The following is a 457092-nucleotide window of genomic DNA, read 5'->3' as shown; positions in this document are numbered from 1 at the left end:
GTCAGCGCTTCCTGCACCATGCGGAGCGCGCACTGGGCCTTCTGGGGCGGCAGCGACAGTTCATCAGGAAGCGAAAGCGTGTTCCACTTCAGCTCCAGCTTCGCCGCCTTGAGTCTCGGCGCGAGCCGGTAGCGAAGATTCGCGAGAGCAGTGCCGAAATCCTCTGTGCTCACTCCGCTCGCATCGATCGCGATACGCATCTGATCAAGGCAGGACTGCAGGGCACTTTCAATATCCTCTTTCGGGAGATTGCCATTCTTGACCGCGGAGAGCGTCGAAATCAACTCAGCGCCCAGCCCGTCATGCATATCCTGAATGTAGCGCTGACGCTCTTTCTGCACCGCTTCGGCGACAGCTGCTGAAATGACTTTGCTCTCTGACTCCGCATCTTTCCTCGCTGCGCTCTCAATCTGAGAGAGACGGGCCTTCGCTTCCTTTTCACGGTGCTCTTCAGCCACCGCAATACCCCAGGCCGCCGCGCTGAAGGCTGCCGCGCACTCACCGAACACGAGCGCGAAGGGGCGGCCTGTCAGAAGAAGCGTGACAAATCCGGCAAGATAAGAGGCAAAGGCAAAAACGGGGAAAAAGAGACCGATACCGGGCTTCAACCTGGCTGCCGCTGCGGCCGCGCCGCCAAGAACGAGCAGCAGAAGTCCGGGGATTCCGCCAAGCGTCTGCAGCTGCGCGGCAGGCGGACTCAGAAGAACCGCGATTACAACGCTGACGCCCAAAAGCACCGCCGCCGCGGTGCGGCGGCCAGTTGTCTCAGTCAGACGGGGAATGGACGCAAAAATCCCCACCAGGGCAGCTCCGAAAACGAGATGCCTTAGATTGATGAGGATTAGGATCCAGATTGGATAAGAACCCACGCGTCGCGTCCTGCGGCCAGATCAAGAGGGGGTCAGTTATGGAGCAGTCCCATCTGGCTCGCTTCATACACGGCTTCACCGCGGGAATGGACCTGAAGCTTGCGATAGATCTTCTTGATATGAGCGGTCACCGTGTGCGGAGAGATCGTCAGAATCTCGCCGATTTCATTGAAGCTCATACCCTTCGCGAGAAGATGCAGAATTTCCGTTTCGCGGGCAGAAAGCGGGCTCGGTTCGGCATCAGGAACGATGCCATTGCCGGTCGGATGATTCTGCAGCGCGCGGAGCACGCTTCTCGCGACTGACGGGCTGACAGGAGATCCGCCGCCTCGCAGCAGCCGAATCTGGCCGGTGATATCTTCGCTATCGGCTTCCTTGAGGATGTAGCCGGTAGCGCCTGCCTCGATCGAGCTCACCACGTGCTGTTCATCGCCATAAACCGTAATGACCATGATGTCGGAGGAGGGATGGAGGCGATTCGCTAGGCGAATCAGATCGATGCCGCTGCCGTCAGGCAAGCCGAGATCGATCACCATGACCTCAAAATCCAGAGTCTCGATCAGCTGCTGAGCTTCATGCTTAGTAGAAGCAAAGCCGACGACCTTCATCATAGGGTCTTGATTAATGGTGGTTTCAAAACGGCGCCGAACTTCAGCGTCATCTTCAACAAGCAGAACCGTGATTGTCTTTTCAGGCATTTGTGAGTGATCTTCTGTTCGAAGGAATTCTCGTGACAATTCGGGCTCTAGCAAAAACCGGAGGACCGACTCTCGCTAACCCTTTCTTTCAACTGATTTCGGGTTGCCGCACCAACAGCAGGACCAGCATTAAATTCCCAGTCTGTAAACCGAAACTTCTGTTTATTATAAATCAGGGGGAGGTGATTCCCCTGCATAGAAATTACTTATTTACTCCTCGGTGCAGGGATCTTCGTCAAAAACAGCCCCGTAATACGCTTAATTCGCCCTAAAACCGGATTCTGGCGTATAGCCATGATTAAAGTCTTATGATGTTCAACCGGGATTTTGCAGAGTTTTCTGCAGAGGTTAAAGATGCCAGCCAGTGCTACCAAGATTCTTATTATTGACGACGACGCCGATCTCGTTTCCCTTCTCACCGATAACCTTCAGCTGGAAGGTTTTTCTCCCTCCCCTGCCTATAACGGTGAGGATGGGCTGCTGAAGCTGTCGCAGGAAAATTTTGATCTCGTCATTCTCGATGTCATGATGCCCGGCATGAAAGGAACCGAAGTGCTTGCCAAGATCCGCGAGCACTCTCATATTCCGGTCATTATGCTGACAGCCAGAGGCGATCCCGCGGACAGGATCATCGGGCTTGAACTCGGCGCAGATGACTATGTGCCGAAACCCTTTACGCCGCGTGAGCTGGTCGCGAGAATCCGCGCTATTCTGCGCCGCACCGCGAGCCAGGAGTCCCCTGTCACGCCGCTCGTTGTCGGTCCTCTCACCGTCAACCCGGCACAGCGCCGCGTGTGGGTCACCGCGACGAAAAAGAATATCGAGCTGACATCGACCGAGTTCTCGCTTTTTGAAATGCTCGGGCGGAATCTCGGTCAGCGCGTTTCCAAGGCGGATATCTATACGCAGGTTCTCGGCCGGGACATGGGCCGCTACGACCGGGCGATTGACGTCCATGTGAGCGCGCTCCGCCATAAGCTGAATGACGCTGTCGGTCCCGCGATCTCCATCGCGAGCATCCGGGGATTCGGTTACCAGATGTCGGTGCTGGACGACTCCGCCAGCTGATCTCTATGCAGAAAAAAACGCGGCTTTCTCTCTTCAAGGCGAACACCTTCTTCTGGCAGACCCTTGCGGGTCTGATCGTCGCTATGACGCTGTCCGGATTTTTGGTATTCGCCGTCGCCTGGGGTTTTCTGAATCCGGACCATACTCTGCTCCTTAATCATCCGGGCGAAGACCGGGTGATATTCGCGGAGGAAGTCGTGTCTCTCGGCGGGAAACCGGCTCTCACAAGCTGGCTTCAGAATCAGAACCCCGGTCCGGACCATGCCCGTGTGTACGCGGTCGACAGCACAGACCACGATCTTGGTGGACACAAAATCCCGAACGGCGCGCTGGAGCGCGCGCGTGCCCTGGTACGTCAGGGGGGCAACACGCTCGGCATCCGGTCTTTCAATATCGAGGGTGAGGAAATACTGGTCTTCACCGCAAGAAAACCGGTGAATTTCTTCAAGGATTCCACCCGGGTGCTGCTCTTCGCGCCCCACGGCGCTCCGCTTTGGCTCACCTGCATCATTTCGCTCCTGGTTGCGAGCGCTGTGGCCGCGGGACTGGCCTGGCGGCTCACACGGCCGCTCAGACAGATTGAGGGGGCCATGGTCCAGGCCGCTTCGGGCGACCTGAATGTCCGGATTTCAGAGAGTGTCAAAGGGAGCAGCTCTGAATTTATAGAGCTCGCCAAAAAGTTCGATATGATGGCCGCCACCATCCAGCAGCTGATCGACCGGCAGCAGAACCTCTTCCACAGTGTGAGCCACGAACTGCGTTCGCCCCTCGCCCGGATCAACTGTGCGGTTGAGCTTGCCCGGCGCTCCCCCGATATCACGCCGAAAATGCTTGACCGGATTGAGAGTGATGTGCAGAAGCTCGACTCACTGGTCGGCGATCTGCTCACCTATACACGGCTGAACGCCGAAGTCTCTATTCCCTTCTCGGAAATTGATGTCAGCGAGATTGTGGAAGACATCGCCGATAACGCGTCGCTTGAGGGGGATGCGCGGAAGATTCAGGTGATCTGCGACCTTCCGAAGGATGATCTCATCATGACCGGCAACGCCGATCTGCTTGCGCACGCCATTGAGAATGTCGTCCGCAACGCTCTTCGGTTCTCGCCTGACGGCGGAAAAGTGACGATTCAGGGCGGGATGGTGTCCGACAGCTCGCTTCAGATTTCCGTTCAGGATGAAGGCCCCGGCATCCCGCAGGAAGAAATGGCCAAAATCTTTGATCCTTTCTTCAGAGGCGCTAACCAGGCGACCGGATCCGGCTATGGGCTAGGGCTGCCGATCACCATGCAGGCGGCCCAGCACCACGGCGGAACGGTCCATGCGGAAAATATCCTTCCGCATGGCCTGAAGATCACAATCACACTCCCCCTGAAACCCGCGGGGAAAAGCGAAAAAGCTTAAGCGTTGAGCGCCCGGAGCACTTCCTCGTGAAGTGCTCCGCCTGCCGTGCAGACAGCGGACTTCTCTTTCAGGGGGTTGCCGCCTGAAGTGCTTGTGATGACACCGCCCGCTCCCTCAACCACGGGGATCAGCGCAGCCACATCCCAGTACGAGAGATCCGGATCAATCATGATGTCCGCACCGCCGGATGCCACGGCGAAATACCCAAAGCAGTCGCCCCAGGTCCGGTAGAGCTTCGCGCGGTCGATCAGCGTCTGCATGCGGCTGTCCCCCACCTGCTCGGATGTCGTCCAGTGAGAGGTCACGAGGAGCGTCGCATCCTCTACCCGATTGCATTCGCGGACCTTCATGGGATTTTCAGAAGTGATGCCAAGCGCATTGCGATGAAGAACCGCGCCGCCCTGCCACCCAACAGCCCGGATACCGGCAGCCGGAAAGGCAATAGAGGAGAGAATCGGGCCAAAACCGTTTCCCTCATCGCGCTCAAGCGCTATCAGGTTTCCGAAATGAAAGCTGTTTGAAATAAAGGCCCGGGTCCCGTCGATCGGATCCAGAATCCAGCGATAACGGGGGAAAGGACCGAAAGCCTCCTTGATTCCCAGCTCCTCGCCATAAATGCCATGCTGCGGATAATTTTCCTCAATCATCCGGCGCATAGCAGATTCCGCCCCACGGTCCGCGAGGGTGACGGGCGTATGGTTGCTTTTCTCATCCACCCGGATTCCGGCCAGAAAATTCGGCAGAATCACCTTCAGCGCGGCATCCGCCAGACGCTTCAGGAAAGGTAAAAACTCGTCCCGTTCTTCCGGAGTGGACGGTTTGGTAAACCGGGGATAATTCATGACTGCCTCTTATTGCTCCTGCGTGACCAAAATATTGTACGTGTACTGCAAGCAGTCCTGCGGCAATTGCGTCATAATGACGCAACAGCCCGTCTTGAAAGACAGGCTCTTTCTGTTTCTGTAGGATTTTTAGGAATTATGCCGGTCTATGGATATAAGTGTTCCTCCTGCGGCTTTGAAGAGGACATCATTCAGAAAATGTCAGACAAGCCTCTGACCAAATGCCCGAAGTGCGGGAAAGACACGTTTGTGAAACAGCTGTCTGCCCCCGGTTTCGAGCTGAAGGGCAAGGGCTGGGCTGCGACGGACTTCAATGCCGGTCATACCGGGGTTGCGGCCGCCCACACCAAGAACAAGTGAGCAGCAGAGGCGGGATGCGTTCCGCCCCTGAGGCCTTAGCAAATGCGTCTCGATCGTCCCTGAATAACAGGCCCGGATCCTGACGCTTTTGTTTTCATTACAGACATGTTCAAAAAGTTCATCTCCGCGGGGCTCCTCTTCTGGATCCCTCTGATCTTCACCGTCTGGATTCTCGACAGCGTCATTGAATTCAGCGACAGGCTTCTCGTCTTTCTTCCGACGCAGCAGCTGCCCGCCTTTCTGGCAAAAATTCCAGGTCTCGGGCTGATTTTCGCTGTCATCATCATCTTCCTCACCGGCGTCATCGTCGCCAACGTTCTCGGCAAAAAGATTGTTTCCTGGTGGGAAGCGCTGCTCGACCGCATCCCGATCGTGCACCCGATCTACAGCGGCATCAAAAAAATCGCAAGCACCTTTCTCAGCCAGCAGTCGCAGAGCTTTCAGAAGGTCGTCATGGTGGAGTATCCCCGCAAAGGGGCCTGGACACTTGCCTTTGTGGTGAACAAAGCGCCTGACACGATCCGCTCTGCCGCGAAAACCGAGGAAAACCTCCTCACGGTGTTCGTTCCGACTGCGCCGAACCCGACCTCAGGCTACGTGATCTTCGTCCCCGAATCCGAAACCCGCGAAACGAGCTTCGGAATTGAAGAGGCATTCACGTTCCATGTTTCCATGGGGGTTGTCGTGCCGGGAAGCGAAAAACATGAGTCTGATGACGCCGTCAAGGCCTGATTTTCGCCTTTCTTACTCTGGACAGGCGTTCAAGCGCTAAACTTGTCAAAGAATTCTTTTCTGAGTTGCTGCCTGCGCTCCGGGCTCCCTGCGGAACCCTGCGCACAGCGCAGCACAGTTTTGTTCAGCTGTTTTGCAAACAGCTATTGTTAGTGACCCGGAGCTTCTATGCGTACCGTTTATTCGGGTTTGGTTGATGAAAAATTCATCGGGCAGACCGTCACCCTTTATGGCTGGGTTCATCGCCGTCGTGACCACGGTGGTGTGATTTTTATTGACCTTCGCGACCGCGAAGGCCTCGTTCAGGTCGTCTGCGACCCTGACCGTCCTGAAGTGTTCAATACTGCCGACAAGGTCCGTAATGAATACTGCCTCAAGGTGGTTGGCCTCGTTCGCTCCCGTCCTGAAGGCACCAAGAATGACGACCTGATCTCCGGTGCCGTTGAGGTTCTCTGCCAGGATCTGGAAGTGCTGAACCCGTCTCTGACGCCTCCGTTCAGCCTGGATGACGACAACATCTCTGAAACGGCCCGCCTGACCTACCGCGTGCTCGACCTGCGCCGTCCGGTGATGCAGCGTAATCTGCGCCTCCGCTACAAGACCGCTATGGCCTTCCGCCGCTTCCTCGACGAGCATGGCTTCATCGATATTGAAACCCCGGCTCTGACCCGCAGCACCCCTGAAGGCGCCCGCGACTACCTCGTGCCGTCCCGCGTTGAAGAAGGCTGCTTCTACGCTCTGCCGCAGTCTCCCCAGCTCTTCAAGCAGATGCTGATGGTCGCCGGTTTCGACCGTTACTATCAGATCGTCAAGTGCTTCCGCGACGAAGACCTCCGTGCTGACCGTCAGCCTGAATTCACTCAGGTCGATATTGAAACCTCCTTCCTCACGCAGGAAGAAATCCGCGACATGTTCGAAAAGATGGTCCGCGGTGTGTTTAAGGAAGTGCTCGGCGTTGAACTCGCGAATCCGTACCCGGTTATGCGCTGGGATGACGCGATGGCGAAGTACGGCTCCGACAAGCCTGACCTCCGTATCTCCCTTGAGTTCAAGGAAATCACGGACCTCTGCAAGGACACGAGCTTCAAGGTGTTCGCCAATGCCGCAGCCATGCCTAACGGCAAGGTTGTCGCCATGAACGTGCCGAAGGGCTGCCAGCTGCCCCGTTCCGAGATTGACTCCTACACCGAGTTCGTCAAGATCTACGGCGCCAAGGGTCTTGCCTACATCAAGGTGAACGAAAAGGCGAAGGGCCGCGAAGGTCTCCAGAGCCCGATCGTGAAGAACCTCTCCGACGAGTTCCTGAATGCCGTGATTGAACGCACCGGCGCGAATGATGGCGACGTCATTTTCTTCGGCGCGGACAAGAAGAAGATCGTCTGGGATTCTCTCGGCGCTCTCCGTCTGAAGATCGGCCGCAGCGAGTTCGGCAAGAAGGCCGGCCTCTTCACCGAAGGCTGGAAGGCTCTCTGGGTTATCGACTTCCCGATGTTCGAGTGGTCTGATGAAGAAAACCGCTGGATGGCCTGCCATCACCCGTTCACCTGCCCGAAGCCCGAAGACGTGGACAAGCTCCAGTCGGATCCGGAACACTGCTACGCCCAGGCTTACGACATGGTGCTGAATGGCTGGGAAATCGGCGGCGGCTCCATCCGTATCCACAAGGAAGACGTGCAGGAGAAGGTCTTCAGCGCTCTGAAGATCACGCCTGAAGAGGCTGAACAGAAGTTCGGCTTCCTGCTGAACGCCCTGAAGTTCGGCGCGCCGCCCCATGGCGGTATCGCCTTCGGTCTTGATCGTATCGTCGCCATGATGACCGGCGCCAATTCGATCCGCGACGTGATCGCGTTCCCGAAGACGCAGCGCGCCCAGTGCCTGCTCACGCACGCTCCGGCTCCGGTGACGGAGAAGCAGCTGCGCGAACTGCACATCCGCCTGCGCAACGAGCATCATCACGACGAGCAGTAATTGATCCATCCCCCTTTTTCAGGGGGACCGGTTCTGAAGCCCTGCCGGGATTATTTCCCCGCAGGGCTTTCTTTTTTTCTCAGTAAATCGGGAACCGGGTATTCTTCCTCGGATCCTCGGAAATCGTCCACTCGGTTACCACGTTGTCGCGCCCATACTGAACCCAGAGCACCACATCCGAACGGGACGCATCCTGGAACCGGTACATGTAGGCGGACTGGTTGAGCAGCTTGAAGTCAAAAATCTTCGTGCAGTGCCCGAAGAGTCGATAGACATCGGCGATCGTTGTCTTGCCCGGCTTGATCAGGCGGTAGAAGTTCTCTTCAACGAGCGCCTGCTCACGCTTCACAAAGCGCCCGTTCTTATCAAAGAACATCCACCAGACTTCCTGCCCTTCAGGCTGCAGGGAATAGGTGTAACGGGTCGTGCCGTCAGGCATGGCTGTGATGGAATCCGGTTTCCCGAGCTTCTCCACCACCTGGGATTCTGTGCTTCCCAGATCAATCATCTGCGGATGCGCGCAGCCGCATAGAGCAAAGGCCGGCACAGCACCGGCCGCCACCAGCTTAAGAAGAGTCCGCCTGCTCAGCATCATCACTTCTCCTTCTCCGGGCGGGCATCCGGATAGCTGCTTTCGACCTCTGAAATCATCTCTTTCAGAATGGTCCGGATATCGTCCGCCCGGCATCCAATAAGGACCGCGTCATCGAGCGCCGCGGAAACCGATTCCCGCAGCTCGCGGTAGTTTTCATCTAGCACTTTAACCTTTTCCGTGCAGGATACGTTTTTCCCCGACACATCCTTCCAGAGCGGCATTCCGTCAGGCCTTTTCTCAAACTCCTGAGCCATCACGCTTTCCTCCCCGGCTGGCCGTATGTTCTGAAGCGCTCCAGCACCCGCGCCATCTCATCCTCGGGGAGCAGCCGGACGTCCCCGAGCTGCAGAAGATCGAGATACATCGAGGCGAGATTCTCTGTCTCCACGGCAAGCGCAAAGGCCCCCGGCAGACCAGAACCCGTCGCCAGCACCCCATGGTGAGCCATCAGGCAGACCCGGCAGTGTCTCAGGGCACCTGTCACGCTTTCCGCAAGCGCCTCAGTGCCGAACGTTGCATACGGCGCGCAGGGAATCTCCGCCGCCCCTGACATGGCCACCATATAGTGAAACGGCGGAATGCCTGACTCAAGGCAGGAAACCGCAGTAGCTTTCGGCGAATGCGTGTGAACAATCGCCCGGACTTCAGGTTTTGACTCATAGACCGCCGCGTGAAGCCGCCACTCGGAGGAAGGCAGCAGCGGCCCCTCATCCCGCCACTCGCCGGTCGGGAGACGCGTCACCCTCGAAATATCCTCCGGCGTGAGATCGTCGTACGGAACGCCGGATGGCGTGATCAGGAATGCCAGTGCGCCGCCTTCTGCCCGGCACCGGGCTGACACATTCCCGGATTTGTTCACGTTCAGGCGCTGGGTATTCATGGACCGTGCCGTCTCAATAATGCGGCTCCGAAGCACCTCAGTGTCTACAGGAAACTCCGTCTGAATCATCGCTTTCTCCTGCATTCTTCACTCCGGACGCGTCCCGGCAGGGGCCGGCATAAAGGGGCGGTCTCCCGCACCAGGGGCGAAAATCCCCTTCTCTGTCACAATTCCCGTGATAAGCCGCGCGGGAGTGATATCGAAAGCGATATTTCTTACCGCAGTCTCCCGCCCCGCGACCTGCACGCGGATCACGTCCCCATCAGGACCGATACCTGATATATCGGTGACTTCGCTCCGGGAACGCTCCTCTACCGGAATGCTCTTCACACCCTCCGCCATCGAAAAGTCTACGGTGGAAACAGGTGCCGCCACATAAAACGGCACTCCGCAATCCTTTGCCGCGAGCGCCTTCAGGTACGTACCGACCTTGTTTGCCACATCACCGTTAGACGCAATCCGGTCCGCTCCGACAATGACGAGATCAACCTCGCCCTGCTGCATCAGATACCCGCCCGCGTTATCCGCGATCAGTGTGCAGGGTATGCCTGCTTCGCGGAGCTCCCACTCGGTGAGCAGCCCCTGCATGCGGGGCCGGGTTTCATCAACCCAGACCTCCATCGGAATCCCTTTCTCCTGCGCCACATAAAGACCGGAGAGCGCAGTTCCATAATCGATTGTCGCGAGCCACCCGGCATTGCAGTGCGTCAGAATCCGGACCGGACGTCCATTCTTTCGATAAACCTCTTCAATAATGGCGGCAAAGTACCCGCCGATTGCCCGGTTGGATTCAATGTCCGACTCGCATATCTCCTCAGCCGCCTTCTGTGCGCGCGCTGCCCTCGCAGCCCCTGAAAGCCCCTCTGACGCTGCGGCTACCCGACGGACGGCCCACTGGAGGTTCACTGCCGTTGGTCTTGCCTCCGCGATCCGTTTCAGCCCCTCCTGAAGCTCTTCCTCAGTCTCCGCCTCGCGGCAGAGGAATGCCGCGGCCCAGGCTCCTGCCGCCCCGATCAGCGGGGCTCCGCGGACCTGCATGGATTTAATGGCGCGGATCAGCGCATCTGATGTTCCCTCACGGCAGATTTCCAGCCGGAAAGGCAGCTTCGTCTGATCAGGAAAGCACACGGTCTTTCCGCCGTCATCAGACCAGATACCCCGGATCCATTGATTGTTCACCTTCATTCGCCATTTCCTCCCTTGTTCCGGAGAAGCCTCTCCCATCAAGGCATTATCGGTACACTGTCTTATCGCATCCGGGAAACCGCATCCCGACGCATTCACACCTGCAGGCAGCTTATTTTCCGCCTGTTCTCCGTGTCCGGAATGCTTTTGCTTCCCTCATATAAAGCAAGATAACAGGAAACTCGCTGTTTATTTCCTTTAATGCTTTTATGATTCATATTGGATGAGTCTGTGCCCGGAGCCCTGCTCCGCAATCCCGCGGACTCAGTCTTTCCCTGTCCACCATCATCAGCAGAACAAAGATGAGCACTCTCGTTATTGAAACCTCGGACGGCATCCGTTCCATCGCCATCAACAAGCCCGCCAAGCGCAACAGCCTCTCAGCCGACACGCTGCAGGAACTGTCGACGGCTCTTGAAGATGCCGACAAGGACCCGGATGTCCGGGTCATTCTGATTCATGGCCTCCCGACCATCTTCTCGGCCGGATCTGATCTCGAGGAAATTGTTGCCGGCAATAAGATCAGCGCCGGCGTTGATAACGCAAGACACCTCATCTCGGTGGCCGACAATGTGAGAAAGCCTCTGATCGCGGCCGTGAACGGTCCGGCAGTCGGCCTTGCTGTCACGCTTCTCATGGCGTGCGACCTCGTCTACTGCGGAAAGCACGCGCTCTTCTCACTCCCCTTCACCGCTCTCGGCGAGACTCCTCTTTTCGGCATCACGCAGAGACTCATCGCCGAATGCGGCTATCACCACGCCGCTGAAAAGCTGCTCCTCTCAGAACCGATCACGGCAGAACAGGCTGTGGCACTTCATATCGCGAACGGTGTCTTTGAGGATGAAGATGTGCTCCGGGAAGCAACCGCCCGTGCCGTCCGTCTGACCCGCATGCCGCCTGAGGCCCTGATCCGCACAAAGAGCCTTCTGAGAGGCATCCTCCATAGCGACACCCGCGAGCAGTCCAAAAAAGAAGCTGAGGCGTTCAATGAGCAGCTCCAGGAGCCTGAAATCGTAGAAGCTCACCGGGCGTTTCTTGAAGGGCGCCGCCCCGATTTCTCGAAGAGCCTCGTGAAGAACGAAGGCAGCGCCTCCTGAGCAGGGAAGCCGCTTTCAAACAGTTTTCAACAAATTGGATTCAGTTTTGACAAGCGGCAAAGGTATCATTAACAAGATAAAAAGCGAGAACAAAGGCCTGTAACGACATGAACCAACACACTACCCAAGCCGAGGGGATTCTCTCTCTGGCAAAGGAAGTTCTGAAAATTGAATCCGCCGCGGTATCGGCTCTTTCTGACCGCATCGGAGATGACTTCGTCCGGGCCGTGCAGGCGCTCCTCGCCTGCCGCGGCCGCGTCGTCGTCACGGGTATCGGAAAAAGCGGCCATATTGCCCGCAAGATTGCGGCCACAATGGCTTCCACCGGGACCCCCGCTTTCTTTGTTCATGCCGCCGAAGCATCGCATGGTGACCTTGGCATGATCACCCGTGAGGATGTCGTAATCGGCATCTCTTACTCGGGGAGCACGTCCGAAGTACTCGCCATCATTCCCGCAATCAAGCGGGAAGGCGCTTTCCTCATCACGCTTACCGGCAATCCCGACAGCCCGATGGCCCGCGAAGCTGACATCAATCTGAACGTTCATGTCGCGCGCGAAGCCTGCCCGCTGAATCTCGCGCCGACCGCGTCAACCACGGCCACGCTTGCCATGGGGGACGCTCTCGCGATCGCCTGTCTCGACGCCAAAGGATTCACCAAAGAAGACTTTGCCCGGTCACATCCGGGCGGAGCGCTCGGCCGCAGGCTGCTGCTCCGGGTGCAGGACATCATGCGCCGCGGCGACGATGTACCGCGCGTTTCGCCCGACACGCAGATTCTTGCCGCCGTGCAGGAGATAAGCCGCAAGGGCATCGGCATGACCACCGTGACAGATAAGGACGGAAAGCTGCTCGGCATCTTCACGGAGGGTGACCTCCGGAGACTGATCGAGCGTGTCGGTGACATCCGTCCCATTGTGATCCGGGACGTCATGACGCCGCATCCGAAAGCCATATACCCTGAAGCGCTTGCCGCTGAAGCCGCATCGCTCCTTGAGCGCGCGCAGTGCAATCAGCTCCCTGTCGTCGATCACGATGGGCATCTGATCGGAGCGCTTCATTTCCATGACCTCATGACTGCCAAGGTAATCTGAGATGTCAGTAGAAGACAAAACCAAAAAAATCAAGCTGGTCGTCCTCGATGTGGACGGCGTCCTCACCGACGGCCAGATCGTTACCGGTTCCCAGGGAGAGCTCTGCAAGCACTTTGATGTCAAGGACGGTCTCGGCATCAAGATGCTGCTCGCCGCGGGGATCGATGTTGTCGTGATCACCGGCCGGCGGTCCGCCATCGTCGGCGCGCGGCTTCGTGAGCTCGGTGTCCGAGATGTGTTCCAGGGCCAGTCCTACAAGAAAGGTGCGTTCCTGGATCTCATTCAGGCTCGCCATCTGGACGCTTCGGAGTGCGCCTGCATGGGCGACGACATTCCGGATCTGCCGGTGCTGCAGCTGGTGGGACTCTCCTGTGCCCCGGCGGACGCCGTTGACACAGTTCTGAAGTCAGTCGACTTCGTTTCCTCCCGCGCGGGAGGCCGGGGAGCCGTTCGGGAAATGGCGGAAAAGATTCTGATGTCCCAGGGGGTCTGGGATGATCTGATCGACCGCTTTTACTTCCATCCCGACGCGCCCCGTTTCAGGTAATTGACATGCGGGAAAGAGTTTCAGCCATTGTTGCAATCATCCTCCTCGCCTTTCTGATCGGTGCGAGCTACTTCTACGCCGTGCAGTCAGGCCTTAAGGACCTGAAATACCTGCCGAGTGAAAACTCGCCGGACTATACAGCGACCAAGCTTTCGCTGACCGACTTTGACGGCGCGGGGAACCCTGTGCGCCGTGTCATCGCCGACAAGGTGATCCATTATTCGGACGACCGGACAGACGCCGATCATCCGCGCTATATCACCCTGACGCCGAACAAGCCTCAGGTCGACGCTTCTTCTGACCGCGGCTGGACACACGATGCCGGGAAAACGATCGAGTTTGAAGGGAACGTTAAAATTCTGAGAGACCCGGCAGGCAGCACTCCGGCCCTCAGCTTCGAAACCCAGAAGATGACAGCCTTCCCGGATACGGAACGCTTCACTTCAGACTCCCCGGTTGTCTTCCATCGTGGAAGCGACAGCACGACAGCGAGCGGCATGGACTACAGCTACGCCAACGGCACTATTTCACTTACGGGCCGCGTCAACACGCACATCGCCTCACGCAAATAATTGAGCGCAAACCATGAAAACAAAGCTTATTACAGCCCTTCTTCTGATTACAGCCGCTGCTACCGCAGGCGCGCTTCAGTCAGACAACTCGAAGCCGATTGAGATCGCCGCCGATCATTTCTCCGGCGACCAGGTCTCGCAGACAGCTGTTTACACGGGCCGCGTTGAGGTGCATCAGGGTACGCTTGAAATGCACGGCGACCGTCTCGACCTGCAGATCACGCCGAAGGGCTATCGGGTCGGCGTTCTGACAGGCAAGCTCGCCACCTTCAAGCAGCAGCGCGACAACCCGAATCCGAAGATCAGCGAGTGGATGCATGCTGAAGCCGACAAGCTGATCTACAACGAAGAAAAAGACACTATCACGCTCATCAACAATGCCCGCCTGACCCGTACGGAAAACGGCGTGCTGAAGGATGAAGCGACCGGTCAGACCATCGTGTATGATATCCGAAACGCCCGCTCTGTCGCCGAAGGCGGCACCGCAGGCGGTGAACGCCGCCGCGTGACGACAGTGATCGCGCCCCGCAAGCAGGACAACTCCTCCAGCTCCTCGGATACGACGAAGCTGCGTTCCTCCACCACGCTGGCACCGGCAAACAGGACGAAGTAAATGGCCGAATACGATAAGAACCTCGCCGTTGCCGGCACACATACTCTCGAAACCAAAGGGCTCAGAAAGCGCTACGGCCGCCGCGTCGTGGTGAAGGATGTGTCGCTGCGGGTGAAGAGCGGCGAAGTCGTGGGCCTGCTGGGCCCGAACGGTGCCGGCAAGACCACCACCTTCTACATGGTGGTTGGCCTCATCGTGGCTGACGGCGGCTCGATTTACCTCGACGGCAAGGACATTACGCACCTGCCGATTTATCGCCGCGCGCACATGGGCCTCACCTATCTGCCTCAGGAGGCGAGTGTCTTCCGGTCACTCACGGTGGAAGACAACATCCGCGCCATTCTTGAGCTGCAGAAGAATGAGGCCGGCAAGCCGCTCAGCAAGACCGAAATCAATGAGCGGCTCGAGTCCCTCCTGGATGAACTCTCCATTCAGAACATCCGCACGAATGTAGCCATGTCACTTTCAGGCGGCGAGCGGCGCCGCACGGAAATTGCCCGATCACTTGCGGCAAGTCCTAAATTCATTCTGCTTGACGAACCTTTCGCCGGCGTCGACCCGATTGCTGTGAGCGAAATCCGAAACATCATCCGGATTCTGAAGGAACGGAACATCGGTGTTCTGATCACGGACCACAACGTCCGGGAGACCTTCAAGACCTGCGACCATGCCTATATCATCAGCGACGGCAATGTGCTCGCCGCCGGTGTTCCGGAAGAGCTGAGCAACAACGAGACGGTCCGCAAGATCTATCTCGGCGAAGAGTTCGACTATCCCACGACAGGGAAAAAGCAGTAACAGCTGATTCTCCCGGATCCGGAACATGCCGAACGATCTGAAACTCCAGCAAGGCCAGCGCATGGTGCTGACACCTCAGCTGCAACAGGCAATTGAGGTGCTGGGGCTGTCGTCCGCCGAGCTTCTGGACGAGATCCATCGGGTTTCGGATGACAATCCCTTTCTCGAAGTGACCGAGCCTCAGGCTCAGGAAGAGCACGCCAGCCCGGTTCAGGAACCCGTGCGGAAGCCTGACGCGAGAGAGATTCAGAGCAGTGATGACGCGGGCGGCAATCCCGAGGGCGACTTCAGCGCAGCGCATGACAGCTTCGGCGAACTGAATTTTTCCCAGGCCTCCTGGGGACACGGCGACGCAAACAGCGACACCTCCCCGCTTGACTGGGTGGAAACATCCGAGACACTGCAGGAACACCTGGAAGCACAGATTCCCTTCCTCAGAGCAGCCCCTGAGGTAAAGGAAAAAGTGTCCTACCTGGTCGGTGAACTGGACGAAAACGGACTCTTCGAGGCGCCGCTTGAGGAAATAGCGGAGACCTTTGCCCGTCAGACCGGAACTGAACCGGCTGATCCTGGTACCTGGCAGCTCGCGCTTCAGGAACTTCAGTCCCTGGATCCCGCGGGGATTGGCGTTTATTCGGTTGCGGAGTCTCTCGCGCTGCAGCTGAAGCTCCTCGGCGAATCGGTTCCTGAACTTCCTCCCCGGCTGATCAGCCTTGCGGAGAACGCCCTTTCCGGCAGCCTTGGCGCGTTGGCTCACAAGGACTACGCCAAGCTGAAAAGAACGCTTGCCTGCACGGATGATGAGCTGAAGGCGGTCTATCGGATCATTCAGTCTCTGAACCCTCACCCGGCCTCTGACTTCAAGAACGATGCGGTGCAGTACGCCATTCCGGATATTCTCGTTACCCGGAAAAACGGGATATGGACCGCGTCATTAAATCCGGCTTCAACTCCAGCCCTCAGCATCAGCCCGCAGCTCTCTGAACTGACCGGTTCTGCGGCCAAGAAAAGCACGGCGGAAACGCCCTGGCGCGAAAAAGCAGCCCAGGCGAAAGTTTTTATCCGCAGTGTGGAGCAGCGTTACACCACGATGCTCCGGGTCGCGCAGTCGATCGTCAATCGTCAGCAGGAATTTTTCAGCAGCGGGGAAAAGGCACTGACCCCGATGGTGCTGAAGGACATTGCGGCGGACACCGGGCTTCATGAATCCACCATCTCCCGCGCCACAAACGGCAAATACCTTCAGTCTCCCGCGGGGATCTTCGAACTGAAATACTTCTTTAGCTCGCACGTCGCGGCTGAAAGCGGCGACACCGTTTCCTCCAAGGCAATCCGGTCACTGATCCGGGCCCTCATCGCCGAGGAACCGCCAGCCAAACCTCTCTCCGACGCCAAGCTTTCCGATCTCCTGAAGGAAAAAGGCTACCAGGTCGCACGGCGTACTGTCGCCAAGTACCGTGAACAGGAAAAAATCCTCCCCGCGTCTCTGAGGAAAAAAATTTAACGATAGAATTAAATGACATAGGAAGGCACCGACCCCCGAGGTGCCTGTTAGGAGTCTTTTGTCATGCAGGTTATCGCCGTTACAGGTCTATCAGGATCAGGAAAGTCCGTTGCCATCCGGCAGCTCGAGGACAGCGGCTACTACTGCATCGATAATCTGCCGGTCGACTTTATCGTTCCGGTGATTCAGTCTCTCAGGGACCGCGGTCAGGAGAAGGTCGCTGTTTCTGTCGACATCCGCTCCAAGGCCGCTCCCCAGACGGCTCTGCGCCAGTGTCAGGCCCTTAAGGATCTTGGAATCGATGTCCGGATCCTCGCACTGACCGCGTCCACGCCGGCGCTTGTTCAGCGATTCTCCGAAACCCGACGCCGCCATCCGCTGACGCCCCTTAACCGCGAACCCGGTGATCAGACGGGACTGCAGGAAGCGATTGCTCAGGAACGCTCCCTGATGAGCCTCGAGGACGGTTTCGTGCTCGATACGTCAGATCTCACGCCTTCCATGCTGAAAGCCTGGATCCGGCAGTTTATCAATGCTCCTGCCTCGGAAATGACAATTTCCTTTGAATCCTTCGCGTTCAAAAAAGGAATCCCCGTCGCAGCGGACTTCGTTTTCGATGTCCGGAACCTCCCGAACCCCTACTACGATACGGCGCTTCGCCCGCTCACCGGGCAGGATAAGCCGGTGATCGACTATCTGAAGAGCCAGCCTGAGGTCCTCGAAATGGTGTCCGATATCGAGACGTTCCTCCGCAAATGGATCCCCGGATTCAGAGCCCAGGGCCGGCACTATCTCACGATCTGCATCGGATGCACCGGCGGGCAGCACCGTTCGGTTTTCGTGGCGGAAGAACTCTACCGGCGCTTCTCAAGCATTGCCGGTGTCGTCGTCCGTCACCGGGCGCTCAAGCTCCCGCGGATCTAAGATCCCCGCGAATCTCGTCTGGATAAATTTGAGGACGGGGGAAGGCAGCGCCTCTGCGTCCGCGTCCCGGATACTGACCCACTTTCCGCCGGTAAAATGCCGCAGAGTGTCCGGCACCGCATCTCCTTCCCAGAAATGCATTTCAAGCCGGTAGTGGGTAAATTCATGAGGCAGCCGTCCCGCGTATCTGAGCGGCAGCCGTACCGCGGCCCCCTCCGGGAGAAGAGCGGCCGGATCGGGAGCCTCTTCTTCGTGAGGCGCTTCCGGGAAACAGTAAAGCCCCTGCCACACCCCCTTCATTTCCCGGCGGACAACCCAAAGCCGGCTTTCCGATCGGATGACAAGGAAGGAAGAAGAGCGGACCGGTTTTTCCGCCCGCTTTTTCACGCCGGGGAACGCGGAAGGGTCACCTGAGGCAAATCCTTTGCAGCCATCCCGCAGCGGGCAGCTGCCGCAGTCCGGCCGGGACCTCCGGCAGACCATGGATCCAAGATCCATCAGCGCCTGGGTGTAAATGCCGCACTCCTTCTGCGGCACCGTTTCCTCCGCGATTTCCCAGAGCCTCTTCTGATAAAGCGTTTCGCTTTCACCCCGCTTCACACCGAAGTACCGGGCAAAGACCCGCTTCGCATTGCCGTCAAGAATGGCCTCCGGCAAATCCCAGCAGCTGGAAAGAATGGCGGCCGCGGTCGATCGCCCGATGCCAGGCAGCGCCTCAAGCGCCTCCCGGTTTTTCGGAAATTCGCCCCCGGACGCCATAACGGCCTTTGCGCAGGCAAGCAGGTTCCGCCCCCGGGCATAATAGCCGAGCCCCGCCCAATGCCTGAGCACGTCATCCTCAGAGGCCGCCGCCAGAGTCCTGACATCCGGAAAGGCCTCGATAAATCTCAGATAGTAGGGGATCACGGTCGTGACCTGGGTCTGCTGCAGCATGATCTCCGATATCCATCTCCGGTACGGATCCCGGGTCTTCTGCCAGGGAAGGTCATGCCGGCCATGCTGCTTCTGCCACTTGATCAGTTGTTCTGCCAGATGCATTTCTGTTCCATTTCCGAAGGCGGTGTTTCCCGACAATCGCGGTCGCCTGCTACGGATTTCGCTAAATTCATTAGACTTCTCTGATAACAGCCACTTTACTTTGTTTGGGTCTATGAAAACAGCTTTCTCCCACGTTCTGCCCTGCATGCTGGCAGGAATCATGCTTTCCTCAGCGCCGGATTTCAGTTCGGCGCAGGAAATTCCGGCCGACAGCAAAGAGGCCGCCGCGGAGAAGGCTGACTCCTACTCCTACCCCGCCCTGACCAGCGATGTCCTTTTCAGTCTCATTGCGTCTGAAATTGCCGTGCAGCGTCATCAGTCAGGATCCGCCTTCCTCACGCTGATGGAAGAGGCGAAAAAGACGGGGAACCCAGGCATTGCCCGCAGGGCTTTCGCGATCGCCAATCTTTCAGCGGCCCCGAAAGAGGCGAGTGAAGCGCTGGCGCTCTGGTCAAAACTTACCGCCGGCACGCCTGAAGCTGAGGTGCCTGCCGCGTACGAGGCGCTGAGAAGCGGGAACTTTGATGCAGCCGAACCCGCCTTTGCCAAGTACCTGAAGACCCAGAGCCGCCCGTCTGTTGTTTTCCAGCAGATCTTCGCGTCACTGAACGGCCAGAGGATTGATAAGGCCCTGCCGCTTCTCACGTCTCTCGCTAAACCTTATGAAGCCAGCGAACCCGCTGTTGATCTCGCGATCTGCAGTGTCGCGGTTCAGGGGGCCCGGCGCGATATCGCTGAACGGTTTGCCCGCTCCGCCATCAAGGCAGCCCCGCAGAACCCGGCGGTCATCCGCCAGGCCGCGATCGCCCTGATGCCGCTGGAGCCTCAGGCCTCGGCCGATATGCTGAAACAGTTTCTGAAGGACTCACCGGAAGACTCCGCAACGCGCCTTATCTACGCGCAGAGCCTTCTCGCCGGGAAGCAAAAGGCGGAGTTCACGGCCCAGGCGAAACTTCTCACCACGAAGAAGCTCACCGGCACCCAATGGATTCAGCTTGGTGAAATGGCTGAGCAGAATGGCGAACCCAAAATCGCTGAAACCGCATACAGCACTTTCCTGAAGACTGAGCAGAAAGCCCCGGCTGATGAACGGAATCTCGCCTATATCCGGCTCGGTTTCCTCTCTGAAAATCAGCTGCGTCCCGAAGATGCACTCAGCTGGTACGAACAGGTAACGGACGGCAAGTACTACGTCGCGGCCCGTCTCCGCTCTGCCGATATCTATCAGAAAACCGGCCGCCCTGACCGGGCTATTGCTGTGCTTGAGCAGGCGAAGCCCAAAGCGGATGAGGGAAAGATCGCGATCACGACAGCGCTCAGTCAGCTGCTGAACGCCGCGAACCAGCCCTGGCAGGCCTATGACGCCATGCAGCAGACCGCAAAAACGGTCGGCAATGCGCCGGACTTTCTTTACAGCACCGCCATGCAGGCTGACAAAGTGAATGACCTGCAGGGCGTCGAATTCTATCTACGGAAGTACATCGCGCTCCGCCCCAATTCCTCCACCGGCTACAACGCGCTCGGCTACATCTTCGCCGAGCGGAATGTGCAGCTGCGGGAAGCACTCCGTCTTGTGGAAAAGGCCAATACGCTGAAACCAAGGGACCCCTATATCCTCGATTCTCTCGGCTGGGTCTACTACCGGCTGAAGAATTATGAGAAGGCGAAGCAATTCCTGGAGTCCTCGCTCAGTCTGCGCTATGACGCGGAAACCGTTGAACACCTGCTCACCGTACTCACGCAGGCCGGGGACCGCGCGGCGGCTCAGGCTGAGCTCGATAAGTGGGCGGCACAGCATCCGGATGACCAGTCTCTTCCCACCTTCCGTAAGAAGTTCGGTCTGAAATGAAACGCCGCACACTGCTCCTCGGTCTCGCTGCCTCCGCGCTCACTGCGGCCTGCTCTTCCCTGGGACCTCAGACAGGGAGTTTCGCGGAAAAGATTGAGGGACGCTTCAGTACGGTAACGGAGTTCCGGGGACGGAAGGAGAGCCAGACGGGCTCCTTCACGCTCAGGCGGTCAGGCTCCGCCACGGTGCTGGAGCTCGGGCATCCGCTCACTGGCATTCTTGCCCGGATCACGGTTTCACCGCAGCTCACCACGCTCGAGACCAGTGACGGAAAGAAACTCTCTGACCGGACGCCTGAGCGGCTCATGATGAATGAGCTCGGGTTCTCATTCCCTGTGACCGAAATGATGGGGTGGCTCAGTTCACCGCCTCCCGGAGATGAACTGTCGGCTCCGCCCTGGAGGATTGAGTTCCTCACGAAGACGGCTGACGGTCTCCCGAAGCTTGTCCGTGTCACCCGAGCGGAGAGCGCTGCTGCGCCTTCTGTCCGCCTCACCGTCACTATCGATAAGCGAGACGCCAATGCATCCTGATCTTCCGAAAGCCTTTCTCGATCTGCCGGCCCCGGCGAAAATCAATCTCTTTCTCCATATCGTCGGCATCCGGGAGGATGGTTATCACCTGCTCGAATCCGTCTTTCTGCTGATCTCGCTCGCGGACTCCGTAAGCCTCACAGAGCGGGCCGAAGGCGGTCTGGTCCGCACGGGAGACATGGCGGATAACCCCTCCGATCTCTGTCTGCGGGCCGCAAGGCTCCTGCAGGAAAAGACCGGGTGCCGGAAAGGCGCGGAAATCAGCGTCACGAAGCGTATTCCATCCGGCGCCGGCCTCGGCGGCGGATCTTCCGACGCGGCCACCACGCTGATCGGCCTCAACCGGCTCTGGAATCTCGGTGTCTCCCGTGAGGATCTCGCCACCTGGGGCACTGAGCTTGGGGCCGATGTTCCGTTTTTTATTCAGGGTGAAAATGCCTTCGTGGAAGGAATCGGAGAACGGATCACGCCAATCCCCGTTCCGGCGCACGATTTCCTGATCGTGTACCCCGGCGCATTCTCTGCCACAGATCGCGCGTTTCGGGATTTTGACTTGACAACACCGCCGCTATCACCGAAAATTAGCGGTCTTTCCTGCCTTTATCAGGACAAGGCTTTTCACTTTGGCTTTGGCCACAATGACTTACAGCCTGTCGTCACACAGTCCACACCCGCCGTCAGACAAGCCATACAAGCGCTTTCTCCCTTTGGGTCGGTCCGTATGACGGGATCAGGTTCAGCGGTTTTTCTTCCGCTCCAGAGCGGATCAGATGCCGAACGGGTATTGGAAAACCTTCCTGAAGAGTGGTCAGGCTACGCAGTAAAAAGCTTAGAACGTCATCCGCTGTCGGATTGGTTCCGCAGCGGGACGGGTTCTTGACAAGGACGGGGGAGTCGCCAAGGTGGTTAAGGCATCGGATTTTGATTCCGATATTCGCAGGTTCGAGTCCTGCCTCCCCTGCCAGAAACAAAGGGCATTTTGCCTGTTTTTCCCTTCCATGTACTGTCAGCATGGAACGATTAATACAACTGCGGGACGAAAGCCCTGCGAGGATTAAGAGCTAAATCATGGTTTCGAACAGCCTTATGGTTTTCTCGGGCAATGCAAATCCGAAGCTTGCCCTTTCTGTCACGCAGCACCTGAATATTCCATTGGGCCGTGCAACAGTCAACCGCTTCTCCGATGGTGAGGTTGCTGTTGAGATTAACGAGAACGTTCGTGGTCAGGATGTTTTCGTGCTGCAGAGCACCTGTGCTCCGACGAACGACAATCTGATGGAGCTGATGATCATGGTGGACGCTCTGCGCCGTGCTTCGGCCCGCAGAATTACCGCCGCAATTCCGTACTACGGCTATGCCCGTCAGGATCGCCGTCCGCGTTCCGCCCGCGTGGCCATCAGCGCGAAGGTTGTTGCGAACATGCTGCAGTCTGTCGGTGTTGACCGCGTCCTCACGATGGACCTTCACGCTGATCAGATTCAGGGCTTCTTTGACATTCCGGTGGATAACATCTATTCCACCCCGGTGCTTCTGAACGACATCCTCGCTCACCAGTATCCGAACCTGATGGTCGTTTCTCCTGACGTGGGCGGCGTGGTCCGCGCCCGTGCGATGGCGAAGGCTCTTGACGTTGATCTCGCGATCATCGATAAGCGCCGTCCCCGCGCCAACGTCGCTGAAATCATGAACATCATCGGCGAAGTGAAGGGCCGTACCTGCGTGATTACCGACGACATCGTCGATACCGCCGGCACCCTCTGCAATGCCGCGAGCGCGCTGAAGGAACGCGGTGCTGTCCGTGTTCTCGCCTACGCTGCTCACCCGGTGCTTTCCGGAAATGCCGTCGACCGTATCACGAATTCCCCGCTCGACGAGCTCGTCATCACGGACACGATTCCGCTTCGTCCCGAAGCTGAAGCCTGCCCGAAGATCCGCCAGCTCTCCTGCGCGGCTCTGATCGGCGAAACGATTTCCCGCATCGCCAACGAATCCTCCGTAAGCTCTCTGTTTGCGGAATAGCAAGAAACCCGCTGCTGGTCGCGGCGGCGGGTCCATTTTTTATTTTGGAGTTTTTCCATGAATTTCACTGCAACCACACGTAAAGCGCAAGGTACGGGTGCGAGCCGCCGTCTGCGCCGCGAGAACAAGCTTCCGGGCATTGTCTACGGCAACGACCAGGCTGCCACGCCGATCGTTCTCGATCACAACCCGATTTTCTATGCTCTTCGCAAGGAAGCGTTCCACTCCTCCGTCCTGACCCTGAATCTGGACGGCGTTGATCAGCTCGTCGTGCTGCGTTCCTTCCAGCTGCATCCCTACAAGCAGCAGGTTCTGCACATCGACTTCCAGCGTGTGGATCCGAACAAGCCGATGAACATGCGCGTGCCGCTGCACTTCGCTGGCGCCGAGAACAGCCCGGCTGTCAAGATCAGCAAGGGCCTTATCAGCCACCTGGTGTCCTTCCTCGAAGTTCACTGCCTGCCGAAGGATCTGCCTGAGTTCATCGATGTTGACCTGTCCAACATGACCGCTCAGACGATTCTGCGTGCTTCCGATCTGAACCTCCCGGCTGGCGTTACCGTCGTCGAGAAGCCCGGTGAAGACACCCCGATCGCCACCGTCATCACCGACTTCAAGGAAGAAGAGGCTGATGCCGCCGCTGACGCTGCCGCCGCCGCTGCTGCTTCTGCAGCTGCCGCCCCGGCTGAAGGCGCTGCCGCTCCGGCTGCTGCCGCTGAAGGCGAGAAGAAGGCCGAGTAATCTTTCCCGGCTTTTCTCTGAAAAGGCTCTTTCCTTTGAAAGAGCCTTTTTTTTTCAGGGCCGGAGAAGAAGACCGCTCTGGACTCTCCCCGCCCTGAAACGCGTACCGTAAGACGCTTAAGGAATTACTGAATCATGCCCGCTCAGATGAAAGGAATCTCACTCATTGTCGGTCTCGGCAATATCGGATCGGAATACGATGGCACGCGCCACAACGCGGGCTTTATGTTCGCCGATGAACTCGCCAGCCGTTCTCACGCTTACTTTTCGGAAGAAAAGAAGTTCAGCGCCTATGTGACCCGCGTCGAACTGGATCATCACGATGTCTGGCTGATGAAGCCGACGACCTACATGAACCGGTCCGGCACCGCCGTACAGGCTCTCGCCCAGTACTACCACATTGAGCCCGAGGAAATCCTTGTCGTCCATGATGAGCTCGATCTCCTGCCCGGATGCATGAAGCTGAAGCAGGGCGGCGGCAATGCCGGTCACAACGGACTGAAGGACATCACGCAGAAACTCGCCACGCCGAATTTCTGGCGCCTCCGTATCGGTACGGGTCATCCCCGCACGCTTGGCCTCCGAATCCAGGTTGTGGATTTCGTGCTCGGCAAACCGACTCCCGAACAGATGCAGAGCATTTCCAGCTGCATCACCGCCGGCATCGACTGCATGGCGGATCTCGCGGACGGCAACTTTCAGGCTGCGCAGAGGAAGATCGCTCCCTTCGGGAAGCATCCCGACGAAGCGGCCAAATAAGCCATGGCGTCGCCTATCTTCGTCAGTGCCTGCCTGCTAGGCCTCCCTGTACGCTGGGACGGAAAAGCCGTCTCAGGGGACTACGCGAGCATTCTCACCAAGTTCGTGTCCCGGGGCGGCCGAATCGTGTCGCTCTGCCCCGAATGCTCTGGTGGTCTTCCCACGCCGCGCCCGCCCTGTGAAATCCAGGCAGGAGACGGCTCGGACGTTCTTTCCGGAAAGGCCCGCGTGATCAGCATCAAAGGGACCGATCAGACGCTCGCCTATCTTCAGGGCGCCCGTGAGGCTCTGGCACTCTGCCTGCAGAATCAGGTCAAGGTGGCGGTGCTGAAATCTTTCAGCCCTGCCTGCGGAAACGGTAAAATTTACGATGGCTTTTTCCGCGGCACCAAAAAAGACGGCATCGGCGTTACAGCCTCCCTTCTCAGCCAGTCAGGCATACGTGTCTTCGATGAAGAGCACACCCTGGAGGCTGTCGCGCTCGCGCTCAAGGAATCTTCCGGCGAGTCCTGCGGCTGCGGCAGAGAGTAGACATTTTCAATCGCGTGAGGAGACACTCCTCCGCTTATATCTTTAGGAATTCAAGAAATGGGTCTTAAATGTGGCATCGTTGGCCTTCCCAACGTTGGCAAGTCAACGCTTTTCAATGCTCTGACGAAAGCGGGCATCGCCGCTGAGAATTACCCCTTCTGCACAATTGATCCCAATGTGGGCATCGTCGAGGTTCCGGATCCGCGTCTGCAGGCGCTCGCCGAAATCGACCACCCCAAGAAAATCGTTCCGGCTGCTGTCGAATTCGTCGACATCGCCGGTCTGGTTGCCGGCGCGAGCAAGGGCGAAGGCCTGGGCAATCAGTTCCTCGCCAACATCCGTGAGTGCGACGCCATTGCCCACATCGTCCGCTGCTTTGAGGACGACAACATTGTTCACGTGTCCGGCAAAGTGGATCCGGCGTCCGACATTGAAGTCATCAATACGGAACTGGCTCTCTCTGACCTCACCGTCGTTGAGAAGCAGATCCAGAAGTGGGGCAAGCAGGCCAAGCAGGGTGCTGACAAAGAAGCCGCTAAGCTGGTTGCTGTGCTGGAAAAGCTTCAGCCCGTCCTGAATGAAGGCAAGCCCGCCCGCACGGTGCCGCTGACTGACGAAGAGAAGCTGCTGATCAAGAATTACGGTCTCCTTACTCTGAAGCCCGTGATGTTTGTTGCCAATGTGAGCGAAGACGGCTTTGAGAACAACTCGTATCTCGATGCCGTGCGTCAGATCGCCAAGGAACAGGGCGCGACAGTTGTCGCGGTTTCTGCCCAGACCGAAGTTGAACTGCTCGAAATGCCGGAAGAAGACCGCGCCATGTTCCTCTCCGATATGGGAATGGAAGAGCCGGGCCTCAACCGCGTGATCCGCGCGGCTTACGACCTGCTCGGTCTGCAGACCTTCTTCACGAGCGGTGAAAAGGAAACACGCGCCTGGACGATTCATAAGGGCGATACCGCCCCGAAAGCGGCCGGCGTTATTCACACCGACTTTGAGCGCGGCTTCATCCGTGCGCAGACGATCGCCTTCGATGACTACATCAAGTATCACGGCGAAAAGGGTGCTCAGGAAGCCGGCAAGGAACGCGCCGAAGGCAAGGATTATGTCGTCCATGACGGCGACATCATGAACTTCCTTTTCAACGTCTGATTCTGCTGTCTTTAGTCTGATTCCTCTTCCGGGGCCGGGCATCCGGCCCCGGGATATCTGTCGGCCGCAATCGCTCAGTGGCGGCTTGTTAGAATACAATCAGACTGTTTTTTGTGATCCGCGGCAGGGGAATGTTCCTTTGCCCCCAATCCGACTGCCCCTCTGACACTATGGCTTTGACCAGCACCAAACAGCGAAAGGAACTAGGAGAGCGTCTGCAGTCCGAGCGTGAACGGCTCGGCTACACGCAGGAGCAGATTGCGTCGCTTCTTGGCGTCCCGCTGGATCAGTATCAGCGCTACGAAACCGGAGAATCAGATCCCGGACTCTTTCGCATGACGCGTCTTGCCGCAATCGGGTTTGATGCGAACTTCGTCATTACTACCGAACGCCACAATCCGGTGCGTGAGGAAAACGAGCTGCTGTCCCGTTTCCGTTCCCTTTCCATGCACGGAAAATCGTCGCTTTTCATGACGCTTGATGCCCTGGAGAGGCTCGCTCCGAATCTGCGCCGCACGATCCGGAAAACGCTTCGCTCGAAGAAATAACCAATTTTTGTGTCTGACCGGCGCACTAACCGTCTAAACTAGGAGCTGTGTACTCCGATTTCAGACCTTGCGCCGCGCCATGAAAAAAGATTCTGCTCTCATCAGGTTAGTCAGACTTTCCAAGTGGCTCATTCTGTTTGCTGCTCTGGCTTCGTTCGCCTCCATTTCCGCGCTGTATATCGTGGTGAGCCCCAAGTGGGTGGAGGAAAAACTGGAGGACTTCTCCTCCAAGAAGCTTGATCTCCATATCAAGCTCGATGGCCAGATCACCATCAAGCACCTGCCGAAAATTGAGGTCACTCTGCCCAAGGGCACCCTGACTGACACTACAGATAACAGCTATCTCGGCAGCTTCTCGTCCGGCACCATCCGCATTTCACCCTGGGGACTTCTCATCGGTCAGCTCCATATTTCCAGCATCACGCTGGACGGGCTGAATTCCGCCATCGCCTCACCGGATCAGAACGAGCTCCAGCATCTATCCCGGTCACCGCTGATTCAGGACACGGACAGCTGGATCGCGCCTGTTGTTGTGAAGAAACTGATCCTCACCAATGCCCAGGTTGCCGTGAACGGTCTCCGGCCTGAACCGGTTCAGGTGCAGATAGCGTCTCTGGAAACCGGCGAAGTGGCCCCCCGGATGACAGCTCCTGTCACCTTCAATGCTTCCTTCACGTCCCCGGCTGACAAAATCACCGCGAATGTTGAGGGAAACGGCAATGTCGACCTCGATCTGCGGAGCAAGATTCTCGGTCTGCCGCAATTCAGGATTCACGCCTCTGGAACTGCGCAGAGCTCTCCGTTTGACGCCACTGTGCAGACTGAAAACTTCCAGTATGTGCAGGGGGTCTGGTCCGGGAAGCAGCTCGCCGCTTCTGTTTCCACTACAGGGAAAAAACAGAATACCTACCAGCTCTCGGTCGAAGATCTGTCCACGCAGAATCACATTGTGCGAGGCCGGATTTCCAAGCTGAGCGCGGTGCAGTCGCTTGAGAGCGGCACGCAGTCGCTTTCTGTCTCCTCGCCCTTCTCGGTCGACATGGATAAGAAGAGCTATTCGCTCGATCAGATGCAGCTCGGATATGTGCTCGCCGCGGACACTGCCCCTGCCATTCAGGCGAGCCTCACCGGCACTGCCCGAGGCAACTGGGCCGATCAGACACTGCAGCTCGATACGAAGGGAAAGCTGAACGATGCTCCGCTCTCTATTTCCCTCCAGGGAAGCTCACTTGAGTCTCCGAAAATCGATACTCAGATTGTCGCGAAGAAGATTGATCTGACGCCGAAGGAAGAAACGGCCCCTGCCACGCTTTCCTGGGAGAGCATCCCGTCTGAAATCGCTGTGCCGCTTATCCGAATCGCGGGTACGGCGACTGTTCACGCCACTGTCAGCATTGAAGAACTTTCCCGCGGCGCCCTTCGGGCCTCCGCGGTCTCCTCTCATATTGCCCTCAGCCGGGACAGTCTCACCATTTCAGACTTCTCAGCAGACCTTCGGGGCGGGCACGTGACCGGCAATCTTTCCTTTGATCCCTCCGGAAGCTGGGTGATCAGGGCAAAAGCCGCACAGATAGCCGCTGGCGACCGCAGCGCCCCTGACAGCCTGAGCGGCACTCTCAACCTCCTGCTGACGGCATCCGGTCCCGGTGACCCCGATCAGATCATGACGAAGAGCCTCAAAGGCGACGCGGATATCGAGCTGACAAACGGAAATATGCCCGGACTCGGCCGGAAGGCTCTGCCTTTCACGAGTCTCTCCTGCCCGGTCGTGATTCATGATGGGATCGCGTCAACCGGGAGCCTGAAAGCGGCCGGCCATGACTTCACGGCAAAGGGCCGGGCAGAGATTGATCTGCAGACGCTTTCAGTGGCGGGAGAAGCGGTGGTGTGGTCCGCTCTGCAGCAGAAGTCCTCCCCTGCGACACTGGACGGCTCCGTTTCCCGTCCGGTCTGGAGTCTGATCGATCCGATGGAATTCCTGCCGGCCGAACCTCAGCCGGCACCGAAGGCTGCCGCCCCCGCAGCACCCGCCGCGCTGAAAGCCGCAGCTCCCGCGGCATCTGAATCCGTGTTTGAGCGCTGGTTCAGAGAACTGAAGGAATGGGTGCTGTCCAAATTCTGAAATCCCGCTGACTTACGGCTTGAAGCCCGGAATTTTCTGTTTCAGGGCTTCAGCCACCCGGGGGGATACGAATGCCCCGACGTCACCGCCAAGCGATGCGATCTCCTTCACGTAGGATGACGCGACAAACTGAAGCGAAGGCTCTGTCTGAAGGAATACGGTATCCACCCCCGGCATCAGCATGGAGTTGACCCCCGCCATCTGATACTCATAGGCAAAGTCTGACACCCCCCGGATTCCGCGCACGAGGACATCGAACCCATCACGCTTCACAAGATCGCTCAGCAACCCCTCAAAAATCACGACGGAAACATTCGGAAGATCGCTCACCTCTTCCCGCACCAGCCGGGCACGCTCTTCAGCCGTAAAAACGGTGCGTTTTCCGGTTGATTCCGCCACGGCAACGGTCAGAGACTCGAAGAGCTTCGCCGCACGGCGAATGATATGAAGGTGACCCAGAGTGACCGGATCAAAAGTGCCTGCGTACACTGCCTTTGCCACGCTCAGTCCTCCTTGGCGAGATCCGCGAGAGGCGATGCCTTACGCGCGAGAAGCTGGTAACGGACAGCACCCGAGCTGCCGGATCTCAGCACCGCAAAATCCTCCGGAACCGGCATCTCATGCTCAGACGGGCTTTCCAGATAGATGAGACCGTCATCCGTCAGCACACGGGCAGCTGCCGAAAGTGCGCTCTGATGAAGCCCAGCGGCAAACGGAGGATCAATAAACACCACATCAAAGGAGCGTTCCGGGTAGCTGCGGGTGAGCGTGAGGCTGTCGCCCCGGCGGACCACCGCGTCGTCTCCGGCTTTCAGCTTCGCGCAGACATCCGAGAGATTCCGGGCATTCTGGGGATCCCGCTCAATCAGTACTGAGGTGCCGCCGCGGCTGGCAAATTCAAGCCCCAGCGCGCCGCTCCCGGCAAACATATCGAGAGCCCGTTTCCCGGAATACCCTCCAAGCAGGAAGGTGAGCCAGTCAAAAACCGTCTCCCGGATTCTGTTCCCGGTCGGCCGAAGACCATCCAGATCGATCACGGGGAGCGGTGTTCTCTTCCATTTGCCTGCAAAAATCCTCACTGCACCCGTTTTCTTCCCACGAGTTGGTAAACTTGACGGGTCAAATATTCTTTTCTTTTTCATTACAGTATTATGGTTTTTTTCTTTGGCAAGAAGAAGGACGAGAAAAACGCTGATTCCGAACAGGAAGAGGCCAAGTCTCAGTCCGGCGGCTCCTGGTTTTCGAAACACTTCTCCGCGTCAAAACCCGCTGAGCCTGCTGCGCCTGCCGAAACCCCGGCTCCAGCTCCGACACCGGCTCCGGCGCCTGCCCCTGCACCGGCCGCGCAACCCAAGCCGGCTCCGGTCAAGGAAACGTGGTTCTCCAAGCTTCGCCGGGGTCTGACAAAGACCCGCGTCAATCTTTATGGCCTGTTCTCAGGCGGCGTAATCGACGAGGACTTTCTCGAAAACCTGCAGGACGCGCTGATCGCGGCCGATACCGGTCTCCCCGCTTCTGAAAAAATTATCGAGGAACTCCGCGAGTCTATCAAACTGAAGGGGCTGAAGACCCAGGAGGAAGTCCGCGGCGAACTGATCGATATCATCACCCGGATGCTGAAGCCGTCCGAGCAGGATCTCGATATCGAACGCGCTCATCCTCTTGTCATCATGATGGCAGGCATCAACGGTGCCGGTAAAACCACCTCCATCGGAAAGATTGCCAAGTGGCTTGCGGCCCGGAACAAATCCGTACTGCTCGCCGCCGGCGACACCTTCCGTGCTGCTGCGCGTGAGCAGCTTGAGGAGTGGGGCAAGAGAAATCAGGTGCATGTAGTGTCGCAGCAGGGCGCTGATCCCGCGGCAGTCATTTTTGACGCCGTGAGCTCTGCCAAGGCCCGCGGCATTGATGTCGTGCTCGCCGATACCGCAGGCCGTCTGCCGACGCAGGCGAACCTCATGGAAGAGCTCACCCGCATCAAGCGCTCTCAGGAAAAAGCCCTGCCTGGCGCCCCTCACGAAATCATTCTCGTGATTGACGGCACAAACGGTCAGAATGCCCTCGCTCAGGTCCGTCAGTTTGATCAGGCGGTCGGTCTGACCGGTCTTATCGTGACAAAACTTGACGGCACCGCGAAGGGCGGCGTGCTTCTTGCTCTCGCGCAGGAACGCGGCAGCTCGCCCCTTCCGATCTACTTCATCGGGGTCGGCGAAAAGATCGACGATCTTCAGCCCTTCAAGGCTGAGGAATTCGCCCGCGCTCTGGTTGGTGAGGAAGAAGCGGAATCCCATTCCTGACGGCGTATTTCCATGACAGAAAAATATGCGGTAATTGATCTTGGCTCCAACAGCTTCCGGCTGGAAATCGGACATTTCGATGGCCGGAAGCTCGTGTCAGATCACTATGTGAAGGAAACCGTGCGCCTTGCCGCTGGTTTCGACAGCCGCGGCTGCCTCACGGAGGATACGGAGACCCGGGCGCTCGCTTCTCTCGCCCGGTTCGGAAGGCTGATCCGCGGCATCCCGCTGAGCAGGATCCGCGCCGTGGGAACCCAGGCACTCAGAATCGCGAAGAATTCGTCAGACTTTCTCACGCGGGCTGAACCTGTGCTCGGCTGTCCGATTCACATCATTCCCGGGACAGAGGAGGCGCGCCTCACTTACCTCGGCTGCATCAAGAGCCTCAATCCCCCGACGACCGATCCGATTCTCGTGATCGATATCGGCGGTGCCTCCACAGAGCTTTCTGTCGGCGACGGCTCCAGACTCTGCGAGGCAACTTCCTTCCCGATTGGCTGTGTCAATACGACGATCGCCTCGTTCTCAAGCCGTGAACTGAACGAGCAGACAATCGCAAAAGCCATCGACCGGGCCGCCCAGGTCTTTGAGGCAGAGGCAGCCCGCTTCACATCTCACCCTTGGAAGAGCGCCTACGGATCCGCCGGAACGATCAGTTCGCTTCACAGCGTCGCTGCCGCCTGCGGCTGGAGCAGCGGCCCGATTACCCCGGACATCATCCGCCTCGCCTCTCAGGCTCTTGCCAAAGCAGGGTATATTGATCAACTGAATCTGCCGGGGCTGAAGCCGGACAGACGGGACATTATTGCCGGAGGCTTTGCCGTTCTGGCAGCCCTCTTCAGGGTATTCCGCATCCAGGAGCTCAACCTCGCCACGGGATCCCTCAGAACCGGAGTTTTCTACGATTTGTCCGGGCTCTGAAACACAGGAAAGGTATGGATAATTCTTCTTCAGGCATGATCGAGCTGAGCCAGGTCACGACTTCCCGCGGTCAGTTTCCGGTTCTCTCGCGCTTTACGCTGACGATCTCCCAGGGCCAGTTCATCAATCTCTATGGCCCGACCGGCTGCGGCAAGACAACAGTGCTGCGGCTGATCTGCGGTCTCGCGGATCCGGCCTCCGGAACCGTGCGGGTTGCCGGACAGGACCTCAGCACACTGTCCTCAGGGGCCTGGAAGCGGCTGCGCCGCAGTTTCGGTCTCTTCACACGGACAGCACTCCCTTCTGAAGACGAAGCCCTGCTCCAGGCCATCACCACCCCGGCCATTCTCTGCGGTCATTCCATCCGGGACGCCATGATGCTGGCAGCCGACGCGCTGACGGTCTGCGGTCTTTTCCCGCTTGCCGATAACCGGATCCGGGATCTCTCGGAAGGGGAGCGGCAGCTCGCGCTTCTTGCCCAGTCGCTCGTGAATAAGCCTGCTGTCATTCTGGCTGATGAACCAACCGCCTATCTGGATGAGGAGCACGCGGACGCCGCTCTTCGGATTCTGGCCCAGTACGCCTCTGAAGGCGGCACCGTGCTCGCTGTGAGCCACAACCCGCTTTCCGACACCTTCGTCACGGCAATCGACATGGAGAAACTGCATCATGTCTAATGCATTTGCCGCTCGCCAGTGGGCAACCATGAAGCTCTTCGAGGGCGTGTCCCGTCATAAGGGCAAGGTGCTCATTTCGCTCGTCATCACGACGCTCGCCATGAGCCTGCTGCTCGTGGCTTTCACCCTCTCCCTTACGGCTTACAACTCCGTGAAGGGCGTCTCTGTCGCCCAGGAGATGACCATCTTTACCAATCAGGGGGTCAGCTCAGAACGGGCTGCGAACCTGAAGGAAACTATTGAAAAGCAGCCCGGCATCACCCGCGTACGTCTCGTTTCACCGGATGAGGCGCTGGGGCTGATCGGAGACACGGACAACACGGATCTCTCATTCAGCACCAACCCGCTGCCGAATATTCTGCTCGCAACCGTCAGCACGGATATTCCCGAGAAGCAGGTGGACGAGACCGCGAAGTTCATTGAAAAGCAGCCTGGAGTTGATTCGGTTGCCTACGACAGCACCTGGAACAGCAACATTCAGGCCCTGAAGAATGCCTTCGCCAAATTCGGCCTTCTCACCGGCGGCCTTCTCTGCGGACTCATTCTGATGGTGCTGCTCGGCAGCGCGAGCCTTGCCGCAACCACGCCTCTGAAGGAAGCCCTCAGGCTGAACAGCATGGGTGCCCCGACATCCTTCATCGTCCGCCCGGATGCTTGGCGGGCTGGATTTGTCTTCCTGCTCGCGTCTCTCGCCTCCATTGTTATTGCGGATCTCGCGATCTCCAGCATCGCCCCTGCGCTCTCCACGGCTCTCGGGCTGTACCATCTGCCCGTTACGTTCCAGCCTCTGCCGCTCTCCTGGCAGGTTGCTTTCATTGTGGTGTCATTCCTCCTGGGAAACATTCTCGGAGGATTAACCAGCTACCTCGGCTACCGGGGCAAAATCTGATGAGGGATCCTTCATTCACATCATCTCCCCATCAAAGCGTTAGGACGGAAAAATGACGTCAAATTCGCTTAGGAAGCCCATTCAGACCGCACTGGTTCCTTACCGCAAAAGGACCCAGCTCCCGGCGCTTACGCCGGGAGATCTGGGGAACCTCGACGCCTATATCAAGGCGGCGAACAGCGCCCCGGTTCTCACCGCAGAGGAAGAACGGAATCTGGCAATCCGTATGCGTGATTACAACGATGTGGATGCGGCCCAGGCGCTCATCATTTCTCATCTGCGGCTGGTCATTTCTGTCGCGCGCGGCTATCTGGGCTACGGTCTTTCCCATGGCGATCTGATCCAGGAAGGCAACATCGGGCTCATGAAAGCCGTCAGGCATTACGACCCGGACAAGGGCGTGAGACTGATGACTTTTGCCGTGCACTGGATCCGGGCAGAAATCCAGGAGTACATCGTGAGGAACAGCCATATGGTGAAACTCGCGACGACCCATGCCCAGAGAAAGCTTTTCTTCAATCTGAGGCAGATGAAGAAAACCGATCAGGCGCTTACCAATGCTCAGGCAGAGGACATCGCGGAAAAGCTGAACGTCAAGCCTAAAGAGGTTCTCGAAATGGAAAAGCGCCTTTCGGGACCGGATGCTTCGCTGGATACTCCGCTCGACGAAGAGGGGGACTCCTCTGTCACGGCGGTCGACATGCTGTCCGATAAGAGCGATGAACCGGTTGAAATTCTGGAAAAGGCAGATGAACTGCAGCTTGAGCAGGTCGGTCTCAAAAAGGCGATCGAGCAGCTCGACCCCAGAAGCCGCCGCATCATTGAAGCCCGCTGGTTCCATGAGAATGACGAGGGGGAAGTGAAGGCAGTCAGCCTCGCCACGCTCGCGAAGGAATTCGGTATTTCGATCGAACGGGTGCGTCAGCTGGAAAAACAGGCCATCGCCAAACTGAAAAAAATTCTCACAGAATCCTCAGGCAAATAGATTTCCCCATGTTTCACATTGTTCTGGTTTCACCCGAAATCCCGCCAAACACCGGGAACGTTATCCGGCTGTCAGCCAATACCGGCTGCACGCTTCATCTGATCAAGCCTCTGGGTTTCTCGCTCGACGACAGCCATCTGCGCCGCGCCGGTCTCGACTATCGGGAATACGCCACGCTGAAGACTTACGAGAACTGGGATGACTTCATCGAAAAAGAGCATCCGGATCCCCGGAACCTCTATATGTTTTCCTCCCACGCCACGCGGTCACTGCCGGAGGTGACGTTCGCCGCCGGATCCTGGCTCGTGTTCGGGCGTGAAAGCGCCGGACTGCCTCTCGAATTGCAGGAGAATCACTGCCTCAAAGAGAACCGGATCCGCATCCCCATGATGCCGAATAACCGGTCGCTCAATCTCTCCAATTCTGTCGCCGTCGCGGTGTTTGAAGCCTGGCGGCAGCACGGCTACGCCGGATCCGTCTGATCCGTCCCGAAGCACCCCGCAAAAAAGAACCGGGCGCTGTGCTGTGAAACAGCGCAGGCCCGGTTCTCCTCTCTCCTCTATCTGCAGCGGAAAGCCTTATCAGCCTTCACGCTCCAGTCTCTCCTTAGCCTTACCCGCAAGCCCTGCCATCCAGGGAAATGCAGCTTCATGCTGGCGGCGGAACGCCTGGATCTTATCCAGATCCTTCAGCGTTGATCCCACCATATCCAATCCTTCCAGCAGCATCTCGCGGTGCCGGTCTGACAGTTCAAACGGCCACTCGCGGCTGCCGTCTGAAATCGTGCGGCTGGCCACATCAATCGTGAGACTGACAGGCTTCCCTCCGCTCACCGCTTCGAGAATGGCTTCTCCATCCTCGCGGGACACCTTGGCAGCGAGCAGCCCGTTATTGAAGCAGTTGGAATAGAAAATCTCGCCGAAACTCGGCGCGATCACTGCCCGGATGCCAATCTGCATCAGCCCCCAGACAGCGTGCTCGCGGGACGACCCGCAGCCGAAATTCGGGGAAGAAACAATAATACCTGCCTTCTCGTACCCGGGCTTATTGAAAACGCAGTCCGGGCGGCGCGTTCCATCCGGGTAGCAGCGCAGATTGAAGAACGTGCCCTTCGCGAGACCTGACTTATCCACGCCGCGCAGGAACTGCTTCGGCATGATCTGATCCGTATCGAGGTTATCAATCGGGAGCGGTACGGCAACGGCATTCAGCTTTACGAGTTTTTCCATTTTTCAGATCTCCGGAAGTTTGCGCCAATCGGTCAGATGCCCGGTCACAGCAGCGGCAGCCGCCATCTGCGGACTCACGAGATGAGTCCGGGCACCCCGACCCTGCCGGCCTTCAAAATTGCGGTTCGTGGTCGAAGCGCACCGCACCCCCGGCTCCAGAACAAAGTTATTCATTGCGAGGCAGAGCGAGCAGCCGCTCTTACGCCACTCAAAACCCGCATCCTTGAAGATACGATCGAGTCCCTCGGCCTCAGCTTCCCGCCTCACCTGCATGGAGCCCGGAACAACCTGCGCCCGGACTCCCGGTGCCACATGGCGTCCTCGAATCACAGCGGCCGCGGCTCTCAGATCGGGCAGCCTCGCGTTCGTGCAGGAACCGATGAAGACATGCTGCACGGGGATCCCTTCCATCGGAGTCCCGGCTTTGAGTCCCTGATACCCCTGAGCCCTGACAGCGGCCGTGTGGGAATCCGGATCCGCGAAGGAATCTGCTTCCGGAACCGATTCCGAAATACCGACCGCCTGATCGGGGCTGGTTCCCCAGGTCACCATCGGTTCGAGAGCCGAGGCATCAAGCGTATGAACGATGTCGAAATGCGCGTCGTCATCACTCTTCAGGGAGCGCCAGTATTCCTGAGCCGCCTTCAGCTCTTCCCCCTTCAGATCCGGGCAGTGAGCGGTCACCCACTCCACGGTCTTCTCGTCAGGCGCAATGATCGCGCCGCGGGCACCAGCCTCAACCGTCAGATTGCAGAGCGTCATCCGGCCTTCGACCGGAAGCTCATTCACCACGCTGCCCTGATACTCAACCACACAGCCCAGAGCGCCGCGGGCGGAGATCTTCCTCAGCACCGCAAGCGCCAGATCTTTCGCGGTTACCCCTTCCGGGAGATGTCCGTCAATCCGGATCAGCATCGTCTTCGCCATGCGGTAGACGAGCGTCTGGGTCGCGAGAATATGCTCGATTTCGGAGGTCCCGATCCCGAACGCCAGAGCCCCGAGGGAGCCATGCGTCGTGGTGTGGCTGTCACCGCAGATCACGACCATGCCAGGGCGCACCAGCCCCTGCTCATCCATCAGCACATGCTCGATACCCTGATGAGGGTCGTTCGGGCCATAGAAGGCCTTGATGCCGAACTGGCGGCAGTTCTCGCCAAGCTTCGCCGCCTGACGGGCACTCGCGGAGTCCTCAATAACGCGGGGGGTGACATCCTCTGTCGGAATGACATGGTCAACCACGCAGAGATGGGAGTCAGGAGACAGTACGCCGATACCGCGCTCAACCAGTCCTGCAAAAGCCTGAGGACTCGTGTACTCATTCGCGAAGTGGATGTCGACGTACAGCAGAATCGTGCTGTCATCGATTCGCTTCACCGTGTGGGTGTCGACGATTTTCTGATACAGCGTCTCAGGTTTTCCCGCCATGTTTTTCTCCGAAAGGATTAGACAACATGGGTATTTTATGCCCATTAAGCTAGTATTCCGTACCTATCTAGAGGTATAAAAATAAGAAAAAAGCCTCCCTCCCGCTTTTACGGGATCGGAGGCTTTCTGAGGCGGATAACCCGCCCTGCTTCGTCAGGGAAAACGGATTACTGACGATCCAGGTGATGCTCAACCGCGAACACGGCAGCCTGAACACGGCTGCTCAGGTTCAGCTTGCGGAGAATGCTCTGGACATGAACCTTGACCGTCGATTCGGCCAGATCCAGGGCACGGGCGATTTCCTTATTGGAAACACCCTTCGCAAGCCAGGCGAGCGTCTCGCGCTCACGCGGCGTCAGCGAGTTGACGTCCGTCACCGGGGTGGCGGGGCTCGCGTGGTCGCGGCGGATCTTCATCACGAGCTTCGAAGTCATTTCAGGAGACAGGACGGAGTCGCCTTCAACCGCGTGACGGATACCGGAAAGGAGGAAGTCCGTGTTGATCTTCTTCAGCAGATAGCCGCGGGCACCGAGGCGCATGCATTCGACGAGGTCATCGCCGTCTTCGCTCACCGTCAGCATCAGAACCGCCATATGGGGCTGGGCTTCCAGGATCTGAGCGAGGGCCTCGTGACCGTTCATCACCGGCATATCCAGGTCAAGCAGCACCACATCAGGCTGAAGCTGCTCGGCGAGCTTGACACCGTCAAGGCCGTTATCGGTTTCGCCAACGACCTGGAAGTCGGACTGACGCTGCAGAAGCGCCTTCAGACCGCTGCGGAAAAGCGTGTGGTCATCGACAAGAAGGATTCGGATTTTCTTGCCGCTGTTTTCAGATTCCGTCGTATTTGCTGAATCTTTCTCATTGATACTCATGATGCATCTCGCTTTGAGTCGTGAAACTCTTTGACGCCTGCGGGCTGTCACTCAGGGGTTCGCCGGTGCGCCCGCAGTGATTTTTTTATTACGCCTGACCGGAACCGCTGGCGGCCGGCTGGACGGAGGATTCCGCCTGCTGCTGCATCTGGGCAAGGCGCTGCTGATAGAGAGCTTCGAAGTTCACCTCAGGCAGATGCACAGGAGGCATGCTGGTACGGGTAATCAGATCCGCCACATTGGCGCGGAGGTACGGATAGACGATCGACGGGCAGTACACGTTCAGCAGGTGACGCGTGTCCTCTTCACCGATACCGGAGATCTGGAAAATGCCAGCCTGCTTGCCTTCGACAAGGAAAAGCACCTGTTCCTTGGACTTCACGGTCACGGTGCCGCGGACGACAACTTCGTAGTAATCCGGAACGGAAAGCTGCTGCGGGGCAACCTCAAACTGAATATCCACAACAGGCTGCTCTTCAAGAGCCTCCGTGAAGACTTCCGGCGCATGCGGCATCTCAAGCGATGCGTCCTTAAAGTAACAGCGCTGCAGCTGGACCACGGGGCCGTTCTGTTCAGCGGATTCCTGATTTCCGATTTCTTCTGCCATCTGGCTAATTCCTTGGTTAGGGAAACTCAAACTACTCTAATAGTAGTAATTTTAGGGCAATCTGCATACATCACCCTAGTTTTTTTCAATTATTTCACGACCGGAAGGCCGGCTTCACGCCATCCCTTCATGCCGCCTTTCAGCACCGTCACGCTGGCAAAGCCCATGCCTTTCAGCAGGGAGGCAACCATTTTGGCGTCTCCGGCGGCACTAATCAGAAGGACCGGCTTCGTTTTATCGAATTCGTTCAGATGATGATGAATCACCGTGGCCGGGAAATTCCGCGAGCGGGCAATGTGACCTGCCTTATAGTCATCGCTCGAGCGGATATCGATAACCTGGGCGTCCTTATGATTGATCAGTTCGGTAGCGATCGTGCTGTCGACTTCCTTCCCGCGCTTTTTGCGGGTCAGCATCGGCCAGAGCAGCATGGCTCCCGAAATTAATACAATTGCGACTAAAGCCGCATTGCGGTAAAGAAAATCCAACACGGTTCTATTCCTTGTATCCCGTACTAGGGTTCAGACTAAGGTATTCGATTATAGAATGTAGGAATCTCCTTCAGGTTCCCTAACTAGAGAAAACTTTATGCATAAACTCGTTCTCATGCGCCACGGCCAGAGCCAGTGGAATCTCGAAAACCGTTTTACCGGCTGGGTCGATGTCGACCTCACCGAGCAGGGGCGCCAGGAGGCTCAGAAGGCAGGTGAACTGCTGCGTACGCAGGGTTACCAGTTCGATCTGGCCTACACCAGCGTACTTAAGCGCGCGATTCACACCCTTTGGATTACGCTGGACGCCATCGACCAGGATTGGCTGCCGGTGCGCAAGTCCTGGCGCCTGAATGAGCGCCATTACGGCGCACTTCAGGGACTCAACAAGTCGGAAACTGCTGAAAAATATGGTGAAAAGCAGGTTCTGATCTGGCGCCGCTCCTACGATATCCGTCCGGGTGCGCTGGAGAAGGACAGCCCGATGTGGCCGGGCAAGGATCCCCGCTACGCGGATATTCCTGAGGCTGAGATTCCCGCCTGTGAGTGTCTGAAGGACACCGTCGCCCGTGTGATCCCCTTCTGGGAAGAATCGATCAAGCCTGAGGTTGCCTCCGGCAAGCGCGTGCTGATCGCGGCTCACGGCAACAGCCTCCGCGCCCTGATCAAGCACCTCGATGGCATCAGCGATGAAGATATCGCCGGTCTCAATATTCCTACAGCTCAGCCGCTCGTCTATGAGTTCGATGACGACATGAAGCCGATCCGCCACTACTACCTCGGCAATCAGGAAGAGATCGCGAAGGCAATCGCCGCCGTGGCTGCCCAGGGCAAGGCGAAGAACTAATCCCCCCGATCAGGATCAGCCGCTCAGACTGAGGGCTGATCCGCCTCTGCCTCTTCATGAAAAAAACTGCCTTACTTATTGCGTCCATCTTTGCCACCAGTGTTCTCCTGCAGCCGGCGGTCACTTATGCCGCGCAGCAGAAGAAAACCGCGTCCGTGAGTAAGAAAAGCACCGCGAAGACCAAGAAGCGGACCCCTGCTCCCCGCCGGTCTGTAAAGAAGTCCCGATCAAAGGCAGCAGCCCAGAATACGGACGACAATACCGCGCAGAAGAAGGGGCTCGAGAGTCAGCAGAAAGCGCTTCAGCAGCAGATCGGCAAGCTTCAGCGGAATATTTCCCTCAAGCAGGCGAAGCAGCAGAAGGAAGCTTCTGCCGCCAAGTCCGCCCAAAGCGCCCTGACGCTCTCCAATAAGAAGCTGCAGCAGCTGACTGCTGAGCAGAAGCAGAAACAGAGTCAGATCGCGAGCATCAAAAAGGAATCCGGACGTGTGACGAACCGTCTGGAGAATACCCGCCGCGACATCGCGACCAATGCCCGCATCCAATACCTTTACTCAAAGAAGAAGCCCTGGGAGGTTCTGGTTTCCGGCTCAACTCCAGCCGAAATCCATCGCGGCAACGCGATTCTCGACTATCTTGCCGAGCGTCACCAGAAGAGAGCGAATAACCTCGAAGTGACCAAGGTTCAGCTGAAGAATCAGGAACAGAAAACCACGGCGCAGGCAAAAAATATTGCCGCGAATGCCGCGACTGAGCAGCAGAGCAATCAGAAACTCGCCGCGGATCAGAAGCTGCACCAGGACAACACGAAGAAACTTGAGCAGCAGATCGCAAGCCAGAAGCAGCAGGTTGCGGAGCTGAAGAAAGACCAGCAGCGTCTCTCTGCCCTGATTCAGCAGATCAACGCTGCCATTGCCGCTCAGGAACGTGCCCGTCAGAAGAAACTTGAGGCGGAACGGCTCGCGAGAAAGAAAGCGGCCGAAGAGCGTGCCCGCCAGCTCGCGCTCGCGAAGAAGAAAGCCGCGCAGCAGGGCAAGCCCGCGCCCAAGGCGCCTGAACGGGTCGAAGAGCCTCCGGAACCCGCCCCCGCGCCTTCTCTCTCCGGAAACTTCGCGAAGCTCCGGGGCCGTATGCCCATGCCGGTATCCGGCACAGTTGAAGGCCGCTATGGCCAGAACCGGAATGGCATCGGCAAGTGGCAGGGACTCTTTATCCGCGCTCAGGAAGGTTCGGCAGTCAAAGCCATTGCCGCGGGCCGCGTGGTGTACTCCGGCAATCTCCGCGGCTTTGGAAATCTGATTATCCTTGATCATGGCAGCGGATATCTCTCGGTTTATGCGTATAACAGCGCCCTCCTGAAGGGCAACGGCAGTTCTGTATCCGCCGGTGAAACCATCGCGCGCTCCGGCTCCGGGGCGATCGGCGATACCCCCGGTCTATACTTTGAGATCCGCTACAAGGGTCACACCATTAACCCCTCCTCATGGGTGAGATAGCCCTCTGGTGGGAACATTCATTTTTCTGAAATTCCGCCTGTTTATGGACAAAAATACGTTAAAGCTGATTACGGTCGGCACAGCTGTCGGATTCGCACTCACCATGGGAATGAATGCGTGGGCCGACAAGACTGATACGGCTACTCAGAACCAGCTCCCGCTGAAGGAAATCCGGCAGTTTACCGACGTGTTCGGCGCCATCAAATCCTTCTACGTCGATCCGGTCGGCGATAAGAAGCTCCTTGAACAGGCACTGACCGGCATGGTGTCCGGCCTGGATCCCCACTCCGCCTATCTGGATGCCGAAGGCTTCAAGGACCTGCAGGAAGGGACTGAAGGCGAGTTCGGCGGCCTCGGCATCGAGGTGACAAAGGACGGCAAGAGCGGCGTCCAGGTGGTGTCCCCGATCGACGATACGCCGGCCGCCAAGGCTGGCGTCCGCGCGGGCGACATCATCATCAAGATCGACAATACCTTCACCTACGACCTGACACTCAGCAAGTGCGTGAAGATGATGCGCGGCAAGCCGAAGACCCCGGTCACTCTGCAGATCATGCGTAAGGGCGTAAAGAAGCCGATCACGATCAAGCTCGTCCGCAGCATCATCAAGGTGCAGTCCGTAAAGGCGAAGGAGCTCCCGGACGGCATCGGCTACATCCGTATCTCCCAGTTCCAGGAACACACGGAAGAGGATCTCGCGAAGGCCCTGAATAAGTTCCAGAAGGATCATCACCTGAAGGGGCTTGTGCTCGATCTCCGCAATAACCCCGGCGGGCTGCTTGACGCCGCGGTCGGTGTCTGCGGACTCTTCCTGCCGGCCAACACGCTCGTCGTTTCGACCAAGGGCCGCACCGAGGATTCGAACCGCGAATTCTTCACCGGGCAGCCGCTTCCGAACCTGCCGGTGACGGAAAAGGGGCCGGAGGAAGCGAAGACCGTGCCGATCGTGGTGCTGATCAATCCGTCCTCAGCCTCTGCCTCTGAAATTGTGGCAGGCGCTCTTCAGGATCATAAGCGGGCCACGCTGATGGGACGCCGTTCCTTCGGAAAGGGCAGCGTGCAGACGGTCATCCCGCTTACGCCGCTTACCGAGAAGTCTCCCACCGGCATCAAGCTCACGACGGCCCGCTACTACACGCCGTCCGGACGCTCCATCCAGGCTACCGGCATCAAGCCGGATGTCGCGGTTGATGATACGGCTGAAGGCAACTATCCCTCCTTCATCATCCGCGAGGCAGACCTCGACAACCATCTGACGGTCTCCGGCAACTCCACGGACACTGATGAAGCGAAGGAAGAGGCGGAGTCCGAAACCGCTTCCGACAAGGATGTCTACAAGTTCGGTGACGACAACGACTTCCCGCTCCAGCAGGCGCAGCACTTCCTGAAGGGAGAACCCGTCAAGAAGGGAGGCGAACATGCCGCCAAAGCATCCGCCAAAAGCAGTCAGCCGGATGCCAAAAAGACCACCGAACGGAGTAATGAAACTTCCTCGAAGAACGCTGGGAAATCCGTAAAATAATCAGGTTATTTTCCCCCGCCAAACTTGAGGTTCATAGCTCATGATGGAAGCCAAAGAGAAAGAGCGCTATCTGCGCCAGATGAACGTTGCTGAGCTCGGTGAAAAGGGTCAGCAAAAGTTGAAGGACACGACGTTTCTCGTGATCGGTGCGGGTGGTCTCGGTTCCCCGGCTGCGCTGCTGCTCGCAGCGGCCGGGGCCGGCAAGATCATCCTCGCCGACTTCGATACCGTGGAAGTCAACAATCTGTCCCGCCAGTTCCTCCACACAGATGCCCGTGTTGGAATGAATAAGGCCGAGAGCGGCGCGATCGCGCTGAAGGAAATCAACCCCTACCTGACGGTTGAGCCTTACACCGAGTCGATCAACGATGAAACGCTCGAGCCGCTCGCGGCCCGTGCGGACATTGTGGTCGAGTGCTGCGACAACTCGAAGACCCGCCATGCGATCAACCGCGTGTGCCATAAGCTGCGTAAGCCGCTTGTCACTTCCGGCGCCATCCGCGGCGCGGGCCAGGTGAGTGTCTTTGATTTCCGCGAGTCTGATACGCCCTGCTATGACTGCGCCTTCCCCGAAGACGAGGAAAAAGATCTGAAGGCCTCCACACTTGGAGTCCTCACCTCGCTTACCGGCATCATGGGGGCTCTGGAGGCCTCTGAAGCGATCAAGCTCGCTACCGGAATGGGCAAGCCGCTCAAGAACCAGGTGATGCTGGTCGACGTGCTGAATAATGACTTCCAGATTTTCAATCTGAAGCCGAATCCCGAGTGCCCCGTCTGCCACGGCGGGAAGTGATTCCGGAAGGAGTCCGCTCCTTACAGCAGAAAACCCTCGGCCGATCTTCCGATCGGCGCGAGGGTTTTTCTTTGGGTTTCTGAAGCGGACCCGATGCTTACCGCACCTGCCAGAGCGTTCTCGCCTGGATGAAGTCCGATGTCTTCTGTTCGCCCGACGTTGGATCCGCAGCGCTGATCGCGGATGCGGCAAGCGTCCTTATCCAGACCGGAAGCCCCGCTTCACTCGCTATCTGGGCGAGAAGCGCGTCCGCAACACCTGCGGTCGCCGGCGGTTCGAAGAATTTCAGCGCATAGCTCTTATCAATGCCGGCAAGCTTTGCCGCCTGTTCAGCCGCGTCATCAAACGTTCCCAGCTGATCGACAAGGCCGCGCTCCTTCGCCTGGCGCCCGGTCCACACCCGGCCCTGAGCCACATTATTTACCGCTTCGACTGTCATGTTCCTTGCCTGCGACACGCGGTAAAGGAACTTCGCATAGGTGTCACTTACCTGAAGTTCAGCCGCGGCCTTCGCGTTGGATGTGAAAGGCACAAGAGGCGAAGAGCTGATACCGGTCGTCCCGGTGGATTCGGAATTCACGCCGACGCCAAGCTTCGCGAGACTCTTGTCAAAGGTCGGCATCATGCCGTAGACCCCGATGGATCCCGTGATGGAAAGCGGATTCGACACCACCCGCTGAGCGGCGGTCGACACCCAGTATCCGCCGGAGGCCGCCATGTCACCGAAATAGGCCACAAGAGGCTTTCCGGACTTACGAAGAGAAATCAGAGCCTCACGGATCTTTTCAGACGCAAGTGCGCTGCCGCCCGGAGAGTTGATGCGAAGCACAACCGCCTTGACGCTGGGATCCATCTCCGCGTCCCGAATCATCGCGATCAGCGCATTCGCGCTCGCGTTTCCGTTGCCGACCGATTCCTCTGTGATTTCACCCTCAAGCGTCACGACACCCACTGCGCCGTCACCGCTCGAGTGCGGAAGAGGAGCCACTCCGAGATACTCTCCGAGAGACGTGAATTCACCCGCGCAGGCACCCGAGAAACAGTCATGCCCGGCGAGGCGGCTTCTGAGGTCATTCCAGTTTGCAATGCCGTTCACAAGCCCCGTCTCCTTTGCCATCCGGGCGGCGTCACCGCCGGCCCGCCGAAGGTTATCGAGGTAATTGTCCATCCAGGTTTTAAGGTAGCCCTGCGAGAGGCCGCGCCCGGTTTCCATGGCCGATGAGAGCTGAGCCCATTCGTCATTCAGCCAGAACCGCTGCGCGGTGAGCGCGTCTTCGCTCGGGGCGCTGTTCGTGAACATCTCAGGAGCGCTCTTATAGGCTCCGGCCTTGGCAACATTCACCGTGACACCGAGCTTATTGAGAACACTGCCAAGATAGAAGCTCGTCGCCTCCAGCCCCCGGACCTTCACTTCACCCATCGGATGCAGATAGATCTCGTTCGCGTGCGACGCGATACCCCACTGAGCCTGCGTATAGCTGTCAGACCAGGCGTAGACCTTGTGCCCCGAGGCTTCGTAATCCTTGATCGCCCTGCCGATTTCATAAATTGACGCCGGGCCCGCTCCCGTCATGTGGTCAAGCCGGAGAAGAACGGCTTTGATCCGGCGGTCCGATCTGGCAGCCCGAAGCGCGTCCGTCACATCAGAAACGGTCGTTTCCTCCACACGGGTTCCGGTCATTTTCGCGACCCAGTTCCTGCCGCCGACAAGCGCCGAGGGCTGCATCACGACCTTGCCATTGATATCAATCTCCAAAATGCTGCTGGACGGGATAGACGGCGTTCGGAAGCCGTACCAGATAAGCCCGATCACGAGAAGCATCACGAAGGCAAACAAGACATTTGCCGTAACCCGACGGGTCGTATCCAGTGCGAGATAGAGTCTTCGGAGAATACGAAAAAGCATTTTGGATTTCCAAGAAAGTTCTGGAAGAAGGCGGTTAGCGCCCGGGTCTTCCGGCTGAATCAGAAATATCAGCAGGCGGCCGCTGTTTCTCACAAGTCTAAAGCCTCATGCGGAAAACGATTCCCCAAAACCCGGATTTTCTTTGCGGAAACAAAAAAAAGAGGACCGCCCTCCTGTGTGCAAAGGGGATCCTCTTTTTGAACAGACTGCGCGCGGAACCGCGATCAGTCGTTATACATCTTCTGCTTCAGTTCACGGCGCTGCTGGGCTTCAAGCGACAGCGTGGCGGTAGGACGCGCGAGAAGGCGCGCGACACCGATCGGTTCACCCGTCTCAGCGCACCAGCCGTACTCTCCTTCGTCGATGCGCTTGATGGCTGCCTGAACTTTCTTCAGAAGCTTGCGCTCGCGATCACGGGTACGAAGCTCCAGAGCGTGCTCCTCTTCAATCGTGGCCCGGTCGAGCGGATCGGGAGCAAGCTGCGTCTGGCGAAGCGTCTCCGTCGTCTGACCCGCATTGTGGCGCAGCTGGGCCTCCATTGCTTCAAGACGGGCACGGAAGAAAGCCAGCTGATCTTCGTTCATGTACTCGTCCTCAGACATGCTGAGAAGCTCTTTTTCGGTGATGATTTTTTTCTTGGTCGCCATTTTGTGTCTAACTCACTGTTTAAAAAAACAGACTTTTGCAGAGGAGGAGAACCCTGTTCCTTCAGCCTGAGAAGGAATGGGGAAACCGTATTAAACCACGATTTAAAAAAAGCGGCAGGAAAAATCCGCCGCTTATCCAATTTTTAGTATTTTTTCCTAGCAGAGGCAGGCATCGAGACCCTTGATCAGGGCTTCCTTCGGCAGATTTCTGCCAATAAAGACGATACGGGACTTGGGGCTGCCCTCCCAGGGACCGAAAGCCTGAGTACCGGCCGTCATGTGAACACCCTGCAGCACGATTTCGCGGTCCGCACCCTGAAGGTAAAGGATGCCCTTGTAGCGAAGCAGATCCTGGCCGTAAACGCTCAGCAGCGACATGAAGTAATGCTCAAAGCGCTGCGGATCAAACGGGCGGTCGGATTCGTAGAGGAAAGAGCTGATTTCGTCGCTGTGATGATGCTTATGCGCGCCCGTGAGGAAATCCGGGGCCACATTCAGCACATCGCTGATATTGAAGCCCTGGATATCAATCACCACGTCAACCGGGCAGTCGCCCATATTCACGCGGCGCATATCAGCATGCGGATTCATGGCGCGGAGACGCTCTTCAAGCGCCTTCGCCTTTTCCTCATCGACGAGGTCCGTCTTGCTGACAAGGATGCGGTCAGCGAAACCGACCTGCGCCTGGGCTTCAGGCTGCTGATCTAGCGTCGCGTCGCCATTCATCGCGTCAACCACCGTCACCACGCCATCCAGACGGAAGAAAGCTGCCACGACATCGTCCATGAAGAACGTCTGGGCAACCGGACCCGGATCCGCAAGACCCGTCGTCTCAATCACAACCCAGTCGAACTTGGATTCGCCCTTTTCGCGCTGAATCCGGAGCTTGGTCAGAATCCGGGAGAGGTCGCCGCGAATCGTGCAGCAGATGCACCCATTATTCATGGACACAATCTGCTCGGCTTCGCTGTGAACCAGAAGGTCATCATCGATACCGGCCTCACCGTACTCATTCTCAATCACGGCGATGCGGTGATGATGATCTTCTTTCAGAATCCGGTTTAAAAGCGTCGTCTTTCCCGCGCCGAGGAAACCCGTCACGATAGTTACGGGGATCAGCGTGTCAGCTATTGATTCTGCCATCCTTTCTCTTCCTTACTTAATAAGTTCTCACGGCCTTACGAGCAGGTGGAGTCCCTTCAGGTACTCCCCTTCCGGATAGGTCACGAGCAGCGGATGATCCGCGCCGGCTCCGAGCCGGCCAACAATCCAGGCGTTCACACCGGCGTCAAACACCGCGCCGGCAACGATCTTCTGGAAAAGATCCGCATCCACTGCGCCCGAACAGGAAAATGTCAGCAGATGACCGCCTGTCCGAAGAAGCTTGAGACCGTTCAGACTGATGTCCTTATAGGCTCTCGCAGCCCGTTCGACATGATAACGAGTCGATGCAAACTTGGGAGGATCGAGAATAATGAGGTCAAACTTCTCGCCGCGGTCTCTCGCTTTCCTAAGATATTCAAAGACATCGGCTTCAACCCACTCGCATTTGTCCTGCGGGAAGCCATTCCGCTCAGTGTTCTCGCGGGCCAGCGCGAGCGCCTCACCCGACGAGTCCACGGAAACCACGCTGTCAGCCCCGCCCGCCATCAGGGCAAGCGAGAATCCGCCCGTGTAGCAGAAGCAGTTGAGCGCCCGCATGCCGCGGCCGTTTTTCTCACGGAACTCACGGGCAAGGCGCTGAACCGTATAGCGGCTGTCACGCTGATCAATATAGAAACCGGTCTTATGCCCGATGCGGACATCGACCCCGTAGCGGACACCGTCCTCCACGATCTCAATTTCCTTCGGAGGCTCCTCACCGCTGATCAGGCCGGAACGCTTCGGAAGACCTTCACGCTCACGAACTGAGGCGTCCGAACGCTCGAATACCCCCTTCGCTCCGGTGACCTTCATCAGCAGGCGGGCAATCAGCTCGCGGTTCTGCTCCATGCCGGCGGAGAGAATCTCGCACACCAGATAGTCACCGTACTGATCAACGATCAGACCGGGAAGCCTGTCAGCCTCACCGAACACAAGACGCAGAGCGGTCGACCGGGAGCGAAGATCCTCACGGGCCGCCACGGCCTCGCGGAGCCGGGCCTCGAACCACGCCTCATTGATCACGTCATCCTTATCGAATGACCAGCATCGGGCTCGGATCGCCGACTTCGGTGACCACGAGGCCCACGCGAGGAACCGGCTGTCGTGACCCACGATCCGGACGAGATCCCCCATGCCCGGCTTTCCATTCACCCGGGCAATGGCCTTCTCATAGACCCAGGGGTGGCGCTTGAGGAGAGACTTTTCTCTGCCCTTCACCAGAACGACTTCAATAGGCTGCTGTTGCATGGAGGTTTCCTATACTCACTGACTGTTAGATAGCGGGGACGTCAATTTCGCCCGTGAAAACGGTTGCCGCAGGGCCGATCAGGAAGACGGAGCCGGTCGGCGTGCCATCCCACTCAATACGCAGGCGGCCGCCGTGCATCTGAAGCTCGACCTCGGAGTCGAAGAGTCCGCGGCGCATACCGGCAACGGCAGCCGCGCAGGCGCCCGTACCGCAGGCAAGGGTCTCGCCCGCGCCGCGTTCCCAGACTCGGAGCTTGCCTTCCGTGCGGCTGACAGCCTGCAGGAAGCCCACATTCACGCGTTCCGGGAAAGCCGGATGATTTTCAATCGCGGGGCCCACAGTGCTCACCGGAGCCTGTTCAACGTCTCCCACCACCATGACGGCGTGGGGGTTGCCCATGGAGACCACGGACACCCAGTTGTTGTAGCCCGCAGCCTTCACTTCCCAGAGCGTGTCAGAAGCCCGCGAGAGGTGAGAGAGGCCCGTCGTATTCAGCGGAATCTCTTCCGGACGGAATCTCGGCGCACCCATATCGACCTTCACGCGGCCGTCATCCTGCAGTTCCGGCTGAATGATGCCCTTCATCGTTTCAACACGGATCTTCTTCTTCGTGGTCAGACCGCGGTCATAGACGTAGCGCGCGAAGCAGCGGGCACCGTTGCCGCACATCTCCACTTCGCCGCCGTCCTGATTGAAGATCCGATAACGGAAATCCGTATCCGGGGTCCGCGCCTTTTCAACGATCAGGATCTGATCAGCGCCGATACCGAGATGACGGTCGGCGATGAATCGGAGCTGGTTCGTCGTCATGGTGAACGGAGCTTCCGTGCTGTCGATCACGATGAAGTCGTTGCCGGCTCCATGCATCTTGGTAAATTGCAGCTTCATTTTTCCTGCTCCTGTCAGATAGGTCTCAAATCAATAGATGGAAGGTTCGCCTTCAGGCCGTGTTTTGAATCGCCGGTGCGTCCACAGATACTGGTCCGGGAACTTGAGGATCCACTGTTCCAGCTCGTGATTGATACGGGCTGTATCGGCCTCGTAGTCTCCTGTCGGGAAACCTTCAAGCCTGTAAATATGCACACAGTAACCCTCTTTCGTCATCTCCGTGATGCACATGGCGACGTGAGCTTTCGTCAGCCGGGCAAGGCGCGACACCATCGGCAGAGTGGCGGCGGGTACACCGAAAAACGGCACGAAGATCGAATTCTGCCTGCCGTGGTCCATATCCGGCAAATAGTAGAAGGGAAGACCGTCACGCATAGCGCGGATGACGGGGCGAAGATCAAAGTGCCCGGTCTTCGCGATCAGAATCGGATTGCAGAAGCGCAGTCTCCCGTCAAGCTCCGCCTTGTCCCAGGCTTTGTTTGACTGCGTCTGATAAAGCGATACGCCGCGCACATACGTGTTGAAGGTAATGCCGGCCGCATCCAGCCCAAGGAAGTGAGGCGACACAACGATCAGCGGACGGTTATCCGTGTCCGTCACAAGATCAAGCCCCTCAAACTTCACCATCGCCTGGAGCTCTTCCTTCGTCCCCTTCCAGAGCACCGCGTGATCCAGAGCCGCGCGGCCCATATTGCGGTAATTCTGCTTCGCGATCCGCACCCGCTTTTCCTCAGTCCAGTCGGGGAAGCAGAGCCGCAGATTCGTCAGCGCCACATGGCGGCGTTTCGGAATTGCCCACCAGAGAATCCAGGCAATCACCGCGCCGAACCGCTCGCGGGTCCGGATCGATGTGCCGTAGAAGCAACCCAGGACCCAGATCCAGAACCGGGCCATCACTTCATTCACTTTCTTCATTCCTTCGCCTGCTCCTCCGGCGGATTCACGCCCGCCGGACACTTGTAGCGGTTATAGGCCCAGAGATACTGCTCCGGAAGCAGGCGGATCACGCGTTCGAGATGCTGATTCATCGTCACCGCGTCATCCTTCATATTCCCGGTCAGCGGCTCATTCCAGAGCCTTGCGTCAATTTCCCAGCCCCGGCTGCTGATCCGGCATCCCCAGGCGACAATCTTCACGGCATCAAACTGATGGGCGAGCCGCAGCGGCAGCGTCATCGTGTAGGCCGGGCGTCCGAAGAAGTTCACCCACACTCCCTCACCCTTTGACGGCACCTGATCCGGCAGCACACCGACCACCTGTCCGCCGCGGAAGGATGACACGAGCATCCGCACCCCCTTCAGCGTCGCGGGAGCCGGCCGGATACCAGGGGTCTCGCGGCCATGCAGCACCACGTTCTGCAGAATGGATTTCTTCGGAATCCGGTAGAGAATTGCCATATAGCGGTCCGTTCCCGCGAGGAACCGCTCGGCGAGCCACACGGGCGCCACTTCAAAGCTGCCGATATGAGGGGTGATAAAAAGAATGGGGCGGCCTGAGGCGAGCGCGTCTCCGATGATCCGCTCCGCCTCCGCCGTGGCTGACACGTGCTTCATGAGAGCCTTGCGGGGCTTGCCCCAGATCCACGCGGTTTCCGCCGCCTGCTTTCCAAGCTCACGGCTGACAGCAGGGGAATAGGCATCGGAATCGTAACCAGCCTGCGCGAGATTCTCCGCCATTTTCCTTCTGTATTTAGCCGAGCAGCGCCAGACCAATGCGCCAAGCGCCCCGCCAACCGGGTGCACTATCCAAAGCGGGATCATGGATAGAAGCCGAAATAACAGCCGCATATAAATAACCATTCCGGCGCCCGACAGGCGGCCGATTGCTCCTCAGTAACAGCAAGACTTGAAAGTGTCTTATCTTAAGCCTGCCCGAAAGTCAAAACAGGTATATTATTTCAGGTCTTCGCCGAGTTAACAGGACAACTTGCGGGGCGAAGACTGGGACAACGTCCCATATTTATTCAATTTCCGCTAAAGCGTCGGTCGCATGCCCTCTGATTTGATTTTGCGAAGGCGCTGTATTCCAAATTTGGGAGCATTCGATGGGCAGCAATTATCTTTTTACGTCTGAATCTGTGAGTGAAGGCCATCCGGACAAGGTGGCGGACCAGATCTCGGACGCCGTTCTCGATGCCATTCTCGAGCAGGATCCCTACGGTCGCGTCGCTGCAGAAACCCTCTGCGCCACGGGACTCGTCGTGCTCGCTGGCGAAATCACCACCTCCGCTCAGGTCGATTACATCGGCGTTACCCGCGACACCCTCCGTCAGATTGGCTATGACAATACCGAATACGGCATTGATCACCGCGGCTGTTCCGTTCTCGTTGGCTACGACAAGCAGTCGGCCGACATCAAGCAGGGTGTTGACAAGGCTTCTGACGACCCGCTCGAAACCGGTGCCGGCGACCAGGGTCTGATGTTCGGCTACGCGTGCGACGAAACCGACACGCTGATGCCCGCCCCGATCTACTACGCACACCGCCTGATGCAGCAGCAGTCCATTCTCCGCAAGAACGGCACGCTGCCCTTCCTCCGTCCGGACGCGAAGAGCCAGCTCACCGTGCGCTATGTGGATGGACGTCCGCAGTCTGTGGACACCGTTGTGCTTTCCACGCAGCATTCCCCTGAAATGAGCGACGGCGACAAGATGAAGCCCGAGTTCACGGAAGCCGTGATCGAAAGCATCATCAAGCCGGTGCTTCCGGCTGAATGGATCACTCCGGAAACCAAGTTCCTGATCAACCCGACCGGCCGCTTCGTGGTCGGCGGTCCTCAGGGCGACACGGGTCTCACCGGCCGCAAGATCATCGTCGACACCTACGGCGGCTCCTGCCCGCACGGCGGCGGCGCGTTCTCCGGCAAGGACCCGACGAAGGTTGACCGTTCCGCCGCGTACGCCTGCCGCTATGTGGCGAAGAACATCGTCGCTGCCGGCCTTGCCCGCCGCTGCCAGGTTCAGGTGGCCTACGCTATCGGCGTTGCCCGTCCGATGAACATCACGGTTCACACCTTCGGCACCGGCACGATTCCGGATGAAGAGATCTCCCGCATCGTCGGTGAATCCTTCGATCTGCGCCCGAACGGCATCATCCGCATGCTCGATCTCCGCCGCCCGATCTACCGCAAGACGGCCTGCTACGGTCACTTCGGCCGTGAAGAGCCGGAATTCACGTGGGAAAAGACCGACAAGGTTGAGATCCTGAAGTCCAAGGCCGGTCTGTAACCGGAGCGGCTCCTTGCCGCTAAACTTAAAGCCTTAAACCAGATAAGGCCGGCACTCGTTGGCCGGCCTTGTTTTTTTACTGTTATCGGTTTGTACGGAAAATCATTTGAGATGAAAAAACGCGTTCTCACAGGCATCAACACTACCGGTACCCTGCATCTGGGCAACTACGTCGGGGCCCTTCGCCCCTCCATTCAGCAGAGCCGGTCTGACGAGGTGGAAAGCTTCTACTTTCTGGCTGACCTCCACGCTCTCATCAAGTGTCAGGATCCCGTGCGCCTCCAGCGCTCGAGACTCCAGATTGCCACCACGTGGCTTGCCGCAGGCCTCGATCCCGAACACGTTACTTTCTATCGCCAGAGTGATATTCAGGAGATTCCGCTCCTCAACTGGCTGCTGGACTGCTCCTGCTCCAAGGGCCTGATGAACCGCGCTCACGCCTACAAGGCTGTGCTCGAAGCGAGCGTCGAGAGCGGTGAGGATCCGGATGCCCGCGTGTCGATGGGCCTCTTCTGCTACCCGATCCTGATGGCGGCGGACATTCTGATGTTCAACGCGGATCTCGTGCCGGTCGGCAAGGATCAGGCGCAGCACCTGGAAATGGCGCGCGACATCGCCACCCGGTTCAATAATCTCTACGCGCCGAAGGATCATCCCTTCTTCCGCATGCCCTACGCGCTGATTGATGAGAAGCAGGAGCTTCTCCCCGGCACCGACGGCCGCAAGATGAGCAAGAGCTACGACAACGTGATCCCGCTCTTTGAAGGCGGCTCCTCCGCGCTCTCCGACATGATCAGCCGCATCGTGACGGACGACAAGAAGCCGGGCGAAGCGAAGGATCCGGATTCCACTTCGCTTACGCAGCTCTTCAAGGCATTCTCGACTGACGAAGAGTACGCCCAGTTCCGCGCCGAACTCACAGACGGTCTCGGCTGGGGTGAGGCGAAGAAGAAGCTCTTCAATCAGATTGAGGCCGAGATCGGACCGATGCGTCCGAAGTACGAGGAGTACATCAACGAGCCGCAGAAGCTTGAGGAGATTCTCCTTGCCGGCGCTGAAAAAGCCCGGAAGATTTCCGCTCCGTTCCTCGAAGAACTCCGCAACGCGGTCGGTCTCCGTCCGTTCACGGCCTTCAAGGGGTCCGCGCATAACGCTCCGGTGAAGGAAACGAAGAAAAAGTCCGCTGCCGCTTCCTTCAAGCAGTACCGGAACCCGGACGGAACGTTCGGCTTCAAGTTCACGGACGCCGCGGGCACTGTGCTTCTCGAAAGCACCGGCTGGGCGAGCGGCGCTGAGGCCGGCCGGGCAATCGGTCAGCTGAAGAAAAACGGCATTGCGGCTCTTGCGGCTCTGCCCCTTGTAGAGCGCGCCGCCGGCATCACCGATCAGCAGCTTGCTGACGCTTTCGCATCTCTCGCTTAACGCATCACATACCGCCCGGAAGGAATCCGATTCCTTCCGGGATTTCGTATTCCCTTTACCTGACAGGCATTCTGATATGAAAACCTACAGCCACGACTTTGAAGTCGCCGACATGGGGCTCCTCGAGTGGGGCCGCAATGAGATCCGCATCGCGGAAACCGAAATGCCCGGCCTGATGGCCATCCGTGATGAGTACAAAGACGAGGCCCCTCTGAAGGGCGCCCGTATCTCCGGCTCTCTCCACATGACCATTCAGACCGCGGTGCTGATCGAGACGCTGCTCGCGCTCGGCGCCGAAGTCCGCTGGGCTTCCTGCAATATTTTCTCAACGCAGGATCACGCGGCCGCCGCGATCGCTGACGACGGCGTTTCTGTCTTCGCGAAGAAGGGTGAGACGCTTGATGAGTACTGGGAATACACCCACCGCATTTTCGAGTGGCCGGACGGCGGCTTCTCCAACATGATTCTGGATGACGGCGGCGACGCGACGCTGCTGCTTCATCTTGGCTGCCGCGCGGAAAAGGATATTTCGGTTCTCGATAAGCCGACGAGCGACGAGGAAACGGCTCTCTTCGCAGCGATCCGCCGCCACCTGGCCGCTGACCCCGCCTGGTACTCGACCCGCGCGAAACATATCCGCGGCGTTTCCGAGGAAACGACGACCGGCGTCCACCGCCTCTATCACCTCGCGAAGGAGGGCAAGCTGCTCTTCCCGGCGATGAATGTGAATGACTCCGTCACGAAGAGCAAGTTCGATAACACCTACGGCTGCCGCGAATCGCTGGTCGACGGCATCAAGCGCGCCACGGACGTCATGATTGCCGGCAAGATCGCTGTGGTCGTCGGCTATGGTGACGTGGGCAAGGGCTGCGCTCAGGCGCTCCGTGCGCTTGCCGCTCAGGTCTGGGTGGTGGAAGTTGACCCGATCTGCGCCCTGCAGGCCGCCATGGAAGGCTATCGGGTAGTGACGATGGACTGGGCTGCCGATAAGGCTGACATCTTTGTCACCGCCACGGGCAACTACCACGTGATCACGCATGACCAGATGGTCCGGATGAAGAACGAAGCGATCGTCTGCAATATCGGTCACTTCGACGCCGAAATCGATGTTGCCTCGATGCGCCAGTATCAGTGGAACAACATCAAGCCCCAGGTGGATGAAATCCTGCTGCCCTCCGGCAACCGGATCATTCTGCTCGCGGAAGGCCGTCTCGTGAATCTCGGGTGCGCCACCGGTCACCCGAGCTATGTGATGTCCAGCTCATTCGCGAACCAGACGCTCGCCCAGATCGAGCTCTATACCCGCACGGAGCACTATCCGGTCGGCGTTTACACGCTGCCGAAGATCCTGGACGAGAAGGTGGCGCGTCTGCAGCTGAAGCGCTTCAACGCCCAGCTCTCCACGCTGACCCAGGAACAGGCTGACTACATCGGGGTTCCGGTGACCGGCCCGTTCAAGGGTGAAAACTACCGTTACTGATTCTCAGAGCTTCGCGGCCGGACGGACATCCCGTTCGGTTGCGATCCACTGAAGCAGAATGTCGTGAGGCTCCGCTTCGAGCCTCCCCGTCGCGTTGCAGGCCTCATAGGACACCGCGACCGTGACAGGCGCGGGCTTTATCGTCGGCAGCGTCCGGTCGAACCAGCCCGCACCGTAACCCAGCCGGCAGCCGATATCAGAGAATCCGATACAGGGAGCCAGCAGCACCTGCGGCACAACCGGAATCTTCTCCTTCGGAACCATGATGTGGAAACCGCTTTCCACCATCTCGACTCCCGGAGTCCACTGGTAGTACCCCATCTTTCCCTTCATCACAACCGGAAGAGCAAGCATGCGGCCGGGCTTCTCTGACTGCCAGGCGCCCAGCGCCTCCATCAGATCCGGCTCACTCTGAATCGGGTAGTAGAGACCCACTGAGGAAAACTGCGGATTCGCTTCAAGCCATCCCACAATGTTCCGTGCCAGTTCTTTCGCCGCCTCCGGGCGAGTGGCCGCAATTTCCTGACGCACTGCGAGCAGCTCTTTTCTCAGCAGTTTCTTATCCATTGGTACGCTCCTCCTCTAAAGATTCCGGCGCCTATCGGGGTTAGCCGCCGTCTTCGTCCGGCGCCGATGGTTAAACTTATTCTATGGTTAAAAAATCCGTCTCTCCCGCCTCGTCCTTTTTACGGTTACCCATGAAAGCTCAGATCCGCCGCTCATTACTGCTGCTGGCCCTCGCGCTTCCCGCCTTTGGAGCCAGTGCCCAGTCACTGCTGCCGCAGCAGCGGCCTCTGGGTCCTGCGCCTTCAATCGCTGTGCCTGCGGAGGACTTTCTTTTTCAGAATTTCCCGCTGTCCGCGCAGGACCAGGCGTTTCTCTCCTTCCGGCGCGCTCGTCAGTCAAACACCGGCACCGCCGAGTCACAGCAGGCGCTTTTTGCCCAGCTCGCCGGATACCCGCTCGTTGACTACGCCGTGTCCTGGAATCTGTATGACGCCATAAAGTCCGATCCTTCGGATCCCATTCTGCAGGCCCAGGTTCTCGATTTTCTGAAGAGCCATCAGGGGGAATACATCGCTGAGCGGCTGGGAACAGATGTCGCGAGAATCGCCGCTCCGAAAGGAGATTCAGCGTTCTTTGAAGCGCTTTATGCGCCGCTGCAGTGGAATAAGACGGAGCCTGATCTCGCCGCATGGCACGAGTCCTTCCAGCTTCTCGCCGGGAAGGGGAACACGGAGTACGGCGTAAGCCTCCTTCGGGAAGCCAGGAATCCGCACGCCCCGGCCTTCATGTCGCTCGCCGAGTCCATTCTCGGACGCGACCCGGGAAAAATCTGGGAGATCTCGTCCTACCTGATCGAGCATCGGTTCAATTCGGACGCCCAGCGCCTGCTGCAGGCCTATATGCCGAATGCGCCGCTTTCGCTTCCCGAGGTCTTTTCGTCCCCGGAGAAATGGGTCACCACGCCTGACGCGCAGGCGAACCCCCGTCTGATCACGGCGGCCTGTCTCGCTGTGGGCTACAGCCGTCCAGAGGACGCCGCGGCCATGATCGCGTCGCTCGGCAGCCAGATTCCGAAGGAAGACCGGAATCTGCTCTGGAACTTCCTCGGCTACCGCTCAGCGATCATCAATACGATTTCCGACTCAAGCCAATACTTCACGAATGCCGGCGAAGGCCTGATGGACAGCCGCGTCTCGCAGCCTGACGAAGTCGCCGGGTGGCGCGTGAAGGCAGCGCTCGCTGCCGGCAACTGGAAGGAAGTTGAGCGGGCCATCGGCTCGATGACCCCGGAAAAGCTGGGAGCTGACGAATCCGCCTACTGGCTCGGCCGCGCCAAAATCGCTCAGGGCGACAGGAGCGAGGGCGAGAAAGTTCTCTCATCCATCACCGGTCACCACACGTTCTACGGCAAACTCGCCTGTGATGCGCTTAACGTTCCCTATCCGGGTGACGGCGCGCGCCCCTCGGTCGCGGAGTCTGACGTCCGGCAGTGGATGCAGAATCCGAGCATTATCCGGGCCGTGCTGCTCCGCCGTCTCGGTCTCTACTCCATGGCGAGCCGCGAATGGAACTGGGCGCTTCGCGACGCGAAGAAGCCGCAGCTCATCGCGGCCGCTGAATATGCCCGCCGGATCGGACTCGCTGACCGCATGATCAGCACCGCGGGGAAACTCCCCGACAGCCTTTTCCAGAGCGACCTCTCCTTCCCGATTCCGTCTCAGAAGAGCGTCGCCGCGATTGCCCAGGAAACCAATGTGCCCGAGGCCTGGATTTACGGCATTACGCGTCAGGAGTCCCGCTTCATGGTAACGGTGTCGTCGGGAGCCGGTGCCCGCGGACTCATGCAGCTGCTGCCCGCCACTGCCCGGTGGACCGCCAAGCGCTACGGTGTCGGCGATGGGAATCCTGATCTCTCGGATCCGCTCACCAACATGAAGCTCGGCGCTTACTACCTCAAGTACCTCAACGACCGGTTTGACGGGCAGAAGACTCTCGCCACAGCGGGCTACAACGCCGGCCCCGGCCGCTCCATCACCTGGCGCCGGAATCTGTCCGCAAGCCAGGACGGCGCGATTTTCGCTGAGCTCATTCCGTTCAGCGAAACCCGGACCTACGTGAAGAATGTGCTGAACAACACGGCGGAATACGCCCGGATTCTCGGCAAACCCGTGCGGCTCACGGAGCTTCTCGGCACGATTACTCCGCCCTCCCCCGACAACTGATACTGAATAAACGCAGCATGGCAATCCAAACGTACCTGGTCGGCGGCTATGTCCGTGACCTGCTTCTTTCCCGTCACGGGATCCCAGCCACGCCCTCCGACAAGGACTACGTCGTGGTCGGCGCGACCCCCGAATACATGGTGTCGAAGGGGTTCATTCCGGTCGGCGCCGATTTCCCGGTTTTCCTTCACCCGAAAACGCATGAGGAGTACGCGCTCGCCCGCACAGAGCGGAAGACCGCTCCCGGCTACCACGGGTTTACGTTCAGCGCTTCGCCTGATGTCACGCTCGAAGAGGATCTGATGCGCCGCGACCTCACGATCAACGCGATCGCAATGTCTGAGGACGGCACACTCTTTGACCCCTGGGGCGGAGAGGAGGATATCCGGAGGAGAGTCTTCCGCCATGTAAGCCCGGCTTTCCGCGAGGATCCGGTAAGAATCCTGAGAATCGCCCGGTTTTCCGCCCGACTTCCTGAATTTTCAGTGGATCCTGGCACCTGGCAGCTCATCACCGACATGGTGAAGGCGGGGGAGGCTGACGCCCTCGTGCCTGAGCGCGTGATGAAGGAGCTGTCCCGGGGACTGATGGAAAAGGCCCCGTCCCGCATGATGAAAATCCTGCTTGAGTGCGGCGCCTGGACAAGGATCGCGCCCGACGTCCCCTGCAGCGAAGCCCTGCTCCGGAAACTCGACGAGGCTTCCGGCATCAATGCCCCGGCCGCGGTCCGCCTCGCGCTCCTCTTTTCGGAAGCCGGAGACCGCGGAAGCGAGGCCGCGAAGTCGCTCCGGGCCGGATCTGACGCGATCGGGCTCGTGGAGCTTGGTGAGCGGTGCGGCGCGATGCTGCGGGAAAAGGTAGAAGCTGAGTCTGCTGTCCGTCTATTCGAAAAAGCGGATGCCTTCCGCCGTTATCCCCGGTTCAGGGAGTTCCTTCAGGTGCAGCAGATCGCTTCCGGAGTTCGGCCGGAACCCTGGCTGAGAGCCGCTGACGCCGCGCGCGCCGTGGCGACCCGCGATATTGCGGCCGCGGCCTCTTCTCCCTCTGAAATTCCCGCCGCCATCCGGGCTGCCCGCGTGAAAGCGGTCAGAGATACTCTCGCCCAGACTCACACCGATAAAGACAACGCATCATGACGCTTGAAGAACTGCAGCTCTCCTGCCGCCGCATCTATATCGAGGACCTCCGGCTTCTCGCTCGGCTCGGCATTTATCCGCACGAAATTGCCGCCGCTCAGGAAATCCTGATTTCCGCAAGCGTCTGGGTGGACAAAAAACCGCTCGGAGAAGATATTGAGAACACCGTGAGCTACGCAACGCTCGCGGAGATCGCCCGGCGGATTGTCCGCAGCCACCACTTCCTCGTTGAAACCGTGGTGGAGGAGATGATCCGTGAAATCCGGGTTCTGCCCGGAGTCCGGGCGGGACGGGTTGACTGCCGGAAGACGCATGCCGTGACAGGCGCTGACGCCTCCGGTGTTGAGGAGTTTTTCCTAAATGAGCAATGAATCAGTTATTGGAACCACCATTCCGATCACGCCGGCCGAGGCTCTGAACAAGTCCCCGGCTCCCGCCGCGGAGGAAACCGCGGAGCAGCCTGCCGGAGAAAAAGAAAAGGTAAAGAAGTCCGTTGCCGCGAAGAAGCTCGAAAAGCGGATCATGCGTCTCACGGGGCAGGCGATCGCTGACTTCAACATGATCGAGGAGGGCGATCGGATCGGTGTCGCGGTATCGGGCGGCAAGGACAGCTATGTGCTCCTTGAGACCCTTCTCAAACTCCAGAAGCGGGCCCCCGTTCATTTCGAAGTCATGGCCGTGAACATCGATATGGAGCTGCCGGATTTCCCGCACGACCTTCTTCCGAATTATTTCAAGAGCATAGGCGTTCCGTTCCACGTGGAACGTCAGAACGCCTACGCGACGATCAAGCGCATCATTCCGTCCGGACAGCACATCTGCTCACTCTGCTCGCGCCTTCGCCGCGGCATTCTCTACACCACGGCGGATAAGCTGGGGCTCACGAAAATCGCGCTCGGTCACCAGATGGATGACATCGTGAGCACGCTGATGCTCAACATGTTCTACGGCGGTCAGATGAAAGGCATGCCGCCCGTTCTCCGGAGTGATGACGGGCAGCACGTAATCATCCGGCCGCTGGCCTACGTGCATGAGTCCGACACCCGCAAGTGGGCTCAGATCCAGGGCTACCCCATTGTTCCGAAGAATCTCTGCGGCTTTGCCGAGAACCGCTGCCGCCACGAGATGAAGGAACTCCTTGCGCAGTGGGAGAAGATTGACAAGAACCGGATGTACAACATCTTCAAGAGCATGACCCACGTGGTGCCTTCCCATCTGCTCGACCGGTCGCTCTGGGATTTCCACGAGTTTCACGCCCTCACGCAGCCCCCGAAGCCCCTGAAACCGCGGCGTCAGAGCAAAAACTGATTCCCGTTTAGAATAGGAAGACGGTCCTGCCCGGATCCCGCCAGGGATTCCGGGCGAGTCTATTTCTTTTCTTTTTTACAGAGCTTATTGACTGCTATGCGTGCACGTTCTATGAAGGTGATCGACCTCGCGGTCCGTCACGTCGAATGTATTTCCGCCACTACCTCAGTGACTGACTGCGCCCTTGCGATGCGTACCCGTCATGTGGGAAGCCTGGTCGTAGTGGACGGCGGCAATAAGCCGATCGGCATGATTACGGATCGCGATCTTACGATCGAAGTTCTTGCCACCGGCCGTGATATCGCTGCCACGAAGGTCGGAGACGTGATGACGAGCCCGGCGGTCGTCGCTCAGGGTGAAGAGAACATCGTGGACGCGCTTGCCCGCATGCGTGAGTTCGGCATCCGCCGTCTCCCGGTGGTGGACGAGAACGGTCTGCTTGTCGGTGTCGTCACGAATTCCAACATGCTGGAGGAACTCTCCACCATGCTGGACAGCCTTGTGCGCAACATCAAGTCCTCGAAGACCCGCGAGGCGGCGCTTCGCCCCTGAGTCAGAGCAGGATTCCGCCGCTCAGAAAAAAAGGGAGATCTCATCCGAGACCTCCCTTTTCGCTTTTATTCAGCCTTGCCCTGGCTTCTGAGAACGCTCTGATAGACCGTATCGCGCGGCAGTCCGGTCACCCGAGACACAAGCGCCGCGGTTTTGGATGCTGGCAGCTCTTTCGCGATTTCTCTCACCCAGGCGAGAACCTCTTCGCCCATTTCGGACTCCTTCTTTTCCGCCTCGTCGATCAGGATCGCGTATTCGCCCCGGGGCTCATGCGCGTCCGCCCAGGCCGCGAGGTCACCTGCCGCGAGCGGCGTAAAGGATTCAAAGCGCTTCGTGATTTCGCGCGCCACAACCACGCGACGCCCCGGCTCAAGGGCCGAGCCAAGATCACGGAGGAGCGCCTGAATGCGGTGAGGCGCCTCATAGAGCACGAACGCGTCGCCGCGGGACGCGTAGCGGGAGAGTGTTTCACGGCGGGCCTTGGCCTGCGGAGGCACAAAGCCGACAAAGGTAAACGTTTTCGCGGTGAGGCCCGAAGCGGAGAGCGCTGTGATCACGGCACTCGCCCCCGGCACCGGAATCACCCGGAATCCGGCATCCAGCACAATCTTCACGACCAGAGCGCCGGGGTCCGATACCGCCGGCGTTCCGGCGTCCGTCACGAGCGCCACTCGTTCCCCGTTCTTCAGCCGCTCGATGATCGTCTGAGCGCCGGTCACTTCGTTAAATTCGCGCACTGAGATTTCGTGCGTCGTGATGCCGTAGCGGGACAGAATCTTCTGCGTCTGACGGGTATCCTCTGCAGCCACACAGTCGGCGATCGCGAGAGTCCAGAGTGCGCGGATCGTGATATCGGCCGCGTTTCCGATCGGCAGACCCACGATGTAGAGAGCCCCCGCAGGGAACTCCTGCTCGCCGATCCCCGACTCCCGGGCCCATGCCATCTGCTTCCACTGCTCCAAGGCTTCCTGCATCGCGATTCCTTCTGTGTCCGTCCGTTAGTGAATGAAGCCTAACACTTTAACCTGAGGTGAACGAAAATTGCACGGGCATTTGCACCTACAATTGAAAACCTGTTTTTCCTCCGGACACCTCTCTCTATTCCTATGGCCAATACGCTTATTACGTTAAAAAACGCGAGCCTCGCTTTCGGTGACTACCCGCTTCTCGACAACACGGATTTTTCGGTTCAGGAGGGTGAGCGTATCGGTCTCATCGGTCGCAACGGCACAGGCAAGAGCTCCATGCTTCAGGTGCTCGCCCGAAAGTCCGCGCTGGATGACGGAGAGATTCAGGTGAAGGACGGTCTGCGGGTTGTGCTTCTGGAACAGGAACCGGTCTTCCCGCCGGCTCCCACGATCCGTGAGAGCCTGATCGCGCAGTCCGGCTTTGATCCGTCGGATGACAAACTCTACTGGAAACAGATCGCGAAACTCGACGCCTACCTGCAGCGGCTGAATGTCCGCGCGGACGCGGATCCCGGAACCGCTTCCGGCGGCGAGCGGAAGAAAGCCGCCATCGCGCTCGTACTCGCTCAGGAACCGGACCTGCTGCTGCTCGATGAGCCGACGAACCACCTCGACATCACCACGATCGCGCTCCTCGAGGATCTGATCCGGGAAACGTTCAAGAACACCCGGGCGCTCGTGGTGATCACGCATGACCGAGAGTTCCTCGATGCGGTTTCCACCCGGATCGTGGAACTCGACCGCGGCATTCTCCGCTCCTACCCGGGCAACTTCGCGGACTACGAGCACCACAAGAATTACGAACTCGCGATCGAGGAAACCGCGCGCCGCAAGTTCGATAAATTCTGGGCCCAGGAAGAGGTCTGGATCCGTAAGGGCATTGAGGCCCGCCGTACCAGAAACGAGGGCCGAGTGCGCCGTCTGGAACGGCTGCGCCGGGAACGCGAGGCGAGGCGCGACCGCATGGGTCAGGTGAACATGTCGATTGACGCGGGGGAAAAGAGCGGAAAGCTGGTCGCCGAACTGAAGAACGTCTCGAAGTCCTTCGGTGATAAGACCGTGATCCGGAATCTGAACTTCACGCTGATGCGGGGTGACCGCCTCGGCCTGATCGGACCGAACGGCGCGGGGAAGAGCACACTCATCAAGGTGCTACTCGGAGAACTCCAGCCTGATGAGGGCACAGTCCGCCTCGGCACGAATCTCCATATTGCGTATTTCGATCAGCTCCGCGCCCAGCTTGACCTCAAGAAGACCGTGGCGGATACCATCGCTCCGGGCAGCGAGTGGGTGGAAATCGGCGGTGTAAAGAAGCATATCAAGAGCTATCTGAATGATTTCCTCTTTTCGCCCCAGCGGGCCGACTCTCCGGTCGAGGCGCTTTCAGGCGGCGAGCGGAACCGGCTGCTGCTTGCCCGGCTCTTCGCGCTGCCCGCCAACCTCCTTGTGCTTGACGAGCCGACGAACGATCTCGATATCGATTCTCTCGAACTCCTCGAACAGGTTCTGGAGGACTATTCCGGCACGCTGATCCTCGTGTCGCATGACCGACGGTTCCTCGATAACACTGTGACACAGGTGCTGGCAGCGGAAGGGAACGGTGAGTGGCATGAGTATGTCGGCGGCTATTCCGACTGGGTAAAGTACCGCCGTCCGCAGGCCGCGCCAGCCGCGGCACCGAAGGCTGAAAAGCCTGCTCAGCCGAAGCCCGCCCGCGCGAAGAGTGTGAAGCTCTCCTATAAGGAAGAGCGTGAACTCGAGTCGCTGCCGAAGGAAATCGACGCGCTTGAGACCGAGCAGCAGGAGCTGCTTGAGAAAATGGCAGGTCCCTCCTACCACGAGCTTCCCGGAGCTGAAATCAAAGCCGACCGCGACCGGCTTGAAGCGATCCCGCAGATTCTCGAAGAACGCTACGAACGGTGGCAGGAACTCGAGAGTAAGCGTGAAATCGCCGAAAATAAGCATTAATGAGAGCTGTTCTGTGGTCTAAACTAATTGTGACCGCAGAATGCGGGTTCAGAACTCAATATCAGAACGCTACAGAGTAAAAGGCAAAAGAAAGTGAGCGAAACCACTGCTGATCGCATCGCCCTGCTGCGCAAGGCAAAAACCCTTCCTGATCTGATTGCCAACCGGGCGAAGACCGCCCCGGATGATGAAGCGCTCCGCCAGTACGACCGTTCCAAAGGCGAATGGGTCAGCACAACGTTCGGCGAGCTGCAGGAAAGAATCCTTGAGTGGCACAAAGCCTATGCCGCGCTGAAGCTGGAACGCGGCTCCCGCGTGGGCATTCTGCTGCCGAACGGGATCGACGCTGTCTGCGCGGACCAGGGCGCTCTCGCGAACGCGCTGGTGCCGGTTCCGATGCACGCGATCGATACCGCAGGCGCCTCAGCTTTCATCCTGATTGACTCTCAGGCAAGCGTCCTTGTGACAAACAAGCTGTCCCGCTGGCAGGCGATCGCCGACACCGGCATCATCCTTCCGGATCTGCGGCACGTCATTCTTACCGAGGAAACCTCGGTTCCCGCACCGGAAGGCGAAATTGAGCTTCACACGCTTTCTGACTGGCTGAAGATGGGGGAGCCCCTCACGGAGGCTGACCTCACGGAAAAGCCCGAACCGGATGATCTCGGCGCCATCGTCTATACATCCGGCACCACGGGAAAGCCGAAGGGCGTGATGCTCACGCACCGGAACTTCCTCACGAACGTCTGCGACACTCCGGACTGCCTCACGCCGATCGGAGGCGATATTTTCCTATCGTTCCTGCCGCTCTCCCACACGTTCGAACGGACGCTCGGCTACTACCTCGCGCTCGGCATGGGCTGCACCGTGGTTTACAACCGCTCGATCATGCTCCTCGCGGAAGACTTCAAGACCGTGCGTCCGACGGTCATCATTTCGGTTCCCCGGATTTATGAGCGCGTCTACGCAAAGCTGAATGACGCGCTGGAAAAGAAGGGCGGCGCCGCGAAGAAGATCTTCTCCTGGGCGGTCGAAGCCGGATGGCGCCGTTTCTGCAAGAGAAACAAACTTCCGGTCGACAAGTCGAACCGCTCTTTCGGCAACATGATCGCCGGTCCCCTCTTTGAAAAGAAGGTTTCCCAGACGCTGATGGATCAGTTCGGCGGCAGGCTGCGCGCGGCCATTTCAGGCGGCGCCGCGATCAACCCGAAAGTCGCGAAGGTATTCTGCGGGCTTGGAATGCCGGTGATCCAGGGTTACGGCATGACTGAGACGTCGCCTGTCATCGCCGGCAACCGCCTCGATGACAACCAGCCTCAGACTGTCGGCCTCCCGTTCACGCACGTTGAAGTACGGCTCGGCGAGGATAACGAGATCCAGGTCCGCGGCCCAAGCGTCATGAAGGGCTACTGGAAACGCCCCAAAGCAACGGCCGAAGCCTTTACCGAAGACGGCTGGCTGCATACGGGTGACGTCGGATCGCTTTCCGAGGACGGCCATCTCTCGATCCGGGGCCGTATCAAGGAAATCATCGTCACATCGACCGGCGAAAAAGTGCCGCCCGCGGATATTGAATCCGCTCTCGAAACGGATCCGCTTTTCGCCCAGACCTTTGTGCTCGGCGAGAATAAGCCCTATATCTCCTTCATCACGGTGCTGAATCCCACGGAGTGGAAGAAGCTCGCTGCCTCTCTTTCACTTGACCCTGAGTCTCCTGAGAGTCTCAGCGCGCCCGCTGCCCGCCAGGCCGTGATCAAGCGCGCGAAGGAAGCCACGAAAGACTTCCCCCGCTACGCTCTGCCCCGCGCCGTAACACTCGTCACCGAGCCCTGGACGATTGAAAACGGACTTCTCACGCCGACGCTCAAGCTGAAGCGCGGTCCGCTCCGCAACAAATTCGCTGACGAGATCCAGCAGATGTACAAAGCCTAGTTCCCGGCCCCGCACTCCGCTAGAATCCATAATCCTTAAAAAGGCCTTCCTCTCCCCCCAGAGAAGGAGGGCTGCTTCACTGACTGACTTACAGAAATCCATGGCAATCGATACAACGCTTAATCCTTCCGCACAGCAGGCTCAGCACCTGATGCCTAACTGGCAGGTTCACATGACCGACAAGATCATGCAGTACTACATCGACCGCGGTCTTACAGTGGATCCGGTGATTCTCAAATCACCGCCGCCTCCGCAGGAAGGGCATCAGTACCTGCTCTACATGCATGTGCCGTTCTGCCATACGCTGTGCACCTACTGCACCTTCCACCGCTTCCTCTTCAAGGAATACAAGGCGCGCGAATACTTCAAGAATCTGCGCGCCGAGATGCAGATGGCGAAGGACCTCGGCTACGACTTCCAGTCAGTCTACGTGGGCGGCGGCACGACCACGATTCTGCAGGACGAACTGATCCAGACGCTCGAACTCGCCCGGAAGCTCTTCCCGCATATCCGCGAAATCTCCTGCGAAACCGATCCGAAGGAAATCGCCTCTCCCCTGTTCAAGAACCTGCAGGGACTGGTGGACCGCATGTCGATCGGCGTGCAGAGCTTTGATGACAGCATTCTGAAGCTCACCGACCGTACGAAGTTCGGCACCGGCGCTGAGGTCTATGACCGCATCGCGGCCTGCCAGGACCTCTTCCCGACCTGCAACGTCGATATGATGTTCGGTTTCCGCGGCCAGTCGCTCGACATGATCGCGCGCGACATGGAACTCATCCGCCAGCTCAATCCGAAGCAGGTCACCACGTACCCGCTGATGGTGACGAGCGAGACCCGCAAGAGCGTGAAGGGCATGATCGCCGCCGAGGGTCAGGAGCTATCCGAGCAGTACAACACGATTCTCGGCACGCTCGGCCAGCACTACCGTCAGCTCACCTCGTGGACCTTCGGCCGCACGGGTGACAATGAAGGCATCGATGAATACGTGATCGACCATGACGAATATCTCGGCATCGGCTCTGGCGCTTTCTCCTTCCTCGGCGACTCGCTCTACGTGAACACGTTCAGTCTCGCCCGCTATGGCCAGCGCATTCAGTCCGGCCAGATGGGTACGGAGCGCCGCCGTGAGTTCACGAAGCACCAGATTCTGCAGTACCGACTGATGCTCTCCATCTTCGCCGGCCGTCTCAGCCGCAAGTACTTCCGCGAGGTCCAGGGAGTCAACCTCGACACTGCCCTCCTGAAGGAAATGCTCGGCCTCCGTCTTGCCGGTGCCATCCGCCAGGATCCGACCGATCCCGATAAGCTCACCGTGACCACCGTCGGCAAGTTCCTCGGTCTCGTCATGATGAAGGCCTTCTACTCCGGCATGGATAACGTCCGCGCCCAGCTGCGCGCTCCGCTGAAGGCCTGCGATATGTAAGGCTTCCGAGGATTCATCCCTCAGAACGAATAAAGCCGCTGCAGAGAAATGCAGCGGCTTTATTCTTTGCCGGATCAGACGGGAAACGGTCAGTTGAACTTCTGACCCATTTCGCGGGTCGTGAGGAACTGAACATTCTCCCAGTGCTTCTGGGTCGTCTGAAGGTTATAGACCGAGGTTGCCAGGTAGACCAGATTGCCATCCGCGTCAGTCGCGAGACGGCTTGCCTGCTCTGCCTCAAACTCCTCACGGGTCTTGCCCTTGTCATCCGGGAACACGAGCCAGCGGGCCGTCGATACTTCGGTCGACTCGTAGATCGCGTCCACCCGATACTCGGTCGCAAGACGCTGAGCCACGATTTCGAACTGCAGAATACCCACGGCACCGAGGTAAATATGCCCCAGATCGTCCGTGAACACCTGAATCGCGCCTTCTTCGCCAAGCTCCTGCAGACCCTGACGGAGCTGCTTCTCCTTGAACGGATTCTTGCAGCGCACAGAGCGGAAGAGTTCCGGAGCGAAGAACGGGATACCGACAAAGCCGAGCTTCTCACCCTCGGTGAGCGTGTCACCGATGTGAAGCTGCCCGTGGTTATAGATACCGATGATGTCGCCCGCCACAGCCTCTTCCATGCGCTTTCTTTCCTGCGCCATGAAGGTCAGGGCGTTCGGGATCTTCATCTCCTTCCCCTCGCGGACGTGGAACACCTTCATGCCCGGCTCATAGCGGCCGGAGCACACGCGAAGGAACGCGATACGGTCGCGGTGGTGCGGATCCATGTTCGCCTGGATCTTGAAGACGAAACCGGTGAACGGCGATTCGGTCGGCTGCACGATGCGGACGCCGGCATCACGCGGCTGAGGCTGCGGAGCCCAGTCAACGAGTGCCTCAAGCACATCCTCAACACCGAAGTTGTTGATACCGGAACCAAAGAACACGGGGCTCTGCTCGCCGGCGAGGAACTTCTCGAGCGAGAAGGGTTCGCCCGCGCCCTGCACGAGTTCAATCGCCTCGCGCACCGAGTCCATTTCCATCGGGAACAGCTGATCGAGTTCGGGATTATCCAGCCCCTTGATCGTTTCCGTATCGTGGCTCAGACGCTCTTCACCCGGGCGGAACCGCACGAGCTCATTGTTCTTCAGCGAGAAAACACCGCGGAAGGTTTTGCCCATGCCGATCGGCCAGGTGATCGGGACGCAGTGCAGCTGCAGCACGTCTTCGATTTCTCCGAGCACATCGAGCGGGTCGCGCACTTCGCGGTCCATCTTGTTGATGAAGGTGATGATCGGGGTATTGCGGAGGCGGCAGATCTCAAGCAGCTTGATCGTCTGGGCTTCCACGCCCTTCGCGGCGTCAATCACCATCACGGCGGCATCCACTGCCGTCAGCACTCGATAGGTATCTTCCGAGAAGTCCTGATGGCCCGGGGTGTCGAGCAGGTTGATGATGCGGTCCTTATAGGAGAACTGCATCACCGAACTCGTGACCGAAATACCACGCTGCTTCTCCACCTCCATCCAGTCAGAAGTCGCGTGCCGGGCGGCCTTGCGGCCCTTAACAGCTCCGGCGAGCTGGATTGCGCCGCCGAAAAGCAGCAGTTTTTCCGTCAGCGTGGTTTTACCCGCGTCCGGATGTGAAATGATTGCAAAGGTGCGCCGGCGTGCAACGTCGTTCACCAATGCGGGATTGGGAGAAGTCATTTTGTTTGGATTCTTTCCTCCGCTTGAGAGGAAGCTGTTGAACGTTCAATTGATTCGAAGTGCGTAATTTTATCAAGCCTTACTGTGATTTGCTGATATGAACCGTCCGTCAAGATGATTAAAATGCCTCAGACTCTTTTTTCGCCACTTATTAAAGGCCCCCTTCCATGAGTTATTTTCCAAAATGGCAGGTAAAAACATCCGGCGTCATCGCGCCTGATGAAACCCTGCCGGCGAACCAGACGATCGCGCTCGGCATTCAGCACGTTGTCGCCATGTTCGGTTCCACCATCCTCGCCCCGATTCTGATGGGCTTTGACCCCAACGTTGCCGTACTGATGAGCGGCATCGGCACCCTCATCTTCTTCCTGATGGTGGGCGGCCGTGTGCCGAGCTACCTCGGTTCTTCTTTCGCCTTCATCGGCGTCGTGATCGCGGCCACGGGCTATGCGGCCGGTTCCGGCCTCAACCCCAATATCGAGGTCGCGCTCGGCGGCATCATGGCCTGCGGCATCGTGTACTTCCTTGTGGGTGTCATCGTTACGCTGACCGGTGTCGCCTGGATTGAAAAGCTGATGCCTCCGGTTGTGACCGGCGCAGTGGTCGCGGTGATCGGTCTTAACCTCGCCCCGACCGCCTGCAAGAGCGTCGGCACCTCTTCCTTCAACGCCTGGATCACGATTCTTTCCGTGCTTTGTGTGGGCGGTGTCGCGGTCTACACCCGCGGCTTCATCCAGAAGCTTCTGATTCTCGTCGGCCTTCTCATTGCCTACGTGATCTACGCGATTCTTACAAACGGCCTCGGTCTCGGCCAGCCGATCGATTTCTCTCTGATCAGCAACGCCGCCTGGTTCGGTCTGCCGCACTTCCATCACCCCGAATTCCGGGCTGACGCGATTCTGCTCATCGTGCCGGTCGTGATCATTCTGATCGCGGAAAACCTCGGCCACGTGAAGGCTGTGACCGCCATGACGGGCCGCAACCTTGACCCCTACATGGGCCGCGCTTTCATGGGCGACGGTCTCGCGACGATCGTTTCCTCCTCCATGGGCGGCACGGGCGTCACGACGTACGGTGAGAATATCGGCGTGATGGCCGCTACCCGCGTCTACTCCACGCTGCTCTTCCCGGTGGCTGCCGCGCTCGCGATCCTGCTCGGCTTCTCGCCTAAGTTCGGCGCTCTGATTCAGACGATTCCGCAGCCGATTCTTGCCGGTATGTCGATTGTTGTGTTCGGTCTCATCGCCGTGTCCGGCGCCCGCATCTGGGTTGAGAACCACGTCGACTTCAGCCAGAACCGCAATCTGATCGTCGCCGCTGTGACGCTGATTCTCGGCGCCGGCGACTTCTCGCTCTCGATCGGCGGTTTCACGATCGGCGGCATCGGCACCGCGACTTTCGGCGCCATTCTGCTGAATGCCCTGATGACCCCCGGTGAACGAATGGGTCAGAAAAAGAACTCTTAATCTGAAAGAGTCTGCCCGGCATTCCTGATGCAGCAAGGCCGATGAAGAGAAAAATCTTCATCGGCCTTTTTTCGTAGCTTGAACCCGGTTCGGATTACTTCCGGCGCGGATTTCCGGAGGCGTTCTGGAAGGCTGCCGCCATCGCGCCTGAGAAGCCGCCGCCCGTTCTTTCAGACTTCATCCGGGGCGCACTCTGTCGGCCAACGCGGGGTTCGCTTCTAGGCGCCCCTTCACGACGCATGGAAAGCGCGATGCGCTTCCGCTTTTCATCCACATCGAGCACCCGGACTTTGACGATCTGCCCCACCCGGACTTCAGCGGAGGGATCTTTCACATAGTGGTCTGCCAGCTCGGAAATATGAACGAGGCCATCCTGATGCACGCCGATATCCACGAAGGCACCAAACGCCGTGACGTTGCTCACCACACCCTCGAGCTTCATGCCAGGTTTCAGATCCGAGATCTCCGTCACCCCCTCAAGGAAGTGCGCCATCACGAATTCCGGACGCGGATCGCGGCCCGGTTTCTCGAGTTCCGAGAGGATGTCCTTCACGGTCGGGAGTCCGAACTGATCCGTAACAAAGTCAGCCGGCCGGAGACGCTTCAGCACCGATTCATTCCCGATCAGCTTTTCAATCGGAAGACCGGTTTTTTCCGCAATCGCGTTGGCGACTGAATAGGCCTCCGGATGAACCGCGGAGGCATCCAGCGGATTCTCGCCATTCTGAATCCGAAGGAAGCCCGCAGCCTGCTCAAACGTCTTCTGACCAAGGCGCGGAACGCTGAGCAGCTGGGCTCTGGAGGCGAACGCCCCATGCGCCTCTCGCCACCGGACCACCGCTTCCGCGAGACTTGATGTCAGCCCCGCCACGCGGCGAAGCAGCATGGGGCTTGCGGTATTCAGATTCACACCGACCGAATTCACGCAGTCCTCCACCACAGCATCCAGCTTCCGGGCGAGATCCCCCTGATCCACATCATGCTGATACTGACCGACGCCGATCGCCTTGGGGTCGATCTTCACGAGTTCGGCAAGCGGATCCTGGAGCCGCCGGGCGATCGACACCGCGCCGCGGTAGCTCACATCCATATCCGGGAATTCCTTCGCCGCGAGTTCGCTCGCGGAGTAGACGCTGGCACCCGCCTCGCTCACAACAGCCTTCGTAAGCCCGAGTTCCGGATGGCGATGAATCAGGTCATCCACGAGTTTCACTGTTTCGCGGGACGCCGTCCCGTTTCCGATACTGACCAGTGACGGATGGAACCGGCGGGCGAGCGTCGCGAGCGACTCAATCGATCCGTCCCAGTCGTTTCTCGGCGGGTGCGGATAGATGACCGCAGTCGCCTGAACAGAGCCTGTTTCAGAAATCACGGCTACCTTGACGCCCGTACGGATTCCCGGATCAAGACCGATCACGCCCTTGTGGCCCGCAGGGGCCGCAAGCAGCAGATCCTTCAGATTGGAGCCGAACACCGTGATGGCGCTCCGCTCAGCATCCTCACGGAGCTTCTGGAAGATCTCGGTTTCAAGCGACGTCAGGCATTTGACGCGCCAGGTCCAGCGGCAGACCCGGGCGTACCAGCTGCTCGCCGGAGCGCCGGAAAGCCGCAGACCTTCATGCTCCGCCACCATTTCAATGCAGGGGTGCGGTGTCTGGGCTTCGAGTTCCTCGGGAAGCGCCACTTTGACGGACAGCACTTCGTCCGTGCGGGCCCGGAAAATGGCGAGCACCCGATGTGACGGGATTCCGATCAGCGGTTCACTGAAGTGGAAGTAGTCCTGGTACTTGCTTCCGGCCTCTTCCTGCCCCTCGATCACCTCAGACTGCAGAACACCCGTCTTCCAGAGGAAGTCGCGGAGTTTCCCGATCAGCTCAGCGTCTGTCGCGAAACGCTCCGCCGCGATATCGCGGGCACCGTCAAGCGCCGAGGCCGGATCCGGATAGGCTTCGGAAAGGAACGCCTTGGCAGTCTCCTCGGGATCAAGCGACGGATTGCCGAGCAGCTGATCCGCGAGCGGCTCAAGCCCCGCTTCACGGGCCTTTTCAGCCCGGGTACGGCGTTTCGGCTTATAGGGGAGGTAGAGATCCTCGAGCCGCTGCTTGCTGTCAGCCGATTCAATCTCGGCTCTGAGCGCATCCGTCAGCTTTCCCTGCTTTTCAATGGACTCCAGAATGGAGGCGCGGCGGTCTTCAAGATCCTTCAGATAGATCAGCTTTTCCTCGAGCGCGCGAAGCTGCGTGTCATCGAGCCCTCCGGTCACTTCCTTCCGGTAACGGGCAATAAAGGGCACTGTCGCCCCTTCTTCAAGGAGATTCACGGCGGCCGCCGCCTGTGCCGGAGTGCAGTGAATGTCGGCGGCAATCGCCCGGGAAATTTTATCCAGTAAAAGATTCATAGCCGTGTCCGGAGCGGCAGCCGGAACTGCCGCCCCCAAAAGAAATCAATAGGGATGGAAGAAGAAACGCGCCGGTTTCTCTGCCGGCGCGCTGCCTCAGTGCTGAGCTGCCCGCTGACGGATCAGGTCAACGAGCGCCTGATCCTTATTCCGGTAGGCCTCGTTGCGAAGCTTATCGAAGACAGGATTTTCGGAAGGCTGAGGATTTTCCTGCTCGTAACTGAAGGTGAGGAGTACCTTATCCGCGGCTTCCTCAAGACGGATGATCTGCCAGCTGCGGGGCCAGGTGGGGCCTGCTGCGACGTGAATTTCCGCCCGGCTGTCCGGGATCAGGGCAACCTGATCCTCGATCACCAGATCGCCAAAGCGCTTTGTGCGCTTCAGCCACCGTCCGCCGTCACTTGTTTCGGTGTCCTGCACGCTCGACTCGTCGCAGCCCGCGAGCACAAGCTTCGGATTCCGGAGAAGCCACTCGAGCTCCCTCCAGACGCTTTCCCGATTCAGACCTTCCAGCTGCAGCACATGCTCAAAAATGATCACTTCTTTTCTCTCTCAGAGACCAGAGCCGGAATTTTCCCGCCCGGTCTTCATGCGTTTTTCCAGCCACTGGCTGTAAGCGGACATCATAAGGGAAGACGCAAAGTAGATGGCGCCCACAAAGAGATAGCCGACTCCGAAGAACTCTCTCCACTCTGGATCTCCGAGCGCAAGCCTCAGGCTTCCGAGAAGATCATACATAGAGACAACCGTGACAAGCGACGTATCCATAAAGGTGGAAAGAAGGCTGTTCACAAAAGCCGGAATGATCGCGACGAGCGCCTGCGGCAGCAACACGTGCACGTAGCACTGAAAGCGGCTGAGGCCGAGTGACTCCGCGGCCGACATCTGAGCGGCAGGAACTGCCTGAAGGCCGCCGCGGACGGTTTCCGCCATATAGGCCGCCTGGAACAGCACGATCGCGGTCGCCACGCGCCAGAACGTGGAAGTCTCAAATCCCATCGGCAGAAGGATCGGGAAAATGAAGGCCGCCACGAAAAGCACCGTGATCAGCGGCACGCCGCGGACGAGTTCGATATAAGCCGTGGAAAGTGTCCTTACAAGCGGCAGCTTCGAGCGGCGCCCGATCGCGAGCAGAATGCCGAGCGGGCTGGAAAGCGTCATGCCGATCAGTGTGAGAATCACGGTGAGAGGAAGTCCGCCCCAGGAGTCCGGGTCGACCGGAGAAAGCCCGAAAACGCCGCCGTACATCAGCGAGAAGAACACGGCAAAGGCGGCCACCCAGGCCGCACCCAGCACCCGGACTCCGCGCCTCGACCAGAATTTCGGCACCGCCGTGAGCACCAGCATCAGCACGATCACCGCTGTGCCGACCGCAGGCCTCCACTGCTCCTCGTACGGGAATCGGCCGAAAATAATCATCCGCCACTTTTCAGCGACGAATCCCCAGCAGGCACCGTCAGACGCGTGGCACGCTTCGTAATCAGGCTGAAAAACCGCGTTGATGACACCCCAGTCGATAAAGCGCCAGACGCCCCAGAGCAGGGCAATCAGAGCGGCAAACGTAAACGCTGCCGAGGCGGCTCCTGCCGGTGTCCGGAGGGCCTCAGGGTTCAGGGAAAAACGTTTCATTTCTCCTCCTCCCCCCGGGAGAACCGGGCATTGATGAGATTCATGATCACGGACGTGACGAGATTCAGCACGAGATACACGAGCATGATGAGGCAGATCATCTCGAGCGCCTGCCCCGTCGTGTTGATCGAGGTATTCCCGATGCAGACAACATCCGGATAGCCGACCACGACGGCGAGCGACGAATTCTTCGTGAGATTCATGAACTGGCTCGCGAGCGGCGGAACCGAAAGCTTCATCGCCTGAGGAAAGACCACATAGCTCGCTGTCTGCACGGGAGAGAGCCCCAGCGCCTCGCCCGCAAGCCACTGTCCCTCGCCGACCGAGAGAATACCGGCCCGGATCACCTCAGCGATCGGAGCCGAGGAGAAAAGCGTGAGCCCCAGCCAGAGGGCGAGGAATTCGGGCGACAGCGCGCCTCCCCCTTCCACCACAAAGCCTTCGAGATGGGGATGCGCCCAGCCAAAAACCGCTCCTGACAGCAGCCACACGGCAATCGCTGTCACGCAGAAAACGCCGAACGCGATCCCCCAGGCGACGAGGAAGGTGGATTTCCGAAGCGTCACCCGGCGTGCGGCCTCTCCGGCAATCAGCCCCACGGCAGCCGCCGCAAGCAGCGCCATCCCGTTATGCAGCGGCACCGGGAACTGCAGCCCCGCCTTATCCAGCATGACAGGCGCGCTCGAATTCATCACGGTCTCCATATCCGGGAGCATTTCCGTGATGGTGAGATAAATCGCGAGGAGCCCGATGATGAGCGGAATATTCCGGTAGAACTCGACATGGGCCCAGCCCAGCGCGTGAAGCACGGGCTGACGCGAAAGCTTCATGAACGCGATGACAATGCCGAGCAGCAGTGAGGAAAAAATCGCGAGGACCGAAACCTTCAGCGTATTGAGAATACCGATCCCAAATGCCCGCAGAAGCGTGTCTGAGGACTGAAAAGGAATCATCGATTCGCCGATCTCAAAACCGGCGGCATTCATCAGAAAGGCGAAGCCATGCTGAATGTTCCGTGACGCGAGATTCTCCGCGACATTCCGGGAGAGAATCCACAGAAATCCAAAGAACAGCACGGCAACGAGAAGCTGAATCATCAGCTCCCGGAATCGCCTGCTGCGCTCACGCGCGAGCCAGGCGGCATCACCCTGAGGCTGAGCCTTTTTCGGTCTGAAAAACATAGACACCCCAAAAAATTCAGACGCGAAGCCGGCCGCGGCGCTGGCTTACCCCGAGCGGCGGCCGGCAGGAGTCCTTGCTTAAAAAAGATGCATCAGCGGATCGGAGGCGAGATCAGGATGCCGCCCTTCGTCCAGAGCCGGTTGAGACCGCGGCTGAGGCCAAGAGGAGTCTTCGGCCCGAGATTCGCTTCAAAGGATTCGCCGTAGTTGCCGACCTGCTTGATGATCCGGTAAGACCACTGTTTATCCAGACCAATCATGCGCCCGAGATCCTCTTCAAGCCCAAGAAGGCGGCGGACATTCGGATTCTTGCTGGAGCGGAGAGAATCCGCGTTTTTCTGCGTGATACCCAGTTCCTCGGCTTCCACCATCGTGTAGAAGGACCAGCGGACGATCTGGAACCAGTCGTCGTCACCGCGGCGGATTGCCATGCCGAGAGGTTCCTTCGAGATGGTTTCAGGAAGAATCACATAGTCGTTCGGGTTCTTCGCGCGGAGTCTTGCTCCAGCGAGGTCCGAGCGGTCCGTGGTGTAGGCCTGGCAGCGGCCGGAAATGAACGCGCCCTGGGTTGCCTCCGTGGTGCTGAAGACAACGGGCTTGTACTTGATGTTATTGGCGCGGGCAAAGTCAGCGAGGTTCTTTTCGCTTGAAGTGCCGGTCTGAACGCAGATCGTGGCGCTATTCAGCTGCTTCGCGGAATGGATCTTGTACTTCTTCGGCACCATGAAGCCCTGGCCGTCGAGATAGTCCATCGCGACGAAAACGGAGCCCTGTGAGGCATCGCGGGACATTGACCAGGTTGTATTGCGGGCGAGGATATCAATCTGCCCGGACTGCAGGGCGGTGAAGCGCTGCTCAGAGGAGAGCGGCACGAATTTCACCTTATTCGCGTCCTTCAGGACGGCCGCGGCAACCGCGCGGCAGATATCGACATCGAGCCCCTTCCAGTGCCCGCGGCTGTCAGCTCCCGAGAATCCGGGCGCGGCGGTATTCACACCGCAGACCACCATGCCGCGGCTCTTCACGGCATTCAGCGTCCGGCCTGCCTGAGCGGGAATGGCCCAGGTTGCTGCAACCGCGGCGAGGGCCGCCGCGGCGATCAACTTCTGTTTCCTGTTCATGCTTCTCCCCTTTGCTTTTCTGGCTAAAGCCTGTCAAACGGGCAGCCGGAGCCACCCGGTCATTTTTGTTACAGCCTTGAACAACTCTACCAGAAGAGAAAGGGGTTATTGCACGGAAAACTGCTGAGCTCCCCTGCCGTTGGTCAAAAAAACGCTCAGGATTCAGAGGTTTTCTTCACCGTACGGGTGCGGCGCTTCACGGGAGCGGCTTTTTCTTCCGCTGCCACGGCCGTCTTTCTCACGGCCCTCGTGCGGCTCTTCGCTCCGGCAGCCTTCGGCTCACGCTCCTCGAACTCAAAGCCGACCTTGCCGCCCTTCTGCAGTGCGAGGTAAGCGGAGAATTTCCGGTGCGTCTTATTCGAAACGAACCCCGTCAGGAGATCCGTCTTTCCGGTCTCAAGCAGCTTCTTGATCTGCTCAGGCGCCACCGTCTGCTGAAGGATCACCTTCCCGGTACGGAACGTGCACTTCTTTTCCGTATTCTGGGTGTTCTCACAGGCGTAGGCCATCGGGAGCTCAAACACGCGGCCGCCGCATACCGGGCACTTGCCGATCGGGGTCAGTGTTGAGAAATCCACCGGAGCGGCATTTTCGTCACTCTGGGTCGGATTATCAAACACAAATTCCAGCTTGTAATCAGGGGCTGCCGTCAACTTCAGAACGGCCGAGAACGGCCGGCCCATTTTGCTTACGAACCCCTGCAGGGGACCGATCTGCTTCTTCTCGAGCAGCTCCTCCACTTCCTCGGGCTCAAAGGTGCGGCCGCCCGGGTGCTTGGTGATACTGAAGTCGCAGGACGGATTTGTGCAGGCGTAGCGGCGGAAGTTTTCCACCACTTCACCGCCGCACTTCGGGCAGCGGTGCTTCAGATGAATCGGATTGCTGAGCGGCACGGATTCACCTTCGTACTGCTTCGCCGCGGCCACGATCTTTTCCGTCATATCGCGGATACCGGCCATGAATTCCTCGCGGGAAAGCGACCCCTTCTCGATCTGAGCGAGACGGCTCTCCCATTCGCCGGTCAGTTCCGGTTCCGACAGTTCCTCAATCTTGAGTCCCTTAAGGAGCGCAAGCAGCTCAATGCCCTTCGCGGTCGGACGCAGCTCGCGTCCTTCGCGGATCAGGTACTTCTGCAGAATCAGGCCTTCAATAATGGCCGCGCGGGTAGCCGGCGTGCCGATGCCTTTGTCCTGCATGGCGGAGCGAAGCGCGTCATCCTCGACCATCTTGCCCGCGCCTTCCATGGCGGAGAGCAGCGTGGCTTCCGTGTAACGCGCCGGAGGCTGCGTCACCTTGTCGAGGATATCGATGTCGCCGGTCTTCACCGTTTCATTCGGAGTGACGGGCGGAAGCGTATTGGCCGTATCGCCCTGACCGCCGTAAACCTCGCGCCAGCCGGCCTTCGCGAGCACTTTGCCGCGGGTCCGGAACTGATCTTCGCCCACCGTCGTCACGCGGGTCGTTTCATCCACTTCGGCGGACGGATAGAACACCGCCATAAAGCGCTTCGCGATCAGGTCATAGACCTTCGCCTCGACGTCCGAAAGCTTGCTCGGGAGGTGATCCGGCAGCGGCACCAGCGCGAAGTGGTCACTGATCTTCTCGGTATTGAAAATACGGGGGTTCGGCTTCACCCAGCTGTTCTCAAGCGGCTTACGCGCGATGCTGCTGAACTGCGGCAGCTGGCTGAGCAGGTCAAGCGTCTTTTTGGCGTCATCGACGTAATCGGTCGGAAGACATTTCGCGTCGGTTCTCGGGTAGGAGAGAACCTTATGCTTTTCGTAGAGGGACTGGGCGATGGCAAGCGTGGTCTTCGCGGTAAAACCGAAGCGGTTATTCGCTTCACGCTGCAGCGTGGTGAGGTCAAAAAGGGGCGGCGCGGCGTGCTTCACGCGCTTCGACACTTCGGTCACCGTGCCCTCTTTCCCTTCGCAGCGGGCCTTGACGGCCTCAGCCTCAGCCTTATCCCAGATGCGGTCTGACTTCTTCTCGCCGGTCTCATCCTTCTTTGCCTGGGGATCAAACCAGACACCGGTGTAGCTGCCGGACCGGGCGCCGAATGTCGCCTCGACCTGCCAGTAATTCTTCGGCTTGAAAGCCCGGATCTCAGCCTCGCGGTTCACCACGACGGCGAGCGTCGGCGTCTGCACGCGGCCGACCGTCGTAAGGAAGAAACCGCCGTTCTTATTATTGAACGCGGTGAGCGCGCGGGTTCCGTTGATGCCGACCAGCCAGTCAGCCTCAGATCGGCTCTTGGCCGCCTGGGCGAGCGGCTGCATTTCCTCATCGCTTCTCAGATGCGCGAACGCTTCCCGGATCGACCCCGGGGTCATCGACTGAAGCCACAGTCTCTGAATCGGCTGCTTCGCGTGGGTTGCCTGCACGATGTAGCGGAAGATCAGCTCACCTTCGCGTCCCGCATCGCATGCATTGATAAGACCCGTTATGTCCTTACGCTTGATCAGCTTAGCGAGGAGCTTCAGGCGGGAAGCCGTCTTCGTGATCGGCTTCAGCTCGAACTCCGGCGGAATGAGGGGCAGATGGGCAAACGTCCATTTGCCGCGCTTCACATCGTATTTCTCAGGAACAGCAAGCTCCAGCAGATGTCCAACGGCACTCGCCACAACGTACTGATCACCCTCGAAATAATCTCCGGCTTCGGTCTTGATCCGCTCCATGCCGCCGATCACTTTCTGCAGGTCGGTCGCGACGGAGGGTTTTTCAGCGATGATTAGTTTTTTGCCCATAAAGCGCTCAGTAATAAAAGGTCCTTGCTTTTTTCAGCATAACAGTTACAGACACAGCTAGGAACGGAGATCATCCGAGAGCCTCGGGATCCGCTCCGACAGTCCCCGGATCTCGCCAGCGATGTCCTGTACGCTTTCAACTAGCCTCGCCCCGCTGCGGATCAGCCGGTTGGGGCCCTTGGAAAGCGGCAGGTGAATGTTACCGGGAACCGCGAGAGTGTCCCTCCCGTAGGATCCCGCAGTCTTCGCGACCGGAATCGCCTTGGAGTGAGCCGAGGCTTCCATCAGCAGCACAGCGTCTGCCATCCCGGCGAGATACCGGTACCGGAGTTCGAGCCGCTCCGGGGTCAGGGATTCGCCGATCGGTGTCGCGCTGAGCAGGAGTCCCTGCTTCGCCGTCTTCATCATGATGGGCTTAAGGGACGCCGGGTACACCCGGTTCAGAGGCGAGGCGCAGAGCACCACGGCGGCGCCTGCCGGATCCGCGAGCGCTCCCCGGAGACTTGCGGCCTCAACCCCCTCCATCATGGAGGAGAGAAGCGTGAGTCCCACTTTTTCCAGCGCCGCTCCGAATTCATAAGCGTCCCGCTCTCCCTCGGCGGACGGGTGACGCGTCCCCAGAATGGCAAGCAGCCGTCTTCTGAGCAGCTTCCGGTCCCCGAGTCCGTAAAGCACGAGAGGCGAGCATCCGGTTTCAAAGAGCCCGCGGGGAAAATCCTCATCCGCGATGGAGATTACGAAGGAACCGGAGGTCCGCCGAAGCCAGTCCTCCGTCTTCTCGATCACCTCAGCCTGCTCATCCTCGGGACCTGACGCGATACGGCGGGCGAGTTCATCGGTCACCGCATGCCGAAGCTCACTCAGGCTTGAATCGAGAACCGCTCCGGGGGACCCGAAGTCCCCCAGCAGCCGTACGGCATCCTCAAGCCCCATGTCGGGTACCGTGGAAAAGGTGATCCAGGCGTGAATCTCTTCCTCTGTCATGACGCTCCCAGGCGATGTATCCCACGGGATTTCTCTCAGCCGCGCGGCGGCTTATGATGAAATACCGTTACGTTACAATTGCCACTTATCTTAAAGGTGCGATGCCGTGTGGCACACACCATCCAGCATTATTTATCAGGAGGCCTGTCTTGGCCAAACTCCCCATTGTTATTTATCCGAACCCTGTTCTGGCCGTGAAGTGCGATCCCGTCACGGTGTTTGATGACAAACTCGCGCAGCTTGCGGCCGACATGGCGGAAACGATGTACGCCGCCCCGGGGGTTGGGCTTGCCGCACCGCAGGTGGGACATCCCATCCGCCTGATCACGATTGACGTTTCCGAAGAGAAGGACCAGCTGCTGACGCTCGTCAATCCGGTTATCACGTCAAAGTCTGAAGAAGAAGTTGAGTATGAAGAAGGATGCCTGTCACTGCCCGGCATCTGGGACAAAGTGGTCCGCCCGTCAGAGGTGACCGTGCGCGCCCAGGATCTGAAGGGCAACTTCTTCGAGCGTCACTGTGAAGGGCTTCTCGCGGTCTGTGTGCAGCATGAAATCGATCATCTGGACGGCATCGTCTTTATTGATCATCTGAGCCGTCTGAAGAAAGAGCGCGACCAGAAGAAGCTGCATAAGCTGAAGCTCGCCGCGAAGAAGAAGGCTGAAGAGGACGCCGCGCGGTCCTGATCAGTGTTTCACGGACGAGGCCCGGGAAAAATTCTCGAGCATCAGATGTCCGTATTTCGCGCCAAGCGCGGGGGGCAGATCGTGCCCGAGCCGCGGAATCATCTCAAGGCGGGCCCCGGAAATGAGGTCCGCCGTTTCTTTGCCCGCGCGGGGCGGAAGGAGCTTATCGGAGAGACCGTGAAGGACAAGCGTCGGCACGCGGATTCCCGAGACCTGAGTGCGCCTGTCGCCGCTCTGTAGCAGCGCGAGAAGCTGCCGTCTGAATCCATCCGGGTCCCCAGGGTTCCGGGCCATAAGCCGAACAAGCCGCCGCTTCTCGGCATCAGTTCTCTCGTAACTCACGGATCCCATCGCCCGGATGAAGCGATCCAGCCGCTTCACGCCTTCCGACTCACTCGCCAGCCGCGACTGCGGTCTGATCGTGGCCCAGATCGCGGAAAACTTGCCGAGCCCTGTCCGGGGATTGCCGGTCGCGGAGGACATCGATGTAAGGCTCAGCACCGATTCCGGATACCGGACCGCAAGCACCTGGGCAATCATGCCGCCCATGGATATACCGGCCGCGTGGAAGGTCCGGATACCAAGCCCTGAAGCGAGTCCCACCACGTCAGACGCCATCTCTTCCAGCCCGTAGACACCTGAAACCGGCCGGCGCGTGAGCGTCCTTCCGATGGAACCGAACACCCGTCCCATGGAGACACGGCCCGAACAGCGGGATGACCGCCCGCAGTCGCGGTTATCCATCACCACGACGCCCGCACCTCCTTTCACCAGAGTCTCAATCAGCGTATCGGGCCACATCCAGTGCTGCATCCCTAGCCCGGGGATCAGAAAAACCGTCCCCCCGTCCGAGAGTTTCCCGTACGCTTCATAGTAGAGAGTGACGCCATTGGTCGTTATTGCCGGCATTTTCTACAATAGAACCTAAGTTAACCATTCCATGAGCAGGTAAGCATCCTGGTCTGACATGAAAATTATTTTTGCTGGAACACCTGAATTTGCCGCAACAGCCCTTAAGGGACTGATTGAATCTGAACACGACGTCTGTCTGGTTCTCACACAGCCGGACCGTGCGTCGGGGCGCGGCATGAAGCTCACGCCGAGCGCCGTCAAAGCCCTTGCTTTAGCTCATGATATTCCTGTTGCCACTCCCGTTACGCTCAGCCTGAAAAAAGGCGGCGAAGAGGCACAGAAGGCACAGGATCTGATTGCGGCCCAGAAGGCTGACCTGCTGGTCGTCGCGGCCTACGGGCTTATCCTTCCGCAGTCGGTTCTCGATATGCCGGCGGGCATCGGTCCGGATCACGCCATCAAGGCGGTCAACCTGCACGCGAGCCTTCTCCCCCGCTGGAGAGGCGCGGCTCCGGTGACCCGCGCTATTGAGGCGGGCGATCCTCAGACCGGCGTCACGCTGATGAAAATGGAGGCCGGGCTCGATACGGGACCGATGATTGACACGGTCTACACTGACATCGAGGACACCGACACCACCACGACGCTCACCGAGCGGCTCGCTTCTCTCGGCACCGAACTGCTGCTGAAAGACCTGAAGACGCCCGACGCGCTCACCTTCACGCCTCAGCCGGAGGATGGCGCCAATTACGCCGAAAAAGTGATGAAGTCCGAGGCCCACATTGACTGGGAATCTAGTTCTGGACTCATCTGCCGCCGCATCCGGGCGTTCAATCCCTTCCCGACGTCCACCTCAGTCATTCACGACACGACGATCAAATTCTGGGAGGCCGAATCCGTGAAGCTTGAGACGGATGACGCCGCTCCGGGGTCCATCGTGTCGATTGACGACGGCATCGTTGTTGCCGCCGGCATCGGCGCGATCCGCGCCACGATGCTGCAGAAGCCGGGCAAGGGCCGCATGAACTGGCGACAGTTCCTGCAGAGTTTTCCTTTGAAAGTGGGGGAGACGTTTAAATGAGTTCTGCAAACTTAGCAACAGTTTTCCTGCATTCGCTCGATATCCAGCAGGCGATGATGGAGGGGCACAGCCTTGACCACGCGCTTGAGCGGGATCTGAAGAATGTGGAAGATCCCGTGCTGCGGGCTGCCATTCAGGCGGTCTCCTACGATACGGTCCGTCATCTGGCGGCCTCCTGGAAGGTAATCGAACACTTCGCGAACCGTCCTCCCGCGCAGCCCGTCACGGCGCTGCTCGAAACCGCGATTGCCCGCATGATCGAGCATCCGGATAAGGACTTCGTCACGGTGGATCAGGCGGTCAAAGCCGCCCGCGAGAATCCCTCGACCCGCCCGAGCGCAGGCTTCATCAACGCGATTCTCCGCCGCTTCGGCCGTGAGCGCGACTCCCTGATGGAGTGGCTCGGTGAGCAGGAATCCGTCCGGTTCAATATTCCGGACTGGTGGTACAGCCGCTACAAGAAGTCGATGGGGAAAGCCGCGAAGGATGTGCTTGAGCTGCAGCAGTCAAAGGCTCCCCTGACGCTCTGCGTGAATGCCCGAAAGACGAACGCGGACGCCTATATCGCCGAACTGAAGAAGGCCGGAATCGAAGCCTATCGCTCCGGCATGTACGCCGTCACGCTGAAGGAAGCGCTCCCGGTCCGCGAGATCCCGGGTTTCGCCGAAGGCGTGGTCTCGGTGCAGGATGCCGGCAGCCAGCTGGCGGTTCAGACGCTCGACCCGAAGGACGGGGAGATTGTGCTCGACGCCTGCGCGGCGCCTGGCGGCAAGTCGACCCACATGCTGGAACTCGCTGATATCGAACTCACGGCAGTGGAAATCAGCCCGTCCCGCACTGAAGCGATCCACGAGAACCTGAAGCGCCTCGGACTTGAAGCGACGGTCCGGAACGCCGACGCCGCGGATATCCACTCCTGGTGGGACCGCCGGAAGTTTGACGCGATTCTGCTCGACGCCCCCTGCACGGCGAGCGGTGTCGCGCGGCGTCACCCCGACATCCCCTGGCAGCATGTCGAGCACGATGTCTCCCGGATGTCGCGCACGCAGAAGCAGCTGCTCGAAACGCTCTGGCCCCTGGTGAAGAAGGATGGACGCCTGCTCTACTGCGTCTGCTCTGTCTTCCCGGAAGAAGGCAAGCTGCAGATCGAAAGCTTCCTGCGCCGCCACCCCGAGGCCTACTGCCCCGTGCCGCCCCGCCTCCTCATGCCGCACGAGGATCTGTCGGGCGATTGGACCGAAGAACCGCTGGTGCACGACGGTTATTTCATCGCGCTGATCAAGTACCGCAACAACTAAGCAGGCCCCAATGGCAAACATCGCATCGGTTCTGCAGAGATTCCTTTTCATCCTCGCGGCCGCGCTAACCGCAGCCGCGTGGCCGACCGCGTCCCGCGCGGTTGAAGCAGGTATTTTCTACACTTCAGGAAATCTCACGAAGGAGGCCCCGGGAGAAACTCCCGGGCTCTACCTCAATGCCAACTTTGCCCTGCATTTGCCGACTCAGGCCGAAGAGTCCCTGAAGCGCGGCGTGGCGCTCTACTTCGTCACCGAATTCGAGCTCACGAAAAAGCGCTGGTACTGGACGGATAAGGAAGTGGCCTCCGCCTCCACGACGAAGCGGCTCACCTACAGCCTTCTCACCCGCAAGTATCACCTGGGAGGAAACGGTCTCTCGCTCTCCTTCTCTTCGCTTCAGGATGCTCTGAGTACACTCGCCGCCATCCGGCACTGGAATGTCGCTGGGCCGAGAACGATTTCCGGAAGCTTCCAGGACTATTCAGCCCGTCTCAGGTTCCGGCTTGACCGGGGCCGGCTGCCGCGTCCGCTCCAGCTCGGCGCCGCCGACTGGGATCTCACCTCTGACTGGGTAAGCATTCCGATTTCGCCGTCAGTGGTGTCGCCATGAAGACGGATACTTCCAGAGTTTCCAAGGCCTACCGCCAGATCTTCTTTGCCGTCCCGCTCACTGTCATAGCGCTGGTGGCGCTGCTCGTGATCGCGAGTACCAATTCGAGTCTTCTGGACCGGTACTTCCTCGTGCTCATGGTGCTGAACCTCGTGGCGGCCTCTGTGCTCGTCATCCTGACCGCGTGGCTTTGCATCCGGCTCTTCCTGCAGTGGCGCCGTCATCAGTTCGGCTCTCAGATGACGCTCCGGCTGACGATCCAGATCACGCTGATCGCGGTTCTCCCCTGTCTGCTGCTCTATGCGGTGTCCTCGCGCTTCATCGGCCGCTCCATCGACTCCTGGTTCAATGTCCGGGTGGAACACGCGCTCGACTCGGGCGTCAATCTGTCACGCACGGCACTCGCGAATCTCAGAAAGCAGACCGCGGAACGCGTCAGGATCCTTGGCTACGCGCTTGCTGACCAGCCGCAGTTCGAGTGGAAAATCGATCTCCCCCGGCTCCGCGAACGCTACGGCCTCACGAACGTCATGATTGCGAACGGCAAGGGGGAAATTCTGACGACCGCGTTTACCGGTCCGACGCTGAAAATCCAGATGCCGGCTGCGGAATATCTGTCGGTCGCCCGGCTTCGCGGCTCTTACTCATCGCTGCTTGAAGAGCAGTCCGAGGACGCTTCCGTTTCTGACCCGACAATCCATATCCTCGCGATTGCGCCTATCGCGATCCAGGACTCCGCACTGGGCCTCAGCTGGGAACCCGAGGATCCCGATGCGCCGAAACGCCACACTCAGAAACCGGGGCTCACGCAGCTGAAGCCGAACTCCTACTACCTGGTCGCGCAGGAGCCGCTCCCCGCGGAACTTGAGAAAAATATCTCCTCTGTCACGAATGGCTACCGTGACTATCAGGAACTCGTGCTGAGCCGCGACAGCCTTCGCTCGCTCTTCAAGGCATCACTCACTGTCAGCATGCTGATGGCGGTCCTCGGGGCCTTCATTGCCGCAATCGCCTACGCCCAGATGATGGTGGATCCGCTGCGGCAGCTCGCCCGCGGCACAAGACGCGTTGCCGGAGGCAATCTGAGTCCGATTCATGAATTTTCAGGCAGCGATGAGATCAACATGCTCACGCAGTCCTTTAATGACATGATCGGACAGCTCGCTGAGGCTCAGAAGAAAGTTCAGACGAGAACCGAACAGCTGGAGCAGACGAGCCAGTATCTGGAAAGCGTTCTCTCGAACCTTTCCTCAGGCGTTGTCGTGATTGACCGCGACATGAATATCGTCACCGCGAATGAGGGTGCCGCCCGTATTCTGGGATCTGACATCGCGGCAAAAGATGCCTCGCTCAAGACCGTGGCGCCGCAGATCTGCTCAGTGATCGCGAACCTCCTCACCGAGCCCTCGCACCCGTCTGAGGAGACCAAGGATTTTCACCGTGAAATTGAACTCGCGCGGATCGGATCCCAGACCCCCATTACGCTTTTTGTCCGGGCCTCTCACCTGCATCTCTCGCAGCCCGTGCCGCTTGACGGACTGGTGCTCGTGATCGACGATATGACTCAGGTGATCTCGGGCCAGCGCGCCATGGCCTGGGGCGAAGTTGCGCGGCGCCTCGCTCATGAAATCAAGAACCCGCTCACGCCGATTCAGCTTGCGGCCGAGCGGCTCGAAATGAAGCTCTCCGGTAAACTGAATGAGGCTGATTCCAAGCTGCTGTCGAAGAGCATTTCGACCATCGTGACGCAGGTATCCGCCATGAAGCAGATGGTGGACGACTTCCGCAACTACGCGAAGCTGCCGCCCGCCGTGCTGCTGCCGACAGACCTTAATGCGCTGCTGGATGATGTCGGTGATCTCTACCGTCAGGCCGGGAAACCGGTCACTGTCCGGGTCGATCCATCGATTCCCCGGATCTACGCGGATGAGGCCCAGCTGCGGCAGGTTCTGCACAATCTGGTCAGCAATTCGCTTGATGCCATGTCCGGCCGGACAGATGGCAAAGTGGTGATCTCGACTGAAGCTATGAAGGACGGCGGCAGGATAACCGGCGTTCTTCTGCGGGTGGCCGACAACGGGACCGGGTTCTCGCCCACCATTCTTCACAAGTCCTTCGAGCCGTACATCACAACGAAGGCGACCGGTACAGGTCTCGGACTGCCGATGGTGAAGAAAATCGTGGATGAACACAAGGCGGATATCAAAATCGCCAATCGAACCGATCAGGAAGGCCGTGTCTGCGGTGCACTGGTCACTATCGCATTCAGGGTCAGTCAGGACAGCTGACGCACGGCTTTAAGGAGCAACAGATGGCAAAACTTCTGGTAGTGGACGACGAGGTCGGCATTCGGGAACTGCTCTCGGAGATCCTGGAGGATGAGGGGCACGATGTGCTTACCGCGGAGGATGCCGGTCAGGCAAGAAAGCTGATTGAAGAGAATCCGCTTGACCTGATTCTGCTCGACATCTGGATGCCGGATACGGATGGCGTCACGCTGCTGCGCGAACTTTCCTCCCAGCATCTGATCCACTGCCCGGTCATCATGATGTCCGGACACGCAACGATTGATACAGCCGTGGAAGCGACGAAGTTCGGCGCTTTCGATTTCCTCGAGAAACCGATTTCCATGCAGCGCCTGCTGTCCTCGGTATCGAACGCTCTCGCGCAGGAGACGCCGGCTGACACGGAATCCCGGCAGCAGGATGCTGAGACGCAGTCTGAGCCGTCAGAGGCCAAGGCCGTGATCTACGGCCACAACGGAAACGAGCTCGCCACGATTCCCTTTACGCTGGAGCTCCGGGACGCGCGTGACTCCTTTGAAAAGCTCTATCTGCAAAGCGTACTGGAGGAAGAGAGTTACTCCATGTCGAAGGTGGCTGCCCGGACGGGGCTCGAGAGGACACACCTCTACCGCAAGCTGAAGCAGCTGGAGATCACTCTCCCCGCGAAGGAAAAGACGGCCTAAGGCACGCCCCACATCACCATTTCATTTTCCTCTACCGCGGCTTTCAGAAGCTGAAGCAGAGGATAGGCACGCGCCCCAAGCGGGATATGGGAGCGCTGCACACGGTCCTCCTCCTCGAGTTTCTCCTCTTCATCAAAAAGCGACGCGGGATGCACAGCCTGCGTGCGGAAGGATTCCGCTACACGCTTCGCGCGGGCTTTCCGATCCTCCTCACGCTTCTTGTCGTCAGCCTTCTCGCGGCTGATGGCGCTCTCCAGAATGGCAATCCACTCCTTCGCTTCCTCAGGAGAGATGGCACCGCTTGCCGTGCAGGGACGGCCCAGCACCTTGAAGACCTGCTTCTGGGTGTCTGGCATGAAAAAGAAATCTCCACCCGCCTTGGAATGAAACCGAACTAATGCCATACACTAACCTCTAATTCAAAATACAAGACATCCAAAACTGCCGGAGCGCATCGATCTTATGAAAAAAAATACCGTACCTGCCCTGAGCGATGATGAGTTCGTCGAGCTGGAGGACCTGCTCGCAGGCCTGCCTGAGGACTGCGGGGCCATGTCATCCGATGAAGCGGACGGCTACCTCACAGGACTGCTTCTGAGCCCGGAAGAGATCTTACCCGAGCGCTGGATGCCCTGGATCGTCAGCGCGGCAGGAAAGGAGCCTCAGAATGTCGACGAGGACACTCTCTACCGGCTCGAATCGCTTCTCTTTACCCGCTATAAGGAGATTGACCATCGCCTCTCCACCCGGAATCCGATCGACCCGATCATCCTGATCGACGACGATGAGCCGGATGCGGGCGACAGCCTGGCGCCTTTCGCGGTCGGGTTCCTTCGCTCGATGGAACTCTTTCCGGCTCTCGGCGCTGTCCAGAACAAGGCGGTCGGCGGCGCGGTGCTCGGCGTCCTGCGCCACCTTCCCGCGGAACTTCAGGGTGACCTCGCGGAAACCATTCAGGGGCTCGACACCGACTCTCCGCTCAGCACGCCGGAAGAGTCTCTCGACGACCTCGTGGCGTGCGTCGCGGAAATCGCGGAAGTCACCCGCGGCTTCACGATCAAGGAGTAGGCGGCTTCCCGCTCTCCTCAGCGGAGAGCATGCCGGAGCGCTTCGCGAGCACCACGAGAACCGCGACCGGGATGCTGAGCGCCGCCGTGAACATGAAGAACCGGTTGTAGCCCATTCCCTCCACCATCAGGCCGGAGAAGCCCGCAATCGCCTTCGGAAGCAGCAGCATGACCGAGGAGAGAAGCGCGTACTGCGTGGCGGAAAATTCCTTGCTGGTGAGTCCGGAAAGGAACGCCACAAATGCGGCGCTCGCAAGCCCTCCCGCCAGATTGTCTGCGCTCACGGTCACGGTCAGAAAGGCGACACTGTGACCGATCAGGGCGAGCGCTGAAAAGAGGAGATTCGTCGCAGCGGACAGCACCACGCCAAGGAAAAGCGCGGTCATCACCCCCATCCGCAGGACAACAATGCCCCCGATAAAGGTGCCGGCCAGCGTCATGATGACACCGAACACTTTGATCACCACGGCGACTTCAGCCTTCGTGAACCCCATATCCGCGTAGAACGGGTTCGCCATGATTCCCATCACGACATCTGATACCCGGTAGGTCGCGACGAGCGCGAGCAACACAAAAGTCCAGACGCCGAAACGGCGATAGAAGTCATAAAGCGGAGCGAGGAAAAGCTCCTTCAGGAGTTCGGCCGGCGTCCGTCTCCGGCCCTTCGCGGCCGGGATTTCTCTCGGGGTCTGCGCGGGGCTTTCAGGCGACAGGAGCACTGTCACCATGCCGACGAGAACAGAGGCTGCCATCGCGAAATACGCCATCTCCCAGGCTCTCGCGCTGTAACCCACGGCATCGACCCCGGCCACCGCAGCGGCCACCCCGAGCGCTCCCGCGCCTGCCCAGATCATGGCGATGCGGTAGCCGAACTGATAGGACGCCGCGAGCACACCCTGGCTCCGCGCGTCGGCGCTTTCAATTCGATAGGCATCGAGCGCGATATCCTGCGTGGCGGAAGCAAAGGCTGTGAAGAGCGCTCCGGCGATGATCCCCGTGAGATTCCTCACCGGGTCAATCACAGCCATCAGGCAGAGGCCGATCAGGAGGCAGATCTGCGCGACGATGAGCCACGCCCGGCGCCGTCCGAGATGCTTCGTGAGAAACGGTATGGGACAGCGATCGACAAACGGCGCCCAGGCCCATTTCATCGCGTAGACGAGGCCGATCCAGGACATAAAGCCAATGGTGGCGAGTCCGACACCCGCCTCGCGCAGTCTGAAGGAGAGCGTTCCGAGCACGAGAAGCAGAGGCAGCCCCGAACTGAATCCGAGGAAAAACATCCGGATGCTGGGCCCTGTCAGATAGACCCGCAGATCCTCCACGAGCTTCGCGAAACGCCCGCCCGTCATGCCTTCTTCCCCGTGATTTCAGCGCGGCTGCTGATCCATTTCCACTCGCCCGGCTTCAGATCCACAGGAAGCGTGAGCGCCCCGAACTGGATACGGGTGAGTGTCTCAACGCGGTTTCCGGCCGCAGCCACCATCCGCTTCACCTGGTGATACTTGCCCTGCTCCAACGTGAGCTCAATCTCGTGCTCACCCGTGATCCGGCAGTCAGAGGCGGCGACCGGCGTCCTCTCATCCTTCAGGAGCACGCCGCCAAGCAGCTGCTTCACGAGAGACTCTTCCGCCGGATGCTTCAGCACCGCGCGGTAGATCTTCGCCACGTGGTGCTTCGGATGGATCAGATAGTGCTGAAACGCGCCGTCGTCCGTCAGAATAAGGAGCCCGGTGGTGTCTTCATCCAGCCTTCCGACCGGCTGAATGTTCCGGTTGCGGAGCGGTGCGGGGAGCAGCGTGAGAACGCTCGGATGGAAGGACGGCTTCATCGAGCACTCGTAGCCCTCAGGCTTATTCATCGCGATAATCGCCTTCTCAAAAAAAGGCCAGGTCTCACCCTTCACCACGAAGCTCTTCCCTTCAGGCTCCACCGTCTCATACGGATCCTCAACCACGGCGCCGTTCCAGGAAACGTCGCCTGAAAGAATCAGATCGCGGCAGTCACGTCGTGTGCCGAAACCTTGGGAAAAAAGCATCTGTTCAAAATTCATGGATATGTTTCCGTACGCTCGAGCGGTTGAAAAAACTGTTGGTTATATCGTAAAGCTTTTCAGGCCAGACTCCCCCTGAATCTCACCGAAAGGCCCGGCCCCGGCGCTCTTAATTTGGCACCGCGGCGGTTTGTTAAGATAGGCGGGAAATTTTTTCTACCCGCGGAGAAGACCCTCCGCGATTCGATCGGCAACTCCAAGATGACGACTCTCGAACACGACTTTATTGAATTTGCACTGAAGGCCCGCGTGCTTCGCTTTGGCGAATTTAAGACCAAGGCCGGCCGCCTTTCGCCCTACTTCTTCAACGCCGGACTCTTCAATACCGGCTCCCTCCTCGACCGCCTGGGCGCCTTCTACGCGAAAAAGATTCTTGAGAAGCGTGAATCCGGTGAGCTTCAGTTCGACATGCTTTTCGGACCGGCCTACAAGGGCATTCCTCTCGTTGCCTCTATCGCGATCAATCTTTCCCGTCTCGGTCTCGATCTCCCCTGGGCCTTCAACCGCAAGGAAAAGAAGGATCACGGCGAAGGCGGCACCATTATTGGTTCCCCGCTCATGGGCCGCGTGCTGATCGTGGATGACGTCATTTCGGCCGGCACCTCGATCCGCGAGTCGATCGCGATCATCCGCGACAACGGCGCGATCCCCGCCGGTGTCGCTATCGCGCTTGACCGCATGGAGAAGGGCGGCAACGCTGAGGAAGTCACTGAGACCTCCGCGGTTCAGGATGTGGAAAAGACCTTCTCGATTCCTGTCGTGTCGATCGCGAACCTCACGAACCTGCTCGAATTCCTGAAGAGCGGCTCTGACGCGGCGCAGGAGTTCACCTCCCACACGGAAGCGGTCACCGCGTACCGCAACCGCTACGGCGCCTGATTAGTTTTTCATCAGACCAAAAAAAACGGGGCAATGCCCCGTTTTTTTTCGGCTTCAGAAACCTGACGCTCAGCCGAGCTTCTTATGCAGGAGCTCGTTCACGAGAGCCGGAGAGGCCTTTCCGCGGGCGGCCTTCATGACCTGCCCCACGAGAGCGTTGAACGCCTTTTCCTTGCCGGAGCGGTACTGCTCCACCATGGCGGCATTCTTCGCGAGGACTTCGTCCACCATCGCTTCAATCGCGCCCGTATCGGAAATCTGCTTGAGACCCAGCTTGCCGATCAGAGCGTCGACATCGGGCTGCTCACCTTCCCAGATCGCGGTGAAGACTTTCTTCGCGCCCTTCAGGTTGATCGTACCGTCAGCCACACGGCCCATGATCGCGGCGAGCGTGTCAGGGGACACCGGAGCGTTTTCGATCGTAAGACCTTCCGTCTGATTAAGAGCGGCGCTCACTTCACCCATCACCCAGTTCGCGGCAGCCTTCTTATCCTTCACCTGATGCGCGAGGGAGTCGTAGTACTGCGCGACGCCGCGGCTCGACGTGAGAATGCCGGCATCGTATTCCGAAAGACCGTCTTCCTTCTGGAGACGCTCGAACATCTGCTGCGGCAGCTCGGGGAGATTCGCCTTGAGGCCGGAGATTTCTTCCGGGGACAGCACGCACGGCAGAAGATCCGGATCCGGGAAGTACCGGTAATCCATGGAGTCTTCCTTCGAACGCATCGGACGGGTTTCGTTCTTATCCGGGTCGTAGAGACGGGTCTGCTGAACCACGGTGCCGCCGTCCTCGATCAGCTCAATCTGACGCTCAACTTCGTAGTCGATAGCCGCCTGCAGGAACCGGAAGCTGTTCAGGTTCTTGATTTCGCAGCGGGTGCCGAGCTTCTCCTCACCCTTCGGGCGCACGGAGACGTTCGCGTCGCAGCGGAAGTTGCCGTTCTGCATGTTGCCTTCCGTGATGCCGAGCCACACGACGAGCGCGTGGAGCGCGCGGGCGTATGCCACCGCTTCATCAGAAGACCGCATCACCGGTTCCGTCACGATTTCGATCAGCGGCGTGCCGGCGCGGTTCAGGTCAACGCCGGTCTGCCCCGGACGGATGCCGTGATTGCTCTTGCCTGCGTCCTCTTCGAGGTGAGCGCGCGTCAGATCCACCACCTTCACGTAGGGATCCTTCTTCTTCGGCGTGACGAGGCACGAGATCTTGCCGCCGAGCACGATCGGCAGTTCGAACTGGCTGATCTGATAGCCCTTCGGCAGATCCGGGTAGAAATAATTCTTGCGGTCGAAAACCGAACGCTCAGCCACCTTCGCGCCGATCGCGAGACCGAACTGAGCCGCGCGGATCACCGCTTCGCGGTTCAGGACTGGAAGGGCGCCAGGCAGCGCCATATCGATCGCGCAGGCGTGCGAATTCGGTTCACCGCCGAAGCCGTTGTCAGCCGCGGAGAAAATCTTCGTATGGGTCGAGAGCTGAACGTGAGTCTCAAGACCAATGACCACTTCCCATTGCATGTTTGCTTACTCTCCATCCACTGTTAGTAACCCGCCGGAACCCGGAGGTGCCAGTCGGTTTCGCGCTGCCAGGCGTCCGCGAGCTGCAGCAGGCGGGCTTCCTGGAAGGGAGCCGCAGTGAGCTGCACGCCGATCGGACGGCCGTTCGATGCGAAGCCGCAGGGAACGCTCATGCAGGGGAGACCCGCGAGAGAAGCCGGAACCGTGTAAAGGTCGCCGAGGTAGGCGGACACCGGGTCGCTCTTCTCGCCGAAGTTATAGGCGACGCCCGGGGCCACCGGGGAGATGATCGCGTCAACCGACGCGAAAGCCGTACGGAATTCGTCAGCAATCAGGCGGCGGACCTTCTGGGCCTTCAGGTAATAAGCGTCGTAGTAGCCATGCGACAGCACATAGGTGCCGATCATGATGCGGCGCTTCGGCTCAGCGCCGAGACCTTCGTTGCGGCTGCGGCGGATGAGTTCATCCATCGTCTTGCAGTCCTTCGCGCGGTAGCCGTAGCGGATACCGTCGTAGCGCGAGAGGTTGGAGCTCGCTTCAGCGCAGGCCACCACGTAGTAAACCGGCACGCCGAGACGCGCGGTCGGAAGATCCATATCCACAATCACGGCGCCGTGGTCGCGGTAAAACGCGATCACCTTATCGATGCTCGCGCGGACTTCTTCATTCAGACGGTCAGAGAACCAGGAGCGCGGCACACCGATGCGGAGACCGGCAAGATCCTTGCCGAGACCGCGGGTGAAGTCTTCCGCCGGAAGATCGACGCTCGTCGAATCCTTCGGATCGAACCCGACCATCTTGGAGAGGACAGAAGCGATATCAGAGGCGGCCGGAGCCATGAGGCCCGCGGTATCCAGGCTCGACGCGAAAGCGATCATGCCGAGACGCGAGGGACGGCCGTAAGTCGGCTTCAGACCCGTAACGCCCGTGAAGGCAGCCGGCTCACGGATTGAGCCGCCGGTATCGGTAGCCGTCGCGATCGGGGCGAGACGGGCCGCCACAGCGCTCGCGGAGCCGCCGGACGAGCCGCCCGGCACCGCCTGAGGATCCCAGGGGTTGAAGCACTTGCCGTAGGTGGAGTTCTCGTTCGCCGAACCCATCGCGAATTCGTCGCAGTTCAGCTTGCCAAGGCACACCATGCCTTCAGACTTCAGCTTGGAAACCACGGTGGCGTCGAACGGGCTGCGATAGCCTTCGAGCATGCGGCTGGCCGCGGTGGAATTCCATTCCTGGGTCACAAAAATATCTTTATGCGCGATCGGCACGCCGGTCAGCGGGCCCGCTTCGCCCTTCGCAATGCGGGCATCGGCGGCTTCTGCCTGACGGAGCGTCTCCTCGGGACGGACGTCGAGGAAGGCGTTCAGATCCTTATGGGCTTCAATGCGGTCAAGATACTGCTGCGCAACCTCAACGGCAGAAATCTCTTTGTTCTGAAGCTTTGCCGCCAGTTCGGCGACAGAGCAGTGCGTAACATCCATCATCTTGATCTCACGACTCCACGTACTGAGGAACAAGGAACATGCTGTCGCATGTTTCGGGGGCATTCACAAACGCTTTTTCACGAATATCCGTTTCCGTGACCACGTCTTCGCGGAGCCGCTCAGCGCCGTCATGGGGATGCAGCATGGGCTCAACGCCATCCGTGTTCACGGCGCGGATTTCCTCAATCATTTTGAAAATGTCATTGAGTTCGCCCTGCATCTGCAGTATCTGGGATTCAGACAGATCGATATGCGCCAGATTGGCCACATGCAGGACATCATCCTTCGAAAGGGACATGATGAAATATTCTCGTTTTATACAGAAACACTCGGCCCGCTGTAACCGGGGGACGGTTACTGAAATGAACAATTTTTAGGAAAAAAATGTGTCGCGAACGGGCACCAGGCCACTGCTTAGTCTATCATTGATCAGTTGACGGTAGTCCCCTTCATCCGCTAAATAGAATCCCTCTCAAATCCCGTCACTGATCAAACAGTGCAGCGGATACAATAGGCTACCTTTTTTTGGCTCTCTAATGAGATTTCCAGTATGTTCGGCATGAGCCTTTTCCGCAATTATTTCTCCAATGACCTCGCCATCGACCTTGGCACCGCCAATACGCTCATTTATATGAGAGGCAAGGGCATTGTTCTCAATGAGCCTTCCGTTGTCGCAATCCGGCAGGAGGGCGGGCCCAACGGCAAAACCACAATTCACGCCGTCGGCCACTCGGCCAAGCAGATGCTCGGCCGTGTTCCGGGCAACATTCAGGCCATCCGTCCGATGAAGGACGGTGTTATCGCCAACTTCACCGTCACCGAGCAGATGCTGAAGCAGTTCATCCGCATGGTGAAGCCTAACAAGCTGTTCGCTCCCAATCCGCGCATCATTATCTGTGTTCCCTGCGGCTCCACGCAGGTTGAACGCCGCGCGATCAAGGAGAGCGCTGAGGCCGCGGGCGCTTCTGAAGTCTTCCTGATTGAGGAACCGATGGCTGCCGCTATCGGCGCCGGTCTTCCGGTGTCGGAGGCGGCCGGTTCTCTCGTGATTGACATCGGCGGCGGCACGACCGAGGTCGGCGTGATCTCGCTCGGCGGCATGGTGTACTCGGGCAGTGTCCGTGTGGGCGGAGACAAGTTTGACCAGGCGATCGTTTCCTACGTCCGCCGCAATTTCGGCATGCTGATCGGTGAACCGACGGCTGAGCTGATCAAGATGGAAATCGGTTCCGCCTTCCCGAGCTCCGAAGCGAAGGAGATCGAGGTGAAGGGCCGCAATCTTTCCGAAGGCGTTCCGCGCACCTTCACGATCCACAGCAACGAGGTCCTTGAAGCGCTGACCGAGCCGCTGAACCAGATCGTGGGCGCCGTGAAGACCGCTCTCGAAAAGACGCCCCCGGAACTCGGCGCCGATATCGCTGAACGCGGCATGATGCTCACGGGCGGCGGCGCGCTGCTGCGCGATCTCGATCAGCTGCTCCAGGAGCAGACGGGTCTTCCGGTCCATATCGCCGAAGAACCCCTCAACTGCGTCGTCAAGGGCTGCGGCATCGCTCTTGAAAACATCGACCGGCTCCACACCGCCTTTACGTACGGCTAGCAGTCTTCCCCGTGAAGCCGGAATCTCCGGCTTCACACATCTGGGGATCCATTCCCCTTATCAGTTACATTTCCCATGGATAACGGCACGCCGGCCCTCTTCAGACAGGGCCTTCCCGCGGGAATGCGGCTGGCCATCTTTGCCAGCCTTTCCGTCGTTCTCATGCTGGTCGACGGAAAGATGCAGACCCTGGAAGCATTCAGAGAGAGCATCGCATCCTATGTGATCCGTCCCGCGGAAGCGGTGACGGAGGGGACTGTTGACGCCCTCGCGTCCGGCGGAAAATTCTTCACGACGGTCAGTTCCCTCACTGAGGAGAACGAGCAGCTGAAGAAGAAGAACGCCCAGCTCAGCTTTGACCTTCTCGAATTCAACCGCCTGAAGGCCGAAAACGCCCAGCTTCAGTCGATGGCCGGTGTCCGCAGCTCGGTTCATATCAGTTCTCTGGTCGGCGTGATTCAGGGGGAAACCGCTGACGCCTTCACGCATCACCTCGATATCAATCTGGGAAGCAGCGATAAGATCGAACCCGGCATGCCGGTGTTTGATGAAAACGGTGTTCTCGGACAGATCTCCCGGGTGAGGGCGGATCAGTCTGAAATCACTCTGCTCTCGGACCCCGCGCTTCAGTTCCCGGTGCTGCTGCCCCGCTCCGGTATCCGCTGCGCGACAGCCGCTACCGGCAACGATCAGATCGTCGAGCTGCAGTACGTGCCGGCCGCGGCTGATATCCAGAAGGGCGACGCCGTGCAGACTTCCGGTCTCGACCGGGTCTTCCCGCCGCATATGCCGGTCGGCACGGTGGTCAGTGTTGAAAAAGTGCCGGGCGACGCGTTCGCGCACGTCACGGTCAAGCTGAGCGCCGTACCTTCTGTCGGACGGTACGTGATGGTCGGTCTCGTGAAGGATCCTTACGCGGGTGACACGCCGAAACCCGACGCTCCGCAAAGCAGCGCGCCGAAGGAGGACGAACCGTGAGTCTCTGGAATACGCTCTTCCCGTCTCCCTCTCCGTCCACCATTGCCACGCAGCCCCGGGAGTACATCCTGCAGCCTGCGAATCCGCTCTGGGTCGGCGCCACCATTCTGGTGAGCATCCTGCTCGACTTCGTGCTGCACCGCGCGGCCTGGGTGCCTGATTTTGTCGCGATCACACTCTTCTTCTGGACACTGCGCCAGCCGAACTGGGTGGGCATGCTGATCGCGTTCCTCTGCGGCATCCTGATCGACGTCCAGCAGGGATCGCTTCTCGGACAGCACGCGCTCGCCTACGTAATTCTTTCCTATATGGCAGTCCGGTCGCGCAAGCGCCTGTCCTGGTTCAGCCCGCTCGCGCAGGCGGTCCACATTCTGCCTCTCTTCCTCGCCACGCAGGCGATCGTCTTCATCATCCGAAGCATGGCCGTGAGGGCCTGGCCGGGCTGGAGCTGGTTCCTCGGGAGCCTGCTCGCGGCACTCCTCTGGCCGCTCTGGACATGGATTCTTCTGATTCCCCAGAGGAAATCGAAGAATGACGATACGAGTCCGCTCTAAGCGGCGCGGCGGCACACTATGAAAATGAAGAAGCTTTTCAGGGAACGGAGGCGTCGCCGCTCTTCCGGCACATCTGAATTCGGCATGGCTGAATTCAGACGGCGGGGGATTTTTGCCGTCTTCTTTTTCGGTCTCTGCTTCCTGATCCTCGTCGGGCGCTTTGTCTGGCTGCAGGTGATCTGTCACGATCAGTACACCACACAGGCGGAAAGCAACCGCACCGTGAGTATCCCGGTACAGGCTTCCCGCGGCCTCATCATGGACCGGAACGGCATCATTCTGGCCCGGAATTACTGGTCGTACTCGCTTGAAATCACACCGACCGAAACCGAGGAAAAACTGAACACGCTGATCGAGCGTCTCTCCAAGGTGATCCCGATCTCGCAGACCGATATCCGGCGCTTCAAGCGGCTGCTTTCCGAGTCGAAGCGCTTCGACCCCGTGCCGATCCGTCTTGACCTCACTGAGGACGAGATGGCGCGGTTCCTCGTGCAGAAGTGGCGCTTCCCGGGTGTTGAGCTCGCCTCCCGTGAGTTCCGCCAGTACCCGTTCGGTCAGATCGGAGCCCATCTCCTCGGCTATATGGGCCGTATTTCGGAGAGTGACGCGAAGCGGATTGAGAAGGACGGTCAGGAAGAGCTCTACCGCGGCGCCTATAACATCGGCAAGGTCGGCATTGAACGCACCTACGAGGACGCGCTCCGCGGACAGCCTGGCTTCTCAGTGCTCGAAGTGACGGCCGGCGGCCGTCCGGTCCGCTACCTGGAATCGACCCCGTCGGTGCCGGGCAAAAACCTCACGCTGTCGATTGACCTCAACCTGCAGAAGGTTGTGGAAAAAGCGTTCGGCGCTGAGGCCGGCGCCATGATCGCGATTGATCCCTCGACCGGCGAAATTCTCGCCTTCGTGAGCAAGCCGACCTACGACCCGAACCTCTTCCTGAACGGCATCGATTACGACACCTGGAATCAGCTGAACACCTCGCCCCGGAAGCCGCTCCTTAACCGCGCGATGCGCGGCATCTACCCGATCGGCTCGACCTACAAGCCCTTCATGGCGCTTGCCGGTCTCCAGTACGGTGTCATCACGCCCTCCACGACGATCAATGACCAGGGTGTCTATGAACTCGGCGGCCATAAGTTCCGCGACGCCGCGAAGGTTCATAAGGGCATTCTCGATCTGAGGCGCTCCATTACGGTTTCAAGCGACATCTATTACTACAAGCTCGCGCATGACCTCGGAGCCGAACGGATCCATGACTTTATGGAGCCGTGGGGCTTCGGGCAGCTCACCGGCATCGATCTGCTCGGCGAACAGCAGGGCATCCTGCCGAACGCCGCCTGGAAGGAGAAGCAGTACAAGAAGCCGTGGCTTGTCGGCGACACCATTTCGCTTGGCATCGGTCAGGGTTACAACGCCTTCACGCTCCTGCAGCTCGCGCACGCCGTGGCAACGCTTGCTGACCGAGGTGTCGCGCTCCAGCCGCACCTCGTGAGATCGATCTACGACCCGAAGACCCACAAGTCGACGGAAATGGAGTCGACCTACCGGAAAGAAATGCCGGTGTCGAAGAAAAACATTGAATTCATCATCGACGCCATGACGACCGTGACCCAGAACGGCACCGCTGCAGGCGCCTTCCGCGGCGCTCCCTACATCGCGGCGGGCAAAACCGGCACGGCTCAGGTGGTGGGTATCGCGCAGGGCGCGCGCTATAACGCCGCCGCCATCGCGAAGCAGCACCGCGACCATGGCCTCTTTATTTCCTTTGCGCCGGCCGCCAAGCCCCGCATCGCGCTTGCTGTTCTCGTGGAGAACGGCGGCTTCGGTGCCACTGCGGCCGCGCCTATCGCGCGCGCCGCGCTCGACTACTGGCTCCTCGGGAAGAACAGCCTTGGCCTTCCCCCGCCCCAGTACCTGCGCGATCAGTCACCGAAACCCGCCGCGGAGGCAAAACCATGACCGGAGATTTCCAGACCGTCCGCAGACTGTGGATATCGTTCCTTGAGCGGCTTTCAAGGATGAATTTCGGACTCGCGATCGTCGTCGCCATTCTGACGCTCACGGGCTTCATGACGCTGTTCTCCGCGGGCTACAGCTACCCGTGGCGAGTCGCGGACCAGGCCCGGAACATCCTGATCGCTTTCTTCGTGCTGATTCTTTTCGCGAACGTACACCCGCGGTACCTGATGAAGCTCGCGGTGCCGCTTTACGCGTTCGGTGTCTTCCTGCTTCTCGCGACGCTGGTGATCGGCACCACGATCAAAGGCGCGACCCGCTGGCTCAATATCGGCATCACCCAGATCCAGCCTTCGGAACTGATGAAGGTCGCGCTCCCGATGATGCTTGCCTGGTACTTCCACAGCCGCCAGGATCAGACCTCTCCCAAGGACTTCGCGATCGCGTTCCTGATCATCGGAATCCCGGTGGCGCTGATCATGAAGCAGCCTGACCTCGGCACTGCCATTCTGGTCGCCGCGGCCGGCCTCTCGGTGGTCTTCTTCGCGGGGCTCCCATGGAAGTGGATTCTCATCATGGTCGGCTCCGGGCTCGCCTCGCTGCCTCTCATCTGGAACTTCCTCCTCCACGACTATCAGCGCCAGCGCGTGCTGACTCTGATTGATCCGACGTCTGACCCGCTCGGCAAAGGTTTCCACACCCTTCAGGCGCTGATCGCGATCGGCTCAGGCGGCGTTTTCGGCAAGGGCTGGATGGAAGGCACACAGGCTCACCTCGACTTCATTCCGGAGCGTACGAGTGACTTCCTCTTCGCGGTTTTCTCTGAGGAGTTCGGTCTGATCGGGAATCTCTTCCTTCTCGTGATGTACTTCACCCTCATCGTGCTTTCGATGAAGATCGCCATCAACGCGTCGAATACTTTCTCGAAGCTTCTCGCCGGCGCCATCACCGTCATCTTCTTCACGTACACTTTTGTGAACATGGGCATGGTGAGCGGCATTCTGCCGGTGGTCGGTGTGCCGCTGCCCTTCATGAGCTACGGCGGCACGGCGCTTATCACTCTCGCCACCTGCACCGGAATGCTGATGGCCATATCGGCAAACAAAAAATATAAGGACGACTAGTCATGTCTTTCGGAAGAATTTTTATTGCGACCGCGCTTGTGGCTTTGCTTGCAGCCTGCTCTACCACCCACGCCCCGCAGTCTTCTTCCGGAAGCAGCCCGTCATCCCGCGGCCCTGAGATTCTTCCGCCGTCCGCTCCCGGCACGGCCCCCGCCATCACCGAGCAGGGTTCTGTGCCCCGGGTCGAGAAACCGGCCCGCGGCGCCAACCGGCCTTACACCGTGCTCGGCCGTCACTATGTCCCGATCACCGGTGACAAACCGATGCGTGAGCGCGGCATCGCCTCCTGGTACGGCAAGCAGTTCCACGGCAAGAAGACATCGAATGGCGAAGTCTTCGACATGTATTCTGTCTCCGCAGCCCATAAGACCATGGAGCTTCCGAGCTACGCCCGCGTCACCAATCTGGAAAACGGCCGCTCGATGATCATCCGCATCAATGACCGGGGCCCGTTCTACGGGGACCGAATTATTGACCTCTCCTACGAGGCGGCAAAGCGCCTGGGGTATGCTGTCAAAGGAACGGCCCGGGTCGAAGTGGAGCGGATCACGATGGCGGAAATCGCGGCCGGCACCTGGAACCGCACGGATATTGCTTCGAGCACTATCCCGGTGACGCAGGAAACCGCTGGCACCGAACGCGATCAGCGGATCACCCGCGACCGCCCGAGCATGCTCTGGTCGGTGCAGGTCGGGGCTTTCTCGAGTCCTGACAATGCCCGCGCCTGGTCCGCCCATACCGAAGCGATGCTGTCCGCCGCAAGCGGCGGACGGACTGCCACTACCCGCATCGTTCAGTCTTCTGATTCGCTCTACCGGGTTCTCGTCGGCGCCAACCTGACGCACGAGCGCGCCACGGCTGAGGCTCACCGCATCGCCGGCATCATCGGCGGTCCGGCCTTTGCGACCCAGCGCTAATCCTGTCATTCAAGGAGCAGATGGCAACTATGGATATGAATAAACTCCGGGAGGCTGCCTCCCGGATCTGGAACGCAGAAACACTGCCTGCGCTCAAAACCTTTGTTTCCCGTGAATCCCTCTCCACGGATTTTGATCCGGAGTGGGAGAAGCACGGCATCCTCAATGAAGTCTGCCGCGAGGCGGCTGCCTGGGGCACCCGGATGCTGCCTCGCGGCACTTACGATGTGCAGCAGGAACCCGGCCGTACGCCGGCTCTCATCTTCTCGGTTCCCGGCACCGGACTTTATGCCGGCCGCGAAGAGGATACGGTTTTCTTCTACGGTCACCTGGATAAGCAGCCGCCCGCGACCGGCTGGAGCGAAGGGCTCGGCCCCTTTACGCCTGTCGTCCGCGACGGGAAGCTCTACGGCCGCGGCTGCTCGGACGACGGCTATTCGGTTTACGCGGCGCTCACCGCGATCCGCGCCCTGGAGGATGCCGGCATTCCGCACCCCAGAGCGGTCGGCCTGATTGAGACCCGTGAGGAATCCGGCTCGAACGACCTCGAGCACTATCTGAAGAAGAACGCCGCACGCTTCGGCAGCCCCCGTCTTGTCTGCGTGCTCGACTCCGGTGCCGGAAACTATGAACAGCTCTGGCTCACATCCTCGCTTCGCGGCGCCTGCGCGATCGATCTCAACGTCCGGGTGCTCCGCCAGGGCATGCATTCCGGCACGGCGAGCGGCGTGGTGCCGAGTTCGTTCGACGTTCTGAGGATTCTCCTTGACCGCATTCAGGATCCCCGTACGGGCGCCATTCTGGATCCGGCCTTCAATGTTGAAATCCCCTCGAACCGGATGGACGATATGAAGAAAACGGCTGAAGTGCTAGGCGACGGCTTCATCAGCGAATTCCCGTGGGCTGAAGGCCCGAATGGTTCCGTGCAGTCCCGGTGCCGCGGCACAGAGGAAGCCCTGATCGCCCGCTGCTGGAAACCCACGCTTTCTGTCACCGGCGCGGCCGGTCTCCCGCCGCTCAGCATGGCGGGCAACTCACTGCGCTCGGATACGACCCTTCGTCTCTCCTTCCGTCTGCCGCCAACCGCGAAGACGGAAAACATTCTCCCCGCGCTTCAGAAGAAGCTGCTCACGGATCCTCCGTTCAACGCGGTAGTTTCTATCGCGGGCGGTGACGCGCTCCCGGGCTGGAATGCGCCATCCGAGGCGGACTGGTTCCGCAGTGCCTGTGACGAGAGCTCAAAGGCGCTCTGGGGAAAGCCCGCCATGCGGATCGGCGAAGGCGGCTCCATTCCGATTCTGAATCTCTTTGAGGCGCAGTTCCCGAGAGCCCAGTTCGCCGTAACCGGCGTGCTTGGACCGGGCTCCAACGCTCATAACGCTGACGAAAGTCTTGACCTCGCCTATACCGAGAAATTCATTGCCGCGGTCGGATACCTCGCCGCATCTATTCCGGAGGAAGCATGAGACGCGACACGGTAACCCAGGTCATCGTGGACTACGGCGACTTTGAGGAAAATTTCGCCACTCCCTATGAGGCTCAGCAGTTCATCACGGCTTATGAGGACGAGTACGGTCTGCCCCGCGCGGCCTGGCTTGAAGACATGAGCGGACATAAAAAGTGGGACTACAAAGTCTTTGAGGATGATTCCGGGAACATTGTGCTCGTGGATGATTAATCCTCTGTCCGGAAGCAATGCCTAAAAAAAGAGCAGTTCAGTCATGAACTGCTCTTTTCTTTTCAGTGAAACCGGATCTCAGAGGAACAGCTTATAGACCGGGTTCTGGGACTCATCGACATACGGGTAGCCCAGCTTCTCAAGGAACTTATGGAAGCGTTCATCATCCTCTGGCGGCACCTGAATACCCACCAGAACACGGCCGTAGTCAGAGCCGTTATTGCGGTAGTGGAAGAGTGAGATGTTCCAGTCCGGATTCATCGTCGTGAGGAACCGCAGCAGAGCGCCCGGGTATTCCGGGAACTCAAACCGGAAGAGCCGCTCATTCACGGCGAGCGGGCTCTTGCCGCCCACCATGTGACGGATATGCAGTTTCGTCAGCTCATCATGCGTGAGGTTCAGGCTCTTAAGCCCGGCCTTCGTGAAGAGGGAGAGCAGGTTATCCGCGTCACCCGGGCTCTTCGTCTGAATGCCGACGAAAATCTGCGCCACGTGCTTATCGGAAATGCGGTAATTGAACTCCGTCACCGCGCGGTCACCGATCAGGTGGCAGAACTTGCGGTACGAACCCCGCTCTTCCGGAATCGTCACCGCGTACATCGCCTCTTTCTCTTCACCCATGGCGGCGCGTTCCGTCACGAAGCGCAGACGCTCGAAATTCATATTCGCGCCGCTGTTGATCGCGACAAGCGTCTTTCCGGTGATGTTGTTGTGGCGGGCCCAGGCCTTGGCGCCGGCGACACCGAGCGCGCCCGCGGGTTCAACGATCGAGCGGGTGTCATCAAAAATGTCCTTGATGGCCGCGCACACTTCGTCCGAATCGACGAGAACGATGTCATCCACATACTCGCTGCAGACGCGGAAGGTCTCATCGCCCACCGCCTTCACCGCGGTACCATCCGAGAAGAGACCGACCTGTGAAAGATCCACCGGATGTCCCGCGTCGATCGACTTCTTCATCGCGCAGGAGTCCTTCGTCTGCACACCGATCACCTGGATGCCGGGGTAAAGCGACTTGATGTAGGTCGCGATGCCGGAAATCAGTCCGCCGCCGCCGATCGCGCAGAAGACCGCGTCGATCTGGTCACCGTCAGAAGGCTGGTACTGATGGAGGATTTCCATCGCGATGGTGCCCTGCCCCGCGATCACATCTGGGTCATTGAAGGGGTGAACAAAAACAAGGTTCCGCTCGCGCTGCAGGCGCGCCGCGCAGTCCGCTGACTCTGTGAATGAGCGCCCTTCCTGCACGACCTCAACATACTTGCCGCCGAAGCGCTTCACGGCTTCCACTTTGACGGAAGGAGCCGTGATCGGCATGCAGATCACGGCGCGGCACTTCAGGCGGCTTGCCGCGAGGGCCACACCCTGAGCGTGGTTGCCGGCTGACGCCGTGATCACGCCGCGGGCCTTTTCCTCAGCCGTCAGATGCACCATGCGGTTATAGGCCCCCCGCAGCTTGAAGGAAAAAACCGGCTGCAGATCCTCGCGCTTCAGAAGCACCTTGTTATCGAGTTTTTCAGACAGGTGCACGGCGTAGTCGAGAGGCGTTTCCTGCGCGACGTCGTAGACGCGGGCTTTCAGGATTCGACGAAGATATTCTTGAGCGAGCATAAATTTTTCCAGTTTGCGGAGATGTGGAGGAAAGTGTACCGCAAATTTAATCAAAGTTGGAATGTATATACTTTTATACGTTTTACGACTTCCGGCTAACCCACCCGTGTTGCAAAAACTGCTATGTTTAAATTGCAGTGCGATAAAAAGCGTTCAAAAACAGCACACGAAAGACAGGAACTGATCTTCCTGCCAGAGAAAAACAACTGCAGATCCCGGGCATATCTTCCGACGGTCCCCGATACCGGCGGTCCGGGACTATTTATCTCGCGAGACCCTAATAATGCCAGCAGAAAATTCGAGCATTCAGCTACAGCGTCAAAGAGAAATCCCCTATAACTACACGTCCTTCTCTGACAAGGAAGTCGTGGGAAAGCTTCTGGGCTCCGATGCCTGGAAAAAGCTCTGTGAACTGAGACCGCAGATCCGCACCGGAAGAAGCTCCCGGATGCTCTACGAAGTGCTCGGTGATATCTGGGTGGTGATCCGCAACCCGTATCTTGAAGAGGATCTGCTGCAGGATCCGCATCGCCGCCAGCTTCTGATCGAAGCCATGCGTCACCGTCTCTCCGAAGTGAATAAGCGCCGCGATCTCACGGATAACGCGCTGAACGAATCTGTGGGAGAGCTGATTGAACTGGCGTCAGCCGCTGTGGCGAGGTTTGAAAAGCATTTTGTTGATCTCAAGCTCAAGCGTGAGGAGATCGCGAAGACGCTCTCCAAGTACACCCGCCGCCGCAATATCCGATTCGACGCGTATGCCCGCTCGGCTCACGTCACTGACGCAACGGACTGGCGAGTCGCCTACCCGATCGTGGTGCTTTATCCGGATGAAGAGAAAGAGATTCCGGGGCTCGTCCGGGCCTGCGACAGCCTGGGTCTCACGCTGATCGGCCGAGGCGGCGGCACCGGCTACACGGGCGGCGCCGTGCCGCTCTCTGAGATGACCGCCGTCATGAACATGGAAAAGTTCACGACGATGTCTCAGGTTGAAATGAAGACCCTGCCGGGCGTTGCTGAACCGGTGCCGACAATCTTCACGGGCGCCGGTGTCGTCACGAAGCGTATCGCCGAGCGCGCCGATGAGAATCACTGGGTCTTCGCGGTTGACCCCGCTTCCGCCCACAGCTCCTGCGTAGGCGGCAACATCGCGGAAAACTCCGGCGGCAAGAAGGCCGTGCTCTGGGGCACCGCGATTGATAACCTCGCCTGGTGGCGCATGGTGAACGCGGACGGCAACTGGCTTGAAGTCACCCGCGTGAATCACAATCTCGGCAAGATCCACCGCCAGGAGCACGTGGTGTTTGAGGTCGTCGTGAAGGACGGCCGCGAGGATCCCGATAAGGCGAAGGTGCTGAGCCGTGAAACGCTGAATCTCTCGGGTCCCCTGTTCCGCAAGCCCGGTCTCGGCAAGGATGTTTCGAATAAGTACCTGCAGGGACTGCCTGGCGTGCAGAAGGAAGGCTGCGACGGCATTATCACGTCCGCCCGCTGGATCCTGCACCGTCTGCCGAAATTCGGCCGCACGGTGTGTCTCGAGTTCTATGGCTCCGCGAGTGTCGCAGGCGAAGCCATTCTCGCGATCACCACGCTTCTGGATCCCCATCCGGAAGGCGTCATGCTCGCAGGCCTCGAGCATCTCGACGAGCGTTATCTGAAGGCGGTTGAGTACCCGGTGAAGAGCCTCACGGGCCGCAACCCGAAGATGGTGATCGTGGGCGACATCGTGTCGGATAACGAAGAGGCGCTCGACCGGCTGACCCAGCAGGTCGCTGATATCTGCCGCAGCCGCGAGGGCGAAGCCTTTATCGCGAAGACACCGGAAAAGAGAAAGCAGTTCTGGAATGAACGCGCAAGAACCGCCGCCATCAGCCGCCACACGAACGCCTTCAAGCTGAATGAAGACGTCGTGATCCCGATGAAGCGGCTCGGCGAATACACGAACGCGTGCGAATTCTTCAATATCCAGCACTCGATCCGCAATAAGCTCGACATGGTGACTGAGGTTCAGAAGTACCTCAACGCGCCGAACACGTTCCGCGAAGCGGCTGAACGCATGGAAATGCCGCTTGAGGAAGTCCGGTCGGACTACCTCGGCAACATCAATAAGATTCTCGACAACGCGAAGACCGGCTGGACCTGGCTGCTCGATAACTTCGAAACCACGGCTGACACCGTGCGCGAGGAAGCGGCCTCGATCGGCATCAATCTGCCCGAATCGGAGACCGGTCACGAACAGATCCGTGACTTCCTGCTGGATCACTCGCTCGTTGTGTCCTGGAGCCGCGAAGTCAAGGATGCCCTGCAGAAACTCCTGATCCGTGAAGACTTCTCCGATATCCGCAAGGCGGTTGATGACATCCACAATCGGATCCTGAGGAAACGCCTCTTCATCGCGCTTCATATGCATGCGGGCGACGGCAACGTGCACACCAATATTCCGGTGCATTCCGATGATCCTGACATGATGGCCGAAGCCTATAAGGGCGTCGATATGGTGATGCGTGTCGCGAAGAGCCTCGGCGGCTCGATTTCGGGCGAACACGGTATCGGCATGACAAAGATCGCCTTCATGTCGGATGAAGAGCTGAAACCCTTCCACGAGTACCTCGACAAGGTGGACCCGCACGGCCTCTTCAACCGCGGCAAGCTGCGCCACAGCGCGGGACTCGATATCGCCTTCACGCCTAGCTTCCATCTGCTGCGCGCCGAGTCGCTCCTCATGCAGAAGAACGATCTGCAGGATATTGCGGACTCCATCAAGAACTGCCTGCGCTGCGGCAAGTGCAAGCACGCCTGTACGACGCATCAGCCGAACGCCAACCTGCTCTATTCGCCGAGAAACAAGATCATTGCCACATCGCTTCTGATCGAGGCCTACCTCTACGAAGAGCAGACCCGCCGCGGTCTCTCGAAGCGTCATATGGATGAGCTCGCGGACCTTGGCGATCACTGCACGGTCTGCATGCGGTGCCTGCCGCCCTGCCCGGTGAAGATCAATTTCGGTGACGTGACGATCAAGATCCGGAACTTCCTCTCGGCCCAGGGCTACCATCGCGGCAACTTCGCGAAAAAGGCCGGCATGGAGTTCCTCAGGCTGCAGAACCCAACCTCCATCAAGCTCGCCCGCACGGTGCTCGTGGATCTCGGTTTTGTGGCGGAACGCCTCGCCTCTGACGCGGCACGCGCTGCCACGGCGCATTCCATGAAGAATCCGACGCCGACCACGGGTTTCCCGACCAAGAAGCGCGAGCTCTTCATGCTCGTGAACCGGAAGCTGCCGAAGCCCCGTGCCCATAACACGCTTCGTCATATGCTGGACATCACCGACTCCACCACGGTCCCGGTGATCCGCAATCCGAAGACGACGAGTGAGGACGCGGAAGCGGTCTTCTACTTCCCGGGCTGCGGCAATGACCGCCTGTTCCCGGAAATCGGTCTTGCCTGCCTCAGCCTGCTCTGGAACGCCGGTGTCCAGACCGTGCTTCCGCCGCAGTTCATGTGCTGCGGCTATCCGATGCGCGGAAACGGCATGCCGATTGAAAACAGCCGCATCGTGACGGATAACAAGGTGATCTTCCACCGTATGGCGAACACCCTGAACTATCTCGATGTGAAGACCATTCTGATTTCCTGCGGCACCTGCATGAAGCAGCTGAAGGACTATCACCTGGAGGAGATCTTCCCGGGAAGCCGTCTCGTTGATATCCACGAGTACCTCGCAGAGAAAGGCTTCCATGTCGGAGGCGCCCACGGAACCCGGTACCTGTACCACGCTCCGTGCCACAACCCGATGCCCGTGAACTCCATGGGAATCATCTCCAACCTGCTGAAACCTGAGGATGACAGCTCGATCCTGCTCACGGACCGCTGCTGCGGCGAATCCGGCACGTTCGCTGTCGGACGCCCGGATATCGCGAATCAGGTCCGGTTCGGGAAGGAAAAGAGTATCCGCGACGCCCGTGATCAGGTCTGCGGCGAGAAGGGCGGAGACTTCCAGGGGGATGTCAAGGTGCTCACGACCTGCCCGGGCTGCTTCCAGGGCCTCTCCCGCTACGAGACCCAGGCAAAGACCCAGACCGAATTCCTCGCGGTTGAACTGGCCCGCCAGGCCTACGGTGACGACTGGTCTCAGAAGTTCCTGAACGCTGTTCAGGAAGGCGGTATCGACCGCGTGCTGCTCTGATACCTCCTCTGCTTCCTAAGGAAAAACGGCGGCTTCGGATAACGAAGCCGCCGTTCTTTTTCCGATGATCCGCTCTGAAACGCTTTATCAGAGTCCGGGATTCGCGGTCTGCTGCTGAGGCGCTGCCGAAAGATTTCCGGACGGATGCACATCACTCATTCTTTCCGGAACCACTTCCTTCACCTCGGTGCCGAGACTCGCGGGGATAGAGCTGATCACATGCACCTGATACACGCCGAGAATGACGCTTACAGCTACCAGAATAAAAAACAAAACCTTCATATCGTCCTCTTAGCCTTGTTCCTGAGGGAAACGAACTGTTCCGGCGGCATAGCACCGGATGACATCCCCCACCTGAAGCATCAGCGCTCCAGACTCCGAGATGCCGCGGTAAATACCCGCCTGAAGCTCCCCGGCATTGTTATCGAGAATAATCTCCCGATCCATCAGGTAATCGTATTCTGTCCATTGCTGCCAGTCCGGCATTCTTCCGGTCCGGAAGTACGCCTGAAGCCTCGAGAGAATGGTGCCGGACATTCCGGCGAGAAGCCGGGTTCTCAGTTCCCTGCAGAACCTGTCAGCCGTATCTGTGCTGACTGAATCCGCCGCGTACCGGCCAGAGGCCACATCCTCTCCTCCCCGCAGATTCAGACCGATGCCGATCACGAGGTAATTATCTCCTGAAGGAGTCTTCGCGAGTTCACAGAGCACGCCCCCAAGCTTCCCTGACTGCGTCCAGATGTCATTCGGCCACTTGATAAAGACCGGCACACCTTCGCACCTCAGCGCCTCGGCGGACGAGAAACCCACCAGCAGCGGAATCGGCGCCGGCGTAACGGCAGGAAGCGGAAGTCCGATAGAAAAAAGAAGACTTTCCCGGGCGTTTTCCCAGCTTCTCCCATGCGTGCCCCGGCCTCCGGTCTGGTGATGAGCCACCCGGATCTCAGTCTTATCCGAAGCCTCGCCGCGCCGCGCCCGCACTAGGAGATCGGTATTCGTGGAGCCTGTCTCCTCCGGGCACGTAAGAAAAACGTCATGCCCCGCATCACGCAGGGATGAGCAAACCCGCGCCGGATCAATAAAGAAAGGGGCTTCACTCGGCGTGAAACTCGCCTTTTTCTCTTGGACCACTACAATGACCCCCATTGACAACAATTTCTTAAGTTTTCAGCTTAATACAGAGAGCAAGCCCTATGGCATCCAGTGACAGTGAAAAACTGCTGAAGTTCCCCAGTCTCTTTCCGATCAAGGTGGTCGGTGTGGCGCGGGAAGGCTTTACAAGCGAAATCCACGCCTGTGTTCTCGATCTGGTTCCGGACTTTGATCCTGAGTCGCTCGAAAACCGTCTTTCTTCCAAAGGCAACTATCAGTCCGTCACGGTCAGGGTCATTGCGCAGTCCCAGGAGCATCTCGATCAGATTTACCTCGCGCTGAACAAGATCGACGGCGTGAAATTCATCCTCTGACAGCCGCAGCCAATGACGATCAAAGTCCGCCGGCTTGGTATACAGCCTTATGAAACCGTCTGGAATGCCATGCGCCGGTTTACGAAAGACCGCGGCAGCCAGACTGCGGATGAAATCTGGATTCTGCAGCATGAACCCGTTCTGACGCTTGGCACACAGGCTGACGCGTCAAACATCTTTCCCGGTAACACGCTTCCCGTCGTACAGTCAGACCGGGGCGGAGAAGTGACGTACCACGCCCCCGGGCAGATAGTCGCCTACCCCCTTCTCGATCTGAGAAGACGTCATCTTCTGATCCGGCCTCTGGTGCGCAGGATTGAGCAGGCCATGATGGATACACTCATCGGGTTCGGGATCCCGGCGCGCCTTCATGACAACGCCCCGGGGGTTTATGTCCCGAGCGAAGGCGGTGCCGGTGAATTCCAGGGGATTGCCAAAATCGGCGCTCTGGGGCTCAAAGTGAGCCGTGGTTGCTCGTACCACGGCTGTTCGCTTAATGTTTCCATGGATCTCAGCCCCTTTTCCCGGATCAACCCCTGCGGATACCCCGGCCTCAGAACCACCGACATGGCTCATGCCGGATTCAGAGGCAGCTACGCAGAGGCCGAGGAAAGCCTCATTCAACATCTGATAAAAAATATAGAAAATGACTGAAAAGACCATTCGTCCCGGTTCCATTCAGGCCTGGTTCGCGGCTATCCGCCCGAAGACATGGGGTGTCGCGCTGGCGCCGATTTTCATCGGTATTTCAATGGCACTCTCGGAAACCGGCCACGGCCGGCTGCTGCTCAGCCTTCTGACCATTGCGGTCGCGGTTGCCATTCAGGCGCTGACCAATATGGAAAATGACGTCGGTTACACAAAGCGGAAGGCTGAGAAAGGCAACCGAAAGGGACTCCCCCGGGCGACAAGCGAGGGGTGGCTCACCATCCAGCAGGTTGACCGGGCAATTCTCCTCACCGCTATCGTGGTGGTGGCGATCAGCCTCGCGCTGGTAGTCATCGGTGGCTGGGTGATCTTCGTGCTGGGGGCGCTGTCTGTCGCCGCCGCTTACCTTTACATGGGCGGCCCGAAGCCGATTGCGTATACGCCCTGGGGTGAACTGACGGTTTTCATCTTTTTCGGACTGATTGCCGTAAACGGCACTTACTACCTGCAGACCGGCACGATTTCCTTTATTTCAGTGGCGGCGAGCTGTGCCTGCGGCTCCATTGCGTCGAGCGTTCTCGTCGTCAACAACTGGCGCGACGCCGTGCATGATGAATCTGTCGGCAGACGGACTCTCGCGGTCGTCCTTGGGCAGCAGCGATTCCCCCGGCTTTACCTCGATCTGCTCCTCCTCCCCTTCATCATCGTGCTCCTCATCGTGACGGTGTACCCTGAGCACTTCCTTTACCTCATCAGCCTCTTCGCCATCCGCAAGGTGAAGGGCCTGTATGAGGACTTCCGGACGCTGAAAGGGCTGGAACTCAACCAGACGCTTTTTAACACCGTGAAGCTTGAAATGCAGTTCGCCATTCTGCTCACCATCGGCGCACTGCTCGACGCGCTCTGGCACTGGGTTCTGTAGCGGCAGGAAACGGGCCTTACGAGGATTGATCATGGAGAAGAACGGAAGCAAAACGGAAGAGACGGGACACCGGCATCTTCCTTCGTGGCTCCGGATCCGGGTGAAATCAGGATCCAGCGACTACCGGAAAATGAAAGAACGGCTTCCGCTTCCCACGGTCTGCGAAGAAGCCCGATGCCCGAATATCAGCGAGTGCTTCGCGTCCGGAACCGCCACTTTTCTTCTGATGGGCAGTGTCTGCACGCGGAACTGCACCTACTGCAATATCGGTCACGGGCGGCCTCTGCCCCTGAATCCCGCAGAGCCCGCGCTCCTCGCCGATACCATCCGGAAGCTGGGACTCAGCTACGCGGTGCTGACCAGCGTGACGCGTGACGATGTTCCGGACGGCGGGGCAAGGCATTTCGCCGCATGCATCCGCAGCATCCGGGAGGTCAATCCTCACTGCCGGGTAGAAATTCTGGTTCCGGATTTCAAGAAAAATATGGAGGACGCGGTGACGGTGCTTGCCGAGACCGCGCCGGATGTCTTCAACCACAATATTGAGACCGTTTCCAGCCTCTTCAGAACGGTGCGCCCCGGCGGACGCTATGAAGGATCGCTCGAGCTTCTGAAGCGCTATCACGAGGCCATGCCGGAGATTCCGCTGAAGAGCGGCATTATGGTGGGACTGGGAGAAACTGAGGATGAGCTTTTTCAGACCTTCCGGGATCTCAGAAATGCCGGGGTCACGCTTCTCTCTGTAGGGCAGTACCTGTCACCGGGACCGGGACACGCCCCGGTACGCCGCTTTGTGACACCGGAGGAGTTTGACCGGTACCGCAGGGAAGCTCTGAATATGGGATTTATCGGATGCGCCGCCGGTCCTTTCGTCCGCTCAAGCTACAGAGCGTCAGAACTGAGAAAACTGGCCGGCGGGCTTTGATCCGGATTAATTGGTGCTTGTTGAATCGGTATTCGGAGCTTTCTGGAAGGAATCCATACGGGCCTTGATCTCAGCGGCCGACTGGTACTCAAACACCTTCACGACTTCCTTCACACCATCGGTCTTCGCCGCGATTTCACCGGCAATCTGACCTTCAGTCGGAGTGACGAGGCCCATCAGATAGACAATGCCTCGATCGCAGATGATCTTCATCTGGCTGTAGGGGGCGCCCTGGGCGGTGAGCAGACGGCTTCTGACACTGGTCGCGATGCCGGAATCCTTCATCCGGCGGCCGACAGACACCGGTTCCTGAACCGCCAGCTGGTTCACAACACTGCTGACATCCAGGCTCTTGCTTGCCACTTCACCGGCGGTTTTCTTTTCCAGCTCGGTTTTCACTTCCCCGGTGAGCAACACTTTGCCGTTGTAGCTTGTCACCGTAATGTGCTGATCCTCAGGGACGATCTTCTGCGAGATTTCCCAGGAAACGCGGTTCTCAATCATGCCATCATTGACCTGGGCCCCGGTAGAGCGGCGGTCAACCGCCACGGATACGCCTCCCGCCATAGCGCCGCCCGCCAGAATCGGCGCGCAGCCGGTGGAGGCAAGAGCCGCGATGCAGCCCAGCAGCGGAATAGTGAACTTAGCAATTTTCATGTGAGTCTCCGTTTCAGTATTAGAAACTGCCCTCTGAAGAGCATTCCCGGATCAGATGAATCGCTGCAGCCAGTAAAAGTACTCGCACAGCTTGGTTCTCCGCATCAGGGCATTTCTATGAATCTTCTTCAGGCTTCCTTCGTTCTGCCAGTCTTCCACTACTTTATCAATCAGAGAGGTCTCGCAGCCGATCACCTGCCCGATCAGTTTACGCGGCGGGAATGACGGAAGCGCCAGCCAGTCTTTCTTTTCATCCCGGAGCTCTTCATCAATCGGAAGACCGCTGCGGGAGCAGTAGGCGTAAATAAAGGAACCCAGCCTCTGATGAGGATCTCCCTCACGGGTCACCATGAGACCGATACGGTCAGCGAGTGTCGTGGCCGCGTTGTATCCCGCGAGCTCCTTATGCCAGGAAGGCTCATGATCCGCGAGTTTCAGAAGAATTTCCTTGGGAATCGTCAGCACTTCGCAGTTATTGACGGCCCACTGGCGCCTCATCACGGAATCTTTGGAGTACAGCGTCTCAACGCAACCGATCAGACTGCCCTGAAGTGCGAGCAGAACGAAGAATGGGGTGTCTTCAAACCCCGGCATAAGAACTGCCCTGGCGGCAGTCCCGGACTGAACATACATCAGCCTTTCAAACATGGAGCCGGTCTCATAGAGCACGTCACCCTTGCTCTTATCAACACGGTGTCCGAGGTTGCGGACGATCGTATTCAGAGCAGGGGAGACTTTGGGGGCAAACCAAGGAACCGGCCTACTATCCATGTTCGCAGAGTCCTAAGCTGATATGAAAAATATTTTATTTTGAATCAGAAGAAAGGTCTGATAATATTAGCCACCCATTATATTCCATGCTTTTCCACAGACTATCAACACGCGAACGGCACCCAATCGTCTGATTTTTCAGTGTTTTGTTCTTTTATCACCCTCTGTGGAAAAATAAGCCGGAAATTCATCAAGTTATCCACAGTTTCTGAATGAACAATTCTGACTTTTCTGTTGAAAACTTCAATTATCTTTCAGAAGAGCCGGTTTTATTCTTTTCTGTCCACAGGGATGTCCCCGGCATCCATCAAAACTATCCACAAAGTTTTTAACAGCATAACTCTTTGAATAAAAATAAAAAAGAAGCATATTCAACGAGTTTTTCTACTGTTATTGTTGTTATTATTCTTTTAAAAGATAATAAAAACAATATAACTACAATTTTCTTTCTGTTGAAAAAAGATAAAAAAGAACGGTTATCAGAAATCGATAACCGTCCGGATTTTTATCTGGCTACTTAGAATTTATCCCAAAAGGAATAAGAACACTGGGAATCGTGTTTTCCTGCAGGTGTTTCAGCTGATCGTCGAAGAAGATATGCGGTTTTAAAACATTCAGAATCGGTTTCTTCGGCATGCCGTCGAGAAGGAAAAGTTCTGCCGCATACATTCCAAAACTTTTCAAAGTTGTGATCAGACGCTGCTCGCTCGGAGCTCCGCGTGAGGTGACGACGGCAATGCGGATTGCCGGCTCATAGTAGGGATCGTCTTTTCCTCTTTCAGCATCGAGTTTCTGAAGCTGGGAAAGTTTGGAGAAGAGTGACTGAAGAGGTCCTGCCTGGAGAGGCTGCATCTTCTTATCAATTTCTTCCTGCTGAAACGCTTTCATGCCCTCAGACTGAAATTTCTTTTCCGCTTCATCCCCGGCAACCACACCATCGAAGTCAAAGGCGATACGGAGCCCTGTGTCCCCTTCCTCGTCCTGGAATGAGGTAGGGAGCACCAGGCCCGCAGGAAGCCCGATAGAGGTCGCCTGACGCACGCTGTCAATATTGGCCGACAGGAACAGGCTGGCATTGAAGGCTTTCATGAAGGGAAAGGTGGATTGCCCCGAGGTAAAGGCCCCGGCCTCAATCGGCAGGCTGTAATGACGGCAGGAATTGAAAAACCGCTGTCCCGTTTCCGGACTGTTCCGTGACAGCACAACCACACGGACCGGAGCCTGATCCTTAAAGACCTCATTCAGTTTGAGAAGGCGGCTGATGAATGGGAAGGCAACGCCAGGCTTCAGAGGCACATCCTGATGCTCCACCTGGTAGGTCCGGTAGGCTGCGAACCCCTCCCGTTCAAACAGACGATGTTCTTCTTCCAGATCGAACAGCGCCCGGGAGGAAACGGCAATCACCAGTTTTTCGTTTTGAGCGTTTAGAGATGTGGTCATGGCATCTTCCTTGTTCTGTCTTCAGTCCGGAGCATTCCAGACTTTTCCTGCTGCTGAAAAAAAACGGGGAGGCAAAAACTGATGTTTGCTTCCCCGTTTGTCAGAAGTGGGTTTCCCTGTCGATTAAATATCGAGGTTGGATACCCTGTGAGCGTTTTCTTCGATGTACTGACGGCGCCGCGGGACGTCATCACCCATCAGGCGGTCAAACACTTCATCGGCTCGGGCAGCGTCCTGAATGGACACCTTCAGCATGCGGCGGACCTTGCGATCCATCGTGGTGTGCCCAAGTTCATCCGCGTTCATTTCACCCAGACCCTTGAAGCGCTGAAGCGTGATGCCTTCATAGGCGAGGGAGGTGAGCCAGTCATACATCTCACCGATGCTCTGCACAGCCTTTTCCCGAACCTTGCCGTTGATCGTTTTCACAATCTTTGTGTTGGGGTTGAAAAGCGACTTCTGTGATTTGCCGTTTTCCACCAGCTCCGCATATTCCTTCGTCTGAAGGAATTTGCGGTCAAGCTGGGTATAGTGCGGAGTCCCATAGACCTTCCGCGCGATCTTAAGGTGCCAGGAAGCGTCTTCCGCATCCTGGGTGGCCTCGATGGTCACGTTGGGGTCATGGAGCGCGTCTGAGAGCTTCTGAGCGCTTTCACGGGCTTCTGCTTCCGTATCAAGGTGAACTTCCGTGCCGTTGGAGATGGCACGCAGCACTTCCGAGTCAATGAAGCGGGAATTCACGCTGATCGCGTCGTTCGCAGCCTGGTAGGCGAGCAGAAGGTTATCGAGGCGGGTGCCGCGGATGCCATTCTCGGGAGCGCTCACAACGCCGTCCGTGAAGAGCACAGCGTCTTCCGTCGCGATATCGCGCAGGAAGTGCGCGAGTTCCTTATCGTCCTTCAGATAGCGTTCATCCGACTTCCGGGACTTTCTCTGAACCTTGTAGAGCGGCGGCTGGGCGATATAGACGTGACCCTGTTCAATCAGCTGCGGCATCTGACGGAAGAAGAACGTGAGAAGCAGCGTGCAGATATGGGCACCGTCAACGTCAGCATCGGTCATGATGATGACACGGCCGTAGCGGAGGTTTTCAATATTGAAATCCCGGTCAATGCCGGTTCCCAGAGCCATCACGAGGTTCTTGATCTGCTCGGAATCGAGGAGCTTGTCGGCAGAGGCCTTTTCCACGTTCAGGATCTTGCCTCGGAGCGGCAGGATGGCCTGGAACTTGGAGTTGCGGCCCACCTTGGCGGAACCGCCTGCGGAGTCACCCTCCACCAGGAACAGCTCGCACTCAGAGGAGGGCGTGCCCTTGGCGCAGTCTGCAAGCTTGCCCGGGAGACCGCCGCCGTTCAGCGCGCTCTTACGCACCACATTACGGGCTTTGCGGGCTGCCTCTCGAGCTTTTGCCGCAGCGACAATCTTTTCGCAGAGCTTCTGAGCGATATCCGGATTTTCTTCCAGATAAGCCGTGAGTTCGGAGTTGATAACCTCTTCAACAGCCGGACGGACTTCACTCGACACGAGCTTATCCTTGGTCTGGGAGCTGAACTTCGGCTGAGGCACCTTCACTGAGAGAACACAGGTGAGGCCTTCACGCATATCCAGAGGGTCAAGCTCAACCTTCGCCTTCTTATCCATTCCGGCGGCTGAAATATAGTTTTTCAGCACGCGGGTCATCGCGTTGCGGAGACCCGTCACGTGAGTGCCGCCGTCCCGCTGATGGATGTTATTTGTATAAGCGTCCAGAACTTCGTTGTAGCCGTTATGCCACTGCATGGCGACTTCAACAGAGACCGGAACATCCTGGCTGTATACCGTCTTGATAGCGTGGAACGGCTCCGGGTTCACCGGGGTGCGGTCAGCCTGCTCATTCAGATACTTCACGAATCCGCGGACACCGTTTTCGCTCTTCAGATCAGCTTCCCGGCCCGTGCGCTCATCGATCAGGATGATGTGAGCGCCCGAGTTCAGGAACGACAGTTCGCGGAGTCGGTTGAGCAGCGTGTCGTAGTTGAAATGCAGCACATTTTTGAAGATCTCGCTGTCCGGAAGGAACTCGACCAGCGTGCCGGACTTATGATCGGGGGACGGGCCGATATCCTCCATCGGGGAAATCGTCACTTCCTCCCCTGAAGGGAGCTTCACCGTTTCGATCTTGCGGTTGACGACCTTGCCCTTCTCAAAATTCAGGCGATAAGCCCGGCCGTCACGGTAGACAGTGAGGCGCAGCCACGTGGACAGGGCGTTCACGCAGGACACACCGACGCCATGCAGGCCGCCGGAGATCTTGTAGCTGTTCTCATTGAATTTGCCGCCGGCATGCAGTTCCGTCAGAGCGATCTCAGCCGCGCTGCGCTTCGGCTTATGCTTGTCGTCGAATTTAACTTCGTTCGGAATGCCGCGGCCGTCATCCAGCACCGAGATGGACTCATCATTGTGGATGGTGATCACGACATCCTTCGCGAACCCGGCGAGGACTTCATCAATAGAGTTGTCTACAACTTCGTAGACAAGCTGATGCAGCCCTGAACCGTCGTCAGTGTCCCCAATGTACATACCGGGGCGCTTTCTAACCGCTTCAAGCCCTTCCAGAATCTGGATCGAACTGGCGTTATAGCCGCTATCTTCAGTTGGGGTCTGTTTTAATTCTTCAGTCATAACTTCTTCAAATAAGGTCCAGGGCAAATACCCAAAAAATCAAGTTTTTCTTGAATGCGATCAGAGACGCATCGGCATCAAGACATACTTGAAGTCGTCACTCTCGGGCATCGTGATCAGAGCAGAACCCTGAGGACCGGACAGAGCGATCTTTACCTTGTCGTTCTTCAGATTGCTGAGAACATCGGAAAGGAAGTCGATGTTGAAGCCGATATCGATCGGATCACCCTGATAATCAACAGCAATATTGTCGTTGCCTTCTTCCTGATCAGAGTTGGAGCTCTGAATGGAAAGCAGACCGGGGCTGAGCAGCCAGCGCACCCCCTTGAACTTGTCGGAAGCGAGAACAGCCGTACGCTGCAGAGCCTGCAGCAGAGCTTCACGGCTGATCAGGAACACCTTGTCGTTATTCGTCGGAATAACGCGTTCGTAATCCGGGTACGTTCCTTCGAGCAGCTTAGTCGTCACTTCAACGCCATTGAAGGTAAAGCGGGCCTGATTGGCAGCGAAATCAATCTTGACCGGAATTTCCTTGTCGTCATCCTCTTCAGGGAGAAGGCGCTTCAGTTCGAGGACCGCCTTGCGGGGAATCGTGACGCTCACGTCTTCCGACACAACGCTGTTCTTGTCCGGAGTGATTTCACAGAAGGCAAGACGGCGGCCGTCAGTCGCCACCGCGCGCACCTTTCCGTCCTTGATAACAAGACGGACGGCGTTCAGGTAGAAGCGGATATCCTGGTTCGCCATGGCGTAGTGAACCATGGAGAGGATGTACTTCAGCTGCTTGGCGGGAATCGTGGCGCTGCTGGTGAAGTCAGCATCAGGGAAGCTCGGATATTTGTCAGCAGGAATGGTCTGAAGCGAGAAGCGGCTGTTCTCTGTGCTCACTTCCATCTTCTGAGAGACCTGATTGCCGCCTTCGGCACTGATCGCCTTGCGGGCCGCGCCAAGGGAAATGGTTACTTCCGTGGGCGGGAGGCTCTTGATCAGATCCTGAATCTTCCGGGAAGAAACGGTGAATGCGACCGGATCTCCTTCCTGTTCAAGCTCCGCATGGGTCTTGATCTGAATCTCAAGATTGCTGCCGGTGAAGCTGACTTTGCTTCCGTCAGACTGGATCAGAACGTTGCTGAGAATCGGAACGGTCTGATGAGTTTCAATAATGCCGCTCACGGTCGTGAGAGGCGTCAGCAGAGATTCTCTAGATCCTTTCAGTACTTGCATTCTTGATTTCCCAATTCTGAGTGTGTTGTGTGATTTTTATAATCAGAAATTCTGAAGGTTCTGCTCGAGCACATGCAGCTCGTGATTCAGTTCTTCATTGATTCTGCGGTCGCTTTCTATCTTCTTGCAGGCATGAAGCACGGTCGTGTGATCCTTGCCGCCGAACAGTTCGCCGATTTCCGGATAGCTCTTCTGTGTGAGCTTCTTCGACAGATACATGGCGATCTGGCGGGGGTAGGCAATCACTCTCGGACGGCGCTTCGAGTGCATGTCCGCAACACGGATCTTGTAATAGTCCGCGACCTTCTTCTGGATATCCTGAACCGTGATTTCGTTCTGGCTGTGAATCAGGTCATGAAGCGCGGTCCGGGCCTGATCAATCGAGATATCGATGCCGTTGAAGCGGGCATGAGCGATCACCTGCTGCAGCGCGCCTTCCAGCTCACGCACGTTGCTCTTCAGGTGGTTCGCGATGAAGAAGGCGACATCCTCAGGCAGATTGGTTCCGCTCTGTTCAGCCTTCTTCATCAGAATAGCTTCTCGGGTTTCGAGCTCAGGAGGATCGATCGGCACCGACATGCCGCCCGCGAAACGGCTCTTCAGCCGTTCATCCACATCCTTCAGCTGCTTCGCGTAGGTATCGCTTGTGAGCACGATCTGTTTGCCGTGGGGTACCAGCGCCTCGAAGGTGGAGAAGAAGGCTGACTGCGTGCCTTCCTTCGACCCGAGCATCTGCACGTCATCGAGCAGGAGCAGGTCCAGAGACTTGAAGCGCTGATAGAAGCTCTGGTCCTTTCGCGCGATTCCCTTAAGGAATTCAGCAATATAGGTTGTGGCGCTGAGGCAGAGGATCTTCGCCTTGGGATTGCGCTTCAGTACGGCGAGACCAATGGCATGCATCAGATGCGTTTTGCCGAGGCCGACGCCGCCGTAGATATAAAGCGGGTTGAAGGCTTTGGTACCGGGGTTATTAGCGACATAGGTGGCCGCGCCGAGCGCCACTTTGTTGCTCATACCCTGAACGAAATTCTCAAAGGAGAGCGAGCTGAGAAGTCCACAGGATTCCGCCAGCTGATTGAAGGAGGTTGAATCCTGTTCCACGACGCTGCTGCTGGGGGCAGGGGCTTCGACTTTCGGCTCTCTCACAATCCATTTGACAGTGACCGGGCTGTCGTTATTGGCCCGGGTAGCGTGGAACGTGATGATGTCGGAGTAGGTCGACCTCGTCACGTCCCGCTTCTGGGCGCTGGCCGCTGAGAGAACCAGTTCCCCGGACTGGGGGTCCCAGGACTCCATCTGCAGCGGGGCAATCCAGGTATCGAACTTGTCGCTGCTGATTCGTGCATCCAGTCGGAGCAGATCGCAGCAGTTTTGCCAAAAATCTTTCATTTACGGTTATTTAGCGCGTACCCCATATATAGGGTACTGCTGGAGTGAAAACTTTTTCTTTCGCTTATATTCCCGTGGGTAATTTTGGGGGAAAAACGAAAGTACGGGAAAGTTATTCTACCAGTTATCCACAGGTAATGTGTCCGTCAGAAGCCTAAGAAATTCTGAAAAATCAGTTCTTTTTTATTCCGGCACAATAAGTTCAGTACAAGAAATCAACAAGACCACTAGAGCTTGTGGGTTTTATGAATGTGATCGCAAAAACGGATTTTCTACGGATAAACTCTTGTTTTTTCAGCTTGACAGTCAGAGCTAATTTGATGTGTAATATCAGGATTTCACGAGTGTCTCCCTGAAAAATTGCCGGGAGACCTTCATTCCGTTCATCCTGCCCTCAGTTATCAGGCAGTTTTACATTTTTGAATTGAAGAGTACTGCCTCAAGGGCACTATTCGTTTCAGCTTAGAAATTTTAAGGATTCATCATGGCTACCAAGCGTACTTATCAGCCCTCCAAGATCAAGCGTGCCCGCACTCACGGGTTCCTGGTGCGCAGCCGCACGAGAGGCGGCCGCAAGGTGTTGGCTGCCCGCCGTGCTAAGGGCCGTCATACCCTCGCACTTTAATCGTGGCATCACGGCAGGGCTAAGCCGTGGAAGAATCGTTGCCAATAAGAAGTTCACTACCCCGTAGAGGCAGATTGATAAAGTCTGCCTCTTATGGGGTTGTTTTGTCTTCTCGCGGACCAAAAACGGTACGTTTGTCGTCGCGCTGGCTGACTCTGACCGCATTGCTCAAACCTGAATCCGAAACGGGTGAAAGGCTGAGATTCGGTTTCACTGTCGGCAAAACCAATGCCCACAGAGGCGTGGACCGGGTGCTTGTCAAAAGAATCCTTCGGGAATCGGCAAGACTCTCCAAGCCTGCATTGGCGCAATCGAATGTCTGTGCGGATGTCGTGCTTCGCCTGAAGTGCCGTCTGCCCAAGCTGGGAGAAGATGTCGTCCTCGGAAGTTTCAAGCAGGAACTGCGCCAGGATTGCGATGAGCTTCTGCTCAGATTTGGCGGGATCGTAAAAAAAGCCGTTCAGGACGCCTAATGAAGTTTCTGCTGATTAAACTGATACGCCTTTATCAGTTGTGCCTTTCTCCTTGGCTAGGCAGACAGTGTCGGTTCACTCCGTCATGCTCTCACTACGGTATTCAGGCCATATTGAGATTCGGCGCACTCCGTGGCAGTTATCTGACGGTTATCCGCATTTTCAAATGCAATCCCCTGGGTCCCTGGGGATATGATCCCGTACCCGAGAAATTCCACTGGAATTTCTGGAAAAAACGGTAAACGGCCTTTATCAACCAACATTTTTTTGTTAGCGAGCGACCTGTTATGGGAAGTGATTTCAAAAGAACTTTACTTTGGGTTGTCTTTCTGTCATCCCTATTCATGCTGTGGGATAGCTGGCAGGTTTACAACGGCCGTCCGTCTTTCTTCGGTCCTGCGCAGGAGCAGAGCGCTGCGGCTTCGTCCGCTGCGGCTTCCGCCGGATCGATTCCTGCCTCGGCTCAGGCTTCCGCGAATGCTGTCAATGCGTCCGCGGACAGTGCCGAGAGCGTGAAGCCGGTCAATGTTCAGACGGATCTGATGAAGCTCACGTTTGACGAACAGGGCGCTAGCGTTGTTCGTGCTGAGCTTCTGAAGATGAAGGAGCTTCCCAAGTGGAATGAAGTCGGTCTCGTTGGCCTCATTCTCGGCAACAAGGAAGCTGAGCACAACAACGTTGTGCTGTTTGATCACTCCAAGGATCGCCTCTATGAAGCCCAGAGCGGTGTGATCGGCGTTGCTGACGCTCCCACACACAAGACGGTTTTCAAGCTGCAGGACGGTCCGCTCGTGATGAATCCGGGCGACAAGACGCTCAGCGTGCGCTTTGAGGCTGAAAGCGGCGGCGTTAAGGTTCTGAAGACCTATACCTTCACGGCTGACCACTACGGCATGCAGGTCACCCAGGAAGTGGTGAACGGTACGGATAAGACCATCAATCCGTCCATCTACTACCAGCTGGTGCGCGACAGCAAGCCGGCCCCGGGTTCCAATTCCTTCTCCAGCAGCTATCTGGGTGCCGCCCTTTATACGGCCCAGGATAAGTTCCAGAAGATTACCTTCTCGAACATCGCGGATAACAAGAAGGACTATCCGTCCAAGGCGAATAACGGCTGGGTGGCCATTATTCAGCAGCACTTCGTGTCCGCCTGGGTTCCGAAGGAAGGTCTTGAGCGTCAGTTCTATACCCGTCAGATTGCAAGCGATGAATACGCCATCGGCTCCATTGTTCCGATGGGAGACATCGCTCCGGGGGCTTCCAAGACTGAACAGTCCACGCTGTATGTCGGTCCTCAGGCTCAGAAGCGTCTGGCTCAGATTGCTCCGGGGCTTGATCTGGTCGTTGACTATGGCTGGCTCACGTTCCTCGCCAAGCCGATCTACTGGCTCCTTTCCTGGCTGCATGGTCTGACCGGAAACTGGGGCTGGGCTATTGTGCTCCTGACGGTGATCGTCAAGGCGATCCTTTATCCGGTGTCGGCTGCTGGCTATAAGTCGATGGCCCGTATGAAGGACCTTGGGCCGCGCATGAAGGAAATGCAGGCTCAGTATGGCAACGATAAGCAGGCCCTTAACCAGGCCATGATGAAGATGTACCGCGAGGAAAAGATCAACCCGATGGGCGGATGCCTGCCGATTGTTCTTCAGATTCCGGTGTTCCTTGCTCTGTACTGGGTACTCCTCGCTTCTGTGGAGCTTCGCGGTTCCGGCTGGATTCTGTGGATTAAGGATCTGGCGGCTCCGGATCCCTGGTTCATTCTGCCGCTCATCATGATGGCGACGATGTTCATCCAGGTGAAGCTCAATCCGAAGCCTGCTGATCCGACGCAGGCCAAGATGATGCTGATCATGCCGCTCGTCTTCAGCGTGATGTTCTTCATCTTCGCTTCCGGTCTGGTGCTGTACTGGCTGACGAATAACATTCTGTCCATCGCCCAGCAGTGGTGGGTGAACAAGCAGATTGATGAAGAAAGAGCAAAACGCAAGGCTGCGAAAGAAGCCAAAAAGAAATCTTCTTAAATGATTGATTAAAAGCGTTTCGCAGCAGGTAAAAGGGGGCATTATCTAATGTCCCCTTTATTTTTTTCGGATCGGACTCTCAGAACTATGAGCTCTCAGGAAGAAGGAATCATTGCTGTATCAACAGCGGTTGGCCGAAGCGGCATCGGTATAGTCAGGCTTTCCGGCAGTGAGAAACTGGCTCGCTTCATGCTGGAACGGATGACGGATATCCGGAATCCGTCGCCGCGCTATGCCCATTTTTCAGCCATCCGTGATCAGGCAGGGGAGGTCATTGACCGCGGGGTTGTGATCTGGTTCAAGGCTCCTCACTCCTACACGGGGGAAGATGTCGTTGAATTTCAGACGCACGGGAATCCGGTTATTCAGAATCTTCTGATTCGAAGCGCTCTGCTGATCGGAGCCGAGGCCGGTCTCCGTCTGGCGGAACCGGGGGAATTCACCCGCAGGGCATTTGAAAACGGGCGCATCGATCTCGCGCAGGCGGAATCCGTGATGGATCTGATCAATGCGAGTTCAGAGAGCGCTGTGAGAGCTGCGGAGAAATCACTGGTCGGTGAGTTCTCGGAAAAGTGCCGGGATATCGAGGGGAAACTGATTGATCTCCGGACGCATGTGGAAGCGATTCTGGATTTTCCGGAAGAGGATATCGACTTTATCAAAGAAGGCAGAATCCGCGAGAGAGTCGACGATCTGAATCAGAGGGTCGGTACGCTTCTGGAGCAGGCGAGCCAGGGCAATATGCTGCGGGAAGGCGTGGTGATCGCACTGGTGGGAAGCCCGAATGTCGGGAAATCCAGTCTTTTGAACAGTCTTTCCGAAAGGGAAGTCGCTATTGTTACGGATATTCCGGGAACAACCCGCGATATTGTAGAAAATACAATTATAATCAATGGTTTACAAGTAAACCTTGTCGACACGGCGGGTCTTCGGGAAACGGCTGATGTGATCGAACAGGCGGGAATCAGAAAAGCCATGGGAGAGCTTTCACGGGCAGATCTGATTCTTCATCTGGAGGCTCCGGAAACACTCGATAGCCAGGCCGAGCTTGATAAAATCAAACACCATGTTCAGCCAGGGACCAAAGTCATTACGGTGACGAATAAAATAGATCTTCTCCGTGATGTTCCCGGCAATACGGATTCTCATGTCTATATCTCAGCGAAAACAGGAGAAGGCATTGAGAAGCTGAAAACGATGATTTTTGACGCAGTGGGTTTCCGGAATTCTGTCCAGGGTGTTTTTATTGCCCGGCGTCGTCATATTGAGTCTCTTCAGAAAACAAAAGAGTCTCTGGAAAAAGTCAGAGAGTATCTTTCCCAGGATCAGTTTTTCCTCGACATGGTGGCTGAGGAGCTGCGTCTTGCGGGTGTTTCCATGGGGCAGATTCTTGGTGAATTTACTTCCGATCAGCTACTCGGAAAAATTTTCAGCACTTTCTGCATCGGGAAATAGTTCACCGTACAGATGCAATGTTTCACGTGAAACAAAAGACAGGGTCTCAGTTTTTGATCTCTGAAATGTTTCACGTGGAACAAAACGATTTAACACTGAATTATTCATTCGATATGTTCCACGTGGAACATATTCGTTTTTCAATTTTAGAGGGAGGGGAGACCGGTCCTGTTTCACGTGAAACAGTGCCGCAGGTCTTCTCATAGAAAATGGATTTTCCAAAGGTCTACGACGTCATCGTGGTTGGCGGCGGGCATGCCGGTATAGAAGCCGCCCTTGCTTCGGCTCGCATGGGATGTCAGACGCTGCTTCTTACGCACAACATTGAAACTCTCGGAGAGATGTCCTGCAATCCCTCTATCGGCGGTATCGGAAAGGGACATCTGGTCCGTGAAATTGACGCCATGGGCGGAGCGATGGGAAGTGCTGCTGATATGGGGGGCATTCAGATGCGCACGCTGAATGACTCCAAGGGGCCTGCGGTCCGATCAACACGCGCCCAGATTGATCGCAATCTTTATAAGATCGCGATGCGCGGCAAACTGGAAAATCAGAAAAATCTGGATATTTTCCAGGAGGCCGCGGATGATCTGATCCTGGAGGCAGATACCGTCAAAGGTGTGGTATCTAAAACGGGTGTCAGATTCTTCAGCACTTCGGTTGTTCTCTCCGCGGGGACTTTCCTCCACGGTCTTATCCATATCGGTCTGCAGCACTATCAGGCAGGACGCATGGGCGATCCTGCGTCCATCAGTCTCGCTGAGAAACTGATTGAAATCGGCATGCCGATGGGGCGTCTGAAGACCGGTACGCCTCCCCGTATCGATGGAAAGACGATCAATTTCGCGGAGTGCGAGCGTCAGGACGGAATGGGGGACAAGGTTCCTTATTTCTCCTGGGATCAGTCCGTGGCTCATCCCGAACAGGTTCCCTGCTGGATCACCAGAACCAATCCCCGCGTTCATGAGATTATTCTGGCAAACCTGGATCGCTCTCCGATGTACTCGGGCGCTATTGTCGGTGTTGGCCCCCGTTACTGCCCTTCTATTGAAACGAAGATTGTTCGATTCAAAGGAAAAGACAGCCATCAGATATTCCTTGAGCCTGAAGGGCTGAATACCAACGTTTACTATCCCAACGGCGTTTCCACCAGTCTTCCGTTCGATGTCCAGATTGAAATGGTCCATGCCATGAAGGGACTGGAGAACGCTTACCTGATGCGGCCGGGCTATGCGATCGAGTATGACTATTACGATCCCCGTGACCTGAAGCGGTCTTTCGAAACGAAGAAGATCAGCAACCTCTTCTTTGCCGGTCAGATCAATGGAACAACCGGTTACGAAGAGGCCGCGGCTCAGGGCCTTTACGCCGGCATCAATGCAGCGCTTCGCGCCAAGGGGCTCGAAAGCTGGGTGCCGAGGCGCGATGAAGCCTATATCGGCGTCATGCTGGACGATCTGACGACCAAGGGGGTGTCTGAGCCCTATCGTATGTTCACGTCCCGCGCTGAATATCGTCTGAGTCTCCGTGAGGATAATGCGGATGTCCGTCTGACCCCGACCGCTCACGATCTTGGGCTGATTTCCGACGCTCAGTGGAAGTTCTTCTGCGAGAAACAGGAACACATTGCAAAGGAAAGTGAACGCCTGAAGTCGACCTGGATACACCCGACTGATCTGAAAGAAGGGGAGGCTATCCGTGTCTTCGGTGTGCCGATTGAGCACGAATACTCTCTGAAGAATCTGCTTTCCCGTCCGAGTGTCACCTACCAGAAACTCATGACACTGGAGCTTGCTGATGGTACCCATGTGGGTGATGCGTCTCCCGCGATCACTCCGGACGAAGCTGAGCAGATTGAGGTTGGCGTGAAATACGCAGGCTACATTTCCCGGCAGCAGGGGGAAATCGAGAAGAATCTCCGCAACGAAACGACCAGGATTCCGTCTGACTTAGATTATGATTCGGTACACGGCCTCTCTTTTGAGGTGCGGGAGAAGCTGAAGGAATACCGGCCGGAAACTATCGGTCAGGCAAGCCGAATTTCAGGAGTCACTCCTGCGGCCATTTCTCTGCTCATTATTTTTCTTTCTAAGAGCAAGCGTGAAAGGGAAGGTGCCAATGCTGAATGAGAGCGCAAAAAACAGTCTGATTCAGGGAGCGAAAGATCTTGGAGTGTCCTTGAACGAGCATCAATTTAATCAGCTTGATGCTTACTTGGAGCTTTTGCTTAAATGGAACAAGGTTTTTAATTTAACCTCCATCCGAGATCCTGAAGAGGGGGTGAAAAAGCATCTTCTCGATTGCCTGGGCATCATTCCGGTATTGGAGAAGATGCAGCGGCAGGGACTGCCAATGCGGTCACTGATGGATGTGGGATCCGGCGGCGGTCTTCCGGCCGTAGTGATCGCGGTCTGCTTCCCGGAACTCAAAGTGCTTTCTGTCGATGCTGTCGCCAAGAAGACGACCTTCATTACTCAGGCAGCGCTTGAACTCGGACTGAAGAATCTGCGGGCAAAACATTCGCGGGTAGAGAATATCAAGGAAAAATTTGATGTTGTCACCTGCCGGGCATTTTCATCGCTGAAGGATTTTGTTAGCCTTACAGAATCCAATATTGGTGAACCTGGAATGTGGCTCGCCATGAAGGGGCGCAGACCTGATGCCGAACTGCAGGAACTGCCGTCTTTTGCAGAGGTCACGGAAGTGATTGACCTTCATATTCCCGGTCTTGGTGAAGAGCGTTCGGTTGTGCTGATGCGCCATATTTAATATAGAGCGTCATCAGAGATCCTCACCGGTCAATCGATTCAGATGAGCGGCTGAAAAATGGAAGACGTCGTCAAGTCTTTTCTGTTTGTGTTTGCGACTTTTCTCCCGATCATTGATCCGTTCGGGGGAGCCATGTTCTTTCTGTCGCTTACGCCAGGCGCAAGCGATGAAATCCGGGCGAAGATTACAGAACGGATGGCGATCTACAGCCTCATTGTCCTGTTGGTGTCGCTTTTTGCCGGCCGTGTGATTCTGTCGTTTTTTGGAATCTCTGTCCCGGTTCTGCAGGTAGGCGGCGGCCTTGTGCTTCTGTCCTCCGGATGGGAGGCGCTGCATGCGCCGACCCTTGCAGAAGCTAAGAATAATGCGAGTCAGGTGAGAAAAAGTGATGAAGCTTTGCTCTCCATGGCTTTTTATCCGCTTACCCTGCCGCTCGTGACAGGACCTGGAACCATTGCCTCTGCGGCGGCTATCGGTTCGAGTCTTTCCGGAAGCATCGGCAGTATCGTCGGAAGTGTGCTTGCTTCCGTAGCGATGACAGTGCTTACGTGGTTCTGCTTCCGCTACAGTGACAAAATTCCTAAGGCTCTTGGGGCCGCCGGCGCTGACGCGCTGTCCCGTCTCTTCGCCTTTATTTTGATGTGTCTCGGCGTGGGAGTTCTCTGGCAGGGAATTTCCGGGCTGATTATGTCCTTGCCCAAATAGTTTATAGAGGAAAGAATGGCAAAGGTTTTTTGTGTTGTGAATCAGAAGGGCGGAGTTGGCAAAACAACTACCTGCACAAATCTCGCGGCAGCTCTGTCGCTTAAGGGGAAGCGTGTTCTTCTGATTGATCTGGATCCTCAGGGCAATGCGACAACGGGCAGCGGCGTGGATAAGAGGAGCCTCGAGCAGTCCGTTTATCAGCTCATTCTCGGCGAGGCATCTTTTGATGATGTCGTGGTTCGGTCCAAGGAAAAAGGTTTGTATGACGTGCTTCCCGCGAACCGGGATCTGGCAGGCGCTGAGGTTGAGCTGGTCGACATGGATGAAAGAGACTATCGCCTCCGCCATGCGCTGGAGCCTCAGCTGAAAAATTATGATGTGGTCCTCATTGACTGCTCCCCCTCGATTTCACTTTTAACCATCAACGCGCTTTGCTGCGCCCATGGCGTGATTATTCCGATGCAGTGTGAGTACTACGCGATGGAAGGGCTGACTGATCTGGTTGATACGGTGAAGATGGTGTACCAGGGCAAGAATCCGGATCTCACAGCGATCGGACTCCTGCGGGTCATGTTCGATGCTCGAATTTCTCTTCAGCAGGAAGTGAGTGAGCAGCTGAAGGAGCATTTCGGCAATCGGGTGTTCAACACCATTATTCCGAGAAATGTCCGAATGGCCGAAGCGCCGAGTTACGGCAAGCCGGGTGTTCTGTATGATCCTTCATCCAAGGGGGCCAAGGCTTACAAAGCTTTTGCTACAGAAATTCTGTCCAAACTCAAGTAAGCCGGTAAAAAAGGAGGGTGTATCGTGGCGATAAAGAAAAAAGGACTGGGGCGCGGACTGGGGGCTCTCGGACTGGAAAGCCCGAAGGAAATTTTTGAGTCTCAGTCTTCCCAGAAGGATCATGGCGAAGAGGCGGGTGCCCGCCTGACGGAACTGAGTGTTGAGCAGCTCCGGCCAGGTAAGTATCAGCCGAGAACGCATATGGATCCGGAGTCTATTGCTTCTCTGTCGGCCTCGATCAAGTCCCAGGGACTGATGTCCCCTCTCATTGTGCGTTCTGTGGGGGAAGGGCAGTGGGAGATCATTGCCGGCGAGCGACGCTTCCGGGCGGCAAAGCTTGCCGGCCTGACCAAGGTGCCGGTGATCATCCGCGAGGTGCCTGATAAAAAAGCGCTCTCCCTCTCTCTGATTGAGAATATCCAGCGCGAAGGTCTTAATCCCATCGAAGAAGCCAACGGTATGAGCCGTCTGATGCGTGAGTTTGATATGACTCAGGATCAGGTGGCGGAGGTTCTCGGCAAGAGCCGTCCTGCGGTGGCGAATACGCTTCGTCTTCTGAAGCTCACGCCTGAGGTTCAGAATCTCCTCATGTCTGAGAAAATTGACATGGGACATGCCCGTGCTCTTCTCTCGCTGAAAGAAGCTGATCAGATCGCGCTTGCCAACGAAGTGGTCGCAAAGGGATGGTCTGTACGCGAAACCGAGCGTCAGGTTGCCGCTCTCCTTTCGGATGACAAAAAGAAGCCTGCGAAGACGGTTCACAAGAAGGGCCGTGATGTCATTCGTATCGAAGAATCGCTCTCCGACACACTGGGGGCGGAGGTGAAGCTTGCGTCTGAAACCCGGGAGAAAGGCCGAATTGTCATCCGTTACAGCAGTCTTGATCAGCTGGATGGGTTGCTCGAAAAACTGGGTTATACCTCATAATTGGTATAAAAAGTCACCAATTGTATCTATATCAAAAGGCTCTTTAATACTTAAAAATGCTAGTTGTTGAAACAATTGCGCACACTTACAATATGCTGGTTTTATGAAGAGCTTATGGCGTGGGCACCGCCCTGATTTTTTGGTTCAGGAACTGGTGATATATGGGGTGTCTAGCGGAATAACAAGCATTGTCTGCCTGTTAATCGGGGGACTCAATGCTTTTTTGTCGTCTCTAATCGCTTCCGCGATTTATATTTTGCCTTCCTCAGCCTTATTACTGATTAGCAAAAGGCTAATGCGGACCAGTCCTCTCGTCGGAGCTCAAATATTTCAGATTGGGTTGTTTGCAAGAACGTTCCTCACTACCATCCTGATGGTCGTTGTGGCGCTTGTTTACAAAGAACTCAACTGGCCGGCTTTTCTGTTGTCCCTGTTTATAGTGGTTAGCGCTCCTATGGCAGGTCAGCTTTTACTAAAGAGATAAGGATCGACATCTATGTCAGCTGATGGCGCTCTCAATGCGACCGGGTACATACGGCATCACCTTGCCAACCTCGCGTCGGCGCACCAGAGTTCGATTGTTGATTTTTCAGTCATCAATTACGACACTCTGTTTTTCTCCATCGCAATCATGGGACTAACCCTGTGGCTGCTTTACAAGGCGGCTCACAAGGCTACTGCCGGCGTCCCCGGCAAGTTCCAGTGTGCCATCGAAATGCTGGTGGAATTTGTGAATGATCAGGCCAAGACTCTGGTTCATGGCGATCGTTCCTATATTGCTCCTCTCGCGCTGACCGTCTTCATCTGGGTCACGCTGATGAACTGCATCGACCTTCTCCCTGTCGATCTGATCCCGATGATCGCTGGCTGGCTTGGTTTTGAACATATGCGTCCGCTGGCTACCGCGGACCTGAACGGCACGCTCGGCATCTCTGTCGGCGTTCTGGTTCTGATGATTTACTACGGCTTCAAGGCGCACGGTGTCGGCGGCTTCTTCAAGGGGCTGGTGACCGCTCCGTTCGGTGCGAATCCTCTGCTCTGGCCGTTCAATCTCGCTCTGAACATTATCGAATATCTCGCCAAGTGCGTTTCCCTGGGCATGCGACTGTTCGGAAACATGTATGCTGGCGAGTTGCTCTTCTTCCTGATTGCGCTTCTTGGTGGTTATGCCTTCAGCTTCGGTCTGCTGGGCGGCACCCTGAGCGTGTTTGGGCAGATTGTGGCCGGGCTTGGCTGGTGGCTCTTCCACGTTTTGATTGTGCTGTTGCAGGCATTCATCATGATGATGCTGACGCTGGTTTATCTGGGTCAGGCGCATGATAGCCACTAACAGATCTATTTTTTCTTTATCTTTCTTACTCTAAACAACCTTCGTTTTTGAAGATCTCAAGGAGTTTTTTTAAATGACTAACGTTGCTATCGTTGCCCTGGCTTGCGGCATTATCATCGGTCTGGGTGCTATGGGTGCCTCCATCGGTATCGCCATCATGGGCTCCAAGTACCTCGAAGCCTCTGCCCGTCAGCCTGAGCTGATCGATACCCTTCAGACCAAGATGTTCATTCTCGCCGGTCTGATCGATGCTGCTTACCTGATTGGCGTCGGTATTGCCATGATGTTCGCTTTCGCCAATCCCTTCGTCGGCTAATAAAAGTAGTTACCAAATTACGTTTTAGCTGACTTGTTGAATAGGTGTGGCATATCGCCTCATCATTCAACTCTACGGGACTCAATAATGAACATTAACGCCTCACTTTTCGTTCAATTGGTCGTGTTCCTTCTTGGTGCTTGGATCACCATGAAGTACATCTGGCCGCCGCTGATTAGGGCAATTGAAAATCGGCAAAAGAAGATCGCTGAGGGACTGAGGGCTGCAGATCTGGGACAGAGTGCCCTGGTCGAAGCCTCGCAGAAGCAGCAGGCTATCGAAACTGAAGCCCGAGCTCAGGCTATGACGATTGTGGCTGATGGCGAGAAACGTGGTCAGTCTATCGTTGAGCAGGCTAAGCAGCAGGCTGAAGTTGAAGCCAATCGCATTGTTCAGACCGCGAAGGACGAAGCGGCTCAGGAAATGCAGCGTGCTAAAGAAGCTCTCAGGGATCAGGTTGCTCAGCTGGCTATCGCCGGTGCCGAGCAGATTTTGAAGCGTGAAGTTAACGCAGATATCCATAAGGATATGCTTGATCAACTGAAGGCGAAGCTTTAGTCATGGCAGAGATTTCGACAATAGCGCGGCCTTATGCAAAGGGGCTGTTCCAGGCGCTTGAAGATCGTCACGCATCTATCGAGGAATGCAAGGCTGTTCTGAAGACTCTGGAGAATATCTCCACCGTCATCAAGACTCCTGAGTTTTCTCAGCTGTTTGGAGATCCTCGCCTGCTTCCCAGTCAGATGATTGATCTGATTAAGAGCGCTCTTGCAGGAGAGGAAATTCAGAAAGAAGTTTCTAATCTCCTTACCGTCGTTCTCGATAATGGTCGAATTGAAGCTTGGTCCGAGATCGTTAATGACTTCCGCACGCTCATTAACGACGCGGAGGGTATTGCCGAAGTTCATATCGAAACCGCTTTCGGTATGACCGACGATGAGGTGCAAAGCCTCCTTAAGGCTCTTGCCCATCGCTTCCCCAACAAGAAGCTTGTGTCTGATGTGACCGTCAACCCTGAGTTGATCGGTGGCGTCCGCATCCGTGTTGGAGACCAGGTCTTAGATGGTTCGATCAGTGCTCGTCTCGAAGCGATGAAGACGGCCCTTACCGCATAAATTCCGGAGCTGAATAATGCAACTCAATCCTAGTGAAATCAGTGATTTGCTGAAGAAGCGGATCGAAGACCTTGGGGTCTCGGCCGATCTTCGTACGCAAGGCACCGTGATTTCCGTTACCGACGGCATTGTCCGTATTCATGGTCTTTCCGACGTGATGCAGGGCGAAATGCTGGAGTTCCCGGGCAATACCTATGGCCTGGCAATGAACCTGGAGCGTGACTCCGTCGGCGCGGTTATTCTCGGTGAATACACCCATATTTCTGAAGGCGATACCGTCCGTACGACGGGTCGTATTCTTCAGGTTCCCGTCGGCCCTGAGCTGATTGGCCGTGTGGTCAACGCCCTGGGTCAGCCGATTGACGGCAAGGGCCCGATCGATGCGAAGGCCTACGACGTGGTCGAAAAGATCGCCCCTGGCGTTATTGAACGTCAGTCGGTTGATCAGCCGGTTCAGACCGGTCTTAAGTCCATCGACGCCATGGTGCCGATCGGCCGCGGTCAGCGTGAGCTGATCATTGGCGACCGTCAGACCGGCAAGACGGCTGTCGCTCTCGACACGATCATCAACCAGAAGGGCAAGAACCTGATCTGCGTTTATGTCGCTATTGGCCAGAAGGCTTCCACGGTCGCGAACGTCGTCCGTCAGCTGACTGAGCACGGTGCCATGGACTACACGATCGTCGTTGCCGCTACGGCTTCCGATACGGCTGCTCTGCAGTACATCGCTCCGTACGCTGGCGCCACGATGGGCGAGTACTTCCGCGATCGCGGCCAGGACTCCCTGATCGTTTATGACGATCTGACCAAGCAGGCCTGGGCCTATCGTCAGATATCCCTGCTGCTTCGCCGTCCGCCGGGACGTGAAGCCTACCCGGGCGATGTGTTCTATCTGCATTCCCGTCTGCTCGAGCGCGCTGCTCGTGTGAACGCCGAATACGTTGAACGCTTCACCAAGGGCGAAGTGAAGGGCAAGACCGGTTCCATGACCGCTCTCCCGATCATCGAAACGCAGGCCGGCGACGTTACCGCCTTCGTTCCGACGAACGTGATTTCTATTACCGACGGCCAGATCTTCCTTGAGACCGACCTGTTCAACGCCGGTATTCGCCCCGCTATCAACCCGGGTATTTCCGTTTCCCGAGTCGGCGGTGCTGCTCAGACTAAGGTCATCAAGAAGCTCGGCGGCGGTGTCCGTCTGGCCCTCGCTCAGTATCGTGAACTCGCAGCTTTCGCTCAGTTCGCCTCTGACCTTGATGAAACCACCCGTAAAGAACTCGAACGCGGTCGCGTTGTGACTGAACTGATGAAGCAGCCGCAGTATCGCCCGCTTCAGGTTTGGGAAGAAGCACTGGTTCTGTTCTCCGTGAACATCGGCTTCTATGACAACGTTGCTGTCAAGGATGCCCTCCGTGTTGAGCGTGCTATGCGCGACTTCATGCAGGAACATCACGCCGATCTCGTTGGCCGTATCGAAGACAAGAAGGTCCTCGATAAGGACGACGCTGCCGCTCTCGAAGCTGCAGTGAATGAGTTCAAGAAGAACGGTGCTTTTTAAAGCGTAGTAAGCGACCCTAGAGGACCCAATGCCCAGCACAAAAGAAATACGCATGAAGATCAAGAGCGTAAACAATACGCGCAAGATCACGAACGCGATGCAGATGGTGGCGGCCTCGAAGATGCGCAAGGCGCAGGACCGGATGTTTGCGGCTCGTCCGTATGGCTCAAGAATTCGTACGATTATTTCGCACCTTGCAGCCTCCAATACGGACTACCATCATCCGTTCCTCGCTTCGCACAATGACGCCAAAAAAATCGGTCTTATCCTGATCACGACGGATAAGGGCCTGGCGGGTGCTTTGAATACCAATATTCTCCGTGATGTACTGGCTACCATTAAAAAGTGGGATGCCGAGGGGAATGAGCTTTTCGCTTCTGCTATTGGTAATAAAGGCCTCGGTTTTCTGCAGCGGTTGGGTACGCCGGTGCAGAGTCAGGCGGTTGCGCTGGGCGATCAGCCCAACCTCGACCGTCTGATTGGTGCCATTCGAGTCCAGATTGATGCGTTCGCAAAGGGTGAGGTGTCTGCTGTTTACCTCGCCTACTCCCGTTTCATCAATGCGATGAAGCAGGAACCCGTTATCGAGCAGCTTCTTCCGCTTCCGAAGAAAGCAGTTGATGCTTCTGAAGACGAAACTGCCGACAAGCAGTACTCCTGGGACTACGAGTATGAGCCTAGCGCTCCTGCAGTCCTTGATCTGCTGCTGAATCGTTACGTTGAAGCTCTTATTTACCAGGCTGTTGCAGAGAACATGGCTTCTGAGCAGAGTGCCCGTATGGTGGCTATGAAGGCCGCTACGGACAACGCGAAGAAACTCTCCAACGAACTGCAGCTTGTCTTCAATAAGACACGTCAGGCCGCCATCACGAAGGAAATTACTGAAATCGTGGGTGGTGCGGCTGCTGTGTCTTAACGCTAGGATTTGAAACTGAGGATTATCCAATAATGAATATCGGACAAATCGTTCAGGTCATCGGCGCTGTGGTGGACGTGCAGTTCCCGCGCGATCAGATGCCGAAGGTCTACGAGGCTCTCGTTCTTGAACCGGACGAGAACAATAAGCTCGCCGAGCAGGGTTTGACTTTTGAAGTTGAACAGCAGCTTGGTGACGGAATCGTTCGCTGCATCGCCATGGGTTCTTCCGATGGTCTGCAGCGTGGCATGAAGGTGCACGCCACTGGCGCGGAAATCTCCGTTCCGGTTGGTGAAGGCACCCTCGGCCGCATCATGAACGTTCTTGGCAAGCCGATCGATGAGATGGGCGAGATCAAGACCGATCACAAGATGCCGATTCACCGCGAAGCCCCGAAGTTCGACGAACTGAGCCCGTCTGTTGAGCTCCTGGAAACCGGCATTAAGGTTATTGACCTTATCTGCCCGTTTGCCAAGGGCGGCAAGGTCGGTCTGTTCGGCGGTGCCGGTGTGGGCAAGACCGTGAACATGATGGAGTTCATCAACAACATCGCTAAGGCTTACGGCGGCTACTCCGTGTTTGCAGGCGTGGGCGAACGTACCCGTGAGGGCAACGACTTCTACCACGAAATGCAGGGCGCGAAGGTGCTCGATAAGGTGGCCATGGTGTTCGGTCAGATGAACGAACCCCCGGGAAACCGTCTCCGTGTGGCTCTTACCGGTCTGACGATGGCTGAGTCCTTCCGTGACGAAGGCAAAGACATTCTGCTGTTCATCGATAACATTTATCGTTATACGCTGGCCGGTACTGAAGTGTCCGCTCTGCTCGGCCGTATGCCGTCCGCCGTGGGCTACCAGCCGACTCTGGCTGAAGAAATGGGCAAGCTTCAGGAACGTATTGCTTCCACGAAGACTGGCTCCATTACTTCCGTCCAGGCCGTGTACGTGCCTGCTGACGACTTGACTGACCCGTCTCCGGCTACGACCTTCCAGCACTTGGACGCCACGATCGTGCTGTCCCGTGATATTGCCTCTCTCGGTATTTATCCGGCCGTCGATCCGCTGGACTCCACGTCCCGTCAGGTTGACCCCAACATCATCGGCGAAGAGCACTATCAGACGACCCGTCGCGTTCAGGAAACCCTGCAGCGCTACAAGGAACTCCGCGACATTATCGCCATTCTGGGTATGGACGAACTGGCTCCCGATGACAAGCTCACGGTTGCCCGCGCCCGTAAGATCCAGCGCTTTATGTCCCAGCCGTTCCACGTGGCCGAAGTGTTTACCGGCAACCCCGGCAAGTACGTGCCCCTGAAGGAAACGATTCGCGGCTTCAAGATGATTGTCGATGGCGAGTGTGATGAACTGCCCGAACAGGCGTTCTACATGGTCGGTACGATCGACGAAGCCTTCGAGAAGGCCAAGACTCTGAAGTAATCAAACTCGGGCTGGATCCGATGGATCCAGCCTGAACCAACAGCGGGGCTACTTAATGAAAACTTTGAAAGTAGATGTCGTCAATGCGGAAAAGACGGTTTTTTCCGGTGACGCAAAATTCGTTGCTCTGCCCGGTGTTGAAGGCGAATTGGGTGTTCTTCCCGGTCATGTGCCTTTTATTACTCAGATCAAGCCTGGCTTTGTCAGAGTAACTCTTCCGGAATCGGATGAAGTAAGGCGCATTTTCGTGGCTGGCGGCATTCTTGAAGTGCAGCCGAACTCCGTGACCGTTCTGGCCGACACTGCTGTCCGCAGTGAAGATCTGGATGAAGCGAAGGCCAAGAAAGCTCTCGAAGATGCCAAGGCAAAGCGTCAGAATGCAACTGGTTCTCTGGAAATTGCTCGACTCGAGGCCGAAATGCTGGCCCTTACGGCCGAGCTGGCAGAGATCAAGAAGTTGTCTGGCAAGCGCTGATCAGTGCTGATCAACAGCGAGCGAACGGGGCGAAAGCCCCGTTTTTTTTTACCGGATCCGGTTTGGCCCTTCTGGTAAAGTATCTTCACATTTGACCATTCGGTTATAGAAATTTCAGGTGATCTCCCCATGACAGAACTTATTAATGACAATCTTCTCAAGGCGTTGCAGAAGGAACCCGTGCCCTATACGCCGATCTGGCTGATGCGTCAGGCAGGACGGTTCCTTCCGGAGTACCGGGCAACGCGCGAGAAGGCGGGGAGCTTCCTGAATCTGGCCCATTCTCCCGAATACGCCACGGAAGTGACGCTGCAGCCGGTGGATCGCTTTGATCTGGATGCCGCGATTCTCTTCTCCGACATCCTGACAGTGCCCGATGCGATGGGGCTTGGACTGAAATTTGTTCCGGGTGAGGGGCCGGTTTTCGAATCTCCGGTTCAGAGTGAGGAAGCGGTTGTGAAGCTTCACGTCCCCGATGTCGGAACGGATCTGAAGTATGTGACAGACGCGGTGTCGAGCATCCGCAGCGCGCTGCAGGGACGGGTGCCGCTTTTCGGTTTCTCCGGCAGCCCCTTCACGCTTGCCTGCTACATGATTGAAGGACGCGGCAGCCGCAATTTCTTCACCGTGAAGTCGATGATGTATCGCCGTCCGGATCTGTTCCAGAAGGTTATTTCAGTGAATGAGAAGGCGGTGACTGAGTATCTGAATGCCCAGATCGAAGCCGGCGCGCAGGCGATCCAGATTTTTGATACCTGGGGCGGCTGCCTCGCGGACGGGCTCTATCAGCAGTATTCACTCGCGAGTATCCGCAACGTGATCGCGAATCTGACGCGCGAACACGAAGGCCGCCGCGTGCCGGTCGTGGTCTTCACGAAGGGCGGCTCAGTGTGGCTGAAGGATATCGCCTCCTGCGGCGCTGACGCCGTGGGACTCGACTGGACGATGAACCTTGCCCGTGCCCGCGAAGAGGTGAAGGACCGGGTCGCCCTTCAGGGCAATCTTGATCCGGCCGTGCTTCTCTCTGATGAGAAGACGGTGCGCGAAGAGGCTCGTCTCGTGCTCGATGCCTATGGTCCTGTCGGCCAGGGCGGTCATGTCTTCAATCTGGGCCACGGTGTTGATCTCAATACACCGGTGGAACTCGTCCATGCACTCGTTGACGAAGTGCATCACTACAGCCGTCAGTATCACATCTGAAAACGATGACCGTTTCGGAGCAGTTCGCAAGAGTCATTGTTGATGTGCCGGGTCTGCCGGAGCTGGACTATAAGGTCCCGGCGGAACAGCTTCTTGCGGTCGGCGATATCGTCATGGTTCCTGTCGGACGGCAGCAGAAGGCGGGAATTGTGACGGGGCTCCGGCCCTGGACCGATATCGAGAACAAAAGACTGCGGTCAGTGTCCGCAGTTCGATTCGGGATTCCGCCTCTCTCCTCCGAATGGCTGTCGCTCACACGCTTTGCCTCGCACTATTACTGCAGGACGTGGGGTGAGGTCGCTATACCGGCGCTGCCCACCTTCTTCAGAAAGAAGCCCGGCGTCCGTTATCAGTCGTCTCTTGAAAAAATCCGGACACTGCCGGCTCCGGAAAAAAATCCTGCCCCGGCTCCGGCACTGGATCTGAATCCTGAACAGAAAGACGCGATAGCAGCGATTCTGACGGCAAAGGGCTTCCAGACCTGGCTCCTGTTCGGGGTGACGGGGTCCGGGAAGACTGAGATCTACCTTCAGGTCATGCGCCGGGTGCTCGAGCAGTCACCTCAGAATCAGGTGCTTCTGCTGGTTCCGGAAATCAATCTGACGCCGCAGCTCGAAGAGCGTGTCCGGAGCCATTTCGCGGATGAATCTGTCGTCGTGCTGAATTCCGATCTTCCGGACGCTCAGCGGGCGAGATCCTGGCTGGCAGTCCATGAAGGCCGGGCGAGGATTCTGGTCGGCACCCGGATGGCCGCGCTCGCGAGTTTCAGGCAGCTTGCGCTCATCGTGGTGGATGAGGAGCATGACCTTTCCTACAAAGGCGGGGACGGCGCGCGGTATTCTGCGAGGGATCTTTCGGTGAAGCGCGCCCAGAGTCTCGGTATCCCGGTCATTCTGGGGTCTGCCACGCCGTCACTTGAAAGCTGGTCCCGCGCGAGAAGCGGAAGCTACCGGCTTCTCACGCTGTCCCATAAGGCGGTTTCCAAAGCGGAGCCGCCGCGGCTTCGTCTTGTCGATACAAGGACGCTGAAAAAAGGAGAGGTGCTTTCCGAAGAGGTGAAGGAAGCGATCGGGGCAACGCTGCAGAAGCATGAGCAGGTGCTTGTCTATATCAACCGCCGGGGATTCTCTCCGGTGCTGATGTGCCCGTCCTGCGGCTGGAAGTCGGCGTGCCCCCACTGCTCCGCTTTTATGGTCTTTCATAAAGACACGCGAAGCCTGGTCTGCCACCATTGCGGCTATACGCAGCGGGTTCCGGCGCGCTGCCCGGGGTGCGGCGCAGCCGATATCCTCCCGGTCGGTATCGGTACCCAGAGGATTGAAGAGGAAATCGGAAAACTCTGGCCAGACGCCCGGCGTCTGAGAATTGACCGCGATAATTTCAAGACCAAGCGCAGCACCGATAAAGCCTTTCAGGATGTGCATGAGGGGAAGGTCGATATCCTGATCGGAACTCAGATGATCGCGAAGGGGCACGACTTCAAAAAGGTAAGCCTCGTCGTCATTCTGAATATTGACAGTCAGTTGATTTCGACTGATGTCAGAGCCCGGGAGAGAGCATTCGCGACAATGATGCAGGTGTCAGGCCGCGCGGGCCGTGCCGGCCTGAAGAGCGAAGTGCTGGTCGAAACCGCCTTTCCGGATGATGAGATCTTCACTTTCCTCGCGCACCAGGATTATCAGGGCTTTGCGGACCAGATGCTGAAGATCAGAAAGAGGGACGGGGCGCCGCCTTTTGTGTATCAGGCGCTTCTTACCTCTGAGCAGAAGGAGCTGCCCCAGGCGCTTGAGCTTCTCCGTCACGCGGTGGAGACCGGGCTTGAAATTCAGTCGAAACTGCCGGACGGGGGCGGCGTCGCGATTTATGATCCCGTGCCGATGACGATCGTTAAAGTGGCTAACCGAAACCGGGCCCAGCTTCTGATCGAAGGAAGGACCCATCGGGAGCTGCTGCAGTTCCTCAGAGCATGGGTTCAGGTGATCGGTCCCTGCTCGGGAGGCGCCCTCACGCTTGAGGTTGATCCGCAGCGGTATTAAAAAAGAAATTCGCAAAATTCTCCAAATATCCCTATAATTAACTTCTCTGTGCCTCCGTAGTGAAACGGATTTCACGCAGCCCTCCGAAGGCTGAATTGAAGGTTCGACTCCTTCCGGAGGCACCAGGTCACCTGAAGTCGTCTCTTCAATTTTCCCCTTGTTTTTCAATGTCTTCCATCAGGGATACGGCTGTATCCGGAATCTTCATACCTGAAGGATCTGCTCCTGCCGGAGCTTGGCTGAAAGGGATCCATGAATTTCGTTAGACTCTACGAGCGTAATTCCGCATCAATGAGAATAAATTTCTGCAGGCCGCATGACTGAAAAAATGCCAGATCAAAAAAATACGGGAAAGAACCAGACAGACTTTGGCTTCGCCGAAGTAAAAGAAACCGACAAGGAAGAGAAGGTCCGCGAAGTCTTTGATTCCGTCGCGCCGAAGTACGATCTGATGAATGACGTGCTGTCATTTGGCATGCATCGGCTCTGGAAGCATCACACGATTGCCAAAGCGGGTGTTCAGAAGGGATGGAAAGTGCTTGATATCGCCTCCGGCACCGGGGACCTGGCGCTGAAGTTTGCTCAGAATGCCGGTCCGGAAGGGGAAGTGTGGGCGACTGATATCAATCACGAGATGCTCAGGCTCGGCGCACAGCGTTTCCGCCAGGAGGGTGTCAACTGCCGCGTGGCGCTCTGCGACTGCGAGCAGCTCCCTTTCCCGGACAACACTTTTGATGTTGTAACAGTCTCTTTCGGTCTTCGCAATATGACACACAAAGACCGGGCGTTACGGGAAATGTGCCGGGTGACCAAACCCGGCGGACGCGCGATGGTGCTTGAATTCTCGCACTGCGACCGCTGGCTTGCACCTTTTTACGATTTTTACTCTTTTAAATTTATGCCTTGGCTAGGATCTAAGATAGCTGGCGATCACGACAGCTATGAGTACCTGGTCGAGTCTATCCGGCGCTTTCCGGCCCAAGCCGAAGTGGCTGAGCTCATGAAGACGGCAGGATTCTCCACGGTCACGTGGGAAAACCTGACGTTCGGCATCTGCGCTCTCCATATCGGCAGGAAAGCCTGACGTTGCAACTCACTGGTTTGGGCTCATTTTTTCTTAATTAGGAAAGGATATGAAGAAGTTTTTCCCCCTTGTGGCAGCAGGAATCATGGCGCTGGCTCTGGTCACCAATGCAGATGCGGCGCGGCGTTTCGGCGGCGGCGCGAGCTTCGGCCGTCCGGCCCCGGCGCAGATGGCCCCGGCGGGTACCGCTCAGCTTCCTCGTAGCACTCCGCAGCCTCAGGCTGCTCCTCAGCAGCAGAGACCTGCTCCTGCCGCTGCTCCGACCCCTGCGGCTCAGCCGAAGCCGGCCAGCCCGATCCGTAACATGCTGATGGGCGCCGCCGCGGCGCTCGGCATCGCGGCTCTGGCTCACTACCTGGGGCTTGGATCCGGTTTTGCCAGCATTCTGATGCTGATCCTGATCGCTGTTGTGGCGTTTGCCGTGCTGCGCTTCATTTTTGCCCGCCGTCAGACTCCGGTTCAGCGTTCCGCTGATTCGACCGGTACGCTTTCCGGCATGAATTATCAGCGCGAGGAGCCGCCGGCGGCTGCCCCCGCGCCTGCCGCTGAACCGGCGCCCGCTGCCGCTCCGGCCGCTTTCCAGAGCAATGCCCGCCCGGGTTCTGTCCTGGATGAGTTCTCCCAGAAGGCTGCCCAGAACACGATTCCGGCCGGGTTTGATGAAACCGCTTTCGTCGCTGAATGCAAGAAGAACTTCACCCGGCTTCAGGATGCCTGGAGCACCGGCAACGTGCTGCAGCTGAGCGAGTTCTGCACGGATGAAGTCTTCACGGTTCTCACGCATCAGCTCCGCGACCGTAAGGGCGAAGAGCTGAAGATCGCGGTTGAGACGCTCGACGCCAAGCTTCTCGGCGTGATCACGGAAGGCAGCGAGTATGTGGCCGCGGTTCACTTTACCGGCCGACTCAAGGTCTCCGGCGGCAATACGGATGAGATTGAAAACGTGAACGAAGTCTGGTCGCTTACCCGCCCGGTTGAGAACGGAAATCAGGGCTGGCTCCTCGCTGGAATCCAGCAGGTCGAAGCCTGATTTTCAGTACGTTTTTTCACAAGAAGAGGGTGTGTAATTTTTTGTGGGCGGCTCGTTCAAGGTTAATCGATGTAGGGGGTGATTCGGTCACCAAATAGCACAACCAATTCTCTCATAGCGGCACTCCAGTATGGAGAAGGCCGCACCCATCTTTTCTCTACTTTCCGGATTGCCAGAAAGAGAAGTTTCAAAGCAGCCGTTTCAGTAGGGAAAGCAGCTCGGGTCTTAATTACTTTTCTTAGATCCCGATTAAGGCTCTCTATGGCATTGGTTGTATAAATAAGTCTGCGGATATTTGGGGAAAAATCAAAGAAGGGGATCACCTTATCCCAGGAATCGATCCACTGTTTGGCGATGTAAGGGTATCTGAGCCCCAGTTCCGACTGTGCAAAAGCGTCCAGTTCCTTCCGCGCATCAGCCGCGTTTACGGCCCGGTAAATGGGCTTCAGCGCGCCGGCTACGGCCTTGTAATCCTTATATCCGACGAATTTCAGACTGTTCCTGATCAGGTGAACAATGCAGGTCTGCAGCAGAGTGTTGGGAAAGGCAGCTTCAAGCGCCTCCTTCATTCCCTTGAGTCCGTCTGTGACAGCAATCAGAATATCAGACACCCCCCTGTTTTTGAGTTCAGTGAAGACCTTAAGCCAATATTTTGCGCTTTCGTTATCAGCGACCCACATCCCCAAAACTTCCTTGCGGCCCTGGGCGTTTACGCCCAAGGCAAGATGGACCGCTTTCGGGGTAACAATGCCATTATCACCTCGGATTTTGACTCGAATAGCGTCAAAGAAAACAGTTGTATAAAACGGATCCAGAGGACGGTTCTGCCATTTTTCAACCTCAGGAAGGATGGCGTCCGTAACATCGCTGATAAATTCGGCACTGGTCTCCATACCGTATTCATCATAGAGAAAGCCTTGAATTTCCCGGGTTGAGAGCCCTCTGGCGTACAAGGCCAGAACCTTGTCCTCAAACCCCGCCAGCTGGCGTTTATGCTTAGGAACGACCCTCGGCTCAAACTCTCCCTTGCGGTCTCTGGGTACGTCAATACGGATATTTCCAAGGCTGGACGATTTGAGGGTTTTCGAACTATGCCCGTTACGCTCATTTTCGGTGACACGTTTACCGCCTCTTTCGTAACCGAGATGATTGGTCATTTCACCGTCAAGCATTTGAGTCAGCAGCCGACCGAGCATATGGGCCATAAGATTTTCCGCATCCTCTGCGGTATTAATCTCAAGCCCGGATTTCTTGGCGTTTTCTAAAATCTGTCCTGCAACACTATCCAAGGGGTCTGTCTTTCGTTTCATTTGAGGCTCCTCCAAGAGCAATTATCTCAGAGTCACCCACAAAATTTTCCTCACCCTCCACAAGAAACCCGGCAGAAAAATCTGCCGGGTTTTTTCTTTTGAAAAAGAGTAAAAATATGCTGAGGAAACACAGTGTTCTGCACGTTTTTTGATCGCTGCCATCCCCTATTTTTTTCACTCATTTCCTAAAGTTTGATCTCGATGAAACTTTGGGACATTTTTCGGGGTATTTGGGGCCTCAGCGGGTTCACATTTTTCGTGTGATTCTTAAAATCCACGCACGCTTTTATTAGGAATATTTTTTCCGGCAACTCTTCGTTTTTCACGGGGGATATGGGGCAATGTCTCTGATTGGTTTTGTAATGCTCTATATGGCCGTTTCCATCGGAATCGGTCTCTATGCCGCAACTCGCGTTAAAACGACGCAGGACTACGCTCTTGCTGGTCGTTCACTGCCGCTAGCCATGGTAATTACTGCTACGTTCGCTACGTGGTTCGGCTCTGAAACGGTGCTGGGTCTTCCCGGTCGTTTTATTGAGGGCGGAATTGCCGGAGTGATCGAGGAGCCGTTCGGCTCCGGTATGGCACTTATTCTTGTCGGCGCGTTCTTTGCCGGCAAGCTCTACAAGATGAACCTTCTCACGATCGGCAGCTTCTACCGCCATCGCTATGGGAAGGGCGTTGAACTCGCGTGCTCGATTTTCATCATCCTCTCTTACCTCGGATGGGTGGCGGCTCAGGTCTCCGCTCTCGGCCTCGTGCTGAACCTGGTAACGGAAGGTGCGATTTCGGTGACGCTCGGCATGGTGATCGGTACGCTGGTCGTGCTGCTTTACACGATGTACGGCGGCATGTGGTCCGTTGCGCTGACTGACTTCTTCCAGATGATTCTGATTGTCGTCGGCCTCGTTGTGATCGCTTTCGTGGCGGGTGACATGGCGGGCGGCGCGGATAAGGTGATTACCTACGCGAATAACCGTCATCTTTTCCACGCGCTTCCTGAAATGTCGGTTCACGGCTGGCTCTTCTGGATTTCCGCTGCCATGACGATGATGATCGGTTCCATTCCGCAGCAGGACGTGTTCCAGCGCGTGATGTCCGCGAAGTCCGGGAAGATCGCTGTTGCCGGCCCGATTATCGGCGGCGTGTTCTACATCTTCTTCGCGATGGTGCCGATGTTCATTGTGGTGGCTTCGATCCTTGTGATGCCGGATGTGTCCGGCCGCATGCTCGCTGAAGATCCGCAGCAGCTTCTGCCGACGATGATCCGCGATTACATGCCGATGTGGCTCCGTGTCCTCTTCTTCGGCGCTGTGCTCTCGGCTGTGATGTCGACCGCTTCCGCGACGATCCTCGCTCCGTCGACCACCTTTGTGGAAAACGTGCTGAAGAACTTCACGCACATCAGCGAGAAGAACGAAATCCGCACGATGCGCGCCACGGTTCTGGTGTTCACGCTGCTCGTCCTCGTGTATGCCCTCTCGGTTGAAGGCACGGCGATTTATGACATGGTGGCCATGGCTTACCAGTTCCCGGTGGTCGGCGCTTTCTGGCCGCTCGTGATGGGCCTCTACTGGAAGAAGGCGACCCGCCTCGGCGCGATTTCGTCGATCCTCCTTGGCGGCGCGACCTGGATCATCCTCACGGTGACCCCGCTTGGCGAAGTCTTCCCGAGCGTGCTTGGCGGCTTCATCGTGGCTGGCATCGGCATGATCGGCGGTTCCCTGATCCCGGTGAAGTCCAACCGCCGCTATGTTGCCCTCTGGGCCCGCGAAAGCAAGCGCGTGGAGTATCGCGCTGTGACGGCCCGCTGAGACTGAGGGCCGGCCTCCGGCCCTGCTGCTTTGGCATTGAAAGGCGTCTTTCCATGGAGAAAGGCGCCTTTCTTATTTAGAATGTTTCCGATTGAGTATTCCGTTTTGGCTAGGGCGAATCGCTGAGACAGCTGAAACCGGAGTCAAGAGGTCCGCAGGACTGCGGGGTTGTTGAACCAGAAGAATGAAATCGGGAGCGGCTTCCGGCCGGTCTCCTGGGAAGAAAACAAATGAATATCGTGATTTTGGCGGCAGGCAAGGGTACGCGCATGCATTCGGATCTGCCGAAGGTGCTTCAGCCTGTTGCCGGAGAGCCGATGGTGTCCCGCGTTATCCGCACTGCCTCCGCGCTGAGCCCCGCCCGCACTGTCGTCGTGATCGGCCATGGGAGTGAACGCGTCAAAGCGGCTCTCGCAGAGATTTCCGAGATCCGGTTCGCAGAGCAGAAAGCGCTTCTGGGTACCGGTGACGCATTGCGCTGTGCGCTTTCAGAGCTTGATCCCGCGGAAAAGCAGACTCTCGTGCTTGTGGGCGATGTGCCGCTGATCCGCGCTGAGTCGCTTTCGAAGTTCTGCGAAGCCACTGGAAACGGTGTCGGCATTCTGACTGTTGAGCTCGCTGATCCCACGGGGTACGGCCGCATTGTGAAGCAGAACGGCCAGGTAACCCGAATCGTCGAGCAGAAGGACGCGTCGCCCGAAGAGCTGTCGATCCACGAAATAAACACCGGTATCATGGCTCTTCCGACCGAGCGGCTCAGCGACTGGTGCGGCCGCATGACGAACAATAACGCGCAGCACGAGTTCTACCTGACCGATTTCATCGAGTTCGCCGTGAAGGATGGCGTCCCGGTGACGTCCTTCCCGGTGAGTGACGAGGCTGAGGTGATGGGGGTGAACAGCAAGAGGCAGCTAGCCTGTGCAGAGCGTGCCCTGCAGAAGCGTCTCGCGGAGGAGCTGCTTGACGCCGGTGTCACGCTGCCGGATCCTGCCCGGATTGATATCCGCGGCACCCTCAGGTGTGGACGCGATGTCTTTATTGATGTCGGCTGTGTTTTCGAGGGGGATGTGGTGCTCGGTGACCGGGTTCATGTGGGTCCCTACTGCGTCATCCGCAATACCCGGGTAGAGGCTGACACGGTGATCCAGGCGTTCACACATTCTGACGGCGCTGTGGTCGGTGAGGAAGCGAAGGTCGGCCCCTTCACCCGGCTGCGTCCGGGGGCAGAGCTTGGCCGCGAAACCCATATTGGCAACTTCTGCGAAATCAAGAAATCCACGATCGGCACGGCGAGCAAGGTGAATCACCTCTCTTACATCGGCGACACGACGATGGGATCCGGTGTCAATATCGGTGCCGGCACGATTACCTGCAATTACGACGGTGTGAATAAGTTCCGGACGGTGATCGGTGATGACGCCTTCATCGGGTCCGATACGCAGCTCGTCGCTCCGGTCGAAGTGGGGAAGGGGGCGACACTCGGCGCCGGCACAACCCTGACCCGAAATGCTCCGGAAGGTAAACTAACTCTTTCCCGGGCCCGCCAGGTCACGATCGACGGCTGGCATCGTCCCGTAAAGAAATAAGGAACAAAGATATGTGCGGTATTGTTGCGGCTTCCAGCCGCCGGAATATCACTCCGATCCTGCTTGAAGGCCTGCGGCGGCTTGAGTACCGCGGCTATGACTCCTGCGGCATCGCGGTGATTGAGTCCGACGGCGCGTTTCACCGGGCCCGTACGGTTCAGCGCGTTGCGAGCCTGATCCGTCAGGCTGATGAGGAAAAGCTTTCAGGCGGTGTCGGTATTGCCCACACCCGGTGGGCAACGCATGGAGCGCCTGAGGTCCGGAACGCCCATCCGATGATTTCGCACGACACGATCGCGCTCGTCCATAACGGCATTATTGAAAACTATGCCGAACTGAAGGCGGAGCTCGTGTCTGAGGGATATGAGTTCACGAGTCAGACGGATACCGAGGTGATTGCGCATCTCGTCTACCGTTACTTTGAAGGCAATCTGCTCGATGCCGTGGCGAAGGCTGTGTCGCGTCTCCGCGGCAGTTTCGGTCTGGCTGTCTGCTGCACGAAGCAGCCTGACGTGGTGGTAGGTGCCCGCCGCGGCTCTCCGCTCGTCATGGGGCTCGGGGATAAGGAGAACTTCCTCGCCTCTGACGTGCTTGCGCTCGCGGGCGTGACGGAACGGTTTATTTTCCTTGAGGAAGGCGATATTGCTGAAATTACGCCTGACTCTGCCCGGATTTTCCGCGCGACGGAGGATGGTCGCGCGGTTCCGGTTGACCGTGAGGTGAAGATCGTTTCGGCTCACGATAACGACGTCGCGCTTGGACCGTACCGTCACTATATGCAGAAGGAAATTTTCGAGCAGCCGCGCGCGATCGCTGACACCCTGGAGGGGGTGGCCGGCATCACGCCTTCGATTTTCGGCGCTGACGCGGAGTCGGTGTTCCGGAAAGTGAACCGGATTCTGATTCTGGGTTGCGGCACGAGTTTCTACGCGGGTCTTACCGCGAAATACTGGCTTGAAGCGATTGCCGGCATTCCGTGTGATGTGGAGATCGCGAGTGAATACCGCTACCGCGTGTCGGTTCCTCATGAGGATCAGCTGGTGGTCTGCATTTCCCAGTCGGGAGAAACATCAGATACGCTTTCCGCGCTGGAACACGCGAAGTCGCTCGGCATGCATATGACGCTCGCGATCTGCAATGTCGCGACGTCCGCTCTGGTTCACAACACCAAGCTGCATTACATCACGCGCGCCGGTGCCGAGATCGGAGTGGCCTCCACGAAAGCCTTTACGACGCAGCTCGCCGCACTTTACCTGATGACGCTCGTCTTCGCGAAGATGCGCGGCCGACTGACTCCGGAGGACGAGGTGACGCGTCTCGCGAGCCTCCGCCATGTGCCGGCAGCCATTCAGTCAGTGCTTGCGCTCGAGCCTCAGATCATGGGGTTCGCTGATATCTTCGCCTCAAAGCAGAATGCGCTTTTCCTTGGCCGCGGAATCCACTATCCGGTGGCGCTTGAAGGCGCTCTGAAGCTGAAGGAAATCAGCTACATCCACGCCGAGGCCTATCCGGCCGGGGAACTGAAGCACGGTCCCCTTGCGCTCGTAGACTCCTCAATGCCGGTTGTTACGGTGGCGCCGAATGACCGTCTGCTTGAAAAGCTGAAGGCCAACATGGCTGAAGTAAGCGCCCGCGGGGGAGAGCTCTACGTCTTCGCGGACGCGGGCTCCTCGATCGATCCGAGTGACCGTATGCATGTGATCAGGCTTCCCGAGAATTACGGCGATCTCTCGCCGCTTCTTTACGTCGTCGCGCTTCAGCTCCTTGCCTATCACACCGCAATCGTGAGAGGAACGGACGTCGATAAACCGAGAAATCTCGCGAAATCCGTGACAGTGGAATAACTCCAGACCGGATGCCAGACTGAAAAGCCGTGTCCCGAAAAGAAGGGACACGGCTTTTTTATTTTTAAGGGTTATTACTTACACTTACAGTCTCAGTCAGAATTTAAACCTGCTTACAATGCTCAAAGTTATAACTGAGCGTTCGTTCAGCTTTTCTCGGCGCGCGGGGGCATTGTACCCTCTGAGATGCTCCCGGTAAGAAAACTGATTAATTAAACGCTTGAATTCATTTAATAAACACTACTATAAAGAGTCAAAGTCGTGGGGATCATGCAAATGAAGGTACGACAGATATCCAAATTTACAGCCCTTGCCCTTTCCGTCATCGCCGCAGTGTCGATGACCGCTGGCTGCAGCAAGCAGTCCGCAGGGCCTGGAGCTGGGGCCGCCGCCGCGGCCGCGCACGCGGTGCCGGTTAATGTCGTGACAGTTGAGCCGCATCCGGTACAGGTTCAGGAACAGATTTCAGGCCGTACGGTGTCCTACCGGATCGCCGAAGTCCGTCCTCAGGTAAACGGCGTGCTGCAGAAGCGGCTGTTTACCGAAGGACAGATGGTGAAGGCCGGTCAGCCGCTTTATCAGATTGACGCGTCGGTCTATAACGCGAATGTGCAGAGCGCCAAGGCGTCTCTCGCCCAGGCTGAGGCAGCGCTTGCGCTCGCCCGCGCCAACGCGGCCCGTTCCGCTACCCTGGTGAAGGAGAACGCGGTTTCGAAGCAGTCGGACGATACGGCTCAGGCCCAGGTCCGTACTGATGAAGCTGCCGTGAAGGCTGCCCGCGCGGCCCTCACTAACGCTCAGATCAATGTTCAGTACACATACGTCCGGGCTCCTATTTCCGGCCGTGTATCGATTTCCGAAGTGACGCCTGGCGCCCTGATGACGGCTTATCAGTCGCAGCGCATGACGGTGATTCATCAGCTCGATCCGATCTATGTGGACGTCCAGCGGACGACTGCCGAGCTCCTGAAGCTGCGTGAGGAACTCGCCTCCGGCCGTCTGAAGAAGCTTTCCGACGGCTCCACGCCGGTGAAGATCATGCTTGAGGACGGCACGGTGTACCCGATCACGGGCAAGCTGACGTTCCAGGGCGTTTCGGTCGGCACGGATACCGGTACGGTTACGCTCCGCGCCGAATTCCCGAATCCGAAGGGCACGCTCCTTCCTGGCATGTATGTCCGCGCGGTTCTCCCGAGCGGCGATATTCCCCAGGCCATTACGCTGAACCAGCACGCTGTGATGCGCGATATGCGCGGCGATCCGTATGTCTTTGTGGTGAATAAGGACAACAAGGTTGAGCAGCGCGCGATCAAGACGGGCGAAGCGATCGGTGATCAGTGGATCGTGAATTCCGGTCTTAATGCGGGCGACCGTGTGATCGTTGAAGGTATCGGCAAGGTCCGCCCTGGTGCGCTCGTCGCTCCGTCTGAAGGCTCTGCCGCGGCTTCCGCTCCCGCCGCCTCTGCCCCGGCTTCAGCTCCTGCCTCTTCCGCAGCCGCTCAGACCGCCTCGCATTAATCGACGGGGGAAATAGAAATGTCTCGTTTCTTTATTGACCGGCCGATTTTTGCATGGGTCATCGCGCTCGTGCTGATGCTGGCTGGCGCGCTGTCGATCTTCACCATGCCGGTGTCGCAGTATCCGCAGATCGCGCCGCCTCAGGTGACGGTGGTCGCGAACTACCCGGGCGCTTCGGCTGAAACGCTGCAGAACACCGTTACTCAGGTGATTGAGCAGCAGATGGTCGGTCTCGACGGCCTGATCTATATGAGCAATGAATCGAACGGCACCGGCCGTATGTCGATGACGCTCACGTTTGCTCCGGGCACGAACGCTGATATCGCTCAGGTTCAGGTGAATAACAAGCTCTCTATGGCTGAAGCCATGCTGCCGGAAGCGGTGACCCGCCTTGGCATCCAGGTGCAGAAGTCCACGGCGAGCTTCCTCATGGTGGTGGGCTTCACCTCCGATGACGGCAGCCTGAACGCGGGTGACCTTGGCGACTATCTGGTGAATACCATTCAGGACCCGGTCTCCCGTATTACGGGGGTCGGTCAGACGACGGTGTTCGGCGCCTCTTACGCCATGCGTGTCTGGCTTGATCCGCATAAGCTCTACGCCTACGGCCTCACGGCAACTGACGTGGTGACAGCGATTCAGGCTCAGAACGCTCAGGTGACGGCCGGCCAGCTTGGCGGTCTGCCTCACCCGAAGGATAAGCCTGTGGAGCTGAACGCAACCATCACGGCGCAGTCCCTCCTGAAGACGGTTCCTGAGTTCCAGCGTGTCATCGTGAAGACTGCCTCTGACGGTACCGTTGTCCGGCTGAGCGACGTGGCCCGCATTGAGCTGGGCCGCCAGTCCTACGATGTGGTTGGTTCCTATAACGGTGTGCCGTCCTCCGGTATCGCGATTTATCTGTCCGCCGGCGCAAACGCTATTCAGACGGCTGACGCGGTGAAAGCGAAGATCACGGAACTGAGCCGCTACTTCCCGCAGCACATGAAGGTCGTTTATCCGTATGAGACGACGCCTTTCGTGAAGGCCGCCATGAAGGAAGTGGTGAAGACGCTGATCGAGGCAATCATCCTCGTGATCATCGTGATGTTCCTCTTCCTGCAGAACTGGCGCGCGACGCTCATTCCGACCGTGGCCGTGCCGGTGGTGTTGCTCGGTACATTCGCCATTCTGAAGGCAACAGGCTTTACGCTCAACATGCTGACAATGTTCGGCCTTGTGCTGGCGATCGGTCTGCTGGTGGACGATGCCATTGTGGTGGTGGAGAACGTCGAGCGTGTGATGCGTGAAGACGGAACCGATGCCAGAACGGCAACGATCAAATCGATGACGCAGATTACCGGGGCACTGGTCGGTGTGGCCATGGTGCTGTCTGCTGTGTTCATCCCGATGGCGTTCTTCGGCGGTTCGACCGGCGTGATTTACCGTCAGTTCTCAATCACGATCGTGTCAGCCATGCTGCTCTCAGTGCTGGTGGCATTGAGTCTGACACCGGCGCTCTGCGCATCGATTCTGAAGCCGATTGACAATAATCACCTGCATAAGGGCGGTTTCTTCGGTGCCTTTAACCGCGGGTTCGAACGCGTGTCGACTTGGGTGCGTGATCTCGTGCTCTGGACGCATCACCACATTGCTCTGACGTTTGTCGGCTACGCCGTCATCTGGGCCTGCGTGATCTTCGGCTTCATGAAACTGCCGGGATCCTTTGTTCCGGATGAGGATCAGGGTTCACTGATGTTCACGGTGCAGACACCTGCAGGCAGCACGCAGGAGCATGTCACGAAGGCTGAAGATGCGATCCGCAATTACTTCCTGAAAACTCGTAAGGATGTAACGGATTCTGTCTTCCAGGTGGCGGGCTTCTCGCTTGCCGGCGGCGGTCAGAATATGGGTCTCGGCTTCGTCAAGCTGAAGGACTGGGCTGACCGTACGGCGGCAGGCACGGATCCGCAGACTGTCGCGCTGAAGGCGAATATCGCGCTCTCGCAGTACAAGGACGCGCAGATCATCTTCTTCGCTCCGCCTGCTATTCCGGAACTCGGTATTGCTGACGGCTTTGATATGTATATCGAAGACCGCGGCGGCCAGGGCCATCAGAAACTGATGGAGGTCCGTAACCAGTTCCTCGGCATGGCTAACCAGGATCCGAGACTGCGTCTCGTCCGTCCGAACGGCATGGAAGATACGCCTCAGTACAAGCTTGAAATGGACCGTGAGAAGCTTCAGTCCTACGGTATTTCGCTGGATGCGGCGAACACGGTGCTTAGCACTGTCTGGGGCGGTTCCTACGTGAACCTCTTCATTGACCGTGAGCGTGTGAAGCGCGTTTACGTGCAGGGCGATCCGGACTACCGCATGGCGGCCGCCGATCTGTCCCAGTGGTACGTGAGAAACAGCTCCGGCGGGCTTGTGCCGTTCTCGGCATTCTCGACCGGCAGCTGGACCTCAGGTTCTCCGCGTCTGGAGCGCTTCAACGCGAATCCGGCCGTGAACATTCAGGGTAACGCGGCTGTCGGCGTTTCCTCCGGTACGGCTATGCAGGCGGTTGAAGAGATCGCGAGCAAGCTCCCGAGCGGGTTCTCGATCGAATGGAACGGCGTTTCCTATCAGGAAAAGATGGCGAGCCAGGCGGCCGCTCCGCTTTACGCGCTGTCTCTGCTCGTCGTGTTCCTCTGCCTTGCCGCACTGTATGAATCCTGGACGATTCCGATCTCCATCATTCTCGTGGTGCCGACAGGCGTGCTGGGCGCGCTTGCGATGACGGCGCTCCTCGGGGGTCACAACGACGTGTACTTCCAGGTGGGCATGCTGACAACAATCGGCCTGGTGTCTAAGAACGCCATTCTGATTGTGGAATTCGCGAAGATGCTTTACGACGCAGGTGAAGACCTGATAACAGCGTCGCTCGATGCCGTGAAGCTGCGCTTCCGCCCGATTGTGATGACGTCACTCGCCTTCGGCCTCGGTGTTGTGCCGCTCGTGCTCGCGCACGGTGCCGGCGCCGGCGCTCAGAACGCAATCGGTATGGCTGTGCTCGGCGGCATTATCACGGGCACGATCCTCTGCGTGGGCTTCGTCCCGATGTTCTACGTGGTGGTGAATCGTCTCTTCCGCACCCGCCGCCGTCAGCTGCCGGAAGATGTTAAAGAGAATGTTCAGGAGAAGTAATTCATGTCTGAAAAAGTTTTTGCTCCGCGTCTCGCGCGTCGGACGTTTTTAGCGGCCAGCGCGGCCTCTGCCGCGCTCATGCTGACAGGCTGCCTGAACCTTGCTCCGCGCTATGAGAAGCCGGCCGCCCCGACTGAAACCAGTCAGGACTGGGCGGTCTCACCCCGGGATGCCGGGGTGAAGGAAGGGGAGCTCGTCACCTGGGATAAGTTCTTCCTCGATGAACGGCTCCGCAAGGTGATTGAACTTGCGCTTGCGAATAATCGCGATCTGCGTCAGTCGATGCTCGAAGTGGAACGCCTGCGGGCGCTCTACCGGGTGTCGCGCGCCGAGCTCTTCCCGACGGTCGGGGCTCAGGCGTCCGCCACGCAGTCGCGCTCTTCGATTGACGCGATCCAGCCTGGCTACCCGCGTCACTCGCACGTCTATGCGGCGAACCTCGCGATGTCTTCCTATGAGATTGATTTCTTCGGGAAGATCCGCAATATGAATGAGCAGGCCCTGCAGGCGTTCTTCGCTGGCGAAGACGCCCGCCGCAGTGCCCAGAACACGCTGATCGCCGAAGTGGCGACCGAGTGGCTCTCGATCGGCGCGGACCAGGCCAATCTTGACCTTGCCCGCCGTACGCTCGAAAGCCAGACGGCCTCCTACGGTCTCGTGGAAAAGAGCTACAACGCCGGTGCCTCAAACCGCCTCGAACTGAACCAGGCGAAGGAAACTGTGGCAACGGCGAAGATCGCCGTTCAGACGGCGATCGCGAGCCTCGAGCAGGACCAGAACGCGCTGCGTCTCCTCGTGGGAGCTGAAGTGCCTGCCGATCTCCTTCCGAAGAAGATCGAGCTCGGCGCGACGCTGCCCGCCACGATGCCGGCCGGACTCCCCTCGCAGGTGCTGCTGCGCCGTCCGGACATTTCGTCCGCTGAACGCAGCCTCCGCTCCGCGAACGCCAATATCGGTGTTGCCCGTGCCGCGTTCTTCCCGAGCATTACGCTCACGAGCTCGATCGGCACGCTCTCCACCGATATGTCGAACCTCTTCAAGGGCGGCCGCGGCACGTGGTCCTTTGCCCCGGCGATTTCGCTCCCGATCTTTACGGGCGGCGCGAATGAAGCCAATCTTGAAGCGGCGAAGATCTATCAGAAGGAACAGGTCGCCGCTTACGAGAAGGCTATTCAGACGGCGTTCCGCGAAGTGAATGACGCGCTTTCCACGGAGAGCACGATCACGAAGCGCGTGGAAGCGCAGGATGAAATGGTGAAGGCCGCTGAAGCTGCCTACGATGTGGCGGATCTCCGCTATAAGCACGGCGTGGATAACTTCCTTGCGGTGCTCGACTCGCAGCGCACGATGTTCTCCGCGCAGCAGGCTCAGATTTCCACCCGCCTCGCCCGCGCTGTCAGCATTGTGACGCTCTACAAGGTGCTGGGCGGCGGTCAGGAAATCGCCCCCCCAGCCTGAACAGGGAGGCAAGAAGCCGTTATGAGCACTTCTTCCGGAAGATCGAGAGTCTGCCCAAAGGCAGCACAGCGTCGTGAAGAAATTCTCGACGCCGCTATCCGCTGCTTCCGGGAGAAGGGCTTCCACGCCGCCAGCATGAGCTCCATCGCGAAGGCGTTTGGAATGAGCGCAGGCCACATCTACAACTACTTCGACAGCAAGGAAGACGTCATCGAAGCGATTGTGAACCGGTGGCTTGATAACTACATTCACACCATCCGAATCCGGTGGAATCCGGATCCGGATATCCATCGCGAAGAGGTTCAGGAGAGCATTGGTCAGCAGATCGAGGATCGCCTGACCTGCGGAGACCGCGCTCTGATGTTCGAAATTGCGGCTGAAAGCTTCCGCAATAAAAAGATCGCGGAGTGCATCCGGAGAGCGGACCGCGCGGGGCGTAAACACCTGATGGAGCAGGCGGTGGCCTGTTACCGTGAGCACGGTGTTGAGCCGCCGGCTGATCTGGAAAAGCGCCTTGTGGTGGTTGGGGCCTTCCTCGACGGACTCGTGTTTTATACCGGCATGGATCCGGAGTTTGAGCCGAAGACCGTACTTCCGATCCTAACGGATATCCTGCTTTATCTTGAGAAGAATGACGGGAAACCGTCAGCCAAGGGAAAAGCGGAAAAAGAAGCATAAAAAAAGCGCCAGTTCATTGAACTGGCGCTTTTCATTTACCGGTACCGATCAGTCTTCAGACGAATCCAGGTTAACCGGGACATAGATCTGATCACCGCCTCTCTGCACGAGGATAGCGATCTGCTTCTTGCCTTCGATCGCCTTCGAGAGATCGGAGACGGTCTTCACAGGCTGCCCGTTCACGGCGACGATCACGTCACCGCTCGCGATGCCGGCGGACGCCGCGGCACCCGTGGCATTCCCGACGAGGAGGCCCGAAGTGCCGGCCTTCTTCGCTTCCTTAGCGGTCAGCGGGCGGACAGAAACGCCGAGCTTACCGGCCTTCGCTTCAGCCTTCGGCGTATCGGATTCTTCGCCGGCCTTCAGCGTATTCGTCTTGCCGTCAGCCACACCCACGGTCACCGGAACCGTGATTTCCTTCTTATTGCGGATCACGGTGAGCTTCACCGTGGAACCCGGCTTCGCGAACGAAATCTGGCGCGGAATATCGCTGTAGTTCTTCACGTGCGTGCCATCGACACCCACAATGATGTCGCCCGACTGGAGGCCGGCCTTCGCGGCCGGGCTGTCCTTATCGGTTCTCGAGACGAGAGCGCCCTTCGTGTCTTCAGGCAGTCCGAAGCCCCTTGCGAGTTCAGGCGTGAGCGACTGGATCATGACACCGATGCGGCCGCGGGTCACCTTGCCGTTCTTCAGGATCTGGTCCTTCACCTGGGTCGCGATATTGATCGGGATCGCGAAGGAGAGGCCCATCGAGCCGCCGGAGGTCGAGAAGATCTGAGAGTTGATGCCGATCACTTCGCCGTTCATGTTGAAGAGCGGGCCGCCGGAGTTGCCGGGGTTGATGGCCACGTCAGTCTGAATGAACGGAACGAGGTTTTCGTCCGGCAGATTGCGGGACTTGGCGGACACAATGCCGGCGGTCACCGAGTTCGTGAGACCGAACGGGCTGCCGATAGCGGCCACCCACTCACCGACCTTCACGTTATCGCTGTTGCCGAGGCGGACATAGGGCAGATCCTTCGCGTTGATCTTCACCACCGCGATATCGGTCTGCGTGTCGAGGCCGAGAACCTTGCCGCGGAACTCACGGTCATCGGTGAGGCGCACCGTGATTTCGTCAGCGCCGTTCACAACGTGGGCGTTCGTCAGAATGAGACCGTCGGAGCTGATGATGAAGCCGGAACCCGTGCCGCGCTCCTCAGGGACCGTGCGTTCACCCCCATTGCCACCGAAGATCGGGAAACCGAAACGCTTCAGAATTTCAGCCTGGTCCGGAGGCAGATTGCCGAACGGGCTGTCCACCTTTTCCTTATGGGCCTTCTTCACCATCGAGATGTTGACGACCGCTTTGCCGTAGTGATCCACGAGAACGGTGAAGTCAGGCAGCTTCGACTGATTGACAATCGGAGCGGCCGGAGCGTCCTGAACCGGAGTGCTCTTGGCATAAGCCGTGTAGACACCGCCGGCAAGCGCTGTTGCAATTGCCGCCGCCACCAGGGCCGGCTTGATAAATTTGGAAGAAATCACCTGAAAATCTCCTAATTGGTTGCCTGGGCGACTCGAACAGACCGCTTCGAACCGCTTCTGAATGGATAGAAGAAAGATAGTGGAAAAAAAGGGAACTGCGCTTTTCAGGTTGTGAACCGATTCCTGAATTTGTAACAAAGCCAATCGGTTTTAACTGTCTGAGGGGAAACTGATTTCCATGGTTGTCCCCCGCCCGTCAAGGCCGTCCTTTACATCGATATGTCCATGATGTATTTCCGCAATTCGCTGCACGATGGCAAGCCCGAGACCGTTTCCGGATACATGTGTGCCAAGCGCCCGGTAGAAGCGCTCAAACACGCGGGCACGGTCTTTTTCCGGGATTCCCGGGCCGTTATCGGACACCCGGACGAGGATCCGGGAGCCGTCCTGAAGCGCGGTGAGCTCGATCCGGCCGCCTTCCTGCGTGTACTTGATCGCGTTATCGGTGAGGTTTGTCACCATCATGAGAAGCGCGTCCTTCATGCCGCGGATCGTGAGGTCAGAAGGGGCCGCGGTGATCGTGATCGATTTTTCGCCCGCGATCGGCTCAAGATCATGCTGCACGGTGGAGAGAAGCTCCCCGATGGAGACCCGCTCGAAAGGCCGCCTCGCGGAATCCGGGTCGAGCCTCGCGATCGTGAGGAGCTGCTCAATCAGGTGCGTGGCGCGGGAAATGCCTTCATCAAGCCGCGAGAGGTTCTTCGCGAGCGCCTCAGGGGTTTTCGCGCGCTTCGCGAGCTGCGCCTGGAGCTTGATCGCGGTGAGCGGCGTACGGAGCTCATGCGCCGCGTCTGAGGCGAAACGGCGCTGCGACTCGAGGCTCGCGGAAAGGCGCTCCATGAGGCTGTTGATGGCGTTCACGAGCCCCCGGAGCTCAGCGGGGAGCCCTTCGGTGCTGATCGGTTTCAGGGACTCGGGAGAACGGCTCGCGACGCTTCGCGCTGTGCGGTCGAGCGGCGCGAGACCCTGCCCTACGATCAGCCACACAATGATCGCGGTGAGCGGCAGAAGAATGAGAAGCGGCTGCAGAATTTCAAGCGACGCGGACGCGGCAAGGCTCACGCGGACAGACTCAGGCTGTCCGACTTCAATGATTTCGGAACCGGCGGTCGTCGTGAAGACGCGCCAGGCGGCTCCCTCATACTGAATGTCCGAGAACCCCTCACGCTCGAGAATCGGGAAGGGGGAAGTCTTCGCGGAGAGAAAAAGAGAGTTGCTGCCTGACTCATAGACCTGGACGAGAATCCGGTGCTCCGGGTTGCTTCCGACGAGGGTGAGGCTCGAAGGCGGAATGTTGCCGCGCTTAGCCAGCGCGGTCGCCATCTGTTTCAGCTCCGAGTCAAGGAACTGATCGAACTGCGACTGCGCAGTGTAGAACGACGCCCAGGCGGCGACGATACCGGCCAGAAGCTCCGTAAAGATCAGGGTGAAGAGCAGCTTTCGGCGGATAGACCCCATGCTCTTCAGGTCTCCAGAATGTAGCCCATGCCGCGCACCGTCTTGATGGCGTCCTCAGAAAGCTTCTTGCGGAGGTGATGGATATGCACCTCAATCGCGTTTGAGCCTACGGTGGAGTCCCAGTTGTAGAGCTTGCTTTCCAGCTGGACGCGTGACAGCACAAGCCCCTTCCGTTCAGCGAGCGCTTCCAGAAGGGCGTACTCCTTCGCGGAGAGAATGACTGGCTTCCCGTCGAAGGTCACCTCCCGGGTGGAAGGATTGATCGTGAGGCGGCCCCGTGTGATCAGGGGATCCGCCCGGCCGGCAGAGCGCCTGAGCAGCGCGCGGATGCGGGCAGAGAGCTCCTCAAGGTCAAAGGGTTTGATCAGATAGTCATCCGCGCCTGAATCGAGCCCGGCGATACGGTCATCCACGGTGTCACGCGCGGTCGTGATCAGAACCGGAATATGGCTTTCCTTGGAGCGGATTTCCTTCAGCACCTCGAGTCCATCGCGGCCCGGAAGACCGAGATCCAGAATGACGAGAGCAAAGGGCGTTGTATGCAGTGCGAGCAGCGCGGAGTCGCCATCCTGCAGCCAGTCGACGGCGTATCCGTCTCCCTGAAGCCACTCGGAGACGCTTTCGCCGATCATCGGGTCATCTTCAACAAGGAGGATTCTCATTTTCTTTTACTCTGCCTCAGCGCGGTGATCTTATCCATTTCGTATAACAGGATAAAACGAATAAGAGGAAAAATCATAATCATCAGAAGGAGAAAGCCGGGGAGGCGGTTCCAGATGGCGGAACGGCTTCCGGCGACGGCTTCTGTCGCAGCCCCCATAATGCCGCCGATCGCGAGAATGGCGGAGGCCCAGAGCAGAGACCCAATGGCGGCGAAAATCAGGAACCGGACCGAGGTGAGTGTCGGGGACTGGGCCGCGAGAAGCGGGAACCGGGCTTTCTTCTGCGGAAGGAAACGGTAGAAGAGCACCGCGGGAAGCGTTTCCCGATAAAGCGGGAGCCGCCTCTCAAGCAGTGTCTGTGATACGAAAAAACGGGCTACAGGAGAGTCCGCACGGTTCCGGAACGCGAAGTAGAAGATCACGTCCGCGGCAAAAGCCGCGAGAAACGCCGCGGTGAAAGACTGCGGCGCCTGAAGGATGCCGATCCAGCAGAGAAATCCGGCAAGCGCCACGACGGTTTCGCTTCCGAGAAGCGTCAGCGCGGCGAGAAACCAGATTCCCCAGCGGGCGACAAGCACCGGAAAATCCGGATAGGTCATCAGATCGAAAGAAGGCATGGACGGATCACAAAAAAACAGGATACGGAAGCAAATACACGGGAATCAACGTGGTAAGCTCTCCCCCGCTTATTCTGGATGAATTTTTATGGCTCTGGGTGCTTCTATTTATAAAGCGGAACTGGATATCTCAAATCTGGACCGCAATTACTACGCGAACCGTATTCTGACGGTGGCCCGCCATCCCTCGGAAACCGAGGGACGGATGATGCTTCGGCTGCTCTGCTACTGCCTCTGGGACAGCGATACGATCCGTTTCGCTGACGGCCTCTCCAAGGAAGGGGAGCCGGCGCTCGCGGATACGGATGACACGGGCTGGATCAGCCTCTGGGTTGAACTCGGGGTGCCCACTGTGAAGCAGCTGCGGAAGGCCGCGAGCCGAAGCTCCCATGTGGCTGTCATGACTTACGGCGAAGACCGTATCAAAGCCTGGTGGGAATCCTGCCGCGGAGACCTGGAGAAGATCGGGAAGCTTTCTATTTACAGTGTGACAGACGCGGAATTTGAAGCACTCGCCGCTCTGGCCCGGCGCCATATGCGTATCGCGGTCACGGTCCAGGACCGCGTGGTCTGGGTAGCGGACGCCCAGGGTAGCAATATTGAGATTCATCCGGCTGTGATGAAGGAAGCGACAGAGTAAGCGCGTCCCCGCTCCGGATTCCGGCAAAAAGAAAGGCACCCTTGACGGGTGCCTTTCTTATTTATCGATCAGCTGAGACCTCAGTCTTTCTTAATGAAGTCCTTCGCTACGGAAACGACGATGGAGAGGCAGATTGCCAGCCCCAGAATAGCCATCCAGTAAAAGTAGCTCATGTTATGTCCTTTTCAGTGGGGAGGCGGCTGAGGATTTTCAGCGCCTCCCGGATTCATCAGTAGAGGCTGTGAGAGTTTTCCGAGATGTACTCGTGGGTCACCTTGCCTCTCATCACGTGATAGGCCCAGCTCGTGTAGATCACAACGAGCGGGAGGAAGATCAGCGTGACGAAGAACATGATTTCAAGCGTGAGCTGGGAGCTCGTGCAGTCCCAGAGCGTAAGGCTGGAGACCGGGTCGAGCGAGGACGGCATCACGAACGGGAACATGGTGACAAACGGCGTCAGCACGATACCGAGGAGCGCCACCGAAGAGGCAACGATCGCGGAACCCCACTTGCCGGCCTTGCCGAAGACGACGCTCAGGAGGGAGCCGAGCAGGCCAAGGGCAGGAAGCAGATAGAAGTAGGGGTGAGCGGAGAGGTTGTCGAACCAGCTGCCGCCGATCGCCACAGACTTCGCGAGCGGGTTCGGGAAGCCAGCCGGATCCAGGCCCGTGGCCGTATAGCCCGGAATCGCCATCGCAAGCCAGATGCCGGCGAGAGCGAAGAGGACAAAAGTCGCGGCCGAGCTCAGGGTGGACACGCGGGCGGAACGCGCCTGCAGGTCACCTTCAGTCTTCAGGGCGAGGTAGTTGGCGCCGTGCATGATCACCATCGCGATGCTGACAACGCCGCAGAGCAGAGCGAACGGGTTGAGCAGCGCGAAGAACGAGCCTTCATAGTAGACACGCATCGTGGTGTCGATCCGGAAGGGCACGCCCTGCAGCAGGTTGCCGAAAGCGACGCCGCAGATGATCGGCGGGACGGCAGAGCCGAGGAAGAGGAGCGTATCCCAGAGGGTGCGCCACTTGGTGCTGTCAACCTTGCTGCGGTAGTCGAAGGCCACCGGGCGGAAGATCAGCATGAACAGCACGATGAGCAGCGCCCAGTAGAAGCCTGAGAACGCGGTCGCGTAAGCGATCGGCCAGGCTGCGAACATGGCGCCGGCACCGGTAAGAAGCCACACTTCGTTGCCGTCCCAATGCGGGGCGACGGCGTTGATCATGATGCGGCGTTCCTCGTTGGTCTTACCGAGGTAGGGGAGGAGGGTTCCCGCGCCCATGTCCTGGCCATCCATAATGGCGAAGCCAGTGAGCAGGACGGCGATGAAGAGCCACCAGATCAATTTCAGGATTTCATAGTCAATCATGGCATTCTCCGGTTATCTGTGGTTTTCAAAGAAGTAGCGACCGGTGCCGAGCGAAGAGGGCCCGAGACCTGCGAACTTCTTCATCAGCCAGACTTCCACCACGATCAGGCAGGAGTACAGCACGATGAAACCGGCGAGGGAGCCGAACACGGATCCGGCGGTAAGCGACGAAACCGAGAGATCGACAGGAAGCATGCCGTAGATGGACCAGGGCTGGCGGCCGACTTCGGTCACCACCCAGCCGAGTTCATTCGCGATCCAGGGCAGAGGCATACCGATCATGGCAGCCGTCAGATAGCAGGACTTCTTGTCCACAGAACCCTTGACCGAGTAAATGAGACCCGCCAGGAAGAGCACGATCATCAGCAGACCGCTGACCACCATGCCGCGGAAGCTCCAGAAGATCAGACCGACAGACGGAATGGTGTGAGCCGCGGCTTCCTGAATCACTTCAGGCGTGGCATTGGCAACATCATTCGTGTACTTACGCAGCAGGAGACCATAGCCAAGGTAAGGCTGGACTTCCTTGAACTTCGCGAGGAGCGCAGGATCCTTCGGGGAGGCGCGGAGGGCTTCGAGAGCCACGACGGCTTCCTTGCCGCGGGTGATGCGGTCAACGTTGCGTTCAATCAGCTGATTGATGCCGGGAACCGGAGTGGAGAGAGAACGCGTACCGATCAGGCCGAGAATCCACGGAATCTTCACCTCAGCGTGATTCGTGCGGGCCTCAGAGTCCGGAATGGCGAAAACCGTAATCGGAGCCGGGGTGGATTCCGTGTTCCAGATCGCTTCCATGGCGGCGAGCTTCTCAGGCTGGTCACGGGTCACGAGGTAGGCGGATTCGTCGCCCTGATGGATCGTGAAGAGCGAGGTCACGAGACCGAACGCGCAGGCGATCATGAGGGACTTCTTGGCGAATTCAACGTCTCTCTTGCGGAGCAGGTACCAGGCGGAAATAGCCATCACGAAGACAGCGCCCGTCATGTAGCCGGCGCTCACCGTGTGGGTGAACGTGGCCTGAGCCCATTCGCTCGAGATGATGGTCCAGAAGCTGTCCATCTCCATACGCATCGTTTCAACGTTGAAGACGGAGCCCTTCGGGAACTGCATCCAGCCGTTGGCGATCAGAATCCACATGGCGGAAATGTTCGTGCCGAGAGCCATGAGGAACGTGCAGACCCAGTGCCCCAGGCGGCTCAGACGCTTCCAGCCGAAGAAGAAAAGACCGGCGAAAGTGGATTCCATGAAGAACGCCACCAGAGCCTCAATCGCGAGCGGGGCGCCGAAAATATCGCCCACGTAGTGCGAGTAGTAGGCCCAGTTCGTGCCGAACTGGAATTCCATGGTGATACCGGTAGCAACACCCATGGCGAAGTTAATCGCGAAGAGCTTGCCCCAGAATCGGGTCATGTCTTTATAGATTTCTTTCCCCGTGACCACATAACAGCCTTCCATGGCCACGAGGATCATGGAAAGACCGAGAGTGAGCGGGACGAAGAGGTAGTGGTAAAGAGCCGTGACAGCGAACTGCAATCGCGACAGGTCTACAAGTTCAGGTGTAATCATGGTATGTCTCTGTGAAGGCTGGACTCAGAAGCCGAAGTCTGAGCATCCGAAATCGGCCGGTCCAGGATGGCGTTCCCCACGGCAGTCGCGGACGTATCAGGTCTGTGACTGGGTGAGAAGAAAACCAGCCAAAGAAGAAAAATACAGAGAACCTTTACCCCTATCACGAGCCAGAGGTGAAGGGTCAGATGCTTTTCCTGGTCTTTCCGTGTGCCTTTTTTCATGGGTATTTTTTGTGAAGGGCGAACTTGAGAAAATAATAGCCTAATGATGAAACTTAGTAAATTATGAAAGTAGTTGTTTCATCTTAAATAGCACTTAAAATCGATTAACTTCGCTCAAAGAAGGCGAATCAGGCAAAAAAAATCCCCCGAAGATTTTTCGGGGGATTTTATACGGGAAAACCCGTTTTCTGTGTACTCTTTTTACTCTTTCTGCTCGGTTTCGGCAGGGGCGACCGGGATATGAATGATCGGGGGAGGCACCGCGGCGGCCTCGGCTTTGATCTGCCAGATCTTCAGAAGCTCGTCCTGGCCGGGAACCGGCTGGTTTTCGCGGAGCCGCTCCTGGCGCGAGACGATAGATTCACGGATCACCTTCTCGACGACATCGAGCGGCAGCCGGTTGAGGTTGTCGAAGAAGATCGAGCAGGTTTCGGTGTTGACGCCGGGAATCTTGCCTTCGTAGTTCTCGAGCACCTTCGGTTCAGCGATATACAGCGTCATGCTGGTTTCGCCAGGCTCCAGAGCAAACAGCGGATTCATCTCATATTCATAGAACGCCAGACCGTAGCGCATGCTCTCATGCACGCCGCGCGCGTTGCGGCGGATAAGACTGCAAACGCGTGCCATAGCGACGCGCCGATCGGGAGGCAGGGTTTGCAGAAAACCGCCTACCGTCGTTGCTGTTGGAACCATTCAGACACCCCCAGAAAATAGACCGAATTTCAATAGCGATAGGGATGAATTTTAACAAATTATCAGTTTCCCTTCATGCTATTAAGGTGATTTCGGCAGGAAATAGAAGAGAACGTAACGAAGAAACGGGAGTCTGATCCCGTGGTCTCTGCAGCGCCTAAATGATATTGATTCTCAAATAGAAATTGTTCTATCGAAGTATGGCAATCAAAGGTCTTTTTCTTTAGCATTACAGGCGATAATGAAATGGTATACCAATATATGCCGTAAATCCGTCATACAGCGGAGGTCGCACATTTATGTTTCAGATTCGTTTGCACGGCCGCGGAGGGCAGGGTGTCGTAACTGCCGCGGAAATGCTGTCGCTGGCAGCTTTCATGGAAGGACATTTCGCCCAGGCCTTCCCGAGTTTCGGTTCCGAGCGCACGGGCGCGCCGGTGACCGCTTTTGCCCGGTTCAGTGATCATGAGATTCGGCTTCATGAGCCGATTGAGGAACCGGATGTCGTGCTGGTGCAGGACAGAACGCTGATTGACTCGGTGGATGTGTTCAGCGGTCTGAACCCCGAAGGCTATGTTCTCGTGAACAGCGCCTCGTCCCCGGAAGAGATCGGGCTTGGCGAACTGGTGAAGCGGCTCCCCGCAGGACACGTGAAGACGGTTCCCGCGACGGATCTCGCGCTGAAGTTCATCGGCCGCCCGCTGCCGGGCGCCGCCATGCTGGCGGGCTTTGCCGCGATGACGGGCATGCTGAAGCTGGAAAGCATCAACTCGGCCTACGGTCAGAAATATTCCGGTAAGGTCGCTCAGGCGAACGCGGATGTCGCGCGCGGGGCCTGGGACTTTATCAAGAATGGAGGAGAAGAATAATGCTGAAGCAGCTGGAAGGTTCGCAGGGCGTCGCGCAGGCTGTGGCCCTGTGCCGCCCCAATATCGTCTGCGCTTATCCGATTTCCCCCCAGACCCATATCGTTGAGGCGCTCGGCCGCCTGGTGCGCGCGGGAAAGATTGAGGACTGCGAGTACCTCAATGTGGAGAGTGAATTCGGCGCGATGAGCGTCGCGATCGGCGCAAGCGCCGCCGGTGCCCGCGCCTATACAGCGACGGCTTCCCAGGGCCTGCTCTTCATGGCTGAGGCAATTTATAACGCCTCGGGTCTCGGTCTTCCGATCGTGATGACGGTCGCGAACCGCGCGATCGGCGCCCCGATCAACATCTGGAACGATCAGTCGGACTCTCTCTCCCAGCGCGACAGCGGCTGGCTGCAGCTGTTTGCTGAAGATAATCAGGAAGCGGTCGATCTCCATATTCAGGCTTTCCGTATCGCCGAAGAGCTGTCGCTCCCCGTGATGGTCTGCATGGACGGTTTCGTTCTGACGCACGCGCTCGAACGCATGGATATTCCGTCCCAGGAGCAGGTGGATCAGTTCCTCCCGCCCTATGAGCCGCGTCAGGTGCTCGATCCTGAGGATCCGGTGTCGATCGGCGCCATGGTGGGACCGGAAGCGTTTACCGAAGTCCGTTACCTTGCGCAGCACCGTTTCAATACGGCGCTTGAAGTCCTGCCCCGCGTGCAGGAAGAGTTTGCAAAGATTTTCGGCCGCCGCTCCGGCGGTCTCCTCTCCACGTACCGTACCGAAGACACGGATATCCGCGTGATCGGCATGGGTTCCTGCATCGGCACGATCAAGGATTCCGTGGATGAGCTCCGGGATGAAGGCCTCAACGTGGGTGTTGTCAGCCTGAAGAGCTTCCGTCCGTTCCCGTATGACGCGGTGAGAGAAGCGCTGAAAGGCGCGTCCCGCGTGGTCGTGATCGACCGCACGGTGACCCCGGGCAGCCGCGGTGTTCTCGGCATGGAAGTGGAATCCGCGCTCCGCGGCACGGGCACCGCCGTGAATACAGTGATTGCCGGCCTTGGCGGTCGCGCGATTACGCGCCACAGCATCAAGGCGACGCTGAAGGACGCGGCGGCCGGGAAGCTCCCGGATATCTTCTTCATGGATCTCGACCGTGAACTCGTTGAAAACCAGCTCGCGCGCGAGGCGAAGACCCGCCGTTCCGGTCCTGCAGCAGAAGAGATGCTGAAGGATGTTGGTCGCAGGAGCGCAGCTCAGGCTGCGTCCAAGTAGGCTTTAGGAGGCCAGTATGGAAGAGTCAAGAATCCATTTTTATCAGACCGGCACCTTTACGGTTGGTAATCGGCTTCTGGATGAGAAACTGAAGACACTGCAGAGCTCAACCAAGCGCTTCAATTCGCTGGAATCGGGACACCGCGCCTGCCAGGGCTGCGGCGAGGCCCTCGGCGCCCGCTACGCGCTGGACACGGCGATGGAAGAAACCGACGGCCGGATCGCCGTGACGAACGCTACCGGGTGCCTAGAAGTCTTCTCGACGCCGTATCCGGAAAGCGCCTGGAGAATGCCGTGGCTGCATTCGCTCTTCGGCAACGCGGCGGCTGTCGCGACCGGTATGGCCGCGGCCTATCGGGTCCGTGCGAAAAAGGACGGGAAGCCCCCGGTCCGCGTGATCGCCCAGGGCGGTGACGGCGGCACCACCGATATCGGCATGGGCTGCCTCTCCGGCATGTTCGACCGCAATGACGATGTGCTCTATATCTGCTACGACAATGAGGCGTACATGAATACGGGCGTGCAGCGCAGCTCCGCGACGCCCCCGACCGCACGTACCGCGACGACGATGCCGCAGCCGGGCTACGAAGGCAACAATTTCGGCCAGGGCAAGAGCGTGCCGCTGATCGCCATGGCGCACGGCATTCCGTACGTCGCGACCGCTACGGTGGCGGACCTCCATGACCTTGAGCGCAAGGTCCGCAAGGCGATGTCCATGCACGGTGCCCGCTATATCCAGATTCTCGTTCCGTGCCCGCTCGGCTGGGGCTTCGCCTCCGATAAGACCGTTGAAGTGGCGCGTCTCGCCGCGGAAACGGGCATCTTCCCGGTATTCGAGGCTGAGAACGGAGAAATCACGGGATCCTATAAGATTCGCCGTCCCACGCCGGTTGAGGCGTATCTGAAGCTGCAGAAGCGCTTCGCCCATCTGCTAGGCAAGAAGGGAGATCCGGAAACGGTGGCCCGTCTGCAGCGCATGGCGAACCGCAATATCGAAAAGTTTGGTCTGACCGAAGAGGCCGAGGAGCATCCTGAGGGACTGTTCCGCAGCCTGGTGAGCCCGAAGGGGGATGCAGAAAGTGTCTGAAAAAATCAATGATGAAACGCCGTTTGCGATTACGCTGAAGCCGCTCACGTCGCTCGAGAACCATACGGGCGCGTGGCGTACGCTGAAGCCGGCCTATAACTTCCACGAGCCGCCCTGCAGCGCGACGTGCCCCGCCGGGGAACGCTGCCGCGACTGGCTGTTCCTCGCGGAGGATGGCGGCTACGAGGCCGCGTGGCGGAAGATCATGGAAGATAATCCCTTCCCCGCCGTGATGGGCCGTGTCTGTTACCACACGTGCGAAACTGCCTGTAACCGCGGTCAGCTCGATGAATCGGTCGGCATCAACTCGGTTGAACGCTTCCTCGGTGACGAGGCTCTCGAGAAGGGCTGGGCGTCGCCTGTGCCGGCTCAGCCGAGCGGAAAGAAGGTGCTTGTGGTCGGCGCGGGTCCTGCCGGACTCTCCGCCGCCTATCATCTGACGCTCCTCGGGCATCAGGTGACGGTGGTGGATTCGGCTCCTGAAGCCGGCGGCATGATGCGCTACGGCATTCCGAAGTACCGTCTGCCGCGTGACATTCTCGATAAGGAAATCGACCGCATCGTGAAGCTCGGCGTGAAGCTTGAGCTGTCGCACGAAGTGCAGGATCTCGAGGCCGAAATGAAGGCCGGCGGCTATGACGCCGTGTTCCTCGGTGTCGGCGCGAAGCTGGCCCGCCGCGCTTATATTCCGGCCGGTGACTCGGCTCACATCCTTGACGCGGTTTCTGTTCTCCGCTCGATGGAAGGCGAAGAGAAGCCGATGCTCGGGCGCCGCGTTGTGGTCTACGGCGGCGGCAACACCGCGGTCGACGTGGCCCGTACCGTGAAGCGTCTCGGCGCCGAGCCTCTGATGGTCTACCGCCGTACCCGCCAGAAGGCGCCGGCTCACAGCTTCGAAATTGAGGAAGCTATCGAGGAAGGCGTCACGATGAAGTGGCTCTCCACCATTGCGGACGCCGAAGGCGGCGAAATCCGCATTGAGAAGATGGAGCTTGATGAGAACGGCTCCCCGAAGCCGACCGGCGAATTTGAAACGATCACTGCGGATTCCGTCGTGCTCGCGCTTGGCCAGCAGACGGACCTCTCCTTCATTGAAGGTCTTTCGGAAGTGAAGACGAAGGACGGCAGCATCGAGGTTGACGACACGCTGATGACCGGCAAGGCCGGAGTCTTCGCGGGCGGCGACGCGATTGAAGGCGCCCGCAACGTGACGGTCGCGATCGGACACGGCAAGAAAGCTGCCCGCGCGATCAATGCCTGGCTGCGCGGCGAGAAGTACGCCGAACCCTATCGCGGAAAGCCTGCCGAATTCAGCAATCTGAACACGTGGTACTTCTCGGACGCTCCGAAGACGGTCCGCCCGATGCTTGATATGGTCCGCCGTCAGACGACCTTTGAGGAAGTGCTGAAGGGCCTCACCGAAGAGAACGCGCTTTACGAAGCCCGCCGCTGCATGAGCTGCGGCAACTGCTTCGAGTGTGACAACTGCTACGGTGTCTGCCCGGATAATGTGATTGAGAAGCTCGGCCCGGGCCGCGGCTACAAGATCGATTACGAGTTCTGCAAGGGCTGCGGCATCTGCGCGAACGAGTGTCCGTGCGGCGCGATCGATATGAAGAAGGAAGAGATCTGAGTCCGGATCTTCTGATATCGGTATAGCGAAGAGGCAGGTTCCTGACGGAACCTGCCTCTTTTGCTTGATGGAAACTGAACGCGGATCTCAGCGGAACTGACGCCGGGCGAGGAGCGCGATCACGACACTCAGAAGAAGGAGCGAAGCGGCGAGATAGTACGGGATGCCAGGCGGAATCAGCTCATCTGTTCCCTTTGCCGTGTAGACAAGAAGCGGCGTGGAGATCACCGGGGCGATGGCACCGGAGAATGAGTTAAGGGAACTGATGGCGCCCATCGCGGAGCCCTGCATGGTGGGAGAGACCTGACGCGAGACCGCGCTCTGAATAATCGGAGAGGCGATTCCAAGGAGCGAAAACGTCCAGGCGAGAATCGCGGCGACGATGCCCCAGGTGGTGAAACCGATCCCCGCAAGCGCGAGGCACCCAATCGAAAGCGCGGCGATCACGAGGTGTTTCTCAGACTGAACGCGGATCAGGGCGGGAAGGAGCCACCCTTGAGTGAACGCGATGCAGAGGCCGAGCACGAACATCGAGAGACCGATATTCAGCGGTGTCCAACCGTACCGGAACTCTGTGTAGAGCGCCCAGGTGCACTGCATGAGTGACTGCGAGAGATAGATGAGACCGATGATCAGCACCATCGGAATGATGGGCTTTACCTTCAGGAGCGCGATGATCCCGATGAAAGGATTAAAGCGGCGGAAAGTCCAGGGACGCATATCCGGCGTCGTGAGACTTTCCGGCAGCACGAAGAAACCGTAGATGAAGTTCAGGCAGCAGATGGCGCCCGCGAAGGCGAAAGGAATCCGCGGGTCTATCTGCCCGAGAATGCCGCCGAGCGCCGGGCCGATCACGAAGGCGAGTCCGTAGACCGCACCGATCTTCCCAAAAGCGGCGGAGCGCTGCTGTTTCGGCGTGATGTCCGCAATGTAGGCCTGGGCGACGACGAGGTTCGCGGACAGCATGCCGCCCGCGATGCGGGACGCGAGCACAAGCGGGAGCGACGACGTGAAGGCCGGCACAAACTGCATGATGGAGAGGCCGAAGATACCGGTGAGCAGCACGGGCTTCCGGCCGAAACGGTCTGAAAGCGCGCCAAGGATCGGCGAGGAGAGGAACTGCATGATGCCGTAGCTCACCATGATCGCGCCGTACCAGTAGGTCTGCAGATCGCGGGTGCCTGCCAGATCGCCGATCAGCCGGGGCAGTACAGGAATGATCAGCCCGAAGCCCAGGGCATCCATAAAGATGCAGGCAAGGACAAAGCGGGTGGCGGGTTTAAGACTGCTCATGCGGTGGTGCCGGAAACGGTAGGTACAGAAATTTGAACATTATCCCTCAGATAGGGGATCGGAGGATGACCACAAAATACAGAGTTAAATAAAACAGGTATGCTAATGAATACGTCCTGCAAAAAATTGTTGCAAAAGGGCGTATCCCCCCTGGTCCTAAGAAAAAAAGTCAATATGCGGAAATTCTCACGAATCCTCGTGCCGTTCCTGGAGGGGTCTCTTGTCAAGGAGATCCTGTTCGCACTAGTGATCGGCATCATCGTTGCCCTGGTAGCGCCTGGCATCGCCGTGCCCCTCGGATTCCTCGGCACGTTCTTCATCTCGGCCTTGAAGGCCGTGGCCCCCGTGCTGGTCTTCTTCCTGGTTGCCGCGTCCATCGCGAACCAGAGCGTTGACACCCGGACGTCCATGAAGCCGATCATCGTGCTGTATGCCATCGGCACGCTCGCGTCCTCCATCGTTGCCGTTGTGGCGTCTTTCCTCTGGCCGACCACGATTCACCTCGTGGCTGCCGCTGAGGCGACTGCCCCGGGCGGTATTGCCGAAGTGCTGAAGAACCTCGTTCTCAACATCGTCGATAACCCCGTGAAGGCCCTCGCGAACGCGAACTACATCGGCATTCTCTCCTGGGCTATTGCTCTCGGCTTCATCCTCCGCAGCGCGAACGACACGACCCGAGAAATCATTCAGGACTTCTCGGAAGCTGTGACCACGGTCGTCCGTATCGTGATCCGTATCGCTCCGTTCGGTATTTTCGGTCTGGTCGCGAACACGGTCGCTACGGTCGGTCTCGGCGCCTTCGTGGGTTACGGCAAGCTGCTTCTCCTCCTCGTGGGCAGCATGCTCTTCATCGCCCTCGTGGTCTTCCCGATCATGGTCTGGTTCTGCATTCGCAAGAATCCGTATCCGCTCGTGATCCAGTGCCTGCGCGTGTCCGGTATCTGCGCTTTCTTCACCCGTTCGTCTGCCGCGAACATCCCGGTGAACCTCGACCTCTGCCGCAAGCTGAAGCTTGACGAAGGCACCTACTCGATTTCGATCCCGCTCGGTGCCACGGTCAACATGGGCGGCGCTGCCATCACGATCACGATTCTGACGCTCGCTGCCGCGAATTCGCTGGGTGTTCAGGTTGACTTCTGGACAGCCATCCTGCTCTGCTTCGTGTCCGCGATCTGCGCCGGCGGCGCCTCCGGTGTTCCGGGCGGCTCCCTGATGCTGATCCCGCTCGCCTGCGGTCTCTTCGGTATTGATAACTCGACCGCCATGCAGGTGGTGGCCGTGGGCTTCATCATCGGCGTGATCCAGGACTCCTGCGAAACGGCTCTGAACTCTTCGAGCGACGTGATGTTTACGGCGGCGGCCTGCCTCCGTCAGGAACGTCTCGATGCCGAAAAGGCCAAGTAAGCCTGAAAATCCGGCTGTTTAAGCAGTTCTGAAAACCCTTCCTCCTGATAGAAACGGGAGGAAGGGTTTATATTATCTGCCTGCTCCATCCTCACACTTTCCCCTCCCTCCAGGAATTCATGCGGCGTTTCCATTCAGCAAAAGAAGCATTGACCCAGGTATTCGGCTATGCCGATTTCCGGCCGCATCAGGAGGAAATCATCGAAGCCGTGATCGAGGGGCGGGATGCGCTGGTGCTGATGCCGACAGGCGGCGGGAAGAGCCTCTGCTACCAGATCCCCGCACTCGTCCGCGAGGGAACCGCGGTGATCGTGTCGCCTCTTATCGCGCTCATGCAGGATCAGATCACCGTGATTCAGAACCGGGGGCTTGAGGCGGCCTGCCTCAGTTCTGCGAACTCTCTGGAAGAGAACCGGGAGATTGAGAGTCAGTTCCTCTCAGGGACACTCGACTTTCTCTACGTCACCCCTGAGAGGCTTGTGAACGAGTGGACAATCTCGATGCTGCAGAGAGCGAGGGTCTCGCTTTTCGCGGTTGATGAAGCGCACTGCGTTGTGACCTGGGGGCACGATTTCCGTCCGGAATACGGCGCGCTCGGTCTTCTGAAAGAGCGTTTCCCGTCCGTTCCCCGGATCGCGCTCACCGCTACGGCCGATGCCTCGGCGCAGCAGGAAATCGCGGAACGGCTTCTGATTGATCCGAAGATTTTCATTACGAGCTTTGACCGCCCGAATATTCACTATCGGGTGACATTCGGCGCCGGGGAGGTGAAGCGGAAGCTTCTTGCCTTCATCACGCAGCGTCACCCAGGGCAGACCGGCATCATTTACTGCATCTCGCGCCGTCAGGTGGATACGATCTCTGACTTTCTCCGCGGCATGGGGATCCCCGCGCTTCCCTATCATGCGGGGCTCGGCGCCTCGCTCCGGGAAGAGAACCAGCGGGAGTTCATCGCGGGCCGCGGGGTCGTCATGGTGGCGACTGTGGCATTCGGGATGGGGATTGATAAGCCGGATGTCCGGTTTGTTGTCCATATCGGGCTTCCGAAGAGCATTGAGGCGTACTTCCAGGAAACGGGCCGCGCGGGCCGCGACGGGAAACCGTCAGAAGCCTGGCTTATCTGGGGATGGCGCGACGTGATGATCCAGCAGCAGTTTATCGAGAGCGGGGACGGCAGCCCGGAATTCAAGCAGCAGTCGCTTGAGAAGCTGGATGCCATGGTGGGGTACGCCGAAACCGGTGAGTGCCGGAGGCATTATCTCCTTGCCTGTCTCGGTGAGGAGTCTTCGACCCACTGCGGCTGCTGCGACAACTGCGACAGGCCGCCTGAGATGGCGGACCGGACGGTAGACGCTCAGAAATTCGTGAGCTGCGTGATCCGATGCGAGAGAGCCTCAGGGTGCTGCTTCGGCATGACGCATGTCATCAACGTGCTCCGGGGCGAAAGGACGAGCCTTGTGGCGGGGTACGGGCACGAGAAACTCTCCACCTGGGGAATCGGAAAGGATCTGAGTGAGGAGGAGTGGCGGGAACTCGCCCGGGTTCTCATCGCGAAGCGGATTCTGAACGCGGACTGGAAGAGCGAAGGGGTGCTGCGACCCGGACGCGCGAAAGCGCTCCTGAAGGGTGAGGAAACAATTCTGGTGCGGGTCAGCGCGCCCTCGCGCCCGGATCTGAAGCAGGGGCGCGTCAGAAAGCCGATCGAAGTCCGGGAGGATTATCGGCCGCTTGCGGACGCGCTCCGCGCCTGGCGCCGTGAAACCGCGGAGGCACAGGGGATTCCGGCCTATCGCATCATGACTGATGTGAGCCTCTCTGAAGTCGCCTCGATCCACCCGCAGTCGTTCGAAGCCCTCAGCCACGTGAACGGAATCGGCCCGAAGAAGCTTGACGCATACGGGACCGAGATTCTCCATATCGTGCGGGACTTCATGCGAAAGAAAAAAGGCACCGAAGTCTGACTTCGATGCCTTATGCGGGCGAGTCCCGGAGCTTCCGGATCAGACTCCGAGCTCCTTCGCGCGGGGCTTCTGCTTGCGGCCCTTCAGAATACGGTCGAACAGGCAGTTCGGCGCGATCTTCATCAGTTTTGCGAGCAGTCCCATCTGCCACGGGATCACCGTGTAGGTCTTATGTGCGTCAATCGCGCGGACAGCGCGTCTTGCGAACTCATCCGGCTCAAGGATGAAGGGCATAGGGTAGGGGTTCTTCGACGTGAGCGGGGTCTTGACGAACCCCGGGCACACAGTGAGGACCTTGACGCCGTGCTTCATCATTTCGATGCGGAGGCTTTCGCAGTAGTTGATAACGGAAGCCTTGCTGGAGCAGTAGGCTTCCGACCCCGGAAGGCCGCGGATGCCGGCAACAGAACCAATGCCGACCAGCGTTCCGGCGTGTCTCTCGATCATCGCCGGAAGGAAGCCGTGGAAGGTGTTCGCCATGCCGATAACGTTGATCCGATAGACCCGGTCCATGACGGCCAGATCCTCGTAGTACTGCGTCTTCACGCCGATTGAAACACCGGCGTTCGCAATCACGACGTCGGCGGGGCCCACTTCCTTCTCGAAGCGGTGGGCTGTTTCAATGATGCCGTCCCGATCGGTCACGTCGGCGACATAGCCCTTGTGACCGGTGCCGGGGAGCGAGGCGATCAGACGGTCGAGCGCATCCTGATGATGGGCCACAAGACCGAGAGTAGCGCCCTTCGCGGCGTAAACCCTGGCGAGACCGGAACCAATACCGCCGGTTGCGCCAGTGATGAAAACGTTAAGTGACATGCAGAACTCCGAAACCAGTTAGAGGCGAGCCTTTCTCGCACGCTGGGCGAGGGTCTCAACGACGACCAGATCGCTCTCACGGGTCGGCGTCATATGCGGGCCCGTGACGTACTTGCCGTCAATGCCGATCATCGGCGTCGCGTCAATGCCGTAGGACTGCCAGAGACGGGAAGCGGCGCGGGTCTTGTTGGCAACGCCGAAAGAATTGTAAGCGCTGTTCCACTGCTTGGCGTTCACGCCGGCCTTCACCATGAAGTCAGCGATATCGGCAGCCGGGTTCTCGTACTTATGCGTCTGGTAAATGACGGACTCGAAGAACTTCATGTGGAGCTTCGGTAGCAGGCCGAGAGACTCGAGCGCGTAGTAGGTCTTCACAAACGGGTCCAGGCGGGAGTCCCAGGCAACCGGATTCAGCTTGAAGTCGATCCAGGAGGGGAGCTTCTTCGACCAGGGTTCGATGATCGGATCAAAGCGGAAGCAGTGCGGGCAGGTATAGGAGAAGAAGTACACCACTTCAATCTTCTTACCCTTCATCGGCACAACGGGACGAACCATCGTGTATTCCTTGCCTTCCACCGGTGCGGTAGGAGTAGCAAACGCAGACAGCGGAAGCGAGGCAAGCGAGGCGGCCGAGAAAGTCAGAAGGTTTCTGCGAGAAATCATTTGAGAACGTTTCCTAAAAATCAGTGAATGATCTGGCCAGGAATGTCATTGGCGCGGAGCGTGCTCTGTGCCTTGCGGGCATCCCCTTCAGAGTGGAAGGGTCCAATACGGACGCGATAACGTCCATCATTGCCGTGAGAAACGCTGGAATCAAGTCCGGAGAACGCAATTTTGGCTCTAATTGTTTCAGCCTCGTCAGGCGTCTTGTAGGCACCGACGAGAACAAAGAAGTCAGGCGTCTGGGGCTGAACCGTCGTGGGGGCAGCCGCGTTGTTGTCCGCGAGCTGCTTATCGGCGGCCTGATCATCCTGAGCCGGGCGGCTCGGGGCAGGGGCCTTGGCGGAAGCCGCGGGGGACGAAGCCTGAGCGGAAGCGGGCTTGGGAGTCGTTCCGGGAGCGTAAAGCTTCTCATTCGGATCGGAGGACCGGCCCTTAAGCGCGTCCTGAACATATTCCGTCGACGAGGACTGAACCTTGCTCATGAACGGAACCGGAGACTCCGTTACGAACAGGGCGCCGCCAGCGGCGACAAGAAGGGCGACGACAGCGCCGCAGAGAAAGCCGGTTAGAAACTGCTTCATGAACAACTCCTTTTTCCAGAAAAGGGAATTTTCAAAAAGTTACATCCTCTCCGGGGCACTGACCCCGAGGAGAGCAAGACCGTTGCCAAGAACCTGGCGCACAGCGGCGAGCAGCGCGAGACGGCTGTTGCGGACGGCTTCATCCTCAACCAGCACGTGCTCTTCGTTATAGAAGGCGTGGAAGCTCGCGGCGAGATCGCGCAGGTAGAAGCAGAGCGTATGGGGCGTCAGGGCTTCGGAGGCAGCGGACAGCGTGGCGGAATAGTCTGCCAGATGGTTCATCAGGCTGATTTCCTTTTCGGAATTCAGCTGCGAGAGATCCATGGCAAGCATCTCTTCCGTGCTCGGAATCTTAAAGCCCTTTTCAGTGGCCTGGCGGAAGACCGAGCAGATGCGCGCATGAGCGTACTGCAGATAGTAGACGGGGTTCTCGTCGCTCTTCGACACAGCGAGGTTCACGTCGAAAACGAATTCGGCGTCAGCTTTACGGGAGACGAGGAAGTAACGGGCGGCGTCGCGGCCGACCCAGTCAACCAGGTCACGCAGCGTGATGTAGGAGCCGGAGCGCTTGCTCATCTTCACTTCCTGGCCGTCCTTCATCACGAGGAGCATCTTGTGCAGGAGCCACTCGGGGAAGACCTTCGGCACATCAAGGCCGAGAACCTTCGCCGCGGCCTGAATGCCGGCGCGGAGGCGGGCGCGGGTGCCGTGGTGGTCAGAGCCCTGGATGTTGATGGCGCGCGAGAAGCCGCGGCGGAACTTCGTGAGGTGATAGGCGACATCCGGCACGAAGTACGTGTAGAAGCCGTCCTGCTTCTTCATCACGCGGTCCTTGTCGTCGATCAGGCCGCCGAGGTCTTCCTTCGTGAAGTCCGTCGTACGGAGCCAGAGCGCGTTGTCCTTCTCATAGGTGTGGCCGGAGCGGATCATCGCGTTCACGGCTTCCTCGACGTAGCCGTCCGAGTAGAGCGAGCTTTCGAGGTAGTAGTTATCAAAGGAAACGCCGAGGGCCCGGAGGTCTTCGTCCTGTTCGTTGCGCAGATAGGCGACGGCGTACTTGCGGACGAGGGCGCTGTTATTCAGATCGCCGTCCGGGGTGATCGTTTCGCCGGAGCTCGTCACAGGGCGCTTCGCGATGTAGTCCTTCGCGATATCGGTGATGTATTCGCCGTGGTAGCCGTTTTCCGGGAACGTGATCTGCTCGCCGAGGAGTTCCTTGCCGCGGAGCGTGACGGAGACGGTCAGATTGTTGATCTGAGCGCCGGCGTCGTTGTAGTAGTACTCACGCGTGACCGCCCAGCCCTGAGTGGCGAGGATCTTCGAGAGCACGTCGCCGAGCGCGCCCTGGCGGGCGTGGCCGAGATGCAGCGGGCCGGTCGGGTTGGCGGACACGTACTCCACGATGACGGACTGGCCGGCCTTCGACTGATTGGTGCCGAACGCGTCGCCCTGACGGAGAACAGTCTTCACGATTTCCTGCTGAGCCGACTTGGCAAGGCGCAGATTGATGAAGCCCGGCCCGGCGATTTCCGCGGAGGAGAGCAGGGTGCTGAATTCCGGATCCGCCTTCATGACGGACACGAGCTGCTCGGCGATCTGGCGGGGAGCCTTATGAAGAATCTTGGCGGACTGCAGAGCGACCGTACAGGCAACATCGCCGTGTTCGGCGAGTTTCGGGCGCTCCAGCGTAACGGGAAGGGAACCTGCGCCGATAGCGGTAAGGGCACGGGTGAAGAGGCCAATCAGGGCCTGTTTTTGTTGATCGAGCATTTTTGCAGGAAAACGGACTGTTCTAAGTAATCCCTCTATTTTCGCAGAGTGCGCAGAGGGCGGGTAAAACGTGCGGGGTTTTTTGCGGGATCCGGCCGCCCGCCTGGGGCGTGCCGGATAACCGTGAGCGCAAGTCTCGGCGTCAGACTGCGGAGGTGCGCCGGTCGTGGGTGATCAGCGCATAGGCGGAATGATTGTGGATGGATTCGAAGTTTTCCACCTGGAGCTCGTACGAGACGATACGGGCGTCCTTATTGAGGTCAGTCGCGACGTCGCGGATGATGTCCTCAACGAACTTGGCGTGGTCGTAAGCGTATTCCGTGACGAACTTTTCGTCCTCGCGCTTCAGAAGAGACCAGAGCTCGCAGGAGCCGTTCTTTTCGGAGTAGCGAATCAGCTCCTCAAACGGAAGAGCTTCCGAGCAGAGAGCGTCAATCGTGATATGGGAGCGCTGATTGTGCGCGCCGTACCGGGAGATTTCCTTGCTGCAGGGGCAGAGGCTCGTCACCGGCGTGAGGACGCGTTCGCGAACCGTGGTCTCACCGTTCTCGCACGTCACCGTAAAGCCGGCTTCGTAGCTCATCAGACTCGACTGCTTGGAGATCGGAGCTGATTTGCGCACAAAGAAGGGGAAGTCAAACTCAATCTGACCGGAGACGGCGTCAAGCGTCTTCAGCATCCGGGCCATCAGATCTTCGAGAACGGGCTTGCAGAGCGGCTCGCGGGTTTCGTCAAGCAGACGGAAGAAGCGGGACATATGGGTGCCTTTCTGCCCGGCGGGGAGAGACACGTACATATTGACTGTTGCAACCGTGTGGAGCGGGCCGTCGACAGAGGCGACGACAACGGGCACGCGAACCGACTTGACGCCAACACGCTGAATCGGGATATGACGGCCGTCAGCGCTCGACTGGACGTCGGGCAGCGCGCAATTAAGAGAATTATCTGCGTTCATAAATAGATGTTCTGCCAATGAAGAGTAAGGAGGGCAGATGCGGGCTTGAAGACTCCATCGTTTCTGTTTCGATTTGTAGTCCTGATCGGCTTGGCTGAGGGGAGTTAATGCCGTCGGAAGTCGATCCCGCCGAAGCTCTCAAAGGTTTCTTGAGTACTCTCGTTGTGCGAAAGATTAGACATTGTAACCAAAACAAGGGAAAAAACAGAGACAGCCTCTTTATTTCTTAAAGAAATGTCGCAGAATAAATGAAATGGCAAAGATTCAGAAAGGAAAGAAAGAATGAGCGGTCGCTTTTATTACTATGGCGGTGGCGGGAACTCTCCGTACGGCTGGGTAGCCTGGGTGATCGGTCTGGCGGTCTTCGTCGGGCTGGGCATTCTGCTGCTCCCGATAGTCGGAGCCATTGTTCTGATCCTCGCCGCGGTGGCTGTCGCAGGCTTCCTATTCCGTGTGGTGGCGGATCTTCTGTCGCCGGGGAACCGGGAAGGGAACGATATGCCCGGGGATATGCCGGGGAGCGCCGAGCCCCCTCAGTCCCGTCAGCCGAATCCTGCGGCACCCGAACCGATTGCCTGCGATCCGACTCTTGAAGTGAAGGATGCAGTGGTGATTGAAGAGATTGACAGGGAAAATCGCAGCGATAACAACAGGAAAAACTCCTGATTAGGGAAAACGATTATTTGTCAGAAAGAAGAAATTTAACTCTGACGCTTGACTTTTTGTTCTGTTATTCGCATAATCCTATTCTCGCTTCCCCGGAGGGGTGCCTGAGTGGCTAAAAGGGGCAGACTGTAAATCTGTTGGCGTACGCCTACGATGGTTCGAATCCATCCCCCTCCACCAATTTTTCGGTAAGGGAAGAATCCAGTTTGTATGGGCGGGAGGTAAACCTCGCGTCTGTTGGGCGGGTGTAGCTCAATGGTAGAGCAGAAGCCTTCCAAGCTTACGACGAGGGTTCGATTCCCTTCACCCGCTCCAAGATTTATGCCCGTGTGGCTCAGTGGTAGAGCACTCCCTTGGTAAGGGAGAGGTCATGCGTCCGATCCGCATCACGGGCACCATTTTTCTATTGGCTGATGTTCATCAGCCGCATCTACCAAGTCCGGGAGCTGTTCACCATGGCAGAAAAAGAGAAGTATGTACGTAGCAAGCCCCACGTGAACGTGGGCACGATTGGTCACGTTGACCACGGCAAGACCACCCTGACGGCCGCTCTGACGACCGTCCTCGCCCAGAAGTTCGGCGGCGCGGCTCTCGCCTATGATCAGATCGACGCAGCTCCTGAAGAAAAGGCTCGTGGTATTACGATTAACTCCGCTCACGTTGAGTACGAGACCGAAAAGCGTCACTACGCTCACGTTGACTGCCCGGGGCACGCTGACTATGTGAAGAACATGATCACGGGCGCCGCTCAGATGGACGGTGCCATCCTGGTGGTGGCTGCTTCCGACGGCCCGATGCCCCAGACCCGTGAGCACATCCTGCTCGCCCGTCAGGTCGGCGTGCCGAACATCATCGTTTACCTGAACAAGTGCGACCTGGTCGACGATCCCGAACTGCTCGAGCTCGTTGAGATGGAAGTTCGTGAACTGCTGTCCGAGTACAAGTTCCCGGGCGATGACATCCCCGTCATCCGCGGTTCCGCCAAGCTCGCCCTCGAAGGCGATCAGTCCGAGTACGGCGTTCCGTCCGTCCTCAAGCTGGCCGAGACGATGGATTCCTACTTCCCGGAACCCGTCCGTGAACTCGACAAGCCGTTCCTGATGCCGATCGAAGACGTGTTCTCCATCTCTGGCCGCGGCACCGTGGTGACCGGCCGTGTGGAACGCGGCATCATCCACGTCGGCGATGAAATCGAAATCGTCGGTATCAAGCCGACCCAGAAGACGACCTGCACGGGCGTTGAAATGTTCCGCAAGCTCCTCGACGAAGGCGAGGCTGGCGACAACATCGGCTGCCTGCTGCGTGGTACGAAGCGTGAAGACGTCGAGCGCGGCCAGGTTGTGGCCAAGCCCGGCACGATCACCCCGCACACCAAGTTCGCTGCTCAGGTGTACGTTCTGAAGAAGGAAGAAGGCGGCCGTCATACCCCGTTCTTCAAGGGCTATCGTCCGCAGTTCTACTTCCGTACGACGGACGTGACCGGCACGATCGAGCTCGAAGAGGGCACCGAAATGGTGATGCCGGGCGACAACACCACGATGACCGTGACGCTGATTGCTCCGATCGCTATGGAAGAAGGTCTGCGCTTCGCTATTCGTGAAGGTGGTCACACGGTTGGTGCCGGTGTGGTTGCCAAGATCATCGAGTAATTTGCTAGAATTGCAGACCTCTATCGAGAGGTCTGCAGTTGCAGGGGTATAGCTCAATCGGCAGAGCGACGGTCTCCAAAACCGTAGGTTGAGGGTTCGATTCCTTCTGCCCCTGCCATCAGTTACACAAAGCCAAGCCGCGATCAATTGAGTGACCGCGGCTTAGTTGTTTATCGGGGGAATGCCCCGTTGGGTTAGAGAACCAATAATGAGCAAACCAAAAGAGCAGGTTGAGGAGCCCAGTAAGGGGCGCGATCTCGTCCTCGTCACGATTGCCATCATAGTGGCGGTTGCCGGCGTTCTTGCCTTCACTTTCCTCAGTGATCAGTCTCTGGGCGTGCGTCTTGCCTGCCTGGCTGCCGGCCTTGTGGTTGGCTGTGCTATTGCCTGGTTCAGCCCGTCGGGCAAGCGGTTTATCGCCTATGGCCGCGCCTCTTACGATGAGCTGCGCCTCGTTGTCTGGCCGACTCGCCGCGAAACCCTGACGAGCACTGGGCTTGTGATGGGATTTGTCGTAATCATTGCATTGTTCCTTTTCGTGATTGACAAGATCATCGAATGGGGACTCTATGATGTTCTTCTGAAGCTTATTTAATCAGCAGCAGGGGGACGGAGATCGAAATGACGGAAGAAGCCAAGCCTAATACCGAAGCGGGTAACGCTGAAGAAAATGCATCTGCCGGAAACATGAAGTGGTACACCATTCATGTTTATTCCAGCATGGAGAAGAGCGCTTACAACGCACTGGTTGACCGGATCTCGCATTCGGAATACAAGGACCTGTTCGGTGAAGTGCTTCTCCCGACTGAGAAGGTTGAGGATATCCGCAACGGCCGTAAAGTGACGACCGAGCGCCGTCTCTATCCGGGATACATCTTCATCCAGATGATCATGAACGATGATACGTGGCATCTGGTCAAGAACACCCCCCGTGTTATGGAATTCCTGGGCGGCAATCGCCCGACCCGCATTCCGGAATCCGACATTGCCCGTATCAAGGGAACGGTCGCGGAAGGCGTGGAGAAGCCGAAGCCCAAGGTGCTCTTCGAGCTCGGCGAAACGGTTCGTGTGAAGGAAGGCGCTTTCGCTGACTTCAATGGCCGTGTTGATGAAGTGAATTATGACAAGAGCCGTCTGAAGGTTCTTGTGTCGATCTTCGGCCGCCAGACCCCGGTTGATCTGGCTTTTGACGAAGTCGAAAAAGTTTAATTTATATCAAATAGATGCTCCTTTGAATAGTGGACTTAAAACCTGAGTTCGCTATAATAAGGGGCTTATTTGATTTCACTGTGGGGAGCCCGATTCTCGGGCGACTGAACCCAAGAGGATAACTATGGCAAAGAAAATCATCGGCTTTATCAAGCTGCAAGTGCCAGCTGGTAAGGCTAATCCTGCGCCGCCTATCGGCCCGGCTCTCGGCCAGCGCGGCCTGAACATCATGGAATTCTGCAAGGCCTTCAACGCCCGCACGCAGTCCATGGAAAAGGGTCTTCCGATTCCGGTCGTGATCACCGCCTTCTCGGATAAGTCCTTCACGTTCATCATGAAGACTCCCCCGGCGACGATCCTGATCAAGAAGGCTGCCAAGATTGAGAAGGGTTCTGCTCGTCCGCACACCAACAAGGTCGGCAAGATCACCCGCGCTCAGGCTGAAGAAATCGCCAAGGCCAAGGAGCCTGATCTGACTGCTGCTGATCTCGACGCGGCTGTTCGCACCATCGCTGGCTCCGCCCGCTCGATGGGTATCACGGTGGAGGGTCTGTAATGGCTAAGAAACTGTCCAAGCGCGTTGCTGCCAACCGTGCGAAAGTTGAACTCGGCAAGCTTTACGATGTGAAGGAAGCTATCGACCTGGTCAAGGGCTGCGCCTCTGCCAAGTTTGATGAGTCCTTTGACGTTGCCGTTCAGCTCGGTATCGATCCGAAGAAGTCTGACCAGACCGTCCGTGGCGCCTGCGTGCTGCCGGAAGGCACTGGCAAGGTTGTTCGTGTTGCTGTGTTCACCCAGGGTGCCCGCGCTGAAGAAGCGAAGGCTGCCGGTGCTGACATCGTCGGTTTCGACGACCTCGCCGACAAGGTGAAGGCTGGCTTCATGGACTTCGACGTTGTGATCGCCTCCCCGGACGCGATGCGCGTTGTCGGCCGCCTCGGCCAGGTCCTCGGCCCGCGTGGCCTGATGCCGAACCCGAAGGTTGGCACCGTGACCCCGAACGTCGCTGAAGCTGTCAAGAACGCCAAGGCTGGTCAGGTCCAGTTCCGTGCTGACAAGGCCGGTATCATTCACGCCTCCATCGGCCGTGCTTCTTTCGAGACCCCGCGTCTCGAAGCCAACCTCAAGGCTCTTATTGAAGCCCTGAACAAGGCTAAGCCTGCCGCCGCCAAGGGCGTGTACCTGAAGAAGGTTGCTCTCTCCTCCACCATGGGCATCGGTGCCCGCGTGGATCTGAGCACGCTTTCCAACTAATAAGTTTCATCATGGCGCTCCCCGAAAGTGGGGCGCTGTGCTGGGGCCGCGAGGCCCCAAGGGCTTTGGTGGCCGTGCCACAGCGCACGGCCAATGTCAAAGACCGCTGGAAGCGCAAGCTTTAAAAGTCTTAAGAGCGCCGACCTGAACGGGCAGCGCAATAAGATATCCAACGTAGACGGCAAAACCGAAGAGAGTGAATTACGTTGTACCGCAGGCCCATGTCGGCGGCTGCTCGTTCCCCTCTCTCTCGAGGTGAGCCGGTCATAAAAGAACCGGTGCTAGTTACTAGCACCTCTGAGTGGAGCCAGACCATGGGTCTTAATCGTCAAGATAAAGCGGCTGTGATCGAGGAAGTGAAGGCACTTGCTGCCGAAAGCACTTCCCTGATTTTCGCCGACTACCGTGGACTGAGCGTTGAAGCAATCACCGCCCTGCGCAAGGAAGCTCGCCAGAACGGTGTGAAGTTGCGTGTTGCCAAGAATACCCTGGTGAGCCGTGCCGTCGCCGAGACTCCGTTTGCCTGCGCTGCCGATAGCTTTACCGGCCCGCTGGTTTACGGCTTCTCTGCCGATCCGGTTGCCCTCGCCAAGGTGCTCTTCAACTTTGCTAAGAAGAACGAAGCGTTCGCCATCAAGGGCGGCGTCATGGATGGTAAGGCTCTTGACCTTGCCGCCATCGAGGCCCTCTCCACGATGCCGAGCCGCGACGAACTGATTGCTAAGTTGATGGCCACGATGAACGAGCCGATCGCTAAGTTCGTGCGTACCCTCAACGAAGTTCCGGCGCGTCTTGTGCGCACCGTCGCTGCAGTTCGAGATTCGAAGGAACAGGCTGCTGCCTAATCCTGTAGTTTTTTAAATTTAACCATACACAACGTATACGGAGTCATTTCAAATGGCACTCTCTAACGAAGAAATCCTCGAGGCGATCGCCTCCAAGTCCGTCCTTGAGATCTCTGAGCTGATCAAGCTGATGGAAGAAAAGTTCGGCGTTTCCGCTGCCGCCCCGGTTGCTGTCGCCGCTGCTGCTGGCGCTGCCGCCCCGGCCGCTGAAGCCAAGTCCGAGTTCGACGTCGTTCTGTCCGACGTTGGCGCGAACAAGATCAAGGTGATTAAGGTCGTCCGTGAAATCACGGGCCTGGGCCTGAAGGAAGCCAAGGATCTGGTCGAAGCCGCCCCGAAGGCTGTTAAGACCGCCGTTGCCAAGGCTGAAGCCGAAGAGCTGAAGAAGAAGCTCGAAGAGACCGGTGCTAAGGTCGACCTCAAGTAATTCTTTTCTGAATGCTTGAATTATCCGGTTCGGAGTTTCTCCGAACCGGATAAAATCGCTAGTGTCGATTTTGAAAAGAATTTGCCCTTGCGAATTTCTTTCAAAGTCTTCCCTAAATGAGTAAGAGTTGGGTCCTAACTAAAGTCTAGGATTGTGCCGCTGGGATAATCTGTTGTATCCAAGCGGCTTTTGCCGTCTCTTGCTTTTTCTTCTCTGGAGCAGGGTTTTCTTCCCTGACTCGCGTCGAACGGAGTGTCCATGTCGTACTCGTTCACTGAAAAGAAGCGCATCCGGAAAAGCTTCGCCAATCGTCCGAGCGTCCTCGCAGTGCCCCCCCTGTTGGATATTCAGTTGCGGTCTTATGCAGATTTCCTGCAGGCTGATGTTAAGCCGAATGCCCGCAAAGATATCGGTCTTCAGGCCGCCTTTACCTCTATCTTCCCGGTTTCCAGCCACAATGGGCTGGCCCGCCTTCGTTTTGTTAGTTATGACCTGGCTAAGCCAGAGTTTGATGTTGCAGAGTGCCAGCTCCGTGGTCTGAGCTACTCCTGCCGCCTTCGTGCCAAGATCCAGCTCGAGATCTATGACCGTGACGCCCCGACGACTGTAAAAGAAGTCCGGGAGAATGAAGTCTACATGGGCGAGATCCCTCTCATGACCGAGAAGGGCTCTTTCATCATCAACGGCTCTGAGCGAGTTATCGTCTCCCAGCTGCACCGCTCCCCTGGCATTTTCTTTGAAAATGACAAGGGCAAGACTCACTCCTCCGGCAAGCTGCTGTTCTCTGCCCGAGTGATTCCTTACCGCGGCTCCTGGCTCGACTTCGAGTTCGATGCGAAGGATATTCTCTTCTTCCGTATTGACCGCCGCCGCAAGATGCCCGGCACGATTCTGCTGAAGGCTCTGGGTATGACCCCGATGCAGATTCTTGCCCGCTTCTTCGAGTTCGATCACTTCACGCTGTCCGCGGAAGGTGCCCGTCTGTCGCTCATCCCTGAGCGTCTGAAGGGTGATTCCCTCGGCTTCAACATCGTCGACAAGGATGGCAAGATCATTGTCCCTGGCGACAAGCGTGTGAACGCCCGTCACGTCCGCCTGATCAACCAGGCCGGCATCAAGGAAATCCCCGTTCCGGACGATTACCTGATTGACCGCGTGCTCGCGAAGGACATCTATGATGAGGAAACCGGTGAGCAGATCGCTGCTGCCAACGCCCTGATCGATGAGAAGCTGCTTGAGAAGCTGCGTGCCGCCAATATCACGGAAATCGAGACGCTCTACACGAACGAACTCGATCACGGCGCTTACATTTCCGAGACCCTGCGTCTTGATGAAACGGCTGATAAGCTCGCCGCCCGCATCGCGATCTACCGCATGATGCGCCCGGGTGAGCCGCCGACCGAAGAAGCTGTCGAATCCCTGTTTGAACGCCTGTTCTTCTCGACCGATACGTACGATCTGTCCCGTGTCGGCCGCATGAAGATCAACGCCCGCTTCGGCAAGTCCGATATGACCGGCGCTGCCACGCTGACCGCGGAAGATATCGTCGATACGATGATGCTGCTCGTCGCGCTGCGCAACGGCCAGGACGATGTCGTCATGACTGACGACAACGGCGTCCAGCGTACCGTTCCGGTGAATGGTGTTGATGATATTGACCACCTCGGCAACCGCCGCGTCCGCTGCGTCGGCGAACTGGCTGAAAACCAGTTCCGTGCCGGCCTCGTCCGCGTTGAGCGCGCCGTGCGTGAACGCCTCGGCCAGGCCGAGAGCGACAACCTCACGCCGCAGGACCTGATCAACAGCAAGCCGATCTCCGCCTCGATCCGCGAGTTCTTTGGCTCCAGCCAGCTCTCGCAGTTCATGGACCAGACGAACCCGCTGTCCGAAATCACGCATAAGCGCCGTATTTCGGCCCTTGGCCCGGGCGGTCTGACCCGTGAGCGCGCCGGCTTCGAAGTGCGAGACGTGCATCCGACGCACTACGGCCGTGTCTGCCCGATTGAGACCCCTGAAGGTCCGAACATCGGTCTGATCAACTCGCTCGCTATTTACGCCCGCCTGAACGACTACGGCTTCCTTGAGACGCCGTATCGCCGCGTGGTTGACGGTGTCGCGACCAGCACGATTGACTACCTCTCCGCTATTGAGGAAGGCAAGTACATCATCGCCCAGGCGAACGCTGATCTGGATGAAAACAACCGCCTCACGCAGGAACTCGTGTCCTGCCACGAGAAGGGTGAATTCGTTCTGGCCCGTCCGGCTGACATTCAGTACATGGACGTTGCCCCGTCGCAGATCGTGTCTGTGGCCGCTTCCATGATTCCGTTCCTGGAGCATGACGACGCGAACCGAGCCCTGATGGGCGCGAACATGCAGCGTCAGGCAGTGCCCTGCCTCCGTCCGGAGTATCCGTTCGTCGGCACCGGTATGGAACGTACGGTCGCTGAGGACTCCAAGACGGCTGTCCAGGCCCGCCGCGGCGGTATCGTCGACTACGTTGACGCGAACCGTGTCGTTATTCGTGTGAACGACGAGGAAAGCGTTGCCGGTGAAGTGGGTGTTGATATTTACAACCTGCAGAAGTTCACCCGCTCCAACCAGTCCACGACGATCAATCAGCGTCCGATCGTGATGATCGGCGACCATGTGGCGAAGGGTGACGTGCTGGCTGACGGCGCTTCGACCGATCAGGGCGAACTCGCTCTCGGCCAGAACATGCTGATCGCCTTCATGCCGTGGAACGGCTACAACTACGAAGACTCGGTGCTGATCTCCGAGAAGGTCGTGGCTGATGACCGCTACACCTCGATCCACATCGAGGAACTCTCCGTCGTTGCCCGTGATACGAAGCTCGGCGCGGAAGAAATCACGCGCGATATTTCGAATCTGCCTGAGCAGCAGCTGAACCGTCTCGACGACGCCGGCATCGTGTTTATCGGTGCTGAGGTCGAGGCTGGCGACGTGCTGGTCGGCAAGGTGACGCCGAAGGGCGAAACCCAGCTCACGCCGGAAGAGAAGCTGCTGCGCGTGATCTTCGGTGAGAAGGCCTCCGACGTGAAGGATACGTCGCTGCGCGTTCCGTCCGGCATGTCCGGCACCGTGATCGACGTTCAGGTCTTCACCCGTGAAGGCGTGGAACGCGATTCCCGCGCGAAGTCGATTATTGAAGACGAACTGAAGCGCTACCAGCGAGATCTGGACGACGAACGCCGTATTGTTGAGACCGACGCCTGCGCCCGTCTCCGCCGTCAGATCACCGGTAAGAAGGTTCTCACGGCTCCGAACGGCCTGGGTGCCGGCTCGGTCCTGACCACTGAATACCTCGAAGGCCTGAACTACCAGCAGCTCTTCTCCATCGTGATGGAGACTGAGGATGATCAGAAGCTGATCGACCTCACGAAGAAGGCTCTGGAGAACAAGGTGAAGGAATTCGCCGAAGCCTACAACCTGAAGAAGGACAAGCTCACCCGCGGCGACGAACTGCCCCCGGGCGTGCTGAAGATGGTGAAGGTTTACATCGCCGAACGCCGCCGCCTGCAGCCTGGCGACAAGATGGCAGGCCGTCACGGTAACAAGGGTGTGGTCTCCAAGGTGAACCCGGTTGAGGATATGCCGTACATGGCTGACGGCCGTCCGATGGACATCGTGCTGAACCCGCTCGGCGTGCCGTCCCGTATGAACATCGGCCAGGTGCTGGAAGTCCATCTCGGATGGGCTGCAAAGGGCCTCGGCTGGCGTCTGCAGGAACTGCTCGACAGCGAACGCGGCAAGCAGGTGAAGGAAATCCGCGCCTTCCTGGAGAAGGTCTACAACATGACCGGCAAGAAGGAAGACATCGCGAGCCTCACCGATGACGAAGTGATCGCCATGGTGAACCGTATCAAGCACGGCATCCCGTTTGCTACGCCGGTGTTCGACGGTGCAAGCGAAGAGCAGATCAAGCAGATGCTGGAGATGGCATTCCCGGATTCCGAAGTGAAGCGCCTCCAGCTCACGCCGAACCGTGAACAGGCCACGCTGTACGACGGCCGCACGGGTGACGCCTTTACCTGCCCGGTGACGGTTGGCTACATGCACTACCTGAAGCTGCATCACCTGGTTGACGACAAGATGCATGCCCGCTCCACCGGTCCGTACTCTCTCGTGACCCAGCAGCCGCTCGGCGGTAAGGCTCAGTTCGGCGGACAGCGTTTCGGCGAAATGGAAGTCTGGGCTCTTGAAGCTTACGGCGCAGCCTACACGCTGCAGGAAATGCTGACGGTGAAGTCCGACGACGTTAACGGCCGTACGAAGATGTACGAAAACATTGTCAAGGGCGATCTGTCGATTGATGCCGGTATTCCGGAATCCTTCAATGTTCTGGTGCGCGAAATCCGCTCGCTCGGCATCGACATTGACTACGAGAAAAATTAAGGACGGTTTTCGAGATGAATAACGCCTTTCTCAATCTGTTTCAGCAGGTGCAGCAGGACAATCACTTTGATGCCCTGCGCATTTCGATCGCTTCGCCGGAAAAGATCCGTGAGTGGTCTTACGGCGAAGTGAAGAAGCCGGAAACGATCAATTACCGCACCTTTAAGCCGGAGCGTGATGGTCTTTTCTGCTGCCGTATTTTCGGGCCGATCAAGGACTACGAGTGCCTTTGCGGTAAGTACAAGCGCATGAAGCATCGCGGCGTCGTCTGCGAGAAGTGCGGCGTCGAAGTGACGCTGTCCAAGGTGCGCCGCGAACGCATGGGTCACATCGAGCTCGCGAGCCCGGTGGCTCATATCTGGTTCCTGAAGAGCCTGCCGTCCCGTATGGGCATGGTGCTCGATATCCCGCTGCGCGATATCGAACGCGTGCTGTACTTTGAAGCCTATATCGTTGTTGATCCGGGCATGACCCCGCTGAAGCGCGGTCAGCTCCTCACGGAAGACGATTACGCCGCGAAGACCGAAGAGTTCGGTGACGAATTCAAGGCCATGATGGGTGCCGAGGCTATCCGCGAGCTGCTGAAGTCTATCGATATTCCGAAGGAAATCGAGACGCTGCGCGCTGAGCTGAAGGACACCAACTCCGACGCGAAGATCAAGAAGTATGCGAAGCGCCTGAAGGTTCTCGAGGGTTTCCATCGCTCCGGAATTCATCCGGAATGGATGATTCTCGAGGTGCTGCCGGTGCTGCCGCCGGATCTGCGTCCGCTCGTGCCGCTCGACGGCGGCCGTTTCGCGACCTCCGATCTGAACGATCTGTACCGCCGCGTGATCAACCGTAACAACCGTCTGAAGCGTCTGCTCGAGCTGAAGGCCCCGGACATCATCGTGCGCAACGAAAAGCGCATGCTGCAGGAAGCTGTCGACTCTCTGATCGACAACGGCCGCCGCGGCAAGGCGATGACCGGTCCGAACAAGCGCCCGCTCAAGTCTCTCGCTGACATGATCAAGGGTAAGTCCGGCCGCTTCCGTCAGAACCTGCTCGGTAAGCGTGTGGACTACTCCGGCCGTTCCGTGATTACGGTGGGCCCGGAACTGAAGATGCACCAGTGCGGTGTGCCGAAGCCCATGGCTCTCGAGCTCTTCAAGCCCTTCATCTACAACAAGCTTGAGATGCGTGGTCTCGCGAACACGATCAAGGCTGCGAAGAAGATGGTCGAGACCCAGGATCCGGTGATCTGGGACATTCTCGAAGAAGTGATTTACGAGCACCCCGTGATGCTGAACCGTGCGCCTACGCTGCACCGTCTCGGCATTCAGGCGTTCGAACCTTGTCTGATCAGCGGCAAGGCTCTCCAGCTCCCGCCGCTCGTCTGCGCGCCGTTCAACGCCGACTTCGACGGCGACCAGATGGCTATTCACGTGCCGCTCTCTCTGGAAGCCCAGACCGAAGCCCGTACGCTGATGCTCTCGACGAACAACGTCCTCTTCCCGGCTAACGGTGATCCGGCGAACGTTCCGTCTCAGGATATGGTGCTGGGTCTCTACTGGAGCACCCGCTCCCGCGTCAACGCGCCTGGCGAAGGCATGTTCTTTGAGGACGTGGATGAAGTCCGCCGCGCTCTCTCCGCCGGTATCGTGACGCTGCAGACCCGCTGCACGGTCCGCGTGAAGGAGTACGACCTGAACCGCGAAACCGGTGAGACGAAGGAACGCACGATCCGTGTCGAAACGACCGCGGGCCGCGCTCTGCTGTCTGAAATCCTGCCGAAGGGCATGAAGTTCTCTGACATCAACAAGACGCTGAAGAAGAAGGAAATCGCCCGTCTGATTTCTACCTGCTTCCGTGTCTGCGGTCTCCGCGCGACGGTGGACTTCGTTGACTCTCTGAAGAACCGCGGCTACTACCTCTCCACGCAGGCCGGTGTTTCGATCTGCGTTGACGATATGAAGGTTCCGGCCGAGAAGCAGAAGCTCGTTGAAGCCGCTGAGAAGGAAGTGGAAGAGATTCAGTCTCAGTACACCTCCGGTCTCGTGACGCAGGGCGAACGCTACAACAAGGTGGTGGACATCTGGGGCCGTACCGCTGATGAAGTCGGTAAGGTCATGATGAAGGATCTGTCTGTCGAGCCGGTTATCGACCGCCACGGCAACAAGACCACCCAGGAATCGTTCAACGCCGTGTACATGGCTGCTGACTCCGGTGCCCGAGGCTCTCCTGCCCAGATCCGTCAGCTGGCCGGTATGCGAGGCCTGATGGCGAAGCCGGACGGCTCCATTATTGAAACGCCTATTACGGCTAACTTCCGTGAAGGCCTGAACGTTCTGCAGTACTTCGTGTCGACCCACGGTGCCCGTAAGGGTCTGGCCGATACGGCTCTGAAGACGGCTAACTCCGGCTACCTCACCCGCCGACTGGTGGATGTGACGCAGGACCTCGTCGTTACGGAGCAGGACTGCGGTACGAAGAATGGTGTGAAGATGCGCGCTCTCGTCGAATCCGGCGATGTGGTGCAGGCTCTGCGCGACCGTATCTTCGGCCGTGTGGCTGCGGAAGACATCAACAATCCGGAAACGGATGAGCTGATCGCCGCCGCTGGTACGCTGATCGATGAGAACATCTGCGACAAGATCGATGCCGCCGGCATTGATGAAGTGACGGTCCGTACGCCTCTTACGTGCGAAACCCGCCACGGCATCTGCGCCAAGTGCTATGGCCGCGATCTCGGCCGCGGCACGCTGGTGAACGAAGGCGAAGCGGTCGGCGTGATCGCTGCCCAGTCCATCGGTGAACCGGGCACGCAGCTGACGATGCGTACGTTCCATATCGGCGGCGCGGCGAGCCGTGCTGCTGTGGCTTCGAGCGTTGAAGCGAAGGCTTCCGGTAAGGTGAACTTCACCTCCGCGATGCGCTACGTCACGTCGAACAAGGGCGAACTCGTGGTGATTTCCCGTTCCGGCGAGATCGTTGTGACGGATGCCACGACGGGCCGCGAGCGTGAACGTCATAAGATCCAGTACGGTGCCACGCTGTCCGTGCATGAAGGCCAGCTGGTGAAGGCCGGCGAGCAGATGGCGACCTGGGATCCGATGACGCGTCCGATTATTTCGGAATACGCCGGTAAGATCCGCTTTGAAAACGTGATCGACAACGTCACGGTGATGAGCCAGACCGATGAAGTGACCGGTCTGTCCACGCAGGTGGTTATCGACTCCAAGCGCTCCACCTCGAGCCACGGTTCGAAGAAGGGCGGTTCCACCGGCACGCTGCGTCCGTTGGTCCACCTGATCGACGCGAACGGCAATGAGGTGAAGATTCCGGGTACGGATCACGCTGTGACGATTCAGCTGCCGGTCGGCGCTCTGGTCACGGTTCAGGACGGTCAGGAAATCGGTCAGGGCGAAGTGCTTGCCCGTATTCCGGTTGAATCCCAGAAGACCCGAGACATTACGGGCGGTCTGCCGCGAGTTGCCGAGCTCTTTGAAGCCCGCTCTCCGAAGGACGCCGGTATGCTGGCTGAAGTGACCGGTACGGTGACCTTCGGCAAGGAAACGAAGGGCAAGCAGCGCCTGATGATCACGGATAACGAAGGTGTTGATCACGAATTCCTGATCCCGAAGGACAAGACCGTGCTGGTGCATGACGGCCAGGTTGTCCAGAAGGGTGAAGAAATCGTTGACGGACCGGCCGATCCGCATGACATTCTGCGTCTGCTCGGTATTGAGGCTCTGGCCCGCTACATCGTCGACGAAGTTCAGGACGTGTACCGTCTGCAGGGCGTGAAGATCAACGATAAGCATATCGAAGTGATCGTCCGCCAGATGCTGCGCCGCGTGATCGTTGCTGATCCGGGCGACACGGGCTTCATCCAGGGTGAGCAGGTCGAACGCGCTGAACTCCTCGACGCGAACGACGAAGCGATCAGCCAGAACAAGCGTCCGGCGACCTATGAGAACCTGCTCCTTGGTATTACGAAGGCCTCGCTCTCGACCGACTCCTTCATTTCGGCCGCTTCCTTCCAGGAAACGACGCGAGTGCTCACCGAAGCCGCCATTATGGGCAAGGTTGACCACCTGCGCGGCCTGAAGGAAAACGTGATCGTCGGCCGTCTGATCCCGGCCGGTACCGGCCTTGCCTATCACAAGGCTGTGAAGGCGAGAGAAGCTGCCGAGGCTGCAGAAGCCAAGGCGCTCGCCGAAGCGACCGTTGCCGAACAGGTGGCTGTCGCGACCGAACAGGCTGCTCAGAGCGCTTCCGCTCAGAAGCCTGAATCTCCGGCCTCTGACAACTAAGACGCGCATTTAAGCCACTGGCTTATGAAGGCCGCCGCAGAATCCTGCGGCGGCCTTTTTCATAGGGGATCGCTCGTAAGGGGTATATATTTCAAGCGCTTAAACGAAAAATTTTTCGTCTGGAACTTGACAATTCCGCACTTAAAGGCGATACTCACATGTCTTTTCTCGACCACAAGGGGAGGAGTGTTTCTCCAAACCGCGTGAAGAGGAAAGATTTTTGCATTGTTAAACCTATAAAAGTTTTTGATTTTCAAAACTTTTAAGTTTTTTTGACGGACGTTTTTAATGCCAACTATTAATCAGCTTGTGCGCAAACCTCGCACTCTTACGCATGATAAGAGCAAGAGCCCTGCGCTGAAGAACAGCCCGCAGAAGCGCGGCGTTTGCACCCGTGTTTACACGACCACCCCGAAGAAGCCGAACTCCGCTCTGCGTAAGGTTGCGAAGGTTCGCCTGACCAACGGCTTCGAAGTCATTTCCTACATCGGCGGTGAAGGCCACAACCTTCAGGAACACTCCGTAGTTCTGATCCGTGGCGGCCGTGTGAAGGATCTGCCGGGTGTGCGTTACCACATCGTTCGCGGTTCTCTGGATACCCAGGGCGTGAAGGATCGTAAGCAGTCCCGCTCCAAGTACGGTGCGAAGCGCCCGAAGGCTGCCTAATCAGCTTTCGATGCTAAACGGCATGAGGAGAATGGTCTCCAGGTGCCGAGTAAGTCGCAGCCTGCATCATGTGGCTGCTGGAAATCGAGGCCTGCCAGAAAAGGCCCAAAATGACTGAAGATATTTAACGAGAGGAATTATGCCCCGTCGTCGTGAAGTACCAAAACGCGAAGTTTTGCCGGATCCTAAGTTCGGTAGCGTTGAAATTACCAAGTTTGTTAACGTGATCATGCTGGACGGCAAGAAGGCCGTCGCAGAGCGCATCGTTTATGGCGCCCTGAAGCAGATCGGAGAGAAGTCCGGTAAGGACCCCCTGGAAGTTTTCACCACTGCACTCAATAACGTCCGTCCGTTGGTTGAAGTGAAGAGCCGCCGAGTCGGCGGTGCCAACTACCAGGTTCCGGTTGAGATCCGTCCGGTCCGTCGTATGGCTCTGGCCATGCGCTGGCTCCGTGAAGCTGCCAAGAGCCGCTCTGAAAAGTCCATGCCGCTCCGCCTCGCCGGCGAGCTGCTCGACGCTTCCGAAGGTCGCGGCGGTGCCGTGAAGAAGCGTGACGAAGTCCATCGTATGGCTGAAGCCAACAAGGCCTTCTCTCATTTCCGCTTCTAATCCATTTAAGTTCTGGACAGAAAAGCGCAATCCCCATTTTCTGTCCAGAAAAGGACAAATCAAACTATGCGTACCACTCCGATTGAGCGCTATCGCAACATTGGCATCTCTGCCCACATCGACGCGGGCAAGACGACCACGACCGAGCGCATTCTGTATTACACCGGCGTAAACCACAAGATCGGCGAAGTGCATGATGGCGCGGCGACGATGGACTGGATGGAACAGGAACAGGAACGTGGCATCACGATTACCTCCGCCTGTACCACCTGCTACTGGCACGGCATGAAGATGCAGTACCCGGACGCCTACCGCTTCAACATCATCGACACCCCTGGGCACGTGGACTTCACGGTTGAAGTTGAACGTTCCCTGCGCGTGCTCGACGGCGCTGTCATGGTTTATGACTCCGTCGGCGGCGTTCAGCCTCAGTCCGAAACCGTTTGGCGTCAGGCCGAGCGTTATCACGTGCCGCGTATCGCGTTCGTGAACAAGATGGACCGCGTCGGCGCGAACTTCTTCCGCGTTTACGATCAGATCAAGAACCGTCTGCACGGCAACCCCGTGCCGATCGTGATTCCGGTCGGCGCTGAAGACAACTTCCGCGGCGTTGTTGACCTTCTCGAAATGAAGGCCATCATCTGGGACGAAGCCAGCCAGGGCATGAAGTTCGACTACGAAGACATCCCCGCTGATCTCGTTGACTCCGCCAACGAATGGCGTGAGAAGATGATCGAGTCTGCCGCTGAAGCTTCTGACGAGCTGATGGACAAGTACCTCGAAAACGGCACGCTCTCGAACGAAGAAGTCGTTCAGGGTCTGCGCGTTCTGACGATCGCGAACAAGGTTCAGCCGATGCTTTGCGGCTCCGCCTTCAAGAACAAGGGCGTGCAGCGCATGCTCGACGCTGTCGTTGAGTTCCTCCCGTCCCCGATCGACATTCCGCCGGTCCAGGGCTTCGACCTCGATGACAAGCCGGTTCTCCGCCACGCTGACGACAATGACTTCGCCAGCGCCCTGGTCTTCAAGATCATGACGGACCCGTTCGTTGGTCAGATCTCCTTCATCCGCGTGTACTCCGGCATTATGGTTTCCGGCGAAACCGTGCTGAACTCCACGAAGGACAAGAAGGAACGTCTCGGCCGTCTGCTGCAGATGCACGCCAACCAGCGTCACGAAATCAAGCAGGTTGAGGCAGGCGATATCGCCGCTGCCGTCGGCCTGAAGACCGTGACCACGGGCGACACGCTGTGCGACACCGAGCACCCGGTGATCCTTGAAAAGATGGAATTCCCGGATCCGGTTATTTCTGAGGCTGTTGAGCCGAAGACCAAGGCCGACCAGGAAAAGATGGCTCTCGCCCTCAGCCGCCTGGCTCAGGAAGATCCGTCCTTCCGCGTGCACACCGATGAAGAATCCGGCCAGACCATTATTTCCGGTATGGGCGAGCTCCACCTCGACGTGCTGGTTGACCGTATGCGTCGTGAATTCAACGTCGAAGCCACCGTTGGCAAGCCCCAGGTTGCTTACCGTGAAACGATCCGCTCCGTGGTTGAAAAGGCCGAATGCAAGTTCGTCAAGCAGACGGGCGGCCGCGGCCAGTACGGTCACGTTGTGCTGAAGCTGGAGCCGCAGCCTGCCGGCAAGGGCTTCGAATTCGTTGACGCCATTAAGGGCGGCGTGGTTCCGCGCGAGTACATCCCCGCGGTCCAGAAGGGTATTGAAGATGCCCTGAAGGCTGGCGTGCTGGCCGGCTACCCGGTGGTTGACGTCAAGGCTACGCTGTACTTCGGTTCCTACCACGAAGTTGACTCGAACGAAAACGCGTTCAAGATCGCCGGCTCGATGGCGTTCAAGGACGGTATGCGTGAAGGCAACCCGGTTCTGCTCGAGCCGATCATGAAGGTTGAAGTCGAAACGCCTGAAGAGTACATGGGCGACGTCGTCGGTGACCTTTCTTCCCGCCGCGGCAAGATCGACGGCATGGATGATCAGCAGGGCGGCGGCAAGGCCATCCGCGCGATGGTTCCGCTGGCTGAAATGTTCGGCTACGCGACCCGTCTGCGTTCTCTCACGAAGGGCCGTGCGACCTACGTCATGGAATTTGACCACTACGAGGAAACCCCGCGTAACGTGGCTGAAGCTGTGATTGCTGAAAAAGCTAAGTAACCTTGCGTAACTGATAAAATAAACAATCAGTTTCGCGAATCCAACAAGGATAGAAAATGGCAGAAAAAGAGAAGTATGTACGTAGCAAGCCCCACGTGAACGTGGGCACGATTGGTCACGTTGACCATGGCAAGACCACCCTGACGGCTGCTCTGACGACCGTCCTCGCCCAGAAGTTCGGCGGCGCGGCTCTCGCCTATGATCAGATTGACGCGGCTCCTGAAGAAAAGGCCCGTGGTATTACGATTAACTCCGCTCACGTTGAGTACGAGACCGAAAAGCGTCACTACGCTCACGTCGACTGCCCGGGGCACGCTGACTATGTGAAGAACATGATCACGGGCGCCGCTCAGATGGACGGTGCCATCCTGGTGGTGGCTGCTTCCGACGGCCCGATGCCCCAGACCCGTGAGCACATCCTGCTCGCCCGTCAGGTCGGCGTGCCGAACATCATCGTTTACCTGAACAAGTGCGACCTGGTCGACGATCCCGAACTGCTCGAGCTCGTTGAGATGGAAGTTCGTGAACTGCTGTCCGAGTACAAGTTCCCGGGCGATGACATCCCCGTCATCCGCGGTTCCGCCAAGCTCGCCCTCGAAGGCGATCAGTCCGAGTACGGCGTTCCGTCCGTCCTCAAGCTGGCCGAGACGATGGATTCCTACTTCCCGGAACCCGTCCGTGAACTCGACAAGCCGTTCCTGATGCCGATCGAAGACGTGTTCTCCATCTCTGGCCGCGGCACCGTGGTGACCGGCCGTGTGGAACGCGGCATCATCCACGTCGGCGATGAAATCGAAATCGTCGGTATCAAGCCGACCCAGAAGACGACCTGCACGGGCGTTGAAATGTTCCGCAAGCTCCTCGACGAAGGCGAGGCTGGCGACAACATCGGCTGCCTGCTGCGTGGTACGAAGCGTGAAGACGTCGAGCGCGGCCAGGTTGTGGCCAAGCCCGGCACGATCACCCCGCACACCAAGTTCGCTGCTCAGGTGTACGTTCTGAAGAAGGAAGAAGGCGGCCGTCATACCCCGTTCTTCAAGGGCTATCGTCCGCAGTTCTACTTCCGTACGACGGACGTGACCGGCACGATCGAGCTCGAAGAGGGCACCGAAATGGTGATGCCGGGCGACAACACCACGATGACTGTGACGCTGATCGCTCCGATCGCTATGGAAGAAGGTCTGCGCTTCGCTATTCGTGAAGGTGGTCACACGGTGGGTGCTGGCGTCGTTGCCAAGATCATCGAGTAATACTTTTACGAAAGAATCAGTTAGCTGATCTAAATCAGTTGACATGATGCACAGGATCGGGATATACTCCCGATCCTGTTGTTCTTTTTATGTTCTTTTTTGCAGGATATACTAGAAAATGCAGTCCCAGCGCATCCGTATTCGCCTGAAGGCCTACGATTACAAACTTATCGACCAGTCCGCTCAGGAAATCGTTGATACCGCCAAACGTACTGGCGCCGTCGTTCGCGGCCCGGTTCCCCTTCCCACCCGCTTCCAGCGTTTCGATATTCTCCGTTCGCCGCACGTCAACAAGACGAGCCGTGATCAGTTCGAGATCCGTACGCACCAGCGTCTGATGGACATCATTGATCCGACGGATAAGACCGTTGATGCCCTGATGAAGCTTGATCTTCCCGCGGGCGTGGATGTCAAGATCAAGGTTGAGTAATCAGCTTTGAACCAGCCCGGTTGCAGGAAATTCTGTATCGGGTTAAAATCGCACCTCTTTTTTGCCGCCAAGGCTCTATTGGTGGTGTTTTTTAGTAACGGTCCCGGCCAATCGTAGCCGGGGTGGAGAAAATAATGAGTGATAAGCTTGGCCTTGTTGGTCGCAAGGTCGGCATGACGCGCATTTTCACGGAGGAAGGTGTTTCCGTTCCCGTGACGGTGCTCGATGTGTCGAACAACCGAGTCACAGCTGTTAAGACGGAAGCTACCGATGGTTACAACGCGATCCAGGTCGCGTTTGGTACCCGCCGTCCCAGCCGCGTGACGAAGGCTCTTGCGGGCCAGTTCGCCAAAGCCGGCGTTGAAGCCGGTTCTTCTCTTAAAGAATTTCACGTTGATGCTGATAAGGTCGCCGAATTCAAGGCTGGCCAGACTCTGAGCGTCGAAATCTTCACGGTCGGTGAAAAGGTCGATGTGACCGCTCACACGATTGGTAAGGGCTTCGCCGGCGTCATCAAGCGTCACCACTTCAAGTCCGGTCGCGCTACGCACGGTAACTCGGTTACGACGAACTCTCCCGGTTCTACCGGTAATCGTCAGGACCCGGGCCGCGTGTTCCCCGGCAAGCGTATGGCTGGTCATCTCGGCGATGTGCAGCGCACCACCCAGAATCTGGTTGTGGCCCGCGTTGATGCCGCCCGTGGCCTGCTTCTCGTCCGCGGCGCAGTGCCTGGTGCCAAGAATGGCCAGGTCATTGTTCGTCCCGCTGTCAAGGCTTAAGGAGCGACCGAATGGAACTGAATGTTATTAATGAACAGGGCCAGGAAACCGCGAAGGTTGCGGCTTCTGACGCCGTGTTTGGTCGTGAGTACAACGAAGCCCTGATTCATCAGATCGTCGTCGCTTACATGGCCAATGCCCGCCAGGGCACCCGCGCTCAGCTGACTCGTGCTGAAGTGCATCATTCCACCAAGAAGCCGTTCAAGCAGAAGGGCACCGGCCGCGCTCGCGCTGGTATGACCTCTTCTCCGCTGTGGCGTAAGGGTGGCCGTGCTTTCCCGAATCTGCCTGAAGAAAACTTCAGCCAGAAGATCAACAAGAAGATGTACCGCGCCGCGATCGCCTCGATTCTGTCGAAGCTCGTTGCTGACGGCCGCCTCGTCGTGGTTGATTCTCTCGATGTGGATACCCCGAAGACCAAGGCGTTTGCTGCCAAGGCCAAGGCTCTGGGTGTTGCCGATTCTGCACTGTTTATTGCCAACGATGTCAGCGACAATCTTTACCTTGCTTCCCGCAATCTGAAGAACGTTTCTGTCGTCACGCCGCGTTACGCTGATCCGCTGTCCCTGATTCACTACAAGAAGGTTGTGGTTGAAAAGGCTGCGGTCGCTAAGCTCGAGGAGATGCTGGGATGAGCCAGGAACGTCTTAACAGGGTGCTGGTTGGCCCGATCGTCTCTGAAAAGAGCACGATGCTCGCCGACAAGAATAACCAGATCGCCTTCCGCGTCGTGAAAGACGCGACCAAGAAGGAAGTGAAGGACGCCGTCGAACTGCTGTTCAAGGTGCAGGTCGAATCCGTCCAGGTCATCAACCTGAAGGGCAAGCAGAAGCGCTTTGGCCGCTTTGAGGGTCGTCGCTCCGACGTCCGCAAGGCTTATGTGTGCCTCAAGCCTGGTCAGGACATTAACTTCGCGCAGGAGGTGAAGTAATGGCTCTCGTCAGCATGAAGCCGACGTCCGCTGGACGTCGCCACATGGTCAAGGTCGTTCACCCGGAACTCCATAAGGGCAAGCCGTTCGCTGCTCTGACCGAAAAGAAGAACCGCATTGACGGCCGTGACAACTACGGTCACATCACCACTCGTCATAAGGGTGGCGGCCACAAGCGTGCTTATCGTATCGTCGACTTCGTTCGTAACAAGGACGGCATTCCCGCCCGCGTCGAGCGTCTCGAATACGATCCGAACCGTACCGCTCATATCGCTCTCGTGCTGTTCGCTGACGGCGAACGCCGCTACATCATCGCCCCGAAGGGCCTGAAGGCTGGCGACAAGCTGGTGAACGGTTCCGAAGCTGAGATCAAGGTTGGCAACTGCCTGCCGCTCCGCAATATTCCGGTTGGTACGACGATTTGCTGCGTCGAACTCTTCCCGGGTAAGGGCGCTCAGCTTGCTCGTGCTGCTGGTTCCTACGCTCAGCTGATCGCCCGTGAAGGCGAGTATGCTCAGGTGCGTCTGCGTTCCGGTGAAGTCCGCCGCATCGGCATTGAATGCCGCGCGACGATCGGCACGGTTTCCAACGACGACCACAACCTGCGTGAACTCGGCAAGGCCGGTGCGAAGCGTTGGCGTGGTATCCGCCCGACGGTCCGTGGTGTTGCGATGAACCCGGTTGACCATCCGCACGGCGGTGGTGAAGGCAAGACCGGTACCGGTCGCGCGCCTGTGACTCCTTGGGGTCAGCTTACCCGTGGCTATCGCACTCGTAACAACAAGCGCACGGACAACATGATTGTCCAGCGTCGTTATCGGAAATAAGGGGGCGTAAATGTCTCGTTCGCTGAAAAAGGGACCGTTTGTAGACGCTTCCCTGATGAAAAAGGTTACCAAGGCCCAGGAGAGCCGCGATAAGCGCCCGCTCAAGACTTGGTCCCGTCGTTCTACCATCGTTCCGGAAATGATTGGTCTGACGATCGCCGTTCACAACGGCCGTCAGCACGTTCCGGTGTACATCAATGAGAACATGGTTGGTCATAAGCTGGGCGAATTTGCTATGACTCGTACCTTCCATGGTCACACTGCCGCTGCAGATAAGAAGTAAGGGGAAATGATGGAAACTACTGCTATTGTTCGCGGTGTGCGCCTGTCGGCCCAGCGTGGCCGTCTGGTTGCAGACCTCGTCCGCGGGAAGCCCGTGGATAAGGCTCTGAACATCCTGAACTTCACCCAGAAGAAAGCTGCAGTCATCATCAAGAAGGCTCTGGAATCTGCCATTGCCAACGCCGAGCACAATTTTGGTGCCGACATCGATGAGCTGTATGTCTCCAAGATTTACGTCGAGAAGGCTTCGACGCTGCGTCGTTTCCAGGCGCGCGCCAAGGGCCGCGGTTGCCGGATCGGCAAGCAGACCGCTCACGTCTTCGTGACGGTCAGTGACGCGAAAGCTAAGTAAAGGTGAATTATGGGTCAGAAAATTAATCCCAACGGCTTCCGTCTTCCGGTGACGCGCAACTGGACGTCTCACTGGTATGCGGTTGGCCGCAACTTCTCCCGCACGCTGGGTGAAGATCTGAAGGTTCGCAGCTTCCTGGAAAAGAAGCTGAAGAACGCCTCTGTTGGCCGTATCCTCATCGAGCGTCCGGCTAACAACGCCCGCATCACGATCTACACGGCCCGTCCGGGCATTGTGATCGGCAAGCAGGGTGCTGATATCGAGGTCCTGAAGGCTGAAGTTCAGAAGATGATGGGCGTGCCTGTTCACGTCGACATCGAAGAAATCCGCCGTCCTGATCTGTGCGCCAAGCTCGTTGCTGAGTCCATCACCCAGCAGCTCGAGAAGCGCATTATGTTCCGCCGCGCCATGAAGCGCGCTATGCAGAACGCGATGCGTCTCGGTGCCAAGGGCATCAAGATCATGTCCTCTGGTCGTCTGAATGGCGCTGAAATCGCCCGTACCGAATGGTACCGCGAAGGCCGTGTGCCGCTTCAGACCCTTCGTGCCAACATTGACTACGGCTTTGCCGAAGCCCACACCACCTACGGTGTGGTGGGTGTCAAGGTTTGGATCTACAAGGGTGACGATTTTGGTGTCGATGCCGCGATGGAACCGGCTCCTGAACGCGAAGGTCGTCGTGGCCGTCGCAACAACGGCGATCGTCCGGCCCGTACGGGTGCTCGCCGCGGCTCTGCGCGTCGTAACAATGAGGCTGAAGCTGCGGCTCCGGCCAAAGACGGAGAATAAGCAATGCTGCAACCCAACCGCACTAAGTACCGCAAGGACCAGAAGGGCCGTAATCCCGGCCTGGCCACGCGCGGCGCGAATGTTGCATTCGGCGACTTCGGCCTGAAGGCGCTCGAACGCGGTCGCATCACGGCCCGTCAGATTGAGGCGGCCCGTCGTGCGATTACCCGCCACATTAAGCGTGGTGGTCGTGTATGGATCCGCATCTTCCCGGACAAGCCCATTTCCACCAAGCCCGCTGAAGTTCGTATGGGCAACGGTAAGGGCAATCCTGAATACTGGGTCGCCCAGATTCAGCCGGGTCGTGTGCTCTATGAAATGGACGGCGTGGATGAGTCCGTGGCTCGTGAAGCCTTTGCCCTGGCTGCTGCCAAGCTGCCGGTGAAGACCACGTTCGTTGTTCGCCAGATCGGCATGTAAGGAGAGACGGCAATGGACGTTAAAGAACTGAAAGAGCTCGACGTAGCTGGACTTAAGAAAGAGCTGAACGAACAGGGCGAAGCCCTTTTCAAGCTCCGCCTGCAGAAGGCCACGCAGCAGCTTCATAACACCAACCAGATTCGCAATACGCGTCACGAAATCGCGCGTATCAAGACGATTCTCGCTCAGAAGGTGGCTAAATAATGACCGAAGAAAAAGTTGAAAAGACTCTCGGCCACACCCTCACGGGCGTGGTGGTGAGCGACAAGATGGACAAGACGATCACCGTCCTGGTTGAGCGTCGCGTCAAGCATCCGCTGTATGGCAAGTATGTCACGAAGACCAACAAGGTCCACGTGCATGACGAAGCCAATTCCGCAGCGGAAGGCGATACGGTTGAAATCGCGGCTACCCGCCCGATTTCCAAGACGGTTCACTGGAACCTCGTCCGCATCGTGCACAAGGCTGTTAAGATCTAATACCTGCCTCGGCAGATATTGAATCTGGAAGCGCCGGTCAGAAGAAATTCTGCCGGCGCTTTTAATTTGCCTGGAGAGTCCTGGGAAAAATGGAAAGGGGAGCTGAAAATTCCTTTCAGCTCAAAAAAGTACGCTTTCCTCGTTGCAACACTTGGGAAGATCAACTATACTGCTCGATTCTTGCAGTCCCGAAATCAGTCTGAGAGAGTTTTCTTTTCTCTGAAGTCCCTCAAAAGGCTGTGAAAGACTGCAGAAACCGAGGTAGCAGTCGTCTTCCTAACTGGTTGACCCTGTTATCAAATCGGTCCCGATGAAACTGGCGGCCTCGAGTTGCAAACATTGAAAATTTAGGGCATAATCCTAGACTCTACTTTTCAAGAATGCTTTTTGAAAAGTCAGCTCACAGTTGGGATGGCCGATGTTTCCTACATTGAACTGTTCCAGCTTTCTCCCGTACGGGACCAATACTGTCCGCATTTTGCGGCATAAGTTGGGTATTTGTAGCCATGATTCAGATGCAAACCAATCTGGACGTCGCCGACAACACCGGCGCTCGTTCAGTAATGTGTATCAAGGTGCTTGGCGGCTCAAAGCGTCGCTATGCCACCGTTGGTGACATTATCAAAGTGACGGTTAAGGACGCTGCCCCCCGCGGCCGTGTCAAGAAGGGCGAAGTCTATGACGCAGTCGTAGTTCGCACCGCCGCCGCCATCCGCCGTCCGGACGGCTCCTGCATTCGCTTCGACAAGAATGCGGCCGTTCTGCTTGACAATAAGAAGGAGCCTATCGGCACCCGTATCTTCGGACCGGTCACGCGCGAACTGCGTACCGAGAAGTTCATGAAGATCGTGTCGCTTGCTCCTGAAGTGATCTAAGGAGCGTAACGATGCAGCGTATCCGTAAAGGTGACGAAGTCATCGTTACCACTGGTAAGTACAAGGGCACCAAGGGCACGGTAACTGCCCGCGTTGATGAACGTCAAATCCTCGTTGAAGGCGTGAACGTCGTTAAGAAGGCTGTCCGCCCGAACCCGATGATCAATCAGCCTGGCGGCATTGTTGACAAGACCATGCCGATCGACCAGAGCAATGTCATGCTGTTCAACCCGGCTTCCAAGAAGGGTGAACGCGTGTCCTTTAAGATCGTTGATGGCAAGAAAGTCCGTGTGTTCAAGGACGGTTCTGTCGTCGGCGCCAAGGCGTAAGGAGTCAAGATGTCTCGTTTTCATACTCTGTACTCCGAAAAGATTGTTCCCGAACTGACCAAGAAGTTCGGCTACAAGTCCATTATGGAAGTGCCCCGCATCACCAAGATCACCCTGAACATGGGTGTTGGCGAAGCGGTGAATGATAAGAAGGTCGTCGACAACGCCGTTGGCGATATGACCAAGATCGCTGGCCAGAAGCCGGTTATCACGTACACCCGCAAGGCCATCGCGAACTTCAAGATCCGCGAAGGCATGCCGATCGGCTGCATGGTCACGCTGCGCGGCGAGCGTATGTATGACTTCCTGGACCGCCTCGTGACGATCGCCTTCCCGCGCGTTCGTGACTTCCGTGGCGTTTCCGGCCGTGCTTTTGACGGCCGCGGCAACTACAACATCGGTCTCCGTGAACAGATCATCTTCCCGGAAATCGAGTACGACAAGATCGATGCTGTCCGCGGTATGAACATCAGTATTACTACTACGGCGAAGACCGACGAAGAGTCCAAGGCTCTGCTCGCCGGGTTCAACTTCCCGTTCCGCAATTGAGGCAGGTAACAAATGGCTAAACTCGCACTTATTAATCGCGAAAAGAAGCGTGAAGCAACTGTCGCTAAGTTCGCTGCCAAGCGTGCCGCCCTCAAGGCGATTATCAATGACGCTACCCGCTCTATGGAAGAGCGCATGGAAGCACGTGCCCAGCTGCAGGCTCTGCCCCGCGATACCTCCCCGGTTCGCCTGCGCAACCGCTGCACCCTGACGGGCCGTCCGCGTGGAAACTTCCGCAAGTTCGGACTTTCCCGTTCCATGATTCGTGATGCCGCTATGCGCGGTGACATTCCCGGCCTGATCAAGGCTAGCTGGTAAGCGAGGAGATACGCAATGAGCATGAGTGATCCGATCGCCGATATGCTGACCCGCATTCGCAATGGTCAGATTGTCGACAAGACGGAAGTGGCGATGCCCTCCTCCAAGCTGAAGGTGGCTATTGCCCAGGTTTTGAAAGACGAAGGCTATATCGACGGTTTTTCTGTTGTCGCTAACGACGGCAAGGCTGAACTGCACATTGGCCTGAAGTACTATGCCGGTCGCCCGGTGATTGAGCGCATTGAGCGCGTCTCTCGCCCTGGCCTCCGTATTTACAAGAACCATCAGGACATCCCCCAGGTCATGAACGGCCTTGGCGTTGCGATCGTCTCCACCCCGAAGGGTGTTATGACTGACCGTGCTGCTCGCGCTGCTGGCGTGGGTGGTGAAGTCCTGTGCTACGTCGCTTAATCGGGAGATAAAGAATGTCGCGAATTGCAAGAATTCCGGTCGTCCTTGCTTCCGGTGTCGACTGCAAGATTACTGCCGATAGCGTTACCCTCAAGGGTAAGGTCGGCGAAGTTTCGACTCACATCCTCCCGCTTGTTGAAATCAAGCAGGACGGCAACACCCTTCACTTCTCTGCGAAGGATGAGTCCCGTGAATCGAACCAGAACTCCGGCACGATGACGGCTCTCGTCCGCTCGATGAACACCGGTGTTTCTGTTGGCTTTACCAAGACTCTGACGCTGGTTGGCGTGGGCTATCGTGCCCAGGCTCAGGGTCAGAAGCTTAACCTTTCTCTCGGCTTCTCCCACCCCGTCGTGCATGAAATGCCCGAAGGCGTGACTGTGAAGACCCCGACGCCGACCTCCATCGTGCTGTTCGGTGCCGATAAGCAGAAAGTTGGCCAGACTGCAGCTGTCATTCGCAGCTACCGTAAGCCGGAACCCTATAAGGGCAAGGGCATTCGGTACGAGAACGAAGTTGTGATCCTGAAAGAAACTAAGAAGAAATAAGCGAGACGGATATGATTAACAAAGAGAAAAGCCGTCAGCGTCGCGCGCGTGCTACGCGTGCCCGCATCAAGCTGCAGAAGGTGAATCGTCTTTCGATCCATCGTACCAACCTGCACATCTACGCGAGCATCATCAGCGCCGACGGCGGCCGCGTGCTCGTTTCTGCCTCCACGGTTGAGCGTGAAGTTCGCGACCAGCTGGCTGCTGCTAAGAGCAACGGCGGCAACGTGAATGCAGCCAAGATCATTGGCACCCGCATCGCTGAAAAGGCGAAGGCGGCTGGCATTGAATCCTGCGCTTTCGACCGTTCCGGATACCGTTATCACGGCCGCGTTGCTGCGCTGGCCGAGGCCGCGCGCGAAGCCGGTCTCAAGTTCTAAGGACTGAGCACAATGGCTAAGTTTCAAGGTAAGAATGCGGCTGCTGCTGATGACGGCTTCCGCGAGAAGATGATTGCGGTTAACCGCGTCACCAAGGTCGTCAAGGGCGGCCGTATCCTGGCGTTCGCCGCTCTCACGGTTGTGGGTGATGGCGAAGGCCGTGTTGGCATGGGCAAGGGCAAGTCCCGTGAAGTCCCCGCTGCCGTTCAGAAGGCCATGGATCGTGCCCGTCACGACATGAAGAAGTTCCCGCTTAACCACGGGACCGTCTTCCACACCGTCGAAGGCCATCACGGCGCTTCCCGCGTGATGCTCCGCCCGGCCCCTGAAGGTACCGGTATCATCGCCGGCGGCCCGATGCGTGCTGTCTGCGACGCGATCGGTATCACCGACGTGTACGCCAAGTGCTACGGTTCCTCGAATCCCTACAACATGGTTCGTGCGACCTTTGATGCTCTGAACAACATGCGGTCTCCGGCTGAAATTGCTGCCAAGCGCGGCAAGACGGTCGAAGAGATTGTTGGCTAATTCAGGAGATATTGGAAATGGCTGACAAGAAGACTGTAAAGGTTACCCTGGTCCGCAGCCCGATCGGCTGCAAGGCCGATCACCGCGCTACGGTGCTGGGCCTGGGACTCAAGAAGATCCGTCAGACTCGCGAGCTGGAAGACACGCCCGCGGTCCGTGGCATGATCAACAAGGTTTCGTACCTTGTCCGTGCTGAATGATCCGAGGATAAAAAATGCGTTTGAATACCATTAAGCCCGCTGAAGGCTCCAAGGCTTCGATCCGCCGTGTCGGTCGTGGCGTTGGTTCCGGCATGGGCAAGACCGCGACCCGTGGTCACAAAGGTCAGAAGTCCCGTGCTGGCGGCTTCCACAAGGTTGGTTTTGAAGGCGGCCAGATGCCGCTGTATCGTCGTCTGCCGAAGCGTGGCTTTACTTCCCTTACCCATCGGTTCGTGGAAGAAGTCCGCCTGAGCGACCTCGAAGCCCTGCCTGTTGAAGAGATTGATCTGCTCGTTCTGAAGAACGCGAACGTCGTGTCTCCGCTTACCGCTGAAGCCCGCGTGATCCTGTCCGGTGCCATCACCCGCAAGGTTACGATCCGTGGCCTCAAGGTGACGAAGGGTGCCAAGGCTGCCATCGAGGCTGCCGGCGGCACGGTGATCGCAGAGTAATTTCTTCACTAGGGGCAGAACGTGGCGTACAGCCGTAAAACTAAGGAGCAGAGCAAGGGGAAGTACACGGACCTGAAACAGCGTCTCGTGTTCCTCGCGCTTGCGCTCGTCGTATACCGGATCGGTGCTCACATACCGGTTCCGGGAATTGATCCTGATATGCTCCAGCAGCTGTTCAATCAGCAGCAGGGCGGCATTCTCGGGCTGTTCAACATGTTCTCCGGTGGCGCTCTCTCGCGGTTCTCGCTTTTCGCGCTGGGTATCATGCCGTACATTTCTGCAGCCATTATTCTGCAGATGCTGTCCTACGTGATGCCCTCGCTCGAAGCTCTCCGCAAAGAGGGAGAGTCCGGACGAAGAAAGATCACTCAGTACACGCGTTACACGACGCTCTTCCTGGGTCTGTTCCAGGCTTTCGGTATTTCCGCGGCCCTTCAGACCCAGCCTGGCCTGGTAATCAATCCGGGTTTCGTGTTCCAGTTCACCTGCGTCGTTTCCCTCGTCACGGGAACCATGTTCCTGATGTGGCTTGGTGAGCAGATTACGGAACGCGGTCTTGGCAACGGTATCTCCATCATCATCTTCGCAGGTATTGTGGCGGGTCTTCCCAACGCAGTTACCGGCCTGATGCAGCTGGTGAGCACCGGCGCTATCAACCCGCTCGCGGCGATCTTCGTGATCGCTGTCGTGCTGGCTGTGACCGCCTTCGTGGTGTTTATGGAACGCGGACAGCGCCGTATTACGGTGAATTACGCGCGTCGGCAGGTTGGCCGTCGGATCATGGGAGGCCAGTCTACGTACCTGCCTCTCAAGATCAATATGGCGAACGTGATTCCGCCGATTTTCGCTTCCTCCCTGATTCTGTTCCCGGCTACGGTCGCGGGCTGGATGACGGCCAGTGATTCCAATCGCTGGCTCCGTGACCTGGCTGCGTCTCTCGCTCCGGGACAGCCGATCTACACGCTGCTTTACGCAACGCTGATCGTGTTCTTTGCTTATTTCTATACGGCTCTTGTTTTCAATCCGAAAGAAACGGCAGATAACCTGAAGAAGGGTGGGGCGTTCATCCCCGGCATTCGTCCTGGCGACCAGACCGCCAAGTACATTGATCGTGTGCTTCAGCGTCTGACCCTGAGTGGTGCAATTTACCTGGTGTTCGTCTGCTTGGTTCCTGAGTTCCTCAATCTGAAGTTCAATGTGCCTTTCTACTTCGGCGGCACTTCCCTGCTGATCGTTGTGGTGGTTGCGATGGACTTTATGAGCCAGGTTCAGGCCTATCTGATGTCCCACCAGTATGAAAGTTTGCTGAGGAAGACTAACTTCCAAGGTTTTGGCCGGGGGATGTGATCCCGGCGTAATAAAGGATGCAGGCGGTTTCTGCAAACCGCTGATCTGGCGAAACGGGGAGCACCCATCCAGTAGGAATTGCACCTAAAGAGTTGAAAAGGATGCACTACATCCAATTTTCAGCTTGTGCAAAACCGAAAAATGGTTTATGCTCTCTCGTTTCTGTCAGAATGCATCAGATCCCATGCCCGTGAGGGTATGGATGGAGATGAAAATGAAGGTAGCAGCTTCGGTTAAACGCATGTGCCGTAACTGCAAGATCGTTAAGCGCAAGGGTGTTGTGCGCGTGATCTGCAGCGACCCGCGTCACAAGCAGCGTCAAGGCTAAAGAGGTAAAGTAAAAAATGGCTCGTATCGCCGGTATTAATATTCCGCCGAATCAGCATGCCGTGATCGGTCTGACCGCCATCTATGGTATCGGTCTCACCCGTGCTCGCGACATCTGTGATGCTTGCGGAATCCCGCAGTCCAAGTTGGTCAAGGACCTCAATGATGAAGAACTCGAAAAGATCCGTGATGCGGTCTCGAAGTTCGTCGTCGAGGGTGACCTCCGTCGTGAAATTCAGCTTTCGATCAAGCGTCTGATCGACCTCGGTACTTATCGTGGCATGCGGCATCGTCGCGGTCTGCCCTGCCGTGGTCAGCGTACCCGCACCAATGCCCGTACCCGCAAGGGCCCGCGCAAGGTTGGTGTCACGCTTAAGAAGTAATTTAGAGGATTAGCATGGCTGGCAACACTAATAAAAATTCCGCGGCTTCGGCTCGCGGTCGTAAGAAGGTTCGCAAGGTTGTGACGGAAGGCGTCGCTCACGTCCACGCGTCCTTCAATAACACTATCATCACGATCACTGATCGCCAGGGCAACGTCATTGCGGCGTCCTCCTCCGGCGCTCAGGGTTTCAAGGGCTCCCGTAAGTCCACGTCTTTCGCTGCTCAGGTTGCTAGCGAAAAGGCTGGCCGTACGGCTCTTGAATATGGTCTTAAGAACGTTGACGTTCAGGTTTTCGGGCCCGGCCCGGGACGTGAAAGCAGCATCCGCGCTCTGAATGCCCTCGGCATCCGCGTTACCTCCATCCAGGATGTGACCCCGGTTCCGCACAATGGCGTTCGTCCGTCGAAGCGCCGTCGCGTTTAATTTCTTTTAATTTTTCCGTGTCCTTTCTCCACAACCGGGAGAAAAGACTGAATGCGGTTTTATCCGCAGGATAAGAGAGGCTAATTTTAAATGGCACGTTATCTCGGTCCCAAGCTCAAGCTTTCGCGTCGCGAAGGGGGCGATCTTAACCTTAAGAGCGCCCGCCGTCCCTTCGAAGACAAAGTGAAGGATGCTAATACTAAGCCGGGCCAGCACGGCAAAGTTTCCGGCACTCGTATGTCGGACTACGGCAACCAGCTTCGCGAAAAGCAGAAGGTCAAGCGTATTTACGGTCTGCTCGAGCGTCAGTTCCGCCGTTATTTCAAGAACGCCGAAGCGATGCGCGGCAACACCGGTACCAACCTGCTGCTGCTCCTCGAGAGCCGTCTTGACAACGTGGTTTACCGTATGGGCTTTGCATCCACCCGTGCAGAAGCTCGTCAGCTCGTGAGCCACGGCGCGATCGCTGTCAATGGCAATCGCGTGAATATTCCTTCCGCCTCGGTTAAGCCCGGGGATGTTGTCTCCATCCGCGAAAAGGCCCGTAAGCAGGCCCGTATCGCTGAGGCTCTTGAACTCGCCGCCGGCACCATGCCCAGCTGGGTTGCTGTCGATGCCAAGAAGTTTGAAGGCACCTTCAAGAACCTGCCTGAACGTCAGGAGTTCGCTCCTGATGTGAACGAACAGCTCGTCGTCGAACTGTACTCTCGTTAATCAGGCCCCTGATGGTCCGGATCGTAGTGCGATCCGGTCCGTCAAGTGCAGGAAAAGCGCGGATAGTCCTTTTGGGGCACTGTCCGCGTTTCTTTACTTTTAAGCCCCTGACCTCCATCAGCCTTATCGGTGTAACGAGCCGAGGGTATTGAATAGGAACGTCGATTTATGTTTAATGCAGAACTGCTCAAGCCGAACAACATTGATGTCGCGCTTGATGAGAAGAATCCGAACCGTGCCGTGATCACGCTCGAACCGTTCGAGCGCGGCTATGGTCACACCCTGGGCAATGCGCTCCGCCGCATTCTCCTCGCCTCCATGGTGGGCTATGCCCCGACCGAGGCTGAGATCACGGGTATCGTGCACGAATACTCCCAGATTGAAGGCGTGATGGAAGATGCCGTCGACGTCCTCCTCAATCTGAAGGGCGTGATCTTCAAGCTTGAAGGCCGTGAGGAAGTTTCTCTGGTTCTCCGCAAGAAGGGCAATACCGTTGTGACGGCGGCCGACTTCGACCTGCCCCATGACGTCGTGGTGCTGAATCCCGATCATGTGATCGCTCACCTCACTGGCGGCCGTCTTGAGCTGAAGGTGAAGGTTGAGAAGGGCCGCGGCTATCAGCCGGGCAACGTGCGTGCTTTCGCTGACGATCATTCCCGTCAGCAGATTGGTCATCTCCTGATGGATGCTTCCTTCAGCCCGATCGTCCGTGTCGCCTATCAGGTGAGCCCGGCCCGTGTCGGTCAGAGAACTGACCTTGATAAGCTCGCGCTCGAGATCGTGACGAACGGCGTTATCACGCCGGAAGAAGCTCTCCGCGAATCCGTCCGCATCCTCCAGGATCAGCTGTCGATCTTCGGCTCCATCAAGACCGCTGCTGCTGACAAGGCTGAACCCGAGGAAGAAAGCTCCGTCAACAATCCGCTGCCGCTTGATCCGGTTCTTATGCGTCCGATTGATGACCTCGAACTCACGGTTCGCTCCGCGAACTGCCTGAAGGCCGAGAGCATCTCCTACATCGGCGATCTGATCCAGCGCACCGAGAACGAACTCCTGAAGACCCCGAATCTGGGCCGCAAGTCCCTGAACGAGATCAAGGAAGTCCTCGCTGCCCACGGTCTTACGCTCGGCATGAAGCTTGAGAACTGGCCACCCCAGGGTCTTGAGCGTTAATTTGTAATTGCAGTTGCGCAAAGCCGGCGTTTGGTGTAATCTCCGCCTGCTTTGCGCTTCGCAAAACATTGCTTTACCCGTCCGCCTCCTGGTTTCTCTCGAGGATAGAAGAGTCGGGATTCTTCTGCCTTTGCCGGCAGATCTCAAAACTAATAGGAATTTACAAAATGCGTCATCGTTTAGGTCTTCGTAAGCTTAACCGCACCAGCGCCCATCGTCTGGCCATGTTCCGCAACATGTCCGTCTCCCTGCTTCGTCACGAAGCCATCAAGACGACCCTGCCGAAGGCGAAGGAACTCCGCCGCGTGGTTGAGCCCCTGATCACCCTTGCCAAGAACCCGACCCTGGCCAACCGCCGCCTCGCGTTCAACCGCCTCCGTGATCGCGAGATCGTTCAGAAGCTGTTCGATGAAATCGGACCGCGCTTCGCCAACCGCAACGGCGGCTACACCCGCATCCTCAAGATGGGCTTCCGCCCGGGCGACAACGCTCCAATCGCCTACATGGAACTGACCGAAAAGGCTGCTCCGAAGGCTGAGCCGGTTGAAGAAGAAAACAAGTAATTTCTGATTCAGCTTAAAGCCGCCGGCAGTCTCCGGACTGCCGGCAGTTTGAATCGAACGGGTCTTTTCCTGCAAAGGGGAAGATCCGTTTTTTCTTGCGGGGAACGCCGTGGATCAGTCTGAAAATTCAACTGTCAGAATCGATAAGTGGCTCTGGGCCGCCCGTTTCTTCAAGACGCGGAGCCTCGCCCAGGAAGCGCTTGAGCTCGGACGCGTGCGTGAGAACGGGGACCGGATCAAGCCGTCCCGGCAGCTGCGCACCGGGGAGCTTCTTTCAGTCACTCGCGGCGAGGACACGATGGAAGTTCTCGTCACGGGGCTGAGTGACAAGCGGGGATCGGCGACAGACGCCGCGAAGCTCTATGAGGAAACCGAGTCGAGCAAGGCGCTGAGGCGCTCAAGGAAGGATATTCTGAAGCTTGCCGCGGAGCCCGCGGGAAGCATCCGGGGAGGGCGCCCCACGAAGCGTGAGGGACGGAAGCTCCGGAACTTCAGGAACAGCTTCTGAGAAGGCAGCAGAAAAACCTGGCTTGCGCCAGGTTTTTCTTTACCGGAAAGTGAGTGTCCGGATCAGTACTCGTAGCCTTCCTTCAGCCAGCGGGCGACATCGAGCGAGCAGTACGTGAGGATGCCGTCAGCGCCGGCGCGCTTCGCGCAGATCATCGTTTCCATCGTGATCTTCTTTTCATCGATTGCGCCTGCGGCAGCCGCGAACTTCAGCATGGCGTATTCGCCCGACACGTGGTAGAGGAAGGTCGGAGCCTTGAACTCTTCCTTCACGCGCCACAGCACGTCAAGGTACGGAATGCCAGGCTTCACCATGACCATATCCGCGCCTTCCTGCAGGTCATAGCCGACTTCCCAGAGGGCTTCGTTGCCGTTTGCCGGATCCTGCTGGTAGACGTTCTTGTTCGAGCGGCCGAGGTTCGAGGAGGAACCCACGGCGTCGCGGAACGGGCCGTAGTACGAGGAGGCGTACTTCGCGGAGTAAGCCATGATCCGGGTATAGATCAGGTTCTCTTTCTCAAAGGCGCGGCGGATCGTGCCGATACGGCCGTCCATCATGTCAGACGGGGCAATCACGTCAGCGCCCGCGCGGGCCTGGCAGAGGGACTGCAGCACGAGCTGCTCCACGGTCTCATCATTCATGATGAATCCCGTGTCGTCGATCAGGCCGTCCTGGCCGTGCGTCGTGTAGGGGTCGAGCGCGACGTCAGTCATGATGCCGAGCTCAGGGAACTTCTCCTTCACCGCCTTGATCGTGCGGGGAATGAGACCGTCCGGGTTGTGGGCTTCGCGGCCGTCCGGCGTCTTCAGTTCCTGTTCAATATGCGGGAAGAGTGCGATCATCGGCACGCCAAGATCAACGCACTCCTGGCAGACTTCGAGCAGTTCATCGATCGAAAGACGGGAAACGCCCGGCATCGTCGGGATGGGGTCGCGGCGGTGTTCGCCCTCCTGGACAAAAACCGGCAGGATCAGATCGTTCGGAGAAAGCGTCGTTTCACGGACGAGTCTGCGGGAAAAGCTGTCATGACGGTTGCGGCGCATGCGCACCATAGGAAACTGACCAAGAGTCTGCATCGAATTGCCTCAAAGGTATTAAAACAAGAGCGTCCGGGGGCGGGCTGTGCCGCGCTGGACGCGTCTATTGGGATTAGCCGGAAGGATCAGAGACCGAGCCACCCGTCGAGGGTTGCCCGGAGCTCTTCCACACCGGTCTTCTTCAGCCCGGAGAAGTACTGCACGGAGACCGGATTCACGCAGGTTTCCGCGCGCTTCTTCACGGCCGCTATTACATCACGCCGTTCTGAAACCGTCCTTAACTGATCCTCCTTATTGATGAGCCAGACCATCTTCGCAGTGGGGCGGTTTCTCATGAACTCAATCACCCATTCGTCGGAGGGCATGAACGGACGGCGGGCATCCATGATGAGCACGACGCCAAGCAGCGCGCTGCGCTCCGAGATGTAGCCGCCGACGAGGTCAGACCAGGAGGAACGGATGTTCGCCGTGGTCTTCGCGTAGCCGTAGCCCGGAAGGTCGACGAGATACGCGACGGGATGCCGTTCGTGGGTCACCTTGTCCTTGGTCGCGAGCTCAAAGAAGTTGATGAGCTGGGTGCGGCCGGGGGTCTTCGAAGCGAAGGCAAGCTTTCCCTGACGGGTGAGCGTGTTGATCGCGGTGGACTTGCCGGCGTTGGAACGGCCGGCAAAGGCGATCTCCGGCACGCTTGCCGGCGGAAGGTTGTCGAGCTTGCTCGAGGAAACAGTGAAGACAGCGCTTTCGTAGATGCTCACGACGGATCCTATCGGGTATGTATGAGGTTGAATGTTCAGCTGAAGATTATCGCATTAACGGCAATCAGGATTTGCCGAACACCTCGTTCAGCTGCTGCGTCACGCGCACGAACGTCGTACGGAGCGTGAGTTCCTTCAGACGGCGGGCGCCGACATAGGTGCAGGCCGAGCGCAGGCCGCCGAGGATCTCCTGGACGGTGCCGGCAACCGGGCCGCGGGACGGCAGGAACACTTCCTTGCCTTCGGAGGCGCGGTACTTGGCGACGCCGCCGGACCACTTCTCCATCGCCTGCTCGGAGCTCATGCCGTAGAACTGCTTCATCGTCTTGCCGTCCTTCGTGATCGTCTTTCCGGCGCATTCATCGTGAGCCGCGAACATGCCGCCAAGCATCACAAAGTCAGCGCCGCCGCCGAAGGCCTTAGCGATATCGCCCGGGGTCGTACAGCCGCCGTCAGCGCAGATGCGGCCGCCAAGGCCGTGCGCGGCGTCCGCGCATTCAATGACGGCGGAGAGCTGCGGGTAGCCGACACCGGTCATCTTGCGGGTGAGGCAGACGGAGCCCGGTCCGATGCCGATCTTCACGATATCGGCGCCGGAGAGCAGGAGCTCTTCGGTCATGTCGCCCGTCACGACGTTGCCCGCCATGATGACGAGATCCGGATACGTGTCGCGGACCTTCTTGATGAAGTTCACGAACCGTTCCGTGTAGCCGTTCGCGACGTCAATGCAGACATACTGCACGGCGCCCGGGGCCTTGCGGTTCACGCTCTGGAATTTCTCCCAGTCATCGTCTCCGATGCCGAGCGTATAGAAAGCGGTGGCCTTGCGTTCGAGCTCCGTGAAGAACTTCACGAGCTCATCCTCGCTGTAGTGCTTGTCGAGCGCGGCCGACAGCATGAAGGGGTCGAGCGCCTTCGCCATTTCAAAGGTTCCCGTCGTGTCCATGTTGGCCGCGATGACCGGGATGCCGTGATAGGCAACAGGCGCATGCAGGAATTTGAAGTCGCGCGTGATATCTACTTCCGAGCGGGAAATAAGGGTGGAGCGCTTCGGACGGATCAGTACGTCCTTGAAGTCGAGCCGCAGGGTGTTGTCAATATGCATTAAAAAAATCTCCTAACCAAAATCTTGCGCGCGCAAAAAACGCCGGCTCCTTTCACGGAACCGGCGTTAACCTAGTGTACCTTGAATTAAGGCGCAGTGGGAAGCTTTTTTAGAGCGTCGGGAGATGCTCGCCGCGCCAGAGATCTTCTGGCTTCTCGCGCTCGCGGATCACCTGCGAGGTGCTGCCGCTCACGAGCACTTCAGCCGCGCGGGGGCGGGAGTTGTAGTTGGAGCTCATCGCCATGCCGTAGGCGCCGCAGGACGTGATCGCGAGGACGTCACCCGGCTCAATGCAGAGCTCACGGTCACGGCCAAGCCAGTCGCCGCTTTCGCAGATCGGACCGACGACATCATAGGTGCGGGTGGCGCCATCCCGGGGCACGGCCGGCACGATACCCATCCAGGCCTCGTAGAACATCGGGCGGCCCATATCGTTCATGGCGGCGTCGACGATCGCAAAGTTCTTCGTTTCACCGGTCTTATCGCGGATCACGCGGGTGATCAGGATGCCCGCGTTCGCGATGATGGAGCGGCCCGGCTCGAGCGTCACGGCGAGGTGCTTATAGCCGCGGGCTTCAAGGTGATCGAGGATCAGACGCACGAATTCGCGCTTGGAGGGCGGCACTTCGTCCTTGTAGCAGACGCCGAGACCGCCGCCGAAGTCGATGTGTTCGAGCGGAATGCCTTCGGCCGCCAGCTGATCGACGATATCGAGGATCTTTTCCTCAGCGTCCGCGAAAGGCGAAAGCTCCGTGATCTGGCTTCCGATATGGCAGTCAATGCCGACCACGCGGATGGAGGGCATCGCGGCGGCCTGCTTATAGAGTTCCACGGTCTTCTCGTAGGCGACGCCGAACTTATTGTTCTTGAGGCCGGTCGAGATGTAGGGGTGGGTCTTCGCGTCCACGTTCGGATTCACGCGGACCGCGATCGGGGCCACCTTTCCGAGGGAAGCGGCCACGCGGGCGATGTCATTCAGCTCCGGAACGCTTTCGATATTGAAGCAGTGGATGCCCTTTTCGAGCGCGAGAGCGATTTCCTTATCGGTCTTGCCGACGCCGGAATAAACAACCTTCGACAGGTCGCCGCCCGCGGCCTCCACGCGCAGGAGTTCGCCGCCCGACACGATGTCGAACCCGGAACCGAGCTTCGCGAGCAGGCTGATGATGCCGATATTCGAGCACGCCTTCACGGAGTAAAGAATGTGGTGCGGATGAGAGCCAAACGCGCCGTCGTAGTCGCGGAAGGCGGTCTCAATGGCCTTGCGGCTGTAGATGAAGGACGGGGTGCCATACTTGTCGGCGAGTTCCGTCACGGGAACGTCCTCACAGAAGAGCGCGCCGTTCCGATAGGAAAAGCCCGTTTCATCGGGGAGCCAGAAGGAAGTCATGATGTTTTTTCCTGATGTAAGTAAGTGCGGCGGTGCAGGGGGAATCAGCGCTTCGGCGAGGGGGCCTCGGCTGCCTGGCTGCCGCCGGGCGTGAGAGTAATTCTGGTTTCAGTAGAATCGGAAGCGTTCGAAGCAGATCCGCCGTCCGTGTCTTTCTTCTCGATCGGTGTATTCAAAACGGGAATACTGTCCCCCGCCCCGTTTGGAACGGATCTCTTCTTCGGGAGATAAAGCGGCCCCTTCAGTCCGCAGCCCGTCAGCAAGAGCGGGGATGCAAGACCTAAGAGCAGGGCAGTACGTATAAAGGTTCTTTTCTGGATCATGAATCAGACTCTTTTCATTGAAAAAGCGGAGGCGCTCCTTCGGAAAGTTGAAGATTCCGACGCGCTTTCCATGGCTGACGCGGATCGCTCCGGCAATGTTCTCACTATCGAATTCGACAGTGGTGAACAAATTGTAATCAACATTCAGACACCGACTGAGCAGGTGTGGCTTGCGTCGAGGGTGACGGGAGGCTTTCACTTCTCCTGGGACGGCGAAGCATGGAAGGATTCAGACGGTGAGGATTTCTGGAGTGTGCTCGGCCGGGCAGCTTCTCAGCTGTCCGGCGAGACTGTGACGTTTGAGTAACGGGGCTAGAAGAGTTTCAGGAGGGAGTTGAGCGGATCGCTTGACTCACTCTTTTCCCCGCTCGGGGAGGCGCTGTCATGCGACACCTCTCTCGATTCGGAGTAGACCCATTCACCGTCGCTCTGCCTGACTCCAGGCGGGGGCAGGCGGTTGAAGATCGGCTGCCCGCGGGTAGCGGTCTTCATGAAGTCAATCCAGACCGGCTGCACGAGCGTGCCGCCCGTGGCCCTCGATCCGAGGGAATGCATCTGGTCATAACCCATCCAGCCGACCGCGACGAGGTTGCCGGCAAAGCCCGCGAACCACGCGTCGTTCGAGTCATTTGACGTACCGGTCTTCGCGCCGACATCCGGGCGGCCAAGAGCGGAACCCGCGCGGGCCGCGGTGCCGCGGCGCGCGACGTCATTCAGAAGTGTCGACATCACAAAGGCATTGCGGGCCGGAATCGCGCGGATTGTCTCATCGCCCGACTCGCGGTTCGCCTGCGTCATGATGACGCGGCCGCTTTCATCCACGATCTTGTCAATCAGGTAGGGCTGCACGCGGTAGCCGCCGTTCGCGAAGATTGAGTAGGCTTCGCACATCTGCCAGATCGTCACCGTGCCGGAACCGAGCGCGGTGGAGAGGGTCGGGCTGTGGCGCGAGGCGGGGAAGCCGAAGCGCGTAATGAATTCCTGCGCATACTTCGGGCCGATCGCGTCCATCACACGGACAACCGGGATGTTTTCCGACTTTTCAAGCGCGGTATGAAGGGGCATCGGACCCTCGAACCGGCCGTCGTAGTTCTTCGGCGACCAGGCCGTACCGCCCGCCTGACGGGCATCCACGGTGAACGGCGTGTCCTGCAGAATCGTGTTCGGCGTGAAGCCCTTTTCAAGGGAGGCCGAGTAAACGAACGGCTTGAAGCTCGAACCCGGCTGACGCCAGGCCTGCGTCACGTGGTTAAACATGTTGAGGTCGTAGTCGAAGCCGCCGACGAGCGCGCGCGTCGCGCCGTTCCGGAAGTCAGTCGCCATGAAGCCGGTCTGAACCTGCGGCACCTGGGCGAGCGTCCAGCCGCTGTTCGTGTGGCTCACGCGGATCACCGCGCCCGGACGGATCCGGAGCGCTTCAGGAGCGCTCGACTTCAGGTAGGCGGCGCCGAAAGAGTTCGAGGCGCGGTCGAGCGTGATGGTCTTTCCGGAGGCGAAAACCGCCTTGATCTGGGGTGAAGTGCTGAGCACCACAGCCGGAAGCAGGTTCGGGCTCGAAATCACCTTGCGGAGCGCTTCCTTCACAGCCTTTTCCTGATCCGCGGGGTTCGCGGGCAGCGTCATCTGGGCCTCGGCGCCGCGGTAGCCGTGAGCGCGGTCAAACGAAATGATGTTCGCGCGGACCGCGTTGTAGGCCGCTTTCTGATCATTCGAATTGATCGTGAGGTAGACATTGAGACCGCGCGTGTAGGCGTCATCCTTGAAGATGTCGTACACCAGCTGGCGCGCGAGTTCCGTCGCGTACTCAGCGTGGAGCTGCACCGAGTGGCGTCCGGCGATCGCCTCAGCAATCGCGTCCTTCACGTAGACGGGCTTTGCCTGTTCCTGCTGGCTCGTCTGTTCGCTGATGAAGCCGAGCGTAGCCATACGGCCGAGCACGTAATTGCGGCGCATCGTGGCGCGGCGGTTATTCACGACCGGGTTATAGGCAGACGGCGCGACCGGCAGACCCGCGAGCGTCGCAGCCTCACCGACCGAGAGGTCCTTCAGGGGCTTTCCGAAGTAGGTCTGCGAGGCGGAGCCGAAACCGTAGGCGCGCTGACCGAGGTATATCTGATTCACATAGATTTCGAGAATCTGATCCTTCGTGAGCTCATGCTCGAGCTTCGTTGCGATCGCGATTTCGTAGAGCTTACGCATGTAGCTCTTCTCGGACGAGAGGAAGCAGTTACGCGCCACCTGCATGGTGATCGTGGAACCGCCCTGGCCCTTGCGTCCGGTGATGATGTTCGTGACGAGCGCGCGGCCGATGCCGGAGAGATCAACGCCCGAGTGCTCATAGAAGTCAGAGTCTTCAGCCGCGAGAATGGCGAGTTTCACCTGGCGCGGGAGCTCCTGAATCGGGACATAGTCCCGGCGTTCCTCACCGTATTCCGCGAGCAGCTGACCGTCCGCGGACCAGATCTTCAGCGGCAGCTTCGGCTGATAGGTACGGAGGGACGTCATGTCAGGCAGCTGGGCGTAGACGATGGCGAAGAGGAAAGTGAAAAGGAGCAGGCCGCAGGCGACACAGGCCGTGATCATCCCGCCGAGCCATACGAGGGTGCGGGACAGACTGCGCTTCTTCTTTGGTGTGTTGTCCAGATTATTCACGGAAGCAGAAATGCCGGCCGGGATATCACGCAATCAGGCGTTTTATCGCATCCGGTTTGCAAAGGAACCATGGGAAGCTTCATTATAAGAGGGAAAAAGTTTCTCCCACTCTCAGGTATTTACCAAGGTGTGAGAAATCATGAACGTTGAAAAAGATATCCGTTACCGGGGAGAAGGCGGACGGCATGAAGCAGGTGATCTACATGATCGGCATGATGGGTGCCGGAAAGACCACAGTGGGGCGGACGCTCGCGCAGCGGATCGGCTGGGACTTCATTGATATGGACCGGGAGATCGAGCGTGAGCAGGGAAAGCGGATCTCAGAGATCTTCAGCTCAGAGGGGGAGCCCGCGTTCCGCGCGATGGAGACTGATCTCCTGAAACGCCTCGCCGGCCGCCGGAGAACGGTGATCGCGACAGGCGGGGGCGCCGCGCTTTCACCTGAAAACCAGCGGCTTCTTGCGCAGAGCGGACTCGTGATTTACCTTCGGGTGTCGCCTGACGATGTCCTCGCCCGCACACAGGGAGACGCCACGCGCCCGAACCTGATGGCTGACGATAAGCGCGCCCGGATTGAGTCGCTCCTCGAAATCCGTTCCCCGATTTACTGCGCCACCGCCGATATCAGTTTCCGGAGTTCCGGCGCCTCATCCGGTTCTCTTGTCGCCAAAATACTGAAGCACCCCAAGCTGAAGAAGCTGATTGAGGATGCCGATAAGAATCTATAGGGAGTAGCAGATGGTTGAAATAACAGTCGAACTCGGAAGCCGGAGCTATCCGATCGAGATCGGGCCGGGGCTTCTCGCGACGATCGGTGAGCGGGTGAAGACCCTTCGCCCCACCCGGATCGTGATCGTGACGAACACCACGGTAGCGCCGCTATACCTCGCCGCGGTTGAAACTTCCTGCCAGAGCGTGGCTCCTGTGTCGAGTGTCGTGCTTCCGGACGGCGAGAGCTATAAGACGTTTACCGCCGTGCAGCAGGTGCTGGACGGCCTGGTGGCCGCGGGGGCTGACCGGAAGTCTCTCATCATCGCGCTCGGAGGCGGGGTGGTCGGAGACATTTCCGGGTTCGCCGCGTCAATCTGGATGCGCGGGATCCGTTTCGTGCAGGTGCCGACAACGCTCCTCGCTCAGGTGGACAGTTCGGTGGGCGGAAAGACCGGTGTCAATCTCCCGGCCGGGAAAAACCTGATCGGCTGCTTCCATCAGCCCTCCGCGGTTTTCGCGGATACGGAAACGCTTGAGACACTCCCCGCGCGCGAGATTTCGGCCGGGCTCGGTGAAATCGTGAAGCACGGGCTCCTCGGGGACGCTGCTTACTTTGATGAGGTGGAGCGCCGGATGAAGGATCTCCGCTCGCTCGATCACGAGGCGCTCGCCTCTGTGATCGCGGGCTCCTGCCGCCTGAAAGCGTCTGTCGTCGCCCGGGACGAAACAGAGGAGGGGATCCGCGCCACACTGAACCTCGGTCACACCTTCGGACACGCGATTGAGAAGCTCGCGGGGTTCGGCACGTGGCTGCACGGTGAGGCGGTCGGCTGCGGGCTTGTGCTCGCTGCGGATCTTTCGCGTCGCCTCGGGTACCTGACAGACGCCGATGTCTCGCGGATTGAGTCTGTCGTCTCGGCAGCCGGCCTTCCGGTCCGGATTCCGGGGCTGCCGCTTGAGGCCGCCATTCAGTCGATGCGGGGCGATAAGAAGAGTTTCGGGGGCCATATCCGCTTTATTGTTCTGAAGAAAATCGGGGAAAGCGCCATTCAGGAGGTGCCTGACACGATTCTGCGGGAAACGCTGCTTCAGGGCGGCTACGTTCCCTGAGCGGGAATCCTGCTATGGCGAGACTCGCGAGGCTCACGATTCCGGGTCTCCCGCACCATATCCTGCAGTCCGGGGCCGGGGTGCCGGTCTTCCGGAGCGATGACGACTGTCTCTTCTATATTGAGTGCCTGCAGCGCTGCGCCCGGGAGTCCGGCGTGGCGCTGTACGCCTATCTGCTCCTTCCGGAAAGCGTGCGGCTGATCGCGTCGCCGCGGTCAGTTTCCTCTCTCAGCATCTTTATGCGGCGGCTTTCCCGCCGCTACGCGGTCTGGTATAACCGGGTGCACTCGCATACGGGCCCTGTCTGGCAGGGGCGGTTTCACTCGTCGGTGCTTGAGCCGGCGTCGCTTCAGAAGCTCACTCTATATATGGAGGGGCTGCCGGTGCGAGAGGGGTTTGTGAAGCGGCCTGAACAGTATGTCTGGTCAAGCTACGCGCATCACGCCGGATTCAGAACAGATCCGTTTCTGACCGAGCCGGACTCGGGGGATGAATCCCGCGCGCCGCGGGACGCGGCGTGCAGGGCTTACCAGGAACTCTTTAATATGGAGTCTCTTCAGCCGTTCGGCGAGGAGGCGGAGTGGAAGACAAGACGCGGGTGGCCGATCGGATCGGCGCCGTTTGTTGACTCGCTTCCGGTGAGTGAAGAAAGAAAAAGAGCAGCGCGGGGCCGGGGCCGGCCGCGGCGGGAAGGAATCAAGGCAGATGGCAATCGCAATTTATGAGAAGAAGATCGTGGTCACGGAGGCTTCGATCGATATCCTTGGTCACGTGAATAACCGCGAGTATCTGCGGTGGATGGAAGAAGTGGCGATCGAACACTCGGCGGCGCTGGGCTGGCCGCAGGAACGCTATATGGCGGAGCAGCATGTGTGGGTCGCGCGCGAGCACTGGATTGAATACCTCCGCCCGGCGCTTCTCGGGGATCACCTCTCGGTTTACACGTGGCTTCAGGAAACGGCGGGGCCGATCTGCCTCCGCCGCTACGCGGTTGTCCGCGGCCGCACCGTGCTCACGCGCGCCGCGACCGAGTGGGCGCATATCGACTTCAAAACAAAGCGCGCCGTGATGCCGCCCGATAACCTTATCAATGACTTCCCGGTGGTGCCGGCCGATTCCCCGGAACTGAAAGCGCTCGGTCTTGCCCGTCCGGTGAGATGGCTTCCTGTGAGCCTGTCAGAGCGCGCCGGGAATTAAAAGACCCCCAAATCCGGCATTTACAGTCCTGAGAAGCCTGCTTTTCTGTGCGATAATCCTCACAAGCTATACCTGAACGATCGTTCAGGCAGAAACAATAATAAGGTTCGGGCGGCCCTGGGCCGCTGGACAGAAGGCTGATGCAAGAATTTCTCAAAATTGATCATATGACCTTCGGGTTCGGATCCCGCATGATCCTGGACGATGTGTCACTCTCCTTCGGGAAGGGACAGGTCGTTGCGGTGATGGGCGGTTCAGGCATGGGCAAAACCACGATTCTGAAGCTGATCGGCGGACTCCTGAAGCCCTGGAGCGGTCATATTTATATGGCGGGCGAAGATGTCCACGCGCTGAGCCGGGAGAAGCTCTTCGGGCTTCGCCGCCGCATGGGTATGCTCTTTCAGTTCGGAGCGCTCTTCACGGATCTCTCCGTGTTCGAGAACGTGGCGTTCCCGATGCGCGAGCAGACGTCGCTCGACGAAGAGGCGATCCGCGATCTCGTGCTCCTGAAACTCAATACGGTCGGACTCCGAGGAGCGGCTCACCTGATGCCGTCCGAGGTGTCAGGCGGCATGGCGCGCCGCGTGGCGCTCGCCCGCACGATCGCGCTCGACCCGGAGCTGCTCCTTTATGACGAGCCTTTCACCGGTCTTGACCCGATTTCGATGGGTGTCACGGCAAGGCTTATCAAGAATCTCAACTCGGCCCTTCACGCGACGAGCGTCGTTGTGACGCATGACGTGAAGACCACGTTTGAGATCGCTGATTACGTTTATATGATTTCCAATAAGAAGGTTGCGGCTCAGGGGACGCCGGATGAACTGATGAAGTCGGACGATCCGTACGTCCGTCAGTTCCTCGGCGGCCTGCCTGACGGTCCGGTGGCGTTCCACTATCCGGCGCCGCCCCTTGCTGAGGATCTGGGGGTGACGCGATGAATTGGCTGACAGAGCAGATCAGCGCGGTGGGTGCCTGGGTCCTGAATCAGATTGTCCACACGGGACGCTTCGGGCGCTTCTCCTGGCAGGTGATCCGGAAGTTCCCAGCGAGCCTGAAGCGTTTCTCGATTGTCGTGCAGCAGATGATGTTCCTCGGGAACCACTCGCTGCTCATTATCGCGGTGTCGGGTTTCTTCATCGGCGCGGTGCTGGGGCTTCAGGGCTATGACATTCTCGTCACTTACGGCAGCGAAGAGGCGCTCGGCGTTCTTGTCGCGCTCGCGCTGATCCGCGAGCTCGGCCCCGTGGTGACAGCGCTTCTTTTTGCCGGACGTGCCGGCACATCGCTCACCGCGGAGATCGGGCTCATGCGGTCCGGCGAGCAGCTTTCCGCCATGGAGATGATGGGCGTTGACCCGATGCAGCGCGTGATCGCGCCGCGGTTCGCCGCCACGATGATTTCGCTTCCGATCCTCACGATGATCTTCAACGCGGTCGGCATTATCGGCGGCTACGTGGTCGGCGTGTGGCTGATCGGGTCTGACAGCGGCGCGTACTGGTCTCATATACAGGCCTCGGTCGATGTCTTCTCTGATATCGGCAACGGCGTCATCAAGAGCATTGTTTTCGGCATGATCGTGGGTCTGGTGGCGCTCTTCCAGGGCTACACCTCGCGCGCCACGCCGGAGGGAGTCTCGCGGGCGACTACCCGTACGGTGGTTGTTTCCTCGCTCCTCATCCTCGCATTTGATTTCATTATGACGGCGATGATGTTCGCTTCATAAAGAGAAACGGTATAAAAAAATGGAACAGAAAAAAACGGATTTTCTCGTCGGCTTATTCGTGATCCTCGGAGTGGTCGCGCTTCTCTTTATGGCTCTGAAGGCCGGCAACATGCTGTCGCTGAATATCGGGCAGAAGACCTATGAAGTCACCGCGGTCTTCGCGAACGCCGGCGGCCTGAAGCCCCGTGCGGCGGTGAGCAGCGCGGGGGTCACCGTGGGACGCGTGAAGTCGATCGAGCTTGATCCGAAGACCTTCCAGGCCGTGGTGACGCTGGATATTTACAGCCAGTACCAGTTCCCGGCGGACAGCCAGGCACGCATCCTGACGGCCGGGCTGCTTGGCGAAAAGTATATTGGTCTTGAGGCTGGCAGCGATGACGCCAACCTGAAGAATGGCGGCCGCATCGAACAGACGCAGTCCGCCATTGTGCTGGAGAATCTGGTGAGCCAGTTCCTTTTCAACACTGCTGAAAAGAAGGGAACGGCGCCGGAAAAGGCGGAATAAGATGCGAACGATGAAGAGAACAGCTCTGATTGCGTCGCTTGCCGCGGCGATGCTCGCGGGATGCGCAAGCGTTCCGCCGAATTCGGGAGAAAACAAAGCGGACCCGTGGGAGACGATGAACCGCCAGACGTACGCCTTCAACACCACGGTGGATCACTATGTGTTCCGTCCGGTGGCAAAGGGCTACAAGGCGGTGACACCGAAGCCCGTGCGTACCTGCGTGAGCAACATGATGGATAACCTCACCGAACCCCGGAACGCCGTGAATAACGTGCTGCAGGGGAAGGGGAACGGCGCCTTCGTGTCTTTCATGCGCTTTATTGTGAATTCGACGTTCGGCGTCTTCGGCTGTTTTGACGTCGCGAGCATGGGAGATCTCACGCCGCACTCAGAGGACTTCGGCCAGACGCTCGGTACCTGGGGTGTCGGGAACGGTCCGTACCTCGTGCTGCCGTTCCTCGGTCCTTCCACTGTCCGCGATACGGTGGGGCTCGGCGGGAACTATGTAACGTCGATTCAGAGCTGGATCGATCCTGACTGGGTCGGCTGGACAATCTGGGGCGTTGATATGCTCGACACGAGGACAAGGCTCCTTGACCTCGATGAGGCGATTGACTCCGCGATTGACCCGTACGCCCAGATGCGTAACGGTTACCTGCAGTACCGCGCGACGCTCGTGAACGACGGCGTGCCGCCCGATAATACGTTCCTCGAGGATCCGGGTGACAGCCCGGCGCCTGATGAACCCGCGGCTTCCGCGAAGACTCAGGCGAAAGCTGCCGAACCGGCTCCTGCCGCAGCGGCCCCCGCTCCCGCGGCGAAACAAAACTGACTGAATTTTGAATAAGGAAAAGAATTAAAAATGCTGACCCGTCGTAGTTTTATTGCCGGCGCCGCGCTCGGCGCCGCCGCTATGCTGTCGCCCGCCGCGTTTGCCGCGTCCGCGACTGACAAGGATCCGTCTGCCTGGATCGTCGAGCTGATGAACGACACGCTGAATGACATCCGCAAGGATCCGGCGCTCGTGAAGGCGGATCCGACGAAGGTTCACACTTTCGTGAATAACCGCATCATGCCGGTTGTCGACTTCGCGAAGATGACCCGCACGGCCGTCGGCCCCCAGTGGCGTCAGGCCACCGCCTCCCAGCGCCAGCAGCTGCAGGATGGATTCCGCAGCCTGCTGACGCGCGTCTACTCGGGTGCTTTCAGCTCCGTGAAGGACTACAAGGCTGAGCTCGTGCCGAGCCGCGCCGCCGCTTCCTCCACGCCGATCATTCAGACCCGCATGGTTTCGAAGACCGATAAGCCGATTTCGGTTGAGTACCGCATGCAGCGCGAGGGCAACACCTGGAAGATCATCGACGTGAATGTCGGTGGTGTCTGGATGGTGCAGAACTATCACTCCCAGTTCGCGGGTGTTCTCGCGAACGGCGGCATTCCTGCCCTGATCCGCTCCATGAACGACAAGACTTCGTCCCTCAACCAGAAGGCGAAGAAGTAAGAGGCGGAAATGAAGATTCCAGGCTCTGAGATCACGATGAATAACGCTCCCGAGGTCATGAATCTCGGAGCGAAGGCCGTGTCAGAAGGTGACGGGGTCTTTGATTTTGAGGGGATTTCGCACGCGGACTCCTCTGCCGTCGCGGCGCTGCTGCGATGGAAGCGGCTCTGCGAGAAAGGCCATGTCGCCTTTGAGATCCGCAATATGCCATCCGGTCTTCGCGATCTCTGTCTGCTGTACGGTGTCACGGATATACTGGGATCGGACGCTCCCGGAAGCACACGGGATCCCGCTTGATCCCGGCCGAGGTCCGTCCCGGGTTATGATTTACGGAAACTGCCCCAAGCAATAAGGGCGGTTTCCGTTTTTTATTTTTCAGCTGGTCAAATTTTTTTCTATGGAAAAGCTCAGGATTATCGGCGGCAATCGCCTCTCCGGATCTGTCAGGATCTCCGGAGCCAAAAACGCAGTACTCCCCATCTTGGCCGCAAGCCTTCTGACGGCGGACGAGCTGGTGCTGCATAACGTGCCGCATCTCGCGGACGTGAAGACGATGCTGAGCCTGCTCGAAGGCATGGGCGTCACCTGCCATCAGGACGGGGAAACCGTCCGGCTGTGCGCCGCGAATGTGACGAGCACCGTCGCCCCTTATGAGCTCGTGAAAACCATGCGGGCATCGATTCTCGTGCTCTGCCCGCTCGCCACGCGGTTCGGCTCGGCCCGGGTGTCGCTCCCCGGCGGCTGCACGATCGGCGCCCGTCCGGTCGATCAGCACATTCAGGCGCTCCTCAAGATGGGAGCCGACGTGCAGATTGATCACGGATTCGTGGATCTGAAGAGCGGCCGGCTGCAGGGGACGAAGATCGTGACCGATATGGTGACGGTCACCGGAACCGAAAACATCATGATGGCGGCAGTCCTCGCCGAAGGCCGCACGGTGATTGAAAACGCCGCGCGTGAGCCTGAAGTGGTGGATCTCGCGAACTGCCTGCGCGCGATGGGCGCGAAGATTGAGGGTGACGGCACGTCGACCATTGTGATTGACGGCTGCGATTCGCTTCACGGCGCGGAACACTCCGTGATCCCCGACCGCATTGAGGCGGGTACCTTCATGGCGGCCGCGGCCGCGACGAAGGGTGATGTGACGCTCACCAATGTCGCTCCTGACACGCTTTCCGTTGTGATCGACAAGATCCGCGAGGCGGGGGCTGAGATTGAAACGGGTCCGGACTGGATCCATGTAACGATGAACAGCCGCCCGAAGTCGGTGTCGATCCGCACGGAGCCGCACCCCGGCTTCCCCACCGATATGCAGGCCCAGATCATGGCGCTTGACTGCGTGGCGGATGGCACGGCTCAGATTACCGAGACGATTTTTGAAAACCGCTTCATGCATGTGCCTGAGCTCCAGAGACTCGGTGCCGATATCCAGGTGGAAGGGCACACCGCGGTGGTGCGCGGCGTGGAGCAGCTGCAGGGCGCGCGCCTCATGGCGACTGACCTTCGGGCCTCAGCGTCGCTTGTGATCGCCGCGCTTGCCGCCGAAGGCGAATCGATCGTCGACCGTATTTATCACCTTGACCGCGGCTACGACCGCATGGAGCTGAAGCTTCAGGCCCTCGGCGCGGATATCAGGAGATTCTCAGAATGATCACCATGGCCCTCGCCAAAGGGCGGATTTATCAGGAAACGCTTCCCTTCCTCGCCGCGGCTGGGATTTACCCGGTTGAGGATCCCGAAAAGAGCCGCAAGCTCATGATTGCGACGAACCGCGATGATCTTCGCATCGTCGTGATCCGCGCGACCGATGTTCCGACCTATGTGCAGTACGGAGCCGCCGACATCGGTGTCTGCGGCTGGGATACGCTTTATGAGCACGGCGGCAACGGCCTTTTCATTCCGGTGGATCTGCAGATCGCGAAGTGCCGGATGAGTGTCGCGGCGCCGAACGGCCTCGACTACGACGGACTCGTGAGACGCGGCGGACGCATCCGCATCGCCACAAAGTTCATGAAGTGGGCAAGAGATTATTTCGCACAGCAGGGTGTGCATGTCGATCTGATCAAGCTCTACGGATCGATGGAGCTCGCGCCGATCGCAGGACTTGCCGACGCGATTGTCGATATTGTGGCTACAGGCGCCACCCTGAAAGCGAATAATATGAGAGAAGTGCGGCAGATCGCCCCGATCAGCTCGCGCCTGATTGTCAATCAGATTTCAATGGGGCTTAAGCGTGTTGAGCTGAGCCCGATTATCGAGAACATCAGAAAGGCAAGCAATAAAAATGATTAAACAGTTATCCACCCTTGATCAGGATTTTGAGCCTCAGTTTGAGAAGCTCGTGGCCCGGGACGCTTCGGTTGACCCGGAAATCACGCGGCGCGCGGAAGCGATCGTGCAGGACGTCGCGGCCCGCGGTGATGAAGCCGTGATTGAATATACGAACCGCTTCGATCATCTGAATCTGAAGACGATGGAAGACGCCATCGTTACGCGTGAGGAGATGCTGCAGGCTCTCGAAACGCTGCCCGCGGACCAGAAGCAGGCGCTTGAGACCGCGGCGAAGCGTATCCGTGAGTTCCACGAGCACCAGCTTGAGAAGGGCTGGACCATCACCGACTCCTATGGCAGCGTGCTCGGCCAGCGCATCACGGCGATCGACTCGGTCGGTCTCTACGTGCCGGGCGGCAAGGCCGCTTACCCGTCCTCCGTACTGATGAACGCGATGCCGGCTCACGTGGCGGGCGTCCCGAGAATTGAGATGGTGTTCCCGACCCCGGGCGGTGAGCGTAACCAGCTCGTGCTCGCGGCGGCGGCTCTCGCGGGTGTCTCCCGCGCCTTCACGATCGGCGGCGCTCAGGCCGTTGCCGCTCTCGCCTATGGCACGAAGACCCTGGATCCGGTCGATAAGATCGTCGGCCCGGGCAACGCCTATGTGGCGGCCGCGAAGCGCTATGTCTTCGGCCGCGTCGGCATCGATATGATCGCCGGCCCCTCCGAAATTCTCGTGATCTGCGACGGCAAGACGCCGGCTGACTGGATCGCGATGGACCTCTTCTCGCAGGCCGAGCATGATGAGCTTGCGCAGGCCATTCTGCTGACGCCTGACGCGGCCTTTGCCGCTGAAGTTCAGAAGTCGATCGAAAAGCTCCTTCCGACGATGCCCCGCAAGGCGATCATCGAGAAGAGCCTCGCGAACCGCGGCGCCATCATCGTGACGCGCGATCTGCTCGAGGCCTGCAAGGTGGCCGATACGATTTCGCCTGAGCACCTTGAGATTTCGACTGAGAACCCCGAGCAGTGGGTGGATCATCTCCGCCACGCCGGCGCGATCTTCATGGGCCGCTGGTCTGTTGAGGCGCTCGGTGACTACTGCGCCGGTCCGAACCACGTGCTTCCGACCTCCCGCACGGCCCGCTTCTCCTCGCCGCTCGGTGTCTATGACTTCCTGAAGCGCACGAGCATCATCCACGTGTCCGAAGCCGGCGCGCAGGCGCTTGCCCCGGTCGCTGATGTGCTTGCCCGCGGCGAACACCTGATCGCTCACGCGACCAGCGCCGACTACCGGCTGAAGAAGTAACTTCTGAACGTCTGAAATAACCGCCAGGAGGTGGCGCTTATGCAGTCACTACGGACCGCGGAAGTGAGCCGCAAGACGCAGGAGACCGCGATTGACGTCCGCATCAATCTCGACGGCACGGGCCGCTCCGAGATTGATACGGGAATCGGGTTCCTGGATCACATGCTCGATCAGATCGCCCGTCACGGGCTGGTGGATCTCACCATCAGCGCGAAGGGCGATCTGCAGGTCGACGGGCATCATACGGTTGAGGATATCGGCATTACGCTTGGCCAGGCGCTTCTTCAGGCGTTAGGCGATAAGCGCGGCATCCGCCGCTACGGCTTTGCCTATGTGCCGCTCGATGAGGCGCTGTCACGCGTCGTGATCGATCTCTCGGGCCGGCCCGGGCTCGTGTTTGAAGCCCCGTTCACGGCCCCGATGATCGGAGAGCTCGATACGCAGCTCATCCGCGAATTCTTCCAGGGCTTTGTGAACCACGCGCAGGTCACGCTTCATATCGATAACCTGCGCGGTATCAATGCCCACCATCAGGCCGAGACGATCTTCAAGGCCTTCGGACGAGCGCTCTGCATGGCGCTTGAGCCTGATCCGCGCATGTCGGGCGTGATTCCGTCTACGAAAGGAACGTTATGAAGAAGGTCGTCGTCGTTGACTACGGCAGCGGGAATCTCCGCTCCGTTTCCAAGGCGCTCGAAGCGGTCGCGGGAAGCGACGCCTCGGTTGCTGTTTCCTCTGACCCGGCCGCTGTCCGGGCGGCTGACCGCATTGTGCTGCCGGGCCAGGGCGCTATGGCAGACTGCATGCATCATCTGCTTGACTCGGGGCTCGCGGACGTGGTGCGCGACGCGCTCGTGAATAAGCCAGTCTTTGCGGTCTGCATTGGTCTGCAGATGCTTTTTGAGGAAAGCGAGGAAGGAGACGCGAAGGGCTTCGGTTTCTTCCGCGGCCGCGTGATCCGGTTCCCCGCGAGTGCCATGCGCACCGCTGACGGCTCCCGGCTGAAGGTCCCCGAGATGGGCTGGAACCGGGTGTATCAGACGCAGCCGCACCCGGTCTGGGCTGGTGTCGAAAACGGCGCCTGGTTCTACCTCGTGCACAGCTACTTCGCCGCGCCTGAAGACATGAGCATCGTTGCCGGCATGACGAGCTACGGGCTTCCCTACACCAGCGCGGTCGCCCGGGACAATATTTTCGCAACGCAGTTCCATCCGGAAAAGAGCGCGGCCGACGGCCTGAAGCTCTATGCGAACTTTATCCACTGGAATCCCTGATTCCTACACTCAATCTCATTTATCAAGACTGATTCCAAGAGGTTCACAAGATGCTTGATCTCATCCCTGCCATTGACATCAAGGACGGCGCCTGCGTGCGTCTGGTCCAGGGGGATCTCGATAAGAACATTACGGTCTACTCCAAAGACCCCCGGGACATGGCCCGGCACTGGGCAGAGCTCGGTGCGCGCCGTCTCCACGTGGTGGATCTTGACGGCGCCCGCTGCGGCCGCTCGGTGAATCACGGCGTGATTTCCGACATCATCCGTGACTTCAGCGGCGTGATGGAGATTGACCTCGGAGGCGGACTCCGCGATCTCGATACGATTGAGTCCTACATGGACGCGGGTCTCGCCTACGCGGTGATCGGCACGGCCGCGATCAAGCAGCCGGGGTTCCTCGCGAACGCCTGCGACGCGTTCCCCGGCGCGATCATCGTGTCGCTCGACGCCCGGAACGGCAAGATCGCGACGGATGGCTGGGAGAAGACCTCCCGGATCGACGTGCTCGATATTGCGAAGAAGTTCGCGGCGCATGACCCGGCGGCGTTCCTCTACACGGATATTTCCCGTGACGGCATGCTCTGCGGAGTGAATGTCGAGGCGACGAGCCGCCTCGCGCAGGCGACCCCGATTCCGGTGATCGCCTCAGGCGGCGTGAAGAACATCGATGACATCGTCTCCCTCATGCAGGTGGAGTCTGACGGCGTCTCCGGTGTCATTCTCGGCAAGGCGCTCTACGAAGGCACGCTCGACTTCCGTGAGGCGTTTGAGTACGTCACGGGCGGCGGCCCGATCCGGGACGACGACGAGCTTTGAGAAAAGCGTCAACCCTTTTGAAAAGAGGTTTTTCATGCTAGCTAAGCGGATCATCCCCTGCCTTGACGTCACTGCCGGACGCGTGGTGAAGGGCACGAATTTCGTTGACCTCCGGGATGCCGGGGATCCGGTGGAAATTGCCCGGCGCTATGACCGTGAGGGGGCTGATGAGCTGACGTTCCTCGACATCACGGCGAGTTCCGATAACCGCGACATCATCCTCTCGGTGATTGAAGCGGTGGCCTCCCAGGTGTTCATTCCGCTCACGGTGGGCGGCGGTGTGCGTCAGGTGTCGGATATCCGCCGGCTGCTGAATTCGGGCGCTGATAAGGTGTCCATCAACACGGCAGGCGTGCTGAATCCCGATCTGATCGGAGACTCAGCGGCGCTCTACGGCAGCCAGTGCATCGTGGCCGCGATCGACGCGAGAAAGAACGCGTCGGGCGAAGGCTGGGAAGTGTTCACGCACGGCGGCCGGAAGCCCACGGGCCGTGACGCGGTCGAGTGGGCGAAAGAGGTGGAGCGGCTCGGTGCCGGTGAGATTCTTCTCACCAGCATGAACGCGGACGGCACGAAGGAAGGCTTCGATCTGGAACTCACGCGCGCGGTGAGCGATGCTGTGAATATTCCGGTGATTGCCTCAGGCGGCGCCGGGAACCTGCAGCATCTCGCGGACGCCGTGCTGAAGGGGCACGCGGACGCGGTGCTCGCCGCGTCGATCTTCCACTTCGGTGAGTACACGATTGAAGAGGCGAAGCGCTTCATGGCGTCTCAGGGTATCTGCATGAGGCTCGGCGCGGAGGCTGCGGCATGACGGACGCCTGGATTGAAGATGTGAAGTTTGACAGCCGCGGGCTCGTGCCCGTGGTGGCGCAGGATTCAGAGAGCGGCCGCGTGCTGATGCTCGCCTGGGCAAACCGCGAGGCGCTGCTCGAAGCGGTGAAGACCCGCCGCGGCGTGTATTTCTCACGCTCCCGTAACCGCCTCTGGCGGAAGGGTGAGGAGAGCGGCAACGTTCAGGAGCTGCTCTCGGTGCAGCTCGACTGTGACGGTGACTCCGTGATTTACGAAGTCCGGCAGCTCGGCGGCGCCGCGTGCCACACCGGGCATCAGAGCTGCTTCTACCGGACGCTCGATGAAAACGGCGTCTGGAAGGAAAACGCTCCGGTCCTCCGCGATCCGAACGCGATGTACGGTCATCACTGAAAAGAAGAGAATCGTATGGAAGAAAAAAACTGCACAGGCATTCTCGAAGAGATTGCCGATACCATTGATTCACGCCACGGCGCGGATCCGTCGAAGAGCTACGTCGCGCAGCTTTTCTCGAAGGCTCCCGACGGCATGCTGAAGAAAGTGGGGGAAGAGGCGACTGAAGTCGTCATGGCGGCGAAGGACGTCGCGGACGGCAAGAAGGCGAAGGAGCATCTCGTCTACGAGGTGGCTGACCTCTGGTTCCACTCGATGGTGGTGCTTTCCTGCTACGGGCTGCGCCCTGAGGACGTCGTGCAGGAACTCGCGCGGCGCGAGGGCGTCTCCGGTCTCGTCGAGAAGGCGAACCGCAAGACCCAGGCCCCGAAAGACTAAAATCCAAATCTGGAGGATGTTTTATGCAGAATGATGACTGCCTGTTTTGCAAGATCTCCCGCGGGGAAATTCCCAGCAAGAAGATCTATGAGGATGAGGAAGTTTTTGCCTTCCACGACATTAATCCTGCCGCGCCTGTGCATTTCCTTATCATTCCCAAGCGCCACATTACGTCTCTCGCTGAAGTTTCCCCCGAAGACGGTCAACTTTTGGGTAAAATGCTAGTTCTTGCCAAGAAGCTTGCTCTCGAGCAGGGTTGCGGCAATGGTTTTCGCATCGTAATCAACACGGGCCGCGACGGCGGTCAGGAAGTACCTCATTTGCATATTCATGTGCTGGGTGGACCTCAGCCTTGGAAGCGTAGGAGCTAATAATCATGGGTTCTCTCTCTATTTGGCACTGGCTGATTGTTCTCGCCATCGTTGTCCTCGTTTTCGGTACCGGCAAGCTCAAGAACATGGGCAAGGATCTTGGCGGCGCCATCAAGGGTTTCAAGGAAGGCATGAGCGATGCCACCGACGACAAGAAGCCGGCTGCTGACGCCAAGGCTGCTGTCGCCTCCGACGCAGCGAAGCCCGCTGCCGCTAAGGAAGAAAAGGCTCCTGAAGAAAAGAAGCAGGCCTGATTCTTTCTGAGTCTCTCAGACATGCTCCCCCGGCCCGCACTGGACCGGGGGTTATTCCACTTTTGCCAGCGACTGGTTAGGCATTTATGTTTGATTTCGGTTTCAGTGAACTCGTAGTCTGTGGCATTGTCGGACTGGTGGTACTCGGTCCGGAAAGGCTCCCTGTCGTCGCCAAGACGGCCGGTCAGTGGATCGGAAAGGCCCAGCGGTTCGTCCAGCAGATGAAGGACGATATCAACCGCGAGTCGGAGCTTGCCGAACTGAAGAAAATCAAGGACGATGCCCAGCATATCGCTGAGGATCTGAATGAGTCGGTTCGCTCGGCCGCGCTCGGGATTGAGAAGGATGTCAATTCCGTGGCGGGCGAAGCTCAGAAGAATCTGAATGACGCCGAGAAGGCCTATGAGGCTGATAAGCCGAAGGTGGCCACGGGGATTGATTCGTTCAACGACACGCCGTCTGCCGGCACACCGACCACCGCGGTCGGCGAAAGCACCGGCGCGGGAGCCGAGCAGTACAGCGGCACCGAGTTCGACAGCAGCGACTTCGCCTGGGACGACTCGGGCTCCAGCTCCAACACCAAGATTTTCGATAAGCGGTATATCGCCGGTCCTTCGGTTGATGAACTCGCCGAAGAGGTGGAGAAGATGCAGCAGCGTCTGCAGCTTGAACGCCACCAGTTTGTCGGCAATAACCGGAAGTACGCACCCCGGGCCCGCGTCAACCGTCCCCGCATTTACCGCTAGCCAGGTTCCCCCATGAGCGAGAATTCTGATAAAAATTTGCCGATCGAGGCGCCGGATGATCCGAGGAACGAAAAGCCTCTGGTCGAGCACCTGATCGAACTGAGGAACAGAATGGTGAAAGCGATCCTCGCGGTCGTGATCGTGTTCCTCGTCCTTTCCCCTTTCATGAAGCAGCTGTTTGACGCGCTCTCCCATCCGCTGATGGTGGCGCTTCCCGCGGGAACGAAGCTGCTGTCGACCGGCGTCGTGGCGCCGTTCCTCGTACCGCTGAAGGTGACGCTCTTTGTCTCATTCCTGATCGCGCTCCCTGTGGTGCTCTATCAGGCCTGGGCCTATGTGGCGCCTGCGCTTTACCGGCAGGAAAAGAAACTCGTGCTTCCGGTGCTTGTGTCCTCGGTCGCGATGTTCTTTGTCGGCGTGATGTACTGCTACTTCGTCGTGTTCCGGTTTGTCTTCCGGTTCATCGCGCAGTTCTCGCCTGAGTCCGTCAACTTCGCGCCGGATATCGATTCGTACTTCAGCTTTGTGATCACGATGTTCTTTGCCTTTGGTCTCACGTTCGAAGTGCCGATCGTCGTCATGGTGCTGAACCACGTGGGTATCGCGTCGCTCGAGGCGCTGAAGAAGGCCCGCCCCTACATCATCGTGGGCGCGTTCGTGATCGCGGCTATTTTCACGCCGCCGGATGTGCTCTCGCAGACGCTGCTCGCTCTGCCGCTCGTGATTCTCTATCAGGCCGGCATCTGGCTCGTGCAGCTCTTCGGCAAGAAGAACCCGAAACCCTTCATGGAAGCTGAGCAGGAAGAAATCGCTGAGCTTGAGAAGCGTGAGCGGGAAGAGGCTGAAAAGAAGGCTGCTGAACAGAACGCCGGTTCTTCCGGATCCTGAGACCGCTGATTCAGTCAGAAAAAATGGGAGCCCCAGCGGGCTCCCATTTTTTATTCCCGGTTTCTTTCCTGGATCAGACGGGATTATCGATATCGATATGCGTCACCTGCAGCCCGCAGTTCTCCTCCACCCAGGCGCCGAGCGCCTGAATGCCGAAACGTTCAGTCGCGTGGTGGCCGCACGAGAGATAGGGAACGCCGGTTTCCTCCGCGATATGAACTGTGGGCTCGGAGATTTCGCCCGAGAGATAGAGATCCGCGCCCTGATCCACAGCTTCCTCGAAGAACCCCTGAGCGGCGCCTGAGCACCAGCAGATGCGGCGGACCACCTTGTCCTCGGGACCGACAAGAAGCGGCGTCCTCCTGAAGGTCTTTTCGCAGAGACCGGCGAACTCCTTCGCGGTGAGGCTGCCCGCGGACAGCGTCCCCGTCCAGCCGAGATCCATTTCACCCCACTGGCCTTCGGGGATGATGCCGAGACGCTTCGCGATCTGAGCGTTGTTGCCGAGCTCCGGATGAGCGTCGAGCGGCAGATGGTAGGCAATGAGATTCAGACCGGCGCTGAGCGCGGTCTGGATCCGCTTATAGCGGATTCCGGTAATGCAGGGAGTATCCCGTTTCCAGAACCAGCCGTGGTGCACAAGCACGGCGTCGGCGTGAAGATCCGCCGCGGCCTCAAGCAGCGCGAGGCTCGCGGTAACGCCAGTCACAACGTGGGAAATTTCACCCTTTCCCTCGACCTGCAGTCCATTTGGCGCATAATCATGGAAGCGCTCCGGTTCGAGCAGCGTATTCAGTTTTTCTACGAGCGTTCGGTTCCGCATGGATTTTCCTTATGTTTAAAAGGCTCTGGCTTATTTTCGCCCAAGCAGTGACAGTCTGCGCTGCCGCAGCGCTCGTGTGGGTGCTGCTTGAGCATTTCACGCACGAAGGTCATGAGCCTCGGCAGCCGCTCCGGACGGATGGCGTTGTGGTGTCCTACTCTGACGCGGTGCACCGCGCGGCGCCCTCTGTCGTCAATATCTACACAACGCAGCCTGTGGATGATGAAGACCGGGAGCTCGGTCAGACACCTTCCGGCCACTCCGGAACGTCCCCTCTCGGGTCCGGCGTGATTGTGAGCCGCACGGGTTTCATTCTGACGAATAACCACGTGATCGACGGCATTTCGGATATCGCGGTGGCGCTTCCTGACGGCCGTGACTGTTCAGCAAAGCTTGTCGGTACGGATCCGGAAACCGACCTCGCGCTTCTTAAGATTGACGGCAGCGATTTCCCAGCGATTGAATTCGGGAGCAGTGACGTGCTTCACGTGGGAGATGTCGTGCTCGCGATCGGGAACCCTTTTAACGTCGGGCAGACGGTCACGATGGGGATTGTTTCGGCTCTCGGCCGTCACGGTCTCGGGCTGAACAGCTTTGAGGATTTCATTCAGACAGACGCCGCCATTAACCGCGGGAATTCAGGCGGCGCGCTCATCAACACCGCGGGGCAGCTGGTTGGCATCAATACCGCGATCTTTTCTCCGGATACGAATTCAGGCGCCTCGGTCGGCATCGGGTTCGCGATCCCGTCCGCTCTCGTGAATGAGGTGCTTCCCGCGCTGATGAAGAACGGCAAGGTGCGGCGCGGCTATCTCGGTCTTGTGCCTCAGGCAATAACGCCTGAGATTGCGGCCTCGAAGCATATTGAGGCCGGGAAGGGGGTTCTCGTTTCGGTCGTGAAGAAGGACGCCGCGGCCTGGGCTTCCGGGATCCGTGAGGGCGACATTCTCACGAGCATCAATGGGCAGCCCGTCTCTGATGTTGCCGCCATGATGCGCCAGGTGGCGGCGATTCCTCCCGGCACCACGGTGGATGTCAATTTCACCCGTGACGGCCGCCGGTGGAAAACCAAGGTGACGCTCCAGGTGAGACCGCCGCTTCAGCAGGCTCCCTCAGACGACCGCCAGTAAAAGAACGCCCCGCAGGGAATCCTGCGGGGCGAACTGTTTTATCCGGAATCGGGAGACCGGTGATCAGGCCTTCGGCTGATTCTTCATGAGATCACGGATTTCACGCAGCAGAGCGATATCTTCCGGAGTCGGAGCGGGAGCGGCCGGGGCCTCTTCCTTCTTCTTCTCGGCGGCTTCACGCAAGGCGTTCATGCCCTTCACGAGGAGGAACACGACGAAAGCGAGCAGCAGGAACTGGATCACCGCGGTGAGGAAAGCGCCGTAACCGAAAACGGTGGCGCCAGCCTTGGTAAGGGCGTCGTATGTATACGGGCCGGTGTAATTTTCAGGAGCCTTCAGAACCCAGAAGAGGTTCGTGAAATCGGGCTTCCCGACAAGAAAGCCGAGAATCGGGTTGAAGATATCCTTCACGAGACTCCCGATAATCTGGTTAAAAGCGCCGCCGACGATAACACCGACAGCCATGTCCATCACGTTGCCCTTGGAGATGAAGGTCTGAAATTCTTTAAAGAATGACATACTGAGAGGATCCTTAGAGTGTGATACTGAAAATAGTAAAGCGAGTGCGCGGTTAGCGCTACCCCCTCTCTGCGGCTCCGCTGTTCTCGCGATTGATTTAAAATGACATCTTTAAAACCGCATGAAAGCACTTTGACTTTTGTGTGCCGGACTGCCGGTAACCGGTAGGTTCTGTCTTTTGGTAGGGAAAAGCTTTTTATGATGGTACTGTATTCAGGCACGACGGATCCGTTCTCCCATCGCTGCCGTTTCGTGCTCTTCGAGAAGGGCATGGATTTTGAAATTCGCGATGTCGATATGTTCAACATTCCGGCTGAGGTGCGGGCAATGACCCCGTACGGAACGGTTCCTGTCCTGAATGAACGGGATCTGATCCTCTACGAAGCCAATGTAATTGATGAATACATTGATGAGCGTTTCCCGCATCCGCAGCTGATGCCGCCGGATCCGATTACCCGTGCCCGTACGCGCATGTTCATTTACGGCTTTGAGCGTGAGCTCTACCAGCCGGTCCGCGTGCTGGAAAATCACGCTTCTTCGGAAGAAGCGAGGGAAGCTGCCCGCAAGTCGATTTCGGCTCAGCTGCAGCAGTTCTCCGGTCACCTCGCGAAGAACAAGTATTTCCTCGGTGAAGATTTCTCGATGCTCGATATCTGCATCGCTCCGCTCCTCTGGCGTCTCGACTACTACAAGATCGAGCTCCCGAAGACCGCGAAGGCGATCCAGATCTATGCTGAACGGGTCTTCTCGCGTCCGGCGTTCATGGAATCGATGACGCCTTCTGAAAAGGTTATGCGCCGCTGATATGGCTGAAGCAGACGACAACCAGATCCCCTTCAAGCCCTACATTCTGAGGGCGATGATCGACTGGTGTGAGGATAACGGGTTTGAGCCCTATCTTCTCACGCAGGTGGATGATGAAACGGTCGTTCCCCGGGAGTTTGTGCAGGACGGAAAGATCACGCTCAGCGTGGCCTCCGAAGCCGTGCATAACCCTGACTTCGGGAATGATGAGTTCCGGTTCGACGCCCGCTTCGGTGAGGCTTCGCGTCAGATCGTTCTTCCGGTAAGAGCGATCATCGCGGCTTACCCGGCTGAGCATCCTGAGAGTGCCATCGGTTTTCCCTACGAACCGCCGACGGCCGCTCCCGAGGCTCCGGAAGCAACATCTGCGAGTGCGAAGCGCCCGACTCTGATACAAAAGATCAAATAAATCGGGTATAGTTTCACTCTCTGCCCGTTTAGCACAGTTGGTAGTGCATTCGCCTTGTAAGCGAAAGGTCGTCTGTTCGAGTCAGACAACGGGCACCAGAATACATCCCGTACCGCTTGCCGCGGTGCGGGATTTTTCTTTGCTGCTCAGCGAGTTATGGAAGTTACTGCCAGGGTCCTGGCCGCGGGGCACCGCTTTTTCTCCTTCCCGCGGCAGGGCTCCCGGCGGATCCGCGGGCGGCTTTAATCGGAAATTCAGCAGTCCCGTGTATTCTCTCCGCAGGATCGGTTTCTCCCGGCCCCGGGCAGGGGGAGTTTCCATCCGTCATCAGCCGCAGGTCATTGGTCAAAAGCACATATAATGTTGCAGACCCGCAGACTGATGATTTTTATCCTCAAAAATCCGACTACTTGGCAGTCGGAAAGGCTCAGAGAAGCCCTGCTGTCCAAGCCTTGGGTTTGAGGTGTCCGCCGAGCGGCGGACGCAGTTTCAGAATCTCAGTTTCAGAATGCCCTGTGGTATCAGGGTTGATTACAAAAAACAGATAGAAGACAGCGCTCTTCCCCCTCCTGAGGAAGAGACAGCCGTCTCAGACGCCTCCGATGCAGCTGCTTGCTTTAGGTTTAAACCATACGACGGCCCCGCTTTCCATCCGGGAAGCGGTGGCATTCTCTCCGGAAGAAATTCCCGGAGCGCTTTCTGCGCTCCGCAGTACCTATGCCCGTCCTGAAGAAGGCGGAATACGGGAAGCGCTGATTCTGTCGACCTGCAACAGAACTGAGTTCTTCCTCGCGGCGGAAAACGGCGATGCCGCGCTGCATTCGCTCTGCAGCTTTGTCGCGCGTCAGAAGGGCATTGACCTGAAGGAATTCCTCCCGCACACCTATGAGTACCGCCAGTCGGATGTGGCCCGTCATACGTTCCGTGTGGCGAGCGGTCTTGACTCCATGGTGCTCGGTGAAACGCAGATTGTGGGCCAGATGAAGAAGGCCTGGCGTATCGCCCGCGAATCGAAGTCGCTCGGGCTGATGCTGGGGCATCTTTTTGACGGCACCTTTGCCGCGGCAAAGGAAGTCCGTACGGCGACCGCGATCGGCTCACACTCGGTGTCGCTCGCCGCGGCCGGAGTCGGTCTTGCGAACCAGCTGTTCGGCAGCCTCGCCAATCAGAACGTGCTTTTCGTCGGTGCCGGCGAAATGATCGAGCTCTGCGCGGCGCACTTCTGTGCCCAGCACCCGAAGAAAGTGACGGTGGCGAACCGCACGCTCGAGAAAGGCGCGGCGCTCGCCCGCCGGTTCGGCGCTGAAGCGGTTGAGCTCCGGACGCTCCCGGAAATCGTCTCGCAGTATGACGTGATCGTGAGCTGCACCGCGTCTTCTCTCCCGATTATCGGGCTTGGCATGATGCAGCGCGCTGTCGCCGCCCGGCGCCATCGCCCGATCCTCATCATCGATCTCGCGGTGCCGCGCGACGTTGAGGAGGAAGTGTCGCGGCTTGACGATGTCTACATCTACACGATTGATGATCTCGGCAAAGTGGTGGCATCCGGCAAGGAAAGCCGCCGCATGGCGGTGACGAAAGCCGAGGACATCATTGAGTCCCGGGTTCAGGCGTTTGAGGGGTGGCTCGCCGCCCGCGACGCAGTGCCCGCGATCCAGGCGCTCCGCTCAAGAGCCGAGGCGATGCGGGAGGCTGAAGTGAAAAAGGCTCAGCGTCATCTCGCGGCCGGTCACGATGCGGCTTCCGTGATTGAGGAGCTGTCCCGCGCGCTTACCAATAAGCTGATTCACGATCCGACGACGCTGCTTCGCAACGGCACGGGCCTCAGCGCAGAGGAGCGCGCCCGCGAGAACGATATTCTGAATGAGTTCTACCGCAGCAGCCGGGATGGCGGCGTGGCGTAAAATCCGCCCTTTGAGCAGCTGCACTGAAATACCGTTACCGGGCGCAAAGCGCCCGGTAACTCACTGGAACGGATTAAAAAGTTATGAATGAATCAATGCGCGCCAAGCTGAGCTCGCTCGGCCGACGGCTCGAGGAAATCGACGCGATGCTGTCTTCCCCCGAAGTGGGCAGCGATATGAATAAGTTCCGCGATCTCTCGCGTGAACGCGCCGAAATCGAGCCCGTGGTGCAGAAGGTGCGCGAGTACGAAAAGTATGAGAAGCAGCGCGCGGAGAGCGAGGAGCTCCTGTCGGATCCCGACATGAAGGAACTCGCCCAGGCGGAGTTCACGGAGTGCCGCGAGAAGCTTGAGCAGCTCGATAAGGATCTCGAGATCATGCTGCTGCCGACTGATCCGAACGACAAGCGGAACATCTTCCTGGAAATCCGTGCCGGCACGGGCGGCGATGAATCGGCGCTTTTTGCGGGCGACCTGCTCCGCATGTATATGCGCTATGCCGAGCGTCAGGGCTGGAAAACGGAAATTGTCTCGAAGAGCGAGAGTGATCTTGGCGGCTATAAGGAAGTGATCGTCCGCGTGATCGGAGACGGCGCCTATTCGAAACTGAAGTTTGAGTCGGGCGGACACCGTGTGCAGCGCGTTCCGGCGACCGAATCCCAGGGCCGTATTCACACGTCCGCCTGCACGGTGGCCGTGCTCCCGGAGCTTGACGAGGTGGAAGAGGTGCATATTGATCCCTCTGAACTCCGTATCGACGTTTACCGCGCGTCAGGCGCCGGCGGACAGCACGTGCAGAAGACGGACTCCGCGGTCCGAATCACGCACCTGCCGACTGGTCTTGTCGTGGAGTGCCAGGACGAACGAAGCCAGCGTCAGAATAAGGAGCGCGCGATGCAGGTGCTCGCTTCCCGCCTCTACGCCATGCGGGTCGCTGAGCAGCAGCAGGCTGAGGCCTCTGAGCGAAAGAGCCTTATCGGTTCCGGCGACCGTTCGGAACGAATCCGTACCTACAACTATCCGCAGGGCCGTGTGACCGATCACCGCATCAACCTCACCCTCTATAAGCTCGATCAGATCATGGATGGTGATCTCGACGAAATCATTTCGGCCCTGATCACGGAGCATCAGGCTGAGCAGCTCGCGGCGCTCGCCGAACGCAAGTCCTGAGAGAAACGGCGCGATGGCTCGGGTTGAGGAACTGCTTCGGGAAACACGGGAAACGATCGGGATCTTTGAGACCCGGCTGCTTCTCGCGCTGGCCATGCATGTACGGGTGGAGAGACTCGTGGCGCATCCGGAGGAAGAGGTGACGCCAGAGGCCGAAACGGCCTTCCGGGGCTACGCCGCGAGGCGCCTTGCCGGTGAACCCTACCCCTATATCGCGGGCGAGCAGGAGTTTTATGGCAGAAGCTTCCGCGTGACGCCTGACGTTCTCATTCCGAGACCGGACACCGAGCTCATCGTGGAGCTCGCGCTTGAAGAGCTGAAGCGCTTCAGGCGTCCGACGGTCCTTGATATGGGGACTGGTAGCGGCTGCATTGCGATCACTGTGGCGCTTGAGAATCCAAAGGCGGAGGTCTGGGCGAGCGATAGGTCTGAGGCGGCGCTTGAAGTGGCGCGCGGGAACGCCGGGAAGTCCGGTGTCCGGTTCCTTCAGGGGAGCTGGTACAAGGCGCTTCCGCCTGACGCTCCGAAGTTTGATCTGATTCTTTCCAATCCTCCGTATATTGACCCCGAGAGTCCGTACCTCAGTGATCTGACGTATGAGCCGCAGACCGCTCTCGTAAGCGGGAATCACGGGATGGATGACCTGAGGGAGATCGCGGAAGGCGCCGCGGCGCATCTCGCTCCGGGCGGCTGCCTCATGGTGGAGCACGGTTTTGATCAGGGTGAGGCCTGCCGGAAAGTGTTCACTGAGGCGGGACTCTCTGACGCGGAGACACTGAAGGACCTGGGAGGCAATGACCGCGTGACGCGCGGTCGCCTTCGCTGATACCTGAAAGAGCCGGATGAAAAGAAAGGAGCATCGCGTGATGCTCCTTATTTTTTGCCGGATAAACGAAAAAAACCGCAGATCTTTCGATCTGCGGCTTTTGGAATCCGTGGTGGTCGGGGGCGGAATCGAACCGTCGACACGCGGATTTTCAATCCGCTGCTCTACCGACTGAGCTACCCGACCACGCATAGGAGTTGAACTTTACCATAAAAAAAATAAAAATGCCAATTTATTTTCACTTTTTGCATTTAGTGAGGAAAAAAACCTCAGATGGACCCGCATTGTCGGGTATCGTTCTCGTTGAATTGATTGATTCAGGAATTTGATATGCCGCGTATCTCCCAGATTGCTGCGGGCGCCTTCGCTGCAGCGCTTGCATTCACCAGTGTCGCTTCCTTTGCGGCCGGTTCTTCTGACCCGGAAACGGATCAGGTAAAGAGCCGCGTTGTGGAGCGTCTTGGCGTGAGACCGACCACCGTCGCGAAAACGCCTTTCGGGCTCTGGGAAATTTCGGTGGCGCCGGATCAGGTGTTTTACGTCGATGGGAATGTCCGCTATCTGCTTCTCGGGAACGCGGTCGATATCGCGACACGTGAGAACCTGACGGAGAAGCGGATTGCCGAAATCAGCCGCGTGGACTGGAAGACGCTGCCGCAGAAGGACGCGATCCGTGTGGTGCACGGCTCAGGGCGCTATCAGGTGGCAGTGTTCGCGGATGCTACCTGCATGTACTGCCGGCTGCTCGAATCGTATTTCGCGAAGATGAACGATGTCACGGTCTACACCTACGTCTTCCCCATGAAGCAGTCGAGGAATCTCGCGAAGAATGTGGTCTGTGCGAAGAACCCGGGCGCGGCCTGGGGGAATCTGATGACGAAGGGAGTGAAGCCTGCTGAGGCGAACTGTGATGACAGCGTGCTTGACCGCAATACGGTGCTGTCGCAGAAGATCGGCGTGGCGGGAACTCCGACTCTCATCTTCCCGGATGGGAGCCGGCTGGGCGGTGTGCCTTCGTACGAGAATCTCGTGAAGGCACTGCGCGAACGGAATCCTGGAAAGTAACCCCGGATTACTTCCGGAGAACTTCAGCGGGCGAATGCCCCTTAGGCACCATGACCCACGCGGTCACGGTGCTTTTTTGTCGTCCGGCATTTTCACCGGCCTGGTTTCCGGAGCCCCAGAAGTAGTCGAAGCGGATGATGCCGCGGATCGCACCGCCCGTATCCTGAGCGATGACCGGGCGGTTGAAGTGCAGATCCGGGTTCTGCTGCGAAACGGAAACAAAGAACGGTGTCCCGTAGACCCAGACATGACGGTCAATGGCAACCGAGGCGCCAGGGGTGAGCGGCACGCCCTGACCGCCCTGGGGACCGACCGAGAGATCGGTGACAGGTGCCCGGCGGAAGAAGACATAGCTCGGGTTGTAGGCGAGAAGCTGCGGGACCTGATCCGGATGAGCCTTGGCCCAGGCCCGGATGCTCTGCATCGAGGCCTCGTGCGCTGTCATCTGGTTCCGGTCAATCAGCCAGCGCGCGACCGCGCGGTACGGGTACCCGTTCTGATCGTCATAGAAAACGCGGATCAGGCCGACGCCCTTCACCCGAAGCTGGCCAGAGCCCTGAATCTGGAGGAAAAGCTGATCAATCGGATCTGCGAGCCAGGCGATCGCGTAGGGGTAGAGATCGGTGCGCTGATCAATGGAAGAGCGGGATCCGTAGGGAATCAGTTTCCGGCCGGAAATCTTGCCCCGGATCCGCTTTCCCTTGAGTTCGGGGTAGAGCGACGAGAGCTCCACGTCGATCAGATCAGGAGGCGTCGCGAGGACGGGCCAGGTGTAGTGAGACGTCCGGGTGGGCGACGCGTCGAGAATCGGCTCGTAGTACCCCGTCATGAGGCCCGTGGTGTCCGAGGATACCGTGGCGCCATTCGCTTTCTGGTCAGACGAGACGGCCCAGAGATCAAAATTCTGCTGGAAGAATTCAGGCGCTGACACCGCGGCGCGGGCATTCTCGCAGGCCGTGCTCCAGAGCGGGGAAGACGCAAAGGAGCGGGAAGCGCAGGAGCGGCGGAACGCCTTCCGGGCGTTATCCCAGTCCGGTGCGTCAGACACCGGGAGACGGCCGAAGTTCGCGGGCGTAAAGCCAGGGACCGGTTTCCCTTCCGCAACCGGCGTGGCAGAAGGCCCTGCAGGCGTTGTCTGAGTGGTCGGCTGTTTCACGGTCTGGCAGCCTGCCAGAACCAGAGCGGCCAGTGCGGCCAGCGCGGAAACCTTGGTCAATCGGCGCATCATTCGTTACTCCTCAACCGTCTTTTTTGCGTTCAGGCTCGGACCTATCTCGGCCTGCTCTCTTACAATACGTTCCACTGAAGAAAACAAGGCTTTGGAGAATACCATGCAAGATATCCGCATCGCCCCGTCTATCCTTTCCGCTGACTTTGCCCGGCTTGGCGAAGAGGTTCGCGATGTCATCGCTTCCGGGGCGGACTGGATTCACTTCGACGTGATGGACAACCATTATGTACCGAATCTCACGATCGGCCCGTGCGTGCTGAAGGCAATTCGCCCGTATACAGAGGCGGATATTGACGTGCATCTGATGGTGGAGCCGGTGGACAGCCTCGTACCGGAGTTCGCGAAGGCGGGTGCTGACTGGATTACGTTCCACGTTGAGGCGAGCCGCCACGTTGACCGTACGCTGCAGCTGATCCGCGACTCCGGCGCGAAGCCCGGTCTCGTGCTGAATCCCGCGACTCCGGTGGAAAGCCTGAACTACGTGCTCGATAAGATCGACATGATTCTTCTGATGAGCGTGAATCCGGGCTTCGGCGGTCAGAAATTTATTCCGGGCGTTCTCCGGAAGATCCGTGAAGTGCGCGCTCTCGCCGACCGTCATTTCGAGGAAACCGGCCACGCGATCCGGGTTGAGGTGGATGGCGGCGTGAAGACCGATAACATCGGTGAAATTGCCCGCGCCGGCGCTGACACCTTTGTGGCGGGATCCGCGATCTTCGGCCGCAAGTCGAAGGAAGGCTATCGCGAGGTGATCGAGGCTATGCGGGCGGCTGTGAAGTCCGTTCAGGCCTGAGAAGAAGGAAAGAGGAAGGAAAATACATGCTGAGTTTTGACGCGCGCCGTGTCCAGGGAGCGCTTTTCGATCTGGATGGAACGCTGGTGGATTCACTCCCGGATCTTCACTTCGCGGTCTGCGAAGTGCTGAAGTCCAGGGGGCTCGAACCGATGGAAGAGGAAGAAGTGGGCCGCTACATCGGAAAGGGCGCGATTCACCTCGCGGCCGAAGTGCTGCGCGCGAGAAAGCCGGACGCCACGGCTGAAGAGCGGGACCGCTTCGTGAAGGAGTATGTGAATACGCTCGCCGGCATGGGCTGCTCGCACACCCGGGCGATTCCGGGTGTTCTCGAAGCGCTTGGAATTTTCCGCTCGGAAGGGCTGAAACTCGCGCTCGTGACGAACAAAGCCGGTGTCCTGATCGACGCTGTGCTCGAGCAGGCAGGACTCTCCCCGTATTTTCCGACAGACCTCAGGCTTTCCGCGGACGATGTGCCGACTCCGAAGCCCGCGCCTGACATGCTGCTCCTCGCGGCGTCCCGCATGGGACTTGATCCCGCGGACTGCATGATGCTCGGGGATTCGCGGAACGACGCTCAGGCCGCGGCGAATGCCGGTATGCCCGTGATGCTGATGGAAACAGGGTATAACGAAGGCGAGCCGATCGCTAAGTGGGGGCCGCAGAACGGTTTTTGTGATATATTCAAATCCATGGATCTCGCCGCAAAGAGTTTTTCCTCCTCACGGCATTAACTTTCAGCATCCAACCAAATATCTTTACCCAACCATGCAGACGATTGCCACATTGATGATTTCAGCAGTGCGCAGCGTCCGGGTCTCAGCCACATCCGTCGGCCAGACCCGGGGAGCATGGTCATGGCGTCTCTAAACACATCCTGTCTGTAGGTTTTCCGCCGCGCCGCAATGGCGCGGACTGAAAGCCACTCTGCTTCACCTCAGTTTTTCCTGATTTACTACTGACAGCGCTGTAGCCGTATCTGTGCACTCACCTGACACGCACGGAACGGAACCCGAGAGGCCTAACTGTATCCAACACGGTCTGCCGACGGCGCTGCTGCAACCGGAGCACATCATGCTGGAGTCTGAATTCAAGGCACTCGCCTCCCAGGGCTATAACCGTATTCCGATGGTCGCCGAATGCCTCGCCGATCTCGATACCCCGCTTTCCATTTACCGGAAGCTTGCTGACTGTCCGGACAGCTTCCTGCTTGAGTCTGTGGTCGGAGGCGAGCGCTTCGGACGCTACTCCTTCATCGGACTCCCGGCGAAGCGCCGGATTGAGGTGAGGATCGGCGACAACGGTCCCGAGACGATCGTGAAAGAGGCCGGGAAGACCGTCGAAACGCTGGAAGGGAATCCGCTTGACGCGATTGAAGCCTATCTCGGCCGCATCCGTGTCGCTCCCCGTCCTGGCCTCCCGCGGTTTTCAGGCGGCCTCGTCGGATACCTAGGCTATGACACGATCCGTCTGATCGAGAAAAAGCTCGCGAAGCCGAAGAAGGACGATCTCGGGGTCCCCGATATTCTTCTCCTGCAGACAGAGGAAATAGCGGTGGTGGATAACATCTCGGGCCGCATCTATCTCATCATCCACGCGGATCCGAATGAGCCGGAAGCTTTCCAGAAAGGCATGAACCGGCTGCGTGAACTGAGAAGCCGCCTGCACCGGCCGGCCGAAAATCTCTATGCCGGCCCGAGTGCCCGCCAGGCTGAACGGCGTGACTTCCATAAGGCCGACTATCTGAAGGCTGTTGAAAAGGCGAAGGACTATATCGCGCACGGCGAAGTGATGCAGGTGCAGATCGGGCAGAGAATTTCCCGCCGCTTCGCGGACGCACCGATTTCTCTCTACCGCGCGCTTCGGTCGCTGAATCCTTCGCCCTACATGTATTACTACGACTTCGGTGACTTCCACGTGGTCGGCGCGTCGCCTGAAATCCTTGTCCGGGGCGAAGTCGGGAAGGATGGAGAAAAACATGTCTGCATCCGCCCGATTGCCGGGTCCCGCCGCCGCGGGCTGACCGCGGAGCAGGACGCGGCGCTCGAGCGCGATCTTGCCACGGATCCGAAGGAGCGCGCTGAGCACCTGATGCTGATTGATCTCGCCCGGAACGATATCGGACGCGTGGCGGAGATCGGCTCGGTCACGGTTCCGGATCAGTTTGTGATTGAGAAGTACAGCCACATTCAGCATCTCGTGAGCGAAGTGGATGGGAAGCTGCGCGGCGGCCTGAATAATTTTGATGTCTTCAAGGCGACATTCCCTGCGGGGACACTCACCGGCGCTCCGAAGATCCGGGCGATGGAAATCATCGATGAGCTTGAGCCTGTGAAGCGCGGCATCTATGGCGGTGCGGTCGGCTATTTCTCATTTGCCGGCGATATGGATATGGCGATCGCGATCCGCACCGCGGTGATCAAGGACAAGATCCTCTACGCGCAGGCTGCGGCCGGCATCGTGGCGGACTCCGTTCCGGAAAATGAACACCGGGAAACGGAAACCAAGGCAAGAGCCGTGCTCCGCGCCGCCGAAATGGTGGAAGACGGTCTGGAATCGGCGATCTGAGGGGAGGAAAAGAAAATGCTCGCGATGATCGATAACTACGACAGCTTTACCTATAACCTTGTGCAGTATTTCGGAGAGCTCGGAGAGGATGTCCGGGTGTTTCGGAATGATGAAGTGACGATCGCGGATCTCGAGGCGCTGAAGCCGGACTTCCTCTGCGTGTCCCCCGGGCCGAGCGTTCCGTCAAACGCCGGGATTTCCGAGGAAGCGATCCGGCACTTTGCCGGGAAGCTCCCGATTCTCGGTGTGTGCCTCGGACATCAGGCGATCGGTGAAGTGTTCGGCGGAAAGATTGTCCTTGCCCGTCAGGTGATGCATGGAAAGACCGACGCAATCACTGTCACAAATGAGGGAGTCTTCACGGGAATCCCACAGGGAACCCGGGTGGCTCGCTATCATTCTCTTGTCATTGATTCTCAAACGCTTCCAGCCTGCCTCGCGGTGACAGCGACCAGTTCCGACGGAGAAATCATGGGTATCCGGCACAGGGAGCTGGATATTCAGGGGGTGCAGTTCCACCCCGAATCCATCGCGACAGAGCATGGCATGGAAATGCTTAAAAACTTTCTGCATATAAGGATTTGATCATGAAAGGATTCTCGAATTCGGCTGTGGCTCTGGTGCTCCTGGCAGTCGCCGGCGCCGCTTCGGCAGATGCCCTTTCGGACTGCTACAAAACAGCTGATAACCGCGTTCAGGTCCGCCAGTGCCTTCAGAAGGAACTGGATCGGACCCAGAGAGACTACGCGGACACCCTGGCTGCAGTGAAGGATCAGGCGAAGCAGCTTGATCAGGCGTCAGGAGATTCGGGAAAGAAGTCTCGTACGGCAGGTCCCGTTTCCCGGGACTTCGCAGAAGCAAACAAGGCATTTGATCTTTATCTGCGCCGCCAGTGCGGGTTTGAGTCCGCAATGTCCGGTTCAGGAACCAGCGCGGGCAATCAGTACATCGCCTGCCGAATCAATCTTATGAAGCTCCGTATGGGAGCTTTGGGTAACTTTTCAGGGCCGGCATCGCCTGATCCATCAGGCAAGTGACCCTCACTTTTAAGGAGCAGCGTCATGGCAATCACTATTTCTGAAGCAATCCAGAGAACTGTTGAACATCGCGAAATCTTCGCGGACGAGATGACGAGCCTCTGGATGGATCTGATGACCGGTAAGCTCACCCCGGCTCAGATCGCCGGCCTTATCGTCGGACTCCGCGTCAAGAAGGAAACCATCGGGGAAATCACAGCGGCAGCGAAAGTGATGCGTGATCTCTCCACGAAAGTGAATGTCAGGGATCCCGAGTCGCTGCTCGATATTGTCGGAACCGGCGGTGATGGCGCCCGCACGTTCAATATTTCAACAACCTCGATGTTCGTGATTGCCGCGGCCGGCGGCCGCGTGGCGAAGCATGGCGGCGGTTCTGTCTCCTCGAAGTCCGGTGCCGCGGATGCCCTGAAGGCAATCGGCGCGAACATCATGCTGAAGCCAGAGCAGATCGCGCAGTGCATTGAAGAAACCCATATGGGATTCATGTTTGCGCCGCTCCACCACGCCGCCATGAAGTACGCGGCCCCGGTCCGCAAGGAACTCGGAATCCGAACGATCTTCAATATTCTGGGACCGCTCACGAATCCAGCAAACGCGGGCTGCGAGATGCTTGGCGTTTTCCATCAGGACCTTGTGGGCATCTGCGTGCGCGTGCTGCGGGATCTCGGCACCAAGCGCGCTGTGGTGGTGTTCGGCTGCGACGGCATGGATGAGGTGAGTCTCGGTGCCACCACGATGGTGGGTGAACTGAAGGACGGGGTGGTGAGTGAGTACAACATCCATCCGGAAGACTTCAATCTCCCGATGAGCTCGGTGCGTCACCTCCAGGTGAATAACCCTGAGGAGTCCGTGGCGAAGATGATGAGCGTACTGCATGCGGAAGAAGGCCCCGCGATGAACAGTGTGATCTTCAACGCCGGTGTCGGTCTCTTCACGCTGGGTACGGCGTCCTCTATTGAGCAGGGCATTGCAATGGCGAGAAAGGCGATCGAGTCGGGTGAGGCGCTTGCGAAGATGAAGCTCTTCGTTGAGAAGACGAAAGAACTTGGCGGCACAGCGGTCAAGGCCTGATCAGGACCGGAAAACGGAGAAAGCATGCAGGGAATTCTCAGGACTATTTGGGATCACAAACGGGAATCCGTAAGGCGGGCGAAGGAGAGGCTTCCTGAAGCGTCGCTCCTCGCGGAAGTGAAGCCGCTTCTGGGAACCCCCTGCCGGGGATTCGCGGAGGCGCTTCGCCGCACGGCATCCGAGCGAGGGGCCGCGGTGATTGCGGAGGTGAAGAAGGCGAGTCCTTCAAAGGGGCTGATCCGTCCGGATTTCAGGCCCGCTGAAATCGCCGCGTCCTATGCGGCGGGCGGCGCGGCCTGTCTCTCGGTGCTCACGGAGGAGGAGTTTTTCCTCGGCGGACCGGGGGTGCTCCGCGAAGTGCGGCAGACCGTGACTCTCCCGATTCTCCGGAAGGACTTTGTGCTTGATCCGTACCAGGTGCTGGAAGCCCGCGCCTGGGGTGCTGACGCGGTTCTTCTGATCGCGGCGGCGCTTTCCGCGGATCAGATGCGGGAACTCGCCCAGACAGCTTCCGAAGTGGAAATTGATGTGCTGATCGAATCCCACAGCGAACCGGAAATAGAGCAGGCGCTTCAGATTCCGGGAGCGCTGATCGGTATCAACAACCGGAACCTTGAAACATTTGAGGTATCGCTCGCGACGACCGAGCGACTGAAGCGGCTGATTCCGGACGACCGCTTTGCCGTGTCGGAAAGCGGTATTCACGAGAAAGCGGATGTGGAGCGAGTTCTCGCGGCCGGCGTCAGCGCTTTCCTTGTCGGTGAAGCGTTCATGAGGAAGGAGAATCCGGGAGAGGCCCTGAAGGAGCTTTTCTATGCTTGATATTCAGTCCGCGGATCCGAGCTGGCAGCCGCTCCTGAAGGATTTTTTTGATTCTCCTGAAGGGAAAAAGCTGGACGCCTATCTTGACGCGCGCCGGAAAGCCGGGGCCGTGATATTTCCCCCGACCCCCTTCCGGGCTCTGACGCTCACTCCCGCAGATGCGGTGCGGGTGGTTATCGTCGGACAGGATCCGTATCACGAGCAGGGGCAGGCGCAGGGTCTCGCGTTCTCGGTTCAGAAGGGCGTAAAAGTTCCGCCGTCCCTTCGGAATATCTATAAGGAAATCGCGCTTGAGTTCGGTTCCGATATTCCGTCTGACGGCGATCTTTCAGGCTGGGCGTCGCAGGGCGTTCTCCTTCTGAACGCGGTGCTGACTGTCGAGGAAGGCGCGGCCGGAAGCCATGCAAAAAAAGGCTGGGAAATTCTGACAGACCGGATTATCCGGACACTTGCCGATAAGGCGCCGCCCAAGGCGTTCCTCCTCTGGGGCGGCTACGCGCAGAAAAAGAAGGAGCTGATTGAGGCAAGCGGCATTCCGCATCTCGTGCTCTGCTCGAACCACCCGTCGCCGCTCTCCGCGAGACGGGGGCCGGTGCCTTTTATCGGCTGCGGTCACTTCGCGAAGGTGAATGACTGGCTTCTCTCGGAGGGAGAAAAGCCAGTCGACTGGACGAAGAGCGGGCTCTGATTTCTCAGTGGGTCTGGGAAAGACCGGCGGATGGCCAGCTGTGCTCCATCGGCGTCTTTCTTTCAAAGCGGGCCTTTGGAGACGCGGTTTCGAGGGGGCTGATGTCCACAGTCATCATCCGATCCGTGCGGAAGAGAGTGAGTTTATGCGCAGACCCGGTGCCCAGCTGCCGGAAGAGTTCGGGAAGCGTGGCTTTGGAAATACGGAAGGCATCCAGGGCGATCAGCTGATCGCCAGGGAGGATGCCGGTGCGTGAGGCGGGAAGGCCGGCAGTTACGCTGCTGACCGTGGGGAATCCGTCAGACGCGGTGAATCTGAGACCGAGGCCGTCCCGCACAAGGTCATACGGCTCAGACTTCATTTCAAGCCCCTGCAGGGAAAGAATGCTGTCCCAATCCGGAGCTTCACCGGCGACTCTCGTAAAGCGCCGAAGCCATTGTGCGACGGCGACTGCCGGGCGATCCACGATTTCACTGATGGCATCCGAAAGCTCGACCGCGTCCTCTGACAGTCCAAGGCATTCATCAGTCCTGAGGTTCCAGATTTTCCGCATGACGTCGTCAAGCGTGATCCGGTTCTCCGTGACGTTTCGGATATGAAGATCGAGCGCGAAGGCGAGCATGGCGCCGCCCTGGTAGTAGCTCACACCGTGGGAGGCCGATCCGGCGTCCGGGCGGTAGTACTTGATCCAGGTGTCAAAGCTTGATGCTGCCACGGACTGATGCTTCCAGCCGGACTGACCGTAAACCGTGAGCGCCATGGCGGAAAGACGGTCAAGGATTTTCTTTTCAGACGCGAGTCCCGCCCGGAAGAGAATGATTTCCTCGTAGTACTCCGTGAACCCCTCAAAGAACCAGAGAAGCCGTGTGTAGTTTTCCTTCGTGAGGTCATAAGGAAGGAAGGTGGCGGGCTTCAGCCGCTTGACGTTCCAGGCGTGGAAGTATTCGTGCGCCATGAGGGCGAGAAGATCGGTGTACCGGTCAGGGGCCTCAGCTCCCGTCATCGGAAGGGCGGAGAAAGGCGCCTCGGCAGCCACGCTGTTCCGATGCTCAAGTCCGCCCCAGCGGCCGCTGACGGTGAGAAGGAAGAGATAGTCTGAGAAGGGCGGTTTTTTGGTTTCCGGCTCCCAGAGTTCGATCGTTGTGGCGCAGATTTTCTTCAGGTCTTCAGTAAGGCGCGCGGCGTCAGCTTCGGGGCATCCGGCAATCACGAGACGGTGAACGGCGCCGTGAACGGAGAACTCAGTGGACAGGGTGTCGGAGTCCCGTGAGAGCAGAATCGGGCAGTCAATCAGATGGTCATAGTCCTTCGCGCTGAACAGGAAGGGCTCTCCGTCGTGGATGATCTGAGGAAGCGCAGTGGAAACCTTATCCCAGGGGGCGGGAGAAACCGCGATCCGGCAGGGCGTGTTTTCTTCGCCTGAAATCTGCAGGAAGGCTGCGGCACCGGAAATGAAAGCGCGGTCAGTGCTGATCCAGGTTTTTCTGACAGAAGGATCAACAGCGGTCAGCGCGTAGCGGATCGTTACCGGAGTTCTGTCACCGGAAGTATTCGCGAGAACGAAGGTTGCTTTGTCAGACTTGATGACGTTCAGCGGCGTTTCACCCTGATATGCCTCTATATCGGAAATAGATCCGGCATATTCCCGTAGCAGATAGCTTCCGGGAGTCCAGGCCGGCATGCGGAGCGTAATCGGATAGTTTTCCTTACGGGGCGTAAAGTGGATCGCGATGTGAAACTCACGGCGGTCGGTATCCGCAGACTCAATCCGGTATTCAATTTCAGGCATATTCAGTTTCAGCTTAATAATTCGTTGGTTTCAATCAGGTTCGGTAGCTGTGATATTAGATTTTTCCGGATAGATAAAAAAGACTTTCAGAAAAATTTGACAATTTAAAAAAGCATCTGTAATATTCACACTCTCGTTGCTACCGCAGCGATGTTCTTTAAAAACACAATAACGAACCGATAAGCGTGGGCATCTGATTTTGATCGAGTTTCAACTCATAAAAAATCAGGTGCTTGAAAAGACGAATGGAATGATGCAGAAGTGAATAACTTCTGAAAAATTACCAGTCGATAATTTTGAGCGCGACGCTTCAGGAAACTGAAGCAAAGAAGTAATAGCAGTGATTGAACTCAAGAGTTTGATCCTGGCTCAGATTGAACGCTGGCGGCATGCCTTACACATGCAAGTCGAACGGCAGCGGGGGAGCTTGCTCCTGCCGGCGAGTGGCGAACGGGTGAGTAATGCATCGGAACGTGTCCTGTTGTGGGGGATAACTGATCGAAAGATCAGCTAATACCGCATGAGACCTGAGGGTGAAAGCGGGGGATCGAAAGACCTCGCGCGACAGGAGCGGCCGATGTCTGATTAGCTAGTTGGTGAGATAAAAGCTTACCAAGGCGACGATCAGTAGCTGGTCTGAGAGGATGATCAGCCACATTGGGACTGAGACACGGCCCAGACTCCTACGGGAGGCAGCAGTGGGGAATTTTGGACAATGGGGGAAACCCTGATCCAGCCATGCCGCGTGCGGGATGAAGGCCTTCGGGTTGTAAACCGCTTTTGTCAGAGACGAAAAGGGACGCACGAATAATGCGTCCCGCTGACGGTATCTGAAGAATAAGCACCGGCTAACTACGTGCCAGCAGCCGCGGTAATACGTAGGGTGCAAGCGTTAATCGGAATTACTGGGCGTAAAGGGTGCGCAGGCGGCTGTGCAAGACAGATGTGAAATCCCCGGGCTTAACCTGGGAACTGCATTTGTGACTGCACGGCTAGAGTTTGTCAGAGGAGGGTGGAATTCCGCGTGTAGCAGTGAAATGCGTAGATATGCGGAAGAACACCAATGGCGAAGGCAGCCCTCTGGGACATGACTGACGCTCATGCACGAAAGCGTGGGGAGCAAACAGGATTAGATACCCTGGTAGTCCACGCCCTAAACGATGTCAGCTGATTGTTCGGGAAGCAATTCCTGGGTAACCAAGCCAACGCGTGAAGCTGACCGCCTGGGAAGTACGGTCGCAAGATTAAAACTCAAAGGAATTGACGGGGACCCGCACAAGCGGTGGATGATGTGGATTAATTCGACGCAACGCGAAAAACCTTACCTAGCCTTGACATGTCAGGAACCCGGATGAAAGTCTGGGGTGCCCGCAAGGGAGCCTGAACACAGGTGCTGCATGGCTGTCGTCAGCTCGTGTCGTGAGATGTTGGGTTAAGTCCCGCAACGAGCGCAACCCTTGTCATCAGTTGCTACGCAAGAGCACTCTGATGAGACCGCCGGTGACAAACCGGAGGAAGATGGGGATGACGTCAAGTCCTCATGGCCCTTACGGCTAGGGCCTCACACGTCATACAATGGTCGGAACAGAGGGCAGCGAAGCCGGGAGGCGGAGCTAATCCCAGAAAACCGATCGTAGTCCGGATTGCAGTCTGCAACTCGACTGCATGAAGTCGGAATCGCTAGTAATCGCGGATCAGCATGCCGCGGTGAATACGTTCCCGGGTCTTGTACACACCGCCCGTCACACCATGGGAGTGGGGTTTGCCAGAAGGCGTTTGTCCAACCGTAAGGAGGACGGCGACCACGGTGGGTTCCATGACTGGGGTGAAGTCGTAACAAGGTAGCAGTACCGGAAGGTGCGGCTGGATCACCTCCTTTTAAGAGAGCGAAACTCTCAAGACAGGTGTCCACACTTATCGTTCGTTATAAAACAGAGCGTAGAAGGGTCGACTGGGTCTGTAGCTCAGCTGGTTAGAGCATCGTCTTGATAAGGCGAGGGTCGATGGTTCGAGTCCATCCAGACCCACCACGAAATCCGGGGGCATAGCTCAGCTGGGAGAGCACCTGCTTTGCAAGCAGGGGGTCAACGGTTCGATCCCGTTTGTCTCCACCAGTTTTTTCTCACTGGAAGTCTTTTCTTCCAGGTTCTGGTTGAAAGCAGTTTTGACTGAAACTGTTTTCAAACAAAACCTGTAAGGGTTCTGTTGTTCTTTAACAATTAGGAAGGAATGAAAGTTCTAAATGTCTGAGATACTTGATGAGGGTATTTCAGAACAGTTTTGAACATGGGTTGTGATTGCATTCACAAATTTGCAAGTTTCTCCAAGAAACCGAAGCAACATTTAGAGAACAGCGACACGTTACAAGTCGATTGAAACCGTGCCGGGTAAAAGGCGGCAGGGTTATAGGATCAAGCGACTAAGTGCATGTGGTGGATGCCTTGGCGATCACAGGCGATGAAGGACGCGGCAGTCTGCGAAAAGCCCCGGGGAGCTGACAACGAGCTTTGATCCGGGGATCTCCGAATGAGGGAACTCCAAGCTTTAGCTTGATCCATGCGTGAATACATAGCGTATGGAGGCGAACGCGGCGAACTGAAACATCTCAGTAGCTGCAGGAAAAGAAATCAACCGAGATTCCGGAAGTAGCGGCGAGCGAAACCGGAACAGCCTGAATTCGATATTGAGAAGAACACTGGAAGAGTCTGGAAAGGCTCGCCATAGTGGGTGATAGCCCCGTACGGGACGTTCATCTCAAGGTACTGAGGATTCGAAAAGTAGGTCGGGGCACGTGAAACCCTGGCTGAACATGGGGGGACCATCCTCCAAGGCTAAATACTCGTGATCGACCGATAGCGTACTAGTACTGTGAAGGAAAGGTTAAAAGAACCCCGGGAGGGGAGTGAAATAGATTCTGAAACCGCATGCATACAAACAGTAGGAGCCCTTCGGGGTGACTGCGTACCTTTTGCATAATGGGTCAGCGACTTATGTTATGTGGCAAGCCTAACCGACTAGGGGAGGCGCAGCGAAAGCGAGTCCGAACAGGGCGATTCAGTCGCATGGCATAGACCCGAAACCAGATGAGCTAACCATGGCCAGGCTGAAGGTGTGGTAACACACACTGGAGGGCCGAACCTACTGGTGTTGCAAAACCAGAGGATGAGCTGTGGTTAGGGGTGAAAGGCTTAACAAATCTGGAGATAGCTGGTTCTCCCCGAAAACTATTGAGGTAGTGCCTTGCGCATGAGCTTCTGGGGGTAGAGCACTGTTATAGCTAGGGGGACATGGCGTCTTACCAAACTATGGCAAACTCCGAATACCAGAAAGCTTCGCGCAGGAGACAGAGCACCGGGTGCTAACGTCCGGACTCAAAAGGGAATCAACCCAGACCGCCAGCTAAGGTCCCTAATATCAGCTAAGTGGAAAACGAAGTGGAAAGGCTAAAACAGTCAGGAAGTTGGCTTAGAAGCAGCCATCCTTCAAAGAAAGCGTAATAGCTCACTGATCGAGTCCTTCCGCGCGGAAGATGTAACGGGGCTAAGTTGATAACCGAAGCTGCGGATTCATACTTTGAGTATGAGTGGTAGGGGAGCGTTCTGTAAGCCTGCGAAGGTGGATCGTAAGGTCTGCTGGAGGTATCAGAAGTGCGAATGCTGACATGAGTAACGATAAAGCGGGTGAAAAGCCCGCTCGCCGCAAACCCAAGGTTTCCTGCTCTACGTTAATCGGAGCAGGGTGAGTCGGTTCCTAAGGCCAGGCTGAGAAGCGTAGCTGATGGAAATCAGGTTAATATTCCTGAACCGGCGTTGAATGCGATGGGGTGACGGAGCAGCCAGAGTGGACCGGGTGTTGGATGTCCCGGCTTCCGAGCGATGGGTGCCTGCAGGCAAATCCGCAGGCGTATACCCAGGACGAAGGATCGGGCCTTCTTTTGAAGGCGAAGCCACTGGAAGCGCTTCCAGGAAAAACCTCTAAGCTTCAGTTCAACGGCGACCGTACCGTAAACCGACACAGGTGGGTGAGCTGAATATGCTCAGGCGCTTGAGAGAACTCGGGAGAAGGAACTCGGCAAATTGACACCGTAACTTCGGAAGAAGGTGTGCCTTTGTAGCTTGATGGGAGAGAAACCCAAAGGGTGAAGAGGTCTCAGAGAATCGGTGGCTGTAACTGTTTACTAAAAACACAGCGCTCTGCAAAGATGAAAGTCGACGTATAGGGCGTGATGCCTGCCCGGTGCTGGAAGATTAATTGATGGGGTGCAAGCTCCTGATCGAAGTCCCAGTAAACGGCGGCCGTAACTATAACGGTCCTAAGGTAGCGAAATTCCTTGTCGGGCAAGTTCCGACCTGCACGAATGGCATAATAATGGCCACACTGTCTCCTCCCGAGACTCAGTGAAATTGAAATGTTTGTGATGATGCAATCTCCCCGCGGCTAGACGGAAAGACCCCATGAACCTTAACTGTAGCTTTGCATTGGACTTTGAACCGATCTGTGTAGGATAGGCGGGAGGCTTTGAAGAATGGACGCCAGTTCATTCGGAGCCGTCGTTGAAATACCGCCCTGATTTGTTTGAGGTTCTAACCTGGGCCAGTAATCCTGGCTGGGGACCGTGCATGGTGGGCAGTTTGACTGGGGCGGTCTCCTCCTAAAGGGTAACGGAGGAGTGCGAAGGTACGCTAATCACGGTCGGAAATCGTGAGGATACTGCAATGGGAAAAGCGTGCCTGACTGCGAGACAGACAAGTCGAGCAGATGCGAAAGCAGGTCATAGTGATCCGGTGGCTTCTGTATGGAAGGGCCATCGCTCAACGGATAAAAGGTACTCTGGGGATAACAGGCTGATACCGCCCAAGAGTTCATATCGACGGCGGTGTTTGGCACCTCGATGTCGGCTCATCTCATCCTGGGGCTGTAGCCGGTCCCAAGGGTATGGCTGTTCGCCATTTAAAGAGGTACGTGAGCTGGGTTTAAAACGTCGTGAGACAGTTTGGTCCCTATCTACCGCGGGCGCTGGAAGATTGACAGGGGCTGCTCCTAGTACGAGAGGACCGGAGTGGACGCACCTCTGGTGTATCGGTTGTGACGCCAGTCGCATTGCCGAGTAGCTATGTGCGGAAGAGATAACCGCTGAAAGCATCTAAGCGGGAAACTTGCCTGAAGATTAGTCTTCCCGGAGGCTTGACCTCCCTGAAGGGTCGTCCGAGACCAGGACGTTGATAGGCCAGGTGTGGAAGCGCTGTGAGGCGTGAAGCTAACTGGTACTAATTGCCCGTGCGGCTTGATCCTATAACCGTGCTGCTTGATTAAATGACAGCAAATGGTTTTGAAAGGAAGCTTGCAAAAAGAAAGAAATGTGTGAATGTGGAAAAGCAAGCCATGTGATTTCATTCCTTCCCAAAGAATTCGCTTGTGAAGTCCTAAAAAGCTTCGAAAGCAAAGCCTTTGCCTGACGGCCATAGCAGAGTGGCCCCACCCCTTCCCATTCCGAACAGGACGGTGAAACGCTCTCGCGCCAATGATAGTCGGTTGTATTTCCGGTGAAAGTAGGTCACTGTCAGGCTCCCCCTTCAAGACCCTCGAAAGTTTTCTTTCGAGGGTTTTGTTTTATGCGCTTTTGAAAAACCAGGGAAAAAGAAAGGAGGAGCTCGCGCTCCTCCTTTCTCTGTCTTCGGATTTCAATAGCGATAAGAGACAGGGGCCGGATCGCGGAGCATATCGTTTTTATCGGTCTATCTCCGATTAAATGCGAAGAAGATCTCTCCCAGGTCTCCAAGGCTCTTATTGACAGAGATGAAACCGGGCACTGCCCCGATTTCAGTCCTCCCTAGCACAGGCAAAGAAAAAGCCCGGAAGGCATTAGAACCTTTCGGGCTTCGCTCTTTCTGTACCGGCATCAGCCGGCATTCAGGGGAGCAGATCAGAAGATCTTCGTCACTTCACGCGAGAACTCTTCCTGTTCCTTGATCAGAGCTGCGAGCTGCTTGTTATCGAGGAAGTCGATGGAGAGGCCGGCGCGTTCATGAGCGGCGATGTTCGCCTTGTCAGTCAGCGTGCGGCGGAAAGCGTTTACGTAGAAGTTGATGATTTCAGGAGGCGTGCCGGCCGGGGCGACGAGAGCGCGGGCGGAGCCGTACCACTTGCCGTAGTAGCCGAGTTCCTTCAGCGTCGGAACATTCTTGAGGGAAGGATCACGCTTCGTATCGAAGACGCCGAGGATGCGGAAGACCGGGCTGCGGCCGGTGGACAGCTTCAGCACGTCGCCGATCTTTGCGCAGGAGAACTGCACTTCGCCCTGACGCAGAGCGAGCAGCTGGTCAGCAGTGCCGCCGTACGGAATGGCCTTGTAGTTAAAGCCGGCGCTGCGGGCAAGCAGCTGAGCGGCGATATGGTTGGAAGCCTTGACGCCATTCGTGGAAGCGCGCAGGTTCGGGTTCTTCTTAGCTTCAGCGACGAGATCCTTCAGGGTCTTCCACTTGCTGTCAGCACGGACCACAACGACACCGGTTTCCTTCAGGTGGTTGCAGATCGGAACGATCTTGGAGGTGGAAAGCGGGGAGTGAGGAAGAACGGCCAGAGTCGTGAAGGTCGGCAGATTGATGAAGCCGATCGTGCGGCCATCCGGCTTCGCGCGGGAAAGCTGCGTCCAGCCGATCTTGCCGTCAGCGCCCGGAACGTTGTTCACAACGAGCGGACGGCCCACAAATTTCTCAGCTTCCGAGGCGAGCAGACGGGCGCCCACGTCGGTGCCGGAACCAGCCTTATAAGCAACGATAACCGAAACTTCGCCGGACGGAGCCCAGGCAGCGTGCGACGACAGAGGGACCGAAACAGCACCCGCTACAAGCATCGATAGAAAGGTTCTTTTCTGCATATAAGTTCTTCCTGTGTGAGAAAAGGGCCGCAAAGCCCGCAAAATAAAAAGGGGACAGGCTCGACGCCTATCCCCTTCCGATAAGGTTCTAGTTCGAATCCTTCATCTTCTTCTCCATTCTACTGAAGAAGAGCGGCGACAGAATACCGACCACGCAGAGCGCGATCAGCACCCAGCAGATGACGGACGAGAACAGAATCGAAGGATCTCCGTTGCTGATCATGAGGGAACGGCGGAGGCCGTTTTCCCCGATCGGACCGAGAATCAGGCCGAGCACAATGGCGGCGTTATTGAGGTCGAAGTGGTGAGCGAGGTACCCGATCACACCGAAGACCACCATGACGCCGACGTCAAAGGTGCTGTTATTGATGGCGTAGGAGCCGACCACGCAGAGCAGGAAGATCGACGGAATCAGAATGGCGTCAGAGAGACGCGAGATCTGGGCGAACATCTTGCTGCCAAAGAGTCCGATCACGAGCATGAAGAACTGCACGAGCACGAAGCCCGCGAAGAACGTATAGGTCATGTCGGCGTACGTGGTGAAGAGCTCGGGCCCCGGCTGCAGGCCATGAATGATGAGGCCGCCCATCAGCACCGCGGTAACGGATTCACCCGGGATGCCGAGGGTAAGAGTCGGAATGAGAGAGCCGCCCGTCACAGCGTTGTTGGCGGCTTCGGAACCCGCGACGCCTTCAATGGAGCCGTGACCGAACTCCTCCTTATGCTTCGAGAACTGACGCGCTTCGTTATAACCAATGAAGCTCGCAATCGTTGCGCCCGCGCCTGGCAGGATACCGATGATGTTGCCGATGATCCAGGAGCGGATCGTGGTCGGCGCGATCTGCTTCATTTCAGCTTTGGAGAGACCGAAGCGTCCGATCTTCTGGGGGAGACGTCCGCGCTCCTTGATCTTTCCTTCGGCGAGCACCAGCACCTGTGACATCGAGAAGAGGCCGATCAGGGCGCAGGTCACGTTGATGCCGTTATAGAGTTCGCTCTGATTGAACATGAAGCGCTCGACACCTTCCATCGGATCCATGCCGATCGTGGAGATCAGCAGGCCGAGGACGCCTGAAATCAGGCCCTTCAGGAGTGACTTATTCGAGACACCGGCAATGATCGTGAGGCCGAAGAGCGAGAGCCAGAAGTATTCAGGGCTCTTGAACTGCAGCGCGAGCTGCGCGAGAAGCGGAGAGAAGAAGTAGAGCGAGATGCAGGAAAGAAGACCGCCGATAAAGGAAGCCACACAGGCGACGGTCAGAGCCTTCGCGGCCTGTCCCTTCTTCGTGAGTTCGTAGCCTTCAATAGCGGTTGCGGCAGAAGCCGGCGTGCCAGGCGTATGAATCAGAATGGCGCTGATTGAACCGCCGAAAATAGCGCCGCAGTAAATACCGCCGAGCGTGATGAGGCCGGAAGCCGGATCCATGCCGAACGTGATCGGCAGGAGCAGCGCAACACCCATGGCGGCGGAAAGTCCCGGCAGACAGCCGATGGTGATACCCATGGCGGTCGACAGGAACATGATGAGAAGATTGATCGGGGTAACGGCATTGACGAAGCCAAGCCCCATGAGACTCAGAGTTTCTTGCATTGGTTAATCTCCGCGGGGCCTAGCCAAAAATAAGTCCCACAGGAAGCGGGACTTTGAGGAAGACGGTAAAGACACCATAAATGATGCCCATCAGGATCGCGGTGGAGAGGACCACGAAGAGCGGCTTCACGCGGAGGAACAGCATACAGCCCAGCATAAAGAGCACACTGGAGAGGTAGTAGCCGAGCTTCTGAATCAGAATGAGATAAATCACGCAGAACGCGCAGACTCCGAAAAACTGGACAGCCTGGAAGTCCTGGAATTTCTGCTTCAGGTCATCAACGATCTCGCGGGTCTTGATGTAGTGCAGGACCTGCTGAATCAGATAAATCGAGACCAGCGCCAGAAAGACGACCGTGAGGAAAAGGGGATAACGCATGGCTCCTGTGGGAAGCTTAAGCGTCATGACCAGGAACGCGATTCCTACTAGATAGAGGACGGCGATAACACCGAAGTCAGATTTTTTCATTTTCCGAAAGTAGATAAACAGGAAAGGCATCCACCGTGGAAGGCTGCTCTTATTGCTTTTATAGACTTCTGGATTTGAGGGGTAAGATCCACTTGGTGAATTTCCCTATTTTAGTAGAACTTAGTAAGAATCTGTTGCAAGAATTTTTGAACCAAAAAGGCCTTTCCGCAAAGATTCTTCCTTCATGCCGTAAAATGTAAGTTTGTCTTTTCGTGGCCGCTTTTCTCCCCATCTGCCGGGGAGCTTTGGGATCCATTTTTATGATTTTCAGGCGCTCGCTCATCTCAGAATTCATGAATACAGCAGGCGGTGTTTTTACCGTGCTGTTTTCTATCGTTCTTACGGTGGGCATCGTGCGGGTGATGAGCCAGGTGGCGGTCGGTAAGTCTGACGCCGGGGCCATCCTCCAGATGGTGCTTTACACGTCACTCACAACTTTGGCGCCTCTGCTCGCTCTGTCGCTTTTCCTCGCGATTCTGATGGCGCTGATCCGCAGCTGGCAGCAGAACGAAATGATTGTCTGGTTCTCGTCAGGCGGTCTGTCGCTCCTCTCCTGGATCCGTCCGGTGCTTCGCTTTTCGCTTCCTGTGGTGCTTCTCACCGCGGTGGTGGCGCTTGCGATCACGCCCTGGGCCCGCGGTCAGATGGATGTGAGCAAAGCGCAGTTTTCGCAGCGTGACGACACGAGCCGTATTGCCTCCGGACAGTTCATCGAGTCGAGTTCCGGCCGCCGCGTGTTCTTTATTCAGCAGGTGAGCGAGGATACGCAGAACGTCAAAGGCATCTTCGTTTCTGAATTGAATCGGAACGGGAAAGCAACCGTTGTGTCGTCGACCGAAGGCCGTCTCCGTATCAATAAGGAAGGTGACCGCTACGTGGAGCTGACGGATGGAAAGCGGTACGAAATCGCTCCTGACGCCAAGTCCTATCGGGTGACGGGTTTCGGAACCTATGGGATCCGTCTGGATATCAAGCCGGACCAGATTCTGTCGCCTGACAAGGCGCATTCGCTTCCGACCAGCTATCTCCTGAATGACCCGAGTCCGAAGAATCTCGGTCAGTTCTTCTGGCGGCTCTCGTGGCCGCTGATGGCGCTTAACCTGGTGCTTTTTGCCATTCCTCTGTCATTCACGAATCCGAGAGCCGGCAAGTCTCTCAATGTGGTGGTGGCGGTTCTCGTCTTTATTCTCTATCTGAACTTCATCAACATTATGGAAAGCTGGATTACGGAAGGACGGTGGCATTGGTGGTCGGGCCTGATCGCGCTTCACGGATCCGTGCTGCTTCTGACCGCCTTCCTGTTCATCCGGAGAATCTGGCTTCAGCGCTGGCTGCCGCGGGAACTGACAATCGGCTACTGGCGCGATCGGATGGAGTGAGGAAAAAATTATGCGGGTTATTACACGACATCTGACCTCTCAGATCATCCTGTCGACGAGTCTCGTGCTGATGGCGCTGATCGGTCTTTTCCTCTTCTTCGACCTTGTGAACCAGGTGGATAAGATCGGTTCGAGCTACGGCATGCTGCAGGCTCTGGCGATTACCGGATTCTCCATTCCGTCGCATCTCTATGAAGTGATGCCGATCGGTGTGCTGCTTGGCGCCGTTTACACGATGAGCCGCTGGGCCGCGAATTCCGAATTCACGATTCTCCGTGTGGCCGGCATGAGCCCGCTTTCGCTTACGCGTTCGCTCATGGTGCCTGGTCTGATTCTGGTTGGCTTCACTTATCTGCTTGGCGAATTCGTGGCGCCGGAGAGCGACGCTCTCCGTCAGGAAGTTCAGCTGAAGATTTACAGCCGGCCGCTCACCGCGTCGGGTTACGACTCCGGCGTCTGGGCCCGCGATCAGGTGTATGACAATTCGAAGAAACTCGTGCTGTCCCGTTACGTGAATGTGCAGAGCCTTAAGTCAGGCGCCGCGCAGGAAGCAAACGGCTGGCGGGTGTACGAATTCACGACCGGAAACGAGCTTCACCGGATGATTGAGGCGCCCTCGGGTTCCTATCAGGAAGGAAAGGGCTGGGTGCTGAAGGACGCGGTGGTAACTGACTTCCCGTCGCTTCTCGGTGGCGACCCCAAAGCGATACCGAAGCCGGTCGTCCGGCATACGGAACCGAGCATGGTGCTCAGCACGACGCTCGCGCCGAGGATTCTTTCCGTGATTGTGGCGGATCCGGATCACATGCCGATTCTGGATCTCGGGTCCTATCTGCATCACCTGAAACAGAATCACGAAGACACGAGCCGCTATGAAGTCGCTTTCTGGAAGAAAGTCTTCTATCCGCTCTCGATTCTCGTGATGCTCGCGCTCTCAATGCCGTTCGCGTACCTGAGCACCCGCTCGGGCGGCGTGTCGCTCAAGATTTTTGTGGGCGTCATGATCGGCATCGCGTTCTACGCGCTGAACAATCTGTTCTCTTATATTGGTATCCTGAGTACGTTCCCGCCGATTATGGCGGCCATAACACCAATATTGGTAACACTCATACTCGCAGCCGTGGCGATCGCCAAGGTCGAACGGCGGTGATGTCCCGGCAATTGATTTTTTAACCCCAAAACAACAAGGATTGACTGAATGACGGTAGCTTCCTCGATCTCGAAGATCGGTGAAACAGAGGCGATATTTCACCAGATTGTGCAGGTGCTGCAGGGAGGATGGACTGCGGACTACATCTGGCAGATTGCGGCGTTTGCCGTAGCGGTACTGCTGTCGCTCTTTATTTCCCGACGCTTCAAAGCGAAGCTGCAGAAGCTGCTGCCGCCACCGGGGTCCGGTCGGCTGCGGGACCGCGTGAAGAGCTACTCGATCGATATCGCGTCTCATCTGTCATTCTCACTCATCGGTGCCTCGATCCTCTGGATGCTTGACTGGACGCTCCGCGAGGCGGATATCCTTCCTGATCACAAAGTGCTCGTGTTCGCCGAACTCGGCTACATGGTGCTTTACGCCTTCGCGTTCCTGCGGATCATGCTCTACATCCTGCGGGGCATGCTGGGCGACAAGGTGGTGACGCATGGTCTTGCCACCGTCGTGTCCTGGGTGTTCTGGATTCTGGTAGTCCTCGAATTCGCGGGCATTCTGCCGACTATCGTGAAATTCATGCGCGATCAGTCGATTCCAGTCGGGACTCAGAATCTCACGCTTTGGACGCTCTTCTCGGGTCTCGTCTCCGCGCTTCTCACGCTGGGCGTCGCGAACTGGATCGCGAACGTCCTTGAAGGCGTGCTGAAACGAACGAAGGGGCTCGCTCCGAATCTGCAGGTGGTGTTCTCGCGAATCGCCCGCTGGATTCTGATGGTCTGTGCGATCCTGATCGCAATGAGTTCAGTCGGCATCGATCTCACCGTGCTCTCGGTCTTCGGCGGCGCGCTCGGTGTTGGTATCGGCTTTGGTCTGCAGAAAATCGCGAGCAACTATATTTCAGGCTTCATCATTCTTCTTGATCACTCGATCAAGATCGGTGACTTCGTTGAAATCGGCGGTTTCCAGGGTATCGTCACCGAAATCAATACCCGCTACACCGTGGTGAGTGACTGGAACGGCATTGAGGACATTGTCCCGAATGAAACGTTTGTGACGAGCTCAGTGAAGAACTACTACCACACGGATAACGTCTGTATCGCCATGATCCGGGTGTCGGTGGCCTACGGCACGGATCTCAACAAGGCGCTTCAGATCCTGAATGAGGAAGCGAATAAGCCGGATCGCGTGATCAAGAACCGCAAGGGCTGGACTGGTATCACGAAGCTGGACGACAGTGCGATTGACCTCGAAGCCGGTGTCTGGGTGCCGAATGTCGGTGACGGCACAGTGGGCCTCCGCACGCAGGTGCTGATCAATGTGCTGAAGCGTTTCGATGAGGAAGGGATCGAAGTGCCGTTCCCGCAGCTCGACGTGCGTCTCCGCAGCAATCAGACGCAGAAGATCTCGATCGAGGATATGGCCCGGCTTCTCACGTTCCTCGAGGATCAGAAAGAAGCGGATCGCCTGAAAGCCGAGAAAGAAAAGGAAAAAGCCGCGGGAGGTTCCGCGGCGAAGCCGGCTTCCGCCTGACAGACAGGCGGAAGCGGATCAGGAGGCGGCTGCTTTACGCAGCCGCTTCTTTTTTATGCGTCCCGAAAAATTCCTTCAGGGCGTCACCGGTCGCGGTGCCCTTTTCCGCGACATCAAGCGGGGCTCCCGCGGCGACCACCTTGCCTCCGGCTGTCCCGCCTTCAGGACCGATATCGATGATCCAGTCCGCCTCTGACATCACGTCGAGGTTATGCTCGATCACGACCACGGTGTTTCCGGAGTCCGTGAGCTTATGAAGCACATTGATGAGCTTCTGGATGTCCGCCATATGAAGACCGACCGTCGGTTCATCAAGAACGTAGAGCGTACCGGTGGTGTTTTCATCCTCCGACACATACTCCGTATCCTTCACTTTGGAGAGCTCCGTGACGAGCTTCAGACGCTGCGCCTCGCCGCCGGAAAGCGTGGGGGAGGGCTGTCCGAGCGTGAGGTAGCCGAGACCGACCTCTTCAAGCAGCTTAAGCGGCCGCTGGATAGAAGGCGTTGACGCAAAGAACTCAACCGCCTCGCGGACCTGCATCTGAAGGATGTCGCCGGCGCTCTTTCCCTTCCAGAGCACTTCAAGCGTCTGCGGGTTGAAGCGTTTGCCGCCGCAGCTTTCGCAGAGCACCTTTACTTCCGGCAGGAAGTTCATCTCAATCGTCCGCAGTCCCTGGCCGAGACAGGTTTCGCAGCGGCCGCCCTTGGTATTGAAGGAGAAGCGGCTCGCGGTGTAGCCGCGCTCTTTCGCGAGACTCGCCTCCGCCATGATCTTCCGGATCCCGTCCCAGATGCCGACATACGTCGCCGGGCAGGAGCGGGGTGTCTTTCCGATCGGTGTCTGATCAACTTCCAGCACCCGGCTGACAGCTTCCCAGCCTGTGATTTCACGGCATCCGGTCCAGACCGGAGCGGAGTCCTTTGCCCGCAGCGCGTCCTGGAGATTCCGAAGGAGCAGGTCGCGGCAGAGGCTGGATTTCCCCGAACCGGATACGCCGGTGACGACTGTCAGCCGGTTCAGCGGGAACTCCACCTTCGGGATCCGGAGGTTATGGAGCGAGGCGCCGAGCACGGCAATCGTGGGTGTCTTTCCCGGGCGCACCGGGCGGTGCGGAATGCCGTTATGGATTTCAGGGGAGGCAAGGAACCGGCCCGTAACGGATTCCTTGCACTTCATGATGTCTTCGACCGAGCCCTCTGCGACGAGGCGCCCGCCTTCGCTTCCTGCGCCGGGACCGATATCAATCACGTGGTCCGCGCGCCGGATCGTGTCTTCGTCATGCTCCACGACAAGAAGCGTGTTGCCCTTCTTCGACAGATGATCCATGGCGTTCAGCAGAATGCCGTTATCTTTCGGATGCAGACCGATTGTCGGCTCATCCAGCACGTAGCAGACACCGAGGAGGTTGGAGCCGAGCTGCGAGGCGAGGCGGATACGCTGTGTTTCGCCGCCTGAAAGGGTCGGCGCCGCGCGGTCGAGCGTAAGGTAGCCAAGCCCCACCTGATCGAGGAACTCAAGCCGGGAAATGATTTCCCGGATCGCGTCATGCGCGATCGCCTCATCCCGGGGGTCGAGCTTCAGCGCGTGGAAGAACGCGAGTTCCTCCTTCACGCTCATCTGGCAGAGCTCACTGATGTTCTTTCCGCAGAACAGGACGGCCAGCGCGACCGGATTGAGCCGCAGACCGTGGCAGTCGGGGCAGACCTTCTCCTCTTCGCCCTCAGCCTTCGCCCAGGCGGATTCCTCCCCCGTCTGCTCGGCATCAAACCCGGAGAGCTGCAGCCCGGTGCCGAAGCACGTCGGGCACCACCCCATCTTGCTGTTATAGGAGAAGAGTCTGGGGTCCGGATCCGGGAAGCTCGTGCCGCAGATCGGGCAGGCGCGCCGGGTTGACCAGATCTTGAAGGTATCGTTTACGGGTTCGCCGTTCTCCAGAATCATGGATGCGACCTGGCCCTTGCCGAGCGTAATCGCGGTTGCCACGTGAGCCTTCAGTTCGGGAAGCGTCCGCTCCGAGATATCAAGCTCCGCCACAGGGAGTTCGATGCTGTGTTCGTTATAGCGGGCGAGCTTCGGGAAGTGATGCGCGTCGACGATCTTCCCATCCACCCGAAGCGTGTCGTAGTGGTGCTTCACGGCCCACTGCGCGAGTTCGGTATAGATACCCTTGCGGTGCGTGACAAGCGGCGCGAGGAGCATCACTTTCTTTCCGTTTCCGGCCTTGCGGATCGCCTCCACAATGGCGGCCGGCGTCTGAGGCCGCACCTCCACGTGGCAGTTCGGACAGGTCTGAACGCCGAGCTTCACATAGATGAGGCGAAGGAAGTGATAGAGCTCTGTCATCGTCGACACGGTGGACTTCCGGCCGCCGCGCGACGTGCGTTGCTCGATAGCGACAGTCGGCGGAATGCCGAGCACCGCGTCCACATCCGCGCGGCCCGAGGGCTGCACGATCGAACGGGCATAGGCGTTAAGAGACTCGAGATAGCGTCTCTGGCCTTCGTTAAAGACGATGTCGAACGCGAGTGTCGACTTCCCGGAGCCGGAGAGTCCGGTGACCACCGTGAGTTCATTCCGGGGAATGTCGACTGAGAGATCCTTGAGGTTATGCTCCCGGGCATTGAGCACCGAGATTTCGCCCTTCTTCGCGATATGAGCCTGGGCGGGGAGGGCGGCTTCGGCGTCAATCTCGGTGGAGGTGAAGTCCTCCTGATAAGGCGTGCCGCTCTCAACCGCCTTTTCGTAGGAAATCAGCGCCTGCCCGGTGTAGGAGCGGGAGACCGCCATGATGTCATCCGGGGTGCCGGCCGCGACCACGCAGCCGCCCGCCTCACCGCCTTCCGGACCGAGATCGATGATCCAGTCGGCGTTCGCGATGACGTCGAGGTTATGTTCAATCACGAGGACCGAATGCCCGGCGGCAATCAGCTTCCGCATAGCGAGAAGGAGTTTCTCGACGTCCGAGAAGTGGAGTCCGGTGGTCGGCTCATCAAAGACGAGGAGCCGGCCCTTCGCATCCTTCGGCTTCCGGCGCCCGTTTTCGGCAAGCGCCGCGGCAAGGAACCCGGCGAGCTTCAGTCTCTGGGCTTCGCCGCCTGAGAGTGTCGGCACGGGCTGCCCGAGCTGCACATACTCCAGACCGACGTCGATCAGCGGCTGAAGGAGCGAAATCACTTCGAGATCATCCCGGAAGAAGTCGCACGCCTCGGACACCGTCATTTCGAGCACATCAGCGACCGAGGCGCTGCGGCCATTCCGTTCAAGTTTTGCCTGAAGGATTTCCGGGCGGTAGCGGCGTCCGTTGCAGTCCGGGCAGCGGAGATAGACGTCCGAGAGGAACTGCATCTCAACATGCTCAAAACCGGACCCCATACAGGTGGGGCAGCGGCCGTCGCCCGAATTGAAACTGAAGGTTCCCGGACCCCAGCCCTGCATTTTGGCGGTGTCAGTGGCGGCGAAAAGTTTCCGGATCGGGTCAAAGGCCCCGACGTAACTCACGGGGTTCGAGCGGGAGGTTTTTCCGATCGGGGACTGGTCAACAAAGTCCACCCCTTCGATCAGATCAAATCCCTTGATGTCCTTATAGGGTCCCGGGGCCTCAGTCGGAACGCCGAGCCGCTTCTGGAGCGCTGGGACAAGCACTTCCTGCGCGAGCGTTGACTTCCCGGAGCCGGACACCCCGGTGAGGCAGGTGAGGCAGTGAAGCGGGAACGAGACATCGATATCGCGGAGATTATTCGCGGTGACCCCGGTGAGACGGATGGAAGGTGCTTTCTTTGACACCGGCTTCTGCCCTCTGAGAGCAATGCGGCGCCGTCCCGAGAGGTAGTCGCCGGTCAGCGTCTTCGCGCTGAAGATCTCTTTCGGGGAACCCGAGAAAATGATGTTGCCGCCTTTTTCGCCGGCCCCTGGTCCCATATCAATAATGCGGTCCGCCTTCAGCATGACCTGGGGATCGTGCTCCACCACGACGAGCGTATTGCCCGCTTTCGTGAGGCGGCGCATGATCGCGTTGATCCGGTCCATATCCCGCGGGTGAAGACCGATCGACGGCTCATCAAGAACAAAGAGTGTGTTGACGAGTGAGGTGCCAAGCGCCGTCGTGAGGTTGAGTCTCTGGATTTCGCCGCCTGAAAGCGTACGGCTCTGACGGTCGAGCGACAGGTACGAGACCCCGACCGCGCAGAGGAAGATGACGCGCGAGCGGATCTCTTTCAGAATCGGAGCGGCTTCAGGCGGGAGGTCCGGATCGGCAGCAAGGCTGTCAAAGAAACGGCGGAGGCGTGACAGCGGCAGCATCATCAGGTCGTGGACCGTGAGCCCCGGGAGCTGATTCAGCACCGCGTCCGGAACGGTCATGCCTTTCGGACGGAACCGCTCGAGCTTCCGCTCTTCTCCCTGCGGGAGGAGCGCAGCCTCGGCGTCTGAGAGCCGGCCCGCTCTCCAGTAGAGCGACTCAGGCTTCAGGCGGGCGCCGTGGCAGTCCGGGCAGAGCGTGTAGCTGCGGTAGCGGGAGAGCAGCACGCGGATATGCATCTTGTAGGACTTTGTTTCCAGCCACTCGAAAAAGTGGCGGACACCGTACCACTGATGATCCCAGTCGCCCGTCCAGTCAGGATCCCCCTCGAGGATCCACCACCGGTCTTCGGACGGGAGCTCCTCAAACGGGACATCGAGCGCGATGCCGGCTTTCTTCGCGTAGCGCTCAAGATCCTTCTGGCACTCGGCAAAGGACGGAGTGCTCCAGGGCTTCACGCAGTGCTCCGCGATGCTGAGCCGCGGGTTCGGAATGACGAGCCCGAAATCCACCCCGATCACGCGGCCGAAACCGTGGCAGGTGTCGCAGGCGCCAAGCGGCGAATTGAAGCTGAAGGAGGAGGGGTGAGGGTGGGAAAAGCTGATGCCGCAGTCAGCGCAGGCGAGCCCCCGGGTGTATTTCCAGGTGTCCGCCTCTTCGCCTTCATCATTCAGCGGGTGCACCGCGATTGAGCCGTGGCCCCGTTCAAGCGCCTGCTCGAGCGCCTCAATCGCGCGGCTTTCCTCAACGCGGCTCGCGCGGAACCGGTCCACCATGACTTCGAGCGTCCAGCCTGAGGCGGTGGCGGTCTGCTTATGAATTCGGGTGAAGCCCTGGGCTGAGAGTGAATCAATCGCCTTTTTCAGGCCGAATTTTCTCGGCACAACAGACGTAAACGTAAGAATGAGCCTGGGGTCCGACGCGGCTTCGGCCGCCTCCCGGATCTTTTTCCAGAGAGAGTTCGGCGTCTCCTCCTCAATCTTCTTCCCGCACTTCGGACAGTAGAGCGACGCGCACTTCGCGAAGAGCAGCTTGATGTGATCGTTCAGTTCCGTCATCGTGCCGACCGTGGAGCGGGATGTCCGTACGGGGTTCGTCTGATCAATCGCGATCGCGGGCGGCACGCCGTCAATCCGATCGACATGAGGCCGGTCCATGCGGTCGAGGAACTGGCGCGCGTAGGGGCTCAGTGTCTCGACATAGCGGCGCTGGCCCTCGGCGTAGAGCGTATCGAAGACCAGCGAACTCTTGCCGGAACCTGAAACACCGGTGACAACGGTGAGTTTTCCGAGATCAAAATCAACAGAGATATTCTTCAGATTGTTCTGTCTTGCGCCCCGGATGGAAATTTTTGCTGCGGAAGAGACTGGCAGACTGTCTGCCTTCAGGTTTTTACGAACGCGTGTCATTGATATTTTTCAGCCGCTGTGTCAGAAGATCTTTTATCAGTGGGAAAGCCCCGCGGATAAGAGAAAAGCATAGCGAAAGATTAACCTCTCTAAGAGACGGGAGGAAAAGGGAAAAAGCGGTTAGGCGAAAATATTTTTCAAAAAACTTGCTATTTCCAAAAATCACCCATATAATGTCAATCCTCTGTGGGGGTATAGCTCAGCTGGGAGAGCGCTTGCATGGCATGCAAGAGGTCAACGGTTCGATCCCGTTTATCTCCACCACGGATTTTTTGGAGCTTCTGCCTGACGACAGAAACCCCATCTTATCAAGAGAAAGATAGCAGTAAGCGTTTTCGCTGATCACTTGCTTTTTGACTCTGAGATAGATATAATACTGGTTCTTTTGGGGGTATAGCTCAGCTGGGAGAGCGCTTGCATGGCATGCAAGAGGTCAACGGTTCGATCCCGTTTATCTCCACCAAAATTTAAAAGGTCCCCATCGTCTAGAGGCCTAGGACACGACCCTTTCACGGTCGGTACAGCAGTTCGAATCTGCTTGGGGACGCCATTTACACTGGGAGCTCAAGAATGGGCTCCCTTTGTTTTATCCGGAGAAGGTATACTTGAGCCCGGGTAAAAAAAGAGCCGCCCGGAATTGGACGGCTCTTGACCTACTGAGTCAGCTAAGGTGATTTACGGCTGACGCAGTTTCGCGGCTTCTTCCTTAATGGAACGTTCCGCTATATCGAAGGCCTCATTGAGGGCAGCAATAACATCGGTGCCCTTACGGTTAATAACAACGTTTTTGCCGGAAGTGACGAAATCAAGGCGCACATTGAACTCATTGGTCGTCTGATGTCCGTCCAGTGAAATCGTTGCCCTGACAGCACCAAGGCGGCTGTCGAATTTAGTTAAAGCTTCAACTTTTTCGTTGATAGCAGCCTCGACTGCTGGAGAACGAGAAATGCCGTGGAAAACAACCTGAGGCGTCTGAAGCATGTGAGACCTCCTTTTTTATAGAAGCAAGTGTTATGGCGCAAACCTTTTCAAATAGCTTTTCAGTAACTGAATCGGTCTTTGAATTCGGTCTCCGCTATAGATAGTGTAGCCCGCGCAACCGAAAAAAGCGCATTTATTTAACTGCAGTTTAAAAATAATTAATTTTCAAATTTCGCTCGACGAGCATACTGAAAAATTAACATACTGATTAATAAGGAATATAGAAATGATGGATCGTAAGCCCTGGGAAAATCGTGACTCTCACCGTGAAGGCTTTGGCGGACGCCGCGAATGGAATTCTGACCGTTCCGACCGCCGCTTCGGTGAAGACCGCCCGCGCTTCAATCGCGAAGACCGCTTTGGCAATGACCGCCCGCGTTTCAACCGCGAAGACCGTTTTGGTGAAGACCGTCCCCGTTTCAACCGTGAAAACCGCTTTGAAGGCGGCGACCGCCGCTTTGGCGGTGACCGTCCGCGCTTCAACCGCGATGACCGTCCGCGTTTCGGCGGCGACCGTCCGCGTTTCAACCGCGACGACCGTTACAGCTCGAAGACTGGCCCCCGTGCCCGTGCTTTCGGTGAAGGCCGCTTCCAGGATCGCGAAGACTACAGCAAGCGTCAGATCGTGAAGATCGACAGCGAAGTCGCCGCTTTCTTCCCGACCGCGAAGGACGTGAACGACGCCCTGCGCCTCGTGATTGAACTCACCCGCAAGGTGAAGGAACGCGCCGCTGAGGCCGCCGAGGAAAAGCTCGCTGCCGACGCTGAAACCGCTGAAGACGTGGAAGACACGGCTGAAGACGATTACGAAGAAGACGAGACTGAAGAAGTCGAAGCTTCTGAAGCGGAAGCCGACGCTCCCGCCGCTAAGGCCGATAAGGCTGAGTAAGGAAAACGGCCTCACGGCCGGAGAGCGGAATCCTGGAGCGGCGTATAAAAAAGCCGGCTAGACAAAGGGCGCAGTTTTATTGTAAAATTCGCGCCTTGACTGTCCACTGGCTGTGTGCTTGCCCCAATTCCACTTGCCCGGTCGGGTAGGCAGTTAATTATCCCCGCGGACAGCTCAATTTCCAGTGTTGCAACACCGGATGCCGCAGCGGAGCGGGGAAGCTAGACGCTCTGAGGAAACTGTTCCTCAAGACTGTTTTTAATCTTTTTGGCGCGGACGCCATGCCGCACCAAGTTCCTGAATATAGGTGAATCGCAAATGAAGACCTTCTCGGCAAAGCCGGCTGAGGTTAAGCGCGAATGGTACGTGGTTGATGCATCCGGTAAGGTGCTCGGCCGCCTTGCTAGCGAAATCGCGCTGCGCTTGCGTGGCAAGCACAAGCCCGAATACACGCCCCACGTTGATACGGGTGACAACATTGTCGTCATTAACGCTGACAAGATCGTCGTTACTGGTGGCAAGGAAGAGAAGAAGAAGTACTATCGTCACTCCATGATCCCGGGCGGCATCTACGAGACTTCTTATCGTCAGATGCAGGAAAAGCATCCGGGTCGCGTTCTTGAAAAGGCTGTCAAGGGCATGCTGCCCCACGGCCCGCTTGGCTATGCCATGATCAAGAAGCTGCACGTCTACGCTGGTGCTGAGCATCCGCATACCGCGCAGCAGCCCAAGGTTCTGGATATCTGAGGTTGAATGATGATCGGTAATTACAACTACGGCACTGGCCGTCGCAAGAGCTCCGTCGCCCGTGTCTTCCTGAAGAAGGGTTCCGGCAAGATCGTCATCAACGGTCGTGATATCGCCAACTACTTCCACCGCGAAACGAGCATCATGATCGTTCGTCAGCCGCTCGTTCTCACTGAGAACGCTGAAGCTTTCGACGTGATGGCTAACGTCAGCGGCGGCGGTGAAACCGGTCAGTCCGGCGCCATCCGCCACGGTATTGCCCGCGCCCTCGTTGACTACGACGCCGCCCTCAAGCCCACGCTTTCTCACGCCGGCCTGATCACGCGCGATGCTCGTGAAGTCGAACGTAAGAAGGTTGGTCTGCGCAAGGCCCGCCGCGCGAAGCAGTTCTCCAAGCGCTAATACGCTTCTCCGGAATCCGGTACCGGAGCCGCTCCGTGTGGCTTCTCTCCGGATCCCCGGCAGAGAAAAAACGCACCTTCGGGTGCGTTTTTTTTACCCGCGGCGTGCCGCGGGCAGAATACCCGACAAAGCCTCATGGTCTTTTCAGGGAACTGATATTATTAGCACGCAGTTTTATAAGAGATTCCCTCGAGATCCCCCGAGGGCAGGTTTCCGTCGGACGCAGAATATTGGCCTGGCCAGCAGACCGGAAACAGCAGTACGACGAATACAGGAATTAAGAGAGATATGGCTGAGGAAAAAGCTGTTGCGCAGAATACTGAGGGCGAAGTTCCGGATTTCGCCGCGATGCCCGACCCGATCCAGTTCAGCGATGCCGCTGTGGATGCTGTGAAGGGGCTCCTCGATGAAGAAAAGAAGAAGAATCCCGATGTGAATCTGATGCTTCGTATCTTCGTTCAGGGTGGCGGCTGCTCGGGCTTCCAGTACGGCTTCGAGTTCGTGGAGAAGGCTGAGGATGACGATACCCGTATCGTGAAGGGTGACGTGACGTTCCTCGTCGACTCGATGAGCTACCAGTACCTGGTCGGCGCTTCCGTTGACTTCAAGGATGATCTTGACGGCAAGCAGTTCGTGATCAAGAACCCGAACGCCACGACGACCTGCGGCTGCGGTTCTTCGTTCAACGTCTGATACCGCGCGGAAAAAACGCCGGCGGGATACACCGGCCGGCGCGTTTCCGGTGAAGAGAACCTGAGGCAGAGTGATGCTTCAGGTTCTTTTTTTATTTTCGGGGTGCCGGGTAAATCGACCCAAGCACCCGGCTTCCTGCAGCACCCGTCACGTCCGGGCAGTTTCCCGGGATTCCGGCGAGTCTCGCGTAGGTGAGCCAGGCAAAAGCGAGTCCCTCGACATCCATGGGCGGAATACCCAGTTCGGACGTTGTCCCGACGTGCTGCGTGGGGAGGAGCCGCGCGATGTCTTCCCGCAGCGCAGGGTTCAGCGCGCCTCCGCCGCAGAGGTACACCTCTTCCGCGGCCGGCGCGTAGCGGATCACGGCTTCGGCGAGGCTTTGTGACGTTAGCCTGAGAAGCGTTGCCTGCACGTCACGCGTTCTCATGAGTCGGTTTCCGCATTCCGCGATATGGGACTTCAGCCAGCTCAGACTGAAGCGCTCGCGCCCCGTGCTCTTCGGGGGAGGGAGACTGAAGTAGGGGTCAGAGAGGAGCGACGCGAGAAGGTCCGGCTGCGGAAGCCCGCTTCTCGCCCAGGCACCGTCCTCGTCATAGAACCGCCCGGTCCGCTGGAAGCACCAGGCATCCATCAGCATGTTCCCGGGGCCGCAGTCAAAACCCGCCACAGGAGCGCCGGATGAGACCGGGGGAAGGATGGTGAGGTTCGCGATGCCGCCGATATTGGCGATCACCCGGAAGGTGTCCGAGCGGAAGGCTCTGGCGTGAAACGCCGGAACGAGCGGCGCGCCCTGGCCTCCGGCTGCGAGGTCCGCGCTCCGGAAATCAGCGACGACATCAATCCCCGTGAGTTCCGCAAGGAGCGCGGGGTAATTGAGCTGGATGGAGAAATGCTGATCGGGGCAGTGACGGATCGTCTGCCCGTGAGCCCCCACCGCGCGGATTTCCTCGCGCGGGATACGGCTTGAGGCGAGAAGCGACTCAACCGCCTTCGCGTAGCATTGGGCGAGTTTCACCGAGGCGGCTCCGGATCGCTCGATCTCGTTCTCACCCGGGGCGCAGAGGCTGAGCAGCTCAGCACGGAGTTCCGGGGAGAAAGGCTCGTGAGCGCGCCCGCGGATCACCGGCACAGGAGAGGAAAAGTCTGCGGCGACAGCGTCAGCGCCGTCGAGACTCGTACCGGACATGATGCCGATGCAGATAAAGGATTCGGATGTCGTCATGGCGAAGGGGGAATGTCCGAGAGAAAAGGTTTTTGTCAGGCAGTAAAAAGCCCTGCCTTCAGCCATATCTTAGCGTCTGGGCAGGGCCTGAATGCGGGGCTGGCCGGTTTTCGCCGATCAGCCCTGCTGTTTCTTTTTCACGGCCGGGGTGTCGGCTGCGGCAAGTGCCGCCTTCACCTGGTCCGCGCTCATCACGGGAACCGTCTTGCCGTTTGAAGCGGTCTGCACCGCGTCAAGCTGCTTCATCTGACGCGCGAGCGCGGTAACCCGCGGACGGGCCGCGGCGTAGTACCGGGACGGAATCCTGTCGTTCGTCTGGATCGCGACCTTGACCGGATTCACCGGGGTGCCGTTCACATGGAATTCAAAGTGAACGTGCGGGCCGGTGGAAATACCGGTGGAGCCGCAGTAACCGATCAGCTGTCCCTTCTTCACGAAGACGCCCGGACGGATCCCCTTCGCGTAGCCCTTCAGATGGCCGTAGCGTGTGGAGTAGCCGTTGCCGTGATTGATGTCAATTCGGTTGCCGTAGCCGGAGAGCGAGCTGTCCGCGGCCTCAACGATGCCGTCAGAGACCGAGTACACCGGGGTGCCCCGGGGAGCTGCAAGGTCAACGCCTTCGTGAGCCCGGACCCGTCCGGTCACCGGATTGCGGCGGCTCGTCGTGAACGGGGATGAGAGGCGGAAGGAGTTCAGCGGGTAGCGGCGGAATGTCTGCTCCGTCGTTTCGCCGTTTGCGTAGTAGTAACCGCCGCCCTTTGTGCCGTCTTCAAACCAGTAGAGCGGGGTGACTTCCTTGCCGTGCTGGAGCTCGATACCGAGGAGGCGGCCCGTGCTGACGAGGTGACCGTCAATGAAGCGGTTCTCGTAGATCAGGCTCACGGTGTCACCGCGGCCCGCCTTGCGAAGCAGCGGGCTGTTGCGGTACTCCACACGGTTCGCGTCCGCGATGATGTCAGCGGGGACCCCCGCCTCACGCGCTTCAGCCGCGAAAGAGCGGCCCACGCGGATCGCGGCCATCGAGTTATGGCTGTCGAACTTGAAAGGAGCGGATGCAACGGAGAGACCCTTTGCATCACGGGTAATAGTGGTCTTGATGTTTTTATTCCGGGCTCCCTCGACATACATCGAGAGGGAGATCACCTGACCGTTCCCGGCCACACGGGCGAGAGCAAACTGTCCGCGTCTCGGATAAGCGAAGACCGCGGCGTCAGGGTTGGAATAGATGAACTTTTCGAGTTCAGGGTCATTGATGCCAAGGCGGGCCATGAGTGAAGAAGCCGTCTCAGCATTATTAATAATGAGCGACGCATCCCGGGGAGCGGCAGGAGTAACTGCTGCGGCAGGCGCGGCCGACGGCGCCTGTTCCGTCTCGGGACTCGTGCTGACCGTCAGGGTAGCAAGAGCAGCGGAAAGCGGGAGGGCAGCGACAATGGCTGCAACGGCGATCTGCCCTCGGGTGAAGTGCCTGCGGCGGCACGTGACCCGGATCCTCCGGCAAAGCACAGCTGCACCTTCCCTGAGGCGGGAAAACTTCTCGGCGATGATCGAGTGGGGCAGCATGAAGTGACGGAAATAATTAGATGAATTGGAAAACCTACCGAGTATAACAGTCGGAATGCCTCAACCCGGACAGCGAAACCAGAAAAATGTCAGATGTAAATCTTTTTTACATTTTTTGGAGGATAATCTAGCCTGTTTCGGGCGCGCCTCAGGTCTCTCCGCCGGAAGCGGCAGGAGGGTGAGAGGAAAAGCGCTCCGGAGTCTCAGCGCCCCGGAGCGGTCTTTTTCTGCTATAAGACAAGGCACCGCCCGAGGGCGGATCCGGCGCCGAGTGACGCGCGCCCGCCCCGAGCAGGCCTGCCGGCTGGACATACCATAAGCCCCGACAGGCTTTTATTCTCTTGATTCAGACCTGGCAAAGGTCGTTAACAGGACTTTAGATACACCGATGGCAGAAGAACAGAAAGCTACAGATCAGGTGAAGAAATACACCGTAACTCAGGAAGACCGGGATGCGCTCGCACTCATCAAGCGCGGCGCCGATACGCTTTTGATTGAGGATGAGCTTCTGCAGAAACTGGCACGGGCAAGAGAAACCGGTACGCCGCTGCGCTGCAAGCTTGGTCTCGATCCGACTGCCCCTGATATCCATCTGGGCCACACGGTGGTGCTGAATAAGCTTCGCCAGCTTCAGGATCTCGGTCACACCGTGATCTTCCTCGTGGGTGACTTCACCGCGTCGATCGGTGATCCGTCGGGCCGCAATGTGACCCGTCCACCGCTCTCCTTTGAGCAGATCAAAGTGAACGCCGAGACCTACCTCGATCAGGCCGGCCGCGTTCTCGACCCGAATAAGACCGAAGTCCGCTACAACTCCGAGTGGTCAAACGCGCTCGGCTCCGTGGGGCTTATTCAGCTGGCTTCCCGCTACACCCTTGCCCGCCTCCTTGAGCGCGATGACTTCGCGAAGCGTTTCCGTGAAAACCTGCCGATCGCGATGCATGAGCTCCTCTACCCGCTGATGCAGGGCTATGACTCGGTCGCGCTCCACTCCGATCTCGAGCTCGGCGGCTCTGACCAGCGCTTTAACCTCATCGTCGGCCGCGAGCTCCAGCGCCAGTACGGCCAGGAACCGCAGTGCATTCTGACGATGCCGCTGCTGGTCGGCCTCGACGGCGTGAACAAGATGAGCAAGTCGAAGCACAACTACATCGGCATCACCGAGTCCGCTGACAGCATGTTCGGCAAGGTCATGTCGATTTCCGACGATCTGATGTGGAACTGGTACGACCTTCTCTCGCTGAAGAGCAACGAGGAAATTGCCCGCATCAAGGATGAGTGCCAGAACCAGGGCCGCAATCCGCGTGACGCGAAAGCGGCTCTCGCGCACGAAATCGTGGCCCGCTTCCATAACGAGGCTGAGGCTGTCGCGGCTGAGGAAGAGTTCAACCGCCGCTTCAAGTCCGGTGAAATGCCGGAAGACATTCCGGAAGTCACCGTGGTGGCTGAGGGCGGCTCGATTCCGCTCGGCAAGCTTCTGAAGGAAGCCGGTCTTGTCGCCTCTGCCTCCGAAGGCAACCGCAACATTGATCAGGGCGGCGTGAAGATCGGCGGCGACAAGGTGACCGACCGCACGATGAAGATCACCTCCGGCATGAACTTCATTGTTCAGGTCGGCAAGCGCAAGTGGGCCAAGGTTTCCGTCAAGTAACGGCAGCCCGATGATCGCGCTTCTTCAGAGAGTGTCCCAGGCCGAAGTCCGGGTGGCGGGTGAAACCGTCGGCCGGTGCGGCCGGGGGTATCTCGTGCTTTTCTGCGCGGAGAAGGGGGACACCCCGGATCTCGCGAAGCGTCTTGCGTCAAAGACCGCCCGGCTGCGGATCTTTGAGGATGAGGCGGGGAAGATGAACCGGAGTCTGGCTGACGTGAAGGGTGAGGCGCTTGTCGTTTCGCAGTTCACGCTCGCAGCCGATACCCGGTCCGGAACGCGGCCGAGCTTTACGCCGGCCGCGGATCCTGAACTCGGACGCGCGCTTTATGAGGAGTACACCGAAGCGCTCAGAACCGAGGGCATCCCCGTCGAGACAGGCGTGTTCGGCGCCCACATGGAAGTCTCGCTCACGAATGACGGTCCCGTCACGATCTGGCTCCGGCTTCCCGCTGCGCCAAAGAATTGATGGAAGAGACGGAATCCGCTTCAGACGGCAGCCGTTCTTCTCCTATAATCTACAGACTTGATTGATATTCTTTCCTGTTTGACCTCGGATCGGGGTCGGGGGAAGAATTTTTTATTTTTTTAAGTGAGGGCAACACTTATGTATCAGCCGATCTCCATCGCAGCCGAAGACCCTGAGGTTTGGGCCGCTATCGAAGCGGAGAACAACCGCCAGGAAGACTACATCGAACTTATCGCGTCGGAAAACTACACTTCCCCCGCAGTTATGGCTGCTCAGGGCTCCCAGCTGACCAACAAGTATGCTGAAGGCTATCCGGGCAAGCGCTACTACGGCGGCTGCGAGAACGTCGACGTCGTTGAGCGCATTGCTCAGGAACGCGCGAAGAAGCTGTTCTGCGAGCCGGCTGGTGTCGAGATGGCCGTGAACGTGCAGCCGCACTCCGGCGCTCAGGCCAACATGGCTGTGCAGTTCGCGCTGATGGAGCCGGGCGACTGCTTCATGGGTATGTCTCTTGACGCGGGCGGCCACCTCTCCCACGGCATGCACCTCAACTTCTCCGGCAAGTACTTCCGCTGCGTGCCGTACGGCCTGAATGCCGATGAAGACATCGACTACGAAGAGGTCGAGCGTCTCGCGAAGGAAAACAAGCCGAAGATCATCATCTGCGGCGCTTCCGCTTTCTCGCTCCGCATCGATTTCAAGCGTTTCGCTGATATCGCTCACAGCGTCGGCGCTTACCTGATGGTGGATATGGCTCACTACGCCGGCATCATTGCGGCCGGTGTCTACCCGAGCCCGTTCCCCTACGCCGATATCGTGACCACGACCACCCATAAGACGCTGCGCGGCCCGCGCGGCGGCGTGATCTTCTGCAAGCCTGAGCTTGAGAAGAAGATCAACTCGGCCGTCTTCCCTGGCATCCAGGGCGGCCCCCTGATGCACGTGATCGCCGCCAAGGCGATCGCTCTCGGCGAAGCCCTGACCCCCGAATACAAGGCCTGGGGCGCCCAGGTCGTGAAGAACGCCGCCGCCATGGCTGACGAACTTACGAAGAAGGGTCTGCGTATCGTTTCCGGCCGCACCGAAAGCCACGTGATGCTGGTTGACCTCCGCCCGAAGCACATCACGGGCAAGGCCGCTCAGGCTCTGCTCGAGTCCGGCCACATGACCGCCAACAAGAACGCGATCCCGAACGACCCCGAGAAGCCCTTTGTGACCTCCGGTATCCGTCTCGGCACCGCCGCCATGACCACCCGCGGCTTCAAGGAAGAGCAGGTGCGTGAAGTGGCTGATCTGATCGCCGAGCTGCTGGATCATCCGGAAGATGCCGAGGTGCTCGAGCACGTGAAGGCTGAGGTTGCCAAGCTGACGAAGGCCTTCCCGGTCTACGCCCGCTGATACGGCGCTTCTTTGTAGCAGCACACAGGCAGGCAGCCCCCGTCAGAAAGGAAGGCTGCCTGCTTTTTCCGGCAGGCCGGCCCCGTTCTGAGGACCGCCTGCCTGAGGTTTATCATGCGATGCCCTTTCTGTCACAGTCCAGATACTCAGGTTATTGATTCCCGGTCTTCGGAAGAAGGCTGGACGATTCGGCGGCGCCGTAAGTGCCCGAAGTGCGGCAAGCGTTTCACGACTTATGAGCGCGTGGAGCTTGCTATGCCGACCATCATCAAGCGGGGCGGCGCGAGAACCGAATATACGCGCGACAAGCTGCGGGCATCGATGACGCTCGCGCTCCGCAAGCGCCCGGTCCCGCGTGAGAAGGTGGACGAGGCGGTGGGCCGCATTGAGCAGCGTCTGATGGCGCTGGGCGAACGCGAGGTGAAGAGCGACCGCGTCGGGCAGTTTGTGCTCGATGAGCTGCGGCAGCTCGATAAGGTTGCCTACATCCGTTTCGCGTCGGTCTACTTCAACGTTGAGAAGCCCGAGGCGTTCGCCGAGCTCCTTCGCGAGGCGCTTGAGCCGAGGGAGAAGACGGATGCAGCATCCTGACAGCTATTTCATGGAGCAGGCGATACGGCTTTCCGCGAAAGGAAGGCCGCTCTCGCCCCCGAACCCGGCGGTCGGCTGTGTGATCGTGAGGGACGGGGAAATCATCGCGAGCGGCTTCACGCAGAAGGCGGGCGGCCACCATGCGGAGATTGAAGCGCTCACCGACGCGGAGAGGCGCGGTGTGAATATCGAAGGCGCCACGGTGTATGTGACGCTTGAACCCTGCTCTCACTATGGGCGCACGCCGCCCTGCGCGCTGGCGCTTATCAACCACCGTGTGGGACGCGTTGTCGCCGCCATGAAGGATCCGAATCCGCTCGTCGCCGGAAAGGGGCTTGCCATGCTCGAAGCGGCTGGAATCCCGACCGCCTGCGGCGTGCTTGAGGAAGAGGCCTGGGAAAGCAATCGGGGGTTCTTCACCCGGATGACGCGGGGCACGCCCTGGGTCACGCTGAAGGTGGGGGCGTCGATTGACGGCCGCACCGCGCTTCCGAATGGCGAAAGCCAGTGGATCACGGGAGAGGCCGCGCGCCAGGACGTGCAGCGGCTCAGATCCGAGTCGGGCGCGATCCTTACCGGTATCGGTACGGTGCTCGCGGACGACTGCCGGCTGAATGTCAGGCTGCCGGGGCGGGATCCGGCGGAAATCCGCCAGCCGCTCCGCGTTGTGGTGGATTCGTCGCTCCGCACGCCGGTTACGGCCCGCGTGATCGGTGAGGATGGGCTCTGTCTGATCGTCTGCGCGAAAGCGGATCCGAAGCGGAAGGCGGAACTGGAAATGCGGGGCGCTGAAGTGATCGAGCTTCCGGGAAGTGACGGCCGGGTCGATCTCAGAGCCCTGGTGTCCGAACTCGGACGCCGTGAAGTGAATGATCTTCTTGCGGAAGGCGGCGCGACGCTGAACGGCGCGCTGCTTGACGCAGGACTGGTGGATGAAATTGTGGTCTACACCGCCCCGATTCTGATCGGAGAAGGGCGCGGGATGTGGAGCGTCGGTCCCTATAAGCGTCTCGCCGAGGCTGAGCGCTGGGCTTACCGCTCCGTGTCGCGTCTCGGTGAAGACCTGTGCTTTGACTTACGCAATCAGAGGAAAGACTAATGTTTACTGGAATTATTCAGGCGATCGGCAAAGTGCGCGAACCCGAGAAGCTCGGCAACGGCGTGCGGCTCACGATTTCCGCTCCCGATCTCGGGCTTGATCAGGTCGGTATCGGCGAATCGATCGCCGTGAACGGCGCCTGCATGACGGTGGTTGAGAAGGGCGACGACTGGTTCCGGATCGATGTGTCGGCTGAGTCGCTCTCGAAGACCGCCGGACTCGATACCTTTGGCCCCGTGAATCTGGAAAAGGCCATGCGCCTTGGCGACCGTGTGGACGGACACCTGGTGTCGGGCCACGTGGATGGCATCGGGCAGGTGGTGTCGCTTGAGCAGGTGGCTGAGAGCTATAAGCTCGTGATCCTTGCCCCGCGCAAGCTCGCCCCCTGCATTGCCTACAAGGGTTCGATCGCGGTGAACGGCGTCTCCCTCACGATCAACGAAGTGGAAGACACCTCTGTCGGTCCCCGTTTCTCGATCAATCTCATCCCGCACACGATGGAAGTGACGACGCTTCACTTCCTGAAGGCGCAGAGCCTCGTGAACCTCGAGGTTGACCTGATCGCCCGCTATGTTCAGCGGAACATGGAGCTGCGTGAGGGCGACGACATTCTCTAAGAGATGCCGGCACAGCAGGACAGTCGTCAAAAGCCCGGTGTCTGAGGCTTAAAACCCCTGCCCTGCGATAGAATAAGCATATAGGCGGCACCGGTGAGACACCGGTGCCGCGTTGAATCATTTTTTATTTTGGAGTCAGAAATGGCAGTCGATGAAATCCCCCAGAACCTGGATGGAAAGGGTCTTCGCATTGGCATCGTTATCGCCCGTTTCAACGAGTATGCAGGACGGGGCGAGTATGAGTACTGCCTCGGCGAGCTGAAGCGCCTTGGTGTGGCGGAAGAGGACATTACTGTCTGCCATGTGCCGGGCGCTCTCGAGATCCCGTTTGCGCTGCAGCAGATGGCGCAGACCGGCGAATACGATGCGCTGATCGCGTTCGGCGCCGTGATCCGCGGTGAGACCTATCACTTCGAGCTGGTTGCGAACGAGTCCGCGTCGGGCATCACCCGCGTCGCTCTCGACTACAACATTCCGGTGGCGAACGGCATCCTCACGACCGAAGACGACGAACAGTGCGAGGACCGCATTGAGGGCAAGGCGAAGGCCTGCGCTCAGGTGGCGGTTGAGATGGCGAACCTTGCGACTGAATTCCCCGCCTACGGCGAAGAGGATGACGAGACGGAAGAAGCCGAAGACGAAGAAGAAAAGGCAGGCGAATAAGCATGACGGAAAGCAACAAGACTGAAGCCGCCCGGGTCCCGACGAACCGTGACCGGGCTTTTGCCCGGCAGTTCGCGCTGCTCGGTCTCTACGAGTGGCTGGTCAATCCGCTCAGCTCGCCTGAAGCGCTCGCTCTGATTGTTCCCTCCCTGATCAACCAGGAGGACACCGAAGCGGGCGACCTGACGCCTGAGGAATTTGATCACTGCGATCAGGAGCTCTTCCGCGCTCTGCTGACCGAAGCGATCACGAACCGCGAAGAGCTCGAAGCCGAGTTCTCCCAGTACCTCAACCGTCCGCTGAAGCAGGTGAGCACGGTGGAGCATGCGATTCTGCTGCTCGGCACGACCGAACTCCGCTATCACCCCGAAACCGCGTACCTCGTGATTCTTGATCAGATGGTTGAGCTCGCGAAGCGCTTCGGTTCGGCTGAAGGCGGCTACAAGTTCGTGAACGGCGTGCTCGACAAGGTCGCGCGCGATCTGCGTCCGGAAGAAACGGCCCGCGGCCGGGCTGCCTGACCGGATGTCTGAAAGACCGGACGGAAGTTCTTCCGTCCGGATCCAGCAGTATGGAATGAGGCGTATCAATGGCGGAGCGTAGCGGCGAATTTTCGATTATTGACCGGTTCTTTTCTTCTGGTTCTGCGGCGGGGCCCTGGTTCTGCAAGGGAATTGGGGATGACTGCGCGATTATCGATTTCGGCGACAGCCGGATCGCTGTCACGATTGACATGCTGGCGATGGGAACGCATTTCCTCCCGGACGCTGATCCGCGGAATGTCGGCTACAAAACGCTTGCCGTGAATCTTTCGGATCTTGCGGCCGCCGGCGCGACACCCCGGGCCTTTTTCCTCTCTATCGGTCTTCCCGATAAAAATGACGCATGGATTGAAGCCTTTTCCGAGGGGCTGATGGAGCTGGCGAAAGAAGCCGGCTGTGCGCTGCTTGGAGGCGATACGGTCCGTACGCCGAAGAATCCCGTGACGGGAGAACATTCTCCTGCCGTCTTTTCGATCACCGCGATGGGGGATCTTCCCCCGGGACTCGGCCTCACCAGAGCCGGCGCGAAGCCGGGAGACGATATCTGGGTGTCCGGTACGCTTGGCGACGCCTATGCCGCTCTGAAGTACCGCTGGGGCCACTGGGCCGCGGCACCTGAAGCTGTCCGGCTGATGAGCCGCCGGATGGACCGCCCAGAGCCCCGGAACGCGCTCGGCCGGGCGCTTCTGCCGCTCGCGACAGCGGCGATCGATGTCTCGGACGGATTCTCCCAGGACCTTACCCATATTCTTGAACGCTCCCACGTCCGCGCCCGCGTGAGCTGGGACGACGTGCCGAGGTCCGAAGCCCTGATGTCACTTCCTGAAGAGGAGCAGCGTGAGGCTGCGCTTTCGGGGGGCGACGATTACGAATTGATTTTCACGGCTCCTCCGTCGCTCAGAAAGGCGGTGTTCGAGGCCGGCATTGCGGCGGATACCCTTGTCACCCGTGTGGGCGAAATTCTGCCTTCTGACGGTGACGGCACGTCGCTTACGGTCTATGACGCAAAGGGTGCCGCTGTCATTCTGAAGAACGGCGGATTCGATCACTTTGCCTGACAGCAGCCCCTTGCGATCCCCGGAGGATGACTGACGATGCTTGAAAAATACTCTTCCTCCAACCCTGCCTACCGGCTGAGGCCGGGGTTCCGCTTTGCCTTTTCGGCGCCATCACACGCGATCGCGCTCTTTTTCGGCGCGGGATGCCTGAGACCGGGGCCCGGCACCTGGGGGTCGCTTGCCGCGGCACTCGTTTTCCTTTTCTTTGAAACGCTGATTCCGGCTTCACTGCTCTGGGTTCCTGGTGTGCTCGCCTTTCTGATCGGCGTCTGGGCCGCTGGCCGCACCGGGGATGATCTTGGCGTTCAGGATGCGGGCGCCATCGTGATTGATGAGGTGGCAGCCGTGTGGCTGCTGCTCGCGGTGATTCCGCCGGGTCTCCTCACGGCGGCCGCGGGATTCGCCGCTTTCCGTGTTTTTGACATTATTAAGCTCCCGCCCGCGTCGATCGTTGACCGGAAGCTGCATACGGGGTTCGGCGTCATGCTGGATGACCTCTTCGCGGCGCTCTGGGCGTGGGCGGCTCTTTGGGCAATTGCCCGTCTGACGGGACTCGCTCTCGTCTGAGATTCCGATATAGGAGATAAAAAGAATGGAAGAAAAAAGCATTGAGTCTCTCGCTGAAGAGCTGGGGCGCGCGGCGCTCAAACACGGTGCCCGTATCGCAACGGCGGAATCCTGCACGGCGGGCGGCATTTCTTACGCCATTACATCCGTTCCCGGTTCGAGCGGCTGGTTTGACCGTGGCTTTGTCACTTATACCGAACGCTCAAAGATCGAAATGCTGGGGGTTCCGATGGGCGTGATCCGTTCCCGCGGCGTGGTTTCTGAAGATGTGGCCGCCGCGATGGCGCAGGGCGCGCTTGACCGGTCTGACGCGGCCTATACCGTGGCCGTCACCGGAATTGCCGGTCCGGACGGTGCGGAACCCGATAAGCCGGTCGGCACGGTGTGCTTCGGTTTTGCGGAAAGAACGGCTTCTGGTATTGTGATTGAATCCGAAACGTGCCATTTCACGGGGGACCGTGCTGCGGTGAGAGAGAGTACTGTGAGACAGGCTCTTGCCGGGCTCCTTAAACGGATTAATGAAACTTCACTCTGAAGGACACATAATCTGCGTTATTCTCCCTGATAACGCAGGAATTTAAAAAAGAACTCAACCTTTTATGACAGCGATAATCAGTTTGCTGGTGCTCTGCGCACTCATTATCCTCAACGGCTTTTTCACCATGAGTGAGACGGCCCTGATTGCCTGCCGCCGTGCCAGGCTTCAGCCGAGCGCGGATGATGGTGACGGAGTGGCGAAGAAGATTCTCTGCATGATGGATAATCCGACTGCCGCGCTGTCCACGATTCAGATCGGCATCACGATCATCGGCCTCGTGTCCGGTATGATCGGCGAGACGGCGCTCGCCGGCCCGATCAGCACGGCGCTTGAATACCTCGGAGTGCCTTCCGCGGTGGCAACCGGCCTTGCCCTCTTCCTCGCCGTGATGCTGATTACCTACTTCTCGATCGTGATGGGCGAGCTCTTCCCGAAGCGTCTGGGTCAGATTTCTCCTGAGGACACGTCCCGCAAAGTGGTGCGGCCGCTTGAGTTCCTGTCCTTCATCATGAAGCCGTTTGTGAATCTCCTCACCTGGTCCACGAACGTGATGCTCACGAAAGTGCTGAAAGGAAACGTCATCGGACCGCAGGTGACGGAAGAGGAAATCCACGCGATGATCGAAGAAGGGAGTGAGTCAGGCGTCATTGATCCTCAGGAACGCGATATGGTGAAGAACGTGTTCCGCCTCGATGACCGTCAGATCAGCTCTCTCATGACTCCGAGAAGCGAAATCGAGTGGATCAACCTCGACGATCCGCAGCAGGTGAAGATCGATAAGATTCTGAACTCGCACCGCTCGAGGCTCGTGGTCGCGGATGGATCGCTTGATACGGTAAAGGGCATCTGCTCGACCCCGATGCTGATGAAGCAGATTCTTCACACCGGGCAGCCCGACTTCAACAGCGCGCTGACGCCTGTCACCTATGTGCCGGAGACACTCACCGGCATGGAGCTCCTCGATCACTTCAGAAAGACCGATACGCCGCTCTCTGTCGTTGTGAATGAGTACGGCGAAGTGCAGGGCATTGTGACGCCGCGCGACGTGCTGGAAGCGATCGCGGGGCAGTTCAAGCCCGAGAACACCGGGGATCAGTGGGCGATCCGCCGTTCGGATGGATCCTGGCTTCTTGACGGCATCATTTCGACTCCTGACCTGAAGGACCGGCTTGGGATCCGAGAAGTGCCGGAAGAGGATGAGGATCGCTACAGCACGCTTTCCGGCATGGTGATGCTGCTGCTCGGCCGCGTGCCGCGTGAAGGCGACTCGGTCGACTGGGCGGACTGGAAGTTTGAGGTGGTCGATATGGACGGACGCCGCATCGATAAGGTGCTCGCGATTCCGCTCTCAGGCGCCAAAAAAACGGAGGAGCCCGAAGGCTCCTCCGCTTCCTGAAGAAAATCAGTCATCAGGCCTTGAGAGAGGCCTGGGCTGCCCGGATCGCGTCCCGGGTTTCAATCGCTTTCGCGCGGGCGGCGTCAGCGAAGTCAGGACCGTTCCCTGCGTAAATCACGGCCCGGCTTGAATTGATCACCATGCCCCAGCCGGACGATGTGACGCCGGCGCGGACCGCGGCGTTGATATCGCCGCCCTGGGCTCCGATCCCCGGAACGAGGAACGGCAGCTTCGGAGCGAGACGCCGCACCGCAGCGAGCTCCCCGGGGAATGTCGCACCGACCACCAGTCCCATTTCTCCATTCGTGTTCCAGCGTTCAGAGGCATTCGCGGCCACGTGCTCGAACACCTTGCGTTCTCCCGCCTGCAGCATCTCAATATCCGCACCGCCGGGGTTCGACGTGCGGCAGAGAAGGAAGACGCCTTTGTCCTCATACTCGAGGTACGGCTCTACGGTATCAAAGCCCATGTAGGGGGAAAGCGTGACCGCGTCCGCCCCGTACACTTCGAACGCTTCGACCGCGTAAGCCCGGGCAGTTGAGCCGATATCGCCGCGCTTCGCGTCGAGAATCACCGGGATCCCCGGGTGACGCTCGTGAATGTACGCGGTGAGACGCTCCAGCGCGTCAAGCTCCCGCATGGCGGCGAAGTAAGCGAACTGCGGCTTGAAAGCGCAGACCGTGTCCGCTGTCGCGTCGATGATGTCGCGGCAGAAGTCGTACACCGGGACAGCGGCGCCGGATGCGGTCTTCGGTAGTCTCGCGGGATTCGGGTCAAGACCGACGCAGAGCATGGTGTCCGACCCGGTCCAGCGGGCCTCAAGCTGATCAATGAATTTCATGTCGTCAAGTTCGGATGAATCAGAAAAATTACCTTATGTTACCTCGACGCGAGGCAGATTCTTCCGGATCGTGGGATATTTAAGTCATTGCGCCGGAATTCCCATCGGCGCGGACTCAAGGAGAAAAGAAGAATGAAACGTCGACAGATGCTTGCGGCGATCGCTGCCGCGGCGGCCGCTCCCGCAGCCCTCGCGGCTGAAGCCTCAGGTGCTCCGAAGAAAGTCTGGCCGAAAGTGCCCGAAGGCTGGTATGGGGAAGGGATGTACCAGGATCTCGCGAAGGACGGCACCGGAGTGACTGCGCCTGGAACCGAAGGACTGCCCACCGCCTACATCGCTTTCGACCCGCAGTGCCCGTGGTGCGAGAAGCTCCATCGCGCGGCAACGCCTCTCTACAGCAAGGTGCGCATCATCTGGTGCCCGGTCGCGGTGCTGAATATCAATTCCGAGCCGCAGGGCTCCATGATTCTCTCGGCTTCTGACCCCTGGAAGAAATTCCTCGAGCATGAGGACCACTTCCATGACGCCGCGTTCCGCGGCCTGCCCGTTGATCAGAAAGAGGTGTGGAAGCTGCCGGAAAAGATCCGCGCGAAGGTCTGGACAAACTCCAAGATCGTCCGCCGGAACGGTACCCGCACGATCCCGTTCGGCGTTTTCCGGACCGCGAAGGGTGAGTACCGCGCGATTTACTCCGGCATGACGACGGATGATCTGAAGAAGGTCTTTGATCTCTGAGAGCACGGCGGGGTGTCTTTATCGAGATGCCCCCTTCCGGTAATCTCACATCAGACAGAAAACGGCCCCGGAGCGTGAGCTCCGGGGCCGGTCTTATTCTCTCAGAACTTCAAGAGTGGGTCTGGGCAGACCAGATTACATCATGCCGCCCATTCCGCCCATGCCGCCAGCCGGCGGGAGCGGCTTCTCTTCCGGAAGCTCAGCGACCATGCAGTCGGTCGTGAGGATCAGGGAAGCAACAGAAGCAGCGTTCTGCAGAGCGGTGCGGGTCACCTTGGTCGGGTCGAGCACGCCCATTTCGATCATGTCGCCGTAGACACCGGTCTGAGCGTTGTAGCCGAAGCTCGCGTTGCCGTCAGCAACCTTGTTCACCACGACAGAGGGTTCGTCGCCAGCGTTCTTCACGATCTGACGGAGCGGCTCTTCCATGGCACGCAGCACGATCTTGATACCGGCGTTCTGCTCGTCGTTGTCACCCTTCAGGTCCTTGGCGATAGCCTGCTTCGCACGGATCAGAGCGACACCGCCGCCAGCCACAACGCCTTCTTCAACAGCGGCGCGGGTAGCGTGCAGAGCGTCTTCAACACGGGCCTTCTTTTCCTTCATTTCGACTTCGGTGGCAGCACCGACGCGGATCAGAGCGACACCGCCGGCGAGCTTGGCGACACGTTCCTGGAGCTTCTCACGGTCGTACTCGGAGGTAGCGGCTTCGATCTGGATGCGGATGTTCTTCACGCGGGCAGCGATCTGCTCAGCATCACCAGCGCCGTCGATGATCGTGGTGTTTTCCTTGCTGATCTCAACCTTCTTCGCGGTACCAAGCTGCTGGAGCGTGGTCTTGTCGAGCTGCAGGCCGAGGTCAGAGGAGATCACCTGACCGCCGGTCAGGATGGCGATGTCTTCAAGCATGGCCTTGCGGCGATCGCCGAAGCCCGGAGCCTTGACAGCGGCAACCTTCAGCACGCCGCGGAGGGAGTTCACCACGAGGGTGGCGAGGGCTTCACCGTCGACGTCTTCAGCGACGATCACGAGCGGACGACCGGACTTGGCAACCTGCTCGAGAACCGGCAGAAGCTCACGGATGTTGCTGATCTTCTTGTCGTGAATCAGGATGTAGGGGTTCTCGAAGAGAACAACCTGCTTGTCCGGATTGTTGATGAAGTAGGGGCTCAGGTAGCCGCGGTCGAACTGCATGCCTTCGACGACGTCGAGCTCGTTCTTCAGGGACTTGCCGTCTTCAACGGTGATCACGCCTTCCTTGCCGACCTTGTCCATCGCGTCAGCGATGATCTGGCCGATTTCTTCATCAGAGTTGGCGGAAATGGCGCCGACCTGGGCGATTTCCTTCGACGTGGTGGTCGGACGGGAAATATCCTTCAGGGCTTCGATGGCAGCGGCGACAGCCTTGTCGATGCCGCGCTTCAGATCCATCGGGTTCATGCCGGCGGCAACGTACTTCATGCCTTCGTCGACGATCGCCTGGGCGAGAACCGTAGCGGTGGTGGTGCCGTCACCGGCGTTGTCGGAAGTCTTGGAGGCCACTTCCTTCACCATCTGGGCGCCCATATTCTCGAACTTGTCCTTCAGTTCGATTTCCTTGGCGACAGAGACGCCGTCCTTCGTGACGGTCGGGCCGCCGAAGGAGCGCTCGAGAACAACGTTGCGGCCCTTCGGTCCGAGGGTCACCTTAACGGCGTTCGCGAGAGTGTTGATACCCTGAACCATCAGGGTGCGGGCGTCATTGCCGAACAAAACCTGTTTTGCCATGTCTTAAATTCTCCAAAATCACTTATCAATGGGGGCTGAATCAGGCGAGGACGCCCATGATGTCGTCTTCACGCATCACCAGGAACTCGTCGCCTTCGATCTTGACGGCCTGGCCGGAGTACTTTCCAAACAGAACCTTGTCGCCGACCTTGACCCCCATCGGGATCAGCTTGCCCTGATCGTCACGGCGGCCGGGGCCGACTGCGATCACTTCGCCCTGGTCGGGCTTGTCGCCGGCGGATTCAGGGATCACGATGCCGGAAGAAGTGGTGCGCTCAGCGGCGAGGCGCTTGACAATCACACGGTCGTGCAAAGGACGGATTTCCATTTTTCAATCTCCACAGTGCTTCTTAATATGAGGGAGAGACCGGAAGGACTCTCCATAAGCAGAAAAATCAAAAGCAGGGCGCAGCATTCCCCGGAGGGGGGCTCCCGCCTCTGCCTTATCCTCTATATGGGGGGAACGGGGCCCTTTTTCAAGGGGCGGCCTTAAACTGAAAAGAAACGCCTGCGGCGCGATAGACTCTCTGGAGCGGCGAAAGCCTTATTTATTCATGAAGATAGCGTATTTGTGTCTATTTGTAACTCTTCTGTTTCCGGCCTGCGCCGCCCAGGCGTCAGACGGGCTGCCGCCCGAAGTGAATGAGGCTCTCTCCTCGACAGGAATCAGCGCCTCATCGCTCTCTGTCACCCTTACACCGGTATACGGGGAAGGGCGGGCCGCGATCCGCTGGGAGGGGAGTGTTCCCCGGAGTCCAGCCTCTGTGATGAAGACCGTCACCGCCGCGGCCGCTATGGATCTGCTCGGGGCAGGGAAGGTCTGGAAAACCGAGTTTCTGTCGGCGTCGCTTCCGACGGGAGGAACCGTTCCCGCGCTTTATATCCGGGCGTCCGGCGCTCCGTGGCTCCCCGCCTCCCGGTTCCGTGAGGCGCTCATGGCTCTCCGCGCGGTTGGCGTCAGCACGATCACGGGCCCCGTGGTGCTGGATTCCTCGGTTTTTGCGGAACCCGAAGCAGACCCCGCGGAGTTTGACGGGCACCCGGACCGTCCCTATAACCAAGGGCACGATCCTCTGGGACTCGCGCTTCAGTCCGTGACTTTCAGCTTCGTGCCGCTTCCAGGCGAGAGCGCTGCGGCGGTGCTGCATGATCCGGATCTCGCCGGTTACAGCTTTCCGCTTCGCGTGCCGCTTTCCTACGCGGAAAGTGTCTGCCCCCCGAACCTGACCGCGACACTCCGCCCGGAAACCGAACCCGGCCGGATTTCCTTCCGCGGCAGCTACCCGATGGCGTGCGGTGAAGGTTCGTGGAGCGCCGTGCCGTGGCCCGTGGTGGGAGGAGCGGCGATCTTTGATGAAGAGGCCATGCGGGCCGGATGGACCGCGCTCGGCGGCGTCTGGACCGGAAAGTGGATGAAGGGGAAGGCACCTGATGGCGCGCAGGTGCTCTACACGCTGACTTCAAAGCCTCTCAGCCTCATGATCCGGGATATGAATAAGAATTCCATCAATCCGATCGCGAGGAACCTCTTCCTCGGAATTTCGGCGGGAACACCGGGCGGCGCGACGAGGCTTGCCTCGAGAAACGCCGTGACCCAATGGATGGCGTCGCAGGGCATTCCGACAGAAGGCTTCCTGATTGATAACGGCTCAGGGCTCAGCCGCACCGCGCGGATTTCGACCGACCAGCTGACCGGCGTGCTGCTGGCCGCCGGGAAAAAGCCCTGGAGCCCGGAATTCATGTCGTCGCTTCCGATCGCCGGGGTCGACGGCACCATGAAGCGCCGGGGGCTTGAAGAGGGCGGCGCGCACATCAAGACCGGATACATCCGGGGCGTGAGGTCGGTCGCGGGATACGTGAGGTCGGCGTCCGGGACGCTTTACGCTGTGAGCGCGATCGTGAATGACCCGAACGCGCTCGGCGCGAAGCCGGTGCTTGACGCGGTGCTGAATTACGCCGCCTCCGACGGAGCGGCCGAGGCTAGTTCGCCCCTTCCTTCAGCGCGCTGAGCAGCGTGTCTTTGGTGAGGAGCTCGGGGAGCACCTTCACGGCCCCCGACTTCGAAATCACGATGTAGAGCGGCACGCCGTTATGACGGTAGCGCGCGAGTTCCGCGGAAATCGCCGGGTCCTTGTTGGTCCAGTCGGCGAGGAACCGGGCGTAGCCGAGATTCCGGGCGGCGGATTCCACGTCTTCGGTGTCAATTACCGCTTTCTTATTCACCTGACACGTCACGCACCAGGCGGCGGTGAAGTCGATGAAAACCGGCTTTCCGGAGTTGCGGGCGGCCTGCACGGCTTCAGGAGACCACGCCTGCCACGCGGTGCCTTCAAGGCTCATGGCAGCCGGCGCGAACTGGCCGACGCCGATATAGAGCACGAGGGCTGCGGCGGCGGCCGCCGGGAAACTTGCCGGATAAAGGCCGCCGAAAGGCTTCAGGCGCTGTCCCCGGCCGATAAGCCAGAGCGACACGGCGGCAAGAACCAGAATACCGGCCACGATCATGAGACCGTTGCGGGAAAGCTGCTGCGACAGCACCCAGAGCAGCCAGACCGCGGCGAGGCCGACCGGGATCGCCATCACTTTCTTCAGCGTCTCCATCCAGGCCCCGGGTTTCGGGAGCCACTTCACCCAGCCAGGGAAGATGGTGAGGAGGAGCCACGGAAGCGCCATGCCAAACCCCAGCGCGAGAAACACTGTGACCGCGATGGCAGCGGGCTGCGAGAGCGCGAAGCCGAGCGCCGCACCCATGAAGGGAGCCGTACAGGGGCTCGCGACAATGACGGCGAGAATCCCGGTGAAAAAGCTTCCGAGGAGGCCGCGCGTCGGTGTTTTGAGGGCGAGGTTGCCGCCCGCGCGGCTGCCGAGCGTGAATTCGAACACACCCGCGAGATTCATCGTGATCGCGAGGAAGAGGAGCGCGAGGATGAGAACGATCACCGGGTTCTGAAGCTGAAAGCCCCAGCCAAGCGACGCCCCTGCGGCCTGAAGCGCGATCAGGGTTCCGGAAAGCGCTCCCATGGTGAGGAGGACGCCCGCGGTAAAGGCGAGACCGTGCCGGATAAGCCGGCCGTCATTTGAGGCTCCGATGAGGTCCAGCATCTTAAGGGAGAGCACCGGAAAGACGCAGGGCATCAGGTTAAGGATCAGACCGCCGAGCGCCGCAAAAAGCACGGCGGTGAGAAAGGTGAGCTGCTTCAGTCCGCCATCCGGGGTTCCGGTTCCACCTGAAGTGACCGCGGCGGCTGCGGCTGCCGGTACAGAGCCTGACTCCGGGGTGACAGTAAGCTGATACGTGGCTCCGCCGTTTTTCTTTCCGCCGTCAACGAGAAGCAGTCCATCCACAAGCCCAAACTTCGATCCGGGCTGAACCGAAACGGTATAGGCGCGGGCAGTCGCGTCTCCCTGATGGATAGCGGGACCGGCATCCGGCTTGAAAACCGTGCCGGGCGCATCCGGGAAGAAGGTGATATCAACATGGTGCCCCGGCACCGAGATCAGAACCCGGGAGCCGTTTTTAACAGCCCGGATGTCTTTCGGCGCAGGATCCGGTACCTGAGATGCGGCGGCCTCAATCAGAGGGGCCTCGGGAGACGCGGCGGCAGATGATGCTACCGGGATCTTTGTTTCCAGAGTGGCATCCCCCGGCACGCACTGCTCCTTGCAGGCGACCCAGGAAACGTGCACCCGGACGAGAGCCGTGCCGGAGGCGTTCTGAGGGACAGAAGCCGTGAAGGGGTAGAGGGCCTTTCCGGAGATGCCGTAATTGGTGAGTGAAAGCGCCTGGGTTTCCGTGGGTTCAGGCCAGGCGGGACCTGTGACCTTCCAGCCTGAGGGAACCGTCCACTGGAATTCGGTCGGGGAACCGACGTCCCCCGGGTTCTTCCAGTAAGTGTGCCACCCGGCGTCATGCGTCAGCTCAACCGCGAGCTTCAGGCTTTTTCCCGGAACCGCTGCGGTCTGGGCGGTAATGAGCCGCGCCTTGACCGCTGAGCGGCCGGGGGCCAGAGGTGACGGGGCAGCGCCCGCCCCGGAGGATTGAAAGATTCCGGAGGCAGGTGACGAATCGCCGCTTCCCGTCACGAACGCGCCGGATGCCCCGGCTGTCTGAATAAGCGTGGCCGCAGCGAGGAGGCCGATGAGCAGTCGGGGGGCTTTCATGCGGGAAAAACTCCGAAGATCAGACTGCCGCGCGGAGCGACGCGAAAGCGTCGCGGGCAGCGGCGATCGTCTGATCGATCACTTCATCCGTGTGGACGATGGAAACAAAGCCGGCTTCGAAGACAGAAGGCGCGAAGTAGCAGCCCGCATCGAGCATCTGGTGGAACCAGCGGCCGAAGAGCTTGTCGTCAGACTTCATCACGTCAGCAAAGCGGTGCGGGACTTCCGGAAGGAAGTAAATACCGAACATGCCGCCGCAGTAGTCCGCCGTGAACGGAATACCGTTATCGGCAGCCGCCTTCGTGAGGCCTTCAGTGAGGCGCTTCGACGTGGCGGTGATGCGGTCGTAGAACCCCGGCTCCTGAATGAGCTGCAGGGTCTTGAGACCCGCCGTCACGGCAACAGGGTTTCCGGAAAGAGTGCCGGCCTGATAGACCGGGCCGAGCGGCGCGATCTGATTCATGATCTCGCGGCGGCCGCCGAAAGCGGAGACCGGCATGCCGCCGCCCACCACCTTGCCGAGCATCGTGAGATCCGGGGTGACGCCGTAGACCGACTGAGCGCCGCCAAGCGCCACGCGGAATCCGGTCATCACTTCGTCCACGATCATCACAGCGCCGTACTTCGTGCAGAGGTCGCGGATCGCGTGGATGAATTCCGGGGTGCCCTTCACCATATTCATATTGCCGCCGACCGCTTCAACGATCACGCCGGCAATCTGGTCACCGAGCTCCTTGAAGGTTTCCTCAAGCTGCGCGGGGTTGTTGTATTCAAGAACGATCGTGTCGTTCGTGATGCCGGCCGGAACGCCGGCAGAGCTCGGGTGACCGAACGTGAGCATTCCGGAGCCCGCCTTCACGAGAAGACGGTCGGAGTGACCGTGGTAGCAGCCCTCGAACTTGATAATCTTGTTGCGGCCCGTGTAGCCGCAGGCGAGACGGATCGCGCTCATGCCGGCTTCGGTGCCGGAGGAGACGAGACGGACGGACTCAATTGACGGAACGAGACGGCGGATTTCCTCCGCGATCTGGATCTCGAGCTCCGTCGCGGTGCCGAACGTCAGACCGGCATCGACCGCTTCGTGCACGGCGCGCAGCACTTCCGGATTCCCGTGGCCGAGGATCATCGGCCCCCAGGAGAGGATGTAGTCAGCGTAGCGCTTGCCGGTCACATCCCACATGTAGGGACCCTGGGCCCGGTTCATGAAGCGGGGGGAGCCGCCGACCGAACGGAAGGCCCGGACCGGGGAATTCACGCCGCCGGGGATGGAGATCTGTGCGCGTTCAAAGAGTTCGTCGTTGCGATTCATTGTCGTTTTGCCTTAACGGAAAATCCTGAAAGCTCTTGCCGGGAAGAGCCCCTATTTTAGTTACCCGGCTCCGCGGCCGAGAGGCCGGGAGCCGAAGGGAAATGTCAGAAAGTCTTTCCGAGAGAAAGATTGAATGAGGTGGGAGCCGGACGGCCGGTGTCGCCCGGGCAGTGGACAGCGTCGATGTCCTTGAAGCGGGGGAAGGCGGTAACGATGGAGCCCGTGAGATGGAACTCACGGCTGAAGGCCCAGGTGAAGCCCGCGCCGATCACCGGATGGATAGAGTCTTCGGACTGTCCCGTGCGCTTAAGCTTCGCGTAGCCAATGCCCGCGCCGGCGAAGAGCCGGAGGTTCTTTGTGGCGTCCGCGTGGTACTGCCCCATCAGATTCACCTGAGTCATCTTCCAGTCGTGCTGCTTCACGCCGTCCCAGGCCGTGTCGTGCTTCGAGCGGATGACACCGAGGTCAGCTGCCCAGTGACGGTCAAAGTAGTGACGGATACCGGCGTTCCAGCCGCCGTTTGACGTCATCGTCGCGCGGCCCTTGTCGCTGTCCGGGTCGCCGAGATCGTTATGGACCCAGGAGCCGCCTGCGTAGAGGAGGTTATTCCGGCCGTACCAGACGCTGCCCGGCTGCAGCGGCATTTCGTGCGTGGCGTGATCATCGAGATTAAACGTCGTGAAGAAGAAGGCGACGTTCGAGAACGGGATGTACGTCATATAGGCGCCGAAATTCCGGGTCCCGACGTTGAGCAGCGGGAGCGGGGCAGGGATCGGGAGCCAGCGGTAGTCAGCCCGGAACGTGAGACCGGCGAGGTATCCCGCGCCGACATGAAGACCGGTGCTGCCGACATTCCAGCGCGAGACCCAGCCGTAGCCCACGGAAGGCTCGAGTTCGTAGTGAGAGTCCGAGAACGCGACTGCATAGGCCAGTCGCTCGTTTCCGCGGCTGTCAACAAAGGTGCGGGCAATGCCGCCGCCCCAGGTGAGGCCGTTTTCCTGGTGTCGGTTGTTGTAGTCCCAGGCGGGGTGCTCGGTGTAAACCGGCAGCACAATCGCCGTATTGCCCTGCTTCACGATATTGGAGAAGCCCCGGCCCTGGTCGCGGAACCAGCCGCCTACGCCGTCCTCACGGCTGTCCTGAGAGACCATACCCGCGGGCGTGGTTTCATTGATAGCGGAGAGGGCGCTGGAAAGAAATCCATCGGCCCAGGCGGGCAGGGTAAATGCGGTCAGCATGGCCGCAAGTGCCAGTTTTCTTTTAAGAAGCATAGGAGAAGAAGAGAGACGCAGTTGTTTTATGAGAATAATTAGGCGTTAATGTACAACAATAGGCGCACTTTCAAAAGCGCCCGTCTTGCGGCTTCATCGTTTTCTATATATAGTGACCGCCTGCACGAAGCCGATCAGACAGTCGTGGACGGGACCTGTCCCGCCCGAGGAAAGTCCGGACTTCATAGGACACCGTAGCAGCTAACGGCTGCCCGCCGCGAGGCGAGGATTAGAGCAACAGAGACGAGCCGATCAAGTTCGGGTGAAACGGGCAATCTCTACGGGAAGCAACACTAAATAGGCAGCCGCTGACCCTGTCCGGCGAGGCTGCGGGTAAGTGGCTTGAGCCCGGTCGCGAGACCGGGTCTAGACGAATGACTGTCACCGGGGCAACCCGGGCAACAAAATCCGGCTTACCGATGGACTTCGTGCCTCCTATTCGAGAGGTCCCGGAACTGCGTTACAGCGGCTCCGGGATTTTTTATGTCCGGACACATCTGACTGTATCCTACCGTAATGATCTGAAATAAAAAAATTCAGACAGATCGCCTCATTTTTCCGTGTTTTCCCGCTTTCTAATAATGAAATAACGGGTTTTGGCTTGACCGGATCCCCCGGGGGCTTTACATTTTGAAATTAAGCTGAGGAAGTGTAGCTGTAGCCCCGAAAATCCGGGGCTGCGGGGCAGTGCGCCTGCAGCTTTCCCATTAATCGATATGTTTTCGGAATTTACCGCGTGGGCATGACAAATAGTTCGGGGCAAGAGGGCGGTTTCGTTCACCTCCCGGTTCTCGCCGACAGGGCGCCTGAGGAACTGGTGTGGAGGCGGGATGGCCTTTATGTGGACGCGACTTTCGGCCGCGGAGGCCACACCCGGAGAATTCTGGCTCAGCTCGCGCCGGAAGGCAGGCTGATTGCTTTTGACCGGGATCCTGAAGCGATTGAGGCATCCCGCGCGATTACCGATCCGCGGTTCCGGATCATCCACGCGCCGTTCTCGGAGCTTTGTGACCGGCTTGCCGAACTTGGGTTCGGTGACGGAAGCGTGAGCGGCGTGCTGATGGATATCGGTGTGTCGTCGCCGCAGATCGATGACGCGCAGCGCGGGTTCTCTTTCCGGTTCGACGGTCCGCTTGATATGCGGATGGATACGAGCACGGGAGAAAACGCCGCGCAGTGGCTCGCGAGAGCGTCGGAGTCCGAGATCACCCGGGTAATCGACCGGTACGGCGAAGAACGTTTCGCCCGCCGCATCGCGAAGGCAATCGCTGAGGAACGGAAGGAGAATCCGATCACGACGACGCGGCATCTGGCCGATCTCGTCGCGAAGACGGTGCCGAGAAGTCGCGGCGACTCGCAGCAGCATCCGGCAACGAGAACCTTCCAGGCGATCCGGATCTTTATTAATGGAGAGCTCGACGAACTGCAGAAGGCGCTCCCCGAGGCCGGGCGGCTGCTTGAGCCCGAGGGGCATCTCGCGGTGATCAGTTTCCATTCGCTCGAGGACCGGATCGTGAAGCAGTTCTTTTCGGACGCTTCGAACCCCGGACGTGAAATTGATCCGAGGATTCCGCTCCGGGCGGACGAACTTCCGGCTCCGCTTTTTCAGCCCGCGAAGCGCATCAGGCCGACTGAGGCCGAATGCGCTGAAAATCCGAGAGCGCGCTCCGCGACGCTCCGGGTTGGCGTTAGGACGGCGGCTCCCTGGAGCAGCAGCCTGCTGCCTGAGGAGATGAGGAAATGAGCGAAAGCCGTCTTTCAGTTCTTACCGTTGTGACGCTGGCAGGCGCCGCAGTGCTTTTCATCAGTGCCTGCTCGCTTGTCACAAGCCAGTACCGTGCACGGTCGCTTGTCGCCCAGATTGAGAAGCTGCAGAACGAAGAAAGGCGGCTGAACGATGACGCGAGCGAACTCTATATGGAGATCTCCCGCGCGGCGCTTCCGGGTTACATCGCCTCTCAGGCGATGAAGGCAGGACTCGGACCCGCGACGAGCCGGAACACGGTCGTTCTCGAATATAAGCCGGTGCCGTCTGCTGCGGCGCCGAAGGGGAATGAGCAATGAATGAGGATGCGAAAAAAAGAATAGAACGCATGAAGCTTCAGATGCTCGCCCGTGCAAAAGCGTTTTGGGAAGAGGACGGGAAAGCAAAGAAGAAGGAGCTGAAGCTTGGACCCGATGAGGATCCGCTCCTTGCGGTGAAGATTGAGCCGAAGCGCTCTTATATAGCGTTTGGCTGCATCACAGCTTTCCTCTGCGTTCTCGTGGGCCGCGCCTTCTATCTGCAGTGCGGCCTTGGAACGAAATTCCTGCAGCACCAGGGGGAAATCCGCTTTGCCCGCACGCTCACCGTGCCGGCGGTCCGCGGCCGGATTCTGGACCGGAACGGTATTGTTCTCGCGTCCACGATGCCGGCCCGTTCTGTCTGGGTGGTGCCCGCGGAAACTGAGAAGGCCACCCCGCAGCAGCTCGCAGAGCTTGGGAAGCTTCTCGGCATGCCGGTTTCCGAAATCCAGCAGCGGATTGCCAGAAAACAGAATAAGAGCTTTGCCTATCTGCACCGCCAGGTTGAAGTGAGCGTCGCCAATCAGGTGAAGGCGCTCAAGATCCCGGGTGTCCATGTGTCGAGCGAAACCCGCCGTCAGTATCCGGACGGTCAGGTGTCGGCACACGTGGTTGGCTATACGAATCTCGAGGAAAAGGGCCAGGAAGGCATCGAGCTCGCGCAGAACAAGATGCTCACCGGAGAGCAGGGCAAGCGCCGCGTGATCCGCGACCGTATGGGCCGGATCGTTGAAGACGACTGGCTGAAGGAACCCTCTGACGGCAAGGACATCACGCTTTCCATCGATTCGCGCCTCCAGTTCATTACGATGGACGCGCTCTCCAAGGCGGTTGAGCTTCATAAAGCGAAGGCCGGTGCCGCGATCGTGGTCGATATTCAGACAGGCGAAATCCTCGCTCTCGCGAATGTGCCGTCCTATGACCCGAATGAGCGAAGCGACCTTTCCTTTGACAAACGCCGCAACCGCGCGCTCACCGACGTGTTCGAACCGGGTTCCGCCATGAAGCCCTTCGCTGTGGCAAAGGGTATCGACACCGGTGTTGTCACGCCGGACACGAAGATCGATACGAGTCCGGGAAAGCTCACGATCGGCAACCGTACGATCAGCGATACGCATAACTACGGTCTGATCTCGGTGCGTCAGGTCATTGCGAAGTCCTCGAACATCGGCACGACGAAGATCTCGCTCAAGATGGACCGCGAGGTGATGTACCAGATGTACCGTGACCTTGGTTTCGGGACGGCTCCGCACATCGGATTCCCGGGCGCAGCGTCCGGCATTCTCCGTGACGGTAAGACCTGGCAGCCGATTGAGCAGGCCACGATTTCTTACGGTCACGGTGTCGCCGTGTCGCTCGTGCAGCTCGTGCGCGCCTATACCGCGTTCGCCCGGAACGGTGACGTGATTCCGCTCACGCTCTTCAAGACGGATAAGGCCGCGCAGGGGGTTCAGGTCTATAAGCCGAAGACCGCGCATGAAATGCGCGGCATGATGATGGGTACCGTTGAAGTGGGCGGCACGGCTGTGCGCGCTCAGGTTCCGGGCTACTCCGTTGCCGGCAAGACCGGTACGGCCTATAAGCTTGAAAACGGCCGCTATGTCCACCGCTATGTGGCGGACTTCATCGGCATTGCCCCCGCTACCAATCCCCGTGTGATCGTCGCGGTTGTCGTTGACGACCCGAGGGAAGCGGGGCACGTGGGCGGCGTCGTCGCAGCACCAGTTTTCTCTCAGATCACCGAAAGCGTCCTCCGGATCATGCATGTGGCGCCCGACAGGCCTGACACGCTTCAGGGACTTGCCTTCGCGAAAAAGGGCGGCGCCAAGCCTGGTGTCGTTCTTGCCGGCGGACATAAACAGCAATAAAGGTATTTAAAAACATGTCAGTAGCCAATTTGGCTTCAGCCCTCGCCTGGGTGCGGGAAACCGTGCCTGAGGGGGCCGAGCTGCGGCTGGATTCCCGCCGCATTGAGAAAGGGGATGTCTTCATTGCCGTGCCGGGGCTGAAAGTCGATGGCCGGAACTTCATCAAGGCAGCCGCAGAGAAGGGCGCGGGAGCTGTGCTGATCGATGCCGCTCCTGGCAGCGCCGAGATTCCGGAAGGCATCCCGGCGCTTGAAGTCGAAGGGCTATCGAAGTCGCTCGGACGCTTTGCCTCGCTCTACTATGGGAATCCGTCCGGCGCGATGGAAGGCTTTGCTGTCACCGGCACGAACGGCAAGACGACAACGAGCCAGTGGATGGCGTCGATTCTCACGGAACTCGGCACTCCCTGCGGCGTCCTTGGCACGATTGGCTGCACGATGAATGGCCGCTCGTACAGCAGCGTGCCGCTCACGACGCCGGATCCCGTGACGCTTCAGACGCTGCTCGCGGAGCTTCATCGCGACGGCGCGAAGGCATTCTCAATCGAGGCGAGCTCGATCGGTCTGGTGCAGGGGCGTCTTGACGGCACCGCAATCAGCTATGCCCTCTTCACGAATCTCACGCGTGACCACCTCGACTACCACGGCACGATGGAAGCCTACGAAGAGGCGAAATCGCTTCTCTTCCGCTGGGAAGGCCTCAAGTGTTCGGTGATCAATATTGATGATCCGGCGGGGCTCAGACTCTGCCGCGTGTCGCTCGACGCGGGCGTGCGGGTGATCGCGGCGACCGCGGTCGGCACGAAGGCGCCCGAAGGCTGTGAGCTGCTCGAGGCGCGCGATGTTCAGATCGGCGCGAAGGGCATTGCCTTCACGCTCTGCTGGGCTGGCGAAGAGCGTCACGTGGAAGCGGGCGTTCTCGGTCTCTTCAATGTGGACAACATGATCGGCGCGATCGGCATGATGCTCGCCTCGGGCCGCGATCTGGATGACGTGATCCGTGTGGCGGAGCGCCTCGCGCCTCCTCCCGGCCGTCTTCAGAAGATCACGCACCCGGATGAGCCGATGGGCGTTGTCGACTACTGCCATACGCCGGACGCCATTGAGAAGGCGCTCACCACGCTGCGCCCTGTGGCGGAAGCCCGCGGCGGCAAGCTCTGGGCGATCGTGGGTGCCGGCGGCAACCGCGACCCGGGCAAGCGTCCGATCATGGGCGCGATCGCGGAAAAACTCTCCGACAAGCTCGTTGTGACGAGCGATAACCCCCGTTTTGAAGACCCGAAGACTATCGCGGAAGCGGTGGCCGCGGGCGCTCATTCGCCTGAAATTGTGGTTGACCGGCGAGAGGCTATCCAGGAAGTGTTCAGCCGCGCGGGCGCTGCTGACGTCATTCTGGTTGCCGGCAAGGGCCACGAGGATTATCAGGAAGTCTGCGGCGTGAAGCATCACTTCTCGGACGCGGAGGAAGTTGAGGCGGCGCTTCAGAGCCGCATGGCAAAGGAAAAAGAGGAGAAGTCGGAATGACGTTCATCACGACAGCGGGCTGGGTTGCCCAGGCGGTTAAGGGGGCGGTGCTCCACGGTGATGCCGATACGGGAATTGCCCGTGTCTGCACGGACGCGAGAAAGACGGAACCGGGTGATCTTTTTGTCGGTCTTCGCGGCGAACGTTTTGACGGCACGGATTTCGCGGCTGACGCCGCGGCGCGCGGCGCCTCCGCGGTGATGGTTTCCCGCCTGATCGAAGGGATCAACGCGGTTCAGATTGTGGTGCCGGACGTGAATCAGGCGTTCTGCGAATCGGCCGCGGCCTGGCGTCAGCGCTTTTCAATTCCGGTGATCTCGGTTTCCGGCAGCAACGGCAAAACCACGACGACTCAGATGATCGCGTCGATTCTCCGCGAGGCCTATGGCCGCGACGGATATCTCTCCACGGAAGGCAACTTCAATAACAGCGTCGGCGTTCCGATTACGCTCTGGCGTCTGAGAGACGGCATGAAGGCCGCTGTGGTGGAGTCCGGCATGAGCCACCGGGGTGAGATGGCGGAACTTGCCGCGATGATCCGCCCGACGGTCGCCGTGATCACGAACGCGCAGCGCGAGCATCAGGAATTCCTGCCGAGCGTTGAAGCGACGGCGGAAGAGAATGCGGATTCGATCAAGGCGCTTCCCGCGGACGGCGTTGCCGTTTATCCGGCGGATGACGCCTGCGCGCCGATCTGGGAAAAGGCCTCCGAACACTGCCGCCGCCGTACCTACGCGACGCAGCCCGGTGTGAGCGCGGATCTGACGGCTGAGGTGATGACGCTTGGCGGCACGACCGAAGTCCGGATTCATGCGGCGGAAGGCAGCGCCATGACCCGCCTCGATATCGGCGGCGCGCATAACGGACATAACGCCGCTGCGGCCGCTGCCGCGGCCTTCTCGGCCGGCGTTAAGTTTGATGCCGTAATCCAGGGGCTTCAGGCTTTCAAGCCCGTCGCGCGGCGCGGTGTCCGTCACCAGCTTCGTCCGGAACTGCTCCTCATTGACGACACTTATAATGCGAACCCCGACTCGATGAGAGCCGGAATCGACGTTCTCACCTCAAGCCGCGGCCCGCTCGTGCTGATTGCGGGCGACATGGGCGAAGTGGGAACCCGGGGAGCTGAGTTCCATCAGGAAATCGGCCTCTACGCGAAGGAGAAGGGCGTGGGTACGCTCCTCGCCTGCGGAGACCTGATGCAGAACGCGTGCAGCGCGTTTGGCAGCGGCGCCCGGCATTATGCGGACCTTGACACCCTCTGCCGCGAGGCGGCGGAGACGGTGCGCGGGATGGAGGCGGGCACGGTGCTCGTGAAGGCCTCTAACTTCATGCACTTTGACCGTGTGGTGAAGGCTGTCCTAGAGGCCCTTTCAGACGCTGCAGTTTCGGAATAAAAAATGCTTTTGTCTCTGTTTCACTGGCTGTCCGGGTACGTCCGGGCATTTGCCGTTTTTGACTACCTGTCGCTGCGCGCCGTGCTCGCGGCGCTCACCGCTCTCGTGATCGGGCTCGCTTTCGGGCCCTTCACGATCCGGGAGCTGAAGAAGCTGCATTTCGGACAGGCGGTCCGTACGGACGGCCCGAAGTCCCACCTGAAGAAGGATGGGACTCCGACGATGGGCGGCATCCTGATTCTTGCCTCGATCGCGATTTCCACGCTGCTCTGGGTGGATCTCTCAAACCGCTATATCTGGGTGGTGCTCCTGGTGACCCTCGGTTACGGCTGGATCGGCTGGGCGGACGATTACCGCAAGGTCGTGAACCACGACCCGCACGGCATGAGCGCCCGCGAGAAGTTCGGCTGGCAGTCCCTGATCGGCATCATCGTCGCGGTGTATCTGTCGTTCGCCATTCAGGCGCCGGCTGACACCTCGACCTTCTCCCTGATGTGGGAGTGGGTCCGGTCCGGATTCACGCTCCCGGTGAGCGGGAAACTCGACTTCACGATCCCGTTCTTCCGTCAGATTTCGTTCCCGTTCGGCATGCTCGGCTTCATCATCCTCACGTACTTCGTTCTCGTGGGGACGAGTAACGCCGTGAATCTCACTGACGGCCTGGATGGCCTTGCGGTGCTCCCCTGCGTAATGGTGGGTTCGGCGCTTGGCATCTTCGCCTACTGCGTGGGCCGCCCGGACTTCGCGTCCTACCTCCTCTTCCACTACATTCCGGGAGCCGGAGAACTTGTGGTGTTCTGCGGCGCGATGGCTGGGGCGGGTCTCGCCTTCCTGTGGTTCAACTGCCACCCGGCTGAGGTCTTCATGGGTGACGTCGGCGCGCTCGCGCTCGGCGGCGCGCTTGGCGTCATCGCTGTGATCGTGCGTCAGGAACTCGTGCTCGCCATCATGGGCGGTGTCTTCGTGGTGGAGACGCTCTCCGTCATGATCCAGACCACGTACTACAAGCGCACGCATGGCAAGCGGATCTTCCTTATGGCGCCGATCCATCACCACTTCGAACTGAAGGGCTGGAGCGAAACGCAGGTGGTGACCCGTTTCTGGATCATCACGATGATTCTGGTTCTTGTCGGACTCGCCACGCTTAAAATCCGCTGATGCCTGCCGGGCTGCGGCGGTGGAGAAAGAAAATGGAAAGCAAAAAGGCACTGGTTCTCGGTCTGGGAACGTCGGGATACGCGTCCGCCCTTTATCTGGCGGAGCGTGGATGGAGCGTCCGTGTGATGGATACCCGCAGGGAGCCTTCGCTCCTCGCCCGGCTGAAGGAGCATCCTGAGATTTCGTTCACGGGCGGTGCGCTCGATCCTGCTGCGGTCGAAGGCACGTCGCTTGTCATGATTTCTCCGGGGCTTTCCCCTGAATTCTCTGACGCCGCGCCAATCGTCTCCGAAGCGAAGAGACTCGGAGTCGAAGTGGTTGGCGAAATTGAGCTTTTCGCACGCGAGCTTGCCCGTCTCCGGGAGGAGAAGGGCTATCACCCGAAGGTGATCGGCATCACCGGCACAAACGGAAAGACGACCACGACCTCACTCACCGCGAAGATGCTGAACGCGGGCGGCGTGAGCGCGGTGGCTGCAGGCAACATTGGCCCGAACGCCGTGACGGAGCTCACCGAGCACGATAAGGCAGGGACCCTTCCCGACGCCTGGGTGCTTGAACTCTCAAGCTTCCAGCTTCAGACGACGGAGAGCCTTTTCTGCGACGCCGCGGCGATCACGAATGTCACCGAGGACCATATTGACTGGCACGGAAATTTCGACGCTTATCTGAACGCGAAGCGCCGGATCCTGAAGCCTGAGACACTCGCGGTGCTGAACCGCGAGGATCCGCTTTCGGCTGGCAGCGCGCTTCCGGGTGAAAAAACGGAAACCTTCGGGAGCGACGCTCCGAAAGCGCCGGGTGAATGGGGGATCGCGGAGCGTGACGGCGTGAAGTGGCTTGCCACGGCGGAAGCCGCTGACGACGGCGTACGGCTTCAGTACCTGATGCCCGCGGGCGCGCTTAAGATCCGCGGCGTCCATAACGCCATGAACGCGCTCACGAGCCTCGCGCTCGCCCGCGCGGCCGGCGCCGCTGAAGGGAAGGCTCTTCAGGTGCTCGCGCATTATGAGGGTGAGCCGCACCGCACGCAGTTTGTTCTCACCGCGTCGGGTGTCGACTTTATCGATGACTCGAAGGGCACGGATGTCGGCGCGACCGCAGCCGGCCTTAAAGGACTCGGAGAAGCCGGTCAGAAGATCGTTGTGCTGCTGGGCGGCGACGGAAAGGGGCAGGACTTCGGTCCGCTGGAACCCGCGATCCGGACCTATGCCCGCGGCGCGGTGACCTATGGGCGGGACGGAGGAAAGATCGCTGACGCGATCCGTTCGTCCGGCGTTCCGCTTGAATCCGCGGCAACCGTTGAAGAGGCGACCCGGAAGGCGTTCGCGATGGCAAAGCCTGGCGACGCCGTGATGCTTTCACCTGCCTGCGCGAGCTGGGATATGTTCCCGAACTATGCCGTGCGCGCTGAAGTGTTCCGCAGCGAAGCCGCGAAGATCGCCGAGGAGGCTGCCTCCAAGTGCTAGATAAACTCCGGCAGCGATTCCATCGGAAGAAGAGTGATTCGGACCCGCTCGCGTTTGAGGTCATCTATCCGAAGGAAGTGAAGGCGCCCCGTCCGGGCTCAAACTACCGCGGATCATCACTCGATTTTGACTGGGTGGTGATCGCGACGGTGTGCATACTGATCGGCATCGGCACGGTCATGGTCTACTCGGCCTCGGTGTCGCTTGCCGACTCGCCGAAGTACGGCACAACATCCACTTACTTTCTGATCCGCCACATCGCGGCCCTTGTGGTCGGCGCCATAGCGGCGTTCTTCGTGTACCACGTTCCGATGCGGGTCTGGGAAAAGATGGCGAAGCCGATCGGCATTATCTCGGTGATTCTTCTCATTCTCGTGCTGGTGCCGGGGATCGGTGTCAGCGTGAATGGCTCAAGGCGATGGATCCGGTTCCCGGTATTCAATCTTCAGGTGTCAGAGGTGACAAAGCTCGCCGCTGTCATCTTCACGTCGTGGTTCACCGTGACGCGGCAGGAGTACATGCACTCTTTCCGGAAGGGCTTCATCCCGATGCTTGCTGTGATGGGTATCGTCACAGCGCTTCTCGCGCTGCAGCCTGACCTTGGCGCGACAGTGGTGGTGCTCGCGATCATCATGGGAATTCTGTTCCTGGGCGGCATCTCGTACGTGATTCTCGGTGTCGTGGGATCGATGGTTATCACGATGGGTGTCGGCATGATTATCGCGACACCGTGGCGACTCGGCCGCGTGACCGCGTACCTGGATCCCTGGAATGAAGAGAACGTGCTCGGCAAGGCCTATCAGCTCTCACATTCCCTCATCGCGTTCGGCCGCGGCGAAATTTTCGGCGCGGGTCTCGGTGCGTCGGTTGAAAAACTTAACTACCTGCCGGAAGCGCACACGGACTTCATTTTTGCCGTGATCGGCGAAGAGCTCGGTTTTGTGGGCGTCGTGATTGTGCTATTCCTTTACTACAGACTTATCCGGAGTGCGTTTGAAATCGGCCGTATTGCGGTTAAGATGGACAACATTTTTTCGGGTCTGGTTGCGCAGGGTATCGGCATCTGGATCGGAGTCCAGGTCTGCATCAACGTGGCGGTGGCCACGGGCCTGATGCCGACCAAGGGCCTTACGCTTCCTCTCATGAGCTACGGCGGATCTGCCATCGTCGCGACGCTCTGCGGAATTGCGCTGCTGCTGCGGGTGGATCACGAGAACCGGGTCCAGATGCACGGCGGCTACGTCTGATGCGGCGGACGCCGGCGTCTGCGTGCTTGTTGAAGGGATTTTAGGAAAGAAATGGGATCGGACAAACATCTGGTGATTGCGGCTGCGGGTACCGGCGGACATGTGATGCCGGGGCTTGCGGTTGCGGCGGAAATGATTGCCCGGGGCTGGGAGGTTTCCTGGCTCGGGACGGAGGCCGGCATGGAAAAGATGCTGGTGTCGAAGAAGGGAATCGAATTTGACGCCGTGGACTTTTCCGGCGTCCGCGGGCATGGTCTCGCGGGAGCGGTTTCCGGAGCGGTGAAGCTCGCGAAGGCGTTTCCTGCCGCGAAAGCGATTCTGCAGAAGCGCCGCGCGACGGCGTTCTTTTCGACCGGCGGCTATATCGCTGTGCCGTCCGCGATTGCGGCTCACCGCATGGGGATCCCGGCGGTGGTGATGAACTGTGACGCGGCGAGCCTGCTCTCGGTGCGCCTGGTGCTGCCCTTTATTGACGCGCTGGCCTGCGGGTTTGAGGGCGAAGCGGCGGAGCGGGGCGGCAAAAAGGCGGTTGTCACCGGAAATCCGGTCCGGCAGGAAATCACGAAGATTGATCCTCCGTCTGAGCGTTTCGCGGGCCGCGGCGGCAGGCTGCGCCTGCTGGTTTTCGGCGGGTCGCTTGGCGCCCGGTTCCTGAACCACCTGCTCCCGAAGGCTATCTCCCTGCTGCCCTCGGATTCGAGACCTGAGATAATTCATCAGTGCGGCTTCAAAGCGGTCGATGAGGTGAAGGCGCTCTACGCCGAAGCCGGAGTCGAGGCCGCGGTGCAGCCTTTCATTGAAGACATGGCGGCGGCCTATACGTGGTCTGACCTTGTGCTCTGCCGCGCCGGCGCGACGAGTGTGTCCGAAATCTGCTCAGCGGGCGCTGCTTCTCTTCTTGTGCCGCTCGTTGTGAAGACGACGTCTCACCAGCTGCAGAACGCTCTCTTTATGGAGCAGAACGGTGCTTCGCGCTGCCTCCGGCAGGATACGCTCACGCCGGAGCGGCTTTCCGCCGTGCTCGCGTCGATCGACCGCGCGCAGCTGCTCTCCATGGCGGAAGCCGCGAGAAAACTGTCTCATTCCAATGCGGCCTCAGCTGTGGCCGATATGATCGAGTCCCGTGCGGACCGTACTTTTAGGGTGTCCTGATGGCCTGGAAATTTGTTGTTAAGAACGTGCATTTCGTCGGTATCGGCGGTGTTGGCATGAGCGGCATTGCCGAAGTGATGATGAATCTCGGCTATCACGTGACCGGGTCGGATATCGCTGAAAGCGATACGACGCGGCATCTTGCTGAGATGGGCGCGACGATCTGGCTCGGCCACGACGCGTCTCACGTCGCCGGAGCCGACGCAGTTGTGATTTCCTCCGCAGTTCATGAAGAGAACCCCGAAGTGGTGGAAGCCCGCGCCCAGCATATCCCGGTCGTTCCGCGCGCCGTGATGCTCGCGGAACTGATGCGCCTCAGAAAGGGCATCGCGATTGCCGGCACGCACGGCAAGACTACGACGACGTCGCTTACGACGACGCTGATTACGGCGGGCGGCCTTGATCCGACATTTGTGATCGGCGGCAAGCTGATGCAGGCCGGCACGAACGCCCGCCTCGGAACCGGTGAGTACCTCGTCGCGGAAGCGGACGAGTCTGACGCCTCGTTCCTCAATCTTTCTCCGGTGCTCTCGGTCATCACGAATATTGACCAGGACCACATGGACACCTACGGGCACGATTTCGAGCGTCTGAAGCAGGCCTTCACGATGTTTATCGAACGGCTGCCGTTCTACGGCGTCGCGGTGCTCTGCTATGACGATGAGAACACCCGCTCCATCATTCCTCAGATCACGAAGCGCGTGATTTCCTACGGTCTCTCGGAAGAGGCTCAGGTGAGGGCGGTGGACGTGGAAGCCTGCGGGCTTCAGATGAAGTACACGGTGCTTCGCCCGGGCTACGCCCCGCTCCCCGTGGTGCTCAATCTGACCGGTGTCCATAACGTCGTGAATTCGCTTGCCGCGATCACGGTGGCGACGCTTGTCGGCGTGTCGGATGACGCGATCCAGAAGGGTCTCCTGACATTCAAGGGTGTCGGCCGGCGCTTCGCCCAGTACGGTGACCTGCCGGTGCCGGCGGAAAACGGCGGCGGCACGTTCCGCCTCGTGGATGACTACGGTCATCATCCGCACGAAATGGCGGCGACACTGGCCGCCGCGCGCGGCGCTTTCCCGGGACACCGCATTGTGGTGGCTTTCCAGCCGCACCGCTATACGCGTACCCGCGACTGCTTTGAGGATTTTGTGCACCTGCTCTCGCATGAGGCGCAGGTTGTGGTGCTGACGGAAGTGTATCCGGCAGGTGAAGCGCCGATCTTCGGCGCGGACGGCCGGTCGCTTGCCCGTGCTATTCGGCTCGCCGGCGGCGCGGATCTGATTTATGAACAGCGTGTGGACGATGTGCCGGCCGCTATCCTGAAGGTGGTGCGGGACGGCGACGTGGTGATCACGCTCGGTGCCGGGTCTATCGGACACGTGGCATCGAAGGTTACGGAACTGTCTAAGAATGAAGGAGACCGCGCATGATGGCGGCGAAGGATCTGGGGAAAGTTGCAGTCCTCATGGGCGGGAAGTCGAGCGAACGCGAGGTTTCCATTTCGAGCGGCACCGGGGTGCTGAATGCGCTCCGCTCCCAGGGCGTGAACGCTGAGGCGTTTGACCCCGGCAAGCAGCCGCTCTCTGAACTCGCGCTCGGCGGCTATGACCGCGCCTTCAATATGCTTCACGGTCTCGGCGGCGAGGACGGAACGATCCAGGGTGTGCTCGAGTGGATGCAGATCCCGTACACCGGTTCCGGCGTTCTCGCGAGCGCGATCGGCATCGATAAACAGGCAACCTGCAATCTCTGGGAGAATGCGGGGCTGCCCGTGCCGGAAGGTTTTCAGGTGTCGGCTCCGTCAGAAGCCGCGGAAATCATCCGCCGTCTTGGCCGGAGTCTCGTCGTGAAGCCGAATAAGGACGGCAGCTCCTTTGGCGTTGAGAAGCTTGAGGACGCCACTGAGGAGACGCTTGCTGACGCGATCCGCCGGTCGCTTGCGGTGGAGGATGACCTCGTCGTTGAACGCCGTATCCACGGCCGTGAATTCACCTGCGCCGTGCTCGGCGAAGGGAAAAACGCGAAAGCGCTTCCCATCATTGAAATCATGGCGCCGAACGGCGACTACAACAGCGTGAACAAGTATCAGGGGAACGAAGTCCGCTATGCCTGCCCCGCTGATCTCCCCGAGGAGACGGCGCGCGCCATGGCGGAAACGGTTGAAAAGGCTTACCGCGTGATCGGAGCCCGGGGCTGGGGCCGTATCGATCTCATGATGGAGCCTTCCGGCCGCTTCTATCTCCTTGAAATCAATACGAACCCTGGCATGACGCCGCATTCTCTCGTCCCGATGGCGGCCCGCGCGGTCGGTATCCCGTACGAAGAGCTCGTGCTCCAGGTGGCGTCTGAAGCCCGTCTGGACCACGCGGTCTGAGACAGGAAGAGAGGCGGATCGTCATGACTCAGGCCAATGCATCCGGAAAAGTGAGACGGGGAGCCGGGCTTCTCGCGCTCATCTGCTTTCTCGTGCTTGCCGGACTCGGCATCCGCCACGTCGTTCATCAGCCGTACTTTGATATTCACCATATTGAAGTGACGGGGGATACGTCCTTTACGAACGTCGGGGCGCTCGAAAAAACGCTCTGGGAGAAGCTGAACGGCAACTACTTCTTCGCGGATCTCGATCCGATGCGGGCGGCGGTTGAAGAGGTGCCGTGGGTGGCGTCCGCAAAGGTTGAGCGGCTCTGGCCTGATACGATCAGGGTTGAAATCGAAAAGCGCCGCCCCATTGCGATCTGGGGCGGAACGCGTCTGATTTCCGATAGGGGAGAGATTTTCGCCCTGAAGAATCTGGATACGCCGGAGGCTCAGGGACTCCCGTCCTTCTCGGGGCCTGATGCCATGGCACACGAAGTGGTGGAGATGTACGGACCGCTTTCCGTCACAGTGGAAAAACTCGGCGCGAAGATCCGGGACCTGTCGGTCACGGACCGCGGCTCCTGGTCTGTTGTGATTGAGGGCGGCGACATCCCGTCGACCAAGATTGAGCTCGGGCGCAATACGCGGGACAGCCGCGTGCAGGACAGGCTGGAACTGGTTGCCGCGCACTATCAGGAAGTCTCGCGCATGATGGGAGGACCTCCCGGATCGATCGATGCCCGTTACGTCAACGCCTTTGCAGCCACACTGCCGCGTGAGCGGCCGAAGACTGATGCGCAGCCGTCTGCCCCGGGTACGGCGGCGGGCAGCGCGAAGCCAGCGGCGGCAGCCGGGGCAGGACCCGCCGGCGCGGATCGCGCAGGAACGACACGAAAGGGGCCGTCTGTATAAGCGGATCTGTTATGGACAACAACATGGTAGCACTTGATGTAGGCAGCAGCAAGGTAGCCGTGATCGTGGCTGAACCCGGTTCCGACGGGGTCGTGAAGATCTGCGGCCTCGGTTCCGCGCCGTCTGCCGGCATCCGAAACGGTGTCGTGATCGACATCAATGCCGCCGTAGGTTCCATCCGGGCGGCGTTTGATGAGGCAGAGCGGACTTCCGGTCTCCATATCTCAGAGGTCTATACAGCCTGTGAGGATCCCCGTCTCCGATTCTTCAATAACACGGGGGCGACTCCGGTGCGCGGGACTGAGATCGGGCAGGAAGAGCTCGACGCGGCGACGGAGCATGCCGGCGCGGTCGCGCTCCAGGGAGACGCCAAAGTCCTGAAGATGCAGGTCCTCGGGTACTCTGTGGATGGAGAGGCCGGGATCCTGAACCCCGTGGGAATGTCCGGGAAGCGTCTGGAGGCAACCGCGCATCTCGCCTGCGGTCTTCCGACCACGGCGACAAACCTCTTCCGCTGTGTGAGGCGGAGCGGTGTCGAGGTGAAACACTGGCAGATTCCGGTCTGGGCCGCGGCTGACGCGGTGCTGACGGAGTCGGAGAAAGAGCTCGGCGTCTGCCTGATCGATATCGGCGCCGGCACGGTGGATGTCACGGTTTACAGCGGCAACAAGCCCTGGTACACCGACATTATTCCGGTGGGCGGTCTCGCGGTGACGCATGATATCGCGGCGCTTTTCCAGCTGAATGAGGAAGAGGCTGAGAGAATCAAGCTGAAGTACGGCAGCGCGGATCCGACAAAATTCACGGGCGCTGACGTTGTGGATCTCTCCGATATCCGTCGGAATACCCGGCCGGGAGACGCGATTGAGGTGATCGCTCAGGAGAAGCTTGCCGAAGTGGTGCAGGCCCGGCTTGAGGAAATCCTCTCCTTTGTGAAGGAGCGGCTCCAGTCGTCCAAGTTCGATCAGATGATTCCGGCGGGTATTGTGCTCACCGGGGGCGTGACTCAGACTGAAGGTTTCCTGAAACTTGCCGAAGATGTGTTTGAGCACAACTGCCGCATCGGAGCTCCGGATATTGTCGCGAGCCTCGGCGGCGCGGGGAATTCTCCCGCATGGTCAGTGGTCGCCGGGCTCCTGAAAGAAGCGGCTCACATCGAGCAGAAAGGCCGGCATTCCGAGGAAAAAGGTCAGAAGCGTCTGAGGAAGGGCTTTTTCTCGACCATCAAGCACTGGTTTATCGGAAATTATTAAGCAATAAACCCCGAGAATGGGGCAAAATATACTAAACTCTGACGACGCCTTTAAGATCGGAAGAAACAACACACAGCGAGGGTAACGCGGGCCGACAAGGCTTTGGGCAGCGTTACCCGTTCGGCAGTATCACGGAGAAGGGCAATGAGTAGTTTTGAAATGCTGGGTAAGGATCCGCGCAACACGGTGATCAAAGTGATCGGCGTGGGTGGCGGCGGTGGAAACGCTGTCCAGTATATGGTGGATCAGGGGGCTGACGGTATTGAATTTATTGCCGCCAACACCGATCATCAGGCTCTTGCCATGAACAAAGCCCATGTGCTTCTGCAGCTCGGTGAAAGCGGGCTCGGTGCCGGGGCGAATCCTCAGGTTGGCGAGAAGGCCGCTATTGATTCCACTGAAAAAATCCGTGATGCGGTGTCCGGCGCTCATCTGCTCTTTATTACTGCCGGTATGGGCGGCGGCACCGGTACGGGTGCCGCTCCGGTTATCGCCAAGATCGCAAAGGAAGAAGGCATTCTCACGGTTGGTGTTGTGACGAAGCCTTTCTCCTATGAAGGTACGGCCCGCAAGCAGCGCGCTGAAGAAGGCATTGCCCATCTGAAGGAATACGTCGACTCCCTCATCGTCATTCTGAATGACCGTCTTGAGGACGAATTCGGCGAAGACGCCACGATGGAAGAATGCTTCAACGCCGCGAACGATGTGCTCTACAAGGCCTGCCACGGCATTGCGGAAATCATTCATACGCCGGGTCTGATCAACGTTGACTTCAATGACCTCAGCACGGTGATGCGTGAGCATGGCACGGCCCTCATGGGGTCGGCCACGGCTTCTGGTCCGAACCGCGCTGAAGAGGCGGCGAAGCTCGCCGTTTCCAGCCCGCTGCTCGAAGGTTCCGATCTTACCGGTGCCCGCGGTCTCCTCGTTTATGTCACGGCCAGCAACTCTCTGAAGCTCTCTGAGCCGAGAAAGGTGATGAAGGTCCTGAGCGACTTCGTGTCGAAGGGCGCCAACGTCATCTTCGGTTCGGCCCGCGACGACAGTCTCGGGGATGAGCTCCGTGTGACGGTGGTGGCTACCGGTATGGACAGTCCGCTCACCGAGCAGGAAAAGGCTCAGACCGGGATGCGCCCGGACAATATGTGGACCGGCATTTTCTCGGGTTCCCCGGCACAGGCTGACCAGCCTGCGCAGCCCGCTCAGCCTGCGCCTCAGGCTGCCGCCGCTCCCGCGCCCCGCGCACCGGAACCCGTGAAGGCCGCTCCGGCGCCCGAGATGCCGCATTTCGCGGCGGATCCCACGCCGGCTGCTCCGAAGCATGAAGCAGCTCCGGCCGCCGCTGCGCCGCACTTTGAACATAAGACCGGCGAGACGGCTCCGCTTTTTGGCGCGCAGCCTCTGGAAACTCCGGCTGCGGCACCTGCCGCGGCGCCCGCCAAGCCTGCCGCTCCGGCTCCTCAGCCCCAGGCTGAAGCGCCCAAGCCTCAGGCTGCTGCTTCCCAGCCGAACGTCTGGAATTTCTCCGGCACGTTCGACGAGGAAACAATCCGAAATCTTCAGACCCCCGCTTACCTGCGCAACAAGGGACGCCACTGATCGCCCTTTTTGCGGCTAGAATAGCCGGCGCCTGAATTTTCCGGCGGCAGAATGCAAGTTCTGCCGCCTATTGAACTTATTGGTACTTTTTATGCTGAAGCAAAGAACGCTGAGGGAATCTGTCTCGACCGTCGGAATCGGTCTGCACAGCGGCCGCAGAATTCATCTCGTGATGAAGCCTGCCGCTGCCGGCACCGGTATTGTTTTCCGTCGGACGGACCTCACGCCTGCCGTGGATATTCCTGCTGTCGCGACGAACGTGAATGACACGCGGCTCGCGACGACGGTGAATGTCGGTCAGGCGCGCGTGTCCACGATCGAGCATCTGATGAGCGCCTTCAACGGTCTTGGGATCGACAACTGCCTCGTCGAGGTGGATGCGCCTGAGATTCCGGTGATGGATGGCTCGGCGGCGAGCTTCGTTTTCCTGATTCACGCGGCCGGTATCGTTGAGCAGAATGCCCCGAAGCAGTTTGTGCGGGTTCTGAAGACGGTTGAGGTGAAGGAAGAAGGAAAGTGGGCAAGGCTTGAGCCGCATTTCGGCTTCAGTCTGGAATTCTCCATTGACTTCCACCATCCGGCGATTGACTCCACGATTCAGAGCACGAAGGTCGACTTCGCTCACGACTCCTATGAGAAGGATGTGGCCCGGTCGCGCACGTTCGGCTTTGTGAACGACGTGGAATTTCTCCGTTCGATCGGTCTCGCCCAGGGCGGTTCACTCGATAACGCCGTCGTGATGGACGATTACCGGGTTCTGAATAATGACGGGCTTCGCAGCCGCGACGAATTCGTGAAGCATAAGATTCTCGACGCGATGGGCGACCTGTACGTGCTCGGTCACCCGATGCTCGCGGCTTACAGCGCCTGCAAGTCGGGTCACGCTCTGAATAACAAGCTGCTCCGGGCCCTGCTTGCGGATGCCTCCGCCTGGGAAATCGTGACGTTCAGCGAAGCGGAAAAGGCTCCGGCTGACTTCGCCTTCCGCCCGAATCTCGCAATTGTCTGACAGGACAGTTACTTTTCGAGCGATTCAGCAAGACTTTCAAGCGACTTCCGCGTGACACTGCCTTCAGGCAGCGCGCGGGCTTTCTCCCGGATGGCGGCAGCGGCATCCGGGTTTGCTTTTCTGGGGTCGCCGGTGGCGGTTTCCGCCCGGCTGGAGAGCGATTCGTGAAGCCCTGGATTTACGCCCACCGTGATCTCAGGCACCGGGAAGCCGCAGGCTTTCTCCACTTCGCGGTGAAGGGTCGGAAGCAGATTTTTCAGCTGATAGACCTGAGACTGATCCTTCACGATCAGACGGACCGAGCCGTCAGGCGATACAAAGACCTGGCCGGGGGATGTAAACGAGATGCGGAGAAAACGGCGCTCGCAGATGCGGTTCAGCGCGGGCAGGATGCGCCGCGAGACGGCGAGCCTCAGCTCGAGCGAATCCATTCCCTGCTCGTCAGAATTCAGAAAACGGAGGCTCCGCTGAAAGCCGGCCCCCGAGCGGATGCGGTCTTTCATGGTTCGTTCCGATTGGGATTTACGTTGATAGGGAAAGTATAGCGGGGCGAAATCCCCGATAACTGAAGGAGAATCGTTTTTTCTTAATAGCTATGTGCGATAATCCTTTATTCTTTTTCCGTACCCTTAAGGCGTAAGCCTGATCAAAAGGGTGGAAATTCTACCGATTTCAAAATTTACCTCATGCCGTTTTTAGTCCGGCCGAGGGGACGATATGTTTGACGGAATTCTTACGAAAATTTTTGGCAGCCGAAATAACCGCCTGGTGAAGGCGTACCGTCGGCGCGTTGCCCAGATCAATAAACTGGAACCTGAGCTGAAGAAGCTCACCGATGATCAACTGAAGGCGAAGACTCAAGAATTCCGCGACAGGCTCCAGAAGGGCGAAACGCTGGATGACCTGCTGCCGGAAGCTTTCGCGGTTGTGCGTGAAGCCTCCACGCGAGTGCTTGGCATGCGCCACTTCGATGTGCAGATGATCGGCGGCATGGTGCTGAATGACGGCAAGATCGCTGAAATGAGCACCGGCGAAGGCAAGACGCTGACCGCCACGCTCGCGGTTTACCTGAACGCGCTGCCCGGCAAGGGCGTGCACGTGGTGACCGTGAACGATTACCTCGCCAGCCGTGACGCGAAGTGGATGGGGCAGCTCTATGAGTGGCTCGGCCTTTCGGTCGGCGTGATTCTGTCGAACGAGCAGGATCCGGCTGTGAAGCGCGCCGCCTACGCCGCCGATATCACCTACGGTACGAATAACGAATTCGGTTTCGACTATCTCCGTGACAACATGGAGTACGAGCCCGGGAACCGCCGTCAGCGTCCGCTGAACTACGCGATCGTCGACGAAGTGGACTCGATTCTGATTGACGAGGCGAGAACGCCTCTCATCATTTCGGGTCCGGCTGAAGACAATATCGAACTCTATCAGGCGATGGATCAGATTCCGGCGCTCCTCACCCGTCAGAAGGGCGAGAAGGAACCGGGCGACTACTGGGTGGATGAGAAACAGCACCAGGTTTACCTCTCTGACCAGGGTCACGAGACGGTGGAGAAGATCTTCACCGAGCGCGGTCTTATCACGAACGGCCGCAGCCTCTACTCGCCGCAGAACATCATGCTGATGCATCACCTCATTGCCGCGCTGAAGGCTCACACGCTCTTCCAGCGCGACAAGGAATACGTGGTGCAGAACGGCGAAGTGATCATCGTCGACGAATTCACGGGCCGTCTGATGCCGGGCCGCCGCTGGAGCGACGGTATTCACCAGGCCGTTGAAGCGAAGGAACACGTGAAGGTGCAGCAGGAGACCATGACGATGGCCTCCATCACCTTCCAGAACTACTTCCGTATGTATGACAAGCTGTCCGGCATGACCGGTACGGCTGATACCGAAGCGTACGAATTCCAGGACATTTACGGCCTGGAAACCGTCGTGATCCCGACCAACCGTCCGATGATCCGTGTCGATCAGCAGGATAAGGTCTTCAAGACCGCGAAGGAAAAGTACGATGCGATCGTGAAGGACGTGAAGGACTGCTACTCGCGCGGCGAGCCGGTCCTCGTCGGTACGACGTCGATTGAAAATTCCGAGCTCCTCAGTCACCTGATGGAGAAGGAAGGCATTCCGCATAACGTCCTCAACGCGAAGCAGCACGAGCGTGAAGCCCAGATCGTTGCCGAAGCCGGCCGTCCGGGCGCTGTGACGATTGCCACGAACATGGCAGGCCGCGGTACCGATATTGTGCTCGGCGGCAGCATTTCGAAGGTGGTGGATACGATCCGCCATGACGAGTCGCTGACTGAAGAGCAGAAGAAGGCGAAGATTGACGAAGAAAAGGCTGCCTGGCAGAAGGTTCACGAGCAGGTGGTGAAGAGCGGCGGTCTTCGGATCATCGGCTCCGAGCGTCATGAATCCCGCCGTATTGATAACCAGCTCCGCGGCCGTTCCGGCCGTCAGGGCGACCCGGGCAGCACCTGCTTCTACCTCTCGATGGAGGATAACCTCCTCAAGATCTTCGGCGGCGACCGCATGAAGGCGATGGCGACGCACCTGAAGCTCGAGGAAGGCATCCCGATCGAGAGCAAGATGCTCTCCCGCATGATCGAGAACGCTCAGCGCAAGGTCGAAGCCCGCAACTACGACATTCGTAAGCAGCTGCTGGAGTTTGATGACGTTCAGAACGATCAGCGTCACGAGATCTACAAGGTGAGAAACGAGATTCTCGACTCCCAGGATCTCTCGGAAAGCGTCCGCGAAATGCGTCACGGCTTCTATTCCGACCTCGTCCGCCAGTATGTGCCGGCCGAGACGGTGGAAGATCAGTGGGATCTCGATGGCCTCACCTCCACGCTGCGCAGCGAGTGGGCGGTGAACCTCGACACCAAGGCCTGGATGGAAGAGGACGAGAGCCGTACGGATGAAGACCTCGAACAGAAGGTGCTCGACGAGGCTGACCGCGTCTATAACGAGAAGGTTGAACTCGTGGGCGCCGATGCCTGGAACGGCTTCTGCCGCTCGGTGCTGCTGCAGGTGCTCGATCAGACCTGGCGTCAGCACATCAGCGCTCTGGATCTTCTGCGTCAGGGCATTTTCCTGCGCGGCTACGCTCAGAAGCAGCCGAAGCAGGAGTACAAGAAGGAAGCCTTCTCGATGTTTGAGGAGCTCCTTGATCTGACGCGTGAAGGTGTGGTCCGCATCCTGATGCAGGTCCAGATCCAGATGCCGGAAGAGGCTGAAGAGGCTGAACACGAAGCGACGGAAGAGGCCCAGCGTCAGGTGGATGCCGCGCAGGCTTCCCAGGCTGAGTTCACGTCTCTGACCGCGCCGGAAAACGAGCCTGAGGCTCAGGAAGCGACGGTGGATGATATCGCTTTCGCCGGTGTCGGCCGCAATGATCCGTGCCCGTGCGGTTCCGGCAAGAAATTCAAGGACTGCCACGGTAAGCTGAACTGATCAGACGCCGTTTTCCGATAAGGAAATGAAAGCCTGGCCTCAGGCGGAGTGATCCGCGGCCAGGCTTTTTTGCGCCCGGAGGAAGAGGATCCCGCGAGGCGGCCCGCCTCAGTCGGAGGCGCGGTTTTTCTGTTATCGTCAGCAGTATCAGCCGGAGAGAATCCGGGCAGGAAACCAGGCGTCCGGCGGGTGAGCGAACCGGACGGGAAGGAAGGCGATCGAATGAATGCAAAAGAGATGGTGAAGGCGATGCGGGTGGGGCTTGAGCCGATCCGCAAGGTGGAGATCGGAGCGCTGGAAGACGTGCTCTGTATCCGGTTCCCGGAGAAAAGCGGCGTCTGGGTCAAGTCTTCAGGCGGCATGCCCTTTGTGAGACCGGAGAAGTCGCTTCACTCCTTCTGCGTCCTGAGAGGGGATAAGGGGGAGGGCGCGAAGCCCCGCAAGCACCGGCTCCTCTGCCTCGCCTCTGACGGCCGCGCACCCGATAAGTCAAGCATCAAGGAAGTGCGGGACGAAATGTCTGAGGATGGATGGCTTCGGGCGATCCGCCGCTTTTCCTCTGACGGCAGCGAAGCCTCAGCGTCCTCTCTCAAGTGCTTTGTGGAATTTATTCCGGTGACGCTTGACGTCATCCGGGTTGAAACTCCGAGAGGGTACCTCGTGGTTGCGGCAACCGACGCGCCGCTGACCCGTGACGCCGCGGACGAAGCGGCGAGCCGTGCGTTCAATGCGTCCGGAGCGGAAGCGTTCGTGCTGATTGACGCGCCGCATGAAGACGAGGACGCCGGGAAGGTCTCCGTTGACAGTTTCTACGCCATGCTGGAAGCGGGACTCTCGGATGCCGCGCGGGCGGAAAGCGTCTGATTCGGTTAGGGGCCTGATATGAATACAGAACTTGAGCAGTCGCTTCTTGGGCTTGCGAAGCAGATCTCGTCTCTTCTTCCGCCGCCCGCGGATCAGGTTGACTGGAGCCGTCCCGCGTTCCGCTGGGAGAGGCGCCAGTACCTCGGGATGACAGCCGGAAGGCTTGAGCCCGTCGAAAACATCGCGACGATTGATGCCGCGGATATTCTCCACGTTGACCGTCAGAAAGAAATCATCCTCGCGAATACCGAGAGCTTCGTGAAGGGGCTTCCGGCAAATAACGTGCTCCTCACCGGAGCGAGAGGGTCGGGGAAGAGCTCTCTGATTCACGCCTGTCTTGCCGCGTACTGGAAAGAGGGGCTGCGGCTGATCGAAGTGACCCGCGACTACCTGATGGATCTTCCGGATATTGTCCGCATCATTTCAAAGCGTCCGGAGCGTTTCATTCTCTTCTGCGATGACCTCGCGTTTGAGGCGGGTGAGGGAAGCTACAAAGCGATGAAGGCCGTGCTCGACGGATCGATTTCCGCGGGCGGCGACAACGTGATCGTTTATGCCACCTCAAACCGGCGTCATCTGATGCCGGAAAAGGCAAGCGATAACCTGGAGAGCCACCTCGATGAAGACGGCCTCCTGCATCCCGCGGAGACAATCGAGGAGCAGCTTTCGCTCTCTGAGCGGTTCGGTATCTGGCTCTCCTTCTATCCGTTCTCGCAGGATGAGTATCTCGATATCGTGAAAAAGTGGCTTGCCGTGCTGAAGGTTGACCCGGAGCGGGCAGCCTCTGACGACATGCGTTTTTCTGCGCTGCAGTTCGCGCTTGAGCGGGGATCCCGTTCCGGCCGGGTGGCGCAGCAGTTTGCACGGGCGGCCGCGTCGCGGCTCGCTCTTGGGAAAGGACTTCCGTAAAAAATGGCAGAGCAGCAGGTGGAACGGAAGGCGGTCGAAGTGGCCGCCGGCATTCTTATCCGTAAGGACGGCACGATCCTGATGGGGTCGCGGCCCGAAGGCAAACCCTACGCGGGGTACTGGGAATTCCCGGGCGGGAAGTTTGAGCCCGGCGAAACCGCGCATGAAGCGCTGGCGCGTGAACTCCGCGAGGAGCTGGATCTGGATATCGGAGCGTCAACCCCGTGGCTTGTGAAGGTGATCGACTATCCGCATGCCCGCGTGAGACTTCACTTCCGGAAGTGTCATGACTGGAAGGGAGAGCCCCGTTCCATGGAGCATCAGCAGTTCGGGTTCTATCACCGGGCCCGGCTTCCTGCTGGTGAGCTGCTCCCGATGGATGATCTGATCGCGGGCTGGATTGAACTCCCCTGCGTGGCGGCCTGGATTCCGCAGAAGGGCGGTGATGTCGAGGCCCGGGTGGCACGGGCGAAGGAAGCCGGTGCCGGTCTTATCTGGGTTGAGGGTGAGAAGCCCGTGAGCAGTGATTCCGGCTGGACCGGGAGTTTCGCGCGGAGCGAAGCCGAGGTGAAGCTCGCCGCGGCCAACCACGCGGACTTCTCCTTTATCCGCAAGGGAGTCACAGGGCTTGGCGAAGAGCACGAAATCCCGGTGTATCTTCCGGCTGAGTCAGCGTCTGAAGCGGCTGCCGCGGAAGAGTCCGGAGCTCAGGGCGTGTGGCTTGAGTTTTAACGGTTTCCCCGGCCTTTGCCGGTGTCCGGCTCTTCAGTAGTAAAGTCACCCGGATCGAGCTGATCCGCGCTTCCGGGGGCGCCTTCAATCCGGTAGCCTCCGCTCGCCCACTCGCCGAGGTCGATCATCCGGCAGCGTTCCGAGCAGAACGGGCGGTAGGGATTGTCGGTGCTCCAGACGACCTCTTTCCCGCAGGTCGGGCACTTGACGGTAAAGGGTTTCTCGGAATTCTTTTCTTCTGTCATATCAATTGGTCCTCAAGCGGCTTCTGCCGCTCTGAGATAGCGCTGGTGAAGGATATCCGCCGCGCTTAAAAGTTCGGGGAGGCTCCCCGCGTTCACAATCACATCGTCCGCTTCTTCTATCCGTTCCCAGCGCCGGGACTGAGCCCGGATAATGGCGAGCGACTCCTCGCGGCTTAAGCCTGAGCGGCTCCGCAGCCGCTCACACTGGAGCGGCGTCGGGCAGTCGATCACGAGAAGCCGGCTGAGAATCGGCCGAAGCTGAAGAATGGAAGGAAAAAGCGGAATCGCGATGACGGCGTAGGGGGAATTTTCGGCGCCGGTCCGGATCTTTTCCATCAGAGCTTTCCGGACGAGCGGATGAATGATGGATTCAAGCGTCCGGCGGGCGGCATCGTTTGAAAATACGAGTTCCCTCATCTTCGCGCGGTTCATCGCGCCGTCCGGGCGGATGAAGTCCGCGCCGAAAATCCGTTCGATTTCCGGCATTGCCGCGCCGCCCGGAGCGGTGAGGCTTCGGGATTCCGCGTCCGCATCAGCGACAAGGCACCCTTTGCTGGCGAGATAGTCCGATACGGTCGTTTTTCCGGAGGCAATGCCACCGGTGAGTCCCAGAACCCAAGGTTTGCTGTTTGTCATGATGAAGCGGGAGAAGGCGGAAGCCTCTTAAAAAGTTACCCGATTCATTCTACGCAATGCTGAGGCGCTGACAGACGGTTTTCAGAACCGATGAAATTTTTCAGAAAGCCAGCCTGAGATTGCGCCGATGCCACCGCTGATCATGGAAAGAATCACGAGGCCGATAGACGGGAAGCAGTAGATGATCGCAAGGAGGTAGCCCCAGCCCCGAATGGCGGCGAGATAGTAAATCAGGGCGCAGATCATGGCGGCCGGAGCAAATGGAATCATCAGCAGCACCGGAATGATCAGGAACCAGATAAGCGTCAGTCCGAAAAACGAATGCACTCCGGAAAAGTAGCTGACAGCGTCCCAGGCGAATACAAAGGCCGTGATGCCGTACCCGATATAAAGAATCGTCAAAATGGCGGAGAAGATGGATCTCATGATCAGGCCTCTTTCGAAAACTTCTCAGTGGAAAAGAAGATGACCGCCGCGGCCGCGAGGTCAATCACCGTCCAGAGCGTTTTGCTGAGATGAATCGGAATAATGGGGTTGAAGAGAATGGCAGCGGCCCCGTACGCCCAGGGGAGCAGCTCATGCTCCTGCCTCCAGGATTCATAGGCGAGGTATGCGAAGGCAATCGTCCCGATGATCCGAATGAAGACATAGATCCCATAGGGAAGAGGAAGCGCGGCCGCCGCAATGATGGCTGCCGCGGCATAGAGCACAAGTTTCGGCATGGTGTCTCCAGGATGGATTGTGAGGCCGACGTTTCCGCGAGGAAGCCGCTGATACCGGGCTTCAAGGTCGACGAGCCGCCGGTGAATATGCCAGTATTGTAATCTATTTAGTTACGTTAACGCAATCGGAATCGGATCCGGGGAGCATCGGAACTCCGGGTAATGGCGGGTATTGAGGAGAAAAGGAGGAAGTAAAAGCGGAAACGAAAAAAGGAGATGTCTTTCGACATCTCCTTTTTGAAATCTGGTCGGGGTGAGAGGATTCGAACCTCCGACTTTCACGTCCCGAACGTGACACTCTACCAGGCTGAGTCACACCCCGAGCTTCGCAGAATAGCTGTTTTTAAGAGCTAAACGGTTCGAAGAATTCAGATAATAATCCGTTTTCAGAAAATGTCAAGAACTTTTTCATTTAAATTTTCAGATCGGGAGGGGGCGGAACGTAAAGCGGTTGACTTTACATAAAAAATCTATGATAATAACTCGCTCGATTCCCTTTTCAAGGGAACCGATTTCTAGAGCAGCAGCGGACAGACCGTCCGATGCTATCCCGATACAAGAAGGTTTCACAGCAGCAGCTGAGTGAAACAGTGAGGAATTACATGTACGCAATTATCAAGACCGGCGGCAAGCAGTACCGTGTCTCCGAAGGCGACCTGCTCAAGGTTGAACTCCTCGGCGACGTCAAGGTTGGCGACAAGGTCACCCTGTCCGAAGTGCTCGCCGTTGGCGAAGGCAAGGAACTGAAGGTCGGCACCCCGACGGTTGAAGGCGCTTCCGTGACCGCTTCCGTGGTCTCCGAAGGCCGTGCCGATAAGGTTCGCATTTTCCAGTTCCGCAAGCGCAAGCACTCCAAGAAGAGCGCTGGCCACCGTCAGTACTACGTCGAGCTGAAGATCGAAACGATCGCGGCTTAATTTAATTAAGTTTTTTCTAGAGGAATAGGAAAAAATGGCACATAAAAAGGGCGGCGGCTCGACCCGCAACGGACGCGATTCCAAGGCTCATCGCATGGGCGTCAAGGTTTTCGGCAGCCAGGTGATCAACGCTGGTTCCATCATTGTTCGCCAGCGCGGCACTGGCTTCCACGCCGGTGACAACGTCGGCATGGGCCGTGACCACACGCTGTTTGCTACCGTTACTGGTACGGTTCAGTTCGAAGTCAAGGGACCCAAGAACCACCAGTACGTCAAGGTTGTCCCGTTGGCCGCCTAATTGGGCAGCTGGCAGCTTTGAATGCAAGAGCCCTGTCGTTTTGCGGCAGGGTTTTTTTGTTGATTGGAAAGAAATAAAGCCCCTTCCGGCAGGGGGCGGGCAGAAACCGGGGAGCCATCCTCCTCGGATCGCCCATTAAGCAGCAAGCTGCCGGAAAACACATCGGCAGAGTCATCGCGCCGCGCGGCAGGAAAGCCGGATGCGGTTTGTAGATATACTCAAAAGACTGGTGTTGAAGGAGCCGCTCCGGGACTTATCTCGGAAGGTGAAAACGAAGGCTGGGCTCCTAAGTAAATGAATACGGGCGGAATGATCCGCCTCGCAGGAAACCACAAGCGGGCTATCGGTGCCGGACGGCATCAGGCCCATACGAAAGAATCAGGCAACAAGGACGGAACTTGCTGTGAAATTTATTGATGAAGCTTCTATTGATGTAATTGGCGGGAACGGCGGCAATGGCTCCGCTTCGTTCCGGCGCGAAAAATTTATTCCCCGCGGCGGCCCGAACGGCGGCGACGGCGGACGAGGCGGCTCGGTGTGGGCTGTCGGCGATGAGAATATCAACACGCTGATTGACTACCGCTTTACGAGAAAGTTTGTGGCGCCGTCAGGCGAACACGGCATGGGCTCCGACTGCTACGGCCGGGCTGGCAAGGACATCATCCTTCGCATGCCAGTCGGTACGATCATCACGGACGAAAAGTCCGGTGAAGTGATCGCCGACCTTTCCGAAAACGGTAAAAAGGCTCTGGTCGCCGCTGGCGGCAAGGGCGGCCTCGGCAACCTCCACTTCAAGAGCCCGACGAACCGTGCTCCCCGTCAGTTCACGCTCGGTGAACCCGGCCAGGCGCGTTCTCTCAAGCTCGAACTGAAGGTCCTCGCAGACGTCGGTCTTCTCGGCTACCCGAACGCGGGCAAGTCCACCTTCATCACGGCGGTGTCGAACGCCCGCCCGAAGATCGCGGACTATCCCTTCACCACGATGTCGCCTCACCTCGGCGTTGTCCGTATCGAGCAGGAAAACAGCTTTGTGATCGCTGATATTCCGGGCCTTATCGAAGGCGCGGCAGAAGGTGCCGGACTCGGTCACGAGTTCCTGCGGCACCTCGAGCGTACGAAGCTCCTCCTGCACATCATCGACGCGATGCCGTTTGATGGTGAGGATCCGATCGAGAAGGCTCACGCACTCGTGCGTGAACTCGGCAAGTACAGTGACACGCTGCTCGCGAAGCCCCGCTGGGTTGTCGTGAATAAGCTCGACCTGGTGCCGGCCGAAGACCGCGAAGAGCTCGTGAAGAAGCTGCGCGACGCACTCTGCCCGGACGGACGTCCGTTCTTCGCGATTTCCGCGGCAACGCGTGAAGGCACGAAGGAAGTCGTGATGGCGATCGCTCAGTTCCTCGACGAACAGCGCCGCGCCGAGCGTCTCAAGGCTGAGGCCGAGCGGAATCCGCGTTTTGCCAACACGGATGAAGCTGCTGAAGAGCCCGCCGCCGAAACTGCGTCTGAGGAAGTAGCCGGCGATAAGGCTGATTCGGAGTAACAACTGAGGGGCCGGATATTCCGGCCCCCTTCATTGCCTGGGGGAGAAGGCATGACAGCGATCAAATCAGTGGTTGCGGATGCGAAGCGCATCGTCATCAAGGTCGGCACAGCGCTGTTGACGGATAACGGCCGTGGGCTCGATGAGAAGGCAATCGCCAATCTCGCCGAAGAGCTTTCCGCTGTGCAGAAGCTCGGCCGTGAGGTGGTTCTCGTCTCTTCAGGCTCCATCGCTGAAGGTGTGAGACGCCTCGGCTGGGAGCGCCGTCCGACTGAGGTTGGACAGCTGCAGGCCGCGGCTGCCGTGGGCCAGATGGGTCTTGCCCAGGCTTACGAAACGGAATTCGCGAAACGCGGCGTAAAGACCGCGCAGATTCTCCTCACCGGAGCGGATCTTGCTGACCGTACGCGTTACCTCAACGCGCGCTCCGCGCTCCTCACGCTGCTCTCCCTTGGCGTCGTTCCCGTGATCAATGAGAACGACACGGTTGTCACGGACGAAATCAAGGTGGGTGATAACGACACCCTGGGTTCCGTGGTGACGAACCTCATTGAAGCCGACGCTCTCGTGATCCTCACGGATCAGAAGGGGCTCTTCACGGCGGATCCGAGAAAGAATCCGGACGCGGTCTTTGTGGACCGTGCCCGTGCCGGAGATCCCGCTTTGGAAAAGATGGCCGGCGGCGCCGCAAGCTCCTTCTCGAAGGGCGGCATGATCACGAAGGTGATCGCGGCGAAGCGCGCCGCTCAGTCAGGCGCGTCGACCGTCATCGTCTATGGACGTGAGCCCCGGGTGCTTCAGCGCCTGGCGGCCGGTGAGACGATCGGAACCGAACTCGTCTGCTATCAGCCGCGGATCCTCGCCCGCAAGTCCTGGATCGCGGATCACCTCAATATTGAAGGCGCGGTGCTCCTCGATGCGGGTGCTGCGCGTGCCATCGTGAAGGGCAATACGAGCCTGCTTCCAGTGGGCGTAAAAGAAGTGCGCGGTGACTTCAAGCGCGGCGATGTGATCGCTGTGCTGTCTCCTGAGGGTGATGAGCTCGCCCGGGGCCTCGCCGGCTACTCGAGCAGCGACACGGTCCGCATTGCCGGTCACCATACTGAAGAGATCGAAGGGATCCTCGGTTTCATTGAGCAGCCTGAGCTGATCCACAAAGACAATCTCGTCATTACGCGCGACTAGGACGGTGTGCGGAGCCGGGCGAGGAGTTCTCCCACCCCGGTTTCCATCACAGGCGGCTGCGTTATAGAATGCGTGAATCTTTCGCGGCCGGTTGTCCCTCTCGCGTTTTGTAATTCAAATCTCTATTTTTAACAGCGGAATTTTCATGAAAGCCCGTCAATTTTTTATTTCCACTCTGAAAGAAGCGCCCGCTGACGCCGACATCGTCAGCCAGCAGCTGATGATCCGCGCCGGCATGATCAAGAAGCTGGCCGCCGGTGTGTACACGTACATGCCGATGGGTCTTCGCGTCATCCGCAAGATCGAGAACATCGTCCGTGAGGAAATGGTCCGTTCGGGAGCGGTCGAACTCCTGATGCCGATCGTGCAGCCGGCCGAGCTCTGGGTTGAGTCGGGCCGCTGGGAAAAGTACGGTCCTGAACTGCTCCGTTTCAAGGATCGTCATCAGCGCGACTTCGTGATTCAGCCGACCTCTGAAGAAGTGATCACGGACATTGCCCGTCAGGAAATCACCTCCTGGCGCCAGCTGCCGGTGAATCTCTTCCAGATTCAGACGAAGTTCCGCGATGAGCGCCGTCCCCGTTTCGGTGTGATGCGCGGCCGTGAATTCATCATGAAGGACGGTTACTCGTTCGACCGTGATGCTGACGCTGCCGGCAAGAGCTACGAAACGATGTTTGACGCCTACTGCCGTATTTTCAACCGCACGGGTCTCGTGTTCCGTCCGGTCGCGGCTGACACGGGTTCCATCGGCGGCAACCGCTCGAATGAATTCCAGGTGATCGCCGATACCGGTGAAGATCTGATCGCTTACTGCCCGGATTCCCAGTACGCCGCGAATATTGAACTCGCGGAGGCTGTGCAGGTCGGCGGCGAACGCGCCGCAGCGACGGAAGAAATGCAGAAGGTTCCGACCCCGGGCCGCGATAAGTGCGAGCTCGTGACGGAACTCCTTGGCCTGCCGCTCACGAAGTCCGTTAAGTCCGTGGTGCTCGCTTCTGACGAGCGCGACGAGGAAGGGAACGTTCTTCCCGCGAAGATCGTCCTCATTCTGCTTCGCGGTGATCACAGCCTGAATGAAGTGAAGGCTGGCAAGCTTCCTGAGCTGAAGAATGGCTTCCGCTTCGCGACTGAAGCCGAAATCCTCAAGGCTTTCGGCAGCAAGCCCGGCTACCTCGGCCCAGTCGGTCTCGATCCGAAGGAAGTGAAGATCTACGCGGACCGCTCCGTGATCAACATGAGCGACTTCGTGGTCGGCGCGAACGAGGAAGGTTTCCACCTCCGCGGCGTGAATTTCGGCCGTGATCTTCCCGAACCCGAAGTGGCGGATCTCCGTAACGTCGTCGAGGGCGACCCGTCGCCGGACGGCAAGGGCACGCTGAAGCTGCAGCGCGGTATCGAAGTGGGCCATGTGTTCTACCTCGGCACCAAGTATTCCGAAGCGATGCACGCGACCTACCTCGACGAAGAGGGCAAGTCCCGCGTTCTCGAAATGGGCTGCTACGGTATCGGCATTTCCCGCGTCGCGGGCGCAGCCATTGAGCAGAACCACGACGACCGCGGCATGATCTGGCCGGACGCCATCGCGCCGTTCACGGTCGCGATCTGCCCGATGGGCTACAAGAGAAGCGAAGCCGTGCAGAAGGTCTGCGACGAACTGCATGACAAGCTTGCGGCTGAAGGGATTGACGTGATCCTCGATGACCGTGATCTGCGTCCGGGTCCGATGTTCGCTGACTGGGAACTGATCGGTGTTCCGCACCGCATCGTGGTCGGTGACCGCGGCCTGAAGAACGGCGAAATCGAATACGCGAACCGCCGTACGCTTGATCAGAAGGAAATGGTGAAGGTTGAAGACGCCGTTGCCTTTATCAAGAGCAAGCTGAAGGCCTGATAAGCTGAAGGCATCAAAAAAGCCGGGTCACGAAAGTGATCCGGCTTTTGCTATGCGGGAAATGAATTGATCAGATAATCCCGCGGGCGAGCGGGGTGATGATGATCAGAATCACCTGGCAGAGAATGAAAACGAGGATCGGGGAGAGGTCAAATCCCTTGATCATCGGAATCAGGCGGCGCGCGGGTCGCAGGAACGGGTCCACGAGGTAGCCAAGCGTCCGGGTGACAGGGGACGCGGACTGAAGCCAGGAGAGCACCACCCAGATCACGGTGCCCCAGAGCACCATCTCAGTGCCCCAGCGGATCAGGAGTGCGAAAGGCGACACCACCAGTCCGAGAATCGACATCGGAATGCCGAAAAGGAGACGTGAGAGGATGGAGGACAGGATCGCGACACCGAACGCGGACAATATCGCCGGCCAGTGCCACTTGCCGGACGCGCGCATGGTCTTCGCCACCGGCAGCACGAGCCAGTCGGTCAGCGCGATGCAGAAACGCGCGATCGGATCCGCTGTCGGGATAGCCTGAGCGTAGACCCAGGCCCTCAGGAGCAGCACCGAGCCAAGCAGTGCCGTGAACAGATCAACGAGGTAACCGAGTAGATGAGCAAAAGTATTCATTCAGGATTAGTGCAATACGAGTTTTCTCTTGTACCTGCATATTAACTGATTCACAATTGAAGGGAACCTTTTGACCGTGGGCATTAATCGTGTTTCGCCTAAAATGCCCACATGACTAAGAAATCCTGCCGGGCCGCGCGGCACCTCTGACCGCCTGACGCTCTGCGGGGAAAGAATTTTCATGATGGAAAACGGAATTTTGCTGTCGCTGGCCGCTGCGGCCATTTACTGCGTCTCGGGTGGCGTGGTGCTCTCTTCACTCAGGAAGCGGGGCGCCAAGGTGCCGACCTGGATGCTGCTTATTGTCGTCGCCGCTGTGGTGCTGCATGGCTTTGCCCTGAAGACACAGATCTTTCCGGCCCCCGGTCAGACGCTCTTTGGTTTCGGGCCTGCAGTGTCCGGAGCGATGCTGCTCGGATTCACGGTGCTCGCGTTTGTATCCGCGGTGAAGCGTGTCGGACCGGTGTTCGGTGTCAGCGCGTTTATCACGGCGGTGGCTGCCCTGATGCCGCTGGTGTTCCCTGGTGAACCGATTGAAATGGCGGAGTGGACGCCGCTCTTCCGGGTGCATCTGTCTCTTGGGCTCCTCACCTACGGGCTCCTTACGGTGGATGTCGTGCAGGCGATTCTGATGGAGTGCCAGAACCGGCGGTTCCGTTTCTCGTCAGACCCGGTCCCGCAGAGCGGCATTCTCTCCACGCTTCCCCCAATCCTGGTGATGGAACAGGTTTTTTTCTATATCCTTCTCACCGCGTTCCTCGTGCTTTCTGTACTTCTCGTAACAGGAGCCCTCGTGACGCAGCAGTATTATGGGACGCTCTTCCATCTCGATCACAAGACCTTCCTCACCTGGGCGAGCTGGCTGCTCTGCGGCATTCTGACCGCGGGACACTGGATTCTCGGCTGGCGGGGCAGAAAGGCTCTCGCCTGGTTCTGGATCCTGTGCGGCGTTTATGTGATTGCGTATCTGGGATACGCTTTCTTCCTTGAATACATTCTCATCTGAGAAGTGAGTGCCAAATGGGTCTGATTAAACTACTCCCGTGGATCATCATCATTGTTGTTGCCTTAGTCTATTTCTCCCGCCAGAAGCAGCGCCGTGAGAAGGAACAGATGGAGGAAGAACTGTGCGAGATGCGCCGCCGGCTCGAAGAGCGCGAGCGGAACCGTGATGTGGCCTCCTCGGGCGAAATGGCGCAGTGCCCTCACTGCGGCACGTTCTTCCCGAAGAATGAGGGAGTCGTGAAGAACGGCAAACTCTACTGCTCGAAGAAGTGCGCGAGGCTCGACTGAGAAGAAGAGCATGCTGAGGAAAACTGGCTGCGAGCCGTCTTTCAGAATCAGCGATGAAGGCTGGGCAGAGGGCGCCGTCCGCTGCCCGAGCACTCATTCGGACGAGCGTCCGGCGGGGTCTCCGATTGACCTTCTCGTGATCCACAATATTTCGCTTCCGCCCGGAGAGTTCGGGACGGGATGCGTGCAGCGATTCTTCACAGACCGTCTTTCAGTGGATGAGCATCCGACCTTTGAGTCGCTCCGTGACCTTCATGTCGCCTCTCACTTCCTGATTGAACGTACGGGAACCGTGACGCAGTTTCTTCCCTGCACAGCGCGGGGATGGCACGCCGGCATTTCCTCCTTTGAAGGCCGGAGCCGCTGCAACGATTTTTCGATCGGGATCGAGATTGAGGGAACGGATTTCTGTCCCTTTGAAGAGGCGCAGTACGCGGCTCTCGTAAAGCTCGCCCGGGCGATCATCCTCCGCTATCCGATCCGGGCCGTTGCCGGTCACAGCGATATCGCGCCTGGCCGGAAGACCGATCCGGGTCCGTTCTTCGACTGGAGCCGGCTCGCGGTGCCGGAGATCCTCGGCTGCGGGGTCTCCTTTCCGTTCTTTAAAGCGTGCGGGCTCACTATTTAAGCTCCCAACACTTTAAAATCACACAGCACGGGCGGCGTCTCGCTGACGCCGCCTGACGCTAATTCTCTGCTCTGGCGGGCAGGCGCATTGAACCAGTCTGCGCCGGATGCCCTCCCGGGCCACCCTATTATTCATACAGAAAAATGCTTGATACTCTTACCCAGCGCTTAGCCAAAGTTGTGAAGACCATGCGGGGTCAGGCCCGCATTACGGAAGAAAACTCGAAGGAGATGCTCCGCGAGGTGAGGCTGGCGCTGCTGGAGGCCGACGTCGCACTGCCGGTCGTGCGTGAACTCACGAACCGCATCAAGGAAAAGGCGCTCGGCGAGGAAGTGGTCGGAAGCCTGAACCCGGGCCAGGTTCTCGTGAGCATCGTGCAGCGTGAGCTGACGGCTGTGATCGGCGGCGATCTGCCCGAGAAGGAGCGCGAGATCAATCTCGCCTGCACGCCTCCCGCGATCATCCTGCTCGCCGGTCTTCAGGGTGCCGGTAAAACGACGACTGCCGGCAAACTCGCCCGCTGGCTGATCCGCAATCAGAAGAAGAAGGTTCTCACGGTTTCCGCTGACGTCTACCGCCCTGCGGCTATCGAACAGCTGAAGACGGTGTCTGAGCAGGCCGGCGCTGAATTCTTCCCGAGCACGACTGATCAGAAGCCGCTCGACATTGCAGCCGCGGCGCTCGATTACGCAAAGCGTCATTTCTTCGACGTGCTGATCGTCGATACGGCAGGCCGCCTCTCGATTGATGAGCGCATGATGCAGGAAGCGTCAGACCTGTCCGCCTTCCTGAAGCCGATCGAAACGTTCTTCGTGGTCGACGCGATGGTGGGCCAGGACGCGATCAACACGGCAAAAGTTTTCAACGACCGGCTGCCGCTCACCGGCATCATCCTCACGAAGGTGGACGGTGACTCCCGCGGCGGCGCGGCGCTTTCTGTCCGCCAGGTGACCGGTAAGCCGATCAAGTTCATCGGTACGGGCGAAAAGCTCGACGGCTTCGATACGTTTAATCCGGAAGCCATGGCGAGCCGCATTCTCGGCATGGGCGACATCGTCGCTCTGGTGCGCGATGTCACATCGAATATCGACGCCGAAAAGGCGAAGAAGATCGCTGACCGCGTGAGAAAGTCCGGCCGTCTCGATCTGAATGACTTCCGTGAGCAGATGATTCAGATGCGCGGCATGGGATCCATGTCAAGCCTCATCGATAAGCTCCCGGCCGCGATGCAGGAAGCGGCCGCGAAGCAGAATGTGTCTGACGCTGACGCGGACCGCATGATCCGCCGCACGATCGGCATCATCGACTCGATGACGCCGGCTGAGCGCCATCACCCGGAACTCATCAAGGCAAGCCGCAAGCGCCGCATCGCAGCCGGTGCGGGGCTCCCTGTGCAGGAAGTGAATAAGCTTCTGAAGCAGTACGATCAGATGACTGAAGTGATGAAGCGCATGAAGAAGGGCGGACTCTCGAAGCTGCTCCGCATGGCCGGCGGCCGCTTCCCCGGCATGGGGGGAGGGTTCCCGGGCTTCGGCGGCGGCCGTCCGTTCTGATCCTGTAAGGAGTAAACCGCGGAATGAGGATTCTCGGGATCGACCCTGGTCTCAATAAAACGGGGTTCAGCGTGATCGACATGAATGCCGGCAGTTTTACGCTGATCACCGCGGGCGTCTTCCGCGTGCCTAAGGGAGAGCTGTCTTCAAGGCTCTCCCACATCTTCCGCTGCATTCAGGAGCTCGCGGCTGAGTATCACCCTGATATTGCGGCGTGCGAAAAAGTCTTTGCCAACGTGAATCCGCAGTCGACGCTGCTTCTCGGTCAGGCGCGAGGCGCCGCGATCTGCAGCGCCGCGGTCGCGGGGCTCCCGGTGCGGGAATTCACGCCGACCGAAATCAAGCAGGCGGTCACCGGTTCAGGGCGGGCTGAGAAGCCGCAGATCCAGGCGATGATGGTCCGTATCTTCAGCCTGCCTGAGAATCCTCAGGCGGACGCGGCGGACGCTATGGCCTGCGCGCTGACAGCTGCGCAGACTGAAGCGATGACAGCGCTTACCGGGGCCGCCAAAACCTCGATGGGCAACGCCCGTTTCACTTCGCGCGGCGGCGCGAAATCATCCCGCCGGGCGTGGGCCGCCCGGGTCGCGGAAATGAAAGGAGATAAACCGTGATAGCGATCCTCAAGGGAAAGCTTGAAGAGAAGCAGACAACGGGCATCGTGCTCGACGTGAACGGTGTGGGCTACGAGCTTGCCGTTCCGATGTCGACCTTCTGCAATCTGCCGGACGCGGGGCGTGAGGTGAGGCTCTACGTGCAGATGGTGGTGCGTGAGGACGCAATTCTGCTTTACGGGTTTCTGACCCGCGAGGAGAAGTCCGCTTTCCAGGCGCTCGTGAAGGTGAGCGGTATCGGCTCCAAGACCGCGCTCGCTGTCCTCTCCGGGATGTCTGTGCAGGATCTGGCCTCCGCCGTTTCGAATGAGCAGAGTGATCTCCTCACGCGTGTTCCGGGTATCGGAAAGAAGACCGCGGCAAGGCTCGTCCTCGAGCTGAAGGGAAAGCTGGGGCCGGAACTCGAAGCCGCCGCCGTGGGTCCCCAGGGCACCGCGCCGAGCAGCGTTCAGGCCGATGTTATCGCGGGTCTCGTGGCGCTCGGCTACAGCGAACGCGACGCCGCGGCGGCTGCCCGCAATATTCCGCCTGACGCGACGGCCGCGGAAGGCATCCGTATCGCGCTTCGCTATCGGAACTGAGACGGTACGCCGGGGCTTGATAAGGCAGGACAGAAAGAATGGAAAATGTTGAAAGGATCGTGACGGCGGCAGCCGTTTCGCCGAACGAAGAAAACGTCGACCGGGCGCTTCGCCCGACACTGCTCTCCGAGTATGTCGGTCAGGAGCTTGTGCGCGATCAGCTGTCGATCTTCATCGCGGCGGCAAAGCGCCGCGGCGAGCCGCTCGACCATCTGCTGCTCTTTGGGCCTCCGGGCCTCGGGAAAACGACGCTTGCCCACATCGTGGCAAACGAAATGGGAGTGAATCTCCGTCAGACCTCAGGCCCTGTGCTTGAGCGCCCCGGGGATCTTGCTGCCATTCTCACGAATCTCGAGAAGGGGGACATCCTCTTCATCGATGAAATTCATCGTCTGTCTCCTGTCGTCGAGGAAATCCTTTACCCGGCGCTGGAAGATTTCCAGATTGACATCATGATCGGCGAGGGACCGGCTGCCCGCTCGATCAAGCTCGATCTTCCGCCCTTCACGCTGATCGGCGCGACAACCCGCTCCGGCATGCTTACGAACCCGCTCCGGGCCCGTTTCGGCATTGTGAATCAGCTGCAGTTCTATACGGTTGAGGAACTTTCGAAGATTGTCTGCCGGTCGGCGAAGCTTCTTAATGTCGAGGTGGAGCCTGACGGTGCCCGTGAGATCGCGCAGCGAAGCCGCGGCACGCCCCGTATCGCGAACCGGCTCCTTCGCCGTGTCCGTGACTATGCGGAGGTGAAGCATGGCGGCGTGATCACGCGGGACGTCGCGGACGGCGCACTCCGGATGCTGGGTGTCGACGCGAAGGGGCTTGACGGCATGGATCAGCGCTTCATTCTTTCGATTATCGAGAAATTCGGAGGCGGCCCTGTCGGTATTGATAACCTCGCGGCCGCGGTCGGCGAAGAGCGCGATACGCTGGAGGATGTCGTCGAACCGTACCTCATCCAGCAGGGCTTCATTCAGCGGACGCCTCGCGGCCGCGTGGCGACTGAAGCCTCTTACCGCCACTTCGGCTACACGCAGTCGAAGGGCGGTCAGTCAGACCTCTTCTAAATACCGCCGAGTCTCGGGACTGCGTCAAGCAGCTCCCGGGTATAGGTGGAGGCGGGGTGCTGAAGCACGTCTTCAAGCGGCCCCTCTTCCACAATTTTCCCCGACCTCATCACCGCCACCCGATCGGCGATGTATTCGACCACGCCGAAGTTATGCGTGATGAGGAGATACGCGATTCCGGTTTCCCGCTGGATGCGGCCGAGGAGATTCAGAATCTGTGCCTGAACCGAGACATCCAGTGCTGAAGTGGGCTCATCACAGATGATGAGTTTCGGCTCCGGGGCGAGCGCTCTCGCGATAGCGATACGCTGCCGCTGACCGCCTGAAAACTCATGCGGATAGCGTCTCAGGGCATCCTCCCGGAGTCCCACCCGGCTGAGGAGTCCCCGGATCCGCTCTGACTTTTCTTCCCGGCTCATATCAGGGCGCAGGCTTTCAAGCGCTTCAAGAAGCGTCTCACCGACGGTCATCCGGGGGTCGAGCGACGAAAAGGGATCCTGGAAAATGATCTGCGCGGCCTGCCGCAGCGCCTTGAGGTTCTTTCCCTTCGGAGAAGCGGTGTCCTCACCGCAGATCCGGATGCTTCCCGAGATTTTCGCTTCCTTTCCGAGAAGCCTCAGGATGGCTTTTCCCGCGGTGGTTTTGCCGCTTCCGGATTCGCCGACCAGCGCGAGCGTCTCATTCTCCCGCAGCGTGATATCAATCCCGTCCACCGCGTGAACATAGTCTTTATCCGTGCGGAAGAGTTTCCGTCCTTCCGGGAACCAGACGCGGAGCCCTTTCGCTTCAAGAAGCGTCCGGCCGGGCGCGGCCTTCGGGGGAAGCGGCGGCTCATCGTCAGTCCGGGTCTTTTCCGAGTAAGGACGGATACAGGCGCAGGCGTGAACGTCTGAGATCGGTTTCAGAGGAATCGTCCCCTCACGGCAGGCGTCCACGGCCCAGAGACAGCGGGGCGCGAACCGGCAGCCTTCGATCGGCTGCAGAAAGTCCGGGACGGTGCCGGGGATGCTGGCGAGAAGCTTCCCCTTCCGGGCGGTTGAGGGGAGAGCCGCGAGAAGCTGCTTCGCGTAAGGGTGAGCCTGGTGAGAGAAGAATTCATCCGCCGGCGCCTGCTCCACGATTTCTCCCGCGTACATCAGCGCGACGTAATGCGCCATCTTGCGGACAACCGCGAGGTCATGCGTGATGAGGAGAAGCGACAGACTGCGTTCCGCCTGGAGTCTGAGAAGCAGATCGAGAATCTGTTTCTGCAGCGTCACATCGAGCGCCGTGGTCGGCTCATCCGCGATCACGAGGTCCGGGTCACCGGCAAGCGCCATCGCGATCATGCAGCGCTGTTTCTGCCCGCCGGAAAGCTGGAACGGGAACGCGTTCACGCGTTTCTCAGGTTCCGGAATGCCGACCCGGCGGAGCCAGGCGATCTCTTCCTCGGTTTTCTCCTTTCCTTTCAGCCCAAGGTGCCGGGAGAGCACTTCGCCAATCTGATCCCCGACCGTCATCACGGGGTTAAGCGACGTGGAGGGCTCCTGGAAGATCATTCCGATCCGGCGGCCCCGCACCGCCTGCATGACGCTTTCCGGGACCGGAAAAAGATCCTCACCCGAGAGCGTATCCGTGCCGGATAGAATCCGGGCGTTCCCGGGCAGCAGCCGCATGACGGAAAGCGCGGTCATCGATTTTCCGCAGCCGGACTCCCCAACCAGCGCGAGCGTTTTCCCTTTCGGGATGCTGAGCGAAATGCCGCTCACCGGGCGGATCGGCCCGCGCGGCGTATCCACCTCGATTTCAAGGTTCCGCAGTTCAAGGAGAGTTTTTTCGTCCGTCATTTTCCGCTCCCGCTGTAAGACCTCGGGTCAAAGGCGTCGCGGACCGCAGAGGCGAAGAGATTCGCGCTCAGCACCACGGCGACCATGAAGATGAAGGCCGCGAAAAGATTCCACCAGACGGTCGGTGTCCGGGACATTTCGTTCCGTGCCGCGTTGATCATCGAGCCAAAGGAATTCATCGAAGGATCGACGCCGACCCCGATATAGGAAAGCACCGCTTCGTAAAGCACAATGTCCGAGAACCCGATCACCGACACAATGAGGATGATGTGAAGCACATTCGGGAGAATGTGCCGGCGCATGATGACGCCGGAGGGCGTACCGCAGGCGCGGGCCGCCGTAATGAAGTCGAGCCCTGAGAGCTTCATGGTTTCGGCGCGAAGGAGTCTCGCGAGTGACGCCCAGCCCGTGACACCGATGATCGCGGCAATGAAGAAGAGCTTCGCGTCACCCCGTTCAAGGGAGGTCGGGAGAAGCAGCGGATGCTGATCGATAAAAACCTGAATCATGAGCGCTGTGGCCGCGATCAGAAGCACCGAGGGAATTGAGCTGATCGTCGTATAGAGGTACTGCACGACATCATCCACCCAGCCGCGGAAGAACCCCGCGGCGATCCCGAAGAACACGGCAAACGGGAGCATCGTGATCGTGGAGAGTGACCCGAGCACAAAAGCCGTGCGGAGACTCTTTACGGCCTGATAGAGAACATCGTTTCCCGTTTTATCAGTGCCGAACGGGTGATAGGCGCTCCAGAGGAAGAGAAGAAGGAGTGCGGCGAGGATGAGGCCGGATGCGGCTGCGGCGAACCCTCCGCGGCCCCTGATTGCCCGTCTGAGACGCGCGGAACGCTTTTCCCCGGGGACCGCCGGTGTGCGGCTGAGAATCAGCGCGGCCGCTGCGGCCGACACGAGGGCCCAGACCGAAAGCGCGGCAAGCGCCCGGAGCGCCACATCGCGGTTTCGGTCAGACGCGGTTTTCGCATCCGGTGTGATCCCCTTCAGGTGGGCGAAGATCCGGACGGGTTTCCCGTCCACGAGAGCCGAGGTTTTATCAAACTCGGTAATCGCGAAGGGAGAGGAGTAGCTCCGCTCGCGCCCGGCGATCCAGTTCCCCACGGTGCTGTCGAGTAGCGACACGGTGGAGGCGGAATACGCCGGGGATTCTCCCGGGGCAGACGCGAGCTGCGGCCTGAAGTGAATGGAGTCCGCGAGTCCCAGAACGAAAAAGACGAGAAGAATCACGCAGGACGCCTGCGGGATGGGGCGGGAAAAGACCCGGCTCCATTTTTCCCGGGTCCGGGGGCTGCGGCGCACGTAAATGAAGGACGCGATCAGGACCGCGGTGATGAGCCACATCACGGCGTCAGTCGGCAGAAAGACGAAAAGCGGCATGTCGGACCTCCTAGCTCAGTCTCACCCGGGGATCCGCGACCGTGTAAGCAATGTCGGTGAGGATCAGACCGAGGATATAGAGCGCGGTGCCGAGGAAAACCATCGCGCGGACAATCGAAAAGTCCTGATCATTGATTGCGTCGATCGTGTAGCTGCCGAGACCTGGAATGCCGAAGAAGCTTTCCATGACAAGCGACCCCATGAAGAGAAGCGGGATCACGGCAACGGTCGACGTGATGATCGGGAGAGACGCATTCCGGAGAACGTGGAGGAAGAGAATCCGGGATTCGGGCATTCCTTTCGCGCGCGCTGTTCTCACGTAATCCTTTCCGATCTCCTCGAGGAACATCGTGCGGTAGAGGAGCGTGTCGCTCCCCATGCGGGAGAGAACCCCGATCGCGACCGGAAGGATCAGGAATACGGCGGCGTGCCAGCCGTTCGCGTATCCCGAGATCGGCACGAGTTTCATGAGGCGCGCGAAAAGCCACTGCCCCACGATGATGTAGAAGAGGCTTGAGATCGACATCAGGATGACGCAGCCGACGAGCCCTCCGGACTCGAGCCGCGTTCGCCTGAAGAGCACGATGAGGAGCGCGAGACTTGTCATTGCGATCACGCCGAGCAGAAATGTCGGAAGCGCGAGCGCGAGGGAGGGCCACGCGCGGTCCGCGATTTCCTTATTGATGCTGCGGCCCCGGTCGCTCGTTCCGAAATCCATCCGGAGCAGCGGCACAGACCGTTCCCAGAAAATCGTCTTCGTCACTTTTTCCGTGCCGGGCGCGCTGCCGTTCCAGATGAGCGGCTTATCGTATCCATGCACGTGCTTCCAGTCCGCGATCGCTTCGGCGGATACATACTTGCCGCCGATCGCGATGCGCGCCATGTCGTCCGGCGTGTTCACGGCGAAGAAGATGAGAAAGGTGAGCAGATTCACGCCGAGCAGGATCAGGAATCCGTAGACAATCCGGCGGAGCAGGTAGCGGATCATGATTTCTCCTTTCCGGTGTCGCGGCCGAAGGCGTCAAGCCGGGAGCGTTTCTTCACGGCGCGGATGAGGAGCGCGGCAGCCGCGGCGCCTCCCAGCGCGAGGAGAATGAGCGGCCACCAGACGGGCTGGTTCCACTCACGGATTTTCTCAGCCCGGAGGGGTGTATCCAGCTTCAGGTACTGCAGCGAATTCCGGACCATGGCGGAGGGCTTCGCGTTCCCCACCCACTGATGGTAGGCAGCCGCGGACCGCGGCGCGTAGCCGAAGCTCCAGGGGGCGTCCTCCTGAACAATCTGAATCATTTTTTGCACGACGGCATCTTTTTCCGGTCCCTCGTCGAGGTACTTCATGCGGTCAAAGAGCCGGTCAAATTCAGGCGACCGGTAGTTCGCGGCATTTTCCCCGCTTCCCTTGGTTACCGCTTTGGCGTTCGGCCCATAGAGGAGCGAGAGGAAGTTTTCCGGATCCGGATAGTCAGCTAGCCATCCCCAGAGGAAGATCTGATCGGATCCCCGGATCATCTTGTCCTGGAACCGGTTGTAGTCGGTCGCGCGGATTTCAAGCTGAATGCCAAGCTTCGCGAACTGCTTCTGATACCAGTCGAGAAGCGGCTTCGCATCCGAGGCGGACTGCTGGAAGTCGAGCGCGAGTGTCAGCGGCCGCCCGGTTCTGAGGTCACGGCCGCCGGGGTAGCCAGCCTTCACCATGAGCGCCCGGGCGTCCGCGAGAGAGCGCCGCGCCGGCCGGCCGGAAGCGGTCATGCGGTACACCACCGGATTCATCTCATTAAACCGGGGATCGATTCCCGGCGGGATCGGTCCCATGAGCGGGATCGCCTGATCCTTCTGGAAAATCGCGATTTCCTCTTCCCAGTCGATCGCGATCGAAATCGCCTGACGGAGCGCGCGGTGACGCGCGGCCTCTTCAGGCGTCTTTCCGGCGCCTACCACCGGATCCATCATGTTGAAGCCGAGGTAGCCGTTTGAGAGGTCAACAGTGCGGGGGAATTGGATCTTTTTCTCGGCGTACTCGCGCGCGAGTTCCGGCGAATCCGCGGCTTCGACGAGGAACCCCTGTCCGACATCCGAGCGGTCAATCGCGGGGCTGTCGTAGTATCCCTGAAGGAACTTGGTGCGGAGCGGAATCGCTTCCTTTTCCATCGTAAAAACGATGCGGTCAATGAAGGGGAGAGGCTTTCCGCAGTCAGCGAGCAGCCCTTTTTCACGATCCCCCGGAGCTCCCTCACAGGGGTAGGCGGAAAAGTGAAAATCCGGATTCCTCGAGAGCACGTGACGTCGGTTTTCTTCGTACGCCGTCATCATGTAGGGACCAGTGCCGACCGGCCACCAGGCGAGCCCGATACTGTTCTCCTTAAATCCCGGATTCGCGTAGAACGCTTCGGCCTCCCACGGGACCGGGGCGAAGAAGCTCATCGTGAGCCAGTCCTGGAACTGCGGGTACTTGCCCCGGATCCGGATCACGAGCGTATGCGGGTCGGGAGCCGAGACACCATTCTCGGGGAATGGAATCTTCCGCAGATCAAGAAACGCAGGATGGTGCTCAGCGGCATCCTCTCGCCGGATGGCGTCCCGCATTTCGCGGAGCCCGATGATGTGGGAGGAAAGCGTTGAGAAGGCCGGGCTGACGACGCGCGGCGACGCGATCCGCTTGATCGCGTAGACATAGTCCTCTGCCGTAAGCTCGCGGGTGCCTTTGAGCGGGAGGTCAAGCGGGCTCTTCAGCGCGGCGGCTTTTTCGGGGGCGAGATCAAAGTAGGCGGGTTTCCCGTCCGAGGTCTTCGCGAAAGCCGGATGCGGCGCGAAACGGATTCCGGACCGGATCGGGATGCTGTAGCGGCTTTCCGCAATGAGAGACGGATCCGCGTTCTGCGGGAGCTCGCGGCCCGCTTTATCGAAATAGCGGGGAACCGCGAGTGACACCGCTGTGAGCGGCACCACCTCATACGGTCTTTTCAGATAATGGTACTGATAGGGTGGCTCGTATATGCTGTACACGTAGGCGGTTTCGTCAGATGAATAAGAAACCGCGGGATCCAGGGTTTTCGGGCTTCTGCCGGAGAACGGGGAGTACAGCGTATTTTCGCTGCCATTGGTGCCGGGTCTCGGTGAATTCACCGGGCCGCAGGCTGAGACGAGCAGCGCGAGTCCGAGGGACGTGAGCAAAAGAAAACGGCGTCCTGCCGACCGAGCCGCTTTCGGGCTGAAAAGACTGAACTCCATAAAAGTTTCCTAATGTTTCCCCGAAACACGCTGTCCCTGCCACCGCCTATACTTTAGCCGATTATTTTCGGTGCTTTGTCACGGAACATTTCAGTACTCCTGTTTCTGTTACAGGGATAAAAGGCCCATAAATGACAGCCTCGGCAGACTTGTCCATTATTTCTCTGATTCTTCACGCCTCTATTGTCGTGAAGATTGTCCTTACCATCCTCCTTGCGCTCTCCGTGATCAGCTGGACCATGATTTTCCAGAAGTGGTTCCAGGTGCAGCGTGCCCAGAAGGCAACGGAAGATTTTGAAAAGCGGTTCTGGGGCGGCGCCGATCTTGGCTCGCTCTTTGAAGGCGCTCAGATGCGCCGCGATAAGAGCGGTCCGGAAGAAAAGATTTTCGCGGCCGGCATGGCTGAGTACACGAAGCTGCAGGACCGCGGCATTGATTCCGCGCACGTGCTGGACGGCGTGAAGCGCGCCATGCGGGCGGTCTACCAGCGTGAAATGGATAGTCTCGAGAGCGGCCTCTCGATTCTTGCTTCCATCGGTTCGGTTTCGCCTTACATCGGTCTGTTCGGCACGGTCTGGGGCGTGATGAATGCCTTCACCGGCCTCTCCACGCTCACCAATGTGTCGCTCGCCGTGGTGGCCCCCGGCATTGCGGAAGCGCTTGTCGCTACCGCTATCGGCCTTTTCGCGGCTATTCCAGCTGTGGCCGCGTATAACTTCTACGCCACATCCACCGGTCGTCTCTTCAACCGGTTTGACGCCTTCACCGAGGAGTTCCTGAACATTCTCGAAAGGCAGAGGAGCTGAGAGCCATGAGTTCACTTCGGCCGGAAGGCAGCCGCCGCAAGGTGATGTCAGAAATCAACGTCGTGCCGTATATCGACGTGATGCTTGTTCTCGTCGTGATTCTTATGGTGTCGGCACCGTTTGTTGAACCTTCCGTTGTCAATCTGCCGACGGTTGCGAAGGCATCCAAAGCCCCTGACAAAGTGATTTCCGTTGTCGTTCAGGCAGATGGGTCGCTTGCGATCAAGGATGGCGCGAAACTCACGCCGCAGGATATGCCCGGTCTCATCAGCTACGTTCAGGATGCCGAGAAGGCGAGCGGCGGGAACCCTGTTCCTGTCGTGATCTCGGCAGACCGCGACGTGAAGTATGACCAGGTGATCAACGTGATGAAGAACCTTCAGAAAGCCAATGTCGAGAGGGTCGGGCTCGCCCTTCAGATTGACGGCGGGAAGTAGCAACTTATGAAAATGAAGCTTGGTTCCTCCAGCACGGCAACGGACGCCCGCCCCGGCGCGACGCCCCGGAAGAGAGACCTGAAAAAGGCCTTTCTGCTCGCGCTTGCGATCCATGCGGCGCTTTTCGTCGCGCTGCTCTTCGCCTTCCAGTGGAAGACGCAGAATGAGGAGGTGTACGCGGAGCTCTGGGCATCTGTCCCGACCAGCGGCACATCTGAGCACGGCGGTCCGGTGAAGGGAGATGACGGCGCGGCGGAGCCCCCGCCTCCGGAATCCACCCCAGCCCCTGAACCTAAGCCTGAGCCGCCTGCGCCGGCTCCGAAACCGGCTCCTGCCCCTGCCCCCGCTCCGGCTCCGAAGCAGTCGCTTGCGGAAGAACGGAAGGCCGATATTGTTGCGGCCCAGGAAAAGGCGAAGAAGCAGAAGGCTGAGCAGCTGAAGGCTCAGCAGGAAGAGCAGAAGCGGATCGCGGACGCGAAGCGCGCGGCTGATGAAACGAAGAAGAAGGCGGTCGCCGATGAACAGCGCCGTCAGGCGGCTGCCAAGGCTCAGATGGAGAAAGTCCGTCAGGCTGAAGCTGCCCGTCTCGCTCAGGCCGCGAGGCAGAACGCGATGGCGAAGGTGAGAGGCCAGGAGCTTGCCCGTGTGGCGGGCGGAAAGCCTTCCCAGACGACCGCTGGCGTTCCGACAGGTGACCGTACGGCTCAGTTCCAGAATCTCTCGGGATCCGCAAAAGCGGCCTTTATCGCCCGCGTGACGGCCTGTATCCGTCCGAACATCATCTTTAACGTTCCGTCCGGCATCCGCCGCGGCCAGCATCAGGCGGTTTACCGCGTGAGGCTGATGCCGACCGGGGATCAGATCGGTGCTCCGCATAAGACCCGCGGCTCCGGGCTCCCGGGCTACGACAGCGCGGTGGAGCGCGCTATCGCGAAGTGCCCGAAGTTCCCGACCGTGCCGGGTACGCCGATGCCGGGTGAAGTGACGCTCACTTTCGACCCGATCGACTCGAAGTAAACAGTTGGAGTTTTAAGAAAGACGCCGTCCTTTCAGCAATGATCGGACGGCGTATTGTTATCCGGGATAAGGGGTGCCCCACACCATTTGGTAGCGGGCGGCGATGTCGCTCAGAGTCGGGCTGTACGCCTGGCCGCCCGGTGCCTCAAGCTTAAAGGACGCGATGGTGGAACCGATGCGGCCGCAGGTTTCCAGGGGCAGACCGAGTTCCAGTCCCCGAAGGAGTCCTCCGCGGTAGGCGTCCCCGGCTCCCACCGGATCCGCGATACGAAGCGGCTGTACGGCCGGGATCCGGATCTCCCGCTCCTCGGTATAAATCACGGATCCTTCTCCTCCCCGTGTGACGAGGAGCGAGCGGGAAGGCGTGACAAGCTTTTTTCTATCGAGCCCTGTGCGGTCAGCGAGGAGCTTTTCCTCATACTCGGAAACGCAGATCAGCATGGATCCGAGAGAGAGCTCCGTCAGAGCCGCGGGCGACAGCTGCGATGTCGCCTGGCCGGGATCAAAAACGTAGGGGATGCCAAGCTTCCGATAGAGCTCTCCCTGAGACGCCATGGAGCGAAGGCCGCCCGGTGCGATATGCGCGGCAGAGACGCCTGAAAGCGCTTCGTGGTCCGGCACCTGGAGGAGGTCCATCGCACCGGCGTGAAACGTCGTGAGCTGGTTTCCGAGAGAATCCGTGGTAATAAAGGCCTGGGCGGTCCACTCATCCGGTGCGTCCTTCACGAAGCGGGAATCGATCCCGGCTTTGTCCAGATGGTCTCGGTAAGCGGCTCCATCCTTCCCCAGCATCGCGAGAAGCCGTGGGGAGCCTCCCGCGGCTTTCATTGCCCAGGCGATATTGCCGGCGCAGCCGCCGAAATAGCGTTCCAGGGTGTCCGCGAGAAAGGTGAGGTTGAGATGCGAAAGCTCATCGGGGAGCAGCATCTCATCGAACCGTCCGCCGTAGGAGCAGACGCTGTCATAGGCGACGGAGCCTGAAATCAGAATAGCCATCGCGGTTCCCCGCCAGCGCGATCAGTTCTGGGGCACCGCGCGTACGGTGCAGGAAGCGGGGTGGCTGCCGGAAAGCGTGAAGGCGAAGCGTACAGGGAGCGTCTTCGCGGCGCCAAGCCGCGTGCCGGAACCCTGTCCCGCGTATTCCTCAGGCTTTACGAGGCGGCGGATCGCGATAAGGCCGCGGTCATCGGTGAAAGTCACCTCAAGCACCGGAAGCGGAAGGCTCTCCGCGCCGTTATTCGCGAGCGTCAGATGGATCTCATAGCTATCCATCGTGATCGGGGTCAGGGCGAAATTCTCAACCGCGAAGGGATTCACGCCTTCACTGCCGGGACCGGGGCAGGGAATCACGCCGCAGACCGCCTGGCGGGCTGAAAGCACAGCCGGCACGTAGCGGCCGAGCACGGGGCCGAAGAGCGACAGCAGCTGCCAGAGAATGACGAGAATCAGGACAGCAACGCCGATCGGCCAGAAAAGACGATTACCCCGTTTCACGGCGGTCGGAATGGTGACTGAGCCGAGTTTCGGGGAAAGTGAATTCAGACGGCTGAAAACGGGGCGCTTTTCTTCCTGAGCGTCGTTCGGCATGGACCGTTCGGACGCGGGAGAAGCGGAAAAAGCCGCAGGGCGCGCCGCGGCGGGCTGAGCAGCCGGCGTCTCTGCGGCTCTCGGTTCGGGGGCAGAGCCGCGGCGGTTCAGAAGACCGTCGAGCACGTCGTCATCCACCTTGCGAAGCGTCTCCGAGGCATCAAACCGGGTCTGGCAGATGCCGCAGCGAAGCCGCCCGTTGTCGGCCTCGAGGTCTTCCGGAGTTACCTGATAGATGCAGCCGCAGATGGGACAGCGAACAACAAGAGCCATAGAGATGAAGCCTTTTAAAGCGAAGCCGCCCTCCGGGCGCTGAGGACATTCCAGCCCTCTTCAGAACGCCACCGCGAGAGCGTGATGGCAGGATCCGCCTTGCGGAACGCTTCAATGATACGGTCCACCTGGTCATCGAGAATGCCCGACAGCACCAGCTGCCCGCCCTCGGCGACATGGCCGCAGAGTGTGGGAGAAAGCGAAATCAGCGGATTGCAGAGGATGTTGGCGATGACGATATCATAAGGCTTCCCGGCAGGAATCCCGTCAGGAAGGCAGAAGTTTCCGGTCACGCCGTTGTTTTCGGCGTTGAAACGGGAGGCTTCAACCGCGAGCGGATCGATATCACAGCCTTCGACCGAGCCCGCGCCGAACATGGCGGCCGCGATCGCGAGAATGCCGGTGCCGCAGCCGTAGTCAAGAACGGTTTCGCCTTTCTTCAGATTCTCATCGAGCCACTGAATGCAGAGATGCGTGGTCGGATGGCTTCCGGTGCCGAAGGCGACGCCCGGATCGAGCTTCATATTGAGCGCGTCAGGGGACGGCGGTTCGGACCAGGAGGGCACAATCCAGAGCCTGCGCGAGGCCTGGATCGGCTGAAACTGAGCCTGCGTGATGCGGACCCAGTCAACATCAGGCACAGCTTCCACGGACTTCACTTCAAGCTTCTCAATGCCGAGCGCCTTTTCGATCACGGCGAGCGATGTTTTCCAGTCGAAACCATCGTCCGCGAGGACAGTAAGAAGCGAGCGGTTCCAGGCCTGGACCTTGGGTTCCAGACCCGGTTCGCCGAAGAGGGGGGACTCAGACGGCGTATCCGCGTCTGCGTCCTGCGTCGTGTAGCTGCTAGCCCCGGCTTCCATCAGCATGTCGCCGATCGCTTCAGCATTGCCGCGGTCGGCGTAAAGCGTAATTTCCTGCATTTTTTCTCCTAGGATGCCGGGGTACTGCCGATCAGGAATGAAGCGTCTTCAGCTTCTCTTCCAGATAGTGGATGCTGACACCGCCCTGGCGCACTTTTTCGTCCGCCATGATATCGCGGTGAAGCCGGATGTTGGTCTTGATGCCTTCAACCGCGAATTCCGAGAGAGCGATGCTCATACGGGCAATAGCCTGCTCGCGGGTGTGGCCGTGCGCCACGAGCTTCGCGATAAGCGAGTCGTAGTAAGGCGGCACGGTGTAGCCGGCGAACACATGCGTATCGATACGGATGCCAGGGCCGCCGGGCAGATGCCAGGCAGTGACCTTTCCGGGAGACGGCACGAAGGTGTACGGATCCTCAGCATTGATTCGGCATTCGATCGCGTGACCGTTGATCTGGATATCGCGCTGCTTCAGCTCGAGCCGTTCGCCGGCCGCGATCTTGATCTGCTCCGCGACAATATCGACGCCCGTCACTTCCTCGGTCACCGTGTGCTCAACCTGCACTCGGGTGTTCATTTCGATGAAGTAGAACTGGCCGTTTTCGTACAGGAACTCAAAGGTGCCCGTGCCGCGGTAGCCGATCTTCTTGCAGGCTTCGACGCAGCGCTTGCCGAGGCGGTCGATCAGACGGCGCGGAATGCCGGGAGCCGGCGTCTCTTCCATCACCTTCTGGTTGCGGCGCTGCATCGAGCAGTCGCGCTCGCCGAGGTAAACGCAGTTTCTGAAGTTGTCGCAGAGAATCTGGATTTCGATGTGACGCGGATTCTCGAGGAACTTCTCCATGTAGACCTCAGGATTGCCGAAAGCGGATTTCGCTTCCTGCTTCGTGAGTTTCACGGAGTTGATAAGCGCGGCTTCGCTGCGGACCACGCGCATGCCGCGTCCACCGCCGCCACCGCTCGCCTTGATGAAGCAGGGGTAGCCGACCTCGCGCGCGATGCGGCGGATCTCATCCGGATCATCCGGCAGAGCGCCTTCGCTGCCCGGCACGCAGGGCACGCCGGCTTCAATCATGGCTTTCTTCGCCTGGATCTTGTCGCCCATCAGGCGGATCGTCTCAGGACGCGGTCCGATGAAGGCAAATCCTGACTGCTCAACGCGTTCGGCAAAGTCCGCGTTTTCAGAGAGGAAGCCGTAGCCCGGGTGGATCGCCTCTGCGTCCGTCACTTCGGCCGCAGCGATGATCGCGGGAATGTTCAGGTAGGACTGAGAGGAGGGAGCGGGTCCGATGCAGACGCTCTCGTCAGCGAGGCGGACGTACTTCGCGTCAGCGTCCGCCATCGAGTGAACGACTACCGTTTTAATGCCGAGCTCGCGGCAGGCGCGCTGGATTCGCAGCGCGATTTCCCCTCTGTTGGCAATAAGAATCTTTCCAAACATGGGTTTTATCCAAGAATAAAGAGAGGCTGACCGAATTCAACAGGCTGTCCGTTTTCAACGAGGACTTCCTTGATCACGCCGTCTTCTTCCGCTTCAATCTCGTTCAGCAGCTTCATGGCTTCGATGATGCAGAGCGTGTCGCCCTTCTTCACCGTGTCGCCCACCTGGACAAACGGCTTCGCTTCAGGCGAAGGAGAACGGTAGAACGTACCGACCATCGGGCTCGTCACGGGCTTGCCGGCAGGAACTGCGGGCTGCGGGGCAGCTTCCGCGGCAGCCGGAGCGGGAGCGGCGGCCGGAACCGCGGGAACAGCAGCGGCCGGAGCGGAAAACGCGGAAAGGTCGGTGAGCACGGTGCCTGCGGGCAGGGGCGAGGCGGTGCCGTGGGTGTTCACAATACGGAGATGATCTTCGCCTTCATTAACCTCGAGTTCAGCAACGCCGCTTTCGCGCACGAGGTCGATCAGGGTTTTAATTTTTCTCAGATCCATAATGTCCTTCGCTTCAGACTGGCTCTTTTACCGGGTAGGAAAGCCGTCCGATTTTGTCTTAACAAGCCGGCAGTGGCTGTCATGCAGCAAGAACCGGCATCAGTAGATAACTTATAGAGATACTTCAGAATTTTTCGCTTTTCTCAGTGCCTTTCGCGTCCTGCGGGAGTCCCGGAAAAAGCGGGCAACCTCTATTTTGCCGTGAAATGTCGCTAAAAAGCGTTAAAAATCTCCGACTGCGATTGTAAGAGACAATGCGCAGAACAGAAAACCCCGGATTCTCAAAAATAGGTTAATCCGGATGATGTGCGGTGTCGCGCAGCAGGCTGAGAAGGTCATCGAGTGACGCGCGGCCTGAAGCCTCGATATCGGTCTGATAGATATCCGGGGCGCGTTTCCTTGGATTCGCGCCGAGATCCCGGAGCGGCAGCACTTCAAGAGAGACGCCGACCGAGTGCGCGAAGGGGAGGAGGCGTGAGAGCGGGGAGCCCCGCCGGATGGGGCGCAGCCACCCGAGCGCCTCCATCGGGTGAAGGGACGGCGTGGCCTGCGGGTCAATCGGCTCCCAGTTGATATTGAGATTGAGGAGTGCGAGCTCCGCGTCCTTCCCGCTTTCCGCGAAGCATTCAAGCGTGATATTGGAGTCATCAGTCGCCGCGCCGTTCAGCACGGGACCCGCAAGGTAGGCCGTGATGCCGGCCTCAGCGAGATCCCGCATGACAGCGGCCGCCTCCGCGCGGAGCGCGGCGAGCAGCGCTGGATGATCCGGATAAAAGATGCTGAGATGCTCCCGCACGGCGGTTTCCACATCCGCTCCCGACGGCATCGGGCAGCGCTTGCCGAACGCCTCGGTGAGTTTTGTCCGGGCGAGCGCCCAGCTGCAGTGCTGATCCACAATCAGCCGCGCCGCGTAAGCGGCGGCTTCTTCAATTTCAGTATCCATGCTTCACTCTGAAACAATTCACCCCGGCTAGTCTAGCGGAGACGCCTTAGCGGGTCTGCCTCAGCCGCTACAATGATGAGCATCTTTTTTCTGAGGCATCCGAAGCCGGACGCGGCCGGATGCAGGCGTTATCCAATGCACATACATATCCTAGGAATTTGCGGAACTTTCATGGGCGGCGTGGCGCAGCTCGCTGTTCAGGCGGGGCATAAGGTCACGGGGTGCGACGCGGGGGTCTACCCGCCGATGAGCGATCAGCTTCGCGGTCTCGGTATTGAGCTCTATGAAGGGTATGGCGAAGAGCAGCTGTCGATTCATCCGGATCTCTGGGTGATCGGGAACGCGATTTCGCGCGGCAACCCGCTTCTCGAAGCGATTCTGAATGCCGGGGAACCGTATACCTCGGGTCCGCAGTGGATCAGCGAACATATTCTGCAGGGACGCCACGTGATGGCGGTGGCCGGCACGCACGGCAAGACCACGACGAGCTCGGTGCTCGCCTGGATTCTTGAAGCCTGCGGCAAGGCTCCTGGGTACCTGATCGGCGGCGTGCCGTCGAACTTCAGCCACAGCGCGCGGCTGTCGCCTGAGAGCCCGTACTTTGTGATTGAGGGCGACGAATACGACACCTGCTTCTTCGATAAGAGAAGCAAGTTTGTGCACTACCGTCCCCGCACCGCCATTCTGAATAACCTCGAATACGATCACGCGGACATCTTTGAGAATGTCGAGGCGATCGAGAAGAGTTTCCACCACCTCGTGCGCACGATGGCGCAGAAGGCGCTCATCGTCGCGAACGGTCAGAGCGCGACGCTGGACCGGGTGCTCGAGATGGGCTGCTGGAGCCGGGTGGAGCGGTTTGATTCGGAGAATGGCTGGACGATTTCCGAGGATGGCGAAGTGGCCTTCCGGGGTGAGTCTTTCGGCATTCTGAAGAGCCCGCTCCTCGGGCGTCACAATCAGCTGAACACGCTTGCCGCAATCGCCGCGGCTCGCGACGCCGGCGTGGATCCGCGTGAGGCGATCGCCGCGATGGAAAGCTTCTCCGGCGTGAAGCGCCGCCTTGAAGTGAAGGGAACTGAGGACGGGGTTACGGTGATCGACGATTTTGCGCATCACCCGACCGCGATCCGCGAAACGATCGCCGCGCTCCGCGGGAAGATCGGCTACGGCAAGGGGCGCCTCATCGCGGTGCTTGAACCCCGCTCCAACACGATGAAGATGGGTACCATGCGCGCGGCGCTTCCGGGGTCTCTGAGTGACGCGGATCAGGTGTTCTGCTACGCCGGGGCCGGTGTCCGCTGGAATGAGGCAGAGGCGCTCGCGCCGCTCGGTGATAAGGCTCACACCTACACCGATCTTGATCTTCTCGTAAAGGAAGCGGCAGCCTACGCGGCGCCTGGCGACAGCATTCTCGTGATGAGCAACGGGGGCTTCGGCGGCGTGCATGGAAAGCTTCTCGCCGCGCTCCGCGAAAAGGCATCCTGAGCGGGAGGAGGGCTGAGACTGGATGGCGACCATATATCTTCACGGCTTTCTCTCTTCTCCTGACTCGAAAAAGGGGAGAATCCTCGCGCTTGAACATAAGAGGCGTGGGATCCCCTTCTTCGCTCCGGATCTCACGATGTCTCCGGATCAGGTAGCGGCGATGCTCGCGAGATTTACGGCGGGGATGCCGCCAGAGGAGCTGACCGTTGTGGGATCCAGTCTCGGCGGGTTTTACGCGACGTGGCTCGCGGAGAAAACCGGGTGCCGCGCGGTGCTCCTGAACCCGGTGGTGCGCCCCTGGGAGCTTGTCCGGGATTTTCTGGGTGAGCAGGAGACATACGGCGGAAAGCGCCGTGTGGTGATTACTGAGGACTACGCTGATCAGCTCCTCAGACTGGATACTCCAGCGATTACAATGCCTACCCGCTATCTCGTGCTGCTCTCCACCGCGGACGAAGTCCTCGACTGGCACGAGGCGGACAGAAAATACCAGACAGCGAAACGCGTACTGGTGCCGCAGGGCGATCATCAGATCAGCAACTTTGACCAATACAGTCCGGCAATAACCGACTTCTGCGCCACGCGCCCTGAAGCGGTGCCTTCGCCGGCCGACTCAAACTGAATTCCGGCTGCAACACATATGACCAATCTTTTTTTTGACGACAACGGCTCCTTCAAGGCCGGGTCTGTACTTTCTTCGACGAGCGCAACCTATCAGGTGGAGCTTTCGACCGGAAAGCGCACGAAGGTGAAGGGCTCCAAGGTCTTCTTCAGCTTCGAGCAGCCGTCGCCTCAGGCCTTCATGGAGAAGGCCCAGGCGCAGGCCGCGGAACTCGATCCGAGCTTCCTCTGGGAGGTGGCACCGAAGGATGAGTTCAGCTACGAGGATCTGGCGGCTGAGTATTTCGGGGACGAGGAAACAAATATCGCGAAGGCCGGCCTCCTGATGAAGCTCTATGAGTCGCCGGTCTACTTCTACCGCAAGGGCCGCGGCCGCTTCAAGGCGGCACCGGAAGAAATCCTGAAGCGGGCGCTTGAGGCGCTTGAGAGAAAGCGTAAGCAGGAAGAGCATAAGAAGGCCATCACCGCGGAGCTCGTTGCGGGCACCGTGCCGCCTGAGATCAGCGCTGATCCGATCGGGCTCCTGATTCACGCGGATAAGAACAGCATCGAGTGGAAGGCGCTTTCTGACGCCGCGGCCGAACGCCGCATGACGCCGCTTAAGCTCCTCCTCGAACTGAAGGCGATCGCGTCGCCGTGGCATTGGCATGTCGATTCGTTCTACGCCGAGAATTTCCCGGAGGGCGCTGGCTTCCCGGATACCCTCCCGCAGCCGCCTGAAGGCCGGGGAGATGACCTTCCGGTCTCTGACGCCGTGCCGTTCTCGATCGACGATTCGAGCACGACCGAAATCGATGACGCGACGTCCGTCACTCACATGGAGGGCGGCAAGACCCGGATCGGTATCCATATCGCGGTGCCTTCCATCGGCATGCAGCGCGGGGATCCGATGGATCTCTTCGTCCGGAACCGTATGTCGACCGTCTACGCGCCGGGTCTTAAGACCACGATGCTCCCTGAAAACTGGGTGAAGGCGTATTCGCTCGACGAGGGGCGCCTTGTTCCCTGCCTCTCGCTTTACGCGATGGTGGATGACGAGACGATGAGTGTGCTCTCAACCGATACGCGGCTTGAGCGGATCCGGATGGGCGACAACCTCCGTTACGACCAGTGGGATGAACAGGTGTCGGAAGAGGCGGTTGAGGCCGGCACGCTCACGATTCCGCACGCGGAGGATATCCGCTACCTCTGGCACTTCGCGAAGCACCTGCAGGCGGAGCGCGAGGCCGTGCGGGGACGCCCTGAGGTGAAGGGAAAGATTGACTGGTTCTTTGATCTGGAGGGTGAGGGCGAAGACGCCATCATTCACGTGAAGGGACGCCGGCGCGGCGAACCGCTCGACCTCGTGGTGGCTGAGGCCATGATTTTCGCGAACAGCGTCTGGGGCGAGTGGCTTGAAGAGCACGGCACGGCCGGCATCTACCGCAGCCAGAGAATGGGCCGCGTCCGCATGAGCACGGTCGGAGGCCCGCACGACGGCCTCGGCGTGGCGCGCTACTCCTGGTGCACGTCACCGCTCCGCCGCTACGTTGACCTTGTGAATCAGCAGCAGATCATCGCGACCGTGATGGGAGAGAAGCCTCCCTACGAGCGGAATGACTCCGACTTCTTCATGATCGTCGCGCAGTTCGAGAATATTTACGGTCTTTACAAGGACTTCCAGACCCGGATGGAGCGCTACTGGTCGCTTCGCTGGATCGCTCAGGAAAATGTGAAGCAGATTGAGGGCATCGTTGTGAAGGGTGACCTCGTCCGCTTTGACGGCATCCCGTTCACGCAGCGCGTGCCGGGGCTCCCGGAGCTGCCGCGCGGCAAGAAGGTGGTGCTCGATATCCTCGGCCTTGACTACATCGGGCTCGTCCTCGAGGTTCGCCTTAAGGAAGTGAGAGACGAAGTGCAGGAGCTGGGTGACGAGGAGCCTGAGGAAGAGGCGCCGGAAGCCGTGCCTGAGGAAGCCGCCGCGTCAGCCGCCGAAGCCGGCGCGCCTGAAGCCCCGGCGGAAAGCCCGGAATCCGCGGCCGAACCTGCCGCTGAATCTGCTCCGGAATCCGACGCCGCTCCGGCACCGTAATGAAAAAGGAGTGTTCCGCTTTTTTCCTGCTTATGCTAGAAAGATAGAAAAGGGGGCTTTGCGACAGACAAAGCCCCAAATTCCGGCAAAAAGGAGTGCGTTGAAATGACAAAGCCTGACCGTTACGCGGTGCTGGGTAATCCGATTCAGCACAGCTTTTCTCCAGAAATCCACCAGAGCTTCGCGGCAGAACTGGGGGAAAACATCTCGTACGAGAAAATCGAGGTGCCTATCGGTCAGTTCGCGGAAAAAGCGGAAGAGCTCCTCGATGAGGGCTACAAGGGCTGCAACATCACGCTGCCCTTCAAGCTCGATGCCTATAAGTTTGCCGATAAGCTTACGGAGCGCGCGCGAAGCTGCGGCGCCGTGAACACGCTCGTTTTCGGGAACAAGATTCTCGGCGACAACACGGATGGCATCGGCTTTGTCACCGATATCACGTCCCGGTTCGGCTTCAATATCACGAATGCCTCGATTCTTGTGCTGGGAGCGGGCGGCGGCGTCCGCGGGCTGCTCCCGTCGCTTCTCGAGCAGAACCCCAAGTGGATCGCGGTGGCAAACCGCACGCTCGAACGGGCTCAGACGCTCGCGGATGTCTTCGGCGTTGACGCGATTCCGTATGAAGCCACGGCGGCTGAACACTTTGATCTCGTGATCAACGCGACCTCAACGAGCCTCTCCAACATCGTGCCCCCGGTTCCCGAATCGGTGTTCGCCGAGGTGTCCCTCGCCTATGACCTCGTCTACGGCGCGGAACCCACTCCTTTCATGGAGCTCGCGAAGAAAGGCGGCGCGAAGAAAGTGGCTGACGGCCTCGGCATGCTGATTGAGCAGGCCGCGGAAAGCTATGCCGACTGGAGAGGCACGCGTCCGGATACCTCGAAGACCTACGATCTCATCCGCCGCCTTATCCGGGAGCGCGCAGCGAAGTGACGCCCGTGAAAAAGCGCCGCGGCATCCTCACGACGGTTTTTCTGCTGCTCGTCGCGGCAGCTCTCCTCTGGCACCTTTTCATCATCGGGGAGGCGGTTGCCTATCGCTGGATCAACCCGGAGGTGACGCCTTACATGAAGCTTGAGGCGGCGCGCCTGAAGGCTGAGAAGCCCGGCGTGAAGCTGCGCCATCAGTGGATCCCACTTGCCCGCATGGGCAATAACATCAAGCGGGCGGTGATCGCGTCCGAGGATCAGAAATTTCTGCATCACGACGGCGTCGACTGGGACGCGCTCGAACTCGCGATGGAGAAGCATATTGAGAAGGGAAAGGGCGGCGGCGGATCAACGATCACGCAGCAGGTCGTGAAGAACGTCTTTCTCTCGCATAACAAAAGCTATATCCGCAAGGGCCGGGAAATCCTGATTTCCCTCGTTCTCGACTACATCTGGCCTAAGAGCCGGATTCTTGAGGTTTATCTCAATACCGCGGAGTTCGGAGAGGGGATCTTCGGCGTTGAGGCGGCGTCACGCTATTACTTTGGCTGTAGCGCCTCTCAGCTATCCCGTTCTCAGGCCGCGTTCCTAGCCGCTATACTGCCCCGGCCCAAGTATTATCAGGTACACCGGAATTCAGCTTATATCCAGAGAAAGGCCAGTCGTATTCAGGCCTATATGGGTGACACGCCGCTTCGGGCAGCAAAAGAAAGCGTCGTGAAGTAAGTGTTTTTCCGAAAGGAGTGCCTGAGCGGGTACAATCTTTTCCGGGCGATCCCGCCCGTAATCCAGCATCGGAGCCGAGTTTCATGGCAGAAATGAACGAAAACAGGGAAGAGGAAAAGGCGGAGGGCGCTGCCGCCGCTGATCAGACACCTGGCCATGAGTCCGCTCTGACCCGCGATCCCGATGACGCAAGCAACGCTCTCGCGCGTGTCCAGCAGATCTTCGAGCGGCTTGAGGATCTGCCGGAAAACAAACGCCAGAAGAAAGAGTCCGGAGAGAATGAGGAGAAATCCGAGGCCGCTCCGGTGACGCCTGAGGCGGCTGAAGAACTTCGGGAAATCTGCGAAAAACTCCATCCGTCCGATATTGCCTGGGTGCTCGAAGCGCTGCCTCTTGATGAGCGACTCGCGCTCTGGAATTTCGTAAAGAGCGAGCGGGACGGCGAGATTCTGATTGAAGTGAACGACGGCGTCCGAGAGACCCTGATCGACGCGATGGACCGCGACGAGCTGGTCGACGCCGTTGAAACTCTCGACACCGACGAAATCGCTGACCTGGTGCCGGATCTGCCGCCCGATGTGACGGCCGAGGTGCAGGAAACCCTGTCGCTTGAAGAACGGTCCCAGCTGCGGGCCGCTATGTCGTACCCGGAGGACAGCGTCGGGTCGCGCATGGACTTCGAAATGGTGTCCGTGCGGGAGGAGTCGACGCTTGCCGCCGTGCTCGCGTATCTCAGGCGCTTTGATTCGCTGCCGGATCACTCCGACAAGGTGTTCGTGGTGGACCGCCATGGTCACTTCAAGGGCACGCTGCTGCTCACCAAGATTCTGGTTTCTGACCCCGACAGCCTGGTGCGCGATCTGATGCAGAAGGATGTGCTCACGCTCTCGCCGCTTGACGATGTGGGTGACGCCGCGCAGGCGTTCGAGCGCTACGACCTCGTGTCCGCCGCCGTGGTGGATGAGACGGGGCGCCTCGTCGGCCGTCTCACGGTTGACGAAGTGGTGGACGTGATCCGAGAGGAAAGCGAAGAGGACGCGTACGGCGCCGTCGGTCTGGATGAAGACCAGGATATTTTCAGCAGTGTCTGGGAAACCGCGAAGAGCCGCTGGCTCTGGCTCGGTGTGAACCTTTGCACGGCATTCTTCGCCTCGCGCGTGATCAGCGCCTTTGATGAGACGATTGAAAAGGTCGTGGCGCTTGCCGCCCTGATGCCGATTGTCGCCGGTATGGCCGGCAACTCCGGAAATCAGACGCTCACGCTCCTTGTCCGCTCCATGGCGATGGGCCAGGTGACGGAAAGCAACGCGCCTGAAGTGGTGCGCCGCGAGGTGATGGTGGCGATCTGCAACGGTATTCTCTGCGGCCTGGTGGCCGGGTCGCTCGCCTGGCTGCTCTACGCCGACACGGCTCAGGGCATGAAGCTCGGGTTCGTGATGTTCCTCGCGATGATGCTCAATATTCTGCTTGGCGCTGTCGTGGGTGTGGCGGTTCCGATGCTTCTCAAGGCGCTCGGACGCGATCCGGCGATGGGCGGATCGGTGCTTCTTACCTTCATGACAGATTCGGGCGGATTCCTGATTTTCCTGTCTCTCGCGACGGTTTTCTTCCGCTGAGAAACCGCCTCTGTCACCAAAATTTGCAATTTGCAAAACGGGTTAGCTCTGAATCCGTTAAACTAGGTCAGTTAAATGAGTGGTCAGGGGGAACTTGCGCCCCCGCAATTTTCCACCCTAAAAGGACGAATTAAATACAAAAACGCTTGAGGAAGGCCCGGCTGGGTCTGTCTCCTGGGCGCGGCGGAGTGTTGTTTTTGCTTTTTTCCGCCGAGGGGCCCAGAGCGTAAAAAAGATGCTATGAAACTTTTGAGCCGATCATTTTATTTTTCACTCCGCCATCATTCTGCAAAATTTCTCCGTACGGCCGTTCTGGTCGCCGGGGTGACCGCTGTTGCGGCTGCGGGAGCGGCGGAGCCGAAGGGTGGAAGTGCAGCGGCCTCGGGCGCTGCATCGGCTCAGGTGTCATCTGAATCGACGAGCGACCTCAAGGCCAACCTTATCGCTTATGTGAGCCGCGCCTACCAGGTGCCGAAAGAACGTATCAGCCAGATTATTGACGCGGCGATTGAAGCCGGGCGCAAGAATAATCTCGATCCGCTGCTGCTCCTTTCCATCACGGCCGCGGAATCCACGTTCAATCCTCTCGCGAAGAATCGCCGCTCCGGCGCGAGCGGTCTCATGCAGATCATGCCGAACGCGCACTCCCAGCGGGTGGAGCGTCACGGCGGCGAAATCTTTGATATCCATACGAATATGCAGGTCGGGTCCGAGCTTCTGCGTGACATGATCGACGACACCGGTTCCCTGCAGCGCGGGCTTAAGAGCTATGTCGGCGTGGGCGCCAGTTCCACAGACGGCAGTTATGGCAATAAAATTACACGCGAACACAGCCGTCTCCGCCTTGCCGCGGAAGGCGACGTTAATCAGGCTGTTCGTCTTAAGCGCGCGAAGAAACCCGCGGAGTCCATCTCCGAACGGATTTCCGGCACTTTCTCAGAATTTAAGGACTGGCTTTCCGGATCTTCTTCTGATAACCGATAGTCTGGTTAACAAAAGCTGACGGCTCGGCGCTCCGCCTCCGAGGCGGATGGGCCCGACTGTCAATAAAAGAATCCGAATATGTTAAAAAGCCTGCTCACCAAATCCAAGGCGCTCTTCAGCGTCGGCGCAATCGCCGTGATTGCCACCATTGCCATCGCAGCCGTTGTGCTGGTGAACGGGCGTGATCAGGATGGGAACTGGGGCAGTCTCTGGGGAGAAGCGGAGGACGTCACCGTCGCAGAGCTTCCGCCTGAGGCCCAGCAGAAACTGAAACTTATCAAAGCGGGCGGCCCCTTTCCTTATAAAGACGACGGCATCCGGTATCGCAACGGCAACAAAAAACTGCCGATCAAGCGGAAAGGCTATTATCGTGTCTATATCGTCCCCACGCCGGGCGTGAAAGGTCTCGGCAAGCGGCGCATTGTCGCTGGGGCCGGTCGCGATAACAACTACGCCACGAGCGGCGAATACTGGTACACATCGGACGACTACGAGATCCTGCACCGGATTCGCGAAAAATAGCCGCGGCGGTCTCATAAGGGCGCACGCATCATGTGGATTCGGACTCTCATCGTCGCTTTCGGCCTCGCGCTGGGAATCGGACTCTGTGCCTATGTCGCGCGGCAGTTTACGAAGATCGGCGGAAAGGGCGCTGTCGGCACAGCGTTCCGCTGGGGGCTTTTCCCGCTTGCGGTCTTCCTCCTCACGTTCCCGCTTCTCGCGATGCACGGGCTCCTCAGAGCCATTGAGGGCATGACGATCCTGATTCTGGATCTGAGCACGCTGCTTTTCTTTATCGGTCTTGTGATCGGACTCTGGAAGGAGAGCCTCCGCTATAAGGGGCCCTTTGTGATGGACCGGACGATCGCGCTGAACCGTCCCGTGAAGAAGGTTTTCTCGGTGCTGCTCGTGATCGGGCTTCTCGCGCTCGCCCCTTTCCTGATTTCCTACGCGGCGACTCTGATTCTTGAGGATCTCACGGATCTCAGCATCAGCTCTCCGGCGCTTGAGCCGGCGGTCCGGAGTTTCTTTGACTTCTATTTCCCGGTCGGGATTGGCGCAGCCATTCTGTCCGCGGTTTCAGCAGCCTTTTCGCTTGCCTGGGACTGGACGCTTGGCGGCGTGATCGAATCGATTCTGACCCGGATCACGCGCGCCCGTTTCGGCGGCTGACCAAGGCTGCCGCTCCCAATCGAAATTTTCAGGCGCGGCTTCCCGTGATGTCGTAGTCGCCCGACACGGCGTTCGCGCAGGCGATCGCGACAAGCCCCGCGGTTTCTGTCCGGAGAACTCGGGGACCGAGAAGCCCCCGGGTCCAGCCTGCGCCATCCGCGAGCGTCAGCTCTTCCTCAGAAAATCCCCCTTCAGGACCGACCGCGAAGACGACAGACCGCGCGGCGCCGAGCGCGAGCCCCGGGTCGCTCGACGGAGCGAGAATCACGCGGGCATCCGCGTTCAGTCCGGAAAGCATCGCTTCAGCTGAGGCAAAGGTCTCTATTTCAGGAATCCGGCTCCGGCCGCACTGCTCGCAGGCAGAGACCGCGGTGGCGCGGAGTTTCTCAAGACGCTTCGTGAGCTTATCGCCTGAAAGTTTCGTGACCGACCGGGCGGCCGGGAAAAACACAATCCGGGAGGCTCCGGCCTCGACCGCTTTCTCCGTGATCCACTCCATCTTGTCAGGCGACACGAAGGCCTGCGCGAGCGTAATGAAGAGTGGCGACTCGCGTCCGTGCTCGGGGTAGGACTCGGCGATGAGCACGGTCCCCTCACTGCTGAACTCTGTCCGGCCTCTGGCTGTCCGGCCCTCGCCGTCAAACACCTCGGCCTCATCCCCGTTTCTCATCCGGAGCACGCGCATCGCGTGGTGGGAGGCTTTTTCAGGGAACGTGATCCGATCAGAGGTCCAGGGACCGGGGACATAAAAGCGGGGAATCGTCATAGGAAAGGCGGTATGAATTTGTTCAAAACAGAAACAGTGAAGATTCAGAGTTTAAGTTCACCGTGAAAGTCATTAAAATCTAGGGGCTGAAAAAACCGCTGCATGCTTTTTACGCATGTATCGCCGGTGCAGCTTTCCTCCTGCATCTTAAATCCAATTCATTATCTTCTTAAAAACACATCCGGAAAAAATGTCGAATTCTTCCGTTTCGCCGCAGAAGCTCGCAAACGCCATCCGTGCACTTGCCATGGATTCCATTCAGAAAGCCAAGTCGGGTCACCCCGGCATGCCCCTCGGCATGGCAGATATCGCTGTCGCCCTGTGGACCCGCCATCTCCGCCACAACCCGAAAGACCCGAAGTGGCTCGGCCGCGATCGCTTCATTCTGTCGAACGGACACGGCTCGATGCTCCAGTACGCGCTGCTGCACCTCACGGGCTACGATCTTTCGATGGATGATCTGAAGTCCTTCCGTCAGCTGCACTCCCGTACGCCGGGTCACCCTGAAGTGGGTGTGACCCCGGGGGTCGAGACGAGCACCGGGCCGCTTGGCCAGGGTATTGCGAACGGCATCGGCATGGCGCTCGCCGAGAAGATGCTCGCCGCTGAATTCAACCGCCCCGGCTTCCCCGTGATCAATAACCGCACGTATGTGTTCCTCGGCGACGGCTGCCTCATGGAAGGCGTGAGCCACGAAGCGTGCTCGCTCGCCGGTGTCTGGCAGCTCGGCAAGCTCGTCGCTTTCTATGACGACAACGGCATTTCGATCGACGGCAACGTGAAGGGCTGGTTCGGTGACGATACGAGAAAGCGTTTCGAAGCCTATGGCTGGAACGTGATCGGCCCGATCGACGGCCACAGCATCGACGCGGTGGACCAGGCGATCAATGAAGCCGAATCCCAGAGCGAAAAGCCGACCCTCATTATCTGCAAGACGACGATCGGCAAGGGCTCCCCGAAGTTCCAGGGCACCTCCAAGGTGCACGGCGCTCCGCTCGGCGACGAGGAAATCGCTGCGGCGAAGAAGGCGCTCGGCTGGGAGTACGGCCCGTTTGAGATTCCGCAGGACGTGTATGACGCGTTCGACGCCCGCGCGACGGGTGAGAAGCTCGAAGCCGATTACCAGAAGATGTTTGACGGCTACGCTGCCGCGTATCCGGAACTCGCCTCTGAACTGAAGCGCCGCATCGCGGGTGACCTTCCCGCGAACTACGCGGAAACGGTCGCTCAGGCCGTGGAAGCTGCCGAGAAGGCCGCTGAATCGGTCGCGACCCGCAAGGCGAGCCAGAAGGCTCTGAGCGCGATCTGCCCGAAGCTCCCCGAGACGCTCGGCGGCTCGGCTGACCTCACGAGCTCCAACCTCACGAACTGGGAAGGCGTCACCGCGTTCGGCACCGATAACCTCGCTGGCCGCCATATTTCCTACGGCGTCCGCGAATTCGGCATGTCCGCGATTATGAATGGCATTGCGCTTTACGGCGGCTTCATCCCGTTCGGCGCCACGTTCCTCACGTTCTCTGACTACGCGAAGAACGCCATCCGCATGGCCGCCCTGATGCAGATCCGTTCGATCTTCGTTTACACGCATGACTCGATCGGTGTCGGCGAAGACGGCCCGACGCATCAGCCGATTGAGCAGACCGCGAGCCTCCGCCTGATTCCGGGGCTGGATGTCTGGCGTCCGTGCGATACGGTGGAAGCCGCTGTCGCCTGGGGCTGCGCCTTTGAAAAGAAGAACGGCCCGAGCGCCCTCATCTTCTCGCGTCAGAGCGTTCCGTTCCTGCATCAGGCAGGTGCCAAGGCTGACCTGATCCGAAAAGGCGGGTATATTCTCACCGACGCTGAAAGCCCGAAGGCTGTGATCGTCGCGACCGGCACGGAAGTGTCACTCGGCAGCGCGATCCAGGAGAAGCTCGCTGAGGAAGGTATCGCTGTGCGTCTCGTCTCCATGCCCTGCACGGAGCGGTTCGACGCCCAGGACGCCGCTTACCGCGAGAGCGTTCTCCCGGCTGGTCTCCCCGTTCTCACGATCGAGGCGGGCAGCACGGAACTCTGGTACAAGTACACCCGCGGCAACGGCGCGTCGCTCGGCATCGATCAGTTCGGCGCCTCGGCTCCGGCTTCGAAGCTCTGGCCGCTCTTCGGTCTGACGGTTGAAAACGGCGTTGCCCGCGTCAAGGACCTCCTTCACTGAGAAAACGATTTTTAAAGGACCCTACAGATGACTATTCGTCTTGCCATTAACGGTTTTGGCCGCATCGGCCGCTGCGTTCTCCGCGCCCTCTACGAAGAAAAGCGCTGGGATGATGTGCAGGTTGTTGCGATCAACACTCTCGGTGACCTCGAAACCAACGCGCACCTGCTGCGCTACGACACGACCCACGGCCGTTTCGCTTCCAAGGTTGAGATCCTCGACGGTCAGGACTTCGCGGTCGACGGCGACAAGATCAAGATGTTCTCCACCCGTGATCCGCACGAGATCGACTGGGCTTCCTGCGACGTGGACGTGGTGCTCGAATGCACGGGCGCTTTCCGTACGCGTGAAAAGGCTGCCTATCACCTTGAGAGCGGTGCGAAGAAGGTGCTGATCTCCGCTCCTGGCACGGACTGCGACGCGACCGTTGTGTACGGCGTGAATGATGATGTGCTGACCTCCGACATGAAGATCGTGTCGAACGGCTCCTGCACGACGAACTGCCTCGCCCCGATCGCGAAGGCTCTTAATAGCTCGCTCGGCATTGAACGCGGCCTGATGACCACGATTCACTCCTTCACGAATGACCAGGTGCTGGTTGACGTGTTCCACAAGGATATGCGCCGCGCCCGTTCCGCCGTTTCCTCCATCATCCCGACGAAGACCGGTGCCGCCAAGGCGATCGGCCTCGTGCTGCCGGAACTCGCCGGCCGTCTCGACGGTGTGTCGATGCGCGTCCCGACGATGAATGTGTCGTTCGTTGACCTCTGCTTCACCGCTGGCCGTGAAACGACCGTGGAAGAAGTGAACGAGATCATGAAGGCTGCCGCTCAGGATCCGGCCTATCACGGCGTTCTCGCTTACACCGAAGAGAAGCTCGTGTCTCACGACTACAACCACACGCACGAATCCTCCACGTTTGACGCCACGTTCACCAAGGTGATCGAAGGCAAGTCGAACTTCGTGAAGGTCGGCTCCTGGTACGACAACGAGTGGGGCTTCTCCTGCCGTATGATCGACACGGCCCGCGCGATGGCGCTCGCCAAGTAATCCGCCGGCAGAAAATTTTCTGAAGGCAATATGGAGGCTTCCGGTTTTTTCGGCAGCCTCCGTTTTTTTTCGGGTGGAGAAAGATGGATCTGGGTTTCAAGGCGGACCGCGTGCGCTTCATTCTGGCGGATCCGAGCATTCCGGCGAATATCGGCGCGGCTGCCCGCGCGATCAAGACGATGGGGTTCCGTCAGCTCTGGATATCGAATCCCCGGGTGAAGGACTACCGGCATGATCCGGACGCGGTGAGGCTCTCGACTCAGGCGGAGGATGTGCTTTCGGAGAGCCGCGAGACCGCGTCGCTTGCTGAAGCGCTGGAAGGCGTCCGCTACGCCTGGGCGCTCTCGGGCTATAACCACGAGTTCGGGCCGAAGATCTATCCGCTCCGGACCGCTGCGGCGTCGTCCGCCGCGCTGCTCTCTGAGACCGCGGGGGATTCCGCCCCGGGCGACATCGCGTTTGTTTTCGGCACTGAGCGGGATGGTCTGTCCAATAAAGAGGTGATGCTCTGCCACGCGATCGCGGCGATTCCGGCTGACTCCGAAATGCCGAGCCTTAACCTCGCGCAGGCGGTCCAGGTCTGCGCGTATGAGGTGCGGGAAGCGCTGAGAGAGACGGAGGGGAAGGCGTCTGACCTTCTTCCCTGGGAGCTTCGGTTCAAGGCGGGGGAACCCGCTTCAGCGTCGGATGTTGCGGGGTTCATCTCGCATCTTGAAAAAGCGCTGATTCATGTCGGAATGACAAGAGAGGGGGATCATCGGAAGATCATGGACCGGCTTCGGACGATCTTCAGCCGCGCCTCTCTGACGGAGGATGATGTGGTGCTGCTCCGCGCGGTGTGCGCCGCAGTCATCAGGCCCCGCACTCAGTGGCAGGAGTCCGTAAAGGAAACGGGGGCATCGGAGGCGCCGGATACCGGACGGTGGCACGCCGGAAAAGACCGATAACTTTTTTCTTGAAAAAGCCGTTCTTCACTTTAGAATATGTGCGCCGGCTGAGGCGGGATGAAGACCTCAGCCGTTAAAACAACCATTTGTACGGAGTGATACATGCGGGTTAAGACACTGCAGGAACTGGCTGACGCCGGAAAGCTTTCGGGAAAACGGGTGCTGATCAGAAGCGATCTGAACGCCCCTCACGATGAATCGGGCCGCATCACGGACGAGACCCGCCTCACGGCGTCTGTTCCGGCGATCCAGATGGCGCTGAGGGCCGGTGCCGCGGTGATGGTGGTGAGCCACCTCGGCCGCCCGAAGGAAGGCGTTCCGACCGAAGCTGAGAGCCTGATCCACGTGGCTGACCGCCTCTCCGAGCTCCTTGGCACCGAAATGCCGCTCGTGCGCAACTGGGTGGATGGTGTCACGGTTGAACCGGGTCACGTTGTGATGCTCGAAAACTGCCGCTTCAATGTCGGCGAAAAGAAGAACAACGAAGACCTCGCCCGCAAGTACGCGGCGCTCTGCGATGTCTACGTGAATGACGCGTTCGGCACGTCTCACCGCGCTGAGGCGACGACGGAAGGCGTGGCGCACTTCGCGAAGTGCGCCTGCGCGGGTCCGCTGCTGGCCCGTGAGATCGAAGCGCTGACCGCAGCTGTTGAGGAAGCCCGTCATCCGCTGATGGCGATCGTTGCCGGCTCCAAGGTCTCCACGAAGCTCACGATTCTGAATCACCTTGCCTCGACCGTTGACCGTCTCGTCGTGGGCGGCGGCATCGCGAACACGTTCCTCCTCGCGAAGGGTTTCCCGATCGGCAAGTCGCTCGCTGAGCCCGATCTCGTTCCGGAATGCCTCCGCGTTCTGAAGACGCTTGAAGAGAAGCACGCCACGATGCCGCTTCCGGTGGATGTCGTCGTCTCGAAGACGTTCTCTGCCGAGGGTCCGTTCCGTGTCTGCAGCGTGAGCGATGTGGCAGATGACGAGATGATTCTCGATATCGGCCCGAAGTCCCGTGAGGAACTCGACCGTGAAGTGCGCGCCGCGAAGACGATCGTCTGGAACGGCCCGGTCGGTGTCTTTGAAATGGAACCGTTCGCGGGCGGTACGAAGGCTCTTGCTGCCTCCATCGCCGCGGCGACCGATGACGGCGCGTTCTCGATCGCGGGCGGCGGCGACACCGTGTCCGCTGTGAAGCAGTTCGGCATCGCGGACCGTGTGTCCTATATTTCGACCGGCGGCGGCGCGTTCCTCGAGTTCCTCGAAGGCAAGACGCTTCCCGCTGTGGCGGCTCTTGAAGCCCGCGCGGACGACTGAGTCTGACCGCTTCAGATAAGCGGCATGAAAAACGGAGCTGAATTCTGATTCAGCTCCGTTTTCTTATTTCCGGGTGTGGAGAGGAAAGACCTTTCGGTCTCAGTCCTTCGGCAGCGTGACCGGGACTCCCTTTCGGGCATCCCTCGCATGCAGCATCCGGAGGATCCAGGCGATGATGATGGGGCCTGAGAAGGCACCCGCCACACCGATCAGAAGGATCACGGTGAGGTTATTTCTCACGATCGGGATGTTGCCGAAAAGATATCCGGCGCCGATCAGGCCGACCGCCCAGGCGACGGCGCCTGTCATCGAATAGAACTCAAACCGGAGTGACTTCATGCTCGCGGCGCCCGCGATGATCGGAACGAACGCGCGGATGATCGGCACGAAACGGCCGAGGAACACGGTCTTTCCGCCATGCTTGTCATAGAAGACCTTCGCCCGCATGAGCTTATCCTGCTTCAGGAAGAGGAAGTTCTTCGTGTAAATTTTCTGGCCGAACCAGCGGCCGAATGAATAGGCCTGAGTGTTCCCGACGATGGCACCGATGATCACGGCGAGCATCAGTCCGAAGGGGCTCGTTGTACCGGCGGCAGCCACCGTGCCGGCCACGAATAGGAGCGAGTCTCCCGGAAGGAAGGAAAAGACGAAGACGCCCGTTTCCAGATAGAAGATGAGGAACATCACCACATAGATCATCATTCCGTAATTCGAGGCCAGATTGACCAGGAATGCATCCATGTTGGTGAATAGCTGAAGTATGACGCTCAAGTCCATAGAGGAATTTGCTTTTTAGCCGCTGGCAGATAGTAGTACCGGAAATTCCCTATCATAACAACTGAGGCGGGTTCCATCATTGGACCTAGTGTAGGGAAATCGGCTAAATACATGATCCGCGGAGTGTGAATGGAAGAAATCGAGAAGGAAGAGAAGCCGGCAGCGAGGCGTTCGATCGCCGAGCTCCCGGACCAGCTGATCAGCCAGATTGCGGCAGGCGAGGTGGTTGAGCGCCCCGCGTCAGTCGTGAAGGAGCTTGTCGAAAACGCGCTTGACGCCGGTGCGACCCGGATTGAGGTCCGGATCGAGGGCGGCGGTCTCAGACGCATATCCGTGACGGATAACGGCTGCGGCATTCCGAAGGAAGAGCTGCCGCTCGCGCTGAAGCGCCACGCGACGAGCAAGATCCGGAATCTGATTGAGCTTGAGAGTGTCCGAAGCCTCGGGTTCCGGGGTGAGGCACTCGCTTCCATCGCCTCTGTCGCGGGCCTCACCCTGATCAGCCGTACGGCGGACGAGGATCACGCCTGGTCGATCAGCGAGGATGGCGTGATGCCCGCGGCCGGCAGCCAGGGCACACAGATCGAAGTGGTGGATCTCTTCTTCAAGACCCCGGCAAGACGGAAATTCCTGAAGTCCGAAGCGACGGAAACCGCGCACTGTCTCCGGCAGTTTGAGCACGCGGCGCTTTCCCACCCCGATGTTGATATGCGCTTCATGGCGAACGGCCGCGTAATTCACGCGCTCCCCGCCCAGGCGCCGCGGGAACGCGCGAACATGATTCTCCCGAAGGAATTCGCGGACGCGTCGCGCGAAGTCTACGCGTCGGCCCCTGGGCTCACCGTAACCGGCTGGGTTGGGACACCGACCGCTGCGCGTCAGAAGAGTGACGCGCAGTTCTTCTTCGTGAACGGCCGCTGCGTGAAGGATAAGACGCTGCTGCACGCGGTGAAGCAGGGGTACAGCGACGTGCTTTATAACGGCGCGCAGCCTTCCTTCTGCCTTTTCCTTGACGTTGACCCCATGCAGGTCGACGTGAATGTGCATCCGACAAAGAGTGAGGTCCGCTTCCGCGAGGGACAGCGGGTGCATCAGTTTGTATTCCATGCGGTGGAGGCGGCGCTCGCCCCGGCGATTTCAAGCGGCTCCGCGCCTTCCGGGCTTTCTGGCGGCGCTGCGGCCGGCGTGAAGGCTGAGGTGACTGGCGGTGTGAGTCCGGGGGCCATCCCTCAGAAGCCGCTTTTCAGCCATTCATCCGCACCTCAGAACCGGGATAACGTCTTTGAAAGCCGCCCGAGACCGGGGTACGGTCAGCAGAGCCGCGGTGAAACGCTGAGCTGGGACCGGAAGAAACCGCCGCTCCCCGGATCCGCCTATCTGAAGCTCTTTGATACGGGAGCCGCGCCGGCTCATACGGAGCCTCAGCCGCCAGCCTCTGCTCCTGAAGCATCTGGCAGCGCTCCTGAACCCGCATCACCGACGGCAGCTGCTCCCGCGGCAGCGCCTCTCTCCGTCAGCACGCCGGCCGGCCATACGGGCGGCGTTGAGGTGCCGGAGGGTGTCCCGATTCCGACAGACGAAAATCCGTTCCCGCTCGGGCGCGCGCTCGCGCAGGTCGGCGGCATTTATGTGCTCGCCGAAAACCGCGAGGGCCTTGTGATTGTTGATATGCACGCGGCCCACGAACGGATCTGCTACGAAAAACTGAAGCGTCAGATGGATGCCTCCCGCATCCCGACGCAGCAGCTTCTGATTCCTCTTGTTTTTTCCGTGAATCCGCTTGAGATGGCGGCGTTCGAGGAGCATGAGGCCGAGCTTCAGAGCCTCGGGCTCGATGTCGGAGCGGCGTCTCCCGAGCATCTCACGCTCCGTACCGTTCCGGCTGTGATCGCCGCGGATATTGAGCACGAGGGACCGCAGCTTATCCGCGACATTCTGGATGACTTCCGGGAGTTTGGCGGGACGCAGGTGCTTGAGAAGCATCGGAACGAAATTCTTTCCACCATGGCGTGCCACGGCGCAATCCGTGCCCACCGCATTCTGAACCTTGATGAAATGAACGCGCTGCTCCGCGAAATGGAGAAGACAGACCGCGCGGATGAGTGCAATCACGGGCGTCCGACGTGGATTCAGATGTCGCTTGACGACCTTGACCGGCTTTTCCTGAGGGGGCGCTGATGGCTTTTGACGCCTTGATGATTCTCGGGCCGACCGCAAGCGGCAAAACGGCGCTGTCACTCTCCATCGCGTCCGAGCTTCCGGCCGAAGTGATTTCGGTGGATTCAGCGCTCGTTTACCGCGGGATGGATATCGGGACCGCCAAGCCTACTGAAGCAGAGCGGGGCGGTGTGCCGCACCACCTGATTGATATCCGCGATATCGGTGAACCGTATAACGTCGCGGACTTTACGGAGGACTGCGTGAAGCTCATCCCGGAAATCCGGTCCCGCGGCGCGCTGCCGATCCTCGTGGGCGGCACGATGCTCTACGCGAACGCGCTGCTTCACGGGCTTGCCGAGCTACCGGCGACGGACCCTGCGGTGCGGGAAGCGGTGACAGCGGAAGGAGAGGAAAAGGGGTGGCCCGCGATGCGGGAAGAGCTCGCCAAAGTGGATCCCGAGACCGCGGCGCGCCTGAAACCGAATGACCGGCAGCGGATCAGCCGCGCGATTGAGGTTTACCGGATGACCGGGCGGCCGATGTCCGCGATAATCGCGGAGCAGCCGCATTCGGCTCCTCCCTTCCGGATTGCTGCGATCGCGCTGCTTCCTGAAGACCGCGCGGCGCTCCACGCGAAGATTGCCGAGCGGTTTGACGCGATGCTTGAAGCCGGGTTTCTCGACGAAATGAAGCGTCTCACCGGGCTTCCGGGGTTTGACCGGGAGTCCCCCGCGATGCGCTCTGTCGGGTACCGCCAGGCGCTCGAGTATCTGGCAGGCGAAACCGACTACGCGGTGTTCCGCGATAAGGCGATTGCCGCGACGCGGCAGCTCGCGAAGCGTCAGATCACGTGGCTTCGCTCCATGAAGGATGAGATCCGGGCGTTTGATCCCTATACCGAGTCGGGGCTCCGGGACGCGAAGGCCTATGCGCTGTCGCTTGACTGGGATCTGCGGAGGCCTGTCGTCCGGGCATGAAAAAAGGCCGGAACCGAGGAATAAGTTCCGACCTTTTCTGCGAGGCGGCCTGAGGGCGAACAGCAGACCGTCTTTACTTCGTCAGATCACGACACAGCCAGGATCAGCTGCGTTTGCGCGATTGACCACTTCACCTAGACGATAAACCTTTTCGCCTTCAGATTCAAAGGCAGAGACAGCGGCGTCAGCGGCTTCAGCCGGAACGATCACAACGAGACCGATACCGTTATTGAAGACGCGGAGCATTTCGTCTTCGGCCACATTGCCTTCCTTCTGCAGCCAGTCGAAAATCGCCGGACGCTTCCAGGAGTCGCGGTGAATCACGACCTGCGTGCCTTCAGGCAGAACGCGCGGCACATTTTCCACGAGACCGCCGCCCGTGATGTGGGCCATCGCGTGGATCGGCACCTTCTTCATCACGTTCGCGACCTGCTTGCAGTAAATGCGGGTCGGCTCCATCAGACGGTCGGCAAGCGTCGCGCCGTCAAACGGCATATCCCAGGAGGCACCGCTCACCTCAACGATCTTGCGGATGAGGGAGAAGCCGTTGCTGTGGGGGCCGGAGGAGGCAAGACCGAGAACCACGTCACCGGGCTTCACCTTGCTTCCGTCAATAATCTGGCTCTTCTCAACCACGCCGACCGCGAAGCCCGCGAGGTCATACTCGCCTTCCGGATACATGCCCGGCATTTCAGCGGTTTCGCCGCCGATCAGAGCGCAGCCAGCGAGTTCGCAGCCGTGAGCGACGCCCTTCACGACACGCTCCGCGATGCTGACATCCAGCTTGCCGCAGGAGAAGTAGTCGAGGAAGAAGACGTTCTTCGCACCCTGCACCAGAACGTCATTCACGCTCATCGCCACCAGATCCTGACCGACCGTATCGTGACGGTTCAGCTTGAAGGCGAGCATCAGCTTCGTGCCGACGCCGTCAGTGCCGGACACGAGGACGGGTTCCTTGTATTCCTTGCTGATTTCGAAAAGTGCGCCGAAGCCGCCGATGGAACCGAGAACGCCCGGGATCAGAGTACGCTTGGCAAAGGGCTTGATGCGCTCAACCAGTTCGTCTCCGTTATCAATGGAAACGCCGGCTGCATCATAGGAGAGTTGAGTCATGAGTAGAAATGTCTCAAAGAAACATGAGAAAAGGTGGGCGCGCTAAACTTCCGTTTATCGCATTACCCTCATTCTAAGAGATTTTATTCGATGCATCCTCAGACGGAGGGGTAGTTTTTGCCCTGCGTCCCCCGGATATTCATTCATGGAACAAGAGCAGCTCACTCTGAACTTGCAGATTAGACCTGCGCCGAGCCTCGATAATTTCGCTGTCGGAGACAACGCGGAACTGGTGTCCGTGCTGCGTACGATGGCGGAAACCGGCTCCGGCCCTCAGTTTCTGTATCTGTGGGGCGAGACCGGGGTCGGCTGCACGCACTTGCTCCATGCCATGGATCCTCTGGCCGGCGTCGAGCGGGTTCCCGCTTTTTCCGAGAGCCGCCTGATTTATACCGTGGATGATGTTGAGGAGCTGGGAGAGGATTCTCAGCAGAAACTCTTTGAACTGATGAACGACGTGCGCAGTCATTCTGACGGCGGCCCGTTCGGGCAGTACCGTCTGATTACGGCAGGAGATCTTCCGCCGCTTCAGATGAAGGGAAGGCCGGACGTGATTTCACGTCTTTCCTGGGGACTCGTGTTTCAGGTGCATCCGCTCACCGATGAGCAGAAAGATGCGGCGCTCAGAAAACTCGCTGAAGAGAGCCGGATTGATCTGCCCGATGACGCGCGTCAGTGGATGCTGGAACACCTTCCCCGCGATATGGGAACGCTTTCCGAAGCGCTCTTCGAAGTGGAGCGCTTTGCGCTCGGAGCTTCAAAAAAGATCACCCGTACTCTGCTGCGTCAGTGTTTTCCTCCAAGGAACACCGCTGTGCGTGAGGAGTCCGCTCCTAAAATGGTGACCGACTGACTTCAGGGGGACCGGTTGCGGCTAGAAGCCCTCCCGGGTGACCGCCAGAAGATAGATGCTTAATAAAAATTATTCAAAATGGCTGTTTTGCAGAAATTTGTGCGTAAAGTAAAAAGTCTCCTTGGCGGTTCCGCCGGCGGAGTTATTCAGAAGACTCCCCGGATCATTCCCGCCTCAGTGCATGGGATCCGGCCGGAGCTCGTCGCCTGGCAGGCGATCCGGACCTGTGAAGCGCTTCAGCGCCGCGGCTTCAAGGCTTATGTGGTGGGCGGCGCCGTGCGCGACATGCTGCTTGGCGTCAAGCCGAAGGATTTTGACGTCGCGACGGACGCGACGCCGGAAGAGGTGAAGGCCTGCCAGAAGCGCGCCATCATCATCGGCCGGCGTTTCCGTCTGGTGCACGTGATTTTCGGACGTGAAGTGATTGAGTGCGCCACGTTCCGTTCGCTGGATACCGAAGGCGTGAGAAAGGACGCCGCGGGCCGCGTGATTTCCGACAACATCTTCGGCGAAATGTGGGAAGACGCGGCGCGCCGTGACTTCACGATCAACGCCCTCTACTACGATCCGTCGACGCAGGAAGTGCTCGACTATCACAACGGCTACGAGGATCTGAAGGACAAGTGCCTGAGGATCATCGGGGACCCTGAGGAGCGCTACCGCGAGGATCCGGTCCGCATGATGCGCGCGGTCCGCATCGCCGCGAAGCTCGGTTTCCGGATCGATGAGTCGACCCGCCGTCCGATTCCGAAGATGGCCTATCTCCTGAAGAATGTGCCGGACGCGCGTCTTTTTGACGAAATCATCAAGCTCCTCACGAGCGGCCACGCCGTGGCCTGCGTTGAGGCGTTCCGGAAGGAAGGGCTGCATCACGGGCTTCTGCCGGTGCTCGACATGATGAATACGGAGTCCGCGGGCGAAAAATTCATGATGCTCGCGCTCGAGCGTACGGATGAGCGGATCAACGCGGGGAAGAAGACCTCTCCCGCGTTCCTCTTTGCCACGCTCCTCTGGCCCCAGACGCTGCGCCGCTGGGAGTCCTTCGAGAAGAAGGGCAAGAGCCGCGCCCAGGCGCTCTACGAGGCATGCGATGTGGTGCTGAAGACACAGTGCGAAAAGCTCGTGATTCAGCGCCGTTACATGGCCGATATCCAGATGATCTGGATGCTGCAGTACCGGTTCGAGCGCCGCTTCGGCAAGATGCCGTTCGCTCAGGTGAACCATCCGAAGTACCGCGCGGCCTACGACTTCATGCTGCTCCGGAGCCAGAACGGTGAAGTGCCGGTCGAGGTTGTCGAGTGGTGGAAGAACTTCTATGAGGCGGATGAAGCGGGCCGCCACGAGATGATTGAGCAGGCGGAGAAGGAAGCGCGCGGCGCGGGCTCCAAGAAGCGCAGCCGCCGCCCGAAGAAAGATCCGACGTCGGGTGATCTCGCTCTGAATCCGGTTCCGGGCCAGGGTCCGAAGCCGCGCGACGAAGAGTATGAGGATGACTCACACGGCGGCCGCGGCCGCCGCCGGTCACGCCGCCGCCGTCCGGCGGCGCCCGAGGCGCCGATCGGATTCTTCGTCCCGGCGCCTTCAGACCGCAAACTGACGCCTCAGAAGCGTCCCCCCCGCCGCACGCAGCGAGATCCTGATATTCAGGAGGGCTGATCCATGGCGCACGAAACGGAGGCCGTGATCGGCCTGGGGGCGAATCTCGGGAACCCCGAAGAGGCGCTCGGAGAGGCGCTGAGGCGGCTCGACAAGGTGCCGGGGGTTCGTGTCGAGCGGGTAAGCAGTCTCTACCGTACGGCTCCGATCGACGCGACGGGTCCTGACTACACGAATGCCGCGGCGGTGCTCGCGGTGACGATTCCGGCGAAGGACCTGCTTCACGCGATGCAGAAAATTGAGCTTGATCTCGGACGCGTCCGCCCCGCGGGCGTTCATAACGCCCCCCGGACGATCGATCTCGATATCGAGCTTTTCGGTGACAGCCCGATTGATGAGCCGCCGGAACTCGTGGTGCCGCACCCGAGAATGCATGAGCGGCGCTTTGTCCTTGAGCCGCTTCATGAAATCCGGCCTGATGCCGTCATTCCGGGACTTGGACCTGCGGTCAGATTTCTGACGCTTGTGCAGGATCAAAGGCTTGATAAAATAAGCGACTTTCATTGGAAAGGGGCCTGACCCCGATCCCCGGATGCCGGCGCCTGACGCGCCGGCTTTCGGCATTCAAAGGAGAAAAGAGATGAGGCTCGAAGACCTGTTCTTTGCCGGACTTTTGGTCCTTCTCGTTCTTATTGCGGCAGGGTTCGTGAAGCTCTGCCAGAAATACCGGGAGCATTAATCATGTATGGCGATCCGAGCTGGGTGTACTGGATGGCAGGCATTGCGGCGGGACTGGCTCTCGTCTACCTGATCGTCGTGCTTTTCAACGCGGAACTTCTGGATTAACCGGAGAGAAGAATGAATACCACGTCCGCGGTTTTGCTTCTCGTCGGGCTCTTTGCTGTGATTTTCACGCTGAGCGTGCCGATCGGGATCTACATGAGCGCGGTTTTCGACGGAACGCTCTCGCAGAAATTCCCCTGGATGTACCGGGTGGAGTCCATTTTTCTCTGGCCTCTCGGGAAATCCGGCCGTGAGCCGATGGACTGGAAGGAGTACTGCGTTTCGCTCATCGCGCTCACCGTAGTGGGCACGGTGATTGGGTACTTGATCTTCCGGTTTCAGGGCTATCTTCCCTATAACCCGCTGAATTTCAAGGGGCTGGCCCCCGATCTCGCCTTCAATACGGCGGTCTCCTTCTCCACAAGCACCACGTGGCAGGGATACGACTGCGAGAACGTGATGAGTCTTTTCTCGCAGGCGTTCGGCCTCTGTACGCTCACCTTTCTCAGTTCCTCAACCGGTGTTGTGGCGGCCTTTGCTTTCGCCCGCGGCCTGATCCAGAGCCGCGATCCATCGCTCGGGAACGCCTGGGAAGACATGGTGCGCTGCGTGCTGTGGCTCTTCCTGCCGCTCGCCGTAATCTGCTCAATCATTGCCGTGTGGCAGGGCTGCACGCAGACGTTTGACGCGATGACCGTCGTGAAGACGATCGAAGGCCCGATTCAGAAGATTGCCGTGGGTCCGGTGGCAAGCCAGGAAGCGATCCGGGTGCTCGCGGTCACGGGAGGCGGCTTTTTCAGCGCGAATTCGGCTCATCCCTTTGCCGCACCGACCGCGGTGGTCTGCATGATCCAGATCATCCTGATGCTGCTCATGGCGGCAAGCCTTGTCTTTGCCTATGGCCGGATGACGGGAAACGTGAAATCCGGCTTCTCAATTCTCTTTGGCATGATGGTGCTTTTTATCGGGGCCTTCATGCTGATCGCCTGGTCAGAAAGCACGGCGAATCCTCTGGTGACAGAGCTTGGCGTATCGCACGGGCTCGGGAACATGGAGGGGAAGGAAGTCCGCTTCGGCACGCTTCTCACGTCGCTTTTCGCGACAGGGTCGTCCGCAAGCGCTGCCGGATCCTCTGCCGGGTCATTTGACTCGATGATGCCGATCGGCGGCGGTGTATCGCTCTGGCTGATCCAGGTGGGTGACGTGATTTTCGGCGGCTCCCGCTCCGGTCTCTACACGATGCTCGGGCTTGCGATCGTCGCGGTCTTCATTCTCGGTATGCTGGTCGGCAAAACGCCCCGGTATCTCGGGAAGCGGATTGATGCCTATGACATGAAGATGGTTTGTGTCTCGCTTCTGATGCCTTCCATCTGCACGCTGATCGGTACGGCCATTGCCTGCCTCACGCCTCAGGGCGTTGACGCGGTTTCCGCACCGGGTCCGCACGGTTTCACGCAGATCCTTTTCGCCTTCTCCTCAGTTTCGAACTTCAATGGGTCTTCCTTCGGAGGACTCGCGGCGAACGATTTCTTCTACAACACTGCGCTCGCGATCTGCATGTGGATCTGCCGAATGGTGACGCTCACCGCGCTCCTCGCGATCGCGGGCAATATGGCGTCCAAACCCCGTCAGATGAATTCCGTTCAGGCGATCCAGACGGATGGCCCGGTCTTCTCCTTCATGTTCATCATGGTGGCTGTGCTGCTCTCCATGATCACTTTCTTCCCCGCGCAGTCGCTCGGTCCGATTGTTGAATCGATCCAGCTCTTCTGGGGCTATCACTCGTAAGGGAGAGAAACGAAATGGATCGGGAAAACCAGTCGCTTACGCGCCACCTCTTCACGCCGCGCCACATCCTGCACGCGATGTGGCTCGCGCTCTATCGTCTGAACCCCGTGGCACTCATGATGAACCCGGTGATGTTCATCGTGTGGATGGGCGCCGTGATTGTTACGGTGCTCACGGTTTACGAACTTATCTTTCCGCACTCGTATCCGAGGCACGCCCACGACATCTTTTTCTCGATGTCACTCATGATCTGGCTCTGGATCACGCTCTGGTTCGCGAACTTCTCGGAAGCGCTTGCGGAGGAGCGGGGCCGGGCGCAGGCGATCGCGCTCCGCGGCACAAGGCGTGAGATTCTCGCGAAGCGCATCAAGTCAGTGGACGATGTGACGTCGCCTGAACTTGTGCTCGCCGAGAACTTGAAGAAGGGTGACCTCATTCTGATTGAGCCGGGGGACGTGATCGCGGCGGACGCTGAGGTGATTGACGGGGTCGCGTCTGTCGATGAGTCCGCGGTGACAGGCGAATCGGCTCCGGTGATCCGTGAGCCGGGCGGCCCGAATTCCGCGATTGTCGGCGGCACTCGTGTGCTCTCTGACCGGCTGATTGCGAGGATCAATGTGGAACCGGGGGACTCCTTCCTCGACAAGATGATTTCGATGGTGGACGGCGCGCGGCGGCGCCGGACGCCGAACGAAGTGGCCCTCACGATCATGCTGATCGCTATGACCGTGATCCTCCTTCTCTCCTGCGCGACACTCGTGCCGTTCTCGCTCTATGCCTCTGAAATGGCGTCCCGCGGGGCGCCGGTCCGCGTGATCACGGTGGTCGCGTTCCTTGTCTGCGTGGTGCCGACCACGATCGCAGGTCTGCTGTCCACGATTGGCGTTGCCGGCATGAGCCGCATGCTGAAAGCGAACGTGATCGCGATGTCGGGACGCGCGATTGAGGCAGCGGGTGACGTTGACGTGCTGCTGCTTGATAAGACCGGCACGATCACGGTCGGTAACCGCGAAGCCATTGCTTTCGTGCCGCTTCAGGGCGTGACGGTCGCGGAGCTCGCGGCGGCCGCGGCCGCCGCGTCGATCGCGGACGAAACGCCTGAAGGCTACTCGATCACGCGGCTTGCGAAAGAGCGCTACAACGTGCAGATCGATATCAATTCCTTCAAGGGCGCGAAGTTTGTCGCGTTCAGCGCCCAGACCCGCATGTCCGGGCTCGATCTCGGAGACCGTAGCATCCGTAAGGGTGCCATGTCCGCGATCAGCGCCTGGCTACGGCAGAAAGGGATGGCGCTTCCGAAAGAGGCTGAGCAGAAAGCGATCAGCATGGGCCGCCGCGGCGCGACCCCGCTTATCGTCGCTGAAAACGGCCGGGTTCTCGGTATCGTGGAACTGAAGGACGTGATCAAGACCGGTATCCGGCAGCGGTTCAATCAGCTGCGGAGCATGGGTATCCGGACTGTGATGCTGACAGGCGATAACCGCTATACGGCAGCCGCGATGGCAGCCGAGGCGGGGCTTGATGACTACGTGGGTGAAGCGACCCCGGAGGATAAGCTTCGGATCATCCGCCGCTATCAGGCCGAGGGGAAACTCGTTGCCATGACGGGTGACGGAACGAATGACGCTCCGGCGCTCGCGAAGGCGGACGTCGCGGTCGCGATGGGGAACGGCACGCAGGCCGCGAAGGAAGCCGGGAACATGATTGATCTCGACTCAAGCCCCACGAAGCTTCTCGACATTATCGATATCGGCAAGCAGATGCTTCTCACGCGCGGCGCGCTCACCACGTTCTCCGTGAGCAACGATATCGCGAAATACTTTTCCATTATTCCGGCCGCCTTTGCGACGACTTATCCTGAGCTTTCCGTGCTGAACGTGATGCATCTTTCGTCACCGGAAAGCGCGGTGCTGTCGACCGTGATCTTCAACGCGCTCATCATTCTGCTGCTGATCCCGGTCGCGATCCGAGGCGTCCACTACAAGGCTTCTTCCCCGATCAGGCTTCTGCGGCGAAATGTCGTGGTGTACGGTTTCGGCGGCCTGATTGTGCCGTTTGTGCTGATCAAGGCGATTGATATGGCGCTGGCCTATCTCGGGATCTTCTAGGAGCAAAGGCCATGGTTCTGAAAGCAGCGAAAAACGCGATCATCATCTTTCTCCTTCTCGGGATTGTCTGCGGTGTCGGTTACCCCGCGCTGGTCACCGTGATCGCTCAGAAAGCTTTCCCGGAGCAGGCGAACGGGTCGATCGTCTATAAGGACGGGAAACCGGTCGGAAGCCGCCTGATCGGGCAGGAGTGGACTCAGCCGAAGTACTTCTGGGGGCGCCCGAGCGCGATCCCGGGGGGCGCGAATAACGCCATGACGTCGACGAGCTCGAATGACGGTCCGACGAGCCCCTGGCTCATCAATAAGGTGCGCGACCGGGTTGCGGCGCAGCGTAAGGCGAACCCCGACGCGAAGGGACCGGTGCCGCAGGATCTCGCGACAACCTCCGCCTCCGGGCTTGACCCGGATATCACGCCCGAAGACGCGCTCTGGCAGGTGGAGCGCGTGGCGAAAGCGAGAAAAATGAAGAAGCAGGATCTCGAGAAGCTCGTGCACGATATGACTGAGGAGCCGTTCCTCGGTTTCCTTGGGGAAGAGCGCATCAATGTTCTCGCGCTCAACATGGAGCTTGACAGGCGAGCGGAGCAGATCCGGCAGAGCGAGAAGAGCGGCAAGAGCGGAAAGCGCGGAAAGCGCCGCTAGACCGACTAAAAGACTGACAGAGAGGAGGCATGCACCATGAGAGACGATACCGAAGAGAGACCCGATCCGGACGCGCTTCTGGCCTCCATACAGAAGTCTGAGGATGAGAGCGGCCGAGGGAAGCTGAAGATCTTCTTCGGCGCCTGCGCCGGGGTTGGCAAGACCTACACGATGCTCACTGAGGCGAAGGCGCAGCTGAAGGCTGGGGTCGACGTTGTGGTGGGACTCGCGGAAACCCATGGCCGCGAGGAAACGAGTGAGCTGCTGGACGGCTTTGAGATTCTTCCGAAGCGGACCGTTCAGGGCCGCAGCAACCTTCACGAATTTGATATTGAGGCGGCACTGAAGCGCCACCCGCAGCTCCTCGTGGTGGATGAGCTCGCGCACTCCAATCTCCCCGGGAGCCGCCACGCGAAGCGCTGGCAGGATGTGGAGGAGCTGCTCGAAGCCGGGATCGATGTATACACCGCGCTTAATGTCCAGCATCTCGAGAGCCTGAATGACGTGGTGGCCGGCATCACCGGGATCACGGTCCGCGAGACCGTGCCGGACCGGATTTTTGATGAAGCCTGGGAAGTGCGGCTTGTCGATATTCCGGCGGACGAACTCCTGAAGCGGCTGGACGAAGGGAAGATCTATCTCCCGAATATCGCGGCACGCGCCGCGCATAACTTCTTCCGGAAGGGGAACATCATCGCGCTCCGCGAACTCGCGCTCCGCCGCACGGCGGACCGCGTGGACGCTCAGATGCGGGCGTATCGCCAGGAGAGCGCCATCGCGACCGTGTGGGAAGCGCAAGACCGGCTGCTCGTCGCGATCGGCACGAGCACCGACAGCGCGCGTCTCGTGCGTGAAACGGCGCGTCTCGCGAACCGCATGAAGGCTGAGTGGATCGCGGTCCACGTGGAGGATCCTTCGAGACCAGACAGTGAAGAGAAGAAGCGGGTATTCGATGTGCTGAATCTCGCCGGTCAGCTCGGAGCCGAAACCACGGTGCTTTCAGGGAGCGATCCGGTCGCGGTGATCGCGGAGTACGCGCGGCGCCGCAATGTGACGAAGATCGTGCTCGGCGCGAAGCCCCGCTCGAAATTCGCGATTTTCCGCGCGGGGGTCGCCGATAAGCTTCTTACCCGATACCCGGATCTCGACGTGGTGCAGATCGCGCTCGAGGATTCCAAGACCCGCGAGCGCTCGAAGTGGCTGAATGGTGAAGGGAACGCCCCGGCGATCAATTACCTCTGGGCAACGATCGCCTGCGTGGCGACGCTTGTCGCCACCGCGTTCCTGCTCTCCATCTTCGAGCCCGCGAACGTCATCATTCTGATTCTTCTGATGGCGGTCGCGGTGGGCGCCGTCTGGGGCTGCGGGCCGGCCGCCTGGGCGGTGTTCCTCGCGGCGCTCGCGTTTGACTTCTTCTACGTGCCGCCGATTCTGAAGTTCACGACGAATAACACGCAGTACATCTTCACTTTCTTCCTTGTCCTCATCACGGCGGTCTATGTCGGTCTGATGTCAGGGAAGCTGCGCCGCGAGGCGGATCTCGCCTGCGTGCGTGACTTCCGGAGTTCCGCGGTGGCGGAGCTCGCGAAGGAACTCACGAAGTCGATCACGGTGGAACAGGTGGCGGAAGTGGTGCAGCGTCATCTTTCGCCGCTCCTTCAGGCCGATATCTCGCTTGGGTTCCCGGATCACGATGACCGGCTGAGCTTCAAGTCGAAGAAACTCCCCGATATTGAAGTGGCGCAGTGGTCTTACGACCACTCGCAGGAAGCGGGGCTTGGAACGATGACACTCTCAGCCGCGAAGGAACGGATGATTCCGCTCCTCACGAGGCGGCGCTGCTGGGGTGTGATGGCGCTCAGTCCGACCGGTGCCCTGACGTTGGAGAACCCCGATACAAAGCGGCTGCTTGACGCCTGCGCGGTGCAGGTCGCTCAGACCATAGAGCGAATCGAGTACTCAAATATCGCGAAAGACGCGATGATCCGCGGAGAAGCCGAGAGGATGCGCGCGACGCTGCTTGGCGCCGTGTCCCGCGATATCAGCCTTCCGGTGAACTCGATTCTGAAGACCACGGAGAAACTCCTCCCTGAGCTGCTCGGGAGCCCGTACTCCGCCGCGGTCTCTTCTATTCAGGGGCAGGCCGCGCTGCTTCGCCGTCTCACCGGGAACCTGAAGGAGATGGCGCGGCTGCAGGCCGGGAACGCGGAACTCGATCTCGCGCAGACCGATATCTCGCAGCTCATCACGGAAGCCGCGGGACAGTTCTGGAGCATTGATTCCGGGAAGACGATTCAGACGGATGTGTCCTCTGATCTCCCGAAGGTCCGGATCGACCGGTCGCTTATCATGCGGGCGCTCGAGAACCTGATCGATAACGCGGAAAAGTATTCCCCGAAGGGAACGCCGGTTGAGATTTCGGCTCAGGGGAAGAATCATGGGGTCGAGATCGTGGTGCGGGATCACGGAAAGGGCATTCCGCAGGGCATCAAAGCCTTCGCGGCTGAAGTGGCGGCAGGGGAGGCCACCTCTGCGCCTCCCGCGGAAAGCGGGGAGCGGAAGGCGGGGCTTGGGCTCGCCCTGGTACGCGTGATCGCAGAGGCGCATCACGGGAAGGTGTCCGCCGCGAATATGCCGGACGGAGGCGCGGCGGTGAAACTCTGGCTTCCGGAGCAGGGGCCTGAGAAGGCGGCCTGAGAAAGCCAAAAATAAGGGCGATCCGACGGATCGCCCTTTTTTTTACCTCTGGGGCAGCGGTGCCCTGGGTGTCAGATGTCAGTCTTTGCGCCCGCAGACCGCGGTGGCAATGTTCGTGAAGACTTCAAAGCCCGGCTTCAGGTTCACCGTGTCCTGGATATCGAAATCCGGACGGTGGTGCCCCTTGTTCTCGCAGCCAAAGAGGAAGAAGCCCGGGTTCCCGCCATGCTCCGCGACCCGGCGCATGAAGAGCGTGCAGTCTTCGGATCCTCCGCAGTGGTGGATATCCTCCACGGTGACACCGGGAACCGCCTCAGCCGCTTTCCGCATCGTCTCCATGGCCTCCGGCGTTGTGACGAGCGTCGTTGCCTGACCGGTCTTGATGAGGTCATACTTCACGCCGAGCATGTCGGCCGCGCCTTTCACCACTTCCTGAGCGCGGGAGAACATGAATTCGTTTGCTTCATGCGTGGAGCCGCGGACCTCGCACTCCATGTGAGCGTGAGCCGGCGTGATGTTGCGGCCTTCACCGGCGTCAAGACGGCCGACGGACACCCGGGTGTCGCCTTCTGATGTGCGGGAAATGGCGTTCAGCATGATCGCGGCGTTCGCGGCGGCAAGGAGCGCGCTGCGGCCGGCCTCAGGCTTTGCGCCGGCGTGAGACTGAATACCGGTGAAATTCACATCGAACTTCGTGGTCGCGAGGTAGCCGTCCGCGCAGAGCTGGATATGGCCGGTCTTCGCGGTGACACCGACGTGAGCACCGAAGAACCAGTCGACATCATCAACGACGCCGGCTGCCACCATGGCGCCCGCGCCTCGCGTCCCTTCTTCAGAAGGCTGGAAGATCAGCTTGATGCGGCCGCAGAGCCGATCCTTGTTATCCGCGAGCCAGTGCGCAACACCGAGGCCGACCGCGGTGTGGGAGTCGTGGCCGCAGGCGTGCATCTTGCCTTTGAAGGTCGAGGCGAAGCCTTCACGCGCGGGCAGATGGTCAGAAGCGGGATCCGTGATCTCCTGAATCGGGAGCGCGTCCATATCGTGACGGAAGGCGAGCGTCGGACCGGGGCGGCCGGTGTCGAGAATACCGACGCAGCCTGTGTAGCCATCCATGCGGCTGAGGAGCTCCTCCGGAACACCGGCCTCACGGGCACGGGTGATGGCTGCTTCAACCGCTTTCGGATCACGCCCGAGAACCGCGTCAGGATTCACCACTTCGCGTCCGAGATGAATTTCAAAACCGAGTTCGGTGAGTTTCTTCGCGACGATCGCGGTGGTTTCGAATTCTGTCCAGCCAAGCTCCGGACGCTTATGAATACGGCGCCGGGTTTCGATCATTTCGGGTACGTAGCGGTCAAATGCATCTGCCATCTTCGAGTCTCCTTCCAGTTGAAATTCCGGTGAAACCGCCGGACTGAAGCGGATCTAGTGTCCGCGTATCAGTCTGTATTGTGACGTCTGCTGTTTAAAATAACGGGTAAAACCGAAGTCATGTATATCTTTTGCAGCGGAAGTCCGGACGATATCCGTATACTTCGGGCGAAAGGAGAGGAGGGAAGATGGGTAACGGCGTACCGCTTTACGAAGCAGCGAAACGGAAGATCCTGAAGCGTCTGGAGACACGCGAGTGGCTTCCCGGGGCGAAGCTGCCGCCTGAAGGCGAGCTCTCGCGCGAACTCGGAGTCAGTGTCGGAACGCTTCGTCACGCGGTGGGGGAACTCTGCGACGAAGGCATTCTCTGGCGGCGCCAGGGCTCTGGCACCTATGTCCGGTCCTATCGGGACGGAGGCGCGGGCTTCTGGAACCGTTTTCAGCCTTTCCAGACCCGGGATGGGATGCCGATGATCATGGTGGACCGAAAGGTTCTGTTTCTGGAAACCATTCCCGCGGGAGACGAGTTCTCTGTCCGTCTTCGTCTGAAGAAAGATGACCCCGTGATTCATGTGTTCCGTCACCAGATCGATAAAAACGGCGAATTTCAGGGGATCGATGAGCTTTATCTGCGGGGAGACTATTTCAAGGGGCTGACATTCGAGCGGTTTGATAAGAATCTGGAGCCGGATGAATCGCTCTACAGCTTCTACGAGCGGGAGTTCGGGGTTGAGATTGTGGAGACCTCGAACTTTATTGCCTGGGATATCGGGACAGAGGAACTCGCGAAGCGCCTTCTCGCTCCGAATATCGCCAATATGCCGCTGATTTTCTATAAACGGGTCTCGAAGACCTATGGACATATTCCGGTGGAGTGCCGTGTTATCCGGGGAAAAGCGTCTGATGTCCAGCTCTCGTTTGATATCACGAGATAAATGTCTGAAGGGTACGGGAAGCCTGGCCGCGGAATGCGGCAGAGCGGAAGAGAATGGGAAAAATCAGATGGTGCCCGGGGAGGGACTCGAACCCTCACGATGTTTAGTCGGCGGATTTTGAGTCCGCTGCGTCTACCATTCCGCCACCCGGGCAATGTGACAATGCATGATGCAAAGACGTCATATTATGCCAAAAAAGGTTTCTCTTTGGTCCAAACCGCAAAAAAAAGGGGGCGGCCGTCTGTCCACGCCGCCCCTAAAAGAGATACCTGAAAACCAGCAGAGAGGAGAAGCTCTGCCGATCCAACTGCTTAACCAGTCCCGACCCCGTGGAACTGATGAGCCAAATACTATCACCAATTGAAAATAATTCTCATTTAACGTTTGAGAAGATTTGACATCTGTCAAATTTACGTCTCTCTCTGCCGAAATCTGCCCACTGCGTATAATTCCACGTTTCCTTTCTTTATCTGGCCAGTCAAGCCATGACAGAACAATATCTATCTGATTTTGATTTCGATCTTCCCGAAGAACTTATTGCCCAGTTTCCGCTGGAACAGCGCGACAACTGCCGGCTGCTGCATGTAGTGCCTGAGGGCGGATACGAAGATCTCCTTTTCCACGACATCAAGAAGCTCCTCCGCCCGGGCGATCTCCTCGTCATGAACAACACGTTCGTGATCAAGGCTCGTCTCCGCGGTCACAAGGCCACGGGCGGCGCAGTTGAGGCTCTGATTGAGCGCGTGACCGGAGAGAAGAGCGCGATCGCGATGATGCGCGCGAGCAAGTCCCCGAAGGCGGGGACGGAAGTGATTTTCGAGAACCACGAGGGTGAGAAGCTCCCGGTGAAGGTGGGTGAGCGCGAGGGCGAGTTCTTTGAGCTCGAGTTCCCGGATGCTGTGCTGCCGCTTCTTGATAAGTTCGGCAGCACGCCGCTGCCTCCTTATATTGAGCGCGACGCGAACGCGAAGGACGAGTCGACCTATCAGACGGTTTACGCGAAGATCCCGGGCGCGGTGGCCGCGCCGACCGCGGGTCTGCACTTTACGCGCGAGCTCCTCGATGAACTGAAGGCAGAGGGGATCGACGAAGCGTATGTGACGCTGCACGTCGGCGCCGGCACCTTCCAGCCGGTCCGTGAGGAGAAGCTTTCTGAGCACAAGATGCACTCCGAGTGGTACTCGGTGTCGCCTGAAGTGGCGGCAAAGGTGAATGAGACGAAGGCGAAGGGCGGCCGCATTGTGGCGGTCGGCACCACGTCGCTCCGCACGCTTGAAGCCGCGGCAGTGGCTCCGGGCCGGATTCAGTCCGGTGCCCGCGATACGACGCTCTTTGTGACCCCGGGTTACAAGTTCAATACGATCGACGCTCTGATCACGAACTTCCATCTCCCGAAGTCGACTCTCGTGATGCTCGTTTCCGCCATCGCGGGCCGCGAGCGGATCCTTGACGCGTACCGTCACGCGATTGAAAACAAATATCGGTTTTTCTCTTACGGGGACGCCATGTTCCTCGAAAATGCCCCCCAGGCCAAATAACGGAGGACACGCCCGTGGCGCTATCTTTTAAAGTTCTGAAAACGTCGGGCAAAGCCCGCCGCGGTGAACTGCACCTGAATCACGGCGTCGTGCAGACGCCGATCTTCATGCCGGTCGGCACCTGCGGCACCGTGAAGTCGATGACGCCGGAGGAGCTGAAGGACAACGGTGCCCAGATCATTCTGGGCAACACCTTCCACCTCTGGCTCCGTCCGGGGCTTGAAGTGGTTGGGCTCCATAAGGGGCTGCATGACTTCATGCACTGGGATCGTCCGATCCTGACCGATTCGGGCGGATTCCAGGTCTTCTCGCTTCGCGGTATCCGGAAGATCACCGAGGAGGGCGTGAAGTTCGCCTCCCCGATCGACGGCCGGCGTCTTTTCCTGTCGCCTGAAGAGTCGATGCGGATCCAGACTGTGCTGAATTCCGACATCGTGATGCAGCTTGACGAATGTACGCCGTACGAAATCGACGGCAAGCCCGCGACTGAGAAGCAGGCGGCGGATTCGATGCGCATGTCGCTTCGCTGGGCGAAGCGCTGCAAGGACGAATTCAACCGCCTCGGGAACCCGAACGCGCTTTTCGGCATCGTTCAGGGCGGCATGTATAAGCACCTGCGCGAAGAGTCGCTTCACGGACTCGTCGATATCGGTTTTGACGGCTACGCGGTGGGCGGCCTCTCGGTCGGAGAACCGAAGGCTGAGATGAACCGGATCGAAGAGGAGATCGTGAGCCAGCTCCCGGACGACAAGCCCCGCTACCTGATGGGTGTCGGTACGCCTGAGGATCTGGTTGAAGGCGTCTCCCAGGGCATCGACATGTTCGACTGCGTGATGCCGACCCGGAACGCGAGAAACGGCTGGCTCTTCACCCGCTACGGCGACGTGAAGATCAAGAACGCGAAGTACATCAAGGACCTCGCGCCGCTCGATGAAAGCTGCGACTGCTACACCTGCCGCAACTACGATCGGTCGTACCTCCACCACCTGCACAAGGTGGGTGAGATTCTCGGAGCCCGTCTGAATACGATCCACAACATTCACTTCTATCTCACGCTGATGGCTGAGATGCGCGACGCGCTCGAGAAGGGAACGTTTGAGGAGTGGAAAGAGCAGTTCTACCGCGACCGCGCCCGCGGCGTCGGCTGACGCTCCGCACTCTGAAGGGCCTCCCCGGCTGGCACAGCGGGGAGGCCTATTCCTTTATAATCAGCTGATTGATTTCCGGCCGGGGGACTGTACCCTTTTCGGCTAATGAATAAACAAGGACTTGAGACCTCATGTTTCTGATTTCTGATGCTCTCGCGGCGGACGCCGCAGCCGGCGGTGCTTCCGCCGCTCTTATGCAGTTCCTGCCCCTCATTCTCATCATCGTCGTTTTCTGGCTCTTCCTGATCCGCCCGCAGCAGAAGCGCGCGAAGGAACACCAGAAGATGGTCGAAGGTCTCAACAAGGGCGATGAAGTGATGACCGCCGGCGGCATCATGGGCAAGGTCGCTGATCTCGACGAACAGAACGTCAAGATCCAGATCTCGACCGTCGAAGGCACCCCGGTGACGATCGTCATGGCCCGTCAGACCATCGCGAACGTGCTCCCGAAGGGAACCGTCAAGTTCTGAGAAGCCGGTTTCGCGCAGGACAGATTTATTGAGGAAGCCTTTCCGGGCTTCCTGAGGCAGGCCCTGCTCACGCTGGATACAGCGCCCGAGCGGGTCTGCATTATTCTTTATGCCCGGCTTATCAGGCCGGGTTTTGGGTAGTCAAGATGAATCGTTATCCCATTTGGAAATACCTCATCATCCTGTTTGCCCTCGTCATCAGTATTCTCTACACGATCCCGAACTTCTTCGGCGAGTCGCCTGCTATTCAGGTCTCTCCCGGAAAGGCGACGGTGAAGGTAACGGATGCCACCATGGCGAAGGTTGAGGACGCGCTGCGATCCGCAGGAATCAAGCCTCAGGCCGTCCACCTGGATGCCGGCAGCCAGCAGTCGAGCGCCAGCGTCCGCGTGCGTTTCGGCGTGACGGACTCCGAGCTCCAGCTTCAGGGCCGTGAGGTGCTGGAACGGGCTCTGAACCCGGATCCGACGAACCCGGATTATGTGATCGCGCTGAACCTCGTGCCGAACACTCCGGAATGGCTCTCGGCGATCGGCGGCAAGCCGATGTACCTCGGTCTTGACCTTCGCGGCGGCGTGCATTTCCGTCTCGAAGTCGATATGAAGGCCGCCATTCAGAAGCGTATTGACTCGAACGCGGCCGATATCCGCACGCAGCTCCGCGATAAGGACATCCGCAATAACGGCGTTGACCGCTCCGGCGACACGATCGTGATGCAGTTCCCGGATGAGAACTCCCGCGATAAGGCCTTCGATCTGATCCGCGGCACCGATCCGGATCTCGCGCTTGAAGACCGTCAGGACGGCGGCAACTATCAGATTGTTGCCCGCATGACCGATAAGGCGATCCGCGACGTTCAGGACTACGCGATCAAGCAGAATATCTCCACGCTGCATAACCGAATCAATGAACTCGGCGTTGCGGAGCCTGTGATTGCCCAGCAGGGCGCGACCGGCATTGTGGTTGAGCTGCCGGGCGTGCAGGATACGGCGAAGGCTAAGGACATTCTCGGCCGTACGGCAACGCTCGAAATCCGCATGGTGGATGACACGCCTGAGGCTTATACCCAGATGGCATCCGGCACGGTTCCGTTCGGTGACGAGGTCTTCACTGACCGCGAGAACCACCAGGTGCTCGTCCGCCGCCGCGTGCTGCTGACCGGTGAAAACCTTCAGGACGCACAGCCGGGCTTCGACTCCCAGACGCAGGAACCGACCGTGAATCTGACGCTCGACAACAAGGGCGCCCGGATCTTCAAGGAAGTGACCCGCGATAACGTCGGCAAGCGCATGGCGATCATCCTCTTCGAGAAGGGACACGGCCAGGTGGTGACGGCCCCAGTGATCCGTCAGGAAATCGGCGGCGGTCACGTGCAGATTTCCGGCGCGATGACGACGATCGAAGCGACGGATACGGCTCTGCTGCTGAGAGCCGGTTCACTCGCGGCTCCGATGGAAATCGTGGAAGAACGACTTGTCGGCCCGAGCCTCGGCCAGGCAAACATTGCCGCGGGCTTCAAGGCGTCGATCTACGGCTTCATCGTGGTGTCGATCTTCATGATGATGTACTACGAGGTGTTCGGCATCATTTCAGCGATCACGCTGCTTTTCAACGTGATCCTGATTGTTGCCATCCTCTCGATGCTGCAGGCAACGCTCACGCTGCCGGGTATCGGCGCTCTCGCGCTTTCAATCGGTATGTCCGTCGACTCGAACGTGCTGATCAACGAACGTATCCGAGAGGAACTGAGAGCCTGGAGGACGCCTCAGGTGGCTATCAAGGAAGGTTATGACAGAGCCTTCGCGACGATTGTGGACTCGAACGTGACGTCTCTCATCGCCGGTATCGCTCTGCTGATCTTCGGCTCCGGTCCGATCCGCGGTTTCGCTGTGGTGCACTGTCTCGGTATTCTGACCTCGCTCTTCACGGCGGTGTTTGTCTCCCGCGGTCTTGTGAATCTGGTCTATGGCCGTCAGAAGCACCTGAAGAAGATTCACATCGGCAAGATCTGGCGCCCCGACCCTCCCAAGAAGGTTGCCGGCACCGGGTCCGCGGGTAAATAACCGAACGGATCAAGGAGATAAATAATGGAATTTTTCCGCATTCGCCGAACGATCCCGTTCATGCACTATTCGCTGTACCTGAATATTGCATCGGTCATCATGTTCTGCCTCGCTGTGTTCTTCCTTGCGACGAAGGGGCTTGCCTTCTCGATTGAGTTCACGGGCGGCACGAACATTGAAGTGACGTATCCGAGCGCTGCTGACACGGATCAGATCCGAAAGGTTCTGGCTGAGAAGATCTCGCCTGAGGTCTCCGTGCAGAACTACGGTACGGCCAAAGACATCCTGATCCGCGTGCCGCTGAAGGGAAATGAAACCTCCGGCCAGCAGGCGAAGCAGGTGATGGATATTCTTTCCGCCCAGACTCCGGGCGTGAAGCAGCACTCCGTCGAGTTTGTCGGTCCTCAGGTGGGCAAGCAGCTCGCCACTGACGGCGCCACCGCTCTCGCGCTTGTCTGCTTGGGCATCATGATCTACCTCGCGTTCCGGTTCGAGTGGAAGTTCTCAGTCGCCGCCGTGATCGCGAATATGCATGACTTGGTGATTGTTGCCGGTCTGTTCGCGTTCTTCCAGTGGGAGTTCTCACTGCAGGTGCTGACCAGTCTGCTCGCCGTGCTCGGTTACTCGGTGAACGAGTCCGTGATTATTTTCGACCGAGTGCGTGAGCACTTCCGGACGATGAGAAAGGCGAGCACGGTTGAGGTGATTAACTCAGCTATTACCGCGACGATTTCCCGTACGGTGATCACCCATTCCTCAACGCTGTGCATGACGCTGTCGATGTATTTCTTCGGCGGCCCGGCGCTGCACTACTTCGCTCTGGCTCTGACGGTCGGTATCTGCTGCTCGGTTTACTCTTCCGTGTTCGTTGCGGCCGCTATCGCCATGTACCTGAAGGTGAAGCGTGAAGACCTCGTGCACAAGGTGAAGAAGGCTGAGATTTCCGAAATGGTTCCGTAAGGAATCCGCTTTCTGAAAGACTCTGATCTTCAGATTCCCGGTCTGGTTTTTCCAGCCCGGGAATTTTTTACCCGTAAGGCGGCAGGAAGCGGACCCCGGAGACGGATATCCGCCGAACCCGGGATTGGCGCGGCGGAGAGCCCCCTTTGAGGGCGGAAAGAGCGCGGAGCAGGGGAGGATTAAGGTTTGGTCAGGCAGGAGGTCCCCTGAAGCCGTCTGAACCCGATTGCTTCACGTTTTGAAGGAAGGGGGCGAGGCGGTGCTCCTGATGGAGGCATCAAAAAAGCCGCTTTCCGGATTGGAAAGCGGCTAAAAGGAAAGAAGACTTCGTAAGGAATCAGGACTGCTTTCCGGATTCCTCATCAGGCTTCACTTCGACCGCGTCCTTCACATCCGACGCGGCGGCTTCGTGCACGGTTTCGGCGGCGGCCGCTGTGGCAGCGGCAGCACCTGCGACAGCCGCTTCAGCGGTGCGGAGGATATCCGCGAAATACCCATCCATCTCAAACGGGAGGCGTTCGGAGCGGATCTGGATCCCGATCGTATCCCAGAGGATCAGAAGGAGACGCGGGATCAGCACGACAACGCCGTAGAGAATGAAGAGACGCGGGAGCCAGGAGGCAGCGGGCGCGAAAGCGGCAGCCGCGGCGGCTGAGGTTGTAGCGGCGTCCTGCAGACGGTCGAGACGCATCGCGGCCACCGTGTTCACGTCCGGCAGCGGGCCGAGATTCAGTGCCGCGGGGATCCAGCCAAAGAGGGTATTGAAGATATCGCAGACGTTATCCGGCGAATTATGCAGCCCGACGATATCCCAGCCGATCAGATAGTTGTGGCCGAGACCCCGGACGATGATGCTGGAAATCACGCCGGCCGTGAAGGCGAGGAACGCCCAGTGCAGAATGCGGGCGATGCGGAACTGGGAGAGTCTCAGAACGGTCGGAGTCCAGATTTTCAGGAACGCCTGACGGATACCGGAGGTGATGATCTTCGGGGCGAAGAGTCCATCGGAAAGTTTTGCGAGTGTCGTGCGGAGCGGGAATTCGATATGACGGCGCCGGACAATGCTTACGAGCTCCAGGATGATGAGCGCCGCGTAGAGGAAGAGGCTCCACCCGAAGATAAAGAGATAGATCGGTGAAAAGAGATTGATCTCCGCGCCGGTTGAGAGGAACCGTTCACCGAAAGCGCCGAGCAGGTAGGAACCGAGAATGAGGCAGAGCGCGACAAGCGATCGGGAGCCGTAGTTCAGCTTCATCGTGAGAAGCGTCGGGGAACGTTTCGACATCCGGGAGAAGGCGAGCGCGGCGCGCTTCTGGATGAAATCCGACGCCTTGGAGCCCGGAGTGGTTTCCCGGCTCAGCTCCGCGGTGATCTCTTCAGCCTCGGTTTTGGACCAGTACTTGCCGCCCGCATCCGAGGTTTCGATTGCCTTCACGAGACTCACCATCCTTGCTGTGTTGTAGGGATAGCGGAGTTTTTTCAGTTTGCTTTCAGAGAACAAAGCCATTCTTCGGTTGCCTCAAAAGAAATAAGGTTCCGTACGGTCCGGGCGTGAGCCTCAGACCGTATGGTCAGCAGCTCGATTTTATCAGGATTGCCCCGCGGTTCTGCCTTCTTTTAGCGGCGGAATCAATCCAGGGAAACGGGGCTCTTCCTGGCACCTCAGGTTATTTTTTCAATCCTGAACGGAAAGCCGCGAGAAGCGCTTCTGATGCGGCGCGGGGGTCCGCGGTGCCGCAGATTGCCGAAACGACCGCGATGCCGTCCGCTCCGGCCGCGGCGAGAGCCGCGGCGTTATGGATCTTCACGGAGCCGATCGCGACAACCGGGCAGGGTTTCACGGCAGCGAGAGCGGCAAACCCCGGGAGCCCGAGAGGCGCGGCTGCGTCGGGTTTCGTGGAGGTGCTTTCGATCGGACCGATACCGAGATAGTCGACCACGCCGGCCGCGGCGAGGCTGCGGCTTGCCTCAAGCTCCGCCGCGTTTGAGACCGAGAGCCCGATGATCGCTTCCGGCCCCATGAGGCGCCGAGCGTCTTCTGCCGGGAGGTCCTTCTGTCCGACATGAGCGCCGGCCGCGCCGATTGCCATCGCCACATCCACCTGATCATCTACGACGAGCGGCACGCCATAGGGCGCAAGTGCGCGGATCAGAGCTCGTCCGCAGGCCGCGAGCTCCCGCTTCTTCCAGTCCGGAGCCCGGAGCTGGATAATGCCGGCCCCTCCCTGGGCAGCAGCGACCGCGGTGGACACCATGCCGTCCGCGCCTCCGCAGAGTACGGGGTCCAGCACCAGGTAAAGCGACAGATCAGGGAGCGCCATCAGACGGCCTCTTCAAGAAAGTTTTCGGGCTGCAGCGTATAGAGCGCGTCGAGGTAAGCGTCGTGGAAGGAACCCGGGCCCCGGGAGGCGTTCCCGGCGATTTCCGCGGCCCGTTTCACGAACTGACAGCAGGCGATGGTGGCGACCAGCGGATCCTCCGCTTTCGCGGCGAAACCCGCGGTCAGCGCGGAGAGCGAGCATCCGGTGCCCACCACGAGCGTCGCCATGACGTTGCCGCCCACCGCCGCGAGCACGCGGGTACCGTCAGTCGCGTAGTCCGTTTCGCCTGACACGCAGACGATGCCGCCTGATCTTTGGGCGAGCGCCTTGGCGGCGTCGAGCGCCGAGCGGCTGGAGTCGAGTGAGTCGACGCCCTTGTACTGATGGGCAAACCCGGCGCAGGCGAGAATTTCAGAACCATTTCCCCGGATCACGGTGGGCCTGAGGTCAATCAGATCGGAAATCAGATCATCTCTCCAGGCGGTGCCGCCCGCGCCCACGGGGTCGAGTGTCCAGGGCTTTCCGGCTTCAGACATCGTCGCCGCGGCGAGCTTCATGCCCCGGCTGTTTTCTTCGGAAGGTGTTCCGACATTGCAGAGCAGAGCGTCCGCAGCGAACTGAGCGAAGGCTGCGGCTTCTTCCGGAGCCGGCACCATGGCCGGGGACATTCCGGCTGCCAGAAGCACATTGGCCGTGATTTCCTGTACGACGTCATTTGTGATGCACTGCACGAGCGGTCTCTGGGCGCGGACCCGCGAGAGGGCCGCCGCCACTGCCTTTGGGGAAATCGCCTCAATAGATGAATCCGTCATTTCGTCTCCGAAAAAAGCTTTTGGAAAGAGCATTTACTGTGTATCGCACTTTACCCCGAAAGTGGGATAGTGTCACCGGAATAAGCCGTGCTGATTCAGTGGAGTACTGGTATTCTTTTCAGAATTACATGGATACCTTTCCTTCGGGAACGACCCCCCGCGGGAAAAACGATAAGGAAAATCAAAGAATGGCTTTTCTGGTGAAAATTTCCGGAACCGATGTGTCTTTTCCGGCTGAGAAGGGCGAGCGGATTCTGGATGCCGCCGAGCGCGCTGGCTATGACATCCCTCACGCCTGTCGCAGCGGTTTCTGCGGCTCCTGCTCCGCTAACGTTGTCTCTGGCGACTTCATCACGTATGCCCCGGGCAGCAAGGAAGGCGTGCCGTCCCACGGTCCGAAGATTCTGACCTGCAGCACGGAAGCCGCGAGTGACGTGGAAATCGCCGTGCAGATCAAGAAGCTCGTGCGCAACATCCCCGTTACGGTTGCCGCGATGGACCGTGTGGCCCCCGATGTGATCCGCCTCGTGCTGAAGGCCGATTCCGGCAAGCCGATCGAATTCATCCCCGGACAGTTTGTCGACATTCTTCTGGAAAACAAGGAACGCCGCAGCTATTCGATCGCCTGCGATACGCCGGCTGAGAATGGCCTTGAGCTTCACATCCGCCACGTCCCGGGCGGTCTCTTCACGGACCGTCTCTTTGGCGTCAAGGGTGAGCCGATCCAGGTTGGCACGAAGCTTGAAATCGCCGCTCCCGCGGGCGACTTCCGCCTGCATAAGCGCACCCCGCACGATATCCTGATCCTCGTGACGGGCACGGGCTTCGCTCCAGCGAAGGCGATGATTGAAAACTTCATCAAGCTCCCGAGCGCCAAGCCTCACCAGGTTTATCTCTACTGGGGCGGCCGCCATAAGGTCGACCTCTACATGGATGAGCTCTGCCGCAAGTGGGACGCCGAGCACGAGTGGTTCCACTACTGCCCGGTGCTCAGCCGCCCGGACGAGTCCGAAGGCTGGACTGGCCGCGTGGGTCACGTGCAGGATCAGTTCCTCGCGGATCACCCGGATGCGTCCCAGTATGACGCTTACATCTGCGGTACGCCGCGTCTCGTGACGGATGCCGTGAACGCGCTGACGGCAGCCGGTCTCGATAAGGACTGCACCTACAGCGACTCCTTCACGTCGAAGAAGGATACGCTCTGATAAAAAAGAGCGGCCCGGCACTGCTGCCGGGCCTGCAGACCGAAGAAGGATCCCCATCGCGGGGATCCTTTTTTGTTACGCCGATTACTTGATGAACTTGATCTTCACGCCGCCGAGGTTCCCCTTTTTATCCATTTCAGGGGCGGTGATGAAGATCCGCTTATCCGCAATACCCGCTTCGGCAAGCGCTTTCGAGAGGTTCCTCGAGCGCCAGTCAGCGAGGTTATGCAGGTTGCTCTCGTCAGGCTGCACAGCGGTGTAAAGCTTCGCCTCCTTCTCTTCAAGCGTATGGCTTGCCTTGTCGTTGGGGAACTGGAGGGCATAGAGCGCGTCGACCGCCTTCTCACGGCTCCGTTCAGCTTCAGGAAGCGTCGACTGAACGATCTTCAGAAGGCCGCGGTACGTGTTCTGATGGAGCGCGTTGTCGTCACCCTTCACACTGACCACCGGCGTGATTTCGACCTTCATCTTGGGGTTATCTTTCAGCGCCTTCGTGATCTGGGCGAGCGTGCTCTTCTGCTGATCGGCCGTCATGTGGCCGCTGCCGGACATGTACGGGACGAAAGCCGCGGCGCTGGAGGAAGAACCGCCGAGCGCGAGGTTTCCGATCGAGGCGAGCAGATTTACAGGCGCTGCCACGACCTTGATGATCAGGTTTTCAAGCCCTGTGAGAATGAGGCTCGAGAACGAGAACTCAGGATCCGCGAGGTTGCCCGAGATCGGCAGATCAAATTCGATATTTCCCTGACCGTCCGTGAGGAGCGCGGTGGCAAGCGTCACAGGGAGGCTGGTCGAAGTGTCATTCGGAATGTAGTCGCCCCAGGCGAGCTGCTCAATCAGGATGTGGTTGTCAACATCGAGGAACGTCTTATCCTTCAGTGTGATATCCGACTTGATCGTGAGGTTGCCCTTCTGAATCGGGTAGGACACATAGTGAACGGTGTAGGGCGAGAAGAACGGCATCGAGACCGCGGAGATTGTCCCCTTGGCGGTGAGTTTCCCCTTATCCACGAAAGGCGAGCCGCTGCCTGTGACGTTGATCTTGGAAACCCCATTCACGACGCCGGTCATCGTGAGTGAGGAAGGCGTGTTTTCGCCTCCGATCGCGACCGGTTTCACTGTGGTATTGAGATCGGCGAACCGGAACTGGCCGGCAGGCTTGATCGAATTGTCGACAAAGGAGAAGCCCCCGTCGGTCACGCGGAATTCGCCGATACGGATCGGCTGCGAGGCGGAAACACCGGCCTTCTTCTTTGCTTCCTCCACCTTCTGCTTCACCACAGCCTGTACTTTCTTCGCTTCAGTGGCAGCCTTCCGCTTTCCGAGGAGCGGATCGATATCCAGGTTCCCCTTCGCGTCACGCGAGAGCATCATGCGGGGCTTTGCGATCTCAACTGCGGAGACCCGGATGGTGCCGGTAGCCGGTGCTTCGACGCCTGTTACCGTCGTGCGGTCCACGCGGCCGAACTTCGACTTGCCGCCTGAGATTTCAAAGGCGGTGGAGTTGATATTGAGAAAGGCGAGATTGGCGTGGCCGGACGCGCCGCTCTTCCAGTCGAGATTCGACGCGGAGACGGTGTCCGAAAGCGTCGACACCTTTGCGGCGTTCACAGGCGAAATCACCTGCGCCTTGCTGAGGTTCGCGCTCGCGACCTTGAGACTCATGTCGGAGTCACGCGTGAAGCTGATGGAGTTGATGTCAGCGTGGCCCGTATTGAAGTTAAGAAGGTCGACCGTGCTTTGAATGTCCCCCGCAGAAACGCTGGATCCCGTGAAGGCAAGCGCTTTCTTGATATCCAGCGCGCTCTTCTTAACGTCAAGCGTGCCGACGGCGAGTTTCACAGGAGTGCCGCCGGCGACCTGAAGCCGGGTGCCTTTGGAATTCACGTCAGCCGCTTTCACGGAGACGCCGCCGTCCTCACGGGTGACAACGCTGAGCGACAGTGCCTGGGCGTTCACAGCGGTGGAACCGCCTGTCACCGGATCAGCCTTGAAGTCGATCCCGGCGAGTCCAGTGGTCTGAGATGTCACACCAAGCAGTTCTTTCTTTCCGTTCCAGTTGACCGCGAGTTTCGCAGCGTTCGAATCCGTGATGGTGCTCTTGAAGTTTCCGGCCGTGAGGTCAGTCTTTTCCGCACGGACCTTGCCGCCGTCAAATGTCACGGTATCCTGTTTGCCGTTCCAGCCGACCTTTACCGTGTTTCCGGAGAGGCGGCCCGCTTTGCCGGAGAAGCTGCCGGCGTGAATTTCCGGAGTGGCGAGCGCGAGCGTCCGGGCACCGAGGCTGAGCGCCTCATCTTTGCCCTTCCAGCCAAGCGAGAAATTCTGCGCGTCGATTCCGCCGAAACCCGCGCTGAAGGAGCTCTTCGGGAGTTCCACCGCGGGTTTCGCGAGCGCGAGCTTCCCAAGGTCAAGCGATACATCACCGTCGTAGAGTGCTTTGAAGCTTTCAGCCCGGGCGTTATCCGCCTTGACGGAGAGCGGGCTCTCCCCCTTCTTCGTCAGCGCGAAATTCTTCAGATTCAGTGTGCCGCCGGCACTCACCGAGGGCTTTTCTTCCATCAGCGAATACTCGGCATCGACCTTCGCGGTCGCTCGGCTCGCGATCGTGAGACCGGCGAGTTCCGCGTAGCCTGAGATCCGGTCGAGGTTCAGGTTCTGGGCGTCAACCGAGGCCTTTCCCTTCAGAGCGCTGATATCGAGGCTGCCGTTCGTCTTCAGGCTGCCGTCGAGAATCTTCGCAGAGAGATCAAAGTTCGTGGTCTGCCCCGGGATCATCGTGACATTTTCAGCGGTGGCATTGAGAGCTGAGGCGTCGATCCGGGCGTCATGCGCCGCGTGGTCAATGAACCGGAGCGTACCGTCAGTGATGGCGGCGTTCTTCACGGTCCAGGCGAAAGCGGGCGTGGTGTCCTCAGGCTTCTTTTCATCCGCCTTTGCGTCATCCGTCTTGGGCGGCTCCGCTTTATCTGACGTTCCCGCTACCTTCGCCCAGGCGATTGATCCGTCAGCAAGCCGCTCAAGCGCGATCGTGGGGCTTTCAAGCGTGATGCCGTTTACGGTTGCCGTGCGGCCGATCACATCGACCGATCCCTGATCGATCTTGAGGCTCTTGAAGGCAATCGCGTTCGTCTTGGCTTCAGAACCCCGCATAGCGGCTGCGAAGTCATCCGCGTTTCCCGTGAAGTCGACGAGGATCGTGTTCTTTCCTCCATCCACGCCCTGGGCAAACGTAATGTCGGCATTCAGTTTCAGAGTGCCGGAGGTGACATCCATATCCAGCGGCAGCATGGCACCGAGGTGCGGCAGATCGTAGCCGTCGAGCGCGAGATGCACCCGGGTCGCCTTCGTGTTCTTGAAGGGAAGAGATTCGCCATGCAGCTCAAACGGCGTCCCATTGTCTTTCAGCGTGAGTTCGGGCTTCACGTAGATATCGCGGTCCGTGCCGATAGACCCGATGAAGGGAAGACCGAGATTGATTTCAGTCAGTTTCTCATCCACGTGATGCGACGGAACCACGATGTGGAAGTCTGAATTCGTGAGAGAAATATTGTTGAGACTGAAGCGGAAGGGTTCCTTGCTTTTTTCTTCCGTCGGCGGGAAGCGGCGGTTGATGTTATCGATGATGTCCTGGAAATTCGTCTTTCCGTTTTCATCAATCGAGAGCAGCCCGCTCACGTGATCAACCTTCAGCTCATCGAGCACGACGCCGAAGCGCGTGAGTGAAGAGAAGCCCGCCATATTCGTGTAGAGACTTCCGATTGAGACGGGCTGATCCGAGGCGTCACGCCCCGCCATCTCCACTCCCTTAGCCGAGAGCTCCAGAGTCCACGGGTTGAACTTCACTTCCTGGATCGAAACCTTGCGCCCAAGAATGTCGGACACCGGACTAGAAGCCGCCCATTTGAGTCCCGCGGAAACACCCCAGAAACCGATCGCAGAATAAACGCCGCAGGCCGCGGCGACGCCGATTGCAACCTTGGAAAGACGGTTGAGCTTCATCATTTGATCCTTCTTTTTTCTGTCGGCGCGCAGGCTCGTGACAGCGCGTGGGTCAGAACTCTCCAACTATGACTGAGATCAGTCTAATAGATTTAAACCAAAATAACCCATTCTGAGAGCAGAAAAGAAAGAAATAGAAGGAGATAAAGAGTGAAGAGTCAGTTCGTGTGAGTAGGCAAAAAGTCTTTCCGGTGCTCTTATCCAGGTACTGGATCACACCATGAAAAAAGCCCTGCATCCTGTCAGACGAGGGCTTTTTCGAGTATTAACCGAAAATAAGAAGTTCTTAAATAGCGTACGAAGTAACGATATGTGAGGAAATGATTTCCGTGTCAGATTTCGCGTTTGCCGTTCCGAAGCGCCTCGTGGAAACTGAAGAATTTATAGAGGCAGATATGGAAGGTGAAGTCCGCGGCGAGCGTGAGGAGACCGAGCGGTCCCAGCACAAGAGGGCAGGGGTTGGCGGCGGGACGGAGCGCGAGATAGATGAGAAGCACCGCGGCCAGCGCCACGTTTGCGGTCATCAGAACGAGCAGCGTGCGGATGATCAGGCGGTTTGCCTGGCGGGCGACCGCGATCACCATGTAGAGAAGATAAAGCAGCCAGACCGCGACTCCCTCAATGCCGCCGGCCGTAGCCGGGAAGCGGAAGAAGCAGGCGATCAGGGACGCGGCAAAGGCGGCCGAGAAAAGGGTAAGAATCAGTTTGTAGGAGAGTGTCATCGGGGGGTTCTGAGTTTTCATGAGTTTTCCCGCGGCGAAGGCCGCGATGGTTCGATGGCAGAAAGAAGACCGGAAGAAGGCGGCCGGGACGGGAGAGCGCCATCCGGCCCCTCTATTGGGGGGCTTCCAGAGGAACGGGCATTATATCAATGCGTTACTTTTTTTATGAGCCGGGCATAAAGCGGTCTTTCGGCCGCGCTCAGGGAAGGAGCCGGATGATGTCCTCAGGAGACGAGGCCGTAAAGTCCGGAGCCCAGAGTGACGTGTCCGCGTCCTTCGGGCGATAACCCCAGAGGGCGAGGAGAGTGGATGTGCCGGCCGCTTTGCCGGCCTCGATATCCCGTCTGTCGTCCCCGGTGTAGAGCGTCTGCTCAGGCTTCAGGGCGAGTTCCTTCAGGGCGCGGAGGATCCCGTCAGGGGCCGGTTTCAGAGGAACGCCGGGGCGGGAGCCGACGACGATCGCGCAGCGCGCCATGGCGGGGGTGGAAGCGGCAATCGCTTCGGCGAATTCCTGCGGCTTATTGGTGACAATGCCCCAGACAAGCCCTTTGCGGTCGATCGCGGCAAGGAGCTCCGTGACACCTGGAAAGAGAGTTGGCTTCCGGCAGCGTGCCTCGTAAGCCGTGAAGAATGATTCCCGGAGCGACGGGTAGCGGGGATTCTCAGGCGTCACACCGAAACCGACGCGAAGGAGAGCCGCGGATCCTTCTGATGCCGCTTCGCGGAAATCCGCGGCAGGGAGAGGAGGAAATCCGAAGGAAGCGCGGACATCATTCACGGCTCCGGCAAGCCCCGCGGCGGAATCTACCAGTGTTCCGTCCATATCAAAGAGGAAAGAGGTGAGGGATTTCTGAGACACGGCAGGCTCCACAGAAAAGACACAAAAAATAAACCTCGCCCGGAAACCGGACGAGGTTCAGCTCTTTAGTCCGAAGACTTAAGAGTCAGCTTTCAATTACTTGGCGACGCGGGTACCGGTCACTTCGATGACGGCACGACGGTTCGGCTGCAGGCACTTGATCAGCTGCTTGAAGTTCTTGATCTTGCCCTTCTTGGAAGGATTCGGGCAGTTCACGACCGGGTCAGCCTTGCCCTTACCGGTGGCGGTAATGACGTTGGCGTTGACGCCCTTGTTGACCAGGTAGGTCTTGACGGCGTCAGCACGGCGCTGGGACAGCTTCATGTTGTAAGCGTCCTTACCGATGCGGTCGGTGTAGCCGGTGGAGGTGACGACCTCGAGATCAACGCCAGCCATACGGGAGACGAGATCATCCAGGGTCTTGCGGCCTTCGGCCTTCAGCGTGGCCTTGTCGAAGTCGAACAGGGTGTCAGCGGAGAGGGTCACCTTCTCCTTGGTCGGAGCAACAGCGACAGGGGCCGGAGCGGGAGCCGGGGCCGGAGCCGGGGCAGCAGCAGGAGCCGGAGCCGGGGCAGCAGCAGGAGCCGGAGCCGTGCAGGCGGCCTTGCTCAGGATTTCCTTATCACACTGGCAGCCAGCACCGTTGTAGCCCAGGGCTTCGGCCAGAGCCGGAGTCCAGAAGCCAGTGCGCCAGCAAAGGCCGAACGGATCCATCACAACCTTGCCATCGCTGGAGGTGACATAGGGATTGACCGGTTCAGCAGCCATGGCGGAGCCAGAAGCGGCGAGCATGACGGCAGCAAGCAGGCCACCAATCTTCGCGGAAGTGTTCATTTTTTCCTCTTTCCTTTTTTTTGATCTCCCTTACGGAAGACCATTATCTAATGCAGTACGCAGGGTTTCGCCCCCTCTGCTGATAACTGCGTGCACGCTGTGCAAGTATAAGCGCCTTCTATGAAAAAAGGTGTACCGCACAGGCTACAACTTAACACTTATTCTGCCACGTGTGAGCGATGTCGAGTGCTTTCGTACGGGACATCCCCCTAAAGGACTCGGCTTTTTGTTGTTTTTTTACAACAAGCTGACCGTTGATCCAGACGTGGGTGATACTTTCCCTACCTGCACTGTAAAGCAACTGAGCCGCAGGTTCAAGTACCGGAATACTGGTAATTTCCTCGAGGAGACAGCTGAAGAGATCGGCGGATTTTCCTGCTTCCAGAGAGCCGATTTCCCGGTCCCATCCCAAGGCTTTGGCGCCTCCCATGGTCGCGGCGTACAGCATTTTGTGTACCGGGGCCGCCGTGGGGTCTTTGGCAACAGCTTTGGCGAGGAGGGCGGCGAGACGTGTCTCACCAAGCATATCGAGTTTGTCGTTGCTCGCCACTCCGTCAGTGCCGATGCCGAGATTGATTCCGGCATCCATGATTTTAGCAACAGGAGCAAAACCGCTTGCCAGTTTGAGGTTGGAGCTTGGGCAGTGGCAGACGCTCGACCCCGCTTTCGCGAGTGTATCGATATCGCTGTCAGAAAGATGCACGGAGTGAACTGAGATCAGGCGCTCATTCACGATTCCGAGTTTTTTCAGCCGCTCAATAGGACGCATCCCATACTGCTTCAGGGAGTTGCTCACTTCGCTCTCGGTTTCCTGCACATGAATATGGATCGGGAGGTTATTCCGTTCACTCAGGGCGGCGAGCTTCTTCATCGCGTCGTCAGACACGGTATAAGGCGCATGCGGACTCACCGTGACATGCACCATCGGGTCACCCCGGAAGTGCTCAATCACTTCCCCCGCCTTCTTCAGATATTCGTCGTCAGTTTTCGCCCAGGCGGAGGGGAAACCGATAAGGAACGCGGAGACCGCGCACTTCATGCCGCTCTCGCGAAGCCCCGCCGCGGCGTCCACCGGGAAGAAGTAATGGTCGTTCGTGCAGGTGACGCCGCTCTGCACCATTTCCTCTCCGGCGAGGCGGCTGCCTTCGTACACGAATTCCGGGCTCATCAGGCGGCCTTCAAGCGGCCACACCTTTTTCTGCAGCCAGTCCATCAGACTAAGGTCAGGGCCGACGCCGCGAAGCAGATTCATGGCGGCGTGCGAATGCAGGTTAACGAAACCCGGCATCACGATTTCGCCTGGCAGCTCCACGACTTCCTTCGCCTCAAACTGAGAGGCTTCGGATTCAGGAACGATTGCCGCGATCTTTCCATCTGCGATCGCGATCACGTGCTTTGTAAGCACAACGCCTTCGGGGACAATCGGGATGATCCAGGTCGGCTTCAGAAGAGTATTCACCTGCATGCTGTCATTACCTCGCAATCCATTTTTCCGGTGCTCTGAATCATAGCGGATTGAAGGGGGACAAAAAATTCCCGGGGGAGGAGAGTCCTCACCCGGGAATGTCGGCCTGAGGGATCATGCCCTCAGACACTCACCGCGATCAGGCGGCGGGAAGCTTCGCGAGCTGCTCCGTGTTGTTCTGAAGCGCTTTCTGGAAGTCGGCGAGACGCGCCTTCTCCTGATTGACGATCGCTTCCGGAGCCTTGGAGACGAAGCGCTCGTTGCCGAGCTTTGCCTCGCACTTGCGGACTTCGTTCTGAAGACGCTCGATTTCCTTCTCGAGTCGGGCGCGCTCAGCTGCCACATCGATCTTCACGACGAGCATCAGGCGCCAGTCGTCAACGATTGAGACCGGAGCGATAGCGCCCTGATTCAGCGTATCGATGTTGTCCACGAGATCCACAGACTCAAGACGGGCAAGACCCTGCAGGAACGGAGCGACAGCGGCCGCGATCTCCTTCGGGCCCTGGATCGCGAGCGGCACCTTCTGAGAGGGCGGCAGCATCATCTGGCTGCGGAGCGAACGCACGGCTTCAATCATCTTCTTCGTCACAGCCACGGCGCGGTCAGCGTCGTCGCTGCGGGCAAAGTCTTCAGCCTTCGGGTACGGAGCGACCATGATGGAAGCTTCATCCTCAGCCTTGCGGCTGCCGGTGATGAGCGACACCTTCTGCCAGAGCTCTTCCGTGATGAACGGAATGATCGGGTGGGCGAGACGCAGCGTCGCCTCAAGCACGGAGGCGAGCGTGTGGCGCGTGGCGCGCTGCTCAGCCTCGGTGCCGTTGTTCAGACGGACCTTGGCGGCCTCGAGGTACCAGTCGCAGAACTCATCCCAGATGAAGGAGTAGATCGCGTTCGCGGCGAGGTCGAGACGATAGGTCTCAAAGCCCTTCGTCACGGCTTCGATCGTGCGCGAGAGTTCGGTGATGATCCACTGATCAATATAGTTGAGCGACATTTCGCCGCCCTGGAAGCCGCAGTCCTTGCCTTCAACGTTCATCAGCACGAAGCGGGTGGCGTTCCAGAGCTTGTTGCAGAAGTTCCGGTAACCTTCGCAGCGCTTTGTGTCGAAGTTCACATTCTGGCCGAGGGTCGCGTAGGCGGCCATCGTGAAGCGGAGCGCGTCAGCGCCGTAGGCCTGCAGGCCTTCGGGGAACTGCTTGCGGAGCTTCGCCGCGATCTTCGGAGCCTTTTCAGGACGGCGCAGACCCATCGTGTTCTTCTTGATGAGGCCTTCGATATCGATACCCTGAATCAGGTCGAGCGGGTCAATCGTGTTGCCTTCGCTCTTGCTCATCTTGTGGCCTTCGGCGTCACGCACGAGACCGTGCATGTACACGTCATGGAACGGCACGCGGCCCGTGAAGTGCTTCGTCATCATCACCATGCGGGCGACCCAGAAGAAGATGATGTCGTAGCCGGTCACAAGAACGGAGGAGGGGAGGTAGAGATCGTAAGCGATCTTGTCGTCACCCTGCGGGTCAGGCCAGCCAAGGGTGGAGAACGGCACCATGGCGGACGAGAACCAGGTATCGAGCACGTCGGTGTCCTGGCGCAGCTTCACGCCTTCACCCGCCTGCTTCTGAGCCTCGGCTTCGGTCTCGGCGACGTAGCAGTTGCCCGCTTCGTCATACCAGGCCGGAATCTGATGGCCCCAGAGGAGCTGGCGCGAGAGGCACCAGTCCTGGATGTTCGTGAGCCAGTGGCGGTACACGCCCTGCCACTGTTCCGGGAAGATGTTCACATCGCCCGATTCCATCGCTTCAAGACCGATATCGGCGAGGCTCTTGCCCGGATGGGTGGAGCCTTCGCCCGCGGGCTTGCTCATCGCCATGTACCACTGCTCGGAAAGCATCGGCTCAACGATTTCACCGGTACGCGGAACGCGCGGCACCATGTGGCGGATCGCCTTCGTGCCGACGAGAAGGCCCTGCTCCTCGAGGTCCTTCAGCACGGCCTTGCGGGCTTCGTAGCGGTCCATGCCGACATACTTCGCCGGCGCGTTTTCATTGATCTTCGCGTCCTTCGTGAGAATCGAGATGCAGCGCAGATTGTGACGGCGGCCGACTTCAAAGTCGTTGAAGTCGTGGGCCGGGGTGATCTTCACGCAGCCGGAACCGAATTCGCGGTCCACGTAGGAGTCAGCGATAACCGGAATCTCACGGTCGCAGAGCGGCAGATGAACCGTGTGGCCGACGAGATCCTTGTAGCGTTCGTCTTCCGGGTTCACGGCGATCGCCTCGTCGCCGAACAGCGTCTCAGGACGGGTCGTCGCGACGATGACGTCCTTTCCGCCATCGGCTGCCGGGTAGCGGATTTCCCAGAGATGTCCGTCTTCCTCTTCAGGCTCCACTTCGACGTCGGACACCGCGGACTGCAGCTTCGGATCCCAGTTCACGAGACGCGTGCCCTTGTAGATCAGGCCTTCGCGGTAAAGCTGGACGAAAGTCTTCCGCACAACGCGCGAAAGCTTCTCATCCATCGTGAAGTAAGTGCGCTCCCAATCCACGGAGTCGCCGAGGCGGCGCATCTGCTTCAGAATCGTGCCTCCGGAGAATTCCTTCCACTCGAGCACTTTCTGCATGAACTCTTCGCGGGTGAGGGAGTGGGGATCGATTCCCTGTTTTTCAAGCTGGCGCTCGACCACGATCTGAGCCGAAATGCCGGCGTGATCGGTGCCCGGGAGCCAGAGCGTGTTGTAGCCCGCCATGCGGTGATAGCGGGTGAGCGAATCCATGACGGTCTGATTGAACGCATGCCCCATGTGCAGGATGCCCGTAATGTTGGGCGGCGGGAGCTGGATCGAGAAGCTTGGCTTGTTCTGATCGAGTCCGGCGCGGAAGTAGCCGCGCTTTTCCCATTCCGGGTACCAGTGCGCTTCAATGGAAGCGGGTTCGAAGCTCTTGGCGAGCTCTGTCATCAGAGGAGTAGTCATTTCAAAGGAGCCTTGACATACGAATACATAAAGTAACCCGCTATTTTCTCATGTTTCAGGCAGAGATAACAGAGGGACTGTGGTGTTTCGGGGCCGATCCGGAGTGAATCGGCGGAATAGTGTGAGACGGGGCTCCCGGGTGAGGATGGGGAGCCGGCCGTCATCCAGCCGGCGGAAGGCCGGCTGTTACCTTCTCATTCTCAGAAAACGGGAGGTTTCGTGCTCGACCGCGTCGCGCACGATGAGATCAATCTTCGACAGCACTTCAGCGCGGATCCGGTCCGCCGCGGCATCGGCCGCAGACCGGGCCGCGGCGTCGATCACGGTGCTGAGCCGGTCCGAAATGGCGCGTTCCAGAATCGGCTGCAGATAGGAGACCAGTTCCTGCGACGGATCACGCTGGGGCGCTGCCGGCTGAACCGGAACAGGGTCCGGCTGGTGGGGCGGCACATAGGACGGGGTCTTGAAGGACGACACGCCGAAGGGGGACGGTTCAGCGGCCGGTGCGCTCTGCGGGTTCGAAAACACAGGTTCCTCGCGGGGAGCCTGAGCCGCAGGATGCGCGGGAGCTGCCGGCTTCTGGGGCTCACGCATCAGCTCATCAAAGCCGCCGTCACCCGAAAAAACCGGTACTCCGGGCGGGAAACTGGTGCTCGGAGCGGGACTCTGAGGCTCTGTCCTGCCGAAATTCGGAGTATTGAAGGACGGGGCCGGGGAGCCGTTATTCTGCATGGTGACACCTTCTTGTCGGGGAGCTGCTGCCGGGGTTTCTGTCTGCGGGGCAGCGGCGGGAGCGATTCTCTGATAAAGCTCGGAGATTCCGGCCAGATCAATCGGAGCGGAAAGACTGCTGAGCTTTCCCCAGTTGAGGGGCAGAGGATGGGCGAGAACCGGAGTGTGGATGGGGTTTGAATTTTGAACCGTCATGGTGTTCAGCGCCTTCCCTGGTCGTAAGCCTTCAGAGGATACTTGTGATGAAGATAGATTCTATAGCGGTTGCGGGCCGCTTCGGTTTCTTCCGGGATGGAGGAGACGATATCCACCACACGGTCAAACCGCTGGAAGAGATTCTCGTAGTCAGGCGGCGTTCCCTCATCGAGAAGCAGCAGCACATCGGAATCCGGAAGAGCCGTCGGATCAGGGGAAAGAATCACGCGGGCCGACTCCGCGTCGAGCCCCCCTGCGAAGGCGTGCGGAATAAAGGACATGTCCTCAAACGCCCAGAGACGGCGGTTGAAGTCATCGAGCCGCATCCGGTCTGAACTCCATACAGCGACTGACAGTCCCATTCCCCAGACCTTATTCACGAAACGGCAGGCGTAGAAGAGTCGGTTGCCGACATTGAAGTGGAAATCTATCTGTTTCATATTCAGCCATATAGAGCGTTTGGGCCGGAATCCGGGCTTTGGAGCGGTGATAAATCTTTGCCTTGAGGGCCTCTCCTGTCCATAATGTTAACTATATGTGTTTTCCTTCAGTGGAGGCGTTACATGGATTCCGTCGTTCCGAAGATTCGTCTTTCCCGCTCAACGAACAATCTCGAAAAGCTCATCAATTTCTATTGCAATGGGCTCGGGTTCGAGGTTCTCGACCGCTATGAGGCCCAGGTTGGCTGGGACGGCGTGATCTGCGGGCACAAGGACTGGCCCTACCAGTTCGAGTTTTCGCAGAAGCGGGGCGAGGATGAAGTGCCGCGCGCTCCGACTCCCAATCACTTTATTGTGCTTTCCATTCCGGAGCACGAAGTCTGGAAGAAGACGCTCGGGCAGCTTTTCGATGCCGGCTTCCAGCAGGTGACGAATCCGCAGCTGTACGCTGACGGTGACTCAGCCGCTTTTGAGGATCCCGATGGCTATCGCGTGATCGTCCGCAACGGAACCTGGAAGAAGTAATTTGCGGAAACACGGGAATGCGGCCGTTCGCTGATGACAGGTTTGCATTTTCCGGCAATTTCTGTAAAATACTGAATCTCACGGGGAAGTAGCTCAGCTGGGAGAGCGCAGCGTTCGCATCGCTGAGGTCGGGAGTTCGATCCTCCTCTTCTCCACCAGTTTCACAAAATCCGCACTGTTTACGCAGTGCGGATTTTTTATTTCTTCAAAGCTTTACGCTGTATCGCCCCGCCTTGCGCCGAAATTTTTCCCGTCAATTGCTTACGAATTACTGAAGAATTTCTGCGGACGTTACCCCCTCAGTTGGTATCATGAAAACGCCGGTTTCGCCCAGAGCGGAACCACCTGATCGTCAACTCCTTCCGGAGCAGATCCGCCCTTCCTCATTGGCTGCAGAGTCGCAAAGCGAAGGATCCGGGGTGTTCCCATCGATTGAAGAGGGAAAATTGAAAAAACTTTCCATCGCAGCTACGCCTGAAGCGCGCAAAGCCTTCCAGGCGGAAAGAACCGTTGTCGATATCCGTTCCTCTGACCTGACGGAATCTTCCGTCATCGTCATGACGGCGACCGAGGCGGACCGCGGTCTGCTCTCCCGCGTCAAGGCTCACGCCTTCGAGATCCCGATTGTCCTCGTGAAGGACGGTACAGGGACCTTTCCCCCGGATCTGATCGGGCAGGTTTCCCAGGTGATTGATAACAATCCCACGAATCTCGCCTATAACGGCCGTCAGATCGACGCCGCGGCGCAGCGCTACGAGGACTCGCTTCTCCCGCCGTTCTTCGGCGCGCTTGAGAAGTATGTGGAGGAGGGGAAGAGCCAATTTGACTGCCCGGGTCATCAGGGCGGCGCGTTTTTCCGCCGTCATCCCGTGGGGCGGGAGTTTTATAACTTCTTCGGTGAAAACATCTTCCGCTCGGACCTCTGCAACGCGGACGTGTCGATGGGAGATCTCCTGATTCACGAGGGCTATCCGTACGAAGCCCAGAGGAACGCCGCGAAGGTGTTTAACGCCGATAACACGTACTTTGTGCTTGGCGGGACGTCCGCCTCAAACCAGGTGGTGCTCACCGCGCTTCTAGCGCCGGGCGATCTGGTGCTCTACGACAGCAATAACCACAAGTCCGTGCAGCACGGCGCCCTGATTCAGGCGGGTGCCACGGCGGTGTATCTCGAAACCGCGCGGAACGCCTATGGATTCATCGGCGGGATCGATAACCACTGCTTCGATGAGGATTACATCCGAAGAATCGCGGCGGAAGCGGATCCGGAGCGCGCCAAAGCGAAGCGCCCCTTCCGCCTCGCAGTGATCCAGCTCGGGACCTATGACGGCACGATCGGGAACGCGCGTCAGATCGTTGATCGGATCGGGCACCTCTGCGACTACATCCTCTTTGACTCCGCGTGGGTGGGGTACGAACAGTTCATTCCGATGATGAAGGACTGCTCGCCGCTCCTGCTTGAACTCGGGCCCGAGGATCCGGGGATCTTTGTCACGCAGTCCGTGCATAAGCAGCTCGCCGGCTTTTCTCAGACCTCACAGATCCATAAGAAGGACAGCCACATCAAGGGGCAGAAGCGCTACGTGTCGCATAAGCGGCTTAATTCAGCCTTCATGATGCACGCGTCGACCAGCCCTTTCTATCCGCTTTTCTCGGCGCTTGACGTCAACGCTCAGATGCATGCCGGCGCGTCCGGGCGTCTGCTCTGGGATGACTGCGTGAAGGTCGGGATCGAGGCGAGAAAGTATCTCCTGAAGACCTGCCGCTATATCCGCCCGTTTATTCCTCCCGAGGTGGACGGGAAGCCCTGGGACAGCTATCCGACTGAGCAGATCGCAAGGGATCTCCGGTTCTTCAAGTATGAGCCGGGCGCGAAGTGGCACGGCTTTGAGGATTACGGCCCCGATCAGTACTTCGTGGATCCGTGCAAGTTCCTCCTCACGACCCCCGGCATCAATATCGAGCGCGGGGAGTATGAGCCGTTCGGCGTGCCGGCCGGGATCCTCGCTGAGTACCTGCGTGAGAACGGCATCGTGCCGGAGAAGGCGGACCTGAATTCGATCCTCTTCCTCATGACCCCGGCGGAAGATCTCGCGAAGATGGAGAACCTCGTGAACCGGATCGCGCATTTCGAGCGGCTCCTGGACGCGAACGCGCCGCTCTCCGAAGTGCTCCCGGTTCTGTACCGGAATCACGCTGAGCGGTACCGCGACTACACGATCCGGGATCTCTGCCAGGAGCTTCACGACTACTACCGCGAGTACGACCTGAAGTCGATCCAGAAAGCGATGTTCAGAAAGGATGAGCTGCCGCACCGCGCGATGCTTCCCCAGGCGGCGAATTACGAGCTGGTGCGCGGGAACTGTGAACTGATTCCGCTTTCTGAAGCCCGGGGCCGGATTGCGCTCGAAGGGGCGCTCCCGTATCCCCCCGGCGTCATCACCTGCGTTCCGGGTGAAGTCTGGGAGGGGGTGGTGCTCGACTACTTCCTCGCGCTTGAAGAGGGGGTGAACCGGCTTCCAGGATTTACGCCTGAGCTCCAGGGCGTCTATATCGAAAAGGATCCGGATGGACGCCGCAGGATTTATGGCTATGTACTCACCCGCGAGCGGGCACGCGAACTGGGTCTTCGGATGGGATTCGGACGCGGCATTCCGGATTAGTGACTTATTGATTTAATAACAGAAAAGGGCGCAGCGATGCGCCCTTTTCGTTTCCGGAAAGCCCCGGTTTTCGGAGCTGAAACAGAAAAAGCCAGAAAGCTTTCGCTTTCTGGCTTTTGGAATTCTGGCTCCCCGAGTTGGGCTCGAACCAACGACCCACGGATTAACAGTCCGTTGCTCTACCGACTGAGCTATCGGGGAATCAACGAGAATTAACTTTACAGATTTATCCTCGTAATGTCAAGAAAAAAATTTTGAAGGAATCTTTTCTGACGTATTTACGGTATGCCGCAATCAGTTCTTCTGAACCGCCGTGAAGGCCTTCGCCACGTACTGCACGTTGTGGTTATTGAGGCCGGCAATGCAGATACGGCCGTTCGCCACAGCGTAGATGCCGTATTCCTTCTTCAGGCGCTCAACCTGTTCCGGGGTGAAGCCCGTGAAGGAGAACATGCCGTCCTGAGCCGTCACGAAGCTGAAGTCGCGCGGGGAGCCTTCGGCGTCCATCGCGTTCTTCAGGGCAACACGCATCGAGCGGATACGGGCGCGCATTTCGCCGAGTTCCTCTTCCCACTGAGCACGGAGCACCGGGTCGCCGGCAACGGTGGCGACGAGGGAGGCGCCGTAGTTCGGCGGGTTGGAGTAGTTGGCGCGGGCCATCTGCTTCACTTGAGAGAGCACGCGGGCCGCTTCATCAGCGTTCTGGCAGACAACCGTCAGGCCGCCGACACGCTCGCCGTACAGGCTGAAGGACTTGGAGAAGGAGGAGGAAACGAGGAAGCTGATGCCGGATTCAGCAAAGAGCCGGATCGAGAAAGCGTCTTCCTCGAGACCGCGGTCAAAGCCCTGGTAGGCGATATCGAGGAGCGGAACGAGGCCGCGGTCGATCACGATCTGGAGGACTTCCTTCCACTGGTCAGCCGTGAAGTCGAGGCCGGTCGGGTTGTGGCAGCAGGCGTGCAGAATGACGACAGTGCCGGCTTCCTTCGCGCGGAGGTCAGCGAGCAGCTGCTCAAAGGCGATCGTGCCGTCAGCCTTGTTGTAGTACTGATAGTGGGAAACGTCGAAACCAGCCTGCTTGAAGATGGCGTTATGGTTGCCCCAGGTCGGAACGGAGGTCGCGGCCTTGGTCTTGCCGACAACAAAGTGGAGGAGGTCAGCGGCGAGCTTGATAGCGCCGGTGCCGCCGAGTGACTGCACCGTGCAGGCGCGGCGGGAGCGGACGACTTCAGAGTCCTTGCCGAACAGCAGTTCCTGGACAAAAGCGCCGAGAGCCGGATTGCCGGAAATCTGACCGTAGCCGTGAGGGGCAGCGGCGTTGTAGAGGCGGGTTTCGGCTTCACGCACAGCGCGAAGAACCGGGATCTTGCCTTCTTCTGTCTGATAGACACCGACGCTCAGATTCACCTTTTCGGCGCGGGGATCGGCTTTGTACTGCTGACCGACACCCAGAATGGGGTCTTCAGGGGCACCAGCAACTTCTGCAAAGAGCTTATCTGTCATATTGATGTGATTCCAGCAATAAAAGAGAAGCATCGGCGTCCCGGCGTCACAAGCAGTCGGGAAGGAGTGCTTCGGAGTGGGTTATGGAAAAAAGCCGTGAATAAAAGTATATACAGAGTGTATGCCCCGGCCGTTCCCAAAAGAGCGTCAGGTGCTACGATTTTCTCCTTATGGCACGCCGGGTAATGCCAAACAAATGCGTTAAAAAAGTGAGGTTCCGTGGATAAAGTCATTTCATTTCCCCATTCCCCTTTCATTCTTCATGCGCCTTATGAGCCGAGCGGCGATCAGCCTGAGGCAATCAGAAAACTCTGTGAGGGGCTCGATGACGGACTGATGGGGCAGACGCTTCTTGGTGTCACGGGGTCCGGAAAGACCTTCACGATGGCGAACATCATTGCGCGCACCGGGGTGCCGACGCTCGTGATGGCGCCGAATAAAACGCTCGCGGCGCAGCTCTACTCCGAATTCCGGGATTTCTTCCCGGAAAACGCGGTGGAGTACTTCGTGTCGTACTACGACTACTACCAGCCGGAGGCGTACGTGCCGTCGCGGGATCTCTATATAGAGAAAGACTCCGCGATCAATGACCACATTGAGCAGATGCGGCTATCCGCGTCGAAATCGATCCTTGAGCGGCGTGACGTGATCATCGTGGCGACGGTGTCCGCGATCTACGGCATCGGGGAGCCGGAGAGCTACACGAAGATGCGTCTCATCATCCGGCGCGGTGACACAAAGACCCGTGAGGACTTCGTGCGGCAGCTGGTTGGCATGCAGTACAAGCGAAGCGATATGGAGTTCCGCCGCGGCACGTTCCGCGTCCGGGGCGACACGATCGATATCTTCCCCTCGGAACACTCGGAAACAGCGGTCCGGATTGAGCTCTTTGATGACGAAGTGGATGAGGTGAGTCTCTTCGATCCGCTCACCGGGCACGTGATTCAGAAGGTGCCGCGCTTCGTGGTCTACCCGGCTTCGAACTACGTGACGCCGAAGGATGACGTGATGCGGGCGATTGAGTCCATCAAGGAGGAACTGCGGGACCGCGTCGAATTTTTCCAGAAGGAGGGAAAGGTCGTCGAGGCGCAGCGCCTTCAGCAGCGGACGCTTTTTGACCTCGAGATGCTGCAGGAAGTGGGGTTCTGCAAGGGCATTGAGAACTACACGCGGCATCTCTCAGGGCTGAAGCCCGGGGAGCCGCCCGCGTGCCTGCTCGACTATTTCCCCGCGGACTCCATCATGTTTTTTGACGAGAGCCATGTGACGATGGGGCAGATCGGCGGCATGTACCGCGGGAACCTCTCACGGAAAACGACGCTCGTTGAATACGGCTTCCGCCTTCCCTCAGCACTCGATAACCGGCCGCTCCGGTTTGATGAGTTTGAGCATAAGATGCGCCGTTCGATCTTTGTCTCGGCCACTCCCGCGCAGTGGGAGCTCGAGCACTCGGCTCAGGTGGTGGAGCAGGTGGTGCGTCCGACTGGGCTTCTGGATCCGGAGGTTGAAGTGCGGCCCGCGAAGACCCAGGTGGATGATGTGCTTTCTGAAATCTATGAGCGCACCGCCAAGGGGGAGCGTGTCCTGATCACGACGCTCACGAAGAAGATGGCCGAGGACCTCACGGAGTTCCTCGCCGAGAACAAAGTGAAGGTGCGATACCTTCACTCTGAAATCGATACGGTGGAGCGTGTCGAAATCATCCGGGATCTCCGTCAGGGCGTATTTGACGTTCTGGTCGGCATCAATCTGCTTCGCGAGGGCCTCGATATTCCTGAGGTGTCACTCGTCGCCATTCTGGACGCGGATAAGGAGGGCTTCCTCCGAAGCGAGCGGAGTCTCGTGCAGACGATCGGCCGCGCGGCCCGGAATCTGGAAGGCAAGGCGATTCTCTACGCGGATCAGATGACGGACTCCATGAAGGCCGCTATCACGGAAACGAACCGCCGCCGCGCGAAGCAGATGGCGTTTAATGAAGAGCACCATATTGTCCCGAAGGGCATCAAGAAGGAAGTCCGCGACATCATTGACGGCGTCTACCGGGCGCCCGAAGTGAAGGCGGAGGAGGATACAACGGATCTCTCGGACGAAAAGGCGGTGTCTCAGCGCGTGAAGCAGCTGGAGAAGCAGATGGCGGCCTATGCCCGTGATCTCGAATTTGAGAAGGCTGCGGCAGTCCGTGATCAGCTTGATGCGCTTAAGAAAAGGCTCTTCGGCGCATCGGTTCCGGACCTGCCTGAAAAGGCCTGAAACACGGAAAAGAACGGCGTTTGCAACAATCCGTATCATTCCTACTCTTGAATTCGTAAATAAAAGCGGTACGATAGAGCGGATAATTGCCCGCCTTGGCGGCGGACAGCTACTTTTTTACTCTCGGAATATATGATCAAAGTCCTTTTTGTCTGCATGGGCAACATCTGCCGGTCCCCCACTGCCGAAGCTGTTTTTCGCAAAATGGTGACAGACGCCGGCATAGGTTCCGAAGTCGCAGTGGATTCCGCTGGCACCCATGGTTATCACGTCGGCGAAGCGCCTGACGTCCGTTCTCAGCTGGCCGGACGCAAGCGCGGCTACGATCTGTCCGCTCACCGGGCGCGCCAGATCACGCTTGATGACTATTCCAGCGCGGACTTTATTCTGGCGATGGACTGGGAGAATCTCTCAGAGCTTCAGCGCCAGTGCCCCCCGGTATTCCGCCATAAGCTGCACCTGCTGATGCGCTACGCGAGCGAGTACGATGCCGCGGTCATTCCTGACCCCTACTATGGCGGTACGAATGGCTTTAACCTTGTGCTCGACTACTGTGAGGATGCCTGCCAGGGGCTGCTTGAAATCGTGAAGCGCCGTGTATCGATGTATGCCCCGGCTCCCCAGCCTCAGAAGGGAGAAGCGGAGCACTAGTTTCAGAGGTTTTATTTTTTCCCCTTATTTAGAGGCCGTCTCCTGACGGCCTTTTTTTTCACCCATACGAATAAGGCTCACGTCGTTCTTAATCCTGAGTTAAATTGTCGGGTATTGGTGTATGATCTCTGTGTTTCATCTAGGTGGGATTGAATAGGGAACCGAAAAATAATGAGACTGACGACCAAAGGACGCTTTGCTGTAACGGCTCTTCTCGATATGGCTATCCATGCCGGCGAGAACCCCGTTTCGCTGACGGAGATCGCCGAGCGGCAATCGATTTCGGTTGCTTACCTCGAGCAGCTCTTCGGAAAGCTGCGTCGCGCCGGACTCGTTGTCAGCGTCCGGGGACCTGGCGGTGGCTACCGCCTTGCCCGCGGTGCCTGCGAGATTTCGGCTGCCGACATCATCAATGTTGTTGAGGACAATCTGGACGCGACGCAGTGCGGCGGCAAATCAAGCTGTCACCACGACGGCGCTGAATGTATGACGCACGAGCTTTGGGCGTCGCTCAATCAGAAACTCGAAGATGTGCTTTCTGAGGCGACGCTCGCGAAACTCGTCGAGCAGAACAAAGAGCGGCAGAAGCTTGCCCAGTCCGGCATTGCCTACGTGAAAATTGACCCGGCTGCTATGCGGCGGAGCCATAAGAATACGGCCCAAAAGGAAACTCAGAAGTAACTGAGCGTCCTTACAGCGAGGAGAAACTTTTAAATGCTTAAATTGCCTGTTTACCTGGATTATTCCGCGACGACTCCGGTTGATCCGCGGGTTGCAAAGAAAATGATTCCGTACCTCACGGAGATCTTCGGCAATCCGGCGAGCCGTAGCCATGCTTACGGCTGGGAAGCAGAAAAGGCGGTCGAAGAGGCCCGCGGTCAGGTCGCAGCGCTGATCAACGCCGATCCGCGTGAAATCGTCTGGACCTCAGGCGCCACGGAAGCTGACAACCTCGCTCTGAAGGGCGCTGCTCACTTCTATAAGGATAAGGGCAAGCATCTCATCACGCAGAAGACGGAACATAAGGCTGTTCTCGACTCGATGCGCCGTCTCGAATCCGAAGGCTACGAGGTGACTTACCTCGATGTCGACGGTGACGGTCTCGTGGATCCGGCCGCTGTTGAAGCCGCCATCCGCCCGGATACGACGCTCGTTTCCATCATGGGCGTGAATAACGAAATCGGCACGATTCAGCCGATTTTCGAAATCGGTGAGATCTGCCACAAGCACGGCGTGCTTTTCCACGTCGACGCTACGCAGGCTATCGGAAAGCTCCACTTCGATATGAAGAACCAACCGATCGACCTCATGAGCATGTCGAGCCACAAGGTGTACGGCCCGAAGGGCATGGGCGCTCTTTACGTCCGCCGCAAGCCCCGCGTTCGTATTGAATGCCAGATCGACGGCGGCGGACACGAACGCGGCATGCGTTCCGGCACGCTCGCGACGCAGCAGATCGTCGGCATGGGCGAAGCCTATCGCATCCTGAAGGAGGAGATGGACGAGGAGAATGAACGCATCCGCAAGCTCCGCGACCGCCTCTGGGAAGGCATCCAGAAGAACATCCCGTGCGTCGTGCTGAACGGCTCCTGGGAACACCGCGTGGGCTTCAACCTGAACGTTTCCTTCGAGTACATCGAGGGTGAATCCCTCATGATGGCCTGCAAGAATCTCGCTGTGTCGTCGGGCTCCGCCTGCACCTCCGCGTCGCTTGAGCCGTCCTTCGTGCTGAAGGCTCTCGGCCGCCCGGATGAACTCGCTCACAGCTCGATCCGCTTCACGCTCGGCCGCTTCACGACTGAGGAAGAGATCGACTACACGATCAAGGAGCTCACGGAGGCCGTGACGCGGCTTCGCGAACTCTCCCCGCTCTGGGAAATGCACCAGAAGGGCATCGATACGACGAAGGTTCAGTGGGCCAAGATGTAAGGCCGGATTTCCTTCGGAACAGATTCAGTAATTAACCGGTATCCGGGCGGAAGAAACCGCCCGGAGCGTTGAAAGGAGGACACTAAAGTGCCCTATAGCGAAAAAGTCATCGACCACTACGAACATCCCCGCAATGTCGGCACGCTCGATTCCGACGCGAATGACGTCGGCACCGGCATGGTCGGCGCCCCGGCCTGCGGCGACGTGATGCGCCTTCAGATCAAGGTGGACGACAAGACCGGCATCATTGAAGACGCGAAATTCAAGACCTACGGCTGCGGTTCCGCCATTGCCTCGAGCTCGCTTGTAACCGAGTGGGTGAAGGGCAAGACGCTCGACGAGGCGGCCGCCCTGAAGAACTCCGAAATCGCCGAAGAGCTCGCGCTCCCGCCGGTGAAGATTCACTGTTCGATTCTTGCCGAAGACGCCGTTAAGGCTGCTATCGCCGATTACCGCGCGAAGCAGGCGAAGAAGGCCTGATTACCAGGCAAAGGAGCAGAAGAATGACCGTTTCTATGACTGAAGCCGCCGCCAAGCACGTTTCCCAGTTCCTGGAGAAGCGCGGCAAGGGCATCGGCCTGCGTGTCGGCGTGAAGACCTCGGGCTGTTCCGGCATGGCCTACAAGCTCGAGTTCGCTGACGTTCTCGAACCGGATGATCAGGTGTTCGATTCCCACGGCATCAAGGTGATCGTGGATCCGAAGAGCCTCGTCTACATCGACGGCACCCAGCTCGACTACACCCGCGAGGGCATTCAGGAAGGCTTCAAGTTCAATAACCCGAACGAAAAAGACCACTGCGGCTGCGGCAAGTCCTTCAGCGTCTGAAGAAGGTCGCCCCGGTCATGGCGGATAAGCTTGATATGTTCCAGCTTCTCGGCGTGCCGAGAAAATTCCGGGTGGATCAGAAGGCGCTCGATGAAGGCTACCGCCGGGTCGAGCTCCAGGTTCACCCCGACCGCTTCGCTTCGGCCACTCCCGCGATGAAGCGCGTGGCCGAGCAGTGGTCTCAGCGCGCGAACGAAGCGCTTTCCACACTTTCAGATCCCCTGAAGCGGGCGGTCTATCTCTGTGAGTCCGCGGGCTTCCCCGTGAACGCCGAGAACAACACCCGCATGCCAGTCGACTTCCTCATGCAGCAGATGGAGTGGCGCGAAAAGTTTGAGGCGGGGAAGAATTCCCCTGAAGCTCTCGCGAAACTCGCCTCCGTTGTGCAGGAGGAGAAGACAGCGCTCGTGGACCGTCTCGCAGCCCTTCTCGATGATGAGCAGAGCCCCGAAAAAGCGGTTTCTGAAGTCCGCCGCCTGATGTTCGTCGACAAGATGGCCCGCGACATTGCCGCCGCCATCCATCAGTAAGAAAAAAGAATAAGGAAAAAATCCATGCCTTTGCTTCAGATCGCAGAACCCGGAATGTCTGAGGTTCCGCACTCCGTCCATCTGGCGGTCGGAATCGATCTTGGAACCACGAATTCTCTCGTTGCGACCGTGAAGAACGGCGAAGCGGTCGTGCTCGAGGACGAGAAGGGCTCGGCTCTTCTTCCGTCCGTTGTCCGATATCTCCCGGACGGCACGGTGCAGGTCGGACGCGAGGCGCTTCAGCGCGCGGCCGAAGACCCGCAGAATACGATTTCCAGCGCGAAGCGGCTGATCGGGCGGACCCTTTCGGAAATTGCGGATCCTTCGCATCTTCCGTTCCGTCTGCTTGATAACCCCGGCATGGTGAAGATTGAAACCGCGGCCGGCGTGAAGACGCCTGAAGAGGTTTCCTCAGAAGTCCTGAAGGTGCTCCGCGCCCGGGCTGAGGCGGATCTCGAAGGGGAACTTGTGGGCGCCGTGATTACGTGCCCGGCGTACTTTGATGACGCGCAGCGTCAGGCGACGAAGGACGCGGGGCGCCTTGCCGGCCTCAATGTTCTCCGTCTGCTGAATGAGCCGACGGCCGCTGCTCTGGCCTATGGCCTCGATAAGGCAGCGGAAGGAATTTACATCGTCTATGACCTCGGCGGCGGCACGTTTGACGTGTCGATTCTGAAGCTTGACCGGGGTGTTTTCCAGGTACTCGCGACGGGCGGCAATTCGGCGCTTGGCGGCGACGACTTTGACCGCGCGGTTTTCTCCTGGGCTATCGCAAAGACGGGCGTTTCGGATACCAGCCTCACTCCCGCGGATAAGCGCCGGCTGCTCGCAGAAAGCCGCGCCGCGAAAGAGCGTCTGACTGATGCCGAATCGACTGAATTCCACGTGAAGCTTGAGGATGGGCGCGAGGTGTCACTTCCGCTCAGCCGCGCTGAATTTGAGGACGCCACGAAGGCGCTGCTTCAGAAGACGCTTGACGCGGTCCGCGCGACGCTCGCTGACGCAAAGCTCAATGCCGCTGATGTGAAGGGCGTTGTGCTTGTCGGCGGCGCGACCCGCATGCCGATGGTGCCGCGTCTGATCCGCGACTACTTTGGGAAAGAGCCGCTCGCCGGCATCGATCCCGATAAGGTTGTGGCGATCGGCGCCGCGATCCAGGCGAATAAGCTCGCTGGCAACGAAGTGGAAAACGATTTCCTCCTTCTCGATGTCACTCCGCTTTCTCTTGGTCTTGAGACGATGGGCGGTCTCGTTGAGAAGGTGATCCCGAAGAACACCCCGATTCCGGTGGCCCGCGCCCAGGACTTCACGACGTTCAAGGACGGTCAGACCGCGATGGCGATCCACGTACTGCAGGGCGAGCGCGAGCTCGTTGATAACTGCCGGTCGCTCGCGAGGTTTGAGCTCCGAGGCATCCCTCCGATGGTGGCGGGCGCCGCGCGTATCCGCGTGACGTTCCAGGTGGATGCGGACGGACTGCTTTCTGTCAGCGCCCGTGAGCAGACGACCGGGGTTGAGAGCTCCGTTGAAGTGAAGCCGTCCTACGGTCTCACCGATGACGACATCGTGAAGATGCTCCGCGAAGGCAACCAGAACGCTGAGGAAGACAAGGCCGCGCGTGATCTGCGTGAAGCACAGGTCGAAGCGAAGCGTATTGTTGAATCAACGGTCTCCGCGCTTGCCGCTGACCGCGATCTGCTTTCGAAGGAAGAAGAAGCGAAGATTCTTGACCTCGTGCGCCACACGCTTACGCTTTCTGAAGCAGATGACACCCAGGCGATCAAGGACGCGATGGACGCGCTCGCCAAGGGTACCGAGCATTTTGCCGAACTCCGTATGGACCGCAGCATTCAGAAGGCGCTCGCGGGCCAGAACGTGAATGACATTTAACGAATAGGAGGCATCTGATGCCGAAGATTACTGTCCTGCCGAACCCGAAATACTGTCCTGAGGGCGCGGAGTTTGAAATGGCGACGGGTGAGAACCTGATCCGCGGGCTTCTCTCGCACGGTGTGAAGATTGAGCATGCCTGCGAAATGTCCTGCGCCTGCTCCACCTGCCACGTGATCATCCGCAAGGGTTTTGATTCGCTCGAGGAGCCGTCTGATAAAGAATACGACTGCCTCGATAAGGCCTGGGGCGTCGGCGCTCTGTCCCGTCTCTCCTGCCAGGTGAAGGTGGCGGACGAGGATCTCACGATCGAAGTCCCGAAGTACACCCGTAACCAGGTTTCCGAGGACGACTGATATGGCGCTCACCTGGAAGGACACAGGGACCATTGCGGAGACCCTCTACGACAACGATCCCGATCTCGATCCGACGACGCTTCGCTTCACGGAACTGCACGATATGGTGTGCGCGCTCCCCGGCTTCTCGGATGATCCCGAGAAATCCTCTGAAGCGATTCTCGAAGCGATCCTGCAGGCGTGGCTCGATGAGCGTGAGTAACGCCTGCCGCGCTAGGCGCTGAAGCGGCCTCGGTCTGATTTCCCGACAGCCGCTCTGCGTTATTATTGAAAGCCTCGCAGCCCCTCCTGCGAGGCTTTTCTTATAAGGATCAAAAAATGCCGTTCAATCTTCGGAATCGCAGCCTGCTTAGCCTCTGTCACCACACTCCTGCTGAAATCACGTATCTCGTCGACCTCGCGGAAGACCTGAAGCGGGCGAAGCGAGGCGGCTACGAAGTGCCGCGTCTGAAGGGAAAAAATATCGCCCTGATTTTTGAGAAGACCTCAACCCGTACGCGGAGCGCCTTTGAAGTGGCAGCGGCCGATCAGGGCGCGCATACGACATTCTTTGACCCGTCGGCCTCTCAGTTCGGCCACAAGGAGAGCGTGAAGGATTCGGCCCGGGTGCTCGGGCAGATCTATGACGCGATCGAGTACCGCGGCTTTGCCCAGAAGACCGTGGAAGAGCTCGCGAAGTACGCCGGCGTTCCGGTCTTCAACGGCCTCACCGATGAATGGCATCCGACGCAGATGCTCTGTGACCTCCTTACGATGCGTGAGCACTGCCACAAGCCCTTTAACCAGATCAGCTTCGCCTACATGGGTGACGCCCGTTTCAACACCGGGAATTCGCTTCTCATGATCGGCGCGAAGATGGGCATGGATGTCCGCATCGGTGCCCCGAAGGCCTACTGGCCCGAGAAGTCGGTGCTCGATATGTGCGAGGCCTTTGCCCGCGAGAGCGGCGCGAAGATCACGCTGACGGAAAACGCGGAAGAAGCCGTGAAGGGCGTCGATTTCATCCACACCGACATCTGGGTTTCGATGGGTGAACCCGCGGACGTTTGGGATCAGCGTATTCATGACCTGATGCCCTATCAGGTGAACGCCGCGCTCCTGAAGGCTTCGGGCAACCCGCGCGTGAAATTCATGCACTGCCTCCCCGCGTACCACAACGCGGAAACAAAGGTGGGTCAGGCCGTGATCGCCGCGCATCCGGAACTCGCGACCGGTGTCGAGGTGACGGAAGAGGTGTTTGAGTCCCCGGCCTCTATCGTCTTTGACCAGGCCGGCAACCGTCTCCATACGATCAAGGCCGTGATGGTGGCAGCGCTTGCCTGCTGAGACTGACACCCGAGTGAGATAAAAGAAAATGAGCGCCGGAAAGGATTCCGGCGCTCATTTTTTTAACCGCAGATGAAGGAATTCGCTCAGACAAACGCCTGATAGAAACCTTCGGGAAGCGTTTTCCCAGTCTTCGCCGCGAGCCAGTGGAGGGCGGCGAGCGACGCTTCGCTTGTCACCTTGCCGCGGGCGATGAGTTCCGCCATGGCGTCCGCGTCGAGGAGTTCCGTCGCCTGCACTTCTCCGTCGACGTTATGAGGCGTCACGCCGTCACGGAGCCGTGCGGTGTAGCAGTAGGCGCGTTCCAGCATCCAGCCGGACTCGGTCGGGCGGCTCGTGAGGAACACGGTCTCGGGGACGAGCTCATAGTCCTCAGGCGTAAGCCCGGCCTCTTCCGCGGCTTCGCGCTTCATAGCGTCAAGCGGGGTTTCGCCTGCTGCCACCATGCCGGCCGCGAGGTTATCCCATTTGCCAGGATTGATGTCCTTCGTGTCTGAGCGCTGCGAGGTCCAGATACGGCCGTCCGGCGTGACACCGTTCATATGAACGGCGACCGTAAGAAGACCGAGAAGACGGAACGCGCTCCGCTCAAGCACCGCGATGCGGGGACCGCCTTCCGGCATCTGAACGTCCACGAGTTCGCCGCGCCAGCGGTGAATCCGGCCTTCGTCCCGGAGGAGAGCCGCGGCGAGCGCGAGGATCGCGGAGAGCGTTTCCTCGCTGTCAGACGCGGCGCCGATCGAAAGCGACGCGCCGTCGAAGGCCGCACCCTCGATCCGTTCCGCGATCAGCCGGGCGTCGTCCTCAGACACCGACCCGGCTGCTCTGCCGCCGATCACAAGGCTCTTCCGCGAAGGATCGAGTGAGGCGGAAGCCTGCTTCGAATACTTCGCGAAGGATTTCCCAATCCGCCACTTGGTATCGGTCATGGCGCTCTTACTTCAGAAGATCCGCTTCGGGACGCATCTGCGGGAAGAGGAGCACGTCACGGATGCTCGGAGCGTCCGTGAGGAGCATGGCGAGACGGTCAATACCGATGCCGCAGCCGGAGGTCGGGGCGAGGCCGTACTCCAGGGCGCGGATGTAGTCCGCGTCGTAGTACATCGCTTCATCGTCGCCCTTGCTCTTCGCGTCAGCCTGAGCCTTGAAGCGGCGGGCCTGATCGTCCGGGTCATTGAGCTCAGAGAAGCCGTTCGCGTGCTCGCGGCCGACGATATAGAGCTCGAAGCGCTCGCAGATGCTCGGATCGCTGTCTGAGGCGCGGGCGAGCGGCGACACTTCGGTCGGGAAGTTGATGAGGAAAGTCGGGCGGATCAGCTTCGCTTCGGCGACAAGGTCAAACATCGCCATGAGGAGCGTGCCGTAGCCGACGAAATCCTTCTGCGGCTCGCCGCGGCGGGCGAGTTCAGCGCGGAGGAATGCCTCATCATCAATCTGCTCGGACGTGTAGTCCGAGTACTTCATGATCGCTTCCTTCGGCGTGAGACGGTCAAAAGGCTGCGAGAGATCCACCGTGACGCCCTGATACTGGACAACGGCGGAACCGGTTGCCTTGATCGCGGCGTAGCGGATCAGTTCTTCGGTGAAGTCCATCTGGATGCGGTAATCCCAGTACGCGGCGTACCACTCGATCGTCGTGAATTCCGGGTTGTGACGGACGTCCATGCCTTCGTTACGGAAGCAGCGGTTCATGTCATAGACACGTTCCATGCCGCCCACCACGAGACGCTTCAGATAGAGTTCCGGAGCGATTCGGAGGTAGAGATCAACGTCAAGCGCGTTGTGATGCGTGATGAAGGGCTTCGCGTTCGCGCCGCCCGGGATCGGGTGCAGCATCGGGGTTTCGACTTCGAGGAAGCGGTGCTGCGTCATGAAGTCGCGGATCGCCGTGATCATCTTGGAACGCGTGATGAAGCGGTTGCGCGACACGTCATTCGTCATCAGATCGACGTAACGCTGGCGGTAGATCAGTTCCGGATCCGTGATGCCCTTATGCTTGTCGGGAAGCGGACGGATCGACTTCGTGAGGAGACGAAGCGTCTCGACGTGAACGGAGAGTTCACCCGTCTTCGTCTTGAAGAGATAGCCGGTGGAGCCGACGATATCACCCACGTCCCAGGTCTTGAAGTTCTTGTACGCCTCTTCGCCGAGCGCGTCGCGCGTGACGAAGTACTGGATCGTGCCGGTCATGTCCTTCACGGTGAGGAAGGAGACCTTGCCCATCACGCGCTTCAGCATGATGCGGCCGGCGGTCTGAACCTCAACCTTTTCGGAAGCCTCAAACGTTTCGCGGTCTTCGGCGTCGTACTTCGCGTGCAGATCGGCAAAGTAGTCCTTGCGGCGGAAATCGTTCGGGTAGGCGGCGTTCGCGTCGCGGAGCAGCTGCAGCTTGGCGCGGCGCTCAGCGATGATGTGATTCTCTTCTGCGGCGGAATCCGCTTCCGGCGCAATCTTCTGTTCTTCAGCCATTTCAGTTCCTGATTTAAAAATTATTCCGTGAGCGCCAGGCGTCAGACGCCCTGCTTCAGGCTCGCCTCGATGAACTGATCGAGGTCGCCGTTCAGCACAGCGGTGGTGTTCGTGTTTTCAACGTTCGTGCGCAGATCCTTGATGCGGCTCTGATCGAGCACGTAGCTGCGGATCTGGTGACCCCAGCCGATGTCGTCCTTAGCGTCTTCCAGCTTCTGCTGCTCGGCGCGGCGCTTATTCATCTCGAACTCATAGAGTTTCGCGCGCAGCTGCTGCATGGCGCGGTCTTTGTTCTGATGCTGCGAGCGTTCGTCCTGGCACTCCGTCACGATACCGGTCGGGATATGCGTGATTCGGACAGCGGATTCCGTCTTCTGAACGTGCTGGCCGCCGGCACCGGAGGCACGGTACACGTCGATACGGAGGTCGGCCGGATTGATTTCGATCTCAATCGAGTCATCCACTTCGGGGTACACGTAGACAGAAGCAAAGGACGTGTGACGGCGGGCGTTCGAGTCGAACGGGCTCTTACGCACGAGACGGTGAATGCCGGTCTCGGTGCGGAGCGTGCCGTAGGCCCAGTCACCCTGAATATAAATGGAGCAGTTCTTGATACCGGCGACGTCGCCCGCGGTTTCGCTCGTGAGCTTCACGCTGAAGCCCTTGCTTTCCGTGTATTTCAGATACATGCGCTCAAGCATCGAGGCCCAGTCCTGGGCTTCCGTGCCGCCTGCGCCCGCCTGAATTTCAAGGTAGCAGTTCGAAGAATCCATCGGATTATTGAACATGCGCTTGAACTCAAGCTGCTCAACCTTCTTTTCGATCGACTTCACGTCTTCACCGACGCTCGCGACCGCATCCCAGTCTTCTTCCTCGCGGCTCATCTCGAAGAGTTCGCCCGCGTCGCGGATGCCGGATTCAAGCTGGCGGTAGGTTCCGACCGTATCCTCAAGGAGCTTTTTCTCCTTGGACACCTGTTCGGCATGCTTCGGGTCATTCCAGAGATCGGGGTTCTCGATCTCGCGGTTCAGTTCTTCAAGACGTCGGGCTTTGAGGTCGATGTCAAAGATACCCCCTGAGACCGGAAAGTCGGTCTCCCAGATCGTTGATGCTGTTCCCGATCTGATTAAGCTGTTCAGCTTCCATTTATATCTCTTACTGTACAGAAACGAAAAAGGAAAATTATAAAGTAGAACGGGGCGCCGCAAAGCCGCGCGGGGGCTTTCCGGATAGGGGTGAAATACCCTGACCCCGTGTCAGTCTGAGGACGGAGGCGAGGCGCCTACTCCTCAGCGTTTTCAATCATGAGCTGGAGCGACTTCCGGCCCATCCACTCATTCACGTCCAGCCGATAGGCGAGCTTCACGCGTCCCGGAAGCGGCGTGCTGTGGCGGAAGAAAATGGCGTCGAAATGCTGACCCGCGGTCGACACGGTCGCTTTGAGATGCTCGCCGCCCCGAAGCGGGGTCTGGCGGACGATATCGAATTCGTTCGCGAAAAGCGGCGCCTCGAAGGACTGCCCCCAGACGACAGAATCAATTTCCCGGATGAGACCGAAGGAAATCTCTTCAGGCGCGAGCGCGCCGTCCACAACGATGTCTTCCGTGAGAAGCTCGGGAGAAATATTTTCCGACACCACCTTTTCAAACGCGTCGCGGAACTGCTCAAGGCCGTCCCCCCGGATCGTGAGACCCGCGGCGAGCGCGTGGCCGCCGTAGCGAAGGATCAGCCCCGGAAACATTGTGTCAATCCGCGAGAGGCAGTACCGGAGGTGAAGCCCCGGGATGGAGCGGCCGGAGCCGCGGAGAAGGCCATTTTTGGTCGGCGCGAAAGCGATCACCGGGCGGTGAGTCCGTTCCTTCACGCGGCTCGCGACGAGGCCGACAAGCCCCTGATGCCAGTCCGGGTGGCTGAGCACGAGGCTCATGCGGTGCTCGATATCGGCGTCGGAGAGCGAATCCAGCGCCTCTTCCTGCATGCTGCGTTCGAGCGCCTTCCGCTGATCATTGATGTCCTCAAGCTGTGAGGCGAGTTCAGTGGCGTTCGCCTCTCCCGCGAGGAGGCACTGGATCCCGATCTCCATATTGGCGATACGGCCGGCGGCGTTGATCCGGGGCGCGAGCGTGAAGCCGAGGTCACGGACCGAGATCTGGGAAATATCGCGCTTATTCTGATTCGCGAGCGTGTAAAGCGCGGTGAGCCCCGCGCTTCCCCTGCCGCTCCGGAGACGCTTCAGTCCCTGAGCCACAAGAATGCGGTTATTGCGGTCAAGCGGCACAACGTCCGCCACGGTTCCGAGCGCGACGAGGTCAAGGAGCTTGGAGAGCTTCGGCTGCTGCCCGGCCGCAAAGGCGCCGCGGGCCCGGAGCTCCGCGCGGAGCGCGATCAGGACGTAGAAGATCACACCGACACCGGCGAGGTTCCCCGGCGCACCGGCGCCGTCAGGACCGTTCGGATTCACGATGCAGGCCGCGGCCGGCAGGTATTCGCCCGGGAGATGGTGATCTGTCACGATCACGCGGATACCGAGCTGGTTTGCGCGCGCCACGCCTTCCACGCTTCCCATGCCGTTATCCACGGTGAGAATGATGTCAGGGCGGCCGTATTTTTCGGTGAGCGCGTCGACCACCACGGGGGAAAGGCCGTACCCCATCGACATGCGGTCCGGAATGAACCAGGACACTTTCTCAGGCCGGAACCCGAGAAGCCGCAGTCCCTGATAAGCCACCGTGCTCGCTGTTGCCCCGTCGCAGTCATAGTCGCCGACAACGGCAACCGATTCCCCTTTCTCAAGAGCGTCCGCGAGCATCGAGGCGGCTTCCGCGGCGTGCGGGAGCGCGGTGGGCGGAATCAGTCCGGCGAGCCCCGTATCCATTTCGCTTTTCCCGACAATCCGCCTCCCGGCAAGCACCTGAGCGAGAGGACGGGAGAAACCTTCCGACTGCAGCCTTGCGGCGGCGGCCGGATCGTAGTGTCGGGTAATAAAGCGGGTCTTCATAGTGTTTTCAGTCTGAATCCGTGAGCCAGGAGTAGTCGGGGGGCGTTTTTTTGGCAAACCGGCTGAGGAATCGGCTCTTCAGTCCTTCGGTTTTGGGGAGGAGCGTCGCGGTGGTGCCGAGGCCGCAGGCTACGATAGCAGTGCTTTCAGTCTTCCGCTCAATCGCGGCGGCCTTCAGTTCCGCGATTTTGGAAGCAACACCGGGGAGCGCGGCGAGCCACGCGTCCCAGTCACCCCGCAGCCACGGTTCCCAGAGGTCACTGATCACGGCGATCATGTCACCGGGGGCCGCTTCCTCAGGCCACGTTTTTCCTGTCGTGCGGCTCACGAACTGGCAGAGCATCCCGGCCTCCATCGCCCAGCTGCGGAGGACCGGCTCGTCGGACATCACGGCGCGGATCAGGGTCGGCGGATAGAAGCGGATCTGACGCCCGCCTCCCGCGATCCATACGGCGTTCGGAGCGGGGAGGCCAGCGGCCTTCCGGCCCGCGGTAATCTCGGTGCCAGCCATTGTCTCAGCACACGCCCTGAGGCACTCAAGCGCCATATCGCGGTCCCCCGCGATCGCGCCTTCATCCAGCCCCATGCCGTCCTGGCACTCCCAGGGGCGGAGCACGGCCTCCCAGTCCTTCATGCGGGTGGCGTACCAGAGCGTATCCCACTGCTGGAGGACGAAACCGAATTTCGCGAGCGTCTTCCGGAGCGGTTCCGAGCAGCGGTCGATTTCTTCCGCGGTGAGAGGATCGCTTCCGAGCGAGCGGTAAACGCCGTTCTCCTCAACGCACGGCGTCACGGACCAGATTTCCGTCGCGAGCGTCGGACCGTGATCCTCAAGCCACACGTAGGCCGCGTGAGCCGGAGTCGTTTTCCCACGCGGCACCACGCCCCAGAACCAGAGGTGATGGGTGCAGCGCGCAAAGGGCAGCGTCAGCCCCTCGGCAAGCCTCTGGCAGACAGGGGTGCCAAGACCTTCCAGGATGGGGTCGAGAAGTGACCGGTCGATTCGAGGAATGACAGCGGGGGCGACGTCCTTCGGCAGACGGGCACCGGGGAGCAGGTAATAGGCAGTGGACATAGGGATCCTATTTTAGACGGAAGACGGTCCCGGGTTAGGTCCGCTCTTGCTTAGAATGTGTGCACAGCTCCGGGATCCGCCCGGAGTCAACAGTCAACACTTCAGGATTTGAGCTCCGTGTCTCTGCCTTTTGAATTTCTGATCGGCCTCCGCTATACGCGTTCCGGCCGGCGAACCGGACGGAAGGACCGGTTTGTTTCCTTCATCTCAGCGACGTCTGTCGTGTCAATCGCGCTCGGCGTGATGGCGCTGATCATTGTGCTTTCCGTGATGAACGGGTTCCAGACCCAGGTTCGTGACCGGATGCTGTCTGTCATTCCGCATATCCAGATTTCAAGCGGCACGGGTCCCGTGTCGGACTGGAGGTCGCTTGCCGCGGTCGCGGAAAAGAACTCCGAAGTGCGGGGAGCCGCACCCTTCGTTGAAGGGCAGGGGCTGATTTCGACTGGTGACCGCGTGATCGGCACCATGGTGGAAGGGGTCGATCCGAAGGAAGAGGTGAAGGCGAGTGAAGTCGCTTCCACGATGCCCGCCGGAACGCTTGACTCACTTACGCCGGGGAGCTTCCACGCGGTGATCGGGTCGGTGCTCGCCGCACGGCTTGGCGTGGCGCCCGGAGATAAGATTGCGCTCGTCGTCCCTCAGGGCACCACGACACCCGCCGGCATGATCCCGCGGGTCCGGACGCTCACGGTGTCAGGGATCTTTACGGCTGGGCACTTCGAATACGATTCGACGATGCTCTTCATGAATATTGAGGACGCCGCGGCGCTCTTCCGCACCGGGGGCCCGATGGGCGTCCGTGTCCGCGTGGCGGATATGCAGGAAGCCCCCGCTGTCGCTGAGAGTCTCATGAAGTCGCTGCCGCCCGGGTACTTCGCCCGCGACTGGACCGTGGAAAACAAGACATGGTTCGCCGCAGTGCAGGTGGAGAAGCGGATGATGTCGATCATTCTCTTTCTCATCGTGCTCGTGGGCGCGTTCGGGCTGGTGTCGACTCTCGTGATGACCGTGACCGAGAAGCAGTCAGACATCGCGATTCTCCGGACGCTTGGCGCTTCGCCTGGCTCCATCATGAAGATCTTCATGATCCAGGGCGCGGTGATCGGCGTGATCGGTGTGGCATCCGGTGTCGCGATCGGGCTACTCATCGCGTGCAATCTCGGTTCCATCGTGTCCGCGATTGAGGCGGTTTTCCATGTGGAATTCCTCCCGCAGTCGATTTACCTGATTTCCGGCATGCCGTCCGAACCCCGGGCGTCCGACATTATTCCGATTGCCGTTTTTTCTCTTTTCCTGTCGCTTGCCGCGACCGTTTATCCGAGCTGGCGTGCGTCCCGCATCCGGCCTGCTGAGGCTCTGAGATATGAGTGAGTTTGCGATTGAGGTTGAGGGTCTCGCCAAGGCGTACCGTGAGGGAGACCGTGAAACACCGGTGCTGAAGAATGTGTCGCTCCGCGTGAAGCCTGGGGAAACCGTCGCGATTGTCGGGGCGTCAGGCGCCGGCAAGTCGACGCTCCTTCACTGTATCGGCGGGCTGGATGACGCCGACGCCGGGCGCGTGGTGGTGGATGGTGTCGATATCGGAGGGATGGATGAGAAGGCGCGCGGTGACCTGAGAAACCGGCGTCTCGGCTTTGTCTATCAGTTCCATCACCTGCTTCCGGAATTCACGGCGCTCGAAAACGTGGCGATGCCGCTCTATATCCGGAGGACACCCGAGGCGGAAGCCAACGCTGCCGCGAAGGCGGTGCTGGAGGAAATCGGGCTCGGGGAGCGGCTTGATCACCTGCCGTCCCAGCTTTCAGGGGGCGAGCGGCAGCGAACCGCGATTGCCCGCGCCGTTGTGACCTCTCCCGCCTGCATTCTCGCGGACGAACCGACAGGGAACCTCGATCAGGACACCGCGCAGGCGGTCTGGGACCGGTTCCTCAGTCTCGCGAGCGAAAAGAACACCGCGATCATCATCGTGACGCATGACCTGGGACTCGCGAAGCGCTGCGGCCGGATTCTGAGGCTGAAGGGCGGTTCGATTGAGCCCTTTGAGGAGTGACCGGGAGGAGGGTGAGCCGTGGCCTGTCTTATCGATACGCATAACCACATGCAGTCTGAGCAGTTCGATCATGACCGTCCGGATGTCTTCCGGCGGGCGAAAGAGTCGGGTGTCGGCTGCGCGCTCATCGCGGCGGGAATTTCAGGCGACTGGACGAAATGCCTCCGGGTGGGGGCAGAGTCCGGGTGGTGCGTCGGGCTTGGGGTTCATCCGCTCGCGACCGCCCGTCCCACGGTGACCCCTGAAGTGGCGGACGAGCTGCGTGACGCGCTCAGGCGCGAAATGGCGGATCCCGCGAGCCGCGTGGTGGCGGTCGCGGAGATCGGGCTGGATGGTTTTGTGCCGGATCTGGACCGCGCGAAACAGGAAGCGGTGTTTGTCGCCCAGCTGAAGGTGGCGCGGGATACCGGCATGCCGGTCTCGCTTCACGTGAGGCGGTCTGTCGACTGGGTCACCAAGTGGCTTCGTCGGATTCCGGTTTCAGGCGGTGTCGCGCACGCGTTTAATGGCTCCGAGGAGCAGGCGAGGATTCTGATTTCGCTTGGACTCAAACTCGGATTCGGCGGCGCGATGATGTATAGCGGCAGCCGCCGGATCAGGCGTCTTGCGGCTACGCTTCCTCTTGAAAGCATCGTGCTTGAAACCGACGCTCCGGATATGCCTTCAGGCGCGAGGCGCGACAGCGGCAACCTCCGGACTGAACCCGCTGATATCGCGGGGTATCTCGATGAACTCGCTCAGCTCCGGGGCATGCCCCGCGACGAGCTTCTTTCAGCCCTCCAGGCGAATTCTCTTGCGGCATTCCCGGGAATGCGTGAGTTTCTCCCGGAGCGTCAGAAGAACTGAAACGCCATATAGAGTTACACTCACGTTCTAATACTTTGACCTGCAAAGTCTTAAGGAAAATGACCCAGTATACGAAAAATAACAGCGCGCTTGTCGCCGTCATCGGTCTTGATCAGCCCGGTATTGTTGCCACCGTTTCTTCCGCCCTTACCCGTCTGGGCTGCAATATCGAAGAAATGACCCAGTCCACGCTGCACGACCAGTTTTCGGGCATTTATCTGCTGAATAAGCCTGAAGGCCTGTCCAACGAGACGCTCAACGAGGAAATCAGCAAGGCGCTCGAAGCCCGCAAATTCCACCTCTCCCTTGTGATCCGCGACTTTGAAGAACTGCCGAAGGATTCCGTGCCGGAGTCCGAATCCTACGTGGTGACGATCTGGGGCAAAGACGGCAACGACATCGTGTCGACCTTCTCCCGCATCATGAGTGAGCAGCGCGTGAACATTCACGATCTGCGCGCGAAGCCGCTCGGTGAGGGTGAGTCCGTTCAGATTTTTGAAGTGAGCGTGCCGAAGGCGGTTGACGCCCGCGCGCTGCACCGCGTGATGTCGGAACGCGCCAAGGCCATGGGCCTCTCGCTCACGATGCAGCATCACCTCATTTTTGATGCGATGCATCACATCGAAATTCATTAATTCCATTTCGGCTGCAAGAGCGGCAGAAGACTCTTTTAGGGTGAAAAACAACAATGATTTCTGAAAACGAGATCCTTTCCACCATCAACATGACCCGGGCCGAGCACCTTGACGTGCGTACGGTGACGCTCGGTGTCAGCCTGTTCGACTGCGCGAGCACCGACTACGACACGTTTGCCTATCGTCTCCGCGCGAAGATCAGCAAGTATGCGAAGCGCCTCGTTGAGACCTGCAACATGGTCGGCGACCGCTACGGCATTCCGGTTGTGAACAAGCGTATTTCGGTTTCTCCGATCGGTACGGTCTGCTCCTCCTTCACGCGCGATCAGCTTGCCGCCGTCTGCCGCGAGCTTGACGCTGCCGCGAAGGAAGTCGGTGTCGACTTTGTGGGCGGTTTCGGCGCTCTCGTTGAGAAGGGCATCACCCCCGGTGAGCGTAACCTGATCGACTCGCTGCCTGAAGCCCTCGCGACCACGGACCGCGTCTGCTCCTCGATCAACGTGGGCAGCACGAAGGCCGGTATCAACATGGACGCGGTTGCCCTGATGGGCCAGCGCGTGCTTGATGTCGCCCAGGCGACCTCGGACCGCGACGGTATCGGCGCGGCGAAGCTCGTTGTCTTCTGCAACATTCCCCAGGACGTGCCCTTCATGGCCGGCGCCTACCTCGGTATCGGTGAGCCTGACGTCGTGATCGACGTCGGTGTTTCCGGTCCGGGCGTTGTGAAGAAGGCGCTTGACCGCCTGATCGAAGAGAAGAACAACGGCCGCCATATCACGGTGGACGATGTTGCCGAAACGATCAAGTTCACGGCCTTCAAGGTGACGCGCGTCGGTGAAATCATCGGCCGCGACGTGGCGAAGGAACTCGGCATCCCGTTTGGCGTGGCCGATCTGTCGCTCGCTCCGACCCCGGCGATCGGTGACTCCGTCGGTGAAATCTTCCAGGCTCTCGGTCTCTCCTCGATCGGCGCTCCCGGCACGACCGCGATTCTCGCGATGCTGAATGACGCGGTGAAGAAGGGCGGCGTTTTCGCTTCCTCTCACGTCGGCGGCCTCTCCGGCGCCTTCATCCCAGTGTCCGAGGACGCGGCGATTGAAGCCGCTGCCCGCAGCGGCGCGCTCACGTTCGAGAAGCTCGAGGCGATGACCTCGGTCTGCTCGGTCGGTCTCGACATGATCGCGATCCCGGGTGACACCCCGGCCTCGACGATCGGCGGCATCATTGCTGACGAAGCCGCGATCGGCATGATCAACAACAAGGCGACCGCTGTCCGCGTGATTCCGGTCCCCGGCAAGACGGTGGGCGACGTGGCGGTCTTCGGCGGACTGCTCGGCGAAGCGGCCGTCATCCGCGTTCCTGGCGGTGACTCCGCAGGCTTCGTGAACCTCGGCGGCCGTATCCCGGCTCCGATTCACAGCCTGAAGAACTAACGGATAAGAGACCGGGATTCTCCCGGTTTTATCCGTGTTCCGGAATAAGGCCGGGGACTCAGTCCCTGGCCTTTTTTCTTAATTTTTTGAAATTCATCCCCGCATAGGTTCACAATACAAAAGTGGGGATGCCTCTGCCTGGAGAAGCGGGGGCGGGTTTTGGTTGACTTCGGGTTGGAGAGAAAAATGGGGTCGGAAAGTAAATCGCCGCTGGTGAGAATCGTGGATGACGACGAAGGCGTGAGGCAGTCGAGCGCCTTCCTGCTCGGGGCCGCAGGCTACGAGACCGCATGCTACGAGAGCGCTGACGACTTTCTGAAGCATGATGATCCGGCCCGTCCAGGCTGCCTCCTGCTCGACGCCCGAATGCCGGGCATGACAGGCCTTGAACTGCAGGATCTGCTCGACTCCAGGGGTTTCAGGATTCCGGTGATCTTTGTCACCGGGCACGGCGACGTCGATATGGCGGTGCACGTGCTGAAGCAGGGCGCCGCGGATTTCCTCCAGAAACCGGTGGACGGCGACCGGCTGATCGCCGTGGTGGAGGCCGCCGTGAAGCGCGACCTCGAGCGGGTTGAGGCGGATGAGCGCGATAACGCGGACCGGGCGGCCTTTGAGACGCTGACCGCGCGCGAAAAAGAAGTGGTGAAGCTTGTTGCCGAGGGGCTCCAGAACAAAGAAATCGCCGAGAAACTGAATATCGCCGAGAAGACCGTCAAGGTGCACCGCGGCTCCGCCACCCGGAAGCTGAACGTCCGTAATGGCGTTGACATTGCCACGCTGCTTCGCCGCATCGGCGTCATGAATTGAATATTTCTGCGGCCTAATCCGTCCGCAGTCTCGCCTAGAATCTGAATTTGTATTAATTTGCAAAACCGGATTCGGGATTTCTACTGATATAAGCACGCCGCCATAGAATGGGCTGTCGCAAGGGGATTCCCACGCGAGGCCTGTCTGAAGGCGTTTATTCCTCATTAACCGCAGAGAAGATTTGTCCGATGGCACCAGATAACAAGAAAACCGAAGCGCCGGTTAAAGTGAACTGGCAGCTTGCCCGTTCGATGGTGGAACCGCTCTACGCGGGGCAATGCCTTGAGACAGGCGAACCCCGTATGTCGCACGCAGACGGCATGGCCAGCATTCTGCGGGGCATCCGGGATGATGATGAACTGATTGCCGCGGCCTATCTCTCCTCCGTGCAGGATTATCTGAAGAATCCTGAGGAGTGGATTGAGAAGAGTTTCGGCGGCAAGGTGCTCGAGCTCTGCACCGATCTGCAGCGTCTGATGAAGCTCTCCGAACAGGCCCGTTCGAGCAACAAGGAAGCGAATGCCGCGTCCCAGCCCGAGAAGCTGAGAAAGATGCTGCTCGCGATGTGCGGCGACCTCCGGGTCGTGCTCCTTCGTCTCGCGAGCCGTCTGCAGACGCTGCGCTGGTTTGTGATGCACCCGTCGGATGACGCGAAGATCTACGCCGCGGAAACGCTCCAGCTCTACTCGCCGCTCGCGAACCGCCTCGGTATCTGGCAGATGAAGTGGGAGCTCGAGGACCTGTCGCTCCGCTTCACGCGGCCTGAGGTCTATCAGGAGATCGTGCGGCACCTCGACGCGAGCCGCGCCGAGCGCCTCGCCTTCGTGCAGCAGGCCGTGACGAAGATCCGGTCGCTGCTCGCCGCGCACCATATCCGGGGCGAGGTCTCCGGCCGCTCGAAGCATATCTACTCGATCTGGCTCAAGATGGAGCGTAAGCACCTGCCGTTTGAGCGGCTCTTCGACCTCCGGGCGCTCCGCGTCATCGTGGATACGGTCGAACAGTGCTACGAGGTGCTCTCGATCCTGAATGAAAATTTCACCGCGATTCAGTCAGAGTACGACGACTATATCGCGCATCCGAAGCCGAACGGCTATCGGTCGCTGCACACGGTTGTGAAGGCTTCAAACGGGCTTCCGGTCGAAATCCAGATCCGTACGCGCGAGATGCATGAGTTCGCGGAACTCGGTTTCGCGGCCCACTGGCGCTATAAGGAAGCGGGCAATTCGCTTGGCGTGAATTCCGCTGAAGAGCAGAAAGTTGTCTGGCTCCGTCAGCTGCTCGCGTGGCACTCGGACGTTGAGCCGCCGCGCGCGCCGGGTGTCGAGGACGATCTGATCTACGCGCTCACCCCGATGGGGCGCGTTGTGGAACTCGCGGCGAACAGCACACCGGTGGACTTTGCCTATATGGTCCACACGCAGCTCGGCCACCGCTGCCGAGGCGCGAAGGTGAACGGCGCGATCGTGCCGCTCACGCATAAGCTGAAGACCGGCGACACGGTGGAAATCATCGCGGCGAAGTCCGGCGGCCCGTCGCAGGACTGGATGAATCCGGAGCTTGGGTTCGCCGCCATGGCCCGGACCCGCGGCAAGGTGAGAACGTGGTTCAACCAGCTGCACCTCCAGGAGCAGATCGCACGCGGGCGTGATGAGCTCGATACCGAACTCGCGCGCCTCGGGAAGTCGACTTATAACCTTGAGTCGCTCGCGAAGACGCTTGGTTTTGAGTCCGTGGATGATCTCTGCCTCACCATCGCGAAGGACGAGATTTCGAACCGCGCGATCGAAGCGGTCGTGGTGCCTCAGACGCAGAAAAAGGCGGCCGATGAGCCGGTGATCCCGGTGAAGCCCGCGCAGCCGCGTGCCCATCACGATAACGGACAGATTCTTGTTGCTGGTGTCGGATCGCTTCTCACGCAGCTCGCGAAGTGCTGCCATCCGGTGCCGCCTGACGAGATCGTGGGCTTTGTGTCCCGCGGCCGCGGTGTCGTTGTGCACCGCGCTGACTGCCCGAACGTGAAGAACCTGATGGAGCAGTCGAAGGAACGTCTGATTGAGGTCTCCTGGGGTGAAGCGCCCGAGGACACTCTCTACCCGATGGAGATCCTCGTTCTCGCCCGCGACCGTATCGGTCTTCTGAAAGATGTGACCGATGTCTTCATCCGCCTGAAGATCAACATCACGAACGTCAACACGCAGACTGTGAAGAACGTCGCGCGCCTGAAATTCGGGGTGGAAGTGGCCGGTGCCGCGCTGATGCAGCAGGCCCTGAAGGAGATTCTTGAGGTGAAAGGGGTCATTTCGGCCCATAGAAGCTAGTGAAAACCCCTAAAATAAAATATTTTTAGGGGGAACTCTTGCTTTTTTATTTTGGATCCGTAGAATTCTAATTCTCTCAGGCACGTAGCTCAGCTGGTTAGAGCATCACCTTGACATGGTGGGGGTCGTTGGTTCGAGTCCAATCGTGCCTACCAAATTTTTCTGGGAGTGCTGTGTTGTTAGATTTTTCTCTGATGAATCGAACTACACTGACCATCATCTAAAACCGATGGTGAGTCACACAGCAGTTCTGTTGCTTTAAAAAAGAAAGTGCGGCTCGGGCCGCACTTTTTTTTATTCTTTGCAGCCCGAGCCGGCGGCCGATATCCTTTACCTGGGCGGACCGGCCGGCAGAACCGCCTGACGGGCGGTCAGAGTTGCCGCTCTTCAGGCGGCAAACAGTCTGGGCAAGAAATCTTTTGAAAGAGAAGTCCCTGTCTGAAGGGGTTGAAAAGGGAGTGTCAAATGTTGGAAATTACTTTGCCGGATGGTTCAAAGCGCGAGTTTGAAGGCCCCGTGACAGTGGCGCAGATTGCCGCTTCGATCGGTGCCGGACTCGCCCGTGCGGCGCTTGCCGGCCGCGTGGACGGAAAGCTTGTGGATCTCTCCGAGACCGTGGATCACGACGCCTCTGTCGCGATCATCACCGGTAAGGATGAGGAAGGTCTTGACATCATTCGCCACTCCACCGCTCACCTGATGGCTCAGGCAGTGAAGCAGCTCTATCCGGAAGCCGAAGTGACGATCGGACCGTCGATCGAAAACGGTTTCTACTACGACTTCTCCTGCAAGAAGCCCTTCTCGGAAGAAGACCTCGCGAAGATCGAAAAGCGCATGGACGAGATCGTGGCGGAGAACCTCCCGATCACGCACCGCGAAGTGACGCGCGACGAGGCGATCTCCTTCTTCGATAAGCTCGGCGAGCACTATAAGGTCGAACTCGTGAAGGCGATTCCGGAAGACCAGAAGATCACGCTCTACACGCAGGGCGACTTCACGGATCTGTGCCGCGGGCCTCACGTGCCGAGCACCGGTGTGCTGAAGGTGCATAAGCTGATGAAGGTGGCCGGCGCTTACTGGCGCGGCGACTCGAAGAATGAGATGCTGCAGCGTATCTACGGCACCGCGTTCGCGACGAAGGATGAGCTGAAGGCTTATCTGCACATGCTCGAAGAGGCCGCCCGCCGCGACCACCGCAAGCTTGGCAAGGACATGGACCTCTTCCACCTCCAGGAAGAAGCCCCGGGCATGATTTTCTGGCACGCGAAGGGCTGGGCCCTCTGGCAGGTGATCGAGCAGTACATGCGCCGCATCTACCGCGACAACGGCTACCAGGAAGTGAAGGCTCCGCAGCTTCTCGACCGCTCCCTCTGGGAGAAGTCCGGCCACTGGGCGAAGTACCGCTCCAACATGTTCACGACGGAGTCTGAGAACCGCATCTACGCTCTGAAGCCGATGAACTGCCCGGGCCACATCCAGATCTTCAAGAGCGCGCTCCGCTCTTACCGCGATCTGCCGATCCGCTACGGTGAATTCGGTCAGTGCCACCGCAACGAGCCGTCCGGCTCTCTGCACGGCCTGATGCGCGTCCGCGGTTTCACGCAGGACGACGGCCACATCTTCTGCACGGAAGATCAGATTCTCGACGAATGCGTGAATTTCACCGCGATCGTGAAGAAGGTCTACAAGGACTTCGGATTCGACGATATTGAGTACTTCGTCGCGACGCGTCCTGAAATGCGTATCGGTGACGACGCGACCTGGGACAAGGCTGAGAAGGATCTGATGATCGCTCTCGACCGCGCCGGTGTGAAGTACAAGGTGCTGCCGGGTGAAGGCGCTTTCTACGGCCCGAAGGTTGAGTACCACCTCCGTGACTGCCTCGGCCGCAGCTGGCAGTGCGGTACGGTTCAGGTTGACTTCCAGATGCCGGGCCGTCTCGGAGCGGAATATGTTGATGCCGATGACCAGAGAAAGGTCCCGGTTATGCTCCATCGTGCTATCCTCGGTTCTCTGGAACGCTGGATTGGTATGCTGCTTGAGAACTACGCCGGAGCCCTTCCGCCGTGGCTCGCACCGACTCAGGTAGCGGTTGCCTCCATTACGGATTCCCAGGCAGACTACGCTCACGAGGTTTATCAGAAACTCTTCAATGCGGGTTATCGAGTAGAAGAGGATTTGCGCAGTGAGAAAATCAACTATAAAATTCGCGAACTTAGTCTGACGAAAGTTCCTTACATCCTGGTTGTGGGTGAGAAGGAAAAGCAGGCAGGTACAGTGGCTGTCCGTGAGCGCGGCGGCCGGAATATCGGTGCTATGAGTTTTGACGACTTTGCTGCGCTGCTCGCGGCTCAGGTCGCCGATCACACCAACATTGAGGTTAATAAGTGATAACAAATAGTAGGGATAACCCTGCAAAAGAGGAAAATCGTCATCGTCTGAATCGTGAAATCCGGGTCCCCGAGGTCCGAGTCACGATGCCGGACGGAACCAGCGTCATCATGAACACGTACGACGCTCTTCACAAGGCTGAAGAGCTCGGCGTGGATCTGGTCGAAGTCGCGCCGAAGGCGCGTCCGCCGGTTTGCAAGCTGATTGACTACGGCAAGTTCAAGTACCAGGAACAGAAGCGCGCTCAGGAAGCCAAGGCCAAGCAGAAGGTCACGCAGGTGAAGGAAGTGAAGTTCCGCCCCGCGACCGACGAAAACGATTTTCAGACGAAGATCCGTGCTGTCCGCCGCTTCCTTGAAGGCGGAGATAAGGCTAAAATTACGCTCCGCTATCGCGGCCGCGAAATGGCCCATCAGGAATTCGGCGTGGAACTTATGGACCGCGTGAAGACCGAGCTGGGTGATATCGCTCAGGTTGAGCAGAATCCGAAGCTCGAAGGGCGCCAGATGATCATGGTGCTCGGGCCGAAGCGCAAGAAGTAATCAGACGAAATCGTCCGGGGGAGATGCGTTTCTCTCCTCCGGCATTTCTGACCAGTTTTGCAGTACCTCCGAAACTTCTCCCAACCCGGGAAGTGTCGGAGTTAGAAGAAGTGATTCAAGGGCAGTTCAAGACCATCCAAACTTTTTCCGGAAGGCGCCTTTGAGTCATCAATAAAGAGGAAACGGCAAATGCCGAAGATGAAAACCAAGCGGGCTGCTGCCAAGCGCTTTAAAGTGCGCTCCGGCGGTTCCATCAAGTTTGGCCACTCGACCAAGCGTCACATCCTGTCCCATCGCACGACCAAGAACAAGCGTCACCTGCGCGGCATGGTGACGGTTGCGAAGTGCAATGAGCTCAACGTCAAGCGCATGCTTGCCATCGCTTCCTGATCTGGATAGGAGAATAAAAAGATGCCTCGAGTTAAGCGTGGTGTAACCGCTCGTGCCCGTCATAAGAAGCTGCTCGCCCTGTCGAAGGGCTACAGCCTTCGTGCCAACAATGTGTTCCGTGTGGCCAAGGAAGCCGTCATGCGCGGCGCCCAGTACGCCTATCGTGACCGCCGTGCGAAGAAGCGCGTCTTCCGCCGTCTGTGGATTGCCCGTATCAATGCGGCTACCCGTCAGAACGGAATGACCTACAGCGCCTTCATCAACGGCCTTCACAAGGCGAACATCCTCCTTGATCGCAAGGTGCTCGCTGATATGGCTGTGTTTGACAAGGAAGGCTTTGTTGCTCTGGTCGAAAAGGCCAAGGCAGCTCGTGCTTAATTGGTGAATCCACTTGTCAAAGCACAGGAGCGCTGAAGCCTCGGCTGAGGTGCTCCAGCTTTAAAAGGGGCGGGCCAGCAGTACCGGGCCGCCCCTTTTTTCGTTATCTTCTTCTGTATTGCGGGCAAGAAAGCAGACCGCTGCTGCCCACGTTTTCCGTATCGGAATCAAAAAATGGAAGATTTATCCAAACTGATTGAATCCGCCCGGCAGGCTTTCGCTGAAGCGACGCAGCCTGCAGCGCTGGAAGATGCCAAGGCGAAATTCCTTGGGAAGTCCGGCACCCTCACGACAATGATGAAGGGTCTGCGGGATCTCGCAGCCGACCAGCGGAAGGCGGCCGGTGCTGAGATCAATGCCGCGAAGCGTGCTGTGGAAGAGGCGCTGAACGCCCGCCGCGAAGCGCTCGCGCAGGCCGCTCTCGAGAAGAAGCTTGCCGAGGAAGCGATCGATGTGACGCTGCCGGGACGTACGTCTCCCGCCGGCGGCATCCACCCCGTGATCCGCACCTGGATGCGTATTGAAGAGATTTTCCGTTCGATCGGTTTCGACGTGGCCTCCGGCCCCGAAATCGAGAACGACTGGTACACGTTCACGGCGCTCAATAACCCCCTCAACCATCCGGCCCGCTCGATGCAGGATACGTTCTACGTCGACATGAAGGATGAGAAGGGGCTGCTGCTGCCGCTGCGCCCGCACACCTCCCCGATGCAGGTCCGTTACTCCCGCACCCACAAGCCGCCGATCAAGGTGATTGCTCCGGGACGTACCTACCGCGTTGACTCCGACGCCACGCACTCCCCGATGTTCCATCAGGTCGAAGGACTGTGGCTCGGCGAAAACATCAGCTTCGCGGATCTGAAGGGCGTGTACTCCATGTTCCTGCGCCGGTTCTTCGAAACCGACGACCTCATCGTGCGCTTCCGTCCGAGCTACTTCCCGTTCACCGAGCCGTCTGTTGAAGTGGACATGATGTTCACCACCGGCTCCCGCAAGGGCAAGTGGCTTGAGATTTCCGGCGCCGGCGAAGTGCACCCGACCGTGGTCCGCAACTACGGGCTCGATCCCGAGCAGTACTGCGGCTTCGCTTTCGGCTCGGGTCTTGAGCGTCTCACGATGCTGCGCTACGGCATCGACGACCTGCGGCTCTTCTTTGAAGGCGACCTCCGGTTCCTTCGCCAGTTCAACGAGTAATGGGGAAGAAAAATGCTGTTTTCTGAAAGCTGGCTTCGTACGTATGTGAATCCCGCGATTTCGAGCGAGGAGCTCCAGGACGCGCTCACGATGCACGGCCTCGAAGTGGACGAAGCCCGTAAGGCGGCCCCCGATTTCACGGGTGTCGTGATTGCTGAAGTCGTTGAATGCCGCGACCATGAGAATTCCGATCACCTGCATGTCTGCCAGGTGAACGCCGGCACTGGCGAACTGATCCAGATCGTCTGCGGCGCGCCGAACGTCCGAGCTGGGGTGCGTGTGCCCTGCGCGATGGTGGGAGCTGAGCTCCCCGGCGGGTTCAAGATCAAGAAGGCGAAGCTGCGCGGCGTGCCCTCGAACGGCATGCTCTGCTCGGCCCGTGAGCTCGGCGTGTCCGAGGATCATGACGGTCTCTGGCTTCTGCCGGAAGACGCCCCGATCGGCGAAGATATCCGCAAGTACGCTCACCTCGACGACGTCGTGGTGGATCTGAACGTCACGCCGAACCGCGGTGACGCGCTTTCTCTCACCGGTATCGCGCGTGAAGTCCACGCCGTGACGGGGGCTGAGCTGAAGCTCCCGGAAATCCATGAAGCCGCTGTGACGACTGACGCGGCTCATGCCGTGAAGATTGAGGCCTCTGACCTCTGCGCCCGTTATACGAGCCGCGTGATCACGGGGCTGAACGCCAAGGCGAAGACGCCTGAATGGATGGCGGAGCGGCTTGAGCGCTGCGGTCAGCGTCCGATTTCGGCTCTCGTCGATATTTCGAATTACGTGCTCCTCGAGCTCGGCCGTCCGACTCACTTCTTTGACCTCGATAAGCTCTCCGGCACCGTGACGGCGCGCTGGGCGAAGAAAGGCGAGAAGATTGAGCTCCTGAACGGCAAGACCGTTGACCTGACCCCGTACTACGGCGTGATCGCGGATGATAACGGTTCGCAGGCGATCGCCGGCATCATGGGCGGCTCGGCGGACTCTGTGTCGGATGACACGGTGAACCTCTTCATCGAGTCCGCGTTCTTCCGTCCGGCCGCGATCCAGGGCCGCGCCCGTAAGCTCAACTTCTCGTCTGACTCCTCGTTCCGTTTCGAGCGCGGTGTCGACTATGGAACGACCCGTGAGCATCTCGAGTACATCACGGCGCTCGTTCTCTCGATCTGCGGAACCGACACCACGCGCGTCGGCCCGGTGAGCGACATTGAGTCCGATCTCCCGGAGCGCCGCGTCGTGAAGTTCCGCGCTGCACGCTGCCGCAAGCTCGTCGGTGTGGACATTCCGACCGACTTCATGGAAGAAGCCTTCAAGCGTCTCGGGTTTGAGTACACGCGTGACGGTGACCTCTTCACGGTGACCTCTCCCACGTACCGCTTCGATATCGAAATCGAAGAGGACCTCGTGGAAGAAGTGGCCCGTCTCTGGGGTTACGACAAGCTGCCGGAAAATCCGCCGCTTGAGCGCGCTGTGATGCTGCCGTCCCGCGAGGATCGCCGCACGCAGCATGACCTGCGTCTGAAGCTTGCCGGCCGCGGCTATCAGGAACTCGTGAACTTCTCGTTTGTCGAAGAGAAGTGGGAGAAGGATTTCGGCGGCGAAGCTGCCCCGATCCGTCTGCTGAACCCGATCGCCTCGCAGCTCTCCGTGATGCGTACGCAGCTGATCGGCGGCCTTGTCGACATTCTGCGCTACAACCTGAACCGCAAGGAAGACCGTGTGCGCGTGTTTGAGCTCGGCCGCGTGTTCTTCCAGGATCCGACGATTGAGCCTTCTGACACGTCCGTGAAGGGCGTCCGTCAGCCCGAGCACCTCGCCGGTCTCGCCTACGGCACCGCGGACGCTCCGCAGTGGGGCATCAAGTCCCGCCGCGTGGACTTCTTCGATGTGAAGGGTGACCTCGAACGCCTCGCCTTCCCGCTCACGCTTGATTTTGTTCCGGAAGTCTTCCCGTCGCTTCACCCGGGCCGCAGCGCCGGGGTGTATCTTGACGGAAAACGGATCGGTCTCATCGGCGAATTGCACCCGAGGCTTCAGCAGGCGTATGATCTCCCCCTCTGCCCTGTGGTGTTCGAGATCGATGTAGAGCCGCTGCTCAGCGTGCCGGTCCCCGAGCATAAGCCCGTTTCCAAGTTCCAGAAGTCGCTGCGCGATATTTCGCTCGCAGTGCCGGCCTCTGTGACTTCGAAGCAGATCTTCGACGCGGTGCGCGCCGCCCGGAGAACGGATGTGAGACTCGCCTGTCTCACCGACTTCCGTCTCTTCGACGTGTACCATCCGGAAAATCAGCCTTCCGCCGATAAGTCGATGGCCTTCCGCCTCGTGCTGGAGTCCTTCGGTGAAGAGGCTGTGACTGAAGCCCAGATCGAAGGCGCGACTGAAGCGGTGATCGCTGGACTTGAACCCCTTGGCATTAAACTTCGTGCTTAATTAGGTAACCTTTGAAATGGCTATTGAAGAGAATGATTTTTCCCCCACCGTCGGGACGACGATGACGAAAGCCGATCTGGTCGATATTCTGTTTGACCGGATGGGTCTTTCGAAGCGCGAAGCGAAGCTGCTTGTCGATGTGTTTTTCGACGAGATTCGCTCCCGCCTGGAGCATGGCAGCCCCGTGAAGCTTTCCGGTTTCGGCAACTTCCAGCTGCGCGACAAGCCCCAGCGCCCCGGACGCAACCCGAAGACGGGTGAGGAAATCGCGATCACGGCCCGCCGTGTCGTTACGTTCCACGCATCGGCTAAGCTCCGCGATGCAGTCTTTGCCGGCTTCCCGGCGAAGTCTGCGAATTAAAATCGCTTTGTAATCCGAGTGTTTGAGAGCGGCAGAACCGGTAAAACGGTTCTGCCGCTTTTCTTTAAGCCCGTCCTTTTAGCGGTTAGAATCGGAAGGTCAGCTAGAGAAGGAAAAGGGCATGTCAGAGAAAGAAATCGGAGCTTTTCCGCCGATTCCGGAGAAACGCTTTTTCACGATCGGCGAAGCGGCTGAGCTGGTCGGAGTCGCGACTTCGGTTCTCCGGTTCTGGGAGGATGAGTTCAAGCAGCTTTCGCCGGGCCGTCACGGTTCGCGCCGCCGCTATGAGAAGAAGGATATTCTCACGGCGCGTGAGATCCGCTCGCTCCTCTATGATCAGGGCTATACGCTGGCCGGCGCGAAGAAGCATCTGAAGCACCGGAAGACAGCAGTCGCTCAGGCGACTGAAGGCAGAGCCGCCGTGAGCCCGAATGTGGTCGAGGAACTCCGGAATATCAGGGATTCCATCAAAAATTTCCTTTTATGAAGATTTTGTGGTATAGTTCATCTCTCTCGGGGTGTGGCGCAGCCTGGTAGCGCACTTGCATGGGGTGCAAGGGGTCGTGAGTTCGAGTCCCACCACCCCGACCAATTCCAGGAAAGGAGACAACGAAAGTTGCCTCCTTTTTCTTTGTATTCATCTACGGCAACTCAATAAAAACAAGAGCTTAAGACACAATACGCGTGTTGTCTTTGTCTCTAATCCTCTCTGTAAGGCGTGTCATTATCTAAGAATCTATGCCACAATCATTACCACAAATGAGCGGGGAAACTTCAATTTCTCCCCAGACATAACGGAATTTTTTGTGGTAATAATCGTATTTATTATTTAAAAACATTCGATTACGGAGATTGAGCGTTATGCGCGTGGCAAACAGGATGACTGACAAGCGTTTGAAAGCCCTGACGGCTGACGCTTCATGCGGGATTGTCCCCGGGCTTTATGTTGGAGTCAGGAAGCTCAAGGACGGGACATATGCCCGTTATTTCCTGCTTCGGGATCGTGGTTTGAAGCGGGTCTTTACTCTCGGGAAGTATCCCGAAATGTCACTCGCTGAGGCCTTCGAGAAGGGGCTCAGATGGAGGAAACTGATAGCGGAAGGGATTGACCCATCTGAGCAGGAGAAAGCGTCCAGAGACGCGCTACGCCCCTCCCCGGCACCTCAAAAAGAGGAGGACGCACTAACCTTTGAAAAACTTATCTGGAAGTGGATTGAGTTCAACACAAAGAGGGGGAGGTGGAAAAACGCTGAAAAATCCCGCGATCTGGTTTGGGATGGCTTTTTCAGGAATCACATCCCTAAAGAAATCAGAGACTGTCCGGTTGTAGACCTGAAACCTCAAATGTTCTGTGATGCCCTGGGGGAAAAGTGGGGAACCATGATTGACACGCCCGAAAGGATCCTTAGCGACGCTAAAAGAGCGATTGATTGGGCAATACGCTCGGAGATGATCCCGCCGATGGTTAACCCGTGCCAAGTGGTGGACGGGCGTTTAGGGGATTTGCTGCCACTAAATCGACCGGAAGGTGGGCACGAGCCGGCACTGCCGCCGAAACGTATGCCGGCTTTCTTTAAGGCACTTATGCAGCTTGTCCCGGTTAGTCAGACGGCCCGCTGTCTTGCATTCGCGATCCTTACTTCAGCGCGCAACACAACAGCGCGTGAAGCAACATGGGGGGAAATCCAGCAGGATGATGATGGGAGGTGGCTGCACGTTATTCCCCGTGCCCGCATGAAGGTGAAGAGCGAAAAGATTCCCTTTGACCGCAAAACACCGCTTTGCCCAGAAGCCGTTCAGCTGCTGGAATCAGCCCCACGGGTAGGGAGGTCTCCAGATTCCTATATTTTCCCCAATGTGAACAAGGGGAGAAATTCTCCTTTTTCCCGTGATTCTGTCCGGGCGCTGATTAAGCGCATGCACGACAAACAGAAAAGAATTGACGGGATTGGCTGGGTAGACCCTGATCAGTTCCATGCGAAGACCGGCAAACCCCGTATAGTGACCCTCCACGGGCTCGCGCGGGCAACTTTCAATACTTGGGCCAAGGATGCCAAGGGATACTCCCACAAGCCGTTTTCGCGCGATCTGAGAGAAAGCTGCTTGGATCACCGCAACGAGTCCTACCAGTGCGCGTACGATCGGGAGCAGGCTCTGGGTGATATGCGTGAGGTCTACGATGCTTGGGGAAAATTCTGCATGTCATTGGTTCATGTCGGATAAACAGGCAGTGCTATAAGCTTTAGGAGGGCTTCGCCATGGGAAATTCTTTAAGTTCAGGGACGATCGAAATCAACAATTTTGAGGAGTTGTTGGAATTTGCTGAAGCCGGCGTTAAACCAGGCCAAAAACAGCTTAAGCTATCTCCAGAACTTGGAGTACTGGTTATCCACGTAGAAGGAGAAGGTTACGGGAATTTCATCCCTGGAGAACAATTACGGTCTCTGTGGCAAATCCAAGAAGATTTTTTCAGATTAGCGGCTTACGCTTTGCACGGAACGACCGATATTAGGACATTAACCCCAGATGAACGGCAACTTTTCGAAATAAAGCTAACAACTAAAGATGGCAGCTGGTTAGAAAATATTCCGACATCTGAATTTTGGAATGCAATTTTTGCTAATACGGTTGGGAAAATGGACGGTGGACAAATCGAAGTAACGATTGCTATATGTGTTTTTCTTGTTTCTGGGGTTTTAATCTACAAATCGAGAGATAAGAGGCTCGTAGCTATCGAACAGGAAAAAACAAAGCAAAGTGAGTTTAATGCTTTGTCTGCGACTATAGCCAAAGGGCAGGAATTGCTGGCCGGTGGGAAATCTAATCCATATCCTGAAAGTTCTACAACAGGCACACGTTCGGTTGATTTCGGCTGAGTAGACCGCAGAAAGGGGATGTTTTCTGCGTTTTTTTCTCGACCCATTTAGTGTTACTATATATAATATAGATAACATTATTGGAGCCAGCCATGTCCCGCACCTATACCGGAAAAATCCATGTCGGCCAGCGCCGCGTAACCCGCGCCAATGGGGATGTCTACGTCTACGAGCGCCACACGCAGTACGACCGGGAGACGCAGAAGACCGTCACGTTGAAAAACAAGCTTTTGGGCAAACTAGACCCTGAGACAGGCGAAATTGTTCCGACAAGGCCTAAAAGCAGGTCTAAGAAGGAGGCTTCCGCCTCCATCGAGCACGCCTGCCTGGCTGACATCCTGGACCTTGTCGCAAGGGAAACCGGGATCGACAAGGGGCTTGAAAGCGCCTTCGGGACGGCCGCGGCTCAGAAGATCGCCACCATCGCCCGTTACCTGATCGCCACGGACGGCGCGGCGATCCCCCGCATGGAGGCCTGGCAGGTCGGCCACCCGACGCCCTACGAGGAAGGCCTGGGCGAAAGCGCCTGCAGCGAGCTCTTCGACAAGGTCGGCAAGGATGGCGACGGGCAGCAGAAGTTCTTTGCCTCCCGGGCGGCAAGGCTCGAGACGTCCCCGAGCATCGCCTTCGACTCGACCACGGTTTCGACCTACAGCTCGGGGCAGGCCGAGGCCCGCCAGGGATTCAACAAGGACGGCGACGGGCTGGACACCGTCAAGCTGCTCACGCTCTACTCGGTGAATGACCGCCAGCCCGTCGCCTTCGCGAAGCAGCCGGGGAACGTGCCGGACGTCATCTCCATCCAGAACGCCATCCGCCAGCTCCAGTGCTTCGACATCGACAAGCCCGTCGTAGTTACGGACAACGGCTTCTACAGCCAGGCGAACATGGCGGAGTTCGCACGGAACAGCATGAAGTTCCTGACGCTCGCCTCGCCCTCCACCCTCTGGATTCGGGAGATCGTCGACGAGCTGCGCGACAGGCTCGACTCGGTGTCCTCCGTCTGCTCGTTCGACACTTCGGTCCATTGCGCCTCGAAAATGGTCATGAAGGAGCTGTCCGTCGTCAGGCAGAGGAGCCGCGGCGGCATTGCCGCCGGCGAGGCGGAGACCTTCAGCCGCAGGCTCTATGTCCATGTCTGCTATTCCAGGGACCGCGCCACAAAGGACGAGCAGAGGCTGGTGAACGACCTGTTCGAGCTCAAGAGGCTCGTCGAGGCTGGCGAGCAGCTCTCCCCCGCGGGCGAAAAGAAGGCGGAGAAGTTCCTCCACTGTTCGACCGTGGGCCGCGGCGGGAAGCTGAAGGTGGCCTTCAGAGACGAGGCCTTCCGCGAGGCCAGGAAGTATTTCGGTTTCTTCGCGCTTGTCTCCAATGAGGTCAAGGACGCCGAGGAGGCGCTGAAGTCCTACAGGCTGAGGGAGAAGATTGAGGAGCTCTTCAATGTCCAAAAGAATGGCATGGACGGGAGCCGCCCACGCGTCTGGCACCCTGACAGCCTTCAGGGCAGGCTCTTCGTGCAGTTTGTCGCGCTCGGCTACCACTGCTACCTCACCAAGCGGATTGGCGAGATCAAGGAGCGGCTCGGCACGGAAAAGGATGGGAAGACGAAGACCGAGCTCGATCTGGAAGTCAGTCTCAAGAAATGGCTTGAGGCCAGGTCCCTGATTCAAGTCCTCGAGTGGTTTGACTGCGTGAAGACGACCTCCGTGATGACGCCGCGGGGAATGAGGCGCTGGAGCACCGAGTCCGTGAAGCGCGACCAACTGTTCCTGAAGCTGCTCGGCATTTGATGAGCCAGAGCCACGAAGGCTTTCGTGGCTCTATTGCAGAACTTTTGGGTTGATAAATGCGCTACTGGACCTGGAGATCCTGCTGGGCCTGTGTTTTCGCGGCCACAAATGCGATTCCGGGGATATACCAGGCCCAGGCGATGTAGGCCGCGTCAAGCATGTTGTTCTTCTGATGGCCGCCCCGGATGCGCTTCACGTCGCCCGGGTTCAGGAGCCGGCCGTCGTGCCCAGCGCCTTGACCTTGCGGACGAAGCAGTGGCTCCCGCCGCAGGCTTCCATCAGAACAACGGCGCGGGGCATGTTTGAGAGCATCTCAAGCAGTTTCCTGTGTGAGATGCGGGGGCGCTGGAGCACCATCTTTCGGTCCTTGTCGTAGCCGACGACATCGCAGTGGCTTTTGGCAAGATCAATGCCGATGACAACAGCGGGGTTGCCTGAGAAGGTAGAATTCATGGTGGAGCGTTCCTCTTTTTGGGATAACTCAGTTATAACCCCGGGCGGGGTTATCTTCTGAGAAATAAGGGCGCTCCTTTTGTTTTCTAATGAAGGTTTCATGATGGATGGTCGCTGAATAATGCTCCGCTGCAGGGGCTGACCATCCCATTAAGTCGAACGATAGGAAGTAGATCGCCTCCGGCGGCAACGGACGGAATCCGAAACCGAACGAGAGCGGCCAGATGGGTCGAAAGGGCGACGGGGCCTGTGCACTGGACGAACACAGGAGGTAACCAGTGATAACGCTGGAAGAAGTCCTATCACCCGAAAACATGCGCGAAGCATGTCGCAGGGTGATGGCAAACAAGGGAGCCGCGGGGGTTGACGGCATGACCGTCAGACAACTGCCGGCTCACTTTGAAAGACATGGAGCAAGCATCCGCGCGCACATCCGCGAGGGCAGGTATATACCTGCCGCGGTCAGGCGCGTCGACATTCCAAAACCGAACGGGGGCACGCGAATGCTCGGCATCCCGACGGCGCAGGATAGAGTGATCCAACAAGCCATCGCTCAGGTGCTGACTGAGCATTTCGACCCGACGTTTTCGGAATTCAGTTATGGATTCCGCCCCGGGAGGAGTGCCCATCAGGCCGTCGAACAGGCCCAAAGGTACATAGCCGAAGGGTACAGCTACGTGGTGGAAATGGACCTCGCGAAATTCTTCGATACCGTCAACCATGATCGCCTGATGTCGAAACTGGAAAAGCACATCGAAGACAAGATGCTCCTGAGGCTCATCCGCCGATACCTTCGCACGGGCATCATGACGGAAGGCATGGTACAGGCGAGGGATGAAGGAACTCCGCAGGGGTCGCCGCTCAGCCCGATTTTGTCCCTGATCGTCCTGGACGAACTGGACAAATACCTCGAAAAGCGGGGTCTGCGATTTACCCGGTATGCTGACGATAACAATGTTTACGTCAGATCGAGGAGAGCGGGGGAACGAGTGCTCGAGAACTTAATCGCTTTCATAGAGGGGACGCTCAAGCTGCGAGTCAATCGCGGCAAGAGCGGCGTGTTTCGCCCCAACAGAGCGAAATTTCTCGCCTACACCTTCGTCGGCACAACAGGTGCGCCCCGCGCGCATCCGAAAAGCTTCGGACGGCTCCGTGACAAACTGAAGAACATCTTCTACTGTGCGCGAGGAACTTCCCTGCGCGCAACCATCGCGCGACTAAACCCAGTCCTGCGAGGATGGAGACAGTACTTCAGACTGGACGAACGCAAGGGCGTCTTCGAGGAACTAGACACTCACATCAGACGACATCTGAGCAAGCCCATATGGATTGCGTGGAAGAACCCGCGGACGAGAGAGCGAAATCTGATCAGAAGGGGCATAGGCCCCGAAAGAGCATGGAAGAGCTCGGTCAACGGCCGCGGGGCGTGGTGGAATTCGAAAGCCCTCCACATGCGGCAAGCGTTCGACAACAGCTTCTTCAAGCGGATGGGGCTTTTCAGCGTCCTCGAGATGCAGTAAGCCCGCCTCTTACGTTTGAAAACCGCCGGATGCCGAACGGCATGTCCGTAGCCCTCACTGGGGCAATGCGGTGTGGGAGGGAGTGACCGTGAGGTCACTCTCTACCCGATCCTCTGCTGAATAGTCGGGCAGTTAAAGCCCTGGCAGAGACCCGGCCGGAAAAACTGCGCATTGCAGGAAAATCCGGCGCATGAGTTAGCACGATCCATCATGT

At 58.7% G+C, this 457092-nt stretch carries 424 protein-coding genes, 19 tRNA genes, 3 rRNA genes, 1 other RNA gene and 1 pseudogene (1 of these 448 cut by a window edge); 319 read left to right on the top strand and 129 right to left on the bottom strand.

The window, feature by feature from the left end; all coding sequences use genetic code 11:
• A protein-coding gene (locus M4NBBH2_RS03800; protein ID WP_125064643.1) for a sensor histidine kinase crosses the window boundary here: on the bottom strand, positions 1–869 show its 5' portion. The gene continues 250 nt to the left of window position 1, outside the view; the window shows 869 of its 1119 coding nt (coding positions 1–869); the start codon lies at positions 867–869; its stop codon lies beyond the left edge, outside the window.
• A 32-nt stretch (positions 870–901) separates the two neighbouring features.
• A complete protein-coding gene (locus M4NBBH2_RS03795; protein WP_049686594.1) occupies positions 902–1567 on the bottom strand; it encodes a response regulator in 666 nt (221 codons plus the stop codon).
• 354 nt (positions 1568–1921) lie between these two features.
• Here M4NBBH2_RS03795 and M4NBBH2_RS03790 point away from each other — a divergent pair, with 354 nt between their 5' ends.
• Both M4NBBH2_RS03790 and M4NBBH2_RS03785 read left to right on the top strand, forming a co-directional pair.
• Positions 1922–2635, top strand: coding sequence for a response regulator transcription factor (locus M4NBBH2_RS03790; RefSeq protein ID WP_116269765.1), 714 nt, complete (start codon positions 1922–1924; stop codon positions 2633–2635).
• Positions 2636–2640: 5 nt separating this feature from the next.
• Positions 2641–4038 (top strand): HAMP domain-containing sensor histidine kinase, encoded by a 1398-nt coding sequence (locus M4NBBH2_RS03785; protein ID WP_116269764.1) that lies wholly within the window; start codon positions 2641–2643, stop codon positions 4036–4038.
• On the opposite strand, the gene M4NBBH2_RS03780 is transcribed toward M4NBBH2_RS03785, so the two are convergent.
• On the bottom strand, positions 4035–4880 hold the full coding sequence (locus M4NBBH2_RS03780) for an inositol monophosphatase family protein (RefSeq protein ID WP_116269763.1): 846 nt from the start codon (positions 4878–4880) through the stop codon (positions 4035–4037). The two genes, M4NBBH2_RS03785 and M4NBBH2_RS03780, sit on opposite strands and share 4 nt — an antisense overlap.
• Positions 4881–5018: 138 nt before the next feature.
• On the opposite strand from M4NBBH2_RS03780, the gene M4NBBH2_RS03775 reads away from it, so the two are divergent.
• The 3 genes from M4NBBH2_RS03775 (at position 5019) to aspS (ending at position 7940) form a co-directional block, all read left to right on the top strand.
• Complete coding sequence (locus tag M4NBBH2_RS03775) at positions 5019–5240, top strand: FmdB family zinc ribbon protein (protein WP_022444505.1); 222 nt, start codon at positions 5019–5021, stop codon at positions 5238–5240.
• A 105-nt stretch (positions 5241–5345) separates the two neighbouring features.
• The gene (locus M4NBBH2_RS03770; RefSeq protein WP_116269762.1) at positions 5346–5972 is read left to right on the top strand and encodes a DUF502 domain-containing protein; all 627 of its coding nucleotides are present in this window, start codon (positions 5346–5348) and stop codon (positions 5970–5972) included.
• Positions 5973–6140: 168 nt separating this feature from the next.
• Positions 6141–7940, top strand: a complete 1800-nt coding sequence (gene aspS, locus M4NBBH2_RS03765) for an aspartate--tRNA ligase (RefSeq protein WP_116269761.1) — start codon at positions 6141–6143, stop codon at positions 7938–7940.
• A 79-nt stretch (positions 7941–8019) separates the two neighbouring features.
• Here aspS and M4NBBH2_RS03760 read toward each other — a convergent pair whose 3' ends face one another.
• From M4NBBH2_RS03760 to mtnA, 4 genes are read right to left on the bottom strand one after another with little or no spacing between them, the layout of a single operon-like run.
• Positions 8020–8535: a hypothetical protein gene (locus tag M4NBBH2_RS03760; RefSeq protein WP_116269760.1), complete on the bottom strand. Its 516-nt coding sequence runs from the start codon at positions 8533–8535 to the stop codon at positions 8020–8022.
• The gene (locus tag M4NBBH2_RS03755) at positions 8535–8789 is read right to left on the bottom strand and encodes a hypothetical protein (RefSeq protein WP_235005595.1); all 255 of its coding nucleotides are present in this window, start codon (positions 8787–8789) and stop codon (positions 8535–8537) included. Before M4NBBH2_RS03755 ends, M4NBBH2_RS03760 begins: the two co-directional genes overlap by 1 nt.
• Entirely contained in the window at positions 8789–9499 is a 711-nt protein-coding gene (locus M4NBBH2_RS03750; RefSeq protein ID WP_235005596.1) for a class II aldolase/adducin family protein, read from the bottom strand. The genes M4NBBH2_RS03755 and M4NBBH2_RS03750 overlap by 1 nt, the downstream gene beginning before the upstream one ends.
• Before the next feature lie 3 nt (positions 9500–9502).
• Entirely contained in the window at positions 9503–10600 is a 1098-nt protein-coding gene (mtnA, locus tag M4NBBH2_RS03745; RefSeq protein WP_116269759.1) for an S-methyl-5-thioribose-1-phosphate isomerase, read from the bottom strand.
• A gap of 302 nt (positions 10601–10902) precedes the next feature.
• Here mtnA and M4NBBH2_RS03740 point away from each other — a divergent pair, with 302 nt between their 5' ends.
• The 8 genes from M4NBBH2_RS03740 (at position 10903) to rapZ (ending at position 17749) form a co-directional block, all read left to right on the top strand.
• A complete protein-coding gene (locus tag M4NBBH2_RS03740; protein WP_116269758.1) occupies positions 10903–11697 on the top strand; it encodes an enoyl-CoA hydratase-related protein in 795 nt (264 codons plus the stop codon).
• 107 nt (positions 11698–11804) lie between these two features.
• The gene (locus tag M4NBBH2_RS03735; RefSeq protein ID WP_116269757.1) at positions 11805–12791 is read left to right on the top strand and encodes a KpsF/GutQ family sugar-phosphate isomerase; all 987 of its coding nucleotides are present in this window, start codon (positions 11805–11807) and stop codon (positions 12789–12791) included.
• A gap of 1 nt (position 12792) precedes the next feature.
• On the top strand, positions 12793–13338 hold the full coding sequence (locus M4NBBH2_RS03730; protein ID WP_116269756.1) for a KdsC family phosphatase: 546 nt from the start codon (positions 12793–12795) through the stop codon (positions 13336–13338).
• Positions 13339–13343: 5 nt separating this feature from the next.
• Positions 13344–13910: an LPS export ABC transporter periplasmic protein LptC gene (gene lptC / locus M4NBBH2_RS03725; protein WP_116269755.1), complete on the top strand. Its 567-nt coding sequence runs from the start codon at positions 13344–13346 to the stop codon at positions 13908–13910.
• A gap of 13 nt (positions 13911–13923) precedes the next feature.
• A complete protein-coding gene (gene lptA / locus M4NBBH2_RS03720; protein WP_116269754.1) occupies positions 13924–14523 on the top strand; it encodes a lipopolysaccharide transport periplasmic protein LptA in 600 nt (199 codons plus the stop codon).
• Positions 14524–15321 carry an LPS export ABC transporter ATP-binding protein gene (gene lptB, locus M4NBBH2_RS03715; protein ID WP_116269753.1) on the top strand — a complete coding sequence of 266 codons (798 nt, stop codon included), beginning with the start codon at positions 14524–14526 and terminating at the stop codon, positions 15319–15321.
• A 25-nt stretch (positions 15322–15346) separates the two neighbouring features.
• The gene (gene rpoN / locus M4NBBH2_RS03710; RefSeq protein ID WP_116269752.1) at positions 15347–16825 is read left to right on the top strand and encodes an RNA polymerase factor sigma-54; all 1479 of its coding nucleotides are present in this window, start codon (positions 15347–15349) and stop codon (positions 16823–16825) included.
• A gap of 63 nt (positions 16826–16888) precedes the next feature.
• On the top strand, positions 16889–17749 hold the full coding sequence (rapZ, locus tag M4NBBH2_RS03705; RefSeq protein WP_116269751.1) for an RNase adapter RapZ: 861 nt from the start codon (positions 16889–16891) through the stop codon (positions 17747–17749).
• Here rapZ and mutY read toward each other — a convergent pair.
• Positions 17693–18787, bottom strand: coding sequence for an A/G-specific adenine glycosylase (gene mutY, locus M4NBBH2_RS03700; protein ID WP_170135100.1), 1095 nt, complete (start codon positions 18785–18787; stop codon positions 17693–17695). The genes rapZ and mutY overlap by 57 nt on opposite strands.
• Positions 18788–18899: 112 nt before the next feature.
• On the opposite strand from mutY, the gene M4NBBH2_RS03695 reads away from it, so the two are divergent.
• The 11 genes from M4NBBH2_RS03695 (at position 18900) to M4NBBH2_RS03645 (ending at position 29041) form a co-directional block, all read left to right on the top strand.
• Positions 18900–20636 carry a tetratricopeptide repeat protein gene (locus M4NBBH2_RS03695; RefSeq protein ID WP_160117822.1) on the top strand — a complete coding sequence of 579 codons (1737 nt, stop codon included), beginning with the start codon at positions 18900–18902 and terminating at the stop codon, positions 20634–20636.
• Complete coding sequence (locus M4NBBH2_RS03690; protein ID WP_116269748.1) at positions 20633–21169, top strand: outer membrane lipoprotein LolB; 537 nt, start codon at positions 20633–20635, stop codon at positions 21167–21169. The genes M4NBBH2_RS03695 and M4NBBH2_RS03690 overlap by 4 nt, the downstream gene beginning before the upstream one ends.
• Complete coding sequence (ispE, locus tag M4NBBH2_RS03685; RefSeq protein WP_238691369.1) at positions 21087–22049, top strand: 4-(cytidine 5'-diphospho)-2-C-methyl-D-erythritol kinase; 963 nt, start codon at positions 21087–21089, stop codon at positions 22047–22049. The genes M4NBBH2_RS03690 and ispE overlap by 83 nt, the downstream gene beginning before the upstream one ends.
• Before the next feature lie 7 nt (positions 22050–22056).
• A tRNA-Gln gene (locus M4NBBH2_RS03680) sits at positions 22057–22133 on the top strand.
• A 104-nt stretch (positions 22134–22237) separates the two neighbouring features.
• Positions 22238–23188 carry a ribose-phosphate pyrophosphokinase gene (locus M4NBBH2_RS03675; RefSeq protein WP_022444523.1) on the top strand — a complete coding sequence of 317 codons (951 nt, stop codon included), beginning with the start codon at positions 22238–22240 and terminating at the stop codon, positions 23186–23188.
• Positions 23189–23245: 57 nt separating this feature from the next.
• Positions 23246–23929, top strand: a complete 684-nt coding sequence (locus M4NBBH2_RS03670) for a 50S ribosomal protein L25/general stress protein Ctc (protein WP_116269746.1) — start codon at positions 23246–23248, stop codon at positions 23927–23929.
• Positions 23930–24064: 135 nt separating this feature from the next.
• A complete protein-coding gene (pth, locus tag M4NBBH2_RS03665) occupies positions 24065–24688 on the top strand; it encodes an aminoacyl-tRNA hydrolase (protein WP_235005597.1) in 624 nt (207 codons plus the stop codon).
• Positions 24689–24691: 3 nt separating this feature from the next.
• Entirely contained in the window at positions 24692–25219 is a 528-nt protein-coding gene (locus M4NBBH2_RS03660; protein ID WP_116269745.1) for a 2-thiouracil desulfurase family protein, read from the top strand.
• A gap of 57 nt (positions 25220–25276) precedes the next feature.
• Positions 25277–26371, top strand: coding sequence for a redox-regulated ATPase YchF (ychF, locus tag M4NBBH2_RS03655; RefSeq protein ID WP_116269744.1), 1095 nt, complete (start codon positions 25277–25279; stop codon positions 26369–26371).
• A 170-nt stretch (positions 26372–26541) separates the two neighbouring features.
• On the top strand, positions 26542–26919 hold the full coding sequence (locus M4NBBH2_RS03650; RefSeq protein ID WP_049686585.1) for a helix-turn-helix domain-containing protein: 378 nt from the start codon (positions 26542–26544) through the stop codon (positions 26917–26919).
• A gap of 79 nt (positions 26920–26998) precedes the next feature.
• Positions 26999–29041: an AsmA family protein gene (locus M4NBBH2_RS03645; protein ID WP_116269743.1), complete on the top strand. Its 2043-nt coding sequence runs from the start codon at positions 26999–27001 to the stop codon at positions 29039–29041.
• A 12-nt stretch (positions 29042–29053) separates the two neighbouring features.
• On the opposite strand, the gene coaD is transcribed toward M4NBBH2_RS03645, so the two are convergent.
• The gene (coaD, locus tag M4NBBH2_RS03640; RefSeq protein WP_116269742.1) at positions 29054–29542 is read right to left on the bottom strand and encodes a pantetheine-phosphate adenylyltransferase; all 489 of its coding nucleotides are present in this window, start codon (positions 29540–29542) and stop codon (positions 29054–29056) included.
• A gap of 2 nt (positions 29543–29544) precedes the next feature.
• On the bottom strand, positions 29545–30120 hold the full coding sequence (locus M4NBBH2_RS03635; RefSeq protein ID WP_235005598.1) for an RsmD family RNA methyltransferase: 576 nt from the start codon (positions 30118–30120) through the stop codon (positions 29545–29547).
• 72 nt (positions 30121–30192) lie between these two features.
• Between M4NBBH2_RS03635 and ftsY the strand changes: the two genes are divergently transcribed.
• The 6 genes from ftsY to M4NBBH2_RS03605 are packed head-to-tail and all read left to right on the top strand — an operon-like array spanning position 30193 to position 35292.
• Positions 30193–31338, top strand: coding sequence for a signal recognition particle-docking protein FtsY (gene ftsY / locus M4NBBH2_RS03630; RefSeq protein ID WP_116269740.1), 1146 nt, complete (start codon positions 30193–30195; stop codon positions 31336–31338).
• A 12-nt stretch (positions 31339–31350) separates the two neighbouring features.
• The gene (locus M4NBBH2_RS03625) at positions 31351–32259 is read left to right on the top strand and encodes a Ppx/GppA family phosphatase (protein WP_116269739.1); all 909 of its coding nucleotides are present in this window, start codon (positions 31351–31353) and stop codon (positions 32257–32259) included.
• A 14-nt stretch (positions 32260–32273) separates the two neighbouring features.
• Entirely contained in the window at positions 32274–32936 is a 663-nt protein-coding gene (locus M4NBBH2_RS03620; protein ID WP_116269738.1) for an ATP-binding cassette domain-containing protein, read from the top strand.
• On the top strand, positions 32929–33825 hold the full coding sequence (locus M4NBBH2_RS03615) for a cell division protein FtsX (protein ID WP_116269737.1): 897 nt from the start codon (positions 32929–32931) through the stop codon (positions 33823–33825). The genes M4NBBH2_RS03620 and M4NBBH2_RS03615 overlap by 8 nt, the downstream gene beginning before the upstream one ends.
• A 52-nt stretch (positions 33826–33877) precedes the next feature.
• The gene (gene rpoH / locus M4NBBH2_RS03610; RefSeq protein ID WP_116269736.1) at positions 33878–34810 is read left to right on the top strand and encodes an RNA polymerase sigma factor RpoH; all 933 of its coding nucleotides are present in this window, start codon (positions 33878–33880) and stop codon (positions 34808–34810) included.
• Positions 34811–34818: 8 nt separating this feature from the next.
• Positions 34819–35292: a tRNA (cytidine(34)-2'-O)-methyltransferase gene (locus tag M4NBBH2_RS03605; protein ID WP_116269735.1), complete on the top strand. Its 474-nt coding sequence runs from the start codon at positions 34819–34821 to the stop codon at positions 35290–35292.
• 99 nt (positions 35293–35391) lie between these two features.
• On the opposite strand, the gene leuD is transcribed toward M4NBBH2_RS03605, so the two are convergent.
• The 5 genes from leuD to M4NBBH2_RS03580 form a co-directional block, all read right to left on the bottom strand.
• On the bottom strand, positions 35392–36039 hold the full coding sequence (leuD, locus tag M4NBBH2_RS03600; protein WP_116269734.1) for a 3-isopropylmalate dehydratase small subunit: 648 nt from the start codon (positions 36037–36039) through the stop codon (positions 35392–35394).
• Between the two features lie 3 nt (positions 36040–36042).
• Positions 36043–37464, bottom strand: coding sequence for a 3-isopropylmalate dehydratase large subunit (gene leuC / locus M4NBBH2_RS03595; protein WP_116269733.1), 1422 nt, complete (start codon positions 37462–37464; stop codon positions 36043–36045).
• Positions 37465–37631: 167 nt separating this feature from the next.
• Entirely contained in the window at positions 37632–38339 is a 708-nt protein-coding gene (locus M4NBBH2_RS03590; protein ID WP_022444539.1) for a response regulator, read from the bottom strand.
• Between the two features lie 88 nt (positions 38340–38427).
• Entirely contained in the window at positions 38428–38946 is a 519-nt protein-coding gene (secB, locus tag M4NBBH2_RS03585) for a protein-export chaperone SecB (RefSeq protein WP_116269732.1), read from the bottom strand.
• An 89-nt stretch (positions 38947–39035) separates the two neighbouring features.
• Complete coding sequence (locus M4NBBH2_RS03580; protein ID WP_116269731.1) at positions 39036–39377, bottom strand: rhodanese-like domain-containing protein; 342 nt, start codon at positions 39375–39377, stop codon at positions 39036–39038.
• Between the two features lie 157 nt (positions 39378–39534).
• Between M4NBBH2_RS03580 and gpmA the strand changes: the two genes are divergently transcribed.
• The 4 genes from gpmA (at position 39535) to M4NBBH2_RS03560 (ending at position 44095) form a co-directional block, all read left to right on the top strand.
• Entirely contained in the window at positions 39535–40284 is a 750-nt protein-coding gene (gene gpmA, locus M4NBBH2_RS03575) for a 2,3-diphosphoglycerate-dependent phosphoglycerate mutase (protein WP_116269730.1), read from the top strand.
• A gap of 155 nt (positions 40285–40439) precedes the next feature.
• Positions 40440–41780 (top strand): murein hydrolase activator EnvC family protein, encoded by a 1341-nt coding sequence (locus M4NBBH2_RS03570; RefSeq protein WP_160117823.1) that lies wholly within the window; start codon positions 40440–40442, stop codon positions 41778–41780.
• Positions 41781–41823: 43 nt separating this feature from the next.
• A complete protein-coding gene (locus M4NBBH2_RS03565; protein ID WP_170135099.1) occupies positions 41824–43302 on the top strand; it encodes a S41 family peptidase in 1479 nt (492 codons plus the stop codon).
• Between the two features lie 40 nt (positions 43303–43342).
• A complete protein-coding gene (locus tag M4NBBH2_RS03560; protein ID WP_116269728.1) occupies positions 43343–44095 on the top strand; it encodes a HesA/MoeB/ThiF family protein in 753 nt (250 codons plus the stop codon).
• A gap of 97 nt (positions 44096–44192) precedes the next feature.
• On the opposite strand, the gene sppA is transcribed toward M4NBBH2_RS03560, so the two are convergent.
• The 7 genes from sppA to M4NBBH2_RS03525 all read right to left on the bottom strand — a co-directional run bounded on the left by sppA (position 44193) and on the right by M4NBBH2_RS03525 (position 51715).
• Positions 44193–46001, bottom strand: coding sequence for a signal peptide peptidase SppA (gene sppA, locus M4NBBH2_RS03555; RefSeq protein WP_116269727.1), 1809 nt, complete (start codon positions 45999–46001; stop codon positions 44193–44195).
• Between the two features lie 224 nt (positions 46002–46225).
• Positions 46226–46648, bottom strand: a complete 423-nt coding sequence (gene dksA, locus M4NBBH2_RS03550; protein WP_049686580.1) for an RNA polymerase-binding protein DksA — start codon at positions 46646–46648, stop codon at positions 46226–46228.
• A gap of 156 nt (positions 46649–46804) precedes the next feature.
• A complete protein-coding gene (locus tag M4NBBH2_RS03545; protein WP_116269726.1) occupies positions 46805–47791 on the bottom strand; it encodes a CobW family GTP-binding protein in 987 nt (328 codons plus the stop codon).
• A gap of 27 nt (positions 47792–47818) precedes the next feature.
• Positions 47819–49039, bottom strand: coding sequence for a class I SAM-dependent rRNA methyltransferase (locus M4NBBH2_RS03540; protein ID WP_116269725.1), 1221 nt, complete (start codon positions 49037–49039; stop codon positions 47819–47821).
• A gap of 25 nt (positions 49040–49064) precedes the next feature.
• Positions 49065–49928, bottom strand: a complete 864-nt coding sequence (gene dapF / locus M4NBBH2_RS03535) for a diaminopimelate epimerase (protein ID WP_116269724.1) — start codon at positions 49926–49928, stop codon at positions 49065–49067.
• A gap of 30 nt (positions 49929–49958) precedes the next feature.
• A complete protein-coding gene (locus tag M4NBBH2_RS03530) occupies positions 49959–50843 on the bottom strand; it encodes a lysophospholipid acyltransferase family protein (RefSeq protein WP_116269723.1) in 885 nt (294 codons plus the stop codon).
• A complete protein-coding gene (locus M4NBBH2_RS03525) occupies positions 50840–51715 on the bottom strand; it encodes a lysophospholipid acyltransferase family protein (protein WP_116270577.1) in 876 nt (291 codons plus the stop codon). Before M4NBBH2_RS03525 ends, M4NBBH2_RS03530 begins: the two co-directional genes overlap by 4 nt.
• Before the next feature lie 257 nt (positions 51716–51972).
• On the opposite strand from M4NBBH2_RS03525, the gene metK reads away from it, so the two are divergent.
• The 3 genes from metK to ahcY all read left to right on the top strand — a co-directional run bounded on the left by metK (position 51973) and on the right by ahcY (position 56056).
• On the top strand, positions 51973–53154 hold the full coding sequence (gene metK / locus M4NBBH2_RS03520; protein WP_116269722.1) for a methionine adenosyltransferase: 1182 nt from the start codon (positions 51973–51975) through the stop codon (positions 53152–53154).
• 111 nt (positions 53155–53265) lie between these two features.
• Positions 53266–54576, top strand: a complete 1311-nt coding sequence (locus M4NBBH2_RS03515) for a tryptophan--tRNA ligase (RefSeq protein WP_116269721.1) — start codon at positions 53266–53268, stop codon at positions 54574–54576.
• Positions 54577–54652: 76 nt separating this feature from the next.
• Positions 54653–56056: an adenosylhomocysteinase gene (gene ahcY, locus M4NBBH2_RS03510; protein WP_116269720.1), complete on the top strand. Its 1404-nt coding sequence runs from the start codon at positions 54653–54655 to the stop codon at positions 56054–56056.
• 3 nt (positions 56057–56059) lie between these two features.
• On the opposite strand, the gene M4NBBH2_RS03505 is transcribed toward ahcY, so the two are convergent.
• Positions 56060–56623 carry a 5-formyltetrahydrofolate cyclo-ligase gene (locus M4NBBH2_RS03505; RefSeq protein WP_116269719.1) on the bottom strand — a complete coding sequence of 188 codons (564 nt, stop codon included), beginning with the start codon at positions 56621–56623 and terminating at the stop codon, positions 56060–56062.
• A gap of 131 nt (positions 56624–56754) precedes the next feature.
• Here M4NBBH2_RS03505 and M4NBBH2_RS03500 point away from each other — a divergent pair, with 131 nt between their 5' ends.
• The 5 genes from M4NBBH2_RS03500 to M4NBBH2_RS03480 all read left to right on the top strand — a co-directional run bounded on the left by M4NBBH2_RS03500 (position 56755) and on the right by M4NBBH2_RS03480 (position 61781).
• Positions 56755–58785 carry a lytic transglycosylase domain-containing protein gene (locus M4NBBH2_RS03500; RefSeq protein WP_160117824.1) on the top strand — a complete coding sequence of 677 codons (2031 nt, stop codon included), beginning with the start codon at positions 56755–56757 and terminating at the stop codon, positions 58783–58785.
• A gap of 17 nt (positions 58786–58802) precedes the next feature.
• Entirely contained in the window at positions 58803–59921 is a 1119-nt protein-coding gene (locus M4NBBH2_RS03495) for a tRNA nucleotidyltransferase/poly(A) polymerase-related protein (RefSeq protein ID WP_235005599.1), read from the top strand.
• Positions 59918–60292: a dihydroneopterin aldolase gene (locus tag M4NBBH2_RS03490; RefSeq protein WP_116269717.1), complete on the top strand. Its 375-nt coding sequence runs from the start codon at positions 59918–59920 to the stop codon at positions 60290–60292. The genes M4NBBH2_RS03495 and M4NBBH2_RS03490 overlap by 4 nt, the downstream gene beginning before the upstream one ends.
• Positions 60282–61229 (top strand): tRNA 2-thiocytidine(32) synthetase TtcA, encoded by a 948-nt coding sequence (gene ttcA / locus M4NBBH2_RS03485; protein WP_116269716.1) that lies wholly within the window; start codon positions 60282–60284, stop codon positions 61227–61229. Before M4NBBH2_RS03490 ends, ttcA begins: the two co-directional genes overlap by 11 nt.
• Before the next feature lie 96 nt (positions 61230–61325).
• On the top strand, positions 61326–61781 hold the full coding sequence (locus tag M4NBBH2_RS03480) for a CBS domain-containing protein (RefSeq protein WP_049686573.1): 456 nt from the start codon (positions 61326–61328) through the stop codon (positions 61779–61781).
• 65 nt (positions 61782–61846) lie between these two features.
• On the opposite strand, the gene rsmI is transcribed toward M4NBBH2_RS03480, so the two are convergent.
• Positions 61847–62755: a 16S rRNA (cytidine(1402)-2'-O)-methyltransferase gene (rsmI, locus tag M4NBBH2_RS03475; RefSeq protein WP_235005600.1), complete on the bottom strand. Its 909-nt coding sequence runs from the start codon at positions 62753–62755 to the stop codon at positions 61847–61849.
• Between the two features lie 132 nt (positions 62756–62887).
• On the opposite strand from rsmI, the gene M4NBBH2_RS03470 reads away from it, so the two are divergent.
• The 3 genes from M4NBBH2_RS03470 (at position 62888) to M4NBBH2_RS03460 (ending at position 68075) form a co-directional block, all read left to right on the top strand.
• Entirely contained in the window at positions 62888–64717 is a 1830-nt protein-coding gene (locus M4NBBH2_RS03470; protein ID WP_116269715.1) for an ATP-binding cassette domain-containing protein, read from the top strand.
• A 93-nt stretch (positions 64718–64810) separates the two neighbouring features.
• Complete coding sequence (locus M4NBBH2_RS03465; protein ID WP_235005601.1) at positions 64811–66649, top strand: AMP-dependent synthetase/ligase; 1839 nt, start codon at positions 64811–64813, stop codon at positions 66647–66649.
• 100 nt (positions 66650–66749) lie between these two features.
• On the top strand, positions 66750–68075 hold the full coding sequence (locus tag M4NBBH2_RS03460) for a coproporphyrinogen III oxidase family protein (RefSeq protein ID WP_116269714.1): 1326 nt from the start codon (positions 66750–66752) through the stop codon (positions 68073–68075).
• An 89-nt stretch (positions 68076–68164) separates the two neighbouring features.
• Here M4NBBH2_RS03460 and M4NBBH2_RS03455 read toward each other — a convergent pair whose 3' ends face one another.
• Positions 68165–69775, bottom strand: coding sequence for a peptide chain release factor 3 (locus tag M4NBBH2_RS03455; RefSeq protein ID WP_116269713.1), 1611 nt, complete (start codon positions 69773–69775; stop codon positions 68165–68167).
• Between the two features lie 167 nt (positions 69776–69942).
• Between M4NBBH2_RS03455 and M4NBBH2_RS03450 the strand changes: the two genes are divergently transcribed.
• A complete protein-coding gene (locus tag M4NBBH2_RS03450; protein WP_116269712.1) occupies positions 69943–71241 on the top strand; it encodes a solute carrier family 23 protein in 1299 nt (432 codons plus the stop codon).
• Positions 71242–71335: 94 nt separating this feature from the next.
• On the opposite strand, the gene M4NBBH2_RS03445 is transcribed toward M4NBBH2_RS03450, so the two are convergent.
• The 7 genes from M4NBBH2_RS03445 to M4NBBH2_RS03415 form a co-directional block, all read right to left on the bottom strand.
• Positions 71336–73639, bottom strand: a complete 2304-nt coding sequence (locus M4NBBH2_RS03445) for a Tex family protein (protein WP_116269711.1) — start codon at positions 73637–73639, stop codon at positions 71336–71338.
• Positions 73640–73735: 96 nt separating this feature from the next.
• On the bottom strand, positions 73736–74179 hold the full coding sequence (locus M4NBBH2_RS03440; protein ID WP_116269710.1) for an AtaL-like protein: 444 nt from the start codon (positions 74177–74179) through the stop codon (positions 73736–73738).
• Between the two features lie 12 nt (positions 74180–74191).
• Positions 74192–75268 carry an amino acid ABC transporter permease gene (locus M4NBBH2_RS03435; RefSeq protein WP_116269709.1) on the bottom strand — a complete coding sequence of 359 codons (1077 nt, stop codon included), beginning with the start codon at positions 75266–75268 and terminating at the stop codon, positions 74192–74194.
• Positions 75265–76449 carry an amino acid ABC transporter permease gene (locus M4NBBH2_RS03430; protein ID WP_116269708.1) on the bottom strand — a complete coding sequence of 395 codons (1185 nt, stop codon included), beginning with the start codon at positions 76447–76449 and terminating at the stop codon, positions 75265–75267. The genes M4NBBH2_RS03435 and M4NBBH2_RS03430 overlap by 4 nt, the downstream gene beginning before the upstream one ends.
• 92 nt (positions 76450–76541) lie before the next feature.
• The gene (locus tag M4NBBH2_RS03425) at positions 76542–77570 is read right to left on the bottom strand and encodes an amino acid ABC transporter substrate-binding protein (RefSeq protein WP_116269707.1); all 1029 of its coding nucleotides are present in this window, start codon (positions 77568–77570) and stop codon (positions 76542–76544) included.
• A 155-nt stretch (positions 77571–77725) separates the two neighbouring features.
• Complete coding sequence (locus M4NBBH2_RS03420) at positions 77726–80317, bottom strand: DNA topoisomerase III (protein WP_116269706.1); 2592 nt, start codon at positions 80315–80317, stop codon at positions 77726–77728.
• A 57-nt stretch (positions 80318–80374) separates the two neighbouring features.
• A complete protein-coding gene (locus tag M4NBBH2_RS03415) occupies positions 80375–81301 on the bottom strand; it encodes a DNA-processing protein DprA (protein ID WP_116269705.1) in 927 nt (308 codons plus the stop codon).
• Positions 81302–81450: 149 nt separating this feature from the next.
• Here M4NBBH2_RS03415 and def point away from each other — a divergent pair, with 149 nt between their 5' ends.
• Complete coding sequence (gene def / locus M4NBBH2_RS03410) at positions 81451–81987, top strand: peptide deformylase (RefSeq protein WP_116269704.1); 537 nt, start codon at positions 81451–81453, stop codon at positions 81985–81987.
• Here def and M4NBBH2_RS03405 read toward each other — a convergent pair whose 3' ends face one another.
• On the bottom strand, positions 81988–82896 hold the full coding sequence (locus tag M4NBBH2_RS03405) for an alpha/beta fold hydrolase (protein ID WP_116269703.1): 909 nt from the start codon (positions 82894–82896) through the stop codon (positions 81988–81990). It abuts the gene before it with no gap.
• A 58-nt stretch (positions 82897–82954) separates the two neighbouring features.
• On the opposite strand from M4NBBH2_RS03405, the gene fmt reads away from it, so the two are divergent.
• The 5 genes from fmt to M4NBBH2_RS03380 are packed head-to-tail and all read left to right on the top strand — an operon-like array spanning position 82955 to position 88796.
• Positions 82955–83920 carry a methionyl-tRNA formyltransferase gene (gene fmt, locus M4NBBH2_RS03400; RefSeq protein WP_116269702.1) on the top strand — a complete coding sequence of 322 codons (966 nt, stop codon included), beginning with the start codon at positions 82955–82957 and terminating at the stop codon, positions 83918–83920.
• Positions 83917–85218, top strand: coding sequence for a 16S rRNA (cytosine(967)-C(5))-methyltransferase RsmB (gene rsmB, locus M4NBBH2_RS03395; RefSeq protein ID WP_116269701.1), 1302 nt, complete (start codon positions 83917–83919; stop codon positions 85216–85218). The genes fmt and rsmB overlap by 4 nt, the downstream gene beginning before the upstream one ends.
• 10 nt (positions 85219–85228) lie before the next feature.
• Positions 85229–85828 (top strand): DUF4390 domain-containing protein, encoded by a 600-nt coding sequence (locus M4NBBH2_RS03390; RefSeq protein ID WP_116269700.1) that lies wholly within the window; start codon positions 85229–85231, stop codon positions 85826–85828.
• Positions 85825–88116: a sensor histidine kinase gene (locus M4NBBH2_RS03385; protein ID WP_116269699.1), complete on the top strand. Its 2292-nt coding sequence runs from the start codon at positions 85825–85827 to the stop codon at positions 88114–88116. The genes M4NBBH2_RS03390 and M4NBBH2_RS03385 overlap by 4 nt, the downstream gene beginning before the upstream one ends.
• A gap of 23 nt (positions 88117–88139) precedes the next feature.
• The gene (locus M4NBBH2_RS03380) at positions 88140–88796 is read left to right on the top strand and encodes a response regulator (protein WP_116269698.1); all 657 of its coding nucleotides are present in this window, start codon (positions 88140–88142) and stop codon (positions 88794–88796) included.
• On the opposite strand, the gene M4NBBH2_RS03375 is transcribed toward M4NBBH2_RS03380, so the two are convergent.
• Positions 88793–89200 carry a DUF1840 family protein gene (locus M4NBBH2_RS03375; protein ID WP_116269697.1) on the bottom strand — a complete coding sequence of 136 codons (408 nt, stop codon included), beginning with the start codon at positions 89198–89200 and terminating at the stop codon, positions 88793–88795. The genes M4NBBH2_RS03380 and M4NBBH2_RS03375 overlap by 4 nt on opposite strands.
• Before the next feature lie 58 nt (positions 89201–89258).
• Here M4NBBH2_RS03375 and M4NBBH2_RS03370 point away from each other — a divergent pair, with 58 nt between their 5' ends.
• The gene (locus M4NBBH2_RS03370) at positions 89259–89864 is read left to right on the top strand and encodes a YecA/YgfB family protein (RefSeq protein WP_116269696.1); all 606 of its coding nucleotides are present in this window, start codon (positions 89259–89261) and stop codon (positions 89862–89864) included.
• Here M4NBBH2_RS03370 and M4NBBH2_RS03365 read toward each other — a convergent pair.
• Both M4NBBH2_RS03365 and M4NBBH2_RS03360 read right to left on the bottom strand, forming a co-directional pair.
• The gene (locus M4NBBH2_RS03365; protein ID WP_116269695.1) at positions 89854–91215 is read right to left on the bottom strand and encodes an AmpG family muropeptide MFS transporter; all 1362 of its coding nucleotides are present in this window, start codon (positions 91213–91215) and stop codon (positions 89854–89856) included. The genes M4NBBH2_RS03370 and M4NBBH2_RS03365 overlap by 11 nt on opposite strands.
• Complete coding sequence (locus tag M4NBBH2_RS03360) at positions 91212–91916, bottom strand: pseudouridine synthase (protein ID WP_116269694.1); 705 nt, start codon at positions 91914–91916, stop codon at positions 91212–91214. The genes M4NBBH2_RS03365 and M4NBBH2_RS03360 overlap by 4 nt, the downstream gene beginning before the upstream one ends.
• A 201-nt stretch (positions 91917–92117) precedes the next feature.
• Between M4NBBH2_RS03360 and pyrE the strand changes: the two genes are divergently transcribed.
• Positions 92118–92795: an orotate phosphoribosyltransferase gene (pyrE, locus tag M4NBBH2_RS03355; RefSeq protein ID WP_116269693.1), complete on the top strand. Its 678-nt coding sequence runs from the start codon at positions 92118–92120 to the stop codon at positions 92793–92795.
• A gap of 69 nt (positions 92796–92864) precedes the next feature.
• On the opposite strand, the gene gatB is transcribed toward pyrE, so the two are convergent.
• From gatB to gatC, 3 genes are read right to left on the bottom strand one after another with little or no spacing between them, the layout of a single operon-like run.
• Positions 92865–94313: an Asp-tRNA(Asn)/Glu-tRNA(Gln) amidotransferase subunit GatB gene (gatB, locus tag M4NBBH2_RS03350; protein ID WP_116269692.1), complete on the bottom strand. Its 1449-nt coding sequence runs from the start codon at positions 94311–94313 to the stop codon at positions 92865–92867.
• A gap of 23 nt (positions 94314–94336) precedes the next feature.
• Complete coding sequence (gene gatA / locus M4NBBH2_RS03345) at positions 94337–95794, bottom strand: Asp-tRNA(Asn)/Glu-tRNA(Gln) amidotransferase subunit GatA (RefSeq protein ID WP_116269691.1); 1458 nt, start codon at positions 95792–95794, stop codon at positions 94337–94339.
• A gap of 7 nt (positions 95795–95801) precedes the next feature.
• Positions 95802–96092, bottom strand: coding sequence for an Asp-tRNA(Asn)/Glu-tRNA(Gln) amidotransferase subunit GatC (gatC, locus tag M4NBBH2_RS03340; protein WP_022443071.1), 291 nt, complete (start codon positions 96090–96092; stop codon positions 95802–95804).
• Positions 96093–96344: 252 nt separating this feature from the next.
• Between gatC and M4NBBH2_RS03335 the strand changes: the two genes are divergently transcribed.
• The 8 genes from M4NBBH2_RS03335 to M4NBBH2_RS03300 all read left to right on the top strand — a co-directional run bounded on the left by M4NBBH2_RS03335 (position 96345) and on the right by M4NBBH2_RS03300 (position 104604).
• On the top strand, positions 96345–97394 hold the full coding sequence (locus tag M4NBBH2_RS03335; protein WP_022443070.1) for a rod shape-determining protein: 1050 nt from the start codon (positions 96345–96347) through the stop codon (positions 97392–97394).
• Between the two features lie 75 nt (positions 97395–97469).
• Positions 97470–98372, top strand: coding sequence for a rod shape-determining protein MreC (mreC, locus tag M4NBBH2_RS03330; protein WP_116269690.1), 903 nt, complete (start codon positions 97470–97472; stop codon positions 98370–98372).
• Positions 98369–98926 carry a rod shape-determining protein MreD gene (gene mreD, locus M4NBBH2_RS03325; RefSeq protein WP_235005603.1) on the top strand — a complete coding sequence of 186 codons (558 nt, stop codon included), beginning with the start codon at positions 98369–98371 and terminating at the stop codon, positions 98924–98926. The genes mreC and mreD overlap by 4 nt, the downstream gene beginning before the upstream one ends.
• Before the next feature lie 18 nt (positions 98927–98944).
• Positions 98945–100888 (top strand): penicillin-binding protein 2, encoded by a 1944-nt coding sequence (mrdA, locus tag M4NBBH2_RS03320; protein ID WP_235005604.1) that lies wholly within the window; start codon positions 98945–98947, stop codon positions 100886–100888.
• Positions 100885–102009 carry a rod shape-determining protein RodA gene (gene rodA, locus M4NBBH2_RS03315; protein WP_116269689.1) on the top strand — a complete coding sequence of 375 codons (1125 nt, stop codon included), beginning with the start codon at positions 100885–100887 and terminating at the stop codon, positions 102007–102009. Before mrdA ends, rodA begins: the two co-directional genes overlap by 4 nt.
• Positions 102010–102011: 2 nt before the next feature.
• A complete protein-coding gene (locus M4NBBH2_RS03310) occupies positions 102012–102926 on the top strand; it encodes a septal ring lytic transglycosylase RlpA family protein (protein WP_116269688.1) in 915 nt (304 codons plus the stop codon).
• A 20-nt stretch (positions 102927–102946) separates the two neighbouring features.
• Positions 102947–104392: a M20/M25/M40 family metallo-hydrolase gene (locus tag M4NBBH2_RS03305; protein WP_116269687.1), complete on the top strand. Its 1446-nt coding sequence runs from the start codon at positions 102947–102949 to the stop codon at positions 104390–104392.
• A complete protein-coding gene (locus tag M4NBBH2_RS03300) occupies positions 104389–104604 on the top strand; it encodes a hypothetical protein (protein ID WP_022443111.1) in 216 nt (71 codons plus the stop codon). The genes M4NBBH2_RS03305 and M4NBBH2_RS03300 overlap by 4 nt, the downstream gene beginning before the upstream one ends.
• 78 nt (positions 104605–104682) lie before the next feature.
• On the opposite strand, the gene ilvA is transcribed toward M4NBBH2_RS03300, so the two are convergent.
• Entirely contained in the window at positions 104683–106215 is a 1533-nt protein-coding gene (ilvA, locus tag M4NBBH2_RS03295) for a threonine ammonia-lyase, biosynthetic (RefSeq protein ID WP_116269686.1), read from the bottom strand.
• A 283-nt stretch (positions 106216–106498) separates the two neighbouring features.
• On the opposite strand from ilvA, the gene M4NBBH2_RS03290 reads away from it, so the two are divergent.
• Positions 106499–110401, top strand: a complete 3903-nt coding sequence (locus tag M4NBBH2_RS03290) for a DUF3683 domain-containing protein (RefSeq protein ID WP_116269685.1) — start codon at positions 106499–106501, stop codon at positions 110399–110401.
• Between the two features lie 87 nt (positions 110402–110488).
• Here M4NBBH2_RS03290 and M4NBBH2_RS03285 read toward each other — a convergent pair whose 3' ends face one another.
• Both M4NBBH2_RS03285 and M4NBBH2_RS03280 read right to left on the bottom strand, forming a co-directional pair.
• The gene (locus tag M4NBBH2_RS03285; protein WP_116269684.1) at positions 110489–110683 is read right to left on the bottom strand and encodes a hypothetical protein; all 195 of its coding nucleotides are present in this window, start codon (positions 110681–110683) and stop codon (positions 110489–110491) included.
• Between the two features lie 9 nt (positions 110684–110692).
• Positions 110693–111547, bottom strand: a complete 855-nt coding sequence (locus tag M4NBBH2_RS03280; protein WP_116269683.1) for a biotin--[acetyl-CoA-carboxylase] ligase — start codon at positions 111545–111547, stop codon at positions 110693–110695.
• Positions 111548–111594: 47 nt separating this feature from the next.
• Here M4NBBH2_RS03280 and M4NBBH2_RS03275 point away from each other — a divergent pair, with 47 nt between their 5' ends.
• Genes M4NBBH2_RS03275 through lipA form a run of 4 tightly spaced genes read left to right on the top strand, consistent with a single transcriptional unit; the run spans position 111595 to position 114362 of the window.
• Positions 111595–111867: a YbeD family protein gene (locus M4NBBH2_RS03275; protein WP_022443117.1), complete on the top strand. Its 273-nt coding sequence runs from the start codon at positions 111595–111597 to the stop codon at positions 111865–111867.
• Positions 111868–111879: 12 nt separating this feature from the next.
• Positions 111880–112521, top strand: a complete 642-nt coding sequence (gene lipB, locus M4NBBH2_RS03270) for a lipoyl(octanoyl) transferase LipB (RefSeq protein WP_116269682.1) — start codon at positions 111880–111882, stop codon at positions 112519–112521.
• Positions 112514–113437 carry a 1,4-dihydroxy-2-naphthoate octaprenyltransferase gene (menA, locus tag M4NBBH2_RS03265; protein ID WP_116269681.1) on the top strand — a complete coding sequence of 308 codons (924 nt, stop codon included), beginning with the start codon at positions 112514–112516 and terminating at the stop codon, positions 113435–113437. Before lipB ends, menA begins: the two co-directional genes overlap by 8 nt.
• 31 nt (positions 113438–113468) lie before the next feature.
• Positions 113469–114362 (top strand): lipoyl synthase, encoded by an 894-nt coding sequence (gene lipA, locus M4NBBH2_RS03260; RefSeq protein WP_116269680.1) that lies wholly within the window; start codon positions 113469–113471, stop codon positions 114360–114362.
• A 6-nt stretch (positions 114363–114368) separates the two neighbouring features.
• Here the strand turns inward: lipA and M4NBBH2_RS03255 are convergent, their stop codons facing one another.
• The 6 genes from M4NBBH2_RS03255 to dnaA form a co-directional block, all read right to left on the bottom strand.
• Positions 114369–115019, bottom strand: a complete 651-nt coding sequence (locus M4NBBH2_RS03255; RefSeq protein ID WP_116269679.1) for a BON domain-containing protein — start codon at positions 115017–115019, stop codon at positions 114369–114371.
• A gap of 51 nt (positions 115020–115070) precedes the next feature.
• Complete coding sequence (locus tag M4NBBH2_RS03250) at positions 115071–115790, bottom strand: cyclic nucleotide-binding domain-containing protein (protein ID WP_125064641.1); 720 nt, start codon at positions 115788–115790, stop codon at positions 115071–115073.
• Between the two features lie 513 nt (positions 115791–116303).
• On the bottom strand, positions 116304–117230 hold the full coding sequence (locus M4NBBH2_RS03245; protein WP_116269677.1) for a 5'-nucleotidase: 927 nt from the start codon (positions 117228–117230) through the stop codon (positions 116304–116306).
• Positions 117231–117353: 123 nt separating this feature from the next.
• Positions 117354–119891: a DNA gyrase subunit B gene (locus tag M4NBBH2_RS03240; RefSeq protein ID WP_116269676.1), complete on the bottom strand. Its 2538-nt coding sequence runs from the start codon at positions 119889–119891 to the stop codon at positions 117354–117356.
• A gap of 60 nt (positions 119892–119951) precedes the next feature.
• Entirely contained in the window at positions 119952–121115 is a 1164-nt protein-coding gene (dnaN, locus tag M4NBBH2_RS03235; protein WP_116269675.1) for a DNA polymerase III subunit beta, read from the bottom strand.
• A 42-nt stretch (positions 121116–121157) separates the two neighbouring features.
• Positions 121158–122504 carry a chromosomal replication initiator protein DnaA gene (gene dnaA / locus M4NBBH2_RS03230; RefSeq protein ID WP_116269674.1) on the bottom strand — a complete coding sequence of 449 codons (1347 nt, stop codon included), beginning with the start codon at positions 122502–122504 and terminating at the stop codon, positions 121158–121160.
• A 484-nt stretch (positions 122505–122988) separates the two neighbouring features.
• Here dnaA and rpmH point away from each other — a divergent pair, with 484 nt between their 5' ends.
• The 23 genes from rpmH to M4NBBH2_RS03110 all read left to right on the top strand — a co-directional run bounded on the left by rpmH (position 122989) and on the right by M4NBBH2_RS03110 (position 144758).
• Entirely contained in the window at positions 122989–123129 is a 141-nt protein-coding gene (gene rpmH / locus M4NBBH2_RS03225) for a 50S ribosomal protein L34 (RefSeq protein WP_022443127.1), read from the top strand.
• A gap of 26 nt (positions 123130–123155) precedes the next feature.
• Positions 123156–123602 carry a ribonuclease P protein component gene (locus tag M4NBBH2_RS03220; RefSeq protein ID WP_116269673.1) on the top strand — a complete coding sequence of 149 codons (447 nt, stop codon included), beginning with the start codon at positions 123156–123158 and terminating at the stop codon, positions 123600–123602.
• Positions 123602–123844, top strand: a complete 243-nt coding sequence (gene yidD, locus M4NBBH2_RS03215) for a membrane protein insertion efficiency factor YidD (protein WP_116269672.1) — start codon at positions 123602–123604, stop codon at positions 123842–123844. Before M4NBBH2_RS03220 ends, yidD begins: the two co-directional genes overlap by 1 nt.
• Before the next feature lie 45 nt (positions 123845–123889).
• Positions 123890–125623, top strand: a complete 1734-nt coding sequence (gene yidC / locus M4NBBH2_RS03210; protein WP_116269671.1) for a membrane protein insertase YidC — start codon at positions 123890–123892, stop codon at positions 125621–125623.
• A gap of 87 nt (positions 125624–125710) precedes the next feature.
• On the top strand, positions 125711–127078 hold the full coding sequence (gene mnmE / locus M4NBBH2_RS03205) for a tRNA uridine-5-carboxymethylaminomethyl(34) synthesis GTPase MnmE (protein ID WP_116269670.1): 1368 nt from the start codon (positions 125711–125713) through the stop codon (positions 127076–127078).
• 209 nt (positions 127079–127287) lie between these two features.
• Entirely contained in the window at positions 127288–129207 is a 1920-nt protein-coding gene (gene mnmG, locus M4NBBH2_RS03200) for a tRNA uridine-5-carboxymethylaminomethyl(34) synthesis enzyme MnmG (RefSeq protein WP_116269669.1), read from the top strand.
• Complete coding sequence (gene rsmG / locus M4NBBH2_RS03195) at positions 129197–129847, top strand: 16S rRNA (guanine(527)-N(7))-methyltransferase RsmG (RefSeq protein WP_116269668.1); 651 nt, start codon at positions 129197–129199, stop codon at positions 129845–129847. The genes mnmG and rsmG overlap by 11 nt, the downstream gene beginning before the upstream one ends.
• A 57-nt stretch (positions 129848–129904) precedes the next feature.
• Positions 129905–130552, top strand: a complete 648-nt coding sequence (locus M4NBBH2_RS03190) for a MarC family protein (protein WP_116269667.1) — start codon at positions 129905–129907, stop codon at positions 130550–130552.
• A gap of 15 nt (positions 130553–130567) precedes the next feature.
• A complete protein-coding gene (locus M4NBBH2_RS03185; RefSeq protein ID WP_116269666.1) occupies positions 130568–131335 on the top strand; it encodes a ParA family protein in 768 nt (255 codons plus the stop codon).
• A 21-nt stretch (positions 131336–131356) separates the two neighbouring features.
• On the top strand, positions 131357–132262 hold the full coding sequence (locus M4NBBH2_RS03180; protein ID WP_116269665.1) for a ParB/RepB/Spo0J family partition protein: 906 nt from the start codon (positions 131357–131359) through the stop codon (positions 132260–132262).
• 496 nt (positions 132263–132758) lie between these two features.
• A complete protein-coding gene (gene atpB / locus M4NBBH2_RS03170) occupies positions 132759–133592 on the top strand; it encodes a F0F1 ATP synthase subunit A (protein ID WP_022442741.1) in 834 nt (277 codons plus the stop codon).
• A gap of 73 nt (positions 133593–133665) precedes the next feature.
• Positions 133666–133908 (top strand): F0F1 ATP synthase subunit C, encoded by a 243-nt coding sequence (gene atpE, locus M4NBBH2_RS03165; RefSeq protein ID WP_022442740.1) that lies wholly within the window; start codon positions 133666–133668, stop codon positions 133906–133908.
• A gap of 87 nt (positions 133909–133995) precedes the next feature.
• On the top strand, positions 133996–134466 hold the full coding sequence (locus M4NBBH2_RS03160; RefSeq protein ID WP_022442739.1) for a F0F1 ATP synthase subunit B: 471 nt from the start codon (positions 133996–133998) through the stop codon (positions 134464–134466).
• Between the two features lie 2 nt (positions 134467–134468).
• Positions 134469–135023, top strand: coding sequence for a F0F1 ATP synthase subunit delta (locus M4NBBH2_RS03155; RefSeq protein WP_022442738.1), 555 nt, complete (start codon positions 134469–134471; stop codon positions 135021–135023).
• A gap of 16 nt (positions 135024–135039) precedes the next feature.
• Positions 135040–136581, top strand: coding sequence for a F0F1 ATP synthase subunit alpha (atpA, locus tag M4NBBH2_RS03150; protein WP_116269663.1), 1542 nt, complete (start codon positions 135040–135042; stop codon positions 136579–136581).
• Positions 136582–136609: 28 nt separating this feature from the next.
• Entirely contained in the window at positions 136610–137497 is an 888-nt protein-coding gene (gene atpG, locus M4NBBH2_RS03145) for a F0F1 ATP synthase subunit gamma (RefSeq protein WP_022442736.1), read from the top strand.
• Between the two features lie 32 nt (positions 137498–137529).
• Positions 137530–138933: a F0F1 ATP synthase subunit beta gene (atpD, locus tag M4NBBH2_RS03140; RefSeq protein ID WP_116269662.1), complete on the top strand. Its 1404-nt coding sequence runs from the start codon at positions 137530–137532 to the stop codon at positions 138931–138933.
• Between the two features lie 55 nt (positions 138934–138988).
• Positions 138989–139408, top strand: coding sequence for a F0F1 ATP synthase subunit epsilon (locus tag M4NBBH2_RS03135; RefSeq protein WP_022442734.1), 420 nt, complete (start codon positions 138989–138991; stop codon positions 139406–139408).
• 129 nt (positions 139409–139537) lie between these two features.
• On the top strand, positions 139538–140608 hold the full coding sequence (gene hemE / locus M4NBBH2_RS03130; RefSeq protein ID WP_116269661.1) for a uroporphyrinogen decarboxylase: 1071 nt from the start codon (positions 139538–139540) through the stop codon (positions 140606–140608).
• A gap of 5 nt (positions 140609–140613) precedes the next feature.
• Entirely contained in the window at positions 140614–142644 is a 2031-nt protein-coding gene (gene priA, locus M4NBBH2_RS03125; RefSeq protein WP_116269660.1) for a replication restart helicase PriA, read from the top strand.
• Between the two features lie 50 nt (positions 142645–142694).
• Positions 142695–142769, top strand: a tRNA-Arg gene (locus M4NBBH2_RS03120).
• Positions 142770–142960: 191 nt separating this feature from the next.
• The gene (gene ubiE / locus M4NBBH2_RS03115) at positions 142961–143728 is read left to right on the top strand and encodes a bifunctional demethylmenaquinone methyltransferase/2-methoxy-6-polyprenyl-1,4-benzoquinol methylase UbiE (protein WP_022444205.1); all 768 of its coding nucleotides are present in this window, start codon (positions 142961–142963) and stop codon (positions 143726–143728) included.
• 49 nt (positions 143729–143777) lie between these two features.
• Entirely contained in the window at positions 143778–144758 is a 981-nt protein-coding gene (locus M4NBBH2_RS03110; protein WP_116269659.1) for a Tim44 domain-containing protein, read from the top strand.
• A 62-nt stretch (positions 144759–144820) separates the two neighbouring features.
• Here the strand turns inward: M4NBBH2_RS03110 and M4NBBH2_RS03105 are convergent, their stop codons facing one another.
• Positions 144821–146068, bottom strand: a complete 1248-nt coding sequence (locus tag M4NBBH2_RS03105) for an IS256 family transposase (protein WP_116269219.1) — start codon at positions 146066–146068, stop codon at positions 144821–144823.
• A 341-nt stretch (positions 146069–146409) separates the two neighbouring features.
• Here M4NBBH2_RS03105 and M4NBBH2_RS03100 point away from each other — a divergent pair, with 341 nt between their 5' ends.
• The 7 genes from M4NBBH2_RS03100 to M4NBBH2_RS03070 all read left to right on the top strand — a co-directional run bounded on the left by M4NBBH2_RS03100 (position 146410) and on the right by M4NBBH2_RS03070 (position 158134).
• A complete protein-coding gene (locus M4NBBH2_RS03100) occupies positions 146410–147882 on the top strand; it encodes a high affinity choline transporter 1 (protein ID WP_116269658.1) in 1473 nt (490 codons plus the stop codon).
• A 230-nt stretch (positions 147883–148112) separates the two neighbouring features.
• Complete coding sequence (gene glmU / locus M4NBBH2_RS03095; protein WP_116269657.1) at positions 148113–149468, top strand: bifunctional UDP-N-acetylglucosamine diphosphorylase/glucosamine-1-phosphate N-acetyltransferase GlmU; 1356 nt, start codon at positions 148113–148115, stop codon at positions 149466–149468.
• An 11-nt stretch (positions 149469–149479) separates the two neighbouring features.
• Entirely contained in the window at positions 149480–151312 is a 1833-nt protein-coding gene (gene glmS, locus M4NBBH2_RS03090; protein ID WP_116269656.1) for a glutamine--fructose-6-phosphate transaminase (isomerizing), read from the top strand.
• A gap of 276 nt (positions 151313–151588) precedes the next feature.
• On the top strand, positions 151589–152830 hold the full coding sequence (locus tag M4NBBH2_RS03085; RefSeq protein WP_238691367.1) for an efflux RND transporter periplasmic adaptor subunit: 1242 nt from the start codon (positions 151589–151591) through the stop codon (positions 152828–152830).
• A gap of 18 nt (positions 152831–152848) precedes the next feature.
• Positions 152849–155998, top strand: a complete 3150-nt coding sequence (locus M4NBBH2_RS03080; protein WP_116269655.1) for an efflux RND transporter permease subunit — start codon at positions 152849–152851, stop codon at positions 155996–155998.
• Between the two features lie 3 nt (positions 155999–156001).
• A complete protein-coding gene (locus tag M4NBBH2_RS03075) occupies positions 156002–157456 on the top strand; it encodes an efflux transporter outer membrane subunit (protein WP_116269654.1) in 1455 nt (484 codons plus the stop codon).
• 21 nt (positions 157457–157477) lie between these two features.
• Positions 157478–158134 (top strand): TetR/AcrR family transcriptional regulator, encoded by a 657-nt coding sequence (locus tag M4NBBH2_RS03070; protein WP_116269653.1) that lies wholly within the window; start codon positions 157478–157480, stop codon positions 158132–158134.
• A 48-nt stretch (positions 158135–158182) separates the two neighbouring features.
• Here the strand turns inward: M4NBBH2_RS03070 and M4NBBH2_RS03065 are convergent, their stop codons facing one another.
• From M4NBBH2_RS03065 to M4NBBH2_RS03050, 4 genes are all read right to left on the bottom strand, one after another.
• Positions 158183–159664 carry a Do family serine endopeptidase gene (locus M4NBBH2_RS03065; protein ID WP_116269652.1) on the bottom strand — a complete coding sequence of 494 codons (1482 nt, stop codon included), beginning with the start codon at positions 159662–159664 and terminating at the stop codon, positions 158183–158185.
• A gap of 150 nt (positions 159665–159814) precedes the next feature.
• Positions 159815–161122 (bottom strand): ATP-binding protein, encoded by a 1308-nt coding sequence (locus M4NBBH2_RS03060; RefSeq protein ID WP_116269651.1) that lies wholly within the window; start codon positions 161120–161122, stop codon positions 159815–159817.
• Positions 161123–161127: 5 nt separating this feature from the next.
• Positions 161128–161784 carry a response regulator gene (locus M4NBBH2_RS03055; RefSeq protein ID WP_116269650.1) on the bottom strand — a complete coding sequence of 219 codons (657 nt, stop codon included), beginning with the start codon at positions 161782–161784 and terminating at the stop codon, positions 161128–161130.
• A complete protein-coding gene (locus M4NBBH2_RS03050) occupies positions 161781–162401 on the bottom strand; it encodes a hypothetical protein (RefSeq protein ID WP_116269649.1) in 621 nt (206 codons plus the stop codon). The genes M4NBBH2_RS03055 and M4NBBH2_RS03050 overlap by 4 nt, the downstream gene beginning before the upstream one ends.
• A gap of 88 nt (positions 162402–162489) precedes the next feature.
• Here M4NBBH2_RS03050 and M4NBBH2_RS03045 point away from each other — a divergent pair, with 88 nt between their 5' ends.
• Positions 162490–163041, top strand: a complete 552-nt coding sequence (locus M4NBBH2_RS03045; RefSeq protein WP_116269648.1) for a YaeQ family protein — start codon at positions 162490–162492, stop codon at positions 163039–163041.
• Between the two features lie 229 nt (positions 163042–163270).
• On the opposite strand, the gene cydB is transcribed toward M4NBBH2_RS03045, so the two are convergent.
• The 4 genes from cydB to M4NBBH2_RS03025 all read right to left on the bottom strand — a co-directional run bounded on the left by cydB (position 163271) and on the right by M4NBBH2_RS03025 (position 166821).
• A complete protein-coding gene (gene cydB, locus M4NBBH2_RS03040) occupies positions 163271–164404 on the bottom strand; it encodes a cytochrome d ubiquinol oxidase subunit II (protein WP_116269647.1) in 1134 nt (377 codons plus the stop codon).
• A gap of 12 nt (positions 164405–164416) precedes the next feature.
• A complete protein-coding gene (locus M4NBBH2_RS03035; protein WP_116269646.1) occupies positions 164417–165970 on the bottom strand; it encodes a cytochrome ubiquinol oxidase subunit I in 1554 nt (517 codons plus the stop codon).
• The gene (gene cydP / locus M4NBBH2_RS12320; RefSeq protein WP_116269645.1) at positions 165967–166194 is read right to left on the bottom strand and encodes a cytochrome oxidase putative small subunit CydP; all 228 of its coding nucleotides are present in this window, start codon (positions 166192–166194) and stop codon (positions 165967–165969) included. The genes M4NBBH2_RS03035 and cydP overlap by 4 nt, the downstream gene beginning before the upstream one ends.
• A 201-nt stretch (positions 166195–166395) precedes the next feature.
• On the bottom strand, positions 166396–166821 hold the full coding sequence (locus tag M4NBBH2_RS03025) for a DUF1801 domain-containing protein (protein ID WP_238691366.1): 426 nt from the start codon (positions 166819–166821) through the stop codon (positions 166396–166398).
• Positions 166822–167186: 365 nt separating this feature from the next.
• On the opposite strand from M4NBBH2_RS03025, the gene M4NBBH2_RS03020 reads away from it, so the two are divergent.
• Genes M4NBBH2_RS03020 through M4NBBH2_RS03005 form a run of 4 tightly spaced genes read left to right on the top strand, consistent with a single transcriptional unit; the run spans position 167187 to position 171738 of the window.
• Positions 167187–167756, top strand: coding sequence for a 2-oxoacid:acceptor oxidoreductase family protein (locus M4NBBH2_RS03020; protein WP_022444223.1), 570 nt, complete (start codon positions 167187–167189; stop codon positions 167754–167756).
• Positions 167756–169018, top strand: a complete 1263-nt coding sequence (locus M4NBBH2_RS03015) for a transketolase C-terminal domain-containing protein (protein WP_116269643.1) — start codon at positions 167756–167758, stop codon at positions 169016–169018. The genes M4NBBH2_RS03020 and M4NBBH2_RS03015 overlap by 1 nt, the downstream gene beginning before the upstream one ends.
• A gap of 16 nt (positions 169019–169034) precedes the next feature.
• Positions 169035–170105 carry a thiamine pyrophosphate-dependent enzyme gene (locus M4NBBH2_RS03010; protein ID WP_022444225.1) on the top strand — a complete coding sequence of 357 codons (1071 nt, stop codon included), beginning with the start codon at positions 169035–169037 and terminating at the stop codon, positions 170103–170105.
• Positions 170098–171738, top strand: coding sequence for an NAD(P)-binding protein (locus M4NBBH2_RS03005; protein WP_235005607.1), 1641 nt, complete (start codon positions 170098–170100; stop codon positions 171736–171738). Before M4NBBH2_RS03010 ends, M4NBBH2_RS03005 begins: the two co-directional genes overlap by 8 nt.
• Before the next feature lie 87 nt (positions 171739–171825).
• Here the strand turns inward: M4NBBH2_RS03005 and M4NBBH2_RS03000 are convergent, their stop codons facing one another.
• Positions 171826–173031, bottom strand: coding sequence for an MFS transporter (locus M4NBBH2_RS03000; RefSeq protein ID WP_116269641.1), 1206 nt, complete (start codon positions 173029–173031; stop codon positions 171826–171828).
• Between the two features lie 174 nt (positions 173032–173205).
• On the opposite strand from M4NBBH2_RS03000, the gene sstT reads away from it, so the two are divergent.
• Together sstT and recQ are read left to right on the top strand one after the other, a co-directional pair.
• Entirely contained in the window at positions 173206–174435 is a 1230-nt protein-coding gene (gene sstT / locus M4NBBH2_RS02995) for a serine/threonine transporter SstT (protein WP_116269640.1), read from the top strand.
• A gap of 119 nt (positions 174436–174554) precedes the next feature.
• Entirely contained in the window at positions 174555–176396 is a 1842-nt protein-coding gene (recQ, locus tag M4NBBH2_RS02990; protein ID WP_116269639.1) for a DNA helicase RecQ, read from the top strand.
• Positions 176397–176435: 39 nt separating this feature from the next.
• Here recQ and M4NBBH2_RS02985 read toward each other — a convergent pair whose 3' ends face one another.
• From M4NBBH2_RS02985 to folE2, 5 genes are all read right to left on the bottom strand, one after another.
• Complete coding sequence (locus M4NBBH2_RS02985) at positions 176436–177212, bottom strand: SDR family oxidoreductase (RefSeq protein WP_116269638.1); 777 nt, start codon at positions 177210–177212, stop codon at positions 176436–176438.
• A gap of 18 nt (positions 177213–177230) precedes the next feature.
• Entirely contained in the window at positions 177231–177875 is a 645-nt protein-coding gene (locus tag M4NBBH2_RS02980) for a thiol:disulfide interchange protein DsbA/DsbL (protein WP_116269637.1), read from the bottom strand.
• Between the two features lie 20 nt (positions 177876–177895).
• Positions 177896–178456, bottom strand: a complete 561-nt coding sequence (locus M4NBBH2_RS02975; RefSeq protein ID WP_116269636.1) for an SPOR domain-containing protein — start codon at positions 178454–178456, stop codon at positions 177896–177898.
• A 39-nt stretch (positions 178457–178495) separates the two neighbouring features.
• Positions 178496–180226: an arginine--tRNA ligase gene (gene argS / locus M4NBBH2_RS02970; protein ID WP_116269635.1), complete on the bottom strand. Its 1731-nt coding sequence runs from the start codon at positions 180224–180226 to the stop codon at positions 178496–178498.
• Positions 180227–180368: 142 nt separating this feature from the next.
• The gene (folE2, locus tag M4NBBH2_RS02965) at positions 180369–181181 is read right to left on the bottom strand and encodes a GTP cyclohydrolase FolE2 (RefSeq protein ID WP_116269634.1); all 813 of its coding nucleotides are present in this window, start codon (positions 181179–181181) and stop codon (positions 180369–180371) included.
• Positions 181182–181463: 282 nt separating this feature from the next.
• Between folE2 and M4NBBH2_RS02960 the strand changes: the two genes are divergently transcribed.
• From M4NBBH2_RS02960 to M4NBBH2_RS02730, 47 genes are all read left to right on the top strand, one after another.
• Positions 181464–181847 (top strand): hypothetical protein, encoded by a 384-nt coding sequence (locus M4NBBH2_RS02960; protein ID WP_116269633.1) that lies wholly within the window; start codon positions 181464–181466, stop codon positions 181845–181847.
• A 94-nt stretch (positions 181848–181941) separates the two neighbouring features.
• Positions 181942–182027: transfer RNA gene (locus tag M4NBBH2_RS02955), tRNA-Tyr, on the top strand.
• A 61-nt stretch (positions 182028–182088) separates the two neighbouring features.
• Positions 182089–182162 (top strand) — tRNA-Gly (locus M4NBBH2_RS02950).
• 8 nt (positions 182163–182170) lie between these two features.
• Positions 182171–182245 (top strand) — tRNA-Thr (locus M4NBBH2_RS02945).
• Positions 182246–182302: 57 nt separating this feature from the next.
• Entirely contained in the window at positions 182303–183496 is a 1194-nt protein-coding gene (tuf, locus tag M4NBBH2_RS02940) for an elongation factor Tu (RefSeq protein ID WP_116269626.1), read from the top strand.
• 42 nt (positions 183497–183538) lie between these two features.
• A tRNA-Trp gene (locus M4NBBH2_RS02935) sits at positions 183539–183614 on the top strand.
• Positions 183615–183704: 90 nt separating this feature from the next.
• Positions 183705–184091 (top strand): preprotein translocase subunit SecE, encoded by a 387-nt coding sequence (secE, locus tag M4NBBH2_RS02930; protein WP_116269632.1) that lies wholly within the window; start codon positions 183705–183707, stop codon positions 184089–184091.
• 26 nt (positions 184092–184117) lie between these two features.
• Positions 184118–184705: a transcription termination/antitermination protein NusG gene (nusG, locus tag M4NBBH2_RS02925; protein WP_022442728.1), complete on the top strand. Its 588-nt coding sequence runs from the start codon at positions 184118–184120 to the stop codon at positions 184703–184705.
• Between the two features lie 124 nt (positions 184706–184829).
• On the top strand, positions 184830–185261 hold the full coding sequence (gene rplK / locus M4NBBH2_RS02920) for a 50S ribosomal protein L11 (protein WP_116269631.1): 432 nt from the start codon (positions 184830–184832) through the stop codon (positions 185259–185261).
• Positions 185261–185959 carry a 50S ribosomal protein L1 gene (gene rplA / locus M4NBBH2_RS02915; protein ID WP_022442726.1) on the top strand — a complete coding sequence of 233 codons (699 nt, stop codon included), beginning with the start codon at positions 185261–185263 and terminating at the stop codon, positions 185957–185959. The genes rplK and rplA overlap by 1 nt, the downstream gene beginning before the upstream one ends.
• 314 nt (positions 185960–186273) lie before the next feature.
• Complete coding sequence (gene rplJ, locus M4NBBH2_RS02910; protein WP_049686532.1) at positions 186274–186804, top strand: 50S ribosomal protein L10; 531 nt, start codon at positions 186274–186276, stop codon at positions 186802–186804.
• A 52-nt stretch (positions 186805–186856) separates the two neighbouring features.
• Positions 186857–187231: a 50S ribosomal protein L7/L12 gene (rplL, locus tag M4NBBH2_RS02905; protein ID WP_116269630.1), complete on the top strand. Its 375-nt coding sequence runs from the start codon at positions 186857–186859 to the stop codon at positions 187229–187231.
• A gap of 258 nt (positions 187232–187489) precedes the next feature.
• Entirely contained in the window at positions 187490–191647 is a 4158-nt protein-coding gene (gene rpoB, locus M4NBBH2_RS02900; protein ID WP_116269629.1) for a DNA-directed RNA polymerase subunit beta, read from the top strand.
• Positions 191648–191661: 14 nt separating this feature from the next.
• A complete protein-coding gene (gene rpoC, locus M4NBBH2_RS02895) occupies positions 191662–195942 on the top strand; it encodes a DNA-directed RNA polymerase subunit beta' (RefSeq protein ID WP_116269628.1) in 4281 nt (1426 codons plus the stop codon).
• Between the two features lie 288 nt (positions 195943–196230).
• Positions 196231–196608 (top strand): 30S ribosomal protein S12, encoded by a 378-nt coding sequence (gene rpsL / locus M4NBBH2_RS02890; RefSeq protein WP_022442689.1) that lies wholly within the window; start codon positions 196231–196233, stop codon positions 196606–196608.
• Between the two features lie 139 nt (positions 196609–196747).
• Complete coding sequence (rpsG, locus tag M4NBBH2_RS02885) at positions 196748–197218, top strand: 30S ribosomal protein S7 (protein ID WP_022442690.1); 471 nt, start codon at positions 196748–196750, stop codon at positions 197216–197218.
• Between the two features lie 66 nt (positions 197219–197284).
• On the top strand, positions 197285–199387 hold the full coding sequence (gene fusA / locus M4NBBH2_RS02880) for an elongation factor G (RefSeq protein WP_116269627.1): 2103 nt from the start codon (positions 197285–197287) through the stop codon (positions 199385–199387).
• Between the two features lie 56 nt (positions 199388–199443).
• Positions 199444–200637, top strand: a complete 1194-nt coding sequence (tuf, locus tag M4NBBH2_RS02875) for an elongation factor Tu (protein ID WP_116269626.1) — start codon at positions 199444–199446, stop codon at positions 200635–200637.
• Between the two features lie 118 nt (positions 200638–200755).
• The gene (gene rpsJ, locus M4NBBH2_RS02870; protein ID WP_022442716.1) at positions 200756–201067 is read left to right on the top strand and encodes a 30S ribosomal protein S10; all 312 of its coding nucleotides are present in this window, start codon (positions 200756–200758) and stop codon (positions 201065–201067) included.
• Positions 201068–201201: 134 nt separating this feature from the next.
• On the top strand, positions 201202–201846 hold the full coding sequence (gene rplC, locus M4NBBH2_RS02865) for a 50S ribosomal protein L3 (protein ID WP_022442717.1): 645 nt from the start codon (positions 201202–201204) through the stop codon (positions 201844–201846).
• An 11-nt stretch (positions 201847–201857) separates the two neighbouring features.
• Entirely contained in the window at positions 201858–202481 is a 624-nt protein-coding gene (rplD, locus tag M4NBBH2_RS02860) for a 50S ribosomal protein L4 (RefSeq protein ID WP_022442718.1), read from the top strand.
• Positions 202478–202777, top strand: a complete 300-nt coding sequence (rplW, locus tag M4NBBH2_RS02855) for a 50S ribosomal protein L23 (protein WP_022442719.1) — start codon at positions 202478–202480, stop codon at positions 202775–202777. Before rplD ends, rplW begins: the two co-directional genes overlap by 4 nt.
• Positions 202777–203604 (top strand): 50S ribosomal protein L2, encoded by an 828-nt coding sequence (gene rplB / locus M4NBBH2_RS02850; RefSeq protein WP_116269625.1) that lies wholly within the window; start codon positions 202777–202779, stop codon positions 203602–203604. Before rplW ends, rplB begins: the two co-directional genes overlap by 1 nt.
• Positions 203605–203614: 10 nt before the next feature.
• Positions 203615–203887, top strand: a complete 273-nt coding sequence (gene rpsS, locus M4NBBH2_RS02845) for a 30S ribosomal protein S19 (RefSeq protein ID WP_022442721.1) — start codon at positions 203615–203617, stop codon at positions 203885–203887.
• A gap of 6 nt (positions 203888–203893) precedes the next feature.
• The gene (gene rplV / locus M4NBBH2_RS02840) at positions 203894–204238 is read left to right on the top strand and encodes a 50S ribosomal protein L22 (protein ID WP_174703611.1); all 345 of its coding nucleotides are present in this window, start codon (positions 203894–203896) and stop codon (positions 204236–204238) included.
• Positions 204239–204247: 9 nt separating this feature from the next.
• Positions 204248–205027, top strand: a complete 780-nt coding sequence (rpsC, locus tag M4NBBH2_RS02835) for a 30S ribosomal protein S3 (RefSeq protein ID WP_116269624.1) — start codon at positions 204248–204250, stop codon at positions 205025–205027.
• A 3-nt stretch (positions 205028–205030) separates the two neighbouring features.
• A complete protein-coding gene (rplP, locus tag M4NBBH2_RS02830; protein WP_022442724.1) occupies positions 205031–205447 on the top strand; it encodes a 50S ribosomal protein L16 in 417 nt (138 codons plus the stop codon).
• Between the two features lie 12 nt (positions 205448–205459).
• Positions 205460–205651, top strand: a complete 192-nt coding sequence (gene rpmC / locus M4NBBH2_RS02825; protein ID WP_022442725.1) for a 50S ribosomal protein L29 — start codon at positions 205460–205462, stop codon at positions 205649–205651.
• A complete protein-coding gene (gene rpsQ, locus M4NBBH2_RS02820) occupies positions 205651–205926 on the top strand; it encodes a 30S ribosomal protein S17 (protein ID WP_049686530.1) in 276 nt (91 codons plus the stop codon). The genes rpmC and rpsQ overlap by 1 nt, the downstream gene beginning before the upstream one ends.
• A gap of 506 nt (positions 205927–206432) precedes the next feature.
• Positions 206433–206801 (top strand): 50S ribosomal protein L14, encoded by a 369-nt coding sequence (rplN, locus tag M4NBBH2_RS02815; RefSeq protein ID WP_022442982.1) that lies wholly within the window; start codon positions 206433–206435, stop codon positions 206799–206801.
• A gap of 11 nt (positions 206802–206812) precedes the next feature.
• Positions 206813–207130, top strand: coding sequence for a 50S ribosomal protein L24 (rplX, locus tag M4NBBH2_RS02810; protein WP_116269623.1), 318 nt, complete (start codon positions 206813–206815; stop codon positions 207128–207130).
• A 9-nt stretch (positions 207131–207139) separates the two neighbouring features.
• Complete coding sequence (rplE, locus tag M4NBBH2_RS02805) at positions 207140–207679, top strand: 50S ribosomal protein L5 (protein WP_022442980.1); 540 nt, start codon at positions 207140–207142, stop codon at positions 207677–207679.
• Positions 207680–207691: 12 nt separating this feature from the next.
• Complete coding sequence (gene rpsN / locus M4NBBH2_RS02800; protein ID WP_116269622.1) at positions 207692–207997, top strand: 30S ribosomal protein S14; 306 nt, start codon at positions 207692–207694, stop codon at positions 207995–207997.
• 15 nt (positions 207998–208012) lie between these two features.
• Complete coding sequence (rpsH, locus tag M4NBBH2_RS02795) at positions 208013–208408, top strand: 30S ribosomal protein S8 (RefSeq protein WP_116269621.1); 396 nt, start codon at positions 208013–208015, stop codon at positions 208406–208408.
• Positions 208409–208422: 14 nt separating this feature from the next.
• Positions 208423–208956, top strand: a complete 534-nt coding sequence (rplF, locus tag M4NBBH2_RS02790) for a 50S ribosomal protein L6 (protein ID WP_116269620.1) — start codon at positions 208423–208425, stop codon at positions 208954–208956.
• 11 nt (positions 208957–208967) lie between these two features.
• Positions 208968–209336, top strand: a complete 369-nt coding sequence (rplR, locus tag M4NBBH2_RS02785; protein ID WP_022442976.1) for a 50S ribosomal protein L18 — start codon at positions 208968–208970, stop codon at positions 209334–209336.
• A 12-nt stretch (positions 209337–209348) separates the two neighbouring features.
• Entirely contained in the window at positions 209349–209864 is a 516-nt protein-coding gene (gene rpsE, locus M4NBBH2_RS02780) for a 30S ribosomal protein S5 (protein WP_022442975.1), read from the top strand.
• A 17-nt stretch (positions 209865–209881) separates the two neighbouring features.
• Positions 209882–210064, top strand: a complete 183-nt coding sequence (gene rpmD / locus M4NBBH2_RS02775; protein ID WP_022442974.1) for a 50S ribosomal protein L30 — start codon at positions 209882–209884, stop codon at positions 210062–210064.
• Between the two features lie 14 nt (positions 210065–210078).
• A complete protein-coding gene (gene rplO / locus M4NBBH2_RS02770) occupies positions 210079–210516 on the top strand; it encodes a 50S ribosomal protein L15 (RefSeq protein ID WP_116269619.1) in 438 nt (145 codons plus the stop codon).
• Positions 210517–210537: 21 nt separating this feature from the next.
• Positions 210538–211863, top strand: a complete 1326-nt coding sequence (gene secY / locus M4NBBH2_RS02765) for a preprotein translocase subunit SecY (protein WP_116269618.1) — start codon at positions 210538–210540, stop codon at positions 211861–211863.
• Positions 211864–212077: 214 nt separating this feature from the next.
• Positions 212078–212191: a 50S ribosomal protein L36 gene (gene rpmJ, locus M4NBBH2_RS02760; protein WP_049686664.1), complete on the top strand. Its 114-nt coding sequence runs from the start codon at positions 212078–212080 to the stop codon at positions 212189–212191.
• Between the two features lie 16 nt (positions 212192–212207).
• Positions 212208–212573, top strand: coding sequence for a 30S ribosomal protein S13 (gene rpsM, locus M4NBBH2_RS02755; RefSeq protein WP_116269617.1), 366 nt, complete (start codon positions 212208–212210; stop codon positions 212571–212573).
• Positions 212574–212587: 14 nt separating this feature from the next.
• Positions 212588–212998, top strand: a complete 411-nt coding sequence (rpsK, locus tag M4NBBH2_RS02750; protein WP_022442758.1) for a 30S ribosomal protein S11 — start codon at positions 212588–212590, stop codon at positions 212996–212998.
• 90 nt (positions 212999–213088) lie between these two features.
• Positions 213089–213712, top strand: a complete 624-nt coding sequence (gene rpsD, locus M4NBBH2_RS02745; protein ID WP_116269616.1) for a 30S ribosomal protein S4 — start codon at positions 213089–213091, stop codon at positions 213710–213712.
• A gap of 168 nt (positions 213713–213880) precedes the next feature.
• Positions 213881–214885 carry a DNA-directed RNA polymerase subunit alpha gene (locus tag M4NBBH2_RS02740; protein WP_116269615.1) on the top strand — a complete coding sequence of 335 codons (1005 nt, stop codon included), beginning with the start codon at positions 213881–213883 and terminating at the stop codon, positions 214883–214885.
• A gap of 167 nt (positions 214886–215052) precedes the next feature.
• A complete protein-coding gene (gene rplQ / locus M4NBBH2_RS02735; RefSeq protein ID WP_116269614.1) occupies positions 215053–215448 on the top strand; it encodes a 50S ribosomal protein L17 in 396 nt (131 codons plus the stop codon).
• A 109-nt stretch (positions 215449–215557) separates the two neighbouring features.
• The gene (locus M4NBBH2_RS02730; RefSeq protein ID WP_116269613.1) at positions 215558–215956 is read left to right on the top strand and encodes an RNA-binding S4 domain-containing protein; all 399 of its coding nucleotides are present in this window, start codon (positions 215558–215560) and stop codon (positions 215954–215956) included.
• A gap of 62 nt (positions 215957–216018) precedes the next feature.
• Here M4NBBH2_RS02730 and hemB read toward each other — a convergent pair whose 3' ends face one another.
• The 5 genes from hemB to lptM all read right to left on the bottom strand — a co-directional run bounded on the left by hemB (position 216019) and on the right by lptM (position 220566).
• Positions 216019–217032 (bottom strand): porphobilinogen synthase, encoded by a 1014-nt coding sequence (hemB, locus tag M4NBBH2_RS02725; RefSeq protein ID WP_116269612.1) that lies wholly within the window; start codon positions 217030–217032, stop codon positions 216019–216021.
• 86 nt (positions 217033–217118) lie between these two features.
• Entirely contained in the window at positions 217119–217748 is a 630-nt protein-coding gene (gene yihA / locus M4NBBH2_RS02720) for a ribosome biogenesis GTP-binding protein YihA/YsxC (protein WP_116269611.1), read from the bottom strand.
• A 64-nt stretch (positions 217749–217812) separates the two neighbouring features.
• Positions 217813–218853, bottom strand: coding sequence for a GMP reductase (locus M4NBBH2_RS02715; RefSeq protein ID WP_116269610.1), 1041 nt, complete (start codon positions 218851–218853; stop codon positions 217813–217815).
• A 109-nt stretch (positions 218854–218962) separates the two neighbouring features.
• Complete coding sequence (lysA, locus tag M4NBBH2_RS02710; RefSeq protein WP_116269609.1) at positions 218963–220243, bottom strand: diaminopimelate decarboxylase; 1281 nt, start codon at positions 220241–220243, stop codon at positions 218963–218965.
• Positions 220244–220287: 44 nt separating this feature from the next.
• Entirely contained in the window at positions 220288–220566 is a 279-nt protein-coding gene (gene lptM / locus M4NBBH2_RS11765) for an LPS translocon maturation chaperone LptM (RefSeq protein WP_049686525.1), read from the bottom strand.
• Between lptM and cyaY the strand changes: the two genes are divergently transcribed.
• Positions 220565–220873, top strand: a complete 309-nt coding sequence (gene cyaY, locus M4NBBH2_RS02700; RefSeq protein WP_022443502.1) for an iron donor protein CyaY — start codon at positions 220565–220567, stop codon at positions 220871–220873. The genes lptM and cyaY overlap by 2 nt on opposite strands.
• Before the next feature lie 5 nt (positions 220874–220878).
• Here cyaY and M4NBBH2_RS02695 read toward each other — a convergent pair whose 3' ends face one another.
• A complete protein-coding gene (locus M4NBBH2_RS02695) occupies positions 220879–223251 on the bottom strand; it encodes a penicillin-binding protein 1A (protein WP_116269608.1) in 2373 nt (790 codons plus the stop codon).
• Between the two features lie 113 nt (positions 223252–223364).
• Between M4NBBH2_RS02695 and M4NBBH2_RS02690 the strand changes: the two genes are divergently transcribed.
• The 23 genes from M4NBBH2_RS02690 (at position 223365) to tatC (ending at position 239480) form a co-directional block, all read left to right on the top strand.
• Complete coding sequence (locus tag M4NBBH2_RS02690) at positions 223365–223946, top strand: shikimate kinase (protein WP_116269607.1); 582 nt, start codon at positions 223365–223367, stop codon at positions 223944–223946.
• 10 nt (positions 223947–223956) lie between these two features.
• Complete coding sequence (gene aroB / locus M4NBBH2_RS02685) at positions 223957–225039, top strand: 3-dehydroquinate synthase (protein ID WP_116269606.1); 1083 nt, start codon at positions 223957–223959, stop codon at positions 225037–225039.
• A 14-nt stretch (positions 225040–225053) separates the two neighbouring features.
• Positions 225054–225764, top strand: coding sequence for a transposase (locus tag M4NBBH2_RS02680; protein ID WP_116269605.1), 711 nt, complete (start codon positions 225054–225056; stop codon positions 225762–225764).
• Positions 225745–226236: an acyl-CoA thioesterase gene (locus tag M4NBBH2_RS02675; RefSeq protein ID WP_116269604.1), complete on the top strand. Its 492-nt coding sequence runs from the start codon at positions 225745–225747 to the stop codon at positions 226234–226236. The genes M4NBBH2_RS02680 and M4NBBH2_RS02675 overlap by 20 nt, the downstream gene beginning before the upstream one ends.
• Before the next feature lie 140 nt (positions 226237–226376).
• Positions 226377–227174 carry an ABC transporter ATP-binding protein gene (locus M4NBBH2_RS02670; RefSeq protein ID WP_116269603.1) on the top strand — a complete coding sequence of 266 codons (798 nt, stop codon included), beginning with the start codon at positions 226377–226379 and terminating at the stop codon, positions 227172–227174.
• A complete protein-coding gene (gene mlaE / locus M4NBBH2_RS02665; RefSeq protein ID WP_116269602.1) occupies positions 227171–227959 on the top strand; it encodes a lipid asymmetry maintenance ABC transporter permease subunit MlaE in 789 nt (262 codons plus the stop codon). The genes M4NBBH2_RS02670 and mlaE overlap by 4 nt, the downstream gene beginning before the upstream one ends.
• A gap of 19 nt (positions 227960–227978) precedes the next feature.
• Positions 227979–228464 carry an outer membrane lipid asymmetry maintenance protein MlaD gene (mlaD, locus tag M4NBBH2_RS02660; RefSeq protein ID WP_116269601.1) on the top strand — a complete coding sequence of 162 codons (486 nt, stop codon included), beginning with the start codon at positions 227979–227981 and terminating at the stop codon, positions 228462–228464.
• Between the two features lie 10 nt (positions 228465–228474).
• Positions 228475–229296 (top strand): MlaA family lipoprotein, encoded by an 822-nt coding sequence (locus M4NBBH2_RS02655; RefSeq protein ID WP_116270570.1) that lies wholly within the window; start codon positions 228475–228477, stop codon positions 229294–229296.
• A gap of 30 nt (positions 229297–229326) precedes the next feature.
• The gene (locus M4NBBH2_RS02650) at positions 229327–229965 is read left to right on the top strand and encodes an MlaC/ttg2D family ABC transporter substrate-binding protein (RefSeq protein WP_116269600.1); all 639 of its coding nucleotides are present in this window, start codon (positions 229327–229329) and stop codon (positions 229963–229965) included.
• 9 nt (positions 229966–229974) lie between these two features.
• Entirely contained in the window at positions 229975–230262 is a 288-nt protein-coding gene (locus tag M4NBBH2_RS02645) for an STAS domain-containing protein (protein ID WP_116269599.1), read from the top strand.
• A gap of 100 nt (positions 230263–230362) precedes the next feature.
• Positions 230363–231616: a UDP-N-acetylglucosamine 1-carboxyvinyltransferase gene (gene murA, locus M4NBBH2_RS02640; protein WP_116269598.1), complete on the top strand. Its 1254-nt coding sequence runs from the start codon at positions 230363–230365 to the stop codon at positions 231614–231616.
• A complete protein-coding gene (gene hisG / locus M4NBBH2_RS02635; RefSeq protein ID WP_022443911.1) occupies positions 231613–232257 on the top strand; it encodes an ATP phosphoribosyltransferase in 645 nt (214 codons plus the stop codon). Before murA ends, hisG begins: the two co-directional genes overlap by 4 nt.
• The gene (gene hisD, locus M4NBBH2_RS02630; RefSeq protein ID WP_049686519.1) at positions 232244–233545 is read left to right on the top strand and encodes a histidinol dehydrogenase; all 1302 of its coding nucleotides are present in this window, start codon (positions 232244–232246) and stop codon (positions 233543–233545) included. The genes hisG and hisD overlap by 14 nt, the downstream gene beginning before the upstream one ends.
• A 39-nt stretch (positions 233546–233584) precedes the next feature.
• A complete protein-coding gene (gene hisB / locus M4NBBH2_RS02625) occupies positions 233585–234181 on the top strand; it encodes an imidazoleglycerol-phosphate dehydratase HisB (protein WP_116269597.1) in 597 nt (198 codons plus the stop codon).
• On the top strand, positions 234178–234819 hold the full coding sequence (gene hisH, locus M4NBBH2_RS02620; protein WP_116269596.1) for an imidazole glycerol phosphate synthase subunit HisH: 642 nt from the start codon (positions 234178–234180) through the stop codon (positions 234817–234819). Before hisB ends, hisH begins: the two co-directional genes overlap by 4 nt.
• Positions 234820–234869: 50 nt before the next feature.
• Positions 234870–235637, top strand: a complete 768-nt coding sequence (hisA, locus tag M4NBBH2_RS02615) for a 1-(5-phosphoribosyl)-5-[(5-phosphoribosylamino)methylideneamino]imidazole-4-carboxamide isomerase (RefSeq protein ID WP_116269595.1) — start codon at positions 234870–234872, stop codon at positions 235635–235637.
• Positions 235638–235671: 34 nt separating this feature from the next.
• On the top strand, positions 235672–236451 hold the full coding sequence (gene hisF, locus M4NBBH2_RS02610; protein WP_116269594.1) for an imidazole glycerol phosphate synthase subunit HisF: 780 nt from the start codon (positions 235672–235674) through the stop codon (positions 236449–236451).
• Positions 236448–236843, top strand: coding sequence for a phosphoribosyl-AMP cyclohydrolase (gene hisI, locus M4NBBH2_RS12005; RefSeq protein WP_116269593.1), 396 nt, complete (start codon positions 236448–236450; stop codon positions 236841–236843). Before hisF ends, hisI begins: the two co-directional genes overlap by 4 nt.
• Positions 236844–236858: 15 nt before the next feature.
• Positions 236859–237221, top strand: coding sequence for a phosphoribosyl-ATP diphosphatase (locus M4NBBH2_RS12000; protein ID WP_116269592.1), 363 nt, complete (start codon positions 236859–236861; stop codon positions 237219–237221).
• A gap of 23 nt (positions 237222–237244) precedes the next feature.
• Complete coding sequence (locus tag M4NBBH2_RS02595) at positions 237245–237592, top strand: histidine triad nucleotide-binding protein (RefSeq protein ID WP_022443920.1); 348 nt, start codon at positions 237245–237247, stop codon at positions 237590–237592.
• Between the two features lie 5 nt (positions 237593–237597).
• Positions 237598–237846, top strand: a complete 249-nt coding sequence (gene tatA, locus M4NBBH2_RS02590; RefSeq protein ID WP_022443921.1) for a Sec-independent protein translocase subunit TatA — start codon at positions 237598–237600, stop codon at positions 237844–237846.
• Between the two features lie 86 nt (positions 237847–237932).
• A complete protein-coding gene (tatB, locus tag M4NBBH2_RS02585) occupies positions 237933–238592 on the top strand; it encodes a Sec-independent protein translocase protein TatB (RefSeq protein WP_022443922.1) in 660 nt (219 codons plus the stop codon).
• 12 nt (positions 238593–238604) lie between these two features.
• Positions 238605–239480, top strand: a complete 876-nt coding sequence (gene tatC / locus M4NBBH2_RS02580; RefSeq protein ID WP_116269591.1) for a twin-arginine translocase subunit TatC — start codon at positions 238605–238607, stop codon at positions 239478–239480.
• 73 nt (positions 239481–239553) lie between these two features.
• On the opposite strand, the gene M4NBBH2_RS02575 is transcribed toward tatC, so the two are convergent.
• On the bottom strand, positions 239554–240303 hold the full coding sequence (locus tag M4NBBH2_RS02575; protein ID WP_116269590.1) for a Nif3-like dinuclear metal center hexameric protein: 750 nt from the start codon (positions 240301–240303) through the stop codon (positions 239554–239556).
• 11 nt (positions 240304–240314) lie between these two features.
• Between M4NBBH2_RS02575 and M4NBBH2_RS02570 the strand changes: the two genes are divergently transcribed.
• On the top strand, positions 240315–241433 hold the full coding sequence (locus tag M4NBBH2_RS02570) for a S1C family serine protease (protein WP_116269589.1): 1119 nt from the start codon (positions 240315–240317) through the stop codon (positions 241431–241433).
• Positions 241434–241496: 63 nt separating this feature from the next.
• On the opposite strand, the gene mscL is transcribed toward M4NBBH2_RS02570, so the two are convergent.
• On the bottom strand, positions 241497–241952 hold the full coding sequence (mscL, locus tag M4NBBH2_RS02565) for a large conductance mechanosensitive channel protein MscL (RefSeq protein WP_116269588.1): 456 nt from the start codon (positions 241950–241952) through the stop codon (positions 241497–241499).
• Between the two features lie 198 nt (positions 241953–242150).
• Here mscL and M4NBBH2_RS02560 point away from each other — a divergent pair, with 198 nt between their 5' ends.
• The 6 genes from M4NBBH2_RS02560 to prmC all read left to right on the top strand — a co-directional run bounded on the left by M4NBBH2_RS02560 (position 242151) and on the right by prmC (position 247064).
• Positions 242151–242756, top strand: coding sequence for a glutathione S-transferase N-terminal domain-containing protein (locus tag M4NBBH2_RS02560; protein WP_116269587.1), 606 nt, complete (start codon positions 242151–242153; stop codon positions 242754–242756).
• 1 nt (position 242757) lies between these two features.
• A complete protein-coding gene (locus tag M4NBBH2_RS02555) occupies positions 242758–243165 on the top strand; it encodes a stringent starvation protein B (RefSeq protein WP_116269586.1) in 408 nt (135 codons plus the stop codon).
• A gap of 22 nt (positions 243166–243187) precedes the next feature.
• A tRNA-Thr gene (locus M4NBBH2_RS02550) sits at positions 243188–243263 on the top strand.
• A gap of 504 nt (positions 243264–243767) precedes the next feature.
• Positions 243768–245069, top strand: a complete 1302-nt coding sequence (hemA, locus tag M4NBBH2_RS02545) for a glutamyl-tRNA reductase (protein WP_116269585.1) — start codon at positions 243768–243770, stop codon at positions 245067–245069.
• Between the two features lie 83 nt (positions 245070–245152).
• Complete coding sequence (gene prfA / locus M4NBBH2_RS02540; RefSeq protein ID WP_049686515.1) at positions 245153–246238, top strand: peptide chain release factor 1; 1086 nt, start codon at positions 245153–245155, stop codon at positions 246236–246238.
• A 13-nt stretch (positions 246239–246251) separates the two neighbouring features.
• Entirely contained in the window at positions 246252–247064 is an 813-nt protein-coding gene (gene prmC, locus M4NBBH2_RS02535; RefSeq protein WP_116269584.1) for a peptide chain release factor N(5)-glutamine methyltransferase, read from the top strand.
• 110 nt (positions 247065–247174) lie between these two features.
• Here the strand turns inward: prmC and M4NBBH2_RS02530 are convergent.
• Positions 247175–247250: transfer RNA gene (locus M4NBBH2_RS02530), tRNA-Phe, on the bottom strand.
• A 144-nt stretch (positions 247251–247394) separates the two neighbouring features.
• Here M4NBBH2_RS02530 and M4NBBH2_RS02525 point away from each other — a divergent pair.
• Complete coding sequence (locus tag M4NBBH2_RS02525) at positions 247395–248129, top strand: DsbC family protein (protein ID WP_116269583.1); 735 nt, start codon at positions 247395–247397, stop codon at positions 248127–248129.
• 7 nt (positions 248130–248136) lie between these two features.
• Here the strand turns inward: M4NBBH2_RS02525 and mltA are convergent, their stop codons facing one another.
• Positions 248137–249357, bottom strand: coding sequence for a murein transglycosylase A (gene mltA, locus M4NBBH2_RS02520; RefSeq protein ID WP_174703610.1), 1221 nt, complete (start codon positions 249355–249357; stop codon positions 248137–248139).
• 103 nt (positions 249358–249460) lie between these two features.
• On the opposite strand from mltA, the gene rpe reads away from it, so the two are divergent.
• From rpe to M4NBBH2_RS02480, 8 genes are all read left to right on the top strand, one after another.
• Entirely contained in the window at positions 249461–250153 is a 693-nt protein-coding gene (gene rpe, locus M4NBBH2_RS02515) for a ribulose-phosphate 3-epimerase (protein WP_116269582.1), read from the top strand.
• A gap of 26 nt (positions 250154–250179) precedes the next feature.
• Positions 250180–250887, top strand: a complete 708-nt coding sequence (locus M4NBBH2_RS02510) for an HAD-IA family hydrolase (RefSeq protein WP_116269581.1) — start codon at positions 250180–250182, stop codon at positions 250885–250887.
• Between the two features lie 340 nt (positions 250888–251227).
• Positions 251228–252721: an anthranilate synthase component I gene (trpE, locus tag M4NBBH2_RS02505; RefSeq protein ID WP_116269580.1), complete on the top strand. Its 1494-nt coding sequence runs from the start codon at positions 251228–251230 to the stop codon at positions 252719–252721.
• A gap of 15 nt (positions 252722–252736) precedes the next feature.
• Complete coding sequence (locus M4NBBH2_RS02500) at positions 252737–253306, top strand: anthranilate synthase component II (RefSeq protein ID WP_116269579.1); 570 nt, start codon at positions 252737–252739, stop codon at positions 253304–253306.
• 2 nt (positions 253307–253308) lie between these two features.
• Positions 253309–253758 (top strand): lysozyme inhibitor LprI family protein, encoded by a 450-nt coding sequence (locus M4NBBH2_RS02495; protein ID WP_116269578.1) that lies wholly within the window; start codon positions 253309–253311, stop codon positions 253756–253758.
• A 24-nt stretch (positions 253759–253782) separates the two neighbouring features.
• A complete protein-coding gene (gene trpD, locus M4NBBH2_RS02490; RefSeq protein ID WP_116269577.1) occupies positions 253783–254829 on the top strand; it encodes an anthranilate phosphoribosyltransferase in 1047 nt (348 codons plus the stop codon).
• Between the two features lie 24 nt (positions 254830–254853).
• Entirely contained in the window at positions 254854–255651 is a 798-nt protein-coding gene (gene trpC / locus M4NBBH2_RS02485) for an indole-3-glycerol phosphate synthase TrpC (protein WP_116269576.1), read from the top strand.
• Positions 255644–256339 carry a uracil-DNA glycosylase gene (locus tag M4NBBH2_RS02480; protein ID WP_116269575.1) on the top strand — a complete coding sequence of 232 codons (696 nt, stop codon included), beginning with the start codon at positions 255644–255646 and terminating at the stop codon, positions 256337–256339. The genes trpC and M4NBBH2_RS02480 overlap by 8 nt, the downstream gene beginning before the upstream one ends.
• 4 nt (positions 256340–256343) lie before the next feature.
• Here M4NBBH2_RS02480 and M4NBBH2_RS02475 read toward each other — a convergent pair whose 3' ends face one another.
• Positions 256344–258128, bottom strand: coding sequence for a M61 family metallopeptidase (locus M4NBBH2_RS02475; protein WP_116269574.1), 1785 nt, complete (start codon positions 258126–258128; stop codon positions 256344–256346).
• Positions 258129–258474: 346 nt separating this feature from the next.
• Here M4NBBH2_RS02475 and M4NBBH2_RS02470 point away from each other — a divergent pair.
• The 5 genes from M4NBBH2_RS02470 to rrf all read left to right on the top strand — a co-directional run bounded on the left by M4NBBH2_RS02470 (position 258475) and on the right by rrf (position 263694).
• A 16S ribosomal RNA gene (locus M4NBBH2_RS02470) occupies positions 258475–260007 on the top strand.
• A 74-nt stretch (positions 260008–260081) separates the two neighbouring features.
• Positions 260082–260158: transfer RNA gene (locus M4NBBH2_RS02465), tRNA-Ile, on the top strand.
• An 8-nt stretch (positions 260159–260166) separates the two neighbouring features.
• Positions 260167–260242: transfer RNA gene (locus M4NBBH2_RS02460), tRNA-Ala, on the top strand.
• Positions 260243–260537: 295 nt separating this feature from the next.
• Positions 260538–263420, top strand: a 23S ribosomal RNA gene (locus M4NBBH2_RS02455).
• Positions 263421–263579: 159 nt separating this feature from the next.
• Positions 263580–263694: ribosomal RNA gene (gene rrf / locus M4NBBH2_RS02450) — 5S ribosomal RNA — on the top strand.
• Together the 16S, 23S and 5S rRNA genes with 2 tRNA genes alongside form the textbook arrangement of a ribosomal RNA operon.
• Positions 263695–264051: 357 nt before the next feature.
• Here the strand turns inward: rrf and M4NBBH2_RS02445 are convergent.
• From M4NBBH2_RS02445 to M4NBBH2_RS02435, 3 genes are all read right to left on the bottom strand, one after another.
• Positions 264052–265005 (bottom strand): Bug family tripartite tricarboxylate transporter substrate binding protein, encoded by a 954-nt coding sequence (locus M4NBBH2_RS02445; protein ID WP_116269573.1) that lies wholly within the window; start codon positions 265003–265005, stop codon positions 264052–264054.
• Positions 265006–265093: 88 nt separating this feature from the next.
• The gene (locus tag M4NBBH2_RS02440) at positions 265094–266596 is read right to left on the bottom strand and encodes a tripartite tricarboxylate transporter permease (protein ID WP_116269572.1); all 1503 of its coding nucleotides are present in this window, start codon (positions 266594–266596) and stop codon (positions 265094–265096) included.
• Positions 266597–266615: 19 nt separating this feature from the next.
• Complete coding sequence (locus M4NBBH2_RS02435; RefSeq protein ID WP_160117829.1) at positions 266616–267065, bottom strand: tripartite tricarboxylate transporter TctB family protein; 450 nt, start codon at positions 267063–267065, stop codon at positions 266616–266618.
• A 260-nt stretch (positions 267066–267325) separates the two neighbouring features.
• Here M4NBBH2_RS02435 and lptF point away from each other — a divergent pair, with 260 nt between their 5' ends.
• From lptF to M4NBBH2_RS02420, 3 genes are read left to right on the top strand one after another with little or no spacing between them, the layout of a single operon-like run.
• Positions 267326–268444 carry an LPS export ABC transporter permease LptF gene (gene lptF, locus M4NBBH2_RS02430; RefSeq protein ID WP_116269570.1) on the top strand — a complete coding sequence of 373 codons (1119 nt, stop codon included), beginning with the start codon at positions 267326–267328 and terminating at the stop codon, positions 268442–268444.
• Between the two features lie 10 nt (positions 268445–268454).
• The gene (lptG, locus tag M4NBBH2_RS02425) at positions 268455–269594 is read left to right on the top strand and encodes an LPS export ABC transporter permease LptG (RefSeq protein ID WP_116269569.1); all 1140 of its coding nucleotides are present in this window, start codon (positions 268455–268457) and stop codon (positions 269592–269594) included.
• Between the two features lie 48 nt (positions 269595–269642).
• Positions 269643–271121 (top strand): mechanosensitive ion channel family protein, encoded by a 1479-nt coding sequence (locus M4NBBH2_RS02420; RefSeq protein WP_116269568.1) that lies wholly within the window; start codon positions 269643–269645, stop codon positions 271119–271121.
• Between the two features lie 34 nt (positions 271122–271155).
• Here M4NBBH2_RS02420 and uvrA read toward each other — a convergent pair whose 3' ends face one another.
• The gene (gene uvrA / locus M4NBBH2_RS02415) at positions 271156–276828 is read right to left on the bottom strand and encodes an excinuclease ABC subunit UvrA (RefSeq protein WP_116269567.1); all 5673 of its coding nucleotides are present in this window, start codon (positions 276826–276828) and stop codon (positions 271156–271158) included.
• 188 nt (positions 276829–277016) lie between these two features.
• Here uvrA and M4NBBH2_RS02410 point away from each other — a divergent pair.
• From M4NBBH2_RS02410 to M4NBBH2_RS02400, 3 genes are all read left to right on the top strand, one after another.
• Positions 277017–277092: transfer RNA gene (locus tag M4NBBH2_RS02410), tRNA-Ala, on the top strand.
• Positions 277093–277215: 123 nt separating this feature from the next.
• Positions 277216–277291: transfer RNA gene (locus M4NBBH2_RS02405), tRNA-Ala, on the top strand.
• An 11-nt stretch (positions 277292–277302) separates the two neighbouring features.
• A tRNA-Glu gene (locus M4NBBH2_RS02400) sits at positions 277303–277378 on the top strand.
• A 125-nt stretch (positions 277379–277503) separates the two neighbouring features.
• Here the strand turns inward: M4NBBH2_RS02400 and M4NBBH2_RS02395 are convergent.
• Positions 277504–277809 carry an HPF/RaiA family ribosome-associated protein gene (locus tag M4NBBH2_RS02395; RefSeq protein ID WP_022442709.1) on the bottom strand — a complete coding sequence of 102 codons (306 nt, stop codon included), beginning with the start codon at positions 277807–277809 and terminating at the stop codon, positions 277504–277506.
• A gap of 226 nt (positions 277810–278035) precedes the next feature.
• Here M4NBBH2_RS02395 and M4NBBH2_RS02390 point away from each other — a divergent pair, with 226 nt between their 5' ends.
• The 4 genes from M4NBBH2_RS02390 (at position 278036) to erpA (ending at position 280540) form a co-directional block, all read left to right on the top strand.
• Positions 278036–278698, top strand: coding sequence for a hypothetical protein (locus M4NBBH2_RS02390; RefSeq protein ID WP_116269566.1), 663 nt, complete (start codon positions 278036–278038; stop codon positions 278696–278698).
• Between the two features lie 318 nt (positions 278699–279016).
• Entirely contained in the window at positions 279017–279445 is a 429-nt protein-coding gene (rplM, locus tag M4NBBH2_RS02385) for a 50S ribosomal protein L13 (protein WP_116269565.1), read from the top strand.
• A 9-nt stretch (positions 279446–279454) separates the two neighbouring features.
• Positions 279455–279847: a 30S ribosomal protein S9 gene (gene rpsI, locus M4NBBH2_RS02380; RefSeq protein WP_116270568.1), complete on the top strand. Its 393-nt coding sequence runs from the start codon at positions 279455–279457 to the stop codon at positions 279845–279847.
• 288 nt (positions 279848–280135) lie between these two features.
• Positions 280136–280540: an iron-sulfur cluster insertion protein ErpA gene (gene erpA / locus M4NBBH2_RS02375; protein ID WP_022444331.1), complete on the top strand. Its 405-nt coding sequence runs from the start codon at positions 280136–280138 to the stop codon at positions 280538–280540.
• Positions 280541–280631: 91 nt separating this feature from the next.
• On the opposite strand, the gene M4NBBH2_RS02370 is transcribed toward erpA, so the two are convergent.
• Both M4NBBH2_RS02370 and M4NBBH2_RS02365 read right to left on the bottom strand, forming a co-directional pair.
• On the bottom strand, positions 280632–281762 hold the full coding sequence (locus M4NBBH2_RS02370) for an anhydro-N-acetylmuramic acid kinase (RefSeq protein WP_116270567.1): 1131 nt from the start codon (positions 281760–281762) through the stop codon (positions 280632–280634).
• A 117-nt stretch (positions 281763–281879) separates the two neighbouring features.
• Entirely contained in the window at positions 281880–283325 is a 1446-nt protein-coding gene (locus tag M4NBBH2_RS02365; protein WP_116269564.1) for a peptidoglycan DD-metalloendopeptidase family protein, read from the bottom strand.
• Between the two features lie 388 nt (positions 283326–283713).
• On the opposite strand from M4NBBH2_RS02365, the gene tyrS reads away from it, so the two are divergent.
• The 12 genes from tyrS to M4NBBH2_RS02305 all read left to right on the top strand — a co-directional run bounded on the left by tyrS (position 283714) and on the right by M4NBBH2_RS02305 (position 293911).
• Entirely contained in the window at positions 283714–284976 is a 1263-nt protein-coding gene (gene tyrS, locus M4NBBH2_RS02360; protein ID WP_116269563.1) for a tyrosine--tRNA ligase, read from the top strand.
• Between the two features lie 10 nt (positions 284977–284986).
• Positions 284987–285442: a D-aminoacyl-tRNA deacylase gene (dtd, locus tag M4NBBH2_RS02355; protein WP_116269562.1), complete on the top strand. Its 456-nt coding sequence runs from the start codon at positions 284987–284989 to the stop codon at positions 285440–285442.
• A gap of 138 nt (positions 285443–285580) precedes the next feature.
• Complete coding sequence (gene glyA, locus M4NBBH2_RS02350; protein WP_116269561.1) at positions 285581–286840, top strand: serine hydroxymethyltransferase; 1260 nt, start codon at positions 285581–285583, stop codon at positions 286838–286840.
• A 114-nt stretch (positions 286841–286954) separates the two neighbouring features.
• Positions 286955–287431 carry a transcriptional regulator NrdR gene (nrdR, locus tag M4NBBH2_RS02345; RefSeq protein ID WP_116269560.1) on the top strand — a complete coding sequence of 159 codons (477 nt, stop codon included), beginning with the start codon at positions 286955–286957 and terminating at the stop codon, positions 287429–287431.
• Positions 287418–288530, top strand: coding sequence for a bifunctional diaminohydroxyphosphoribosylaminopyrimidine deaminase/5-amino-6-(5-phosphoribosylamino)uracil reductase RibD (gene ribD, locus M4NBBH2_RS02340; RefSeq protein ID WP_116269559.1), 1113 nt, complete (start codon positions 287418–287420; stop codon positions 288528–288530). The genes nrdR and ribD overlap by 14 nt, the downstream gene beginning before the upstream one ends.
• Entirely contained in the window at positions 288530–289147 is a 618-nt protein-coding gene (locus M4NBBH2_RS02335) for a riboflavin synthase (RefSeq protein ID WP_116269558.1), read from the top strand. Before ribD ends, M4NBBH2_RS02335 begins: the two co-directional genes overlap by 1 nt.
• 141 nt (positions 289148–289288) lie before the next feature.
• On the top strand, positions 289289–289810 hold the full coding sequence (gene ribH, locus M4NBBH2_RS02330) for a 6,7-dimethyl-8-ribityllumazine synthase (protein ID WP_116269557.1): 522 nt from the start codon (positions 289289–289291) through the stop codon (positions 289808–289810).
• Between the two features lie 2 nt (positions 289811–289812).
• Positions 289813–290331 carry a transcription antitermination factor NusB gene (gene nusB / locus M4NBBH2_RS02325; protein WP_116269556.1) on the top strand — a complete coding sequence of 173 codons (519 nt, stop codon included), beginning with the start codon at positions 289813–289815 and terminating at the stop codon, positions 290329–290331.
• 68 nt (positions 290332–290399) lie between these two features.
• Positions 290400–291410, top strand: a complete 1011-nt coding sequence (gene thiL / locus M4NBBH2_RS02320; RefSeq protein ID WP_116269555.1) for a thiamine-phosphate kinase — start codon at positions 290400–290402, stop codon at positions 291408–291410.
• Positions 291411–291446: 36 nt separating this feature from the next.
• Positions 291447–291977 (top strand): phosphatidylglycerophosphatase A family protein, encoded by a 531-nt coding sequence (locus M4NBBH2_RS02315; RefSeq protein ID WP_116269554.1) that lies wholly within the window; start codon positions 291447–291449, stop codon positions 291975–291977.
• 25 nt (positions 291978–292002) lie between these two features.
• A complete protein-coding gene (locus tag M4NBBH2_RS02310) occupies positions 292003–292512 on the top strand; it encodes a CinA family protein (protein WP_116269553.1) in 510 nt (169 codons plus the stop codon).
• A 64-nt stretch (positions 292513–292576) separates the two neighbouring features.
• Entirely contained in the window at positions 292577–293911 is a 1335-nt protein-coding gene (locus M4NBBH2_RS02305) for a hemolysin family protein (RefSeq protein ID WP_116269552.1), read from the top strand.
• Between the two features lie 13 nt (positions 293912–293924).
• On the opposite strand, the gene pyrF is transcribed toward M4NBBH2_RS02305, so the two are convergent.
• The gene (pyrF, locus tag M4NBBH2_RS02300) at positions 293925–294752 is read right to left on the bottom strand and encodes an orotidine-5'-phosphate decarboxylase (RefSeq protein ID WP_116269551.1); all 828 of its coding nucleotides are present in this window, start codon (positions 294750–294752) and stop codon (positions 293925–293927) included.
• A 132-nt stretch (positions 294753–294884) separates the two neighbouring features.
• Between pyrF and M4NBBH2_RS02295 the strand changes: the two genes are divergently transcribed.
• Positions 294885–295487 (top strand): thioredoxin fold domain-containing protein, encoded by a 603-nt coding sequence (locus M4NBBH2_RS02295; RefSeq protein ID WP_116269550.1) that lies wholly within the window; start codon positions 294885–294887, stop codon positions 295485–295487.
• Positions 295488–295622: 135 nt separating this feature from the next.
• Here M4NBBH2_RS02295 and groL read toward each other — a convergent pair whose 3' ends face one another.
• Positions 295623–297254 carry a chaperonin GroEL gene (gene groL, locus M4NBBH2_RS02290; RefSeq protein ID WP_116269549.1) on the bottom strand — a complete coding sequence of 544 codons (1632 nt, stop codon included), beginning with the start codon at positions 297252–297254 and terminating at the stop codon, positions 295623–295625.
• 40 nt (positions 297255–297294) lie between these two features.
• The gene (locus M4NBBH2_RS02285) at positions 297295–297582 is read right to left on the bottom strand and encodes a co-chaperone GroES (RefSeq protein WP_022444312.1); all 288 of its coding nucleotides are present in this window, start codon (positions 297580–297582) and stop codon (positions 297295–297297) included.
• 226 nt (positions 297583–297808) lie between these two features.
• Between M4NBBH2_RS02285 and M4NBBH2_RS02280 the strand changes: the two genes are divergently transcribed.
• Positions 297809–299263 carry a D-alanyl-D-alanine carboxypeptidase/D-alanyl-D-alanine-endopeptidase gene (locus tag M4NBBH2_RS02280; protein ID WP_116269548.1) on the top strand — a complete coding sequence of 485 codons (1455 nt, stop codon included), beginning with the start codon at positions 297809–297811 and terminating at the stop codon, positions 299261–299263.
• Here the strand turns inward: M4NBBH2_RS02280 and M4NBBH2_RS02275 are convergent.
• From M4NBBH2_RS02275 to M4NBBH2_RS02265, 3 genes are all read right to left on the bottom strand, one after another.
• Positions 299235–301415 (bottom strand): protein-disulfide reductase DsbD family protein, encoded by a 2181-nt coding sequence (locus M4NBBH2_RS02275; RefSeq protein WP_116269547.1) that lies wholly within the window; start codon positions 301413–301415, stop codon positions 299235–299237. The two genes, M4NBBH2_RS02280 and M4NBBH2_RS02275, sit on opposite strands and share 29 nt — an antisense overlap.
• A 19-nt stretch (positions 301416–301434) precedes the next feature.
• Entirely contained in the window at positions 301435–302724 is a 1290-nt protein-coding gene (gene hemL / locus M4NBBH2_RS02270) for a glutamate-1-semialdehyde 2,1-aminomutase (protein WP_116269546.1), read from the bottom strand.
• A gap of 104 nt (positions 302725–302828) precedes the next feature.
• Positions 302829–303962, bottom strand: coding sequence for an outer membrane beta-barrel protein (locus tag M4NBBH2_RS02265; RefSeq protein ID WP_170135096.1), 1134 nt, complete (start codon positions 303960–303962; stop codon positions 302829–302831).
• Between the two features lie 159 nt (positions 303963–304121).
• On the opposite strand from M4NBBH2_RS02265, the gene rnpB reads away from it, so the two are divergent.
• The 16 genes and pseudogenes from rnpB to lpxC all read left to right on the top strand — a co-directional run bounded on the left by rnpB (position 304122) and on the right by lpxC (position 322995).
• Positions 304122–304427, top strand: an RNA gene (rnpB, locus tag M4NBBH2_RS02260) — RNase P RNA component class A.
• Between the two features lie 310 nt (positions 304428–304737).
• Positions 304738–305739 carry a 16S rRNA (cytosine(1402)-N(4))-methyltransferase RsmH gene (gene rsmH / locus M4NBBH2_RS02255; RefSeq protein WP_022444305.1) on the top strand — a complete coding sequence of 334 codons (1002 nt, stop codon included), beginning with the start codon at positions 304738–304740 and terminating at the stop codon, positions 305737–305739.
• Positions 305736–306059: an FtsB/FtsL family cell division protein gene (locus tag M4NBBH2_RS02250; protein WP_022444304.1), complete on the top strand. Its 324-nt coding sequence runs from the start codon at positions 305736–305738 to the stop codon at positions 306057–306059. Before rsmH ends, M4NBBH2_RS02250 begins: the two co-directional genes overlap by 4 nt.
• 29 nt (positions 306060–306088) lie before the next feature.
• Positions 306089–307927, top strand: coding sequence for a peptidoglycan D,D-transpeptidase FtsI family protein (locus tag M4NBBH2_RS02245; RefSeq protein WP_116270566.1), 1839 nt, complete (start codon positions 306089–306091; stop codon positions 307925–307927).
• A gap of 14 nt (positions 307928–307941) precedes the next feature.
• Positions 307942–309450, top strand: coding sequence for a UDP-N-acetylmuramoyl-L-alanyl-D-glutamate--2,6-diaminopimelate ligase (locus M4NBBH2_RS02240; protein ID WP_116269544.1), 1509 nt, complete (start codon positions 307942–307944; stop codon positions 309448–309450).
• Positions 309447–310844, top strand: coding sequence for a UDP-N-acetylmuramoyl-tripeptide--D-alanyl-D-alanine ligase (locus M4NBBH2_RS02235; protein WP_116269543.1), 1398 nt, complete (start codon positions 309447–309449; stop codon positions 310842–310844). Before M4NBBH2_RS02240 ends, M4NBBH2_RS02235 begins: the two co-directional genes overlap by 4 nt.
• A 3-nt stretch (positions 310845–310847) precedes the next feature.
• Positions 310848–312002 (top strand): phospho-N-acetylmuramoyl-pentapeptide-transferase, encoded by a 1155-nt coding sequence (mraY, locus tag M4NBBH2_RS02230; RefSeq protein WP_116269542.1) that lies wholly within the window; start codon positions 310848–310850, stop codon positions 312000–312002.
• Between the two features lie 32 nt (positions 312003–312034).
• Complete coding sequence (gene murD, locus M4NBBH2_RS02225; protein WP_116269541.1) at positions 312035–313471, top strand: UDP-N-acetylmuramoyl-L-alanine--D-glutamate ligase; 1437 nt, start codon at positions 312035–312037, stop codon at positions 313469–313471.
• Positions 313472–313548: 77 nt separating this feature from the next.
• Positions 313549–314718 (top strand): putative lipid II flippase FtsW, encoded by a 1170-nt coding sequence (gene ftsW, locus M4NBBH2_RS02220; RefSeq protein ID WP_370685640.1) that lies wholly within the window; start codon positions 313549–313551, stop codon positions 314716–314718.
• Positions 314719–314769: 51 nt separating this feature from the next.
• Complete coding sequence (gene murG, locus M4NBBH2_RS02215) at positions 314770–315870, top strand: undecaprenyldiphospho-muramoylpentapeptide beta-N-acetylglucosaminyltransferase (RefSeq protein ID WP_116269540.1); 1101 nt, start codon at positions 314770–314772, stop codon at positions 315868–315870.
• The gene (gene murC, locus M4NBBH2_RS02210; protein ID WP_116269539.1) at positions 315870–317294 is read left to right on the top strand and encodes a UDP-N-acetylmuramate--L-alanine ligase; all 1425 of its coding nucleotides are present in this window, start codon (positions 315870–315872) and stop codon (positions 317292–317294) included. Before murG ends, murC begins: the two co-directional genes overlap by 1 nt.
• Positions 317294–318238, top strand: a complete 945-nt coding sequence (locus M4NBBH2_RS02205; protein ID WP_116270564.1) for a D-alanine--D-alanine ligase — start codon at positions 317294–317296, stop codon at positions 318236–318238. The genes murC and M4NBBH2_RS02205 overlap by 1 nt, the downstream gene beginning before the upstream one ends.
• 23 nt (positions 318239–318261) lie before the next feature.
• Positions 318262–319134: a cell division protein FtsQ/DivIB gene (locus M4NBBH2_RS02200; RefSeq protein WP_116269538.1), complete on the top strand. Its 873-nt coding sequence runs from the start codon at positions 318262–318264 to the stop codon at positions 319132–319134.
• Positions 319135–319157: 23 nt separating this feature from the next.
• Positions 319158–320387, top strand: a complete 1230-nt coding sequence (gene ftsA / locus M4NBBH2_RS02195; protein ID WP_170135095.1) for a cell division protein FtsA — start codon at positions 319158–319160, stop codon at positions 320385–320387.
• 144 nt (positions 320388–320531) lie between these two features.
• A pseudogene (gene ftsZ, locus M4NBBH2_RS02190) lies at positions 320532–321677 on the top strand (cell division protein FtsZ); the annotation flags it as partial.
• A gap of 400 nt (positions 321678–322077) precedes the next feature.
• Positions 322078–322995, top strand: coding sequence for a UDP-3-O-acyl-N-acetylglucosamine deacetylase (gene lpxC, locus M4NBBH2_RS02185; RefSeq protein WP_116269535.1), 918 nt, complete (start codon positions 322078–322080; stop codon positions 322993–322995).
• Between the two features lie 8 nt (positions 322996–323003).
• On the opposite strand, the gene M4NBBH2_RS02180 is transcribed toward lpxC, so the two are convergent.
• Positions 323004–323498, bottom strand: coding sequence for a hypothetical protein (locus M4NBBH2_RS02180; protein WP_116269534.1), 495 nt, complete (start codon positions 323496–323498; stop codon positions 323004–323006).
• A 214-nt stretch (positions 323499–323712) separates the two neighbouring features.
• Between M4NBBH2_RS02180 and secA the strand changes: the two genes are divergently transcribed.
• From secA to M4NBBH2_RS02160, 4 genes are all read left to right on the top strand, one after another.
• Positions 323713–326451, top strand: coding sequence for a preprotein translocase subunit SecA (gene secA / locus M4NBBH2_RS02175; protein ID WP_116269533.1), 2739 nt, complete (start codon positions 323713–323715; stop codon positions 326449–326451).
• Positions 326452–326673: 222 nt separating this feature from the next.
• Entirely contained in the window at positions 326674–327315 is a 642-nt protein-coding gene (locus M4NBBH2_RS02170) for a hypothetical protein (RefSeq protein ID WP_125064640.1), read from the top strand.
• Positions 327316–327333: 18 nt separating this feature from the next.
• Positions 327334–328224 carry an ATP-binding protein gene (locus M4NBBH2_RS02165; RefSeq protein ID WP_116269531.1) on the top strand — a complete coding sequence of 297 codons (891 nt, stop codon included), beginning with the start codon at positions 327334–327336 and terminating at the stop codon, positions 328222–328224.
• Between the two features lie 3 nt (positions 328225–328227).
• Complete coding sequence (locus M4NBBH2_RS02160) at positions 328228–328956, top strand: NUDIX domain-containing protein (RefSeq protein ID WP_116269530.1); 729 nt, start codon at positions 328228–328230, stop codon at positions 328954–328956.
• Here the strand turns inward: M4NBBH2_RS02160 and yacG are convergent.
• From yacG to M4NBBH2_RS02135, 5 genes are all read right to left on the bottom strand, one after another.
• Positions 328953–329201, bottom strand: a complete 249-nt coding sequence (yacG, locus tag M4NBBH2_RS02155) for a DNA gyrase inhibitor YacG (RefSeq protein ID WP_116269529.1) — start codon at positions 329199–329201, stop codon at positions 328953–328955. The genes M4NBBH2_RS02160 and yacG overlap by 4 nt on opposite strands.
• Before the next feature lie 12 nt (positions 329202–329213).
• Complete coding sequence (gene coaE, locus M4NBBH2_RS02150) at positions 329214–329837, bottom strand: dephospho-CoA kinase (protein WP_116269528.1); 624 nt, start codon at positions 329835–329837, stop codon at positions 329214–329216.
• A gap of 81 nt (positions 329838–329918) precedes the next feature.
• Entirely contained in the window at positions 329919–330263 is a 345-nt protein-coding gene (locus M4NBBH2_RS02145) for a hypothetical protein (protein ID WP_116269527.1), read from the bottom strand.
• A gap of 2 nt (positions 330264–330265) precedes the next feature.
• Entirely contained in the window at positions 330266–330559 is a 294-nt protein-coding gene (locus M4NBBH2_RS02140) for a DUF6804 family protein (RefSeq protein WP_116269526.1), read from the bottom strand.
• A 245-nt stretch (positions 330560–330804) separates the two neighbouring features.
• Positions 330805–330881 (bottom strand) — tRNA-Pro (locus tag M4NBBH2_RS02135).
• A gap of 280 nt (positions 330882–331161) precedes the next feature.
• On the opposite strand from M4NBBH2_RS02135, the gene rplU reads away from it, so the two are divergent.
• The 5 genes from rplU (at position 331162) to M4NBBH2_RS02110 (ending at position 336396) form a co-directional block, all read left to right on the top strand.
• On the top strand, positions 331162–331476 hold the full coding sequence (rplU, locus tag M4NBBH2_RS02130) for a 50S ribosomal protein L21 (protein ID WP_022443775.1): 315 nt from the start codon (positions 331162–331164) through the stop codon (positions 331474–331476).
• Between the two features lie 34 nt (positions 331477–331510).
• Positions 331511–331774 (top strand): 50S ribosomal protein L27, encoded by a 264-nt coding sequence (gene rpmA / locus M4NBBH2_RS02125; RefSeq protein WP_022443774.1) that lies wholly within the window; start codon positions 331511–331513, stop codon positions 331772–331774.
• 403 nt (positions 331775–332177) lie between these two features.
• On the top strand, positions 332178–333317 hold the full coding sequence (obgE, locus tag M4NBBH2_RS02120) for a GTPase ObgE (RefSeq protein WP_116269525.1): 1140 nt from the start codon (positions 332178–332180) through the stop codon (positions 333315–333317).
• Positions 333318–333368: 51 nt separating this feature from the next.
• Positions 333369–334502, top strand: a complete 1134-nt coding sequence (proB, locus tag M4NBBH2_RS02115; RefSeq protein ID WP_116269524.1) for a glutamate 5-kinase — start codon at positions 333369–333371, stop codon at positions 334500–334502.
• 145 nt (positions 334503–334647) lie between these two features.
• Positions 334648–336396 carry a proline--tRNA ligase gene (locus tag M4NBBH2_RS02110; protein ID WP_116269523.1) on the top strand — a complete coding sequence of 583 codons (1749 nt, stop codon included), beginning with the start codon at positions 334648–334650 and terminating at the stop codon, positions 336394–336396.
• 70 nt (positions 336397–336466) lie between these two features.
• Here M4NBBH2_RS02110 and M4NBBH2_RS02105 read toward each other — a convergent pair whose 3' ends face one another.
• Positions 336467–337018: a YggT family protein gene (locus tag M4NBBH2_RS02105; RefSeq protein ID WP_116269522.1), complete on the bottom strand. Its 552-nt coding sequence runs from the start codon at positions 337016–337018 to the stop codon at positions 336467–336469.
• A 181-nt stretch (positions 337019–337199) separates the two neighbouring features.
• Here M4NBBH2_RS02105 and M4NBBH2_RS02100 point away from each other — a divergent pair, with 181 nt between their 5' ends.
• The 7 genes from M4NBBH2_RS02100 (at position 337200) to ruvB (ending at position 342754) form a co-directional block, all read left to right on the top strand.
• Positions 337200–338024 (top strand): cytochrome C assembly family protein, encoded by an 825-nt coding sequence (locus M4NBBH2_RS02100; RefSeq protein WP_116269521.1) that lies wholly within the window; start codon positions 337200–337202, stop codon positions 338022–338024.
• A 14-nt stretch (positions 338025–338038) separates the two neighbouring features.
• Positions 338039–338311, top strand: coding sequence for a PP0621 family protein (locus M4NBBH2_RS02095; protein WP_116269520.1), 273 nt, complete (start codon positions 338039–338041; stop codon positions 338309–338311).
• A 10-nt stretch (positions 338312–338321) separates the two neighbouring features.
• Entirely contained in the window at positions 338322–338939 is a 618-nt protein-coding gene (ampD, locus tag M4NBBH2_RS02090) for a 1,6-anhydro-N-acetylmuramyl-L-alanine amidase AmpD (RefSeq protein ID WP_116269519.1), read from the top strand.
• Between the two features lie 143 nt (positions 338940–339082).
• Complete coding sequence (gene ffh, locus M4NBBH2_RS02085; RefSeq protein ID WP_116269518.1) at positions 339083–340492, top strand: signal recognition particle protein; 1410 nt, start codon at positions 339083–339085, stop codon at positions 340490–340492.
• Between the two features lie 23 nt (positions 340493–340515).
• Complete coding sequence (ruvC, locus tag M4NBBH2_RS02080; RefSeq protein WP_116269517.1) at positions 340516–341106, top strand: crossover junction endodeoxyribonuclease RuvC; 591 nt, start codon at positions 340516–340518, stop codon at positions 341104–341106.
• Positions 341103–341687, top strand: a complete 585-nt coding sequence (gene ruvA, locus M4NBBH2_RS02075; RefSeq protein WP_116269516.1) for a Holliday junction branch migration protein RuvA — start codon at positions 341103–341105, stop codon at positions 341685–341687. Before ruvC ends, ruvA begins: the two co-directional genes overlap by 4 nt.
• A gap of 38 nt (positions 341688–341725) precedes the next feature.
• Positions 341726–342754, top strand: coding sequence for a Holliday junction branch migration DNA helicase RuvB (ruvB, locus tag M4NBBH2_RS02070; RefSeq protein WP_116269515.1), 1029 nt, complete (start codon positions 341726–341728; stop codon positions 342752–342754).
• Here ruvB and M4NBBH2_RS02065 read toward each other — a convergent pair.
• The 4 genes from M4NBBH2_RS02065 to M4NBBH2_RS02050 are packed head-to-tail and all read right to left on the bottom strand — an operon-like array spanning position 342751 to position 349199.
• On the bottom strand, positions 342751–344580 hold the full coding sequence (locus M4NBBH2_RS02065; protein WP_116269514.1) for an ABC transporter ATP-binding protein: 1830 nt from the start codon (positions 344578–344580) through the stop codon (positions 342751–342753). The genes ruvB and M4NBBH2_RS02065 overlap by 4 nt on opposite strands.
• Positions 344577–345971: an ABC transporter permease gene (locus M4NBBH2_RS02060; RefSeq protein ID WP_116269513.1), complete on the bottom strand. Its 1395-nt coding sequence runs from the start codon at positions 345969–345971 to the stop codon at positions 344577–344579. Before M4NBBH2_RS02060 ends, M4NBBH2_RS02065 begins: the two co-directional genes overlap by 4 nt.
• Before the next feature lie 10 nt (positions 345972–345981).
• Positions 345982–346959, bottom strand: a complete 978-nt coding sequence (locus tag M4NBBH2_RS02055; protein WP_116269512.1) for an ABC transporter permease — start codon at positions 346957–346959, stop codon at positions 345982–345984.
• Positions 346956–349199 (bottom strand): ABC transporter substrate-binding protein, encoded by a 2244-nt coding sequence (locus M4NBBH2_RS02050; protein ID WP_116269511.1) that lies wholly within the window; start codon positions 349197–349199, stop codon positions 346956–346958. The genes M4NBBH2_RS02055 and M4NBBH2_RS02050 overlap by 4 nt, the downstream gene beginning before the upstream one ends.
• A 131-nt stretch (positions 349200–349330) precedes the next feature.
• Here M4NBBH2_RS02050 and tolQ point away from each other — a divergent pair, with 131 nt between their 5' ends.
• The 3 genes from tolQ to tolA are packed head-to-tail and all read left to right on the top strand — an operon-like array spanning position 349331 to position 351459.
• Complete coding sequence (tolQ, locus tag M4NBBH2_RS02045; RefSeq protein ID WP_022444068.1) at positions 349331–350005, top strand: protein TolQ; 675 nt, start codon at positions 349331–349333, stop codon at positions 350003–350005.
• Positions 350006–350010: 5 nt separating this feature from the next.
• Positions 350011–350442 (top strand): biopolymer transporter ExbD, encoded by a 432-nt coding sequence (locus tag M4NBBH2_RS02040; protein WP_022444067.1) that lies wholly within the window; start codon positions 350011–350013, stop codon positions 350440–350442.
• A gap of 6 nt (positions 350443–350448) precedes the next feature.
• A complete protein-coding gene (gene tolA / locus M4NBBH2_RS02035; protein WP_116269510.1) occupies positions 350449–351459 on the top strand; it encodes a cell envelope integrity protein TolA in 1011 nt (336 codons plus the stop codon).
• A 57-nt stretch (positions 351460–351516) separates the two neighbouring features.
• Here the strand turns inward: tolA and M4NBBH2_RS02030 are convergent, their stop codons facing one another.
• The 6 genes from M4NBBH2_RS02030 to M4NBBH2_RS02005 all read right to left on the bottom strand — a co-directional run bounded on the left by M4NBBH2_RS02030 (position 351517) and on the right by M4NBBH2_RS02005 (position 357057).
• Entirely contained in the window at positions 351517–352455 is a 939-nt protein-coding gene (locus tag M4NBBH2_RS02030; protein WP_116269509.1) for a carbohydrate kinase family protein, read from the bottom strand.
• A 21-nt stretch (positions 352456–352476) separates the two neighbouring features.
• Positions 352477–353319 (bottom strand): zinc-ribbon and DUF3426 domain-containing protein, encoded by an 843-nt coding sequence (locus tag M4NBBH2_RS02025; RefSeq protein ID WP_116270563.1) that lies wholly within the window; start codon positions 353317–353319, stop codon positions 352477–352479.
• Positions 353320–353333: 14 nt separating this feature from the next.
• Positions 353334–354242 carry a 50S ribosomal protein L11 methyltransferase gene (prmA, locus tag M4NBBH2_RS02020; protein WP_116269508.1) on the bottom strand — a complete coding sequence of 303 codons (909 nt, stop codon included), beginning with the start codon at positions 354240–354242 and terminating at the stop codon, positions 353334–353336.
• Positions 354243–354273: 31 nt separating this feature from the next.
• On the bottom strand, positions 354274–355623 hold the full coding sequence (accC, locus tag M4NBBH2_RS02015; RefSeq protein WP_116269507.1) for an acetyl-CoA carboxylase biotin carboxylase subunit: 1350 nt from the start codon (positions 355621–355623) through the stop codon (positions 354274–354276).
• A gap of 5 nt (positions 355624–355628) precedes the next feature.
• Complete coding sequence (gene accB, locus M4NBBH2_RS02010; protein WP_116269506.1) at positions 355629–356114, bottom strand: acetyl-CoA carboxylase biotin carboxyl carrier protein; 486 nt, start codon at positions 356112–356114, stop codon at positions 355629–355631.
• Positions 356115–356406: 292 nt separating this feature from the next.
• Positions 356407–357057, bottom strand: a complete 651-nt coding sequence (locus tag M4NBBH2_RS02005; protein WP_116269505.1) for a hypothetical protein — start codon at positions 357055–357057, stop codon at positions 356407–356409.
• A gap of 75 nt (positions 357058–357132) precedes the next feature.
• Between M4NBBH2_RS02005 and mpl the strand changes: the two genes are divergently transcribed.
• From mpl to M4NBBH2_RS01960, 9 genes are all read left to right on the top strand, one after another.
• Entirely contained in the window at positions 357133–358545 is a 1413-nt protein-coding gene (gene mpl / locus M4NBBH2_RS02000; RefSeq protein ID WP_370685255.1) for a UDP-N-acetylmuramate:L-alanyl-gamma-D-glutamyl-meso-diaminopimelate ligase, read from the top strand.
• Positions 358546–358567: 22 nt separating this feature from the next.
• Positions 358568–359167, top strand: coding sequence for a YqiA/YcfP family alpha/beta fold hydrolase (locus M4NBBH2_RS01995; RefSeq protein ID WP_116269504.1), 600 nt, complete (start codon positions 358568–358570; stop codon positions 359165–359167).
• 18 nt (positions 359168–359185) lie between these two features.
• The gene (locus M4NBBH2_RS01990) at positions 359186–361237 is read left to right on the top strand and encodes a ribonuclease catalytic domain-containing protein (protein WP_116269503.1); all 2052 of its coding nucleotides are present in this window, start codon (positions 359186–359188) and stop codon (positions 361235–361237) included.
• Positions 361238–361342: 105 nt separating this feature from the next.
• Positions 361343–362170 carry a shikimate dehydrogenase gene (gene aroE, locus M4NBBH2_RS01985; RefSeq protein WP_116269502.1) on the top strand — a complete coding sequence of 276 codons (828 nt, stop codon included), beginning with the start codon at positions 361343–361345 and terminating at the stop codon, positions 362168–362170.
• On the top strand, positions 362167–362892 hold the full coding sequence (mtgA, locus tag M4NBBH2_RS01980; protein WP_202973732.1) for a monofunctional biosynthetic peptidoglycan transglycosylase: 726 nt from the start codon (positions 362167–362169) through the stop codon (positions 362890–362892). The genes aroE and mtgA overlap by 4 nt, the downstream gene beginning before the upstream one ends.
• An 83-nt stretch (positions 362893–362975) precedes the next feature.
• Entirely contained in the window at positions 362976–364508 is a 1533-nt protein-coding gene (gene mgtE, locus M4NBBH2_RS01975; protein WP_370685251.1) for a magnesium transporter, read from the top strand.
• A gap of 324 nt (positions 364509–364832) precedes the next feature.
• A complete protein-coding gene (locus M4NBBH2_RS01970; RefSeq protein WP_160117833.1) occupies positions 364833–365492 on the top strand; it encodes a transglycosylase SLT domain-containing protein in 660 nt (219 codons plus the stop codon).
• A gap of 78 nt (positions 365493–365570) precedes the next feature.
• Positions 365571–366014 (top strand): ribonuclease domain-containing protein, encoded by a 444-nt coding sequence (locus M4NBBH2_RS01965; RefSeq protein WP_116269500.1) that lies wholly within the window; start codon positions 365571–365573, stop codon positions 366012–366014.
• Positions 366015–366044: 30 nt separating this feature from the next.
• Entirely contained in the window at positions 366045–366665 is a 621-nt protein-coding gene (locus M4NBBH2_RS01960) for a hypothetical protein (RefSeq protein WP_116269499.1), read from the top strand.
• A 28-nt stretch (positions 366666–366693) separates the two neighbouring features.
• On the opposite strand, the gene M4NBBH2_RS01955 is transcribed toward M4NBBH2_RS01960, so the two are convergent.
• Complete coding sequence (locus tag M4NBBH2_RS01955) at positions 366694–367431, bottom strand: 16S rRNA (uracil(1498)-N(3))-methyltransferase (RefSeq protein WP_116269498.1); 738 nt, start codon at positions 367429–367431, stop codon at positions 366694–366696.
• A gap of 190 nt (positions 367432–367621) precedes the next feature.
• Between M4NBBH2_RS01955 and tkt the strand changes: the two genes are divergently transcribed.
• The 4 genes from tkt to M4NBBH2_RS01935 all read left to right on the top strand — a co-directional run bounded on the left by tkt (position 367622) and on the right by M4NBBH2_RS01935 (position 372927).
• On the top strand, positions 367622–369625 hold the full coding sequence (tkt, locus tag M4NBBH2_RS01950) for a transketolase (protein ID WP_116269497.1): 2004 nt from the start codon (positions 367622–367624) through the stop codon (positions 369623–369625).
• 27 nt (positions 369626–369652) lie between these two features.
• On the top strand, positions 369653–370675 hold the full coding sequence (gene gap, locus M4NBBH2_RS01945) for a type I glyceraldehyde-3-phosphate dehydrogenase (RefSeq protein ID WP_022444047.1): 1023 nt from the start codon (positions 369653–369655) through the stop codon (positions 370673–370675).
• Positions 370676–370758: 83 nt separating this feature from the next.
• The gene (locus M4NBBH2_RS01940; RefSeq protein ID WP_116269496.1) at positions 370759–371622 is read left to right on the top strand and encodes an RNA methyltransferase; all 864 of its coding nucleotides are present in this window, start codon (positions 370759–370761) and stop codon (positions 371620–371622) included.
• A gap of 102 nt (positions 371623–371724) precedes the next feature.
• Positions 371725–372927 carry a phosphoglycerate kinase gene (locus M4NBBH2_RS01935; protein WP_116269495.1) on the top strand — a complete coding sequence of 401 codons (1203 nt, stop codon included), beginning with the start codon at positions 371725–371727 and terminating at the stop codon, positions 372925–372927.
• A 99-nt stretch (positions 372928–373026) separates the two neighbouring features.
• Here the strand turns inward: M4NBBH2_RS01935 and M4NBBH2_RS01930 are convergent, their stop codons facing one another.
• Positions 373027–373668, bottom strand: a complete 642-nt coding sequence (locus M4NBBH2_RS01930) for a VTT domain-containing protein (protein WP_235005611.1) — start codon at positions 373666–373668, stop codon at positions 373027–373029.
• A 165-nt stretch (positions 373669–373833) separates the two neighbouring features.
• Here M4NBBH2_RS01930 and mutL point away from each other — a divergent pair, with 165 nt between their 5' ends.
• Positions 373834–375882, top strand: coding sequence for a DNA mismatch repair endonuclease MutL (gene mutL / locus M4NBBH2_RS01925; RefSeq protein ID WP_116269493.1), 2049 nt, complete (start codon positions 373834–373836; stop codon positions 375880–375882).
• Positions 375882–376841: a tRNA (adenosine(37)-N6)-dimethylallyltransferase MiaA gene (gene miaA, locus M4NBBH2_RS01920; RefSeq protein WP_116269492.1), complete on the top strand. Its 960-nt coding sequence runs from the start codon at positions 375882–375884 to the stop codon at positions 376839–376841. The genes mutL and miaA overlap by 1 nt, the downstream gene beginning before the upstream one ends.
• A gap of 81 nt (positions 376842–376922) precedes the next feature.
• Here the strand turns inward: miaA and purM are convergent, their stop codons facing one another.
• Complete coding sequence (gene purM / locus M4NBBH2_RS01915) at positions 376923–377954, bottom strand: phosphoribosylformylglycinamidine cyclo-ligase (protein ID WP_022443446.1); 1032 nt, start codon at positions 377952–377954, stop codon at positions 376923–376925.
• A 172-nt stretch (positions 377955–378126) separates the two neighbouring features.
• On the opposite strand from purM, the gene M4NBBH2_RS01910 reads away from it, so the two are divergent.
• From M4NBBH2_RS01910 to M4NBBH2_RS01880, 7 genes are all read left to right on the top strand, one after another.
• A complete protein-coding gene (locus tag M4NBBH2_RS01910; protein WP_160117834.1) occupies positions 378127–378807 on the top strand; it encodes an HdaA/DnaA family protein in 681 nt (226 codons plus the stop codon).
• A 99-nt stretch (positions 378808–378906) separates the two neighbouring features.
• Positions 378907–380463 (top strand): polynucleotide adenylyltransferase PcnB, encoded by a 1557-nt coding sequence (pcnB, locus tag M4NBBH2_RS01905; RefSeq protein WP_235005612.1) that lies wholly within the window; start codon positions 378907–378909, stop codon positions 380461–380463.
• Between the two features lie 3 nt (positions 380464–380466).
• Positions 380467–380982 carry a 2-amino-4-hydroxy-6-hydroxymethyldihydropteridine diphosphokinase gene (gene folK, locus M4NBBH2_RS01900; RefSeq protein WP_116269489.1) on the top strand — a complete coding sequence of 172 codons (516 nt, stop codon included), beginning with the start codon at positions 380467–380469 and terminating at the stop codon, positions 380980–380982.
• Between the two features lie 279 nt (positions 380983–381261).
• Positions 381262–382974, top strand: a complete 1713-nt coding sequence (kdpA, locus tag M4NBBH2_RS01895) for a potassium-transporting ATPase subunit KdpA (RefSeq protein ID WP_116269488.1) — start codon at positions 381262–381264, stop codon at positions 382972–382974.
• Between the two features lie 14 nt (positions 382975–382988).
• Positions 382989–385082, top strand: a complete 2094-nt coding sequence (kdpB, locus tag M4NBBH2_RS01890) for a potassium-transporting ATPase subunit KdpB (RefSeq protein WP_116269487.1) — start codon at positions 382989–382991, stop codon at positions 385080–385082.
• Between the two features lie 11 nt (positions 385083–385093).
• A complete protein-coding gene (gene kdpC, locus M4NBBH2_RS01885; protein WP_116269486.1) occupies positions 385094–385726 on the top strand; it encodes a potassium-transporting ATPase subunit KdpC in 633 nt (210 codons plus the stop codon).
• A 36-nt stretch (positions 385727–385762) separates the two neighbouring features.
• Positions 385763–388423 (top strand): DUF4118 domain-containing protein, encoded by a 2661-nt coding sequence (locus M4NBBH2_RS01880; RefSeq protein ID WP_116269485.1) that lies wholly within the window; start codon positions 385763–385765, stop codon positions 388421–388423.
• 78 nt (positions 388424–388501) lie between these two features.
• Here M4NBBH2_RS01880 and M4NBBH2_RS01875 read toward each other — a convergent pair whose 3' ends face one another.
• The gene (locus M4NBBH2_RS01875; RefSeq protein ID WP_116269484.1) at positions 388502–389794 is read right to left on the bottom strand and encodes an amidohydrolase; all 1293 of its coding nucleotides are present in this window, start codon (positions 389792–389794) and stop codon (positions 388502–388504) included.
• A gap of 188 nt (positions 389795–389982) precedes the next feature.
• On the opposite strand from M4NBBH2_RS01875, the gene M4NBBH2_RS01870 reads away from it, so the two are divergent.
• Positions 389983–390729, top strand: coding sequence for a GntR family transcriptional regulator (locus M4NBBH2_RS01870; protein ID WP_116269483.1), 747 nt, complete (start codon positions 389983–389985; stop codon positions 390727–390729).
• Between the two features lie 68 nt (positions 390730–390797).
• Here M4NBBH2_RS01870 and M4NBBH2_RS01865 read toward each other — a convergent pair.
• Positions 390798–390882: transfer RNA gene (locus M4NBBH2_RS01865), tRNA-Leu, on the bottom strand.
• Between the two features lie 332 nt (positions 390883–391214).
• Here M4NBBH2_RS01865 and queA point away from each other — a divergent pair.
• The 5 genes from queA to secF all read left to right on the top strand — a co-directional run bounded on the left by queA (position 391215) and on the right by secF (position 396908).
• Positions 391215–392267, top strand: a complete 1053-nt coding sequence (gene queA, locus M4NBBH2_RS01860; RefSeq protein WP_049687365.1) for a tRNA preQ1(34) S-adenosylmethionine ribosyltransferase-isomerase QueA — start codon at positions 391215–391217, stop codon at positions 392265–392267.
• A 14-nt stretch (positions 392268–392281) separates the two neighbouring features.
• Positions 392282–393415, top strand: a complete 1134-nt coding sequence (tgt, locus tag M4NBBH2_RS01855; RefSeq protein WP_022443479.1) for a tRNA guanosine(34) transglycosylase Tgt — start codon at positions 392282–392284, stop codon at positions 393413–393415.
• Positions 393416–393546: 131 nt separating this feature from the next.
• Positions 393547–393885: a preprotein translocase subunit YajC gene (gene yajC, locus M4NBBH2_RS01850; protein WP_049687364.1), complete on the top strand. Its 339-nt coding sequence runs from the start codon at positions 393547–393549 to the stop codon at positions 393883–393885.
• 146 nt (positions 393886–394031) lie between these two features.
• Positions 394032–395948 carry a protein translocase subunit SecD gene (gene secD, locus M4NBBH2_RS01845; RefSeq protein WP_116269482.1) on the top strand — a complete coding sequence of 639 codons (1917 nt, stop codon included), beginning with the start codon at positions 394032–394034 and terminating at the stop codon, positions 395946–395948.
• 24 nt (positions 395949–395972) lie between these two features.
• Positions 395973–396908, top strand: a complete 936-nt coding sequence (gene secF / locus M4NBBH2_RS01840) for a protein translocase subunit SecF (RefSeq protein WP_116269481.1) — start codon at positions 395973–395975, stop codon at positions 396906–396908.
• Positions 396909–397245: 337 nt separating this feature from the next.
• Here the strand turns inward: secF and M4NBBH2_RS01835 are convergent, their stop codons facing one another.
• The 3 genes from M4NBBH2_RS01835 to thiM all read right to left on the bottom strand — a co-directional run bounded on the left by M4NBBH2_RS01835 (position 397246) and on the right by thiM (position 400041).
• Positions 397246–398415 (bottom strand): DUF2868 domain-containing protein, encoded by a 1170-nt coding sequence (locus tag M4NBBH2_RS01835; RefSeq protein WP_116269480.1) that lies wholly within the window; start codon positions 398413–398415, stop codon positions 397246–397248.
• Between the two features lie 160 nt (positions 398416–398575).
• The gene (thiE, locus tag M4NBBH2_RS01830; RefSeq protein WP_306307588.1) at positions 398576–399229 is read right to left on the bottom strand and encodes a thiamine phosphate synthase; all 654 of its coding nucleotides are present in this window, start codon (positions 399227–399229) and stop codon (positions 398576–398578) included.
• Complete coding sequence (gene thiM, locus M4NBBH2_RS01825; protein ID WP_116269478.1) at positions 399229–400041, bottom strand: hydroxyethylthiazole kinase; 813 nt, start codon at positions 400039–400041, stop codon at positions 399229–399231. Before thiM ends, thiE begins: the two co-directional genes overlap by 1 nt.
• Before the next feature lie 188 nt (positions 400042–400229).
• Between thiM and M4NBBH2_RS01820 the strand changes: the two genes are divergently transcribed.
• A complete protein-coding gene (locus M4NBBH2_RS01820) occupies positions 400230–401246 on the top strand; it encodes a 2Fe-2S iron-sulfur cluster-binding protein (RefSeq protein WP_160117835.1) in 1017 nt (338 codons plus the stop codon).
• Positions 401247–401330: 84 nt separating this feature from the next.
• On the opposite strand, the gene M4NBBH2_RS01815 is transcribed toward M4NBBH2_RS01820, so the two are convergent.
• From M4NBBH2_RS01815 to M4NBBH2_RS01780, 8 genes are all read right to left on the bottom strand, one after another.
• Positions 401331–405251: a DUF748 domain-containing protein gene (locus tag M4NBBH2_RS01815; protein WP_116269476.1), complete on the bottom strand. Its 3921-nt coding sequence runs from the start codon at positions 405249–405251 to the stop codon at positions 401331–401333.
• 329 nt (positions 405252–405580) lie between these two features.
• Entirely contained in the window at positions 405581–405991 is a 411-nt protein-coding gene (locus M4NBBH2_RS01810; RefSeq protein WP_116269475.1) for a hypothetical protein, read from the bottom strand.
• Positions 405992–406169: 178 nt separating this feature from the next.
• Positions 406170–406829: an HAD family hydrolase gene (locus tag M4NBBH2_RS01805; RefSeq protein ID WP_116269474.1), complete on the bottom strand. Its 660-nt coding sequence runs from the start codon at positions 406827–406829 to the stop codon at positions 406170–406172.
• A 96-nt stretch (positions 406830–406925) separates the two neighbouring features.
• Positions 406926–407663 (bottom strand): OmpA family protein, encoded by a 738-nt coding sequence (locus M4NBBH2_RS01800; protein ID WP_116269473.1) that lies wholly within the window; start codon positions 407661–407663, stop codon positions 406926–406928.
• A gap of 151 nt (positions 407664–407814) precedes the next feature.
• Positions 407815–409128: a TRZ/ATZ family hydrolase gene (locus tag M4NBBH2_RS01795; protein WP_116269472.1), complete on the bottom strand. Its 1314-nt coding sequence runs from the start codon at positions 409126–409128 to the stop codon at positions 407815–407817.
• A gap of 139 nt (positions 409129–409267) precedes the next feature.
• A complete protein-coding gene (locus M4NBBH2_RS01790; RefSeq protein ID WP_235005613.1) occupies positions 409268–412102 on the bottom strand; it encodes a valine--tRNA ligase in 2835 nt (944 codons plus the stop codon).
• Positions 412103–412288: 186 nt separating this feature from the next.
• Positions 412289–413029: a hypothetical protein gene (locus M4NBBH2_RS01785; RefSeq protein WP_116269470.1), complete on the bottom strand. Its 741-nt coding sequence runs from the start codon at positions 413027–413029 to the stop codon at positions 412289–412291.
• Between the two features lie 5 nt (positions 413030–413034).
• Positions 413035–413469: a DNA polymerase III subunit chi gene (locus M4NBBH2_RS01780; RefSeq protein ID WP_116269469.1), complete on the bottom strand. Its 435-nt coding sequence runs from the start codon at positions 413467–413469 to the stop codon at positions 413035–413037.
• 123 nt (positions 413470–413592) lie between these two features.
• On the opposite strand from M4NBBH2_RS01780, the gene M4NBBH2_RS01775 reads away from it, so the two are divergent.
• From M4NBBH2_RS01775 to M4NBBH2_RS01765, 3 genes are all read left to right on the top strand, one after another.
• Positions 413593–413994, top strand: a complete 402-nt coding sequence (locus M4NBBH2_RS01775; protein ID WP_022444792.1) for a VOC family protein — start codon at positions 413593–413595, stop codon at positions 413992–413994.
• Positions 413995–414076: 82 nt separating this feature from the next.
• Positions 414077–414152: transfer RNA gene (locus M4NBBH2_RS01770), tRNA-Ala, on the top strand.
• A gap of 288 nt (positions 414153–414440) precedes the next feature.
• On the top strand, positions 414441–416657 hold the full coding sequence (locus M4NBBH2_RS01765; RefSeq protein WP_116269467.1) for an ornithine decarboxylase: 2217 nt from the start codon (positions 414441–414443) through the stop codon (positions 416655–416657).
• A gap of 125 nt (positions 416658–416782) precedes the next feature.
• Here M4NBBH2_RS01765 and M4NBBH2_RS01760 read toward each other — a convergent pair.
• Positions 416783–416858 (bottom strand) — tRNA-Asn (locus M4NBBH2_RS01760).
• A gap of 93 nt (positions 416859–416951) precedes the next feature.
• Entirely contained in the window at positions 416952–418160 is a 1209-nt protein-coding gene (locus M4NBBH2_RS01755) for an amino acid aminotransferase (RefSeq protein WP_116270559.1), read from the bottom strand.
• Between the two features lie 219 nt (positions 418161–418379).
• On the opposite strand from M4NBBH2_RS01755, the gene uvrB reads away from it, so the two are divergent.
• From uvrB to M4NBBH2_RS01700, 11 genes are all read left to right on the top strand, one after another.
• Positions 418380–420410, top strand: a complete 2031-nt coding sequence (gene uvrB, locus M4NBBH2_RS01750; protein WP_116269466.1) for an excinuclease ABC subunit UvrB — start codon at positions 418380–418382, stop codon at positions 420408–420410.
• A gap of 132 nt (positions 420411–420542) precedes the next feature.
• Complete coding sequence (locus M4NBBH2_RS01745) at positions 420543–421061, top strand: low molecular weight protein-tyrosine-phosphatase (protein ID WP_022444796.1); 519 nt, start codon at positions 420543–420545, stop codon at positions 421059–421061.
• 171 nt (positions 421062–421232) lie between these two features.
• On the top strand, positions 421233–421742 hold the full coding sequence (locus M4NBBH2_RS01740; protein ID WP_116269465.1) for an Rrf2 family transcriptional regulator: 510 nt from the start codon (positions 421233–421235) through the stop codon (positions 421740–421742).
• 33 nt (positions 421743–421775) lie between these two features.
• Positions 421776–422990: an IscS subfamily cysteine desulfurase gene (locus M4NBBH2_RS01735; RefSeq protein WP_116269464.1), complete on the top strand. Its 1215-nt coding sequence runs from the start codon at positions 421776–421778 to the stop codon at positions 422988–422990.
• An 87-nt stretch (positions 422991–423077) separates the two neighbouring features.
• The gene (iscU, locus tag M4NBBH2_RS01730; RefSeq protein WP_022444800.1) at positions 423078–423470 is read left to right on the top strand and encodes a Fe-S cluster assembly scaffold IscU; all 393 of its coding nucleotides are present in this window, start codon (positions 423078–423080) and stop codon (positions 423468–423470) included.
• A gap of 23 nt (positions 423471–423493) precedes the next feature.
• Positions 423494–423817, top strand: coding sequence for an iron-sulfur cluster assembly protein IscA (iscA, locus tag M4NBBH2_RS01725; RefSeq protein WP_022444801.1), 324 nt, complete (start codon positions 423494–423496; stop codon positions 423815–423817).
• A gap of 17 nt (positions 423818–423834) precedes the next feature.
• Positions 423835–424347 carry a Fe-S protein assembly co-chaperone HscB gene (hscB, locus tag M4NBBH2_RS01720; RefSeq protein WP_116269463.1) on the top strand — a complete coding sequence of 171 codons (513 nt, stop codon included), beginning with the start codon at positions 423835–423837 and terminating at the stop codon, positions 424345–424347.
• Positions 424348–424371: 24 nt separating this feature from the next.
• Positions 424372–426237, top strand: coding sequence for a Fe-S protein assembly chaperone HscA (gene hscA / locus M4NBBH2_RS01715; protein WP_116269462.1), 1866 nt, complete (start codon positions 424372–424374; stop codon positions 426235–426237).
• Positions 426238–426254: 17 nt separating this feature from the next.
• Positions 426255–426593 carry an ISC system 2Fe-2S type ferredoxin gene (gene fdx / locus M4NBBH2_RS01710; protein ID WP_116269461.1) on the top strand — a complete coding sequence of 113 codons (339 nt, stop codon included), beginning with the start codon at positions 426255–426257 and terminating at the stop codon, positions 426591–426593.
• Between the two features lies 1 nt (position 426594).
• A complete protein-coding gene (iscX, locus tag M4NBBH2_RS01705; RefSeq protein ID WP_022444805.1) occupies positions 426595–426795 on the top strand; it encodes a Fe-S cluster assembly protein IscX in 201 nt (66 codons plus the stop codon).
• A 116-nt stretch (positions 426796–426911) separates the two neighbouring features.
• Positions 426912–427919, top strand: coding sequence for an ornithine carbamoyltransferase (locus M4NBBH2_RS01700; RefSeq protein ID WP_116269460.1), 1008 nt, complete (start codon positions 426912–426914; stop codon positions 427917–427919).
• A gap of 86 nt (positions 427920–428005) precedes the next feature.
• On the opposite strand, the gene M4NBBH2_RS01695 is transcribed toward M4NBBH2_RS01700, so the two are convergent.
• From M4NBBH2_RS01695 to M4NBBH2_RS01675, 5 genes are all read right to left on the bottom strand, one after another.
• Positions 428006–428848, bottom strand: coding sequence for an NUDIX hydrolase (locus M4NBBH2_RS01695; RefSeq protein WP_116269459.1), 843 nt, complete (start codon positions 428846–428848; stop codon positions 428006–428008).
• A 7-nt stretch (positions 428849–428855) separates the two neighbouring features.
• The gene (gene lysS, locus M4NBBH2_RS01690) at positions 428856–430388 is read right to left on the bottom strand and encodes a lysine--tRNA ligase (RefSeq protein WP_116269458.1); all 1533 of its coding nucleotides are present in this window, start codon (positions 430386–430388) and stop codon (positions 428856–428858) included.
• A gap of 41 nt (positions 430389–430429) precedes the next feature.
• Positions 430430–431534 (bottom strand): peptide chain release factor 2 gene (gene prfB, locus M4NBBH2_RS01685; RefSeq protein WP_116269457.1). Its coding sequence is split into 2 segments (ribosomal slippage): positions 430430–431452 and positions 431454–431534, totalling 1104 coding nucleotides; the frame shifts between segments, so codons are not numbered across the junction.
• A 136-nt stretch (positions 431535–431670) separates the two neighbouring features.
• Positions 431671–433386 (bottom strand): single-stranded-DNA-specific exonuclease RecJ, encoded by a 1716-nt coding sequence (gene recJ, locus M4NBBH2_RS01680; protein WP_116269456.1) that lies wholly within the window; start codon positions 433384–433386, stop codon positions 431671–431673.
• Between the two features lie 7 nt (positions 433387–433393).
• A complete protein-coding gene (locus M4NBBH2_RS01675; protein ID WP_116269455.1) occupies positions 433394–434461 on the bottom strand; it encodes a hypothetical protein in 1068 nt (355 codons plus the stop codon).
• 117 nt (positions 434462–434578) lie between these two features.
• On the opposite strand from M4NBBH2_RS01675, the gene M4NBBH2_RS01670 reads away from it, so the two are divergent.
• From M4NBBH2_RS01670 to M4NBBH2_RS01575, 20 genes are all read left to right on the top strand, one after another.
• Entirely contained in the window at positions 434579–435835 is a 1257-nt protein-coding gene (locus M4NBBH2_RS01670; protein WP_370685252.1) for a lipoprotein-releasing ABC transporter permease subunit, read from the top strand.
• On the top strand, positions 435828–436514 hold the full coding sequence (locus M4NBBH2_RS01665; RefSeq protein ID WP_116269453.1) for an ABC transporter ATP-binding protein: 687 nt from the start codon (positions 435828–435830) through the stop codon (positions 436512–436514). The genes M4NBBH2_RS01670 and M4NBBH2_RS01665 overlap by 8 nt, the downstream gene beginning before the upstream one ends.
• Positions 436515–436532: 18 nt before the next feature.
• The gene (locus tag M4NBBH2_RS01660) at positions 436533–437360 is read left to right on the top strand and encodes a TatD family hydrolase (RefSeq protein WP_116269452.1); all 828 of its coding nucleotides are present in this window, start codon (positions 436533–436535) and stop codon (positions 437358–437360) included.
• A gap of 59 nt (positions 437361–437419) precedes the next feature.
• On the top strand, positions 437420–437995 hold the full coding sequence (locus M4NBBH2_RS01655) for a glycine cleavage system transcriptional repressor (protein WP_022444815.1): 576 nt from the start codon (positions 437420–437422) through the stop codon (positions 437993–437995).
• Between the two features lie 53 nt (positions 437996–438048).
• On the top strand, positions 438049–439428 hold the full coding sequence (locus M4NBBH2_RS01650) for a PFL family protein (RefSeq protein ID WP_116269451.1): 1380 nt from the start codon (positions 438049–438051) through the stop codon (positions 439426–439428).
• A 186-nt stretch (positions 439429–439614) separates the two neighbouring features.
• The gene (locus M4NBBH2_RS01645) at positions 439615–440238 is read left to right on the top strand and encodes a response regulator transcription factor (protein WP_116269450.1); all 624 of its coding nucleotides are present in this window, start codon (positions 439615–439617) and stop codon (positions 440236–440238) included.
• Positions 440239–440426: 188 nt separating this feature from the next.
• Positions 440427–442559 carry a RelA/SpoT family protein gene (locus M4NBBH2_RS01640; protein WP_116269449.1) on the top strand — a complete coding sequence of 711 codons (2133 nt, stop codon included), beginning with the start codon at positions 440427–440429 and terminating at the stop codon, positions 442557–442559.
• A gap of 78 nt (positions 442560–442637) precedes the next feature.
• A tRNA-Val gene (locus tag M4NBBH2_RS01635) sits at positions 442638–442714 on the top strand.
• A 310-nt stretch (positions 442715–443024) separates the two neighbouring features.
• Positions 443025–444950 (top strand): threonine--tRNA ligase, encoded by a 1926-nt coding sequence (gene thrS / locus M4NBBH2_RS01630; RefSeq protein ID WP_116269448.1) that lies wholly within the window; start codon positions 443025–443027, stop codon positions 444948–444950.
• Positions 444947–445492: a translation initiation factor IF-3 gene (gene infC, locus M4NBBH2_RS01625; protein ID WP_174703609.1), complete on the top strand. Its 546-nt coding sequence runs from the start codon at positions 444947–444949 to the stop codon at positions 445490–445492. The genes thrS and infC overlap by 4 nt, the downstream gene beginning before the upstream one ends.
• Positions 445493–445681: 189 nt before the next feature.
• Positions 445682–445882, top strand: coding sequence for a 50S ribosomal protein L35 (gene rpmI, locus M4NBBH2_RS01620; RefSeq protein WP_022444821.1), 201 nt, complete (start codon positions 445682–445684; stop codon positions 445880–445882).
• 21 nt (positions 445883–445903) lie between these two features.
• Positions 445904–446260 carry a 50S ribosomal protein L20 gene (gene rplT / locus M4NBBH2_RS01615; RefSeq protein WP_116269447.1) on the top strand — a complete coding sequence of 119 codons (357 nt, stop codon included), beginning with the start codon at positions 445904–445906 and terminating at the stop codon, positions 446258–446260.
• Between the two features lie 174 nt (positions 446261–446434).
• Positions 446435–447454 (top strand): phenylalanine--tRNA ligase subunit alpha, encoded by a 1020-nt coding sequence (gene pheS / locus M4NBBH2_RS01610; protein WP_022444823.1) that lies wholly within the window; start codon positions 446435–446437, stop codon positions 447452–447454.
• 12 nt (positions 447455–447466) lie between these two features.
• Entirely contained in the window at positions 447467–449878 is a 2412-nt protein-coding gene (gene pheT / locus M4NBBH2_RS01605) for a phenylalanine--tRNA ligase subunit beta (protein ID WP_116269446.1), read from the top strand.
• A 16-nt stretch (positions 449879–449894) separates the two neighbouring features.
• Positions 449895–450239: an integration host factor subunit alpha gene (locus M4NBBH2_RS01600; RefSeq protein ID WP_116269445.1), complete on the top strand. Its 345-nt coding sequence runs from the start codon at positions 449895–449897 to the stop codon at positions 450237–450239.
• A 121-nt stretch (positions 450240–450360) separates the two neighbouring features.
• On the top strand, positions 450361–450726 hold the full coding sequence (locus tag M4NBBH2_RS01595; protein ID WP_116269444.1) for a MerR family transcriptional regulator: 366 nt from the start codon (positions 450361–450363) through the stop codon (positions 450724–450726).
• Positions 450727–450753: 27 nt separating this feature from the next.
• Positions 450754–450830, top strand: a tRNA-Pro gene (locus tag M4NBBH2_RS01590).
• 288 nt (positions 450831–451118) lie between these two features.
• On the top strand, positions 451119–452462 hold the full coding sequence (locus M4NBBH2_RS01585; RefSeq protein ID WP_235005614.1) for a tyrosine-type recombinase/integrase: 1344 nt from the start codon (positions 451119–451121) through the stop codon (positions 452460–452462).
• Positions 452463–452497: 35 nt separating this feature from the next.
• Entirely contained in the window at positions 452498–453115 is a 618-nt protein-coding gene (locus tag M4NBBH2_RS01580) for a hypothetical protein (protein ID WP_116269442.1), read from the top strand.
• Positions 453116–453207: 92 nt separating this feature from the next.
• A complete protein-coding gene (locus M4NBBH2_RS01575; RefSeq protein WP_116269441.1) occupies positions 453208–454905 on the top strand; it encodes an IS1634 family transposase in 1698 nt (565 codons plus the stop codon).
• A gap of 61 nt (positions 454906–454966) precedes the next feature.
• Here the strand turns inward: M4NBBH2_RS01575 and M4NBBH2_RS12190 are convergent, their stop codons facing one another.
• Positions 454967–455101 (bottom strand): hypothetical protein, encoded by a 135-nt coding sequence (locus M4NBBH2_RS12190; protein WP_269148209.1) that lies wholly within the window; start codon positions 455099–455101, stop codon positions 454967–454969.
• A gap of 11 nt (positions 455102–455112) precedes the next feature.
• Positions 455113–455358 carry a hypothetical protein gene (locus M4NBBH2_RS01570; protein WP_116269440.1) on the bottom strand — a complete coding sequence of 82 codons (246 nt, stop codon included), beginning with the start codon at positions 455356–455358 and terminating at the stop codon, positions 455113–455115.
• A 338-nt stretch (positions 455359–455696) separates the two neighbouring features.
• Between M4NBBH2_RS01570 and ltrA the strand changes: the two genes are divergently transcribed.
• Positions 455697–456878, top strand: a complete 1182-nt coding sequence (gene ltrA / locus M4NBBH2_RS01565) for a group II intron reverse transcriptase/maturase (RefSeq protein ID WP_238691363.1) — start codon at positions 455697–455699, stop codon at positions 456876–456878.
• Positions 456879–457092: the final 214 nt, after the last annotated feature.

The sequence above is a fragment of the Mesosutterella multiformis genome (genome assembly GCF_003402575.1).
Taxonomy (GTDB): domain Bacteria; phylum Pseudomonadota; class Gammaproteobacteria; order Burkholderiales; family Burkholderiaceae_F; genus Mesosutterella; species Mesosutterella multiformis.
The sequence above is the reverse complement of the archived record's forward strand: the minus strand, read 5'-3'. Positions and strand labels throughout refer to the sequence as shown.

Coding starts and splice junctions, on each gene's coding strand:
- M4NBBH2_RS03795 (WP_049686594.1), bottom strand. CDS start 1,567: ATGCCTGAAAAGACAATCACGGTTCTGCTTGTTGAAGATGACGCTGAA.
- M4NBBH2_RS03790 (WP_116269765.1), top strand. CDS start 1,922: ATGCCAGCCAGTGCTACCAAGATTCTTATTATTGACGACGACGCCGAT.
- M4NBBH2_RS03785 (WP_116269764.1), top strand. CDS start 2,641: ATGCAGAAAAAAACGCGGCTTTCTCTCTTCAAGGCGAACACCTTCTTC.
- M4NBBH2_RS03780 (WP_116269763.1), bottom strand. CDS start 4,880: ATGAATTATCCCCGGTTTACCAAACCGTCCACTCCGGAAGAACGGGAC.
- M4NBBH2_RS03775 (WP_022444505.1), top strand. CDS start 5,019: ATGCCGGTCTATGGATATAAGTGTTCCTCCTGCGGCTTTGAAGAGGAC.
- M4NBBH2_RS03770 (WP_116269762.1), top strand. CDS start 5,346: ATGTTCAAAAAGTTCATCTCCGCGGGGCTCCTCTTCTGGATCCCTCTG.
- aspS (WP_116269761.1), top strand. CDS start 6,141: ATGCGTACCGTTTATTCGGGTTTGGTTGATGAAAAATTCATCGGGCAG.
- M4NBBH2_RS03760 (WP_116269760.1), bottom strand. CDS start 8,535: ATGATGCTGAGCAGGCGGACTCTTCTTAAGCTGGTGGCGGCCGGTGCT.
- M4NBBH2_RS03755 (WP_235005595.1), bottom strand. CDS start 8,789: ATGGCTCAGGAGTTTGAGAAAAGGCCTGACGGAATGCCGCTCTGGAAG.
- M4NBBH2_RS03750 (WP_235005596.1), bottom strand. CDS start 9,499: ATGCAGGAGAAAGCGATGATTCAGACGGAGTTTCCTGTAGACACTGAG.
- mtnA (WP_116269759.1), bottom strand. CDS start 10,600: ATGAAGGTGAACAATCAATGGATCCGGGGTATCTGGTCTGATGACGGC.
- M4NBBH2_RS03740 (WP_116269758.1), top strand. CDS start 10,903: ATGAGCACTCTCGTTATTGAAACCTCGGACGGCATCCGTTCCATCGCC.
- M4NBBH2_RS03735 (WP_116269757.1), top strand. CDS start 11,805: ATGAACCAACACACTACCCAAGCCGAGGGGATTCTCTCTCTGGCAAAG.
- M4NBBH2_RS03730 (WP_116269756.1), top strand. CDS start 12,793: ATGTCAGTAGAAGACAAAACCAAAAAAATCAAGCTGGTCGTCCTCGAT.
- lptC (WP_116269755.1), top strand. CDS start 13,344: ATGCGGGAAAGAGTTTCAGCCATTGTTGCAATCATCCTCCTCGCCTTT.
- lptA (WP_116269754.1), top strand. CDS start 13,924: ATGAAAACAAAGCTTATTACAGCCCTTCTTCTGATTACAGCCGCTGCT.
- lptB (WP_116269753.1), top strand. CDS start 14,524: ATGGCCGAATACGATAAGAACCTCGCCGTTGCCGGCACACATACTCTC.
- rpoN (WP_116269752.1), top strand. CDS start 15,347: ATGCCGAACGATCTGAAACTCCAGCAAGGCCAGCGCATGGTGCTGACA.
- rapZ (WP_116269751.1), top strand. CDS start 16,889: ATGCAGGTTATCGCCGTTACAGGTCTATCAGGATCAGGAAAGTCCGTT.
- mutY (WP_170135100.1), bottom strand. CDS start 18,787: ATGCATCTGGCAGAACAACTGATCAAGTGGCAGAAGCAGCATGGCCGG.
- M4NBBH2_RS03695 (WP_160117822.1), top strand. CDS start 18,900: ATGAAAACAGCTTTCTCCCACGTTCTGCCCTGCATGCTGGCAGGAATC.
- M4NBBH2_RS03690 (WP_116269748.1), top strand. CDS start 20,633: ATGAAACGCCGCACACTGCTCCTCGGTCTCGCTGCCTCCGCGCTCACT.
- M4NBBH2_RS03675 (WP_022444523.1), top strand. CDS start 22,238: ATGGTTTCGAACAGCCTTATGGTTTTCTCGGGCAATGCAAATCCGAAG.
- M4NBBH2_RS03670 (WP_116269746.1), top strand. CDS start 23,246: ATGAATTTCACTGCAACCACACGTAAAGCGCAAGGTACGGGTGCGAGC.
- pth (WP_235005597.1), top strand. CDS start 24,065: ATGCCCGCTCAGATGAAAGGAATCTCACTCATTGTCGGTCTCGGCAAT.
- M4NBBH2_RS03660 (WP_116269745.1), top strand. CDS start 24,692: ATGGCGTCGCCTATCTTCGTCAGTGCCTGCCTGCTAGGCCTCCCTGTA.
- ychF (WP_116269744.1), top strand. CDS start 25,277: ATGGGTCTTAAATGTGGCATCGTTGGCCTTCCCAACGTTGGCAAGTCA.
- M4NBBH2_RS03650 (WP_049686585.1), top strand. CDS start 26,542: ATGGCTTTGACCAGCACCAAACAGCGAAAGGAACTAGGAGAGCGTCTG.
- M4NBBH2_RS03645 (WP_116269743.1), top strand. CDS start 26,999: ATGAAAAAAGATTCTGCTCTCATCAGGTTAGTCAGACTTTCCAAGTGG.
- ftsY (WP_116269740.1), top strand. CDS start 30,193: ATGGTTTTTTTCTTTGGCAAGAAGAAGGACGAGAAAAACGCTGATTCC.
- M4NBBH2_RS03625 (WP_116269739.1), top strand. CDS start 31,351: ATGACAGAAAAATATGCGGTAATTGATCTTGGCTCCAACAGCTTCCGG.
- M4NBBH2_RS03620 (WP_116269738.1), top strand. CDS start 32,274: ATGGATAATTCTTCTTCAGGCATGATCGAGCTGAGCCAGGTCACGACT.
- M4NBBH2_RS03615 (WP_116269737.1), top strand. CDS start 32,929: ATGTCTAATGCATTTGCCGCTCGCCAGTGGGCAACCATGAAGCTCTTC.
- rpoH (WP_116269736.1), top strand. CDS start 33,878: ATGACGTCAAATTCGCTTAGGAAGCCCATTCAGACCGCACTGGTTCCT.
- M4NBBH2_RS03605 (WP_116269735.1), top strand. CDS start 34,819: ATGTTTCACATTGTTCTGGTTTCACCCGAAATCCCGCCAAACACCGGG.
- leuD (WP_116269734.1), bottom strand. CDS start 36,039: ATGGAAAAACTCGTAAAGCTGAATGCCGTTGCCGTACCGCTCCCGATT.
- leuC (WP_116269733.1), bottom strand. CDS start 37,464: ATGGCGGGAAAACCTGAGACGCTGTATCAGAAAATCGTCGACACCCAC.
- M4NBBH2_RS03590 (WP_022444539.1), bottom strand. CDS start 38,339: ATGAGTATCAATGAGAAAGATTCAGCAAATACGACGGAATCTGAAAAC.
- secB (WP_116269732.1), bottom strand. CDS start 38,946: ATGGCAGAAGAAATCGGAAATCAGGAATCCGCTGAACAGAACGGCCCC.
- M4NBBH2_RS03580 (WP_116269731.1), bottom strand. CDS start 39,377: ATGCTGCTCTGGCCGATGCTGACCCGCAAAAAGCGCGGGAAGGAAGTC.
- gpmA (WP_116269730.1), top strand. CDS start 39,535: ATGCATAAACTCGTTCTCATGCGCCACGGCCAGAGCCAGTGGAATCTC.
- M4NBBH2_RS03565 (WP_170135099.1), top strand. CDS start 41,824: ATGGACAAAAATACGTTAAAGCTGATTACGGTCGGCACAGCTGTCGGA.
- M4NBBH2_RS03560 (WP_116269728.1), top strand. CDS start 43,343: ATGATGGAAGCCAAAGAGAAAGAGCGCTATCTGCGCCAGATGAACGTT.
- sppA (WP_116269727.1), bottom strand. CDS start 46,001: ATGCTTTTTCGTATTCTCCGAAGACTCTATCTCGCACTGGATACGACC.
- dksA (WP_049686580.1), bottom strand. CDS start 46,648: ATGGCGACCAAGAAAAAAATCATCACCGAAAAAGAGCTTCTCAGCATG.
- M4NBBH2_RS03545 (WP_116269726.1), bottom strand. CDS start 47,791: ATGGCAGAATCAATAGCTGACACGCTGATCCCCGTAACTATCGTGACG.
- M4NBBH2_RS03540 (WP_116269725.1), bottom strand. CDS start 49,039: ATGCAACAGCAGCCTATTGAAGTCGTTCTGGTGAAGGGCAGAGAAAAG.
- dapF (WP_116269724.1), bottom strand. CDS start 49,928: ATGAAGCTGCAATTTACCAAGATGCATGGAGCCGGCAACGACTTCATC.
- M4NBBH2_RS03530 (WP_116269723.1), bottom strand. CDS start 50,843: ATGAAGAAAGTGAATGAAGTGATGGCCCGGTTCTGGATCTGGGTCCTG.
- M4NBBH2_RS03525 (WP_116270577.1), bottom strand. CDS start 51,715: ATGCGGCTGTTATTTCGGCTTCTATCCATGATCCCGCTTTGGATAGTG.
- metK (WP_116269722.1), top strand. CDS start 51,973: ATGGGCAGCAATTATCTTTTTACGTCTGAATCTGTGAGTGAAGGCCAT.
- M4NBBH2_RS03515 (WP_116269721.1), top strand. CDS start 53,266: ATGAAAAAACGCGTTCTCACAGGCATCAACACTACCGGTACCCTGCAT.
- ahcY (WP_116269720.1), top strand. CDS start 54,653: ATGAAAACCTACAGCCACGACTTTGAAGTCGCCGACATGGGGCTCCTC.
- M4NBBH2_RS03505 (WP_116269719.1), bottom strand. CDS start 56,623: ATGGATAAGAAACTGCTGAGAAAAGAGCTGCTCGCAGTGCGTCAGGAA.
- M4NBBH2_RS03500 (WP_160117824.1), top strand. CDS start 56,755: ATGAAAGCTCAGATCCGCCGCTCATTACTGCTGCTGGCCCTCGCGCTT.
- M4NBBH2_RS03495 (WP_235005599.1), top strand. CDS start 58,803: ATGGCAATCCAAACGTACCTGGTCGGCGGCTATGTCCGTGACCTGCTT.
- M4NBBH2_RS03490 (WP_116269717.1), top strand. CDS start 59,918: ATGACGCTTGAAGAACTGCAGCTCTCCTGCCGCCGCATCTATATCGAG.
- ttcA (WP_116269716.1), top strand. CDS start 60,282: ATGAGCAATGAATCAGTTATTGGAACCACCATTCCGATCACGCCGGCC.
- M4NBBH2_RS03480 (WP_049686573.1), top strand. CDS start 61,326: ATGCGTGCACGTTCTATGAAGGTGATCGACCTCGCGGTCCGTCACGTC.
- rsmI (WP_235005600.1), bottom strand. CDS start 62,755: ATGCAGGAAGCCTTGGAGCAGTGGAAGCAGATGGCATGGGCCCGGGAG.
- M4NBBH2_RS03470 (WP_116269715.1), top strand. CDS start 62,888: ATGGCCAATACGCTTATTACGTTAAAAAACGCGAGCCTCGCTTTCGGT.
- M4NBBH2_RS03460 (WP_116269714.1), top strand. CDS start 66,750: ATGGCAATCGATACAACGCTTAATCCTTCCGCACAGCAGGCTCAGCAC.
- M4NBBH2_RS03455 (WP_116269713.1), bottom strand. CDS start 69,775: ATGACTTCTCCCAATCCCGCATTGGTGAACGACGTTGCACGCCGGCGC.
- M4NBBH2_RS03450 (WP_116269712.1), top strand. CDS start 69,943: ATGAGTTATTTTCCAAAATGGCAGGTAAAAACATCCGGCGTCATCGCG.
- M4NBBH2_RS03445 (WP_116269711.1), bottom strand. CDS start 73,639: ATGAATCTTTTACTGGATAAAATTTCCCGGGCGATTGCCGCCGACATT.
- M4NBBH2_RS03435 (WP_116269709.1), bottom strand. CDS start 75,268: ATGAAACGTTTTTCCCTGAACCCTGAGGCCCTCCGGACACCGGCAGGA.
- M4NBBH2_RS03430 (WP_116269708.1), bottom strand. CDS start 76,449: ATGTTTTTCAGACCGAAAAAGGCTCAGCCTCAGGGTGATGCCGCCTGG.
- M4NBBH2_RS03425 (WP_116269707.1), bottom strand. CDS start 77,570: ATGAACAGGAAACAGAAGTTGATCGCCGCGGCGGCCCTCGCCGCGGTT.
- M4NBBH2_RS03420 (WP_116269706.1), bottom strand. CDS start 80,317: ATGGGCAAAAAACTAATCATCGCTGAAAAACCCTCCGTCGCGACCGAC.
- M4NBBH2_RS03415 (WP_116269705.1), bottom strand. CDS start 81,301: ATGACAGAGGAAGAGATTCACGCCTGGATCACCTTTTCCACGGTACCC.
- M4NBBH2_RS03405 (WP_116269703.1), bottom strand. CDS start 82,896: ATGCCGGCAATAACGACCAATGGCGTCACTCTCTACTATGAAGCGTAC.
- fmt (WP_116269702.1), top strand. CDS start 82,955: ATGAAAATTATTTTTGCTGGAACACCTGAATTTGCCGCAACAGCCCTT.
- rsmB (WP_116269701.1), top strand. CDS start 83,917: ATGAGTTCTGCAAACTTAGCAACAGTTTTCCTGCATTCGCTCGATATC.
- M4NBBH2_RS03390 (WP_116269700.1), top strand. CDS start 85,229: ATGGCAAACATCGCATCGGTTCTGCAGAGATTCCTTTTCATCCTCGCG.
- M4NBBH2_RS03385 (WP_116269699.1), top strand. CDS start 85,825: ATGAAGACGGATACTTCCAGAGTTTCCAAGGCCTACCGCCAGATCTTC.
- M4NBBH2_RS03380 (WP_116269698.1), top strand. CDS start 88,140: ATGGCAAAACTTCTGGTAGTGGACGACGAGGTCGGCATTCGGGAACTG.
- M4NBBH2_RS03375 (WP_116269697.1), bottom strand. CDS start 89,200: ATGGCATTAGTTCGGTTTCATTCCAAGGCGGGTGGAGATTTCTTTTTC.
- M4NBBH2_RS03370 (WP_116269696.1), top strand. CDS start 89,259: ATGAAAAAAAATACCGTACCTGCCCTGAGCGATGATGAGTTCGTCGAG.
- M4NBBH2_RS03365 (WP_116269695.1), bottom strand. CDS start 91,215: ATGACGGGCGGGCGTTTCGCGAAGCTCGTGGAGGATCTGCGGGTCTAT.
- M4NBBH2_RS03360 (WP_116269694.1), bottom strand. CDS start 91,916: ATGAATTTTGAACAGATGCTTTTTTCCCAAGGTTTCGGCACACGACGT.
- pyrE (WP_116269693.1), top strand. CDS start 92,118: ATGACGACTCTCGAACACGACTTTATTGAATTTGCACTGAAGGCCCGC.
- gatB (WP_116269692.1), bottom strand. CDS start 94,313: ATGCAATGGGAAGTGGTCATTGGTCTTGAGACTCACGTTCAGCTCTCG.
- gatA (WP_116269691.1), bottom strand. CDS start 95,794: ATGATGGATGTTACGCACTGCTCTGTCGCCGAACTGGCGGCAAAGCTT.
- gatC (WP_022443071.1), bottom strand. CDS start 96,092: ATGTCCCTTTCGAAGGATGATGTCCTGCATGTGGCCAATCTGGCGCAT.
- M4NBBH2_RS03335 (WP_022443070.1), top strand. CDS start 96,345: ATGTTCGGCATGAGCCTTTTCCGCAATTATTTCTCCAATGACCTCGCC.
- mreC (WP_116269690.1), top strand. CDS start 97,470: ATGGATAACGGCACGCCGGCCCTCTTCAGACAGGGCCTTCCCGCGGGA.
- mrdA (WP_235005604.1), top strand. CDS start 98,945: ATGAAAATGAAGAAGCTTTTCAGGGAACGGAGGCGTCGCCGCTCTTCC.
- rodA (WP_116269689.1), top strand. CDS start 100,885: ATGACCGGAGATTTCCAGACCGTCCGCAGACTGTGGATATCGTTCCTT.
- M4NBBH2_RS03310 (WP_116269688.1), top strand. CDS start 102,012: ATGTCTTTCGGAAGAATTTTTATTGCGACCGCGCTTGTGGCTTTGCTT.
- M4NBBH2_RS03305 (WP_116269687.1), top strand. CDS start 102,947: ATGGCAACTATGGATATGAATAAACTCCGGGAGGCTGCCTCCCGGATC.
- M4NBBH2_RS03300 (WP_022443111.1), top strand. CDS start 104,389: ATGAGACGCGACACGGTAACCCAGGTCATCGTGGACTACGGCGACTTT.
- ilvA (WP_116269686.1), bottom strand. CDS start 106,215: ATGCTCGCTCAAGAATATCTTCGTCGAATCCTGAAAGCCCGCGTCTAC.
- M4NBBH2_RS03290 (WP_116269685.1), top strand. CDS start 106,499: ATGCCAGCAGAAAATTCGAGCATTCAGCTACAGCGTCAAAGAGAAATC.
- M4NBBH2_RS03285 (WP_116269684.1), bottom strand. CDS start 110,683: ATGAAGGTTTTGTTTTTTATTCTGGTAGCTGTAAGCGTCATTCTCGGC.
- M4NBBH2_RS03280 (WP_116269683.1), bottom strand. CDS start 111,547: ATGGGGGTCATTGTAGTGGTCCAAGAGAAAAAGGCGAGTTTCACGCCG.
- M4NBBH2_RS03275 (WP_022443117.1), top strand. CDS start 111,595: ATGGCATCCAGTGACAGTGAAAAACTGCTGAAGTTCCCCAGTCTCTTT.
- lipB (WP_116269682.1), top strand. CDS start 111,880: ATGACGATCAAAGTCCGCCGGCTTGGTATACAGCCTTATGAAACCGTC.
- menA (WP_116269681.1), top strand. CDS start 112,514: ATGACTGAAAAGACCATTCGTCCCGGTTCCATTCAGGCCTGGTTCGCG.
- lipA (WP_116269680.1), top strand. CDS start 113,469: ATGGAGAAGAACGGAAGCAAAACGGAAGAGACGGGACACCGGCATCTT.
- M4NBBH2_RS03255 (WP_116269679.1), bottom strand. CDS start 115,019: ATGAAAATTGCTAAGTTCACTATTCCGCTGCTGGGCTGCATCGCGGCT.
- M4NBBH2_RS03250 (WP_125064641.1), bottom strand. CDS start 115,790: ATGGATAGTAGGCCGGTTCCTTGGTTTGCCCCCAAAGTCTCCCCTGCT.
- M4NBBH2_RS03245 (WP_116269677.1), bottom strand. CDS start 117,230: ATGACCACATCTCTAAACGCTCAAAACGAAAAACTGGTGATTGCCGTT.
- M4NBBH2_RS03240 (WP_116269676.1), bottom strand. CDS start 119,891: ATGACTGAAGAATTAAAACAGACCCCAACTGAAGATAGCGGCTATAAC.
- dnaN (WP_116269675.1), bottom strand. CDS start 121,115: ATGCAAGTACTGAAAGGATCTAGAGAATCTCTGCTGACGCCTCTCACG.
- dnaA (WP_116269674.1), bottom strand. CDS start 122,504: ATGAAAGATTTTTGGCAAAACTGCTGCGATCTGCTCCGACTGGATGCA.
- rpmH (WP_022443127.1), top strand. CDS start 122,989: ATGGCTACCAAGCGTACTTATCAGCCCTCCAAGATCAAGCGTGCCCGC.
- yidD (WP_116269672.1), top strand. CDS start 123,602: ATGAAGTTTCTGCTGATTAAACTGATACGCCTTTATCAGTTGTGCCTT.
- yidC (WP_116269671.1), top strand. CDS start 123,890: ATGGGAAGTGATTTCAAAAGAACTTTACTTTGGGTTGTCTTTCTGTCA.
- mnmE (WP_116269670.1), top strand. CDS start 125,711: ATGAGCTCTCAGGAAGAAGGAATCATTGCTGTATCAACAGCGGTTGGC.
- mnmG (WP_116269669.1), top strand. CDS start 127,288: ATGGATTTTCCAAAGGTCTACGACGTCATCGTGGTTGGCGGCGGGCAT.
- rsmG (WP_116269668.1), top strand. CDS start 129,197: ATGCTGAATGAGAGCGCAAAAAACAGTCTGATTCAGGGAGCGAAAGAT.
- M4NBBH2_RS03190 (WP_116269667.1), top strand. CDS start 129,905: ATGGAAGACGTCGTCAAGTCTTTTCTGTTTGTGTTTGCGACTTTTCTC.
- M4NBBH2_RS03185 (WP_116269666.1), top strand. CDS start 130,568: ATGGCAAAGGTTTTTTGTGTTGTGAATCAGAAGGGCGGAGTTGGCAAA.
- atpB (WP_022442741.1), top strand. CDS start 132,759: ATGTCAGCTGATGGCGCTCTCAATGCGACCGGGTACATACGGCATCAC.
- atpE (WP_022442740.1), top strand. CDS start 133,666: ATGACTAACGTTGCTATCGTTGCCCTGGCTTGCGGCATTATCATCGGT.
- M4NBBH2_RS03160 (WP_022442739.1), top strand. CDS start 133,996: ATGAACATTAACGCCTCACTTTTCGTTCAATTGGTCGTGTTCCTTCTT.
- M4NBBH2_RS03155 (WP_022442738.1), top strand. CDS start 134,469: ATGGCAGAGATTTCGACAATAGCGCGGCCTTATGCAAAGGGGCTGTTC.
- atpA (WP_116269663.1), top strand. CDS start 135,040: ATGCAACTCAATCCTAGTGAAATCAGTGATTTGCTGAAGAAGCGGATC.
- atpG (WP_022442736.1), top strand. CDS start 136,610: ATGCCCAGCACAAAAGAAATACGCATGAAGATCAAGAGCGTAAACAAT.
- atpD (WP_116269662.1), top strand. CDS start 137,530: ATGAATATCGGACAAATCGTTCAGGTCATCGGCGCTGTGGTGGACGTG.
- M4NBBH2_RS03135 (WP_022442734.1), top strand. CDS start 138,989: ATGAAAACTTTGAAAGTAGATGTCGTCAATGCGGAAAAGACGGTTTTT.
- hemE (WP_116269661.1), top strand. CDS start 139,538: ATGACAGAACTTATTAATGACAATCTTCTCAAGGCGTTGCAGAAGGAA.
- priA (WP_116269660.1), top strand. CDS start 140,614: ATGACCGTTTCGGAGCAGTTCGCAAGAGTCATTGTTGATGTGCCGGGT.
- ubiE (WP_022444205.1), top strand. CDS start 142,961: ATGACTGAAAAAATGCCAGATCAAAAAAATACGGGAAAGAACCAGACA.
- M4NBBH2_RS03110 (WP_116269659.1), top strand. CDS start 143,778: ATGAAGAAGTTTTTCCCCCTTGTGGCAGCAGGAATCATGGCGCTGGCT.
- M4NBBH2_RS03105 (WP_116269219.1), bottom strand. CDS start 146,068: ATGAAACGAAAGACAGACCCCTTGGATAGTGTTGCAGGACAGATTTTA.
- M4NBBH2_RS03100 (WP_116269658.1), top strand. CDS start 146,410: ATGTCTCTGATTGGTTTTGTAATGCTCTATATGGCCGTTTCCATCGGA.
- glmU (WP_116269657.1), top strand. CDS start 148,113: ATGAATATCGTGATTTTGGCGGCAGGCAAGGGTACGCGCATGCATTCG.
- glmS (WP_116269656.1), top strand. CDS start 149,480: ATGTGCGGTATTGTTGCGGCTTCCAGCCGCCGGAATATCACTCCGATC.
- M4NBBH2_RS03085 (WP_238691367.1), top strand. CDS start 151,589: ATGAAGGTACGACAGATATCCAAATTTACAGCCCTTGCCCTTTCCGTC.
- M4NBBH2_RS03080 (WP_116269655.1), top strand. CDS start 152,849: ATGTCTCGTTTCTTTATTGACCGGCCGATTTTTGCATGGGTCATCGCG.
- M4NBBH2_RS03075 (WP_116269654.1), top strand. CDS start 156,002: ATGTCTGAAAAAGTTTTTGCTCCGCGTCTCGCGCGTCGGACGTTTTTA.
- M4NBBH2_RS03070 (WP_116269653.1), top strand. CDS start 157,478: ATGAGCACTTCTTCCGGAAGATCGAGAGTCTGCCCAAAGGCAGCACAG.
- M4NBBH2_RS03060 (WP_116269651.1), bottom strand. CDS start 161,122: ATGGGGTCTATCCGCCGAAAGCTGCTCTTCACCCTGATCTTTACGGAG.
- M4NBBH2_RS03055 (WP_116269650.1), bottom strand. CDS start 161,784: ATGAGAATCCTCCTTGTTGAAGATGACCCGATGATCGGCGAAAGCGTC.
- M4NBBH2_RS03050 (WP_116269649.1), bottom strand. CDS start 162,401: ATGCCTTCTTTCGATCTGATGACCTATCCGGATTTTCCGGTGCTTGTC.
- M4NBBH2_RS03045 (WP_116269648.1), top strand. CDS start 162,490: ATGGCTCTGGGTGCTTCTATTTATAAAGCGGAACTGGATATCTCAAAT.
- cydB (WP_116269647.1), bottom strand. CDS start 164,404: ATGATTGACTATGAAATCCTGAAATTGATCTGGTGGCTCTTCATCGCC.
- M4NBBH2_RS03035 (WP_116269646.1), bottom strand. CDS start 165,970: ATGATTACACCTGAACTTGTAGACCTGTCGCGATTGCAGTTCGCTGTC.
- cydP (WP_116269645.1), bottom strand. CDS start 166,194: ATGAAAAAAGGCACACGGAAAGACCAGGAAAAGCATCTGACCCTTCAC.
- M4NBBH2_RS03025 (WP_238691366.1), bottom strand. CDS start 166,821: ATGGCACGCGTTTGCAGTCTTATCCGCCGCAACGCGCGCGGCGTGCAT.
- M4NBBH2_RS03020 (WP_022444223.1), top strand. CDS start 167,187: ATGTTTCAGATTCGTTTGCACGGCCGCGGAGGGCAGGGTGTCGTAACT.
- M4NBBH2_RS03015 (WP_116269643.1), top strand. CDS start 167,756: ATGCTGAAGCAGCTGGAAGGTTCGCAGGGCGTCGCGCAGGCTGTGGCC.
- M4NBBH2_RS03010 (WP_022444225.1), top strand. CDS start 169,035: ATGGAAGAGTCAAGAATCCATTTTTATCAGACCGGCACCTTTACGGTT.
- M4NBBH2_RS03000 (WP_116269641.1), bottom strand. CDS start 173,031: ATGAGCAGTCTTAAACCCGCCACCCGCTTTGTCCTTGCCTGCATCTTT.
- sstT (WP_116269640.1), top strand. CDS start 173,206: ATGCGGAAATTCTCACGAATCCTCGTGCCGTTCCTGGAGGGGTCTCTT.
- recQ (WP_116269639.1), top strand. CDS start 174,555: ATGCGGCGTTTCCATTCAGCAAAAGAAGCATTGACCCAGGTATTCGGC.
- M4NBBH2_RS02985 (WP_116269638.1), bottom strand. CDS start 177,212: ATGTCACTTAACGTTTTCATCACTGGCGCAACCGGCGGTATTGGTTCC.
- M4NBBH2_RS02980 (WP_116269637.1), bottom strand. CDS start 177,875: ATGATTTCTCGCAGAAACCTTCTGACTTTCTCGGCCGCCTCGCTTGCC.
- M4NBBH2_RS02975 (WP_116269636.1), bottom strand. CDS start 178,456: ATGAAGCAGTTTCTAACCGGCTTTCTCTGCGGCGCTGTCGTCGCCCTT.
- argS (WP_116269635.1), bottom strand. CDS start 180,226: ATGCTCGATCAACAAAAACAGGCCCTGATTGGCCTCTTCACCCGTGCC.
- folE2 (WP_116269634.1), bottom strand. CDS start 181,181: ATGAACGCAGATAATTCTCTTAATTGCGCGCTGCCCGACGTCCAGTCG.
- M4NBBH2_RS02960 (WP_116269633.1), top strand. CDS start 181,464: ATGAGCGGTCGCTTTTATTACTATGGCGGTGGCGGGAACTCTCCGTAC.
- tuf (WP_116269626.1), top strand. CDS start 182,303: ATGGCAGAAAAAGAGAAGTATGTACGTAGCAAGCCCCACGTGAACGTG.
- secE (WP_116269632.1), top strand. CDS start 183,705: ATGAGCAAACCAAAAGAGCAGGTTGAGGAGCCCAGTAAGGGGCGCGAT.
- nusG (WP_022442728.1), top strand. CDS start 184,118: ATGACGGAAGAAGCCAAGCCTAATACCGAAGCGGGTAACGCTGAAGAA.
- rplK (WP_116269631.1), top strand. CDS start 184,830: ATGGCAAAGAAAATCATCGGCTTTATCAAGCTGCAAGTGCCAGCTGGT.
- rplA (WP_022442726.1), top strand. CDS start 185,261: ATGGCTAAGAAACTGTCCAAGCGCGTTGCTGCCAACCGTGCGAAAGTT.
- rplJ (WP_049686532.1), top strand. CDS start 186,274: ATGGGTCTTAATCGTCAAGATAAAGCGGCTGTGATCGAGGAAGTGAAG.
- rplL (WP_116269630.1), top strand. CDS start 186,857: ATGGCACTCTCTAACGAAGAAATCCTCGAGGCGATCGCCTCCAAGTCC.
- rpoB (WP_116269629.1), top strand. CDS start 187,490: ATGTCGTACTCGTTCACTGAAAAGAAGCGCATCCGGAAAAGCTTCGCC.
- rpoC (WP_116269628.1), top strand. CDS start 191,662: ATGAATAACGCCTTTCTCAATCTGTTTCAGCAGGTGCAGCAGGACAAT.
- rpsL (WP_022442689.1), top strand. CDS start 196,231: ATGCCAACTATTAATCAGCTTGTGCGCAAACCTCGCACTCTTACGCAT.
- rpsG (WP_022442690.1), top strand. CDS start 196,748: ATGCCCCGTCGTCGTGAAGTACCAAAACGCGAAGTTTTGCCGGATCCT.
- fusA (WP_116269627.1), top strand. CDS start 197,285: ATGCGTACCACTCCGATTGAGCGCTATCGCAACATTGGCATCTCTGCC.
- tuf (WP_116269626.1), top strand. CDS start 199,444: ATGGCAGAAAAAGAGAAGTATGTACGTAGCAAGCCCCACGTGAACGTG.
- rpsJ (WP_022442716.1), top strand. CDS start 200,756: ATGCAGTCCCAGCGCATCCGTATTCGCCTGAAGGCCTACGATTACAAA.
- rplC (WP_022442717.1), top strand. CDS start 201,202: ATGAGTGATAAGCTTGGCCTTGTTGGTCGCAAGGTCGGCATGACGCGC.
- rplD (WP_022442718.1), top strand. CDS start 201,858: ATGGAACTGAATGTTATTAATGAACAGGGCCAGGAAACCGCGAAGGTT.
- rplW (WP_022442719.1), top strand. CDS start 202,478: ATGAGCCAGGAACGTCTTAACAGGGTGCTGGTTGGCCCGATCGTCTCT.
- rplB (WP_116269625.1), top strand. CDS start 202,777: ATGGCTCTCGTCAGCATGAAGCCGACGTCCGCTGGACGTCGCCACATG.
- rpsS (WP_022442721.1), top strand. CDS start 203,615: ATGTCTCGTTCGCTGAAAAAGGGACCGTTTGTAGACGCTTCCCTGATG.
- rplV (WP_174703611.1), top strand. CDS start 203,894: ATGATGGAAACTACTGCTATTGTTCGCGGTGTGCGCCTGTCGGCCCAG.
- rpsC (WP_116269624.1), top strand. CDS start 204,248: ATGGGTCAGAAAATTAATCCCAACGGCTTCCGTCTTCCGGTGACGCGC.
- rplP (WP_022442724.1), top strand. CDS start 205,031: ATGCTGCAACCCAACCGCACTAAGTACCGCAAGGACCAGAAGGGCCGT.
- rpmC (WP_022442725.1), top strand. CDS start 205,460: ATGGACGTTAAAGAACTGAAAGAGCTCGACGTAGCTGGACTTAAGAAA.
- rpsQ (WP_049686530.1), top strand. CDS start 205,651: ATGACCGAAGAAAAAGTTGAAAAGACTCTCGGCCACACCCTCACGGGC.
- rplN (WP_022442982.1), top strand. CDS start 206,433: ATGATTCAGATGCAAACCAATCTGGACGTCGCCGACAACACCGGCGCT.
- rplX (WP_116269623.1), top strand. CDS start 206,813: ATGCAGCGTATCCGTAAAGGTGACGAAGTCATCGTTACCACTGGTAAG.
- rplE (WP_022442980.1), top strand. CDS start 207,140: ATGTCTCGTTTTCATACTCTGTACTCCGAAAAGATTGTTCCCGAACTG.
- rpsN (WP_116269622.1), top strand. CDS start 207,692: ATGGCTAAACTCGCACTTATTAATCGCGAAAAGAAGCGTGAAGCAACT.
- rpsH (WP_116269621.1), top strand. CDS start 208,013: ATGAGCATGAGTGATCCGATCGCCGATATGCTGACCCGCATTCGCAAT.
- rplF (WP_116269620.1), top strand. CDS start 208,423: ATGTCGCGAATTGCAAGAATTCCGGTCGTCCTTGCTTCCGGTGTCGAC.
- rplR (WP_022442976.1), top strand. CDS start 208,968: ATGATTAACAAAGAGAAAAGCCGTCAGCGTCGCGCGCGTGCTACGCGT.
- rpsE (WP_022442975.1), top strand. CDS start 209,349: ATGGCTAAGTTTCAAGGTAAGAATGCGGCTGCTGCTGATGACGGCTTC.
- rpmD (WP_022442974.1), top strand. CDS start 209,882: ATGGCTGACAAGAAGACTGTAAAGGTTACCCTGGTCCGCAGCCCGATC.
- rplO (WP_116269619.1), top strand. CDS start 210,079: ATGCGTTTGAATACCATTAAGCCCGCTGAAGGCTCCAAGGCTTCGATC.
- rpmJ (WP_049686664.1), top strand. CDS start 212,078: ATGAAGGTAGCAGCTTCGGTTAAACGCATGTGCCGTAACTGCAAGATC.
- rpsM (WP_116269617.1), top strand. CDS start 212,208: ATGGCTCGTATCGCCGGTATTAATATTCCGCCGAATCAGCATGCCGTG.
- rpsK (WP_022442758.1), top strand. CDS start 212,588: ATGGCTGGCAACACTAATAAAAATTCCGCGGCTTCGGCTCGCGGTCGT.
- rpsD (WP_116269616.1), top strand. CDS start 213,089: ATGGCACGTTATCTCGGTCCCAAGCTCAAGCTTTCGCGTCGCGAAGGG.
- M4NBBH2_RS02740 (WP_116269615.1), top strand. CDS start 213,881: ATGTTTAATGCAGAACTGCTCAAGCCGAACAACATTGATGTCGCGCTT.
- rplQ (WP_116269614.1), top strand. CDS start 215,053: ATGCGTCATCGTTTAGGTCTTCGTAAGCTTAACCGCACCAGCGCCCAT.
- hemB (WP_116269612.1), bottom strand. CDS start 217,032: ATGCAGACTCTTGGTCAGTTTCCTATGGTGCGCATGCGCCGCAACCGT.
- M4NBBH2_RS02715 (WP_116269610.1), bottom strand. CDS start 218,853: ATGCATATTGACAACACCCTGCGGCTCGACTTCAAGGACGTACTGATC.
- lysA (WP_116269609.1), bottom strand. CDS start 220,243: ATGACTTCCTTCTGGCTCCCCGATGAAACGGGCTTTTCCTATCGGAAC.
- cyaY (WP_022443502.1), top strand. CDS start 220,565: ATGAATCAGACTCTTTTCATTGAAAAAGCGGAGGCGCTCCTTCGGAAA.
- lptM (WP_049686525.1), bottom strand. CDS start 220,566: ATGATCCAGAAAAGAACCTTTATACGTACTGCCCTGCTCTTAGGTCTT.
- aroB (WP_116269606.1), top strand. CDS start 223,957: ATGGTTGAAATAACAGTCGAACTCGGAAGCCGGAGCTATCCGATCGAG.
- M4NBBH2_RS02680 (WP_116269605.1), top strand. CDS start 225,054: ATGGCGAGACTCGCGAGGCTCACGATTCCGGGTCTCCCGCACCATATC.
- M4NBBH2_RS02675 (WP_116269604.1), top strand. CDS start 225,745: ATGGCAATCGCAATTTATGAGAAGAAGATCGTGGTCACGGAGGCTTCG.
- M4NBBH2_RS02670 (WP_116269603.1), top strand. CDS start 226,377: ATGCAAGAATTTCTCAAAATTGATCATATGACCTTCGGGTTCGGATCC.
- mlaE (WP_116269602.1), top strand. CDS start 227,171: ATGAATTGGCTGACAGAGCAGATCAGCGCGGTGGGTGCCTGGGTCCTG.
- mlaD (WP_116269601.1), top strand. CDS start 227,979: ATGGAACAGAAAAAAACGGATTTTCTCGTCGGCTTATTCGTGATCCTC.
- M4NBBH2_RS02655 (WP_116270570.1), top strand. CDS start 228,475: ATGAAGAGAACAGCTCTGATTGCGTCGCTTGCCGCGGCGATGCTCGCG.
- M4NBBH2_RS02650 (WP_116269600.1), top strand. CDS start 229,327: ATGCTGACCCGTCGTAGTTTTATTGCCGGCGCCGCGCTCGGCGCCGCC.
- M4NBBH2_RS02645 (WP_116269599.1), top strand. CDS start 229,975: ATGAAGATTCCAGGCTCTGAGATCACGATGAATAACGCTCCCGAGGTC.
- murA (WP_116269598.1), top strand. CDS start 230,363: ATGGAAAAGCTCAGGATTATCGGCGGCAATCGCCTCTCCGGATCTGTC.
- hisG (WP_022443911.1), top strand. CDS start 231,613: ATGATCACCATGGCCCTCGCCAAAGGGCGGATTTATCAGGAAACGCTT.
- hisB (WP_116269597.1), top strand. CDS start 233,585: ATGCAGTCACTACGGACCGCGGAAGTGAGCCGCAAGACGCAGGAGACC.
- hisH (WP_116269596.1), top strand. CDS start 234,178: ATGAAGAAGGTCGTCGTCGTTGACTACGGCAGCGGGAATCTCCGCTCC.
- hisA (WP_116269595.1), top strand. CDS start 234,870: ATGCTTGATCTCATCCCTGCCATTGACATCAAGGACGGCGCCTGCGTG.
- hisF (WP_116269594.1), top strand. CDS start 235,672: ATGCTAGCTAAGCGGATCATCCCCTGCCTTGACGTCACTGCCGGACGC.
- hisI (WP_116269593.1), top strand. CDS start 236,448: ATGACGGACGCCTGGATTGAAGATGTGAAGTTTGACAGCCGCGGGCTC.
- M4NBBH2_RS12000 (WP_116269592.1), top strand. CDS start 236,859: ATGGAAGAAAAAAACTGCACAGGCATTCTCGAAGAGATTGCCGATACC.
- M4NBBH2_RS02595 (WP_022443920.1), top strand. CDS start 237,245: ATGCAGAATGATGACTGCCTGTTTTGCAAGATCTCCCGCGGGGAAATT.
- tatA (WP_022443921.1), top strand. CDS start 237,598: ATGGGTTCTCTCTCTATTTGGCACTGGCTGATTGTTCTCGCCATCGTT.
- tatB (WP_022443922.1), top strand. CDS start 237,933: ATGTTTGATTTCGGTTTCAGTGAACTCGTAGTCTGTGGCATTGTCGGA.
- tatC (WP_116269591.1), top strand. CDS start 238,605: ATGAGCGAGAATTCTGATAAAAATTTGCCGATCGAGGCGCCGGATGAT.
- M4NBBH2_RS02575 (WP_116269590.1), bottom strand. CDS start 240,303: ATGCGGAACCGAACGCTCGTAGAAAAACTGAATACGCTGCTCGAACCG.
- M4NBBH2_RS02570 (WP_116269589.1), top strand. CDS start 240,315: ATGTTTAAAAGGCTCTGGCTTATTTTCGCCCAAGCAGTGACAGTCTGC.
- mscL (WP_116269588.1), bottom strand. CDS start 241,952: ATGTCATTCTTTAAAGAATTTCAGACCTTCATCTCCAAGGGCAACGTG.
- M4NBBH2_RS02560 (WP_116269587.1), top strand. CDS start 242,151: ATGATGGTACTGTATTCAGGCACGACGGATCCGTTCTCCCATCGCTGC.
- M4NBBH2_RS02555 (WP_116269586.1), top strand. CDS start 242,758: ATGGCTGAAGCAGACGACAACCAGATCCCCTTCAAGCCCTACATTCTG.
- hemA (WP_116269585.1), top strand. CDS start 243,768: ATGCAGCTGCTTGCTTTAGGTTTAAACCATACGACGGCCCCGCTTTCC.
- prfA (WP_049686515.1), top strand. CDS start 245,153: ATGAATGAATCAATGCGCGCCAAGCTGAGCTCGCTCGGCCGACGGCTC.
- prmC (WP_116269584.1), top strand. CDS start 246,252: ATGGCTCGGGTTGAGGAACTGCTTCGGGAAACACGGGAAACGATCGGG.
- M4NBBH2_RS02525 (WP_116269583.1), top strand. CDS start 247,395: ATGCCGCGTATCTCCCAGATTGCTGCGGGCGCCTTCGCTGCAGCGCTT.
- mltA (WP_174703610.1), bottom strand. CDS start 249,357: ATGATGCGCCGATTGACCAAGGTTTCCGCGCTGGCCGCACTGGCCGCT.
- rpe (WP_116269582.1), top strand. CDS start 249,461: ATGCAAGATATCCGCATCGCCCCGTCTATCCTTTCCGCTGACTTTGCC.
- M4NBBH2_RS02510 (WP_116269581.1), top strand. CDS start 250,180: ATGCTGAGTTTTGACGCGCGCCGTGTCCAGGGAGCGCTTTTCGATCTG.
- trpE (WP_116269580.1), top strand. CDS start 251,228: ATGCTGGAGTCTGAATTCAAGGCACTCGCCTCCCAGGGCTATAACCGT.
- M4NBBH2_RS02500 (WP_116269579.1), top strand. CDS start 252,737: ATGCTCGCGATGATCGATAACTACGACAGCTTTACCTATAACCTTGTG.
- M4NBBH2_RS02495 (WP_116269578.1), top strand. CDS start 253,309: ATGAAAGGATTCTCGAATTCGGCTGTGGCTCTGGTGCTCCTGGCAGTC.
- trpD (WP_116269577.1), top strand. CDS start 253,783: ATGGCAATCACTATTTCTGAAGCAATCCAGAGAACTGTTGAACATCGC.
- trpC (WP_116269576.1), top strand. CDS start 254,854: ATGCAGGGAATTCTCAGGACTATTTGGGATCACAAACGGGAATCCGTA.
- M4NBBH2_RS02480 (WP_116269575.1), top strand. CDS start 255,644: ATGCTTGATATTCAGTCCGCGGATCCGAGCTGGCAGCCGCTCCTGAAG.
- M4NBBH2_RS02475 (WP_116269574.1), bottom strand. CDS start 258,128: ATGCCTGAAATTGAATACCGGATTGAGTCTGCGGATACCGACCGCCGT.
- M4NBBH2_RS02445 (WP_116269573.1), bottom strand. CDS start 265,005: ATGCAGAAAAGAACCTTTCTATCGATGCTTGTAGCGGGTGCTGTTTCG.
- M4NBBH2_RS02440 (WP_116269572.1), bottom strand. CDS start 266,596: ATGCAAGAAACTCTGAGTCTCATGGGGCTTGGCTTCGTCAATGCCGTT.
- M4NBBH2_RS02435 (WP_160117829.1), bottom strand. CDS start 267,065: ATGAAAAAATCTGACTTCGGTGTTATCGCCGTCCTCTATCTAGTAGGA.
- lptF (WP_116269570.1), top strand. CDS start 267,326: ATGATTTTCAGGCGCTCGCTCATCTCAGAATTCATGAATACAGCAGGC.
- lptG (WP_116269569.1), top strand. CDS start 268,455: ATGCGGGTTATTACACGACATCTGACCTCTCAGATCATCCTGTCGACG.
- M4NBBH2_RS02420 (WP_116269568.1), top strand. CDS start 269,643: ATGACGGTAGCTTCCTCGATCTCGAAGATCGGTGAAACAGAGGCGATA.
- uvrA (WP_116269567.1), bottom strand. CDS start 276,828: ATGACACGCGTTCGTAAAAACCTGAAGGCAGACAGTCTGCCAGTCTCT.
- M4NBBH2_RS02395 (WP_022442709.1), bottom strand. CDS start 277,809: ATGCTTCAGACGCCTCAGGTTGTTTTCCACGGCATTTCTCGTTCTCCA.
- M4NBBH2_RS02390 (WP_116269566.1), top strand. CDS start 278,036: ATGATGGATCGTAAGCCCTGGGAAAATCGTGACTCTCACCGTGAAGGC.
- rplM (WP_116269565.1), top strand. CDS start 279,017: ATGAAGACCTTCTCGGCAAAGCCGGCTGAGGTTAAGCGCGAATGGTAC.
- rpsI (WP_116270568.1), top strand. CDS start 279,455: ATGATCGGTAATTACAACTACGGCACTGGCCGTCGCAAGAGCTCCGTC.
- erpA (WP_022444331.1), top strand. CDS start 280,136: ATGGCTGAGGAAAAAGCTGTTGCGCAGAATACTGAGGGCGAAGTTCCG.
- M4NBBH2_RS02370 (WP_116270567.1), bottom strand. CDS start 281,762: ATGACGACATCCGAATCCTTTATCTGCATCGGCATCATGTCCGGTACG.
- M4NBBH2_RS02365 (WP_116269564.1), bottom strand. CDS start 283,325: ATGCTGCCCCACTCGATCATCGCCGAGAAGTTTTCCCGCCTCAGGGAA.
- tyrS (WP_116269563.1), top strand. CDS start 283,714: ATGGCAGAAGAACAGAAAGCTACAGATCAGGTGAAGAAATACACCGTA.
- dtd (WP_116269562.1), top strand. CDS start 284,987: ATGATCGCGCTTCTTCAGAGAGTGTCCCAGGCCGAAGTCCGGGTGGCG.
- glyA (WP_116269561.1), top strand. CDS start 285,581: ATGTATCAGCCGATCTCCATCGCAGCCGAAGACCCTGAGGTTTGGGCC.
- nrdR (WP_116269560.1), top strand. CDS start 286,955: ATGCGATGCCCTTTCTGTCACAGTCCAGATACTCAGGTTATTGATTCC.
- ribD (WP_116269559.1), top strand. CDS start 287,418: ATGCAGCATCCTGACAGCTATTTCATGGAGCAGGCGATACGGCTTTCC.
- M4NBBH2_RS02335 (WP_116269558.1), top strand. CDS start 288,530: ATGTTTACTGGAATTATTCAGGCGATCGGCAAAGTGCGCGAACCCGAG.
- ribH (WP_116269557.1), top strand. CDS start 289,289: ATGGCAGTCGATGAAATCCCCCAGAACCTGGATGGAAAGGGTCTTCGC.
- nusB (WP_116269556.1), top strand. CDS start 289,813: ATGACGGAAAGCAACAAGACTGAAGCCGCCCGGGTCCCGACGAACCGT.
- thiL (WP_116269555.1), top strand. CDS start 290,400: ATGGCGGAGCGTAGCGGCGAATTTTCGATTATTGACCGGTTCTTTTCT.
- M4NBBH2_RS02315 (WP_116269554.1), top strand. CDS start 291,447: ATGCTTGAAAAATACTCTTCCTCCAACCCTGCCTACCGGCTGAGGCCG.
- M4NBBH2_RS02310 (WP_116269553.1), top strand. CDS start 292,003: ATGGAAGAAAAAAGCATTGAGTCTCTCGCTGAAGAGCTGGGGCGCGCG.
- M4NBBH2_RS02305 (WP_116269552.1), top strand. CDS start 292,577: ATGACAGCGATAATCAGTTTGCTGGTGCTCTGCGCACTCATTATCCTC.
- pyrF (WP_116269551.1), bottom strand. CDS start 294,752: ATGAAATTCATTGATCAGCTTGAGGCCCGCTGGACCGGGTCGGACACC.
- M4NBBH2_RS02295 (WP_116269550.1), top strand. CDS start 294,885: ATGAAACGTCGACAGATGCTTGCGGCGATCGCTGCCGCGGCGGCCGCT.
- groL (WP_116269549.1), bottom strand. CDS start 297,254: ATGGCAAAACAGGTTTTGTTCGGCAATGACGCCCGCACCCTGATGGTT.
- M4NBBH2_RS02285 (WP_022444312.1), bottom strand. CDS start 297,582: ATGGAAATCCGTCCTTTGCACGACCGTGTGATTGTCAAGCGCCTCGCC.
- M4NBBH2_RS02280 (WP_116269548.1), top strand. CDS start 297,809: ATGAAGATAGCGTATTTGTGTCTATTTGTAACTCTTCTGTTTCCGGCC.
- M4NBBH2_RS02275 (WP_116269547.1), bottom strand. CDS start 301,415: ATGAAAGCCCCCCGACTGCTCATCGGCCTCCTCGCTGCGGCCACGCTT.
- hemL (WP_116269546.1), bottom strand. CDS start 302,724: ATGAATCGCAACGACGAACTCTTTGAACGCGCACAGATCTCCATCCCC.
- M4NBBH2_RS02265 (WP_170135096.1), bottom strand. CDS start 303,962: ATGCTGACCGCATTTACCCTGCCCGCCTGGGCCGATGGATTTCTTTCC.
- rsmH (WP_022444305.1), top strand. CDS start 304,738: ATGACAAATAGTTCGGGGCAAGAGGGCGGTTTCGTTCACCTCCCGGTT.
- M4NBBH2_RS02250 (WP_022444304.1), top strand. CDS start 305,736: ATGAGCGAAAGCCGTCTTTCAGTTCTTACCGTTGTGACGCTGGCAGGC.
- M4NBBH2_RS02245 (WP_116270566.1), top strand. CDS start 306,089: ATGAAGCTTCAGATGCTCGCCCGTGCAAAAGCGTTTTGGGAAGAGGAC.
- M4NBBH2_RS02240 (WP_116269544.1), top strand. CDS start 307,942: ATGTCAGTAGCCAATTTGGCTTCAGCCCTCGCCTGGGTGCGGGAAACC.
- M4NBBH2_RS02235 (WP_116269543.1), top strand. CDS start 309,447: ATGACGTTCATCACGACAGCGGGCTGGGTTGCCCAGGCGGTTAAGGGG.
- mraY (WP_116269542.1), top strand. CDS start 310,848: ATGCTTTTGTCTCTGTTTCACTGGCTGTCCGGGTACGTCCGGGCATTT.
- murD (WP_116269541.1), top strand. CDS start 312,035: ATGGAAAGCAAAAAGGCACTGGTTCTCGGTCTGGGAACGTCGGGATAC.
- murG (WP_116269540.1), top strand. CDS start 314,770: ATGGGATCGGACAAACATCTGGTGATTGCGGCTGCGGGTACCGGCGGA.
- murC (WP_116269539.1), top strand. CDS start 315,870: ATGGCCTGGAAATTTGTTGTTAAGAACGTGCATTTCGTCGGTATCGGC.
- M4NBBH2_RS02205 (WP_116270564.1), top strand. CDS start 317,294: ATGGCGGCGAAGGATCTGGGGAAAGTTGCAGTCCTCATGGGCGGGAAG.
- M4NBBH2_RS02200 (WP_116269538.1), top strand. CDS start 318,262: ATGACTCAGGCCAATGCATCCGGAAAAGTGAGACGGGGAGCCGGGCTT.
- ftsA (WP_170135095.1), top strand. CDS start 319,158: ATGGTAGCACTTGATGTAGGCAGCAGCAAGGTAGCCGTGATCGTGGCT.
- lpxC (WP_116269535.1), top strand. CDS start 322,078: ATGCTGAAGCAAAGAACGCTGAGGGAATCTGTCTCGACCGTCGGAATC.
- M4NBBH2_RS02180 (WP_116269534.1), bottom strand. CDS start 323,498: ATGAAAGACCGCATCCGCTCGGGGGCCGGCTTTCAGCGGAGCCTCCGT.
- secA (WP_116269533.1), top strand. CDS start 323,713: ATGTTTGACGGAATTCTTACGAAAATTTTTGGCAGCCGAAATAACCGC.
- M4NBBH2_RS02170 (WP_125064640.1), top strand. CDS start 326,674: ATGAATGCAAAAGAGATGGTGAAGGCGATGCGGGTGGGGCTTGAGCCG.
- M4NBBH2_RS02165 (WP_116269531.1), top strand. CDS start 327,334: ATGAATACAGAACTTGAGCAGTCGCTTCTTGGGCTTGCGAAGCAGATC.
- M4NBBH2_RS02160 (WP_116269530.1), top strand. CDS start 328,228: ATGGCAGAGCAGCAGGTGGAACGGAAGGCGGTCGAAGTGGCCGCCGGC.
- yacG (WP_116269529.1), bottom strand. CDS start 329,201: ATGACAGAAGAAAAGAATTCCGAGAAACCCTTTACCGTCAAGTGCCCG.
- coaE (WP_116269528.1), bottom strand. CDS start 329,837: ATGACAAACAGCAAACCTTGGGTTCTGGGACTCACCGGTGGCATTGCC.
- M4NBBH2_RS02145 (WP_116269527.1), bottom strand. CDS start 330,263: ATGAGATCCATCTTCTCCGCCATTTTGACGATTCTTTATATCGGGTAC.
- M4NBBH2_RS02140 (WP_116269526.1), bottom strand. CDS start 330,559: ATGCCGAAACTTGTGCTCTATGCCGCGGCAGCCATCATTGCGGCGGCC.
- rplU (WP_022443775.1), top strand. CDS start 331,162: ATGTACGCAATTATCAAGACCGGCGGCAAGCAGTACCGTGTCTCCGAA.
- rpmA (WP_022443774.1), top strand. CDS start 331,511: ATGGCACATAAAAAGGGCGGCGGCTCGACCCGCAACGGACGCGATTCC.
- proB (WP_116269524.1), top strand. CDS start 333,369: ATGACAGCGATCAAATCAGTGGTTGCGGATGCGAAGCGCATCGTCATC.
- M4NBBH2_RS02110 (WP_116269523.1), top strand. CDS start 334,648: ATGAAAGCCCGTCAATTTTTTATTTCCACTCTGAAAGAAGCGCCCGCT.
- M4NBBH2_RS02105 (WP_116269522.1), bottom strand. CDS start 337,018: ATGAATACTTTTGCTCATCTACTCGGTTACCTCGTTGATCTGTTCACG.
- M4NBBH2_RS02100 (WP_116269521.1), top strand. CDS start 337,200: ATGATGGAAAACGGAATTTTGCTGTCGCTGGCCGCTGCGGCCATTTAC.
- M4NBBH2_RS02095 (WP_116269520.1), top strand. CDS start 338,039: ATGGGTCTGATTAAACTACTCCCGTGGATCATCATCATTGTTGTTGCC.
- ampD (WP_116269519.1), top strand. CDS start 338,322: ATGCTGAGGAAAACTGGCTGCGAGCCGTCTTTCAGAATCAGCGATGAA.
- ffh (WP_116269518.1), top strand. CDS start 339,083: ATGCTTGATACTCTTACCCAGCGCTTAGCCAAAGTTGTGAAGACCATG.
- ruvC (WP_116269517.1), top strand. CDS start 340,516: ATGAGGATTCTCGGGATCGACCCTGGTCTCAATAAAACGGGGTTCAGC.
- ruvB (WP_116269515.1), top strand. CDS start 341,726: ATGGAAAATGTTGAAAGGATCGTGACGGCGGCAGCCGTTTCGCCGAAC.
- M4NBBH2_RS02065 (WP_116269514.1), bottom strand. CDS start 344,580: ATGACGGACGAAAAAACTCTCCTTGAACTGCGGAACCTTGAAATCGAG.
- M4NBBH2_RS02060 (WP_116269513.1), bottom strand. CDS start 345,971: ATGCCGCTTTTCGTCTTTCTGCCGACTGACGCCGTGATGTGGCTCATC.
- M4NBBH2_RS02055 (WP_116269512.1), bottom strand. CDS start 346,959: ATGATCCGCTACCTGCTCCGCCGGATTGTCTACGGATTCCTGATCCTG.
- M4NBBH2_RS02050 (WP_116269511.1), bottom strand. CDS start 349,199: ATGGAGTTCAGTCTTTTCAGCCCGAAAGCGGCTCGGTCGGCAGGACGC.
- tolQ (WP_022444068.1), top strand. CDS start 349,331: ATGACAGCCTCGGCAGACTTGTCCATTATTTCTCTGATTCTTCACGCC.
- M4NBBH2_RS02040 (WP_022444067.1), top strand. CDS start 350,011: ATGAGTTCACTTCGGCCGGAAGGCAGCCGCCGCAAGGTGATGTCAGAA.
- tolA (WP_116269510.1), top strand. CDS start 350,449: ATGAAAATGAAGCTTGGTTCCTCCAGCACGGCAACGGACGCCCGCCCC.
- M4NBBH2_RS02030 (WP_116269509.1), bottom strand. CDS start 352,455: ATGGCTATTCTGATTTCAGGCTCCGTCGCCTATGACAGCGTCTGCTCC.
- M4NBBH2_RS02025 (WP_116270563.1), bottom strand. CDS start 353,319: ATGGCTCTTGTTGTTCGCTGTCCCATCTGCGGCTGCATCTATCAGGTA.
- prmA (WP_116269508.1), bottom strand. CDS start 354,242: ATGCAGGAAATTACGCTTTACGCCGACCGCGGCAATGCTGAAGCGATC.
- accC (WP_116269507.1), bottom strand. CDS start 355,623: ATGTTTGGAAAGATTCTTATTGCCAACAGAGGGGAAATCGCGCTGCGA.
- accB (WP_116269506.1), bottom strand. CDS start 356,114: ATGGATCTGAGAAAAATTAAAACCCTGATCGACCTCGTGCGCGAAAGC.
- M4NBBH2_RS02005 (WP_116269505.1), bottom strand. CDS start 357,057: ATGGATACTGAAATTGAAGAAGCCGCCGCTTACGCGGCGCGGCTGATT.
- mpl (WP_370685255.1), top strand. CDS start 357,133: ATGAGCATCTTTTTTCTGAGGCATCCGAAGCCGGACGCGGCCGGATGC.
- M4NBBH2_RS01995 (WP_116269504.1), top strand. CDS start 358,568: ATGGCGACCATATATCTTCACGGCTTTCTCTCTTCTCCTGACTCGAAA.
- M4NBBH2_RS01990 (WP_116269503.1), top strand. CDS start 359,186: ATGACCAATCTTTTTTTTGACGACAACGGCTCCTTCAAGGCCGGGTCT.
- aroE (WP_116269502.1), top strand. CDS start 361,343: ATGACAAAGCCTGACCGTTACGCGGTGCTGGGTAATCCGATTCAGCAC.
- mgtE (WP_370685251.1), top strand. CDS start 362,976: ATGGCAGAAATGAACGAAAACAGGGAAGAGGAAAAGGCGGAGGGCGCT.
- M4NBBH2_RS01965 (WP_116269500.1), top strand. CDS start 365,571: ATGTTAAAAAGCCTGCTCACCAAATCCAAGGCGCTCTTCAGCGTCGGC.
- M4NBBH2_RS01960 (WP_116269499.1), top strand. CDS start 366,045: ATGTGGATTCGGACTCTCATCGTCGCTTTCGGCCTCGCGCTGGGAATC.
- M4NBBH2_RS01955 (WP_116269498.1), bottom strand. CDS start 367,431: ATGACGATTCCCCGCTTTTATGTCCCCGGTCCCTGGACCTCTGATCGG.
- tkt (WP_116269497.1), top strand. CDS start 367,622: ATGTCGAATTCTTCCGTTTCGCCGCAGAAGCTCGCAAACGCCATCCGT.
- gap (WP_022444047.1), top strand. CDS start 369,653: ATGACTATTCGTCTTGCCATTAACGGTTTTGGCCGCATCGGCCGCTGC.
- M4NBBH2_RS01940 (WP_116269496.1), top strand. CDS start 370,759: ATGGATCTGGGTTTCAAGGCGGACCGCGTGCGCTTCATTCTGGCGGAT.
- M4NBBH2_RS01935 (WP_116269495.1), top strand. CDS start 371,725: ATGCGGGTTAAGACACTGCAGGAACTGGCTGACGCCGGAAAGCTTTCG.
- M4NBBH2_RS01930 (WP_235005611.1), bottom strand. CDS start 373,668: ATGGATGCATTCCTGGTCAATCTGGCCTCGAATTACGGAATGATGATC.
- mutL (WP_116269493.1), top strand. CDS start 373,834: ATGGAAGAAATCGAGAAGGAAGAGAAGCCGGCAGCGAGGCGTTCGATC.
- miaA (WP_116269492.1), top strand. CDS start 375,882: ATGGCTTTTGACGCCTTGATGATTCTCGGGCCGACCGCAAGCGGCAAA.
- purM (WP_022443446.1), bottom strand. CDS start 377,954: ATGACTCAACTCTCCTATGATGCAGCCGGCGTTTCCATTGATAACGGA.
- folK (WP_116269489.1), top strand. CDS start 380,467: ATGGCGCACGAAACGGAGGCCGTGATCGGCCTGGGGGCGAATCTCGGG.
- kdpA (WP_116269488.1), top strand. CDS start 381,262: ATGAATACCACGTCCGCGGTTTTGCTTCTCGTCGGGCTCTTTGCTGTG.
- kdpB (WP_116269487.1), top strand. CDS start 382,989: ATGGATCGGGAAAACCAGTCGCTTACGCGCCACCTCTTCACGCCGCGC.
- kdpC (WP_116269486.1), top strand. CDS start 385,094: ATGGTTCTGAAAGCAGCGAAAAACGCGATCATCATCTTTCTCCTTCTC.
- M4NBBH2_RS01880 (WP_116269485.1), top strand. CDS start 385,763: ATGAGAGACGATACCGAAGAGAGACCCGATCCGGACGCGCTTCTGGCC.
- M4NBBH2_RS01875 (WP_116269484.1), bottom strand. CDS start 389,794: ATGGCAGATGCATTTGACCGCTACGTACCCGAAATGATCGAAACCCGG.
- M4NBBH2_RS01870 (WP_116269483.1), top strand. CDS start 389,983: ATGGGTAACGGCGTACCGCTTTACGAAGCAGCGAAACGGAAGATCCTG.
- queA (WP_049687365.1), top strand. CDS start 391,215: ATGACAGAACAATATCTATCTGATTTTGATTTCGATCTTCCCGAAGAA.
- yajC (WP_049687364.1), top strand. CDS start 393,547: ATGTTTCTGATTTCTGATGCTCTCGCGGCGGACGCCGCAGCCGGCGGT.
- secD (WP_116269482.1), top strand. CDS start 394,032: ATGAATCGTTATCCCATTTGGAAATACCTCATCATCCTGTTTGCCCTC.
- secF (WP_116269481.1), top strand. CDS start 395,973: ATGGAATTTTTCCGCATTCGCCGAACGATCCCGTTCATGCACTATTCG.
- M4NBBH2_RS01835 (WP_116269480.1), bottom strand. CDS start 398,415: ATGGCTTTGTTCTCTGAAAGCAAACTGAAAAAACTCCGCTATCCCTAC.
- thiE (WP_306307588.1), bottom strand. CDS start 399,229: ATGGCGCTCCCTGATCTGTCGCTTTACCTGGTGCTGGACCCCGTACTC.
- thiM (WP_116269478.1), bottom strand. CDS start 400,041: ATGACGGATTCATCTATTGAGGCGATTTCCCCAAAGGCAGTGGCGGCG.
- M4NBBH2_RS01820 (WP_160117835.1), top strand. CDS start 400,230: ATGGCTTTTCTGGTGAAAATTTCCGGAACCGATGTGTCTTTTCCGGCT.
- M4NBBH2_RS01815 (WP_116269476.1), bottom strand. CDS start 405,251: ATGATGAAGCTCAACCGTCTTTCCAAGGTTGCAATCGGCGTCGCCGCG.
- M4NBBH2_RS01810 (WP_116269475.1), bottom strand. CDS start 405,991: ATGAAAACTCAGAACCCCCCGATGACACTCTCCTACAAACTGATTCTT.
- M4NBBH2_RS01800 (WP_116269473.1), bottom strand. CDS start 407,663: ATGAACACTTCCGCGAAGATTGGTGGCCTGCTTGCTGCCGTCATGCTC.
- M4NBBH2_RS01795 (WP_116269472.1), bottom strand. CDS start 409,128: ATGCAGGTGAATACTCTTCTGAAGCCGACCTGGATCATCCCGATTGTC.
- M4NBBH2_RS01790 (WP_235005613.1), bottom strand. CDS start 412,102: ATGACTACTCCTCTGATGACAGAGCTCGCCAAGAGCTTCGAACCCGCT.
- M4NBBH2_RS01785 (WP_116269470.1), bottom strand. CDS start 413,029: ATGACGGTTCAAAATTCAAACCCCATCCACACTCCGGTTCTCGCCCAT.
- M4NBBH2_RS01780 (WP_116269469.1), bottom strand. CDS start 413,469: ATGAAACAGATAGATTTCCACTTCAATGTCGGCAACCGACTCTTCTAC.
- M4NBBH2_RS01775 (WP_022444792.1), top strand. CDS start 413,593: ATGGATTCCGTCGTTCCGAAGATTCGTCTTTCCCGCTCAACGAACAAT.
- M4NBBH2_RS01755 (WP_116270559.1), bottom strand. CDS start 418,160: ATGACAGATAAGCTCTTTGCAGAAGTTGCTGGTGCCCCTGAAGACCCC.
- M4NBBH2_RS01745 (WP_022444796.1), top strand. CDS start 420,543: ATGATCAAAGTCCTTTTTGTCTGCATGGGCAACATCTGCCGGTCCCCC.
- M4NBBH2_RS01740 (WP_116269465.1), top strand. CDS start 421,233: ATGAGACTGACGACCAAAGGACGCTTTGCTGTAACGGCTCTTCTCGAT.
- M4NBBH2_RS01735 (WP_116269464.1), top strand. CDS start 421,776: ATGCTTAAATTGCCTGTTTACCTGGATTATTCCGCGACGACTCCGGTT.
- iscA (WP_022444801.1), top strand. CDS start 423,494: ATGACCGTTTCTATGACTGAAGCCGCCGCCAAGCACGTTTCCCAGTTC.
- hscB (WP_116269463.1), top strand. CDS start 423,835: ATGGCGGATAAGCTTGATATGTTCCAGCTTCTCGGCGTGCCGAGAAAA.
- hscA (WP_116269462.1), top strand. CDS start 424,372: ATGCCTTTGCTTCAGATCGCAGAACCCGGAATGTCTGAGGTTCCGCAC.
- fdx (WP_116269461.1), top strand. CDS start 426,255: ATGCCGAAGATTACTGTCCTGCCGAACCCGAAATACTGTCCTGAGGGC.
- iscX (WP_022444805.1), top strand. CDS start 426,595: ATGGCGCTCACCTGGAAGGACACAGGGACCATTGCGGAGACCCTCTAC.
- M4NBBH2_RS01700 (WP_116269460.1), top strand. CDS start 426,912: ATGCCGTTCAATCTTCGGAATCGCAGCCTGCTTAGCCTCTGTCACCAC.
- M4NBBH2_RS01695 (WP_116269459.1), bottom strand. CDS start 428,848: ATGACCGATACCAAGTGGCGGATTGGGAAATCCTTCGCGAAGTATTCG.
- lysS (WP_116269458.1), bottom strand. CDS start 430,388: ATGGCTGAAGAACAGAAGATTGCGCCGGAAGCGGATTCCGCCGCAGAA.
- recJ (WP_116269456.1), bottom strand. CDS start 433,386: ATGAAGACCCGCTTTATTACCCGACACTACGATCCGGCCGCCGCCGCA.
- M4NBBH2_RS01675 (WP_116269455.1), bottom strand. CDS start 434,461: ATGTCCACTGCCTATTACCTGCTCCCCGGTGCCCGTCTGCCGAAGGAC.
- M4NBBH2_RS01665 (WP_116269453.1), top strand. CDS start 435,828: ATGAGTGAGTTTGCGATTGAGGTTGAGGGTCTCGCCAAGGCGTACCGT.
- M4NBBH2_RS01655 (WP_022444815.1), top strand. CDS start 437,420: ATGACCCAGTATACGAAAAATAACAGCGCGCTTGTCGCCGTCATCGGT.
- M4NBBH2_RS01650 (WP_116269451.1), top strand. CDS start 438,049: ATGATTTCTGAAAACGAGATCCTTTCCACCATCAACATGACCCGGGCC.
- M4NBBH2_RS01645 (WP_116269450.1), top strand. CDS start 439,615: ATGGGGTCGGAAAGTAAATCGCCGCTGGTGAGAATCGTGGATGACGAC.
- M4NBBH2_RS01640 (WP_116269449.1), top strand. CDS start 440,427: ATGGCACCAGATAACAAGAAAACCGAAGCGCCGGTTAAAGTGAACTGG.
- thrS (WP_116269448.1), top strand. CDS start 443,025: ATGTTGGAAATTACTTTGCCGGATGGTTCAAAGCGCGAGTTTGAAGGC.
- rpmI (WP_022444821.1), top strand. CDS start 445,682: ATGCCGAAGATGAAAACCAAGCGGGCTGCTGCCAAGCGCTTTAAAGTG.
- rplT (WP_116269447.1), top strand. CDS start 445,904: ATGCCTCGAGTTAAGCGTGGTGTAACCGCTCGTGCCCGTCATAAGAAG.
- pheS (WP_022444823.1), top strand. CDS start 446,435: ATGGAAGATTTATCCAAACTGATTGAATCCGCCCGGCAGGCTTTCGCT.
- pheT (WP_116269446.1), top strand. CDS start 447,467: ATGCTGTTTTCTGAAAGCTGGCTTCGTACGTATGTGAATCCCGCGATT.
- M4NBBH2_RS01600 (WP_116269445.1), top strand. CDS start 449,895: ATGGCTATTGAAGAGAATGATTTTTCCCCCACCGTCGGGACGACGATG.
- M4NBBH2_RS01595 (WP_116269444.1), top strand. CDS start 450,361: ATGTCAGAGAAAGAAATCGGAGCTTTTCCGCCGATTCCGGAGAAACGC.
- M4NBBH2_RS01585 (WP_235005614.1), top strand. CDS start 451,119: ATGACTGACAAGCGTTTGAAAGCCCTGACGGCTGACGCTTCATGCGGG.
- M4NBBH2_RS01580 (WP_116269442.1), top strand. CDS start 452,498: ATGGGAAATTCTTTAAGTTCAGGGACGATCGAAATCAACAATTTTGAG.
- M4NBBH2_RS01575 (WP_116269441.1), top strand. CDS start 453,208: ATGTCCCGCACCTATACCGGAAAAATCCATGTCGGCCAGCGCCGCGTA.
- M4NBBH2_RS01570 (WP_116269440.1), bottom strand. CDS start 455,358: ATGAATTCTACCTTCTCAGGCAACCCCGCTGTTGTCATCGGCATTGAT.
- ltrA (WP_238691363.1), top strand. CDS start 455,697: ATGGCAAACAAGGGAGCCGCGGGGGTTGACGGCATGACCGTCAGACAA.